422 protein-coding genes, 2 tRNA genes, 1 rRNA gene and 1 pseudogene (2 of these 426 cut by a window edge) are annotated in these 451,616 nt (G+C 67.0%); 224 read left to right on the top strand and 202 right to left on the bottom strand.

Going from position 1 to position 451,616, the window contains the following annotated elements:
• Window positions 1–298: the 5' portion of an arsenate reductase ArsC gene (locus DFW101_RS13135; RefSeq protein WP_009182010.1), read on the bottom strand. Its footprint begins 188 nt before the window's first position; 298 of the gene's 486 nt are visible here — the first part of the coding sequence; it begins with the start codon at window positions 296–298; its stop codon lies beyond the left edge, outside the window.
• 557 nt (window positions 299–855) lie between these two features.
• On the opposite strand from DFW101_RS13135, the gene DFW101_RS13130 reads away from it, so the two are divergent.
• From DFW101_RS13130 to DFW101_RS13010, 25 genes are all read left to right on the top strand, one after another.
• Entirely contained in the window at window positions 856–2,037 is a 1,182-nt protein-coding gene (locus DFW101_RS13130) for an iron-containing alcohol dehydrogenase (protein WP_009182009.1), read from the top strand.
• Window positions 2,038–2,462: 425 nt separating this feature from the next.
• Complete coding sequence (locus DFW101_RS13125) at window positions 2,463–3,023, top strand: 4Fe-4S dicluster domain-containing protein (RefSeq protein ID WP_009106691.1); 561 nt, start codon at window positions 2,463–2,465, stop codon at window positions 3,021–3,023.
• A complete protein-coding gene (locus DFW101_RS13120) occupies window positions 3,020–3,901 on the top strand; it encodes a CoB--CoM heterodisulfide reductase iron-sulfur subunit B family protein (RefSeq protein WP_009182008.1) in 882 nt (293 codons plus the stop codon). Before DFW101_RS13125 ends, DFW101_RS13120 begins: the two co-directional genes overlap by 4 nt.
• Before the next feature lie 20 nt (window positions 3,902–3,921).
• Window positions 3,922–5,880 (top strand): CoB--CoM heterodisulfide reductase iron-sulfur subunit A family protein, encoded by a 1,959-nt coding sequence (locus DFW101_RS13115; RefSeq protein WP_009182007.1) that lies wholly within the window; start codon window positions 3,922–3,924, stop codon window positions 5,878–5,880.
• On the top strand, window positions 5,868–6,356 hold the full coding sequence (locus tag DFW101_RS13110; RefSeq protein WP_009182006.1) for a hydrogenase iron-sulfur subunit: 489 nt from the start codon (window positions 5,868–5,870) through the stop codon (window positions 6,354–6,356). Before DFW101_RS13115 ends, DFW101_RS13110 begins: the two co-directional genes overlap by 13 nt.
• Window positions 6,343–7,314 (top strand): 4Fe-4S dicluster domain-containing protein, encoded by a 972-nt coding sequence (locus DFW101_RS13105; protein WP_009182005.1) that lies wholly within the window; start codon window positions 6,343–6,345, stop codon window positions 7,312–7,314. Before DFW101_RS13110 ends, DFW101_RS13105 begins: the two co-directional genes overlap by 14 nt.
• Window positions 7,314–8,363 (top strand): 4Fe-4S dicluster domain-containing protein, encoded by a 1,050-nt coding sequence (locus DFW101_RS13100; protein ID WP_009182004.1) that lies wholly within the window; start codon window positions 7,314–7,316, stop codon window positions 8,361–8,363. The genes DFW101_RS13105 and DFW101_RS13100 overlap by 1 nt, the downstream gene beginning before the upstream one ends.
• An 11-nt stretch (window positions 8,364–8,374) precedes the next feature.
• The gene (locus tag DFW101_RS13095; RefSeq protein WP_009182003.1) at window positions 8,375–9,211 is read left to right on the top strand and encodes an FAD/NAD(P)-binding protein; all 837 of its coding nucleotides are present in this window, start codon (window positions 8,375–8,377) and stop codon (window positions 9,209–9,211) included.
• Window positions 9,212–9,347: 136 nt separating this feature from the next.
• Complete coding sequence (locus DFW101_RS13090; protein ID WP_009182002.1) at window positions 9,348–9,839, top strand: ferritin-like domain-containing protein; 492 nt, start codon at window positions 9,348–9,350, stop codon at window positions 9,837–9,839.
• 109 nt (window positions 9,840–9,948) lie between these two features.
• Window positions 9,949–10,797, top strand: a complete 849-nt coding sequence (locus DFW101_RS13085) for a hypothetical protein (protein ID WP_009182001.1) — start codon at window positions 9,949–9,951, stop codon at window positions 10,795–10,797.
• Window positions 10,798–10,821: 24 nt separating this feature from the next.
• A complete protein-coding gene (locus DFW101_RS13080) occupies window positions 10,822–12,255 on the top strand; it encodes a two-component system sensor histidine kinase NtrB (RefSeq protein ID WP_009182000.1) in 1,434 nt (477 codons plus the stop codon).
• Window positions 12,248–13,579, top strand: coding sequence for a sigma-54-dependent transcriptional regulator (locus tag DFW101_RS13075; protein ID WP_009106671.1), 1,332 nt, complete (start codon window positions 12,248–12,250; stop codon window positions 13,577–13,579). The genes DFW101_RS13080 and DFW101_RS13075 overlap by 8 nt, the downstream gene beginning before the upstream one ends.
• Window positions 13,580–14,455: 876 nt before the next feature.
• Entirely contained in the window at window positions 14,456–15,478 is a 1,023-nt protein-coding gene (locus DFW101_RS13070; protein ID WP_009181999.1) for a molybdopterin-binding protein, read from the top strand.
• A 134-nt stretch (window positions 15,479–15,612) separates the two neighbouring features.
• The gene (locus DFW101_RS13065; RefSeq protein WP_009181998.1) at window positions 15,613–18,342 is read left to right on the top strand and encodes a molybdopterin-dependent aldehyde oxidoreductase; all 2,730 of its coding nucleotides are present in this window, start codon (window positions 15,613–15,615) and stop codon (window positions 18,340–18,342) included.
• Window positions 18,343–18,427: 85 nt separating this feature from the next.
• Window positions 18,428–20,728: a pyridine nucleotide-disulfide oxidoreductase/dicluster-binding protein gene (locus DFW101_RS13060; protein WP_009181997.1), complete on the top strand. Its 2,301-nt coding sequence runs from the start codon at window positions 18,428–18,430 to the stop codon at window positions 20,726–20,728.
• Between the two features lie 202 nt (window positions 20,729–20,930).
• Window positions 20,931–21,146, top strand: a complete 216-nt coding sequence (locus DFW101_RS13055; protein WP_009106664.1) for a DVU_1557 family redox protein — start codon at window positions 20,931–20,933, stop codon at window positions 21,144–21,146.
• The gene (gene trsM, locus DFW101_RS13050) at window positions 21,146–21,850 is read left to right on the top strand and encodes a DVU_1556 family methyltransferase (protein WP_009181996.1); all 705 of its coding nucleotides are present in this window, start codon (window positions 21,146–21,148) and stop codon (window positions 21,848–21,850) included. Before DFW101_RS13055 ends, trsM begins: the two co-directional genes overlap by 1 nt.
• On the top strand, window positions 21,847–22,290 hold the full coding sequence (locus tag DFW101_RS13045; RefSeq protein ID WP_009181995.1) for a DVU_1555 family C-GCAxxG-C-C protein: 444 nt from the start codon (window positions 21,847–21,849) through the stop codon (window positions 22,288–22,290). The genes trsM and DFW101_RS13045 overlap by 4 nt, the downstream gene beginning before the upstream one ends.
• A gap of 2 nt (window positions 22,291–22,292) precedes the next feature.
• A complete protein-coding gene (gene trsS / locus DFW101_RS13040; protein WP_009181994.1) occupies window positions 22,293–23,654 on the top strand; it encodes a radical SAM (seleno)protein TrsS in 1,362 nt (453 codons plus the stop codon).
• Window positions 23,645–24,706 (top strand): DVU_1553 family AMP-dependent CoA ligase, encoded by a 1,062-nt coding sequence (locus DFW101_RS13035; RefSeq protein WP_009181993.1) that lies wholly within the window; start codon window positions 23,645–23,647, stop codon window positions 24,704–24,706. Before trsS ends, DFW101_RS13035 begins: the two co-directional genes overlap by 10 nt.
• Window positions 24,703–25,746 (top strand): XdhC family aldehyde oxidoreductase maturation factor, encoded by a 1,044-nt coding sequence (locus DFW101_RS13030; protein ID WP_009181992.1) that lies wholly within the window; start codon window positions 24,703–24,705, stop codon window positions 25,744–25,746. Before DFW101_RS13035 ends, DFW101_RS13030 begins: the two co-directional genes overlap by 4 nt.
• Complete coding sequence (locus DFW101_RS13025) at window positions 25,743–26,948, top strand: DVU_1551 family NTP transferase (RefSeq protein ID WP_009181991.1); 1,206 nt, start codon at window positions 25,743–25,745, stop codon at window positions 26,946–26,948. Before DFW101_RS13030 ends, DFW101_RS13025 begins: the two co-directional genes overlap by 4 nt.
• Window positions 26,949–27,060: 112 nt before the next feature.
• Window positions 27,061–27,678 carry a histidine phosphatase family protein gene (locus DFW101_RS13020; RefSeq protein ID WP_009181990.1) on the top strand — a complete coding sequence of 206 codons (618 nt, stop codon included), beginning with the start codon at window positions 27,061–27,063 and terminating at the stop codon, window positions 27,676–27,678.
• 98 nt (window positions 27,679–27,776) lie between these two features.
• The gene (locus tag DFW101_RS13015; protein ID WP_232286019.1) at window positions 27,777–29,003 is read left to right on the top strand and encodes an efflux RND transporter periplasmic adaptor subunit; all 1,227 of its coding nucleotides are present in this window, start codon (window positions 27,777–27,779) and stop codon (window positions 29,001–29,003) included.
• Window positions 29,000–32,251: an efflux RND transporter permease subunit gene (locus DFW101_RS13010; protein ID WP_009181988.1), complete on the top strand. Its 3,252-nt coding sequence runs from the start codon at window positions 29,000–29,002 to the stop codon at window positions 32,249–32,251. The genes DFW101_RS13015 and DFW101_RS13010 overlap by 4 nt, the downstream gene beginning before the upstream one ends.
• A gap of 25 nt (window positions 32,252–32,276) precedes the next feature.
• On the opposite strand, the gene DFW101_RS13005 is transcribed toward DFW101_RS13010, so the two are convergent.
• The 5 genes from DFW101_RS13005 to DFW101_RS12985 all read right to left on the bottom strand — a co-directional run bounded on the left by DFW101_RS13005 (window position 32,277) and on the right by DFW101_RS12985 (window position 39,950).
• Window positions 32,277–34,310 (bottom strand): chemotaxis protein CheA, encoded by a 2,034-nt coding sequence (locus DFW101_RS13005; RefSeq protein ID WP_009181987.1) that lies wholly within the window; start codon window positions 34,308–34,310, stop codon window positions 32,277–32,279.
• 82 nt (window positions 34,311–34,392) lie between these two features.
• Window positions 34,393–36,408 carry a methyl-accepting chemotaxis protein gene (locus DFW101_RS13000; RefSeq protein WP_009181986.1) on the bottom strand — a complete coding sequence of 672 codons (2,016 nt, stop codon included), beginning with the start codon at window positions 36,406–36,408 and terminating at the stop codon, window positions 34,393–34,395.
• A 214-nt stretch (window positions 36,409–36,622) separates the two neighbouring features.
• The gene (locus tag DFW101_RS12995) at window positions 36,623–37,150 is read right to left on the bottom strand and encodes a chemotaxis protein CheW (protein ID WP_009181985.1); all 528 of its coding nucleotides are present in this window, start codon (window positions 37,148–37,150) and stop codon (window positions 36,623–36,625) included.
• A gap of 126 nt (window positions 37,151–37,276) precedes the next feature.
• Entirely contained in the window at window positions 37,277–39,184 is a 1,908-nt protein-coding gene (locus DFW101_RS12990; protein ID WP_009181984.1) for a methyl-accepting chemotaxis protein, read from the bottom strand.
• 169 nt (window positions 39,185–39,353) lie between these two features.
• Window positions 39,354–39,950 (bottom strand): TetR/AcrR family transcriptional regulator, encoded by a 597-nt coding sequence (locus DFW101_RS12985; protein ID WP_009181983.1) that lies wholly within the window; start codon window positions 39,948–39,950, stop codon window positions 39,354–39,356.
• 397 nt (window positions 39,951–40,347) lie between these two features.
• On the opposite strand from DFW101_RS12985, the gene DFW101_RS12980 reads away from it, so the two are divergent.
• From DFW101_RS12980 to cgtA, 14 genes are all read left to right on the top strand, one after another.
• The gene (locus tag DFW101_RS12980; protein ID WP_009181982.1) at window positions 40,348–41,490 is read left to right on the top strand and encodes an iron-containing alcohol dehydrogenase; all 1,143 of its coding nucleotides are present in this window, start codon (window positions 40,348–40,350) and stop codon (window positions 41,488–41,490) included.
• Window positions 41,487–42,701, top strand: coding sequence for a two-component system sensor histidine kinase NtrB (locus tag DFW101_RS12975; protein ID WP_009181981.1), 1,215 nt, complete (start codon window positions 41,487–41,489; stop codon window positions 42,699–42,701). Before DFW101_RS12980 ends, DFW101_RS12975 begins: the two co-directional genes overlap by 4 nt.
• The gene (locus DFW101_RS12970; protein ID WP_009181980.1) at window positions 42,698–44,026 is read left to right on the top strand and encodes a sigma-54-dependent transcriptional regulator; all 1,329 of its coding nucleotides are present in this window, start codon (window positions 42,698–42,700) and stop codon (window positions 44,024–44,026) included. The genes DFW101_RS12975 and DFW101_RS12970 overlap by 4 nt, the downstream gene beginning before the upstream one ends.
• A gap of 376 nt (window positions 44,027–44,402) precedes the next feature.
• Window positions 44,403–44,873, top strand: coding sequence for a cytochrome c family protein (locus DFW101_RS12965; RefSeq protein ID WP_009181979.1), 471 nt, complete (start codon window positions 44,403–44,405; stop codon window positions 44,871–44,873).
• A gap of 110 nt (window positions 44,874–44,983) precedes the next feature.
• Complete coding sequence (locus DFW101_RS12960; RefSeq protein ID WP_009181978.1) at window positions 44,984–46,762, top strand: methyl-accepting chemotaxis protein; 1,779 nt, start codon at window positions 44,984–44,986, stop codon at window positions 46,760–46,762.
• 678 nt (window positions 46,763–47,440) lie between these two features.
• Window positions 47,441–47,956 (top strand): NADP-reducing hydrogenase subunit HndA, encoded by a 516-nt coding sequence (gene hndA, locus DFW101_RS12955; RefSeq protein WP_009106639.1) that lies wholly within the window; start codon window positions 47,441–47,443, stop codon window positions 47,954–47,956.
• A 72-nt stretch (window positions 47,957–48,028) separates the two neighbouring features.
• The gene (locus DFW101_RS12950) at window positions 48,029–48,409 is read left to right on the top strand and encodes a (2Fe-2S) ferredoxin domain-containing protein (RefSeq protein ID WP_009181977.1); all 381 of its coding nucleotides are present in this window, start codon (window positions 48,029–48,031) and stop codon (window positions 48,407–48,409) included.
• Window positions 48,410–48,432: 23 nt separating this feature from the next.
• Window positions 48,433–49,908, top strand: coding sequence for an NADH-ubiquinone oxidoreductase-F iron-sulfur binding region domain-containing protein (locus tag DFW101_RS12945; RefSeq protein WP_009181976.1), 1,476 nt, complete (start codon window positions 48,433–48,435; stop codon window positions 49,906–49,908).
• An 18-nt stretch (window positions 49,909–49,926) separates the two neighbouring features.
• Window positions 49,927–51,684 carry an NADH-dependent [FeFe] hydrogenase, group A6 gene (locus DFW101_RS12940; protein ID WP_009181975.1) on the top strand — a complete coding sequence of 586 codons (1,758 nt, stop codon included), beginning with the start codon at window positions 49,927–49,929 and terminating at the stop codon, window positions 51,682–51,684.
• Between the two features lie 450 nt (window positions 51,685–52,134).
• Window positions 52,135–53,634 (top strand): aspartate ammonia-lyase, encoded by a 1,500-nt coding sequence (locus DFW101_RS12935; protein ID WP_009181974.1) that lies wholly within the window; start codon window positions 52,135–52,137, stop codon window positions 53,632–53,634.
• Complete coding sequence (locus DFW101_RS12930; protein WP_009181973.1) at window positions 53,631–54,233, top strand: hypothetical protein; 603 nt, start codon at window positions 53,631–53,633, stop codon at window positions 54,231–54,233. The genes DFW101_RS12935 and DFW101_RS12930 overlap by 4 nt, the downstream gene beginning before the upstream one ends.
• A gap of 16 nt (window positions 54,234–54,249) precedes the next feature.
• Window positions 54,250–55,245: a [FeFe] hydrogenase H-cluster radical SAM maturase HydE gene (gene hydE / locus DFW101_RS12925; RefSeq protein WP_009181972.1), complete on the top strand. Its 996-nt coding sequence runs from the start codon at window positions 54,250–54,252 to the stop codon at window positions 55,243–55,245.
• Entirely contained in the window at window positions 55,238–56,455 is a 1,218-nt protein-coding gene (gene hydF, locus DFW101_RS12920; RefSeq protein WP_009181971.1) for a [FeFe] hydrogenase H-cluster maturation GTPase HydF, read from the top strand. The genes hydE and hydF overlap by 8 nt, the downstream gene beginning before the upstream one ends.
• A gap of 656 nt (window positions 56,456–57,111) precedes the next feature.
• The gene (gene cgtA, locus DFW101_RS12915) at window positions 57,112–58,377 is read left to right on the top strand and encodes an Obg family GTPase CgtA (protein ID WP_009181970.1); all 1,266 of its coding nucleotides are present in this window, start codon (window positions 57,112–57,114) and stop codon (window positions 58,375–58,377) included.
• Window positions 58,378–58,488: 111 nt separating this feature from the next.
• Here cgtA and DFW101_RS19100 read toward each other — a convergent pair whose 3' ends face one another.
• The 4 genes from DFW101_RS19100 to DFW101_RS12895 all read right to left on the bottom strand — a co-directional run bounded on the left by DFW101_RS19100 (window position 58,489) and on the right by DFW101_RS12895 (window position 64,189).
• Window positions 58,489–58,644, bottom strand: a complete 156-nt coding sequence (locus DFW101_RS19100) for a DUF1328 domain-containing protein (protein ID WP_009106625.1) — start codon at window positions 58,642–58,644, stop codon at window positions 58,489–58,491.
• Window positions 58,645–58,954: 310 nt separating this feature from the next.
• Window positions 58,955–60,148, bottom strand: coding sequence for a class I SAM-dependent rRNA methyltransferase (locus tag DFW101_RS12905; RefSeq protein ID WP_009181969.1), 1,194 nt, complete (start codon window positions 60,146–60,148; stop codon window positions 58,955–58,957).
• A 256-nt stretch (window positions 60,149–60,404) separates the two neighbouring features.
• The gene (locus tag DFW101_RS12900; protein ID WP_009181968.1) at window positions 60,405–61,808 is read right to left on the bottom strand and encodes a sigma-54-dependent transcriptional regulator; all 1,404 of its coding nucleotides are present in this window, start codon (window positions 61,806–61,808) and stop codon (window positions 60,405–60,407) included.
• Window positions 61,809–62,116: 308 nt separating this feature from the next.
• On the bottom strand, window positions 62,117–64,189 hold the full coding sequence (locus tag DFW101_RS12895; RefSeq protein ID WP_009181967.1) for an elongation factor G: 2,073 nt from the start codon (window positions 64,187–64,189) through the stop codon (window positions 62,117–62,119).
• A 351-nt stretch (window positions 64,190–64,540) separates the two neighbouring features.
• Between DFW101_RS12895 and DFW101_RS12890 the strand changes: the two genes are divergently transcribed.
• The 4 genes from DFW101_RS12890 (at window position 64,541) to DFW101_RS12875 (ending at window position 67,800) form a co-directional block, all read left to right on the top strand.
• Window positions 64,541–65,641 carry a hypothetical protein gene (locus tag DFW101_RS12890; RefSeq protein WP_009181966.1) on the top strand — a complete coding sequence of 367 codons (1,101 nt, stop codon included), beginning with the start codon at window positions 64,541–64,543 and terminating at the stop codon, window positions 65,639–65,641.
• On the top strand, window positions 65,638–66,729 hold the full coding sequence (locus DFW101_RS12885) for an SPL family radical SAM protein (protein WP_009181965.1): 1,092 nt from the start codon (window positions 65,638–65,640) through the stop codon (window positions 66,727–66,729). Before DFW101_RS12890 ends, DFW101_RS12885 begins: the two co-directional genes overlap by 4 nt.
• Before the next feature lie 5 nt (window positions 66,730–66,734).
• Entirely contained in the window at window positions 66,735–67,220 is a 486-nt protein-coding gene (locus DFW101_RS12880; RefSeq protein ID WP_009181964.1) for a hypothetical protein, read from the top strand.
• Between the two features lie 106 nt (window positions 67,221–67,326).
• Window positions 67,327–67,800, top strand: coding sequence for a DUF3859 domain-containing protein (locus tag DFW101_RS12875; protein WP_009181963.1), 474 nt, complete (start codon window positions 67,327–67,329; stop codon window positions 67,798–67,800).
• Window positions 67,801–67,988: 188 nt separating this feature from the next.
• Here DFW101_RS12875 and DFW101_RS12870 read toward each other — a convergent pair whose 3' ends face one another.
• From DFW101_RS12870 to DFW101_RS12860, 3 genes are all read right to left on the bottom strand, one after another.
• A complete protein-coding gene (locus tag DFW101_RS12870) occupies window positions 67,989–68,249 on the bottom strand; it encodes a helix-turn-helix domain-containing protein (RefSeq protein ID WP_009181962.1) in 261 nt (86 codons plus the stop codon).
• 133 nt (window positions 68,250–68,382) lie between these two features.
• On the bottom strand, window positions 68,383–69,243 hold the full coding sequence (locus DFW101_RS12865) for a hypothetical protein (RefSeq protein WP_009181961.1): 861 nt from the start codon (window positions 69,241–69,243) through the stop codon (window positions 68,383–68,385).
• Between the two features lie 42 nt (window positions 69,244–69,285).
• The gene (locus DFW101_RS12860) at window positions 69,286–70,185 is read right to left on the bottom strand and encodes a LysR family transcriptional regulator (RefSeq protein ID WP_009181960.1); all 900 of its coding nucleotides are present in this window, start codon (window positions 70,183–70,185) and stop codon (window positions 69,286–69,288) included.
• Between the two features lie 173 nt (window positions 70,186–70,358).
• Here DFW101_RS12860 and DFW101_RS12855 point away from each other — a divergent pair, with 173 nt between their 5' ends.
• Window positions 70,359–70,658, top strand: coding sequence for a hypothetical protein (locus tag DFW101_RS12855; protein WP_009181959.1), 300 nt, complete (start codon window positions 70,359–70,361; stop codon window positions 70,656–70,658).
• Between the two features lie 199 nt (window positions 70,659–70,857).
• On the opposite strand, the gene DFW101_RS12850 is transcribed toward DFW101_RS12855, so the two are convergent.
• A complete protein-coding gene (locus tag DFW101_RS12850) occupies window positions 70,858–72,156 on the bottom strand; it encodes a phenylacetate--CoA ligase family protein (protein WP_009181958.1) in 1,299 nt (432 codons plus the stop codon).
• Window positions 72,157–72,191: 35 nt separating this feature from the next.
• Window positions 72,192–73,058, bottom strand: coding sequence for an EamA family transporter (locus DFW101_RS12845; RefSeq protein WP_009181957.1), 867 nt, complete (start codon window positions 73,056–73,058; stop codon window positions 72,192–72,194).
• A gap of 234 nt (window positions 73,059–73,292) precedes the next feature.
• On the opposite strand from DFW101_RS12845, the gene DFW101_RS12840 reads away from it, so the two are divergent.
• Window positions 73,293–73,850, top strand: coding sequence for a PH domain-containing protein (locus tag DFW101_RS12840; RefSeq protein ID WP_009181956.1), 558 nt, complete (start codon window positions 73,293–73,295; stop codon window positions 73,848–73,850).
• Window positions 73,851–74,859: 1,009 nt separating this feature from the next.
• The gene (locus tag DFW101_RS12835; protein ID WP_009181954.1) at window positions 74,860–75,606 is read left to right on the top strand and encodes a precorrin-8X methylmutase; all 747 of its coding nucleotides are present in this window, start codon (window positions 74,860–74,862) and stop codon (window positions 75,604–75,606) included.
• Here the strand turns inward: DFW101_RS12835 and cls are convergent.
• The gene (gene cls, locus DFW101_RS12830) at window positions 75,578–76,993 is read right to left on the bottom strand and encodes a cardiolipin synthase (protein ID WP_009181953.1); all 1,416 of its coding nucleotides are present in this window, start codon (window positions 76,991–76,993) and stop codon (window positions 75,578–75,580) included. The two genes, DFW101_RS12835 and cls, sit on opposite strands and share 29 nt — an antisense overlap.
• Window positions 76,994–77,136: 143 nt before the next feature.
• Between cls and DFW101_RS12825 the strand changes: the two genes are divergently transcribed.
• Window positions 77,137–77,742: a hypothetical protein gene (locus tag DFW101_RS12825; protein ID WP_009181952.1), complete on the top strand. Its 606-nt coding sequence runs from the start codon at window positions 77,137–77,139 to the stop codon at window positions 77,740–77,742.
• 86 nt (window positions 77,743–77,828) lie between these two features.
• Here DFW101_RS12825 and DFW101_RS12820 read toward each other — a convergent pair whose 3' ends face one another.
• The 6 genes from DFW101_RS12820 to DFW101_RS12795 are packed head-to-tail and all read right to left on the bottom strand — an operon-like array spanning window position 77,829 to window position 81,409.
• Window positions 77,829–79,106, bottom strand: a complete 1,278-nt coding sequence (locus DFW101_RS12820) for a histidine kinase (RefSeq protein WP_009181951.1) — start codon at window positions 79,104–79,106, stop codon at window positions 77,829–77,831.
• Window positions 79,107–79,151: 45 nt separating this feature from the next.
• Window positions 79,152–80,036 carry a HesA/MoeB/ThiF family protein gene (locus DFW101_RS12815; protein ID WP_009181950.1) on the bottom strand — a complete coding sequence of 295 codons (885 nt, stop codon included), beginning with the start codon at window positions 80,034–80,036 and terminating at the stop codon, window positions 79,152–79,154.
• A 38-nt stretch (window positions 80,037–80,074) separates the two neighbouring features.
• On the bottom strand, window positions 80,075–80,311 hold the full coding sequence (locus DFW101_RS12810; RefSeq protein WP_009181949.1) for a MoaD/ThiS family protein: 237 nt from the start codon (window positions 80,309–80,311) through the stop codon (window positions 80,075–80,077).
• Window positions 80,308–80,622 carry a hypothetical protein gene (locus tag DFW101_RS12805; protein WP_009181948.1) on the bottom strand — a complete coding sequence of 105 codons (315 nt, stop codon included), beginning with the start codon at window positions 80,620–80,622 and terminating at the stop codon, window positions 80,308–80,310. Before DFW101_RS12805 ends, DFW101_RS12810 begins: the two co-directional genes overlap by 4 nt.
• A gap of 8 nt (window positions 80,623–80,630) precedes the next feature.
• Window positions 80,631–81,164 (bottom strand): acyl-CoA thioesterase, encoded by a 534-nt coding sequence (locus tag DFW101_RS12800; protein WP_009181947.1) that lies wholly within the window; start codon window positions 81,162–81,164, stop codon window positions 80,631–80,633.
• Complete coding sequence (locus DFW101_RS12795; RefSeq protein ID WP_009181946.1) at window positions 81,161–81,409, bottom strand: hypothetical protein; 249 nt, start codon at window positions 81,407–81,409, stop codon at window positions 81,161–81,163. The genes DFW101_RS12800 and DFW101_RS12795 overlap by 4 nt, the downstream gene beginning before the upstream one ends.
• 248 nt (window positions 81,410–81,657) lie before the next feature.
• On the opposite strand from DFW101_RS12795, the gene DFW101_RS12790 reads away from it, so the two are divergent.
• On the top strand, window positions 81,658–82,839 hold the full coding sequence (locus DFW101_RS12790) for an MFS transporter (protein WP_009181945.1): 1,182 nt from the start codon (window positions 81,658–81,660) through the stop codon (window positions 82,837–82,839).
• Between the two features lie 99 nt (window positions 82,840–82,938).
• Here the strand turns inward: DFW101_RS12790 and DFW101_RS12785 are convergent, their stop codons facing one another.
• Complete coding sequence (locus DFW101_RS12785) at window positions 82,939–83,814, bottom strand: NmrA family NAD(P)-binding protein (RefSeq protein WP_009181944.1); 876 nt, start codon at window positions 83,812–83,814, stop codon at window positions 82,939–82,941.
• 203 nt (window positions 83,815–84,017) lie between these two features.
• Between DFW101_RS12785 and DFW101_RS12780 the strand changes: the two genes are divergently transcribed.
• Window positions 84,018–84,260 (top strand): hypothetical protein, encoded by a 243-nt coding sequence (locus tag DFW101_RS12780; RefSeq protein WP_009181943.1) that lies wholly within the window; start codon window positions 84,018–84,020, stop codon window positions 84,258–84,260.
• Between the two features lie 11 nt (window positions 84,261–84,271).
• Here the strand turns inward: DFW101_RS12780 and DFW101_RS12775 are convergent, their stop codons facing one another.
• From DFW101_RS12775 to flgB, 7 genes are read right to left on the bottom strand one after another with little or no spacing between them, the layout of a single operon-like run.
• Window positions 84,272–85,597: a FliI/YscN family ATPase gene (locus tag DFW101_RS12775; RefSeq protein ID WP_009181942.1), complete on the bottom strand. Its 1,326-nt coding sequence runs from the start codon at window positions 85,595–85,597 to the stop codon at window positions 84,272–84,274.
• Window positions 85,584–86,330, bottom strand: coding sequence for a FliH/SctL family protein (locus DFW101_RS12770; protein ID WP_009181941.1), 747 nt, complete (start codon window positions 86,328–86,330; stop codon window positions 85,584–85,586). Before DFW101_RS12770 ends, DFW101_RS12775 begins: the two co-directional genes overlap by 14 nt.
• Window positions 86,317–87,315, bottom strand: a complete 999-nt coding sequence (gene fliG, locus DFW101_RS12765; RefSeq protein ID WP_009181940.1) for a flagellar motor switch protein FliG — start codon at window positions 87,313–87,315, stop codon at window positions 86,317–86,319. Before fliG ends, DFW101_RS12770 begins: the two co-directional genes overlap by 14 nt.
• Window positions 87,316–87,321: 6 nt before the next feature.
• Window positions 87,322–88,962, bottom strand: a complete 1,641-nt coding sequence (gene fliF / locus DFW101_RS12760) for a flagellar basal-body MS-ring/collar protein FliF (RefSeq protein WP_009181939.1) — start codon at window positions 88,960–88,962, stop codon at window positions 87,322–87,324.
• Window positions 88,963–89,005: 43 nt separating this feature from the next.
• A complete protein-coding gene (fliE, locus tag DFW101_RS12755; RefSeq protein WP_009181938.1) occupies window positions 89,006–89,332 on the bottom strand; it encodes a flagellar hook-basal body complex protein FliE in 327 nt (108 codons plus the stop codon).
• Window positions 89,333–89,344: 12 nt separating this feature from the next.
• Window positions 89,345–89,785, bottom strand: coding sequence for a flagellar basal body rod protein FlgC (gene flgC, locus DFW101_RS12750; RefSeq protein WP_009106570.1), 441 nt, complete (start codon window positions 89,783–89,785; stop codon window positions 89,345–89,347).
• Window position 89,786: 1 nt separating this feature from the next.
• The gene (gene flgB, locus DFW101_RS12745) at window positions 89,787–90,197 is read right to left on the bottom strand and encodes a flagellar basal body rod protein FlgB (RefSeq protein ID WP_009181937.1); all 411 of its coding nucleotides are present in this window, start codon (window positions 90,195–90,197) and stop codon (window positions 89,787–89,789) included.
• 373 nt (window positions 90,198–90,570) lie between these two features.
• Between flgB and DFW101_RS12740 the strand changes: the two genes are divergently transcribed.
• Together DFW101_RS12740 and DFW101_RS12735 are read left to right on the top strand one after the other, a co-directional pair.
• Window positions 90,571–91,143, top strand: coding sequence for a tetratricopeptide repeat protein (locus DFW101_RS12740; protein WP_009181936.1), 573 nt, complete (start codon window positions 90,571–90,573; stop codon window positions 91,141–91,143).
• A gap of 136 nt (window positions 91,144–91,279) precedes the next feature.
• The gene (locus DFW101_RS12735; protein ID WP_009181935.1) at window positions 91,280–91,873 is read left to right on the top strand and encodes an IMP cyclohydrolase; all 594 of its coding nucleotides are present in this window, start codon (window positions 91,280–91,282) and stop codon (window positions 91,871–91,873) included.
• Window positions 91,874–92,027: 154 nt separating this feature from the next.
• Here the strand turns inward: DFW101_RS12735 and DFW101_RS12730 are convergent, their stop codons facing one another.
• Window positions 92,028–93,032, bottom strand: coding sequence for a glycosyltransferase family protein (locus tag DFW101_RS12730; RefSeq protein WP_009181934.1), 1,005 nt, complete (start codon window positions 93,030–93,032; stop codon window positions 92,028–92,030).
• 157 nt (window positions 93,033–93,189) lie between these two features.
• Here DFW101_RS12730 and ilvD point away from each other — a divergent pair, with 157 nt between their 5' ends.
• The 8 genes from ilvD to DFW101_RS12685 all read left to right on the top strand — a co-directional run bounded on the left by ilvD (window position 93,190) and on the right by DFW101_RS12685 (window position 103,172).
• Window positions 93,190–94,866 carry a dihydroxy-acid dehydratase gene (ilvD, locus tag DFW101_RS12725; RefSeq protein WP_009181933.1) on the top strand — a complete coding sequence of 559 codons (1,677 nt, stop codon included), beginning with the start codon at window positions 93,190–93,192 and terminating at the stop codon, window positions 94,864–94,866.
• A 391-nt stretch (window positions 94,867–95,257) separates the two neighbouring features.
• The gene (locus DFW101_RS12715) at window positions 95,258–96,004 is read left to right on the top strand and encodes a class I SAM-dependent methyltransferase (protein ID WP_009181932.1); all 747 of its coding nucleotides are present in this window, start codon (window positions 95,258–95,260) and stop codon (window positions 96,002–96,004) included.
• Between the two features lie 77 nt (window positions 96,005–96,081).
• Window positions 96,082–97,347, top strand: a complete 1,266-nt coding sequence (gene hisS / locus DFW101_RS12710; protein WP_009181931.1) for a histidine--tRNA ligase — start codon at window positions 96,082–96,084, stop codon at window positions 97,345–97,347.
• Between the two features lie 181 nt (window positions 97,348–97,528).
• Complete coding sequence (gene aspS, locus DFW101_RS12705) at window positions 97,529–99,334, top strand: aspartate--tRNA ligase (protein ID WP_009181930.1); 1,806 nt, start codon at window positions 97,529–97,531, stop codon at window positions 99,332–99,334.
• 4 nt (window positions 99,335–99,338) lie between these two features.
• Window positions 99,339–99,866, top strand: a complete 528-nt coding sequence (def, locus tag DFW101_RS12700) for a peptide deformylase (protein ID WP_009181929.1) — start codon at window positions 99,339–99,341, stop codon at window positions 99,864–99,866.
• Window positions 99,867–99,874: 8 nt separating this feature from the next.
• The gene (gene fmt / locus DFW101_RS12695; protein WP_009181928.1) at window positions 99,875–100,852 is read left to right on the top strand and encodes a methionyl-tRNA formyltransferase; all 978 of its coding nucleotides are present in this window, start codon (window positions 99,875–99,877) and stop codon (window positions 100,850–100,852) included.
• Window positions 100,853–100,974: 122 nt separating this feature from the next.
• A complete protein-coding gene (locus DFW101_RS12690) occupies window positions 100,975–101,820 on the top strand; it encodes a DUF116 domain-containing protein (RefSeq protein WP_009181927.1) in 846 nt (281 codons plus the stop codon).
• On the top strand, window positions 101,817–103,172 hold the full coding sequence (locus DFW101_RS12685) for an RsmB/NOP family class I SAM-dependent RNA methyltransferase (protein ID WP_009181926.1): 1,356 nt from the start codon (window positions 101,817–101,819) through the stop codon (window positions 103,170–103,172). Before DFW101_RS12690 ends, DFW101_RS12685 begins: the two co-directional genes overlap by 4 nt.
• Window positions 103,173–103,355: 183 nt before the next feature.
• Here DFW101_RS12685 and DFW101_RS12680 read toward each other — a convergent pair whose 3' ends face one another.
• Window positions 103,356–103,673 carry a DMT family transporter gene (locus DFW101_RS12680; protein ID WP_009181925.1) on the bottom strand — a complete coding sequence of 106 codons (318 nt, stop codon included), beginning with the start codon at window positions 103,671–103,673 and terminating at the stop codon, window positions 103,356–103,358.
• A 200-nt stretch (window positions 103,674–103,873) separates the two neighbouring features.
• Entirely contained in the window at window positions 103,874–104,695 is an 822-nt protein-coding gene (locus tag DFW101_RS12675; protein ID WP_009181924.1) for a hypothetical protein, read from the bottom strand.
• A 233-nt stretch (window positions 104,696–104,928) separates the two neighbouring features.
• On the opposite strand from DFW101_RS12675, the gene DFW101_RS12670 reads away from it, so the two are divergent.
• Window positions 104,929–105,966 (top strand): aldo/keto reductase, encoded by a 1,038-nt coding sequence (locus DFW101_RS12670; protein ID WP_009181923.1) that lies wholly within the window; start codon window positions 104,929–104,931, stop codon window positions 105,964–105,966.
• Window positions 105,967–106,043: 77 nt separating this feature from the next.
• On the top strand, window positions 106,044–107,114 hold the full coding sequence (locus DFW101_RS12665; protein ID WP_009181922.1) for an aldo/keto reductase: 1,071 nt from the start codon (window positions 106,044–106,046) through the stop codon (window positions 107,112–107,114).
• 103 nt (window positions 107,115–107,217) lie between these two features.
• Here the strand turns inward: DFW101_RS12665 and DFW101_RS12660 are convergent, their stop codons facing one another.
• The 4 genes from DFW101_RS12660 to DFW101_RS12645 form a co-directional block, all read right to left on the bottom strand.
• The gene (locus DFW101_RS12660; protein WP_009181921.1) at window positions 107,218–107,613 is read right to left on the bottom strand and encodes a four-helix bundle copper-binding protein; all 396 of its coding nucleotides are present in this window, start codon (window positions 107,611–107,613) and stop codon (window positions 107,218–107,220) included.
• Between the two features lie 153 nt (window positions 107,614–107,766).
• Window positions 107,767–108,927 carry an acetyltransferase domain-containing protein gene (locus DFW101_RS12655; protein ID WP_009181920.1) on the bottom strand — a complete coding sequence of 387 codons (1,161 nt, stop codon included), beginning with the start codon at window positions 108,925–108,927 and terminating at the stop codon, window positions 107,767–107,769.
• A 192-nt stretch (window positions 108,928–109,119) separates the two neighbouring features.
• Window positions 109,120–110,331, bottom strand: a complete 1,212-nt coding sequence (locus DFW101_RS12650) for a hypothetical protein (protein ID WP_009181919.1) — start codon at window positions 110,329–110,331, stop codon at window positions 109,120–109,122.
• Between the two features lie 163 nt (window positions 110,332–110,494).
• Window positions 110,495–111,118 (bottom strand): hypothetical protein, encoded by a 624-nt coding sequence (locus DFW101_RS12645; protein WP_232286011.1) that lies wholly within the window; start codon window positions 111,116–111,118, stop codon window positions 110,495–110,497.
• A gap of 161 nt (window positions 111,119–111,279) precedes the next feature.
• On the opposite strand from DFW101_RS12645, the gene DFW101_RS12640 reads away from it, so the two are divergent.
• The gene (locus tag DFW101_RS12640) at window positions 111,280–112,857 is read left to right on the top strand and encodes a glycosyltransferase family protein (protein ID WP_009181917.1); all 1,578 of its coding nucleotides are present in this window, start codon (window positions 111,280–111,282) and stop codon (window positions 112,855–112,857) included.
• Between the two features lie 211 nt (window positions 112,858–113,068).
• On the opposite strand, the gene DFW101_RS12635 is transcribed toward DFW101_RS12640, so the two are convergent.
• Window positions 113,069–114,673, bottom strand: a complete 1,605-nt coding sequence (locus DFW101_RS12635; protein ID WP_009181916.1) for an acetolactate synthase large subunit — start codon at window positions 114,671–114,673, stop codon at window positions 113,069–113,071.
• Between the two features lie 145 nt (window positions 114,674–114,818).
• Complete coding sequence (locus DFW101_RS12630; RefSeq protein ID WP_009181915.1) at window positions 114,819–115,730, bottom strand: EamA family transporter; 912 nt, start codon at window positions 115,728–115,730, stop codon at window positions 114,819–114,821.
• A gap of 181 nt (window positions 115,731–115,911) precedes the next feature.
• Here DFW101_RS12630 and DFW101_RS19520 point away from each other — a divergent pair, with 181 nt between their 5' ends.
• Window positions 115,912–116,316, top strand: a complete 405-nt coding sequence (locus DFW101_RS19520; RefSeq protein ID WP_157137641.1) for a hypothetical protein — start codon at window positions 115,912–115,914, stop codon at window positions 116,314–116,316.
• A 967-nt stretch (window positions 116,317–117,283) separates the two neighbouring features.
• On the opposite strand, the gene DFW101_RS20290 is transcribed toward DFW101_RS19520, so the two are convergent.
• Together DFW101_RS20290 and DFW101_RS12625 are read right to left on the bottom strand one after the other, a co-directional pair.
• On the bottom strand, window positions 117,284–117,808 hold the full coding sequence (locus DFW101_RS20290) for an MgtC/SapB family protein (RefSeq protein ID WP_083838484.1): 525 nt from the start codon (window positions 117,806–117,808) through the stop codon (window positions 117,284–117,286).
• Between the two features lie 644 nt (window positions 117,809–118,452).
• A tRNA-Ala gene (locus tag DFW101_RS12625) sits at window positions 118,453–118,528 on the bottom strand.
• Window positions 118,529–118,683: 155 nt separating this feature from the next.
• Between DFW101_RS12625 and DFW101_RS12620 the strand changes: the two genes are divergently transcribed.
• The 14 genes from DFW101_RS12620 to hisG all read left to right on the top strand — a co-directional run bounded on the left by DFW101_RS12620 (window position 118,684) and on the right by hisG (window position 132,015).
• Window positions 118,684–119,682, top strand: a complete 999-nt coding sequence (locus DFW101_RS12620; protein ID WP_009181913.1) for an ABC transporter permease — start codon at window positions 118,684–118,686, stop codon at window positions 119,680–119,682.
• Window positions 119,675–120,520, top strand: coding sequence for an ABC transporter permease (locus DFW101_RS12615; protein ID WP_009181912.1), 846 nt, complete (start codon window positions 119,675–119,677; stop codon window positions 120,518–120,520). The genes DFW101_RS12620 and DFW101_RS12615 overlap by 8 nt, the downstream gene beginning before the upstream one ends.
• A 10-nt stretch (window positions 120,521–120,530) precedes the next feature.
• Window positions 120,531–122,150: a DNA repair protein RecN gene (locus DFW101_RS12610; RefSeq protein WP_009181911.1), complete on the top strand. Its 1,620-nt coding sequence runs from the start codon at window positions 120,531–120,533 to the stop codon at window positions 122,148–122,150.
• A gap of 19 nt (window positions 122,151–122,169) precedes the next feature.
• Window positions 122,170–122,928 carry a cell division ATP-binding protein FtsE gene (locus tag DFW101_RS12605; protein ID WP_009181910.1) on the top strand — a complete coding sequence of 253 codons (759 nt, stop codon included), beginning with the start codon at window positions 122,170–122,172 and terminating at the stop codon, window positions 122,926–122,928.
• A complete protein-coding gene (locus DFW101_RS12600; protein ID WP_009181909.1) occupies window positions 122,925–123,812 on the top strand; it encodes a cell division protein FtsX in 888 nt (295 codons plus the stop codon). Before DFW101_RS12605 ends, DFW101_RS12600 begins: the two co-directional genes overlap by 4 nt.
• The gene (locus tag DFW101_RS12595) at window positions 123,812–124,657 is read left to right on the top strand and encodes a sirohydrochlorin cobaltochelatase (protein WP_009181908.1); all 846 of its coding nucleotides are present in this window, start codon (window positions 123,812–123,814) and stop codon (window positions 124,655–124,657) included. The genes DFW101_RS12600 and DFW101_RS12595 overlap by 1 nt, the downstream gene beginning before the upstream one ends.
• Before the next feature lie 190 nt (window positions 124,658–124,847).
• Window positions 124,848–125,780 (top strand): aspartate carbamoyltransferase catalytic subunit, encoded by a 933-nt coding sequence (locus DFW101_RS12590; RefSeq protein ID WP_009181907.1) that lies wholly within the window; start codon window positions 124,848–124,850, stop codon window positions 125,778–125,780.
• Window positions 125,777–127,090 (top strand): dihydroorotase, encoded by a 1,314-nt coding sequence (locus DFW101_RS12585; RefSeq protein WP_009181906.1) that lies wholly within the window; start codon window positions 125,777–125,779, stop codon window positions 127,088–127,090. The genes DFW101_RS12590 and DFW101_RS12585 overlap by 4 nt, the downstream gene beginning before the upstream one ends.
• A gap of 39 nt (window positions 127,091–127,129) precedes the next feature.
• Window positions 127,130–128,452, top strand: a complete 1,323-nt coding sequence (locus DFW101_RS12580; RefSeq protein ID WP_009181905.1) for an HD domain-containing protein — start codon at window positions 127,130–127,132, stop codon at window positions 128,450–128,452.
• A gap of 409 nt (window positions 128,453–128,861) precedes the next feature.
• On the top strand, window positions 128,862–129,914 hold the full coding sequence (rlmN, locus tag DFW101_RS12570; RefSeq protein WP_009181904.1) for a dual-specificity RNA methyltransferase RlmN: 1,053 nt from the start codon (window positions 128,862–128,864) through the stop codon (window positions 129,912–129,914).
• 102 nt (window positions 129,915–130,016) lie between these two features.
• Entirely contained in the window at window positions 130,017–130,280 is a 264-nt protein-coding gene (locus DFW101_RS12565; protein ID WP_009181903.1) for an AbrB/MazE/SpoVT family DNA-binding domain-containing protein, read from the top strand.
• Complete coding sequence (locus DFW101_RS12560; protein WP_009181902.1) at window positions 130,277–130,690, top strand: PIN domain-containing protein; 414 nt, start codon at window positions 130,277–130,279, stop codon at window positions 130,688–130,690. The genes DFW101_RS12565 and DFW101_RS12560 overlap by 4 nt, the downstream gene beginning before the upstream one ends.
• 68 nt (window positions 130,691–130,758) lie before the next feature.
• Window positions 130,759–131,133 (top strand): phosphoribosyl-AMP cyclohydrolase, encoded by a 375-nt coding sequence (gene hisI / locus DFW101_RS12555; RefSeq protein WP_009181901.1) that lies wholly within the window; start codon window positions 130,759–130,761, stop codon window positions 131,131–131,133.
• Window positions 131,134–132,015 carry an ATP phosphoribosyltransferase gene (gene hisG / locus DFW101_RS12550; RefSeq protein WP_009181900.1) on the top strand — a complete coding sequence of 294 codons (882 nt, stop codon included), beginning with the start codon at window positions 131,134–131,136 and terminating at the stop codon, window positions 132,013–132,015.
• Between the two features lie 61 nt (window positions 132,016–132,076).
• On the opposite strand, the gene abc-f is transcribed toward hisG, so the two are convergent.
• The 4 genes from abc-f to DFW101_RS12530 form a co-directional block, all read right to left on the bottom strand.
• Window positions 132,077–133,582, bottom strand: a complete 1,506-nt coding sequence (abc-f, locus tag DFW101_RS12545) for a ribosomal protection-like ABC-F family protein (RefSeq protein ID WP_009181899.1) — start codon at window positions 133,580–133,582, stop codon at window positions 132,077–132,079.
• Window positions 133,583–133,980: 398 nt separating this feature from the next.
• Entirely contained in the window at window positions 133,981–134,235 is a 255-nt protein-coding gene (locus DFW101_RS12540) for a Txe/YoeB family addiction module toxin (RefSeq protein WP_009181898.1), read from the bottom strand.
• A gap of 1 nt (window position 134,236) precedes the next feature.
• A complete protein-coding gene (locus DFW101_RS12535; RefSeq protein ID WP_009181897.1) occupies window positions 134,237–134,494 on the bottom strand; it encodes a type II toxin-antitoxin system Phd/YefM family antitoxin in 258 nt (85 codons plus the stop codon).
• A 129-nt stretch (window positions 134,495–134,623) separates the two neighbouring features.
• On the bottom strand, window positions 134,624–135,160 hold the full coding sequence (locus DFW101_RS12530) for a hypothetical protein (protein WP_009181896.1): 537 nt from the start codon (window positions 135,158–135,160) through the stop codon (window positions 134,624–134,626).
• Between the two features lie 268 nt (window positions 135,161–135,428).
• Here DFW101_RS12530 and DFW101_RS12525 point away from each other — a divergent pair, with 268 nt between their 5' ends.
• The 5 genes from DFW101_RS12525 (at window position 135,429) to DFW101_RS12505 (ending at window position 139,578) form a co-directional block, all read left to right on the top strand.
• Window positions 135,429–135,743 carry a hypothetical protein gene (locus tag DFW101_RS12525; RefSeq protein ID WP_009181895.1) on the top strand — a complete coding sequence of 105 codons (315 nt, stop codon included), beginning with the start codon at window positions 135,429–135,431 and terminating at the stop codon, window positions 135,741–135,743.
• Between the two features lie 18 nt (window positions 135,744–135,761).
• Entirely contained in the window at window positions 135,762–136,022 is a 261-nt protein-coding gene (locus tag DFW101_RS12520; protein WP_009181894.1) for a hypothetical protein, read from the top strand.
• Between the two features lie 326 nt (window positions 136,023–136,348).
• Window positions 136,349–137,446: an AMIN domain-containing protein gene (locus tag DFW101_RS12515; RefSeq protein WP_009181893.1), complete on the top strand. Its 1,098-nt coding sequence runs from the start codon at window positions 136,349–136,351 to the stop codon at window positions 137,444–137,446.
• Between the two features lie 30 nt (window positions 137,447–137,476).
• Window positions 137,477–138,562, top strand: coding sequence for an SGNH/GDSL hydrolase family protein (locus DFW101_RS12510; protein WP_009181892.1), 1,086 nt, complete (start codon window positions 137,477–137,479; stop codon window positions 138,560–138,562).
• Complete coding sequence (locus tag DFW101_RS12505; RefSeq protein WP_009181891.1) at window positions 138,559–139,578, top strand: EipA family protein; 1,020 nt, start codon at window positions 138,559–138,561, stop codon at window positions 139,576–139,578. The genes DFW101_RS12510 and DFW101_RS12505 overlap by 4 nt, the downstream gene beginning before the upstream one ends.
• A gap of 241 nt (window positions 139,579–139,819) precedes the next feature.
• On the opposite strand, the gene DFW101_RS12500 is transcribed toward DFW101_RS12505, so the two are convergent.
• From DFW101_RS12500 to DFW101_RS12490, 3 genes are all read right to left on the bottom strand, one after another.
• Entirely contained in the window at window positions 139,820–140,191 is a 372-nt protein-coding gene (locus DFW101_RS12500) for a hypothetical protein (RefSeq protein WP_009181890.1), read from the bottom strand.
• A gap of 143 nt (window positions 140,192–140,334) precedes the next feature.
• Window positions 140,335–141,378 carry an iron-containing alcohol dehydrogenase family protein gene (locus tag DFW101_RS12495; protein ID WP_009181889.1) on the bottom strand — a complete coding sequence of 348 codons (1,044 nt, stop codon included), beginning with the start codon at window positions 141,376–141,378 and terminating at the stop codon, window positions 140,335–140,337.
• Window positions 141,375–142,034 (bottom strand): haloacid dehalogenase-like hydrolase, encoded by a 660-nt coding sequence (locus DFW101_RS12490; RefSeq protein WP_009181888.1) that lies wholly within the window; start codon window positions 142,032–142,034, stop codon window positions 141,375–141,377. Before DFW101_RS12490 ends, DFW101_RS12495 begins: the two co-directional genes overlap by 4 nt.
• A 203-nt stretch (window positions 142,035–142,237) precedes the next feature.
• Here DFW101_RS12490 and DFW101_RS12485 point away from each other — a divergent pair, with 203 nt between their 5' ends.
• Window positions 142,238–144,043, top strand: a complete 1,806-nt coding sequence (locus tag DFW101_RS12485; protein WP_009181887.1) for a SulP family inorganic anion transporter — start codon at window positions 142,238–142,240, stop codon at window positions 144,041–144,043.
• Between the two features lie 128 nt (window positions 144,044–144,171).
• Here DFW101_RS12485 and DFW101_RS12480 read toward each other — a convergent pair whose 3' ends face one another.
• The 6 genes from DFW101_RS12480 to DFW101_RS12455 all read right to left on the bottom strand — a co-directional run bounded on the left by DFW101_RS12480 (window position 144,172) and on the right by DFW101_RS12455 (window position 150,887).
• Window positions 144,172–144,918, bottom strand: a complete 747-nt coding sequence (locus DFW101_RS12480) for an ion channel (protein ID WP_009181886.1) — start codon at window positions 144,916–144,918, stop codon at window positions 144,172–144,174.
• A gap of 25 nt (window positions 144,919–144,943) precedes the next feature.
• Window positions 144,944–145,393 carry a Fur family transcriptional regulator gene (locus DFW101_RS12475; protein WP_009181885.1) on the bottom strand — a complete coding sequence of 150 codons (450 nt, stop codon included), beginning with the start codon at window positions 145,391–145,393 and terminating at the stop codon, window positions 144,944–144,946.
• 98 nt (window positions 145,394–145,491) lie between these two features.
• On the bottom strand, window positions 145,492–147,672 hold the full coding sequence (locus tag DFW101_RS12470) for a chemotaxis protein CheA (RefSeq protein WP_009181884.1): 2,181 nt from the start codon (window positions 147,670–147,672) through the stop codon (window positions 145,492–145,494).
• Window positions 147,673–147,703: 31 nt separating this feature from the next.
• Complete coding sequence (locus tag DFW101_RS12465; RefSeq protein WP_009181883.1) at window positions 147,704–148,933, bottom strand: Hpt domain-containing protein; 1,230 nt, start codon at window positions 148,931–148,933, stop codon at window positions 147,704–147,706.
• Window positions 148,934–148,953: 20 nt separating this feature from the next.
• Complete coding sequence (locus DFW101_RS12460; protein WP_009181882.1) at window positions 148,954–149,730, bottom strand: ATP-binding protein; 777 nt, start codon at window positions 149,728–149,730, stop codon at window positions 148,954–148,956.
• Between the two features lie 5 nt (window positions 149,731–149,735).
• Window positions 149,736–150,887 carry a PP2C family protein-serine/threonine phosphatase gene (locus DFW101_RS12455; protein WP_009181881.1) on the bottom strand — a complete coding sequence of 384 codons (1,152 nt, stop codon included), beginning with the start codon at window positions 150,885–150,887 and terminating at the stop codon, window positions 149,736–149,738.
• Between the two features lie 214 nt (window positions 150,888–151,101).
• Between DFW101_RS12455 and DFW101_RS12450 the strand changes: the two genes are divergently transcribed.
• The gene (locus DFW101_RS12450) at window positions 151,102–151,554 is read left to right on the top strand and encodes a hypothetical protein (protein WP_009106091.1); all 453 of its coding nucleotides are present in this window, start codon (window positions 151,102–151,104) and stop codon (window positions 151,552–151,554) included.
• 74 nt (window positions 151,555–151,628) lie between these two features.
• Window positions 151,629–153,368 (top strand): GTPase HflX, encoded by a 1,740-nt coding sequence (gene hflX / locus DFW101_RS12445; protein ID WP_009181880.1) that lies wholly within the window; start codon window positions 151,629–151,631, stop codon window positions 153,366–153,368.
• Between the two features lie 147 nt (window positions 153,369–153,515).
• Here the strand turns inward: hflX and DFW101_RS12440 are convergent, their stop codons facing one another.
• Window positions 153,516–154,340, bottom strand: a complete 825-nt coding sequence (locus DFW101_RS12440; RefSeq protein ID WP_009181879.1) for an alpha/beta hydrolase — start codon at window positions 154,338–154,340, stop codon at window positions 153,516–153,518.
• 97 nt (window positions 154,341–154,437) lie between these two features.
• Here DFW101_RS12440 and DFW101_RS12435 point away from each other — a divergent pair, with 97 nt between their 5' ends.
• Complete coding sequence (locus tag DFW101_RS12435) at window positions 154,438–155,160, top strand: AzlC family ABC transporter permease (protein WP_009181878.1); 723 nt, start codon at window positions 154,438–154,440, stop codon at window positions 155,158–155,160.
• Window positions 155,133–155,465, top strand: coding sequence for an AzlD domain-containing protein (locus DFW101_RS12430; RefSeq protein ID WP_009181877.1), 333 nt, complete (start codon window positions 155,133–155,135; stop codon window positions 155,463–155,465). The genes DFW101_RS12435 and DFW101_RS12430 overlap by 28 nt, the downstream gene beginning before the upstream one ends.
• Before the next feature lie 8 nt (window positions 155,466–155,473).
• On the opposite strand, the gene DFW101_RS12425 is transcribed toward DFW101_RS12430, so the two are convergent.
• Together DFW101_RS12425 and DFW101_RS12420 are read right to left on the bottom strand one after the other, a co-directional pair.
• Complete coding sequence (locus DFW101_RS12425) at window positions 155,474–158,365, bottom strand: ATP-binding protein (RefSeq protein ID WP_009181876.1); 2,892 nt, start codon at window positions 158,363–158,365, stop codon at window positions 155,474–155,476.
• A 160-nt stretch (window positions 158,366–158,525) separates the two neighbouring features.
• Window positions 158,526–159,002, bottom strand: a complete 477-nt coding sequence (locus tag DFW101_RS12420; RefSeq protein WP_009181875.1) for a C40 family peptidase — start codon at window positions 159,000–159,002, stop codon at window positions 158,526–158,528.
• A 194-nt stretch (window positions 159,003–159,196) separates the two neighbouring features.
• On the opposite strand from DFW101_RS12420, the gene DFW101_RS12415 reads away from it, so the two are divergent.
• The 7 genes from DFW101_RS12415 to DFW101_RS12385 all read left to right on the top strand — a co-directional run bounded on the left by DFW101_RS12415 (window position 159,197) and on the right by DFW101_RS12385 (window position 165,332).
• Entirely contained in the window at window positions 159,197–159,964 is a 768-nt protein-coding gene (locus tag DFW101_RS12415) for an ABC transporter ATP-binding protein (protein ID WP_009181874.1), read from the top strand.
• A gap of 180 nt (window positions 159,965–160,144) precedes the next feature.
• Window positions 160,145–161,275, top strand: a complete 1,131-nt coding sequence (locus DFW101_RS12410) for a branched-chain amino acid ABC transporter substrate-binding protein (RefSeq protein ID WP_009181873.1) — start codon at window positions 160,145–160,147, stop codon at window positions 161,273–161,275.
• A 53-nt stretch (window positions 161,276–161,328) separates the two neighbouring features.
• A complete protein-coding gene (locus DFW101_RS12405) occupies window positions 161,329–162,246 on the top strand; it encodes a branched-chain amino acid ABC transporter permease (RefSeq protein WP_009181872.1) in 918 nt (305 codons plus the stop codon).
• Window positions 162,230–163,453, top strand: coding sequence for a high-affinity branched-chain amino acid ABC transporter permease LivM (livM, locus tag DFW101_RS12400; RefSeq protein WP_009181871.1), 1,224 nt, complete (start codon window positions 162,230–162,232; stop codon window positions 163,451–163,453). The genes DFW101_RS12405 and livM overlap by 17 nt, the downstream gene beginning before the upstream one ends.
• A 2-nt stretch (window positions 163,454–163,455) precedes the next feature.
• Window positions 163,456–164,172 carry an ABC transporter ATP-binding protein gene (locus DFW101_RS12395; RefSeq protein ID WP_009181870.1) on the top strand — a complete coding sequence of 239 codons (717 nt, stop codon included), beginning with the start codon at window positions 163,456–163,458 and terminating at the stop codon, window positions 164,170–164,172.
• Window positions 164,162–164,479 carry a hypothetical protein gene (locus DFW101_RS12390; protein ID WP_009181869.1) on the top strand — a complete coding sequence of 106 codons (318 nt, stop codon included), beginning with the start codon at window positions 164,162–164,164 and terminating at the stop codon, window positions 164,477–164,479. Before DFW101_RS12395 ends, DFW101_RS12390 begins: the two co-directional genes overlap by 11 nt.
• Window positions 164,480–164,669: 190 nt before the next feature.
• A complete protein-coding gene (locus DFW101_RS12385) occupies window positions 164,670–165,332 on the top strand; it encodes a hypothetical protein (protein ID WP_009181868.1) in 663 nt (220 codons plus the stop codon).
• Window positions 165,333–165,461: 129 nt separating this feature from the next.
• Here the strand turns inward: DFW101_RS12385 and DFW101_RS12380 are convergent, their stop codons facing one another.
• Both DFW101_RS12380 and DFW101_RS12375 read right to left on the bottom strand, forming a co-directional pair.
• Window positions 165,462–165,809 (bottom strand): flagellar protein FlaG, encoded by a 348-nt coding sequence (locus DFW101_RS12380; RefSeq protein WP_009181867.1) that lies wholly within the window; start codon window positions 165,807–165,809, stop codon window positions 165,462–165,464.
• Between the two features lie 111 nt (window positions 165,810–165,920).
• On the bottom strand, window positions 165,921–166,823 hold the full coding sequence (locus DFW101_RS12375) for a DMT family transporter (protein WP_009181866.1): 903 nt from the start codon (window positions 166,821–166,823) through the stop codon (window positions 165,921–165,923).
• A 177-nt stretch (window positions 166,824–167,000) separates the two neighbouring features.
• Between DFW101_RS12375 and DFW101_RS12370 the strand changes: the two genes are divergently transcribed.
• The 5 genes from DFW101_RS12370 (at window position 167,001) to DFW101_RS12350 (ending at window position 172,562) form a co-directional block, all read left to right on the top strand.
• The gene (locus tag DFW101_RS12370; protein WP_009181865.1) at window positions 167,001–167,444 is read left to right on the top strand and encodes a hypothetical protein; all 444 of its coding nucleotides are present in this window, start codon (window positions 167,001–167,003) and stop codon (window positions 167,442–167,444) included.
• Window positions 167,445–167,560: 116 nt separating this feature from the next.
• Window positions 167,561–168,835, top strand: a complete 1,275-nt coding sequence (locus DFW101_RS12365) for a class II fructose-bisphosphate aldolase (RefSeq protein ID WP_009181864.1) — start codon at window positions 167,561–167,563, stop codon at window positions 168,833–168,835.
• A gap of 147 nt (window positions 168,836–168,982) precedes the next feature.
• Window positions 168,983–169,444, top strand: coding sequence for a YbhB/YbcL family Raf kinase inhibitor-like protein (locus DFW101_RS12360; protein ID WP_009181863.1), 462 nt, complete (start codon window positions 168,983–168,985; stop codon window positions 169,442–169,444).
• Window positions 169,445–169,569: 125 nt separating this feature from the next.
• The gene (locus DFW101_RS12355) at window positions 169,570–171,252 is read left to right on the top strand and encodes a hydantoinase/oxoprolinase family protein (RefSeq protein ID WP_009181862.1); all 1,683 of its coding nucleotides are present in this window, start codon (window positions 169,570–169,572) and stop codon (window positions 171,250–171,252) included.
• Window positions 171,246–172,562: a histone deacetylase family protein gene (locus DFW101_RS12350; RefSeq protein WP_009181861.1), complete on the top strand. Its 1,317-nt coding sequence runs from the start codon at window positions 171,246–171,248 to the stop codon at window positions 172,560–172,562. The genes DFW101_RS12355 and DFW101_RS12350 overlap by 7 nt, the downstream gene beginning before the upstream one ends.
• Before the next feature lie 223 nt (window positions 172,563–172,785).
• Here DFW101_RS12350 and DFW101_RS12345 read toward each other — a convergent pair whose 3' ends face one another.
• From DFW101_RS12345 to holA, 5 genes are all read right to left on the bottom strand, one after another.
• On the bottom strand, window positions 172,786–175,017 hold the full coding sequence (locus DFW101_RS12345; RefSeq protein ID WP_009181860.1) for a vitamin B12-dependent ribonucleotide reductase: 2,232 nt from the start codon (window positions 175,015–175,017) through the stop codon (window positions 172,786–172,788).
• Window positions 175,018–175,260: 243 nt separating this feature from the next.
• Entirely contained in the window at window positions 175,261–177,777 is a 2,517-nt protein-coding gene (gene lon, locus DFW101_RS12340) for an endopeptidase La (protein ID WP_009181859.1), read from the bottom strand.
• 153 nt (window positions 177,778–177,930) lie between these two features.
• Window positions 177,931–178,206, bottom strand: coding sequence for an acylphosphatase (locus DFW101_RS12335; protein WP_009181858.1), 276 nt, complete (start codon window positions 178,204–178,206; stop codon window positions 177,931–177,933).
• 16 nt (window positions 178,207–178,222) lie between these two features.
• Window positions 178,223–178,909 carry a RadC family protein gene (radC, locus tag DFW101_RS12330; protein WP_009181857.1) on the bottom strand — a complete coding sequence of 229 codons (687 nt, stop codon included), beginning with the start codon at window positions 178,907–178,909 and terminating at the stop codon, window positions 178,223–178,225.
• A gap of 93 nt (window positions 178,910–179,002) precedes the next feature.
• Complete coding sequence (gene holA / locus DFW101_RS12325) at window positions 179,003–179,989, bottom strand: DNA polymerase III subunit delta (protein WP_009181856.1); 987 nt, start codon at window positions 179,987–179,989, stop codon at window positions 179,003–179,005.
• Window positions 179,990–180,195: 206 nt separating this feature from the next.
• On the opposite strand from holA, the gene DFW101_RS12320 reads away from it, so the two are divergent.
• From DFW101_RS12320 to DFW101_RS12305, 4 genes are all read left to right on the top strand, one after another.
• Window positions 180,196–181,317 (top strand): glycosyltransferase, encoded by a 1,122-nt coding sequence (locus tag DFW101_RS12320; protein ID WP_009181855.1) that lies wholly within the window; start codon window positions 180,196–180,198, stop codon window positions 181,315–181,317.
• A gap of 229 nt (window positions 181,318–181,546) precedes the next feature.
• Window positions 181,547–182,335, top strand: a complete 789-nt coding sequence (locus DFW101_RS19090; RefSeq protein ID WP_232286010.1) for a radical SAM protein — start codon at window positions 181,547–181,549, stop codon at window positions 182,333–182,335.
• Window positions 182,217–184,232, top strand: a complete 2,016-nt coding sequence (locus DFW101_RS12310; protein WP_232286237.1) for a ribonucleoside triphosphate reductase — start codon at window positions 182,217–182,219, stop codon at window positions 184,230–184,232. Before DFW101_RS19090 ends, DFW101_RS12310 begins: the two co-directional genes overlap by 119 nt.
• A 245-nt stretch (window positions 184,233–184,477) precedes the next feature.
• Complete coding sequence (locus tag DFW101_RS12305) at window positions 184,478–186,604, top strand: methyl-accepting chemotaxis protein (protein ID WP_009181852.1); 2,127 nt, start codon at window positions 184,478–184,480, stop codon at window positions 186,602–186,604.
• 118 nt (window positions 186,605–186,722) lie between these two features.
• On the opposite strand, the gene DFW101_RS12300 is transcribed toward DFW101_RS12305, so the two are convergent.
• Window positions 186,723–187,559: an XRE family transcriptional regulator gene (locus DFW101_RS12300; protein WP_009181851.1), complete on the bottom strand. Its 837-nt coding sequence runs from the start codon at window positions 187,557–187,559 to the stop codon at window positions 186,723–186,725.
• Between the two features lie 142 nt (window positions 187,560–187,701).
• On the opposite strand from DFW101_RS12300, the gene DFW101_RS12295 reads away from it, so the two are divergent.
• On the top strand, window positions 187,702–187,956 hold the full coding sequence (locus tag DFW101_RS12295) for a Mor transcription activator family protein (RefSeq protein WP_009181850.1): 255 nt from the start codon (window positions 187,702–187,704) through the stop codon (window positions 187,954–187,956).
• Window positions 187,957–188,067: 111 nt separating this feature from the next.
• On the opposite strand, the gene DFW101_RS12290 is transcribed toward DFW101_RS12295, so the two are convergent.
• Complete coding sequence (locus DFW101_RS12290) at window positions 188,068–190,083, bottom strand: PAS domain-containing hybrid sensor histidine kinase/response regulator (RefSeq protein WP_009181849.1); 2,016 nt, start codon at window positions 190,081–190,083, stop codon at window positions 188,068–188,070.
• Window positions 190,084–190,246: 163 nt separating this feature from the next.
• The gene (locus DFW101_RS12285; RefSeq protein WP_009181848.1) at window positions 190,247–190,594 is read right to left on the bottom strand and encodes a hypothetical protein; all 348 of its coding nucleotides are present in this window, start codon (window positions 190,592–190,594) and stop codon (window positions 190,247–190,249) included.
• A 170-nt stretch (window positions 190,595–190,764) separates the two neighbouring features.
• Here DFW101_RS12285 and DFW101_RS12280 point away from each other — a divergent pair, with 170 nt between their 5' ends.
• The 5 genes from DFW101_RS12280 to DFW101_RS12265 all read left to right on the top strand — a co-directional run bounded on the left by DFW101_RS12280 (window position 190,765) and on the right by DFW101_RS12265 (window position 192,623).
• Window positions 190,765–191,010 carry a hypothetical protein gene (locus DFW101_RS12280; RefSeq protein WP_009181847.1) on the top strand — a complete coding sequence of 82 codons (246 nt, stop codon included), beginning with the start codon at window positions 190,765–190,767 and terminating at the stop codon, window positions 191,008–191,010.
• A 1-nt stretch (window position 191,011) separates the two neighbouring features.
• Complete coding sequence (locus DFW101_RS12275) at window positions 191,012–191,287, top strand: hypothetical protein (protein WP_009181846.1); 276 nt, start codon at window positions 191,012–191,014, stop codon at window positions 191,285–191,287.
• Window positions 191,277–191,546: a hypothetical protein gene (locus tag DFW101_RS12270; protein ID WP_009181845.1), complete on the top strand. Its 270-nt coding sequence runs from the start codon at window positions 191,277–191,279 to the stop codon at window positions 191,544–191,546. The genes DFW101_RS12275 and DFW101_RS12270 overlap by 11 nt, the downstream gene beginning before the upstream one ends.
• A 55-nt stretch (window positions 191,547–191,601) precedes the next feature.
• Window positions 191,602–191,724, top strand: a complete 123-nt coding sequence (locus tag DFW101_RS20180) for a hypothetical protein (protein WP_009181844.1) — start codon at window positions 191,602–191,604, stop codon at window positions 191,722–191,724.
• Window positions 191,725–191,876: 152 nt separating this feature from the next.
• Entirely contained in the window at window positions 191,877–192,623 is a 747-nt protein-coding gene (locus tag DFW101_RS12265; RefSeq protein WP_009181843.1) for a terminase small subunit, read from the top strand.
• Here the strand turns inward: DFW101_RS12265 and DFW101_RS12260 are convergent.
• The gene (locus tag DFW101_RS12260) at window positions 192,527–192,892 is read right to left on the bottom strand and encodes a hypothetical protein (RefSeq protein ID WP_157137640.1); all 366 of its coding nucleotides are present in this window, start codon (window positions 192,890–192,892) and stop codon (window positions 192,527–192,529) included. The genes DFW101_RS12265 and DFW101_RS12260 overlap by 97 nt on opposite strands.
• A 123-nt stretch (window positions 192,893–193,015) precedes the next feature.
• Here DFW101_RS12260 and DFW101_RS12255 point away from each other — a divergent pair, with 123 nt between their 5' ends.
• The 5 genes from DFW101_RS12255 (at window position 193,016) to DFW101_RS12235 (ending at window position 196,659) form a co-directional block, all read left to right on the top strand.
• The gene (locus tag DFW101_RS12255) at window positions 193,016–194,485 is read left to right on the top strand and encodes a terminase large subunit domain-containing protein (RefSeq protein WP_232286007.1); all 1,470 of its coding nucleotides are present in this window, start codon (window positions 193,016–193,018) and stop codon (window positions 194,483–194,485) included.
• Entirely contained in the window at window positions 194,482–194,754 is a 273-nt protein-coding gene (locus DFW101_RS12250; protein ID WP_009181841.1) for a hypothetical protein, read from the top strand. The genes DFW101_RS12255 and DFW101_RS12250 overlap by 4 nt, the downstream gene beginning before the upstream one ends.
• 291 nt (window positions 194,755–195,045) lie before the next feature.
• The gene (locus DFW101_RS12245; protein WP_009181840.1) at window positions 195,046–195,528 is read left to right on the top strand and encodes a periplasmic heavy metal sensor; all 483 of its coding nucleotides are present in this window, start codon (window positions 195,046–195,048) and stop codon (window positions 195,526–195,528) included.
• Between the two features lie 60 nt (window positions 195,529–195,588).
• On the top strand, window positions 195,589–195,834 hold the full coding sequence (locus DFW101_RS12240) for an SHOCT domain-containing protein (protein ID WP_009181839.1): 246 nt from the start codon (window positions 195,589–195,591) through the stop codon (window positions 195,832–195,834).
• Window positions 195,835–196,038: 204 nt separating this feature from the next.
• Window positions 196,039–196,659: a tetratricopeptide repeat protein gene (locus tag DFW101_RS12235; RefSeq protein WP_009181838.1), complete on the top strand. Its 621-nt coding sequence runs from the start codon at window positions 196,039–196,041 to the stop codon at window positions 196,657–196,659.
• A 401-nt stretch (window positions 196,660–197,060) separates the two neighbouring features.
• Here the strand turns inward: DFW101_RS12235 and DFW101_RS12230 are convergent, their stop codons facing one another.
• On the bottom strand, window positions 197,061–197,930 hold the full coding sequence (locus tag DFW101_RS12230) for a universal stress protein (RefSeq protein ID WP_009181837.1): 870 nt from the start codon (window positions 197,928–197,930) through the stop codon (window positions 197,061–197,063).
• 149 nt (window positions 197,931–198,079) lie between these two features.
• Here DFW101_RS12230 and DFW101_RS19085 point away from each other — a divergent pair, with 149 nt between their 5' ends.
• Window positions 198,080–198,247 (top strand): FeoB-associated Cys-rich membrane protein, encoded by a 168-nt coding sequence (locus DFW101_RS19085; RefSeq protein WP_009181836.1) that lies wholly within the window; start codon window positions 198,080–198,082, stop codon window positions 198,245–198,247.
• 191 nt (window positions 198,248–198,438) lie between these two features.
• Here the strand turns inward: DFW101_RS19085 and trxC are convergent, their stop codons facing one another.
• From trxC to DFW101_RS12215, 3 genes are all read right to left on the bottom strand, one after another.
• On the bottom strand, window positions 198,439–198,873 hold the full coding sequence (trxC, locus tag DFW101_RS12225) for a thioredoxin TrxC (protein WP_009181835.1): 435 nt from the start codon (window positions 198,871–198,873) through the stop codon (window positions 198,439–198,441).
• A 154-nt stretch (window positions 198,874–199,027) separates the two neighbouring features.
• Entirely contained in the window at window positions 199,028–199,501 is a 474-nt protein-coding gene (ahbA, locus tag DFW101_RS12220) for a siroheme decarboxylase subunit alpha (RefSeq protein WP_009181834.1), read from the bottom strand.
• A 2-nt stretch (window positions 199,502–199,503) separates the two neighbouring features.
• Window positions 199,504–200,805 carry a GGDEF domain-containing protein gene (locus DFW101_RS12215; protein ID WP_009181833.1) on the bottom strand — a complete coding sequence of 434 codons (1,302 nt, stop codon included), beginning with the start codon at window positions 200,803–200,805 and terminating at the stop codon, window positions 199,504–199,506.
• 885 nt (window positions 200,806–201,690) lie between these two features.
• Here DFW101_RS12215 and DFW101_RS12210 point away from each other — a divergent pair.
• On the top strand, window positions 201,691–202,095 hold the full coding sequence (locus DFW101_RS12210; RefSeq protein WP_009181832.1) for a carbohydrate kinase family protein: 405 nt from the start codon (window positions 201,691–201,693) through the stop codon (window positions 202,093–202,095).
• Between the two features lie 100 nt (window positions 202,096–202,195).
• Here the strand turns inward: DFW101_RS12210 and DFW101_RS12205 are convergent, their stop codons facing one another.
• From DFW101_RS12205 to DFW101_RS12185, 5 genes are all read right to left on the bottom strand, one after another.
• Window positions 202,196–204,316, bottom strand: coding sequence for a sensor histidine kinase (locus DFW101_RS12205; protein ID WP_009181831.1), 2,121 nt, complete (start codon window positions 204,314–204,316; stop codon window positions 202,196–202,198).
• 301 nt (window positions 204,317–204,617) lie between these two features.
• On the bottom strand, window positions 204,618–204,890 hold the full coding sequence (locus DFW101_RS12200; protein WP_009181830.1) for a TMEM165/GDT1 family protein: 273 nt from the start codon (window positions 204,888–204,890) through the stop codon (window positions 204,618–204,620).
• A gap of 129 nt (window positions 204,891–205,019) precedes the next feature.
• Window positions 205,020–206,966 (bottom strand): molybdopterin biosynthesis protein, encoded by a 1,947-nt coding sequence (locus DFW101_RS12195; RefSeq protein ID WP_009181829.1) that lies wholly within the window; start codon window positions 206,964–206,966, stop codon window positions 205,020–205,022.
• Between the two features lie 180 nt (window positions 206,967–207,146).
• Entirely contained in the window at window positions 207,147–208,037 is an 891-nt protein-coding gene (locus DFW101_RS12190; RefSeq protein ID WP_009181828.1) for a carbon-nitrogen hydrolase, read from the bottom strand.
• An 88-nt stretch (window positions 208,038–208,125) separates the two neighbouring features.
• On the bottom strand, window positions 208,126–208,758 hold the full coding sequence (locus DFW101_RS12185; RefSeq protein ID WP_009181827.1) for a LysE family translocator: 633 nt from the start codon (window positions 208,756–208,758) through the stop codon (window positions 208,126–208,128).
• Window positions 208,759–208,846: 88 nt separating this feature from the next.
• Between DFW101_RS12185 and DFW101_RS12180 the strand changes: the two genes are divergently transcribed.
• Complete coding sequence (locus tag DFW101_RS12180) at window positions 208,847–209,836, top strand: glucokinase (protein WP_009181826.1); 990 nt, start codon at window positions 208,847–208,849, stop codon at window positions 209,834–209,836.
• Between the two features lie 13 nt (window positions 209,837–209,849).
• Window positions 209,850–211,085, top strand: coding sequence for a molybdopterin molybdotransferase MoeA (locus tag DFW101_RS12175; RefSeq protein WP_009181825.1), 1,236 nt, complete (start codon window positions 209,850–209,852; stop codon window positions 211,083–211,085).
• Between the two features lie 149 nt (window positions 211,086–211,234).
• Here the strand turns inward: DFW101_RS12175 and DFW101_RS12170 are convergent, their stop codons facing one another.
• From DFW101_RS12170 to DFW101_RS12140, 7 genes are all read right to left on the bottom strand, one after another.
• Window positions 211,235–211,666 (bottom strand): DnaJ family domain-containing protein, encoded by a 432-nt coding sequence (locus tag DFW101_RS12170; protein ID WP_009181824.1) that lies wholly within the window; start codon window positions 211,664–211,666, stop codon window positions 211,235–211,237.
• A gap of 8 nt (window positions 211,667–211,674) precedes the next feature.
• A complete protein-coding gene (locus tag DFW101_RS12165; RefSeq protein WP_009181823.1) occupies window positions 211,675–212,310 on the bottom strand; it encodes an ABC-type transport auxiliary lipoprotein family protein in 636 nt (211 codons plus the stop codon).
• A complete protein-coding gene (locus tag DFW101_RS12160) occupies window positions 212,307–213,221 on the bottom strand; it encodes an MlaD family protein (RefSeq protein WP_009181822.1) in 915 nt (304 codons plus the stop codon). The genes DFW101_RS12165 and DFW101_RS12160 overlap by 4 nt, the downstream gene beginning before the upstream one ends.
• Complete coding sequence (locus DFW101_RS12155) at window positions 213,218–214,177, bottom strand: ABC transporter ATP-binding protein (protein WP_009181821.1); 960 nt, start codon at window positions 214,175–214,177, stop codon at window positions 213,218–213,220. Before DFW101_RS12155 ends, DFW101_RS12160 begins: the two co-directional genes overlap by 4 nt.
• A 14-nt stretch (window positions 214,178–214,191) precedes the next feature.
• On the bottom strand, window positions 214,192–214,962 hold the full coding sequence (locus tag DFW101_RS12150) for an ABC transporter permease (protein ID WP_009181820.1): 771 nt from the start codon (window positions 214,960–214,962) through the stop codon (window positions 214,192–214,194).
• 19 nt (window positions 214,963–214,981) lie between these two features.
• A complete protein-coding gene (locus tag DFW101_RS12145; RefSeq protein WP_009181819.1) occupies window positions 214,982–215,317 on the bottom strand; it encodes an STAS domain-containing protein in 336 nt (111 codons plus the stop codon).
• 179 nt (window positions 215,318–215,496) lie between these two features.
• A complete protein-coding gene (locus tag DFW101_RS12140; RefSeq protein WP_009181818.1) occupies window positions 215,497–216,441 on the bottom strand; it encodes a ParB/RepB/Spo0J family partition protein in 945 nt (314 codons plus the stop codon).
• Between the two features lie 160 nt (window positions 216,442–216,601).
• Between DFW101_RS12140 and DFW101_RS12135 the strand changes: the two genes are divergently transcribed.
• On the top strand, window positions 216,602–217,033 hold the full coding sequence (locus DFW101_RS12135) for a hypothetical protein (protein WP_009181817.1): 432 nt from the start codon (window positions 216,602–216,604) through the stop codon (window positions 217,031–217,033).
• Window positions 217,034–217,100: 67 nt separating this feature from the next.
• Here the strand turns inward: DFW101_RS12135 and DFW101_RS12130 are convergent, their stop codons facing one another.
• The 13 genes from DFW101_RS12130 to DFW101_RS12070 form a co-directional block, all read right to left on the bottom strand.
• A complete protein-coding gene (locus DFW101_RS12130) occupies window positions 217,101–217,877 on the bottom strand; it encodes a ParA family protein (protein WP_009181816.1) in 777 nt (258 codons plus the stop codon).
• Between the two features lie 88 nt (window positions 217,878–217,965).
• The gene (locus DFW101_RS12125; protein WP_009181815.1) at window positions 217,966–218,256 is read right to left on the bottom strand and encodes a GAK system XXXCH domain-containing protein; all 291 of its coding nucleotides are present in this window, start codon (window positions 218,254–218,256) and stop codon (window positions 217,966–217,968) included.
• 78 nt (window positions 218,257–218,334) lie between these two features.
• Complete coding sequence (locus tag DFW101_RS12120) at window positions 218,335–219,342, bottom strand: NAD-dependent epimerase (protein WP_009181814.1); 1,008 nt, start codon at window positions 219,340–219,342, stop codon at window positions 218,335–218,337.
• 69 nt (window positions 219,343–219,411) lie between these two features.
• Window positions 219,412–220,269 (bottom strand): slipin family protein, encoded by an 858-nt coding sequence (locus DFW101_RS12115; protein ID WP_009181813.1) that lies wholly within the window; start codon window positions 220,267–220,269, stop codon window positions 219,412–219,414.
• A 24-nt stretch (window positions 220,270–220,293) separates the two neighbouring features.
• Window positions 220,294–221,661, bottom strand: a complete 1,368-nt coding sequence (locus tag DFW101_RS12110) for an NfeD family protein (protein ID WP_009181812.1) — start codon at window positions 221,659–221,661, stop codon at window positions 220,294–220,296.
• Window positions 221,624–222,322 (bottom strand): hypothetical protein, encoded by a 699-nt coding sequence (locus DFW101_RS12105; protein WP_009181811.1) that lies wholly within the window; start codon window positions 222,320–222,322, stop codon window positions 221,624–221,626. Before DFW101_RS12105 ends, DFW101_RS12110 begins: the two co-directional genes overlap by 38 nt.
• Window positions 222,298–223,521 carry a bifunctional phosphopantothenoylcysteine decarboxylase/phosphopantothenate--cysteine ligase CoaBC gene (coaBC, locus tag DFW101_RS12100; protein WP_009181810.1) on the bottom strand — a complete coding sequence of 408 codons (1,224 nt, stop codon included), beginning with the start codon at window positions 223,519–223,521 and terminating at the stop codon, window positions 222,298–222,300. Before coaBC ends, DFW101_RS12105 begins: the two co-directional genes overlap by 25 nt.
• Before the next feature lie 140 nt (window positions 223,522–223,661).
• The gene (locus DFW101_RS12095; RefSeq protein WP_009181809.1) at window positions 223,662–224,543 is read right to left on the bottom strand and encodes a hypothetical protein; all 882 of its coding nucleotides are present in this window, start codon (window positions 224,541–224,543) and stop codon (window positions 223,662–223,664) included.
• Window positions 224,544–224,593: 50 nt separating this feature from the next.
• Window positions 224,594–225,397 carry a tetratricopeptide repeat protein gene (locus DFW101_RS12090; protein WP_232286004.1) on the bottom strand — a complete coding sequence of 268 codons (804 nt, stop codon included), beginning with the start codon at window positions 225,395–225,397 and terminating at the stop codon, window positions 224,594–224,596.
• A complete protein-coding gene (gene gyrA / locus DFW101_RS12085) occupies window positions 225,379–227,817 on the bottom strand; it encodes a DNA gyrase subunit A (protein WP_232286001.1) in 2,439 nt (812 codons plus the stop codon). The genes DFW101_RS12090 and gyrA overlap by 19 nt, the downstream gene beginning before the upstream one ends.
• A gap of 248 nt (window positions 227,818–228,065) precedes the next feature.
• On the bottom strand, window positions 228,066–230,486 hold the full coding sequence (gene gyrB, locus DFW101_RS12080) for a DNA topoisomerase (ATP-hydrolyzing) subunit B (RefSeq protein WP_009181806.1): 2,421 nt from the start codon (window positions 230,484–230,486) through the stop codon (window positions 228,066–228,068).
• Window positions 230,483–231,661 carry a DNA polymerase III subunit beta gene (gene dnaN, locus DFW101_RS12075; RefSeq protein WP_009181805.1) on the bottom strand — a complete coding sequence of 393 codons (1,179 nt, stop codon included), beginning with the start codon at window positions 231,659–231,661 and terminating at the stop codon, window positions 230,483–230,485. Before dnaN ends, gyrB begins: the two co-directional genes overlap by 4 nt.
• Before the next feature lie 186 nt (window positions 231,662–231,847).
• Entirely contained in the window at window positions 231,848–233,152 is a 1,305-nt protein-coding gene (locus DFW101_RS12070) for a DnaA/Hda family protein (protein ID WP_232286000.1), read from the bottom strand.
• 235 nt (window positions 233,153–233,387) lie between these two features.
• Between DFW101_RS12070 and DFW101_RS12065 the strand changes: the two genes are divergently transcribed.
• The 8 genes from DFW101_RS12065 (at window position 233,388) to DFW101_RS12030 (ending at window position 241,901) form a co-directional block, all read left to right on the top strand.
• Entirely contained in the window at window positions 233,388–234,554 is a 1,167-nt protein-coding gene (locus tag DFW101_RS12065) for a homocysteine biosynthesis protein (protein WP_009181803.1), read from the top strand.
• An 18-nt stretch (window positions 234,555–234,572) separates the two neighbouring features.
• Window positions 234,573–235,112, top strand: coding sequence for a P-loop nucleotide/nucleoside kinase family protein (locus DFW101_RS12060; protein ID WP_009181802.1), 540 nt, complete (start codon window positions 234,573–234,575; stop codon window positions 235,110–235,112).
• 468 nt (window positions 235,113–235,580) lie between these two features.
• Window positions 235,581–235,925, top strand: coding sequence for an FmdB family zinc ribbon protein (locus DFW101_RS12055; RefSeq protein ID WP_009181801.1), 345 nt, complete (start codon window positions 235,581–235,583; stop codon window positions 235,923–235,925).
• Window positions 235,922–237,235, top strand: coding sequence for an adenylosuccinate lyase (purB, locus tag DFW101_RS12050; RefSeq protein ID WP_009181800.1), 1,314 nt, complete (start codon window positions 235,922–235,924; stop codon window positions 237,233–237,235). The genes DFW101_RS12055 and purB overlap by 4 nt, the downstream gene beginning before the upstream one ends.
• Window positions 237,236–237,354: 119 nt before the next feature.
• Window positions 237,355–237,951, top strand: a complete 597-nt coding sequence (gene pyrE, locus DFW101_RS12045; RefSeq protein ID WP_043643331.1) for an orotate phosphoribosyltransferase — start codon at window positions 237,355–237,357, stop codon at window positions 237,949–237,951.
• A gap of 11 nt (window positions 237,952–237,962) precedes the next feature.
• On the top strand, window positions 237,963–240,317 hold the full coding sequence (locus DFW101_RS18665; RefSeq protein WP_009181798.1) for a L,D-transpeptidase family protein: 2,355 nt from the start codon (window positions 237,963–237,965) through the stop codon (window positions 240,315–240,317).
• A complete protein-coding gene (locus DFW101_RS12035; RefSeq protein WP_009181797.1) occupies window positions 240,318–241,070 on the top strand; it encodes a hypothetical protein in 753 nt (250 codons plus the stop codon). It begins immediately after the preceding gene.
• A gap of 9 nt (window positions 241,071–241,079) precedes the next feature.
• Window positions 241,080–241,901 carry a sugar phosphate isomerase/epimerase family protein gene (locus tag DFW101_RS12030; protein WP_009181796.1) on the top strand — a complete coding sequence of 274 codons (822 nt, stop codon included), beginning with the start codon at window positions 241,080–241,082 and terminating at the stop codon, window positions 241,899–241,901.
• Between the two features lie 239 nt (window positions 241,902–242,140).
• On the opposite strand, the gene fliQ is transcribed toward DFW101_RS12030, so the two are convergent.
• The 7 genes from fliQ to era form a co-directional block, all read right to left on the bottom strand.
• Window positions 242,141–242,410, bottom strand: a complete 270-nt coding sequence (gene fliQ, locus DFW101_RS12025; protein ID WP_009181795.1) for a flagellar biosynthesis protein FliQ — start codon at window positions 242,408–242,410, stop codon at window positions 242,141–242,143.
• A gap of 18 nt (window positions 242,411–242,428) precedes the next feature.
• Entirely contained in the window at window positions 242,429–243,163 is a 735-nt protein-coding gene (fliP, locus tag DFW101_RS12020; RefSeq protein ID WP_043643327.1) for a flagellar type III secretion system pore protein FliP, read from the bottom strand.
• A gap of 118 nt (window positions 243,164–243,281) precedes the next feature.
• Window positions 243,282–243,665, bottom strand: a complete 384-nt coding sequence (fliO, locus tag DFW101_RS12015) for a flagellar biosynthetic protein FliO (RefSeq protein ID WP_009181793.1) — start codon at window positions 243,663–243,665, stop codon at window positions 243,282–243,284.
• On the bottom strand, window positions 243,658–244,230 hold the full coding sequence (gene fliN, locus DFW101_RS12010; protein WP_009181792.1) for a flagellar motor switch protein FliN: 573 nt from the start codon (window positions 244,228–244,230) through the stop codon (window positions 243,658–243,660). The genes fliO and fliN overlap by 8 nt, the downstream gene beginning before the upstream one ends.
• Window positions 244,231–244,256: 26 nt before the next feature.
• Entirely contained in the window at window positions 244,257–244,853 is a 597-nt protein-coding gene (locus DFW101_RS12005) for a flagellar basal body-associated FliL family protein (RefSeq protein ID WP_009181791.1), read from the bottom strand.
• Between the two features lie 28 nt (window positions 244,854–244,881).
• Window positions 244,882–245,568 carry a YggS family pyridoxal phosphate-dependent enzyme gene (locus DFW101_RS12000; protein WP_009181790.1) on the bottom strand — a complete coding sequence of 229 codons (687 nt, stop codon included), beginning with the start codon at window positions 245,566–245,568 and terminating at the stop codon, window positions 244,882–244,884.
• 84 nt (window positions 245,569–245,652) lie between these two features.
• A complete protein-coding gene (era, locus tag DFW101_RS11995; RefSeq protein WP_009181789.1) occupies window positions 245,653–246,570 on the bottom strand; it encodes a GTPase Era in 918 nt (305 codons plus the stop codon).
• A gap of 145 nt (window positions 246,571–246,715) precedes the next feature.
• Here era and topA point away from each other — a divergent pair, with 145 nt between their 5' ends.
• Together topA and DFW101_RS11985 are read left to right on the top strand one after the other, a co-directional pair.
• Window positions 246,716–248,977 carry a type I DNA topoisomerase gene (topA, locus tag DFW101_RS11990; protein WP_009181788.1) on the top strand — a complete coding sequence of 754 codons (2,262 nt, stop codon included), beginning with the start codon at window positions 246,716–246,718 and terminating at the stop codon, window positions 248,975–248,977.
• 135 nt (window positions 248,978–249,112) lie between these two features.
• Complete coding sequence (locus tag DFW101_RS11985) at window positions 249,113–250,066, top strand: DMT family transporter (RefSeq protein ID WP_009181787.1); 954 nt, start codon at window positions 249,113–249,115, stop codon at window positions 250,064–250,066.
• A 165-nt stretch (window positions 250,067–250,231) separates the two neighbouring features.
• Here the strand turns inward: DFW101_RS11985 and DFW101_RS11980 are convergent, their stop codons facing one another.
• From DFW101_RS11980 to DFW101_RS11945, 8 genes are all read right to left on the bottom strand, one after another.
• Window positions 250,232–252,562: an FAD-dependent oxidoreductase gene (locus tag DFW101_RS11980; RefSeq protein WP_009181786.1), complete on the bottom strand. Its 2,331-nt coding sequence runs from the start codon at window positions 252,560–252,562 to the stop codon at window positions 250,232–250,234.
• A 44-nt stretch (window positions 252,563–252,606) separates the two neighbouring features.
• Window positions 252,607–254,241: a glutamate synthase-related protein gene (locus tag DFW101_RS11975; RefSeq protein ID WP_009181785.1), complete on the bottom strand. Its 1,635-nt coding sequence runs from the start codon at window positions 254,239–254,241 to the stop codon at window positions 252,607–252,609.
• Window positions 254,205–255,335, bottom strand: a complete 1,131-nt coding sequence (locus DFW101_RS11970; protein WP_009181784.1) for a class II glutamine amidotransferase domain-containing protein — start codon at window positions 255,333–255,335, stop codon at window positions 254,205–254,207. Before DFW101_RS11970 ends, DFW101_RS11975 begins: the two co-directional genes overlap by 37 nt.
• A 450-nt stretch (window positions 255,336–255,785) precedes the next feature.
• Complete coding sequence (locus DFW101_RS11965) at window positions 255,786–256,730, bottom strand: ABC transporter substrate-binding protein (protein WP_009181783.1); 945 nt, start codon at window positions 256,728–256,730, stop codon at window positions 255,786–255,788.
• Window positions 256,731–256,770: 40 nt separating this feature from the next.
• On the bottom strand, window positions 256,771–257,562 hold the full coding sequence (locus DFW101_RS11960; protein ID WP_009181782.1) for an ABC transporter permease: 792 nt from the start codon (window positions 257,560–257,562) through the stop codon (window positions 256,771–256,773).
• Window positions 257,562–258,200 carry an ABC transporter permease gene (locus DFW101_RS11955; protein ID WP_232285997.1) on the bottom strand — a complete coding sequence of 213 codons (639 nt, stop codon included), beginning with the start codon at window positions 258,198–258,200 and terminating at the stop codon, window positions 257,562–257,564. The genes DFW101_RS11960 and DFW101_RS11955 overlap by 1 nt, the downstream gene beginning before the upstream one ends.
• Window positions 258,201–258,653: 453 nt before the next feature.
• Window positions 258,654–259,412, bottom strand: coding sequence for an ABC transporter ATP-binding protein (locus DFW101_RS11950; protein WP_009181780.1), 759 nt, complete (start codon window positions 259,410–259,412; stop codon window positions 258,654–258,656).
• Between the two features lie 273 nt (window positions 259,413–259,685).
• Entirely contained in the window at window positions 259,686–262,703 is a 3,018-nt protein-coding gene (locus tag DFW101_RS11945; RefSeq protein WP_009181779.1) for a DEAD/DEAH box helicase, read from the bottom strand.
• A 192-nt stretch (window positions 262,704–262,895) separates the two neighbouring features.
• Between DFW101_RS11945 and DFW101_RS11940 the strand changes: the two genes are divergently transcribed.
• Window positions 262,896–264,488 carry a sensor domain-containing diguanylate cyclase gene (locus DFW101_RS11940; protein WP_009181778.1) on the top strand — a complete coding sequence of 531 codons (1,593 nt, stop codon included), beginning with the start codon at window positions 262,896–262,898 and terminating at the stop codon, window positions 264,486–264,488.
• 187 nt (window positions 264,489–264,675) lie between these two features.
• Here DFW101_RS11940 and DFW101_RS11935 read toward each other — a convergent pair whose 3' ends face one another.
• The 3 genes from DFW101_RS11935 to DFW101_RS11925 all read right to left on the bottom strand — a co-directional run bounded on the left by DFW101_RS11935 (window position 264,676) and on the right by DFW101_RS11925 (window position 268,782).
• Window positions 264,676–266,049: a sigma-54-dependent transcriptional regulator gene (locus DFW101_RS11935; RefSeq protein ID WP_009181777.1), complete on the bottom strand. Its 1,374-nt coding sequence runs from the start codon at window positions 266,047–266,049 to the stop codon at window positions 264,676–264,678.
• 76 nt (window positions 266,050–266,125) lie between these two features.
• The gene (locus DFW101_RS11930; protein ID WP_009181776.1) at window positions 266,126–267,574 is read right to left on the bottom strand and encodes a sensor histidine kinase; all 1,449 of its coding nucleotides are present in this window, start codon (window positions 267,572–267,574) and stop codon (window positions 266,126–266,128) included.
• 32 nt (window positions 267,575–267,606) lie between these two features.
• Window positions 267,607–268,782: a pyridoxal phosphate-dependent aminotransferase gene (locus tag DFW101_RS11925; RefSeq protein WP_009181775.1), complete on the bottom strand. Its 1,176-nt coding sequence runs from the start codon at window positions 268,780–268,782 to the stop codon at window positions 267,607–267,609.
• A gap of 89 nt (window positions 268,783–268,871) precedes the next feature.
• Between DFW101_RS11925 and sfsA the strand changes: the two genes are divergently transcribed.
• Window positions 268,872–269,615 (top strand): DNA/RNA nuclease SfsA, encoded by a 744-nt coding sequence (sfsA, locus tag DFW101_RS11920; RefSeq protein ID WP_009181774.1) that lies wholly within the window; start codon window positions 268,872–268,874, stop codon window positions 269,613–269,615.
• On the opposite strand, the gene DFW101_RS11915 is transcribed toward sfsA, so the two are convergent.
• On the bottom strand, window positions 269,543–270,760 hold the full coding sequence (locus DFW101_RS11915; protein WP_009181773.1) for an acyltransferase family protein: 1,218 nt from the start codon (window positions 270,758–270,760) through the stop codon (window positions 269,543–269,545). The genes sfsA and DFW101_RS11915 overlap by 73 nt on opposite strands.
• Window positions 270,761–270,907: 147 nt before the next feature.
• On the opposite strand from DFW101_RS11915, the gene DFW101_RS11910 reads away from it, so the two are divergent.
• The 6 genes from DFW101_RS11910 (at window position 270,908) to DFW101_RS11885 (ending at window position 279,261) form a co-directional block, all read left to right on the top strand.
• Window positions 270,908–273,328, top strand: coding sequence for a Lon protease family protein (locus DFW101_RS11910; RefSeq protein WP_009181772.1), 2,421 nt, complete (start codon window positions 270,908–270,910; stop codon window positions 273,326–273,328).
• A 4-nt stretch (window positions 273,329–273,332) separates the two neighbouring features.
• A complete protein-coding gene (locus DFW101_RS11905) occupies window positions 273,333–274,103 on the top strand; it encodes a hypothetical protein (protein WP_009181771.1) in 771 nt (256 codons plus the stop codon).
• 235 nt (window positions 274,104–274,338) lie between these two features.
• Entirely contained in the window at window positions 274,339–275,544 is a 1,206-nt protein-coding gene (locus DFW101_RS11900) for a potassium channel family protein (protein ID WP_009181770.1), read from the top strand.
• Window positions 275,541–276,068 carry a cyclic nucleotide-binding domain-containing protein gene (locus DFW101_RS11895; protein ID WP_009181769.1) on the top strand — a complete coding sequence of 176 codons (528 nt, stop codon included), beginning with the start codon at window positions 275,541–275,543 and terminating at the stop codon, window positions 276,066–276,068. The genes DFW101_RS11900 and DFW101_RS11895 overlap by 4 nt, the downstream gene beginning before the upstream one ends.
• Window positions 276,069–276,319: 251 nt before the next feature.
• Window positions 276,320–278,458, top strand: a complete 2,139-nt coding sequence (locus tag DFW101_RS11890; protein WP_009181768.1) for a putative bifunctional diguanylate cyclase/phosphodiesterase — start codon at window positions 276,320–276,322, stop codon at window positions 278,456–278,458.
• 56 nt (window positions 278,459–278,514) lie between these two features.
• Window positions 278,515–279,261, top strand: coding sequence for a septal ring lytic transglycosylase RlpA family protein (locus DFW101_RS11885; RefSeq protein WP_009181767.1), 747 nt, complete (start codon window positions 278,515–278,517; stop codon window positions 279,259–279,261).
• A gap of 13 nt (window positions 279,262–279,274) precedes the next feature.
• Here DFW101_RS11885 and DFW101_RS11880 read toward each other — a convergent pair whose 3' ends face one another.
• Together DFW101_RS11880 and DFW101_RS11875 are read right to left on the bottom strand one after the other, a co-directional pair.
• Window positions 279,275–279,577: an integration host factor subunit alpha gene (locus DFW101_RS11880; RefSeq protein ID WP_005997200.1), complete on the bottom strand. Its 303-nt coding sequence runs from the start codon at window positions 279,575–279,577 to the stop codon at window positions 279,275–279,277.
• A gap of 108 nt (window positions 279,578–279,685) precedes the next feature.
• Window positions 279,686–280,114: an HIT family protein gene (locus DFW101_RS11875; RefSeq protein WP_009181766.1), complete on the bottom strand. Its 429-nt coding sequence runs from the start codon at window positions 280,112–280,114 to the stop codon at window positions 279,686–279,688.
• Between the two features lie 146 nt (window positions 280,115–280,260).
• On the opposite strand from DFW101_RS11875, the gene DFW101_RS11870 reads away from it, so the two are divergent.
• The 4 genes from DFW101_RS11870 (at window position 280,261) to DFW101_RS11855 (ending at window position 284,659) form a co-directional block, all read left to right on the top strand.
• Window positions 280,261–281,355, top strand: coding sequence for a radical SAM protein (locus DFW101_RS11870; RefSeq protein WP_009181765.1), 1,095 nt, complete (start codon window positions 280,261–280,263; stop codon window positions 281,353–281,355).
• An 83-nt stretch (window positions 281,356–281,438) separates the two neighbouring features.
• A complete protein-coding gene (locus DFW101_RS11865; protein ID WP_009181764.1) occupies window positions 281,439–281,948 on the top strand; it encodes a hypothetical protein in 510 nt (169 codons plus the stop codon).
• A 78-nt stretch (window positions 281,949–282,026) separates the two neighbouring features.
• Window positions 282,027–283,199, top strand: coding sequence for an amidohydrolase family protein (locus DFW101_RS11860; protein WP_009181763.1), 1,173 nt, complete (start codon window positions 282,027–282,029; stop codon window positions 283,197–283,199).
• 215 nt (window positions 283,200–283,414) lie between these two features.
• The gene (locus DFW101_RS11855) at window positions 283,415–284,659 is read left to right on the top strand and encodes an EAL and HDOD domain-containing protein (RefSeq protein WP_009181762.1); all 1,245 of its coding nucleotides are present in this window, start codon (window positions 283,415–283,417) and stop codon (window positions 284,657–284,659) included.
• A 22-nt stretch (window positions 284,660–284,681) separates the two neighbouring features.
• Here the strand turns inward: DFW101_RS11855 and DFW101_RS11850 are convergent, their stop codons facing one another.
• The gene (locus DFW101_RS11850) at window positions 284,682–285,134 is read right to left on the bottom strand and encodes an RrF2 family transcriptional regulator (RefSeq protein WP_009181761.1); all 453 of its coding nucleotides are present in this window, start codon (window positions 285,132–285,134) and stop codon (window positions 284,682–284,684) included.
• Window positions 285,135–285,290: 156 nt separating this feature from the next.
• Window positions 285,291–286,058: a CBS domain-containing protein gene (locus DFW101_RS11845; protein WP_009181760.1), complete on the bottom strand. Its 768-nt coding sequence runs from the start codon at window positions 286,056–286,058 to the stop codon at window positions 285,291–285,293.
• 157 nt (window positions 286,059–286,215) lie between these two features.
• On the opposite strand from DFW101_RS11845, the gene DFW101_RS11840 reads away from it, so the two are divergent.
• Genes DFW101_RS11840 through DFW101_RS11825 form a run of 4 tightly spaced genes read left to right on the top strand, consistent with a single transcriptional unit; the run spans window position 286,216 to window position 288,486 of the window.
• Window positions 286,216–287,217: an HDOD domain-containing protein gene (locus DFW101_RS11840; RefSeq protein ID WP_009181759.1), complete on the top strand. Its 1,002-nt coding sequence runs from the start codon at window positions 286,216–286,218 to the stop codon at window positions 287,215–287,217.
• 56 nt (window positions 287,218–287,273) lie between these two features.
• A complete protein-coding gene (locus tag DFW101_RS11835) occupies window positions 287,274–287,480 on the top strand; it encodes a hypothetical protein (RefSeq protein ID WP_232285991.1) in 207 nt (68 codons plus the stop codon).
• Between the two features lie 20 nt (window positions 287,481–287,500).
• Window positions 287,501–288,082, top strand: coding sequence for a hypothetical protein (locus DFW101_RS11830; RefSeq protein WP_009181757.1), 582 nt, complete (start codon window positions 287,501–287,503; stop codon window positions 288,080–288,082).
• On the top strand, window positions 288,079–288,486 hold the full coding sequence (locus DFW101_RS11825) for a hypothetical protein (RefSeq protein ID WP_009181756.1): 408 nt from the start codon (window positions 288,079–288,081) through the stop codon (window positions 288,484–288,486). The genes DFW101_RS11830 and DFW101_RS11825 overlap by 4 nt, the downstream gene beginning before the upstream one ends.
• Window positions 288,487–288,641: 155 nt before the next feature.
• On the opposite strand, the gene DFW101_RS11820 is transcribed toward DFW101_RS11825, so the two are convergent.
• Window positions 288,642–289,904 carry a hypothetical protein gene (locus DFW101_RS11820; protein WP_009181755.1) on the bottom strand — a complete coding sequence of 421 codons (1,263 nt, stop codon included), beginning with the start codon at window positions 289,902–289,904 and terminating at the stop codon, window positions 288,642–288,644.
• A 303-nt stretch (window positions 289,905–290,207) separates the two neighbouring features.
• On the opposite strand from DFW101_RS11820, the gene DFW101_RS11815 reads away from it, so the two are divergent.
• Window positions 290,208–292,877 (top strand): valine--tRNA ligase, encoded by a 2,670-nt coding sequence (locus tag DFW101_RS11815; RefSeq protein WP_009181754.1) that lies wholly within the window; start codon window positions 290,208–290,210, stop codon window positions 292,875–292,877.
• Window positions 292,878–293,018: 141 nt separating this feature from the next.
• Here the strand turns inward: DFW101_RS11815 and vapC are convergent, their stop codons facing one another.
• The 5 genes from vapC to DFW101_RS11790 all read right to left on the bottom strand — a co-directional run bounded on the left by vapC (window position 293,019) and on the right by DFW101_RS11790 (window position 297,293).
• Window positions 293,019–293,420: a type II toxin-antitoxin system tRNA(fMet)-specific endonuclease VapC gene (vapC, locus tag DFW101_RS11810; protein WP_009181753.1), complete on the bottom strand. Its 402-nt coding sequence runs from the start codon at window positions 293,418–293,420 to the stop codon at window positions 293,019–293,021.
• Window positions 293,417–293,650 (bottom strand): type II toxin-antitoxin system antitoxin VapB, encoded by a 234-nt coding sequence (gene vapB, locus DFW101_RS11805; protein WP_009181752.1) that lies wholly within the window; start codon window positions 293,648–293,650, stop codon window positions 293,417–293,419. The genes vapC and vapB overlap by 4 nt, the downstream gene beginning before the upstream one ends.
• Window positions 293,651–293,697: 47 nt before the next feature.
• Complete coding sequence (locus DFW101_RS11800) at window positions 293,698–296,142, bottom strand: GGDEF/EAL domain-containing response regulator (RefSeq protein WP_009181751.1); 2,445 nt, start codon at window positions 296,140–296,142, stop codon at window positions 293,698–293,700.
• A 143-nt stretch (window positions 296,143–296,285) separates the two neighbouring features.
• A complete protein-coding gene (locus DFW101_RS11795) occupies window positions 296,286–296,786 on the bottom strand; it encodes a hypothetical protein (protein WP_009181750.1) in 501 nt (166 codons plus the stop codon).
• A 117-nt stretch (window positions 296,787–296,903) separates the two neighbouring features.
• A complete protein-coding gene (locus tag DFW101_RS11790) occupies window positions 296,904–297,293 on the bottom strand; it encodes a CBS domain-containing protein (protein ID WP_009181749.1) in 390 nt (129 codons plus the stop codon).
• Between the two features lie 155 nt (window positions 297,294–297,448).
• Between DFW101_RS11790 and DFW101_RS11785 the strand changes: the two genes are divergently transcribed.
• Entirely contained in the window at window positions 297,449–299,593 is a 2,145-nt protein-coding gene (locus DFW101_RS11785; protein WP_009181748.1) for a SpoIIE family protein phosphatase, read from the top strand.
• Between the two features lie 122 nt (window positions 299,594–299,715).
• Here the strand turns inward: DFW101_RS11785 and DFW101_RS11780 are convergent, their stop codons facing one another.
• Entirely contained in the window at window positions 299,716–300,141 is a 426-nt protein-coding gene (locus tag DFW101_RS11780) for a 3D domain-containing protein (RefSeq protein WP_009181747.1), read from the bottom strand.
• 561 nt (window positions 300,142–300,702) lie between these two features.
• Between DFW101_RS11780 and DFW101_RS11775 the strand changes: the two genes are divergently transcribed.
• A complete protein-coding gene (locus DFW101_RS11775) occupies window positions 300,703–301,122 on the top strand; it encodes a VOC family protein (protein ID WP_009181746.1) in 420 nt (139 codons plus the stop codon).
• A 23-nt stretch (window positions 301,123–301,145) separates the two neighbouring features.
• The gene (hemL, locus tag DFW101_RS11770; protein WP_009181745.1) at window positions 301,146–302,411 is read left to right on the top strand and encodes a glutamate-1-semialdehyde 2,1-aminomutase; all 1,266 of its coding nucleotides are present in this window, start codon (window positions 301,146–301,148) and stop codon (window positions 302,409–302,411) included.
• 185 nt (window positions 302,412–302,596) lie between these two features.
• Here the strand turns inward: hemL and glgP are convergent, their stop codons facing one another.
• Window positions 302,597–305,173, bottom strand: coding sequence for an alpha-glucan family phosphorylase (glgP, locus tag DFW101_RS11765; protein ID WP_009181744.1), 2,577 nt, complete (start codon window positions 305,171–305,173; stop codon window positions 302,597–302,599).
• A gap of 230 nt (window positions 305,174–305,403) precedes the next feature.
• On the opposite strand from glgP, the gene dut reads away from it, so the two are divergent.
• Complete coding sequence (gene dut / locus DFW101_RS11760) at window positions 305,404–305,868, top strand: dUTP diphosphatase (protein ID WP_009181743.1); 465 nt, start codon at window positions 305,404–305,406, stop codon at window positions 305,866–305,868.
• Between the two features lie 225 nt (window positions 305,869–306,093).
• On the top strand, window positions 306,094–307,293 hold the full coding sequence (locus DFW101_RS11755; RefSeq protein WP_009181742.1) for an aspartate aminotransferase family protein: 1,200 nt from the start codon (window positions 306,094–306,096) through the stop codon (window positions 307,291–307,293).
• A gap of 233 nt (window positions 307,294–307,526) precedes the next feature.
• On the opposite strand, the gene DFW101_RS11750 is transcribed toward DFW101_RS11755, so the two are convergent.
• Window positions 307,527–308,261 (bottom strand): MBL fold metallo-hydrolase, encoded by a 735-nt coding sequence (locus DFW101_RS11750; protein WP_009181741.1) that lies wholly within the window; start codon window positions 308,259–308,261, stop codon window positions 307,527–307,529.
• A gap of 82 nt (window positions 308,262–308,343) precedes the next feature.
• Window positions 308,344–310,815, bottom strand: coding sequence for a sigma 54-interacting transcriptional regulator (locus DFW101_RS11745; protein WP_009181740.1), 2,472 nt, complete (start codon window positions 310,813–310,815; stop codon window positions 308,344–308,346).
• Window positions 310,816–311,036: 221 nt separating this feature from the next.
• On the opposite strand from DFW101_RS11745, the gene DFW101_RS11740 reads away from it, so the two are divergent.
• The 6 genes from DFW101_RS11740 (at window position 311,037) to DFW101_RS11715 (ending at window position 314,654) form a co-directional block, all read left to right on the top strand.
• Window positions 311,037–311,453 (top strand): universal stress protein, encoded by a 417-nt coding sequence (locus tag DFW101_RS11740; RefSeq protein ID WP_009181739.1) that lies wholly within the window; start codon window positions 311,037–311,039, stop codon window positions 311,451–311,453.
• Between the two features lie 17 nt (window positions 311,454–311,470).
• Window positions 311,471–311,767 (top strand): DVU0150 family protein, encoded by a 297-nt coding sequence (locus tag DFW101_RS11735; RefSeq protein ID WP_009181738.1) that lies wholly within the window; start codon window positions 311,471–311,473, stop codon window positions 311,765–311,767.
• A gap of 30 nt (window positions 311,768–311,797) precedes the next feature.
• Entirely contained in the window at window positions 311,798–312,859 is a 1,062-nt protein-coding gene (locus DFW101_RS11730) for a sulfite exporter TauE/SafE family protein (protein ID WP_009181737.1), read from the top strand.
• Between the two features lie 28 nt (window positions 312,860–312,887).
• Complete coding sequence (locus DFW101_RS11725) at window positions 312,888–313,493, top strand: DUF4881 domain-containing protein (protein ID WP_009181736.1); 606 nt, start codon at window positions 312,888–312,890, stop codon at window positions 313,491–313,493.
• A gap of 73 nt (window positions 313,494–313,566) precedes the next feature.
• Window positions 313,567–313,830: a hypothetical protein gene (locus tag DFW101_RS11720; RefSeq protein WP_009181735.1), complete on the top strand. Its 264-nt coding sequence runs from the start codon at window positions 313,567–313,569 to the stop codon at window positions 313,828–313,830.
• Window positions 313,827–314,654: a hypothetical protein gene (locus tag DFW101_RS11715; RefSeq protein ID WP_009181734.1), complete on the top strand. Its 828-nt coding sequence runs from the start codon at window positions 313,827–313,829 to the stop codon at window positions 314,652–314,654. Before DFW101_RS11720 ends, DFW101_RS11715 begins: the two co-directional genes overlap by 4 nt.
• A gap of 86 nt (window positions 314,655–314,740) precedes the next feature.
• On the opposite strand, the gene DFW101_RS11710 is transcribed toward DFW101_RS11715, so the two are convergent.
• The 9 genes from DFW101_RS11710 to DFW101_RS11670 form a co-directional block, all read right to left on the bottom strand.
• A complete protein-coding gene (locus DFW101_RS11710) occupies window positions 314,741–315,448 on the bottom strand; it encodes a superoxide dismutase (RefSeq protein WP_009181733.1) in 708 nt (235 codons plus the stop codon).
• 134 nt (window positions 315,449–315,582) lie between these two features.
• The gene (locus DFW101_RS11705; RefSeq protein ID WP_009181732.1) at window positions 315,583–316,191 is read right to left on the bottom strand and encodes a hypothetical protein; all 609 of its coding nucleotides are present in this window, start codon (window positions 316,189–316,191) and stop codon (window positions 315,583–315,585) included.
• Window positions 316,192–316,200: 9 nt separating this feature from the next.
• Complete coding sequence (locus DFW101_RS11700) at window positions 316,201–316,506, bottom strand: hypothetical protein (protein ID WP_009181731.1); 306 nt, start codon at window positions 316,504–316,506, stop codon at window positions 316,201–316,203.
• A gap of 10 nt (window positions 316,507–316,516) precedes the next feature.
• Window positions 316,517–317,107, bottom strand: a complete 591-nt coding sequence (locus tag DFW101_RS11695) for an RNA polymerase sigma factor (protein WP_009181730.1) — start codon at window positions 317,105–317,107, stop codon at window positions 316,517–316,519.
• A gap of 13 nt (window positions 317,108–317,120) precedes the next feature.
• Window positions 317,121–317,615: a Spy/CpxP family protein refolding chaperone gene (locus tag DFW101_RS11690; RefSeq protein WP_009181729.1), complete on the bottom strand. Its 495-nt coding sequence runs from the start codon at window positions 317,613–317,615 to the stop codon at window positions 317,121–317,123.
• A 134-nt stretch (window positions 317,616–317,749) separates the two neighbouring features.
• Window positions 317,750–318,802: a class I fructose-bisphosphate aldolase gene (locus DFW101_RS11685; protein WP_009181728.1), complete on the bottom strand. Its 1,053-nt coding sequence runs from the start codon at window positions 318,800–318,802 to the stop codon at window positions 317,750–317,752.
• Between the two features lie 196 nt (window positions 318,803–318,998).
• Window positions 318,999–319,952: a bile acid:sodium symporter family protein gene (locus DFW101_RS11680; RefSeq protein WP_009181727.1), complete on the bottom strand. Its 954-nt coding sequence runs from the start codon at window positions 319,950–319,952 to the stop codon at window positions 318,999–319,001.
• A gap of 268 nt (window positions 319,953–320,220) precedes the next feature.
• The gene (locus DFW101_RS11675) at window positions 320,221–321,867 is read right to left on the bottom strand and encodes an ATP-binding protein (protein ID WP_009181726.1); all 1,647 of its coding nucleotides are present in this window, start codon (window positions 321,865–321,867) and stop codon (window positions 320,221–320,223) included.
• 69 nt (window positions 321,868–321,936) lie between these two features.
• Complete coding sequence (locus DFW101_RS11670; RefSeq protein WP_009181725.1) at window positions 321,937–323,148, bottom strand: zinc-dependent alcohol dehydrogenase; 1,212 nt, start codon at window positions 323,146–323,148, stop codon at window positions 321,937–321,939.
• 154 nt (window positions 323,149–323,302) lie between these two features.
• On the opposite strand from DFW101_RS11670, the gene DFW101_RS11665 reads away from it, so the two are divergent.
• From DFW101_RS11665 to DFW101_RS11650, 4 genes are all read left to right on the top strand, one after another.
• Window positions 323,303–323,965, top strand: coding sequence for a CBS and ACT domain-containing protein (locus tag DFW101_RS11665; protein WP_009181724.1), 663 nt, complete (start codon window positions 323,303–323,305; stop codon window positions 323,963–323,965).
• Window positions 323,966–324,150: 185 nt separating this feature from the next.
• Window positions 324,151–324,384: a hypothetical protein gene (locus tag DFW101_RS11660; protein ID WP_009181723.1), complete on the top strand. Its 234-nt coding sequence runs from the start codon at window positions 324,151–324,153 to the stop codon at window positions 324,382–324,384.
• 234 nt (window positions 324,385–324,618) lie between these two features.
• The gene (locus tag DFW101_RS11655) at window positions 324,619–324,981 is read left to right on the top strand and encodes an STAS domain-containing protein (protein WP_009181722.1); all 363 of its coding nucleotides are present in this window, start codon (window positions 324,619–324,621) and stop codon (window positions 324,979–324,981) included.
• A 115-nt stretch (window positions 324,982–325,096) separates the two neighbouring features.
• Window positions 325,097–325,363 (top strand): hypothetical protein, encoded by a 267-nt coding sequence (locus DFW101_RS11650; RefSeq protein ID WP_009181721.1) that lies wholly within the window; start codon window positions 325,097–325,099, stop codon window positions 325,361–325,363.
• 340 nt (window positions 325,364–325,703) lie between these two features.
• Here the strand turns inward: DFW101_RS11650 and DFW101_RS11645 are convergent, their stop codons facing one another.
• Window positions 325,704–326,891: a DUF342 domain-containing protein gene (locus DFW101_RS11645; RefSeq protein WP_009181720.1), complete on the bottom strand. Its 1,188-nt coding sequence runs from the start codon at window positions 326,889–326,891 to the stop codon at window positions 325,704–325,706.
• A 174-nt stretch (window positions 326,892–327,065) separates the two neighbouring features.
• Between DFW101_RS11645 and DFW101_RS11640 the strand changes: the two genes are divergently transcribed.
• The 4 genes from DFW101_RS11640 to DFW101_RS11625 all read left to right on the top strand — a co-directional run bounded on the left by DFW101_RS11640 (window position 327,066) and on the right by DFW101_RS11625 (window position 333,396).
• Window positions 327,066–329,114 carry an acyl-CoA dehydrogenase family protein gene (locus DFW101_RS11640; protein WP_009181719.1) on the top strand — a complete coding sequence of 683 codons (2,049 nt, stop codon included), beginning with the start codon at window positions 327,066–327,068 and terminating at the stop codon, window positions 329,112–329,114.
• A 273-nt stretch (window positions 329,115–329,387) separates the two neighbouring features.
• Complete coding sequence (locus DFW101_RS11635) at window positions 329,388–331,238, top strand: 4Fe-4S ferredoxin (RefSeq protein WP_009181718.1); 1,851 nt, start codon at window positions 329,388–329,390, stop codon at window positions 331,236–331,238.
• A 315-nt stretch (window positions 331,239–331,553) separates the two neighbouring features.
• Window positions 331,554–332,354, top strand: coding sequence for an electron transfer flavoprotein subunit beta/FixA family protein (locus DFW101_RS11630; protein ID WP_009181717.1), 801 nt, complete (start codon window positions 331,554–331,556; stop codon window positions 332,352–332,354).
• A gap of 16 nt (window positions 332,355–332,370) precedes the next feature.
• Window positions 332,371–333,396 (top strand): electron transfer flavoprotein subunit alpha/FixB family protein, encoded by a 1,026-nt coding sequence (locus DFW101_RS11625; RefSeq protein ID WP_009181716.1) that lies wholly within the window; start codon window positions 332,371–332,373, stop codon window positions 333,394–333,396.
• Between the two features lie 234 nt (window positions 333,397–333,630).
• On the opposite strand, the gene DFW101_RS11620 is transcribed toward DFW101_RS11625, so the two are convergent.
• Both DFW101_RS11620 and DFW101_RS11615 read right to left on the bottom strand, forming a co-directional pair.
• On the bottom strand, window positions 333,631–336,084 hold the full coding sequence (locus DFW101_RS11620; RefSeq protein ID WP_009181715.1) for a glycogen/starch/alpha-glucan phosphorylase: 2,454 nt from the start codon (window positions 336,082–336,084) through the stop codon (window positions 333,631–333,633).
• Window positions 336,085–336,286: 202 nt separating this feature from the next.
• Entirely contained in the window at window positions 336,287–336,649 is a 363-nt protein-coding gene (locus DFW101_RS11615; RefSeq protein WP_009181714.1) for an iron-sulfur cluster assembly scaffold protein, read from the bottom strand.
• Between the two features lie 329 nt (window positions 336,650–336,978).
• Here DFW101_RS11615 and DFW101_RS11610 point away from each other — a divergent pair, with 329 nt between their 5' ends.
• Window positions 336,979–338,445, top strand: coding sequence for a sigma-54 interaction domain-containing protein (locus tag DFW101_RS11610; protein ID WP_050805037.1), 1,467 nt, complete (start codon window positions 336,979–336,981; stop codon window positions 338,443–338,445).
• 179 nt (window positions 338,446–338,624) lie between these two features.
• Here DFW101_RS11610 and DFW101_RS11605 read toward each other — a convergent pair whose 3' ends face one another.
• From DFW101_RS11605 to DFW101_RS11595, 3 genes are all read right to left on the bottom strand, one after another.
• Complete coding sequence (locus tag DFW101_RS11605; protein WP_009181712.1) at window positions 338,625–341,012, bottom strand: methyltransferase domain-containing protein; 2,388 nt, start codon at window positions 341,010–341,012, stop codon at window positions 338,625–338,627.
• A gap of 234 nt (window positions 341,013–341,246) precedes the next feature.
• A complete protein-coding gene (locus tag DFW101_RS11600; protein ID WP_043642876.1) occupies window positions 341,247–341,567 on the bottom strand; it encodes a hypothetical protein in 321 nt (106 codons plus the stop codon).
• A gap of 1,116 nt (window positions 341,568–342,683) precedes the next feature.
• On the bottom strand, window positions 342,684–343,529 hold the full coding sequence (locus tag DFW101_RS11595; protein WP_009181709.1) for a DUF169 domain-containing protein: 846 nt from the start codon (window positions 343,527–343,529) through the stop codon (window positions 342,684–342,686).
• 298 nt (window positions 343,530–343,827) lie between these two features.
• On the opposite strand from DFW101_RS11595, the gene DFW101_RS11590 reads away from it, so the two are divergent.
• Complete coding sequence (locus tag DFW101_RS11590; protein ID WP_009181708.1) at window positions 343,828–344,715, top strand: LysR family transcriptional regulator; 888 nt, start codon at window positions 343,828–343,830, stop codon at window positions 344,713–344,715.
• Window positions 344,716–344,773: 58 nt separating this feature from the next.
• On the opposite strand, the gene DFW101_RS11585 is transcribed toward DFW101_RS11590, so the two are convergent.
• Both DFW101_RS11585 and DFW101_RS11580 read right to left on the bottom strand, forming a co-directional pair.
• Entirely contained in the window at window positions 344,774–345,196 is a 423-nt protein-coding gene (locus DFW101_RS11585; RefSeq protein ID WP_009181707.1) for a type II toxin-antitoxin system MqsA family antitoxin, read from the bottom strand.
• A gap of 1 nt (window position 345,197) precedes the next feature.
• Window positions 345,198–345,500, bottom strand: coding sequence for a type II toxin-antitoxin system MqsR family toxin (locus DFW101_RS11580; protein ID WP_009181706.1), 303 nt, complete (start codon window positions 345,498–345,500; stop codon window positions 345,198–345,200).
• Window positions 345,501–346,088: 588 nt separating this feature from the next.
• Here DFW101_RS11580 and DFW101_RS11575 point away from each other — a divergent pair.
• The 8 genes and pseudogenes from DFW101_RS11575 (at window position 346,089) to DFW101_RS19060 (ending at window position 351,575) form a co-directional block, all read left to right on the top strand.
• Window positions 346,089–346,376, top strand: coding sequence for a helix-turn-helix transcriptional regulator (locus DFW101_RS11575; protein ID WP_009181705.1), 288 nt, complete (start codon window positions 346,089–346,091; stop codon window positions 346,374–346,376).
• Window positions 346,373–347,764, top strand: coding sequence for a DUF3987 domain-containing protein (locus tag DFW101_RS11570; protein WP_009181704.1), 1,392 nt, complete (start codon window positions 346,373–346,375; stop codon window positions 347,762–347,764). The genes DFW101_RS11575 and DFW101_RS11570 overlap by 4 nt, the downstream gene beginning before the upstream one ends.
• Before the next feature lie 190 nt (window positions 347,765–347,954).
• Window positions 347,955–348,338 (top strand): plasmid mobilization protein, encoded by a 384-nt coding sequence (locus DFW101_RS11565; protein ID WP_043642873.1) that lies wholly within the window; start codon window positions 347,955–347,957, stop codon window positions 348,336–348,338.
• Window positions 348,329–348,676 (top strand): annotated as a pseudogene (locus DFW101_RS20285) (relaxase/mobilization nuclease domain-containing protein); the annotation flags it as partial. The gene DFW101_RS11565 and the pseudogene DFW101_RS20285, both read left to right, overlap by 10 nt.
• A 391-nt stretch (window positions 348,677–349,067) precedes the next feature.
• Complete coding sequence (locus DFW101_RS19990; RefSeq protein WP_009181703.1) at window positions 349,068–349,598, top strand: hypothetical protein; 531 nt, start codon at window positions 349,068–349,070, stop codon at window positions 349,596–349,598.
• A gap of 3 nt (window positions 349,599–349,601) precedes the next feature.
• A complete protein-coding gene (locus tag DFW101_RS19820) occupies window positions 349,602–349,880 on the top strand; it encodes a hypothetical protein (protein ID WP_198285092.1) in 279 nt (92 codons plus the stop codon).
• A 272-nt stretch (window positions 349,881–350,152) separates the two neighbouring features.
• A complete protein-coding gene (locus DFW101_RS19065; RefSeq protein WP_009181702.1) occupies window positions 350,153–350,827 on the top strand; it encodes a DNA adenine methylase in 675 nt (224 codons plus the stop codon).
• Between the two features lie 4 nt (window positions 350,828–350,831).
• Window positions 350,832–351,575: an 8-oxoguanine DNA glycosylase gene (locus tag DFW101_RS19060; RefSeq protein WP_009181701.1), complete on the top strand. Its 744-nt coding sequence runs from the start codon at window positions 350,832–350,834 to the stop codon at window positions 351,573–351,575.
• Here the strand turns inward: DFW101_RS19060 and DFW101_RS19055 are convergent.
• The 6 genes from DFW101_RS19055 to DFW101_RS11540 form a co-directional block, all read right to left on the bottom strand.
• On the bottom strand, window positions 351,563–352,261 hold the full coding sequence (locus DFW101_RS19055; protein ID WP_009181700.1) for a nitroreductase family protein: 699 nt from the start codon (window positions 352,259–352,261) through the stop codon (window positions 351,563–351,565). The two genes, DFW101_RS19060 and DFW101_RS19055, sit on opposite strands and share 13 nt — an antisense overlap.
• Window positions 352,242–352,847: a 7-cyano-7-deazaguanine synthase gene (locus DFW101_RS19050; protein WP_009181699.1), complete on the bottom strand. Its 606-nt coding sequence runs from the start codon at window positions 352,845–352,847 to the stop codon at window positions 352,242–352,244. Before DFW101_RS19050 ends, DFW101_RS19055 begins: the two co-directional genes overlap by 20 nt.
• Window positions 352,841–354,004 carry a PfkB family carbohydrate kinase gene (locus tag DFW101_RS19045; RefSeq protein WP_198285073.1) on the bottom strand — a complete coding sequence of 388 codons (1,164 nt, stop codon included), beginning with the start codon at window positions 354,002–354,004 and terminating at the stop codon, window positions 352,841–352,843. The genes DFW101_RS19050 and DFW101_RS19045 overlap by 7 nt, the downstream gene beginning before the upstream one ends.
• Window positions 354,005–354,624: 620 nt before the next feature.
• Window positions 354,625–355,263: a hypothetical protein gene (locus tag DFW101_RS19515; protein WP_009181696.1), complete on the bottom strand. Its 639-nt coding sequence runs from the start codon at window positions 355,261–355,263 to the stop codon at window positions 354,625–354,627.
• 254 nt (window positions 355,264–355,517) lie between these two features.
• A complete protein-coding gene (locus DFW101_RS11545) occupies window positions 355,518–356,537 on the bottom strand; it encodes a tyrosine-type recombinase/integrase (protein ID WP_009181695.1) in 1,020 nt (339 codons plus the stop codon).
• Window positions 356,538–356,648: 111 nt separating this feature from the next.
• Window positions 356,649–356,725 (bottom strand) — tRNA-Arg (locus DFW101_RS11540).
• A 60-nt stretch (window positions 356,726–356,785) separates the two neighbouring features.
• On the opposite strand from DFW101_RS11540, the gene DFW101_RS11535 reads away from it, so the two are divergent.
• The gene (locus tag DFW101_RS11535; RefSeq protein WP_009181694.1) at window positions 356,786–357,154 is read left to right on the top strand and encodes an Hpt domain-containing protein; all 369 of its coding nucleotides are present in this window, start codon (window positions 356,786–356,788) and stop codon (window positions 357,152–357,154) included.
• Between the two features lie 66 nt (window positions 357,155–357,220).
• Window positions 357,221–357,631, top strand: coding sequence for a response regulator (locus tag DFW101_RS11530; protein ID WP_009181693.1), 411 nt, complete (start codon window positions 357,221–357,223; stop codon window positions 357,629–357,631).
• Window positions 357,632–357,837: 206 nt separating this feature from the next.
• Here the strand turns inward: DFW101_RS11530 and DFW101_RS11525 are convergent, their stop codons facing one another.
• The 3 genes from DFW101_RS11525 to DFW101_RS11515 form a co-directional block, all read right to left on the bottom strand.
• A complete protein-coding gene (locus tag DFW101_RS11525; RefSeq protein WP_009181692.1) occupies window positions 357,838–359,100 on the bottom strand; it encodes an EAL and HDOD domain-containing protein in 1,263 nt (420 codons plus the stop codon).
• Window positions 359,101–359,281: 181 nt separating this feature from the next.
• Window positions 359,282–360,697 carry a sensor histidine kinase gene (locus DFW101_RS11520; protein ID WP_009181691.1) on the bottom strand — a complete coding sequence of 472 codons (1,416 nt, stop codon included), beginning with the start codon at window positions 360,695–360,697 and terminating at the stop codon, window positions 359,282–359,284.
• Complete coding sequence (locus tag DFW101_RS11515) at window positions 360,681–361,352, bottom strand: response regulator (RefSeq protein ID WP_043570994.1); 672 nt, start codon at window positions 361,350–361,352, stop codon at window positions 360,681–360,683. Before DFW101_RS11515 ends, DFW101_RS11520 begins: the two co-directional genes overlap by 17 nt.
• Window positions 361,353–361,719: 367 nt before the next feature.
• On the opposite strand from DFW101_RS11515, the gene DFW101_RS19815 reads away from it, so the two are divergent.
• The 5 genes from DFW101_RS19815 (at window position 361,720) to DFW101_RS11495 (ending at window position 365,226) form a co-directional block, all read left to right on the top strand.
• Window positions 361,720–361,887: a hypothetical protein gene (locus tag DFW101_RS19815; RefSeq protein WP_009181689.1), complete on the top strand. Its 168-nt coding sequence runs from the start codon at window positions 361,720–361,722 to the stop codon at window positions 361,885–361,887.
• A 221-nt stretch (window positions 361,888–362,108) separates the two neighbouring features.
• Window positions 362,109–362,837 (top strand): amino acid ABC transporter ATP-binding protein, encoded by a 729-nt coding sequence (locus tag DFW101_RS11510; RefSeq protein WP_009181688.1) that lies wholly within the window; start codon window positions 362,109–362,111, stop codon window positions 362,835–362,837.
• 51 nt (window positions 362,838–362,888) lie between these two features.
• Window positions 362,889–363,707 (top strand): ABC transporter substrate-binding protein, encoded by an 819-nt coding sequence (locus DFW101_RS11505; RefSeq protein WP_009181687.1) that lies wholly within the window; start codon window positions 362,889–362,891, stop codon window positions 363,705–363,707.
• 108 nt (window positions 363,708–363,815) lie between these two features.
• Window positions 363,816–364,517: an amino acid ABC transporter permease gene (locus tag DFW101_RS11500; RefSeq protein ID WP_009181686.1), complete on the top strand. Its 702-nt coding sequence runs from the start codon at window positions 363,816–363,818 to the stop codon at window positions 364,515–364,517.
• A 13-nt stretch (window positions 364,518–364,530) separates the two neighbouring features.
• Complete coding sequence (locus DFW101_RS11495; protein ID WP_009181685.1) at window positions 364,531–365,226, top strand: amino acid ABC transporter permease; 696 nt, start codon at window positions 364,531–364,533, stop codon at window positions 365,224–365,226.
• A 338-nt stretch (window positions 365,227–365,564) separates the two neighbouring features.
• Here the strand turns inward: DFW101_RS11495 and DFW101_RS11490 are convergent, their stop codons facing one another.
• The 6 genes from DFW101_RS11490 to DFW101_RS11465 all read right to left on the bottom strand — a co-directional run bounded on the left by DFW101_RS11490 (window position 365,565) and on the right by DFW101_RS11465 (window position 371,158).
• Complete coding sequence (locus DFW101_RS11490) at window positions 365,565–366,338, bottom strand: bestrophin-like domain (protein WP_009181684.1); 774 nt, start codon at window positions 366,336–366,338, stop codon at window positions 365,565–365,567.
• Between the two features lie 125 nt (window positions 366,339–366,463).
• Window positions 366,464–368,047 (bottom strand): DHA2 family efflux MFS transporter permease subunit, encoded by a 1,584-nt coding sequence (locus tag DFW101_RS11485; protein WP_009181683.1) that lies wholly within the window; start codon window positions 368,045–368,047, stop codon window positions 366,464–366,466.
• Between the two features lie 19 nt (window positions 368,048–368,066).
• Window positions 368,067–369,197 carry an HlyD family secretion protein gene (locus DFW101_RS11480; protein WP_009181682.1) on the bottom strand — a complete coding sequence of 377 codons (1,131 nt, stop codon included), beginning with the start codon at window positions 369,195–369,197 and terminating at the stop codon, window positions 368,067–368,069.
• 209 nt (window positions 369,198–369,406) lie between these two features.
• Window positions 369,407–369,652 carry a Nif11-like leader peptide family natural product precursor gene (locus DFW101_RS11475; RefSeq protein WP_009181681.1) on the bottom strand — a complete coding sequence of 82 codons (246 nt, stop codon included), beginning with the start codon at window positions 369,650–369,652 and terminating at the stop codon, window positions 369,407–369,409.
• Between the two features lie 105 nt (window positions 369,653–369,757).
• Window positions 369,758–370,810: an N-acetyl-gamma-glutamyl-phosphate reductase gene (argC, locus tag DFW101_RS11470; RefSeq protein WP_009181680.1), complete on the bottom strand. Its 1,053-nt coding sequence runs from the start codon at window positions 370,808–370,810 to the stop codon at window positions 369,758–369,760.
• Window positions 370,811–370,825: 15 nt separating this feature from the next.
• Complete coding sequence (locus DFW101_RS11465; RefSeq protein WP_009181679.1) at window positions 370,826–371,158, bottom strand: DUF1844 domain-containing protein; 333 nt, start codon at window positions 371,156–371,158, stop codon at window positions 370,826–370,828.
• 185 nt (window positions 371,159–371,343) lie between these two features.
• Between DFW101_RS11465 and pyk the strand changes: the two genes are divergently transcribed.
• From pyk to DFW101_RS19510, 3 genes are all read left to right on the top strand, one after another.
• Window positions 371,344–372,771 (top strand): pyruvate kinase, encoded by a 1,428-nt coding sequence (gene pyk / locus DFW101_RS11460; protein WP_009181678.1) that lies wholly within the window; start codon window positions 371,344–371,346, stop codon window positions 372,769–372,771.
• Window positions 372,772–372,850: 79 nt separating this feature from the next.
• Window positions 372,851–373,576, top strand: a complete 726-nt coding sequence (locus DFW101_RS11455; RefSeq protein WP_009181677.1) for a hypothetical protein — start codon at window positions 372,851–372,853, stop codon at window positions 373,574–373,576.
• Between the two features lie 99 nt (window positions 373,577–373,675).
• Window positions 373,676–374,413 (top strand): hypothetical protein, encoded by a 738-nt coding sequence (locus DFW101_RS19510; RefSeq protein WP_009181676.1) that lies wholly within the window; start codon window positions 373,676–373,678, stop codon window positions 374,411–374,413.
• Between the two features lie 2 nt (window positions 374,414–374,415).
• Here the strand turns inward: DFW101_RS19510 and DFW101_RS11450 are convergent, their stop codons facing one another.
• Complete coding sequence (locus DFW101_RS11450) at window positions 374,416–375,834, bottom strand: MFS transporter (RefSeq protein ID WP_009181675.1); 1,419 nt, start codon at window positions 375,832–375,834, stop codon at window positions 374,416–374,418.
• Window positions 375,835–376,017: 183 nt separating this feature from the next.
• Here DFW101_RS11450 and phoU point away from each other — a divergent pair, with 183 nt between their 5' ends.
• A complete protein-coding gene (gene phoU / locus DFW101_RS11445; RefSeq protein WP_043642865.1) occupies window positions 376,018–376,674 on the top strand; it encodes a phosphate signaling complex protein PhoU in 657 nt (218 codons plus the stop codon).
• Between the two features lie 40 nt (window positions 376,675–376,714).
• On the top strand, window positions 376,715–377,134 hold the full coding sequence (locus DFW101_RS11440) for a response regulator (protein WP_009181673.1): 420 nt from the start codon (window positions 376,715–376,717) through the stop codon (window positions 377,132–377,134).
• Here the strand turns inward: DFW101_RS11440 and DFW101_RS11435 are convergent.
• The 20 genes from DFW101_RS11435 to DFW101_RS11340 all read right to left on the bottom strand — a co-directional run bounded on the left by DFW101_RS11435 (window position 377,115) and on the right by DFW101_RS11340 (window position 394,854).
• The gene (locus tag DFW101_RS11435) at window positions 377,115–378,215 is read right to left on the bottom strand and encodes a hybrid sensor histidine kinase/response regulator (RefSeq protein ID WP_009181672.1); all 1,101 of its coding nucleotides are present in this window, start codon (window positions 378,213–378,215) and stop codon (window positions 377,115–377,117) included. The two genes, DFW101_RS11440 and DFW101_RS11435, sit on opposite strands and share 20 nt — an antisense overlap.
• 56 nt (window positions 378,216–378,271) lie before the next feature.
• Window positions 378,272–378,934: a LysE family translocator gene (locus tag DFW101_RS11430; protein ID WP_009181671.1), complete on the bottom strand. Its 663-nt coding sequence runs from the start codon at window positions 378,932–378,934 to the stop codon at window positions 378,272–378,274.
• Between the two features lie 104 nt (window positions 378,935–379,038).
• Entirely contained in the window at window positions 379,039–379,809 is a 771-nt protein-coding gene (trpA, locus tag DFW101_RS11425; protein WP_009181670.1) for a tryptophan synthase subunit alpha, read from the bottom strand.
• A complete protein-coding gene (gene trpB, locus DFW101_RS11420; protein WP_009181669.1) occupies window positions 379,806–380,993 on the bottom strand; it encodes a tryptophan synthase subunit beta in 1,188 nt (395 codons plus the stop codon). The genes trpA and trpB overlap by 4 nt, the downstream gene beginning before the upstream one ends.
• 107 nt (window positions 380,994–381,100) lie before the next feature.
• Entirely contained in the window at window positions 381,101–381,790 is a 690-nt protein-coding gene (locus DFW101_RS11415) for a phosphoribosylanthranilate isomerase (RefSeq protein WP_009181668.1), read from the bottom strand.
• Complete coding sequence (locus DFW101_RS11410; protein ID WP_009181667.1) at window positions 381,787–382,560, bottom strand: indole-3-glycerol-phosphate synthase; 774 nt, start codon at window positions 382,558–382,560, stop codon at window positions 381,787–381,789. Before DFW101_RS11410 ends, DFW101_RS11415 begins: the two co-directional genes overlap by 4 nt.
• Window positions 382,553–383,563, bottom strand: a complete 1,011-nt coding sequence (trpD, locus tag DFW101_RS11405; protein WP_009181666.1) for an anthranilate phosphoribosyltransferase — start codon at window positions 383,561–383,563, stop codon at window positions 382,553–382,555. The genes DFW101_RS11410 and trpD overlap by 8 nt, the downstream gene beginning before the upstream one ends.
• Before the next feature lie 30 nt (window positions 383,564–383,593).
• Window positions 383,594–383,977, bottom strand: coding sequence for a HEPN domain-containing protein (locus DFW101_RS11400; protein WP_009181665.1), 384 nt, complete (start codon window positions 383,975–383,977; stop codon window positions 383,594–383,596).
• Window positions 383,978–384,034: 57 nt separating this feature from the next.
• Window positions 384,035–384,607, bottom strand: coding sequence for an anthranilate synthase component II (locus DFW101_RS11395; RefSeq protein ID WP_009181664.1), 573 nt, complete (start codon window positions 384,605–384,607; stop codon window positions 384,035–384,037).
• Entirely contained in the window at window positions 384,591–386,009 is a 1,419-nt protein-coding gene (locus DFW101_RS11390; RefSeq protein WP_009181663.1) for an anthranilate synthase component I family protein, read from the bottom strand. The genes DFW101_RS11395 and DFW101_RS11390 overlap by 17 nt, the downstream gene beginning before the upstream one ends.
• Window positions 386,006–386,908, bottom strand: coding sequence for a prephenate dehydrogenase/arogenate dehydrogenase family protein (locus DFW101_RS11385; protein WP_009181662.1), 903 nt, complete (start codon window positions 386,906–386,908; stop codon window positions 386,006–386,008). The genes DFW101_RS11390 and DFW101_RS11385 overlap by 4 nt, the downstream gene beginning before the upstream one ends.
• A gap of 103 nt (window positions 386,909–387,011) precedes the next feature.
• Window positions 387,012–388,334, bottom strand: a complete 1,323-nt coding sequence (aroA, locus tag DFW101_RS11380; RefSeq protein ID WP_009181661.1) for a 3-phosphoshikimate 1-carboxyvinyltransferase — start codon at window positions 388,332–388,334, stop codon at window positions 387,012–387,014.
• A 67-nt stretch (window positions 388,335–388,401) separates the two neighbouring features.
• A complete protein-coding gene (gene pheA / locus DFW101_RS11375) occupies window positions 388,402–389,592 on the bottom strand; it encodes a prephenate dehydratase (protein ID WP_009181660.1) in 1,191 nt (396 codons plus the stop codon).
• A 1-nt stretch (window position 389,593) separates the two neighbouring features.
• Window positions 389,594–390,568 (bottom strand): 3-dehydroquinate synthase II family protein, encoded by a 975-nt coding sequence (locus DFW101_RS11370; RefSeq protein WP_009181659.1) that lies wholly within the window; start codon window positions 390,566–390,568, stop codon window positions 389,594–389,596.
• 5 nt (window positions 390,569–390,573) lie between these two features.
• Window positions 390,574–391,371, bottom strand: a complete 798-nt coding sequence (locus DFW101_RS11365) for a 2-amino-3,7-dideoxy-D-threo-hept-6-ulosonate synthase (RefSeq protein ID WP_009105910.1) — start codon at window positions 391,369–391,371, stop codon at window positions 390,574–390,576.
• A gap of 299 nt (window positions 391,372–391,670) precedes the next feature.
• Window positions 391,671–392,246, bottom strand: coding sequence for a rubrerythrin (gene rbr, locus DFW101_RS11360; protein ID WP_009181658.1), 576 nt, complete (start codon window positions 392,244–392,246; stop codon window positions 391,671–391,673).
• 22 nt (window positions 392,247–392,268) lie between these two features.
• On the bottom strand, window positions 392,269–392,586 hold the full coding sequence (locus tag DFW101_RS11355; protein WP_009181657.1) for a carboxymuconolactone decarboxylase family protein: 318 nt from the start codon (window positions 392,584–392,586) through the stop codon (window positions 392,269–392,271).
• Window positions 392,587–392,628: 42 nt separating this feature from the next.
• Window positions 392,629–393,252 carry a redoxin domain-containing protein gene (locus DFW101_RS11350; RefSeq protein WP_009181656.1) on the bottom strand — a complete coding sequence of 208 codons (624 nt, stop codon included), beginning with the start codon at window positions 393,250–393,252 and terminating at the stop codon, window positions 392,629–392,631.
• Window positions 393,253–393,268: 16 nt separating this feature from the next.
• Window positions 393,269–393,856 carry a peroxiredoxin family protein gene (locus tag DFW101_RS11345; protein ID WP_009181655.1) on the bottom strand — a complete coding sequence of 196 codons (588 nt, stop codon included), beginning with the start codon at window positions 393,854–393,856 and terminating at the stop codon, window positions 393,269–393,271.
• 140 nt (window positions 393,857–393,996) lie between these two features.
• Window positions 393,997–394,854: an ABC transporter substrate-binding protein gene (locus DFW101_RS11340; protein WP_009181654.1), complete on the bottom strand. Its 858-nt coding sequence runs from the start codon at window positions 394,852–394,854 to the stop codon at window positions 393,997–393,999.
• A gap of 196 nt (window positions 394,855–395,050) precedes the next feature.
• On the opposite strand from DFW101_RS11340, the gene DFW101_RS11335 reads away from it, so the two are divergent.
• From DFW101_RS11335 to DFW101_RS11325, 3 genes are all read left to right on the top strand, one after another.
• On the top strand, window positions 395,051–398,356 hold the full coding sequence (locus DFW101_RS11335; RefSeq protein ID WP_009181653.1) for an ATP-binding protein: 3,306 nt from the start codon (window positions 395,051–395,053) through the stop codon (window positions 398,354–398,356).
• A 76-nt stretch (window positions 398,357–398,432) separates the two neighbouring features.
• Window positions 398,433–398,786, top strand: coding sequence for a response regulator (locus DFW101_RS11330; RefSeq protein WP_009181652.1), 354 nt, complete (start codon window positions 398,433–398,435; stop codon window positions 398,784–398,786).
• A gap of 126 nt (window positions 398,787–398,912) precedes the next feature.
• Window positions 398,913–399,500, top strand: coding sequence for a chemotaxis protein CheC (locus DFW101_RS11325; RefSeq protein WP_009181651.1), 588 nt, complete (start codon window positions 398,913–398,915; stop codon window positions 399,498–399,500).
• 148 nt (window positions 399,501–399,648) lie between these two features.
• Here the strand turns inward: DFW101_RS11325 and DFW101_RS11320 are convergent, their stop codons facing one another.
• From DFW101_RS11320 to DFW101_RS11305, 4 genes are all read right to left on the bottom strand, one after another.
• Window positions 399,649–400,944: an Nramp family divalent metal transporter gene (locus tag DFW101_RS11320; protein ID WP_009181650.1), complete on the bottom strand. Its 1,296-nt coding sequence runs from the start codon at window positions 400,942–400,944 to the stop codon at window positions 399,649–399,651.
• Window positions 400,945–400,973: 29 nt separating this feature from the next.
• On the bottom strand, window positions 400,974–402,233 hold the full coding sequence (locus DFW101_RS11315) for a magnesium transporter MgtE N-terminal domain-containing protein (RefSeq protein WP_009181649.1): 1,260 nt from the start codon (window positions 402,231–402,233) through the stop codon (window positions 400,974–400,976).
• 646 nt (window positions 402,234–402,879) lie between these two features.
• Window positions 402,880–403,620: a FlxA-like family protein gene (locus DFW101_RS11310; RefSeq protein ID WP_009181647.1), complete on the bottom strand. Its 741-nt coding sequence runs from the start codon at window positions 403,618–403,620 to the stop codon at window positions 402,880–402,882.
• A gap of 544 nt (window positions 403,621–404,164) precedes the next feature.
• On the bottom strand, window positions 404,165–406,648 hold the full coding sequence (locus DFW101_RS11305) for a sensor domain-containing protein (protein WP_009181646.1): 2,484 nt from the start codon (window positions 406,646–406,648) through the stop codon (window positions 404,165–404,167).
• A 328-nt stretch (window positions 406,649–406,976) separates the two neighbouring features.
• On the opposite strand from DFW101_RS11305, the gene DFW101_RS11300 reads away from it, so the two are divergent.
• From DFW101_RS11300 to DFW101_RS11240, 13 genes are all read left to right on the top strand, one after another.
• Complete coding sequence (locus DFW101_RS11300; RefSeq protein WP_009181645.1) at window positions 406,977–407,378, top strand: hypothetical protein; 402 nt, start codon at window positions 406,977–406,979, stop codon at window positions 407,376–407,378.
• A 166-nt stretch (window positions 407,379–407,544) separates the two neighbouring features.
• Window positions 407,545–409,251 (top strand): glutamine--tRNA ligase/YqeY domain fusion protein, encoded by a 1,707-nt coding sequence (locus DFW101_RS11295; protein WP_009181644.1) that lies wholly within the window; start codon window positions 407,545–407,547, stop codon window positions 409,249–409,251.
• 708 nt (window positions 409,252–409,959) lie between these two features.
• Complete coding sequence (locus DFW101_RS11290; RefSeq protein WP_009181643.1) at window positions 409,960–410,712, top strand: phosphoribosyltransferase; 753 nt, start codon at window positions 409,960–409,962, stop codon at window positions 410,710–410,712.
• The gene (locus DFW101_RS11285) at window positions 410,709–411,038 is read left to right on the top strand and encodes a hypothetical protein (RefSeq protein WP_009181642.1); all 330 of its coding nucleotides are present in this window, start codon (window positions 410,709–410,711) and stop codon (window positions 411,036–411,038) included. Before DFW101_RS11290 ends, DFW101_RS11285 begins: the two co-directional genes overlap by 4 nt.
• Before the next feature lie 214 nt (window positions 411,039–411,252).
• Window positions 411,253–411,501 (top strand): Nif11-like leader peptide family natural product precursor, encoded by a 249-nt coding sequence (locus tag DFW101_RS11280; RefSeq protein WP_009181641.1) that lies wholly within the window; start codon window positions 411,253–411,255, stop codon window positions 411,499–411,501.
• A 318-nt stretch (window positions 411,502–411,819) separates the two neighbouring features.
• The gene (locus tag DFW101_RS11275; RefSeq protein WP_009181640.1) at window positions 411,820–412,116 is read left to right on the top strand and encodes an ElaB/YgaM/YqjD family protein; all 297 of its coding nucleotides are present in this window, start codon (window positions 411,820–411,822) and stop codon (window positions 412,114–412,116) included.
• A 1-nt stretch (window position 412,117) separates the two neighbouring features.
• Entirely contained in the window at window positions 412,118–412,495 is a 378-nt protein-coding gene (locus DFW101_RS11270) for a phage holin family protein (protein WP_009181639.1), read from the top strand.
• Complete coding sequence (locus DFW101_RS11265; RefSeq protein ID WP_009181638.1) at window positions 412,486–412,677, top strand: hypothetical protein; 192 nt, start codon at window positions 412,486–412,488, stop codon at window positions 412,675–412,677. Before DFW101_RS11270 ends, DFW101_RS11265 begins: the two co-directional genes overlap by 10 nt.
• 41 nt (window positions 412,678–412,718) lie before the next feature.
• On the top strand, window positions 412,719–414,821 hold the full coding sequence (locus tag DFW101_RS11260) for a histidine kinase dimerization/phosphoacceptor domain -containing protein (protein WP_009181637.1): 2,103 nt from the start codon (window positions 412,719–412,721) through the stop codon (window positions 414,819–414,821).
• 98 nt (window positions 414,822–414,919) lie between these two features.
• Window positions 414,920–415,210, top strand: coding sequence for a hypothetical protein (locus DFW101_RS11255; protein WP_009181636.1), 291 nt, complete (start codon window positions 414,920–414,922; stop codon window positions 415,208–415,210).
• Window positions 415,207–415,764, top strand: a complete 558-nt coding sequence (locus DFW101_RS11250; RefSeq protein WP_009181635.1) for an HDIG domain-containing metalloprotein — start codon at window positions 415,207–415,209, stop codon at window positions 415,762–415,764. Before DFW101_RS11255 ends, DFW101_RS11250 begins: the two co-directional genes overlap by 4 nt.
• An 8-nt stretch (window positions 415,765–415,772) precedes the next feature.
• A complete protein-coding gene (locus DFW101_RS11245; protein ID WP_009181634.1) occupies window positions 415,773–416,705 on the top strand; it encodes a DMT family transporter in 933 nt (310 codons plus the stop codon).
• A gap of 17 nt (window positions 416,706–416,722) precedes the next feature.
• Window positions 416,723–417,769: an agmatine deiminase family protein gene (locus tag DFW101_RS11240; protein WP_009181633.1), complete on the top strand. Its 1,047-nt coding sequence runs from the start codon at window positions 416,723–416,725 to the stop codon at window positions 417,767–417,769.
• A 9-nt stretch (window positions 417,770–417,778) separates the two neighbouring features.
• Here DFW101_RS11240 and DFW101_RS11235 read toward each other — a convergent pair whose 3' ends face one another.
• Window positions 417,779–418,051 carry a circadian clock KaiB family protein gene (locus DFW101_RS11235; RefSeq protein ID WP_009181632.1) on the bottom strand — a complete coding sequence of 91 codons (273 nt, stop codon included), beginning with the start codon at window positions 418,049–418,051 and terminating at the stop codon, window positions 417,779–417,781.
• A gap of 53 nt (window positions 418,052–418,104) precedes the next feature.
• The gene (gene cysQ / locus DFW101_RS11230; protein WP_009181631.1) at window positions 418,105–418,911 is read right to left on the bottom strand and encodes a 3'(2'),5'-bisphosphate nucleotidase CysQ; all 807 of its coding nucleotides are present in this window, start codon (window positions 418,909–418,911) and stop codon (window positions 418,105–418,107) included.
• Window positions 418,912–419,048: 137 nt separating this feature from the next.
• Between cysQ and DFW101_RS11225 the strand changes: the two genes are divergently transcribed.
• Complete coding sequence (locus tag DFW101_RS11225) at window positions 419,049–419,438, top strand: response regulator (protein WP_009105853.1); 390 nt, start codon at window positions 419,049–419,051, stop codon at window positions 419,436–419,438.
• Window positions 419,439–419,444: 6 nt separating this feature from the next.
• Window positions 419,445–420,104, top strand: a complete 660-nt coding sequence (locus tag DFW101_RS11220) for a response regulator (protein WP_009181630.1) — start codon at window positions 419,445–419,447, stop codon at window positions 420,102–420,104.
• 187 nt (window positions 420,105–420,291) lie between these two features.
• Here the strand turns inward: DFW101_RS11220 and DFW101_RS11215 are convergent, their stop codons facing one another.
• The 3 genes from DFW101_RS11215 to DFW101_RS11205 all read right to left on the bottom strand — a co-directional run bounded on the left by DFW101_RS11215 (window position 420,292) and on the right by DFW101_RS11205 (window position 422,791).
• A complete protein-coding gene (locus tag DFW101_RS11215) occupies window positions 420,292–421,077 on the bottom strand; it encodes an ABC transporter permease (protein WP_009181629.1) in 786 nt (261 codons plus the stop codon).
• On the bottom strand, window positions 421,074–421,997 hold the full coding sequence (locus tag DFW101_RS11210; RefSeq protein ID WP_009181628.1) for an ABC transporter ATP-binding protein: 924 nt from the start codon (window positions 421,995–421,997) through the stop codon (window positions 421,074–421,076). Before DFW101_RS11210 ends, DFW101_RS11215 begins: the two co-directional genes overlap by 4 nt.
• 236 nt (window positions 421,998–422,233) lie before the next feature.
• A complete protein-coding gene (locus DFW101_RS11205; protein ID WP_009181627.1) occupies window positions 422,234–422,791 on the bottom strand; it encodes a type I restriction enzyme HsdR N-terminal domain-containing protein in 558 nt (185 codons plus the stop codon).
• A 177-nt stretch (window positions 422,792–422,968) separates the two neighbouring features.
• On the opposite strand from DFW101_RS11205, the gene DFW101_RS11200 reads away from it, so the two are divergent.
• Complete coding sequence (locus tag DFW101_RS11200) at window positions 422,969–424,429, top strand: dynamin family protein (RefSeq protein WP_009181626.1); 1,461 nt, start codon at window positions 422,969–422,971, stop codon at window positions 424,427–424,429.
• A gap of 136 nt (window positions 424,430–424,565) precedes the next feature.
• Entirely contained in the window at window positions 424,566–425,711 is a 1,146-nt protein-coding gene (locus DFW101_RS11195; protein WP_009181625.1) for a pyridoxal phosphate-dependent aminotransferase, read from the top strand.
• A gap of 279 nt (window positions 425,712–425,990) precedes the next feature.
• Here the strand turns inward: DFW101_RS11195 and groL are convergent, their stop codons facing one another.
• Window positions 425,991–427,640, bottom strand: a complete 1,650-nt coding sequence (groL, locus tag DFW101_RS11190) for a chaperonin GroEL (RefSeq protein ID WP_009181624.1) — start codon at window positions 427,638–427,640, stop codon at window positions 425,991–425,993.
• Window positions 427,641–427,686: 46 nt separating this feature from the next.
• The gene (gene groES / locus DFW101_RS11185) at window positions 427,687–427,977 is read right to left on the bottom strand and encodes a co-chaperone GroES (RefSeq protein ID WP_009181623.1); all 291 of its coding nucleotides are present in this window, start codon (window positions 427,975–427,977) and stop codon (window positions 427,687–427,689) included.
• A gap of 452 nt (window positions 427,978–428,429) precedes the next feature.
• Here groES and DFW101_RS11180 point away from each other — a divergent pair, with 452 nt between their 5' ends.
• The 6 genes from DFW101_RS11180 to DFW101_RS11155 are packed head-to-tail and all read left to right on the top strand — an operon-like array spanning window position 428,430 to window position 433,725.
• The gene (locus DFW101_RS11180; RefSeq protein ID WP_009181622.1) at window positions 428,430–430,349 is read left to right on the top strand and encodes an NADH-quinone oxidoreductase subunit 5 family protein; all 1,920 of its coding nucleotides are present in this window, start codon (window positions 428,430–428,432) and stop codon (window positions 430,347–430,349) included.
• On the top strand, window positions 430,349–431,197 hold the full coding sequence (locus DFW101_RS11175) for a respiratory chain complex I subunit 1 family protein (protein WP_043643316.1): 849 nt from the start codon (window positions 430,349–430,351) through the stop codon (window positions 431,195–431,197). The genes DFW101_RS11180 and DFW101_RS11175 overlap by 1 nt, the downstream gene beginning before the upstream one ends.
• Window positions 431,198–431,225: 28 nt before the next feature.
• A complete protein-coding gene (locus tag DFW101_RS11170) occupies window positions 431,226–431,669 on the top strand; it encodes an NADH-quinone oxidoreductase subunit B family protein (RefSeq protein WP_009181620.1) in 444 nt (147 codons plus the stop codon).
• A gap of 59 nt (window positions 431,670–431,728) precedes the next feature.
• Window positions 431,729–432,094, top strand: coding sequence for an NADH-quinone oxidoreductase subunit C (locus DFW101_RS11165; protein ID WP_009181619.1), 366 nt, complete (start codon window positions 431,729–431,731; stop codon window positions 432,092–432,094).
• 12 nt (window positions 432,095–432,106) lie between these two features.
• Complete coding sequence (locus DFW101_RS11160) at window positions 432,107–433,336, top strand: hydrogenase large subunit (RefSeq protein ID WP_009181618.1); 1,230 nt, start codon at window positions 432,107–432,109, stop codon at window positions 433,334–433,336.
• Window positions 433,337–433,353: 17 nt separating this feature from the next.
• Window positions 433,354–433,725: a 4Fe-4S binding protein gene (locus DFW101_RS11155; protein WP_009181617.1), complete on the top strand. Its 372-nt coding sequence runs from the start codon at window positions 433,354–433,356 to the stop codon at window positions 433,723–433,725.
• A 263-nt stretch (window positions 433,726–433,988) separates the two neighbouring features.
• Here the strand turns inward: DFW101_RS11155 and DFW101_RS11150 are convergent, their stop codons facing one another.
• The 3 genes from DFW101_RS11150 to DFW101_RS11140 all read right to left on the bottom strand — a co-directional run bounded on the left by DFW101_RS11150 (window position 433,989) and on the right by DFW101_RS11140 (window position 436,981).
• Window positions 433,989–434,879 carry a DNA polymerase III subunit delta' gene (locus tag DFW101_RS11150; protein WP_009181616.1) on the bottom strand — a complete coding sequence of 297 codons (891 nt, stop codon included), beginning with the start codon at window positions 434,877–434,879 and terminating at the stop codon, window positions 433,989–433,991.
• Window positions 434,880–435,279: 400 nt separating this feature from the next.
• Window positions 435,280–436,596, bottom strand: coding sequence for an adenylosuccinate synthase (locus DFW101_RS11145; protein ID WP_009181615.1), 1,317 nt, complete (start codon window positions 436,594–436,596; stop codon window positions 435,280–435,282).
• A 4-nt stretch (window positions 436,597–436,600) separates the two neighbouring features.
• Window positions 436,601–436,981, bottom strand: a complete 381-nt coding sequence (locus DFW101_RS11140; protein WP_009181614.1) for a hypothetical protein — start codon at window positions 436,979–436,981, stop codon at window positions 436,601–436,603.
• 147 nt (window positions 436,982–437,128) lie between these two features.
• On the opposite strand from DFW101_RS11140, the gene DFW101_RS11135 reads away from it, so the two are divergent.
• The 5 genes from DFW101_RS11135 (at window position 437,129) to DFW101_RS11115 (ending at window position 443,215) form a co-directional block, all read left to right on the top strand.
• Window positions 437,129–438,406 carry a phosphoribosylaminoimidazolecarboxamide formyltransferase gene (locus DFW101_RS11135; RefSeq protein WP_009181613.1) on the top strand — a complete coding sequence of 426 codons (1,278 nt, stop codon included), beginning with the start codon at window positions 437,129–437,131 and terminating at the stop codon, window positions 438,404–438,406.
• Between the two features lie 249 nt (window positions 438,407–438,655).
• The gene (locus DFW101_RS11130; protein ID WP_009181612.1) at window positions 438,656–440,776 is read left to right on the top strand and encodes a ribonuclease catalytic domain-containing protein; all 2,121 of its coding nucleotides are present in this window, start codon (window positions 438,656–438,658) and stop codon (window positions 440,774–440,776) included.
• Between the two features lie 138 nt (window positions 440,777–440,914).
• Window positions 440,915–441,517, top strand: coding sequence for a glycerol-3-phosphate 1-O-acyltransferase PlsY (gene plsY / locus DFW101_RS11125; RefSeq protein ID WP_009181611.1), 603 nt, complete (start codon window positions 440,915–440,917; stop codon window positions 441,515–441,517).
• A 4-nt stretch (window positions 441,518–441,521) separates the two neighbouring features.
• On the top strand, window positions 441,522–442,562 hold the full coding sequence (locus tag DFW101_RS11120) for an SGNH/GDSL hydrolase family protein (RefSeq protein ID WP_009181610.1): 1,041 nt from the start codon (window positions 441,522–441,524) through the stop codon (window positions 442,560–442,562).
• Between the two features lie 89 nt (window positions 442,563–442,651).
• The gene (locus DFW101_RS11115) at window positions 442,652–443,215 is read left to right on the top strand and encodes a cysteine hydrolase family protein (RefSeq protein ID WP_009181609.1); all 564 of its coding nucleotides are present in this window, start codon (window positions 442,652–442,654) and stop codon (window positions 443,213–443,215) included.
• Window positions 443,216–443,229: 14 nt separating this feature from the next.
• On the opposite strand, the gene DFW101_RS11110 is transcribed toward DFW101_RS11115, so the two are convergent.
• The 3 genes from DFW101_RS11110 to DFW101_RS11100 are packed head-to-tail and all read right to left on the bottom strand — an operon-like array spanning window position 443,230 to window position 446,947.
• Entirely contained in the window at window positions 443,230–445,017 is a 1,788-nt protein-coding gene (locus DFW101_RS11110; protein WP_009181608.1) for a PAS domain S-box protein, read from the bottom strand.
• 53 nt (window positions 445,018–445,070) lie between these two features.
• Window positions 445,071–445,640: a tetratricopeptide repeat protein gene (locus tag DFW101_RS11105; RefSeq protein ID WP_009181607.1), complete on the bottom strand. Its 570-nt coding sequence runs from the start codon at window positions 445,638–445,640 to the stop codon at window positions 445,071–445,073.
• On the bottom strand, window positions 445,637–446,947 hold the full coding sequence (locus DFW101_RS11100; RefSeq protein WP_009181606.1) for an HDOD domain-containing protein: 1,311 nt from the start codon (window positions 446,945–446,947) through the stop codon (window positions 445,637–445,639). Before DFW101_RS11100 ends, DFW101_RS11105 begins: the two co-directional genes overlap by 4 nt.
• A gap of 508 nt (window positions 446,948–447,455) precedes the next feature.
• On the opposite strand from DFW101_RS11100, the gene DFW101_RS11095 reads away from it, so the two are divergent.
• Together DFW101_RS11095 and DFW101_RS11090 are read left to right on the top strand one after the other, a co-directional pair.
• On the top strand, window positions 447,456–447,659 hold the full coding sequence (locus DFW101_RS11095) for a hypothetical protein (RefSeq protein WP_009105810.1): 204 nt from the start codon (window positions 447,456–447,458) through the stop codon (window positions 447,657–447,659).
• Window positions 447,656–448,039 (top strand): hypothetical protein, encoded by a 384-nt coding sequence (locus DFW101_RS11090; RefSeq protein WP_009181605.1) that lies wholly within the window; start codon window positions 447,656–447,658, stop codon window positions 448,037–448,039. Before DFW101_RS11095 ends, DFW101_RS11090 begins: the two co-directional genes overlap by 4 nt.
• A 42-nt stretch (window positions 448,040–448,081) precedes the next feature.
• Here DFW101_RS11090 and DFW101_RS11085 read toward each other — a convergent pair whose 3' ends face one another.
• Together DFW101_RS11085 and DFW101_RS11080 are read right to left on the bottom strand one after the other, a co-directional pair.
• Entirely contained in the window at window positions 448,082–448,300 is a 219-nt protein-coding gene (locus DFW101_RS11085; protein ID WP_009181604.1) for a hypothetical protein, read from the bottom strand.
• A 77-nt stretch (window positions 448,301–448,377) separates the two neighbouring features.
• Window positions 448,378–448,569, bottom strand: a complete 192-nt coding sequence (locus DFW101_RS11080; RefSeq protein ID WP_009181603.1) for a hypothetical protein — start codon at window positions 448,567–448,569, stop codon at window positions 448,378–448,380.
• A gap of 380 nt (window positions 448,570–448,949) precedes the next feature.
• On the opposite strand from DFW101_RS11080, the gene DFW101_RS11075 reads away from it, so the two are divergent.
• The 4 genes from DFW101_RS11075 to DFW101_RS11060 form a co-directional block, all read left to right on the top strand.
• Complete coding sequence (locus DFW101_RS11075) at window positions 448,950–450,077, top strand: glycosyltransferase family 4 protein (RefSeq protein ID WP_009181602.1); 1,128 nt, start codon at window positions 448,950–448,952, stop codon at window positions 450,075–450,077.
• 73 nt (window positions 450,078–450,150) lie between these two features.
• Window positions 450,151–450,423 carry a hypothetical protein gene (locus DFW101_RS11070; RefSeq protein WP_009181601.1) on the top strand — a complete coding sequence of 91 codons (273 nt, stop codon included), beginning with the start codon at window positions 450,151–450,153 and terminating at the stop codon, window positions 450,421–450,423.
• Window positions 450,420–450,746: a hypothetical protein gene (locus DFW101_RS11065; RefSeq protein WP_009181600.1), complete on the top strand. Its 327-nt coding sequence runs from the start codon at window positions 450,420–450,422 to the stop codon at window positions 450,744–450,746. The genes DFW101_RS11070 and DFW101_RS11065 overlap by 4 nt, the downstream gene beginning before the upstream one ends.
• A gap of 586 nt (window positions 450,747–451,332) precedes the next feature.
• A 16S ribosomal RNA gene (locus DFW101_RS11060) occupies window positions 451,333–451,616 on the top strand (it continues 1,265 nt past the right edge of the window).

The raw sequence follows: 451,616 nt of genomic DNA, 5'->3' as shown, positions 1-451,616 counted from the left end.
GCAGCCGGTGGGTCACGCCCGGAAAGACCGGGCACTGCCCCTCGAGCGATTCCTCGCATACCGTGACCACATATTCAAAGAGCCTGCCGTCCCGGAAGAGGTCGAACACCCGGCGGGTCGCCTTTCCGGACAGATCGATCCCCTCCTCGGCCATGACCGCGACCACCAGCGGGTTGACGGACGTGGGATCGAGCCCCGCGCTCTCCACTTCCGCCGCCTCCCCGCAGAATTTGCGCAGATAGGCCTCGGCCATCTGGCTCCTGGCGCTGTTGTGCACGCAAATGAAAAGCACCCGCATGGCACCCTCCCGGTTTAGATTGGACAGATACTTCGTAAGGGCGGTCCGTGTCGATCCGGTTACGCCTTGCGTGGCGGGAAAAAGCGGGCGCGGTCCCGGCCTCCTCGGCCCCAGCCACCCGGCCGAGTCGTTTTGTCCCAGGCGCCCCGGGTGGGACACTTTTTCTCAACCATGTTTCATATAAAGACTTTATTTTGATCCACCCCGGCCGGAACGGGACAACTCTCCCCACCGGGGAAGGCTGTAACCTTTTTACCCAATCACGGCCAAGGCATGGGACAACTTGTCCAGATGGCCCCAACCCCCGGAATAAGCCGGCTTTTTCCGATTTCCAGGCCAGGGGCCCCGGCCGGCGCCGGTGGGCACGGGGCACCCACGGCGGCCAGACTGCCCCGCCTCTGCCCGGCCCTCAAAGGGCAAGACTCTGAAATGATTGGAAGTAAAAAGTGGCCCGGGAATTGCTCTATGGGGAATTGCGTTTACCCAAAAGCCGCAAGGAAATCAGGTTTGGGGTCCGTTCGCAAAACCATAACCTTAACCCAAGTGAGGTTGGCACCATGGCAGTTCGCGAGCAAGTCTACGGTTTCTTCATTCCCAGCGTGACCCTCATCGGCATCGGCGCCGCCAAGCAGATCCCCGAGAAGATCAAAGCCCTGGGCGGCAGCAAACCGCTGATCGTCACCGACAAGGGCGTGGTCAAGGTCGGCATCGCCAAGCAGATCACCGATCTGCTCGACGCCGCCGGCATGAAGTACCACATCTATGACGAAACCATCCCCAACCCCACCGACGAGAACGTCCACAAGGGCGTGGATGTCTACAAGAAAGAGGGCTGCGACAGCCTTATCACCCTCGGCGGCGGTTCTTCGCACGACTGCGGCAAGGGCATCGGCCTTTGCGTGGCCAACGGCGGCAAGATCCACGACTACGAAGGCGTGGACAAGTCCACCAAGCCCTTCATGCCCTACCTGGCCGTCAACACCACGGCCGGCACCGCCTCTGAAATGACCCGTTTCTGCATCATCACCGACCTGTCCCGCCACGTGAAGATGGCCATTGTCGACTGGCGCGTGACCCCGCATATCGCCATTGACGACCCGGTCCTCATGGTCGGCATGCCCCCGGCGCTGACCGCCGCCACCGGCATGGACGCCCTGACCCACGCCGTCGAGGCCTTCGTGTCCACCATCGCCAACCCGATGACCGACGCCTGCGCCATCGAAGCCATCAAGCTGATCTTCAAGTACCTGCGCAAGGCCGTGGCCAACGGGCAGGACATGGAAGCCCGCGAAGGCATGTGCTTCGCCGAGTACCTGGCCGGCATGGCCTTCAACAACGCCAGCCTGGGCCACGTCCACGCCATGGCCCACCAGCTGGGCGGCTTCTACGACCTGCCGCACGGCGAATGCAACGCCATTCTCCTGCCCCACGTCGAGAAGTTCAACCTGATCGCCAAGGTTGAGAAGTTCGCCGCCATGGCCGAGATCATGGGCGAGAACATCGCCGGCATGGCTCCCCGCGACGCCGCCGAACTGGCGCTCAAGGCCATTCGCCAGCTGTCCGCCGACGTCGGCATCCCGTCCGGCCTGGTCGAGCTTGGCAAGCGCTACGGCAAGGACGTCAAGGCCACCGACATCCCGACCATGACCGGCAACGCCCAGAAGGACGCTTGCGGTTTCACCAACCCGCGCTGCCCGACCGACAAGGACGTGGCCGCCATCTACACGGCCGCCCTGTAACAACAACGGCTGTTGCGTCAAAGGGGGCCTCCGGGCCCCCTTTGAACATCCAGGGGCAGCCTCCGCCCCGGGTCGTCTGGCCGACGCGCGGCGCCCCACGTCCGGCCGCGGTCGGGCTATGGCCGGCGCGACCGGTGCGACGGCAGGTGCGGCACGACGGACGGGCAGCGCGTCCGGTGGGTCTTGATTTTCGCGACTTTGTTCCTATTTGATACATGCCCTGAGAAGAGAAACACACTTTCTAAGCAACTAGTTGAAATAAGTATAGAAATTCCTCCAGGCGCGACGCCCGGTCCGGGGTGGCAAACGAGGGACCGCCATGCTATCCACCCCGGACCGCGGTCGTCGTGTCGCCGGCCTCCCTGGTGTCAGGCGACCTGCTTGCCTTAACGTTGGTTTCTTTCACGTCAACCGGATAGGATTGTATGAATAGCATCAATCTCACCTGCGATTACGACGGAGATTTCGTTCACAGGGTGGAGGAAGAGTCCGGCCAGAATGTCAGCCTGTGCTACCAGTGCGGCAACTGCACGGCCGGATGCCCGTACACCTTCGTCTACGACATCCCGGTCAGTCAGATCATGCGCCTGCTCCAGGCCGGACAGAAAAAGACCGTGCTGTCCTGCAAATCCATCTGGCTGTGCGCCACCTGCGAGTCCTGCACGACCAGGTGCCCCAACAACATCGACGTGGCCCGCGTCATGGACGTCCTGCGCCACATGGCCCGCCGCGAAGGCTTGGCCGCCGTGCCCCAGGTCAAGACCTTCTGGGACTCCTTCCTGGATTCGGTCCGGGCCCACGGCCGCGTCTTCGAACTCGGCCTCATGGTCAACTACATCACCCGGACCGGCCGTTTCTGGACCGACATGGACCTTGGGCCGAAAATGCTGCCCAAGGGCAAACTGTCCTTCACGCCCCATGACATCCAGGGCAAGGAGCACGTGGCCCGGATCTTCGAGCGCTTCGAGAGGGAGTCGAACTCATGAGTGAAGCCATTGCCTACTACCCGGGCTGCTCGGGCCTCGGGACTTCCAGGGAATACGACGCCTCGACCCGGGCCGTCTGCGCCGCGGTCGGCCTGTCCCTGGTCGACATTCCGGACTGGAGCTGCTGCGGCTCGAGCCCGGCCCACACCAAGGACCACGTCCTGTCCGCGGCCCTGTCCGCCAGGAATCTCCAGCTCGTGGCCGACATGGGCCTGCGCTCCGCCATCACCCCCTGTCCGAGCTGCCTGACCAACCTGCGCACGGCCAACCATCGCATGGAGACCCCGGCCACGGCCGAAAAGGTCAACAAGCTCCTGGACGTCCCCTACGGCGGCCAGGTCAATACCCAGTCCGTGCTCCAGGCCCTGGTCGAGACCGTGGGCCTCGACGCCCTGAAGGCCGCCGTGCGCACGCCCTTAAAGGGCCTCAAGGTCGCCTGCTACTACGGCTGCATCATGAACAGGCCCCCCGAGCTCATGGCCTTTGACGACTGCGAAAACCCCATGGCCATGGACAACATCCTGTCCGCCATGGGGGCCGAGGTCGTGCCTTTTCCGCTCAAGGTCGAATGCTGCGGCGCCTCCTACGGCATTCCCCGCCCCGACGTCGTGGCCACGCTTTCCGGGAAGCTCCTGGAAACGGCCAAGCTCGCCGGCGCGGACATGATCGCGGTCGCCTGCCCGCTTTGCCAGATGAACCTCGACCTGCGCCAAGGCCAGGTCAACCGGGCCCAGGGGACCAGCTACAAGATCCCCGTGCCCTACTTCACCCAGCTCATGGGCGTGGCCCTGAACGTGTCGGACGAGGAACTCGGGTTCGGCCAGCTGTGCGTCGATCCGAGGCCCGTCCTTTCCAAGGCCCTGGCGGGCGCGGACTAACAGGCGAGGGAGCATAGCCAATGCGAATAGGCGTTTTCGTCTGCCACTGCGGCAGCAACATTGAAGGCACGGTGGACACCGCTACCGTGGCCAAGGCCGCCCTGGACTTTCCCGAGGTCGTCTATGCCACGGACACCATGTACGCCTGCTCGGAACCCGGCCAGGAAGGCATCATCCAGGCCATCAAGGAAAAAAACCTGACCGGCGTGGTCGTGGCCTCCTGCACCCCGCGCATGCACGAGCCCACCTTCCGGCGGGCCGTGGAACGGGCCGGGCTCAACCGCTACATGTTCGAGATGGCCAACATCCGGGAGCACGTCTCCTGGATCGGCAAGGACCGCGAGGCCAACACCAACAAGGCCCTGGACCTGGTCCGGATCGCCGCCGAAAAGCTGCGGCGCGACGCCCCGCTCGTGCCGAGCAAGTTCTCGGTCAACAAGCGGGTCATGATCATCGGCGGCGGCGTGGCCGGCATCCAGGCGGCGCTGGACTGCGCCGACGGCGGCCTCGAGGTCGTCCTGGTCGAGCGCGAATCCACCATCGGCGGCAAGATGGCCAAGCTCGACAAGACCTTCCCCACGGTCGACTGTTCGAGCTGCATCCTCGGCCCCAAGATGGTCGACGTGGCCCAGCACCCCAACATCACGCTCCACGCCTACTCCGAGGTGGACTCCATCGGCGGCTACGTGGGCAACTTCCAGGTCCAGGTCAAGAAAAAGGCCACCTATGTGGACTGGGAGCTGTGCACCGGCTGCGGCGCCTGCACCGAGAAGTGTCCGAGCAAGAAAAACCCGGACGCCTTCAACGAGAAGATCGGGCCCACCACCTCGATCAACATCCCCTTTCCCCAGGCCATTCCGAAAAAGGCGGTCATCGACCCGACCACCTGCCGCCAGTTCGTCAAGGGCAAGTGCGGCGTGTGCGCCAAGGTCTGCCCCACCGGGGCCATCCGCTACGACATGACCGACGAGCTGGTCACCGAGGACGTGGGCGCCATTGTCGCGGCCACGGGCTACGACCTCTTCGACATCAGCAAGGTCACGGAGTACGGCGGCGGCCGCTACCCCGACGTCATCACCGGCCTCCAGTACGAGCGCCTGCTTTCGGCCTCCGGCCCGACCGGCGGCCACATCAAGCGCCCGTCCGACGGCAAGGAGCCGAAAAACATCGTCTTCATTCAGTGCGTCGGCTCGCGCGACAAGTCGCTGGACAGGCCCTACTGCTCGGGATTCTGCTGCATGTACACGGCCAAGCAGACGATCCTGACCAAGGACCACATCCCGGATTCCCAGTCCTACGTCTTTTACATGGACATCCGTTCCCCCGGCAAAATGTACGACGAGTTCACCCGCCGGGCCATGGAAGAGTACGGGGCCCGCTACATCCGGGGCCGCGTGGCCATGGTCTATCCCAAGGGCGACAAGCTGATCGTGCGCGGGGCCGACACGCTCGCCGGCTGCCAGGTGGAGATCGAGGCCGACCTGGTGGTTCTGGCCGCCGGGGCCGAAGCGGCCAAGGGCGCGCCCCAACTGGCCGAGAAGCTGCGCATCTCCTACGACAAGTACGGCTTCTTCATGGAGAGCCACCCCAAGCTCAAGCCCGTGGAGACCAACACGGCCGGCGTGTATCTGGCCGGCTCGTGCCAGGGCCCCAAAGACATCCCGCAGTCCGTCGGCCAGGGCAGCGCGGCCGCGGCCAAGGTGCTGGCCCTTTTCTCCAAGGACATGCTGGAAAGCGACCCGCAGATCTCCAAGGTCGACATCAAGCGGTGCGTGGGCTGCGGCAAGTGCATCATCACCTGCCCGTTCAAGGCCATCAAGGAAGTCGAATTCCGGGGCCAGAAAAAGGCCGAGGTCATCGAGACCGTCTGCCAGGGCTGCGGCCTTTGCACTTCGACCTGCCCCCAGGGCGCCATCCAGCTCTCGCACTTCACGGACAACCAAATCCTCGCGGAGGTCAACGCCTTATGCCAGTCCTGACCGGCAAGGAACTGCGTATCGTCGGATTCCTGTGCAACTGGTGCTCCTACGGCGGCGCGGACACGGCGGGCGTCGGGCGGTTCAACCAGCCAACGGACCTGCGGATCATCCGCGTGCCCTGCTCGGGACGCATCGATCCGCTTTTCATCGCCAAGACACTCATCAACGGGGCCGACGGCGTGCTGGTTTCCGGCTGCCACCCCCGCGACTGCCACTACGCCGAGGGCAACTTCTACGCCCGGCGCCGGCTGGAGGTCCTCAAGCGCTTTCTGCCCATCCTCGGCATCGACCCGGCCCGGTTCGACTACACCTGGGTTTCGGCTTCGGAAGGCCAGCGGTGGCAGAAGGTGGTGACGGTATTCACCGAACAGATTCACGCCCTGGGTCCCGCGCCGCGCTTTGACGCCGTGTCGCAGGAACAGCTCGCCAAGGTCGCCGGGGCCATCAGCCAAGGAGGCAACCGTGTCGCGGCTTGAGGAACTCAAAACCCGCATCAAGGAGGCCCTGCCCGGCCTTGAGTGCGTCATCGGCTGGCAAAAGGGCTACGACCCGCTCCACAACACCCCGCTGTTCATGCGCAGCGACGCGGACGTGGACAAGCTCGAGTGGGGCCCCCTCAATGTCCACAACCCGGCCGTGTACCTGCCCCTTTTCCGGGGCAAGAAGGTCGGCGTGGTGGTCAAGGGCTGCGACTCCCGCTCGGTGGTGGAGCTGCTCCAGGAAAACCTCATCGACCGCGACAGCGTGGTCATCTTCGGCATGCCGTGCACGGGCGTCATCGACCTGACCAAGGTCAAGGGCAAGCTCGCTGCGGCCGACGCCCCGGCCGGACAGGCGGCCAGCGTCGCCACGGACGGCAAGACCGTGTCGGTCACGGCCGGCGGCCAGACCGTGGCCATGCCCTTTCTGGACGTCCGGGCCGACAAGTGCGGCCGCTGCCAGTTCCCGAACGCGGTCCTGGCCGACACCTACGTCGGCGACCCCATCGCCCCGACCACGCCGGCCACGCCCGTGGACGCCGATCTGGCCGCCCTCGACGCCATGACCGTGCCCGAGCGCATGGCTTTCTGGCGCTACCACATGGACCGCTGCATCCGCTGCTACGCCTGCCGCAACGCCTGCCCCATGTGCGTGTGCCGCGACCACTGCATCGCCCAGAGCCGCGAGCCCCACTGGCTGACCCAGGAAGATACGGTGACGGAAAAGCTCATGTTCCAGGTGGTGCACGCCATGCACCTGGCCGGCCGCTGCACCGAGTGCGGCGAATGCCAGCGGGCCTGCCCCATGGACATCCCGGTGCTGGCCCTCAAAAAGCACTTAAACCGCGCCATCCACGACCTCTTTGACTACCAGGCCGGCGTTGACCCCCAGGCCATTCCGCCGCTTTTGCAGTTCAAGGTCGAGGAAGCCAACATCAAAGAGCGAGGCTGGTAATGGCCGCTGTCAAATACATCGCAAGCGAAAAGCTGCCGCAGTGGCTGGCGTCCCTGGCGGCCGACCGCCGGGTGCTCGTTCCGGTCCAGGAAGGCCCGGGCGTGGTTTTCCGGCCCTATGACGCGGCCAAGGCCCCGGTCTTCGGTTCCGACGCCACGGCCCCGCCCAAGGGCGCGGTCTTCCCGGCCTGCCAGGAGCTGTTCCGCTACGAGCAGGGCAAGGACGCCGAGGATCCGGGCAAGCCGACCCTGGCCCTTATCCCCAACCTCGCGGCCGAGCCGACCGTGGTCTTCGGGGCCAAGCCCTGCGGGGCCCGCGGCTTTCTCATCTTCGACCGGGTCTACCAGGGCGAGAAGTTCCCGGACCCCTATTACACGGCCGCCCGCGAGGCCACGGTCTTCGTGACCATGGCCTGTGACAAGGCCGAGAACACCTGCTTTTGCCACGCGGTCGGTTCCGGCCCGGCCGATCCGGCCGGCTCGGACCTGCTCCTGACGCCGGTGGCCGGCGGCTACCTGGTCGAGGCCGTCAGCGACAAGGGCCAACCGTTCCTGGAGAACCCGGCGCTCACCGACGGCGCGGCCAAGGTCGGGGAGGCCGAGGGCGTCAAAGCCAGGGCCCTCGAATCCCTGGGCGCCGCCCCGGACTTCGAAGGCTCCCCGGCCGCGCTTTTGGCCGCCTTCGACGACATGGACTTCTGGCGCGACCAGTCGGACAAGTGCATCAGTTGCGGGGCCTGCACCTATCTGTGCCCGACCTGCTACTGCTTCACCATCACCGACGAGCCGGCCGGTATGAAGGGACGGCGGATGCGGTCCTGGGACGCCTGCATGCACTTCCAGTTCACCCTGGAGGCCTCGGGCCACAATCCCCGGCCGACCAAGGCCCATCGCCTGAAAAACCGCGTGGGCCACAAGTTCAGCTACTATCCGACCCTGCACGACGGGCTCATCGCCTGCTGCGGCTGCGGCCGTTGCGTGAAAAGCTGTCCGGTCTCCGTGGACATCCGCGAGATCGTGCAAAACGCCGTGGCCAGGGCCAAGGGCTAGAGGTGCAGCAAATGACCGATCCGAAAAATCCGTATCTGCCGGAAGTGGCCACCATCCTGGAGACCGTCCAGGAGACCCACAACATCAAGACCTTCCGGGTCCGTTTCGACGACGAAGCCAAGATGAAGGCCTTCACGTTCGAGCCGGGCCAGGTGGGCCAGCTCTCGGCCCCGGGCATCGGCGAATCGACCTTTGTCATCAACTCGCCCCCGACCCGCATGGACTATCTGCAGTTCTCGGTCATGCGGGCCGGCGAAGTGACCGGCATGCTCCACGGCCTGGCCGCCGGCGACAAGGTCGGCGTGCGCGCCCCCCTCGGCAAGCCCTTTCCGTACGAAGCCATGAAGGGCAAGGACATCGTCTTTGTCGGCGGCGGCATCGGCATGGCCCCCTTGCGCACGCTCTTTCTCTTCATGCTCGACAACCGGGCCGACTACGGCGACATCACGCTCCTCTACGGGGCCCGGTCGCCGGCCGACATGGCCTTTTCCTCGGAGCTGCCCGAGTGGACGTCGCGCAAGGACGTCAACACGGTGCTCACCATCGACCGCGAGGCCGAGGGCTGGGAGCACCGGGTGGGCCTCATTCCGAACGTCCTTCTGGAACTGGCGCCCAAGCCGGAAAACGCCGTGGCCATCACCTGCGGCCCGCCGATCATGATCAAGTTCACCCTGGAGGCCCTCAAAAAGCTCAACTTCCAGGACGAGCAGATCTACACCACGCTGGAAAAGCGCATGAAGTGCGGCATCGGCATCTGCGGCCGCTGCAACATCGGTTCGAGCTACGTCTGCGTGGACGGCCCGGTCTACTCGTACGCCCAGCTGAAGGCCCTGCCCAACGAGCTATAGGCGCACGGCATGAGGCGAACGCGATAACCACACGGGGGACACACTGTCGTCCCCCATCCGGGGGGTCCGGGGGGGATGATCCCCCCCGGCCGCCGGAGGCATCTTCACCTCCGCGAGTACAAAGAGGGAAACCATCATGGCTAACTTTTTCAACGCCAGCGACATCGTCGGCACGGCCATCGAGATCGAGCGCCGGGGCCGCAATGTCTACACCCAGGCTGCGGCCGGGGCGACCAATCCGGACGTCAAACGGTTCCTCGAATTCTTCGCCGGCGAGGAGGCCCGCCACCAGGCCCTGTTCGAGGCCATGGCCGGCCGCGTGGGCAAGGCCGCCATCCCGGCCGGGAGCGACGAGGAGGAATACATGGACTACGTCCAGGCCCTCCTCGACTCCCATGCCCTGTTCTGCGGCGGGGCCCCGGAAAAGGACTTGGCCGACGCCGCCGACGCCATCGCGGCCATCGAGCTGGCCAGCCGGTTCGAGAAGGACACCATCCTCTACTTCCGGGAGATGATGGACCTCCTGCCCGCCGCCGAGGCGGGCATCGTCAAGCAGTGCCTGGACGAGGAACGCGGCCACCTGCGCCAGTTGCGCGGCATGCTGGCCAAGCTTCGCAACAACGGCTGACACCGACCATCCGGCGGGCCGCCCCTGTTGCGGCGGCCCGCCCTTGAACGGACCGGCCCTTCCCCCATGGGCAGGGATCGGAAAACGGCACGAGGCAGGGGGAACGACCATGTACCACGACGAGTTCGGATTTGACGCCCTGACGCTCGACAGCCCCTTCAGCCACGACGGACAGGCCCGGCCGGCCGGGGCCCTGGAACAGGATTTCGCCAACCGTCTGCTCGGCCTGCTTTTGGCCTCGGATCTTTTCGCCGCCAGAAACCCGGGGCCGCGCCTGTGGCTCGAGGGGGTGGAGCTCGCCACCTGCTGGGAGGGGGCGGCCATCCGCTTTTGCGGCGAACGGCTCGACCAGGACGACCTGGACGCCTTTCTCGGCTGCGCGCTCCTGGCCTTTCGCGACGGGGGCAGGACCGGCGCGGCCCGGTTCCACCTGCGCGACCTCATGCGGCTGATCCGTCCGCGCGGCCGCCGGTTCGCCACCCGCCGCCTGGAGCGGTCCCTGTGGCGGCTGGCCAGCGCCCGCCTGGAGATCGAGGACGAGGCCGGGGACATCCACATCCAGGCCAGGCTCCTAAACACGCTTTTGTGCGACCGGGCGGCCGGCATCTGCGCCGTGGACGTCAGCCCCCGCATCATGGAAGGCCTACGCGGCGCCCCGGGCGTGGAGCGGCTGCTGGCCATCCGCACGCCGTTGGCCTCCAGCGCCTTCCACCGCTGGCTGGCGGCCCTGCTCGCCCACGGCCCGGCCTGCCTGCGCCTGGAGCTGCCGGCCCTGCGCCGCCTGTCCGGCCTGACCCGCCAGCCCATGCCGGCCTTTCGCATCCGGGCCATTGCCGCGCTCCAGGATTTCCTGGATCTCGGGGCCATTGCCGCCATCGAGCCGGCCGGACCGGACCGGCTGGTCATCGAGCGGCCGGTCGCCCGCGGCGAAGAGCCCGCCTGCCTTCTTCTGTCTTGACGGCCGGTTCCCATGGACGGCATCATGTCCAGCCAGACGACGGACAAAGACCGCGCACCGGAGGGAACCCCCAAAAGGGTCAAAAACGCCGGACCGGGCGGACTTGTGCCCGGCCCCTTGCGCACCATGCCCTTTCGCCGCTTGACGCTGGATGTCGCCCGCGAAGGCCGCGAGGCCTTTACCACGCCGTCGCGCCTGCGTTCGTGCCCCGCGTCGCCGTCTGAGTCCGAGAACCCAGGTGACGCCATGCTCCATCCGCCCACTCTCGAGGACCTGATCGGCATCGAGCACAGCAAGCTCGGGTTCTACCAGGAACTCCGGCAGAAGGTGCAGGAACTGCAAGAGGCCCACCAGGAGTCCGAACTGCGGCGCCAGGAGATCGCGGCCATCCTCGACGGCATCACCGACATCATGATGGTCCTGACCAAGGACCTGCGCATCATCTCCGTCAACCGGGTCTTCCACGAGCTTTTCAACGTGCCCCGGCCCGAGGGCCAGCACTGCTACCGGCTTTTTCGCAGCGGGGACAAGCCCTGCCCGGAGTGCCCGGCCCACCGGTCCTTCAAGTCCAACGCCGTCTGCCGCTGCATGGGCACGTTCAAGATCGCAGGCCAGGTCCGCCAGTTCGAGATGGTGGCCTCGCCCATCCACAACCCGGACAGCCCGGAGTCGCGCATCCTCATCTTCAAGCGCGACGTGACCATGGAGCAGGAGTACCAGGCCAAGTATTACCAGGCCGAAAAGATGGCCACCATCGGCATGCTGGCCGCTGGCGTGGCCCACGAGATCAACAATCCGCTGACCGCGGTCTACGGCCTGGCCGAGGGCATCCGCCGCCGCCTGCCGGCCATCCGGGCGGCCGTGGACGAGCCCCTTTTCGCGGACGTGGCCGAATACACCGAGACCATCCTCATGGAATGCCGGCGGTGCCGCGACATCGTGCGCTCCATGCTCTCCTTTTCCCGGCCCCACACCCTGGCCTTCTCGCCCGTGTGCTTAAACGAAGTGGTGACCGACACCTTGAACATCCTGCGCGGCCATCTGGACGAACGCGGCCAGCAGGGCCTGCGCCTGACCGTGAACCTTTTCGACTCCCTGCCGACCGTGCCCGGCGACGAGGCCCAGCTCAAGCAGGTCCTTTTGAACATCCTGGCCAACGCCATGGACGCCATACCCGGCGAAGGCGAGATCACGGTCACCACCCACCCGGAAAACGACAACACCGTCAACCTGTCCGTGGAGGACACCGGCTGCGGCATTCCGCCGGAAAACATGGACAAGCTCTTCAATCCCTTTTTTACCACCAAGCCTGTCGGCAAGGGCATCGGCATCGGGCTGGCCGCCTGCTACAGCATCGTGCGCGAGCACCATGGCGTGATCGAGGTGGCGAGCGAAGTCGGCCTCGGCACGCACTTCACCGTGAAACTTCCCTTGGACGGCGGCCAGTTCCGTGAATAATCCCTATTGCGTCCTCGTCGTCGACGACGAACCTTCCATCGGCAAGCTCATGCTCAAGGAGTTTACGACTCCGGCCCGCACCATCCACGTGGCCGGCTCGGCCAAGGAGGCCCGGGAGCTTTTGGCCAAAAACGAATACGAGGTGGCGGTCCTCGACATCCGGCTCCCCGACGCCAACGGCATCGACCTGATGGTGGAGTTCCGGCAGCGCCAGGAGGACCTGGAAACCATCCTCGTCACCGGGCACGGGGCCATCGACACGGCGGTCGAGGCCATGAAGCTCGGGGCCTTCGACTACGTGACCAAGCCCTTCAACTTGGCCGAGCTGGAGCTTCTCATCGAACGGGCCTACCAGCGGACCTTTCTGCGCCGGGAAAACAGGCGCCTGCGCCACTTCCAGGGCCAGACTCCGCCGGTCAAGCTGGTCGGCAACTCCCCGGCCATCAAGCAGGTCCGCTACCTCATCGAGAAGGTGGCCCCGACCGAGGTGCCGGTCCTTATCACCGGCGAGTCCGGGGCCGGCAAGGAGGTGGCCGCCCACCTCATCCAGTCGCTCTCGAAACGGGCGGACAAGCCGTTTTTCATCAAGAACTGCGCGACGCTGCAAAAGGAGCTGGCCCGCAGCGAACTGTTCGGCCACCTGCGCGGCTCGTTCACCGGCGCGGTGGAAAACTCCGAGGGCTTCATGTCCTTTGCCAACAAGGGCACGCTTTTTCTGGACGAGATCGGGGAACTGCCCATCGAGGTCCAGGCGGCCTTGCTCCGGGTCCTGGAAAACAAGACCTACCGCCGGGTGGGCGAGAAGGAGGAACGCCGGGCCGACATCCGGCTGGTCTTCGCCACCAACCGCGAACTGACCCGGGAAGTGGCCGAGGGCCGTTTCCACGAGGCGCTTTTCCACCGCATCAACGTCTTCAACATCGAGATGCCGTCCCTTCGCGAACGGCGCGAGGACATCCCGCTCCTGGTGGAATTTTTCCTCTCGCGCCTGACGGCCGGCCAGGCCCCGTACCGGATTTCCGACCGGGCCATGAAGTGCCTGACCGGCTACGACTGGCCGGGCAACGTGCGCGAGCTGCGAAACGTCATGGAGCGCTCGATCATCCTGTCGGAAAACAACCTCATCACCGAACACGCCCTGCCGCGCGAGTTCCTGGAGCCGGCCAGGGCCGAGGAAGACATCCTGACCCTCGAAGCCAAGGAGAAGGAGCACATCGCCAAGGTGCTCAACTTCTACGACAACAACCGGTCCCTGGCCGCCGAGGCCCTGGGCATCTGCCGCAAGACGCTCTACCGCAAGATCCGCCAGTACAACCTGTTCTAGGGTTGCGACCCTTAAAAAATACGCCCGTATTTTTTAAGAAAAAGTTTTCATCGCAGATCGTTCGCCAGGGAAAGGCATCTCCTTTCCCAGGGCCGCGCCCCTCGCCTTGCCCGGGTCCTCACGGCGGCCCGGGCTGTTCCCGCCCTTTCCCTCGCCGCTTGGCGCGGCCTGACCGGACGCGCCGCCACACCGGCCTTCGGCATTCCGTGACACTGCTGCCGGAGGCCGGGCATTCCATCTACATGTTTATTTTAGCATAGACAATACCCATAAAATCAAGCGGTTATTATTAGCATAGCTGATAAAAAAAGCCGGTTTTCCCATGCTCCTGTCGCTTTTTGACCCATTCCCCAGGCTCTGGTGGATCAAAATTACTTTTGCCTTTCTTCCCTTGCAATAACAGTATGTTAACCCTGAAACCGACCCGATGGCCCGGGCGGGGTCACTGTCAGCGGGTCACACTGGCGAGAACGGTCGCGTGACAGTAGTCCCCTGCCCCCCCCATTTCGCGGTTTCAGGCCCTGTTTCCCTTGGCCTGCTTCTTGCTCATCCACTGGAACGTAGGCCGATCCCTACGACCGAATCCAGCAATATTCTCAAATCTCCGTCCAGAGCCCACTGATGGGCCCTGATGCGGACAAGACGGACGGCACGAGAGGCTTATGTTTAACCTAACACATAAGAGACCAATCCCCTGCCAGGAGCCCACCGCTCCGGCCGTGCCAGACGCCACCACGCCATTTTCGGCCCTGCTGCGACAGTCACGCAACGCAAAAAAGCGTGACCCCCGGTCCGGCGGCCGCTTTGCTTTGCCCGCACAGACCCGGACCACGGCCGCCACGGCCGCTGGCCGCGACCTCCAACAAGGAAGCCTCCATGCGCAGCATTCCCGTTGAACTGGCCCAGGGAATGGTCCTTTGCCACGACATCACCCGCATCGTGCCGGGCGAGTGCAAGGGGCCGGCCTTCCGCAAGGGCCACGTCATCCTGCCCGAGGACATCCCGACCCTGCTGCGTCTGGGCAAGGAACACATCTACGTCTGGGATCTGGCCGAAGGGCTCGTCCACGAGGACGACGCGGCCGGACGGATCGCGGCGGCCATCGCCGGGGAGGGCGTCACCCTGACCCAGCCCTGCGAGGGCCGCATCAACCTGCTGGCCGACCGGCGGGGGCTTTTGAAGATCAACGTCGAGGCCCTCGATCGCCTCAATGCCATCGAGGAAGTGACCATCGCCACGGTCCACACCGACGCGGTCGTCTCCCCGGGCCAGATGCTGGCCGGCACCCGGGTGGTGCCGCTGGTGGTCGGCAAGGACCGGCTGGAGCGGGTCGAGGCCGTGGTGGCCGAGACCGGCCCCATCGTTTCGGTCCAGGTCTTCCGGCCCCTTCGGGTCGGCGTGGTCACCACCGGCGGCGAGGTCTACCACGGCCGGATCAAGGACAAGTTCGGCCCGGTCCTGCGGCGCAAGTTCGACGACCTCGGCTGCACCGTGGTGCGCCAGGTCATCGTGCCCGACGACCGGGACATGACCGTGCGGGCCATCCGCCAGCTTATGGGCGAGGGCGCGGAAATGATCGCGGTCACCGGCGGCATGTCGGTCGATCCCGACGACCTGTCCCCCTCCTCCATCCGGGCGGCCGGCGGCGAGGTCGTCACCTACGGCTCGCCCACCTTCCCCGGGGCCATGTTCATGCTGGCCTACATCGGGGAGGTGCCGGTGGTCGGGCTCCCCGGCTGCGTCATGTACCACAAGGCCAGCATTTTCGACCTGACCGTACCGCGTCTGGTGGCCGGCGAACGGCTCACCCGGACCGACATCGTACGGCTCGGGCACGGCGGCCTGTGCGCCATGTGCCCGGAATGCCGCTACCCGTTGTGCGGGTTCGGCAAGAACTGAGGACGGAAGACGGCGCAAGCCGGACGTTTCGGGAATACCCGCATGGACGCGGCATCCGGCCGCAGCCCGAGCATCAGGGCCGTGTCGTGCGTCGGCGGAATCGATAAACTCTAACCCGAAAATGGAGCAAACACATGCAGGAAAAAATCCTCATCGTTAACGGCTTCGAGCGCAAGCTCATCGTCGACCCGGATGCGTTCCTGTCCGACGTGCTGCGCGAGCAACTGCACCTGGTCGGCACCAAGGTCGGCTGCGGCCAGGGCCAGTGCGGCGCCTGCTCGGTCATCATCGACGGCAAGGTCACCCGCGCCTGCATCACCAAGATCCGCCGCGTGGCCGACTACGCCTGCATCACCACCATCGAAGGTCTTGGCAACCAGGCCAACCTGCACCCGCTCCAGACCGCCTGGGTCGTCCACGGCGCGGCCCAGTGCGGCTTTTGCACCCCGGGCTTCATCATGTCCGCCAAGGGCCTTCTGGACGAGAATCCCAAGCCCACCCGCGAGCAGGTCCGCGACTGGTTCCAGAAGCACAAAAACGTGTGCCGTTGCACCGGCTACATCCCGCTGGTCGACGCGGTCATGGACGCGGCCAAGGTCCTGCGCGGCGAAATGACCCTCGACATCAACCACAACATGCCGGCCGACGGGAACATCTTCGGTTCGCGCGCCCCGCGCCCCTCGGGCGTGGCCAAGGTCATGGGCCAATGGGCCTTTGGCGACGACCAGAAGCTCCAGCTGCCGCCCAACACCCTGCACCTGGCCATTGTCGAGGCCCGGGTGTCCCACGCCAACGTCAAGGGCGTGGACGCCACCGAAGCCCTCAAGATGCCGGGCGTGCACAGCGTCATCACGGCCAAGGACGTGAAGGGCAAAAACCGCATCACCGGGCTTATCACCTTCCCCACCAACAAGGGTGACGGCTGGGATCGCCCCATCCTTTGCGACGACAAGGTGTTCCAGTACGGCGACGCCATCGCGCTCGTCGCGGCCGACTCCGAGAAGAACGCCCGCGCCGCCGCCGAAAAGGTGAAGGTCGACCTGGAAGTCCTGCCGGCCTACATGAGCGCCCCGGCGGCCATGGCCGAAGACGCCATCGAGATCCACCCCGGCACGCCCAACACCTACTACGAGCAGAACCACGCCAAGGGCGCCGACGTGGCCCCCTTCTTCAATGACGCCAAGTACGAAGTCATGGGCGGCGACTACTACACCCAGCGCCAGCCGCACCTGCCCATCGAGCCGGACGTCGGCTTTGCCTACTTGAACGAGGAAGGCAAGGTCGTCATCCACTCCAAGTCCATCGGCCTGTACCTGCACCTGTACATGATCGCCCCGGGCCTCGGCGTCGAGCCGGAGAACCTGATCCTGATCCAGCTCCCCACCGGCGGCACCTTCGGCTACAAGTTCAGCCCGACCATGGAAGCCCTGGTCGGCGTCGCGGCCATGGCCACCGGCCGCCCCTGCCACCTGCACTACAACTACGCCCAGCAGCAGTACTACACCGGCAAGCGCTCCCCGTTCTGGACCAAGGGCAAGATCGCCGTCGACAAGGCCACCAAGAAGATCGTGGCTTCCGAGATGGAGTGGATCGTGGACCACGGCCCCTATTCCGAGTTCGGCGACCTCCTGACGCTTCGCGGCTCCCAGTACTGGATGGCCGGCTACGGCATCCCGAACATGCGCGCCAAGGGCTACTGCGTGGCCACCAACCACGGCTGGGGTTCGGCCTTCCGCGGCTACGGTTCGCCGGAGATCATGTTCCCCTCCGAGTGCCTGATGGACGAGATGGCCGAAAAGCTCGGCATGGATCCCCTGGAATTCCGGTATGCGAACGTGTACCGCCCGGGCGACACCACCCCGACCGACCAGGTGCCCGATTCCTGGACCCTGCCCGAGATGATCGACATCCTGCGGCCCAAGTACAAGGAAGCCCTGGCCAACGCCAAAAAGAACTCCACCGCCACCCATAAAAAGGGCGTGGGCGTGGCCATCGGCATCTACGGCTCCGGCCTTGACGGCCCCGACTCCGCCGGCGCCGACGCCGAGCTCAACGCCGACGGCAGCGTCACCATCTACAACACCTGGCAGGACCACGGCCAGGGTTCCGACGCCGGCACCCTGGGCTTTGCCCACGAGACCCTGAAGCCGCTCGGCCTGTGCGCTTCCAAGATCAAGCTGGTCTTAAATGACACGGGCAAGTGCCCGAACTCCGGCCCGGCCGGCGGCTCCCGCTCCAACGTCATGGTCGGCCAGGCCATCATCAACGGCTGCAAGCAGCTCGTCGATGCCATGCGCAAGTCCGACGGCACCTTCCGGACCTACGACGAGATGGTCGCCGAAGGCCTCAAGACCCGCTACAACGGCACCTGGACCGCCCCGGCCAAGGACTGCGACGCCAACGGCCTCGGGTCCCCGTTCTGCTGCTACATGTACGGCCTGTTCCTGGCCGAGGTCACCGTCGAGCTGGCCACCGGCAAGACCCAGGTCGACAAGATGACCCTGGTCGAGGACATCGGCACGATCAACAACCGCCAGACCGTCGACGGCCAGAACTGGGGCGGCTTGGCCCAGGGCGTGGGCCTGGCCCTGTCCGAGGACTTCGAGGACATCAAGAAGCACTCCTCGTTGGCCGGCGCCGGCGTGCCCTACATCAAGGACATCCCGGACGCCATGGAGCTCCACTACGTGGAATCCCCGCGCGAGCACGGCCCCTACGGCAACTCGGGCGTCGGTGAAGTGCCCTTGTGCGGCCCGCACCCGGCCATCATCAACGCCATCTACAACGCCTGCGGCGTGCGCATCCGCCATCTGCCGGCCTACCCCGAGAAGGTGCTTGCCGGCCTCAAAGCCCTTGGCAAATAGCCCCCATCGGTCTTAGACCAGCGCAAACGGACGGCGGGGCGAACGCATGACGTGTTCGCCCCGTCGTTTCCTCCGGAAGGTTCCCATGAATCAACAGGACCTGCGGACCATCGAGCACCGCTGCATCCAGGAAGAACAGCCCAAATGCCAGGCCGCCTGCCCCATCCACGTGGATGTGCGGGCATTCATGGCCAGGATGGCCACCGGCGACCTGCCTGGCGCGCGCAAGGTCCTCGACCGCACCATGCCCCTGCCGGCCGTGCTCGGCCGCATCTGCGACCACCCCTGCGAAGCGGCCTGCGTCCGCCAGGACCTCGGCGGCTCCCTCGCCATGGGGCACCTGGAACGGGCCTGCGTCATGGCCACCCCCTCCGGCGGCAAACCGCTTTGCATGCCGGCCAAAGGCAAATCCGTGGCCGCCCTCGGCGGCGACCTGTCCTCCCTGTCCCTGGCCTGGGACCTGGCCAAGAAGGGCTACGCCGTCACGTTGTTCGTCTCCCGCGACCGGGCCGGCGGCATCCTGACCGAACTGCCCGAAGCCCTGCTCCCCCCGGCCGTCCTGGCCGAAACCCTGGCCGTGCTCGCCCAGATGGGCGTTACCGTCAAAACCGGCCAGCCCCTGGACGCCGCCCTTTTCGAGGCGGTCCAGAAAGATTTCAACGCCGTCTACGTGGAATGCGCCCGGGACAACGTCCTGTCGCCCTCCCGCGCCGACGTCGATCCCCTGACCCTGGCCTGCGGCCCGGCAGGCGTTTTTTGCGGCGGATGGCCGGCCGACGACGCCAGCCGGTCGATGATCGGCCTCGTCGCCGACGGCCGTCGCGCCGCCGTGTCCATCGACCGCTTCCTCTCCGGCGCAACGCTCACCGCCAGCCGCGAGAAGGAAGGCGTGACCGACACCCGGATCTCCACGAACCTGACCGACGTGCCGCCCGCCTCGCGCATCGACCCCCAAGACCCGATCGCCGGCTACACGCCGGACGCGGCCCGGCTCGAAGCCGGCCGCTGCCTCCAGTGCGACTGCCTGGAGTGCGTCAAGGTCTGCGAATACCTGAAGCACTACAAGGGCTATCCGAAGGTCTACGCCCGCCAGATCTACAACAACCTGTCCATCGTCCTTGGCAACCACAACGCCAACCAGATGATCGACTCGTGCACCCTGTGCGGCCTTTGCACCGAGGTCTGCCCCGAAGACTTCTCCATGGCCGAGCTGTGCCTGGATTCGCGCCGCGACATGGTGAATCGGGGCAAGATGCCGCCAGCGGCCCACGAGTTCGCCCTGGAGGACATGGCCTTTTCCAACGGCCCGGATTTCGCCCTCCTTCGGGCCGAACCCGGCCGGGAAACCTGCGACCACCTCTTTTTCCCGGGCTGCCAGCTCGGCGGCGAACCCGACGGCCGCATCCCCGAGGCTTACGCCTTTTTGCGCGAACGCCTTTCCGGCGGCGTCGGCCTCGGCCTTGGCTGCTGCGGGGCCCCGGCCCTGTGGGCCGGGCGGCAGGCTCTTTTCGAAGAAACCGTGGCCGCCTTCCAGGCGGACTGGGAAAAGCTCGGCCGGCCCCGGCTGGTCACGGCCTGCGCCTCCTGCCTGTCCGTCTTCCGGCAGGCCGCGCCGGACATCCCGGCCGTGTCCCTGTGGCAGGTCCTAAACGAGGAGACCGGGCTGCCCGAAGCCCCCGGCTTCACCCCGCCGGCCGCCGTCGCGGTCCACGATTCCTGCACCTCGCGCCACGACGCCGCCACCCAGGCCGCCATCCGCGAGATCCTGGCCAAGCGCGGCGTGGCTTTCGCCGAACTGCCCCTGTCCGGCCGCCTGACCGAATGCTGCGGCTTCGGGGGACTGCTCGGCAACGCCAACCCGGAACTGGCCGCCGCCTTCACCAAGCGCCGCGTGTCCGAAAGCGGCCAGGACTATCTGGCCACCTGCGCCATGTGCCGCGACCGGTTCTCCCACGCCGGCAAGCGGGCCTACCACCTGCTCGACCTCCTCTTCCCGGGCCGGGACGCGGCCGATCCGGCCACCCGGCCGGACCCCGGCTTTTCCATGCGCCACGAGACCCGGGCCAGGCTTCGCCGGGAGCTTTTGCGCACGGTCTGGAACGAGGCCGTGGACGAGAAGGCCCCGGTGGGACCGGATTTCACGGTCACGCCCGAGGTCCGGGCCGTCATGGAGGCCCGCCACATCCTGGACGACGACGTCAAGCGGGTCCTGGCCCACGCCGAATCCACGGGCCGGAAATTCCTCAATCGCGAGAACGGCCGTTTCCTGGCCAGCTTCACCCCCCACCGGGTCACCTACTGGGTCGAATACGCCCTGGAAGGCGGCACGGCCCGGGTGTTTGCCGCCTACAGCCACCGCATGACCGTGGCCGGCGTGGGGAAGTAGGAAGAAAAAGAAAAGATGCCTCCGGCGGCCGGGGCGCTGCCCCGGACCCCGCCGGGAGGGGATGATCCCCTCCCGGACCCTCCCCAGCGGGGGGAGGCGGCACATATTTACGCGGGGCGGAAGGCCCCGGAAGACGGCAAGAGTAACCGTTAAGGGGGTCCGGGGGGAATTATTCCCCCCGGCCGCCGGAGGCATCCCACCCATGAACGATTCGCTTGTCTACCTCCCCACCTCGGGTGACTGGGTCTGCGCGGCCTGCGACGCACCGCTGGCCCCCACGCCCGTGGCCGTCAATTACCTGGACGGCGGCTTCACCATCACGGTCCTGGCCTGCCCCAAGTGCGGCATGTCCTTGCTCCCCGAGTACGTGGCCACGGGCAAAATGCTCGAAGTGGAGCAGCTTCTGGAGGACAAGTAGTGCCGCAAGGCGTTTCGCCCTACGAGCGCGAGGATTTCCGCCGGGTGGCCGGCGAGACGCTGCGCCCGGGCGGACTGGCCTTGACCGAACGGGGCTTGGCGGCTTGCGGCTTCGCGCCCGGGGCCCGGGTGCTGGACCTCGGCTGCGGCCCCGGAACGACCCTGGCCCGGCTGGCCGGGGCGGGGCTTGCCGCCGTGGGCCTGGACCCGTCGGTCCGGTTCGCGGGGGAGGCCCGGGTCCACGGCCCGGTGGTCCGGGGGGCGGGCCAGGCCCTGCCCCTGGCCGACGCCTGCCTGGACGGGGTCTTTTGCGAGTGCGTGCTGTCGGCCTCGGGCGACGCGGCCGGCTGTCTGGCCGAGATCGCCCGGGTGCTTAAAGCCGGCGGCCGGGCGGTCCTGGCCGACCTCTACGTGCGCCAGGGCGCCGCGCCGCAGCCGGGGGCCTTTGCGGCCGGGGGCTGCGCGGCCGGGGCCGTGGCCCGGCCCGTTTTCGAGGCCCGGCTGGCCGAGGCCGGGCTGACCCCCCTTTTTTTCGAGGACCACACCCGGCTTCTGACCGAACTGGCGTGCAAGCTGACCTTTGCCCTGGGCTCGGCCAAAAGCGTCATCGAGATGATCACCGGCCGCGAAACGGAATGCGCGGGCGCGGGTCCGCGCCCGCGCTACGGCTACTGCCTGTGCGTCGCGGCCAAGGAGGCTTCATGAACCCCACCCTGCTCGAAATCATGCCCCTTGCCGCCAAAAACTACTGTTGCAGCCAGATCCTGGTCCTCCTGGCCCTGCGGGCCCAGGGCATCGAGAACTGGGAGCTGGTGCGCGCCGCCTCGGGCGTCTGCCACGGCATGGGCGCCTGCGGCCTGACCTGCGGCATCCTGACCGGCGGCTGCCTGGTTCTCGGGCTCCACGTCGGCCGGGGCCGGGAAGAGGAACTGCAAAACGAACGGGCCGATCTCCTGGTCACCGAATACGTGGAGTGGTTCACGGAGCGGGTCACGGCCGTCTACGGCGACATCAGCTGCCAGGCCATTCTCGGCGAAGGCAGGCCCGACATGTCCCGGTGCGGGGGCTTGCTCGCCGAGGCCTGGGACAAGATCCTGACCATCCTGGCCGGAGCCGGCATCGATCCGTCCGAGCCCCGGGACTAGCCATGAACGCCCAAAAGCCCATCCCCACGGCCAGCCTGTGCCCGATCTGCCTGCGCCGGGTGGCCGCCCGGCGCGAGACCGACGGCCTGGACGGCTACATCGTCAAGGACTGCCCGGAGCACGGAGAATTTCGCACCCGGTTCTGGCACGGCCCGCCCGGCATTGCCGGCTGGAACCGGCCCAAGGTGCCGGGGGCCCCGCCGCCGGTCCTGACCGAATCGCGCCTGGGCTGCCCCCACGACTGCGGCCTGTGTCCGGAGCACGGCCAGCGGACCTGCACCGCCCTTTTCGAGGTGACCGGCCGCTGCAACCTGGCCTGTCCGGTCTGCTTCGCCCGCTCCGGCGAGGCTCCGGCGCCCGATCCGACGGTGGGCGCCCTGGCCGACCGGTTCGCCCGGATTTTCGCGGCCACGGGCCCGGTCAATGTCCAGCTCTCCGGCGGCGAGCCCACCGTGCGGGCCGACCTGCCGGCCGTGGTGGCCGCCTGCCGGGCGGCCGGCTTCGCCTTTGTCCAGGTCAACACCAACGGTCTGGCCCTGGCCCGCGACCCGGGTCTGGCTCGCCGGCTGGCCGACGCCGGCCTGGTTTCGGTCTTTCTGCAGTTCGACGGCACGACCGACGACGTGTTTGCAACGCTTCGCGGGGCACCGCTGCTGGCCGAAAAGCTCGCCGCCATCGACCGGTGCGTGGCAGCCGGCCTCGGCGTGGTCCTGGTGCCGACCATCGTGCCCGGGGTAAACGACGGCCAGCTCGGGGACATCGTCCGGCTGGCCCGGTCCAGGGCCCCGGGCGTGCGCGGCGTCCATTTCCAGCCGGCCAGCTCCTTTGGCCGCTATCCCTGGGAGTCCGGGGCCGGCGAACGCGTCACCCTGCCGGACCTCATGCGCGGCCTCGAAGCCCAGACGGGCGGCATGATCCGGGCCGAGGACTTCCATCCGCCGGGCTGCGAGCATTCGCTGTGCTCCTTTTCCCAGCCCTACCTGCTCGACGGCGAGGCCGGCCTCGTCCCGGCCGCGGGCCAGGCCGCGTCCTGCTGCTCCCCGGCACCGGCCCCCATCGCGGCGGACGAAGGGGCCCGGCGGGCCAAGGGTTTCGTGGCCCGGCAGTGGGCCGCGCCGACCTTTCCCCCGAAAGAAGGCGGCCCCATGGACGACTTCGACCGGTTCCTGGCCGACGCCGCCACCTCCCGGCGGTTCACCCTCTCGGCCATGGCCTTCCAGGACGCCTGGACGCTCGACCTCGAACGCACGCGCGGCTGCTGCATCCACGTGGCCACGGCCGACAACCGGCTGGTGCCCTTTTGCCTCTACAACCTGACGGCAACGGACGGCACGACCCTCCACCGGGGCCGGCCATGCGCCTGAGCCCCGTGGACGGGTTCGTCGCGGCGGGCCTTGGCGCGCCGGAGACGCCGCCCACGCCCGAAGGGCTCGCCGCCTGGCATGTCGCGGCCCTTGGCCGGGCCGTGGCCCATGCCGCCACGGCCCCCTTTTACCGCGACCGGCTGGCCGGCCTTTCGCCGGACTTTCCCCGGACGCTTGCCGATTTCGCCACCCTGCCTTTCACCGAACAGGCCGACCTGACCGAGGCCCATGCCCGGTTTCTCACCGTGTCCCAGGACGACGTGGCCCGCATGGTGACGCTCACGACCTCCGGCACCACCGGTCCGCCCAAGCGCGTGGCCTTTACCGGCGCCGACATCGAGGCCATCCGCCGCTTTTTCCACGTCGGCATCGCGACCTTGGTCGAACCCGGGGACACGGTCCTTATCCTCATGCCGGGAAGCCGGCCGGACAGCATCGGCGATCTCCTGTGCCAGACGCTTCCCCGCCTCGGGGCCCGGGGCATCCTCGGCGACCCGACCGGCGATCCGGTCCGGCTGGCCGCGGATTTGCGCCTCCACCGGCCGGACGTCCTGGTGGCCGCGCCGTCCCAGATCCGGCGGGCCGTGGACGATGCCGGCGTCTGCGCCGCCGCCGGGGCCACGCTTCGCACCATCCTCCTCTCGGCCGAGGCCCTGCCCGGGGGCTGGAAGGACCTGCTCGCCGCCCGCTTCGGAGCGGCCGTCTTCGACCACTACGGGGCCACGGAGATGGGCTACGGCGGCGGGGTGGAGTGCGAGGCCTTTTGCGGCTATCATCTGCGTGAAACCGAACTCTATTTCGAGGTGGTGGACATGGCCACCGGGGCTCCGCTGCCGGACGGCCACGTGGGCGAGGTGGTCTTCACCACGCTCGCCCCGCGGGCCATGCCCTTTGTCCGCTACCGGACCGGCGACGCCGCCCGCATGCTTTCCGGCCCCTGCCCGTGCGGAAGCCGCCTTCGCCGCCTGGGGCCGATCCTCGGGCGCATCGAACGGACCGCGGACGGCCCCCGCCTCACCCATCCGGCCAAAGGAGCGGCCGCCCGACCATGATCGAACTCATCCGCACCATCCGCGACACCCTGGCCGCCGGCCGATCCGTGGTCGCGGCCACCATCGTCACCAACGAAGGCTCGACCCCCCGCACCGCCGGCTCCAAAATGCTCGTCTTCGAGGGCGACAAGATCGCCGGCACCGTGGGCGGCGGACTGGCCGAAGGGCTGGCCATGGCCGAGGCCGCCGTGGTCCTGGCGAACGGCGGCTCCCGGCTCATGGACTTCGACATGACCGGACAGGCATCCAAGGGCGCGGACCTCATCTGCGGCGGCCGGATGCGGGTCTTTCTCGAACGCCTGGACCCCGAGCCGGCGACCGCGGCCCTGTTCGCCCGCTTGGCCGACCTGCTGGCCCAGGGCAGCCGGGGGCTGCTCATCACCGGCCTGGACGAAAACGGCGGCGGCGCGCCCGCCGGCCGATGCCTGCTTTTGCCGGACGGCACCCTGGTCGGCCCCTCCCCGGGCCCGGAGATCCTGGCCGCGGCCAAACGCCAGGGCCGGGGCATTCTGGCCCCCATCGTCCTCGCCTGCGCCGGGGCCCGCTATTTCCTGGAGCCGGCCCTGTCCCCGACCCCGCTCATCCTCTGCGGCGGCGGCCACGTCAGCCGCCCCACCGGCCAGATCGCGGCCATGGTCGGGTTTCGGATCACCGTCCTCGACGACCGGCCGGAATTCGCCAACCTCGACCGGTTCCCGTTCGCCGTGGACACGGCTGTCATCGACCCGGCCGTCGGCTGGCTGGCCGGCCGGGAGATCACGGACGCCGCCTGCATCGTCATCGTCACGCGCGGCCACGCCCACGACCACGACGCCCTGGCCGAGGCCCTGCGCACGCCGGCCGGGTACATCGGCATGATCGGGTCCATCCCCAAGCGCGACGCCATCTACGACAAGCTGCTGGCCGCCGGCTTCACCACCGCCGATCTGGCCCGGGTCAAAAGCCCCATCGGTCTCGAGATCGCGGCCGAAACGCCCGAGGAGATCGCGGTCAGCATCGTGGCCGAGCTGATCGAGCACCGGGCCGCCGGCCGGCCATGACGCCGTCGTCCCCAGGCGCCCCTCTCCGGGCCTGCGCCGTCATTCTGGCCGGCGGCCTGTCCTCGCGCATGGGCGCCGGGTTCAAGCCGCTTCTGGCCCTGGACGGCCGGACGGCCCTGGGCCTTCTCGTCGACACCTTCCGCCGGGCCGGCCTGGACGACATCGTGGTGGTCACGGGCCACCGGGCCCTGGAGGTGGCGGCCGAGGCTGTGCGCCTCGCCGTCCGGGCGGTCTACAACCCGGACTACGAGACCGGCATGTTTTCCTCGGTCAGGGCGGGGCTGGCCGCCGTGCCGGCCGGCTGCGCCCAGGTCTGCGTGACGCCGGTCGATGTGCCGCTGTTCCGGCCGGCCACCGTCGCCCGCCTCCTGGCCCGGCTGGCCGAGGCCGGCGCCCCGCCTCTGGTCTATCCGGTCTTTTCCGGCCAGCGCGGCCATCCGCCGTGCCTCGCCGCCTCGCTCCTGCCGGCCGTCCTGGCCCACCGGGGCAACGGCGGCCTGCGCCAGGCGCTGGCCCCCTTCGCCTTCGAGGAAATCCCGGTGCCGGACGCCAACATCCTGGCCGACATGGACACCCCCGAGGACTACGCCGTCCTTCGCACCCTGGCCCCCAGGCGGTCCATCCCCACCCCGGCCGAGGCCGAGGCGCTCCTGGCCATCGAACGCGTCCCGCCCCAGGGACTGGCCCATGCCCGGGGCGTGGCCGCCGTGGCCGAGGCCCTCGGCCGGGCCCTGAACGCCGCCGGGGCGGCACTCGACATCGCGCTGATAAAAGCCGCCGCCCTCCTCCACGACGTGGCCAAGGGCCGGCCCCACCACGAAGCCGCCGGCGGCGAACTGCTTTCCGGCCTCGGCTTCGACGCGGCCGCCGCCATCGTGGCCGCCCACCGCGACTGCGAACTGGCCGACGACGCGCCCTTGACCGAACGCGAGATCGTCTACCTGGCCGACAAGTTCGTCTTCGGCCGGTGGCTCGTGCCCGTGGCTTCCCGGTTCCAACAAAAGCTCGACCTGTTCGCGGCCGACCCCGACGCCACGGCCGCCATCGCCCGGCGCCGGCAAAACGCGCTGCGCGTCCTGGCCCGGGTCGAGGCCGCCCTCGGCGCCCCGGCCGAGGCCGTCATCGCCGCCGCCGGCTTCCGCCCCGGCCCGCCTCCGCCCGAAGCCTATCAGCGGGCCAGGGAGGGGGAGAGGGGAAGATAAGATAAGATGCCTCCGGCGGCCGGGGGGATAATCCCCCCGGACCCCTTGAAGGGAGGAGGGGGGGAGGATAGGTTGGAGGCATCATCAAGGACGCGTTTTCGGGAGGCGCGAAGTGGGCACCATTTACCTTCTGCGCCACGGGGCCATCGAGCAGCGCACACCGCGCCGGTTCGTGGGCCAGGCCGACCATCCCCTGACCGAGGAGGGCCGGGCCCAGGCCCAGCTGTGGCGGGAGGGGCTGGCCGACGTGGCCTTCACCCTGGCCGTGGTCTCCGACCTGACCCGCTGCCTGGAGACCGCGGCCCTCGTCCTCGAGGGCCGCAAGATCGCGCTCATGCCGGAACCCCGGCTGCGCGAGATCAAGCTCGGGGCCTGGGAGGGCCTGACCCGGGAGGAGGTGGACGCGCAGTTTCCCGGAGCCTACCAGCGCCGGGGCTGCGACATGGCCGGCTTCCGCCCGGACGGCGGCGAAAGCTTCGCCGACGTCCAGGCACGGGCCGTGGCCGCCCTCGGCGAACTGGCCGGCATGCCGGGCAACATCCTGGTCGTGGCCCACGGCGGGGTCAACCGGGCCATCCTCTGCCACGCCCTGGGCATGGATCTCACCCACCTCTTCCGCCTGGGCCAGGACTACTGCCACCTGAACATCCTGACCCCGGACACCGACTGTTGGCGTGTGGACGCCGTCAACTGCGCCCCGGTGCCGCCCTGGCGTTTTCCGGGGCCGTAAGGCGGCCATTTCCTATCGCCACTCTGTGAAATGAGGGCGCTCCCCTGCAGTTCTGCTTCGAACAACAGAAAGCGGCCCGTTGACAACGGCCGCATTGCATGGAACTTCCTGGAACCATGCGCCCACACCTCTCCCTCTTCCTCGCCGTTGCGGCCTGCTGGCTGCTCCCGGCCTGTTCCCGGGACAAGCCCGAAACGGCCGCGTCCGCCGGCTCCGTCCGTGAGGTCGCGGCCCCGGTCCTGGCGGCCGCGCGCCGGCCGGTGGTGGAATGCCGGTCCTTTCCGGCCGCCGTGGAGTCCGAACAGAGCGTGACCCTGGCCAGCAAGGTCTCGGGCACGGTGGAGGCGGCCCTGGCCCGGGAGGGCGATCTGGTCAAGGCCGGCCAGCTGCTCCTGCGCCTGGACGACCGGGACCTGACCAGCCAGGAAGCCGGCCTTCGGGCCTCGCGGGAGCAGGTTTCACGTGAAAAACAAGCCCTGCTCGCCAAGGCCGGCCTGGCCCGGACCACCCTTTCCCGCATGGAAAAGCTCCTGGCCCAGCGGGCGGTCAGCCAGGAGGACGCCGACAAGGCCAGGGCCGAGTACGACGCCCTGACCCGGCAGGCCGAGGCGGCCGCCGCCCAGGAAGGGGCCGCGGCCGCCAAGCTCGGGGAACTGGCCGCCCTTCGCACCTACACCCGCATCACCGCCCCCTTTGACGGCATCCTGGCCCGCCGCTACGTGGACCAGGGCGCCTTCGTCACGGCCGGCTCACCGCTGGTCCTCATCGACACGGCCGCCGGCGGCTACGAGCTGACGGCCCAGGTGGACGAGTCCCTGCTGTCCGGCCTCGCCCTGGGCCAGAAGATCCTGGCCGTGGTCCCGTCCCTGGCCAAGGCCCCTTTTGCCGTGGCCGTCTCGGCCGTGGTCGGCCGGGTGGACCCGGGCAGCCGGACCTTCAAGCTCAAATGCGCCCTGCCGGACGCCGTGCCCGGCGCCGAAGGCCCGCCCCGGGCCGGCATGTTCGGCCGGGTGTTCGTGCCGGCCCGCACCGCCGAGAAGCTGCTCGTGCCCGAGGCCTGCCTGTCCCGGCGCGGCGACCTGCCGACCGTGGCCGTGGCCGGGGGCGACGGCGTGCTCCACTTCCGGGTGGTCAAGACCGGCGGCAGCTATCTGGCCGCCGAGTTCGACGGCCAGACCTACCTGACCGACTCCGAAGCCTTTGACGCGGCCGGCCACGACCGCTTCGCGGACATCCTAAGCGGCCTGGCCGACGGCGAGCGCCTGGCCTGCGCCCCCGGGGCCGTCCTTCGCGAGGGCGACCGGCTGGCCGGAGCGCCCAAGTGACCGGGCCTGAGCCCCACGGCCGCCACGGCGACTGGCTGACCCGGCTGACCGCCCTTTTCGTCGACGCCAAGCTGGCCCCGCTTTTGATCCTGGCCGCCGTCCTGACCGGCGTCCTGGCCATCCTGGCCACGCCGAGCGAGGAAGAGCCGCAGATCGTGGTGCCCATGATCGACATCCACGTGACCATGCCCGGGGCCACGCCCAAGGAGGTGGAAAACCGGGTCATCGGCCCCATGGAGAAGATCCTGTGGGAGATTGCGGGCGTGGAATACGTCTATTCCACGGCCATGGCCGGCGAGGCCCTGACCGTGGTCCGCTTCCGGGTCGGGGAGAACACCGAAAAAAGCGTGCTGGCCACCTACACCAAGCTCTACCAGCACCTGGACTGGATTCCGCCCGGCTGCTCCCGGCCGATTTTAAAGCCCCACTCCATCGACGACGTGCCCGTGCTGGTGGCCGCCTTCTGGGGCGGGGCCTACGATTCCAGGCAGCTTCGGACCATGGTCGGCGCCGTCAACGACGAGGTCCGCCGCATCCCGGGCGTGGCCGAGACCACGATCACGGGCGGACGCAGGCGGGCGGTCATGGTGGAACCGGACCCGGACCGGCTGCGGGCCCAGGGCCTCGACGCCGTGGACCTCCTCGACGCCCTTGGCGCCCAGAACGCCGGCCGGACCATCGGCGACGCCTTCCAGTCCGGCCAGGCCGTGTCCATCCGGCTCGACAACTTTTTCCGCACCGAAAAGGAGCTGGCCCGGGCCGTGGTGGCCGTCAAAAACGGCCGGCCGATCTCCCTTGCCGACGTGGCCTCGGTCAAAGACGGCTTTGACGAGCCCGGGGACTACGTCTTCTACCTGCCCGGCCGGGGTCTGGCCGGGGAGAACAAGGACGCCGGACCGGGCGAGGCCTTCCCGGCCGTGACGCTTTCGGTGGCCAAGCGGACCGGCGAGAACGCCACCCGGGTCGCCGCCGAGGCCCTGCGCCGCATCGAGGCCCTTCGCGGCTACCTCCTGCCGGCCGACGTCCAGGTCACCGTCACCCGGGACTACGGCCAGACGGCCAAGCACAAGGTGGACGAGCTGCTCAAGCACCTCGCGTTGGCCGCGGTCACGGTCGGCGGGGTGGTGGCCCTCTTTCTCGGCCTGCGGGCCAGCCTGGTGGTCATGGTGGCCGTGCCGGTGACGCTCGCCATCACCCTGGCCACTTACTGGCTCATGGGCTACACGCTCAACCGCGTCACCCTTTTCGCGCTCATCTTCTGCATCGGCATCCTGGTCGACGACCCCATCGTGGACGTGGAAAACATCGTGCGCCACCTCTCCCTGCCCGGGGCCCGGGGCCGGCCCCTTTCCAAGGTCATCGTGGAGGCCGTGGGCGAAGTCCGGGCCCCCCTGGTCCTGGCCACCTTCACGGTCATCGCCGCCATCGCGCCCATGGCCTACGTGGGCGGGCTCATGGGCCCCTACATGCGGCCCATGCCGGTCGGCGCGTCGGTAGCCATGCTCCTGTCCATGGCCGTGGCCTTTCTCATTACCCCCTGGACGGCCAAACGGACCTTGAAGGCCCCGCCCGAGGGCACCCGGCCCCACGGCGAGATCCCGGACGACGCCGGCACCCGGGCCTACCGCTGGCTCATGGACCGGCTCCTCAAGCGCCCGGTCTGGCGGTGGAGCTTCCTGGCCGCGGTCCTGGCCCTTTTCCTCGGGGCCTGCGCCCTTTTTCCGGCCAAGGCCGTGCTGGTCAAGATGCTGCCCTTTGACAACAAGAGCGAGGTGTCGGTGGTGGTCGACATGCCGCGCGGCACCACCCTCGAGGAGACGACCGCCGCCAGCCGGGAGCTGGCCCGGACGATCCTGGCCCGGCCGGACGTCACCGGCGCGGTCGTCTACGCCGGCACGGCCGCGCCCACGGATTTCAACGGCCTCATCCGCCACTACTACCTGCGAAGCGGCCAGCACGAGGCCGCCATCACGGTGAACCTCCGGGAGAAGGGCGAGCGCGACCGGCAAAGCCACGCCATCGCCAAGGAGATCCGCCAGGCACTCGCCCCCATCGCCGCCCGGTACCGGGCCAAACTCAAGACCGTGGAGGCCCCGCCCGGCCCGCCCGTGCTCCAGACGCTGGTGGCCGAGATCTACGGGCCCACCGACGCCGGCCGGCAGGCTGTCGCCCGGCAGGTCCGCGACATCCTGCGGGAGACGCCCGAGGTGGTGGATGTGGACTGGTACGTGGACGATCCCCGGCCCGAGCGGGTGATCCGGGTCGAGCGCGACAAGGCGCTGACCGCAGGCGTGGACCCGGACCGGGCCCTGCGCGACGTGACGGCAAGCGTGGCCGGCACCGTGGCCGGGTTACTTCACGACGCGGCCGCCCGGGAGGACGCGCCCATCGTGGTCCGCCTGCCCCTGCGCCACCGGGCCGACGCCCGGGACCTCGGGGCTCTCACCGTCCGGGGCGAGAACGGCCGCATGGTGTCCCTGGACCAGATCGCGAGCATCGGCGAGCACGAGGAGCCGACGGCCCTGTACCACAAGAACCTCCTGCCCGTGGTCTACGTGACCGGCGACGTGGCCGGCCGGGAGGAGAGCCCCATCTATGCCATGAACCGGGTGAACGCGGCCATCGACGCCCTGGGCGCATCCGGCCGGGGCGCCTGGCAGACAGTCTCCAGGGCCGGCCTGCCGGTCCTGTGGACGGCCATGCCCGACCAGACGGCGGACTACAGCCTCAAGTGGGACGGGGAGTGGCAGATCACCTACGAGGTCTTCCGGGACATGGGCCTGGCCTTTGCCGTGGTCATGGTCCTCATCTACATCCTGACCGTCGGCTGGTTCGGCTCCTACACCACGCCCTTGGCCATCATGGCCCCGATCCCGCTGTCCTTGATCGGCATCATCCCGGCCCACGCCCTGGCCGGGGCCTTTTTCACGGCCACGTCCATGATCGGGTTCATCGCCGGGGCGGGCATCGTGGTGCGCAACTCGATTATCCTGGTGGATTTCATCGAGATGCGCCGGGGGGAGGGGGTGGGTCTGGCCGACGCGGTGGAGGAGGCCGGGGCCGTGCGCTTCCGGCCCATGCTCCTGACGGCGGTCAGCGTGGTGGCCGGGGCCTTTGTGATCCTTTTCGACCCCATCTTCCAGGGGCTGGCCATTTCGCTCATGGCCGGCGAAGTGGCGGCCACGGTCTTCTCAAGGATGGTGGTGCCGGTCCTCTACTACCTGGACGCCCGCCGCCGGGCCGCCTGAGGCCGTCCGGCGGCGACCCGGCCTGTCACAGCGCGCAATGGGCCTCGCCCAGGGTGCCGGCGTACCGGGCCAGCCGGGCCACATCCAGGATGAGCGAGATGGTGCCGTCGCCGTTGACCGTGGTGCCGGAAACGCACTCCACCCGCCGGTAGACGTCGCTGAGCTTCTTGATGACCGCCTGCCGCTGGCCCACCACCACGTCCACGGCCAGCCCCACTTCCGCGTCCCCGGCCGCGACCATGATCACCCGCTCGTAGCGCGGCGACGGCCCGGCCACGCCGAAAATCCGGCGAAGGCTCAGGCACGGGGTCATCTTGTCGCGCCAGGTGACCACGCCGACGGCCGGCGGATCGGCATCGAGAAACCGCTCCAGGCAGGCCCGGGCCGCGACCAGGGGAATGATGTAGTCCTCGTTTCCCACCCGCACCTGCAGGCCGTCGATGATGGCCAGGGTCAGGGGCAGGCGCACGGTCAGGGTGGTGCCGAGGCCCGACCGGCTCTCCAGGCTGACGCGGCCGCCGAGCTCCTCGATGTTGCGCTTGACCACGTCCATGCCGACCCCCCGGCCGGACACGCTGCTGACCTCCTTGGCCGTGGAAAACCCCGGGCAGAAAAGACAGTTGAGGATGGTCCGTTCGTCCGCTTCCTCGCCCGGGGCGAGCAGGCCCTTTTCCAGGGCCTTTTGCCGGACCCGTTCCAGGTCGACCCCGCCCCCGTCGTCGGTGATGACGATGCGGACCTCGCCGCCGACGTGGTCGGCCTGGAGCCGGACCGTACCCTGGGCCGGCTTGCCGGCGGCCAGGCGCTTTTCGGGCGATTCGAGGCCGTGGTCCAGGGAGTTGCGCAGGATGTGGACGAGAGGGTCCTTCAACTGGTCCATGACGTGTTTGTCGAGTTCGGTGTCCCCGCCCTCGCCGACAAAGGCCGCCTCCTTGCCGAGTTCCCCGGCCAGGTCGCGCACCAGCCGGCGCAGCGTGCCGTAGAGCCCGCCGATCGGCACCATGCGAAGGCCGAGGGTCTCGTCGCGAAGCCGGGCCGCCACCCGTTCCAGCTCCTCGGCAATGGCCCGGCCGGCCGGATCGACCCCGGCCGCCGCGCGCTCGGACAACCGGGACTGGATGATGGCCAGCTCCCCGACCAGATCGACCAGCCGGTCGAGCCGGCTGGCCTCCACCCGGATGCTGGCCGCGCCGTCGCCCGCGTCTTTCGGCTTGGGCCTGGGTTTGGCCCGCCGCGACACCCGGGCCGCCAGCCGGCGATCCAGGTCCGTGGCCAGGGCATGGGCGTCCTCAAAGGCCGATGCGGCCAAAAGCGCCTGGACCTCGTCCAGGTCCGTGGCCCGCAATGCGGTTTTGGCCAGACGACTGACCAGCACGTCGTGCTCGTCCTCCACGAACACGAACACGTCGCGCAGGGCGTCCTCGCCCGCGCCGCCGACCAGCAGCACGTCCCACCACACGGTCACGGCCTCGGGATCGAGGGCCTCGAGGGGTGGCGTCGCCTCGGCGTGGACCACGGCCCGGGCCTGCCCCAGGGCCCCGACTTCCGCCAGGAGCCCCAGGGGGTCCTGGCCGGACAGGTAGGTGTCGGCCTTGGGCCGGTAGCGCAGCCACCAGGTGGCCGCGTGCGGGACCGGCCGGGGCCCGTCGGCCGCAACCTTGGGCGCCGGCCCGGCCGGGTCGCCGTCGGCCTCGAGGCCGGCCAGGGACCGCAGGCGGCCGGACAGCCCGTCGGAGGCCTCGGCCGAGGCCTCGTCCTCGCCCCGGGACAACAGGCCCAGGATGTGGTCGCGGCACAGAAGCGTCAGGTCGAGCAGGTCCTTGTCCGCCGTCAGCTTGCCGGACCGGACCTGGTCCCAGACCGTTTCCACCTGGTGGGTGAACCGGGCCACCTCGTCGAAACCGAACATGGCCCCCGAGCCCTTGATGGTGTGCATGGCCCGAAAGAGCTTGTCCACCTTGTCGCTGTCCTGCGGATCGGCCTCCAGTTCGAGCACGGTGTGCTCCACCGTTTCCAGCAGTTCCAGCGCCTCTTCCCGGAAGGCTTGCACGTGGTCCACGATCGCAACGCTCCTTGGCGGCCCGGGCCGCCCGGCATACCCGCCGACTGGTCATGGCCGCAAACAGGCCCGCGTCGTCGCCTCAGAACCGCTCGAAATGGACGTCCTCGGCTTCGCCCGGCAGGCCGAGATCGACCAGGGGGGGCTGTGTCCTCGCGCCGGGCAGCGCCTTGGCGCCACGGACCGGGGCCCGTTTGGGCGCGGCCGGCGCGGCGATCTGGCGCGGCGACCGGTTGCCCACCTGGAAAAAGGCCATGGTGGCCTGGAGCTGCTCGGCCTGGGACGAGAGCTCCTCGGCCGTGGAGGCCAGCTCTTCGGAGGAGGAGGCATTTTGCTGCACCACCTGGTCGAGCTGTTGCAGGGCCTTGTTGACCTGGGAGGCGCCGGCGCTCTGCTCGTGGGAGGAGGCCGCGATCTCCTGGATGAGTTCGGAGGTCTTCAAGATATCGGGCACGAGCTTTTCGAGTAGCTTGCCCGCGCCCTCGGCCACGTCCAGGCTGGAGGCGGACAGGGTGTTTATTTCGGCGGCCGCGGCCTGGCTCCGCTCGGCCAGCTTGCGGACCTCCGAGGCCACCACCGCGAACCCCCGGCCCTGCTCTCCGGCCCGGGCCGCCTCGATGGCGGCGTTCAAGGCCAGGAGATCCGTCTGGCGGGCGATCTCCTCGATAATGGATATTTTGGCGGCAATCTGGCGCATGGCGGCCACGGTCTTGGTCATGGCGTCGCCGGACTCCCGGGCGTCCTCGGCGGCCTTGCGGGCCAGGGATTCGGTCTGGCGGGCGTTGTCCGCGTTCTGGTTGATGGCCGCGCTCATCTCCTCCATGGACGAGGAGCTCTCCTCCACGGCCGAGGCCTGCTCGGAGGCGCCCTGGGACAGGGATTCGGACGAGGCGGACAGCTGTTCGGCCCCGGCGGCCATGTTTCCGGCCCCGGACTGGACCTCCTGGACCACGGCCGTCAGCCGGCCGACCATTTCCCGAAGCGACCGCATGAGGCCGTCGCGCTCGGACCGCTCCGTGACATCCAGGCGCAGCTCGCCGTCGGCCAGCCGGCCGGCCAGGGCGGCCACGTTCTTGTCGGCCTCGAGCAGGGCGCCAAGGGCCTTCATGAGGGCGTCGTTTTCGGAGCGCAGGCGGATGTCGACGTCCAGGTCGCCGGTGGCCATCTTGCCGGCCGCCTCGACCACGCTTTTGTCCGCGGCCAAGAGGCCGGCCAGGGATTTGAGGAGCACGTCGGCCTCGCACCGGGGCGTGATCCGCACCTCCAGGTCGCCAAGGGCCATGCGGGCCACATTCTGCGCCACCCCGCTTTCCGCCTCGGCCACGGCCCGGAGCGCCTCGCAGACCTGCCCCACCTCGTCGGCCCGGCGGACGTCGAGCGCCTGCCCGGTGTCCCCGGCGGCCAGCGACTTGGCGAAGTCCATGCAGCGGCCAAGGGGCCGGCTGATGGCCCGGGAAATGAACACCCCGAGCACGAGGCCGAGCAGGACGCTGCCGATGACCAGGCCGCTCAGGTAGAGCCGGTCCGTCTCGTAGATCCGGCTGGTCTCGGCGGCGAAATTCTTGGCGTTTTCCGCCTTGCGCTGGGACAGGACGTCCAGGGCCTCGTCCACGGCCCGCAGCTTTTCCCGGCCCGTCCCCATCATGAGGGACACGGATTCCCGCTTGGCCTCCAGGTCCTCCTTGGCGGCGGCGGCCACGATCTGGTCGAAGACCGGTTGCAGTTCGGCCCAGGCCTTGTCGAGGACCTGAAGCAACTGCTTGCCCTTTTCGGTGTAAAACGCCGGTTGGGCCAGGGCCACGCTGTCCTGGAAGCCTTTCTTGTAGAAGCGTATCCGGTCGAGGAACTCCTTGCGCTCTTCCGGGGTCGCGGCCAGGATGTAGTTTTTGACGTTGCGGTCTATATAGACCAGGTTGATGTTGGCTTCCTTGATGGCGCTGAGGCCGAGCGTCTCCCGGGTGTACATGGCGCCGGCCAGGTCGTTCATGATGCCGAGATTGTGGATGCCCATGGAGCCGACCAGGGCGGTCAGCACCGCCATGAGGACAAAGGCCAGGATCAGCTTCGTTCCCACCCGCATGTCATAAAACCACTGCATACGCCCTCCTCGGCGATTGATATCCTCATGGCCCGGAAAAGAAGCCGGCCCCCACCACACTCGCACCCGTATCCGCCCGGCCATGGCCGGAGTCCTCCCCCGGCCGGGACGCCCCAGACACTTCCCTTGCATCGGATGGCCGCAACCAAAGCGACACCATGCAATATTTCCTATCGCCGAACAAATACAAAATTCCCGCCGGGCCGGGTCCGGCTCAGGCCAGGGCCCCGGCTTCCGCGTCCGCCCCCGGCCCCCCCTCCGCCAGCAGGCCGCTCAAGTCGTGGATCTCGTCCGTGGAAAAGACCCGGTCCATGTCCAGATGCAGGATGAACCGGCCGCCGTGGTTGGTGATGCCCTTGAGGCATCCGGCGTCCACGGACGCGCCGAGTTTGGGCGGCGGGGCCATGGTGTCGGCACTCAGGTCCAGCACCTCCTTGACGGAATCGGCCAGGGCCCCCATGAGGGCGGTTTGGCCGTCATGGGAGACTTCCATGATGACGATGCGGGTATGGATGGTGTGGGCGACCTCGCCGAGCCCGAGCTTGAGGCCGAGGTCCACCACGGGCACGGCGTTGCCCCGGACGTTGACCACGCCGCGCATGGAGGCCGGAGTTTGGGGAATGCGCGTGATCTCGCTGTAATCGAGGATCTCCCGGACCGCGAAAATGTCCAGGGCGAACAGTTCGCCGCCAAGGGTCAGGGTCAGATAGCGCTGGGATTGCGTGTTGCCTGCGTCGGCCATGATGGGTTCTCCTTGCTCGCCCCGGTCGTGTCGTTCCCCGATATCCGTGTCCGCGGCTCCCGGGGAGAGGCTCTTTTCCGTCTTCGTGCGCTCCAGGAAGCGACGGCCGCCCTGGGGGAGGCCGCCTCAGAACCGTTCGAACTGCTTGTCATCGGCTCCGAGGTCGTTGCCGAGGTCCAAAGGCACGCCACGGCCGGCAGCCGGCAGGGCCTTGCCCGGGGCCCGGGCGGCCACGGCCTTGGCGGCCCGGGCCGGCGGGACCGGACGCTGGACGGCGGCCCGGCCGCCGTTTAACCGGAAAAAGCCGATGGTGGCCTGGAGCTGCTCGGCCTGGGAGGAAAGCTCCTCGGCCGTGGAGGCCAGCTCTTCGGAAGCCGAGGCGTTTTGCTGCACCACCTGGTCGAGCTGCTGCAGGGCCCGGTTGACCTGGGAGGCGCCGGCGCTCTGTTCCGTGGACGAGGCCGCGATCTCCTGGACCAGATCGGAGGTCTTTAAGATGTCCGGCACCAGCTTTTCGAGCAGCTTGCCGGCCCCTTCGGCCACGGCCAGGCTGGAGGCGGACAGGGTGTTGATCTCGGCGGCCGCGGCCTGGCTGCGTTCGGCCAGCTTGCGGACCTCCGAGGCCACCACCGCGAAGCCCCGGCCCTGCTCCCCGGCCCGGGCCGCCTCGATGGCGGCATTGAGGGCCAAGAGATCCGTCTGCCGGGCGATTTCCTCGATGATCGAGATCTTGGCCGCGATGTCGCGCATGGCGGCCACGGTCCGGGTCATGGCGCCGCCCGATTCCTTGGCGTCCTCGGCGGCCTTGCGGGCCAGTCCCTCGGTCTGGCGGGCGTTGTCCGCGTTCTGGTTGATGGCCGCGCTCATCTCCTCCATGGACGAGGAACTCTCCTCCACGGCCGAGGCCTGCTCGGAGGCGCCCTGGGACAGGGATTCGGAGGAGGCGCTCATCTCCTGGGCCCCGGAGGCCACATTCTCGGCCCCGGACTGGACCTCCTGGACCACCGACACCAGCCGGCCGACCATTTCCTTGAGCGCGAGCATCAGGCCGTCCTGTTCGGACCGCTCCCGGACTTCCACCCGCAGGTCGCCCTCGGCCAGCTTGACGGCCAGGGCGGCCACGGTCCGGTCCGCGGCCAGCAGCCCGCCCAGGGACGAGAGAAGAACGTCGGCCTGGGACCGGGGGGTGATCGTCACTTCCAGGTCGCCCTGGGCCATGCGCGAGACGGTTTCGGCCACGTCGGCCTCGGCCTTGGCCACGGACCGCAGGGCGTCGCACAGGACACCCACCTCGTCCTTCTGGTGGATGTCCAGGGACTGGCCCGTGTCGCCCTTGGCCAGGGCGTTGGCAAAGGCCACGCTCCGGTTCAGGGGACGGCTGATGATCCGGGCGATGAAAATGCCAAGGCCCAACCCCAAAAGCACGCTGCCCGCGATGATGCCGAGCAGGAGCAGGCGGCTGCTGTCGTAGATCTGGGTGGTCAGGTCCGCATAGCTTTTGGCGTTGGCTTCCTTGACCCTGGTCAGTTCGGTCAGGGCATCGTCGATGACGTTGATCTTCTCACGCCCCTGGCCCATGGACAGATCCACGGAGTCCCGCTTGGCCGCAAGGTCTTCGTTCTTGGCGATTTCGACGATCCTGTTGAGGAGGGGCTGGTATTCGTCCCAGGCCCGGCCAAGCTTGGCCAGGAGCTCCTTTCCCTTGTCGGTGTAAAAAAGCGGCCGGGCCAGGTCGAGCTGTCTCTGGTATTCCAGCCGATATTTGGCGATCCCTTCCTGGTACTTGCTGCGATCGGCTTCCGATGAGGCCAGAAGCAGATTTTTCGTGGCCCGGTCGAGGTAGACGAGATTGATATTGGCTTCCTTGACATACGATACGCCGAGGAGCTCCTTGGCGTACATATCGTCGGCCATGCCGCTTATAACGCCCATCTTGTCGATGCCGAGGTACCCCACCACCGCCGTGATGGCCGCCATGAGAATAAAGGCCATAATGAGCTTCGACCCGACCCGCATGTCGTAAAACCACTGCATGGAAAGCCTCCTTGCCTTGCAACACCCGTTGCGGACCCATGTTTCGGCAGCGGCCGCTTCGCCCGCCGCCGGCCACCGCCCGTCCCTGACACGGCCGTTCCTGGGCCGCACCGACAAGAACCGTCACACCATAAACCTCTATTTGCCATAGAAAAACCGTCAAGCGCCCTCATCCTTCCGGGCACCCGCCCCGGCCGGCCAAAAGCCGGCCGGCCATGAAGGCCACCACCTCGGCCGTGGGATCGGCCAGGGACGGGTCCCGGACCAGGGTCTGGGCGCAACCGAGCCACAGGCCCCGGATGACGCGCGTGGTCTCCGCCACCGGCACCTCGTGGAAGACTCCCGAGCTGAATCCTCGTTCAAGTTCCAGGCCGATCAGTTCGGCGCACCGCCGCTCCAGCATGGCCAGGTCGGCCATGGGATGGCGGTCGAGGTCGAAGCGCAGAAAGGGGTCGTCCCGGAAGAGGACGCCAAAGGCGTCGCGGTTGTCGCGGACATGGCGGAAAAAGGCCCGGGCCATGGCTTGCAAGGCCGTCCAGGGCTCGGCCGCGGCCGCGGCTTCCCTGCCCAGGGCCCGCAAGAGTCCGGACAGGGCCTGGCGGGCGATGATGAAGAGAAGATTTTTCTTGGACTTGAAATGATAGATGATCGTGCCCGCCGCCACCCCGGCCTGGGCCGCGATGTCGTGGACGGAAGTGGCGTCGAAGCCGTTGGCCGCAAAGAGTCTGCTCGCGGCCGCGACAATGGCGTTGATCTTGGCTTCCACGGGGCCACCTCTTCTTGAATGGCTGTTCAGTCGGTATCTATCCCGGACGCCTTCGGCTGGCAACTCTTTTGCGCGTCCTTTATCGTTGCAACGATACCGATTGCCCCTTCGCGCCTGCGGGTGCGCCTTTTTCCCTCCTCGTTTCGGGGGGCGCGAATGGCCCGCCCCGGCCTGCCCGACGCCCGGCCCGCTTGACCTTTTGGATGGCGGCGTTATACTTTCCAACCGACGAGAATCGTGCCTGATCTCCCGCAAGGTTGCCCCTGCCGGCCGGCGGCGGCCCGGTACACGGGGAGCGGCTCCAGCGGACGGAGACCGGCCGGCCCCCGGGCCCCTGCGCTGGCGTGTTGCCGCCGGGAGCGCCGGGATCCTGTCCGCCCCACCCCCAAGGAGCGCCATGCGGATCAGCAAATTCGCCATTCCGGAGATCATCTTCGGCCGGGGAAGCATCGTCCACCTGGCTTCCTGCGCCAAGCGCCTCGGCGGCCGGCGTGTGCTCCTGGTCAGCGACCAGGGCCTGGTCGGGGCCGGCTGGGTCGATCGGATCATGGAGATCCTGCGCGACAACGGCCTGGAGTGGGTCTACTACGACGCCGTCAATTCCAATCCCCGCGACTATCAGGTTCACGACGGCGCGGAAATCTACGTGCGCGAGCGGGCCGACGTCATCATCGCGGTCGGCGGCGGCAGCCCCATGGACGCGGCCAAGGGCATCGCCACCATCGTCGGCAACGGCGGACGGATCAGCGACTACGAAGGGGCCAACCGGATCATGCGGCCCCTGCCCCCCATGATCTTTCTGCCGACAACCGCCGGCTCGGGCTCGGACATCTCCCAGTTCTGCATCATCACCGACGTGGCCCGGCAGGTGAAGATGTCGATCATCAGCCGGTCGCTCGTGCCCAATATTTCCATCATCGACCCGCTGGTCTTACTCACCAAGAGCGAAGAGCTGATTATCGCCTCGGCCATCGACGCCTTTGCCCACGCCGTGGAATCCTACCTGTCGCTCTTGTCTTCGCCCTTCACCGAGCTCCAGGCCTTGAAAGCCATCCGGTTGATCGCCCAGAACCTGCGCCCGGCCCTAAACGACCGGTCCATCGAGGCGCTCGAAAACCTGAGCATCGCGGCCACGGCCGCCGGCATGTCCTTTTCCAACGCCGGGCTTGGCATCGGCCACTCCCTGGCCCATTCCCTCGGCGGCATGTTCGACGTGCTCCACGGCCTCGTCCATCCGATCCTCCTGCCGCCGGTCATGCGGTTCAACCTCCCGGCGGGCGTGGACAAGCTGGCCGCCATCGGCCGGATCGTGTGCGGCCCGCGCATGTGCTCCTCGGAATACATCGCCCTGGCCGGCATCGACTGGCTGGAGCGGTTTTTCGGGGACTTCAACGTGCCGGTCCGGCTGCGGGACATCCTGCCGGACAGCAGCTGTCTGGAAACCATCGCCAAGACGGCGGTCAACGACGCCTGCACCCTGACCAATCCCCGGCCGGCCAGCTGGGAATCGCTCCTTGGCGTCTGCCAGGAGGCCTGGTGACGCCCTGGCGCGCCCCGTCCCTCGAGGACCTCATCGGCATCGAGCACAGCAAGCTCGGATTTTTCCAGGAGCTGCGCCAGACCATCGAGGCCTTAAAAGACGCCAACGCCCAGTCCTCCCAGCGCCGCCGCGAAATCGCGGCCATCCTCGACGGCATAACGGACATCATGATGGTCCTCGCGCCCGACCTGCGCATCCTGTCGGTCAACCACGTCTTCCGCCAGACCTTCCCGCAGCCGGCCCCGGAAGGGCAGTTCTGCTACAAGATCTTCCGCAACCAGGACACCCCCTGCCCCGAGTGCCCGGCCAGCAAGTCCTTTGCCACGGGCGACATCTGCCGGGAGACGGCCATTTTCAAGATCGGCGGAAAAAACATCCAATACGAGATGGTGGCCTCCCCCATCCGCCACCCGGACGATCCCGAGAGCCACATCCTGGTCTTCAAGCGCGACGTGACCCGGGAGAAGGAATACCAGGCCAAGTTCTACCAGGCCGAGAAGATGGCCACCATCGGCATGCTGGCCACGGGCGTGGCCCATGAGGTCAACAACCCGCTGACCGCCATCTTCGGCTTTGCCGAGGGCCTGCGCCGCCGCCTGCCGGCCCTGCGCGAAAAGGTGGACCCGGGCGTCATGGAAGACGTGGAGGACTACGTCAGCACCATCCTCCTCGAATGCCGCCGCTGCCAGGACATCGTGACTACGCTGCTCACCTTTTCCCGGCACAAGACCGTGAGCTTTTCCCCGGTGAGCCTGAACGCCGTGGTCGAGGATACGCTGAAACTCCTGCGCAGCCACCTCAAACAGCGCAACCAGGCCAAGATCACCGTGCGCGTGGACCTGTGCGAAAGCCTGCCCAAGGTCCTCGGCGACGAACACCAGATCAAGCAGGTGATGCTGAACCTCCTCGTCAACGCCATGGACGCCATCGCCGGGCCCGGCCGCATCGTCATCACCACCTTCCAGTCCGTCCCGGAGTCGGTCTGCCTGTCCGTGGAAGACTCGGGCTACGGCATCCGGGCCGAACACATGGACAAGCTCTTCGAACCCTTTTTCACCACCAAACGGGCGGGCAAGGGCATCGGCATCGGCCTCTCCACATGCATGTCCATCGTCCAGAAACACCACGGGGACATCACGGTCAAAAGCCAGCCCGGCCAGGGCGCGGTCTTCACCGTGAAGTTCCCGGTCAATCCGGATAAAACATCGTGACCAGCCCCTATTCCGTTTTGGTGGTTGACGACGAGCCCTCCATCGGCAAGTTGCTCAAAAAGGAGCTGTCCTCCCCGGCCCGCACGGTCACGGCCGCGGAAACCGCCCACCAGGCCCGCGAGATGACCCGGCGCAACACCTACGAAGTGGTGGTCCTCGACCTGCGCCTGCCCGACGCCGACGGCCTCGACCTCCTGGTCGAAATCCGCCAGCACATGCCCGACGTCGAGGTCATCATCATCACCGGTCACGGCAACATCGACAGCGCGGTCGAGGCCATGAAGCTCGGGGCCTACGACTACATCACCAAGCCGTTCAACCTCGAGGAGCTGGAGCTCATCGTCGAGCGGGCCTACCAGCGGGCCTGCCTGCGGTTCGAGAACCGCCAGCTCAAACACGCCCAGAGCCGGAACCAGCCCCAGCAGATCGTCGGCAACTCGGCGGCGGTCAAGCAGATCCGGTTTCTCATCGAAAAAGTCGCCCCCACCGACGTGCCGGTCCTCATTACCGGCGAATCCGGGTCCGGCAAGGAGGTGGCGGCCACGGCCATCCAGGCCCTGTCCCGCCGGGCCGACAAGCCGTATGTCATAAAGAACTGCGCCACCCTGCAAAAGGAGCTGGCCCGTAGCGAACTCTTCGGCTACGTCAAGGGCGCCTTCACCGGGGCCACCGAGAACCGCGAAGGGCTCATGACCTTTGCCAACAAGGGCACGCTTTTTCTCGACGAGATCGGCGAGCTGCCCATGGAGGTCCAGGCCTCGCTCCTGCGCACCCTCGAGAACAAGACCTACCGCCGGGTCGGGGACAAGGACGAGCGGACCACCGACCTGCGCCTGCTTTTCGCCACCAACCGCAACCTGGCCAAGGAGGCCGAGGCCGGCCGGTTCCACGAGGCCCTTTTCCACCGCATCAACGTCTTCAACATCGAGCTGCCTCCCCTGCGCGAACGCAAGGAGGACATCCCGCTGCTGGTCGATTATTTCCTGGACCGGGTTCAGGCCGGCGGCACCTACCGCATTTCCGACCGGGCCATGTCGTGCCTCATCAACTACCAGTGGCCCGGCAACATCCGGGAGCTTCGAAACGTCATCGAACGCGGGGTCATCCTGTCCGAGGCCGGGGTCATCACGGAAAACGCCCTGCCCCGCGAGCTTTCGCTCCAGGCCGAGGGCGACCACGACTTCCTGTCGCTTGAGGCCGTGGAACGCGAGCACATCGGCAAGGTCCTGGCCTGCTTCGGCAACAACCGGACCCTGGCCGCCACCGCCCTTGGCATCTCCCGCAAGACGCTCTACCGCAAGATCCGCGAGTACAATATCATCTGACCCACCATGGCGGCGGGTTTGAGGCAAAAGGTCACACCCCGCCCCCCGCCCTTCCCGGCCCGCGGCCCGGCTCCCCGGCCGTTGTCCCCGGCCCCCTCGCCGCCTCCGGACCCATCGCAAGAATATATTCAGTATTTACGGCCCTCTAAAGCCGGCCGCCGCGCCGCGTCCCCGCCCCCTGCCCGCCCCTGGCCCGCCTGCCGCCAAACGCGGCCGAAACCGGGCTTCCGGTATGCATCTTGCTCTTGGTTATCACGAAAACAACCGCCCCGCGTGACCCCGGCCCCGGCCAGGAACGCGCGGGTTTCCACCGCAAGCGAGGCGCGGGCCGCCTCTTTGCCGGCCGCCCCGCTTCGCCGCCCCAAGGAGCACGGACATGGCATGGCGATCCGTTTTCCGCGTTCTGGCCGCGACCCTGGCCGTTTGTTGCTTCCGGTTTGCCGGCGAGGGCCGGTGCGACGAGGCCCGCTATGTCGGCAACGCCGCCTGCGCCGGGTGCCACGCCGCCGAGTACGACGCCTACAGCAAGCATTCCAAAAAGGCCCATTCGTCCCGGAGTGTCAGGCTCATGGCCAAAAGCCTGACCCCGGAGGAGCTGGCCGGCTGCTTTGCCTGCCATGCCACGGGCTACGGCCGGCCCGGCGGCTTCACGAGCCTTTCGGCCACGCCGGAGCTGGCCGACGCCGGCTGCGAGGTCTGCCACGGCCCGGGCTCGGTCCACGCCGCCACCGGCGATCCGGCAGCCATCAAGGGCAAGCTTTCCGTGGCCGACTGCCAGGGGTGCCACAACGCCACCCGGGTCCGCGCCTTCGGCTTCAAGCCGCTCCTGCGGGCCGGGGCCCACTGACGCGGACGTCCAGGCCCGGCGGCGTTTCCGGCCGCCGCCGCCGGGGCCGAGACGACCAGGGCCGGCCATCCCAACCGCCACCAGGACCCGATCCGCCCGGGAGACGCACCATGTCCAAACGCACCCATTCCCTCGGCGCCAAGGCGCTCCTCCTCGTCAGCCTCGTCGTCACCGCCACCCTGGCCGGGCTTTTCGCGGCCAACGCCCTGTGGCAGCACGACATGGCCGTGGGCCGCACCCGGGAGGCGGCCATGCGCGCGGCCACCCTCACCTCCCTGGTGGTCAACGAACCCATGGTCCTTGGCGACAACGAGGGGACCACGGCCCAGTTCGCCAAGATCGCCGCCGCCGGCGACAAGTCCCGGGTCTTTCTGACCGACTTCCGAGGGTCGGTGACCTACGGCACGGACCCGGCCGCCCTGGGCCGGCGGCTGACCGACACCGTGGCCGACCCGGGCCTGGCCGCGCTCCTGGACCAGGCCCTCGGCCAGGGCCAGGACGCCGACAGCCTGGAAGACGTGGCCGGCCGGCCGACCTTCCTCACCATCCGGGCGGTCAAGAACGCGCCCGAGTGCCACCACTGCCACGGCGCCAGCCGGGCCGTCCTCGGGGCCCTGGTGACCGCCGAGGACGTGTCTCCGGAGATGGCGGCCCTGCGGAACACGCAGGTCAAGGCGGGCCTGCTCTCCCTGGCCGGACTGGCGGCACTCGTGGCCGCGCTGTGGTTTTTCATGAAGCGGTCCATCATCGACCGGCTGGCCTTTCTGTCATCGCACAGCGAACGCATCGCCACGGGCGACATGGACGCCTGCCTGGAGATCCACAAGCGGGTGGACCGGAGGATGACAGGCGGCCGCATGGACGAAATCACCACCCTGGCCAACGCCCTGTGCACCCTGGTCGACAACCTCAAGCGGAAGATCCTCGAGGCCGACCAGAAGACCCGCGAGGCGGCCAGCGAGGCCGAGCGGGCCGGAACCTGCCTGGCCGAGGCCGAGTCGGCCCGGGAGGGGGCCATCGCCGCCCGGCGCGAGGGAGCGGTGGCCGCCGCCCACACCCTGGAAGGCGTGCTGGCCAACCTGGGCCAGACCGGGGAGGCGCTCTACGAAAAGGTCCGTCTCGCCCTCGGCGGGGCCAGGACCCAGAAGGACGCGGCCCAGGAGACCACGCTGGCCATCGGCGAAATGAACACCGTGGTCATGGAGGTGGCCAAAAACGCGGCCGCGGCCGCGGACACGGCCACGGACGCCCGGCAAAAGGCCGCAGACGGGTCCAGGACCGTGCTCGAACTCGTGACCCTGATCAGCCGGATCCGGGACAAGGCCGGGGCCCTGCGCGAGGACATCACGGCCCTTGGCCAGGAGGCCCAAGGCATTGGCGCCATCATCAACGTCATCTCCGACATCGCGGACCAGACCAACCTGCTGGCCTTAAACGCCGCCATCGAGGCGGCCCGGGCCGGGGACGCCGGCCGGGGCTTCGCCGTGGTGGCCGACGAGGTCCGAAAGCTGGCCGAAAAGACCATGACCGCGACCAAGGAGGTGGAGCAGGCCGTCACCGCCATCCAATGCGGCACCCGGGAGCACGTGGTCAGCGTCCAGGAAACGGCCACGGCCATCGAGGCGGCCGACACCCTGGCCCGCCGGTCCGGGGAGGCCCTCTCCGGCATCGTCGGCCTGGTCACGGCCTCGGCCGACCAGGTCCAGGCCATTGCCACGGCGGCCGACGAGCAGTCGGCCGTGACCGAGGAGATCGCCCGCACCGTGGAATCGATCCACCGCATCTCCCTCGACACGGCCGCGGCCATGGAGGAATCGGACACGGCCGTGGCCCGGCTGACCGGCCAGGCCGCCGACCTGCGCCAGCTCATCGACGACATGCTGGCCTAAGCCCCGGCCGTCCCGGCCCTGCCGGGATGGCCGGAGTCCCTTCCTTTCCCGCCACGCCTGCCCCCTTCCCGTTCCAAGCGCCGCCGCCGGCCTTCGCGCCGGCCCGCCCAGGCCGCGTTCGCCCGAAAAGGGGGATGCATTTCCAAGACGTTTATGCTACGATGGACCTGAAAACCCAATACCGTGCAGACGGCTGCAAACAGAAGCCTGGGCCGCCCGGGAGGGGGAGCATTTTGACCCATTTTTTCCCGCCGGCTAGCGCACTTTGTCTTTTCTCTTTCAAGACACCTGATTTTAAAGGCTTTTTAAAATCACTCGCCAAGTCTCCGCCGCCTCTCCCGCCCACCGATGTCCCGTCCGGCCTCCGCAGCCGGACCGCCATTCCAGCCGAAAAATACAACGCACTGAAATTATTCCGTTTTTATAGTTGGCCCGGAATTTGCTGCCTGGGGGGCAGATTAGGGAACACACGGCTTTGTCCAGCCGAAGCCGAGGCTGGGCAAACCGATGGAAGTAAGCCCCCCTAGATTGTGAAAATAATCACAAAGTCAGGGGGGCAGGAAATGACGGCGAGGCCGCGCGACCACGTCCACCGCACCGGGAGAGGCTTTCTTGGCGGCAGGCGCGGACATCGCTTTCCAGGAACTTCAAAAATGCCACAAGGAGAGGTGCTTCCGTATGCAAAACTCAACTTGTCAAGCGGTCGGAGAATGCCGGGTGCCGGACCAGGCCGTGCTGCCCCAGCCGCTGTACCGGGAAGTCGTCCAGTTCATCGAGGCCCTGCCCCAGAAGCAAGGCCATCTGGTCACCGTGCTCCACAAAGCCCAGAGCGTCTTCGGCTACCTGCCCATCGAAGTGCAGCAGTTCGTGGCCGACTACATGGAAGTGCCGCTGGCCCAGGTCTACGGCGTGGTCAGCTTCTACACCTTTTTCACCATGGTCCCCAAGGGCAAGCACCCCATTTCCGTGTGCATGGGCACCGCCTGCTTCGTCAAGGGCGCGGACAAGGTCGTGCGGGCCTTCAAGGAACAGCTCAAGATCGACATCGGCGACGTCACCCCTGACGGCAAGTTCTCCATCGACACCCTGCGTTGCGTCGGCGGCTGCGCCCTGGCTCCCATCGTCATGGTCGGGGAGAAGGTCTATGGCAACGTCACCGCCGGCCAGGTGAAAAAGATCCTGGCCGACTACTAGGCAGGCCCCCTCTGCCCCGGCCGGACGGGCCGGGGAGGCCGCAACGACAGCCAGACAGCCAAGGAGCGCTTCATGAGCACCATAAAGACCCTCGACGAATTAAAGGTCAAGCGTCAGGAGATCCTGGACCGCAAGGCCGCCAAGAACGGCAAGACCATCATCAACGTGTCGCTGGCCACCTGTTCCATCGCCGCCGGCGGCAGGACCGCCCTGGAGGCCATGCAGGACGAGGTGGCCCAAAACGGCCTGACCGGGGTGGAATTCATGCAGTCGGGCTGCATGACCTACTGCTACGCCGAACCGACCGTGGAGATCACGCTGCCGGGCAAGGCCCCGGTGGTGTTTGGCGGGGTCGATGAAACCAAGGCCCGGGAACTGATCACCGAGTACGTCATGCGCGGCGAACCGGTGGAGGGAATCATCCCCGTCAACTACGAACGGGTAGTCCTGTAAAAAACCTACCGGGAGACGACGATATGGCAGCGACGACCACCCAGAAAAAGCAGCTTCGGATCGCCACCCGCAACTGCGGCTTCATCGATCCCGAAAATATCGACGATTACATCGCCCTGCGCGGCTACGAGGGCCTGGCCAAGGTCCTGACCATGAGCCCGGCCGACGTGGTGGACCTGATCAAACGCTCCGGGCTTCGCGGCCGGGGCGGCGGCGGCTTCCCCACCGGCGTCAAGTGGGGCATCGCCCTGGCCAACGCCGCGGACCAGAAATACATGGTCTGCAACGCCGACGAAGGCGACCCCGGCGCATTCATGGACCGCGCCGTCCTCGAGGGCGACCCCCACTCCGTGGTCGAGGCCATGGCCATCGGCGGCTATGCCATCGGCGCCACCGTGGGCACGGTCTACATCCGGGCCGAGTATCCGCTGGCAATAAAGCGCCTGAAAAAGGCCATCGACGACGCCCGGGACTACGGGCTCCTTGGCACCAACATCTTCGGCTCGGGCTTTGATTTCGACATCGAAATCAAGTACGGGGCCGGCGCCTTCGTCTGCGGCGAGGAAACGGCCCTTATCCGGTCCATGGAAGGCCAGCGCGGCGAGCCCGTCAGCAAGCCGCCCTTCCCGGCCCAGTCCGGCTATTGGGAAAAGCCGACCATCGTCAACAACGTCGAGACCTTCGCCAACGTGCCCGCCATCATCCTGAACGGCGCCGACTGGTTCGCCGGCATCGGCACCGCCACCACCAAGGGCACCAAGGTCTTCGCCCTGGCCGGCAAGATCCAGAACGTGGGCCTGATCGAAGTGCCCATGGGCATCACCCTGCGCGAGGTCATCTTCGACATCGGCGGCGGCTGCCCGGACGGCAAGGCCTTCAAGGCCGTGCAGACCGGCGGCCCCTCGGGCGGGGCCCTGTCCTACAAGGACCTCGACGTGGCCATCGACTACGAGTCGCTGATCGCGCGCAAGTCCATGATGGGTTCCGGCGGCATGGTCGTCATGGACGAGGACGATTGCATGGTGTCCATCGCCAAGTTCTTCCTCGACTTCACCATGGACGAGACCTGCGGCAAGTGCACGCCCTGCCGCGTCGGTTCCAAGCGCCTCTACGAGATCCTGGACAAGATCACCAAGGGCAAGGGCACCCAGGCCGATCTCGACAGGCTCAAGTCCCTGTCCGAGGTCATCAAGGACACGGCGCTTTGCGGCCTTGGCCAGACCATGCCGAACCCCATTCTCTCGACCATGGACACCTTCGGCCACGAGTACGCGGCCCACGTCCAGGACAAGAAGTGTCCGGCCCACGTCTGCACGGCCATGCTGACCTACACCATCGATCCCGCCAAGTGCACCGGTTGCACCCTGTGCACCAAGGTCTGCCCGGTGGAGTGCATCTCCGGCACGAAGAAGCAGCCGCATACCATCGACGCCACCAAGTGCATCAAGTGCGGCGCCTGCTACGACAAGTGCAAATTCGACTCCATCATCAAGATATAAGGATCAAGGAGGTCCGCAATGTCCATGATGACAATAACCATAGACGGCAAGACGACGTCCGTGCCGGCCGACAGCACCATTCTGGACGCCGCCAGAAAGCTGGATATCGATATCCCGACCTTGTGCTACCTCAATCTTGAGGATCTGCGCATCAACAACAAGGGCGCCTCCTGCCGCATCTGCGTCGTCGAGGTCCAGGGCCGGCGCAACCTGGCCCCGGCCTGCGCCACCCCCGTGTCCGAGGGCATGGTGGTCAAGACCAACACGCTGCGCGTCCTCAATGCCCGCCGCACGGTGCTCGAACTCCTGCTGTCCGACCACCCCAAGGACTGCCTCGTGTGCGCCAAGTCCGGCGAGTGCGAGCTCCAGACCCTGGCCGAACGCTTCGGCGTGCGCGAGTCTCCCTACGACGGCGGCGAGATGTCCCACTACCGCAAAGACATCTCCCCCTCGATCATCCGCGACATGGATAAGTGCATCATGTGCCGCCGCTGCGAGACCATGTGCAACGTCGTCCAGACCTGCGGCGTGCTCTCCGGCGTCAACCGCGGCTTCACCGCCGTGGTCGCCCCGGCCTTCGAGATGAACCTGGCCGACACCGTGTGCACCAACTGCGGCCAGTGCGTGGCCGTGTGCCCGGTCGGCGCCCTGGTCGAGCACGACCACACCCGGGAAGTCCTCGACGCCCTGGCCAACCCGGACAAGGTGGTCATCGTCCAGACCGCTCCGGCCGTGCGCGCCGCCCTCGGCGAGGACCTCGGCATCGCGCCGGGCACCTCGGTCACGGGCAAGATGGCCGCCGCCCTTCGCCGCCTCGGCTTCGACCACATCTTCGACACCGACTTCGCCGCCGACCTGACCATCATGGAAGAGGGTTCGGAATTCCTGGACCGCCTGACCCGCCACTTAAACGGCGACCAGACGGCCAAGCTCCCGATCCTCACCTCCTGCTGCCCGGGCTGGGTCAAGTTCTTCGAACACCAGTTCCCGGACATGCTCGACGTGCCCTCCACCGCCAAGTCGCCCCAGCAGATGTTCGGCGCCATTGCCAAGACCTACTACGCCGACCTCCTCGGCATCCCGCGGGACAAGCTGGTCGTGGTCTCGGTCATGCCCTGCCTGGCCAAGAAGTATGAGCGGGCCCGGCCGGAATTCGCCGTGGACGGCAACCCGGACGTGGACGTCGTCATCTCCACCCGCGAACTGGCCCGGCTGATCAAGCTCATGAACATCGACTTCGCCGGTCTGCCCGACGAGGACTTCGACGCCCCGCTCGGCGCGTCCACGGGTGCCGCCCCGATCTTCGGCGTCACCGGCGGCGTCATCGAGGCCGCCCTTCGCACCGCCTACGAACTGGCCACCGGCGAGACCCTGGAAAAGGTCGAGTTCGAAAGCGTGCGCGGCATGGAAGGCGTCAAGCGGGCCGTGGTCAAGGTCGGCCCCCACGAGCTGGTCATCGGCGTGGCCCACGGCCTCGGCAATGCCAGAAAGCTGCTGGAGCGCGTGCGCGAAGGCGAGACCTTCCACGCCATCGAGGTCATGGCCTGCCCGGGCGGCTGCATCGGCGGCGGCGGACAGCCGTACCACCACGGCGACGTGGAACTCTTAAAGCTGCGCACCCAGGTCCTCTACGACGAGGACGCGGGCAAGCCGCTGCGCAAGTCGCACCAGAACCCCTACATTATCGAACTCTACGAGAAGTTCCTCGGCAAGCCGCTGTCCGAGAAGTCGCACCACCTGCTCCACACCCACTACTTCAAGCGCCAGCGGTTATAAGAATTGGGAGGGGCTTTGCCCCTCCCAGACCCACCCCACCGGGGGGGATCATCCCCCCCGGACCCCCCGAAAGGGGGACGGGGTACGCTCTTTGAACTGTTTCTCCTCGTGTCCCCCGATGCGTCCAAACGCTGGTGGGGCCGGAATCGATGCGGCGTCCGTCCCCCCTCTCGGACCTACGCCGCACCCGTCCCGGCCCCACCATCGGGGGGGTCCGGGGGGAATCATTCCCCCCGGCGGGTCCAGGGCGGCGCCCTGGCGGGGTCCGGGGCAGCGCCTCCGGCGGGGTCCGGGGCAGCGCCCCGGCGGGGTCTGGGGCAGCGCCCCAGCCGCCGGAGGCAATGATCTTTCTGACGATTCGTGTTACCGATGCCGCCGCAGCGTTCGCGGGGAGCCGGATGGTCCGGTGACTCGTGCGCGCATCGGGTCGCCATTCGGGGAGCAGGCTTCATGCGACAGGAAAGCGATGCCCTGGGAGCGAAGCCGCTCCCCGAGGGCGCCCTATACGGCATCCACACGCTTCGGGCGGTCGAGAATTTTCCCGTCTCCGGCCAGCGTCTTTTTCCGGAATTCCTCCGCGCCTTCGCCCTGGTCAAGGCGGCCTGCGCCCTGGCCAACCAGGAGACCGGCCACCTCGACGCCCTGCGGGCCGAGGCCATCGTGGCCGCCTGCCGGGAAGTGGCCGACGGCCGGCACGACGCCCAGTTTCCGGTCGATCCCTTCCAGGGCGGGGCCGGCACCTCCACCAACATGAACGTCAACGAGGTGGTGGCCAACCGGGCCTTGGAGCTTCTGGGCCGGGCCCCCGGGGACTACGCCTTTCTTTCGCCGCTTGGCCACGTGAACCTCCACCAATCGACCAACGACACCTTTCCCACGGCCCTTCGCGTGGCCGCGCTGTGGCTCTTGAAAGACCTCGAAGCCGAAACGGCCCGGCTCCAGGAGGCCTTCCAGACCAAGGAGGCGGCCTTTGCCCACGTGGTCAAGGTCGGCCGCACCGAGCTCATGGACGCCGTGCCCCTGACGCTCGGCATGGAATTCGGGGCCTTTGCCGAAGCCCTCTCACGTGACCGGTGGCGCATCTTCAAATGCCGCGAGCGGATCAAGCAGGTGCCCCTTGGCGGCACGGCCATCGGCACGGGCCTGGGTGCGCCGCGCGATTTCATTTTCCGGGCCGCCGAACACCTGCGCACCCTGACCGGCCTGCCGGTGTCCCGGGCCGAAAATCTGATCGACGCCACGGCCAACGCCGACCCGTTCGTCGAGGTTTCGGGCATCCTCTCGGCCTTTGCCGCCAATCTGCTCAAAATCTCCTCGGACCTGCGGCTTCTGGCCAGCGGCCCGGCCACCGGCATCGGCGAGATCACCCTGCCCGCCTTGCAGGCCGGGTCGTCCATCATGCCCGGCAAGGTCAACCCGGTCATCCCGGAATGCGTGGGCCAGGTGGCCCTTCGCGTCATGGCCAACCATCAGGCCCTGACCCTGGCCGCGGGCCTCGGCCAGCTCCAGATCAACCAGTTCATGCCGCTTCTCGCCCACAGCCTCCTGGAGTCGCTGCGCCTCCTCGTCCAGGCGGCGCGCCTTTTCACGGACAAGTGCCTGGCCGGCATCACGGCGGGCGAAGCCCGCTGCCGGGAGCTGGTGGAAAAAAGCCACGCCCTGGCCACGGTGCTCGTGCCGGCCCTCGGCTACGCGGCCGTCTCCCGGCTCCTGGCCGAAGCCGACGCCGCCGGCCGGCCCCTGGCCGAACACCTCGCCGCCAAGGGGATGCTCGCGCCCGAAGACGCCGCCGCGCTCCTCGCGCCCAAGAGGATGCGCAAGCTCGGATATGAGACGCAAGACTATGCCTGCCTGCGGCAAGCGGAGGGAGAAAAGGGGGATGCCTCCGGCGGCCGGGGGGGATCATCCCCCCCGGACCCCCTGGAAGGGGGAGAAAGGGGGTGGGAATGAATAGGGAACAGGAAAATACCGGGGTGCGGGTCCTGGCGGGGCTGGCCGGGGTTGGCCTGCCCGGGCTGGTGGCCGGGGCGGACCGGCTCTTTTTCCACGCCGCCCTCTATTCCAATTTCGCCCGCGACCGGGCCATGATCGACGCCCTGGACGTGGCCATGGCCCGGCCGGAGTTCGAGCGGTGCGACATCGTCTCCCTCGATCCCCGGACCGGGGCGGACTGGTGGGACGAGTTTCGGGGGGTCCTGCGCCAGGACATGCCGGCCGCGACCCTGCAGCGGGAGTTCGCGGCCTCGGCCGCCTTCCTGGACACCCTGGCCTCGCGCCACCCCCAGAAGGTCCGGCTCTACCTGACCGCCGCCCTGCCCCTGGCCCCGATCCTCCTCGTCGGGGACACCGTGCTGGCCGGCCACTACCTCCACGGCCCGGTCCCGGCCCCCCTCGGCCTGTGGCTCGCCGTCACGGCCGACGTGGCCGACCTGCTGGACCGGGCCGAAACCGGGGCCGGCCCGGACGGCCTGCCCCCCGCCGCCGTCGGCGCCTACCGGCTGGTCTGCGAATGCGTGGCCGCCCGGACCGCCGCCCGCCGGCTGGCCTGACCAACCCGGAGTCCCCATGCGCCCATCCGAAATCACGCAGCTGCTCGCCGGGGCCGACGACCCGGGCCTTTTTTCCGCCGCCGACGCCCTGACCCGGCAGAACTTCGGCAACGAGGTGTTCCTTCGCGGGGTCATCGAATTCTCCAACCACTGCGAGAAAAACTGCCGCTACTGCGGCCTGCGCCGCGGCAACAGGCGGCTTTCCCGCTACCGCCTGGACGTGCCCGACATCCTGGCCTGCGTGGGCCTGGCCCGGGACCTGCAGCTCGGCACGGTGGTGGTCCAGTCGGGCGACGACTTCGCCTACACCCGGGAGGACATCGGCCGGATCGTGACCGGGGCCCGGGAGATCGCCGACGTGGCCGTGACCCTGTCGCTCGGCGACCGGCCCGAGGCCGATTTCGCCTACTGGCATGCCCTCGGGGCCAACCGGTATCTGCTCAAGGTCGAGACCTTCGACGAGGCCCTCTATGCCCGCTGCCGGCCGGGCCTGCTCCTTTCCGACCGGCTCTCGCGCATCGAGGCCCTCAAGAAGGCCGGCTACGAGGTCGGCTCGGGCCTCATCACCGACCTGCCGGGCATGACGCCGGAAATCCTGGCCAAGGATCTCATCCGCCTGTCCGATCTGGACCTGGACATGCTGGCCGTCGGGCCCTTTGTGCCGAACCCGGACACGCCCTACGGCGACGAGGCCTCCGGATCGATCCTGACGGCCTTTCGGGCCATGGCCATCCTGCGGCTGTTAAACCCCCTGGCCAACATCCCCTCCACCTCGGCCCTGAACGCCCTGCGCGACGGGGCTAGGGAGCAGGGCCTGACCGTCGGGGCCAACGTGGTCATGCCGTCGTTGACCCCGGAAACGGTCAGCGGCGATTACGCCATCTATCCCGGGAAAAACGCCTTTCGGGCCGACGCGGCCGCACGCGTCGCGGCCGTGCGCCGGGCCATCGAACGGGTCGGCCTCGTGCCGTCCACGGCCCGCGGCAACTCCAAAAGGAAACACCATGGCTGAAGCCTCCGAAACCAAGGCCCCGCGCGGGGTCCGGCTCGTCATCACCCTGGTCGGCCGCACCAACGCCGGCAAGTCGTCGCTTCTTAACGCCATGACCGGCCAGGATGTGGCCATCGTCTCGGATGTGGCCGGCACCACCACCGATCCCGTGGCCAAGGCCTACGAACTGTTGCCGCTCGGGCCGGTCACCTTCTACGACACGGCCGGCCTGGACGATACGGGCGAGCTGGGGGCCCTGCGCATGGCGGCCACGAAAAAGGTCCTGTGGCGCACGGACATCGCCGTGGTGGTGGCCGAGGCCGGCCCGGGCCTGACCGAAGCCGAGCGGGCCGTCATCGCGGACATCCGCCGGCTGGACGTCCCGTTTCTGGTCGTCTTCAACAAGACCGACCTGGCTTCGCCCCCGGCCTCGGACCTGGCCTGGTGCCGGGACCAAGGCATCCGCACGGCCGAGGCCAGCGCGGCCACGGGCCAGGGGGCCGTCGCGGTCAAGGAGGCGATAATGACCCTTGCCCCGGCCGAGGCCCTGCGCGAGCCGGTCCTGGCCGGCGACCTTTTTGGCGAGGGCGACACGGTGGTCTGCGTGGTGCCCATCGACCTGGCCGCGCCCAAGGGCCGGCTGATCCTGCCGCAGGTCCAGGTCCTGCGCGAGATCCTCGACGGCGACGCCGTGGCCGTGACGGTCAAGGAGCGCGAACTGGAGGCGGCGCTAGGAAACCTCCGCCGGCCGCCGGCCCTGGTGGTCACGGACTCGCAGGTCATCCTCAAGGTCTCGGGCGACGTGCCGGACGACGTGCCGCTCACCACCTTTTCCACGCTGTTCGCCCGCTACAAGGGCGACCTGCCGACGCTGGCCGCCGGGGCCCAAGCCATCGACAAACTCCGGGACGGCGACACGGTGCTCATGGCCGAGGCCTGCTCCCACCACGTCCAGGCCGACGACATCGGCCGGGTCAAGATCCCCCGCTGGATCGGCCAATACACGGGCCGGGACCTGCATTTCGAGATGCACGCCGGCCACGACTTCCCCGATGACCTGGAACGGTTCGCCCTGGTCATCCACTGCGGCTCCTGCATGCTCGGCCGCATGGAGATGCTCCGTCGCATCAAGGAGTGCGTGCGGCGCGGGGTGCCGGTCACCAACTACGGGGTGGCCATTTCCAAGGTCCAGGGTGTACTCGACCGGGTGCTGCGGCCGGTCCTGCGGTAAACCGGGATTGCGGACCGGCCGCGTTGTTTTGGGCTTGGCAATCGGTCGCGCTTCCCGTACATCCCCCCGTTCGGGCGGGGAGCGGCCGAGCTGTCGTCTTTTTCCGTAATTATTTCCTTTTTTACCGTAATACCGGAACACGATTCCTGCCCGCCCCGACTTTGCTGGCCTAGCTGTTTTCTATATATTTAGAATAATTAATCAAATAATTCTGGAGAAACCCCGTTTGCGTGGCACGGATCTTGGAATAAGGCCAGGCAGAGCAGACAATACCTCCCTATTGTTCTGACCTCTCCTTCATCTCCTGCGCGGGGGCTCCCACAGAGCCCCCCTTTTCTTTGGGAGACACGCCGGCGTTCCGGCGTCCGACCGGATTGCGCCCGGCCGCGGGCAAGCCAACCCGCACCTCGCCACGGCCCGGAAAATCGGGTACCATGTCCCGAAAGCGGCCCGCGCCCGACGCGCGCGTCCGCACGCCCGGCACGGACGAAAGACGGGCTTCCCTGTCCGCGCCGCTCCCGGCCGGACAGGCCGCCCGGCTGCCCGGGCCGGCCCATCCCATGCGTTTTCACCAGGGCCCAAACGCCCTGCGCCCGGGGACTCCCGTTCGCCGCACCGGCGGAAGGACGGCAGGCCCCGGCCATACCGGAGGTTCCATGCGTTTTGTCGACGAAGCCTGGATTGTGGTCCGCTCGGGCAAGGGCGGACGCGGCGCGGTGTCGTTTCGCCGCGAGAAATTCATTCCCAGGGGCGGCCCGGACGGCGGCGACGGCGGCAAGGGCGGGGACGTCGTCTTCCGGGCCGACCCGGACCTGCTCACCCTTTACGACCTGCGCCTGCGCCGCATCTACGAGGCCAAAGGCGGCGACGGCGGCAAGGGCCGGCAAAAGCACGGCAAGGCCGCCGAAGACCTGATCATCGACGTGCCGGTCGGCACCGAGCTCTACGAACTGCCGGCCCTTGGCACGGAAACCTACGGCCGGCCCGAGGCCGCAGAACTGGCCGAGGCCGAACACCTGTCCGGGGCCCGGGAATCGGACGCGGTCGAGGAGTGGGAAGCGGCCGAGGCCTATGCCGAGGCCGAGGAGCTCGGGGAGGCCGAAAACCTGGACGACGCCGAGACTCCCGACGGCCTGCCCGCCCCGTCCGAGCCCGAGGGTTTCGGCGAGGCCGTCGAGGAGGCGGGCGACCCGGAGCTTTTGGTCGACCTGACCGAGCCGGGCCAGACCTATGTCGCCTGCAAGGGCGGCCGAGGTGGCAAGGGCAACCTGCACTTCGCCTCTTCCACCATGCGCACCCCGCGGTTCGCCCAGCCCGGCGAGTCCGGCGAGGAACGGCGCATCCGGCTGGTGCTCAAGGTCCTGGCCGACGTCGGCATCATCGGCCTCCCCAATGCCGGCAAGTCCACCTTCATCGCGGCCGTGTCCCGGGCCAGGCCCAAGATCGCGGCCTATCCCTTCACCACGCTCACCCCGAACCTCGGCGTCATCGAGGACGACTACGGCACGCGGCTGGTTCTGGCCGACATCCCGGGGCTTATCGAGGGCGCCCACCTGGGCCACGGCCTCGGGCACCGGTTCCTGCGCCACGTCGAGCGGACCCGGGTGCTCCTGCACGTGGTTTCGGCCGAGGACGCCTCGCCCGAAGGGGTGTTCGAGGCCTTTGGCGTGGTGGACGAGGAGCTGCGCCGCTTCGACCCGGCCCTGGCCGAGCGGCCCCAAATCCGGGTGGTCAACAAGATCGACCTCCTCACCCCGGAGGATTTGGCCGAGCGCCAGGCGGCCGTGGCCGCCACCGGCCAGACGGTCCTTTTCATGTCCGCCAAGACCGGCCAGGGCGTGGACGCGGTGCTCGAAGCCCTGTGGCAGGCGGCCGCCCCGGCCAGGCCCGGCCAGTCGGCCCCCGCCCCCGTGGCGGAATAGGGAGATCGGAGCCGGGCCCGGGCGGGCCCGGCTGCCAGGGAAAGACGGCCACGGGGCCGCGCGCCGGCCTGACTGCCGGTCGCGCGGCCCCGTGGCCGTCTTGTATGCGTCCTAGAAACCCCGGAACAACAGGGATGCGACGAAAAGGATCAGGAACAGGAAGAACAGGATTTTGGCGATGCCGGTTGCCGTGCGGGCAACGCCGGTAAAGCCCAGAACGCCCGCGATCAGGGCGATGACCAGGAACGTGATGGTCCAGGACAGCATAGGCGACCTCCGGTGGTAAAGAGGAACACAAGGGGGAAACCGGTTTTCCCTATGTTTCCTTAATAGATGGGCACACGGCCCGTGGCAAGGTGTTTCTCGCTTTTTTCCATGTCCCCCTCCCTTTCTTCGGCGGGCCGGAAAACGAAAACCCCGGCCGGCCGGGAATACCGGCGGCCGGGGTCTTGTCATGGCGGGCGTCAGGCGCTGTCTCGTGTTGCGACCCTACAAATGCGCCGGTATTTTCAAGGACAATCAGTCATTACTCAATATTACTCATAGAAAAGCCTGTGCCTTTTCCATGGACGCGGCCCTAGGGACGCAGCAGCCGCAGGATGAACGATTTGAGATAATCGGTTTCGGCCATGGCCGGATGGGCCGGATGGTCCGGGCCTTGATGGCCCTGTTCCAGGATCTGGCCGCGCCGGCCGGCGGCCATGGCCGCGCGCAGGGCCACCCGCCGCAGCTCCCAGGCGTCCACGTGCTGGGAGCACGAGCAGGTCATGAGCAGGCCGTCGTCGGCCAGGACGTCCATGGCCAGGCGGTTTAAGCGCTCGTAGGCCCGCAGTCCCGCCTCCAGGTCCTTTTTGCGCTTGACCAGGGCCGGCGGATCGAGGCTCACCACGTCAAAGGTCCGGCCGGAGGCGGCGCACTCTTCCAGAAAGGCGGCCGCGTCGGCCTTGACGGTCGCGACCTTTCCCCCGACCCCGTTTCGGGTGGCGTTGTCCCGGGCCATGGCGCAGGCCGTCTCGGAGGAATCCAGGCAGGTGACTGCCGATGCCCCGGCCAGGGCGGCCCGCACGGAAAAGGCCCCGGCGTAGGCGAAGAGATCGAGCACGGTCCGGCCCGGCGTCAGGCGGCAAAGCCGGGTCCTGTTTTCCCGCATGTCGTAGAACCAGCCCGTCTTCTGGCCGGAAAGGGCCGGCACTTCGAAGACCGCCCCGTCCTCGTTTATGGTCAGGGTGTCCGGCGCCGTGCCGTAAACGGTCTCCACATCCCGGGGCAGGCCTTCCAGATCGCGGATGGTGGCATCGTTGCGGAAGATAATGGTCTTGGGCGCCAGTTCGGCCACGATGGCGGCCACGATCTCCTCCCGCCGCCGGTCCATGCCGGCCGTGGTCAGCTGGGCCACCACCACGTCGCCGTAGCGGTCGAGGACCAGGCCCGGCACGTGGTCGCCTTCGGAAAAAAGCAGCCGGTAGTGGGGCGTGGCGTAGAGGCGTTCCCGAAGGGCCAGGGCGTCGCGCAGGCGGCTTCGGAAGAAGTCCGTGTCGATCACCGTCTGCGGATCGCGGTCCATGATCCGGGCGCAGATGAGCGAGCCCGGGTTGACCGTGGCCACGCCGATCGGCCGGCCGCGCGAGGCCGTGACCACGGCGGACTGGCCGGGCGCGAACCCGGTCAGCGGGGTTTTCTTGATATCCACCTCGTTGCTGAACACCCACAGGTGTCCGGCGAGAAGGCGTCGTTCCTCGTTGTTTCGAAGCGTCAGCGTCGGTTGGTCCATGCGGCCACGGTACGGGACCCCGGCCCCGCTGGCAAGCTGGGGCCCCGCCCCAGCCCCCGCCGGGGCGCTGCCCCGGACCCCGCCGGGACGCTGTCCCGGACCCTGCCAGGGCGCTGCCCTGGACCTGCCGGGGGGAATGATTCCCCCCGGTCCCCCCCGTCACGCGTGCCCGGGAAGGACCGCCCGACGACGACCGGCCAGGGGGTCCGGGGGGGATGATCCCCCCCGGCGGGGTCCGGGGCAGAGCCCTGATCCTCTACGGCCGCGTCGGCATGTTGTACTTGCGAAAGAGGTCGTAGAGGCGCGACGGCGACAGGCCGCTTAGGCGGGCGGCCCGGGAGACGTTGCCGGCCGAGGCGCGCAGGAGTTCGCGCAGATATCCCCGCTCGGCCTCGTCCAGTGCCTGCCGGCGAAATTCCTTCCAGGGCGGCACGCCCCCGGCCTCGGTCCCCTCGGCCGGGGCCGGCCCGGACGGCTCGCACCCGGCGCTGGCCTTGAGCACCTGGATGCGGATCTCGTCGGGCAGGTGCTTGGGATAGAGCACCGGCTCGGTGCGGTGCTGCAGGAGCACCCGCTCCATGGTGCTGCACAGCTCCCGGACGTTGCCCGGCCAGGTGTAGGCGGCAAGGGCCTGAAAGAATTCCTCGGAAAAGCCCTTGGTCGGCAGCCGGTACCGCTCGCACAGCCGGTTCATGTAGTGGATGGCCAGGGGCTTGATATCCTCGGCCCGAAGCCGCAGGGCGGGCAGGGTGATGACGATGGTGCGCAGCCTGTAGAGCAGGTCCTCGCGAAAGACGCCGCTTGCCGCCATGGCGGACAGGTCGCGGTTGGTGGCCGAGACCAGCCGGAAATCGCTTTGCAGTTCGTTTTTGGACCCGACCGGCCGGAACCGACCGTCTTGCAGCACGCGCAAAAAGGTCTTCTGGATGCCGGGGGAGAGCTCGCCGATCTCGTCCAGAAAAAGCGTTCCCCCATCGGCCAGCTTGAAAAGCCCGTCCCGGTCGCGGTCCGCCCCGGTGAAGGCCCCCTTCACGTGGCCGAAAAGGACGCTCTCGACCAGGGTCTCGGGCAGGGCCGCGCAGTCCACCACCACGAAGTTGTTGTTGGCCCGGGGCGAATTGACGTGGATGGCCCGGGCGAAAAGCTCCTTGCCCGTGCCCGTCTCGCCGGCGATGAGGACCGAGGCGTCGGAATCGGCCGCCTGGGCCACCAGGTCCAGGCAGGCCTCCATGGCCGGCCCCACGCCGACGATGGCCTCGCGCTTGAGCACGGCCCGGGGACGCCGGGCCGCCTTTTGGGCCCGGTACTCCAGGGCCCGGGTCAGCGGCAGGGTGACGCGGTGGGGGGTCAAGGGCTTCTGGATGTAGTCCCAGGCCCCGGACTTGATGGCCAGGGCCGCGCCCTCGGGGTCCTCCTGGCCGGTGACGATGATCACTTCCGGCGAACCCGGCGCGGCCCGGATCTCGGGCATCATGTCCAGGCCATAGCCGTCCGGCAGCCGCAAATCGAGCAGCACCACGTCGGTCCGGCCATGCACCAGCGCCAGCCGCCCCTCCTCCAGGGACCCGGCCCAGTCGAGGGTATGGCCAAGCCGGCGCATCAGCCCGCCAAAAGTCTCGCGCAGGATGGCGTCGTCGTCGATAAGGAGAATATGGGCCATGTGTGGTGATGCTCTACGAGGAACCGGGGGAGGGAACCCTTTTTTGCAAAAAAGGGTTCCCTCCCCCCGGACCCCCTCCTTCCCAAAAAACGCTTCAAGGTTTGCGCCGCGTCGGCCGCCCCGGGCAGGCCCTGGTCGTCATCCGGGCCACGGCCTGTTTCGGGGCCGGCCGTGCGTCATCGCGCCCGCCGGCCCCTATCGGGGGGGTCCGGGGGGGCTGGAAAATCCCCCCCGGCGGGTCCAGGGCAGAGCCCTGGCAGGGTCCGGGGCAGAGCCCCGGCAGGGCGTGGGGCGGCGCCCCACTTCTTTTACTCGTCCTTCTTTTTGCTCTCGGCGATGACTTTTTCGGCCACCGGCGGCGGGCACTCCTCGTAGTGGTCAAAGGCCATGGTGAAGGCCCCCTGGCCGCCGGTCATGGAACTGAGTGTCTTGGCGTATTCCTGCATCTCGGCCATGGGCACGTGGGCCTGGATCTCGGTGATGCCGCCGGTGGAATCCGAACCGAGCACCTTGCCCCGGCGGCTGGACAGGTCGCCGATGATGTCGCCCATGTACTCGTCCGGGCAGCTGACGGACACCAGCACGATGGGTTCCAGAAGCGAGATCTTGAGCTTTTCGCAGGCCGCCTTGAAGGCGATGGACCCCGCGATCTTGAAGGCCATTTCCGAGGAATCGACGGTGTGGAAGGTGCCGTCGTAGAGCGTCACCTTGAAGTCGACCATGGGATAGCCGGCCACGTAGCCCCGATGGGCCGACTCCACCACGCCCTTGTCCACGGCCGGGATGTACTGGCGCGGGATGGCCCCGCCGACGATGGCGTCCACGAACGCGTAGCCCGCCCCGCGCGGCTGGCCTTCCATGCGGATCCAGCAGTCGCCGAACTGGCCCCGGCCGCCGGTCTGCTTCTTGTGGCGCCCCTGGACCTCGACCTTGCCCTTGACCGATTCGCGGTAGGGAATCTTGGGGGCTTTGAGCACCGGGCTGACCTTGAAACGGCGGCGGGCCTTTTCCACGGCCGTCTCCAGGTGGGTCTGGCCCATGCCGGAAAGCAGGATGTCGCCGGTCTCCTCGTCGCGGGTGATGGAAAGCGTGATGTCCTCGTCCAAAAGCTTGGACATGGCCGCGAAGACCTTGTCCTCGTCGCCCTTCTCGGCCGGAGCCAGGGCGTAGGAGATCATGGGCGGCGGCAGGACCGGGGCTGGCACGATGACGGGCTTTTTGGGATCGGACAGGGTGTGGCCGGTGGCCGTGTCCTTGAGTTTGGCCAGGGCCACGAGCGACCCCGGGCCGGCCGGCTCCTTGGAGATGACGGTCTCCTTGCCGAGCGGCAGGAGGAGCTGGCCGGAACGCTCCAGGGTGTCGGTGGCCGGGTTTTGCAGGTCGAGGTTCGGCGTCAGGGTGCCGCTCAGGACCCGGACCATGGACAGCTGGCCGGCAAAGGGATCGAACAGCGTCTTGAAGACAAAGGCGACCACGGGGCCCGTTTCCGCGGCCGGCATGGTCGCGCCCCCGTCGAGGGCGATGGTCTTCTGGCCCTCGGCCCCTTCGAGGGGTCCGGGCAGGAAATTCTGGATGGCGGCCAGCAGCCGGGTGCCGCCCATGCCCTTTAAGGCCGCGCCGCAGCAGACCGGGCAGAGCTGGCCGGACAGGGTGGCCTTGTGGACCGTGGCCAGGAGTTCCTCGGTGGAGATTTCCTCGCCTTCGAGGTAGCGCTCCATGAGCTGCTCGTCGGCCACGGCGATTTCCTCGACCATGGTCTCGCGCAGGGTCTCGACCTCGTCGGCCATGTCGTCGGGCACCGGACCCTCGGCCACCCCGCCCTTGTCGTCGAAGAGATAGGCCTTGCCCTCGAGGACGTTGACCACGCCCTTGAAGTCTTCCCGGGCCCCGATGGGCAGGTTCTGGATGTAGGTCTTGACCCCGAGCTTTTCGCGGATGCCGGCAAGGGCCAGGTCGAAATCGGCCCGGTCGCGGTCCATCTTGTTGATGAAGAAAATGGTCGGCAGGCCGAGCTTGGCCACCTCGCCCCAGAGCTTCTTGGTCAGGGGCTTGACGCCGTCCACGGCATCGACCACGAACACGACGCCGTCCACGGCCCGCAGCAGATAGGGCAGGTCGCCGTTGAAGCTGCCGTCGCCCGGGATGTCGAGGAGAAAATGCCGGTTCTTGTTGTGCAGGTAGGTGGCCAGACCGGGCTGGGTGCTGCCCCGGCGCTTGACTTCCTCGGGCTCGTAGTCGAGCGCGGTGGTCCCGTCCTCGATCCTGCCCAGGCGCGCCACGGCTCCGGTCGTGAAAAGGAGCATCTCGGCCACCGAGGTTTTGCCGCATCCGCCGTGGCCGACCAGGGCGTAGGTGCGTTGGCTGGCAAGATTTTCCGACATTCCCTTCTCCCTTGTTGTCGCGTTCTGTAAAATCCCTGCATTGCCGTGTGTATCAAACCCTGAGACACAGTCTGGCCAGGGGGAAAGACCGCGTCTTTCCCCCCGGGGCTTGAGGCATTGTCACAGTCCGGGAAACGCCGGAAGGCGTTTCGCCTGGAGCGTATCGAGAGCCGCTGGCGCGGCCTGGCGACGAGCGTAACGAAGAGAAAGAGCGCCCGGGGAAATCCGAGGCCCGAGAAGCCTTGGCTTTTCCTTGAGTTTGGGCATAGTGGGGCAGGCGTCACCTCCTTGTCAAGGCGACAACCCCCTGAAATCCTGTACTCTACGGAAAAACCGTAATAATACCGACACGTGCAGACACTCTTTTTACACCCCCGCGACGTGGACACCACGCCGGCCCATCTTTTCTGGTCCGCCCCGCCCGACGAGGCGCTTCTCACTTCCCTCACCCGGTTCGGCCAGGCCAGCCCGGCGCTGGTCGCCCTGGCCGAGGGCCGCCCGGTGCTGGTGGCCGGTTCCCGCCGCACCCTGGCCCTGCGGGAGATGCGGGGCCGGACACTGGCGGCCGTGGCCGTGGATCTCGCGGCCGTGGCCGCGCCCGAGGCGGACGTGGCCGCACCCCAGGCGGCCGTGGCCGCGCTCCCAAAAGCAGCCGTGGCCGCGCTTCCACAAGAGGCCGTGGCCTCGCTTCCAAAAGCAGCCGCGCCCGAGGCGGACGTGGCCCTGCCCCTGCCCGTCCGCCTGGGCCTGGCCTACCTGGCCTCGAACCTCGGCCGGCCGGTGACCGACGCCATGGCCGTGGCGGCCGGCCGCTATTTCACGGCCCTTGGGCCGGTGGAGGATTTCCTGGCCCTGGCCGGGCCGCAGCTTTTCGCCCCGGCCGACCGGCGGGCTCTGCTGGTTGCGCGCTGGCTCGGGCTGCCGGCCGCCCTGGACGGGCTGCTCGCCTCGGGCCACGTGCCCCTTGGCGCGGCGCCCCTCTTGGCCGGCTGCGATCCCGACACCCTGGCCGGGCTCACACCGCTTCTCGGCGCGGTCCGGTGGTCCCGGGCCAACCTGGACAATGCGCTCACCTGGCTGGCCGAGGCGGCCAGGATCGCCGGGGAGCGGCCGGCGGCGCTCCTCGCCCGGTCCGGGGCCCTGGACCTGCCCGGCCGGGGTCTGTCGCCAAACGACTTGGCCGCCGGCATCCTGGCCAGCCTGCGCCGCATCCGCTACCCGGCCACCACCACCCTGGAGGCCCGGTTTACCGCCCTCTCCCGCAGGCTCCTGGCCGGCAGCCGGGTGAAGATCCGGCCGAGCCAGGGCTTCGAGTCCGACGCCGTGACCGTGGAGGTCCTGGTCAAAAGCCCGGCCGAACTGTCCCGGGCCGCGGCGGACCTGGCGGCCATGGCCGCCGCGCCGGACCTGCCGAAACTCCTGGCCGTGGCCCGGGACGAGGACCCGGCATGAGCCCGGCCCCCTGGGACATCGGCCTTTTGGCCGTGGACGCGGCCGTGGCCGCGACCCCCATGGCGGCCCGGGCCCGGGCTGCCCTGCCCGGGGTCCGGCAGGTGGTCCTCTCGCCCGGCGATCCCCTGCCCGTTTCGGCGGACGGCGGCCGCACGCTCCACGTCAAAGCCCACAAGGGCCGGTTTTTGCGCCCCTGCCCGGCCACGCGCAACTACCGCTGCTGCGGCTACCAGATCATCCACATCGGCGAGAACTGCCCCATGGACTGCTCCTACTGCATCCTGCGGGCCTATTTCCGCGACCGGACGCTGACCGCCTTTGCCAACACCGGGGCCATGTTCGCGGAGCTGGACCGGACCTTCGGCCGGGACCGGACCCGGCCCTTCCGGGTCGGGACCGGCCAGTTCGCCGATTCCCTGGCCCTCGAACCCATAACCGGCCACACCCGGGAGCTCCTGGGATTTCTCTCCGATTACGACAACGTCATCCTGGAACTCAAATCCAAGACCGCGGACCTGACCTGGATGGAGGCCGATCCGCACCCGGAGCGGGTGCTGCCGGCCTGGTCGGTCAACGCCCCGGAAATCATCGCGGCCGAGGAGCGGGACACCGCCCCCCTCGAAGCCCGGCTGGCCGCGGCCCGGACCTGCGCCCGGGCCGGGTTCCGGGTCTGCCTGCACTTCGACCCGATCTGCTTTTTCCCGGGCTGGGAAGCCGGGTACGCGGCCACGGTGGACCTGATTTTCGACTATTTGCAGCCGGCCGACATCGCCTACATGAGCCTGGGGTCCTTCCGCTGCCTGCCCGAGCTGCCGCGCCGGCTGGCCGAGGAGGGGCGGGCCCTGCCGGCCTACATGATCGGGGAATTCGCCCTCGGCCCGGACGGCAAAAAAAGGCTGTTGCGGCCGCTGCGGGTCCGCCAGTTCCGGTTTCTGGCGGCCCGGCTGGCCGGTTACGGCTTTTCGAGGGGCCTCTATTTCTGTATGGAATCCGACGAGGTCTGGCGCGAGGTTTTCGGCCGCACGCCACGGATGCTTGGGGGCCTGGCCGCCCATCTGCTCGACGTGGCCCGCAACCGGGGAGGCTGACGGACATGCTTGTGGACTATGCGGAAATCCTGTCCCGGCTGGAGCAGGCCCTGGCCCGCCATTTCGCCGCGTCCCCGTCGATTTTGAACGTGCCCGGCGTGTCGGCGGCCCTCAAGCTCGACCCGTTTTACTATCTGGCCCTGCGGCCGGCCTTCGGGGAACTGCTCGGCAAGTGGGCCGGGGTGACCCCGTCCCGGGCCGAGGAGGCGCTTTCGCGCACCGGCAACCTGGTCCTCGGGCCAGGGCACGTCCGCTATCCGCAGCCGCTGGCCGTCTACGAGGAAGGAACCCGGCAGGTTCTCAAACTGGCGGCGGATTTCGTGCCGGCCGAGTGGATCGACCGGGCGGTGGCCATGTACGGCGGCCAGTCCGGGCCCCTGCCCGTGGCCGGGCTGCGGCTCGTTTCCGGCCAGAAGGCGGCGCTTGACGCCTTTTTCGCGGGCAAGACCCCGCTGGCCGGACTGGCCTTTGGCGATCCGGCCGGGACATAGGGCCCGGCCTGGCTTTCCCTGGCGCCGGCCTTGACACTGGCGGCGCCAGGGGTCATGTGGGCAATCATAAAGAACAAGCGGCCTGCCGGGCCGCGGAGGAACGCGCGTGAAACGCCTGCTTGCAGTTTTGCCGATCTTGTGCCTGCTTTTGGCTTCCTGCTCTTCGACCATGAGCTTCTTCGGACTTGGCGGCAAAGAGGAGAAATCCCAGGAACCGACCATCGTCCTGGTGGATTACGGCACCTATGACGCCAACGGAGCGCTCACCCTCTCGACCACGTCCATTCCCCGGAAGCTCGGCACCACCTTCGGGCTGCGCTTCCGCACGCTCAAGCCCGAGGGCGGCACGTCCAAGGTCAAGATCGTGACGGCCTCGCCGGGACTGATCGACCCGAGCAAGAACGCGGTGGTCTTCAGCACGGAGACCGTGGCCGACGTGGCCACGGGCAAGGAATACAACTGCACGTTCACGTTCGAGAAGGAATGGGAGATGGCCAGCGGCGACTGGACCCTGACCGCCACGGCCGAGGACGGCTCCTCGGTCAAGAAGACCTTCCAGGTCTTCAACCCGCAGCAGTAGCCGCCTCCCGACCCCGGTCCGAGAGGCGCCGTCCGCTTCCCGGCCGCGCCCCTCGGGGCGCGGGCCCGGACCGACGGCCCGGGCCCTTTGCCGCCTGCCGCGGCGGGCCGGGAACCACCCGGCCCGCCGGGCGTTGCCACCGGGCGTCCGCACGGTTTCCCCGGGAACGCCCGGTCCGCCCTGGGCCGCTATTTCCCGATCCGCAGCAATTCCCAGTCGATATCGAGGGCCGCCGCGACCTTCTTAAGCATGGCCGCCCGGGGCCGGGCCGACCGGGCCTCCATCTGGGCCACGGCCGCCGGCTTGGCCGAAAGCCGCCGGGCCAGCTCCTCCTGGGACACGCCCAGGTGCTCCCGCCAGGCCCGAATCGGCGACAGCCCGTCGCGCATGAGCCAGGCCACCTCGCTTGGGGTTCCGTTGCCTTCGCCCGCCACCTTGTCGTCTTCCACGCCCGTCTCCTCCCTTGCGGCCGCTCGCGGCCCGGTCCCGACACTACCGGCTCGCCGGCCGGGCGTCATCGCAAAAAAGCCGCCGTCCCCGACGCGCGGGAACGGCGGCCGAAAGCCTGGCAAGAAACCGGGCTCACTCGTCCGGATGGTACCACGAGGCCGCCACGAACGGCACGAAGGTCCGGCCCTCCTGGCGGTAGAGGTTCATGGCCTCGCCCTCGGTGCCGGACCACCGGACGGCCAGCTCCAGGCCGGCCCCGGTCCGGAAGGCAAACAGCGGCCGGTAGCCTTCCACCGGAAACTCGCCGCCGTCGTCCACCCGCCAGGTGCCGCCCGGATCGGCGTTGCCCGGATAATCCAGGAAAATCGCGCCGTCCGCGTCGGCGTAGGCCAGGGTGACCAGCTCCTCGCGGCCCCGGGGCACGAACCGGGCCAGGGTCAGGACCCCGCCCCCCTCCACCTTGCCCACGTCTCTGCACCAGGCGACGGGCCGGCCGGCCCGCTCGGCCAGCGTATCCCGGAGCCGGCCCGGGCACTCGCGGTCCTCAAGCGGGGTCACGGCCAGAACCCGCCGTCCGGCCAGAAACTCCTCGGTGGCGACCAGCACGTCCCCGCCAGGGCCCACGGGCTCGCTGGCCGCGAAGACCGCTCCGGCCGTGTCCCGAAAGGACGCCGGGGACAAACGGTCGGCCTCGCCGCCCCGCTGGACCCCGGCATAGGCCAGGTCCACCACCCGGCCGGGCACGGCCACGGCCTTGCGAAACCCCTTCATGCCCCGGGCCAGCCCCGTCTCCACCGGCACGATCACCTGCCGGCCGGCATTGTCGCCGTAGCCGAACGCCCCGCCGGACAGCACCTGGTTGGCGACCGGGTCGTCTTCCACATGATTCGATTGGGCCAGGGCCATGACCGCCAGGGTCAGGACCAGGGCCGCCATGCCGCACACAGCCCGCCACGGAAAATATTCCTGGCCGGGCGCCGCCGCCTCGCTCATCGGGTGTCTCTCCTGCGCAGAAAAACAGTCAACGGTTCGCCGTCACCGACGCCGGGCAGGCAGGCCCCAGACTTCGGTCACAGCCGACACAATCGCCGCGATCACCCGGTCATCGGCCCTCTCCCGCCGATGGACCAGGGACAGCCCCAGCCGCAATCCTTCCCGCCGCCACAGGCAGACCTCGCCGGCGGCCTCGGCCTCCAGCGCGTCGTCCTTGCGCAGGAGTGTGAGCCCGATGCCGGCCGCGACCAGCGTGCGCAGCGTGGCGTCGTTGTCCCCGACCATGACCTTGTTAAGCGCCAAGTCCCGGCAGGAAAACGACGATTCAAGCAAATATTGGAACGGGCACCGCTCCGAGAACCAGACCCACGGGAGCCTGGCCAGCTCCTCCCAGTCCGCCCGGCAGACCCGGTCGGCCCAGGACGTCGGCCCGACCACCGCCATGTCCACGTCTTCCAGGGCCATGGCCTCGATCTCGTGGCCCGGCTCGAGGATGTTGTCGTAGACAAACCCCAGGTCGAGCCTGCCCAGGCGCACGTTGTCGAGGATGCGCGGGGAACTGGAGTTGACGAGATGGATCTCCACCCCCGGATGGCGACGGGTGAGCGCCGCCAGCAACTCCGGCACCCGCATCCGGGCCGCCTCGTTGTTGAGCCCGATCCGGGCCACGCCCGTCACGTCCTGGCGCAAGGCCCCGGCCCGGGTCCGCACGGCCTCCAGGCTCGACAGGGCGAGCCTGGCCTCGGCGAGCAAGGCCCGGCCCTCGCCGGTCAGGCGCATGCCCTTGGGCGTGCGCAAAAAAAGCGGCACCCCGAGCTCTTCCTCGAGGCCCCGGACGTGGGCGCTGACAGCCGGCAGGCTGGCGCCGAGGCGTTCGGCCGCCCGGGTCAGGTGCTCTTCCTCGGCCACGGCCACAAACGTCCGCAGATGGTAAAATTCCACCGCTCCCCCTCCCGGCGAAAGACGCCTTCAGGGATTTGGAAGGCCCGCTTCCGACATTGCGATTGGATCGCGTGCCGGCCGGCCTGCTACATTGCGCCCGTAGTCCGTTCGCCTATGGCACACGGCCGGCCCGCCGTAAAGACCGGGCCGGCGCCAACCGCCGGAGAAAAATCATGCCTCTTGTCAAGAAGATCCTTGCCGCCACCGTCCTGGCCCTCCTCACCGTGCTGGGCCTGTCCCTGACCTCCCGTCCCCAGGCCGGGCCGGCCGCCACCGGCCCCCGTCCGGCCCCGGCCCCGGCCCGGGCCGACCTGGCCGAGGCCGTCTTCGCCATGGTCCTGGAAAACGCCCGTACCGCCGGCATGACGCTCCCCGAGCCCATGGGCCTGTGCCAGGCCTGCGTGGCCGCCCACCTGGGGCTGCCCGGCGAAAGCGTGCGGGAGCGGTGCGACAGGGCCTGCGGCCTGCGCTAGCGGGGCGTTCGCTAAAAAAGATGTTACTATTTTTTAGATAAATAATTATTTAAGCATGTTGTCCTCGAAATCCATATGCAGGAATTTCGAGAACGCGACACGAGCGGGAGAGGGGACGGGGGAGGAAAGAGAAGATGCCTCCGGCGGCCAAAGGGGGGGTCACCCCCCTTTGGAAACCCGGGGCGGGGAACGGGGAGGGTTAATCCTCGATGCCGTTTCGGTCGTCGATGACGCGCCGGGTCTTGCCGCAGCTGCGCGGCAGGCTGCCCGGGGCCAGGATCTCGACCCAGCCGCGCACGAACAGGTGCTTTCGCAGCTCGATGGAGATGGCTTCCGACAGGTTCTGGTCCAGGTCCGCTCCGGCGGCGGGCCGCCGCTCGACCTTGACCACCATCTGGTCCCGGCCGTCGTGGCGCAAAAGCCGGATCTGGAATTCGCTGTCCACGTCCTTGAAGCCATCGAGCACGGCCGCGATCTGCCCGGGATAGATGTTGACGCCCCGAAAGACGAACATGTCGTCGGAGCGGCCAAGAATCCGGTCGTGGCGCGGCAGGGACAGGCCGCACGGGCAGGGGTCGGGCAGAAGCCGGGTCAGGTCCCGGGTCCGATAGCGGATCAAGGGCGCGGCCTCCTTGCAAAGGCTCGTCACCACCATCTCGCCCACCTCGCCCGGGGCCACCGGCGCGAGCGTCACGGGATCGAGGACTTCCAGGATAAAAAGGTCGGCCCAGTAGTGGATGCCGTCGTGGGCCGCGCACTCGAGGCCCGAGCCCGGACCGTAGAGCTCGGTCATGCCCGTGATGTCGTAGCTCTCCTCGATGCCGAGCCACTGCTCGAAGCGCCGGCGCATCTTGTCGGTGTGGGTCTCGGCCCCGAAAATGACTTTCTTGAGCTTGATGCGCTTTCGCAGGTCCCGCTTGTGGACCTCCTCGGCCAAAAGCAGCGCCATGGAGGCCGTGGAGCACAGGCAGGTGGCGCCGAGGTCTTCCAGAAGCTGGAGGTGGATCTCCATGTTGCCCGGTCCGACCGGCACGGCCATGGCCCCGAACCGCTCGCAGCCGAGCTGGAACCCGGCCCCGGCCGTCCACAGGCCGTAGCCCACCGTGATCTGGACCCGGTCGCGGGGGGTCAGGCCGGCCAGCTCGTAGCAGCGGGCGAACATGTCCTTCCAGGTATCGATGTCCCGCTGGGTGTAGGCCAGGATCTTGCGCTTGCCCGTGGTGCCGGACGAGGCGTGGATCCGGACCACGTCTTCCTCGGGCACGGACAGCAGCGGCAGGGGATAGCCCTGGCGCAGGTCCTCGACCGTGGTCACGGGCAGGCGGGCCAGGTCATTGAGCGTCAGCTCCTGGCCCGGCTCGTAGCCCGAAGCGGCAAGCCGCTCCCGGTAGACGGGGTTGCCGGCAAAGGCGTGGCGGCAGGTCCAGTTGAGGCCCTCGGCCTGCCTGGCGGCCAGGGCCTCGGGGGAAAGTTCGGGCAGGAAACGGTAACGGCTCATGACGGGCTCCGGGATAGCAAGATCGGTTGGGCCTCTTATCCGAAAACCGCGATAAAGAAAACGCCCGCCACCATCAAAAGCGCGCCGGGCAGGCGATGGGCCAGATCGGGCTCCCGGAAGACGGCCGCGCCAAGGAGCACCGCGAACACGATGCTGAGCCTTTTGACCGCGATGACGTAGGCGACCTGGGTCTGGGGCAGGGCCAGCATCTGGCAGAAGATGCCGACGGCCTCCAGGCAGCCGGCGACCAGAAGCGGCCACGGCAGGCCGGCCAGTTGGCGCACCACCCGCCCCGGGCGCGCCAGGACCGTCGGCAAAAGGGCGAGGGTCGTGGCGGTGTAAACGGACGCGCCCCACAGGGCCGGGGAGGAGGCGGTCAGGCCAAGCTTGTCCAGGTTGGCCCCAAGGCTCCAGATGACGGCCACCAGGAGCATCAGCCGGGAGCCCGGGTTGGTCACGAGGGCCCGGACCGGGCCGAGCAGGCCGTGGCGCCGCTCCCGGAGATTGAGGACGTAGGCCCCGGCCACGACCAGGGAGACGCCGGCGAGGCCGGCCGGTTCCGGAAACTCGCCCACGGTCAGGGGCGAGGTGGCGAGCAGAAAAAGCGGGGTGAAGGCCAGCATGGGCAGGGTCAGGGACAGGTCGCCGCGCTTGAGGGCCTGGCCGTAGAGCCAGTAGGTGAGGCCGCCCAGGGCCCCGGCCACGGTCAGAAGCGGCCAGAACGAGGCCCCGAGGGGCGGGGCGGGGCTTGCGCCCGCGCCGATCCACAGGACGGCCGAGGCGGACGCGGTATAGACCAGCATGGCCAGGCCGGCGTCGGTCGTGCCCAGGGATTTCTTGAGAAAGGTGTCCTTGACCGCCTGGGTCAGGGCCGTGGTGCAGGCCAGGAAAAACCAGCTCATGGGCCGCCGTCGGGGATGCGTGTCGGCCCGGGGGCCGCGCGCGGACCTTACAGACCGGAGAGGGGGACGGCAACCGCCCTTTCCACCCGCCCGGTCCCCCCCCTCTGCGGCCGGGACGGGACGGGATGGAAATATCGGGTCGGAGCGTTGCCCCCCGCCGCATTGTATGCAACCACATCCTGGACGGCCCGCCGGGAATGCGGGCAGGCGGGCGCACCGCCAGGGGAGGTGACCATGGAGTGGGGCCAAGTCTTCGCCATGGCGGCCAGTTCCATCCGGACGGGGTGGCTGACGGCCCTGTTCGGCGGCATGCTGGTGTTGTGGGTGGGATTTTTCCTTTTTCTTTCCTTCACCATCCAGCGGGCGGCCCAGGCCGAGATCGCGCTTCGAAACGGGACGCTGGTGGTCAAGGGCGGGCTCTACGGCCGGGAGATTCCCCTGGCCGACGTGGACGCGGACGCGGCCGTGCGCCTGGACCTCGGCCAGGCCGGGCCCAAAAGCCTCAAGTGGCGCACCAACGGCCTCGGGCTCCCGGGGCTGGCCGCCGGCTGGTACAGGCTGTCCGACGGCGAGAAGGCGCTGGTCTTCGTGACGGACAAGGGGCGGGCCGTGTACGTGCCCACCCGGCAGGGCTTCGCGGTGGTGGTCAGTCCCGACGATCCGGCCCGGTTCCTGGACGCCCTGCGCCGGGAGGGAAAAAACCTTTCCCCGGCCGGGCCGCCCCGGCCCCAGGGGCCGAAGCCCCAGGCTCCGGCGGACGGGACGCCGCCGCCCCGGACCCCGGTCACCTAGGGTCGCGCCCATGAAAAGCATATACTCTTTTCATAAATAACCATTTAAGATGATTATTTTTTATTAAAAAAAACCCGGCGTATTTTTCAAGGATCGCAACACCCGAGACCCGCCGGGCCGGATCGTGCCGGCGGGCCTTTAAGCCACGGCAGGCGGGGCGGCCGCGCCTCGGCCGCCCCGCCACCGGGCCTTTCCCTGGGCGCTCCCCCAAAAAACAAACGGCCGGATCCCGAGGGATCCGGCCGTCGTCGTGGGGTTGAGGGTTCTGGAGGTGATGGGATGCTATCGGGCTTGCCGCGGATGGCCCGCGGCCTGCTTGCGGTTCGATCGGGCAGCCGTTGCCGCGTCCAGACGCCACTGGTCCGCGGCAACGGCTCCTGCCCCGCTCCCGGCCGTTGCCGGATGCGTTGCAGCCATTTCTAGTAGAATTGAGAATAAGAATCAAGATCAAAATGCAGTTTTTTTCGATGTCCCCGGCTTGTCCGCCACGGACCCGCATCGGGCCAAGGAGGCCGCGCCGGGGCGGGACGGGACGGGACGGGACGGGACGGGACGGGACGGGCCGGGGCCGGCGGCGGGCAGTCCGCCACCTGGACCAGGGCTAAGGCCACGGGTTCCCCGTCGGCGGGGGGAAACGCCGTGGCCTTGGCCGCGCCCGGGTCCCTTTTCGCAAAAGGCCGCCCCGGGGCCGGATGGACGGGGTGCCTGCCGCCGCCGACCCGGGAGCTGCCGCCGCGAAAATTCTTTCCTGCCCCAGGCGACCCCCGGAGGCTCCGGCCCATTGCGCCGGGCCGCCTGCGGAACCGCTGGCGATACCATACCACCATACGCCAAAAAGAGAAGGTGCCAGGCCGGCGCGGGGCACGTTTTTTACAACATCATTCAGAACTTCTTGTCCATATATTTGTACTGAATTTATTTTCGTAGCACGATCAGCCAATCCCGCCCTCTCCGGCCACGCCTTGGCCGGGCCGGCAAAGACGGATACCGTGGCGCAACGAGGTACCCCATGCACGATCCCCACGCCATCCTGCCCATCACCGCGCCCGAGGCCATCGAAGCCAGATCCCTGGCCATCATCGACGCCGAGGTCCCCGAGCCCCGCCCCTTTGACGGGCCGCGCTGGGACATCGTGCGCCGGCTCATCCACACCACGGCCGATTTCGAACTGCTGGACCTGGTCCGGTTCTCGCCCGGGGCGGTCGAGGCCGGCCTGGCCGCCCTGGCCGCCGGGGCCACCATCGTCACGGACACGGAAATGGCCCGATGCGCCATGCCGCCGCGCCGGCTCACCCCCCTTGGCTGCACGGTCCGGTGTCTTTTGAACGACCCCGACGTGGCGGCCACGGCCACCGCCTCGGGCGGCACCCGGGCGGCGGCCGCCGTGGACGCGGCCCTGGCCACCCTGGCCGGGCCCCTGGTCTTTGCCATCGGCAACGCCCCGACGGCGCTTTTGCGGCTGTTAAAGCGCCTAAACGAGGGCGCACCCGCGCCGGCGCTGGTCATCGGCATGCCGGTCGGGTTCGTCAACGCGGCCGAGTCCAAGGCGCTCCTTATGACCCATGGCGACGTGCCCTGGATCACCGTGTCCGGCCGCAAGGGCGGCTCGGCCCTGGCCGGGGCCACGGTCAACGCCCTGGCGATCTTGCTGCTGGAAAGGCAGGAGAGGAAGATGCCTCCGGCGGCCGGGGGAATCATTCCCCCCGGACCCCCTGAAAGGGGGCGGCCTAGAGAATGGGCGAGAGCAGGCGGCTGAGCATCACGGCCGTCTTGAAGACGAACGTCCGGTCCTCGTAGTCGTCGGCCGAGACCGGCTGGCAGCAGGCGAAGTCGGCCAGGAGCATGGCCTCGACCTGCCGGATGAACTCCGGGTCGGCCACGGCCATGGTGATCTCGAAATTCAGGCGAAACGACCGGTTGTCGCAGTTGGCCGTGCCGACCGAGGCCATGACGTCGTCGACCAGGATGACCTTCTGGTGCAAAAAACCGTTGACGTAGCGGTAGAATTTGACGCCCAGGGTTTCGAGGTCCGGCAGGTACGAGAACGAGGCCAGGTAGACCAGCTTGTGGTCCGGGTGCAGCGGCAGCATGATGCGGACGTCCACGCCGCGAAGGGCGGCCAGTTGCAGGGCCGAGGTGATCTCCTGGTCCGGCACGAAATAGGGGCTGACGATCCACAGCCGGTGGCGGGCGGCGGTGATGGCCTGGAGGAAAAAGAGGTCGCAGGACTCGATGTCGTCGGCGGGCCCGGTCGGCAGGACCAGGACCGGCATGTTGCCGGCCTTGGCGTGGCGCATTTCCCAGTCGAGGGCCAGCGTCTCCCGGGTGGCCCAGTACCAGTCCTCGGCAAAGGTCAGCTGCACGAGCGACACGGCCGGCCCCAGGCAGCGGATATGGGTGTCGCGCCAGTGCCCGAGGCGCTGGCTTTTGCCCATGTACTCGTCCCCGACGTTGTGCCCGCCCACGAAGGCCGACCGGCCGTCCACCACCACGATCTTGCGGTGGTTGCGGAAATTGAGCTGCAGGCGGTTTCGCCAGCCAAGGGTGGTGTTGAAGGCCGAGACGCGGACCCCGGCCTGGCGCAGGCTGTCCAGGTAGGCCGCCTCCAGCGTGTGGCAGCCGATCTCGTCGTAGAGGAGATGGACCGCCACACCGGCCCGGGCCTTGGCCACCAGCCGGTCGCGCAGGGCCCGGCCGATGGTGTCGTCGCGGATGATGAAAAACTGGACCAGGACGTAGGATTGGGCCGCGTCGATGTCGGCGAAGATGGCCTCGAAGGTGGCCTGCCCGTCGATCAAGAGCGTGACCGCGTTGCCCGAGGTGAAAGGCAGCTCGGCCAGCCGTTCGAGGACCGGGAAAAGCCCGGGCAGGTCCGGGGCGCGCGGATCGGGAAAGGCGCGGAAGTGGTCGAGTTCCGGAGCCAGGGCATCCACCACCCGGTCGCCCTCGCGCCGGGAGGCCACGTAGCCGAGAAACCGGTTGCGGCCGAGGATCCAGTAGAGCGGCACGGCCACATAGGGAAAGGTGATCATGCCCATGACCCAGGCCATGGCCCCCTGGGGCGAACGGGCCGTAAACAGGGCCCGGGCCGCCGAGGCCACGCCCACGGCGTGGCAGATGCCGAGCACGATCAACAGGAACATGCGTCTCTCCCGCGTTTGGCGGCAGGGCCGCGCCGCCGGGGGGCGGCCCCATCGCTTGACCTGCCATGGGACTGCTTTATACCGAGGCTGACAAACCGGCAAGAAACGTTCTGGAATCGTTCGCCAAACCCCCTGGAGCCCCCATGCCCGAAAACGCCCTCGACCTGGCCCTTAACGCCCCGGTGGCGGCCACGGACGGCCCCCTTGGCCGCGTGGCCCATGTGATCATCAATCCCGAGTCCGGCACGGCCACGCACCTGGTGGTCCGGGAGGACGCCCTGCCGAACACCCTGCGCCTCGTTCCGAAAAAATACTGCGGCCAGGCCGGCCCGGGCGCGGTGACCCTGACTATCTCGCGCAAGCGGGCCGGGGAACTCAAGGAATACATCCAGGCCGACTACTACCCGCCCTCGTTTTTCCTCGGCCTGGCCAAGGCGGAGGAAACCAGGCTGCCGATCGCCCCGTCGGGCTGGACCTTCGAGCATCCGGCCACGCCCGAGGGCTCTGTCGCCCTGGCCGGGCACGAGCCGGTCCTCGCCACCGACGGCAGGGCCGGCCGGGTGGACGGGGTGCTGGCCGATCCGCACACCGGCCGGGTCACCCACCTGCTCCTGCGCCAGGGGCATCTGTGGGGCGCGCGCGAGGTGCAGGTCCCGGCCGGGCTGGTCAGCCGCTACGAGGATGGGCAGGTGGTCCTGTCCGTGGACAAGGCGGCCCTAGGCGCCCTGCCGGACGTGCACGCGGGATAGCCGGCGGCGCTGCCGCAACCGTCGTCCGGCGGCCGGCCGGGCCGCTCGGACGGGCCGGGCCGGCCGGCGGGCTTCGTCGGCCGCCCTCAGGAGGCCGCGCCGTCCTCTTCCCCGGGTTCGAGGTCGAGGACTTCCTCGCCGCCGATGTAGGGCATGAGGATGGGATTTTCCACGGCTTTGAGCAGGTTGGCGATGGCCTGTCTGAGGCGGTTGACGTTTTCCACGATCAGATTCACATACTGCATCTTTTTTTCGACTTCCATCCGCTCGACGGTCAGGCCGAACAGGTGGCGCAGGGCGGCCGGGGCCAGCGGCGGCCAGGGACCGGGCACGAGCTGCATGGCTTCGTTTATGAGCCCCGTTGCGATCTCGTCCTCGTTGTCGAGAAAGTCCTCGCAGTCTTCCAGGATCAGTTCCGCGCCGTTCTTGATGATGGCCAGCACGTTGTTGCCGACATGGGCCATGCCGCCGGCCGCCTTGGCCAGGGCGTCGCGGCCGAGTTCCAGCCGCCGGCCCACGGTCAGGGACACGATCCGGGCGCAGTCGGCCAGGAAATCGGCCTCGTAGCGGTCGAAGAACTTGGGCTTTTTCGAATAGAGCATGATGAGCCCGAAGGCGTTGCCGTCGGGTTCGCGCAGGAAAAAGGACAGCCGGCAGCGGAAGCCTTCGAGGTAGGGCACGCAGTCGATGGATTCGCCGCCGCGCTCCGGGCCTTGCAGGTTGTTGGAGACCACGAAGAGGGCCTCGGGGTCGGCCACGGACCGCATGACCGGATGGTAGGGCAGGGTCTCTTCCATGAACCGCACGAAAATGGGGGTGGCCCGGCCGGTGTGGGTGTTGGCCGCGATGTTGACCCACTGGCCCTCGTCGTCGCGCAGGCGGCAGACGTAGAGGTCGGCCTTGAGCTCCTTGAGCATGATCTCGGCGCTCTGCTCCAGGATCTCGTCGGCGGCCTGGAAGTCCTGGCCGGCGTTTATCAGCTCGTAGAGGATCTCGAGCATGAGCTTGGCCTTGTCGTGGGCCTTTTTAAGGAGGCCGAACCGGTATTCGAGCTGGACGAAGCCCGGGTTGGCCCGGCGCAGGTCCTCGATCTTGTGGGCCTTGACGATGTCGAGCTCCCGGCGCACCGAGGTGAGCGCCGTCAGCATGGACTCCCAGTCCGTGACCGGGGTCTCCGGCGCGGCCAGGCTGGGCAGGACGGGCAGAACGTCGAGCGAGGTCTTGATCGACAGCATGAGGTCGGCAATGGCCACGCGGACCGCCGGCGGGGCCGAACCGATGATGTTTTGCAGGCGCTCCCCGAGCGCGAACCCCGTCAGCAGCAGCGGGGTGGCCAGGAGACAGCAGTCCGATTTGAGAGTCATGTGGCGTCCTTGGGCGGCCGGAAAAAAGCCGCGCCTTGACGCCTTTTAGCGCGTCCGCCCCGCCGTGTCACCAGGGGCGGCCAGGACGATGGTGTCAAAGCGCATGGTCTCGAAGTCGGCCACCAGGGCCTTGCCGGCCAGGGCCGGGGCGCGGCCGGCCAGCAGGCGCACCACCTCGGCCGCCTGGAGCGCGGCCACGGCCATGACCGCCGCCGACGGGCAGCCGAGCGTGTCCTCGGCCGACCGGCCCCTGGCCGACCCGGCGAAAAGGTCCAGGGGCGAGGCGGCCCCGGGCAGGACCGTGGCCACGATGCCGGTGTAGCCGGCCACGGCCCCGGTCACCAGCGGGATGCCGCGGCTGCGGGCGGCCGCCGCCAGGGCCGGCCGGTCGGCCAGGCCTCCCAGGGCGTCCACGGCCACGTCCGCGCCGTCAAGGAGGGCCAGCATGCCGGGGCCGTCCAGGAAGCCGGCGTGGGCCGTGAAATCGACCGACGGATTGACGGCCGCCGCCCGGGCGGCGGCCACCACGGCCTTTGGCGCGCCCAGGGCCGATACGTCGGCGAGGAGCTGGCGGTTCAAGTTGGTCTCCTCGAACACGTCGCCGTCGGCCGCCGCAATGGCGCCGACCCCGGCCCGGACCAGGTTTTCGAGCAGCCCGCCGCCAAGGCCGCCAAGGCCCACCAGCCCCGCCTTGGAAGCGAGCAGCCGGGCCTGCTCGGCCAGGGAAAAGGCGTGGAGGTTGCGGGCGTAGCGCAGGGGGCAGACCCCGGCGCCAAGGGCCGCCATCTCCACCTGGCGGGCCGGCAGCCCAAGGGTGGCGGCCAGTCCGCACACGGCCTCGGCGGTCAGAAAAAGGCCCGGCTTCCCGTCCGGAAAGGTCCCCTGGCAGGCGGCGGCCGTGACGGCCTCGCCCAGACGATCCTGGTTCATGCCCCGATCCTCCCCTTTGGTCGCGGCCGGTCCGCCCCCTACCCGCCGGTGATGGGGGGCACGAAGGAGACGGTGTCGCCCGGCCCAAGGCGGGTATTTTGGTCCGCCGGCCGGCCGTCGACCAGCACCGTGCCGATGGCCGCCCAGTCGAGCCCGAGCAGCGCGGCCGCATCCCCGGCCGTGGCCCCGGCCGGCAGGACAAGCCTCCCGTCCGGCGGGGCGTGGCGGGCCAGGGTGGCCAGGGCCCGCACGGTCACGGCAACGGATTGGCTCACGCCTGGCCTTCGGGCGCCTCGCCATCGGGCGCCTCGATCCAGCCGGCCAGGGCGTCGATGATCTTTTTGGCCTGGTCCCGGCTGGAGATGGCGAACTTGGACTGGACCCGGTAGGTGTCCCCGGATTTCTTGTAGCGCCGGATGGCGTAACGGTCCGGTCCGTAGGCCTCCTTCTTGGGGTCCCACTGGACGAACCGGAAGAGGATGGTGGTCCAGGCGCCGCGCGTCAGGATCACCTTGTCGAGCTCCTTGGTCAGCATCACGCCGTCTTCTTCGTAGTTGACGGTCAAATCGTCGATGGTCTCGGCCACAATGCACCTCAATCGTTTTTTTCGGATTGGCCTTGGCGCTGGGAATCGCGCTCGCGGCGGCGTTCGTGAAGCCTGGCCTCGCGTCTGGCCGCGGCCTCGCGGTTGCGGCGGCGGTCGTCCTCGTTTTCGAGGACCAGCGGCGGCACGGCATGGGGCCGGCGGTCGGCGTCCAGGGCCACATAGGTCAGGTAGGCGGATCCGGCGTGCCGGGTTTCGCCGGTGATGGGATTTTCGCACTCCACGCGCACGCCCACTTCCATGGAGGTGGCCCCGACCAGATTGATGCTGGCCAGAAAGGTCACCACCTCGCCGATGTAGGCGGGTTTCAGGAAATCCATGCGGTCGATGGAGGCCGTGACCACGGCCGAGCGGGCGTGGCGGATGGCCACGATGCCGCCGGCCGTGTCGATGTATTTGAGGATGACGCCGCCGTGGACGTTGCCGGCCGGATTGGCGTCCGACGGGAGCATCCGCTGGGGCATGACCACGCGGCTGGCCGAAACGGGCTTGGGGTCAAGGGACCGGGGTTCGGAGGGCGTCATTTGATGTTGTACCCCTTTTCCTTCATGCATTCGTCCACAATGGCCTCCTGCCGGTCCGAGGCATCGCCGGCCGATTTGACCAGGGCCGTGGAGACATAGGCCCGGGATTCGCAGTCCTGGTAGTCGGCGTCGACCGCGGCCTGCGGCACGTTGTCGGATTGGGGGCCGGGGCTGAACATGGTGGTGCAGCCACAGGTCAGGGCGGCCAGGGCAAGGCCGCTCGCGGCGACGAGACGTCGGAGCATGGGGAAGCCTCCTTGGGGCGACGGGATGGCGGGCGGCCCGGATGGCCGCAGGAAATCCTTAGCGTTCCTTTGGGCCCGGGGTCAATGCGGGGGTGCTATTCCCGGGCAAAAGACGGGTGCGGTCGGCGGCTCCAGGCGGCGCCGGATGATCGTTGTCATTCTTCCTACCTTGACGCCGGCCTCGACGGCGCGGTACCCCGCCCCTTCGCCGCCAGGCCAACCCCAGCCGTCCACCGCAGTGCCGCCGTATGTCCAACCCCGCCAGTCCGCGCCTTTTTTCCTTTGAATTCACGACGCTTTGCCTGTTGATCTTCCTGTCCTACTGCAACATCTCGGTCTTCTACAGCCTCTACGTCTACCTCGACGCCCTGGGCATCCCCCCGTCCTGGCGCGGGCTTCTTATTGGCGCCTCGTCCCTGGCCACCATGGCCGCCTATCTGGTGGCCAGCCCCTTTCTGACCACGACAAACGCGCCCCGGGTCGCGGCCTGCGGCGTGGCCGTGCTCCTTGGCTGCGGCGCGGCCTACCTGGCCGCCGTCTCGCCCCTGGCCCTTCTGGCCGTGCGGCTGGCCAACGGCCTCGGCGTGGCCCTGGTCTCGGCCGCGGCCATGACGCTTCTCGTGGCCGTCATTCCCCCGGCCCGAAGCGGCCAGGCCTTTGGCATGTATTCCGTGGCCATGCTGCTCCCCTATTCCATCGTGCCGCCGGTTTTCGACTGGGTTTCGCCCCTGCGCCTGACCTATCCCCAGGGCTATGCCGCCATGGCCCTGACCCTGGCCCCGGCCCTGGCCGTGGTCTTCGTCCTCGGCCGCCGGGTGCGTCGGCAGGCCCCGGCCGGCAAGGCGGCCCGGCCGAGGCTCGGCGACATGGCCCGCAATGCCGCCAAGCGGCCGGTGTCCCAGCTTTTGGCCGTCAACGCCATGTACTACCTGAGCTTTGCCGCCCTGTTCTTCCTGGCCAAAAGCCTCTTCCAGGCCCGGGGCCTGGCCCACGTGGGCGTTTTTTTCTCCATCCAGACGGCCTGCATGCTGCTCTTGCGGATCTTCGCCAACCGGATCTTCGACGTGGTGCCGAAAATCCGGCTGATCCGCTTCTGCTACGCCGTCACGGGCGGCACGTTCCTGCTGCTCTTTTTCTTCCCGGGCCAGGCCATGGCCTACGCGGCGGCCGTGCTGCTCGGGCTTGGCATGGGCGTGGGGTCCCCGTCCTTAAACGCCCTCATGTTCGAGCTGTCCGAGCCGCCCTACCGGAGCGTAAACGCCAACCTGATGATGCTCTCGCTCCAGGGCGGGAGTTTCTGCGGTCCGATCCTCGGCGGCGCGGCCGTGGCGGTCTGGGGCTATGGCGGGTTTCTGCTGGTCGGAGCCGGGGCCTGTCTGGCCGGCCTGGCCATGGGCATCGGGCTTTTGCCCCGCCGCGCCCCGGACTGAGCCGGGCGCGGCGGGACGGCGGGACAAGAGGCGGCGGCGCGAACCGGCCCCGGTGGCCCGAAGGTCCGGCCCGGGGCGGGCGTCATGGCGGCTTGCCTGTCATGTGGCGCCCTGGTCTGCGACCAGTTTGGCGACCACGGCCTTAAGCGCCGTCTCACCCCGGTGGTGTTCGGTCCAGCCGCCCTCGAAATCGATCCAACCCGAATTGATGCCGTCGAGCATTTCCAGGCGCGGCTGCGGATGGGTCGCGCCCTGGGCCCGGAAGCGCTCCTCCCAGGTCTCCCGGGCGGCCGCCACGGCCCGCACCGGCCGGCCCAGGACCTCGCCGAGGACCCGGGCCAGGTCGTTTGGCGCATACCGGCGCGGCCCCTCGATTTCGATGACCCGGGTTTCCTTCAGGTCGGCGATGAGGGTCAGGGCCGCCACCCGGCCGATGTCGGCCGTGGCCACCATGGGGATCGCCCGCTCGATCGGCGAAAGAAAGCTCGTGATCTCGCCTGTTTCCCGGGCCGGCCCGATGTCCCAGGCCGCGTTTTCCATGAACCAGGCCGCCCGGATGAAGGCCGTCGGCAGTTCCCCGGCGCACAGGGCCTCTTCGAGCATGTGGAACTGGGTGATGAGCCCAAGGCCCGTGCCGCGGTGGGCCCCGATGGAGGAGAGGGCCACGACCTTGCCCGGCCGGGCCGTTTCCAGGGCCTCGACCAGGCCGACCAGGCAGGCCCGGGCCTCGGGAAAGCCCGGGGCCGGCGAGAACTGGCACGGGAGCATGGCAAAGACCCCGGCCGCGCCGTCAAAGGCCCTGGCCAGGGCCACGGCGTCCTCGTACGCGGCCACGGCCACGTCCGCGCCCTGGCGGGCCAGTTCCCGGGCCCGGGCCGCGTCGCGGACCACCACCCGGACCTCCCGGCCCAGGGCGAGAAGCGTTTCGGCCGTGGCTCCCCCGACCTGTCCCGTAGCCCCCATAACAACATCCATGGCGTGACCTCCTGGTGACATGCTGTCCGGCCGGCCGGCCGGCTGCCGGCGGGAATGGGCCATCCCCCGGATCGGCGCGCCGTCGCGGGCCGGGGACCGGAGTCTGATCGTACTCCTTTTTCAGGGGGCAAATGTCAAGGCGGGCCGGCCCGGGTTTACCGGCGCGGGTTTGCGGCGTAAAACCGGCCAAAAGGGAGGGATTTATGCACGGATGGTACGAATACGGCGGCTACGGCGGCGGGATCGGCGCGTTTCTGGTCACGCTCCTCATCCTGCTGGCCCTTTTCCTGGTCTGCCGGGAAATCGTGTGCTGGTACTGGAAGATCAACAAGGCCGTGGAGTTGCTCGAACGGCAAAACGTCCTGCTGGAGCGGATCGAGGCCCGGCTGTCCGCGCCTGCGGCTCCGGCGGCGGCCCCGCCCCTGGTCATGCCCCCCGCGCGTTAGCCGCTTCGCCCCTATTTGGCCCCGACCAGGGCCTTGACCGCGGCAAAGCTCTCCTCAAGGCTCTGGCTCTCGGCCACCTCCTGGCGCAGGTAGCCGTTTATCGGGCCGATCATGTCGATGGCCCGGTCGATCTCCGGGTTGGCCCCCCGGGCGTAGGCCCCGATGTTGACCATGTCCTCGACGCGCCGGTAGGTGGCCAGGAGCCGGATCAGGTCCCGGCCGGCGGCCAGCGCGTCCTTGGGCGTCACATCCGAACGCAGACGGCTGATGGATTTGAGCACGTCGATGGCCGGGAAGTGCCCCTGGTCGGCCAGGTCGCGGGTCAGGACGATGTGCCCGTCGAGGATGGAGCGCACGGCGTCGGCAATGGGCTCGTTGAAGTCGTCGCCGTCGACCAGGACCGTGTAGATGCCGGTGATGCTGCCGTTATTGTTGCGGCCGGCCCGCTCCAGGAGCTTTGGCAGCTGGGCGAAGACCGACGGGGTGTAGCCGCGCGTGGTCGGCGGCTCGCCGGCGGCCAGGCCGACTTCCCGGCCGGCCATGGCGAAGCGGGTGACGGAATCCATCATGAGGATGACGTCGTTGCCGGCGTCGCGGAAAAATTCGGCCATGGCCGTGGCCGCGTAGGCAGCCCGCATGCGAATGAGCGGACTCTGGTCGGAAGTGGCGACCACCACCACCGACCGGGCCATGCCCTCGGGCCCGAGGTCTTTTTCGATAAACTCCCGCAGCTCGCGGCCGCGCTCGCCGACCAGGCCGATGACGTTGACGTCGGCCTTGGTGTTGCGGGCGATCATGCCCATGAGCGTCGATTTCCCGACGCCGGACCCGGCCATGATGCCGACCCGCTGGCCCTTGCCGAGGGTCAAGAGGCCGTTTATGGCCCGCACACCCACGTCCATGGGCTCGCTTATGCGCGGGCGGTCCATGGGCATGGGGGCGTCGGCGAAAACGGGATTGAACCGGGCCGGAAAGATCGGCTCCCCGCCGTCGATGGGCGTGCCGAAGGCGTCGATCACCCGGCCGAGGTAGCGCCGGCCGACCGGAAAAAGGGGCGGCGTGCTGGTATTGCGGATGAGCGTCCCGGGCGCGATGCCGCGCAGGTCGCCGTAGGGCATGAACAGGCAGGCCCCGTCGCGAAATCCCACCACCTCGGCCGGCACCTCCCGGACGCTGTTCCCGTCGTCGGACAGCAGATGGCAGACCGACCCGACCGGAGACCGGATGCCCCGGCCCTCGGCAATGAGCCCGACCACCTTGGACACCTTGCCGAAGGTCCGGGCCGGCCGCATCTGCGCCAGGAGGGCCGTGGCCCCGGCCACGTCAAGGAGCGGCATCGGGGTCTCCGGGAGCGCCCAAATGGGCGAAAATCGTCTCCACTTCGGCAAACCGGCTGGCAATGGTGTTGTCCACCAGCCCGTCGCAGCACTCGAGGGCCAGGCTGCCGGGAATGAGCTCCGGGTTGCTGCGCACCAGCACCCGCTCGAGGCCCGGCCGCTCCTGGCCGGCCCGGGCGAGGAGTTCCCGAAGGAGCGGCTCGTCGTCGGGATGGACCGTCACGGTCAGGTCGGCCTTGGCGTCCATGAGCTCCAGGGACTCGTTCAAAAGATTGCCGAGGATCTCCTCGCGCCGGGCGTCGATGGCGGCCATGGTGGTCCGCTCCACGGCCAGGCGCAGCAGGTTGACAAAATCCTGACGGTGGGCTTCCCACAGCTTCCGGCGTTCCCCGGCCAGGGACTCGACCATGGTGCCGAGCGAGGCGGCCATCTGGGCCAGGTCGGCCTGGACCTGCTCCCCGGCCGCGGCCACGCCGGCGGCGTAGCCGTCCTGTTCGGCCTTGGCTTTGATCCGCTCGCCCTCGGCCATGGCCTCGGCGATGATGGCCGAGGCCTTGGCCTTGGCCTTGGCCCGGACCCGCTCCCAGAACTGGGCCTCGACCTCCTCGAAATGCAGGGGCGAACGCCGCGATTCGAGCTCCGAGACCGTGGTCTCGGCCTCCCCGGCCGTGCCCGGCCCGAGGATCACCCGGCCGGTCAGGACGCCGTCGGCATGGCCGTCAGATAAAGACATCCCCGCCTCCGCGGCCGATGGCGATCTTGCCCTCGGCTTCCAGACGCCGCACGGTCTTGACCACGTTCTGCTGGGCCCCTTCCACTTCGGCCAGCCGTATCGGGCCCATGATCTCCAGGTCTTCCTGGATCATGCTGGCGGCGCGTTCGGAGAGGTTCTTGAAAAACTTGTCGCGAAGCTCCTCGGAGGCGCCTTTGAGGGCCTGGGTCAGTTCCTCGTTGGAGACTTCCTTCAAGAGCTCGCGGATGGCCCGGTCGTCGAGAGCCTTGATGTCCTCGAACACGAACATGAGGTTTCTGATGTCCTCGGCCGTCTGGGCGGACTCTTCCTCGATCTCGGACAGGACCTCCTCTTCCGTGGCCCGATCCACGGCATTGAGGATCTCGGCCACGGCCGTGATGCCGCCGACCTTCTTGCCTTCCTTGCCGCCCATGGCGATCAGCTGGTTTTGCAGCACCTTGTCCACTTCGAGCAGCATGTCCTCGGCCACGGCCTCGAGCCTGGACAGGCGCATGAGGACCTCGGCCCGGACGCCTGACGGCAGGTTCTGGAGCAGTTCCGCCGCCTGGTCGGAGTGGAGGTGGCCGAGGATCAAGGCCAGGGTCTGGGGGTGCTCGTTTCGCAGGATCTGGGCCAGGATGCGCGGCGAGACGTTGCCGAGCTCCTGGAAGGGCGTGGGCCCGGTGTCCAGTTCGAGGGTGTCCATGATGTACTTGGCCGTGTCCGAATCGAGCGTCTTCGAGAGCATCCGCCGGACCTGCTCCGGGCCGCCCGTGACCATGTCCTTGCCCACCTGCAGGGTGTCGTTGAACTCCCGGACGACCTCCTCGACCTGGTCCTTGGGCACGGTCTCCATGTCCATCATGGCCTTGGAGATCCGGGCGATTTCCCGCCGGTCCAGGCGCTTGAACACTTCGCCCGTGAACTTCTCGCCAAGGGCCAGGCACAGCACGGCGGTCTTCTGGGGTCCGGTCATGGCGGGCATGTCGGGTTAGGCCTCCTGCTTGAGCCAGGATTTGAGGAGCGTCATCGACTGCTCCATGTTTTCCTCGAAAAGCTGCAGCGCCAGGTTCTTGGACAGTTCGAACTGCTTGGCGCCGTCGAGCATGGTCACCTCGTCGCCCTCCTCGGCTTCGGCCAGGGCCAGCCGGGCCTCGCCCTCGGGCAGCCGCTCCAGGGTCTCGATCTCTTCTTCCGTGACCCGGGGCCGGATCAGGGCCAGGACCACCGGCCGCACCACCAGGATGAGGAAGAGGAAGAGCAGCAGGCCGTTTAAAAAGGGCTTGCCCAGCCGCTGGGCGTACTCCAGCATGGTCTGCATCAGGCTCGGCTCGCCCGAACCGTCGGGCACGCCGAACTCGAAGCTCGACACCTGGATCTCGTCGCCCCGGGCCGGGTCGAGGCCGGCCGCCCGGGCCACCACCTGCTTGATGCGCTCCAGCTCCTCGGCCTTGCGCGGCACGAAGGTGAAGGTGTTTTTCCCTTCCACCTTTTCGTAGGTGCCGTCCACGATAACCGCTATGGACTGGCGCTTCAAGTCGCCGACCGGGGTGACGACGTTTTGCTCTTCCTTGTTGATCTCGTAGTTGGTGGTGCTGTTCTGGCGGCTGGACTTCTGGGTGGACTCGGTGCCGGAGTAGCCGTCGCCCCGGAAATTGGAGTTGGGCACGGCCGCGCCGCCGCCGCGCGGGGTGGTGGTCGCGCCCCCGGCGTCCACGGCCGCCGAGCCGGAGGTCGACTCTTCGGACTTCTGCTCGCTGCGCACGACCGTGACGTTGGGGTCGTAGAGCTCCTTGCGGACGGTGCGCTGGCTGAAATCCAGGTCCACGTTGGCCTTGGCCAGGGCCCGGCCCGGACCGACGATGGGGGTCAGGAGCTGCTCGATGCGGTTTTCGAGGTTGGCCTCGAAGGTGTTCTTGAATTCGAACTGGGTGGTGGACAGGCCGTCGAGGCCGCCGTCGGCCCGGGGCTGGTACAGGGACTGGCCGGTGGTGTCCGTGATGGTGATGTGCTCGGGAGTCAGGCCTTCGACGGACATGGCCACCAGATTGACGATGCCCTGGAGCTGCTTGGCGTCAAGTTTTTGGCCGCGCTTGAGGGTCAGGACCACCGAGGCCGAGGCCTTCTTCTGCTCCTCGATGAAAAGGCTTTTCTGGGGCAGCACCAGGTGGACCCGCGCCTTTTCCACCTGGGGAAATTCGGTAATGGTCCTGGACAGTTCTCCCTGCAAGGCCCGGCTGTAGTTGATGCGCTGGACGAAATCGGTCTGCCCGACCTTGAGCTGGTCGAAAAGCTCGAATCCCACGCCCTGGCCGTGCATGACGCCCTCGCCGGCCACTTTGAGGCGCTGTTCGTAGACCGCCTCGGCCGGGACCAGGACCGTGGTCCCGTTTTCCCGCAACTCGTAGGGGGTCTTGGAGGCTTTGAGGAGCTCCACCACCCGGGACGCGTCCTCGGGAGCCATGTTGGTGTAAAGAACCCGCATTTCCGCCTGGTTGAGAAGATAGACCATGACCAGGAAGGCTATGGCCATGGAGCCGGCCAGGCCGCCCAGAAGAATGCGTTGCGCCGCGCTGCGATTGGACCAGTACTGGATGAGCTTTTCGAAGGTCTGTGAAAGAAAGGGGGGCATGGCGATTCTCCCGGCGGATGGAGTTTGGCTTTACTGACGGCTTCTAGAACTGCATCTTCACGAGTTCGCGGTAGGCTTCGAGGACTTTGCCGCGCACGGCCGTGGTCATCTGCATGGCCACGCCGGCCTTTTGCAGATTGATCATCAGCTCATGCACGTTCTGTGTCTCGCCCGAGGCAAACGACTGCACCATGTCGCTTTTGGTGTTTTGCAGGTCGTTGACGTTCTTGAGCGAGTCCGTCAGCATATTGCCGAAGCCTTCGGCCGGGGCGGCGGGCTTGGCCAGCGACCGGGAGACCTTGCTGTCGATGGCCCCGGTGCGGGCCATGGCGTTCTGGTAGGCGGACAGGGCGATGGGGGGAATGGCCATGGAAAACCTCCGTTACCGCCCGATATCCAGGGCTTTGGTGAACATGTTCTTGACCGTGCCGATGGACGAACTCGAGGCTTCGTAGCTGCGCATGGCCGTGATCATGTTGGCCATTTCCTCGACCACGTTGATGTCGGGGTAGGCCACGTAGCCGTCGGCGTTGGCGTCGGGGTGGCCGGGTTCGTACTGCATGCGAAACGGCCGGTTGTCGTTGACCAGGCCCGTCACCTTGACCCCGGCCAGGTCGCGGTCCTGGGCGGACTGCATGGCCTTGGAAAAGGGCGCGTCCACGGGGGTGGATTCGAGCATCACGGACTTGCGCACGTAGGGGCCGGCGCCATTGACCGTGCGCGTGGTCTTGATGTTGGCCAGGTTCATGGAAATGGTGTTCATGAGCGTCCGCTGGGCGGACATGCCCGATGAGCCGATATCGAGTGCGGTAAAGAGGTCCATGCTACTTGCCTCCGTCCGTGATGACCCGTTGCAGGCCTTCGAAGTCCTTCTTGGTGATATCGGTCAGGGCGTTGTACATGAGCGTATTTTTCGCCATGATCGACATTTCCTTTTCCATGTCCACGCTGTCGAGGCCGGCCACCACCTGCGGCTTCCAGCCCATCTCCATGGTTCCGCTGAAGCCGCCCGCCCGGAAGGTCGAGGGCAGGTGGCCGGAACCGGTGCGCGTCATCTTTCGGTCGCCGTCGGTATTGAGCGCGGACTGGAGTTCCTTTTCGAACTCCAGCCGGTGGGCCTTGTAGGAGGGCACATCCTGGTTGGCCAGGTTGGACATGACGACATTCTGACGCTCCAGGCGCAGGTCCATGACCTTGCCAAGCAGCCCCAGATTATCCGAAAATATTGTTTTCATGCCGCTTTTCCTCGTTTTGCCCGATTTCCGGCCGGGCCGGGCCGACCGTGTTCGCGTTTTCACTGGGCAAAAACCGTTCCACTCGCCCCGATGCCCACGGTCGGCCGGGAATATTTTTCCCCGAACGACCGTTTCACTTTCTAATAAATCCATGCGTAAAACGCGTAAGCGGCCGGCAGACAAGCGGGAAGGCGGCCCGACCGGCCGGCCCGGGACCGGTGGCACGAGGCTTGCTTGAGTCCCGGTGCCCGGCAGGACGCGCCGCCGGCGCCGGCCCCGGGCCGACAGGACGCGAAACCACACGGCGCGACGCAACGCGCCACACCGGCGACGCCCGCATGCAACCCGGGGCGTCGGGAACGGAGGGGATGTCATGAGTGGGCAGCTGGATTATGAAATCAACAAGGAACTCGGCGAATGCTATCTGTTCATGGGCGACCTGGACAAGGCCGAGGAGTACTACGGCAAGGCCATGAGCAACAACGGCGTCCATGCCGACCCCTACCTGGGGCTGGCCACCATCGCCGTGCAGCGCGGCGAGCTGGAGCAGGCCATGACCCTGTACCGCAAGGCGTCCACCATCGAGGCCGATGACCGGTCCCTGTCCGGCATGGCGCTCATTGAAATGGAGCGCGGCGACGCGGCCGAGGCCTTCACCCATTTCAAGGGCGCGCTGGCCAAGAACCCCGAGAACCTGGTGGCCCTGTTCGGCCTGGTCCGCCTGGCCCACGCCGAGGAGCGGATCGGAGAGGTCCTCGACTACCTGCGGGACTACCTGTCCGTGGACCCGGCCAAGCACGAGGTCCGCTTCACCCTGGCCGGCTGCCTGGTCAGCCTCGGCCGCCACGCCGAGGCCGGCTGCGAACTGGACGCCATCCTGGTCCAGGATCCGGCAAACGACGCCGCCCGGGAACTGGCCGAGGAACTCAAGCGTATCGCCGCCTAGCCGGCCGTCCCGATTTTCCCCCCTCCGCGACGTCCGGCCGCGACCGCAAACGGTCCGGCCGGACGCCCGGCCAGGAAGCGTCCTTGCCTTCAACGGGCGACTGTGGCACCCGCTTTGAAAAAAGCGAGGTTATGCCATGGATTTCCTGCCCATCAAACGGGCGCTTCTAAGCGTCACGGACAAGTCCGGCCTGCCCGAGCTGGCCCGGTTCCTTGTCGCCGCCGGCGTCGAACTCGTCTCCACCGGCGGCACCCGAAAGCTCCTGGAGGCCTCCGGCCTGCCCGTGACCTCCGTCAGCGACGTGACGGGTTTCCCCGAGATCCTCGGCGGCCGCGTCAAAACCCTGCACCCCTTCGTCCACGGCGGCATCCTGGCCGACAAGGACAACCCCGAACATCTCTCCACCCTGGCCACCCACAACATCGCGCCCTTCGACATGGTGGTGGTCAACCTCTACGCCTTCGGCAAGGCGCTGGAGAAAAAACTGCCCCTGCCCGAAATGGTCGAGCAGATCGACATCGGCGGCCCGACCTTGCTGCGGGCCTCGGCCAAGAACTTCTCGAGCATCCTGGTGGTGCCGGATCCGGCCTTCTACCCCGAGATCATGGACGCCCTGGCCCAGAACGACATGCGGGCCCCGCTGCCCCTGCGCCAGAAAACCGCCGCCGCCACCTTCCGCCAGACCAGCACCTACGACGACGCCATCGCCACCTATCTGGCCAACGCGTAAAACGTAAAGATGCCTCCGGCGGCCGGGAGGGGGTCACCCCCTCCCGGACCCACCCGAATGGACCGCCGGCGTGCACCGTGCCGCCCCTCCCGCCCGGGGTTTCCAAAGGGGGGTCCCCCCCCTTTGGCCCCCGGAGGCATCTTCTCTCCTCTCCCTATCTGGCCATGCCGAGAAAAAAACGCCGCTCCCCCTCGGCCAGGGGCAGGCGCTCGTCCGTGGCCAGCATGGCGTAGGCCTTGGCCACTGCGGCCCGCACGGCCGGCAACCGGGCCAGCCGCTCCCCGGGCGCGCCGGCGGCCGCCCGGGCCACGGCCGTGTCGAGGACGAGCCGGGCCCTGGCCGTGACGGTGTGGCCGGAGAGGACCGCGCGCCGGCCGGCGGCCGCCAGTGTGGGCAGGCCGGGGTCGGCCAGGGCGGCCAGGGCGGTTGCCGCCGCCTGGGCCGGGTCGCCGCGCCGGTAGGTCAGGATGTCCCGGCCGGGGGTGAAAAGCTCGGCCAGGCCGTTGCCGGTGGCCTCGGTCAGGACGGCCGCGCCGCAGGCCATGGCCTCGAACAGCCGGAAGTTGAGCTCCCCGGCCGCGGACTGGTTCAGCACGATGCGGCTGCGGCCGAAGACGGGCTGGTAGCGGCCGGTGGTGGCGTAAAGCGGGGCCAGCTTGCGAAAGGCCGCCAGAAACGGCCGCCGGCCGGCGTTGACCGCTCCGTCCAGGGTGCCGACGAAGGAGACCGGGATGTCGCGGGCCACGCCCGGGTCGCGGTCGCGGCCGGGATCGCAGAAAAGCGGCATCCACACGGCCGGCCGGCCGGTCGGCGTCTCCGCGAAAAGCGGCAGGTAGTCCTTCTGGGCCACGAAAAAGGCGTCAAAGGCCGCACTGTACGGCACGTGCCAGGGGTGCATGTACTGGTCGATGGAAAAGCCGATGGTCACGGCGGGCAGCGTCTCCAGGCCGAAGATCCAGGGCGTCTGGCAGCCGTCGCACCAGAAGGCCAGATCCGGGCGGAAGCCCTTGGCCGCCAGGAGATCGAGCAGCCGTTTGCAGGAAAGCGGCTCATCGAGCCGCACGTCGCAGTCCGGCGTGGTGCCGATGGACAGGACGTCGTGGCCGCGCTTGCGGAAGGTGGCGACAAAGGCCGTGTTGTGCAGGTTGACGATGCGCATGGCCGCTCCGATGGCCCCTGCTACCCTGCCCGCCGGGCCGGATCAAGGCCGGGGCCGGCCACGACGCCCGGCCCCGGCCTTGCCAGCCGGGCCCCGAATGTGGAAAACTCCCCCCGCGGCCAGCCGGCCCCCCACATCTGCCCCAAGGATATCCGCCATGCGCAGCTCGATTTTCAAGAAAGGTCTGGAAAAAGCCCCCCACCGCTCCCTGCTCTACGCCCTGGGCCTCACCAAGGAAGAGATGGAGCGGCCGCTGGTCGGCATCGTCAACTCGGCCAACGAGGTCGTGCCCGGCCACATCCACCTCAATACCATCGCCGAGGCGGCCAAGGCCGGCGTGCGCCTGGCCGGCGGCACGCCCATGGCCTTTCCGTCCATCGGCGTCTGCGACGGCCTGGCCATGAACCATGCGGGCATGCATTTTTCCTTGGTAAGCCGCGAAATCATTGCTGACTCCATTGAAATCATGGCCATGGCCCATCCCTTCGACGCCCTGGTCATGATCCCCAACTGCGATAAGGTCGTGCCCGGGATGCTGATGGCCATGCTGCGCCTCAACATCCCGTCGATCATCGTAAGCGGCGGCCCGATGCTGGCCGGCACCACCTCCGAAGGGTCCTGCGACCTGATCGACGTGTTCGAGGCGGTCGGCAAGTTCAAGCGCGGCACCATCGACGCCGAAGGCCTGGAAGAGCTCGAGCAGAACGCCTGCCCGGGCTGCGGCTCGTGCTCGGGCATGTTCACGGCCAATTCCATGAACTGCCTGTCCGAATCGGTGGGCCTTGGCCTGCCCGGCAACGGCACCATCCCGGCCGTCACCGCCAAGCGCGTCCGGCTGGCCAAGACCGCCGGCATGCGGGTCATGGACCTCTTGGCCAAAAACATCCGGCCCCGGGACATCGTGACGGAAAAAAGCATCGAGAACGCCGTGACCATGGACATGGCCCTTGGCTGCTCGACCAACACGGTGCTCCACCTGCCGGCCGTTTTCGCCGAGGCCGGCCTGCCGCTGACCCTCGACATCTTCGACCGCATCTCGCGCAACACCCCGAATCTGTGCAAGCTCTCCCCGGCCGGCCACCACTACCTCGACGACCTCGAACGGGCCGGCGGCATCCCGGCCGTCATGAGCGCCCTGGCCGAACGCGGCCTCATCCACCTGGACGTCCTGACCGCCACCGGCAAGACGGTCGGCGAGAACCTCTCCGACCTCAAGGCCCGGGTCAAAAACTTCGACGTCATCCGGGCCAGGGAGCCTTATGCGGGCGAAGGCGGCATCGCCATCCTGCGCGGCTCGCTGGCCCCAGACGGGGCCGTGGTCAAGCAGTCGGCCGTCAAGCCGGCCATGATGCGCCACACCGGCCCGGCCCGGGTCTTTGACGACGAAGAGTCGGCCAACGCCGCCATTCTCGGCGGCACGGTCCAGGCCGGCGACGTGGTGGTCATCCGCTACGAAGGCCCGCGCGGCGGGCCCGGCATGCGCGAGATGCTCTCCCCCACCTCCAACATCATGGGCATGGGCCTTGGCGAATCCGTGGCCCTTATCACCGACGGCCGGTTCAGCGGCGGCACCCGCGGCGCGGCCATCGGCCACGTCTCGCCCGAAGCCGCTTCCGACGGACCCATTGCCCTGGTCCGGGAAGGCGACACCATCGAAATCGACATCCCGGCCCGAAAGCTCAACCTGCTCGTGGACGCGGCCGAGCTCGACACGCGCCGGGCCAGCCTCGTGCACCCCCAAAAGGAGATCACCTCCCCGCTCCTGCGCCGCTACGCCGCCCAGGTCACCTCGGCCGCCCAGGGCGCCGTATACAAGGACCCCCAAGGCCTGTAAGGGGAAGGGAGAATCGGGAGAGAAGATGCCTCCGGCGGCCGGGGGGGATCATCCCCCCCGGACCCCCTGGAAGGGGGGGCGGGAGTGTGGGAAGCGGGTGGCGGATTGGTCGTGGACGGGGGTGCGACGTGTGGCCGGAATCGGCCGGGCGACGCACGCCGCAAAGCCGGCGGGCACGCCCGGCCGATTCCGGCCACACAGGCCCGTCGCCCCGAAGACGGGGCGAAGTGGGTGGATTTTTGCTTTGAAAGCCTCGGAGAGGTCGACTTGATCGTCCGCTCGGAGACGACAGGACGAGTGCGCCCCCTTGAAGAGTTTTTGGGGAGGGAGGGGGTCCGGGGGAGGGACCCTTTGCAAAAGGGGTTCCCTCCCCCGGTTCTCTCGAAATATTATGTGGGACAAGGAAACGGCCAGGCGGTACGACGCCTGGTTCCAGACGCCGCCGGGCGAGTTCGCCCTGAAGCGGGAAATCCGGCTGCTCGAGCGCATGACGGCCGGCTGGCCGCGCCGTGGCCAGCGGCTGCTTGAAGTCGGCTGCGGCACGGGCATTTTCCTGGACGTGCTGCACAGCGCCGGCTTCGAGGTGACCGGGCTCGACGCCTCGCCGGCCATGCTGGAGGCGGCGCGGGCGCGGATGGCCGGCCGGGCCGACCTGCACCTGGGCGACGCCTCGCACCTGCCCTTTGACGACAACGAGTTTGATTTCTGCGTGCTTTTTACGGTCCTGGAATTCTGCCGCGACCCGGGGCTGGTCCTGCGCGAGGCTGGCCGGGTGGCCAGGAAGGCCGTTTTGATCGGCTTTCTGAACCGTTTTTCCTGCTACGGCCTGTCCATGCGGCTTTTTCCGGGCCGGGGCAAAGGCCCCTTGCGCACGGCCCGGTGGTTCACGCCCTGGGGGATGGGCCGGCTGGCCCGGGAGAGCCTGGGGCGGCCGCCGATCCGGATGCGTTCGGTCCTCCCGGGTCCCAAGGCGACGTGGCGCGAGTCCCCGCCGTGGCGGCACCTGAACGCTCCGATCCTGTCCCTGCCGCTAGGCGCCTTTTGCGCCTGTTCGGTCAGCCTGACCGGCGAGGCGGTGATGACGCCCCTGCCCGCGTTCAAGGCCAAGGCCTGTCTGGGGTGCGGCAGCGCCTTTTGACAAGCTTTCCCGTCTCGTCTAGACTTTTTCCTCTTTTTTAACGACGCGTCACGCGCGCCCACCCGGGATTTGCCTTCATGGACAAGATTCAAAAAATCAAAGGCTTTGCCGACCTTTTTCCGCCCGACTCCACGGTCTTCGCCTTTATCGAGCAGACCGCCCGCGACGTGTTTTCCCGCTACGGCTACCGGGAATTGCGTGTGCCCGTCCTTGAGCGCACAGAACTCTTCTCCCGTTCCATCGGCGAGGAGACGGACGTGGTGCAAAAGGAAATGTACACCTTCCCGGACCGCAAGGGCCGTTCCCTGACGCTGCGGCCCGAGGCCACGGCCGGGGTCATGCGGGCCTTGATCGAGGACAAACGGGCCGGCGAGGGCCTGGCCAAGTTTTTCGCCTACGGCCCCATGTTCCGCTACGAACGGCCCCAAAAGGGCCGGATGCGCCAGTTCCACCAGATCGACGTGGAGGCCGTCGGCTCCCCGGAGCCGCTTCTCGACGCCGAGGTCCTGCTCATGCTCGACCAGTATCTGCGGGCCCTGGGCCTCTCCGAACTGACCGTGGAGCTCAATTCCCTGGGTTGTCGGGAATGCCGGCCGGTCTTTCTGGACGTCCTGCGCGAGTTTTTAAAGGGCATGCACAAGGAAAAGCTCTGCGACGACTGCATGCGCCGGAAACTCACCAATCCGCTGCGGGTCCTGGATTGCAAGGTGCCCCAGTGCAAGGAGTTCACGGCCGACGCGCCGCGGATCACCGACCACCTCTGCCCGGACTGCGCCGAACATTTCGCGGCCGTGCGCCGCATCCTCGACGCCGCCGGCCTCGACTACACGCTCAATCCCCGGCTGGTGCGCGGGCTCGATTATTACGTGCGCACCACCTTCGAGATCGTCTCCGGCAACATCGGCTCCCAGTCGTCGGTTGCCGGCGGCGGCCGCTACGACGGGCTGGTTGCGTCCCTTGGCGGGGCGGACGTGCCGGGCGTCGGCTTTGCCTGCGGCATGGAGCGCCTGGCCCTGCTGATTGGCGGTGTGACCGAGGCGGCTCCGGATTTCGTCCTGGTCGTGCTCGATCCGGCCGGCCTGGACCGTGGCCTGCTCCTGGCCCAGGACCTGCGCCGGGCCGGATTTGCCGGCGAGGCCCCGTTCGCCGCCAAGAGTGTCAAAAGCCAGATGCGGGCCGCGGACAAGTCCGGGGCCAGCTTCTGTCTGGTCCTCGGCGCCGACGAGCTGGCCCAAGGCACGGTGGTGGTGAAAAACATGCGGGCCGGCGGCCAGGAAACCGTCGGGCAGGACCTGCTCCCCGCCTTCCTGCGCGCCCGCCTGGAAGAGGCCCAGGGAGAGTAAGGCGAAGATGTGGGGGCGCCGCCCCCACGCCCCCGCCGGGGGGGATGATCCCCCCCGGACCCCCTCGATGGGGACGGATTGTCGCAGCCGACTGCAACCGATAAAAGTTTTTGAAAAGGGGTGTGGGGAAAAACTTTTTTCAAAAAGTTTTTCCCCACATTCTTGAAAAAAGGATTCCTTCATGAGCGATGTGCTTGTCCTTGACCGGCTGGACGACTGGCGGCGCACGAGCGACTGCGGCGCGCTGCGGGCGGCCGATGTCGGCTGCGAAGTGTGCCTCATGGGCTGGGCCCAGTTCCGGCGCGACCACGGCGGCCTGATTTTCATCGACCTGCGCGACCGGGGGGGGCTCACGCAAGTGGTCTTCTGCCCCGAGGGCAGCGAGGCCGCCCTGGAGCGGGCCCATGTCCTTCGCACCGAATACGTCCTGGCCGTCAAGGGCACGGTCCGGGCCCGGCCGGAAGGCATGGCCAATCCCAACATGCCGACCGGCGCGGTCGAGGTGGTGGTCACGGAGTTCAAGCTCCTAAATACCGCCGCCACCCCCCCCTTCCCCATCGAGGACCGCATCGACGCCTCGGAGATGCTCAGGCTCAAGTACCGCTACCTGGACCTGCGCCGCCCGAAGCTCGCGGCCAACTTCCTCCTGCGCCACAAGGCCGTCCAGAGCATCCGCCGCTACCTCGACACCCTGGGGTTCCTGGAAGTGGAGACGCCCGTCCTCACCAAGTCCACCCCCGAGGGCGCGCGCGACTTTCTGGTGCCGAGCCGCATGACCAATGGCGCCTTCTACGCCCTGCCCCAGTCGCCCCAGCTCTTCAAGCAGCTCCTCATGATGTCCGGGTTCGACCGCTACTACCAGGTGGTCAAGTGTTTCCGCGACGAGGACCTGCGCGCCGACCGCCAGCCCGAGTTCACCCAGGTGGACATCGAGATGAGCTTCGTCGACGAGGAGCAGGTCATGAACATGGCCGAGACCATGGTCCGCACCATGTTCAAGGAGGCGGCCGACATCGCCCTGCCCGATGTCTTCCCGCGCATGACCTTTGCCGAGGCCATCCGCGACTACGGCCTGGACAAGCCGGACATCCGCTTTGGCTTGAAACTCGTGGACGTGTCGCCCATCGTCCGGGAGAGCCAGTTCCAGGTCTTTGCCAAGGCCGAGCTGGTCAAGGGCATCCGGGTGGCCGGCGGCGCGGCCCTCTCCCGCAAGGAGATCGATGACCTGACGGAATTCGTGAAAATCTACGGGGCCAAGGGCCTGGCCTGGATCAAGATCAAGGAAGACGAGTGGCAGTCGCCCTTTGCCAAATTCTTAAGCGACGCCGAGCGCCAGGGCCTGATCGAAGCCCTGGACATCGAGGTCGGGGACATCGTGTTCTTCCAGGCCGGGGCCCCGGACATGGTCAACACGGCCCTGGGGTATCTGCGCATCCAGCTCGGCGAGCGGTTCGGGCTCATTCCCGAGGGCACCTTCGCCCCGGTCTGGGTCACGGACTTCCCGCTCCTGGAATACGACCCCGAGGCCAAGCGCTACGCCGCCCGCCACCACCCCTTCACCGCGCCCCAGCCCGGCAACCTCGAACGCCTGGCCGACGCCCCGGCCGAGGCCCTGTCCCGGGCCTACGACCTGGTCTTAAACGGCAGCGAGATCGGCGGCGGCTCCATCCGCATCCACGACCGCGAGACCCAAAAGGCCATGTTCGCGGTCCTCGGCATCGAGGCCGGGGAGGCCGAGGACAAGTTCGGCTTCCTCCTGCGCGCCCTGGAGTACGGGGCCCCGCCCCACGGCGGCATTGCCTTTGGCCTGGACCGCCTTATCATGATCCTCTCCGGCGCCAAATCCATCCGCGACGTCATCGCCTTCCCCAAGACCCAGAAGGCCATGTGCATGCTGACCGAAGCGCCGGGCGAGGTAGCAACCGCCCAGTTGCGCGAGCTTGGCATCAAGCTGCGGACCCGGGACAAGGACAAGGAAACGCCGTAAGACCATGTCGCTTGAGATACTCAAATACCCCCACCCGACGCTGGCCCAAAAAGCCGCGCCGGTGACGGAAATCACGCCCGAGATCCGGGAGCTGGCCGCGGCCATGGCCGAAACCATGTACGCCAACCAGGGCATCGGCCTGGCCGCGCCCCAGGTCGGCCGCTCCATCCGGCTGGTGGTCATCGACCTCTCGGGGCCCGACAAGCGCGAAGGCCTCATGACCCTGGTCAATCCGGTCATCACCGACCCGGCCGGGGAGGAAGAGGACGAGGAAGGCTGCCTGTCGGTGCGCGATTACCGCACCAACGTCGTGCGGGCCGCGACCGTCACGGTCAAGGCCACGGATCTGGACGGCAACCCCTTTTGCCTGGAAGCCGACGGCCTGCTCGCCGTCTGCCTCCAGCACGAGATCGACCACCTCGACGGCGTGCTTTTCATTGACCACATAAGCCGCCTCAAACGCGCCATGTACGACAAACGGGTGAAACGATGGGCCAGACAGGAAGCGGAGAAGGACCGGGAAAACTCGTAGCGGTCTTCATGGGCACCCCGGAGTTCGCCGCCACGGTCCTCCGGCATGTCCTTGAAAGCGACGACGTCACCGTCGCGGCCGTCTACACCCAGCCGGACCGGCCGTGCGGCCGGGGCAAGAAGTGCCGGCTCGGCCCGGTCAAGGAGCTGGCTCTCGAAAAGGGCCTGCCCGTGCACCAGCCGGAAACCTTCAAGGACCCGGCCGAGGTGGCGACGCTCGCCGCCTACAAGCCGGACGTCCTGATCGTGGCCGCCTACGGCATGATCCTGCCCCAGGCCGTCCTCGACGTGCCGACGGCCATGCCCATAAACGTCCACGCCTCGCTTCTGCCGGCCTGGCGCGGCGCGGCCCCCATCGAGCGGGCCGTCGCGGCCGGGGACACCATGACCGGGGTGACCATCATGCGCATGGTGGCGGCCCTCGACGCCGGGCCCATGATCATGCAGCGGGTCCTGGCCATCGGCGTCAACGACACGGCCGGCATGCTCCGGGCCGAACTGGCCGACCTCGGCGGCCGGGTGCTCGTCCACTGCCTCAAAAGGCTGCGGACAGGCGGCGTGCCTATGGTCGAACAGGACCCGGCCCGGGTGACATACGCCAAAAAGATCGAGAAGTCGGAAGCCTTTATCGACTGGTCCCGGCCGGCGGCCGAGGTCCACAACCTGATCCGGGCCATGACGCCGCATCCGGGCGCGTTTTTCTTCTGGCAGCAGGCCCCGGACAAGCCGGCCCTGCGCATCATCGCCCATCCGGGCAAGGTCGGCTGTCCCCTGCCGCCCGGCGCCTGCCCCGGCGACATCCTCGGCATCATGGACTGCCATCTGGCCATTGCCTGCGCCGACGCCGTGTACCTCATCCCCACGGTGGTGCCGGCCGGCAAGCGGCCCATGGACGCCAAGGCCTTTTCCTGCGGCTATCTCGGCAAGTGCGGCGACGACGCCACCATGGCCGTGTGCGGCCTGCCCGAAGCGGACGATCCGGCCTGACGGCCGCAAGTGCCCCCCGGGTGCGGCGGACGGCCGGGGAGGGTGGGGATTTTTTGGTGGGACAACCGCGCGAACGAGCCGAAAGGGCCGCCACGGTGTCCCGGACGATGACCGGAGTATTGGTGGAACGAAACGAACCCTCGAGAAAGCGGCTTTTTATCGGCCTGTTGTGCGGCACGGGCCTGTGCGTCTGCGCGGTTTTGGCCCTGGTCTGGATCATCCCGTACATCGGCCTGGCCAACATCCATCCGCTGGCTCCCTGGGTGCTCGGCGCGGTCTTTGCCGTGGCCATCCTGGTGGTCCTGTGGGCCACCGTGGGCCTGGCCGCCAGCGTGGCCCTCGGCCGGGCCATGTTCGGCTCGGACCGGCTGCGCGGGGTCATGGCCAAGGTCTTCCTGCCGCTCATGACCATTTTCGCCCGCCTGTTCGGCATTTCGAAAAGTCGGGTGCGGGCCTCGTTCATCAAGGTCAACAACGAGATGGTGGCCGCCCGGACCGGCTGCTACACGCCGGCCCAGGTCCTGGTGCTCCTGCCCCACTGCCTCCAGTCCAGCCAGTGCCTGCGCCGCCTGACCTACGACATCAACAACTGCAAACGGTGCGGCCAGTGCCCGGTCGACGGACTCCTCGCCCTGTCCGAAGCCTACGGCGTCCATATCGCCATCGCCACCGGCGGCACCATCGCCAGGCGCATCGTGGTCCAGAAGCGGCCGCGGCTGATCGTGGCCGTGGCCTGCGAGCGCGATCTTTCGAGCGGCATCCAGGACACCTACCCCATCCCGGTCTACGGGGTCCTAAACGACCGGCCAAACGGCCCCTGCCTGGACACGCAGGTCGCCCTGCCCCACCTGGAAAGCGCCCTGCGCCTCTTTCTGGTCCAGGGCGAGGCCCGCCAGCCGGTGTTCGGCAAAATGAAACTGCTCGCTCCCTACGCCGCCTCGTCCTCGGCCCTGGGCGGTCGCCGATGAGCCAGCCCGTCACCGCCGGCCCGCCGCCGGCCCGCAAACTGGCCCTGGCCGTCCTCGGCCGGGTGTTTCCCGCCAAGGGCGCGGCCCGTGGCCCGGGTCCCGGCGGCGGCCAGGACGTCCAGGCCGCCCTGGACACGGCGCTGGCCGGCACAAAGGGCCTCGATCCCCGGGACCGGGGCCTGGCCACGGAGCTGGTCTACGGCTACCTGCGCCTTTGCGGCCGCATCGACTGGATGCTGTCGCGGTTTCTCAAAAAGCCCGAGGCCGTGCCCCTGCCCGTGCGCCGGGTCCTGGGCCTCGCCGTCTACGAGATCCTCTACTGTTCCCGGGTGCCGGCCTACGCCTCGGTGGACTGGGCCGTCTCGGCCGTGCGCCGGCTGTCCGGCAAGGGGCTTGGCGGCATGGCCAACGCGGTCCTGCGCCGGGTGGCCGCCGATCCGAAGGCCCTGGACGATCCCGAATTCTACTGCCCGGACCGCTGCGACGAGGCGACCTATCTCTCCCGCTATTATTCCTGCCCGGAGTGGATCGTCGGCCTGTGGCTGCGGGATTTCGGCCCCACCGACACCCGGCTCTATCTGGCCGCCCAGGTCGAGGCCGCGCCCCTGGGCCTTCGGGTCAACCGGTCCCGGCCGGACGCCCGGGCCCTGTTCGACGCCCTGGCCGCCCTGCCCGGGGTCCGGCTGGCCGATTTTCCGACCCTGGCCGTGCCGGCCGGCACGGATCTGGCCGCCGCCGGAGTGGACATGGGAGCCGCCCTGGCCGAGGGCCGGCTGTCCCGCCAGTCGGCCGGGGCCCAGCAGATTTTGAGCCGGCTCGGCCTGGCCGATTGGCCCGAGCCCGTCTTTGACGCCTGCGCCGGCCGGGGCGGCAAGGCGCTTTTCCTGGCCGAGGCCGGGAAGCGGGTCTTTGCCGGGGACATGCACGCCACCAAGCTGGCGGGCCTGCGCAAGGAAACCCTGCGCCTCGGCCTGCCGCCCGTGGCCGCCTTCCGGGCCTCGGCCACGCGCATGCCGCTTCTCTCCCCGCCCGGCACCATTCTCCTGGACGCCCCCTGTTCGGGTCTCGGCGTCCTGTCCCGCCGGCCCGACGCCAAATGGCGTCGCGAGCCCGAGGACCTTGCGGGCCTCGTCCGCCTCCAAGGGGCCATGCTCGAAGCCGCCTACGCCGCCCTTCCCCCGGGCGGCCGCCTCGTCTACGTGACCTGCACCGTCAACCCGGCCGAAAACGAGCAGGCCATCGACCGGCTCGGCAACCGCCACCGCAACCTGCTCCTCGAAACCGAGGCCCCCGTGGCCCCGGACACGGCCCTTGGCGAGGTCTTCTACGGCGCGGTCCTGCGCAAGCCGTAAGCGGTGGGAGGGGCGTCGCCCCTCCCACACCCACCCCACCGAGGGGAATGATCCCCCCGGCCCCCCTCGGCGGGGGGCCGGTGTCCCGCGCACCCTATGGAAAGTTTTTGGGAAGGGGTCCGGGGGAACCTTTTTTTCAAAAAAGGTTCCCCCGGCCGCCGGAGGCATCGAAAACGCCTCCGGTCAGGGCGCGAGCTTGAGGGTCACCACCCCGGCCACGATGAGGGCCACGCCCGCGAAACGTGGCAGGCTGGCCGGATCGCCGAAAAAAGCCACCCCCAGGCCAAAGGTTCCGGCCGCGCCGATGCCCGTCCACACGGCATAGGCCGTGCCCATGGGAATCTGCCGCTGGGCCAGGTACAGGAGCCAGCCGCTGGCGGCCATGCCGACGCCGGCCAGGACCAGGCCGAACGTGGCCCGCCCCGGCCCCTGGGCCAGTTTGAGGCCCACCGGCCAACTGATTTCGCACACCGCCGCCAGCAGCAGATACATCCATGCCATGGGCTTTTCCTCCTTGGAAAGGCAGGGGAGAAGCCTCCGGCGGCCAAAGGGCTGCCGCCCCTTGGAATCCCTGTCCACGTCCGTGGCGCCGCGCCGTTGCCCCCGAAGTCCTTCCCCGGGCAATCCCCTTATCTGCAAGAGCCTTTACGGCAAAGGGTTTCCAAAGGGCAACGCCCTTTGGCCGCCGGAGGCAGCCCCCCCTACCCTACCGCCAGGGCGTCCATGTCGTCGCCTGTGCCGGCGAAGTGCAGGAAATAGGCTGCCTCGTAGGCGGCGGCCAGGCACCGGGCCTTGAGCCCGTGGTAGAGGTCCGGCCGGTCGCGGAATCCGGCCCGGAAGGCCGGATCGGCCAGAAACGGGTAGTGGTTGAAAAGCGCCGTGGCCCACAGGGCGTTGAAACGCGGGTCGAGCCAGGTGACCGGGCTTCGGGTCAGCAGATGGTGGCTGAGCGGCCGCATCTCGAAGAGCATGTCCCGGGAATCCGGCCGCCTGGTTTCCGCGTAGGCCGCTTCGAGGACCGGCCCGTGGACTTCCGGGGTGAGGACCAGCACCCCGGTCTGGGCCACCCGGTCCGGTCCGGTGTCAAAGCCGTAGTGGTGGTAGAACCCCTCGGGCGTGGCGTCGTCCGGCCCGGCCAGGCCGTGGCCGGCCAGATAGGCCCGGATCTTTCCCGCCGCCGCGGCGTAGGCCTCGGGGCTTGGGCTGGCGAAGGCGTCCACCGCGCCGAAGGTGTCCGGCGGCACGCCCTCGAAGACGTTCGGCGCGTCCGGGCGGATGACGATGTCGGCGTCGAGCCAGGCCACCTGGTCGCAGCCGGCCGCCTTGGGGTGGCGCATGAGCAGACACTTCTGCCAGGCCGGCGACCGGGACCGGCCGAGCGGGCCGTCGTCCAGGAGCCGGTCGAGGACCACGAGCGAAAGGCCGTGGGCCCGGGCATAGGCCTGGAAGGTCGGCGCGGCCTGGGCCGCGAACCGTTGTCGGTACCGGTCGCCAAGGACCAGGGTGAAAAGGGCGCGTTTCATGGGGATGGCTGCCGCGTCTCCCCGGCGGGGCCACGGACGGGGTCACGGTAGCCGAGGTCCGGCCCGGGCGGCAAGCCGTCCAAGCGGCGGCAAACGGGCCGGCGTTGCCTTTTTTTCTCCCGCCGTGTTAGGGTGGACGGGAAAATCCCCCTTTCCGGGCCGGCATCCGCCAGCCTCCGGCGAGGGAAGCGGAACACGGAGGTTCCCCCATGCCTCTTAACAGGAGAGAATTCATGGCACTATCCGTTACAGGCGCCGCCACCTGCCTGGCCGCCGGCCAAGGCCTGGCCGCGACTTCGACCGCCCCTCCCCAAGCGGACCGGACAGGCCAGCCGTCCGAAACGCCCGCCACCACCCGCAAGGGCGATATGCTCTACCGCACCCTCGGCCGCACCGGCGAGACGATCTCGCTTGTCGGCATCGGCGGTTCCCACCTGGGCAAGCCCGAGGAGGACGAGGCCATCGCCATCGTGCGCCGGGCCGTGGACGCGGGCGTCACCTTCATGGACAACAGCTGGGACTACAACCAGGGCGACAGCGAACTGCGCATGGGCAAGGCCCTCAAAGACGGCTACCGCGACAAGGTCTTTCTCATGACCAAGGTCGACGGCCGCGACAAGAAGACCGCCGCCCGCCAGATCGAGGAATCGCTCATGCGCCTGCGCACCGGGCGGGTCGACCTCATGCAGTTCCACGAGGTCATCCGCATGGAGGACGCGGACCGGTTTTTTGCCAAGGACGGGGCCCTGCACGCCTTTCTGGAAGCCAGGCAGGCCGGCAAAATCCGGTTTATCGGGTTTACGGGCCACAAGGACCCGGTGGTCCACCTGCGCATGCTGGAGCTTGCCCGGGAGCACGAATTCACGTTCGACACCGTGCAGATGCCGCTCAACGTCATGGACGCCCATTTCCGGAGTTTCCAGAACCAGGTCCTGCCGGCGGCCCTCGGCCAGGGCATCGGCGTGCTCGGCATGAAGCCGCTTGGCGGGTCGTTTATCGTCAAAAGCAACGCCGTTTCGGCCAAGGAATGCCTGCACTACGCCATGAGCCTGCCGACCAGCTGCGTCATCACCGGCATCGACAGCCTGCCCCTCCTCGACCAGGCCCTGGAGGCGGTCAGGACCTTCGAGCCGCTGACCGCGGACCAGACCCGGGACCTGCTCGCCCGCACCAGGGAGCTGGCCCGGTCCGGACAGTACGAACCCTTCAAGACCACCAGCCATTTCGACAGCACGGCCCAGAATCCGGAATGGCTGGGACCACCGGAATAGCGGCCGGGCGGACACGCCGCCGCTTCCCCGGGCCGGCCCGGCCCGGGGAGTGCCGACCGGGACGCAAGGAGGTTTGCATGGGCATCGACAGACGCACGTTCTTGGGATTGTCCGTGGCCGGGCTGGCCACCTGCCTGGCCGCCGGAGAGGGCCTTGGCGCGGCCGCCGCTCCCCCGGCCGCCGCTCCGGCGGAGCCGCCCGCGCCGCAGGCCCAAGCCCCCCTGCCCGGTGCCACCCGCAAGGGCGACATGCCCTACCGGCCGCTCGGCCGCACCGGCGAGACCGTTTCCCTGGTCGGCATGGGCGGCTACCACCTGGGCCGGCCCTCGGAAAAGGAGGCCATCGCCCTGGTGCGCCGGGCCGTGGACGCGGGCCTGACGTTTATGGACAACTGTTGGGATTACAACGGCGGGGCCAGCGAAATCCGCATGGGCAAGGCCCTTGGCGACGGCTACCGCGACAAGGTCTTCCTCATGACCAAGATCGACGGCCGCGACAAGCGGACTGCGGCCCGCCAGATCGAGGAGTCGCTGCGCCGGCTCCGGACCGACCGCATCGACTTGCTCCAGTTCCACGAGATCATCCGCATGGACGACCCGGACCGGGTCTTTGCCCGGGGCGGAGCTATGGAGGCCATGGCCGAGGCCAGGCAGGCGGGCAAGGTCCGGTTTGTCGGCTTTACCGGCCACAAGGACCCGGCCATCCACCTGCGCATGCTGGACCTGGCCGGCCAGCAGGGGGTCCGGTTCGACGCCGTGCAGATGCCGCTCAATGTCATGGACGCCCATTTCCGCAGTTTCGAGCGGCAGGTGGTGCCGCGTCTGGTGGCCGAGCAGACGGGCGTGCTCGGCATGAAGTCCATGGGCGATTCCTTCATCCTGCAAAGCAAGGTGGTTTCGCCCGTGGAGTGCCTGCACTACGCCATGAGCCTGCCGACCAGTTGCGTCATCACCGGCATCGACAGCGAGGCCATGCTCAAGCAGGCCCTGGACGCGGCCCGGACCTACGCGCCCCTGACCCCGGGCCAGCGGCGGGACCTCCTGGCCCGGACCAAGCCCCTGGCCGCCTCCGGCCGCTTCGAGCTTTTCAAGACCTCCAGCCGCTTCGACGGCACGGCCAGGAACCCCGACTGGCTGGGACCGGCCTGAGGGCCGGCCGGCGGCCGGACCTCTCCCCGCCCCGCTCGCAGGAAGGCGGCCGCCGGCCCGATGCCGGCGGCCGCCTTCCCATGACCGGAGACTGCTGGAAAGATCAGGCCCCGAGCAGGGTTTCGCAGGTCGTGGCGCAGTCCTGGCAGGCCGCGGCGCAGATCCGGCAATGCTCCATCATGGGCGCGTGCCGCTCGCATTCGTCGGCACAGGCCCGGCAGGCCGTCAGGCAGGCCTGGAGCAGGGCCTTGGCCGCCTGGTCGTCCGCCTCGGGCAGCCGCGACAGGACCGTGCCCGTGGCCGCGCAGATGTCGGCACACACGAGGTTTTTCCGGATGCAGGCCACGAGATGGGGCAGGTGCTCTTGTTCGTTCAGGCAGGCGTCGGCGCAATGGGTGCAGGCCTGGGCGCATTCGAAGCAGCTGTCCACGCAGGGGGCCAGGGATTCGGCCAGGGGATGCCGACGGGGGTGGCTTTGCAGCATGTCTTTCGTTTTCATGGATGTCTCCTTCGCAGGCTGGAGGTGGATGCAACTCCCCGGATAGGGATGTCTCCCGCCGCAGGCCCCGAAAGGGGCCACCCTGTCCCCTACCCTGTTTCCGGGTCTCGGGCGAGAGAAATCCATGCTCCGGGAACAGGGGAAAAAACCGGACTAGAGCATCCGCCAGAGCGACGTGGACGGCAGGCCGGCCTTGAGGCGGCCGTAGAGGACGCACAGGGGATAGAGCACGGCCAGGCCGAGCAGCCAGAAGGGATACATCTCGGCGATGGTCGTCGGCAGGGGCAGGGCCAGGCCGACCAGGGCGTAGACGTAGAGGTGGACGAGGTAGAAAAAAAGCGGCGTGCGGCCGAAAACGGCCAGCCCCCACCCGCCGCCTCCGGCCCCCCCGGCTTCGGCCCTTCCCCCGGTTCCGGTGGCGGCCAGGAGCAGCCCGCCGAGGACCACCGCGTCCGCCCCGAGGGTCAACAGCAGGAAATCGACGCTCGGCGGATACTTGGTGACGGCAAGGAGCGCCATGAAGCCCGTGCCGGCCGGCCGGTGGAAATCGCCCATGCCGGCCAGGCGGGCCAGGAGGAACGCGGCCAGGGCCAGGATCCCGGCCACCAGCAGCAGCCGGCCGGCCCCCCCGGCGTCCCGGCGCAGCCGCCGCCCCAGGCACAGGCCAAGCCCGGCCACGCCGAGCCAGGGAACGAGCGGGTAAAACACATACCCCGGCCCGGCCTTGCCCGGCACGAGCAGCACCCCGGCCCAGAGCGAGCCGGCTCCCGGCAGGCCCGCCGGCAGCGGGACCAGGAACTGGGTGGCGGCGATGGCGGCCAGGGAAAGGCCCAGCACCAGGACCGACGACATGCCGACCAGCGGCGACCAGACGAGCATGGTCGCGCCAAGGCCGTAGAGGACCCCGAAATACGGCGTCAGACGCCAGGTGCCGCTGTCGAACAGGGACCAGGCCGGGTTTTCCGCCAGGAACTGGAGGCAGACCAAAAGGACGCCCCGAAGGGCCAGGTGCAGGACGATCTGGGGCAGGGTCCAGCCGGCGCGTTTGCGCGAGCCGGCGAAAAGGGCCATGCCGACGCCCATGAGCAGGAAAAAACCCGGCGCGCACAGGTGGCTGGCCAGCCGGGTCACGAACGGCAGGACCGCGTCGTAGCGCGGCAGGGGCCGGGACCAGAGTTCGGTCGGATGCACCCCGGCCACGAAATAGCTGGCATGGTCCAGGGCCATGAGCACCATGATCAGTCCACGGAAGGTGTCGAGGGCCGTCATCCGGGCCGATGCGGGCCGGGCTGCGGTGACCGGTTTCACGTCCATGGCGGCCCAAATACCATCCCCGGGCGGTGGGGACAATGCAAAGGGCCGGATTTCTCCGGCCCTCGATTCGACGAGGCCTGGGCCCCGCTCGTGTCGCGTCCTTACAAACACGTCAGTGCGTTATACGCTACGAACCAGTTCCACACGAACGTTGCATTGAAATGCGCGTCTTCGTTCCTCAAGGACGCGACCCTAGCGGGCGCCCAGGCTGTCGAACCAGTCCTTCTGGTCGAGGACGCCGAACAGGAACGTGCCGCGATGGTCGGCGTTGTCCCCGGCGTAGACCGCCTCGGCCGGGGCCCCGGCGACCGCCCGCTGGTAGTCCACGGGCAGGGTGGCGACATAGGGGGGCATGACCTCGTCGATCTTGCCGTAATAGTAGCGGCTCGGCGTCTTGTACCGCCACCGGTAGGCCTGGTTGTCCTGGAGCCGCCGGTAGAACCGGCTGGCGGCCATGGAGCTTTGGCCGGCGAATTCCGGCCGCAGGAGCCCGCCCACCGTCGGGGGCAGGGTTTTGGAGGCCTCCTCCCAGCCGATCCTGTTCTCGTACAGGTCGTTGGCCGTCGGCCAGTAGGCCTCCTTGATGGCCGCCCGGGAGAGGCCCGGCAGCTCGTAGTACCGCTCGTAGGCGAAGAGGAACAGGAGCGGCGTGCCCGGGAGCCAGGCGGCGTCCAGGGACGTGGGGTTGTTGAGCCAGCGGGTCAGCAGGAGATAGAGGTCGCAGGGGGTGCTGGCCGTGGCCGCGGCCGTGACCGGGATGTCCAGGGCTTCGAGCTTGTGGCGAAACTGCATGGTGGCCCAGGCGCCTTGGGACCAGCCGCTGAGAAAAAGGCCTTGCTGGGTGAGGCCGAGGTCCGCGCAGACCAGGCGGGAGGCGAAATACATGTCCAGGCAGGCCTGGGCCGTGGCGTCTTTCACCATGTAGCTGTCCGGCTCCGGGGAGTCGCCCTTGCCGAGGTAGTCCGCGCCGATGACGACATAGCCCTGGCCGGCGAACCGGGCGATCAGAAGCCGCGTTTCCATGGATTCCTCGGGACGCGAGGGCACGGCCGTCTTCGTGAACACGGTGCCGTGCTGGTAGGAGACCACGGGCAGGGTCTTTTGCGCCACCTGGGGCACGGCGACGAGGCCCGAGGCCGTGGTCGGCTTGTTGCCAAGCTCCGGGATCACGGTCTCGTAGACCACCTTGTAGAGGCTGACGCCGTTTTTCGCCGGCGGATAGCGGATCGCAAAGGGGCTGAAGGCCGCCACTTCCTCGGTCAGGATCTTGTTGAGCCGCTCGACCGTGTAGTCGCCGAGGTGCTCGTAGCGGACCGAGGCGGGCAGCGGGGCCGGCGGGCCGGCCTGGGCCAGAGAGGAAAGGCACAGGAGGAGCGGCAGGCAGAGCGGGAGGATGCGTTTCATGAAAAGGGTCCTTCTTCGGGCGATCGACCAAGAGGCCGCCGCATGCCGTGTTGGTACAGGCCCCGAAAAACAGGTGTCGGCGGCGGGTAGGTTCAGGGTTCCGTTCCGGCCGGGGGCGGGAAAAAACGGGCCGGCCTTCCCGGCCGGCCCCCTGCCTTCGACGTTATTTCTGGCGCTTGGCAATCCCGATGGCCACGACGGTGTCCGTGGGCTTCACGTGCCGGTAGACGATCTCCAGGGTGTCGTTGTCCACGATCCGGGCGTCCCAGATCCCGTCCAGGTCCGCGGCGTAAAGGCTTTTGCCGTCGGCGGAGACCATGCCGATAAACTTTTCGGCGCCGCGCGCCGAGGTGTAGGTGCCGGACACAAAACGCCCGTCCTGGCCGGTCACGTCGATGCGGCCCTTGAGGACCTTTTGTTTCGGTTCCCAATGGGTGATGTTGCCTTGCTTTTTCCCATGCAGCAGCAGGCCGCCCCTGGACTCGGTGTCCCATTTGCCAAGCAGGGAGGGAATGCCGTCCTGGGCCACGGCGACGGAGGTTGCCGAAACGAGGACGAACAGGGCGAGAAGCGCGATTGCGGTCTTCATGTTCCATCGCTCCCTTTGCGAGCCGTCGGTTTCCAACGGGTTCGAGGTTCCTTCACCGGGCGGCGGCCCGGAAACGGTTGCAGAACCTTGCGGCAGGCGGCCAGCCCCTCCCCGGATGGCGCGGCTGTCCGCAACGCCGGCACCATGCCGCCGGCCGACGATGGGCCGGCCCAAGCGGTTGCGGTGCGACAGCCCCATGCGTCATGCGATGCAGTTTTCCTGCAAAAGATGCAAGGGCCCTCGCGCCGGCCACTGCGGTTGCGCCGCCCAGGGGCCTATGGTTAGATGGGCAACGGCAAGGGCGATCCTGGTTTGGCGGCCGAGGCCCTGGCAACGCGTAACGGAATTCAGGTCTGCCCATGCGCATACTCCACGCCGGCTGGTTTCTGCGGGAAGGTTTCCAGGAAATCGGCTGCGAAGTCGTACCGCTGCAACTGGATGCGGCCAAGACACTCGACGAGCTGGTCGAGCAAACGGGCGTCCGGCCCGATCTGGTTTTCATAGAACTTTTCGGCAAGACAACTCTTCCAAAAGCATTTTTCAACTGCCGGTACAAGCTGGCGGCCTATTGCATCGACAGCCCGCTCAACGAATATTGGCATATCCCGCTGACGAAACTTTTCAATTTCGTTTACGTGGACCAGCTCTCCTCCGTATCGAAATTCCGCAGGAATGGCATCCGCGCGAAGTGGCTCCCGCTGTGTGCCTCAAGGATGGACTTTCGGCCGGCGGCCGAGAAGAAGCATCTTATCACATTTGTCGGAAGCCTGACCGCCTACCGGACCAAACGGGCCAATCTGATAAACCACATACGGAGCAGCTTTCCGGTCAACATCGTGCAGGACATCTCCAAAGCGGCCATGCTCGATGTCTTTGCCGCGTCGCGAATCGTCCTCAACGAGAACTTTTTCTCCGGCCTCAATCTGCGATTTTTCCAGGCCCTGGCCTCGGGATCCTTGCTGCTCACCGAACGCCGTGGCTACGGGGTCAATTTTCACTTTCAGGAGGGGAAGCACTACGCCGGCTATTCGCCAAGTGACCTCCTCGCCACCATCCAGGCCATAGCGGACGCGCCCGACAGCTTTGCCCCGATCGCGTTGTGCGGCCAGGAAGCCTGTAAAAAGCAGCACACCAGCGCAAGTCGGGCACAAACCGTCCTGGACGACCTGGCCTCCGGTCCGCAACACCCCGCGCTCTCGTTGCCTGCAAGAAAGCTGCACGAGGCCCAAGGCAAATACTGCCACGCCGTTCGCTTTGGCGGGAATTTCGACGAGTCCGTCGCGCTGCTCAAGGACTGCGCAAACGCTTCCGGTGAAAGCATGTCCCACGCCTTGTGCGTTCTGGGCAGCATCCATCTCCGTACGAATCGCAACGAATCCGGGGTCGCTTTCCTGGAAAAAAGCGCCACCGTGGCCTGTGTCCACGGATTGAGCGCCACGCTCAAACTCCTGCTCTTCTTCGCCGGGGACCGTCGATTCTTGACCTGCCTGGCAGCGCTGGTATCGCTCATGGCAGGCTTGCGCATGAATTCGAAAAAGTATTTCAAATACATAAGCCTGCTGAAAAACGGTCAAGAAGCATATTACAACAGCTGCATGCTGGGCTATGAAATACTGTTCGATCTTAAAATCAATTACGATCTGGGCTTCCAGAAACCGGACCAAGAGCGTTATCCGGATTACGCCATGGAATATGCCCTCCTCGCCTTTGCGGCAAAGAAAACCTCGCAATCGCTAGACGCCATCATACGATGCGCCCAAAAAGGCGGCTTCGCGCCGGAAGCGCTTGGCTACATCAAGGAAGCGATCCTGGCCGGGGCCGCATCGGACGAACAGATCGCCCTTTCGGCTTCGCTTGCCCTCCAATATTATGACTTCGATTACGCGGAAACGACCCTCAAAGCCCTGAAGGCCACCTTTTCGCCCGCCGTTTCCTGAGTCGCCGTTGCCCGGAAGAGGCGGGGATCGGCGTGGCGCGGGTGTGGCAGGCTGGCCGGCGGCGGCCGTCTGGCCGGCCCGGACGGGAAGGGCGAACCATGTGCCGGGCGGGAAAACGCCCAAGCGAGAGGCCCCGTCCGGGGGGACGACGGCCCTCCGGGCCGCTCCCCCGGCCTGGACGGTGCCGCCCTCTCCCCGAGCGGATGCGGCGCTACACCACGGCCTCGATGAGACGCGGGCCGGACTGGCCCAAGGCCGCGGCGAACGCCTGGGCGAACGCCTGGGTCGTCTCCGCCCTGACGGCCGGCACGCCCATTCCCTCGGCCAGCCGGGTCCAGTCGAGGGAGGGATTATGCAGGTCGAGCAGGGACCGGGCCCGCTCCCCGCCGGACGCCGCCTGGACCAGGCGCAGTTCCTGATTGAGGACCGCATAGGACCGGTTGGCGTAGATCACCGTGACCACGTCGAGCCGCTCCCTGGCCTGGGTCCAAAGGGCTTGCAAGGTGTACATGGCGCTGCCGTCGCCCTCCAGGCAGACGACCTTGCGGTCCGGGGCGGCAAGGGCCGCGCCGGTGCTGAGAGGCAGGATGCCGCCGATGGAGCCGCCCGTGAGGGGGAGGTAGTCGTGGGGCGCGGCCGTGGCCAGGAGCGCGGTGTACGGGAGCGTGGAGGTGATCCCTTCGTCGGTGACGATGGCGTTTTCCGGCAGCAGGGCGGCCACGGTGCGCATGACGCTTTCCGCGGTGAGCGGGCCGGGCGGCGGCAGGACGGGCGGTTCGAAAGGCGCGACGGCACCCGTCGCGGGCGCGCCGACCGCCTCGGCCAGGGCGGCCAGGGCTTCGTTGCCGTCCTCGTGGGGGTGGGACAGGGTCAGGATTTCGCAGTGCGGCGGCGTCAGCCAGCTTTCCTGGCCGGGGTAGGCGAAAAAGGACACCGGAGGTGCGGCGCCGACCAGCAGCAGTTGCCCGAAGTCGTCCAGCCGGCGCAAAATGTCCTTGCCGCGATAGGCCAGCCGTTCGACGACCGGGGAGCCGGCTCCGCCACGCAGGCGCGGGGTGAAGGTGTCGCAGAAAAGCGTGGCCCCGGTTTTGGCGGCAATGCGGCCGGCCGTCCGAAGCCCGTCCCCATGGAGCACGGCGCCGCGCATGAGGATGGCGGTCTTCCTGCCGCTTCGCAGGGCCTCGGCCGCGGCGTCGACGGCCCCTTCGGAAACTTTCGACGCGGGGCAGACCTCGAGCCGGGGCGCCGGACGTTCCGCCGGCAGCCAGGCCGTGTCGGCGGGCAGGATCAAGGTCGCCACCCGCCCGGGCGCCTGCCGGGCGGCCTGCACCGCCCGGGCCGCATCGGCCGCCACCGTGCGGGGGCTTCTCGACCGGCAGACCCAATGGGAAATGGCTTCGGCAAAACCCGTGACGTTGGCGTTGAGCGGCGCGTCGTAGCGTTCGTGGGAGGTGGCGTGGTCGCCGACGATGTTCACCACGGGCGACTGGGCCCGACGGGCGTTGTGCAGGTTGGCCATGGAGTTGGCGAAGCCCGGGCCGAGGTGGAGCAGGGTGCAGGCCGGCTTGCCCGCCATGCGGGCGTAGCCGTCGGCCGCGCCGGTCACCACGCCCTCGAACAGACAGAGCACCGGCCGCATGCCGGGGATGCGGTCCAGGGCGCTGACGAAATGCATTTCCGAGGTGCCCGGATTGGCAAAGCACACGTCCACCCCGCTTGCGACCAGGGTGGCGACCAGGGATTCGGCCCCGTTGCAGGGGCCGGAAAACGAGGCAGGGGCAGCGCCCGCACGTGGTTGAGACGTTTTCTCGCTCATCGCATCCTTCCCGTTGTGTTGCGCGTTCATTTTTCAAACAGGCAGCCGCCGCGTCCAGCCCAACCCGTCTTCCCGTCGGCTCCGGCCGCCGTGCCGCAATCGCCTGCCGGCCGCAGCGCGACGCCCGGCCGCCCGGCCCACCGGATCACGGTCCGCTTCGCGCCGGAGGCCCACCCCCTGCCCTTCCGGATGCAATTCGCGCGGATCGTATCGGCAAAACAACCACCACGAGGCCGGCCAGTATGAGCGCCATGCCGACCAGACGCTGGGGGCCGAACGTCTCGCCCATCACGAGGTGGGCGCAGAGGGCTCCGAAGACCGGTATCAGCAGGGAAAAGGGCGCCACCGTGCCGGCCGGATACATTTTGAGGAGTTTTCCCCAGCCGCCGTAACCGACGAGCGTGGCGCACACGGTCAGGTACAGGACCGCTCCGACGCCCGTCGCATTGAGATGCGTCATGGCGTGCACGATACGCTCCGGCCCCTCAAAGAGGTAGGACATTCCGAGGAGCGGCAACGGCGGAATGAGGCTCAGCCAGACGATAAGCGGCAGCATGTCCGCCTTGCCCGCACCGCGCATCAGGACGTTCCCGAGGGCCCAGAAGACGGAGGCGGCTATCACGAGGGAAAAGCCCATGAGATTGACGCCGCCGCTTCCGGCAGTGAGCCCGATAAGCCCGAGCCCGGCCAGGGCGATGCCGGTGCCGGCGACCTGACGCCATCGCGGCCTTTCCCCAAGGACGATCGCCGCAATGAGGAACGTGAAAAAGACTTGCGACTGCAACACCACCGACGCCACTCCCGGCGGCATCCCCACGGCCATGCCCAAAAAGAGCAGGCTGAACTGCGCGACAAACCACGCCAGTCCAAGCGCGATCATCCGCGTCCAGGAAATTTCCGGGCGCGCCAGGAAAGGCACCAGGGCAGCGGCCAGCACAAACCGAAGGGCCGCCAGGAGAATCGGCGGGAACGATTGCAGGCCGAGCGTGATGACCACGAAGTTGCCGCCCCAGAGCGCGACAACGACAAGGGCCAGGAGAAGATGTTTGGGTTTCATGTCTTGGAGCGGTTACACGCGGTCCAGGTTGTACATGCGGCGGGTGAGGTCGGAAGAGGTTTGGGTTTCATGTCTCGGAGCGGTTACACGGTGTTCCAGAGAGGCGACCGGCGGGACAGGGACAGCGCGGGCGACGAAACGGGGAAGGCATGGAGCACCCTTCCGGTTGCCGCAAGGCGACATGGCCGGCAAAGTTGCCCTGCCGAAGGGGCAACGTCAAGGCGTGGGCCGCAAGCGGGTACGGTCCACTGTACCCCCTCACGGAAAATCGCTTCCCAGAGGCACCGGGGGAAACTTGCCAGAAGCATTGGGGGTGTTTCTCGTACAAATTGCAGGAAAAATCGAGGTGGGGATGCTGTGGCGGGGTCCACCCCGTAGCCAACGGGTAGTGTTGGCGCGGGTGCTTTTTTCAAAAGAAAGGATGCATTTCAAATGTCCAAATGTCCAAATGCCGGTTTTCACCTGGAATATCAGAAAGTTATATGAAGTCGATGTTTCTCGCCTCGCCAAGCAGCAAAAATCGCACTTAGCCAGCCATATCGATGTAAAAAAGAAAGGCCCAGACTGTAAAAGCCGGGGCCAGTAAAGTTGCGATGTAAAAAATGACTAATAGGTTATTGTGGCGGCCTCGACTAAGAATGTAGAGCTTGTGTTTACCACACGTGGAGTTTGCCAGATTGTATTTTTTACTGGCCTCTAAGTGCCCTACTGCGAGGAAGACTGTCCGACAGTTAATTCACCCAATGGCATTCCCTCCGTTAAGATTGCAAACAACCTTCACAAAGGACACGCCTAAAATATAGAGCTGGGCTGGAACTCTGTCTAGTGCTATTTTGGGAAATCTTTACAAAAGAATCACTGTGAATTCAGCCGGTCGGGAAAAAGCTCAATATATTAGCCGAGAAATTTGTGCGCATTGCCTGCCGATGTCCAACCCCCCGGCGAAATCGGGCGTTCACACTAGGGAGCCCACCCTGGAGCGGGGGAGGCCCAGGGGACAAAGGCCCAAGAAACAAGGGCACGGCCCAGGAAGGGGGTGTAGGGCGCGAATCCAGGAGGTGTCCGGGGTGGTGACCGGGGCCGAGGACGGGGGAGGTCCAGGAACCCAATCAGCCCCGGTAAAAAGCACGGCCCCTGTGACTGTCTCCGGCTGCACCTGCGCCAAACCCTGCGTTAGCACGCGTTCTTCAAGAAAAAGTAGCGTGTCCCAGCCCCCGCCATCCTTCGGACTGCGTTTTGAAAAGTTTACATCCAAAATGTCACCAATGTCACCGACGTAGGGGCCACCCAGGGCCAGCTAACAGGCCAACCCCCAGGAAGAACATTATCTTTCTTTAAGAATCCCCTGGTCAACGTCCTCCCGCCGCGTCCCGGACAGCCCGTGGTCATGCCCAGGAGAAGTTTCAAAAGACCCAGCCCAGGAGCCAAGGCTCAATGGCTACCACCGCTTGAAAATCCACCAAGAGTCCCTTCGCCTTCTCCCTACGTCATACCTGCAGGCTCAGAGTCATCCGCTCCTTCCCTGTCCTCATCGATGCCATCTCGCGGTCCTTTCAAGTATCCGAGCCGGACCTGTCCTGGGTCTGACCTACCTCGTGAGTGCATGCTTTTGTTTTAACTCGAAAAAGTAAGGGAACGGCCGAAAAGATGAAAAGGGCCAGAAAGGTACTCAGGACAGCGGTCAATTCCCGCCCCATTCCTGCAGCTACGCCTATTGCTGCCGTTACCCATATGCCAGCCGCTGTAGTCAATCCCCGAGTCTCAACTTGCTTAGTCCCCACAATTATGGATCCCGCCCCAAGGAACCCCACGCCGGTGATCAATCCTTGTAATACTTTTGCTGAATCTGAAGTAGATAGTCCAGCTTGTTGAGGAACAAGGATAAAGAGTGCTGCCCCTATGGCAACCAGCATATGCGTTCGAACCCCGGCGCTCTTGCCTTGCTGCTCCCGCTCGTACCCCAGCATACCGCCAAGGGACGCGGCAACTAGAAGGCGAAGTATGATGCGTGTAGCTTGCGTTACATCCGGCACATCTGAGAACTCGGACAACAGTGTCTTCCCTATCTCTTGCCACATGCTCACCCCCTTGTTGTCACTTCTCGTTTTCCTACTTGATTACAGCCCGGGCGAAAACGTTGATTGGGCCATAACGCGCTCCTCCTGGAAGAGGGCCGGGCCGGGGAGCCCAATCCCCCAGTCCCAGGGGAAAGCCCCAGGAAGGGGCCTACCACGCGAATCCAGGGGGTGTCCGAACCGGCGGCCGGGTGGGGAGGATGGGGGAGGCCCAAGGGACCAATGGGGACGGGTAAAATCCCAGCCCCTGTGGCTCAATAGGCCTGTTCCTACGCCATTCCTTGCTTCAGGGGCAGCCAAGATTTCCGTCAGCAGGTAACAGGGCCAGATTTTTTCAGGGGATGAACCCCAGAAGTCCAAAATGGGGGGCTCTCTTGAAAATCCCCCAAGCGACCGTGGTTTCATTTCTTGCTCAACTATTCGTAAAACAAAGGAAATATTTATGGCAGGAGCGAAAGAGACGGAGGGGAGGGCGACCTCTTGAAAAAAAATCAAGCGACCGGGGAATAGTTTCTTGGTCTAACAAGTGGGCTGGGAAATGGTTCTGCCCTGGCACATACCCGCCACAACCTAGTATTGGCGCGCGTTGGCGCTTAGGCAAAGAAAAAGGGGTCACCGATTTCTCGGTAACCCCTTGGCATGCTTCGTGGTGGAGCTGGAGGGAATCGAACCCACGACCTCTTGAATGCCATTCAAGCGCTCTCCCAACTGAGCTACAGCCCCGCAGCGAGAGCGGAATCTACCCTTCGCCCGAAAAAAGTCAACCGCTTTTTTCGGCCCGCCCGCATTTTTTTCGCGGCCTTTCCTTCCACACCCGTTTCCCGTACAAACCGGCCTTGGATTGGCGCATGCCACACCCCTCAAGGAGTCCGCCACACGTGCTCGCCCTGGCCGCCCGCCTGCTGCGCAAAACCCTCTGGGTCGCCGCCATCTTTTTCGGCATAACCCTCATCAGCTTCGCCGTGATCCACCTGGCCCCGGGGTCGCCGACCGACATGCAGACCACCCTCAATCCCCTGGCCACGGCCGAGACCCGGGCCCGCCTGGAAAAACTCTACGGCCTCGACCGGCCGCTCTCCGTCCAGTACGCCGACTGGCTCGGCAAGCTCGTGCGCTTCGATTTCGGCCAGTCCCTGTCCGGCGACCACCGGCCGGTCTGGGACAAGATCCGTGAGCGGCTCCCCCTGACCTTTTCCATGAACATCGTGTCGCTCTTCCTGACGCTGGTCATCGCCGTGCCCATCGGCGTGGCCTCGGCCTGCCGCCAGGGCGGGCTGTTCGACCGGGCGGCCACGGTCTTCGTCTTTGTCGGCTTTGCCGTGCCCGGCTTCTGGCTGGCCCTGCTCCTCATGCTGCTCTTTGGCATCTACTACCCGGTGCTGCCGATCTCGGGCCTGACTTCCATGGACTTCGCCACGTTTTCCCCGTGGCAAAAGGCCGTGGACCTGGCCCGGCACCTGGCCTTGCCCATTTTCATCTACACCTTCGGGTCCCTGGCCGGGCTGTCGCGGTTCATGCGCGCGGCCATGCTGGAGGTCCTGCGCCAGGACTACGTGCTGACCGCCCGGGCCAAGGGCCTGCCGGGATACGTGGTCATTTACAAGCATGCCCTCCGAAACGCGCTCCTGCCGGTCATCACCATTCTGGGACTGTCCATCCCCGGCCTGATCGGCGGCTCGGTCATCATCGAGTCCATTTTCGCCCTGCCGGGCCTGGGCCAGCTTTTCTACCAGTCCGTCATGGCCCGGGACTATCCGCTGATCATGGGCAATCTGGTCCTCGGCGCGGTCCTGACCCTCGCCGGCAATCTCCTGGCCGACGTGGGCTACGCCCTGGCCGATCCGCGCATCCGCCTGGGAGGGCGGCCCCGTGGCTAGCCTGTTCGGCCGGGTCCTGCGCCGGCTTTTGCCGCGCCACGGCATGTTCTGGGCCGGGCTGGTGCTGGTCGGCTCCATCTCGGCCGCCTCGCTCCTGGCCCCGCTTTTGGCCCCGGCCGACCCCACAGCCCTTGACGTCAACGCCATCCTGGCCCCGCCAGGGCCCACCCATCTCCTCGGCACGGACGCCCTGGGCCGCGACGTCCTCTCCCGGCTTCTCTACGGCGGCCGGGTGTCCTTGTGGGTCGGGTTCGTGGCCGTCGGGCTCTCGGTCTCCATCGGGCTTGTGCTCGGGCTTTGCGCCGGGTATTTCGGCGGCCTGGTCGACGAGGCCATCATGCGCGGCGTGGACGTGATGCTGTGTTTTCCCTCGTTTTTCCTGATTTTGGCCGTCATCGCCTTTCTGACGCCGTCTTTGACCAACATCATGGTCGTGATCGGCCTGACCTCCTGGATGGGCGTGGCGAGGCTCGTGCGGGCCGAGACGTTGACCCTTCGCGGCCGGGAATTCGTGCTGGCCGCCCGGGTGTCCGGCATGCGTGCGCCGGGCATTTTATTTTACCACATCCTGCCAAACGCCCTGGCTCCGGTCCTGGTGTCGGCCACCCTGGGCGTGGCCGGGGCCATCCTCACCGAGTCGTCGCTGTCCTTCCTCGGGCTTGGGGTGCAGCCGCCCATGCCGAGCTGGGGCAACATCCTCATGGAAGGCAAGGAAGTGCTGGAAGTGGCTCCGTGGCTGTCGATCTTCCCGGGCATGGCCATTTTGCTGACCGTGCTCGGCTACAATCTTATCGGGGAAAGCCTGCGCGACATCCTGGACCCCAGGCTGCGGCAGTAGGAACGGCGCTATGATCGAAGTGCTGCGCATCAAAAATCTGGCCCTCATCGACGACCTGGAACTGGAGTTCGGCCAGGGCCTCAATGTCCTGACCGGCGAGACCGGGGCCGGCAAGAGCTTCATCGTTTCGGCGGTCAACTTCCTGACCGGCGAGAAGATGCACCCGGACCTCGTGCGGGCGGGCTGCGAAAAGGCCGTGGTCGAGGCCCTTTTCGTGCTGGACGGCCAGGACCTGATCCTGCGCCGGGAGCTGGCCGCCGGCACCGGCCGCAGCCGCATCTACATCGGCGACGGGCTGGCTTCCCGCGAGGCTCTGGCCGCGCTTCGCCCGAAGCTTCTCCTCCACGCCTCCCAGCACGGCCAGCAGCGGCTCCTGCAGCCGGCCTTCCAGGCCGCCCTCCTCGACGGCTTCCTGGCCGACGACCAGCCCCTGGCCGAAAAAAACCGGCTTCTGCGCGAACTGGCCGACATCGCCGGCCAGATCCGGGCCCTGGACGCCAAGGCCGCCTCCCTGGAGGAAAAGCGCCAGTTCCTGGAGTTCCAGCACGCCGAGATCAGCAAGGTCGCGCCGCTCCCCGGGGAAGAGGACGAGCTGATCGGCCGCCGGGCGGCCCTGGCCGAGTCGCGAAAGGCTTCCGAGGCCCTGGCCCGGGCCCTGGACACCCTGGAGCAGAGCCCCAAGGTCCTCGACACCCTGGCCGATCTCCACCGGGAGCTGCTCCACGCCGGCGAGCTTTTTCCGGATTTCACCGCCGACGCCGAGGCCGTGGCCGCCTTCCGCCATCACCTCAAAGACGTGGCCGTGCGCCTGCGCAGAAAGCCCACCAAGGCCCCGGGCGACGACGCCGAGGCCATCGAAAAGCGGCTCTTCGAGCTGGCCCAGTTGCGGCGAAAGCTCAGGAAATCCCTGGCCGAGATCGTGGACCTCGGGGCCGAGATCGAGGCCAACCTCAATTTTCTGGACGCCTGCGCCCTGGACCGGATGCGGCTGGCCCGGGAAGAGGCCGAGCGGGCCGAGGCCCTGGCCGCGGCCTTGCTGGCCCTCGGCCGGGTCCGGCGCGAGGCGGCCACCCGGCTGTCCGCGTCCTTGGAGGAGATTCTCCGCAGCCTCGGCTTCTCCAAGGACGTCAAGGTCATTTTTGATTTCGTCCCGGCCGAGGTCTACGCGCCGGTCGCGGCCGAGCTGCCGGCCCTGGCCGAGGACCGGGCCCGGATCCTCTGGCGGCCCAACCCCGGCCAGCCGCCCCAGCCGCTGGACAAGATCGCCTCCGGCGGCGAGCTGTCGCGGTTTCTCCTGGCCCTCATGTCGCTTTCCGCCGAGCCCGGCGGCCCGACCCTCATTTTCGACGAGATCGACGCCGGCATCGGGGGGCTGACCCTCGGCAGCGTCGGCGCCTACGTGAAAAAGCTGTCCGAGACCTCCCAGATTCTCCTCATCACCCACTGGCCCCAGCTGGCGAGCCTCGCCGACCGCCATTTCCAGGTGGTCAAGACCGTGGAGGACGGCCAGACCAGCACCCGCTGCCTGCGTCTGTCCGGCCCGGACATTGCCGGGGAACTGTCCCGCATGGCCGGCGGCGGCGCAACCGGCCAGGAAATGGCCCGCCGGCTCCTGTCGGGCGGGGCCTGAGCCCGGGAGCGCAGCCGCCATGTTGCAGGTCGAGGGTCTTTCCCACGCTTTCGGGGCTCGCACGGTGCTGTGCGACCTGACCTTTTCCCTGGAAAAGGGCGCGTTCGCCTTTTTGACCGGCCCGTCCGGGTCGGGCAAGACCACGCTGTTGCGCCTGCTCCACGGCGGCCTGCCGCTGGCCGCCGGCCGGGCCGTGGTCGCCGGCCACGACCTGTCCGCCCTGCCGCTGCGACGGCTTGCCGAACAACCGCCACGGCGGTCTTCCCCACTGCCGCCACGCCGGCTGGCCGCCCTGCGCCGGGACGTGTCCATGGTCTTTCAGGATTTCAAGATCCTGCCCGACCGCACGGCCCGCGAGAACGTGGCCCTGCCGCTGGTGGTGCGCGGCATGGAGCCGGACAGGCTTGACCGCCGCGTGGCCTCGGCCCTTTTGGCCCTCGGCCTCGACGCCGTGGCCGACCGGCCCTGCTCGGAGCTGGCCGGCGGGGAAAAGCAGCGCGTGGCCATCGCCCGAGCCGTGGTCGCCGGCCCCAGGCTCATGCTGGCCGACGAGCCGACCGGCAACCTCGACGGCGAGCTTGCCCTGCGCATTCTCCATATTTTGCGGCAATTTAGCGACCACGGCACCACCGTGCTCATGGCCACCCACAGCCCGGCCCTGGTGGCGGCCGTGCCGGACGCGGTCATCATCCGCCTGCCGGCCCAGCCGGCCGGCCCCGCCGCCGCGTCCGCGTCTGCCTCCCCGTCCCCGTCTGCCGGCCCCGGAGGCGCGGCGTGAAGCGCGTTTCCAGAGCCGTCCGGCTGGCCCTGTCCGGGGCCCGCGAGGTCCTGCGCCGGCCCTGGCCCCTGGCCGGAGCCGTGGCCGGCGTGGCCGTGGCCGTGCTCCTTTGCGGCCTGGCCGCCCTGGCCGGGCTGGCCCTGGACCGGGCCTTCGACTACAGCCAGGGCCGGGTCCGGTTCCAGGTCTACTGGAAGCCCGGGGCCGACCCGGCCCTGGTCGCCCGGCAGACGGACTGGATGCGGGCCCTGCCCGGGCTGATCGAAACCAGGTCCTTCACCCCGGCCCAGGCCCTGGCCGTCATGGGCCAGGCCCTGGGCAAGGACGCGGACCTGCCCGCCCTTGGCGGGCAAAATCCCCTGCCCCACACCATGCTCCTGACCTTTGGGGCACCCGTGGCCGACGCGGGATTTTTCAAGGACGTCTACGACCGGCTGGCCGCGGTCGAGGGCGTGGCCGAGGTCCGCTACAATCCCCGGGAAGTGGACATGGCCCAGGCCGTAAGCCAGGTCGGGAGCCGGCTGGCCCTGCCCCTGGCCGGGGCCCTGGCCCTTCTCGTCGGGCTGGTGGTCGGCAACACCGTCCGCCTGACGCTTTTGCGCCGCCGCGAGGAGGTGGAGATCCTGCGCCTGGTCGGGGCTTCGGAAGGCTACATCCGGGGGCCGCTGGTGGTGGGGGCGGGACTCGTCGGCCTGGCCGGCGGGGCCGTGGCCATGGGCCTGCTCGCCCTCGTCCGGGTGCTCCTGGCCGGGCTCCTCGACGTGCCGCCGCTTTTTCTTGCCCTGCCCGCCTTGCCGGCCTGGCTGGTGCTGGCCTTTATCCTGGGAACCGGGCTCGTCGCCGCCCTGGCCGGGCTGGCCGCGGCCATGGAGTCCGAATCCTGATGGCCGCTCCCGTGACGCCGGCGGCGACCGCCGGGGCTGCCGGGGCTGCCGGGGCCGTCGTCCTGGCCGCCCACGGCTCGAGCCACCCCGGGGCCATGGCCGGGCTGGCCGCGTTTCGCGACGGCCTGCAGGCCGCCTACCCGGGCCTGCGCCTGGAGCTGGCCCGCACGGTCGGGCGCAAGCATGGGAGCGCCGCCGCTTTTGGCGGCGCGAGGCAGGTCGCGGACGTCCTGGCCGGCCTGGCCGCCTCGGGGGTGGGCCGGGTGGCCGTCCAGTCCCTGCACGTGGTGCCGGGCGAGGAATACCACTGCCTGGTGGCCGGCATCGGCCGGTTCCTGGAAGCGGGCGGCGGGAATCTCCGGGTCTCCATCGGCGCGCCGCTCCTGGCCAGCCTGGCCGACGTGGACGCCGTGGCCGGGGCGGTGCTCGAAAGCCTGCCGGCCGGGCGGGCCCCGGACGAGGGGCTGGTCCTCATGGGCCACGGGGCCCCGCCGCCCGGGGCCGGCTTTTACGAGGCCCTGCGGGAGCGGCTTTCCCGTCTCGACCCCCTGGCCCGGTTCGGGGCCATGCCCCGGGAGCGCGGGGCCCCCTGCCCGGACATCCTTCGCATCCGCGACGAACTGCTGGCGGCCGGGGTCGGCACGGCCTGGCTCCTGCCCTTTTTCACCGTGGCCGGGGCCCACGCCTGCTGCGACCTGGCCGGGGACAAGGAAACCTCCTGGCGCGGCGTGCTCGAAGCCTCGGGCATCCGCTGCCGGCCGTGCCTGTCGGGCCTCATTGAGCGCGAGCCCTTTGCGGCCGTCTGGCGCGGGCACCTGCGAAAGGCCCTGGCCCTGCTCGGCTGACGGCAGCGGGCCGAAGCGGGCCGGGCCCGGCCGCGCGGTCGCCTTTCCCACCGAAACCGTCTACAACCCGTTTGCGGCGCCTGGGCCCGTGCCGGCGCAGGCTCGCATTGACGCGGCCTGGGGCTTGTGAAAATATCGGCCGGCTCACGCGCCTGGGTGCGCTTCGAAACTTTTGCCCCGAGGATTTTTCATGAACTGGTCCCACAAGGATCTGCTCGACGTATCCCAGCTTTCCCGGGAAGACGTGGACGTGGTCATGCGCACCGCCGCCTCCTTCCGCGAGATCAACACCCGTCCCGTCAAGAAGGTGCCGACGCTCAAGGGCAAAAGCGTGGTCCTTTTTTTTGCCGAGCCGAGCACCCGCACCAAGACGTCCTTTGACATCGCGGCCAAGCGGCTCTCGGCCGACACCTTCGGTCTGGCCAAATCCGGCAGTTCGCTCCAAAAGGGCGAGACCCTGAAGGACACCGTGCTGACCTTGCAGGCCATGAACCCGGACGCCATCGTCATCCGCCACCCCTCGTCGGGCGCGGCGGATTTCGTGGGCAAGCGGGTCTCCTGCGCGGTCATTAACGCCGGCGACGGCTGGCACGCCCACCCGACCCAGGCGCTGCTTGATCTTTTCACCCTGCACGGCGTCTGGAACACCTTGGCCGGCAAGACCGTGGTCATCCTCGGCGACGTGGCCCACAGCCGGGTGGCCCGGTCCAACTGCCGGCTTTTGCCCATGCTCGGGGCCCGGGTCCGGCTGTGCGCCCCGCGCACGCTTTTGCCCAAGGACGCGGCCGCCCTGGACGCCGAGGTCTTCCACGACCTGGACGCCGCCCTGGTGGGAGCCGACGCGGTCATGTGCCTGCGCCTGCAGCTCGAACGCCAGGAGGCCGGGCTTTTGCCCGACCTGCGCGAATACGCCCGCCGCTTCTGCCTGACCACCCAGCGCCTCTCCCGGGCCAATCCCGACGTCAAGGTCCTGCACCCCGGGCCCATCAACCGGGGCGTGGAAATCGCCTCGGATCTGGCCGACGCCGGCAATTCGCTCATCCTCGACCAGGTTTCCTCGGGCGTGGCCGTGCGCATGGCCATTTTGTATCTGCACATCACCCGCAAGGACAAAGGGGAATGAGCGTGACACCTGCCGGTCTCGACATCCGAAACGTCCGCGTTCCCGGCCGCACCGGCGCCTGGGACCTGCTCGTCGCCGACGGCAAGGTCCTCGAACTTTTGGCCCACGACCCGGCCGCTTCCCGCGCCGGGGCCACCCGGATCATCGACGGCCGGGGGCTGCTGCTCCTGCCGGCCCTGACCGACGCCCACGCCCACCTGCGCGAGCCGGGCCAGGAGTGGAAGGAGGACATCCGTTCCGGTCTGGCCGCGGCCGCGGCCGGCGGCTTTTCCAACGTCCTGTGCATGGCCAACACCGACCCGGTCAACGACAACGAGGCCGTGACCCGCCTCATGCGGCGCCGGGCCGCCGAGGCCCATCCGCACGGACCGCGCCTGTTCCCCATCGGCGCGTTGACCGTGGGCCTTCGCGGCCGGGAGCTGGCCCCGCTCGGCGAGCTGCGCGACGCCGGGTGCGTGGCCTTTTCCAACGACGGCGAGCCCGTGGCCGACACCGAGATCTTTCGACGGGCCCTGGAATACGCCGCCGACTTGACGACCCCGGTCATCGACCACTGCGAGGACCCGTTCATGGCCAAGGGTTCCGGGGCCAACGAAGGGGCCATGAGCGCGCGCCTTGGCCTTCGGGGCCAGCCCGACGCGGCCGAGGCCATCCAGGTGGCCCGGGACATCCTCCTGGCCGAGTACCTCGACGCGCCGGTGCATCTGGCCCACGTCTCCTGCCGCCGGGCCGTGGAGCTCATTGCCGCGGCCAAAAAGCGCGGGGCCCCGGTCACGGCCGAGACCTGCCCGCACTATCTGCTCATGACCGACGCGGCCCTCCTCGGTTACGACACCATGGCCAAGGTCAACCCGCCGCTGCGCACCGACGACGACCGCCTGGCCCTTACCCAGGCCCTTCGCGAAGGCGTCATCGACATCCTGGCCACGGACCACGCCCCCCACGCCCTCCACGAGAAGGAAACCCCGTTCGAGGACGCCAAAAACGGCATCTCGGGCCTGGACACGGCGCTGGCCTCCCTGTGGGAGCTGGTGCGCCAGGGGCGGCTTTCCCCGGAAGACCTCGTCACGCGCTTCGCCTGGCGGCCGGCCGAGATCTTCCATCTTCCCGTCAACCGATTCGCCCCGGGCGATCCGGCCGATTTCCTGCTCTTCGACCCGGAGGATTCCTGGGTCGTCACCCCGGAGTCCCTGCGCTCCAAAGGCAAGAACACGCCCCTGCTCGGCCAGCCCCTGACCGGGCGCGTCGTCTTGACCGCTGTCGGCGGCGTGGTGGTCCACGACCTGCTCGCCCGGCCGGACCCCGCCTAACCACTCTCGACACCAAACGCCGACCCGGAGGTTTCATCCATGGCGCAGCCCTTCAAGGACGCCACCGCCCTTTGCAAGACCATCATGCGGAACGGTTATGACGCCTACGTCATCAGCGCCGCCCTCCAGGAAAAGGCCCTGGACGCGGCCGCCCCGGAACTCGACCTGGCCACCGACGCCCCCCTGGCCGAACTGCAAAAGCTCTTCCCCGGCACCGAAGCCCTGTCCGAAGGCGGCGCCTTCGCCCTGGCGCGCCACGGGGACACGCTTTTTTATATCCACCCGGCCGACACCGCCGACGCCTCCCACCCCGAGGAAACCGTGGCCCGGCTGACCAGCCGGCTGGTCGCCCGCCTGGAAGCGCGCGGCATCCTGCCGCCGCACCAGGCCTGCCCCTACCTCCCCCACCAGCAGGACGCCCACGACGGCTTCGCCGACCTGGCCGGCGGCGAGGTCCGGCTCGTCGGCATCCCGGACGAGTGCATCCGGCAGAACTACCTGCGGGCCGTCCGGGCCCTGCGCTTTTCGGCCAACTACAACATCCCGGTCGAGGCCAACACCTTCATGGCCATCCTGCGCGCCTCGCGCCGGGTGCTCGACTACGTTTCGGTCAAGGACATCATGGACGAATGGCGCAAGGTCGAGGCCGAAAACATGGCCACCTTCGTCGAACTCCTCTACGACACCATGATCCTGCACTGGTTTTTGCCCGAAGTGGCCACGCTCGCCCGCATCAAGCAAAAAAGCGAGGAAGGCGTCGAATACACGCTGTTCGAACAGACGCTGGCCGTCATGCGCCACTATCCCGAGGAACTGCCCTACGACTGGTACGGAACCCTGGCCTGCCTCTTCCACGACGTTGGCAAGCTCCACACCGCCGAATACGCCGGGGGCGAGCTCCATTTCTTCCAGCACCACCAGGTAGGGGCCAAAGTGGCCAGAAAGATCCTCTCGCGCCTGGGCTTCCCCCCGGACGAGACCGACCTCGTCTGCAACCTCGTGCGCGGCCACATGCGCTTCCACTTCATGCTGACCGACCGGGGCATCCGCCGGTTCAAAGCCCTGGACCAGTACCCGCGCCTGATCGAAATGGCCCGGGCCGACATCAAGGCCGTCAGCGGCACCTACAAGGAATTCAACCACAACATGAAAATGCTCGAGCGGACCGAAACGCCCGAGGAGATGCTCGAACCGCTTTTGAACGGCGCCCGCATCATGCAGCTGCTCGACCTCAAGCCCGGACCGGCCGTGGGCCTCATCCGCGACGCCCTGCTCAAGGGGCAGATCGCCGGCGACGTGGCCAGCGTGGCCGACGCCGAGCAGTTCGTGCGCGCCTACTGGGACAAGCAGGGGCTGCATTAAAGACGAAGCTGCCTCCGGCGTCCGGGAGGGGGTCACCCCCTCCCGGACCCACCCGAACGGGAATTGGGACGGGTGGATGGTAAGGCGTAGCCGGACCCTAATTCTTGAAATTTTTAGGTGGGCGAGGCCTCCATGCCCATGGCTTTTTTATAAAGATCCTGTACGTAAAATTCCATCAAACTCGCCCCGTCCCCGGGGCGACGGGCCTGTGTGGCCGGAATCGGCCCGGCGAGCTGGCCGGCTTTGCGGCCTGCACCGCCGGGCCGATTCCGGCCACACGTCGCGCAACCGCCCAAGACCATACGCCCACCCGCTTCCCTCCACCCCCGCCCAGGGGGTCCGGGGGGGATGATCCCCCCCGGCCGCCGGAGGCATCTTCACCTTCACTCTCACCGTACCCAAACCGACTATGACAAACCTGATCGACCTGACCTTCCACGAACTCGAGACCCTCGTCGTCTCCCTGGGCGAGCCGCCGTACCGGGCGCGCCAGGTCTGGCAGTGGCTGTGGCAGAAGGGCTGCCGCGACATCGCGGCCATGACCGACACCTCCAAGGCCTTGCGGGCCCGGCTGGCCGAGGTGGCGACGATCGCCTGGCCGCAGGTGGCCCGGGTCAGCGAGAGCGCCGACGGCACGGTCAAATTCTTGCTGACCCTTGGCGACGGCGAGTCGGTGGAGTGCGTGCTCATTCCCGAGAAGGACCACTATACGGCCTGCCTGTCGACCCAGGTCGGGTGCGCCATGGGCTGCGCCTTTTGCGCCACGGGCATGATGGGGTTTCGGCGCAACATGACCCCGGGCGAGATGCTGGGGCAGGTGCTGGTGGCCCGGCAGTATCTGCTTGAGAAGGGCGTGGCCCTGGCGCTGCGCAACCTCGTCTTCATGGGCATGGGCGAGCCGCTGCTCAACTATGACAATCTGGTCAAGACGCTGGAGGCCCTGCACCATCCCCAGGGGTTTGACATTTCGGGCCGCCGCATCACGGTGTCCACGGCCGGGGTGGCCCGCCATTTACTGGATTTGGGCAGGACGGGCTTGTGTTCCCTGGCCGTGTCGCTCCACGCCCCGACCCAGGCATTGCGGGAGAAGATCATGCCCGGCGCGGCCAAACTGCCGCTTGGCGAACTGATCGAGATTTTGCGCCAGTATCCCATGAAGCCCCGGGAGCGGCTGACGTTTGAGTACCTGATGCTCGACGGGGTCAACGACTCGCTGGAGGACGCCCGGGAACTGGTGCGCCTGCTTTCAAGGGTCAAGGCCAAGGTGAATCTGATCGTCTTTAACGCCACCCCGGGCCTGCCCTACCAGCCGCCGCCGGCCGAGCGGGTGTTCGCCTTCCAGGAGGCGCTCAAGGCCAAGGGGCTGACGGCGACCGTGCGCAAGAGCAAAGGCGCGGACATCGCCGCCGCCTGCGGCCAGCTTAGGGCCGAGTGCGAAGGGGAAGGGGCGGCCGGCGAATAAAATTCGGCCCCGCATCCGGCCCTTGTCACCCGTTTGCCGTTTGGGTAGGGTAATGCTCCTTTTTCGCGGAACTTGCGCGCGGAGACGTGCCGGGGAGGCCGTATGGAAACGACGCTTGATGAGCAGGGGCGTGTGGTCATTCCTGAAGAAGTCCTGCGGGATCTGGGACTGAGGCCCGGTTCCCGGGTCAGTGTCGAGGAGCAGGGCAGCGCCATCGTCATTCGTTCCATCAGCGCGGACTCGGGTCTTGTCGAGGAAGACGGGGTGCTGCTGTTTGCCGGCGAGACGATCGGCTCCGTGGACGATTTGATTGATCGGGTCCGGGAAGACCGCATCAGGGAAGTCTCGGGACTGTCCCGGCGATGAGGGCGCTTTTCGATACGTCGGTCCTTGTGGCCGCGTTGGTGAAAAGCCACCCGCTGCATGAGCGGGCGTACCCGTGGTACTTGAAAGGCCGGCGCGGCGAGTTGGAAATGATCGTCGCCGCGCATGGGTTGGCGGAAACATATGCCTCGCTGACCACATATCCATCGCGGCCAAGGGTATCTCCGCGCGTGGCCAGCGTTATTGCCGTGGCTGCGATCATTTCGCTTGACGCGCGGGAGTATCTGGCGGCAATGGATGCCGTCGCTCGTATCGGGCGAGGCGGCGGAAGTATCTACGACGCGTTGCATGTCATCGCCGCCCAAAAAAGTGGCGCTGATATCGTGTTGTCATTTAATAGAAAGCATTTCGAGCCGCTCATCGAAACAGGCCAACAATTCATAGATCCATAATAATATCAATAGCAATTGATCGATTCCCAGAAGAAGTGCCCTTTTGAAGGGGTGTCTTAGGAGCAAAGATGAAACGACCCGATTTCGCGAAGTGCGGCGGCCTCGTCCCCGCCATCGCCCAGGAGGCGTGCACCGGAGAGGTGCTCATGCTCGCCTACATGAACGAGGAAGCCTACGACTTGACCCTCCAAACGGGCGAAGTCCATTACTATAGCCGCAGCCGCCAGAAACTCTGGCACAAGGGCGGCACGTCCGGCCATGTCCAGAAGGTCACGTCCGTGCGCCTCGACTGCGACGCGGACACCATCCTGGTCCTGGTCGAGCAGGTCGGCGGCGCGGCCTGCCACGAAGGCTACAAGTCCTGCTTTTTCACCGAAATAACCGAAGGCGGCGAACGCACCTGTTCGCCCAAGGTCTTTGATCCCAAGGAGGTCTACAAATAAATGGCCGGCGAACAGATCCTCAAACTCGGCATTCCCAAAGGCTCCCTCCAGGACGCCACCATCGCGCTGTTCGAGAAATCCGGATGGAAGATCCGGATGCACCACCGCAATTATTTTCCCGAGATAAACGACCCCGAACTGTCCTGCTCCATGTGCCGGGCCCAGGAAATGTCCCGGTACGTCGAATCCGGCACCCTCGACTGCGGCCTGACCGGCAAGGACTGGATCCTCGAAAACGAGTCCGACGTGGTCGTGGTCTCCGACCTGGTCTACTCCAAGGTCAGCAACCGCCCGGCCCGCTGGGTCCTGGCCGTGGCCGCGGATTCGCCCTACAGGCGGCCCGAGGACCTGGCCGGCAAGAAGATCGCCACCGAGCTCGTCAACTTCACCAAGCAGTATTTCTCCGGCGCGGGCGTGCCCGTGGAGGTCGAATTCTCCTGGGGCGCCACCGAGGCCAAGGTGGTCGAAGGACTGGCCGACGCCATCGTGGAAGTGACCGAGACCGGCACCACGATCAAGGCCCACGGCCTGCGCATCATCTCCGAGCTGCTCTTGACCAACACCCAGCTCATCGCCAACAAGAAGTCCTGGGAAGACCCGTTCAAGCGCCGCAAGATCGAGGTCCTGAACATGCTGCTCCAGGGGGCCCTGTGCGCCGAGGGGCTGGTCGGGCTCAAGATGAACGTGCCCGAGGAGAAGATGCCGGACATCATGGCGCTTTTGCCGAGCCTCACCTCGCCGACGGTGGCCAACCTCTACAACAAGAACTGGCTGTCCATCGAGATCGTGGTGGCCGAGAACACGGTGCGCGACCTCATCCCCAAGCTCCACGACCTCGGGGCCGAGGGCATCATCGAATACGGCCTCAATAAGGTCATCTAAGCGCCCGTTTCCATACGCAAAAAAACGGCCGGGGACGCGTTGTCCCCGGCCGTTTTTTGTTTCAGGCCCGTCCGTCGGGGCCTCCCCCGCCCTCCCGCAGGCGGTCCAGATCCAGGCATGCGGAGGCGACCCGCTCGGCGAACGTCCGGTCGTGCTCGATCAGCAGCATGGTGGGGCGGTGTTCCAGGATCAGGTTTTCCAGCTGGATGCGGGATTCCAGGTCGATGTAGTTGAGCGGTTCGTCCCAGACGTACAGATGCGCTTCCTGGCAGAGGCTGGCGGCCAGGAGCGCCTTTTTCTTTTGCCCGGCGCTCCACCCGGCCATATCCGCCTCGAACCGGCTGCGCGCCACTCCCAGCCGGTCGAGGACCGCCCGGCAGTCGCCCTCGTCGATGCCCCGCTCCCGAGCGAAGTCCTGCAATGTCCCCCGGAGAAAGGACGTGTCCTGGGGCACGCTGGAGATCCGCAGGCTCCCCGGGACCCGCAGGTCGCCCGTAAACCGCAGCGGCTGGCCGGCGATGAGCCGGGCCAGGCTGGATTTGCCGCTGCCGTTGCCCCCCCGCAGAAGAAGGCGGTCGCCCAGGAGGATCCTGAAGGAAAGGCCTTCCAGGATCGTCCTCCCGTCATATTCGAGGGCAAGGTTGCTCGCCTCCACAAGCTTTTTGCCGTGAAAGGGCACGGACCGGATGGAAAGGGGGGCGGCCGTCTCCACGTCCCGAAGGAGCCGGGACGCGTCCTCCAGGGCCTTGTGCCGCCGGGCTTCCACGGATTTGGCCCGCTGCATCAGCTTGGCGGCCTTGTGGCCGATAAATCCCCGGTCCACCGGGCCGTTCCCGTACTTGCCGCGCTCGGCGGCTTGCGACCAGTTGGCGCTTTGGTGGGCGCTTTCCGCCAGGCGGGAGACTTCCTTGCGCAGTTTCCGGTGCTGCGCCTGTTCGTATTGGTCCTGGCGCAGGCGATTTTGCTGCCAGGAGGCGAAATTGCCCTGTTGCAGGGCAATGGTCGCCTTGTTGATGGACAGGACATGGTCGATGCACCGGTCGAGCAGGGACCGGTCGTGGGAGACCAGGATGAACCCTTTTTTCCCGCGCAAGTAGTTCCCCACCGCCTGCCGGGCCTGCAAGTCCAGGTGGTTGGTGGGCTCGTCGATGAGCAGGAAGTGGTTTTCGCGTAAAAAGAGGATCGCCAGGAGCAGCTTGGTGGTTTCCCCGCCGCTCAGGGTGGCCAGGGGACGTTCGAGGGCCTCGCCGGAAAGCGCGATCAGCGAGGCCTCCCGTTCCAACTGCCAGGGGGCGCAGTCCGGACAGAGCTTCTCTGCCAGGCGAAAGGCCGTCCATCCGGGGTTTTCCACCGGAAACGGGAAATAGTCGCAGGCCACCGGACGGACGATCTTGCCGGAATAGCGGAGTTCTCCTTTGAGCAGTTTGAGGAAGGTGGTCTTCCCCCGGCCGTTGCGGCCGATAAGTCCCAGTTTCCAGTCGGTGTCGAGCTGCAGGGAAACCTTGTCGAAAAGCGTTTGGCCGCCCTCATGGCCGAAGCTGAGTTCGGAAATATTGATCAATGACATGAAAAGAACCTCTGGAGCGGACGCGCCGCGCTGCAAATGAAAAAGACCGCAAGGAATTCCGTCCCTGCGGTCTTTTGATAACTGCAACGCCGCCACGGACCGTGGCGGAATCGAAGTAAAGACCCGGCAAAGCAGAATTCCCGCAGGCCACCAGAACGACAGGCGGAACAATCGCTGTCGAGAGGGGTGGCAAAACCTTCGTTCGTGAGGGTTTAGCGGGAATTCTTCATCGGGTCCGCTCCTGTTGAGGCCAATACGACTCGAAGTTTCCAAGTAGGGCAGCGCCTGGCCGCTGTCAAGTGGCCCGCAAGGGGCCGCAACGCCGAAACGATGCGGCACAGGGGAAAACGGCCCGAGCGGGACCGTCCGTGATCGTTTTTCCGGGGGAAAGGCCGGCGTCAATAATGGTAGCGGCAGGCCAGCAGGATCAAGTCGCCGTCCAGCACCGTGTAGACGAGCCGGTGCTCCTGGTCGATGCGGCGGGACCAGCAGCCGGCCAGGTCGAATTTCAGGGGTTCGGGCTTGCCGGTGCCGGCAAACGGCTCGCGCAGCATTTCCCGGATAAGGGCGTTGATCTTGCGGACCTTGCCTTTGTCCGTGGCCTGCCAGGAGCGATAGTCCTCCCAGGCTTCAGCCGTCCAGACAAGGCGCACCCTATTCCTCCTCGATCAGGCCATGGACCTCGGCCTCTCCCGCCTTGGCCCGGGCCAGGCTCGCCCGCAGCCGGGCGGCGTTGGCCGGGCTGCGCAGGAGGTAGGCCGTCTCCTCGATGGCGTTGTAGTCCTCAAGGCTCATCATGACCACGGCCCGGCCCTTTTGCCGGGTGATGACGACCGGCGCGTGGTCATTGCAGACCTGCTCCATGGTCGAGGCCAGGTGTTCGCGGGCATGGGTGTAGCTGATGGCATCCATGGTTGGCCTCCAGGGCGCGGACGGCAGGCGGACACAACCTTGCCCGAAAGGGGCAAGACCAGCCGGCCTGCTCCATGGTCGTACGGATTTCTGTACAGATGTCAAGCCGCCACCGACCGCCGCCGGGACTTACCGCTTGGGCAGGTTCGGAAGGATCTCGTTGGCGGCCTGGATAAGGCTTTTGCGCAGGGTCGGGTCGCCGTTTAAAAACTCGGCCACGGCCGTGGCCAGGGGTTCGGGCAGGCCGGTCAGGTCGCGGATGCCGAGGCGGGCGTCCACGGCCTTGTTCGTCTTCCTGTCGATGCGGACCACCGGAGCCAGGTGGAACCGCACCCCCACCGGATCGCCGCCGGACACCAGCCGGCACCGCACTTCCTGCTGGGGCAGGGCCACGTCCCCGCCGGCCCGGACCAGGCCTATGACCTCGGACCGCTTGGCGCTTATGTCCGCCGCGCAGGTCAGGTCGGAGAGCAGGCCGAAGGTGTTCGACTCGAGCCGGCCGCGCGTGGCCTGGTCCAGGCGAAAACCGGTGCGGCAGTCGATGTGTTCGGCTCGCGGGTCGTCAAAGACCTGCCGGCAGGTGTCGCCTTCCAGGGTGACGCCGGCCCGGGCCGTCACCGGCAGCAGGGCAGCGGCCAGCAGGCCGGCCAAAAACATCCGTTTCATGGCGTTCCTCGTTGCGGCGCGGGCGGCTTGAACCCGTCGCGCCTGATGATTCGGGTTGGGCCGCGCGCCGGCAGGCCCGCCCAGCTGTTGCAACCGTCCGGGCTGGCCGGAAACTCCACGGGCGGCATCGACTGATAAGGCCGGCCGGCCGGCCAGGCAAGTTGTCTTTAAAAAGGTTGCAAAAAAATTCATACTTCGGTTATCGTTGTCTATGGTTCCAAAATCCCTGCTTCGGCGGGGACAATCGGTTTTCCGAAGGAGGCTCCCCATGAACAAATGGCATAAGGAAGTGATGCAGAACCTGGACCAGGGCTGGACGACCTATCTGCAAGGTCTCGAACAGTCCCTGGACCAGCTCGACCGCGACATCACCGAAACCGCCGGCATGGCCGACGCCTGCACCGACGAGTGGTGCCAGGCCACGGAGCACGTGCTCGACGACCTGACCAACTACATCTTCTCCATCCACGAGCCGAGAAACAGCAATCCGGAAAACACCAGGAAGATAAAAGAGCTTCGCCGGCGCGTGCACGAGCTGTACGCCAAGTACAAAAGCGCTGCGGAGCGACCCGCCAACGTCTAACCGGAAAAGGGGTACGCCATGATCGACAAGAAAGTCTACGTCAGCATGCTCAAGGACATGTTGGACGGCGTGAAGACCGACGAACAGGCCGAGCACATTCTGGACGCCGTTTTCTCCATCCCCTTCAATGCCCTCAGAAACGGGGACAGCATCGTGCTGCCGAAGATCGGCCATGTGACCGTGGACAAGAACAAGGGCGAGGACTGCATGCAGTTCGTGCCCGAGGAGTCGCTGCTGCAGTGCCTGACCAAGGCCCCGGGCGGCAAGCCCTCGTCCTAGGTCCGGCCCGGTCCCGCCAAGGGTTGTGACGTGGGCCGGCCGCGCCGCAGCCCGGGCGCAACAGACCTTTTCGATACGGGGCCCGCACGGGAAAGGGGCTTCGCCCGTTGCGGCGAAGCCCCTTTTTCCGGCCGCTCGGCCCTGGCCGTTTTCCGACGCGCTCCGGCCTGCCGCCGGAGGAGTGCGCAAAGCCCCCGCCCGGCCCGGAGGCTTCCCCTGGTGCCCGGCCGGCCCCGCCCCGGTTCCCCCTTGAGGGAAACGGCAAGCTCGGGTAGCGTCCGCCCCGAAACCGAGCGCGGGCGTCCTTATCGGACCAGGGGGAAGGCATGGCACTGACTCGCGGCGACAAGACGATCATCCTCGGCGCGGTGGCGCTGGCCGTGACCGTTGTGCTGGGACTGGCGATCTTAAAAAAACCGTTCCTGTTTTCCGGCGGTGCCAAGGGACCGGTCGCCGCGATCCCGCCGGCCCCGACCGCGGCCTCGGTTCCTGCGGTCGAGGAAACCCTTTCGCCTCCGCCCGCGCCGGCGGTCCCGGTCGAGGTCCAGGCCGCAGCCCCGGCGACGGCCCCGCCGGCCGTTCCGACGCCGGCCACCCCGGCCCCGGCCGCGGCGGTCCCGGCCGCGGCGGCCACGGCGCAGAAGCCGGCCGGGACGGGACCGGCACCGTCCGTGGCCGGGGACGAGACCCTGGAAAAGATGTTCGCCGAGATCGCGGGCGACCCGGCCCCGGTCGGCAAGGCGGCCGAGGCCAAGGCCGCCCCGGGCCACGGTCCGGCCGGCGACGCCGGGCACGGTCCGGAACCGGCGCCGGTGGCCGAGCCCAAGGCCGCGCCGGCCGCCGCCCCACAACCGGCTCCGGCCCCGGCGCCGGTCGTGGCCGAGGCCCCGGCCACGGCCGCGCCGGCCGCCACGCCCCTGACCAAGGCCGAACAAAAGGCCCAGGCCCGGGAACAGGCCAAGGAAAAAGCCAGGGAAAAGGCCAAGGCCGCGGCCGAGGCCAAGGCCGCCGCACCGGCGGCTGCCGGGCCAAAACCGGCCGCGCCCGCCGTTTCTCCGGCCAAGGCCCAAGCCGTTTCAGCCAAGGCCGGCGCGGCCGGCGGCAACGTGATCCGCATCGTGGCCGAGGAAAAGCCCGGGGAGTACCTGCTGGTGGTCCACACCAGCAAGCCGGCCGGCCCGGCCACCAAGCTTTTTATGACCGACCCGCCGCGTCTGGTCCTCGATCTGGCCGGGCCCTGGACCTACACCGGCCCGATGTCGACCGTGACGGGCAACGACTTCATCCGCCAGATCCGCGTCGGCAAGCACCCGGACATGTTCCGCGTGGTCCTCGACATGGCCCCGGACGCGACGAGCCGGCTTCGCGGCGCGCCGGCCATCGAGCGCGTGCCCGAGGGCGTGGCCCTGCGGATTCCCAAATAGCGCGCGTGTGCGCCAAAGGATGCGACCCTGGTGAAACGGTTTTTCGGCTGGGCCGTCAAGGCGGCCAAGTGGGGGATTCTCGCCGTCCTGCTCCTGGAAGTGGTTTCGTTCGCCGTCATCACCACCACCAACTGGATCATCTACGGCAACCTGCGCGAGGGCCCCAAGGCCGTCTACGACCCGTACGCGCTCTTTCTCATGGAAAACGGCGTGTGGCCCACGGCCAACAGCGCCACCGTGGACTACCACCCGGAGCTGTCCAAGGTGGTCTGGTTTTTCGGCGGCTCCACCATGCGGGCCAGCACCGCGCCCTACGAGCAGTCGATTCCAAGCCTGCTCGCCAAGGAGCTCAACGCCTCGGGCCAGCCGTACGCGTTTAACTGCTTCAACTTCGGCGTCAATTCCTTCAACTCCCTGCTCGAGGTCAAGTACCTGGAAAAGCAGTTCATCGAATTTCCGATCCGGCCCGATCTGGTGGTCTTCTACGACGGGGCCAACGACGCCAACTACTTCGCGGTCCAGAAGACGCCCTATGCCCACGAAGGCCGGGAACGGGTCCAGGGCGTGATCGAAAGCTACTACAAGACCGGCTACGGCCTCCTCAAACCCCTAAACGCCGCCGTCTTCGCCTCGTTCACCCGGGAGCTCCTGGAAAAGCTGCTCTACACGGCCAAGCCCCTGGACCCGGCTTCGCCGGAGCTGGCCGCCTTCGTGGATCTGGCCGTCAAGCGCTACGACTTCGCGGATCGTCTCTGCGCCGCCTACGGGGCCAAATTTGTGCTCTTTCTGCAGCCGCTCTACTGGGTCGAGACGTGCCCGGTCGCGGACGCGGCCACGGCGGACAGCGAAAAGGCGAACATCCTCGGCCGCAAGACCTTTCCCAACGTGCGCGAGAACTTCCAGACCGTCTACGCCGCCCTGGAGAAGGCCCTGGACGGCAAACCCTACTCCGTCAACCTGCGAAACGCCCTGTGCGGGCGCACGTCCCCGGCCTACAGCGCCGACGGCGTGCACAACACCGACGCCGGGCGCCAGGGCATCGCGGCGGCCATGCTGCCGACCCTGCGCGCCAGGCTCTCCCTCAACCCCGTCCCGACCGATGGAGGTCAACCATGAAACGCCTCGTCGCTTTCGCCCTGGCCGGATGGTGCGTCCTCGCCGCCAACGGGCCGGCCAAGGCCCAGGGCCTCAAGGAGCGGTCCCTGTCGGATACCCCGGCCGCGCCGGCTCCTGCCCCAGCCCCGGCTCCGGGGACCGCCCCGGGTCCTGCCCAGGCCATGCAATACTCGCCGGCCGCGGCGGCCGCGTCCCAGCCGGGAGCCGCCACCGTGTCCCCGGCCCCGGTTCCGGCCCAGCCGGCCTACGAGTCCGCGCCGCCTCCGCCGGCCGGCGGCACGGCCGGAAGCGCCCAGCCCTATGGCGCACAGCCCTCGCCGGCCGCCACCCCGCCGACCTATCAGCAAGGCACCCCTGCGGCCTCTCCGCCAAGCGGTACGCCGCCCTACCAGCCGCCGGCCTACCAGCCAGGCGGCACACCGCCGCCCCCGCAAGGCGCCACCCCGCCTCCGGGCGCCGGCGGCACGCCGATCAACGGCCAGACGGCCGTGACCCCGCCGCCCCCCCCGCCTCCGCCGCCGCCAAGCCGGGAGGCGACCTACAACCGCGATGAGGTCAACCGGGAGGTGATGGGATTTTTCGAGAGCGGATCGCGGGGTCTGGCCCAGATGGTGGCCCGGTCGTTTCACGACCTCGGCCAGCCCACCGGGTTCATCAAGGGCAACGAGGCCGGCGGGGCCCTGATAGTCGGCCTGCGCTACGGCACGGGCACCCTCAACATCAAGGGCCGTCCGCCCGTGGCCGTGTACTGGCAAAGCCCGTCGCTCGGGTTCGACCTCGGCGTCAACGCGGTCAAGGTCTTCACCCTGGTCTACGGCACCACCAACCCCAACGAGATCTTCCAGCGGTTCCCGGCCGTGGACGGCAGCGCCTACGTTATCGGCGGCTTCGGCATGAACTACCAGCGCTCGGGCGACATCACCCTGGCCCCCATCCGCTTCGGCGTCGGCCTGCGCCTCGGGGCCAACATCGGCTACCAGCACTACACCCGCACCCAGGAAATCAACCCGTTTTAAGAGGTGGGGGAGGGAACCCCTTTTTGCAAAAAGGGGTTCCCTCCCCCACACCCCCTCCTTCCCCAAAAACTCCCAAGGGGGCGCATCGTTCGCTCCCCCTGCGGCGCTTCGCCGCCGGCGCACCGTAACCGTCGATGCCCCGCCGCCCGACGTTGCCGCCCCAACTCCCGCCCACCCCGTTCGGGGGGTCCGGGGGGGGTGGAAAATCCCCCCCGGCCGCCGGAGGCATTCCCCCGTTCCCTCAGGCCGTGGCCCGAAACGAAGACACCGGCGCAGCCGGCGGGCGGGCCGCGGCGGTGTAGCCGGCCAGGGCCTGGCGGCGGGTCAGCGCGTTCGGCGTCGGGGCTTCTCGGGATGGGATGGCGGTGTCGGCCAGTTGGCGGGAGGTGGCGGCCGCGTCCAGGGCGTCGGAAAAGGGCGTCTGGGCGGTGGCCCCGGTCAGGTCGAATTCGTAGTCCGTGGCCGAATAGCGGATGGAGAAGGGACCGAGGGACAGGCCCGCGTCGCGGCTGATGACCTTGCCCCCGACCTGGGGCGCGACCGGAGCGAGGCGCACAGCTTCGCGCTGGTAGGCCCCGACGGGCGAGGTGGCGGCGGCGGTGATCGCGGCCATGGGCGGACTCCGGGCGCGGCTTGGCCCCAAGGGGACACGAGCGTGCCTGCCCTCGCGGCCCCGTCATCGGGACCGGCTCCGTCCATGGAGGAAAAGGACCCCTACCCTATCCTCCGGGCCGGTCCGTGGCAAGAGGCCTGCCGTCAATCCACAAAACAGCCGGCCAGACGGGGGTCGTTGCGGATGATCCCCCGGACCTCGGCCAGACAGTCGCGCATGGACAGGACGGTGAAGAAATCCTCCTTGATCGTCGGCGCCAGCCGCACCGCCTCCAGCCAGTCGGCCTCGGAAAAGGGGTCCTGGCGGATGGCCTCGAAAAAGCCGGTCTCCTCGAAAAGCCGGGCCAGGATCTCGGTCTGCTGGCCCTGGAGCCGGCTGACGACATAGGCGGCCAGTCCCACCTGCAGGCCGTGGAGCTTGGGTTTTTTGGCCGTGGCGTCCAGGGCGTGGGAAATGAGGTGCTCGCTGCCGCTGGCCGGGCGCGAGGAACCGCAGATTTCCATGGCAATGCCGTTTAACATGAGCGCCGTGCCAAGGAGCGTCATGCCCTGGGCGTCGAAGCCCGGGCTGCCGAGAAACTGCCGCACCGTGGCGTCGGAGAGAAGGGCGGCCAGGTCGTCCACCGGCTCGCCCCGGTGGTGGAAGGCCAGCTTCCAGTCGAAAACGGCCGTCAGCTTGGAAGCCAGGTCGCCGACGCCGGACAGCCAGAACTTCCGGGGCGCGGTCAGGCAGGCGGCCACGTCGATGACCACGCCCTGGGGCAGGGCCGCGGCCAGGGACCGGCGCTTGCCGCCAAGGGTCAGGCTGGCCTGGGGGCTGCAAAACCCGTCGTTTGAGAGCGACGTCGGCACGGCGTAATAGGGAAGCCGGGCCAGGAAGGCCAGATACTTGGCCATGTCCAGCGCCTTGCCGCCGCCGATGCCGACGATGGCCGCGATCTTTTTGGGCATCCGGCCAAAGGCCGCGGCCGCATCCTCGAACCGATTGTCCGCCACCTCGCTCCAGCCGGCCACCGCCACGCCCTCCCGGGCCAGGCCGTCCCTGACCATGGCGGCCAGGGGGCCGGGCAGGCCCGTGCTGGCCAGGACCAGCACCCGCAGGAGTCCGGGCCGGCGCAGGTAGAGGCCGAGCCGGTCCAGGGCACCCGGCTTGATGCGGACGAGTCCCGGAACGGAAATGAGCTTCATGGCTTGCCTCCTGCGGCCAAGAGGGCCTCGGCCACCTCCGACCAGACGGCGTAGGGCCGGAACTTTTCGCCCCGGGCGGCCAGCGCCTCGGCCAGCTCGTGGCGGGCGAAACGGAGGTCCGCCGGCACCAGGAGCGAGGCCGGCAGGTCCGCCCCGCCGTCCCCGGCAAAGGCGACCACCGTGGCCCGGGACAGGGCGTCCCGGACCACGGCCGCCTTGTCCACGCCCGTATCCTCGCAGGAGAAGGGCGAATCCTTGGGCGCTTCCATGACGAGCGGCCCGCCGGGCCGGTACTGGCCCGGGTTGGCGTGGACCACCAGCGTCACGCCCGCTTCGGCCAGAAGCCGGCCGATGTACCAGCCGCACCCGGCCGAGGCCACCACCACCTCCCAGCCGGCCTGGCGCAGCCGGGCCAGGGACCCGGCCAGGCCGGGGTCGAGTTCCATGGACCGCACCACCGCCACCACGTCGTCCTCCGGGGCGCGGATGTTGCCGAAAATCTCGTGCAGGGCCGCGAAATGGCTCAGGCGGCCGGCCTTGTAGGCCTCCCAGGGATCGAGGGCGTCGGGCCCCATGAGCCGCTCGGCCACAAGCCGAAAGAAGTCGTGGCTGGTCATGGTGCCGTCGAAATCGCTGACCAGGATGGCGTCTGGCATGGGCGGGTCTCCTCCACGGGGAATGGTTTGCGCCTGGGCGCACCCCTGCCCGATCCGTACCACACGTGCGTCACGGTTGTCAGCCCGGCCCGGATTTTCGCCAAAAGGGCCAGGCCACCCCAGGTTCTCCCGGCCGACGCCTTGACCCGCCCGGCGCGGCGGGTATGATCCGGGGGACCATCCACCCCTAGCGGAGCCCGCCCATGGAACACTGCGAACTGCCCCGCCGCCCGGGCCGCCTCGACCGGCTGCGGCAGGCCCTGCCGCGCCTGTTCCCGTTTCTTGGCTGGTGGCCGCAGGTCAACCGGCGAACGTTCAAGGCCGACTTGTGGGCCGGCCTGACCGGGGCGGTGATCGTCCTGCCCCAGGGCGTGGCCTTCGCCGCCATCGCCGGCCTGCCGCCGGAATACGGCCTGTACGCGGCCATGGTGCCGGTGGTGGTGGCCGCGCTTTTCGGCTCCTCGTTCCACCTCATCTCCGGCCCGACCACCACGGCCTCGCTCGTCATCTTCGCCAACGTGAGCCAGCTGGCCGCCCCGGGCACGGCCGAATACCTGCACTTGGTCCTGGCCCTGACCCTCCTGGCCGGGGTCGTCAAACTGGGCCTCGGGCTGGCCCGGCTCGGCGGCATGGTCAATTTCGTGTCCCACTCGGTGGTCACGGGATTTATGGCCGGCGCGGCCATCCTCATCGCCACCAGCCAGCTCGGGCATTTTTTCGGGTTGGCCCTGCCCCGGGGCGGCTCGTTTCTCGAAACCTGGGGCGCGCTGCTCGGACAACTTTCGGCGGCCAATCCCTGGGTGGTGGCCGTGGGCGCGGCCACCCTGGCCTGCGCCGTCGTCATCCGAAGAATCAATCCCCGGGCCCCGGCCCTGCTTTTGGCCATGGTGGCCGGCAGCCTCCTGTCCCTGGCCCTTGACGGCCCGGCCCACGGCATCGCGCTGGTCGGGGCCCTCCCCGCCAGCCTCCCTCCCCTGTCCCTGCCCTGGTTCGACCTCGATACCCTGCGGACGCTGGTGCCCGGAGCCGTGGCCGTGGCCATGCTCGGCCTGGCCGAGGCCGTGTCCATCGCCCGGGCCGTGGCCACCCGTTCGGGCCAGGCCATCGACAACAGCCAGGAGTTCATCGGCCAGGGCCTGGCCAACATCGTCGGCAGCTTCTTTTCGGCCTACGCCACCTCGGGCTCTTTCACCCGCACCGGCGTCAACTACGACGCCGGGGGCAAAACCCCCCTGGCCGCCGTCTTTTCCTCCGGCTTCCTGGCCGCCATCCTGCTGCTTGTCGCGCCCCTGACCGCCTACCTGCCCATCGCCTCCATGGCCGGCGTCATCCTGCTCGTGGCCGCCGGGCTCATAAGCGTTCCGGCCATCCGCCACATCGTGCGCACCGACCGGGGCGAGGCCGGGGTCCTGGCCGCCACCTTCCTGGCCACGCTCTTTGTCGAACTCCAGTTCGCCATCTATGCCGGCGTCATCCTGTCGCTGCTCCTGTATCTGCGCCGCACCAGCCACCCCCACTTCATCACCCTGGCCCCGGACCCGGCCTCGCCCCATAGGGCCCTGGTCAACATCCGCCGCTCGCCCCAGGCCGAATGCCCCCAGCTCAAGATCCTGCGCCTCGACGGCTCGATCTTTTTCGGCGCGGTCAACCACATCGCCGAGGAACTCCACCGCATCGTGGCCCAAAGCCCCGAGCAGTGCCACATCCTCATCCTCGGCTCGGGCATCAACTTCATCGACGCCGGCGGCTGCCACATGCTTTTTCACGAGGCCGGGGCCATGAAGCTCTCCGGGCGCGAGATCTTTTTCTGCTCGCTCAAATCCGAGGTCATGGAGCTCTTGCGGCGCGGCGGCTGTCTGGCCCGCATCGGGGCCGGCAACGTCTTCAAGGACAAGTCCACGGCCATAAGCGGCATCGTGGCGCGGCTTGATCCCGAACGCTGCGCCTGCTGCCACCTGCGTGTCTTCGACGAATGCCGGGCGCGGCCGGGCGGGGAGGATGTGGAATGAGGATGTGGGGCTCTGCCCCTGGACCCGCCGGGGGGGATCATCCCCCCCGGACCCCCCGGACGGGGGTGGGTGATGGAGAGATCGTATTGGGCCGCCGGGGACGTGCCGGGTGCGAAGGAGCCGGGAAATCAGCGGCGGTCGGACGGCGGGCCGGGAGGGACTTCGGGCGGGACGGCGTGGCCGGAGACGCGGCCGGCGAAGTGGCGGCCCATGAGCAGGGCGATGAAGACCACCATGTAGACTTGCCCGACCAGCCCCTCGTAGGCCACCAGGATGCGGGCCATGTCCGAGACCGGGAACACGTCCCCGAAACCGGCCGTGGTCAGGGCGGTGACGCTCAGGTAGTAGAGCGTGGCGTAGGGATGCAGGCGCAGGCCGTCGCCCGGGGCCGCGATGGCCGCCGGATCGGCCAGGACGGTCAGGCCGTAAAGCTGGGTCCACAGGCCGGCCATGAGCAGAAAGACGATGACGCCGGCCATGATGCCGTCAAAGGGCATCCGCCGCTCCTCGAAAAGGCGGCCGAGGAGGATGACGATCAAAAGGGCCAGAAAGGCGGCATGGCCGCCAAGCGCCGGCACCAGGAAGACGTCGCCGGCCACCAGGTTGTCGAGGACCGTGGCGACGAGGGCGGCCAGCCCCAGAAAGAGGGCGGTCCGGCACAGCCCCGAGCGGTCGGCCATGAGCAGGAACCCGCTGAAATAGAGGGCCAGCAGGATAAACGGCGCCAAGAGCACCGTCCGCTCGCCGATCACCCCGACCAGCACCACGTGGGCCGCCAGAATGATGGCCAGGGTGATGGAATACTTGTAGGCGAAGAGCGTTGCCAGGGCCGGGCGCTCGCGCAGGTTGGCCAGGGGGAAAAGCAGCCGCTGCATGGCGCGTGGCCGGCCGGGCCCGGCCTTAGAGGCCCCCGGCCCGCTTCTTCTGGCAGTCCGGGCACAGCCCGTAGAGGTAGAGCTTGTGTCCGGTCAGGGCGAAGCCGTGGCGCCGGGCCACTTCTTCCTGCAGGCGTTCGATGGCCGGGTCCACCACCTCGACGTTGACGCCGCATTCCTCGCAGATGAGATGGTCGTGGTGGGTCTGGCCGTAGAGGATCTCGTAGCGCATGGCCCCGTCGCCGAATTCCACGGCCTTGGCCAGGCCCGAGTCGGCCAGGAGCTTGAGCGTCCTGTAGACGGTCGCCTGGCCGATGGACGACGCATCCCGCTTGACCTTCTGGTAGAGCTCCTCGGACGTCACATGGCCTTCCTCGGCCAGAAACACATCGAGAATCTGGCGCCGCTGGGGCGTCATCTTGAGCTTCTTGCGGGCCACGAAGTCCGAGAAAATGGCGTAAGGATCTTTTGTCATGCAAGCGACCTGTTCGAATAATGGGAGACAGTAGCCATCCACAGGCCACTGGTCAATGCGCGGCCGAAAGAAACGGGCACGCCTGGCCCGGGCCCGGCTCAGGCCGCGGCCCGTTTGACCGAGGCCACCAGGGTCGGTACGTCGAGGATCAGCGACATGGTGCCGTCGCCGTTTATCGTGGCGCCGGAAATGCCGGACACGGACCCGATGTAGTTGCCGAGGCTTTTGATGACCGTCTGCTGCTGGCCCATGACCTGGTCCACGGCGATGCCGGTCCGCTCGCCCTCGAACCGGGTGACCACCACCTGTTCGATGGCCGGGGCCTCGCCGCGAAGCTCGAAGGCCTCGCGCAGCCGGATGTAGGGCACGATCTCGCCGCGCAGATGGATGGTGCGGCCCCGGCCCGAGGCCTCGGTGCGCTCGCGCGGCAGCTCCACGCACTCTTCCACCAGGGACAGCGGGATGATGTACTGGTCGTCCCCGGCCTTGATCTGCAGGCCGTCGATGATGGCCAAGGTCAGGGGCAGCTTGATGGTGATGCGCGAGCCCTTGCCGAGCGTGCTCTGGATGTCGATCTTGCCGCGAAGCGAATCCATGCTCCGCTTGACCACGTCCATGCCCACGCCCCGGCCCGAGACGTTGGTGACCTTCTCGGCCGTGGAAAAGCCGGGCAGAAAGACCAGGTTGAAGATCTCGCTCTCCGTTAGCCGGGCATCCGGCGGGATGAGCCCCTTTTCCTCGGCCTTGGCCCGGATCCGGTCCGGATCCATGCCCCGGCCGTCGTCGGTGATGGACAGGACCACCTCGCCCCCGGCGTGCTCGGCCGACAAGACGATGGTGCCGGTCTCGGGCTTGCCCGCGGCCAGCCGCTCGCCCGGGGGCTCGATGCCGTGGTCGATGCTGTTGCGCAAAAGGTGCACGAGCGGGTCGCCGAGCTGCTCGATGACCGTCTTGTCGAGCTCGGTCTCCCCGCCTTCGGTCACCAGCTCGATGGATTTCTGCATCTCCGAGGACAGGTCGCGCACCAGCCGCCGGAACCGGCTGAACGTGGTGCCGATCGGCAACATGCGGATGCCGAGCGTGTTGTCGCGCAGCTCGTTGGAAAGCCGCTCGATCTCCTCGGCCACGCTGGTCAGGGCCGGATGGCCGAAGCCCGTGGCCAGCTGGGTCAGCCGGGCCTGGGCGATGACCAGCTCCCCGACCAGGTTGACCAGGTCGTCGAGCTTGGCCGCGTCCACGCGCAGGCTCTGCATGGCCTCCTTCCTGGCGGCCGCCTGCGGCTTTTTAGCCGGGTCCGGGGCCGCTTCCCCGGGCTTGTGCCCGGCCACGGGCCCAGGCCCGGACGCCGTTGCCGGAGTTGTTCCTGATGCGGGCCGGGACGCGGCCGGGGCGGGCCGGGCCGCGGCCGCCACCGCGGCCGCAGGCGTGGCCGCCGGCACGGCCGACAGGTCCGGCCAGTCGGCCACGGCACCGGCCGGCGCGGCGGCCAGGGAGGCGGCCGGCAGCGGCTCGGCCAGGGCTTCGTCGCAGGGCGTGATCTCCAGGTCGGCCTGGTTCTCCAGAAAGAAAAACACGTCGCGCAGGGCATTGGCATCCGGGACCGCGCCCGCCTCGGCCGTCAGCACCACCTCGAAGCGGAGCAGGCAGTCCTCGGGCGCAAGCCCGGCCAGATCCGGCACCTGGCCGAGATCGCAGCGGACCTGGGTGTTGCCCATGGCCCGCAGCTCGTCGAGCACGGCCAGGGGATCGGCTTTGGCCAGGTGGCCATGATCGGACGGGGCCACGCAGACCCGCCAGGACCGGGGCGTGGCCCGGTCCGGCCCGTCGTCCGGCTCCGGCCCGGCACAGGCTTCCGGCTCCGCCCCGGCGGCCGGCGCGGCCTCGTCCGCGACGGGCATGTCCGGCGTGCGCAACAGTTCCTTGAGCCGGGCCCGAAGCGCCGGATCGTCCTCGGCCGCCGGATCGGCGCCCTCGGCCAGCATGGCCGCGAAGCGGTCCTTGGCGGCAAAGGACGCGTCCAGAAGCTCCTTGCTGACCCGCCGCCAACCGCCCCGGACATGGTCGAAAAGCGACTCGATGTCGTGGGCCAGCCCCACCACCGGGGAGAGGCCGAACATGTCGCAGGCCCCCTTGAGGGTATGGACCGCGCGGAAGATCCGGTTGACCAGATCCAGGTCGGTCGGCGCTTTTTCCAGCTCCAGCAGGGCCCCGTCGAGTTCGGCCAGGTTTTCGAGCACTTCTTCCTGGAACAGGGCGCGGGTCTCGTCGTTCAATACCACCATGACCTCCGAAGGCGACTTGTGTGCGGCCCTAGGACGCGAGGAGCAGGCCCGCCGGCAGGCCCACCGCGGCCAGGGACTCCGCCGTGATCCCGGCCCGCCGGGCCGTGGCCGAAAGCGCCGCCGGCGGACCGCCGGCGTGGCCGAGGGCCAGCCCCCGGGCGGCGAAGGTCCGGCCGGCCGCGACCACCACCTGGACGAGGGCCAGGTCCACCCCGGCCGGGTCGTTCCATTCGATGGTCACGCCGGCCCCCTGGGCCAGGCCTTCGAGGAGCGCCTCCCGGGCCGAGGCCGCGTCGGCCGGGCCGCCGGCCAGGCGCAGGGTGGCCGTGTTCCCGGCCAGCACCAGCTCCCAGGGCCCGAAGGCCTGCCGCGTCTGCCGGGCCGGAATCCCGGCCCGGGCCGCGGCCTTGGGCGTGGGCGTGGGCGGGGCCGCCGGGGCGGGCGCGGGCGCGGCCTCCTGTGCGTCCCCGCACCCGGCGGCGTTGCCGCACAGGGCGTCGAGGTCCACCGGGTGGATCCGTTTGGCGTCCAGGGCGAAGAGGTAGCCCACGATGTCGGGTTCGACGATGGAGGCGTAGAGCACGTAAAAGGGGATGCGGTTGACCGGCTCGGCGTCGAGGTCGCCGACGGCGGCAAGCTCCATGCGGCAATCGACGATCAGCCCGCTCGACTCCATGGTGGTGATGATGTCGAGGGGGGTCTTGCCCCGGGCCTGGACGTCGTGGATCAGGTCGTACTCCACGAGATAGAGGTTCTTGCCGCCGGACACGGCCTGGCGGACGCCGAGCGCCTCCTCGGTGAAGACCACCTCGCCGCCTGGCAGGGCGATGGGCAGGGTGGCCGTGGCCTCGGCCCGCTGCTCGGTGGTCAGGTGCTGGGTGGCGAGCAGGGACAGGTCGGCCAGCAGTTCGGAGATGTCCTCGGCGTCGCTGGCCTGGGCCGCCTCGACCAGGGCCAGCAGCCGGTCGAAACCGGCCAGAAGCTTGTTGATGATCCGGGTGTCGGGCACGATCTCGCGGCTTCGGACCATGTGCAGCAGGTTTTCGAGCTTGTGGGCCAGGTCGCGGACATTCCCGAGGTTTAGAAATCCCGCCCCGCCCTTGATGGAGTGGGCGGCCCGGAAGACCTTGTTGACCAGCTCCTCGTCGATGTCCGCCCCGGCCCGGTCCATGTCCATGAGCGCGGCTTCGATGTCGGCCAGGTGTTCGCGGGTGTCTTCCACGAACATGGCCATGATTTCGTCGTCCATCTGGTCCATGGGGACTGTCCTTTCCGGGCTCAGGCGTTTTCCACGGCGAAATGCTTGTCCAGGCGCATGGTGCGCAAAAGCGAGGCCAGGTCGGGGTTGACGTGGCGCAGTGTCAGGCGGCCGCCCTTTTTGGACAGGGTGTTGTGGGCCGCGATGAGAAGCCCGATGCCCACGGAATCGATAAGCTCCACCCGCGACAGATCGATGACAAGGGGCCCCGGGTTGCCCTGCATGATCTCTTTGAGCCGGGTGCGCAGTTCGTCGGTCACGGAGGCCACGATGTCTCCGGCCGGGCGGAGGATGGTCTGGCCGTCCTCGATGCGGATGTCGTGCATGGGTATGCTCCCCTTGATGTTCTTCCCCGCTTCGGGGGAGACGGCCGGGCCGCGCAGGCCCGAGACCGCCTTGGTCAGGGTCACCTGGTTGCCCGAGGCGCTAAAGCGCACGTCGTCGGCGTACAGGGTGAGGATGGTCAGCCCCCGGCCGCTGGTGGCTTCGGGCGGGGCCAGGTTGGAGAGGCCCGACCGCCAGTCGAAGCCGTCGCCCTGGTCCGTCACGGTCAGGGTCAGCCGGCCCTCGGCGGTGCGGACCTCGAGGGCCACCAGGCGCATGGGATCGCACCGGCTGCCGTGGAGCACGGCGTTTAAAAGCGCCTCGCGCAGGAGCAGCTTGACGTCAAAGAGGCTGCCCGTGACGTTTTGGCTCTGGATGAAGCGCACGGTTTCGGCCACGGCCCGGTCGAGCAGCGTCAGGCTGGCCGAGAACCGGAAGCCGCGGCCGCCGGGGAAGGACTCGATTTCAAACATGGCCGTCACACCTCGATGCCCATGAGCACCACGTCGTCTTCCGGGCTCTCGCGCGCGCCCAGGATGTTAGCGGCAATGGCGTCCACGGCCCGGGCCAGGGGCAGGTGGACCGTGGCCCGGCAGTCGGCCGCGAGTTCGGCCAGGCCCTGGTCCCGCGTCTTGGCCTCCGGGCCGAAGCGTTCGATCAGGCCGTCGGTATAGAGAAAGATCCGGTCGCCCGGGGCCACCGTCCGTTCGATCAGGCCGAACTGGACGGCCTCGAACACCCCGAGCACGTCGCCGTCGGCGGCCAGGAGCGTCACCTCCCCGTCCGCGCCGACCAGGATCGGGGCGGGGTGGCCGCCGCTGACCACGGTCAGCCGCGTTCTGGCCCGGTTCAGGCACAACAGCGAGGCGGTCAGGTGCTTGCCGTCGCGAAGGAGGGTGGACAGGACGCTGTTGATGTTTTTGAGCGTCTCCACCGGCGTGAAAAGCGGGCCCGTGTTCTGGCGCAACAGCGCCTTGAGCGACGAGGTGACGAACGAGGCCCCCAGGTCGTGGCCCGAGATGTCGGCCACGAAGTAGCCCATGACCGCCTCCGACCAGGGGAACACGTCGTAGAAATCGCCCCCGGCCTCGAGCGCCGGCACGTAGCGGACGGCGAACCGCCCCTCGGGCAGGTCCCCCGGCGCGACCAGGATCGACTGCTGGGCGTCCCGGATCTGGGCCAGCTTGGCGGCCTGCTCGGCGAGCAGGGCCTTGAGCCCCCGGCGCAGGCGGATGTGGATCTTGACCCGGGCCAGGACTTCTTCCCGGGCAAAGGGCTTGGTCACGTAGTCCACGGCGCCGATGCGCAGACCCTTGACCTTGTTTTCCACGTCGTCAAGCCCGGAGATGAAGATGATGGGGATGTCGGTGGTGGCCGGGTCGGCCGTCAGGCGGGTGCAGGTGTCAAAGCCCGATTCGCCGGGCATCATGATGTCGAGGATGACGAGGTCGGGCTGCTCCCTGGCGGCGATTTCCCGGCCCTTTTGCCCGGACGCGGCCCGCAGGGGCACGAAACCCGCCTCCTTGAGCATCCACGCCAGGGTCTCGACGTTGATGGTCTCGTCGTCGATGATGAGGATGCGCGGCGGGCGGGCCTTGTCGGCCTCGCGTCCGGATTTTGGATGTTCCATGCTGCTTTGGCCGAATCGATGGGCGGCCGGACGTCACGCCGCGCCGGGTTTGGGGAAACGCGTTGCAAGAAAGCCTTTCAATCAGTATGACGTTTTCCGGGGCGCTTGACAACGCGGCTGGCGGCGATTTTTCCCGAGGCCGCCGGAGACGGGCGCCACCACGGGCCCGGCCGGGAGCGCCTGGCCGGCCACAAGGCAGGCAAGAAGAGATTTCATGGAAAAATTCCGGGACTTCCTGTCCAGGCGCTATCAGGAGATCGGCGTCCTGGCCATCTGGGTCATAAGCCTTCTGCCCGGGGTCATCGTCTCCTTGCGCAAGGGCGACCCCTGGCACGCGACGCTCGTGGTCATGGCCATCCAGCTTTTGGCCTCGTTCGGCTCCATCACCCTGTTCGGCGTGGTGGCCCAGCTCATCTGCTACAAGTACATCGAATCCGTCGAGGTCCACGACCGGATGATGGACGGCCTTTTCTTCGGCTTCCACGCCGGCATGACCTTGTGGATCTGCTACGGCTTTTACCACATCCTTTTTGGCCGCAAGATCATCGGCAACGTCAACGATCTGGTGGCCATCTTCGGCGTCAGCTGCATCGGCAGCTGCATCCTCGGCATCGCCATCGGCTTTCTGGTCGGCAAGCTGCGCGACCACAACGCCACCATTGTCTGATCCCCCGGCCGGCCGGTCCGCCGTCCCGGCCGGGGACACCCGCGCGCGCCGTCCCGCCCGGACAGGCGCCGCCTTTGTCAACGCCAGCAAGGGGCACCGCCATCGCAGTCAAGGTTGAAGGCAACACGCTTGGACTCAAGCCCAGCCAGCTAAAGGCCCTGGAACGTCTCGGCACCCGCCGCTACCCGTCCGTCGGCGGCTACACCCTGGACCAGGCCAGGGAATTGTGCGCCATCGCTTTCGGCATCGGCCGGCAGGTCGGCCTCTTGATCGACCGCAAGGGCCGGCCGACCATGATCCTGGTCGGCAGCCAGAAGGGCATCCTCATTCCGGAACTCGACCGGGCCAGGCTCGGCTCGGCCCGCCTGCGCGGGGTCAGGCTCCTCCACGTCCACCTCGCCGGCGAGGGGTTAAGCGAGGAAGACCTGACGGACATGCTCTTTTTGCGCCTGGACAGCGTGGCCGCCCTGACCATGGACAATCTCGCCCAGCCCGTCACCCTCCAGGCCGCCCACCTCCTGCCGCCCGGGGCCGGGGACGCGCCCTACGACGTCCTGCCGCCGCGCCCCTACGACCGGGTGGAGGAGGACATGAACGCCCTGGCCACCGCCCTCGAAGACGAGCTGGCCCGGGAGGGCGAAAAGCTGGCCGCCCCGGGGACCTCCCCGTCCGGCCGGGAAAAGGCGGTGCTGGTCAGCGTGTCGAGCGCCCCCCGGACCGCCCAGGAGGCCTCGCTGGACGAGCTGGCCGCCCTGGCCGACACGGCCGGCCTGGACGTGGCCGAGTCGGTGGTCCAGCGGGTGGCCTCGATCAATCCCAAGTTCATCCTCGGCAAGGGCAAGCTGGCGGACATCGAGGTGGCGGCCCTGCGGGCCGGTGCGTCGCTTCTGGTCTTCGACGGCGAGCTGTCCCCGTCGCAGATCCGCAACCTGACCGAGGTGACCCAGTTGCGGGTCATCGACCGGACCCAGCTCATCCTCGACATCTTCGCCCAGCACGCGGCCACGCGCTCCGGCAAGCTGCAGGTGGAGATGGCCCAGCTCAAGTACCTGCAGCCGCGCCTGGTCCGGCAGGACCGGGCCATGTCGCGCCTTATGGGCGGCATCGGCGGCCGGGGACCGGGCGAAACCAAGCTCGAGGTGGACCGGCGGCGCATCCGGGAACGGATCGGCCGCATCAAGGACGAACTCAAGGAACTGCGCAAGCGCCGGGCCGCGGCCCGGGCCGGCCGGGCCCGGGCCGGCCTGCCCGTGGTGTCGCTCGTCGGCTACACCAACGCCGGCAAGTCCACGCTTCTAAACACCCTGACCGGCAGCGCGGTCCTGGCCGAGAACCGGCTTTTCGCCACCCTCGACCCGACCAGCCGGCGGCTGCGCTTCCCGAGCGACCGGGAGATCATCCTGACCGACACGGTCGGGTTCATCCGCGAACTGCCCAAGGAGCTCAAGGAAGCCTTCCGGGCCACCCTGGAAGAGCTCGAGGCCGCCGACCTCCTCGTGGCCGTGGCCGACGCCTCCCACCCCGAGGTGGACGGGCAGGTGGCGGCCGTGGCCGATATTCTCCAGGAGATGGAGCTCGGCGACATCCCGCGGCTCCTTGTCCTCAACAAGTGGGACGCCGTGCCGGAGGATCTCCGCGGTCCGCTCAAAAACGCCTTCCCCGACGCCCTCACCCTGTCGGCCAGGACCCGCGACGGCCTGTCCACCCTGACCGACGCCATCCTCGACCGGGTCCGCCCCGGTTTCGGGGTCCGGGACTTCGGCCCCCGGCCGGTGGTGCCGGACGAAACCGACCTGCCGGCCGGGACACCATAGCCGGCCCGGCCGGCCCGCATCCGGCCCGGCCGGGTCCTTGAAAGGCGCGTGCCGAAAACGAACGCCCGGCCCGGCGTCTCCCGCCCGCAACCGGGCGTCCGAAGCGGCAGCCCTCCGGACACCCGAACATTTCCCCTGCCCTGGCGCCTAGTTGAGGCGCTCCCCGACGAATTCCCGCACCAGCCGCCAGTACTCGGGCGTGTCCACGATGTTGCCGTGGGTCGCGCCGTCGATGGTGCGCACGTCCTTGGGGCCCGGCCAGACGGCTGCCAGCCTGGCCGCGTGGACCGGCGGCACCAGCCGGTCGTCGCCGGCCACGAGCATGAGCGTCGGGGCCGTGATCTTGGCCGCGTCCGGGGCCACGGCAAAGGGGTGCTTCATGAGGAGCCTGACCGGCACGAAGGGATGGGAGGCCTGGCCCACGGCGGCCAGGGAGTCATACGGCGTGACCAGGATGACCCCGGCCACCGGCCGTCGGGCCGCGACGTGGGCGGCGAGCCCCGTGCCGAGGCTGCGGCCCATGACCACGATGGGGGTGTCCGGCCCGATTTTCGCGGCCAGGGCGTCGTAGACGGCCAGGGCGTCGGCCTTGAGCGCCGTCTCGGAAGGCGTGCCCCCGGTGTGGCCGTAGCCCCGGTAGTCCACTCCGGCCACGGTGTAGGGCCGCAGCTCGTTTGGCGACCACAGGAAAAAGCCGGTCTGCTCCTCGGCGTTGCCGCCGTAGTAGAGGACGGCCGGGGCCGGCCTGCCGCCCCGGGTGCGCGGCAGGCAGTAGCCGCGAAGGACCGTGCCGTCCCCGGCCGCCACGTCGAAGGCCTCGAGCCTCGGGTAATAGCGCCGGATCTCCTGCTCCCGGGCCGGGTCGGCCGCGCGTCCCGGAAAGACCATGGCGTCCTGGCCGACATAGAGCAGGCCCAGATAGCCGCAGTAGGCCAGGGCCAGGGCCGTGGCCACGATGACGAGGATTTTCATGGTGCGCGTGCTTTTCCTGTGGCTTTGGCCGGGCGGCGAAAAAACTTGCGCCACAGCCCGGCCGGGTGCAAAAAACCGGGCCCCCGGGGAGGTACCCATGCAAGAGATCCCATGCGCGGCGTCCGGCCGCCAGCCTGTGTGGCCAACGGCCCTGGCCCGGACCTGGCCCATCGCCCTCGGCTACGTCCCCGTCGGTATGGCCTATGGCGTCCTGGCCGGCAAGGCCGGGCTCGGCGCCCTCAATGTCCTGGCCATGTCGCTGCTCGTCTACGCCGGCTCGTCCCAGCTCGTGGCGGTGGGGCTTTTCTCGGCCGGCGCGTCGGGGCTTTCCATCGTGGCCACGACCCTGGCCGTCAACCTGCGCCACCTGCTTTTTTCGGCGGCCATGGCCCCGCTTTTGCGCGGCTGGCGCAAACGGGAACTGGCCGCCTTCGCCTTCGGGCTGACGGATGAGAGCTTCGCCTTGCACGCCGCCCGGTTCGGCCGGGGCGACCGCGACAAGGGCCTGACCCTGGCCATCAACGTGGCGGCCCAGGCGGCCTGGGTGGCCGGCACGGCCCTTGGCGTGGCCCTTGGCGACATCCTTGGCGACGGCCGGGCCTTTGCCCTGGATTTCGCCCTGCCGGGGATGTTTCTGGCCCTGCTCGCCGGCCAGCTGACCGGCCGGTCCCACGTGGCCGCGGCCGTGGCCGGGGCGGCGCTGTCGCTTGGAGCGGCATCGTGCGGATTTTCGGGATTCGGAACGCTCGGGGCCGGGCTTTGCGGCGCGGCCCTGGGCCTGGGGGTGGAACGATGGACGAACGCCAGACAGCCTTCCTGACCATCTGCGCCATGACGGCGGTGACCTACGCCACGCGGTCGGGGCCGCTCCTTTTCCTGGCCGGCCGGACCCTGCCGCCGCCGGTCATCCGCTTTCTGGCCCACGTGCCGGCGGCGGTGCTGGCCGCCCTGGCCGCGCCGGCCCTCTTGCGGCCGCAGGGGGCCTTCGACGCCGGGCCCGGCAACCTGATCCTCTGGGCCGGGCTGGCCGCCTTTGCCCTGGCCGTGCGGACCCGGGGCTTTTTCGGGCCGGTGGCTCTCGGCATGGCGCTGGTGGCCGGGGCCCGTTTCTTCTTTTTCCGGTAGCGGTTCCCCTATTCGCCGACCGGCGGGCGCCAGTCGGCAAAGGCCCGGCCCACCCGCCGCCACAGCCCGACCAGGGCCGCGTGGGCCTGTCGGGCCGCGTCCACATCCTTGCGCCGCAGGGCCTTTTCGAGCGTCCCGGCCAGATCCCGGCTGGAATAGGCGCCAAGGGTGGCCGCCGCGCCCTTGACGGTGTGGGCGGCGATGGCCGCTTCTTCCATGTTTCCCGAGGCCAGGGCCGCGCCCGCCTGGTCCAGGCGGCGCAGGGCTTCGTCAAAACTGACCCGGCTGAGGGCCTGGTACTGGTTCCAGGAGATCCCCATGGCCTCTCGGGCCGCCCCGGGATCGAACAGGGCCGCCCCCCCGTCGCCCGCGGCCCCGGCGGCCGCAGCCGCCCCCCCTTGGGGGCCCTGGTCCGCCAGGAGCGCCGGGAGCGCGGACGCCGGGTCCCGGCCGGCGGATTTCAGGACCCGCTGGAGGGTGCGGAAATTGACCGGTTTGGTGACAAAGCCCGTCATGCCCGCTTCCAGGCACTGCTGGCGCACGTCCTCCACGGCATGGGCCGTGACCGCCACGATGGGCAGCCCCGGATCGAGGGACGGCTCCCCGGGCGGTCCGCCGGCCCGGATGGTCCGGGTGGCGGCGATGCCGTCGATGTCCGGCATCTCGATGTCCATGAGCACCACGTCGAAACGCTCCCGGGACAGGAGGCCGTAAGCCTCGCGGGCCGAGACGGCCACCGTCAGGTCGTGGCCCAGGCGGGCCATGTGCAGGCGGGTCACGGCGGCGTTGAGGGCATTGTCCTCGACCAGCAGGATGCGAAGGCCGGCCCGACCGCCCGAGCCGCCAGGAACGCCGTCCAAGCCCTCCGTCGCCTCTTCTCCCGCCTCGGGCGCGGCGTTTCGGGGCGGCAGCAACCGGACCGTGAAACGGAAGACGCTTCCCTCGCCGGGCCGGCTTTCCACCGTGATCCGGCCGCCCATGCGCTCGACGATCCCCTTGGAGATGGCCAACCCCAGGCCCGTGCCGCCGAACCGCCGGCCGATGGACCCGCCGCCCTGCTGGAAATGGTCGAAAATTTCGGGCAGCCGGTCCGGCTCGATGCCGATGCCCGTGTCGGCCACGCACACCTCGATCCCGATCCGGCCGTCCGGCACCGCCCCCGGGGCCGCCTGGGCCGGGCCGACCGAGAGGGAAACCGATCCGGCCTCCGTGAACTTAACCGCGTTGCCGACCAGATTGAGAAACACTTGGCGCAGCCGGCCCGGATCGCCGCACAGCGTCCCGGGTAGGCCATCGGCCACACGGGCCTCGAAACGAAGGCCCTTGCGCCGCGCCTCGCGGTCGAAGGCCTCGGCCACGCCGGCAACCAGCCGGCGGACATCGAAGTCCAGGCGTTCGAGGACCAGCTTGCCGGCCTCGATCTTGGAGAAATCCAGGATGTCGTTGACCACGCCGAGGAGGTGGGCGGCCGATTCCCGGACCGTGCGCAGGTGGCCGAGCTGCTCCTCGGAGGCCGGCCGGGCGAGCATCTCCTCGGTCAGGCCGATGACGACATTGAGCGGCGTGCGGATCTCGTGGCTCATGACCGCAAGAAAGTCCCCCTTGGCCTTGCTCGCGTCCTCGGCCCTGTTTTTGGCCCGTTCGGTGCTGGCCTCGCGCTCCTTGTCCGCCGTCACGTCGATGTAGGACAGCACCCGGCCGATATAGGCCTCGCCCTGGATGATGGGCCCGCTGCGGCGTTCCAGGAACCGGCCGTCGCCAAGCTCCAGGCAGGACGTGTCGAGGCGCGTGTCGTCCCGCATCAGGTCCCGGAAGGCCTGCTCGGCTGCCTCCGGTTCCCGCAACCGGTCGCGGATGGCCTGGCCCCGGGCGATGTGGTCGAGGGACGGCCAGTCGTCGGGCAGGCCCCACAGTTCGAGGAACCGGCGGTTGACGGCCAACACGTCCCGCTGCGGGCCCACACCCACGCACATCACGGCTTCGGCCGTGGATTCCAGGATGGCCTTGTAGAGGGCCAGGGCCCGTTCCTGGCGGGCCTCGGCCTCCCGGCGGGCCTCGACCTCGGCCGTCAGCCGGCCGTTGGCCCGGGCCAGGGCGGCGGTCCGCTCCTCGACGCGCCCGGCCAGAAGCCGCCGGTTCTCCTCGATCTCGGCCCGGCTGGCGGCCAGGGACTGGCTTGTCTCCTGGAGCCGGGCCGACATGGCGTTGAAGGCCTGGGCCATCCGGCCCAGGGCGTCCGGCGAGGAGACCGGCACCGCGTGGCCGAGCCGGCCGGCCTCCACGGCTTCGAGGCCCTGGCGCAGGACGTCCACGGGCTTGAGCACGAAGCGGTGGAGCAGGATGTTTAAAAGCGTGGCCAAAAAGAGGTAGGCCCCGGCCACGGCCACGGCGAAAACAAGCCAGACGTGCCGGTTGAGCGCGGAAAGATCCCGCATCGCGTAGCGCAGGCGCAAAAACCCGAGGGTCTCCCCCTGCCCCCGGATCGGTTCGACCAGGATGGCCGAGAGCTTGCCTGCCTCGCCCTGGACCGCATAGACGCGGCCGGCCGGGAGGGCCTCTCCGGGGTCCGCCCGAAGCGGCGGCGGCGGGAAGAGCCCGGCCGAGGACACAAGCGTCCCCCGTCCGTCGAAAAGCGACGCCTCGACCACGCCCTCGACCCGGACCAGCCGGCCGAGGATGTCCCGGGCCGCTTCCAGTTCGGCGCTCTGGTGGAGCAGCGGGGCCAGGGCTTCCAGGCGGTGGGCGGCCAGGGCGGCCAGGAGCACCCGGGTCCGGTTTTGGGCCGCCGCCTCCCGGTCGGCCATGTAATAGGTCAGGATGGCCGCGAAGGCCGCGGCCGCCCCCAAAAACGCCACGAAAATGGCCGCATTGATCTTGATCCGCAGGGAGGCGCCGCGCATGGGAATTCCTGGTGACCCGTCCCGGCGGCGGCGCGGGGCCTGGCGCCTGGGGAAGCGGGACTGGGGTTGTCAACGACAGGCTTGTTTGAGTTTCTAGCTTTTTAAAAAGAAACGCGACGGCCTGTCAAAGGCTTTGCCCCGGGCGGGGCCTGGGCCTGGGTCAGGGCAGGACGCGGTTGGCGGCGTAGTAGGTGGTGCGCCAGTACGGGGCGAGGATGCTCTCCTCCCGGACCCGGCCGCCGGGCGAGGGGCTGTGGATGAACCCGCCGTGGCCGTCGAAGATGCCGACGTGCAGGCTGGCGGACCGGGACGAGGGCATGAAAAAGACCAGGTCCCCGGTCTTCAGTTCGCTTTTGGAGACCGGGCGGCCGGTGCGGAGCTGGTCGTCGGTGCGCCGGGGAAGCCGGACGCCGTGGCGGGCGTAGACCCACTGGACGAAGCCCGAACAGTCGAATCCCCGGTCCGGGGACTGGCCGGCCGCCCGGTAGGGCACGCCGATCTGGGACCGGGCCGTGTCCAGCACCGAGCCCGTGCCCGGGGCGATGGAATAGGGTTCGCGTCCGCCGCCGGAAAAGGCGCATCCGCCGAGAAACAACCCGAGGGCCAGCATCAGGGTCAAGCGAAAAAAGGTCTGCATGCTCCCGGACCTCCGCCCCGGACCATGCAACCGACGTGCCGGCTTCCGGCCCCGTCCGGCCGTCCGCCGGCCCCAACGGCCTGCCAGCCGTTCGTATTGACATTTTCGGGCTTTGCCGCGTCCCGGGGAAGGCTTCCGGCCGCTCCAAAATTTCCTTTGTTTTTCTTCTGATTTTTTCGTAGTAACCCGGTTCCATGGCTCACTTGTGTCTTACCGACGTCAGCGTCCACTTCGGCGGGCTGCAGGCCCTGACGGAAGTGTCTTTCGATCTGCGCCCCGGCGAGATCTTAAGCCTCATTGGGCCAAACGGCGCGGGCAAGACCACCATTTTCAACGTCATCACCGGCGTCTACCGGATCTCCGGCGGCCAGGTGACCTACGACGGCCGCACCATTTCCGGCCTTCGCCCCCACCACATCCTGGCCACGGGCATTGCCCGGACCTTCCAGAACATCCGGCTTTTCACGGCCATGACGGCCCTCGAAAACGTCATGGTGGCCCGGCACTGCCGCACCAAAAGCTCGGTTTTGGGCGCGGTGCTGCGCACCCCGGCCCAGAAGCGCGAGGAACGGGCCGTGCGCGAGCGGGCCCTCGCCGCCCTGGCCTTCGCCGGCCTCTCCGACCAGGCCGACGTGGTGGCCAAAAACCTGCCCTACGGCCTGCAGCGCCGCCTGGAGATCGCCCGGGCCCTCGGCTCCGATCCCCAGACCCTCCTGCTCGACGAGCCGGCCGCCGGACTCAACCCGTCGGAGAGCCGCGAGCTCATGGCCACCATCCAGCGCATCGCGGACACGGGCATAAACGTGCTCCTGGTCGAGCACGACATGAGCGTGGTCATGAACGTCAGCCACCGGCTGGTGGTCCTCGACCACGGCGTGTGCATCTGCCAGGGCACGCCGGCCGAAGTCCGGTCCGATCCGGCCGTCATCGAGGCCTACCTCGGTTCCGAGACGGACGACTGATGTGGCGTCCTTAGCAATACGCCAGTATTTTTAAGAGAGAAATTAGTTAGTAGGGTGCCATCTTAGAACGTATACACCTCTTCTGAGAAAGCGACACCGGCAACCAAGCCGCGAAAACGCCCGCAAGGCCGCACACCGCGGCGAGGAGGGCGAGACCAAGGACCACAGGAGGTTTGCGGAATGAAGACCAGAAGCATCATCCTCTCGATCCTGGCCACCTGCCTGCTGACGGCCACGGCGGCCACGGCGGCGACGCTCAAGATCGGCAGCCTGAGTCCGCTGACCGGCTCGTACGCCGCCGACGGCAACGACATCGCCAACGGCACCCGGGCCGCCATCGCGGCCATCCAGAAGGAAGGCGGCATCCCGGGCTACGACAAGATCGAGCTTTTCGCCGAGGACACCGCCTGCGATCCGCGCCAGGCCGTGGCCGCGGCCAACAAGCTGGTCAACGAGAAGGTCGTCGGCGTGGTCGGCGCCTACTGCTCCTCGGCCACCATCCCGGCCTCCGAGGCCCTGGCCGAAGCCGACATCCCCATGCTGACCCCGGCCTCCACCTCCGAAAAGGTGACCGAGCGCGGCCTGCCCTACATGTTCCGTGTCTGCGGCCGTGACGACGACCAGTCCATCGCCGCCATGAAGTTCATGAAGGATGTGCTCAAAGCCAAGACCGTCTTCATCGTGGACGACAAGACCACCTATTCCCAGGGCCTGGCCGACAACGTCGAGAAGCTGGCCGCCAAGGAAGGCATGAAGGTCATCGAGCACGACCACGTCAACCAGGGCGACAAGGACTTCTCGGCCGTTTTGACCAAGATCAAGGAAGCCAAGCCCGACGTTTTCTACATGAGCCTGCAGAACTCCGCCTCCGGCGCGCTTATGCTCATCCAGGCCAAGCGGGCCGGCGTCTCCACCGCCATCATCGGCCAGGACGCGGTCTACCACCCGCAGCTCATGGAGATCGCCAAGGACGCCGCCGAAGGCATGTACCTGACCTTTGGCTACATCGACGACACCACCCCGGCCTACAAGAAGTTCCAGGCCGCCTACGAACAGTTCGGCAAGCCCGGCGCCTACTCGGCCTACGCCTACGACGCCGCCTATTCGCTGCTTGCCGCCATCAAGGCCGCCAAGTCCACGGACCCGGCCAAGATCAAGGCCGAACTCCTCAAGACGAACATGGACGGCGCGTCCAAGAAGATCAAGTTCCAGGCCAACGGCGAGTCCGGCTCCAACTACGTCATCCGCGTGGTCAAGGACGGCAAGTTCGTCAACTACTGGGACCCCCAGACCGGCAAAAAGTACGAGTAACGGCAGACCACCCCGGGGGGAGGGCCGCCCTCCTCCCGGAAAGCGCGGAAGGCATGGAATATCTCATCCAGCAGCTCATCAACGGACTGACGCTTGGCGGCGTCTACGCCCTGGTGGCCCTCGGCTACACCATGGTCTACGGCATCATCTCGCTTATAAACTTCGCCCACGGCGAGATCTTCGCCGCCGGCGGCTACATGGGCGTGATCCTTCTAAGCTACCTGGCCTCCCACGGGCTCATGGAATCCCACCCCTGGTTCGGGCTGGCCTTTGCCCTGGTCCTGGCCATGGGCTACTGCGCCATGCTGGCCATGGCCGTGGAGAAGGTGGCCTACAAGCCCCTTCGCGGCTCCTCGCGCCTGTCGGTCCTGCTCTCCGCCCTTGGCATGTCGATCTTTCTGCAAAACGGCCTGATGCTGACCCAGGGCGTCTACGACAAGGCCTATCCCACGGAATTCACCCAGGGCGGGTTCGAATTCTGGGGCCTTCGCCTGAACTACATGCAGATCGGCATCATCGGCGTCACCGCCCTGCTTCTTTTTCTCCTCAATGCCCTGGTCTACAAGACCCGCATCGGCAAGGCCATGCGGGCCACGGCCCAGGACAAGGTCATGAGCGCCCTGGTCGGCATCAATTCCGACCGGGTCATCAGCACCACCTTCGCCATCGGCGCCATGCTGGCCGCCGCCGCCGGCATCATGGTCGGCCTCTACTACGGCTCGGTGCGCTACGACATGGGCTTCGTCCCGGGCATCAAGGCCTTTGCCGCGGCCGTTCTGGGCGGCATCGGCAACATCACCGGGGCCATGATCGGCGGACTCGTCATCGGCATGGTGGAGATCCTGGCCGCCGCCTACATTCCCCACGGCGGCGAGTACAAGGACGTCTTCGCCTTTGTCATCCTCATCCTGGTGCTCTATTTCATGCCGACCGGCATCATGGGAGAAAACGTCGATGACACGCGGGTCTAGGAAATCCTGGCTGTATTTCGGGCTGGGCCTGGCCTGGTTTTACCTCCTCCTGTGGCCGCTCATGGGCATCCGCGACGGCGGATTCCATTTCGAGGACTCCTTTCTGGTCTGGCTGCGGGTGGCCGTGGCCGCGACCATCTGCTTCGTCCTTTACCGGCTCGGCAAGCGCGGCTCCCTCGATCCGGTGCTGCGGCCCCTGGGCCAGGCCCGCGACGCCGTTTGCGGCACCCTCTCCCGGGCCCCCCGATGGATGCTCCTGGCGCCGCTCCTGGCCCTGGCCCTGGCCTATCCCATGCTGACCAACCGGTACGCCCAGGACGTGGCCATAAACGTCCTGGTCTACATCTGCCTCGGCCTTGGCCTCAATGTCGTGGTCGGTCTCTGCGGCCTGCTCGACCTCGGCTACATCGCCTTTTACGGCGTCGGGGCCTACACCTACGCCCTGCTCTCCATCCACTTCGGCCTGCCCTTCTGGGTTTGCCTGCCGGTCTGCGCCCTGTTCGCGGCCGTGGCCGGCTGCATCATCGGCTACCCGACGCTTCGCATGCGCGGCGACTATCTGGCCATCGTGACGCTCGGGTTCGGCGAGATCGTGCGCATCGTGCTCAACAACTGGATGGCGCTGACCGGCGGCCCAAACGGCCTGCTCGGCATCAAGGCCCCGGGCGTCTACGTGCCCTCCTTCACGGACGGCTCCTTTTCCTTCGAGTACCTGCTCCTTCGAAAGCTCGAATACCTCTACTACGTCATCCTGGCCCTGGCCGTTTTCACCATCGTAGCCGTCTACCGCATCAACTATTCGCGCATCGGCCGGGCCTTCGAGGCCATCCGCGAGGACGAGACCGCGGCCGAGCTGATGGGGGTGGACACCTTCCGGTTCAAGCTCCTGGCCTACGCCCTGGGCGCGGTCTTCGGCGGCCTGGCCGGAGCCTTTTTCTCGGCCCGGATGCGGTTTGTGAGCCCGGAAAGCTTCACCTTCATCGAGTCGGCCATGGTGCTGGCCATGGTCGTTCTCGGCGGCATGGGCTCGATTCCGGGCGTCATCCTCGGGGCCCTGGCCCTGGTCGCCCTGCCGGAAGTCTTCCGGGGATTCGAGCTCTACCGCATGTTGGCCTTTGGCGGGGCCATGGCCTTCATGATGCTCGTGCGCCCGGCCGGCCTGTGGCCGGCGGCGCGTCTTGGCAAACGTTCGGACGATTCGGAGTAGCCGTGGCCGCAATTCTGGAAATGCAGGGCGTCTGCGCCCACTACGGCCGCATCCAGGCCCTTCGCGACGTGTCCCTGACCGTCGGCGAGGGCGAGATCGTCACCATCATCGGGGCCAACGGCGCGGGCAAGTCCACCACGCTCATGACCATCTGCGGCATCGTCAAGGCGACCAGCGGCCACGTCCGCTACCAGGGCCGGCCCATCACCGACGTGCGGGCCGACCTGCTCCCGGCCATGGGCCTTTGCCAGGTTCCGGAAGGCCGGCGCATCTTCCCCCGGCTGACCGTGCGCGAAAACCTCGACATGGGGGCCTTTTTCCGCCGCGACGCCGACGGCATCGAAGCCGACCTCGGCCTCGTCTACCGCCTCTTCCCGGTCCTTTTCGAGCGGCGCCGGCAGCACGGCGGCACGCTGTCCGGCGGCGAACAGCAGATGCTGGCCATCGCCCGGGCCCTCATGAGCCGGCCGAAAATGCTCCTCCTCGACGAGCCGTCGCTTGGCCTCTCGCCCATGATCTCCCAGCACATTTTCCGCATCATCCGAAACGTCAACGAGGAGCGGGGCATGACCATCCTGCTCGTCGAACAAAACGCCAACATCGCGCTCAAACTCGCCGACCGGGCCTACGTCCTCGAAACAGGCGCCGTGGTCATGGAAGACAAGGCCGACCGGCTGCGCGAAAACACGGACATCAAGAAGGCCTACCTTGGACAATAGCGCCGCCTCGCCCGCCCCGACCCTCACCCCCGCCTCCGCCCAAACCCTGGACGCCATCCTCTCGCGCCTGCGTCCCGACACCGTCCCGGCCGTGCGCGCCGCCATTAAGGACGCCATCGGCCGCCAGTTCGGCCCCGAGCCCGACCCCGCCACCCTCGCCCGATTCCTGGACGACATCCGGGTGGCCCAGTCCATGTCCGGCATCGACATCGACTACGCCGAGCACTACACCCACATGCACGACGCCGGCGTCGAATTCATGCGCCTCATCCAGGCCGTCAAAGCGGCCGACAAAGATTACAAGTAGGAAGAGAAAGAGAAGAAAAGATGCCTCCGGCGGCCGGGAGGGGCTAAGCCCCTCCCGGACCCTCCCTAACGGGAGACCGGGGGCTGCCGTCGCCCTCTCGCGCCCTGTTTCCTGCTGTCCCTTCCAGGGGGTCCGGGGGGGATGATCCCCCCCGGCCGCCGGAGGCATCTTAATTCCTTCGGAGACGCACATGACGAAAATCGACGACATCATCGTGCGGTTGGAGGCCTTGGAGAAGGAGCTGTCCGAGGCGTTCGACGAGGCCGGCGCCGATGTCCGCTCCACCATCGGGCGCGAGAAGGTCCGCTTCACCAAGGAAGTGCGGCGCCAGCACCGGCTTCTGGCCAAGAAGTGGGCGTCCTACGTCTACGAGTCCGGGTTTTTGATGCTCCTGACCATTCCGGTCATCTGGGGCGCGCTCCTGCCGGCCCTGCTCATGGACCTGACGGTCAGCATCTACCAGACGGTGTGCTTCCCCATCTACGGCATCCCCAAGGTCCGGCGCGGCGAGTACATCGCCATCGACCGCTACGCCCTGTCCTATTTGAACTGGATCGAAAAGCTCAACTGCGCCTACTGCGGCTACTTCAACGGCCTGCTCGGCTACGTGCGCGAAGTGGCCGGCCGCACCGAGCAGTACTGGTGCCCCATCCGCCACGCCCGCACGCCCAAGGCCACCCACTCCCGCTACCGCTTCTTCCTGGAATACGGCGACGCCCAGGGCTACCACGACCGCATGGAGGCCGTGCGCCACGGCTTCGACGACCTGCGCGCCCGGGGCGAGGGACGAGAAGAGGCCTCCGGCGGCCGGGGCGAGAAAAGGAAAGAGGCCTCCGGCGGCCGGGGGGAATGATCCCCCCCGGACCCCCTCGATGGGGGGGCCAGATCCCCGCGCCCCCTTTGAAAGTTTTTGGGAAGGGGTCCGGGGGAACCCTTTTTTTCAAAAAAGGTTCCCCCGGCCGCCGGAGGCATGCTTTTTTCTTCAGGCGGACTTGTCGATGATGGCCTGGCTGGCGAATTCGCGCAGGATGGCCGATTCCTTGAGCCATTCGTCGTCCGGGAGCTTTCGGAGCACCCGGCCGGTGGCCGCGTCGCGGACTTGCGCCTGGACGATGCCGGTGGCCTCGTCGATGACCAGCCGGATGTGGCGGGAGGGGAAGATGGCCGCGATGTCGACGGTATCGGCGTCGCGCTGGTGCTCGTTGGCGGCCGCTGGCGTGGGCGGCTGGGGCCGGGCCGGGCCCGAGGCCTGGGTCGTTTGGCCGGCCTGGGACGCCTGGGCTGCCTGGACGGCGGCCGGGGCGGGGAAAAGGGTGTCGATCTTGTCCATGGTTCCGTGGGGTTCCGTGGGGTTCCGTGGGGTTCCGTGGGGTTTCGTGGATTTCCCGTCCGACCGGGGCCGTGCTTCTCTTTCTCCTATCGGACCCGGGCCGGGCCTTCTTTAGCCTGCCGCGCCGGTCTGGCCCGCCGTGGGCAACGGCGCGCGCAGCCGCTCCCGGGCCCCGTCCCACACGGTCAGGAGCACCGAGCCGATGATGAGTCCGGCCCCGAGATAGCCGAGCGTGCCGAACCGTTCGCCGAACATGGCGTAGGCGAGGACCGCCGCGATGACCGGCTCGAGCGTGGCCACCACCGCCGCCCGGGTGGCCTCCAGGCGCTTTAAGCCCGCGTAATAGAGCGAATAGGCCCCGTAGGTCGACAGGACGGCCAGGGCCAGGCACGGCACCGCCCCGGCCAGGGTCGGCCGGGTGAAGTGGACAAAGGGCAGCATGGCGAACGCTCCGACCGGCAGGGCATAAAGAAAGAGCGTGGGCGTGCGGTAGCGGCCGAGGTAGTATTTCCCGAAGATGTAGTAGAGGGCGTAGGTCACGCCCGAGAGCAGGCCGAAACCGATGGCCCGGGCACTGAAGGCCGCCTGCCCGGAGAAGCCGGGTCCCAGGCTGACCCCGGCCACGCCGGCGATGGTGGCCATGACGGCCGCCACCTTGTAGCCGCCCATGGACTCCTTCAGAAACAGCCAGGACATGAGGGCCACCCAGGCCGGGGCGGTGTAGAGGAGCACCGAGGCCAGGGCCGCGCCGCCGGCCTCCACGGCCACGACATAGGCCCCGAACAGGCCGGCGATGCCGGCCACGCCGAAGCCGATCACGGCCGGCAGGTCGCGCGGGGCGATGCGGGTCTCGCGGTTTTTGACGGCCTGGCCGGCGAAAAACACCCAGGCCACGGCCGCGCGCCAAAAAGCCACTTCCACCGTGTCCATGCCGGCGGCAAAGGACAGTTTGGAAAGGGGGCCGATCAGCCCCCACAGGGCGGCGGCGCAAAGGACGTAGGCGTATCCGGCCATGCTCGCTCCAGGCCGGAAGGCATATCCCGGCGTGGGTTGCTGCTACCAGAAAGCCGTGCGGGATGAAAGGGAAAAGCCCCGGCCGAAGGGGGCGAATCCGGCCTCTTTGTTGATTGTTTCGGCCAGCCGTACTATGGCTGGAAAGGATGCGCCCCATCGGGCGCAAAAGGAGCGGGCATGCTGTCGCGCAAGCTTTTCTGTGTCAATGACCCCACCCACGCCGACTTCGGCTGGGCCGCGGAGAGCCGTTTTCTGCACCTGCGCAAATACGACGCCTGCGGCAACACCACGTCCCAATGGACCTTTCCCCTGGCCGAGACCGAGACCGGGGCCCTCACCTGCTCGGTCTGCGGCGGCGAGGTCTTCGTGGCCGGTCTGCCGGCGGCCGGCGGCGACGTGGTGTCCTGCGATCTTCTCGGCAAGTGCCAGTCTGAGCCCGGCGACGCCAACCTGGCCCGCCTTGACGCCCTGGCCGCCCGGCTGGCCGAGATTCCCTTCCCGGTGGAGCGGGCCCGCATCGCTTCGAGCGTGGCCGCCCTCCTGCGGGCCGTGGCCGACAACCCGGCCGCCAGGGCCATCCTGGAGCGCCACGGGGTCCAGGATATTTTCCCGGCGCAGTAGCGCCGACGCCCGGTTTCTGGAAGAAAGGACAAGTACCACCGGCGGGCCGCGTCCCGGTCCGCCGCCATCACGCATGCCAAGGGCCGCGCGGCCGGCCACGAAGCAAGGAGGAATGCATGACCACGTCGGATACCGCGTTCGAACAAGCCCTTTCCGTCGGCCGTCCGCCGAACGTCAAAAAGCTTTTCCCGCATTCGAGGGCCCTTCTCGTCAGCGGCAAGGCCGTGGACCGGGCCATGCTTAAAAAGGGCCACGCCATGACCATCGCGGCCAACTCCCGCAGCAACTTCGTGCTGCGCGGGGCCCTGCTCGCGGCCCAGCGGGCCAACGCCGCCGTGATCCTCGAAATCGCCCGCTCGGAATCCAACTACTGCAACGTGACCATGTGGAACATCGCCCGGCAGGCCGACCAGGCCATGAACGAGCTCGGCATCACCGTGCCGGTGGCCATCCACGCCGACCACTACGGCATCAAGAAGCCGGGCGACGTGGCCGAGGCCAAGCTCGAGATCCCGACGCTGTTCGAGGCCGGGATCACCTCCATCGCCATCGACGCCTCCCACCTGCCGGACGAGGAAAACCTGCTGGCCAACATCGAGCTGGCCCCCTTTGTCCCGTCCTGGGCCGGCTACGAGACCGAGGTCGGCGAGATCAAGGGCAAGTCCGGCCTGTCCACCCCCGAGGAGGCCCTGTTCCTCATCCAGGGGCTCAATGCCAACGGCATCCACCCGGACTGGATCGCCCTCAACAACGGCACCACCCACGGCATCGAGGCCTCGGCCACGGGCATCCAGGTGGACCTGACCGCCCGCATCCACGAGGCGCTCGCCCCCTACGGCATCTCCGGGGCCCAGCACGGCACGTCGGGCAACTCCTCGGAGAAGCTCAAGGAAATCGCGGCCAAGACCGCCACCACCAAGGCCAACGTGGCCACGGCCCTGCAGATGATCTCCTGGGGTGTGGCCGTCAACGACTACGGCAACGCCATCATGGACGCGGCCGGCAACTTCATCAAGGAGCCGGGCAAGGGCCTCGACGAGGCCCTGTGGGCCGAAATGGCGGCCTATGCCGGCGGCAAGGCCATCAAGGCCGGGGACTACAAGAAGCTCAACTGCGTTTTCGAAAACAAGCTGCTGGCCCAGCCCCGGGCCGTGCGGGAGCGCATGTCCGAAGCCGTGGCCGAGTTCGTGGCCTGGCTCCTGACCGACGTCTTCAATGCCAGGGACACCGCCCCCCTGGCCATCGAAGCCCTGCTCGCCGCCGGCTCCTATGACCTCGGCCCCAAGGCCGGCGTCATCGAGGCCCCGGCCGCCTGGACCCGGGAGCAGATCCTGGAGCGGGCCAAGAGCCTGTCCAAGGACAAGGGGCCGGAAGGTGATTTCGACGACTAACCGGGCCGGCCGGGGCTTTTTTGCCCCGCCTCGCCTCCCAGCCGGGGGATGCCTTCCCCCGGCTCCCCGCAGGGGAGGAAGCCGGCCACCGCAACAGGGTGCCTTACGCGGCACGGACCGGCCGCATCGCGGTCCGAGGAGGCTCGCATGGCCATGACCCTGACGTCGCCGGCCTTTGCCCACGAAGGCGACATCCCCAAGCGCCACACCTGCGACGGGGCCGACCTGTCGCCGCCGCTCGTTTTTTCCGGCATCCCGGCCGGCACGGCCAGCCTGGCCGTGGTCTGCGACGACCCCGACGCCCCGGCCGGGGTCTGGGACCACTTCGTGCTCTATAACCTCTCTCCCGGCACCCCGGGCCTGCCCGAAGGCCTGCACGGGGCCGAGCGGTATCCGGACGGGAGCCTGGCCGGCCGCAACAGCTGGGGGCGCCTCGGCTACGGCGGCCCCTGCCCGCCGCGCGGCACCCACCGCTACTACTTCACGCTCTACGCCCTGGACGCCCTGCTCAACCTCGCCCCCGGCGCCACCAAGGCCGACCTGCTGCGGGCGGCCAAGGACCACATCCTGGCCGCGGCCACCCTCATGGGGCGCTACCGGCGGGGTTGAACCCGGCGCCTCCCGGCCCAAAAGCGTTCCCGCCCTGGCGGTGCGGTTCGCGGACGGGATCGTCTCGCAGGCTTCCCCGGCTGCCACGTCTCGACGCCGGCCGTACATGATGCTAGGGGTTTTGAATGCTTCTTGGCATCGACGTCGGCGGCACCCATACGGACGCGGTCCTGATCGGCCGGGACGGCGTTGTGGCCTGCGCCAAGCTGCGCACCAACCACGACGACCTGCTCGCCTCCATCCGCGAGGTCCTCTCGAGCATCGTGGCCGTGGCCGGGCCCGGCGGCGTGGCCCGCTTAAACCTGTCCACCACCCTTTCCACCAACGCCATCATCGAGGGCACGGCCGACCCGGTCGGCGTCCTCGTCTCCGGGGGCCCTGGCATCGACCCCGAGGCCTACCGGATCGGGGACCACTATTTCGTCCTGCCCGGGGCCATCGACCACCGGGGCCGGGAAACCGCCCCCCTGGACGCCGACGCGGCCCGGGCCGCCGTGGCCGCCTGCCACGAGGCCGGAGTCCGGGTCCATGCGGCGGTCACCAAATTCTCCACCCGCCACCCGGACCAGGAGATGGCCCTGGCCGCCCTGCTCGCCGGCCGCTCGGACTGCGTGTCGCTCGGCCACGCCTTTTCCGGCCGCCTGGGCTTTGGCCGGCGCATCGCCACGGCCTACTGCAACAGTGCGGTGTGGCGCATCTACAACCGGTTTTGCGATGCCGTGGAACAGTCGGTCACGGAACTCGGCCTCGCGCCCGGCATCATCAACGTGCTCAAGGCCGACGGCGGCACCATGCCGCTTACCGTGTCCCGGTCGCTGCCGGTCCAGTCCATCCTGTCGGGCCCTGCCGCCTCGGTCATGGGTATCATTGCCGTGTGCGACATCGTCGAGGATTCGGTCATCCTCGACATCGGCGGCACCACCACCGACATCGCGGTCTTTGCCGCCGGGGCCCCGCTGATCGAAAACGAGGGCATCGCCATCGCCGGCCGCCCGACCCTGGTCCGGGCCCTGCGCACCCGGTCCATCGGCGTCGGCGGCGACTCGGCCCTGACCGTCAGCCGCGAATCGGTCCGGGTCGGCCCGCGCCGCCTGGGGCCGCCCATGGCCCTTGGCGGCCCGGTCCCGACCCTGGTCGATGCCCTCAATATCCAAAACGTCATCGCCCTTGGCGACCCGCGCGCCTCCTACCAAGGCATCGCCGCCGCCGGCGCGCCCTTCGGCTTCGATCCCGAAGAGGTGGCCGACGCCGCCATTTTAAACGCCGTCAACCAGATCCGCTCGGAAGTGGCGGCCTTTGTCCGGGAAATAAACGACCGGCCGGTCTACACCATCTTCGACCTGCTCGAAGGCAGGACCGTCAAGCCGACCCGGGTCTACGTCATGGGCGGCCCGGCCCTGGCCCTCTCGGCCCTGTTGCAGGACGCCTTTTCCGAAGAGGTGGTGGTGCCCGAGAGCTTTGCCGTGGCCAACGCCATCGGCGCGGCCCTGGCCCGGCCGACCTTCTCGGTGGAGCTTTTCGCGGACACGGCCACCGGCCGGCTGACCATCCCGTCTCTGGGCGTGGCCCGGTCCGTGGCCGGCAACTTCAGCCCGGCCGCGGCCGAAGGCGAAGCCGCCACCCGCCTGCGCGACTACCTCTCCGCCACCGGCGCGGACCCAGGCGAGGCCCCGGTCGAGACCGTGGAGCTCTCCTCGTTTCCCATGGTCGAGGGCCAGGTCCAGGTCGGCCACAACATCCGGGTGGCCTGCCAGGTCCGGCCGGGCATCCTTTCGGCCTACAAAAAGGCGGTGTCCCAGTCATGCTGAAAGCCGGCCGGAGCCTTGGCATCGTCTTTTTCCCGGCCTTTGACTGGGCCATCTCCCCGACCCACCCGGAACGCCAGGAGCGCCTCCTCTACACCCAGGACCAGTTGCGGGAAGAGGGCGTCTTCGACATCGCGGGCATACGCGAACTCAAACCCGACCTGGCCACGGCCGCCGACGTCTCCCGCGTCCACTTCTGCTTCCCCGAAGTCGCCGCCGTCACCACGCCCTCCCACCTCGTTTCGGCCGGCGGGGCCATCCGGGCCGCCCGGGCGGTCCTTGAAAAAGACTCCCAAAAGGCCTTCGCCCTGGTCCGGCCGCCCGGCCACCATGCCATGAAGGTGGTCCACGGGGCGCGCGGCTTTTGCAACATCAACATCGAAGCCGTGATGATCGAATGGCTGCGCGAACGGTTCGGACCCCTTCGCGTCGCCGTCGTGGACACCGACTGCCACCACGGCGACGGCACCCAGGACGTCTACTGGCACGACCCGGACACCCTTTTCATTTCGCTCCACCAGGACGGCCGCACCCTCTATCCCGGCACCGGCTACCCGACCGAACAGGGCGGCCCCCAGGCCCTCGGCGCGACCGTCAACGTGCCGCTCCCCCCCGGCACCTCGGACGAAGGGTTCCTCTTCGCCATGCGCGAGGTCGTCATGCCGCTGATCGAGGACTTCAAGCCCGATCTCATCGTCAATTCCGCCGGCCAGGACAACCACTTCTCCGACCCCATCACGGACATGGCCTTCTCGGCCCAGGGCTATGCCCAACTGACCGAGCTGCTGCAGGCCGACATCGCCGTCCTCGAAGGCGGCTACGCCATCCAGGGCGCCCTGCCCTACGTCAACCTCGGCCTGGTCCTGTCCATGGCCGGCCTCGACTACTCCCACGTGCGCGAACCCGGCTTCGATCCCGAGGCCATCCGCCAGCCGGCCAAGGTCACGGCCTACATCGAGGACGTCTGCCGCGACATCCTGAAGCTGGCCCGCCATCCCAAGGGCCCGGGCAAGGGCGACCTCGTGAATGGCTGGTTCACCCGCCGCAAGACCCTTTACTACGACACCGACGCCATCACCGAGTACCAGACCGAGTCCGTCCGCCTGTGCGACCACTGCCGGGGCGTTATGACCTACGAAACCGAATCCACCCGAAATCCCCTCTGCCTCGGCGTGGAAGCGCCCCTCGGCGCCTGCGAAAAATGCGTCGAGGAAGCCTACCGCATCTACGAAGCCGGGCAGATCAAAGGCGAATTCCGCCATCTGCAGCTCATCGACCGCGTCGGGAAGAACTACGCCAGCTACACGGGGTGAAGTGGAGAAGAGAGAAGAGAAGATGCCTCCGGCGGCCGGGAGGGGGTCACCCCCTCCCGGACCCACCCGACCTGGAAACGACAAAGGGCGGTCCCATGGCAGAACCGCCCTTTGTCGTTTCGTGCCCCCATTCGGGGGGTCCGGGGGGCGTGACGCCCCCCGGCGGAGAGGTCCAGGAGAGGCAGAGCCTCTCCTGGCCGCCGGAGGCATCTTCCTCTTTTTACTACCCGCACTTGGTGTAGCCGCAGGCCTTGCAGGCGTGGCAGCCTTCCTCGAAGACCAGTTCGCCGCCGCAGTCCGGGCACTGGGGATGGCCGAGGTTGCCGGTGTCGTCCTGGATCTTGCGGCCTTGCAGGTAGCGGTTTTCGAGCACCCAGGACACGGCGTCCGGGATGGACAGGAGCAGGCCCTTTTTCTGGAAAACCGGGTTCTCGCCGCCGATGCCCTTGAGCTGGCCGACGATGGAGGACACTTCCACCCCGGCCCGGAGGGCCAGGGACACCAGCCGGCCGATGGCCTCGGCCTTGGCGGTCACGGACCGGCCGGACTTGCCGATGGTGGCAAAGACCTCGAAGGGCTTGCCGTCGATTTCGTTGACGGTCAGGTAGAGATCGCCGAGGCCCGTTTTGACCTTCTGGGTGAAGCCGAGGACGATATCCGGCCGCATGCGGACCTTGCTTTGGGTCTTGGCCGGGGCGGGCGTCGCACCGTCGCCGGTGCACAGGACCTGGCCGGCCTTGCAGCCGTCGCGGTAGACGGTGACGCCCTTGCAGCCCAGTTCGTAGGCCAGCCGATAGATCTCGCGGATGTCGTCCTGGGTGGCGTCGTTTGGCAGGTTGACGGTCTTGGACACGGCGTTGTCGGTGTACTTCTGGAAGGCGGCCTGCATCTTGAGGTGCCAGACCGGTTCGATGTCCATGGCCGTGACAAAGACCTCGCGCAGTGCGTCCGGCAGCATGCCGATGTGGGCAATGGAGCCCTTGCGCGTGACCTCCTCCATGAGGCTGTCGGAGTAGGCGCCGGCTTCCTTCATGGCGTTGACGAAATGGACGTTGGCCTCGACCAGCTTTTCGCCGTCCATGACATGGCGGGAGAAGGCCAGGGCGAAGAGCGGCTCGATGCCCGACGAGCAGCCGGCGATGATGGACAGCGTGCCGGTGGGGGCGATGGTGGTGGTGGTGGCGTTCCTGTAGGGGCCGAGGTTGCGCTTGCCGAAGATGGAGTCCGGGTAGGCCGGGAAGGGGCCGCGTTCGGCGGCCAGGGCCTTGGAGGCGGACTTGGACTCGCCTTGGATGGTATCCATGATCCTTTCGGCCAGTTTCAGGGCCTCGGTGCTGTCGTAGGGGATGTGCAGGAGGTAGAGCAGGTCGGCAAATCCCATGAGCCCCAGGCCGATCTTGCGGTTGGCTTGCACCATGTCCGTGATCTGGTCCAGGGGATAGCGCGAGGCGTCGATGACGTTGTCGAGAAAGCGCACGGCCAGGTGCACGGTCTCGGTGAGCCCCGCCCAATCGATGCCGTCCGGCGCGGCCGGGTCGTGGAACACGGCCAGATTGACGGAACCGAGGTTGCAGGCCTCGTAGGGGAGGAGCGGCTGCTCGCCGCAAGGATTGGTGGACTCGATTTCGCCAAGGGCCGGGGTGGGGTTGTCGCGGTTGATGCGGTCGATGAAGACGATGCCCGGATCGCCGGATTCCCAGGCCTTGCGGACGAGGAGGCTGAAGACGTCGGCCGCGCTTTGCCGGCCGACGACCGCCTTGTCGCGCGGGTCGATCAGGTCGTAGTCCTCGCCTTTTTCCACGGCCTGCATGAACCGTTCGGTGAGCGCCACCGAGATGTTGAAATTTTGCAGCTCGTTTTCGCGTTCCTTGCAGGTGATAAATTCCAGGATGTCCGGGTGATCCACGCGCAGGATGCCCATGTTGGCCCCGCGCCTGGTGCCGCCCTGCTTGACCTGTTCGGTGGCGGTGTTGAAAATCCGCATGAACGAGACCGGTCCCGAGGCCACGCCGCCCGTGGACCCGACCCGGGCCTTTTTCGGCCGCAGGCGCGAGAAGGAGAAGCCGGTGCCGCCGCCGGACTTGTGGATCAGGGCCGCGAACTTCACGGCGTCGAAGATCTCCTCCATGGAATCGCCGACCGGCAGCACGAAGCAGGCGGCCAACTGGCCAAGGGGCGTGCCGGCGTTCATGAGGGTGGGGGAGTTGGGCAGAAACCGCATGCCGACCATCAGGTCGTAGAACCTGCGGGCCAGGTCCTCGGGGGCGAAGGGGGAGTTGCCGTACTTGGCCTCCTCGGCAGCGATGGCCGCGGCCACGCGCCAGAAAAGCCCGCGCACGTCCTCGAGCGGGCTTCCGTCCGGCCCCTTCATGAGATAGCGCTTGGCCAGGACCACCTGGGCGTTGGCGTTGACGGCGGCCTCGGGCAGATCGACGGGCAGGGGAAGGGTGGTCATGGGCGGCGGTTCCTCGCTTGCGGTGTCTGAAAAAGATGCGGCCGCCCGGGGCGGCTGCGAAAATTAGTTTTGGTATACAGGGCTGTTACGGCTCAGACAGACAGGAGGGGAGAGAACCCCTCCTGCCGTCCAGGCTTACAATAGTCCCGCTTGAAAAGCCATTGCCTCTTTGCGGAGAGCCGGGACGAAAAAAAGGCCGGAACCAGCGTCCCGGCCTTTTGCATCTGTCATGGTGGAGCCGTTTTAGGCGTTCCCGGTCTCCCCGGATTCGCCGTTTTCGCCGGGTTCGACGGGCGGAATCTTTTTTTCGACCGCCGCCGCCTTTTCCGGGGTCACGGCGCTGGCCAGCGGCCAGACCTCGTCGATGCGCTCGACCGGGAAGACCTTGACCCGGCCGCGCAGGTCGCGGGGGATGTCGCGCAGGTCCTTCATGTTCTGGGCCGGGATGATGATCCGCTTCATGCCGGCGGCCACGGCGGCCAGCACCTTTTCCTTGATGCCGCCGACCGGCAGGACCCGGCCGCGCAGGGTGATCTCGCCGGTCATGGCCACGTCGCTGCCGACCCGCTGGTTGGTCAGGGCGGAAATGAGCGCCGTGACCAGGGTGACGCCGGCCGACGGACCGTCCTTGGGCGTGGCTCCGGCCGGGACGTGGATGTGGATGTCGTTTTTCTCGAAGATCTCGGGGTTGATGCCGAGTTCCTTGGCCCGGGACTTGGCGTAGGTGAGGGCCGCCTGGGCCGATTCCTTCATGACGTCGCCAAGCTTGCCCGTGAGCTGCAGGCCGCCCTTGCCCGGAAGCGTGGCCACCTCGATGTGGAGAATGGCCCCGCCGACCGGCGTCCAGGCCAGCCCCACGGCCACGCCCGGCGGCAGCTCGGCCTCGCGCTCGTCGTCCATGAAATAGGCCGGTCCGAGAAGCTTTTCCAGGGACGCGGCCGTGACCCGGAACGGCGGCTTCTCGCCCTCGGCCTTCTTGCGGGCCACCTTGCGGGCGACCGACCCGACCTCGCGTTCGAGGTTTCGAAGCCCGGCCTCGCGGGTGTAGTCGCGGATGATCCGGGCCAGGACCTGGTCGGAGAGGACCATGTCGTCTTTGGCCAGGCCGTTTTCCTCGATCTGGCGCGGCAGGATGTAACGCCTCGCGATCTTGATCTTTTCCTGCTCGGTGTAGCCCGGGAGCCGGATCAGTTCCATGCGGTCCAGGAGCGGGGCCGGGATGGTGTCCAGGATGTTGGCCGTGCAGATGAACATGACCTTGGACAGGTCGAAGGGCACGTTCAGGTAGTGGTCGGAGAAGGAGAAGTTCTGCTCCGGATCGAGGACCTCAAGGAGGGCCGAGGACGGGTCGCCCCGGAAGTCCGAGCCGACCTTGTCGATCTCGTCGAGCATGATGACCGGGTTTCTGGTGCCGGCCTGCTTGATGCTCTGGATGACCCGGCCGGGCATGGACCCGATGTACGTCCGCCGGTGGCCGCGGATCTCGGCCTCGTCCCGCATGCCGCCGAGGGACATGCGCACGAACTTGCGGCCCAGGGCCCGGGCGATGGACCGGCCAAGGGAGGTCTTGCCGACGCCGGGCGGGCCGACGAAGCAGAGGATGGGGCCCTTCATGCCGGGATTGAGCTTTCTGACGGACAGGTATTCGAGGATGCGCTCCTTGACCTTTTCCAGGTCGAAGTGGTCCTCGTCCAGGATCCGCTTGGCTTCCTTGATGTCGAGGCGGTCCTTGGACAGCTTTTTCCAGGGCAGGTCCACCAGCCAGTCGAGGTAGGTGCGGATGACGCCGGCCTCGGACGAGTCGGGGTGCATGGACACAAGCCGTTTGAGCTGCTTGTCCGATTCCTTTTTCACTTCCTTGGGCATGCCGGCCTTGTCCAGGGCCTCCTTGAGCTCTTCGAGCTCGTCGGATTCCTCGCCGCCCTCGCCGAGTTCCCGGCGGATGGCCTTCATCTGCTCGCGCAGGAAGAAGTCCTTTTGGGCCTTGTCCATGCCTTCCTTGGCCATGTTCTGGATCTTGGCCTGCATGGTCGCGACTTCCGCTTCCTTGACCAGCTGTTCGTTGACCAGGCGCAGCCGCTCGATGGGGTCCTCGCATTCGAGCAGACGCTGGGCCTCTTCGACCCGCATCCGCAGGTTGGAGGCCACCAGATCGGCCAGGCGGCCGGGCTCGTTGACGCTGTTTAAAACAGCCATGATGTCGGCCGAAGCCATGCCGCGAAGGGACAGGATCTTTTCGCTCTGTTCCCTGGCGGCCCGCATCATGGCCTCCTGTTCCAGGGTCACTTCCTTGGACTCGCGCTCGCCGATGATCTCCACCTTGGCCAGGTGGAAGGGGTCCGACGAGATGAAATGCTCGACCCGGGCCCGGGTCAGGCCCTGGACCAGGACCTTCAGGCGGCCGTCGGGCATTTTCAGCATGCGCATGATCATGCCGACCGTGCCGACCCGGTGCAGGTCGTCCTCGCCCGGCTCGTCCACCTTCTCGTCCTTCTGGGTCAGGATGAGGATGTAGCGGGAGCCGTTTATGGCCGCGTCCACGGCCTGGACGGATTTGTCCCGGCCGACGAAGAGCGGCAGAATCATGTAATTGAAGACCACGATGTCGCGCACGGCCAGGACCGGCAGCTCGAGGGGAATGTCAGGCTGGTTTTTGTCCTCGCTTTCGCTGGCCATGGGGGCCTCGCTGCCGCCGGGCGCGTCATCGGGGGCCGGGGCGGCGTCTTCGGGGGTCTTTTTGGGATCGAACTCGTTGTCCATGCTTGCCATACTCCTCTCTCGCATCCGCTCCCCGGAGGCCGGGGGAGGGGCGGTTGGGTGCGCTACCAGGGAAAGGACGCGCGGCCGGGATCGCCGAGCCGTGCGGCAAAGGCCCGGGACGCGCGAAAAAAAACCGGAGGCCGGGGGCGGGCCCTAGCCCCGGATTTCAAACTCCGTATAGGTCTTGTCGTGGTCGGTCAGGCGGGCATCGACCGACTCCACCCGGGACAGGGGCGAGCCCTGGGGCAGGCGTTCCTTCAGGGCGGCAAGGGCCTCGTCCGGACCCTGGGCCAGGATTTCCACCGCGCCTTCCCGGAGGTTTCTGACCCAGCCCGTGAGGCCGAGGCTTTTGGCCTGGTCGAAGACCCAGGCCCGAAAGTACACGCCCTGGACCTTGCCGTACACCGTCGCATGCAGACTTGGCGTCATGGGGACCTCCTTGCCGTTACAACATGCCTTCGGACTGGAAGCTGAAAAACCGGTCATCCGTGACCACCAGGTGGTCAAGGACCCGCAGGTCGATTTCCCGGGCCGCGGTTCGGATGCGCCGGGTGAAGTCGATGTCCTGGACCGAGGGCCGGGGATCGCCGCTTGGGTGGTTGTGCACGAGGATCATGCCGCTGGCGTTGTGCCGCAGGGCCACGCCGAGGACCTCGCGGGGATAGACCGCAGCCTGGTCGATGGTGCCCTTGCTGACCTGCTCCCAGCCGATGAGCCTGTTTTTGGTGTCGACCAAGGCCATCCAGAACTCCTCGTGCTCCCTGGCCCCGATCCGGGCCCGGGCCATGTCGGCCACGATCTCCGGGGAGTTGCACACCATCCGGTCCCTGGCCGGCTGCTCATGGAACCGGGCCCAGGCCTCGCGCCACAAGGCCAGGAATTCCTCGGCCCCGGGGCCGAACCCCGGCACGTCGCGCAACTCCTCGGTCCGGGCCAGGAGCGTGCCGCGCAGGCTGCCGAACCGGGCCAGAAGCTCCTTGGCCAGGGGCTTGGTGTCGCGGCGCACGATCACATAGCCCAAGAGAAGCTCCAACACTTCATAGTCCGCCAAGGCCCGGGGGTTTTCCAAAAGCCGGTCCTTCAGGCGCCGGCGATGGCCCAGGTAGTGCGGAGGTTCTTTCTTAGTAAGCATAATTGCAGATCCGGGCAAGGCTTTCCCGCGAATTGGAGGGGTTTTTCCAGGAAAAGGCGGGGAAAACGGCGGGAAAACGCCGGGCCGGCCTGGTCATCCCCGGCCCCTTTGCCCCTGGTTCCCCCCGAAAAGGCGGAAAAGTTCGGCTGTCAGATACTCCATGGCCTGATCCGGCCGCCGGGTGCCGGATTTGATGCCGGCCTCGGCCGCGAAGGCGGCCTCAAAGAGGCGCGTGAGGCCCGAAGCGCCGAGCCGCCGGGCCAGGGCCTGCTTTTTTTGCAGCACGTACGGCGGCAAACGCACGTCCCCGGCCTCGCCGGCGGCGATCCGCCACATGATCCGGGCCTCGTAGAGGAGAAGCCCGAGAAAAGGAAAGATCATCTCCTCGCCGGCCAGCTGCTTGCCGCCGATCTCCCGCCAGACCGAGGCCGGATCCCGGCCGCCGGCCAGGGCGTCCAGGAACTCGAACCCGTCCATGCCCTCGTGGTAGCTGACCTCGGCCAGGTCGCCGCGTTCGATGGTGGTCCGTTCGCCAAGGGCCAGCTCGAGCTTGGCCAGCTCGTTGTCGGCCCGGGCCAGGTCCGGGGGCAGGGCGGCGGCCAGCCCCTCGGCCACGCCCGGCTCGAAGGCCAGGCGACGCCGGGCGGCCCAGTCGGCCAGCAGCGGCCCCATGTCCCGGCGGGTGAGCCCCGGCACGGTCAGGAACCATTTGCGCTTCCCGGCCACCTTGAAATAGGGCTGGTCGGCCAGGGCCTTGGGAATCTTCGGCCCTTTGCGGTCAAAGGGGCCTTCCAGGCAGAAAAAAGGCCACACCGAGGCGTTGAACCCCGAAAGGGCGGACGTGAGCTTCGGCCACAACTCCGCCGGGCAGGCCTCGGCCCGGCGGACCACCACGGCCCGCTGCCCGGCGAAAAGGCTGCCCACGGTCAGCGCGCTCCAGAAGGGGGCAGAAAGCTCCTCGTCCCCCCAGAACACTTCCTTGACGAATTGCTGGCCGGACTCGGCCAGGAGCCGGTCCACGCGCTCCCGGGTGATCTCGGGGTCCGGGCAGGCCAGAAAGGTGAAACCAGGTCGCTTCATGGCGCCAGAGTAGCCGAGGCCCGGCCGGGGAGCAACGTCGGCAGGGGCGGCGGGCCGGGGAGGGCGGCGATTTTCCGGAAAGGCCGCCCGGCCGGCCCGGACCGGCCAGGGCGGGGAGGGCGGCCTCTGGCCTGATTGTTGCTTTCCTTCCTGGCGCGGCAATTTCTGCACCGCCGCGAGCCGCACCTCTGGGAGGCGAGACCGCCATGACCAGCCCACCCGTCCCCGACTCCAGGCTTTCCGTGTCGGAATTCCTGCGCTGCCACCTGATCAGCCGCGATCCGCTCATCATCATCTCCTACGGCCTGCCCCTGGGCGCGCCCATCCAGCTTTCCCCCTACCTGGCCGACCGCAAGGCCTATTTCCTCATGGGCAACTGGTGGTCGCTGCTGGACCGCAAGCTCCTGGTCCATGCCAAACACTTCTATACCCTCATGCGCGACCGGTATCCCCGCCACGAGTTCCTCTTCCTGACCAACGCCCGGGAAGAGGACGCCATGCTCGAGCAGATCGGCCTGCCGCACTATTTCTGCCACCACAATGCCTTTCTGGACGAGAACATCTTCCGGCCCCTGCCCGGGGTGGCCAAGACCCTGGACGCCGTCTACACCGCCCGACTCCTTCCCTTCAAACGCCATGCCCTGGCCCGGCGCATTCCGTCCTGGGGGCTGGCCTACTACTTCGAGCCGGGCGAGCGGCAAAAGCAGCAGGCCTACCTCCGCCATCTGCGCAAGACCATGCCCGGCATGGTCTGCTGCAACCATGACCCCGCCACCGACGCCTACGCCCGCCTCGACCCCGAGGCCATGTGCCGGACCTACAACTCGGCCCGGGTGGGCCTTTGCCTATCCCAGGTCGAGGGGGGCAACTACGCCACCACGGAATACATGCTGGCCGGACTGCCGGTCGTGTCCACGATCAGCCAGGGCGGGCGGGACCACTTCCTGGACCCCGACATCAGCCGCATCGTCGAGCCGAACGCCGTGGCCGTGGCCGAGGCGGTGGCCGAGCTTGTCGCCCGCCACATCCCGCCGCGCACGGTCCGGCTGCGGGCCCTGGTCAAGATCCGGGAGCAGCGGCAGGATTTCATCCGCCTGATCGAGGCCATCCTCGACCGGGAGGGCTGCCACGGCGGGTTCGCGGACCGCTTCGAATCCGTGTTCACCAACAAGATGCTGACCTATCCCGGCACGCCGGAAGCGTTCCTGGCCGCCCACGGGCTCCTGCCCGAGGGGGCGGGCCCCCGGGGCACGGGGCCCGTTTCGCCGGCGATCCAGGCGGGCGGTGCGTCACGGTCCGGCGGACATCCTTCTCGACCAGCCCCGTGACCCGGTCCCGGCCCAGACGGCCTGGCCGGGGAGGCGAAAAAAGATCGCCCGGCCCGGCGCGGCCTTGCCGGGATTCCCCGGGGCAGGGAGAGCCGGCCCCTTGCAATCGGGCGGGGCCGGGGTATGACGGCTTCAGGTTTCGGGGGTGTCCGACGGGTTCCCTTGCCGGTCCGCCGGGGCGGGGCTGGGCCTGACGTACTTTTTAACATGCTGGTATTGTAAGAAAAAAATGAGTTGTTCTCCTGCCTGGGAACTCGTTCGCGGCATCGAGCCCCTGTCCCTTTGCGACTGGCCGGGGCGGATTTGCGCCGTGCTTTTTTTCGGCGGCTGCGACTTGCGCTGCCCCCACTGCCACAACGCCGCCCTGGCCTGGCGACCCGAGGGCCAGCCGGCCCTCGCCGCCGCGTCCGTACGCCGGTTCGCGGCCTCCCACGCCAAATGGCTCGACGGCATCGTCCTCACCGGCGGCGAACCCACGCTCGCCCCCGGACTGGCCGATTTCGCGGCCGAACTGGCCGCTTTCGGGCCGCGCGTCCGGATTGATTCCAACGGCATGCGGCCGGACGTCCTGGCCGCAGTCCTGGTCCGCCATCCGGACGCGCATTTCGCCGTGGACGTCAAGGCGCCGTTTGCCAAATACGGACCGGCCACGGGCGGGGCCGTGACCCCGGAGGCGGCGAGAGAGCGCCTTTTGGCGGTCTTCGCCCTGGCCGCGCGCCATCCGGGGCGCTTCGCCTTTCGCACCACCCTCGTTCCCGAACTGGCCGAGGCCGACGTCAGGGAGATCAGGGAGGCCCTGCCGCCGGGTTGCTCGCATACGGTCCAACCCTGCAACACGGTCACGCGCATCGGGGAGGAGAGGCGGCATGCCCAAGCAGATTCGAAAACGCGACGGGTGTCTGGAAACGTGGTCCACCCAGCGCATCGCCCAGGCGATCCTCAAAGCCCTCAAGGCCAGCGGCATCCAGGACCCGCTCCTGGCCACGCGACTGGCCCACAAGGTCGAATGCAAGCTTGAGGACGAAGACGTCCCCGAACAGGAGCGCGTCCAGGACGCGGTGGAGCTCGTGCTCATGGAATCGCGCCTTTTCGGCGTGGCCCGGCGCTACATCGTGTACCGCGAAAAGCGCCGGGAGCTTCGCGAACAAAAGGCCGCCTTCCTCGACATCGCCGACGTCATCGACACCTACATCGCCAAGACCGACTGGCGGGTGGCGGAAAACGCCAACATGAGCCATTCCTTCCAGGGGCTCATGCTCCACCTGTCGGGCACGGTCCAGGCCCGGTACGCCCTCGGCAAGTATCCCCAGGAGGTCCGCGAGGCCCACGACCACGGCTACTTCCACCTCCACGACCTGTCGTTCGGCCTGGCCGGCTACTGCGCCGGCTGGAGCCTGCGCGACTTGCTTCTCGAGGGCTTCAACCTGCCCGGCCGGTCCTGCGCCGGCCCGCCCCGCCACTTCGACACGGCCCTTGGCCAGATGGTCAATTTTCTCGGCACGCTGCAAAACGAGTGGGCCGGGGCCCAGGCCTTTAACAACGTGGACACCTACCTCGCCCCCTTCGTGCGCGAGGACGGGCTCACCTCCCGCGAAGTCCGGCAGGCCATGCAGAAATTCATCTTTAATCTCAACACCACCTCGCGCTGGGGCGGCCAGAGCCCCTTTACCAACCTGACCTTCGACCTGGCCCCGCCCAAGCACCTGGCCAAAGAGGCCGTGATCCTCGGCGGGGAGATGCGGGACGCGACCTACGGCGAGTTCGGCCCCGAGATGGCCATGATCAACAAGGCCTTTCTCGAAGTCATGGCCGCCGGCGACCACCAGGGCCGCATTTTTTCCTTTCCCATTCCGACCTACAACGTCACGCCCGATTTTCCGTGGGATACCGAGATCGGCACGCTCCTTCTGGAACTGACAGCCAAGTACGGGGCCCCCTACTTCCAGAACTTCATCAATTCCGACCTGTCGCCCGAGGACGTCCGTTCCATGTGCTGCCGGCTCCAGATGGACCTGCGCCAGTTGCGCAACAAGGTCGGCGGGCTCTTCGGGGCCGGGGATCTCACCGGCTCGATCGGGGTGGTGACGCTCAATCTGCCGAAGCTGGCCTTCCTGGCCCAGGGCGAGGAGGATTTCCTCGATCTTTTGGCCGAGTACGCGGAACTGGCCAAGGACGCCCTGGAATTCAAGCGCAAGATGATCGGCGACAACCTGGAGCGGGGGCTTTTCCCGTGGACCAAGCGGTACCTGACCAACGGCTTCAGGGGGCATTTTTCGACCATCGGCCTGGTCGGCGGGCATGAGGCCTGCCTGAACCTCCTTGGCAAGGGCATCGAGACCGAGGCGGGCCTGCGGCTCATGACCCGGGCCTTGAACCATTTGCGCGCCGTCACCGCCCGCTTCCAGGAGGAGACCGGCAACCTCTACAACCTGGAGGCCACCCCGGCCGAGGGCACGAGCTACCGGCTGGCCAAGATCGACAAGGCGCTCTACGCCGACATCAAGGCCTCGGGCAACGGCACGCCGTACTACACCAATTCGACCACGCTGCCGGTCGGGCACTCGCGCGACGTGTTCTACGCCCTGGAACACCAGAACAAGCTCCAGCCGCTCTATACCGGCGGCACGGTCTTCCACACCTACCTGGGCGAAGCCGTGGCCGACACCGAGGCGCTCAAGGCCTTTATCGTCAAGGCCCTGACCCTGACCAAAATTCCGTATCTGTCGATCACGCCGACCTTTTCGGTCTGCAAGACCCACGGCTACATCAAGGGCGAACACCACCAGTGCCCGGACTGCGGCGCGCCCTCGGAAGTCTTCACCCGCATCGTCGGCTATTACCGGCCGGTGTCGCTGTGGAACAAGGGGAAACAGGCGGAATACGCTGAACGCCTGACGTACGACGAGCTCTGCTGAGCGTGCAGGGGAGGGCGGCCGATTGCAAGGCGGGTGTTTTGGCCTCTGCCTTTTTTGTTTTGTTATCAACACAACGACGGCCTCTCGGAAACAGCATGCCTCTCGGCGCAGTTGCGCCAATCCGCCGGGACAACGCCTCTCCGTTGTGCCAGCCACCTGTGGACAGCCTCCCCGTTCCATGAGAAAATCAGTATCCGCCGTTGCGTTCCCGCGGCTCCACAGGCAACCCGTCAGGAGGGAACGGTATGCGTCTGTCGCTTCGCGCCAAATTTTTCACCCCCATCCTCGGCATCGTCCTCCTCGGCATGGCCGCCCTGGTGTTCTTCAACGACCGCGCGGCCAAGTCCGCGTTGCGGCACGTCGAAAGCCAGTCCATGTCCCTCTTGTCCCAGGCCCTGGCCAAGGACATCACCGGCACGGTCAAGGCCAACCTCAAATGCCTGGCCAGTTTCGCCAAGACGCCGCTGCTCGTCGGCGCGGCCACGGGGGAGGACACCGCCGCCGCCAACGCGCTCCTCGCCACCCTGTCCAAAGGCATGGCCGGAGCGGATTACGCCAACGTCTTCAATGCCCAGGGCGTCTCGACGGCCTCGTCCAACGCGGGCTCGGTCGGCAAAATCCAGGTCGCCGACCGCGACTATTTCGCCCTCGCGACCAGGGAGAACAAGACCGACATCGTGTCCAAGGCCATCGTCAGCCGCACCACCGGCCGGGCGGCCGTCGTCCTGGCCCAGCCCCTGCGCGACGCCTCGGGCCGGCTCGTCGGCGTCCTCAACGCCGGCATGGACCTCGATTCCCTGACGGCCGACCTGTCGGCCACCAGGATCGGCCAGACCGGCTACGCCTATATTCTGGACGCCGGCGGCATGGTCCTGGCCCACCCGGACAAATCCCTGCTCATGAAAACGGACTTCGCCGCCACGGACACCGGCCGGCGCATCCTGGCCGCCACCGGCTCCACCGTCCTTTCCTATACCGATGCCGCCGGGGACCATCTGGCCTCCGTCACCCGCGATCCCGGCACCGGCTGGCTGTTCGTGGTCGAAGCTCCCCTGGCGGAATTTGACGCCTTTGCCGCAGCCGCCACCTGGCAAAGCCTCGCCATCGCCCTGGGCGTGACCCTGGCCATTTTGGCGGCCGTGGCCCTCCTTTTGCGGGTGGCCGTGCTGACAGGGCTGCGCCGCTGCGTGGACTTCGCCGCCGCCGTGGCCCGGGGCGACCTGGACCACAGCCTGGCCATCCGCACCGGGGACGAGTTGCAGACCCTCGGCGACGCCCTTTCCACCATGAGCCACCATCTCAAGGCCAATCTGGCCGAGGCCCGGGCCAAGGGCGAAGAGGCCGTGGCCCAGGCCGACCGCGTGGCCACGGCCCTGGAGGAGGCCAAACACGCCCAGGCCGCGGCCGATACGGCCAAGACACAGGGCCTGCTGTTGGCCGCGGATCGCCTGCAGGGCATCCTGGACGCTCTGGCCGGGGCGGCCTCCCGGCTGGACAGCGAGATCGGCGAGGTCGGCCGGTCCGTGGAGGAGCAGGAGCGGCGGACCGCTGAAACCGCCACGGCCATGGAGGAGATGAACGCCACCGTGCTCGAGGTGGCCAAAAACGCGGCCACCGCCTCGTCCAAGGCCGACGCGGCCCGTAGCCAGGCCGTGGAGGGCCGGGGAGTGGTGGAGAAGTCGCTTGTGGCCATAAGCCGGGTCGACGCCGTCTCCCGCGAGGCCAAGGCCGGCATGGATGCCCTGGGGGAAAAGGCGCAGGCCATCGGCGCCATCATGAACGTCATTTCCGACATCGCCGACCAGACCAACCTGCTGGCCTTAAATGCCGCCATCGAGGCGGCCCGGGCCGGGGAGGCCGGGCGGGGCTTCGCGGTCGTTGCCGACGAGGTCCGGAAACTGGCCGAAAAAACCATGGTCGCCACCAAGGAAGTGGGGGACTCCATCCGGGCCATCCAGGCCGGTGCCCGCGCCAGCCTGGCCAAGGTCGACGAATCGACCCAGGCCGTCGGCCACGCCACCGAACTGGCCGGCGCTTCCGAGGCGGCCCTGCGGGAGATCGTGGCCCTGGTGGACGAGACCTCCTCCCAGGTCCAGGGCATCGCCACGGCGGCCGAAGAGCAGTCGGCGGCCAGCGAACAGATCACCCGGTCCGAGGAGGACGTCCGCCGGCTTTCGGACGCCATCGCCCGGGGCATGCGGGATTCGTCCGGCGTGGTGGAGGACATGGGCCGGCAGGTCGGGGCCCTGGAAGAAATGGTGGCCGCCTTCCGCCAGGAGGGCGGCCAGCCCACGGCCTCTTCGGGCCGGGCCCTGGGACCGGGTACGGCAGCGGCCCTGCCGGCGGCTCCCGGACGTCGCGGCCGGGACTAAGCCCGGCCGCACAAAAAAGCCCCCGCCGTGACGGGGGCTTTTTTTGAGCCAGCGCACGCCGCCTGGGCCGAATCTTATTCCTTTCAGGAATAAACCGTGCCAGACGCTTTCCAGGAAATCAGTCCAGTTCCCGGGCCGACCAGATGCAGCGGCCGATGATCTCGAAGTCGTCGGCGTCGGAGACGAGGAGCAGGTTGGGGTCGTTGTCCGAGGCGATGGCCAGGCGGCCGTCGCGCTCCACCAGCCGCTTGATGTACATCTGGCCGTTGTAGCGAAGGTAGTAGACCTTGTTTTTCACGAACTGCCGGCGGCCTTCGTCGATAAGGACGACGCTGCCGTCCGGGATGGTCGGCTCCATGCTGTCGCCAAAGGCCCGGATGACGGTCATGTATTCCGGATTGCCCTTGGACCGGATCCAGTCGGTGCGAAAGCTCAGGTAGGTGAGTGCCCGGTCCCCGGTCTCGGTGGAGCCGCCGCCCATGGAGCCCGTGGCTTCACGCAACGGCACCTCGGTGTAGGAGGCCTGGTGCACTTCCCGGGCCCGCAGGTCGCGCAGTAGGGATTTGAGGGCCGCGAAATCCGTGGCCGAGGCCTGGGGCCGGCCGGCCGCGTCGCCGCCGTAGAGGGGATCGCGCACGTGGTAGCGTTTGGCCCCGGCCCCTTCGGACACGTAGGCCTGGCTTTCCAGCCGCTCCCGGCCAAGGGCCACCATGTCCTCGTAGGAAAGCTTGAAAAAGGCCGCGAACCGGCGGCGCAGGGCCGGCTTCGGCGCCTGCTTGCCGGCCAGGATCTTGCTCACGTACCCCTGGCTCACGCCGACAAAGGCGGCCATCTCGGCCTGGTTGGCGTTTTCCATGGCCGCCAGGTCCACCAGCGCCTTCCAGAAGCACTGGTCCTCCTCGGTGCGCAGCGGGCCATTTTCGGCCAGACACGGGGGGGGAACGGAGCGTATCATGGGATCCCTTGTGCCCCACAACAGTAGGGAATGTCCATTCCTTTCTTGGAATATTATTCTTGACAAATATTCCAATAAGGAATACTCGTGGGCCCCAGGCAGACCACCTGGAGAGCACCCTCACCCCGTGGAGACGGTCGCGATGCGCGAATACGAATTGGAGGCCAAACTGGCGGAAAGCCTGGGACAGGAGGCGGCGCGGGCCGCGCTCGAGGCCCTCATTGCCGAGTGGGGCGGTTGCCGGCTGGATATTCCAAACGGCACGACCTCGCGCAAAAAACGCCGGGACAACGAAATCCGGCGCAAACACCGGGCCGGGGTGGACATGTTCGCCCTGCGCGACCAGTTCGGTCTTTCCGACCGCCACCTGCGCCGCATCCTCGCGGCCGTCCATTAGGGCCGCGTCTTTCGGACCGCGACCCTACGATCAGTAAAAATACAAACATTCCAGAGTTTTGTTTTCAAAAATCGCAGGCACGATCTTCGAGGCGCGCCGCGAGGGACCCCGCTATTTGGCCAGGGCCCGCTCCATGGCCTCGACCAGTTCCCAGGGCTCGAAAGGCTTGGTCACGTATTCGTCCATGCCGGCATCCAGGCCCCGCTCCCGGTCCGAATCCATGGCATAGGCCGTAAGCGCCACGACCGGGATGGTGGTGGCAATGCCCGGCACCTGGCCGGAACGGATCATGCGCGTGGCCTCCAGGCCGTTTAGACGGGGCATCTGGATGTCCATGAGGACCAGGTCGAAGGGGGACTGGCCGAGCAGGAGCAGGGCTTCCCGGCCGTCGGCCGCGGTTTCCACCGAATGCCCGAGCTTTTGCAGGGCCCGGACCGTGAAGATGCGGTTGACCGGCTCGTCCTCGGCCAAAAGGATGCGCAGGCCGCCGGGTTGCGCCGACTCGGCCACGGTGGCTGGCCGGACCGGGGCGGCGGTCCGGACGGCCTCGGGCAGGCCGCAGTCGAGGGTCAGAGAGAAGGTGCTGCCCCGGCCGGGCTCGGACTCGAGGACGATGTCCCCGCCGAGCATGTTGGCCAGCCGCCGGGCAATGGTCAGGCCCAGCCCCGCGCCGCTGTACTTCTTGGTCAGGTAGTTCTCGCCGATGCCGAACGGCTCGAAAACCGCGGCCTGGGACTGGCGGTCGATGCCGATGCCCGTGTCCGCCACCGAAAAAAGGAGCCGGATCCGGTCCGGCCGGGCCGCCGCGGCCGGACCGCCGCCCGAGGCGTCGCCAAGGCCGATGCGCACGGCAACCGAGCCCTTCTTGGTGTATTTGAAGGCGTTGCTGACGAGGTTGATGAGGATCTGCTTGGTCCGGTTGGGGTCCCCGATCAGGTGGGCCGGCAGCAGGGGATCGAAATGGTAGGAAAAGGTGAAGGACCGTAAAAGGCTCTGGGTGGCGAAATTGCGCAACAGCGGGGACAGCTCGGCCACCAGGTCGAATTCCCGTTCCACTACCAGAAGCCGGCCGGCCTCCACGCTCGACAGGTCGAGCAGGTCGCCGACGATGTGCATGAGCAGCGAAGCCGAGTGTCGGATGACGCCGAGCGATTCCCTGGTCTCGGCGTCCTCGGCCGTGTCGAGCAGAAGCTCGGTCATGCCCAGGATGCCGTTTAAGGGCGTGCGCAGTTCGTGGCTCATGTTGGCCAGAAACTGGGTCTTGGCCACGCTCGCCGCTTCGGCCGCCTGCTTGGAGGCCCGGAGCTCCTCTTCCAGGCGCTTTTGCTCGGTCACGTCGTCAAAGGTCCAGATGACGCCTTCGTCCCGGTTGCTCGGACACACGGTCCTGGCCGACGACCGCACGATGGCCACGCGGCCGTCCTTGCGGCGCAGGCGGTATTCCCCGACATGCATGCCCGTGCAGATCAGATCCCGGCGCGAGGCTTCGGCAAACGCCTGGTAGGCCGCGGCGGCAGGGAAAAGGACGGCGGCATCCCGGCCGATGAGCTCCTCGGCCGGAAAGCCCAGGACTTCGGCCCCGCGCGCGTTGATTTTCTCGATCCTGTGGCCCCGGGCCAGGACCATGCCGACCAGGGCGTTGTCGAAAATGGTCTCCATTTCGCGCAGGGCCCGGGCCAGGGTCAGACGGGCCCCTGTCTCCTCGGACAGGGCCAGGGAATGGGCTTCCGTGCCGGCCGGGGCCCCGGCCGCGTCGCGGCGGACGACGCCGCGCGTGCGCACGGTCACGGGCGTGCCGTCGGCCCGGCGCAGGACCTCCTCCAGGCAGACGGTGCCCGTGGCGGTTTCCAGGGCCGCGAGAAGGGGCCTGCGGTCTTCGGGTTGCCGGTAGAGCGCTTCGCCGGCCGGCCGGCCGAGCACCGCCTCCGGGCCCTCGTACCCCAGAAAACGCGCTCCTTCCCGGGCCATCCATTCCACGCGGTCGGCGGCGTCGGTCCGATAGGCCAGATCGGCCTGGCCGTGGGCCAGGTTCTGGAAGGAGCAGAACGTGGTCGGCAACGCCTCGAGGGCGGGCCCGACGGCAGGCGCTTGGCTGGCGGGTCCGCTTCGCGGAGGGGATGGGTGCATGGCGCTCCTCGCCCGGCCGCCGCGAAGGCTGATTGCCGGTTCCCCGATGCATACCGTCAGGGGAAAGCGCCCGCAAGAAAACTTTCTCGGGGAAAGGAAGGCGAAGATGCCCCGGCGGGCCATGCCCCCCTTGCGCCAGGCCGCACGGCGCCCCGCGACGGGGTCAGGACCTGTCGCGGCGGCGGCAGAACTGGTCGCACAGGTCTTCGGCCCGGTCCAGAATCTCGGCGCAGCCGTTGACCAGATTGTCCACGTAGAGCGCGTTCTCCGTTTGCCGGCATACGGCCAGACAGCCGGCCAGGTCGTTTGGCGGGGAGGAGAGCTCCCGGCGGTACCGGTTGCAGATGGGATCGGACAGGCAGGCATCCGGCGTCGGCAGGGCCGAACAGAAGCCGTAGAAATCCGAGACCGTCATGACCGGGGCGCGGTCCCCGCCGGGTCCCGCCGACGTGCCGGCACAGCCGGCGACAAGGACAACAAGGCCTGCCAGGAAGACCAGTCGCAACCGCATGGCGTTCTCCAGAAAGAAATCGTTTCCCGGACCTTGCCCAAGCCCCGGCCCCTTGTAAAGGCGTTCCCGGCCCGCCTGTCCGGCCGGGCGGACGGAATAATTGTGACACGGACTGTCTGGTCCGTGTCCGCCTTCCATGGTCCTTTCGGAAGAAAGAAGGAGGGCGCGACATGCCAGCCAATGCGACGCTTCCGGTTTTCTCCGCGGATCTCCGCGGCGCGGTCCTTTCCAGTTACGCCAATGTGGCCGAGGACGGGACCATTTGTTTCGTCTCCGACAAAGTCCACCGGGCCTGCCCGGCCTGCGGCACGGTGTTCGTCGGCTCGGCCTGCCGGGCCGCCTTTGCCGGGCCGCCCGCCTGCCCGTACTGCGGCGAGGGCCGGTCCGTGCCGGTCGCGCCCCGGTGGGTGTCCTGACATGGCCCCCCGGCTCGCCTCCCGCAAGTTGCTCGTGGCCGTCATTTCCATCATCGCCGTGGCCCTGAACCGCAAATGGGGCATGGGGCTCGCCCCGGACGAGATCCAGGCCGTGACCGACATCGCCCTGGCCGCCATCGGCTCCCAGGCCGGCATCGACCTGGCCGAGCGGGCCCTGCCGCTCTTGTCCCGGCCCCGGACCTCCCCAGGCCCTGGCAAGGCCGATGTCCCTGGAGACTCCACCGATGTCCCAAGAGGCAACGCCGATGTCTGCTGACGCCCTTTTCCTGCCGGCCTGGATCTCGTTTCTGGTGGGCCTAGTCCTTTTTTTCACCCGCAAGTGGGTGGCCGACGTGGCCCGGTCCATCGACGGCCTGGAAGCCCGCCTGCGCGCCTTTGAAAAGGAGCAGGCAGACGGCCGGGTGGAGCTGGCCCGGGGCTACCCGACCCGGGCCGAGCTCGCGCGGGTGGTCGAGCGCCTGGAAAACCACGCCACGCGCCTGACCATCCTGGAAGAGCGGGACATGGCCGCTTAAGGCCGTCCTTTCCCCGCACGCGCCGCCCGTTGCGGCCAAACCATCGGAGCCCGCCATGCCGCGTACCCCGCTTCGGACCGTCAGCCTCGACGGCCTGCTGGCCTTAAACCCCCATCTCTCCCTGGCCGACATCCTGGCCTTGTGGCACTGGTCCGGCCCGTCCGCCCGGCTCCATTAGTGCCGCCTCCCGGGGGAAAAGGGCGTCATTTCAATAAAAAACCACTACGCATTCAAAAAGATTTCCCTCGAAATGCGCAGGCCCGGATTTCGGGAACGCGACACGGGCCGCCCGAAGGATCGGCCGGCCCAATACCTGACAAGGGAAGGACCATGGCCGAAAACGCGCCACCCACCCGGCTGACCGACAGGCAGCAGCGGTTCGTGGAGGAATACCTGGTGGACCTGAACCCGGGCGCGGCCGCCGTCCGGGCCGGCTACGGCGTGAAAAGCGCGCCCTCCGTGGGCCGGAAGCTGCGCCGCCAGCCACTGGTCGGCGCGGCCGTCGAGGCGGCCATGGCCCGGCGCGGCGAGCGGCTTCGCATCACCCAGGACCGGGTGGTGGCGGAGCTGGCCCGCATCGCCTTTGCCGACATCCGGGACTTCGTGGCCTGGGACGAGGCGGGGGTGACGCTTCGGGCCTCCCGGGAGCTTGGGCCCGAGCAGACGGCCTGCGTGGCCGAGATCGTGGAGAGCCCCGGCAAGACGGGCAAGGGGCTTCGCATCAAGCTCCACGGCAAGACCCAGGCCCTGGCCGCCCTGTCCCGGCATCTGGGTTCGGCCGGCCCTGGAGGGCGCCCGGGGCCGGTCGGACCTGATGGGAAGGACGCGCCGGCTCACGGCCCCCGTCCCCTCATCGTCGTGACCTGCGTGCCCGAACCCGATCCACCCCCGGACGAGGATTCTTCCGGAGACGGTCCGGTCCCATGTTCTGGCCGGAAGGAACCATGGCAACCGGCGCAAACGGCCGGGTCGGGCCGGCCTTACAAAGGCGCTTTGGTGGCGGGCCCGGCCGGGGCGCCGGGTCGGGGGGACGGGGCGGAGGCGGGGAGCCGGCCGGCGTGGGCCACGCGGCAATAGGCGCGAAGGGCCTTGAACTGCTCCTCCGGGATGGCCCCCGTCCCGCCGGACCGGTCGCGCAAGAGGACCATGGCCATCAGGCAATCCGAACTCCGGTCCGCCGGGCCCGGGTTTTTGGCGGCCAAAAGCCGTGCATAGCCGCGCGCGCCTCCCTGGGCCCGGCCGGCCGCCGAACCGGCCCAGACCGCCCCGATGGCCACGGCCGCCGCCAGGACCAGGGCCGCTGTCACCAGACATTTGGGCAGACACTTGGGCAGACATCGTTGCATGGCCATATCCTCCGGGGCGCAAACCGGTTTTGCCCCGGCCTTGGCCATGCCCAAACCGTGCCACAATAAAAGCAATATAAATCGATAAGTTGCCGTTTTTCATTCCAAAAGGGGAACCGCGTTTTGCACCACTCTGGCGATATATCGGCAAATGGGGCCTGGGGCGGGGAGCGCGTGGTGGTCAACTACCGGCCCCAGCCCCGGCAGGCGGCCCTCCATGCCTGCCCGGCCAACGAGATCCTCTACGGCGGCGCGGCCGGGCCCGGGAAAAGCCACGCCCTGCGCTTCGAGGCCCTGCTCATGTGCCTGCGCGTGCCGGGGCTGCAGGCCTATCTCTTCCGGCGCACCCAGCCGGAACTGGAGCGCAACCACATTCTGCCGGCCCTGGCCCAGTTTCCCCGGTCCGTCGGCCGCTACCGGGCTTCCAAGAAGCGGTTCGAGTTCCGAAACGGCGCCAGCCTGGCCTTTTGCGGCTGTCCGCGCGAGGCCGACGTCTTTGCCTACCAGGGCGTGGAGATCCACCTGCTTGTCATCGACGAGCTGACGCACTTCACCGAATTCCAGTACGACTACCTGCGCGGCCGGCTCCGCTGCGCCCTCGCCGTCCCGCCGGCCCTGCGCCACAAAATCCCGGGCGTGGTCTGTGCCTCCAATCCCGGCGGCGTGGGGCATGGCTTCGTCAAGGCCCGGTTCGTGGACTTTGCCCCGCCCCTGACGCCGCGCCGGGCCCCGGCCGAGGAGGGGGGGATGCTGCGGTGCTTCATTCCGGGAAAACTGGCCGACAACCAAATCCTGCTCTCCCGCGACCCGGGCTATGCCCTGCGCCTCGACGCCCTGCCCGAACCCTACCGTTCGGCCTACCGGGACGGGGACTGGGACATTTTCCTCGGCCAGGCCTTTGCCTTTTCCCGGCGGCTGCACGTGGTCAAACCGCGGCCCGTGCCCGAGCACGGGCCCCTGTTCATGACCTTCGACTGGGGCTACGGGGCCCCCTTTTCCGTGGGCTGGTGGTGGGTGGACGCGGACGGCCGGCTCTTCCGGTTTTCGGAATGGTACGGCGCGGCCGGGGGCCCGGGCCGGACGCCGCAAGGTCTGCGCCTGGCCGATTCGGGCATCGCGGCCGGCATCCTGGAGCGGGAGGCCCGGCTCGGCCTCGCCGGCCGGGCCCTCACCCGGCTGGCCGGGCCCGACTGTTTCGCCAAAAAGCCGGACTACCGGGGCGGCGGCCAGGGGCCGAGCACGGCCGAGGTCTTTGCCGGAGCGGGTCTCTTCCTGGTCCCCGGCGACCCGTCCCGGGTGGCCAAGATCCGGCAGTTCCACGAGCGGCTGCGCCCCCGGGAGGACGGGCCGCCCCTGCTCCAGGTCTTCGACACCTGCGAGCACTTCATCCGCACCATTCCCCAGCTCGTGACCGACCGGCGCAACGTCGAGGACATCGACACCACCGGCGAGGACCACGTCTACGACGAGGCCTGCCACGTCTGCATGGCCCGGCCGCTGGCGGCCGGGCAGGCGAAAACGGCCGCCAAGGCGGCGGCCCGCATCATCGACGCGGTCACCGAAAACGGCGAAATCGAGGAGGAGGCCCCATGAATCCGGACCTGTGCGACCTGCTGCGCGTCCTGGCCTGTCCGGCCGTGGCCCTGGTCTTTCTGCTGGTCGGCTGGCGGCTTGGCCGGGAAAGCGCCGGCCGACCCATGTTCGACTATCCGCTGTCTCCTGCCCCGCCGGAAGATGCGGTCCTGGAAGCCGACCCCTGGGACGAGGCCGCCTTCGGGCGCCCGGCCGGGCCGGTGGCGGTGGATATTTTCGAGACGCTTTCCCCGCCAGCCCAGGCCACTCGGGAGGACCTCACTCCGTAAGACCATGGAAAATATAGGAAAGCCTCGGATCGAGAGCGCGTGCGGCAGGTGTATGAAAAAAAGGCACCTTCCCGGCCGCAGCCGGGTCGTGGTGCGCAGCTTCTATGCAGGGAGAGGAGGGCCGGCAGCGGCCAAATTTGGCAACACCTTGTCATGAAAGAATAAAAGAGGATGGCACGAACTCTGCTCTTAGAAGGCAAACGCCGCGACGAGCGCCGGAACCCCCTCCGGCCGGCGGCGGAAAAAGACCTGTTTCGGCTCCGGCCGAAGAACCTCACGGAGGTAGACGACATGAAAGGCAAGACTCTCGGCATCGCCATCACGGCTCTGGCCACCCTGGCCCTGACCACGTCCCTGGCCATGGCCCGTCCCGGCGGCGGGCAGGGCCCCGGCGCCGGCGGCTGCCCCGGCGCCGGCGGCTGCCCCGGCTACGGCGGCGGCATGGCCCAGCTGACCCCGGAAAAGCAGGCCGAATTCCAGAAGCTCCACGACGTCTACGCCGCCAAGACGGCCCAGTTGCGCGCGGACCTCGGCGTCAAGCGGGCCGAACTGAACGCCCTGGCCGTGGCCCCGAATCCCGATCAAGCCAAGATCAACGCCCTGACCCAGGAAATCGGCACCATGATCGGCAAGCTCATGGCCGAAAAGACCGCCTTCCACATCCAGGTGACCAAGGAAATCGGTCCCGGCGTCATGGGTATGGGCGGCATGGGCGGCATGGGCTACCACCGCGGCGGCGGCGCCGGTCCCTGCGGCGGCGGTGGCTGCCAGTAACCTCCGGTCGGGGCCGGCCTGTCGCCGGCCCCGGTCAAACCGTTGTCACGAGGCCTGACCATGTGGGGTTGCCAGACGCTTCTTCCCTTCCCCGGCGGCGGATTCTTTTTTCCCGGGGCGTTCCTGTGGCTCCTGGTTCTCGTCGCGGTCTTCCTGATCGTGCGGGCCATGCTCCCGGCCGGAAACCACCGCCGGGGAGCCCGGGCCGACCGCGAGGACGCCATGCGCATCCTGCGGACCCGGCTGGCCGAGGGAGCCATCTCGGAAGAAGAATTCGACCGCCTGCGCCGGGCCGTGGAATCCTGATCCGCCTCCTTTTTGCAACCAACGGACCGGGCCTGCCCGCCGTTGTTTCCATACCGAACCGGACCTGATCGTGTATCCCTCCCCTCTCCACGCCCGCGGCGGCTTCGGCCGCCGCGGGTTTTTGCGCGTCCGGTGACTTTTGACCGCGAGATTGCTAGGCTCCCGCCCGGACAACACCCATTCCCGATCCAACAAGGAGATTTCATGAACAATACAAGGAAAGAAACCGGCGCCACCGTCAGCCGCAGCGCAGCCCTGCTCGGAGCCGGACTGGCCCTGCTCGTCGGCCTCTACCTCGGATTCACCCTCCACGGCCTGGTCGGCGGCAAGGCCGGCGCCCCCGAAACCCCGCCCGCCGCCCAGGCTCCGGCCATGCCGGGCGCCCCGGCCGTCAACCCGGCCCTGGCCGACCGCGTCAAGGCCCTCGAAAAACAAACCCAGCTCGAACCGGCCAACGCCGCGGCCTGGACCGAACTCGGCAACCTCTATTTCGACACCGAGCAGCCCGAGAAAGCCATCACCGCCTACGAAAAGGCGCTGACCCTCGATCCCAAGCAGCCAGACGTCCTCACCGACCAGGGCGTCATGTACCGCCAAGTCGGAAAATTCGACAAGGCCCTCGAATGCTTCAATAAGGCCATCGCCATCAACCCGGGCCACATCATCGCCCAGTTCAACAAGAGCGTGGTGCTCGAACACGACAAGCACGACAAGGCCGGGGCCATCGCCACCCTGAAGGAGCTGGCCGCCAAGAACCCCAAAGCCGTCCTGCCCGGCGGCCACACCGTCGATCAGGCCATCCAGGAAATGCAGTCGGGAAGCTAAGGACACGCGGAACGTGGGAGAAACCTCCGGCGGCCGGGGCTCTGCCCCGGACCCCGCTGGGGCGCTGCCCCAGGCCCCGCCAGGGCGCTGCCCTGGACCTGCCGGGGGGGATCACCCCCCCGGACCCCCCGAACGGGGTGGGCGGAAGTTGGGAAGGCTACGGTCGGGCGACGGGGCATCGACGGTTATGGCCGGCTTTGCCGCGACCCGCAGGCCGCAAAGCCGGCCAGCCCGTCGCGGCAAAGCCGGCCATACGGTGCGCCGGCGGCGAAGCGCCGCAGAAAAGAAGGGGCCGAAAAGCCGCTCCACCCCTTGAAGCGTTTTTTGGGAAGGAGGGGGTCCGGGGGAGGGAACCTTTTTTTGCAAAAAAAGGTTCCATCCCCCGGTTCTCTTTTCTTTATTTACTTACACAACCACAAGGCCGCGCCTTCGATGCCGCGCAGGATCTTGAGGCTGGTGGTGGCGAAGATGTGGTTGAGGGTCGAGGGCCTGTGGCTGGTGCGGCCGATGGCCACGGCCGCGTACTTGCGGCTGTCGGCTTCGTGGAGGATGGTCTTGGCCGGGTTGGACGAGGTCATGACCTTGATGCTGATCCGGTCGTCGGCGATGTCGTTGCTCTTGATCTCGGCCATGGCCCGGCCGAAGATCTGTTCCGCGTCGATGCACCGGTCGTCGGCGCAGACGTGGAGCAGGGTGATGTCGTGGCTCGGCTCGTGGCGCAGCATGTAGCCCACGTGGTCGGCCACGCGCAGGCACTCCTCGGACCCGTCCACGCACACGAGCACGTTTTTGCGCTCGCGGTCCGTGTTGCGGCAGATCCAGATGGGGAAGGTCAGCGACTCCCAGAGGATGCGGTGGGACACGCTGTCGGTCACCATCTCCTCGAACCAGGACAGGCCGCGCCGGCCGAGCACCGCCGCGTCGTAGAGCCCTTCCTCGGACTCCTTGACGATTTCCTTGACCGTGCCGAGCTTGCCCTGGGAAAATTTCACCCGCACCTGGTCCTTGGCAAAACCCATGGTGTGGAGCCATTCCCGGGCTTTTTCCATGGCCGGCACGCCGTGGGCCGCCTTGTCCTGCTCAATGTGGACCACGGCTTCGGGAGTGGCTTCCAGGTTGATGGGGTCGAGCCTCCAGTCCGGACGCCGGGGCACCACGTAGAACAGCGTCAGCTTGAGGTCGGCGATCTCGGTGAAGAAATGGTGCACGAAACGCAGGCTCTGGGAGGTTTGGAACTCGTCGCTGACGGCCACGAGCAGATGCTTTTCCATGAGGCGCGTCCTTGGGTGGCGGATCCCGAAGGAAGGGGCCGCCGGGTTCGAGGGGGCTGTTTTTTAAGACGATAAAACATCTTGCGCGATCTTGGAAAGGGCTTATTCTCCATTTCGATGCTGATTTTCATTTTCAAGGAGAGGCGACCATGGACACGCTCATTGTCTTTTTGATCATCGCGGTGGCGGCCGGTTTCCTGATCAGGCGGTTTTTCTTCAAGAAGGGCAACTCCTGTGGCTGCGGTTGCTCCGGCGGAGGCTGCTCCGGGGGGAGCAAGTCCGGCGCGGGCTGCTCCGACGCGGGCAGGCGCCTCTAGCGTCTTGCCCCTTGAAAAGCGGACCCTATTTTTAAAAAAATAATTATTCAGGCTTGTTGCCAGCCAAGTCCGCCGCCCAGGATTTTGGAGGCGCGCCTCCCGCCCCGGAGCGGCCGCCCGCCGCCGCTCCGGGGCGGGAGGGGCCTGACGGCCGCCTCGTCCCCGAAGGCGCGGCGAAAGGGGGCCGGCGTCTACAGGCTTTGGCGCACCCAGGCCACGATTTCGGCCGCGCCCCTGGCCCCGGAGATGCGGGTCTTTTCCCGGCCGCCGCTGAAAAGGACCATGGTCGGCACGCCCTGGATGCGCATCCGGTCGGCGATGTCCTGTTCCTCCTGGGTGTCGCACTTGGCCAGGATCACCCGGGGATGGAGCATGGCCGAGGCCTGGTCAAAGGCCGGGGCCATGGCCCGGCAGGGGCCGCACCAGGGGGCCCAGAAATCGACCAGGATGGGCAGGTCGCTTTTGGCGACAAAGGTGTCGAAGTTGGCCTGGGTCAGGGTGACGGGGTGGGGGTCAAGGATGGGGGCGCGGCATTTGCCGCAGACCGGCCCGCTGTCGAGCCGGCCGGTCAGGACGCGGTTTATGGCCTGGCACTTGGGGCAGACGGCGAAAATGGCATCGGGCATGACAACCTCCGCATCGTTTGGCAGCCGGACCGGGCCTGCCTCGGCCCTGTCCCCATCCCTGCCAGGTTCAGGCCGCGCGGTGGGGACGTTCTGGTCCAATACCCGGAAGATAACCTGTTTCTGACAAAAAAACAGGGCCGTTCCATGAATAGGCCTAGACGCGCGCCGCCGGCTCGGCCGCGTCGCTCATGGCGAAGTCCACGCGGATCTTGAACAGGCGGTCGGCCGGCAGGTTCAAGATGGCCACGCCCGTGGCCGCGGTGATGCCGGCCAGGGCCTCGGCAATGGCCTCGCGCGACGGTCCGATCATGGTGAACCAGACGTTGATCGGGTGGTCGCGCAGGTAGTTGTGGGTCACGCCCGGGTGGGCGTTGACGGCCGCGACAAAGGCGTCGATCTTGTCTGGCGGGGCCGTGGCGGCGCACAGCGTCGATTTGAAGCCGATCTTGCCCGACTGGAAGTTGGCCCCGATGCGCCGGATGATGCCCTTGCCCTTCAAGGCCCGCACCCGGGCCAGGGTTTCGGCCTCGGTCAGCCCGACCTCCCGGCCGATGGCCTCGTAGGGCCGGGGAGCGATGGGGAAACCCGTCTGAATGATGTCCAGAATTCGTTTGTCCGTGGCGTCCATACTCACCGTGCGTCGTGTTGCGGCGAAGCTTCCCGCTCCACCTTGTTTCTTCCACCGTTCTTGGCCCGGTAGAGGGCCTCGTCGGCCCGCCGGAGCATGGCCTCGGGCTCCTGGCCCGGCACATGCCCGGCCACGCCGAAACTGGCCGTCACCCGGCCGACCCCGGCAAATTCCTTGTCCCCCACGGCCAGCCGCAGCCGCTCGGCCAGATCGTACGCTCCCTGCCCGTTGATGCCCGGGGCCACCACCACGAACTCCTCGCCTCCGTACCGGGCCAGCCGGTCGACCTGGCGCAGGCCGGCCCGCAGGCGCGCGGCCAGCTCCACCAGCACGGCATCCCCCACGGCGTGGCCATGGGTGTCGTTTATGGCCTTGAACCGGTCGATGTCCAGCAGGACCACGGACAGGGGCGACCGGTAGCGGGCGGCCCGGGCCGCCTCGTCGCCAAGGACCTCGGTGAGCTTCCTGCGGTTCATGGCCCGGGTCAGGGGATCGAGGTTGGCCAGATCCAAGAGCTCGCGGCGCTCGAGCTCCAGGTCGGTCACGTCGGCCAGGGTCAAAAGGCACCGGTCCCGGCCCGGCAGGCGGGTGGCCGCCACCTGGAACACGTGGGCCGGCTGGTCCGGCCGGCCGGGGTGGTGGAGCCGCAGCCGGTGCTCCCGGTCGAGGCGGTCGTCCGGCAGGCGGCAGGCCCAGGCGGCCAGCCCCTCCCGGGGCGGCGGATCGGCCAGGAAGTGCTCCAGGGAAAGCCCCTTGGCCGTGAACTCCTGCACCGAGGCCAGGCCCATGAAGCGCAGAAAGGCCCGGTTGATGGAAACGACCCGCCCGCCGTGCAGGATGGCCGCCGGCTGCGGGGCCTCGTCCAGGAAGTGGCGGACCAGCTCCCAGGCGTCCTCGGCCGATTGCCTGGAGCCGATCTCCAGCACGGCGTCGTCCAGGGCCTCGGCCAGGGCGGTGGGATCAAAGGGCCGGACCACGGCGCGCACGCCCGGCAGGGACAGGGTGGCGAGGACGGAAAGGACATCCTCGGCCGTGCCGGTCAAAAAAAGCGGCATGCTCCGGCAGGCCTGGCGCAGGGCGGCGGCCAGGGCGGCCCCGCCGCCGGGCAGGCGGGCCGCGACCACGGCCATGTCCGGCGCGCCCTGGGCCACGGCCTTGCGGGCCTCGGCCAGGCTCGCGGCCATGACCACGGCGTCGAACCGGGGGCCAAGCAGGCTTGCGAGCACGTCGCAGGCCACGCCTTCGGCCTCGGCCAGAAGGACGGTGGTGCGCTTGCCATGGCCCGTTCCCCGTTTCTCCTCCATCCCCCAGGCCTCCGGCTGCCTACATAAGACGGATCGCGCCCCTTGTCATCGCCGGGGAAATGGGTAATTGCTGCTAGTGCGTGGAAGTTCCATCCGTGGCCCTGACAAGGAGGCGGCCATGCTACGACGTACCAGATGGCTTGTTGTCTTGCTGCTGGCTTTCCTGGCCCTGCCGGCGCTTCAGGAAGCCGCTTCGGCCCAACCCCGGCCGCATCCAGGCCCCGGTCCCCGGGCCTGGGCGGGACCGCGTCCCGGTCCCGGCCCCTGGCGCGGACCCGGGCCGTGGCCCGTGGTGGTCTATCCGGGACCGGGCTGGGCCGGCTATCGGCCCTATCCGGGCCCCGCGTACCCGGGCTATCCCTATTATCCCTACTCCCCCGGCTACTACCCCTACCCCGGCCCCGGCGTGTACCTGGGCCTCGGGCCCTGGCCCTATCCCGGTCCCTACCGGGGTCCCGGCCCCGTTGTCGGTCCCTACCGCGGCGGCCCCTGGCCGGGCCCCGGACCGGTCGGCAGGCCCTTTGTCGGCCCCGGTCCCGGCTTCCGGCCGGGTCCTGGCGTCGGACCGGGGCCGGTCGTCGGTCCTGGTCCCGGATTCCGCCCGGGTCCTGGCGTCGGGCCCGGCGTCGGGCCGGGCCATCCCGGTCCTGGCCCCGGACCGGGTCCGGGCCCCCGGCGCTGACCGGCCCGACAGGCCGGGCCCCTCGGCCTCGTTGACGCCGGCGGCAAGGGAGGCTAGAGTGGCAAAGGCTTGAAAAACCGCATGGTTTCTTCAGGATACGAACCGAGCGGGGGGGGCGGGCCCCCCCGTTTCGAAGGCCCGGTGCGGGGGCCCAGGCGGCAGCGGCCCTTCCTCCTTTCCGACCCTTTTCAAGGAGCATGTGCATGGCACGCGTTTGCATGGCGGCGTTGTTGGCCCTTCTGCTGGCGGGCTGCGCCGGCAATATCGCCAACAAGGCCGCACTGGGCACCGAGCCCACGGTCTACGCCAAGGTCTTAAAGGAGCCCGATCCGCTGCTCCTCGGCTGCTACCTGCGCTCCCGGCCCTCGGAATTCAACCGGCCCAACAGCTACCAGTACTGCCTGGTGAAAAAGGGCGACCGCTACGCCGTCTACTACAAGTGGCGCGACGGCAAGACCATGGAGCAGCACGAGGGCTGGATGCCTTTCACCATCAACGGCGACCGGATGATCAGCGACACCGAACCGAGCACCTACCTGGTCAAGGACGGCGGCGTCTGGCACAACTACGGCGGCCGGTCCATGCTGAGCCGCATGGTCCGCGAGTAGCGGGCCGGCCGGCTCCCGGCTTCGATACCCGGTCCCCGGCCTTTTCCCCGCCACGGGCGGCTGCGGCCGCCCGTGGCGGGCCCGGCGTCCCGGACGCCGCTCAGGCCGGAAAGACGACCTCGACGCGCAGGCCGCCGTCTCCCGACAAGGCCGCCCGGCCCTGGAGCTGGCGGACCAGTTCCTTTATGAGCGTCATGCCCATGGTCTGGGCCCTGGCGTAATCGAACCCCTCGGGCGTCCCCGGGCCCGTGTCCTCCACCCAGAGGCGCACGACGCCGCCTTCCACCCGGCTCCCCACCCGCAGTTCCCCGGCCCGGCCGGCGACGAAGGCGTGCTTGCAGGCGTTGGTGATCAATTCGCCAAGGAGCAGGCCGCAGGGCACGGCCTTGTCCAGGGAGAGGCGCAAGGGCTCGGTGTCGAGGACCAGGGCCACGTCCGCCAGGGTCTTGCGGAAGATGCCGACGATGCCCCGGGCCAGGGTGGCCACGTATTCCCCCATGTCGATGGTGGCGACCTCCCCGTGGCTGTAGAGTTGCTGGTGGACCAGGGCCATGGAGCGGATCCGGATTTCGAGCTGCCGGAACCGGTCCCGCTCGCCGGAATCGGTGGCGTCCTCGGCCTGCAGGCTGATGAAACTCAGGATGATCTGCAGGTTGTTTTTGACCCGGTGGTGGATTTCCTTGAGCAGGATGTTTTTCTCCTCCAGGTTCCGTTCCAGGGCCTCCCGGGCCTTTTCCCGTTCGGTCACGTCGTCGAGCCGGATGACCACGCCCTCGGCGCCGTTGGCGATCAGCGGGTAAAAGAGCATGTCCATCAGGCGGATGGCCTGGTCCAGGGGCAGCGCCAGCTTCTCCACCACCAGGGCCCGGCGTTCCCGCAGGGACTGTTCCAGGGTCTGGCGGTAGGTGGAAAGGGCGGGCATGGATTCGGCCATGGTCCGGCCCATGGCCGTGTCCCGTTCGAGGCCGAGCAGGCGTTCGGCGTTGCGGTTTATGTGCGTGACCCGGCCCGCGCTGTCGCAGCCGATGATGGCCGAGGGCATGGATTCCAGGATGTTGTTGAGCATGCCGCGCATCTTGCCGAGGGCCACGGCCGCCTCGATCAGCTCCCGGTCGCGGGTTTCGTGGGCCGCGGCCATGGCGTTGAAGATTCGGCCCAGGCGCCTGACCTCCAGGCTGCCGGCGTCATCCGGGACCCTGGCCGACAGGTCGCCGGCGGCCAGCCGTCCGGCCGCGTCGGCCAGGTTGGTGATGCCGCGCCCGATGGCCGCCCGGCCGGCCAGCCGGGCGATGAGCAAGGCCAGGAAGGTGGCCACGAGAACCAAGGCCAGTCCCCGGCGCAGCAGGATGTCGGCGTTGCGGAAGGCCTCCCGGCGGGCGCTCGACACCACGATGGTCATATAGGGCGGGGCCTCCGGGGCCAGCCGCAGCCGGGCGAAACTGAAAAGGCCTTCCTCCCCCGTGAGCCTCGGCGCCATGAATGTCCCCTCGTCCGCGTCGGCCGTCGCGAAACGCTCCCAGTTCGGGGCATGGGCCTTGGCCCCCAGGGGATAGCGGGCGTCCAGGGGATAGGCCAGCATCCGGCGGCCGTTGCGGTCGAGCAGGGTCACGCGGGCGTGGGGCGGCATCTCCAGCTTTTCGAGAAACGCCTCATAGCCCTGGAGATAGTAGGACATGCCGAGGATGCCCTGGAGCGGTCGGCCGGCATTGCCGGTCGGTAGGGCGAAAGCCAGGATGGGCCTGCCTGTGGTCCGGCCCAGGATGAAATCGCCGACACCCAATTTCCCCGTGTCCATGGCTTCGCGGAAGTATTTCCGGTCGGAAAGGTCCTCGCCGACGAAAGGCGGCAGGCCGGCGGCCGTGACCCGGCCGGACGCGTCGGCCATGAAGATGTTGGAAAGCTCGGGGTGGTCCCGCAGCAGGGCGGTGAAAAGCCTGTCGCAGGCGGCCAGGTCGCCGCTTCCGACCGCCTCGGTCCGGGCCAGGGCGGCCAGAAGCCCTTCGGCCTGGCGGGTGACGCCGTGCTGGATGGCGGCCAGGCTCCGGGTCAGGTAGCGCAGCTCCTCCTCCGCCTGCCGCTCGGCCTGGTCGCGGGCCTCGAAGCTCGACAGCGTGATGATGGCCATGGCCGGCAGGGCGGCCAGCAGCACCACGCACAGGAGCAGCGTCTCGATGGAGCGTTCCAGGAACCATTGCCAGGGGGCAAACCGGGGTATTCGCATGCGCATTCCAGACGTGGCTGGGAAAGCAAGCCCAGGTTGCCGGTTCCGGGGAAATCCGTTCAGCCGGGGCGCGCCTCGCGCGTAAAACGGGCGCGCAAAAATCCCTCCTCCGTTTCCACGGCCAGCCGCCAGCCGGAGACCGTGACCAGCTGGTCGTCAAGGACCGGCCGGGCGCTCGGGGCGACGAGGAATTCCAGTTCCCGGGCCCTCGAAAGGCGGAGATACCAACCTATCTCCAGGCCGAGGCCTCAGCACATGGTCCGCAGGTCAAAGGCAAGGCGTCCTTCTTCCACGGGGCCTCCTAGAGCTTGTCGAAATAGATCAGCACGCCCATGACCACGAAGGCCACGGCCGCGACTTTTTTGATGATGTCCGGCGACACGAAGTTGCAGATGAACTCCGCGAAAATGACGCCGAGCAGGCTCGTGGCGACAAGGGCCAGGGACGAGCCGGCAAAGACGATCCAGGGTTTTCGCGAATCCGCGGCCGTCAGCACGCAGGCGAGCTGGGTCTTGTCGCCGAGTTCGGCCACGAAGATGGTGGCAAAGGTCGTAGCCAGCAGTTTCCAGTCCATATTTCCCTCTTATCTCCCCTGCTCGGATAAACACCCGCCCGCCCCGTTCGGGAGGGTCCGGGAGGGGGTGACCCCCTCCCGGTGGGGTCCGGGGCAAAGCCCCGGCCGCCGGAGGCCCATCCTTTTCCGCTACGCCGCCGGCTCCCCGGGCAGGCCCATGCCCGGCGCCATGATCCGGCCGCTCCAGTCGGTCTCGTAGCCGCCGAGGGCCCGGACCTGCTCCTTGAAGGCCTCGCTGCCCACCACCGCGAAAACGGCCGCGATCTTCTGGTCGTCGCGGTAGGCGGCGGGGATGACCAGATCGTAGCGCTCCCGGGCCAGGGGCACGAAATCGAGGCCGAGCGCCTTGGCCGCGGCAAAGACGCCCAGGCCGCAGTCGGCCGCGTCTGTCTTGACGTTGACGGCCACGGCCATGTGCGTGTGCTCTTCCCGGTCGTAGCCGGAGATCCGGTCCGGCGTCAGCCCGCTTTTGGCCAAGTGGTGGTCGAAAAGGATGCGCGTGCCGGCCCCGCGCTGGCGGTTCAGGTACCGGACCCCGTCCCTGGCCAGGTCGGCGATGCCGGTGATCCCCTTGGGATTGCCCGGGGCCACGATCAGGCCCTGGTGGCGGATGGCCAGGTTGACCACGGTCACATCCAGGCCGGGCAGGTACTTGGCCAGGAAGGGGAAGTTGTAGTCCCCGCTTTCCGGGTCGAAGAGATGGGTGCCGGCCAGCATGGACGCGCCGTTTCGCAGGGCAATGAGGCCGCCCATGCTGCCGACGTGGCTGGAGGCCAGCCGCATGGGCGGATCGCCGCGCATGAGCCTGTCGGCCAGGATGTCGAGGGTGTTGTCGTGGCTGCCGACGCAGACCAGGGTGCGGGCCAGCTCCCCGGCGTCGACCAGAAGCTCGGCCGTGACCGTGGCCCCGGATTCCAGGCCCTCGGCCTCGGGCGGCAGCTGGGTGACGGCCTGCGCCTTGGTCATGGTGGAGATGCTGCCGGCCCCCCGGGACAGGGGCAGGGCCACGTACTCGTCGCCGACCTGGCCCACGGCCAGGCGGACAAAATCCACCATGCCGATGCGCGACGGCACGCTCCGGGCCAGCGTCGCGGCCACGGTCTGGCGGGTCTTGGGCTCGGCCCGGGACAGCCAGCAGGCCAGGGGATACAAAAGCCGCTCGAAGCAGACCACCGAGCTGACCGGATAGCCCGGGGCCCCGACCACCAGCTTGCCCCGGGCGACGCCAAGGAGTGACGGTTTGCCCGGCATGGCGGCCACGCCGTGGACCAGCACCTCGCCGACCCGCTCGATGGTGGCCCGGGTGAAATCCTTGCTCCCGGCCGAGGACCCGGCCACGATGACCACGATGTGGGCGTCGCTATTGAGCCCCTCCTCCAGGGCGGCGGCCAGGGCGTCGGGGTCGTCCCGGATCGGCGCCACCCGCTGGCAGGCCATGCCCCATTCGTCGGCCAGGGCGCACAAGAGCATGGAATTGCTCTCCACCACCTGGCCCGGGCCCGGGGCCGGGCGGGAGGTGAAATCCATGACCTCGTCGCCGGTGGGAATGACCCGGATCCGCACCTGTTCGTACACGTCCACGTCGTAGGCGCCGCAGGAGAGCAGGGCCCCCACGTCGTAGGCCGAAATGCGCCGGTGCCGGGGCAGGATCATTTCCGTGGCCACGATATCCTCGCCGATGCGGCGCACGTGGGTGAAGGGCGCGACCGGGGATTCGATGGTGGCCGTGTCGCCGTCCATGACCACGTTTTCGATCATGATCACGGCGTCGAAGGCGGACGGCAGCGGGTGGCCGGTGTTGACGAACACGAACCCGTCCCCGGTCAGGAGCCGGACCGGCGAGCCCTCCCGGGCCAGGAAGGTGTCGGCCGCGCGCACGGCGATGCCGTCCATGGCCGCGCTGTGGTAGGTGGGCGAGGAATAGCGGGCCATGACCGGCTCGGCCGTGATCCGGCCGGCGGCCCGTTCGGCCCCGATCCGCTCGACCGTCAGCAGGGCCTCGCGATCGAGCGCGTCCTTGGCCCGGGTGAGAGCCTCCTCGATGGGAATCGTGCGCAGATAGATATTTCGCTTCATGTAGCCTCCGGCGGCTGGGGGAAGGAACCCCCTTTTTGCAAAAAGGGGGTTCCTTCCCCCAGACCCCCATCTTCCCCCAAAAACGCTCAAAGGGGGCGCCTCATCCGCTCTCCCACATCCCCCGTTCGGGTGGGTCCGGGAGGGGGTGACCCCCTCCCGGCCGCCGGAGGCATCTTTTTCCTACTCCGTCCCGTACAGCCGCCCCAACCCGCCGTAGGCGTCCACGCGGCGGTCGCGCAGAAACGGCCAGTGGCGGCGCTGCGTTTCGAGGACCTGGGGATCGATGACGCCGGTGACGATCTCTTCGGTGTCCAGGCCGGCCTGGGCCAGGACCCGGCCCGAGGGGTCGGCCAGAAACGACGAGCCCCAGAATTCCAAAGTGTCGCCGTAGCCCGCGCCCGAGCCTTCGATCCCGACCCGGTTGATGGCGGCCACGTAGATGCCGTTGGCGATGGCGTGGCCACGCTGGACCGTCATCCAGGCGTCGCGCTGGGTCTCGCCGTAGGCGGCCTTTTCCGACGGATGCCAACCGATGGCCGTAGGATAGCACAGGACCAGGGCGCCTTGCAGGGCCGTGGCCCGGGCCGCTTCGGGGAACCACTGGTCCCAGCAGATGAGCGTGCCGATGGGGCCGAAGGGCGTGTCAAAGGCCTTGAATCCCAGGTCCCCGGGCGCGAAGTAGAACTTCTCCTCAAAGCCCGGGTCGTGGGGGATGTGCATCTTGCGGTAGACGCCGAGGTGCCGGCCGTCCGGGCCGAGCACGGCCAGGGAATTGTGGTAGCAGCCGGGGCCCCGGCGCTCGAAGAGCGGGGCCACGACCACCACGCCCGCCGCCTTGGCCGCCGCGGCCATGGCCTGGGTGGTGGGGCCGGGAATGGGTTCGGCCAGGTCGAAGGCGGCGTGGTCTTCGGTGCGGCAGAAATAGGGCGTGGCGAAGAGTTCGGGCAGGCAGACGACATTGGCCCCGGCCTTGGCGGCGGCGGCCACGCGGTCGGCCGCCTTCTCGACGGACGCGGCCACGGTCTTTTCCGGGGCCATCTGCACAAGCCCTATGGTGAACGGCGCGGCCATGGGGACTCCTTGTGGCAATGGGTCATGGGGATGCGGCGCAAAGCCGTCTTGCATGATACGGACGATCCGGGCAAAGGACAATGCGGGATTATGTTCCGCCAAGCAGCGAAAAGCCGTGGCGGGCGAAGGCCACGGCGTAGTAGAAGAGCGACAATCCGAGCCCGGCCATGAGCAGCCGGTAGGACCGGCTGCCCAGAAACCGCCGGAACCGGCCGGCCACCAGGGCGGCCAGGATCTTGGCCCCGACGATGGCGGCGTAAAAGACGGCCAGGAACACGGCCACCGCCCAGGGCCCCGAGTTCGCGGCATCGAGGAGCATGGGCACGCCCACGGTCGTCCAGAAGAGATAGGGGTGGGGGTTGGCGAAGTTGGCGGCCACGCCCCGCAGGAGCGACCGGGGGGCCCTGGCCGGATCGCCCGCGTCCGGCGGCGGCGCGGACAGGCAATCCCAACCGTAGCGCCCAAGCAGGCAGGCCCCGGCCAGCGACAGGACGCCGAGCACGGCCGGGCTGCCGGACAGGCGCGAGAGCACCAGCCAGGCGGCCAGGATGATGGGCGTGTCGGTGACGAGCGGGGCGAGGGCCACCTTGACCCCTTCGCCCGGACCATGGGCCAGGGTCTGGGACAGGACCAGGGACAAAAGCGGGCCAGGGGCGAAACCGGCGGACAGGCCCATGGCCGCGCCGGCCGCCGCCAAGGCCGGCAGGGTATCTTGGGCCATGCTTGCGTTTCCCGTCGCGCCCCGGCTACACTGCCGTCGGCGCTTTGGCACCCTGCCGCAAACCCCGCCGCACTTCAAGGAGATCCCGATGCCCCGCGACACCGCGCCAGCAGCCAGGCACATCCTCGCCGCCGACATCGGCGGCACCAACAGCCGCTTTGGCCACTTCACCCTGTCTCCGTCGGGCGGCCTGGCCCTTGTCTCCTCGGTCTGGCTGCCAACGACGGAGGCCGATTCCTTTGTGGACCTGCTGGAGGATCTGACGCGGACAGGATTTTCCCTGCCGCCGCGTTCGGCCGAGGCGGCGGTCTTCGCCGTGCCCGGAGCCGTGGTCGGCCGTACGGTCACCTTTGCCAACATCGATTGGAAGCTCGACCTCGACGACGTTTCCGCGGTCTTCGGCCTGGCCCGCACGGCCTGCGTCAACGATTTCCTGGCCCAGGCCCACGGCTGCCGGCTGCTCGGCGGCGATGCCGACGTGGTGCTGCCGGGCGTGATGGACCCGGACCGGGTCCAGGCCGTGATCGGAGCCGGCACCGGCCTTGGCCACGCCGCCCTGGCCCCCCTCGAACCCGGGGCGGGCGGCGGCTACAAGGTCCTGCCTTCGGAAAAGGGCCACGCCTCGGCCAGCTTTTTCGGCGACGAGGAGAACGCCTTTGCCGCCTCCCTCTGCCGCCTGACCGGCGAGCGCTACGTCCGGGGCGACACCGTGCTCTCGGGCTCGGGCCTGGCCCACCTGCACCGGTTTTTGACCGGACAGGACCTGACCCCGGCCGAGGTCGGGGCGTCCCTGACCCGGGAAAGCCGGACCACGGCCCTTTTCGCCCGGTTCTACGGCCGGGCCGCCCGCGACTACGCCCTGACCGTGCTGGCCACCGGCGGCCTGTACGTAAGCGGCGGCGTGGCCGCCAAAAACCCGCTTTTGGTCACCCACCCGGAATTCGCCCGCGAATTCCGGGATTCCCCCACCTATGGCGACCTTCTTACAACCATTCCTGTGCGGCTCGTGCGCGACGAACAGACCGGCCTCTACGGCGCGGCCTGGGTGGCGGCCCACCTGTTGGCCCAAAGCTCCTGAAGGATTTTACACCATGCGCGAAGGTTTTTTCCGGGCCGTGTCCACGGCCGAATTCACGGATTTGCTGCGGACCTTCCCGGTCCTCCCCTCGGAAACCGTGGACCTGGACGAGGCCCTGGGCCGGTTCCTGGCCGGGGATCTGGTCGCCGCCGAAGACCTGCCCGCCGCGGCCCGGGCCGCCATGGACGGCTATGCCGTGCGCGCGGCCGACGTCTTTGGCGCCACCGAATCCAACCCCGCCTACCTCGACCTGGCCATGGACATCCCCATCGGCGTCAGCCCGGAAAAACCGCTCCCGCCCGGCCACTGCGCCCGCATCGTGACCGGGGCCCTGCTGCCGGACGGGGCCGACGCCGTGGTCATGGTGGAATACACCGAGGACCTGGGAGCCGGGGCGATCGAAATCAGGCGGCCGCTGGCTCCGGGGGAAAACATGCTGCTGGCCGGCGAGGACGCGGCCAAGGGCCAGCGCCTGCTCGCGGCCGGCACGAAGCTCAGGCCCCAGGAGATCGGCATCCTGGCCGCCCTCGGCCACGTGCGGGTGGCCGTGGGCCGGCGTCCCCGGGCGGCGGTCCTCTCCACCGGCGACGAGCTGGTGCCGGCCGGGGCCACGCCGAAGCCGGGCCAGATCCGCGACGTCAACACCCACACGCTCTCCGCCATGCTGCGGGCCGCCGGGGCCGCGTCCACGGCCTTCCCCCTGGTCAGGGACGACCTGGCCGGCATCCAGGCCGCCCTGGCCGAGGCCGTCGCGGACCACGACCTGACGCTTCTTTCCGGCGGCAGCTCGGTCGGGGCCCGGGATTTCACCCTGGACGCCCTGCGTAACCTCGGGGCCGACATCCTGGCCCACGGCGTGGCTCTTTCCCCAGGCAAGCCGACCATCCTGGCCCGCCTGCACGGCAAGCCCGTCATCGGCCTGCCCGGCCAGGTCACCTCGGCCCAGATCGTCCTGCTCGTCTTCGGGCTGCCGCTGCTGGCCCATCTGGCCGGCGACACCGAGGCCTTCGACCGGCCCCGGCCGGCCTTCCCGGCGCTTTTGTCCCGCAACGTGGCCTCCAGGCAGGGCCGCGAGGACCACGTGCGCGTGCGCCTCGAACCCCGGCCCGGCCAGATCCCGCTGGCCCACCCCGTGCTCGGCAAGTCCGGGCTCCTCAAAACGCTCCTTCTGGCCGACGGGCTCATCACCATCCCGGCCGACCTCGAAGGCCTGGCCGGCGGCGCCGAAGTGGCCGTCCGGCCGGTGTAGCGGGGGATGCCTCCGGCGGCCGGGGCTTTGCCACGGACCCCACCGGGGGGGATCATCCCCCCGGTCCCCCTGAAAGGGGGGAAGCGTGGCGGATACACGAAATAACTTTGGGTGATTGACGAAACGAAAGTCGAGGGGGTCCGGGGGGATCATTCCCCCCGGCGGGGTTCGGGGCGGCGCCCCGATTCTTCTTCCTTTCCCTCGGGCCGGTGGACCGTCACCCGTTCCACGACCTTTTGGTAGTAGAGCTGGTCCTTTTCCAGGTCCACGGGCCGGCGGCGGCGGGCGTTGGTCTTCATGACGAGGAAATTGAGCTTTTGCATCTGCCGGTAGCGCTCCTGCTCGTCGGTGGCAGCGGCGAGGAGCTCGGTGGCGGTGACGATCTCTTTCTCGTCGAGGAGTTCCTGGGGCACATAGCCGGCGTTCTTGAGGATCTTGTAGGCCATGCGCAGATCGGCCGGGATCATGGAATCGTCCTCGTGGACGATCTTCTGGCCCCGGCCGGGGAGGTTGTCGAACGCTCCCCGGCGCATGGCGTCCTCGATCTTGCGCTCGGCCATCCAGGCGAAGGCCTGCAGCATGGCTTACCTCACTGGCGGGAAACCGCTTTCTGGATTTTGGGCAGCCCGACATCCAGCCAGTCCACCACCTTGGGCACGACCCGGCCCAGGGCATTGGACGCGGCCCGGGCGATGGTGTCGCCGTTGAAATTCTCGAGCGGGGCATAGGCATTGAATTCGCCGGTGGCAATGCGGGTCCCGAGATTCTTGCTCCACAGGTCGAGGTGGACCGAGACCACGAACCGGCCGCCCTCAGTCTCCTCCACGTTAAAGGCCGTGACCTGGCCGGTCAGGACCGCGTCGTGCTCCACGCGCGGCTGGTAATCGACCGGGGTGACGGCCGTGGACTGGCATTCGATGCCCCGGCGCAAGGCCTGGCCCACCACGTCCTGGGGCGCGCCTTCCCAATAGTATTCGAGGCTGGCGGAGAGGACTTGGTCGCGTGCGGTCAAAACCGAGGTCCGATCCAGGTTCTCAAGGGCCGTCAACGGCTTGAATCCGAGCGGCAGCCGGTGCTGCTGGCTGTTGGAACCCGGGCACGGGGTCTCCTCCAGGTCCACCCGCAGATAGCGCTGGGGCGGGGGAGGCTTGCCGAAACATCCCGACAGGCTGGCCGCGAGCAGGGCGACAATCGCCAGGCGGCCCATCAACTGGTATGGCTTCATCTTCCACTTCCCGAGGGCGGCCGGAGCAGTTCCCAGGGCCGCTCGCGCAGGCGGCTCATGAGTTCCTTCAGGTCCCGGCTCGTCCGGTTGAGGTTTTTGAGGATGACTTCCAGGTTTTCCTGGTCGTAATTGAAACCCTGGCGCACGTCTTTGATAAGGGCGCCGACATGCTCGCCTTGGTTGCGATAGGTGACCAGGGTTTTATTGAGTTCCTTCTCGACCGAGCCGACCGCCTTGTCGATGCGCCGTAGCGACTGGTCCAGGGAGTCGGCCGCCTTGCCGCCCTTGGCGGACAGGGTGGCCCAGTTGGTGCGGAAATCGTTGGCCGCCCGGCGCAGGTCTTCCACGAGCTGGGGCGTGCCTTCCAGGGCCCGGCGCAGGGCTTCGGTATTCTCCTCCGTGAAAAGCCTGGCGATGTTGTCCGCGATCTCTTTGATCTTCGGCCGGATGTCGTCCAGGAGGTCGCCGGCCTTGGCCGCCAGTTCCTGCATGTCCATGGTGTTCACGGCCGGGAGCATGGCCCCGGGCTGCAGACGGGCCCCGGGCTGGCCCCGCAGTTCCAGGAGCACGTAGTAGTCGCCAACCAGCCCCTTTTGGCCGATGCGGGCCACCGTGCCTTCAAAGAGCGGAAAGTCCTTGCGCACGTCGATCCGGACGCTGATGAAGTGGGGGTCCTCCGGGTCGAGGTCGATGGATTTCACCCGGCCGATGTCCAGGCCCGCGTACTTGACGGTCCGGCCGGGGCTCAGGTCTTTGACCGAGGTGAACCGGATGTCGTAGGGGTCGTATTTGACCCAGAACCAGTGGCCGCCAAGGACGATCATGAACCCGCCGAGCAGGCACAGCCCGAGGAAAAGCGTCCCGAAAGCCTTCATGTATTCCGCCTTGCTCGCCTTTGCCGTCAGCATCATGCCCCCCCGTTGGTGATCCCGGCCGCGGCCCCGGATGCGGACTGCGGCGCGGTTGCGGATTCGGTCCCGGACGAGGCGGCGGGCGCAGCCGGGCTTGCTGGCGGCGCGGTCGCGGCCGCCGTCCCGGACGTGCCTCCCGGCGCGGCCGGCGGGGGGTGTTCCCCGGTCCTCTCCGCCCAGGGGCCGTCCAGGATGCGGCTCTCCCGGGACGGCTGGCGGCTCAGGAACTGCACGATAAACGGGTCCTCGGACGCGGCCAGGGCGTCGGGCGGCCCCTCGAAGAGCATCCGGCCCTGGTTGACGACCACCACGTGGTCGGCGATGGCGCGCAGGCTCTGGAGATCGTGGCTGACCACCACGATGGTCATGTTGAAGGTGGCCTTGAGTTCGAGGACGAGCTGGTCCATGTCCGCGGCCGTGACGGGATCGAGGCCGGAAGTCGGCTCGTCGCACAGGAGCACGGCCGGGTCCAGGGCCATGGCCCGGGCCAGTCCGGCCCGCTTGCGCATGCCGCCGGACAGCTCGCTCGGAAAATACCCGATGAAATCGGCCAGCCCCACGAGCTTCAGCTTCATGCCGACCACTTCCTCGATGAGCGAATTGCTCAGATCGGTGTGCTCGCGAAGGGGCAGGGCGATGTTTTCCCCGAGGGGCAGGGAGCCGAGGAGGGCCCCGTCCTGGAAAAGCACCCCCATGCGGCGGCGCATCTCCAGGCGATCTTCCGGCCCCATCTCCGCCATGTCCCGGCCGGCCAGGAGGATGCGGCCGGTTTGAATGGGCACGAGGCCGATGATGTTGCGCAACAGCGTGGACTTGCCGCTGCCGGAGCCGCCGAGGATGACGCTGATCCTGCCGCCGGGCAGGACGGTGTCGATGCCCGAGAGAACCACGCGGTCGCCGTAGCCGACGCTGATGTCCTCAAGGGTGATATCCGGCGATTCCAGGCGTCCCGACACGGCAGCTCTCCCTTTTACCGGAAGCTATAATTGAGGGCCGTAAAAAACAAATCCAAAAGGATCATGAGGAAGATGGACTCCACCACGGCCTTGGTGGTGCGCCGGCCCACGTCCGCCGCCCCCTCCTTGGCCAAAAACCCCTGCCAGCAGGAAACGATGGTGATGGCCACGCCAAAGCCGGCGCTTTTGACGAGCCCGGCCAGAAGGTCGCGCATGGTCAGGAAGTGGGCGGTCTGGAGAAAATAGGCCTTGCCGGCCAGGCCGAGGAACAGGGCGGAAAAGACCCCCCCGGCCGTGATGCCGACCGCGTCGCCCCAAAGGGTCAACAGCGGCGCCATGACGCACATGGCGAGAAACTTCGGCCAGACCAGAAACCGTACCGGATCGAGGCCCATGACCTCCAGGGCGTCGATCTCCTCGGAAATCTGCATGGTCGCGATCTCGGCCGTAAAGGCGGCCCCGGCCCGGCCGGCCAGGATGAGGCAGGTCAGAAGCGGCCCCAGTTCGGTGATGATGGAAAAGCCGACCAGATTGGCCACGTAGCTCAAAGCCCCGACCTTTTCGAGCTGGGTGGCCGCCTGCAAGGCCAGGATGATGCCGACGCAGGCCGAGATGATGCTGATGATCGGCAGCGAGTCCGCGCCGATCCAGGCCATGTGGCTCCAGATGCGGGAGCGCTGGTAGGTCTTGACCCGGGTCAGCGGGGACAGGGACGCCCGGGCGCAGGCCAGCAGTCCTGTGACCAGCCAGACCAGGGTTGCGGTGTCGTTGCCGGCCTTTTTCATGCCGCGTGCCGCCGTCGGCCTAGCCGGCGGGCAGGCCGAACAGGTCGCCGAGCTGGGTCAGGTTGAAAAGCTTGCGGACCTGGGGCGAAAGGGACCGGATGGCGACCTTGCGGCCGGATTCGGCCAGATGCTTGCGCAGTTCGATCAAAAGCGCCAGTCCGGAACTGTCGATGTAGGACAGGTCGGCCATGTCCAGGGTGATGGTTTCGGGCGTCTCCCCGACGAGCGCCAAAAGGCGCTCGCGCACCGCCGGGGTGACGGAAAAATCGATCTCCCCGGCCAGGGTGACGGCCCCGGGCGCGTCGCCCGGCGCGAGCGTCCAGTTGTGGGCCTTTTTTTCCGTGTCGTTGTTCAAGCGGTATCCATCCTTCCCGATTGTTGCGGCGCGTCGTGGCCGGGCGGCTCCGTCCCGGGCCACGGCATTTTTCTACAGGCTGTGGTCCGAAGGCGGTGCCGGGAAACCCTTTCCGGTCCCATTCTACACACCCTTGGCTCTTGTGGAAACACTTCCCCGCGATCCCGCCGCGGCCGGCCTTAGGCCCCGTCCCCGGCCGCGCCCCGGTCGAGGAGGGCGGTCAGGCCGAAATGCTCGAGCAGTCCTTCCAACTCCCGCCGGGAACTGTAGTGGAAGGTGATCCGGCCGTGGTCGGCCGAGCCGGTCGTTTTGACCATGACGCCGGCCTGCCGGGTCAGGGGGCCCTCGATCTCGCGCAGGCACGGGTCCTTGGCCGGCCGGGTCCGGGCGGGCCGGGGCCCCGTGGCCTCGGGCCGGGCCGGAGCGGCGTCCGGCAGCCGGCCCGTGGCCTTGGCCTGGCCCGCCGCCTCCTCGGCCTCGCGCACGCTCATACCCGTGGCCACGATCCGCTGCCACAGGGCCTGGCGCAGCTCCTCGTCGGCCAGGGACAGGAGGGCACGGGCGTGGCCGGCCGTCATGGCCTGGCTGGCCAGATCGGCCAGCATGGGTTCGGACAGCTGGAGCAGGCGCAGGGCGTTGGCCACGGCCGGCCGGCTCTTGCCGACCTTCTTGGCCAGGGCGTCCTGGCTCATGCCGAAACGGGTCAAAAGCAGGTTGAGGGCCGCCGCCTCTTCCACGGGGTTCAAGTCCTCGCGCTGGAGATTTTCAATGAGGGCCAGGGCCAGGCTCTGCTCGTCGTCGACTTCCCGGACCAGAACCGGAATTTCCGTGAGCCCGGCCAGCCGGGCCGCCCGCCACCGGCGTTCGCCGGCCACGATCTCGTGGGTGGCGCCGCCCGCGTCGGCCACCGGCCGGACCAGCACGGGCTGCAACAGCCCCTGTCCCTTGATGGAAGCGGCCAGCTCGGCCAGGGCCCCGGGCTCGAAGGTCCGCCGGGGCTGTTCCGGGTTCGGCCGGATGGCGTCAAGGGGCAGGGTCAGGACTTCCTGGCCCGACCGTTCGTCCTGGTACCCGCCGAGCAGGGCTTCCAACCCCCGGCCGAGTCCTTTTTGGGCTTGCGCCATGGATGCGTTCCTTTTACTCGTTTCCAAGCGGTCCGCTTGGGCCGGAGCGATCCTGCCCCGGCTTGACGCGTCCGTTTCGGGAATTACCTTTTTCCGAACCGATTTCCAATGGCTGTCCGCCCTGGCGCGCCGACCAGCCGACACCCCGAAGGAGCCTACCGTGCCGACGATATCATCCCATTTCCTGGAACTTTTCGATGCCAAGGGTGCGCCGCGCGGCGTTCACCTGAGCCCGGAGCTGTGGTCCCAGGTCAAGGACCGCATTCTGCCGACGCTTGAAAACGCCCTTTACAAACTGGATCCCGCCTGCCGGGCCGAACCCGAGGAAAAGCCCGAGCCCATGGCCGAGTGGGAAACGTTGCTCAATTATTGGGACTTCACCTATCCGCCGGACTATGACGTGGCCTGCGAACACTGCGGCCAGTCCACCGGGGACTGGACCAGGGACGAGCCGCGCAAGTTCCGCCTGCGCACCGCCAACCTCGGGGGACTCGTAACCTTCCAGTGCCGGTCGTGCAAGTCCCTGGTGCTCAAAAAGCATTTCAAGAAGCATCTGACCGTGGAGTGCAAGCCGTTCGTCGAGAAGGGCTAGCCTGGACACGACGCGCAAAAAAAGGCCGCCTCCGATCCGGGGGCGGCCTTTTTTTGCGGGCTGCCGCTTAGTCGGTGCCGGCGATCCGCCGCCGGACCACTTCCTGGGCCAGGGACAGATAGGCCTCGGCCCCGCGCGACTTGATGTCGTGGGTCAGGACCGGCTTGCCGTAGCTCGGGGCTTCGGACAGCCGGATGTTGCGCGGGATGAGGGTCTGGAAATAGAGCTTGGGGAAGCACTTCCAGACCTCGCGCTTGACGTGGCGATTGAGCTTGTTGCGGCCGTCGTACATGGTCAGCACCACGCCGAGGAGCTTCAGGCGGTTGTTGAACCGCTTGCGGACCTGGTCGTAGGTCCGCAGGAGCTGGGCGATGCCTTCCAGGGCGTAGTATTCGCACTGGAGCGGCACGAGCAGTTCCGTGGCCGCGCACAGGGCATTTAAGGTCACGAGCCCGAGCGACGGCGGGCAGTCGAGGAGGATGTAGTCGTAGTCGCCAGCCAGGGTGTCGACCAGGGCGCGCAGGAAGTATTCGCGCCGGGGCTTGGCCACCAGTTCGATGTCCGCGGCCACCAGATCGGGCCCGGACGGCAGGACGCTCAGAAAGGGCAGTTCCGTGCAGACCACGGCCTCGGCCGCGCGTTCCGGTTCGTAGAGGACGGTGTAGAGGGTCTCGGCAATCTTATCGGAATAGATGGACAGGCCGCTGCCGGCGTTGGCCTGGGGATCGCAGTCGATCAGCAGGGTTTTTTTTTCCATGACCGCCAGGGAGGCGGCCAGGTTGACGGCGGTCGTGGTTTTGCCCACGCCGCCTTTTTGATTGGCGATCACGATGACTCGGGCCATGCAGCATCTCCTTGGTCGGAAACGTCCCGCATGGACCGGGACGCGCCCAAAAAAACCTCATGTTTCACGTGAAACATGAGGCCGCGGCCTAGTCGCGAAAGGTCCGGTGGCAAAAGGACTGGGCGTCGTCCAGGGATTCGACGAGCATGACCGTTGCTTCCACATCGCTCTTCTTGACGGCGAGGAGCAGCTGTCCGGCCAGATGGGAAAAATCCTCGGCCTCGTCCATCCAGGTCTCATCGGCCAATTGGTGCATTTTGCGGGCCAGGCGGGCGAATCGGTTGACGGTCTCTTCATCAGGCAGATTCGCTTCTTCGACCTGGCTCTGTATCTGCGTAAAAACCGCTTCGAGATCACGTTTCGTGGTCTTGAATTCCATTACCCGGTTCCGTCCTTGAGGCGGTTCGTAAGGTTCCACAAAAGGCCCGCTTAGTGGACCTGCCGCATCCTGTCAATATTAATGGAGGTAGTATTCCCGGTACCACTCGATGAAGCGACCGATGCCCGTCTCGATGGTGGTGGACGGCTGGAAGCCCACGTCCCGGATCAGGTCGTCCACATTGGCCCGCGTGGCCGGCACGTCGCCCGGCTGGAGCGGCAGCATCTCCATGATGGCCTTCTTGCCCAGCGCCTCTTCGATGGCCCCGATGAAGCGCAAAAGCGACACGCTGTTGTTGTTGCCGATATTATAGAGCCGGTAGGGCGCCATGCTGGTGCTCGGATCCGGCGCGGCCGGATTCCAGTCCGGATTGGGCGCGGCCGTGTTGAGCGTCACCCGGACCACGCCCTCGACGATGTCGTCGATATAGGTGAAGTCGCGCTCCATCTTGCCGTGGTTGAAGACCTGGATCGGCTTGTCTTCGAGAATGGCCTTGGTGAACAGGAAGAGCGCCATGTCCGGCCGGCCCCAGGGCCCGTAGACCGTGAAAAACCGCAAGCCCGTGCAGGGCAGGCCAAAGAGGTAGCTGTAGGAGTGGGCCATCAGCTCGTTGGACTTTTTCGAAGCCGCGTAGAGGCTGATGGGATGGTCCACGTTGTCGTGCACGGAAAAAGGCATCTTGGTGTTGAGCCCGTAGACGGAACTCGACGAGGCGAAGACGAAGTGCCCGACCTTGTGCTGGCGGCAATTTTCAAGGATATTGAAATATCCCAGGATATTGGCGTTTATGTAGTCGTCCGGGTGGGTCAGGCTGTGGCGCACCCCGGCCTGGGCGGCCAGGTTCACCACGTGGGTGAAGCCGCCGGCGTCGAAAAGCCGGTCCATGGCCGCGCGGTCGGCCATGTCTTCCTGGACGAAGGTGAACCTGGCCTCGCGGGAAAGCAGGGCCACACGGTCCTTTTTGAGGGCCACCGAATAGTAGGGGCTCAGGTTGTCGCAGCCGGTGACGGCATGGCCCATGGACAGGAAACGGCGACACAGGTGGAAGCCGATAAATCCGGCCGCGCCGGTGACAAGGATATTCATGGTTCCTTTGGGTAGCGGTAAAATGACCCGCGGTTTGCGAAGCGTCGTCGGCCGCGGGCGGCGGTGGTGTCACGCATCGCCGTCCGGCGTCGCCTCTGGTCGATCGGTCAGCTCGACCGTGGTTCGTGGCGCCGGAGCCGGTCTGGCCTCGGCCGGTTCCATGCCCGCCCGGGCTGGCGCGGCGTGGCTCGGACCATGAAAAAAAGAACGGATAAAATCAAGTGGAATGGGCAAAATTGTGGCGGTCTGACTTTCGGCGGCCATCTCGCGCATGGTCTGGAGATAGCGCAGCTGCAGGGCTTCGGGCCGGGCGCTTATGATTTCCGCCGCCTGGGCCAGTTTCGTGGCCGCCTGGAATTCGCCCTCGGCGTTAATGACCTTGGCCCGGCGTTCGCGCTCGGCCTCGGCCTGCTTGGCCATGGCCCGCTGCATCTCCTGGGGCAGGTCGATGTATTTGAGTTCCACGTTGGCCACCTTGATGCCCCACGGCCCGGCATGGAGGTCGAGGATGGTCTGGACGCGTTCGTTGACCATGTCGCGGTGGGCCAGGATCTCGTCGAGCTCCACCCCGCCGCAGACGCTGCGCAGGGTCGTCTGGGAGATCTGGGACGTGGCGTACATGTAGTCCTCGACTTCGAGGATGGCCCGGATGGGATCGACCACCCGGAAATAGACCACGGCGTTGACCTTGATGCTGACGTTGTCCCGGGTGATGACGTCCTGGTTCGGCACATCCATGGCAAAGGTCCGCAAGGACAGCTTGGTCATGCGGTCGATGACCGGGAAAAGCAGGATCAGCCCCGGCCCCTTGGCCCCGATGATCCGGCCGAGCCGAAAGACCACGCCGCGCTCGTATTCGTTTAATACCCGCAACGAAGTGACCAGGATGAAGATGACCACGGCAAGGATCGGGATATAGGCGAACATGGGGCCTCCGGGCCGGCTGGCCGGTCAGGGTTGGGAGGACGGCGGCGGGGCCACGGCCAGGGTCATGCCGCTTGCCGCGACAACGACCACCGTCTGGCCCGAAGCCGGGGAAAAATCCTTGGGCAGGCCGGAGGCGGCCACGGCATTCCACAGCTCGCCCCGGACAAAGACCTTGCCGGCCCCGGCCTGCCAGTGCCGGACCTCGGCCGGCTGGCCGACCAGGGCGTCCAGGCCCGAGCGCGGCCGCAGCCGCTGGGCCCGGGACAGGAGCCACACGCCGCCAAGGAGCAGCAGGGAGACGCCGATGACGGTCGGCAGGATGACGTCCAGGGGCAGGCCGCCATGGCCCTCGGATCGAAAGAGCAGGAGCGAGCCGATGAAAAGGGAGGCCACGCCGGCCACGCTCAAAAGCCCGTAGCTCGTGACGTGGATCTCCAGCACGAAAAGGCCGGCGCCGAACAGGAGGAGCAAGAGGCCGGCGGCGTTGGTCGGCAGGACCGTCAGGGCGTAGAGGGCCAGGAGCAGGGAAAGGCCGCCGACCACACCCGGCAGGATGACGCCCGGACTGATCAGTTCGAAAAAGACGCCGGCCACGCCCAGAAGGAGCAGCATGTAGGCGATCTGGGGATCGAGGAGCCAGGAGAAGAAGCGGTAGGTCGGGCCGGGATCGAAGGTCGTAAACGAGACATCCTTGATGTCGAAGTGGCGGACCACGCCGCCAAGGGACAGGCCGCGCCGGCCGATCTGGGCGAAAAGGTCCTCGCGGCTGACGGCGATGTAGTCCACCACCCGTTCGCGCACGGCCTCGTCGGCCGTCAGGTTCGACGCCTCGGTCACGGCGCTGCGAAACCAGGCGGTGTTGCGGCCGCGAAGGGCGGTGACGCCGCGAAGCAGGCTCTCCAGGTCGTTTTGGGTCTTTTTGGCGGCCGTCTTGTCCAGTTCCTGGCCGCCCGGGCCGATGGGCGAGGCCGAGCCGATGGTGGTCTGGGGGGCCATGGCCGAGACCGTGGCCGCGGCCATAAGAAAGACGCCGGCCGAGGCGGCCCGGGCCCCGGACGGGGCCACCCACAGGACGACCGGGATCCGGGCGTTTAACATCGCGGCCACCATCCGGCGCATGGTGGCGATGCTGCCGCCGGGGGTGTCCAGGCGCACGAGGAGGATGTCGGCGCCCACGGCGCCGGCTTTTTCCAGGGCCTCGTCCAGCATGTCGGCCTGGGCCAGGGAGATGGAGGCCGCAAGCGTCGCTTCGAGAACGGTGACGGGTTTGGCCTGGTTCTGGTCCGGAGCCTGGGCCACGGCCGGCAGGGCCAGGCCCGTGGCCAGGAGAAAGAGCATCAGGGCCGCCAGGGCCTTACGCATCCCGCACCGGGTCGAGAACCGCCAGCACATGGTCCCATGCCTCCGTGTCGCCGCGCAAAAGCGGCCGCGGGTCGGAAAAAAAGGCCAAGGCGATGTCGGGAAGCGCCGCCTCGAACGGCCGGACCAACTCCGCGGCAGCGTCGCCGAAAACGGCCACCATCCGGGGCGACAGACGCTTCAAGCCGGCCACGAAGAGAGCACGGTCCCGGCCGGGATCGTCGCTTGCGGGCAGGGACACGGGCCAGAAGGCCACGGCGTTTCGGCCGGCCAGGCCCAGTTCGTTTATCAGCATCCGCCAGAGGTTCGACCGCCTGGGATCGGGCCGGCCGGTCAGGTCCTGGCCCAGGGCCGAATAGGTGATCACGAGGCGCGGCGCGGCCGGGGCCTTGGCGAAAAGGGCCGGCCAGGGCCCCGGCCAGGCGGACGGATCGTCGGGGATGGAGGCCAGGATCGGGACATCCGGGGCGGGTGGGGCGGCTTTCCCAGGCGGCAGGTCCGGGGCGGCGGCAACCTCGGGAGCCTCGGGCCGACTCCCCTGGGCCACGGCCTCGGCCGCCGCCTCGGCCCCGGGCGCATCCGGCCCGACTGCGGCCGCCGGCCGGGCCGGATCGCAGTAGAGGTAGCGGACCCCGGCCTGCTGCCAGACGCGCAGGCGCTCGGGCACGTTCAGGAGCGAATCGTGAAGTCCCATATCTTCCAGGCCATCTCGGTCTTCGGAATGTTGCCCCAGGACTCCTGCCGGCCGTCGGCCGCGAGGGCCAGGGCCTCGTTGCCCGGGGAGGCGAAACCGGCGTCGGCCCGGCCGATGGGGTTGGCGATCATCAGATCGCAGCGCTTGCGGACAAGCTTCCCCCGGGCGTTTTCCAGGAGGTTGTCGGTTTCGGCGCTAAACCCGACCAGATACTGCCCAGGCGTCTTTTTCGCTCCCATGGCGGCCAGGATATCACGGGTGGCCGTAAAAACCACGGGCGAACCGTCCTTGGCCTCATTTTTTTTGAACTTCCCGCCGCCGGGGTGGGGGATGGGCGAAAAATCGGCCACGGCCGCGGCCATGACCCCGATGTCGCAGCCGCCGGTCCAGGCCTCCAGGCAGGCCTCGTACATCTGGGCGGCCGAGGTGACCGGCACGACGGCAACGTCTTCGGGGTACCACCAGGAGACAGGCCCCGTGACCACCGTCACCGCGGCCCCGCGCAGCCAGGCGGCCAGGGCCAGCGAGGCCCCCATGCGGCCGGTGGAGGGGTTGGACCAAAACCGGGCCGCGTCGAAATATTCCCGGGTGGGCCCAAGGCCGACCAGCACCCGCTTGCCGGCCAGATCCTGGGGCGTCAGGGCCTTCAGGATGGCGGCGAAAATCGCCTCCTCGGGAGCCAGCCGCCCCTGGCCGGACTCGCCGCAGGCCATTTCGCCGCAGTCCGGGGCCACGCCGATGACGCCGCGCGACAGGAGGGTTTGCCAGTTGGCCTTGGTCGCGGCCGCCCGCCACAGGCGGGGGTTCATGGCCGGGGCGACAACGAGAGGGCCCTCGAAGGCCAGGGCCTGGCAGGCGAGCAGATCCCCGGCCAGTCCGTGGGCCAGCCGGGCCATCACGTCGGCCGTGGCCGGAACCACGGCCAGGACGTCGGCGGCCTGGGCCGGAGCCAGGTGGGCGAATTGGGCCGCCTCGGGGGAGAACATGTCGGTGTAGACCGGATCGGCCCCCAGGGCCTCGAAGGAGAGCGGAGTGACGAACCGGCCCGCCGCCTCGGTCAGGGTGACGCCCACCGAGGCGCCCGTGGCCAGGAGCCGGCGCAGGAGCGGCAGGGCCTTGAAGGCGGCCACGGACCCGGTGACGCCGAGGTGCACGCGCCGTCCCATGTAGCCGGAAAAATCAATGTGGGTTGTCTGCATCGGTTGCGTCCGCTTTTTCTCTGGAGATAGGGCTTGCCGGAACTGGCATGGTATACGGCACAACGGTTCGGGCCGTAAAGCCCGGCCACGGGGAGGAGGATGGCGGACGGGATAGTCGGGATTGGAAAAGGGGACGGCGCTTAGCCGGACAGGCCCCGGTCGCGGTAGAGGGTCACGTGCCATTGGTAGATGCGCTGGGCCATGTCGTCGATGACGTTGTCCGCGATCTTGGTCCACTCCACCTTGCCGGACTCCTCCTGGCGCACGCCGTGGGCAATGAATTCCATGCCGAGGGTCACGTCGCCGGACACCGGATCGCGCCGGGCGTTGTTGATCTTGCAGATGATCCAGTACTCGTCGCGCAGCTTGGGGGCGGCTTCGGCAAAGGTGAAAAAGAGGATGAACCGGTCGCCGCGCTCCGGGGCGAGCCCCTGTTCCTTGACCAGGGCCCGGCGGAGCAGGAGGCGCAGGCCGCCGGCCGAGATGTTTTCAAGCTGGGCCAGGCTGGTTTTGAAATGGCTGTGGGAGACCGTGGGCTTGGCCATGTCGAATCCGCCGCTGGCCTCGTATTTCCAGGCCGCGATGTGGGAGAACTGGCCGAGATCCGGCTTCATGCGCAGGCTTTTTCGCCGCTGGGCCCCTTGCAGGGACCGGGGGAAGGCCACGGCCGCCTGGGGCAGCCGGTCCGGCTGCTGCCGCACGCGCAGGATGGTGGTGTCGAAGGTGTAGAAGATCTCCCGGTGCCGGTCCTCGCGCTCCACGACCTTCATGAAGCAGACGATCTTCTGGCCCACGAACCGCTGCGGCAGGCTGGAGAGGCCGCTCAGTTCGAGGACCAGGCCGGCGTCATTGACGGCCATGATGGTGCCGGTCACGCCGGTGATGCCGGTGGCCGCCTGGTCGAACTTGATGTGGACCTTGGCCCGCTGGACCATGGCGAAGTCGAGAATGCCGGCATTGCGCCGGCGCTCCAGTTCTTCCTCCTTGGAGGACTTCTTTTTCCGCAAGAGGTCCAGCACCATGACCGCCGTTTCATCCCCCAAAAACAGGTTCGCCCATGCAGGCGCCAGCTTCACCGCCGGAGATACCCGAGTCTTTGATCGACCACCAGGGGGTTGGGGAAGGTGTCGCGGATGTTTTCGTAGAGGGTCCGGGCCTTGTCCTTCTCGCCCCGGGCCTCGTACCCCTGGCCGAGTCGAAAGCCGGCCTCGGCCCGCACGGCCGGGGAGACGGCCGCATCCCCCCAAACCTCGGCCAGGAGGGTCTCGGCCTGGGGGGCCTTTTCCAGGCGCAGGAGCAGGTCGGCCTGGGCCATGTCCAGCCGTGCCCGGTCGTCGCCGCCCGGAAGGGCCGGGCGGCAGGCCGCATAGGCCTGTTCGGCCCCGGCCGGGTCGCGGGCCAGGAACCGGACCCGGGCCAGCCGGCGGCAGGCCTCGGCCCGGTCGGCCGACGGCAGGCCCGGCAGGGAGAGGAGGGAACCGTAGTGTGCGGCCGCCTTGTCGTATTCCCGCAGCCGCTGGCGCAGGGTACCGGCCCGGTTAAGGAGGGCCGGCGCCGCCTCGGGATCGCGGCCGTATTCGAGGAGGGCGGCCTCCAGGAGGGTCGCGGCCTGCTCCGGGGAATCGAGAAGGTCCTGGCTGATGTCGGCCAGCCGCAGCCAGGCCTCCAGGCGCTCGGCGCCGTGGGGGAAGGCCTGCAGGTAATACTGGTAGGTTTCCTCGGCCCGCCGGTAGTTGCCGGACAAAAAAGCGCTCCTGCCGGCTTCGAGGACGCCGGCCTCGGGATCCGGCGGGGAGGGGTGGCAGGCGGCCTGGCCGAGCAGCAGCACGGCCAGGCCCGCCAACCACAGGAAGGCGGCTAGCCCAGGGTTTCGCACTGGGTGGGATCGTTGGGATCGACCAGATCGAAGCCCGTCACGGTGTCGTCGTTTTCCATGCGCACGAGCATGACGCCCTGGGTCGCCCGGCCGACGGAACTGATGCCCGAGACCGAGAGCCGGATGATCTTGTTGGCCGAGGTCAAAAGGAGCAGGTCGTCTTCCGGCAGGACCATGACCGCGCCAATGACCTGCCCGGTCTTCGGGGTCACGCGCATGTTGATGACGCCAGAGCCCCCCCGGTTGCGCAGGGGATAGTGCTCGATGGAGGTCCGCTTGCCGTAGCCGTTGGCCGAGACGGTCAGGACCTCGTTTCGGCCGTTGCCGGTCATGATGACCCCGGCGGCCACCCGGTCGGCCCCCTTGAGCGCGATGCCCTTGACGCCGGCGGCGCCCCGGCCCGTCGGCCGGATGCCCGAGATGTGGAACCGGTTGGACAGGCCCTGCTGGGTGGCGAGCAGCACTTCGGCGTTGTCGTCGATCTCCTTGACCGTCAGGAGCTCGTCGCCTTCTTTCAGGGACACGGCGATGATGCCCGTGCTGCGGCAGTTCTTGTAAAGCTCGGTGCAGGACCGCTTGACCATGCCGCGCTTGGTGACAAAGAGGAAATAGCGCTCCGAGGAGAACTCGCGGATGGCCAGCGCCGTGGCCACGAACTCCTCCTTGTCCATGGGCAGGAGGTTGGCGATATGGGCGCCCTTGGCCGTACGCTGGCCTTCCGGGATCTGGTGCACCGGCAGCATGAACATGCGGCCGAGATTGGTGAAGAGGAGCAGCTGCTGGTGGTTGGTGGTGGCGCAAAACGACTGGACGAAGTCGTCGGCCGAGGTGGACACGCCGGCCACGCCCTTGCCGCCGCGTTTCTGCTGCTGGTAGTTGTCGATCTTGGTCCGCTTGATGTAGCCGCGCCTCGAAAGCGTGATGACCACGTCCTCGTCCGGAATGAGGTCGAGGATGTTGATGCCTTCCAGGTCTTCGAGGACCTCGGTCTTTCGCGGCGTGGCGTAGCGGTCCTGGATCTCTTTTATCTCGTCGCGGATGACGCCCCGGAGGACCTCATCGTTATTGAGGATGCTGCGCAGGTATTCGATGAGCCTGATGAGCTCGTTGTACTCGTCGATCAGCTTTTGGCGCTCGAGGTTGGTCAGGCGCTGCAGGCGCATGTCGAGGATGGCTTGCGCCTGCCGCTCGGACAGGCCGAAGCGCTCCATCAGGTTCTCTCTGGCCTCGACCGCGTTTTTCGAGGCCCGGATGATGGCCACCACCTCGTCGATGTTATCCAGCGCGATGCGAAGCCCCTCAAGGATGTGGGCCCGCTCCTCGGACTTTCGCAGGTCATAGGCCGTGCGCCGCAGGATCACCTCCCGGCGGTGGGCCAGGAAGTGCTCGAGCATCTGCTGGATGTTGAGCGTGGCCGGCCGGTTGTCGGCCACCACCATCATGTTGATGCCAAAGGAGGTCTCAAGGGGCGTGTACTTGTAGAGGGCGTTGGTGATGATGTCCGCGATCACGCCCTTTTTGAGATCCAGGACGATGCGGATGCCCTTGCGGTCGGATTCGTCGCGCAGGTCCGAGACGCCCTCGATGCGGTGGTCGTTTATGAGCGCCGCGATCTTTTCCACCAGCGAGGACTTGTTGAGGGCATAGGGGATCTCGCGGATGACCAGGGACTGGTAGTCCTTCTTGCGCTCCTCGACCTCGACCCGGCCCCGGATCTTGATGCTGCCGCGGCCGGTGGTGTAGGCGTCGTAGAGGCCCCGTCCGCCGTAGATGGAGGCGCCGGTCGGGAAGTCGGGCCCGTGGATCAGCGTTATGATTTCCTTGATGTCGCAGCCGGGGTTGTCCAGCTGGTGGAGCAGGCCGTCGCACAGCTCGCCGAGGTTGTGCGGCGGGATGTTTGTGGCCATGCCGACGGCGATGCCGGACGAACCGTTTAAAAGCAGGTTCGGCACCTTGGTCGGCAGAACTTCCGGTTCCTGCAGCGAGTTGTCGTAGTTGGGCCGGAAGCCGACCGTCTCCTTCTCGATGTCGGCCAGAAACTCGCCGGCCAGCCGGGACATGCGGACTTCGGTGTACCGCATGGCCGCGGCCGCGTCGCCGTCGATGGAGCCGAAGTTGCCCTGGCCGTCCACGATGGGGTCGCGCATGGAGAAGTTCTGGGCCATGCGGACCAGGGCGTCGTACACGGACTGGTCGCCGTGGGGGTGGTATTTACCGATGACGTCGCCGACCACGCGGGCGGACTTCTTATACGGCCGGTTGTAGCTGTTCGACAGCTCGTGCATGGCGAAAAGGATGCGCCGGTGCACGGGTTTGAGCCCGTCGCGCACGTCCGGAATGGCCCGGCCGATAATAACGCTCAAGGAATATTCCAGGTAGGACTTCTTGAGCTCTTCCTCGATATTGATCTGCTCGCTCACTGTACGCTCCAATGGAGATATGCCTCCGGCGGCCGGGGCTCTGCCCCGGACCCCGCCGGGGGGGATCATCCCCCCCGGACCCCCCGGAGAGGGGGTGCCATGGGTATCCTGCGGCTTGCGGCGTGCATTTGGCGCTTGTTTTCGCCAAGCGCACGGACACGCCGACCCCCTTTAAAAGTCTTTGGAAAGGGGGTTCGGGGGAAGAACCTTTCTCCGAGAAAGGTTTCCCCCCGATTCTCTTCTCTCTTTTATATATCCAGCTCTCTGACCGACAACGCATTGCGCTCGATGAAGTCGCGGCGGCCTTCGACCTTCTCGCCCATGAGCTGGGAGAAGATGTCGTTGGCCTCGCCGGCGTCCTCGATGGAAACCTGGAGGAAGCTGCGCTTCTCCGGGTTCATGGTGGTTTCCCAGAGCTGCTCGGGGTTCATTTCGCCAAGACCTTTGTAGCGCTGGATGTTCACGCCCTTTAAGGCATCGTCCATGAGCGCCTTGTACAGGTCGAAGAAGCCGGCCACCGCCCGGGACTCCTCCTTGCGCTCGATGGAAAGCGGCAGCTCCGGACAGTCGGCCAGGAGCTGGCCGTAGGTCTCGTGGGCCCGGCGGTAGATCTTGGAGCTGAAAAACTCCACTGCGATCCGGTGCCGGGCCTGGTTGGCGCTTATAAAGACGGCGTAGAGCCGCTTCTCGTCGTCGATCTCCTCGGATTCGATCTCGAGCGCGTAGCCCTTTTCCCGCAGATAGGCCGGCAGGCCCTGGGGCAGGGCCTCGGCGGCGAAATCCGACGGCGCGAGCTTGTCGTAGCCGAGAAGGGCCAAAAGGAGATCGTCCGGCAGGCCGTAGGTGGCGGCCTCGTGGATGCGGGCCTCGAGGAAGTGGATGCGCTCCAAAAGCCCGGTCAGGTCCGCGCCGGCAAAACGCTTCTCGCCCGAGGCCACGGTCACGTCCTGGCCGATGCGGCCGAGCAGGAACTGGGAGAGCTCCTCGTCGTCCTTGATGAACCGTTCGAAATCGCCCTTGAAGACCCGGTAGAGCGGCGGCTGGGCGATATAGATGTAGCCGCTCTGGATCAGCCGCTCGTAGCGCCGGTAGAAAAAGGTCAAGAGGAGCGTGCGGATGTGGGCCCCGTCCACGTCGGCGTCGGTCATGATGACGATCTTGTGGTAGCGAAGGCGGGCGTAGTTCTCGTTGTCCTTTTCCTCGCTCTCGTCGTCGCCCATGCTCGGGGTCGGGCCCATGGCCGTAATCAGGTTTCGGATTTCCTTGTTGCCGAGCATCTTGTCGGTGCGGGTCCGCTCGACGTTTAATATCTTGCCGCGAAGGGGCAGGATGGCCTGGAAGCGCGGATCGCGCCCCTGCTTGGCCGAGCCGCCGGCCGAGTCGCCCTCGACGATGTAGAGTTCCGATTCCTCGGGGTTCTTGCTCTGGCAGTCGGCCAGCTTGCCGGGGAGCGAATGGTCGGACAGGGCGCCCTTGCGGCGCACCAGCTCCTTGGCCTTCCTGGCCGCTTCCCGGGCCCGGGCCGCGTCCACGGCCTTTTCCACGATGGCCTTGGCGTCCTTGGGGTTTTCCTCGAAATGGACGTTTATGGCCTCGAAGACGATCTTGGACACGATGCCGACCACTTCGGAGTTGCCGAGCTTGGTCTTGGTCTGGCCCTCGAACTGGGGATTGGGAAGCTTGACCGAGATGACGGCGGTCAGTCCCTCGCGCACGTCGTCTCCGGTCAGTTTCTGCTTGAATTTTTTGGGGATATCCGCTTTTTCGATATAGGTGTTGATCCCCCGGGTCAGCGCGGTCTTGAACCCGGCCAGGTGGGTGCCGCCTTCGCGGGTGCGGATGTTGTTGGCGAAGGTGTAGACTTCTTCCTTGTAATTGGCGTTGTACTGGAGGGCGAAGTCCACCACCACGCCGTCCATCTCGGCCAGGCCCTCGATGATGTCGTGGATGACCGGCTCGCCGGCGTTCAAATCGGCCACGAACCGCTTGATGCCGCCGTCGAACCGGTAGGTGACGCGCTCGCTGGTCCGGTCGTCGCGGAAATCGATCTCCAGGCCGCGATTCAGGTAGGCCAGTTCCTCGAACCGTTTGGCCAGGGTCTCGTGGGAGAACTGGTTGGTCTCGAAGATCTCCTCGTCGGGCTTGAAGCGGATGGTGGTGCCGGTGTTTTCGGCCTCGCCGATCACGGTCACCTGGGTCACGGGCACGCCGCGCTCGTAGCGCTGCTGGTACTTCTTGCCGTTGCGCCGGACCGTCACTTCCAGATATTCCGACAGGGCGTTGACCACCGACACGCCGACGCCGTGCAGGCCGCCGGAGACCTTGTAGGTGTCGTTGTCGAACTTGCCGCCGGCGTGGAGCACGGTCATGACCACTTCCACGGCCGGCCGGTGCTCCTTGGGGTGCATGTCGACCGGGATGCCCCGGCCGTTGTCCGAGACCGTCACCGAGCCATCGAGGTGGACGGCCACGTTTATGCGGTCGCAGTAGCCGGCCATGGCCTCGTCGATGGAGTTGTCCACGACCTCGTAGACGAGGTGGTGCAGGCCCCGGATGTCCGTGGAGCCGATATACATGGCCGGGCGCTTGCGCACGGCCGAGAGGCCCTCGAGGACGGTGATGGAACTGGCGTCGTAGGCCTGGGGGGCTGTCTTCTTCTCTTCACTCATGCGATGTCTTCCTCGCTATAGTACGTCTCTTCCACGATCTTCATGGGCATGATGATGACCAGGCTGTCGGCGTCTTCCTCGCCGGCGATGCCGCACGGCCCCTCGGCCCCGGTCAGGGTCAGGGTGACCTTGGGGGAGTGGAAATGCCCGAGAATGTCGATGATGTCTTTGGTCGGGAAGGCCACCTTATCGAGGCTCCCCGTGAAGGCGCATTCCAGGGTCTCGCTGGCCTCGCCGGCTTCCTGGCCCTGGCTGCGAAGCGACAACTCGCCGGGTCCGTCGAAAAGGAACGAGGCGCAACGGTTGTTGTCGGTATTGAAAATAGCCACCCGTTCCAGGGCGTCAACGAGTTCCAGGCGGTCGATGGTCAGGGTCGAGACGCCGTCGGTGGCCAGCTTGGACACGAAGGTGTTGTAGTCCGGATACTGGTAGTAGCTTAAAGGCAGGCTGAAGGTTTCGACCTTGGCGGACGTCTCGTCCTTTTCCTGGGTGCGGAAGAAAAGCCGTTTCTGGCTGATGGCCAGCTCGATCTCGTCGGCGGTCAGCCAGCGCTTGAGTTCGGCCACGTATTTTTTCTGGATGAGGATCCCTTCCGGCGGCAGCATGGCGTGGATGTCGTCGTTTAAAAAGGCTACCAGGGAGAACTGGTGGCCGTTTAAGCCGCAGACCTCGACCTTGGCCGCCTCGGCCGGCTTCAAGAACATGCAGGCCATGGCCTCCATGGTGTCCTCGTCGGAGATGCAATAGGCCACCCGGTCGATGAGCTCCTGGAGGAAGTCCCCGGACCAGGTGACGGCCGCCCCCTCGGGGAAGGGCGAGAAGTTCTGGAACCAGTTGCGGTCCGAGACCGGCAGCTTGTAGCGCCGGGAGCCCTGCTTGATGAGCAGGTTGCCCGAGGCGGCGTCCAGGGTCAGGCCGATCTCGCCCGGAGGCAGCCTGCGGACCAGTTCGAAAAAGCTCTTGCCCTGCACGCCGCAAAGGCCCGCTTCCGTCACCTTGGCCGTGTACTGGCCGGTGAACTCCAGGCTCGAATCCGTGGACAGGATGCGCAGCACCCCGTCAACGGCCTCCAGCCAGATGGTGCGCAGAAAGGCGGCCCCGGTCTTGGCCGGGATGATGCCCGAGGATTTCTGCAGGCCGTCGATGATATCGTTGCGAAAGACCTTAAGCTGCATGGGCGTCTCCTTGGCGGTCGCGATGCGAACGCCTTCTTGTATCTAGAAAAGGGAAATGAACTTGTTGGAGTAGTAGGGACGGTCCGTTTGTTCCGTTTGTCTCCAAGTTACCGGATTTCTTTCGAAAAGAAAGGGTGGGCCCGGGAGCGGCCAGGCGTCGGCCGGGAACGGCGCAAGGAACAACGGTCACGCCGGGCCTCCCTGGCGGCACTTTTTGGCCAACTGGCGGAACAAAATTTTCGTATCTCTGTCATCATCCTGGATTTGCTGAAACTTTCTGATCGAATAGAGGACCGTGCTGTGGTCCTTGCCGCCGAAGACCTTGCCGAGGGCCGGGTAGGACATGCCAAGGAGCGTACGGCAAAGGGCCATGGCCGCCTGCCGGGCGAAGACCAGCTCCCGGCGCCGGCTCTGGCCGATGATGGCGGCCACGGTCAGGCCGAAGTGCTCGGCGCAGACCGTGAGGATCCGCTCGGGCGAAAGCTCCGGGGACTTGCGGTCGACCGACAGGCGGATGTGGCGGGAGAATTCCGCCTCGGTCAGCTCCTGGCCGGCGTGGCGGCGAAAGGCCTCGATGCGCAGGAGCACGCCTTCGAGCTGGCGAAAGCCCTCGAACCGGCTGGCCAGCGTCAGGACCTGCTCGCGGGAGAGCCCCAGGCGCTTGTCGCGGTTGGCCGCCTCGACGCTGGCGATCCGGACGTCGAGGTCCGGCGGCTTGACGTGGACCATAAGGCCCCATTCCAGGCGCGACTTGAAGGTGGGATCGAAAAAGTCGCACGAGGCGGTCCGCTCGCGGCTCGAAAAAACCATCTGCTTGCCGGCGTCGTGGAAGGCGTTGAACAGGAAGATCAGCTCCTGCTCCAGGTCCGGGGCCCGCTGGATATCGGTCAGTTCGTCGATGAAAAGCCAGTCGTGGGCCGCCACCTCGGACCGGATCTCGTGGCGGCTCTGGGACGTGGCGTAGCGGTTTTGCAGGTCGTCGACGGACCCGAAAAAGACCGAGGCCCCGGCTTGCGACCGGGCCACGGCGTTGGCCATGGCCCGCAAGAGGTGGGTCTTGCCCGAGCCGGACGGGCCGCAGACCAGAAACGGGTTGTAGCGGACCTCGCGGCCCCGGGCCACTTCCCGGGCCAGGGCCAGGGGAAAGCGGTTTTTCTCGTTGGCCAGGAAGGTCTCGAAGGTGAAGCGGTGGCCGAAGGGAAAGTCCGTGACCCGGGGAGCGCCGAGCTGCGGGAGCGGCGTGTGGCCGTTGCCGCGGCAGGGCGTCTGGTAGCGGACCGCGTAGCCGGGCCCGAGAAACTGGCTGGCCTGCTTCTCGAAAAGTTCCTTGACCGAGGTTTCGAACCAGGCGGCGAAATAGGCATGGGGAAAGCGGACGCAAAAAGACTGGTCCGATTCGCTGACCGTGAGGTCCAGCGGATCGAACCAGCGGCGCAGATCCTGTTCCGGACAGGTGCGCGACAGATGCTGGCGGAAATCTTCCTTGAGCACGCCGTCACCGGATGCGTTCGGGGGCGCGGTCTTCATCGGTCCGCTGAAATTTTTTCAAGCATATTATTGGGTTGGGAAAATCGCCTCCGACCCCTCCCAAGGTCGCGAGGAAAGATCAGTGTAGCCTGTTTTCTCTCCGAAGCCAAGGGGCGGCCGGCCATGTTGCCATTGCGCCCGAAATGGGCCAAGAAAAGCCCCTGCCGGGCCCCAAGGCCTGGCCGAAGGGAGAGCCGGGATGACCCATGAGGTGAAAAAAACCGTCGCTGAGATCAACAAACGCATCGAAAAGGGCAAGGCCGTGGTCCTGACGGCCGCCGAGATGGTCGATGCGGTCAGGCGCCTGGGCAAGGTCAAGGCGGCCAGGGAAGTGGACGTGGTGGCCACGGGCACGTTCTCTCCCATGTGTTCGTCGGGCATGCTTTTCAATTTCGGCCAGGAGCCGCCGGTCATGAAGGCCCAGAAGGTCCGGATCGGGGGCATCCCGGCCCACGCCGGCCTGGCCGCCGTCGACGCCTATGTCGGGGCCACCGAACTGCCCAAGGACGATCCCCTCAACAAGATCCATCCGGGCCGGTTCAAGTACGGCGGGGCCCACGTCATCGAGGATCTCCTTCGCGGCAAGTCGGTCAAGCTCTGGTGCGAGGCCTACGGCACGGACTGTTATCCGCGCCGCTCGCTGGAAAAGGACGTGACGCTGGCCGACCTCAAGTACGCCGCGCTTTTAAATCCGCGCAACTGCTACCAGAACTACAATGTGGCCGTGAACCTGACCAGCCGCATCGTCTATACCTACATGGGTCCGCTCAAGCCCAACGCCCGAAACGCCAATTTCGCCACGGCCGGCGAGCTGTCCCCGCTTTTCAACGACCCCTACTTGAAGACCATCGGCCTTGGCACCCGCATCTTTCTGGGCGGCGGCACGGGCTACGTCATCGGGGCCGGCACCCAGCACGATCCGAGGCCCAAGCGCAACGAGCGCGGCATTCCGCTGTCCGCCGCGGGCACCCTCATGGTCAAGGGCGATATGAAGGGCATGGACCCCCGCTACGTCCGGGCCGTGTCCATCCTCGGCTACGGCGTGTCCCTGGCCGTCGGCATCGGCATTCCCATTCCGATTCTAAACGAGGACATGGCCTTTTTCACGGGCGTGTCCGACGCCGACATCCAGATGCCGGTCAAGGACTATGGCCACGACTACCCCAACGGCATCGCCAGGACCTTGGGCTACGTCACCTACGCCGAGTGCCGCTCGGGCGAGGTGGTCATCAACGGGAAGCCGACCCAGGCCGTGCCCATGACCAGCCTGGCCATGTCGCTCGAAGTGGCGACCAAGCTCAAGGAGCGGATCGAGGCGGGCAAGTTCCTTCTGACCGAGCCGGTGGAGCCCATCGAATCGGCCTGAGGCCGTAGAGGTCGGGACGTGGCCACGCTCATCGTTCTTTCCGGACTGCCTGGAACCGGCAAATCGTCGATCGCTCGGGAATTGGCCAGGGCAAGCGGGGCGGTGTGGCTGCGTATCGACTCGATCGAGCAAGCCCTTCGGGATTCCGGCGTTGTGCCCGGGAATATGAACGATGCCGGGTACCGCGCAGCCTACGCCGTGGCACAGGACAATCTCCATCTGGGCCGCGACGTGATCGGCGACTCCGTCAATCCTTGGCTGCTGACGCGAAACGCTTGGAGAGAAACCGGACTGCGAGCGGGCGCCCAAGTCCTTGAGGTGGAAACGCTCTGCTCGGACATCGAAGAACATCGGCGGCGCATCGAAACCCGGACAGGCGAGGTGCCCGGCCTTGTTCTTCCCGACTGGCAAGCGGTGATCGGGCGCGACTACCATCCCTGGGACCGGCGCCATCTGACGATCGACACGGCTGGCCGCAGCGTCGCGGCCTGCGTCGCACTGCTTCTCGGAGCCGTGCGGGAAACGGCTGCGTCGGAGCCGGCCCTTCCGGGACCGTGACTATTCGGTTTTCGGCCTCCTTCTCAAACGGCACCGGGGGAGGCTTTTCCACTGGCCCGGTCCGGGGCGCGGCCCCGGTCTCTCCGGCCTTTCCGGGGGCCGCCGCCGCACATCCCGGCTTTACAAATTTCCCGTCTTCGGCTACGGCATCGGGTTCTTTCATCTGACAGGAGGATATACCATGGCCAAGCACAAGAAGCACGAGCGCCACAAGGAACTGGACCGCCGCCGCAAACGCCGCAAGGAGCGCCTCAAAGAGCGCGTCCGGCAGGCCATTGCCGCCAAAAAGGCCTAGGCAGGCCTTCGGGCGTCGGACCCCGGTTTTTTTCGAAAGTTCGCCACGCGCCGCCCCGGCCCCGCAGGGACCCCGGGCGGCCCGGCGGCATTTCCGTTTTGCCGCGTATTTGCGAGACCGGGCAGGGGGTGGACCTTGCCCGGGCTTTCGCACGACCCTACGGAGGGCCTTCCATGCCCTTGTACGAATACCGCTGTCCCGCCTGCGACCGGGTCTTCGAGGAGCTGCGCCGGGCCGGTGACGACGGTCCGGCCGACTGCCCGTCCTGTTCCCGGCCCTCGCCGCGCATCGTTTCCCTGTCGTCGTTTGCCTTGAAGGGCAGCGGCTTTTACGCCACGGACTACGTCAAGCGCCGGCCGGGCCAGTTCAAGAAAGACGGCAACGGCACCATCAAGGGGACCGAGGTCCCGGTGCCAAAGCTCGCCCGCGATCCGTCCGTGCCCCTGGCCGCAACGGACCCGGACGAACCGGAAGACGCGGGTGACACCCCCGCCGCGACCGCCAAGGAGGGCGCATGATCGACCGTTACACCAGGAAGGCCATGGGCGAACTGTGGTCCCTGGAAAACAAGTTCAGGGCCTGGCTCGAAGTGGAACTGGCCGTGTGCGAGGCCTGGACCGAGCTTGGCCGCATCCCGGCCGAGGACATGGCCGTCATCCGCGAACAGGCCGGCTTCAACGTGGCCCGGATCCTCGAAATCGAGGAAGTGACCCGCCACGACGTCATCGCCTTCCTGACCGCCGTGGAGGAGCAGGTGGGCCCGTCCGCCCGCTACATCCACCTCGGCTGCACCTCCTCCGACATCGTGGACACGGCAAACGGCCTGCTGCTCGGCCGGGCCGGGGACCTGATCCTGGCCGGCATCGACCACCTGCTTACCGTCATCAAGGACCTGGCCATGCGGTTCAAGGGCCAGCTCATGATGGGCCGCACCCACGGCATCCATGCAGAACCCTTGAGCTTCGGCATGAAGATGGCCTCCTTTTACGCCGAGTTCTCCCGCCACCGCGCCCGGGTGGCGAGGGCCCTCTCCGACGTCAAGGTCGGCAAGATCTCGGGCGCGGTTGGCGGCTACGCCCACCTCGACCCCCGGGTCGAATCCATCGCCCTGGCCCGCCTGGGCCTGGCCGTGGACCCCATTTCCACCCAGATCGTGCAGCGCGACCGGCACGCCGCTTTTTTCACCTCCCTGGCCTTGCTCGCCGGCGGGGTGGAGCGGATGGCCACGGAACTGCGCCACCTGCAGCGCACGGAAGTCCTCGAGGCCGAGGAAGGCTTCGCCAAGGGCCAGAAGGGCTCCTCGGCCATGCCGCACAAGAAGAATCCGATTTCGGCCGAGAACATCTGCGGCCTCTCGCGCCTGGTGCGGACCAACGCGCTGGCTTCCATGGAAAACATGCCCCTTTGGCACGAGCGCGACATCTCGCACTCTTCGGTCGAGCGGGTGATCATGCCCGACTCCACCATCCTCGCCGATTACATCGTGGCCCGGCTGGCCGGCATCCTGGCCAACCTGCAGGTCAACCCGGACAACATGGCCCGTAACATGATGGCCTCCTATGGACTTTTCTATTCCCAGCGGGTGCTCCTGGCCCTCATCGACGCGGGCATGGAAAGGCAGAAGGCCTACGAGACGGTCCAGGCCGTGGCCATGGCCTGCTGGGCCGGGAAGAGATCCTTCCCCGACGCGGTCCGCGCCGACCCGGCCATCACGGAAAAGCTGGGCTCCGAGGTCCTTTCCGCCATTTTTGACCCGTCCTACTACCTCGAGCACGAGGACCTGATCTTCTCCCGGGTCTTCGGCCAGGCCGCCGACGGGGCCGCCTGACCGAGGGACGCGGAGGGCCTCCTTTTTTGCGGTCCGGCCGGGGGAGGCCCATCGAAACACTTTTCAAAGCAGCCGGCCTTTTGTATGCCAGAAGGCAAATAGGCTCGATGGGGATTCTCATGTCGTGCGCAAGCGACCGTTTGGACGCCGGGGCGATGCGTGGCCGTTTGGCCAGCCTGCTTCTTGAAAAATCCTACCGTGCCGGCGAGGTGACCCTGACCTCGGGACGCAAGAGCGATTACTATTTCGACTGCAAGCAGACGGCGCTTTATCCGGAAGGGGCCTGGCTGATCGGCAACCTCCTTTTCGACCTGCTGCCGGCCGACATCGTCGGCGTCGGCGGCATGACCCTTGGGGCCGATCCCCTGGTCACGGCCGTCAGCATAGCCTCGTACCTGCGAAACCGTCCCATGCCGGCCTTCATCGTGCGCAAGGCCGCCAAGGGCCACGGCACCAACCAGTTTCTGGAAGGGCTTTCCAATTTCCAGCCCGGGGACCGGGTGGCTCTCCTTGAAGACGTGGTGACCACCGGCGGCACGCTCTTGACCGTCATCGACCGGGTCGAGGCGGCCGGACTCGTGGTCGGGGCCGTGGTCACGGTCCTCGACCGCAAGGAAGGCGGGGCCGAACGGCTGGCCGAGCGCGGGTTTCCGCTTCTCTCGGTCTTCACCCGCGACGCGCTCCTTGCCGCCGCCAACCCGCAACCGGCATCCTGACGCGAGACTGCATGAAACGAACCGGCCGTGTCCTCGCCCTCGCCTGTTTTCTGCTTGTATTGCCCTGCCGATGGGCGGCCGGGGAATGGACGGCGGACATCGTGGACATGGAGGCGTCGCCGTCCCGGTTCGTGGCTGTGGACAAAAAGGCCCAGTCCTTTGCCCTGCTGTCCCGCCAGAGCCCGCTGCGGCTCCTTGCGGCCATCCCCTGCGCCACGGGCCAGGAGCTTGGCGACAAGTTCAAGGAAGGCGACCTCAAGACGCCGGAAGGGGTCTATTTCATCACCCGGCGCAAGACCGCCGGCCTCAATTACGAGCTCTACGGGGACTTGGCCTTTCCGCTCAATTTCCCCAACCCGGCCGACGTGGTGCGCCGCAAGTCGGGCCACGGCATCTGGATCCACGGCCGGGGCCACGCCATCATCCCCTACGAGACCCAGGGCTGCGTGGCCTTAAGCACCCCGGACATCCACCGGGTGGACCCGGAGCTGGCCGAGGGCATGCCGGTGGTCATCGCCGACGAGGTTCGCCTGGGCGGCGAGGACACGGCCAGGCTCCGGGACGAGGCCCGGGACGTGGTGGCCGCCACCGTGGCCTGGGGCAAGGCCTGGCAGGACAAGTCCCCAGCCTTTTTCGATTTCCACGACCCCGAGAAGTTCGCCATCACCGAGGGCCAGCCGTTTGCCTCCTTCAAAAGCCACAAGGAGCGGCTGTTCAAGGCCCTGCCCTGGATCCAGGTGACCCTTTCCGACATCCGGGCCCTGGCCGGGCCGGACTATTGGGTGACCTATTTCGTCCAGGTCTACCGGTCGCCCACACTCATTTCCCAGGGCGTCAAGCGCCTCTACTGGCAGCGGGCGGCGGACGGGCGTTTTCGCATCATCGGCATGGAATACGAGGAGATGCCGGTGACCCTGGCCGACAAGGGCGGGGTCAGGGCCGGCAAGGCCGCCTCGCCCGACGAGAAGGAAGCCGATACCCGGCGGCCGGACAGCCCGAGCGAGGAGGAGGTGCAGGTCCGCCAGCTCGTCAGCGCCCAGCAGGCGGCCATGGAGAAGGTGGCCCAGAAGGCGTTCCACACGCTCCATCTCAAGCCCCAGCCGACGCCCGAGGACCAGGCCATCCTGGAAGTGGCCCAGACCGGCGCGGTCCGGCCCGGGGTGTCGCCCTTTGCCACGGACGCCATGACCCCGGCGCCCCCGCCGCCGGTTCCGGCCGCCCTGGCCGTGGCCCCGCCCGTTCCCGCAGTTCCCGCCGTCGTCGCCGCTGTCGCCGTGGCCCCGGCCGCGCCCGCAGCCCCGGTTGCCCCGATTCCGGCCGTGGCGGTCCAGGCTCCCGCGCCGCCGCCGGCCCCGGCGGCGCAACCCGCCGTTGTCGCGGCCGGGCCGGCGACCGCCGCGCCAGCCGCGTCGGCCAAGGCGGCTCCGGTCGCGCCCGAGCGGGCGGCCGAGATCGCGGCCCTCATGGAAGGGTGGCGGACGGCCTGGGAAAAGGGCCGCCTCGACGACTACATGGCCTATTACGCCGACGGCGCGCGCCAGGGCGACCTGCGCGGCAAGGACGCCATCCGCCGCCAGAAAGCGGGGGTGTGGCGCGGCCGCGAACCCGGCCGCGTCGGCATCGAGGTCGTGTCCATCGTGGCCGACGGCGACGGCTTCGCCGTGGTCTGCGCCGAGGACTACCAGGGCAAGGGCGGCCGGCCGAGCCAGGGGTATAAGATCCTGTCCCTGGTGCCGTCCGGTCGGAAACTGCTCATCGCCAAGGAACGGTGGTCCCGGAACCGGCCCGACGAGGCCCGGCTTGCCGCCGCTTCGGCCCCGTCCGCGCCGGTCGGCGCAGCGGCGACCCCGGCTGTCCCCGCGGCCCAGCCGGAAAGCAAGGCCCTGGCTGCCGCCCCGGCTGCACCCGCGACGACGCCATCCCCGGCTGCCCAGCCGGTCCAGGCTGCGGCGGCTTCTGCCGAGGCTCCGACCGCCACACCCGCTCCGGCCCCGGCCGCCAAGGCTCCGGCCAAGGCCGACCGCACGGCCGAGGTCGCGGCTCTGGTCGAGGCCTGGCGGACCGCCTGGGAAAGCGGGCGGCTTGGCGACTACGCCGGATTTTACGCCGAAAAGGCCGTCCAGGGCACCGAGCGCGGCCGGGAAGCCATCCGCGACCAGAAGGCCGGCCTGTGGAAGGACAAGGCCCCCAAGCGGGTGGCCCTGTCCGACGTCAGGATCAAGCCCCGCAAGGACGGCTTCGTGGTCACCTGCGTCCAGGACTACGAGAGCCGGGACGGCGGGTCGGACCGGGGGGTCAAAACGCTCTATCTCGCGCCGGCCGGCAACGGGTTCGCCATTGTCGAAGAAAAATGGAGCCGGCTGTAAATGGCGGCCGGCGGCAAGGTCGACATCCTCATCCTGCGCGACGCGGCCAGCGTCCGGCGGCTGCGGATTTCGACCGGCCTCATGCGGGCCTTGTGGCTCGGGCCGCTGCTTCTTCTCCTGCTTCTCGGCGCGGCCGTGGCCGTGGCCTACCATTTGCGCCAGGACAACGTGGTTCTGGCCAGACGGGCCCTGGCCATGCAGGGCGAGCTCGAGGCTGCGGGCGAGCGGCTCATGCGCCTTGAAAACGTGGAAAAGGTCCTGCGGACCCGGGATGTGACCGAGCTTGAAACGCTGATCGGCTCGTATAACGCCGCCGATCCGGGCTGGTGGAAGCCGAGCAAGCCCGAGGAACCCCGGGACAAGGGCGAGGCCAAGGAACGCGAAGCCCCGCGCCCGGACCTGGGCAGGCTTCTCGCCCGGGTCGACGCCAACCAGGCCGGCGTCGACAACCTGCGCGTGCGCATCGAGAACAAGCGCCTCCAGCTCAATTTCGATCTCAGCAACGTCACGCCCCAGACCAATCTCGTCGGCCGGGTCGAGGCCGGGCTGGTGGCCAACGACGCCACCTTCGTGCCGCTTAGGGCCGAAAAGGACGAATTCACGTTTCAGATCCAGCGGTTCAAGCAGATCGCGGCCAGCCTGCCCCTGCCGGCCAAATTCGAGGCCCGGGACATCTACGGCCTGAAGCTGTCCGTGCTGGACCCGTCCGGCAAGACCGTCTTCAGCCAGGTCTATCCCCTGCCCAAGGACTAGCCGACGCCCATGCCCCGGTTTTACGTCAATCTGAACCTGCGAGTGGCCGACCGGGACCCGGCCCTGGTCAGCCGCCACCTGGACGGCGGCGTGGCCCCGGAGCTGGGGCTCGATCCGGTCCTCATGGACGCCAAGACGCCGGCCTGGCACGCCGACTTGGCCCGCCGCCTGGACGAGGCCGGCCTGGCCCGCACGCTCCACCTGCCGTTTTTCGACCTGCAACCCGGCAGCGCCGACGCCCGCATCCGGGAAGCGAGCCGCGACAGGCTCAAGGCCGCCATGGACACGGCCCAGGCCTACCGGCCCGATCGGCTGGTCGGCCACGCCGCCTACAACCGCTTTCTCTACATCCGCTCCTTTCCCGACTGGGCCGCCCGGGCGGCCGACACCTGGGCCGCGGTCCTTTCCGTCTGGCCCGGGCATCCGCCGCTGTGCCTGGAAAACACCTTCGAGACCGACCCGGCCACCGTGTCCGGGGCCGTCGCCGCCCTGCGGGAGCGGCTGCCGGCCGGGCAGGCGGCCTCGGTCGGGGCCTGTCTCGACATCGGCCACTGGTACAGCTTCGCCGAAGGCAAGAGCCGGGACAACCTGGCCGCCTGGATCGACGCCCTGGCCCCGTTTCTCCTGCACCTGCACCTGCACGACAACGACGGTTCCTTTGACCAACACCTGGGGCCCGGCCAGGGGGAGATCCCGTTCGAGGCCCTCTTCGCGCTGCTCGCCGCCCGCAACCTGCACCCGACCGTCACCTTCGAGCCCCACTCGCCGGCCGCCTTTGCCGCCGCTTTGGCCTTTACGAAGCGGCATCAAGACTACTTCGGCGAGGAATAATCGGGGCTTTGCCCCGAACCCCGCCGGGACGCTGTCCCGGACCCTGCCAGGGCGCTGCCCTGGACCCGCCGGGGGGAATGATTCCCCCCGGACCCCCCCGGTGGCGTAGCCGACACGCCCCCGCCGGCACCTGTCCGCGTGCGCCTGACGCCACACCGCCCGCCCCGCCCGGGGTTTCCAAAGGGGGGTGACCCCCCTTTGGCCGCCGGAGGCATCTTCCTCCTCCCTCCGCAGCCGCGTCAGCGGATGTAGGTCGGGATGTTCATCAGGAGTTCGCGCGTGAAATTGAGCATCTTGTCCATCATCCAGGGAAAGGCGATCAAAAGCGCGATGAACATGGACAGGATCTTCGGCACGAAGGTGAGCGTCATCTCCTGGATCTGGGTCGCGGCCTGGAGCACCGAGATGATCACTCCGACCACCAGGGAGACGCCGAGCATTGGCAGGGCCAGGAAAAGGGCCGTCTCGATGGCCTGCCGGGACAGGGCCACCACCATATCGGTCGTCATGGGCTTGCCTCTCCTTCCTCAGGTTCCAAATGAGTTGACCAGCGACCCGACCATGAGGGCCCAGCCGTCGACCAGGACAAAGAGCAGGAGCTTGAAGGGCATGGCAATGGTGGCCGGAGGCAGCATCATCATGCCCATGGCAAGGAGGATGCTCGAAATCACCATGTCGAGGATCAGAAACGGAATGTAGATGAGAAAGCCGATGGTAAAGGCGGTCTTGAGCTCGCTGATCATGAAGCCGGCCGCGAGCATCATGGTCGGCACTTCGGCCTTGTCCTTGGGCCGCTCCATCTTGGTCACGGTGTAAAAGACCGACAGGTCCTTTTCGCGGGTGTGCTTGAACAGGAACTCGCGCAAGGGCGCCTCGGCCTTTTTGAGGGCCTCGGTGAAGCCGATGCGCTCCTCCAGATACGGTTGCAGGGCGTCGTCGTTGATCTGCTTGCCGGTCGGATACATGATGACGCAGGTCAGAAAAATGGCCAGGCTGGCCAGGATCTGGGTCGGCGGCACCTGCGGCACGCCCATGGCCTGGCGCAGAAACGAGAAGACGATGATGATGCGCGTGAAAGACGTCACCGTCAGGATGAACGACGGGGCCAGGGACAGGACGGTCAAGGCGAACAGGATTTCGAGGAGTGTCGAGACCCGTTCGGGCTGGTTCTGGCCGGCGGCCAGGTTGAGGGACAGGGTCGGGGCGTCCTGGGCCAGGGCCGGCCCGGCCACGAAAAGGACAAGTCCGGCCAGGACCAGCAGGCAGACGGGAAAGGCGGCCTGCCCGGAAAAGGTCCGGGCGTGCTTTGTCAGCAAAAAAAGAAACTTTTTTAGGATATTGCCTGGGTTGGCTACAGAAAAGGAACGTGCCGGCGCACCATCAGGGAGCCGGGTCGCCGCCGGGACGGCGCGTCTGGTCGGCCAGGGCGGCCGCGAAATCGGATTGCGCATCATGGTCGGCATTGCCCTCGGTGAGAAGCGTGATGGACTGGTCGGTGACGCCCAGCACCAGATCCTTATTCAAGAAACGGACCACGACGACGCTTTTGCGGGGCCCGAGGCTCAGGTGGGCCATGAGGCGCAGCACCCCGCCCCGGCCGCCGGGGCCAAGGCCGAACTTGGGGCCGAAGCGCCGCAGGAGCCAGTAGGCCGCGAAAATGACGGCCAGGATGGCGAGCAGGGCCAGGGCCATGTGCAGGGCCGTTCCGGCCAGACTGAAGTCCGTGGCCGGCAGGGGGGAGGGGACGGCGGCCGGATCAGGCAAGCTGTTTCACCCGTTCGATGGGGCTTATGATGTCGGTCAGGCGCACGCCGAATTTCTCGTTGATGACGACCGCCTCGCCCCGGGCCACCAGCTTGCCGTTGACGTAGATTTCCAGCGGCTCGCCGGCCAGCTTGTTGAGTTCGATGACCGAACCCTGGCCGAGCTGCAGCAGTTCGTTGATAAGGAGCTTGGTCCGTCCGAGCTCGGCCGACACGTCGAGCGGGATGTCCAGGATGAAGTCGAGGTCCCGGCGGACGTTTTCCGGACGCGGGGCCTTGGCCTCCTGCGTCAGATTTTTGAACTGGGCCGAGGCGCTTTGCCGGGACAGGGCGTCCTGGTCCCGTTCGCGCTTGATGGACTGCTCCTCCTCGTCGGCCAGGGCCGCGGCCCATTCGGCCGCCAGGGCGTCGTCGCCCCCGCCCCCACCGCCCTTGCCGCCGCCGGACGGCTGGTCGAACAGGGCGTCGATGTCCGACTGGGAAGCGGGCTTGTCGTCGTCCTGGTCATCCAGGGCGGCGGCCCATTCGGCCGCCAGTTTGTCCTGATCGATGTCGTCGGGAGCCATGGAAATCCCTCGCGCGCGGCGCCGCTTTATTGGATGACGAAATCCGTGAAATAGACCCGGGCCACCTTGGCCTGGCCCAGGGCCTGGTTCAGACGGTCCACGATTTCCTTGCGCAAGAGGATCTTGCCTTCAAGCGTGGCCAGGTCCTGGGAGGTCTTGGACGACAGGAGCATGAGCAGGGAGTCGCGGATCTTGGCCTGGTTGGCTTCGAGCAGTTCCGGGTTGCCGGTCATTTCCACGTCCAGCACGATCTTCAGGTAGCGCCGGGCGTTGGGGTCGGCCAGGTTGACCACGAAGGGGGGCAGGGCCACGTTGTTGGACGGGGCCTTGTCCTTGCCGCCATGCCCGCCCTTGGCCTCGCCGCCCTTGGCTTCGCCGTGGCCGCCCTCGGCCTTTTTCTCCTCGGGCTTGGCCGCGTGGCCGTCCTCGGCCTTTTGAGCCTCGGGCGCGGGCTGGCCTTCGGCCGGAGCCGCGGCATCCGTCGCGGCCGGTTTGGCCGCGAAAAACTTGAGGTAGGCGAAGTAGCCGCCGCCGCCAAGGACGAGCAACAGCACGACCAGGATGATGTATTTGAGAAACCCGGATTTCTTCTTGCCTTCCGGCGCTTCGGGTGCGTTCGCCACTCGTGCCTCCCGGCGTCCGGGGGACGCCTTATCGCTGTCTCGGGCCGAAAAGGTCCGTGCCCACGCGCACGTGGGTCGCCCCTTCGAGGATGGCCGCTTCCAGGTCGCCGCTCATGCCCATGGACAGGACCGGCAAGGCCAGGCCAAGCCGCGCGGCCAGGCCGTCCCGCAGTTCGCGCAGCCGGGCGAAGGCCGGCCGGGCCCCGTCCGGATCGTCGAAGACCGGCGGCAGGACCATGAGCCCCGAGAGGGACAGGGCCGGCATGGCGGCCACGGCCTCGGCCAGTGCCGGCAGGCCTTCGGGCGAAACGCCCGATTTCTGGGCCTCGCCGGCCACGTTGACTTGCAGGCAGACGGCCTGGGGGGCCAGACCCTGCTCGCCGGTCTTTTTCTGCAATAGCCGGGCCAATTCCAGGTTGTCCAGGGTGTGGATCAGGGCGAAGCGGCCGATGGCCAGCTTGCCCTTGTTGCGCTGCAGGTGGCCGATAAAATGCCAGGTCAGGCCGGCCGGCCCGGCCTCCATCTTGGGCAGGGCTTCCTGGATGTAGGATTCCCCGAAAACGGTCTGGCCGCAGGCGGCGAGTTCCGCCACCGCCGCCGCGTCGTGGAACTTCGAGACCGCGACCAGCGTGACCTCGGCCGGGTCGCGGCCGCCCCTGCGGCAGGCTTCCTCGATCCGCTTTTTCACCCCGGCCAGGCGGCCTTCCGCGCTCATGTCCACGTCCCACCTCCGGCCATGGCCAATCGACTCCTTGGTCCGGCCGCGCCCGCCCGTCCGGGGCCGGCGGGCCGGCGAAAACTATTCCCCGAGCCCGAGGTCGCGCAGAAGGGCCGGATCGTCGGCCCAGTTCGGCCGGACCTTGACCCACAGCTCCAAAAAGACCTTGGTCCCGAGCATCTCCTCGATGTCGATGCGGGCCTTTTGCCCGATGTCCTTGATCCGCTCCCCGCCCTTGCCGATGACCATGGGCTTGTGGCTCTCGCGGCCGACCAGGATGGACGCCTGGATTTTGACAAGCCCGGGCTTGGATTCCTCGTCCCAATCCTCGACGGTCACGGCCGTGGAGTAGGGCAGCTCCTCGCCAAGGGCCAGAAAGACCTTCTCGCGCACGATTTCCGAGGCCAGAAACCGAACCGGCGCGGTGGAGACCTCGTCCGGGTCGAACTGGTGCGGGCCCTCGGGCAGGCGGGCGAAAAGCGCGGCCAGGAGTTCCTTGACGCCAAGGCCGGTCAAGGCGCTTACCGGAAAAAGCTCCGCTCCGGGCAGGGCCTCGCCGACCGCGGCCAGGACCGGCAGCATCCGGGCTTTTTCCCGGACCACGTCGGCCTTGTTCAGCGCCACCACCACCGGCACCGGGCTGTCTTTTAAAACCCGGACGATGGGGAGCAGGTCGTTTTTGAGCCCTTCCAGGCGCCGGGCGTACTGGGCCCCGTCGAGGAGCACCAGGACCACGTCGGCCCGGGTCAGGGCGGCGTAGGCCGAGCGCAAAAGGAGCGGGGCGATGCCGCGTTTTTGACGGTGCAGGCCCGGGGTGTCGAGAAAGACGGCCTGGGCCCCTTCCTCGGTCAGGATGCCGCTGATGCTGTTGCGCGTGGTCTGGGGCTTGGGCGAAACAATGGACACCTTCTGTCCGATCACCCGGTTGAGCAACGTGGATTTGCCGGCATTGGTCGGGCCGAGCATGACCACGTGTCCGAAACGCGTTGCGCTCTCCAAAGGTCTCTCCCGCAGGGCCGCCGGACGGGCCGCAGTTTAATTTGTGAAAAAGTCATACGTCCGGACCAAAAGCGAGGAGTAGCCCGGCAAGAAACAAACGGCAACCCTTGCCTTGGCCCCGTGGGGTGGCTATAGCACGCCTGCCATGGGAAAGGACCTTATCATCGTCGAGTCGCCGGCCAAGGTAAAGACCATCAAGAAGTTTCTCGGCAATGCCTATGCCGTCGAAGCCTCGGTTGGTCATGTGCGCGATCTGCCCTCCAAAAAGCTCGGGGTGGATGAAAACGAGGATTTCGCGCCGCAATATCAAATCATTCCAGGCAAGCAGAAGGTGGTCGCCAAGCTCAAGGAAGCCGCGGCCGGGGCTTCCGCCATCTATCTCGCCCCCGACCCGGACCGCGAAGGCGAGGCCATCGCCTGGCACGTGGCCGAGATATTAAAGGATGCGAACGTCCCCATCCACCGCATCATGTTCAACGAGATCACGGCCCGGGCCGTGCGCGAGGCCCTTTCCCACCCGCGCGAGATCAACGAAAAACTTTTTCTCTCCCAGCAGGCCCGGCGCATCCTCGACCGGCTGGTCGGCTACAAGGTGTCGCCGATCCTCTGGCAGAAGGTCAAAAGCGGCATCTCGGCCGGCCGGGTCCAGTCCGTGGCCCTGCGGCTGGTGGTGGACCGCGAGAAGGAGCGGCGGGCCTTCGTGCCGGTCGAGTACTGGGTCTTCAAGGCCCGCCTCGCCGGCGACGTCCCGCCCGAGTTCGAGGCGGAGCTGGCCAAGTACAACGGCAAGAAGGTCGAGATCGGCAGCGCCGAGGCGGCCGCCGAGGCCGAGGCGGCCATCCGGGGCAACCCCTTTGTGGTCGCCTCGGTGGCCGAGAAGGAACGCAAGAAATCCCCGCCCCCGCCCTTTATCACCTCGACCCTGCAGCAGGCCGCCAACCAGCGGCTCGGCTATTCGGCCAAGCGGACCATGGGCGCGGCCCAGAAGCTCTACGAGGGCCTGGAGCTCGGCGACCGGGGCACGGTGGCCCTTATCACCTACATGCGGACCGACTCCACGCGCATCGCCGACGAGGCCCGCGACGCAGCCAAGGAGTTCATCACCGGCACCCTCGGGGAGGACTACTACCCGGAGAAGGCCCGGCACTTCCGGTCCAAGGCCGGGGCCCAGGACGCCCACGAAGCCATCCGGCCCATCGACGTGGCCCTGACCCCCGCCGACGTCAAGACGCTCCTCCCCAAGGACCTCTTTTCGCTCTATAAGCTCATCTGGGAGCGGTTCGTGGCCTCGCAGATGAGCGAGGCCCGGTTCTGGGACACGGCCGCCGACATCGCGGCCGGGCCGGCCATGTTCAAGGCCAAGGGCCAGCGGCTGATTTTCCCCGGGTATCTCAAAGTCTACGGCCAGGAGGCCGGCGACGAGGCCAAGTCCCTGCCGCCGCTGGCCAAGGACCAGGAACTGACCCTTCTGGAACTCAAGAAGGACCAGAAGTTCACCCAGCCGCCGCCGCGCTACTCCGAAGCCTCGCTGGTGCGCGAGCTGGAGGAAAAGGGCATCGGCCGGCCGTCGACCTATGCCGCCATCATCTCGACCCTGATCGACCGGGACTATGCCCGGCTGGACGACAAGCACTTCGTGCCGTCCGAGCTCGGCGAAACCGTCTCGGACCTCCTGGCCGAGCACTTCGTCAAGATCATGGACGTCGGCTTCACGGCCGGCATGGAAGAGGCCCTTGACGCCGTGGCCGAGGGCCGGGGCGACTGGGTGGCGCTCCTTCGCGACTTCACCGACGACTTCAATCCGACCCTGGCCAAGGCCGCCAAGGACATGGCCAAGGTCAAGGCCGGCAAGGAAACGGACGTCACCTGCGAGTTGTGCGGCAAGCCCATGGTCATCCGCTTCGGCAAGGCCGGGGAATTCCTCGGTTGCTCGGGCTACCCGGAGTGCAAGAACACCAAGGAGTTCGACCGGGCCCCGGACGGGGCCGTCGTCCCCCGGGAGCGCAAGCCCGAGGAAGTGGCGGCCGTCGGCACTTGCCCCCAGTGCGGCAAGGATCTGGTGCTCAAAAAATCCCGCACCGGCAGCCGGTTCATCGCCTGCACCGGCTGGCCGGACTGCAAGTACACCAGGCCTTTTTCCACGGGCGTGGCCTGCCCCCGCGAGGGCTGCACCGGCACGCTGGTCGAAAAAAGCTCCAAGCGCGGCAAGGTCTTTTACGCCTGTGATTCCTATCCCCAGTGCGATTTCGCGGTCTGGGACTGGCCCATAAACGAACCCTGCCCGCTGTGCGACTCCAAGATCCTGGTCCGCAAGAAGACCCGCGACGGCGAACTCGTCACCTGCCCCAACCGCGGCTGCAAGTACAAGCGCGCGGTCGGCGGCAAGCAGGACGAGGGCGAGGAGTAGGAAAGATTAAGATGCCTCCGGCGGCCGGGGGGGATCATCCCCCCCGGACCCCCTGAAAGGGAAATCTGAAACCGGACAGTTTCTGCGGCGAGTCCGGTTCCGTGGATTCGCGCGGCAAGGACCGAAACAACCGCCATGCCCCTTTCCTCCCGAACAGCCGGCATCCTGGCCGCCCTGGCCGCGACCATCCTGTGGTCGGGCAACTTCGTGGCCGCCCGGGGCATCGCCCAGGCCATCCCTCCGTTCCAGCTCAATTTCTGGCGCTGGCTCTTGGCCCTGGCCTGCGTCCTGCCCCTGGCCCTGCCCCGGCTTCGGGCCGACTGGCCGGGCATGCGCCGGCACTGGCGGTATCTGGCCGCAATCGGGCTCGTCGGCGTGACCGGGCTCAACACCCTGGTCTACAAGGCCGCCCAGACCACCACCAGCCTCAACATGGCCCTGCTCGTGCCGACCGCGCCCATCATGATCCTCATCCTGTCGCGCCTCTTTCACGAGGAGCCCCTGACCTACCGCCGGGTGGCCGGCGTGGGGGTGGTGCTGCTCGGCGTTCTGACGCTCTTTTCCCGGGGGGACTGGCAGACCCTGGTCGGGGTCCGCTTCGCCGAGGGTGATTGGATCGCCCTGGCCGGGGTGGCCTGTTTCGCGGCCTATTCGTTTTTCTCGCGCTACCGGCCGAAGGACGTTTCCCTCCAGGGGTTCAACGCGGCCGCCTTCGCCTGGGGCCTCCTCTTCTGCCTGCCGGGGGTGCTCTGGGAGGCCGTCTGCCTGCCGTTGCCGGAGGGAAGTCCGGCGGTATTCGGCAGCATCCTCTACGTCGGCATCGGCTGTTCCTTTGCCGCCTACCTGCTGTGGACCAAGGCCATCACCGCCATCGGACCGGTCCAGGCGGGCATGGTCTACTATTCCCTGCCGCTTTTCACGGCCGCCGAGGCGACGCTCCTGCTCGGGGAGCCCATCGCCCTTTTCCACCTCGCCGGCGGGGCCTTTATCGCCTGCGGCATTGCCATCGCCACAGGCAGGGGGAAAGCGGGGAGGATGCCGCCGGCGGCCGGAGGGCGCCACGGGATCGTGGCCCCCAAGACTCCCTGAACCGGAAGACGGGCCTGGACTTTATTTACCAAAAAAGCGGGCCGCCTCATCCGAGACGGCCCGCTTCGTTTTTCCATTCTCCCCTTTCGGGGGTCCGGGGGGGGGGAAAATCCCCCCGCCGGGGTGGTCCAGGAGGGGCGGCGCCCCTCCTGGTCGCCGAAGGCATTACGCCAGGGGCGTATTCTCCACGATGGTCCAGACGCCGCAGGGGCAGGCGTTGCCGCAAAAGCCGCAGCCGATGCATTTTTCCGGGTCCGAGACCATTTCGAATTCCTTGCCTTCGCCCTGCCGGCGCGAGATGGCCCCGGTCGGGCAGATGGTCTCGCACAGCCCGCAGTCGCGGCAGGCGCCGCAGGAGGAGCACTGGCTGGCGCAGGAAGTAAGATCGTTGAATTCCATGATGCGCGGATCGAAGTATTCGAGCTTGGTCCGCTTGTAGTCGATCATCTTGCGCGTGTCTTCCACCGGCCGTTTGCCGGCCAGCATGTCGCCGATGGCCCGGGCCGCGTCGCGGCCCATGCCGATGGCCTGGGTCAAAAGGCCCGGCTTCACGATGTCGCCAATGGCGAAGACCTTGGGGTTGGTGGTCTGGTAGATTTCGCTCACCGTCACGTGGCCGCGCTCGGTGGCGATGGTGTCGCCCAGGAACTCCACGTCCGGCACGTCGCCGACGGACAGGATGACCGTGTCGGCCGGGACGAGTTCGCCCGACTGGAGGACCACGCCGTCCTTGGTGATTTCCTTGGTGAAGCACGGCCATTTGAAGACCGCGCCCACGGCCTCGGCGTCTTTCTTTTCCTTGCCGAAGGCGGCCGGCTTCTGGATGTCGATCAGCGTGATGGACTCGGCCCCGAGGCGGGCCGCCTCGGTGGCCACGTCGCAGCCGACGTTGCCGGCCCCGATGATGACCACGCGCTTTCCGGCGGTGGCCGTGCCCTTTTTGGCGGCCTTGAGGAAGGTCAGGGCCGGCACGGCCAGTTCCTTGCCCGGCACCGGCAGGACGCGGGGCTTGTTCGCCCCGATGGCCAGGACCGTGAAGTCGAAGTCCGTCACGATCTGGGCGAACTCGTCGGTGGAGAGCGCCTGCTTGAGCTGGATGTGCGGCAGGATTTCCTGGGCCCGCTTGACCTCGGCGTCGAGCACCTCGGCCGGAATGCGGGTGGAGGGAATGGCTTGCGTGATCTTGCCGCCGAGCTTCTCCTCCAGGTCGTAGATCACGGCCTCGTGGCCGGCCAGGCGCAGCTGCCAGGCCACCGACATGCCGGCCGGGCCGCCGCCGATGACGGCCACCCGCTTGCCGGAGAGCGGCGGGAGCGTCGGCATCTTGCCGGCCGAGGCGTTGGCCTTGCCGAGCATGGCCGTGTCGAGGGGCTTTAAATTGCCCACACTGCGGGTGCAGCCCTGCATGCAGAGATTCGGGCACAGGTAGCCGCAGACCGTGGCCGGGAAGGGCGTGTAGGCCAGGGCCAGGTCCATGGCTTCGTCCATGAGGCCGTCGCGCACGAGCTGCCACCGCTCCTGGACCGGGATGCCGGTCGGGCAGCTGGCCTGGCAGGGCGAAAGGTATTTGCGGTTTTCCCAGACCGGCACGAAGCGGCGAAGCTCGCCGTTGACGATGAGCGGAATGGGAGAGCGGTCGCTGTCGTCGAGGTCGCCGATCAGGCCGCCCCGGCCGAGTTCTGCGTCCCAGACGTGCTGGCGGAAATCGCTTAAGGACCGGCGCTTCTTGCCGGTCTTTTCAAAGGGGCTGCGGGCGACGATAAGTTGCCAGTCGTCGCGCACGGCCAGGGTGTCGTAGAGTTTCGGGCGGCCGATGGCCTGGAGGTAGCCGCGCAGGTTTTCGGCCAGCCAGGCGAAGGCCTCGTCGTCGATGGGTACGAGCTTGGCGTCGGCCAGGCTGATGCCCCGGTGGGGGCCGCGAAAGAAGATCTGGCCGCCGACCATGCCGACGCAGGGCCGGTAGCCAAGGACGTTCTCCGCATCCTGGGGCTCGAAGCCGCAGACGACGGCCGTGCCGCCGGCCATGAACTCGGCGAAGTAGTCGCCGACCGAGCCGAGCACCCACATCTCCGGGGCCGAGTATTTGGGGTTGCGCTTGGTCATGGTCATGCCGCGCGACCCGATGTTGCCGGCGACAAGGACCTTGCCCTGGGCCATGGCGTTGGCCGCGCCGTTGCCGGCGTTGCCGAGGACCACGATTTCGGCCCCGGCGTTCAGCCAGCCGATATCGTCCGAGGTCGGGGCGTCGATGACGATTCTGGTTCCGGGAAAGCCCATGGAACCGGTGCGCTGGCCAGGCGAGCCGGTGATGCGCACGGTCACGGGCTCCTCCCGGGAGACGAAAAGCCGCCCGCCGATGCCGTGCTGGCCGTAAGCCTCGACGGTCAGTTCCCGGGCGCCCTGGGTCACGGCCCGCTGGATGCGTTCCTCCAGGATGCGGGACTGGACCCGGTGGCCGTTTTCAATGCCGTGTATGGTGACGGATTCTTGTGCCATGTGCGTGTGCCTTGCTGCTGCGGTGGATGACGAAGGCCCGTGCCTTAGACCACGTATTTGATCTTCAGGCGGTTGGCGGCATGGTAGTCGCTGATGCCGAGGGCGTCGGACATGCCGATCGGCAGCGACGTGGACCGGCCAAGCGGGGCGACGATCTTGCGCAGTTCCGTGTCAAAGGACAGGAACACGTCGACCAGCCGTTCGGCCACCTTTTCCGGATCCAGGCGGCGGTAGACGCGCGGATCCTGGGAGGTGATGCCCTTGGGGCACACGCCGATGTTGCAGACGTTGCAGCGGTCGTGTTCCGAACCGAGGCAGCCGGAGGCGGCCTGCATGATGTATTTGCCGGACTGGACGGCGCTGGCGCCGAGCATGATCAGCGCCGCGGCGTTGGCGGCCAGGTTGCCGTTTTTGCCGATGCCGCCGCCGGCGATGAGCGGAATCTCGTTCTGCTTGCCGGCGATGCACAGGCTCTCGTAGCAGTCGCGCAGGTTGGTGGCGATGGGGTGCCCCATGTGGTTCATGGACACGTTGTAGGCCGCGCCCGTGCCGCCGTCCTCGCCGTCGATGGCGAGCCCGGCCGCGTAGGGGTTCCGGACGAGGTTGTTCAAGACGGCCGAGGCGGTGGTGGTGCCCGAGATCTTCGGGTAGACCGGCACGCGGAATCCCCAGGCCATGGACATGGACTGGATCATCTTGGCCACGGATTCCTCGATGGAATACTGGGTCTGGTGGGTCGGGGGGCTCGGCAGGGACACGCCTTGCGGCACGCCCCGGATGGCGGCGATGAGCTTGTTGACCTTGTACCACATGAGCAGGCCCCCGTCACCGGGCTTGGCTCCCTGGCCGTACTTGATCTCGATGGCGCAGGGGTCCTCCTTCATGTCGGGCAGGGCCTTTATGATCTCGTCCCAGCCGAAGTAGCCGGAGGCGATCTGGAGCACCATGTACTTGAGGAAGCGGGAACGGAGCAGGCGCGGCGGACAGCCGCCCTCGCCCGTGGCCATGCGCACCGGCATGCCGAGCTCCTCGTTTAGGTACGTGACGCCCATGACGAGGCCTTCCCACATGTTGGGGGAAAGGGCGCCAAAGGACATGGAGCCGATCATGAGCGGATAGATCTCGCGCACGGCCGGCACCCAGGCGTTGTCCTGGAGCGCGGCCAGGCCCTCTTCGGGCGGCTGGACGCGGCCGAGAAGCGTCCTGAGCTCGAACTCGTGGCGGCCGGCGTCCAGCGCCGGGTCGGTCAGCATGGAAATGCGGATGAACTTGATCTGGTCCAAGAGGCTGCCGGTGTCGTTTCGCCGGCCGCCGCGGGTCCTGGCCTGTCCGCCCCGGTTGGTGTGGAACTTGAGCGTGGTCGCTTCGGGGCGCAGGCGCGGCACGATGGCGTTATTGGGGCACACCATGTTGCACATGCCGCAGCCGATGCACCGGTAGGCCGGGTCGGTGCGCTGGCGGATGCCGTAATAGATGGAAAAATCGCTGGCCGGCTTTTTCTGCAGGGCCGGCGTGGCCGTGATCGTGCGCTTGCGGAAGACGCCGAGCTCGATGGCCGAAACCGGACACACGGACGTGCACCGGCCGCACAGGGTGCAGGTATGGATGTCCCAGTCCACCTGCCAGGGCAGGTCGGCGACGCTTAGTGTGGACGGGGTAATGACTGGAGCTGATTGCATATGGTGACCTCTTGGCATTCGGGGCGCACTATGGCCGTGTCCAGGTGCATGGGTTGAAAATCGGCACGGGCGTCGCGGTCGGGAATGGCCGCGTCGAGGCCGCAGATCTCCGAGGAGAAGGCGAAGAGGCCGTCCTTGCCGCCGACCACGCCGGGGCGCAGCTTCTTGCGGTCCTGGACCATGAACATGGTTCCCTCGGGCAGGCAGCCGATGACGCAGTTGGGCCCGTCGATGATCAGCTTGCGGCAGGTCTGCTTGATGCGGGCCAAAAGCTCCCGGTCGGTGTGGCCTTCCATTTCGGCGTCGGACAAGGGCGTGATGACGTGCTTGTAGTACTCGATGCCAAGGCCCAGGCGGTTGCGCGTAAAGTGCATGATGTGGGCAAAGACTTCGGAATCGGACTGGTAGCCCATGTAGCCGGGAAAGCCCCGCGAGAGCAGGTATTCCTTGATGGGAATAAAGGCCGTGTTCTCGCCGTTGGTCATGGTGCAGACGCCCTGCAGGAAAAACGGGTGGCAGGCGTAGAGATTGATGGCGTAGTTGGTGTTCTGCCGTCCCTGGGCCAGGATGCGGCGGCAGAAAAGCTCGGGCCGGTCGAGGCCGAGGTACTCGCCAACAGTCATCGGGTCGCCGACTTCCTTGACCATGATGGTGTCGGGCCAAAACGAGAAGACCCGGATGTCCTCGGCGGATTCGCCGAGAAGGCGCAGCCCGACGCGGGTCAGCATGCAGGCCAGCTCGCGTTCGGCCTGGGACTTGGCCTTGAGGTCGGCCGGAAAGTCGTAGGCCCGGGCCATGTAGGTGCCGCGCACCGGCGTTCCGGCCGGGGTCTTGGTCTTGGGATCGAGGACCAGGGTGGAACGGGTGGTGAAACCGCGTTCGTCCATGTAGGCGTCCAGGCGCTTCAGTCCTTCGTCCGTGAAAATACCGGAGAGAATCGGCGCGTCCTTCATTTCCCCGAAGGGGCCGCCAAGGTCATGGAGAAACAGACCGACGCCCGAGCCGTCGTGCCCTTCCTTCATGACGTTGAGCGCCTCGATGGCGCGCATGGGGGACACGGGGTCCCGGCTGCTGAGGGCGAATAAGCGGCACATGGTCTACTCCGAATAACGGTATCTATTTAAGGGGGGTTTTTTCATAGTGACAAAATGGGGCAGCGTAAAGCAAAAAATAAAAAACCGGGTATTTGGGCCTGAAAAACCAACAATTTCCGTGTGAAAGATCCGGAAATGCCGGCCGAGACCCCATACGGTTTCGCCGGTTTTGGCAAGGCGGGACTTTGGCAACCGTGCTATCGACGCTGCCTCGCCGATACGGGCGACGATTCATCGGCCGCAAGGAACCATTTTCGCCGTTAGGCCCGTATCTTTCCGTCGCCGCCGCAGCCGGCAAAGCCGGGAAACGGGCGGCCGCAGAAGAGGCGGCAGGGGAAACGGCGCAGTGTTGTACATAAGACACCGCGGCCAATGGTCAATCGGCCGGCGGTCTGCGACGGACGGCCGGGGCCTTGGAACGGCGGCCCCGGCCGCAGTGGGGAAGCGGCGTTATTTCGAAGGAATATCGAGGATTTCAGCGGCCGGAAACGGTGCCGGCACGAGGCCGAAGCGGGCCGAAACGTCGATGACGCCTTGCAGGGCGGCCGGGGCCAGGGTGTCCGGAAAGCGGGGCAGGACGATCCGGCCGGCCAGCTCCGAGGCCAGCTTGGTCCGCTGGCTCAGGATGTCCCGGGCCCGGTCCGGATGGGCCGCGATGTAGGCCGACGCCTTGGCCGCGGCCCGGGCAAAGGCCGAGGCTTCGGCCGGGTGGGCCTTGATCCAGGCCTTTTTGGCGAACCAGCCGCCGATCAGGTACGGATTGCCGAAGGGGGCGTGGGGCGAGGGGTCGAGGACCCGGGCCGCGCCCCGCGTGGTCGCGTCCGTGACGAACGGTTCGAGCATCAGCGCCGCGTCGGCCGATCCCCGACTCATGGCTGCGGCCATGTCCGGAAAGGGGACCTCCACCAGCCGGATGGAATCGGGCGCGATGCCGGCCTTCTCGGCCAGGGCCCGCATGGCCGCCTCGTTGATGTTGCCGAGGGTGTTTATGGCCACGGTCTTGCCGGCCAGGTCCTTGACCGACTGGACGGCGGAGCCGGCCGGAACGAGGAGGGCATGGACGTCGTGCTGGCCGGCCACGCCCTCGGCCCCGGGGGCCAGGAAGGCGAAATCGAAGCCCTTGGCGTGGGCCAGGACGATGGACACGGTGTTGGACCAGCCGATGGCCAGCTCGCCGCCCTCCACGGCCGGGGCGATCACGGCCCCGCCCTTCATGGGCACGGCGGCCACGTCCAGCCCTTCGGCCTTGAAGTAGCCCTCGGCCTCGGCCACGTAGAGTTGCAGGCAGTCGCCGACCGGAATGTAGCCGACCTTGAGCGGCAGGGGGCCGGCGGCCAGGGCCGGGGCGGCCAGGCAGAAAGACAGGAGCAGAGCGACGAGGCCGGGTCGTTTCATGGCGTCCTCCGAAGGGGGAAAGGGGTGACTTCCGTGAGCCTTACGCCTGTGTAGCGCCTTTCCAGCCGTCGTGCCAGCGCAAAAGCCGGCCAAGACACCGCTCCACGGCCGCGTTGACGGCCAGGCCCATGATCCCGAGCATGACGACGCCGGCGTACATCTCCGGGATGGCAAAGGTCCGCTCCATGCGCAGGATGTAGTGGCCGATGCCGCCGGTGGCGCCGATCATCTCGGAGAGCACGGCGACGATGAGGGCCATGGGCACGGCCGTGCGGAATCCGGCGGCCACGCTCGGGCCGGCGGCCGGCAGGATGACCCGGGCCAGCATGTCCCACCGGGTCGCGCCGTAGGCGGCGGCCGTCAGGCGAAAGCCCGGGGCCACGCCCCGGGCCCCGTCCACGGCCCCGACCAGGATGGGGAAAAAGCAGGCGAAGACCACCACGAAAAGCTTCATGCCAAGGCCGATGCCCCAAAAGAGCATGGCCGCCGGGATGATGGCCGGCGGCGGCACCGGGCGCAGGAGTTCCACGGTCGGCGTCAAAAGCCCGGAGAGCCGGCGGGAAACGCCCATGGCCAGGCCGCAGGGGATGGCGAGCAAGGCCGCGAGGCCAAGGCCGAGCAGGGCCCGGCCGAGGGTCTGGCCGGCCTCCAGCGGCAGGAAGCCGGTGGCGGTCAGCTTCCAGAAGGTGGCCGCGATGATCGAGATCGGCGGGAAATAGAGCTTGGAGACCAGTCCCGCCCGCGAGGCCGCCTCCCACAGGCCGGTCAGGGCCAAAAGCACCCACAGGCCGCTCAGGCGGCGCGCCAGGGCTGTCAGTGTCCAGCGGGCCATCAGCGGCACCCCTCGGGCAGCCAGCGCAGCAGGCGGCGTCGGGCGGCCACGAAGGCGGCGTTTAGCAGAAAACCGAGCAGCCCCACGGCCACGATGCCGGCGTACATGGCCTCGGGCCGGCGCGAGAGCGAGGATTCGAGGATAAAGGACCCGAGGCCGTCGGGCGAGGCGGCCATTTCCGTCGTGACCGTGACGGCCACGGCCACGGCCAGGGCCACGCGCAGGCCGGCCATGACCTGGGGAGCGGCGGCCGGGGCCAGCACGTAAACGATGGTCTCGCCCCGGGTCAGGCCGTAGACCCGGGCCGTGGCCCGCAGTTCCGCCCCGGCCGCGCCCGATCCGGCCAGGGCGGCCACATAGGCCGGCCAGGCGCAGGCGAACCCGGCCACGGCCACGCACAACCCGAACCCGAGGCCCAAAAACAAAATCCCGATGGGAATAAGGGCCACCGATGGCATGGGGCGCAGAAATTCCACCGTCAGCCGGCTGGCCCGCCCCAGGCCCGGCCATACGCCGCAGGCAAAGCCAAAGGCCACGCCAAACACCCCGCCGGCCGCGAACCCGCCGAGCACCCGCAACAGCGTGGCCAGCCCCTGCCGGGCCAGCTCCCCGGACACGGCCAGACGCCCAAGCTCCACAAGCACTTCCGAAACCGGCGGCAGCAGGTCCGGGCGTATCAGGCGGAAGCGGGAGGTGAGTTCCCAGGTGGCCAGGAGGAGACAGAGGAGAAGAATGCCTCCGGCGGCCAGGAGGGGCTTTGCCCCTCCTGGACCTCCCCACCGGGGGGGATGATCCCCCCCGGCCCCCCCCGAGGGGGGGCACGGGTGTGGGGTGTCGGGAGTGGTGGTTTCCCGGCAGGACGTCCCGGGGGCAGGGCGGGAGGGGCGTCTGGCGCGCGTCATGGGCGGATATTCCCGATGCAGCCCACGCTCCGAGGCTGCCGGCCGGTCGCAACAGGCCAGGCCAGAAACCCGCTTCCCGTATACCCGTTACCCCCTTCCAGGGGGTCCGGGGGGGATGATCCCCCCCGGCGGGTCCAGGGCAGAGCCCTGGTGGGGAGGGTGTGGGAGGGGCAACGCCCCTCCCACCAACTAACGGCGCAGGAGGGCATGGATTTCCTTCCGGGCGTCGAGGAAGCGGCGTTCTTCGCGGCTGGCGATCTGGTCCCGGGGCCGGGGCAGGTCGATGGTGAGGGCGGCGGCCACCCTGGCCGGGGGCGGGGTGAGCACCACGACCGTGTCGGAGAGGTAGACGGCCTCGTCGATGTCGTGGGTGACGAAGAGGACGGTCTTTTGCTGCTCGGCCGCCACGGTGGCGAGCAGGTCTTCGAGTTCCTCGCGGGTCTGGGCGTCGACCGAGGCGAAAGGCTCGTCGAGGAGCAGGATGTCGGCCCCGTAGGCCAGGCCCCGGGCCAGGGCGGCCCGCTGCTGCATGCCGCCGGAGAGCTGCCAGGGGTAGTGGTCGGCGAAGTCCGACAGGCCGACGGCGGCCAGGGCCCCGGCCGCCGTTGCGGCCTTGGCGGCCGGGGAGCCGGCCTTGCGGCGCAGGACGAACCGGATGTTGTCCCGCACGGTCTGCCAGGGGAAGAGCGAGGCGGCGGCGTTCTGGAAAATGAGGGCCATTTCCGGCGGCGGGCTGACGATAACGCGGCCTTCGAGGGCCACCCGGCCGGTGGTCGGGCGCATGAGGCCGCAGACGCACTGGAGGATGGTGGACTTGCCGCAGCCGGACGGCCCGAGGAGCGACACGAAAGCTCCTCGCGGTACGGCGAAGCTCACGTCGGCCAGGGCGCAGGTCGGGCCGGAACCGTTCTGGACGTAGGATTTGGACAGGTGTTCGATGGTCAGCACGGGACGTTTTCGCTCACGTTCGGTTTCGCGGACTATGCCGGCAGAAAGCCACGGCAACAAGAAAAAAGACAGGAGGAATCGGGGCTCTGCCCCGAACCCCGCCGGGGGGAATGATTCCCCCCGGCCCCCCCCCGACTTGTATTTCGTCAATCATCCAAATCTATTCCGTGTATCCGCTACGCTTGCCCTACCCCCTTCCAGGGGGTCCGGGGGGATGATCCCCTCCGGCCGCCGGAGGCATCTTTTCCACTCTCTCCACTTTCCACTTACCACCTACCACTCCACCGGCAGCCTGACGGTCTGGCCGGCCTTGTTGGAGAAGAGGAGGAACCCGTTGTCGCGGCCGAAGAGGTAGAGGTCGCGGGTGACGGCCACGTCTTTTTTGCAATAGGCGGTGATCTCGTCCAGGCGGCCCTCCTTCCACCAGGCCAGGGCGTCGAGGCCGGTGGCGGATTTCCGGGTGCCAAGGGTGGCCTTGGCCAGGCCGTCCAGGGACAGGCGGTAGCCGAGGCGGGCGTGGACCTTTTCCAGGATGTCCAGGGTGGGCAGGGCCCGGTGGTCGAAGGGCGAGATCCCGGCCAGGACCTTGTAGTCGAAGCGGTTGATGTTGAAGCCGACGATCAGGTCCAGGGCGGTGAGCGCCTGGTAGAGTTCGGGCAGCTCCTCCTGGCGGTAGACCAGGAAGTCGTCGAGGCGCGAGTCGTAGAGCACGGCCACGGAGATGCCCATCTGGTGGGCGTTGCACCAGCCGCCGACTTCGGCGGCCGAGCGGCGGGTTTCGACGTCAAGGACGCCGAACCGGGCCGGGGGCGCGGCTTTGGGGAGCAGGCCGGGCCGGCTGGCCTGGGGGGCGTCGGATCGTTGCTGTTCGTTGTGGTCGGGGCAGTCGGGGCGACAGTCGGCCCCTTCGGGCATCTTTCCGGACATGAGGACCTCCAGGAGAAAGCGGGCCGCCACCTTGTCGATGGGCCGGTTGCCGGAACCGCATTTGGGCGAGTGGACGCACGACGGGCAGCCGGTTTCGCACGGACAGCCGGCCACGGCGGCCAGCGTCCGGGAGAGGGCCTCGTCGGCCTTGGCAAAGGCCATGCGCGACAGGCCGATGCCGCCCGGGGCCCCGTCGTAGATGAAGACGCAGGCCCGGCCGACCTGCGGATGGAGCGGGGTGGAGATGCCGCCGAGATCGTTGCGGTCGGTCAGGACCAGAAGCGGCAGGATGCCGATCATGGCGTGCTCCATGGCGTGGATGGCGCCCATGAAGTGGAAGAGCCGCCGGTCGAGCTCGGCCTGGACCGCTTCGGGAATGACCCACCACCAGCCCTCGGTCTCGAAGACCAGGGGCGGAAAATCGAGCGGCACGATGGACAGGAGCTGGCCGCCCCGGGCGGCCCGGCGCTCGTAGCCGGTGATGGTCTCGGTGACCTTGAGCCGTCCGAGAAAGACCGGCACGCCCTGGACTTTCGATTCGCCGAGGACTTCCAGGATCTCGGTCGTCTTCTGGCCCCGGGCCCGGGTGTAGTAGTCCACCTTGCCCGGCGCGACCCGGACCCGGCGCTCGGGAATGTCCAGGCTTTCGACCAGGTAGGAGACGCCCCGGTGGATGTAGACCGCGCCCGGATGGGTCTCCTTGTAGGCCCGCATCTCGTCGATCTGGCCGATGACGGCGCCGGCCGGGGTCTCGATGGTGAACTGGCCGCCCGAGCCGCGCAGGTTGACGTCGCGGTGGGGACGCTTTCGGGCCGCGAACAGGCGTTTACCGTCCTTGTCGCGCAGGAGCAGGCCCTTTTCCTCCAGCTTTTCGACCTCGCCCCGCACGGCCGGGGAGGCCAGGAACGGCTCGTCTTCGGTCAGCGGCAGCTCGGCGGCGGCGCACTCCAGGTGCTTGGCCAGGATGGCCGGATTGTCGGGATTGATGACGGCCGACTCGGGCGGGCGGTCGAAGAAGTCGGCCGGGTGGCGCATGAAATACTGGTCCAGGGCGTCCTCGCCGGCAATGAGTGCCACGGCCGATTCCCGCTGCGCCCGGCCGACCCGGCCGCCGCGTTGCCAGGCGGCCATGACCGAGCCGGGATAGCCGCACAGGATGCAGAGATCCAGGCCCCCGATGTCGATGCCGAGCTCCAGGGCCGAGGTGGAGACCACGGCCAGGAGTTGGCCGGAAGCCATGGCCGCCTCGATGGACCGCCGCTCCTCGGGCAGAAATCCCGACCGGTAGGCCGAGACCCGGGAGGCGTAGGGCCCGGCCTTTTCGGCGATCCAGAGGCTTATGAGTTCAGTCATTTTGCGGGACTGGGTGTAGACGATGGTCCGCAGGCCGCGCTTGAGGGCCGCGGCCAGGAGCATGACGGCGGTGGTGGCCGCGCTCTGCTCGGGGTTGATGAAAAGGAAGTGGCGCGGCCCGGTTGGGGCCCCGGATTCGGTGACCGTGTCCACGGACAGGCCGGTCAGGCTCTCGGCCAGCTGGCCCGGATTGCCGATGGTGGCCGAGGAGAAGACGAACGACGGGCGCGCGCCGAACCGGGCGCAAACCCGCAGCAGCCGGCGGAAGACGTGGGCCATGTGCGACCCCATGACGCCCCGGTAGGTGTGCATCTCGTCGGCCACCACGTGGGTGAGTCCCGCGAAAAGGGTGCTCCAGGCGTCGTGGTTGGGCAGAAGCGACAGGTGGAGCATTTCCGGATTGGTGATGAGGATGTGCGGCGGGTTGTCGCGGATCTTGCGCCGGAAGTGCGGGCTGGTGTCGCCGTCGAAGATGGCGACGGTTGGCCGGCTCGAGGCCGGGAGGCTTGCCGTCAGCTCCTCGATGGCCTTTTTCTGGTCCTGGGCCAGGGCCTTCAGGGGATAGAGGAAAATGGCCCGGGAGTCGGGATTGCGGATGACCTCCTCCAGCACGGGCAGGAGGTAGGTCAGCGTCTTGCCGCTGGCCGTCGGCGTGGCCACGGCCAGGTGGCGGCCGGCCCGGACCAGGTCCGTGGCCCGGGCCTGGTGGGCATAGAGGCGCGTGATGCCGCGCCGGGCGAGCAGTTCGGCCACGGGCCGGGAAAAGGGCCGGGTCGGATCGGCATGGACGGCGGGGGTGGCCGGAAAGGTCCGGTGGTGGACGACCAGGGGGCCGAGGCGCGCGGAGGCGCGAAGGGCGGCCACGTAGTCGGCCACGTCGCCTTCCGGCACGTCCGGTTTCGGGGGCCCGGAAGGGGCGGCGTCGCCACAGAGGGCCTCCCCGGGCGCGGCGGCCTGGGGCGCGGACAGGGACCTGGGGTCCTTGGGGTCGGTGGAATCTCGGGACGGCATGGGCATCTGGTGGCCGGATCGGCCGAGACGACCATGGGCCAAAAGCGGGTTTTGTGCAAGGCGGGCCGGAGGCGCCGATTGCCGCCGTGCCGCCTTTACGGTAGGAAGCCTGGCAAAAAGCAAATGTCCCTGGGACACGCTGCCCATGCGGCCGGTCTGTGAAAGGTTCGCGCGAATCCACAAGGCAAACGGATGCGTCTGAAACATCTTCTCGGCTTTGATACGTTGCGCGGGCTGATCCGGCTCCACACCCTGCTCCTCGTTTCCCTGCCCCTCATTCTGGCCGCCCTCTTCTTTACGTTTTTCCAGCGCAGCCAGGTCATCGAAGCCGAACGGGAGCAGTTGGCCGCCTCGCTGGCCCAGGACCGCAACATCGTGCGGACCTGGATGACCGAGCGGTTCGCGGACGTGGAGTTCCTGGCCAGCCTCGGAGGGACGTACAAGAACGACCGGTCCGGACTGGCCGGCGCGTTCCGGGACTACGTGAAGGCGCACGGGTCGGTTACGGCCGTGGTGTACGTGACGGCCGACGGCTGGACCGCGATCGACACCAACGCCGACGCGAGCGTGTACCTGGGCGACAGGGACTATTTCAAGGCGGCCAAGGCCGGCCGGCCGGCGCTGGTGACCGGCCTCTTCGGCCGGCTCTCCGGCAAGGCCATCTGCATCTTTTCCGCTCCCGTGACCGACTCCCAAGGAAAATTCGACGGCCTGGTGTTCGTGCCGGTGCAGCTCGACACGCTGGACGCCTGGCTGCGCGAAGCCCGGGCCGACCCGTCGAGCGGGGTGATCCTGTGCGACGGGGAGGGGCGCATCCTGGCTCCCACGACCCGGGCCGACGGCGATGCCGCCATGTCCCGGGTGCCGCCGCACCTGCTCGCGGCCGGGGACACGGGGTTTCTCTTCACCGATCCCGCCGGCCGGGAGATGATCGGCGCGGTGGTGTCCCTGGGGCTCGAAGGGTGGCGGCTGGTCCAGGCCGAGCCCGTGTCCGAGGTCCTGGCCGGGTACCGGCGGCAGTCGTTGTGGGTGGTCTTGGGGACGCTGGCCACCATTGTCCTGGCCACGCCCCTGGTGCTGCGCCTTTGCCGCAACCTGGAGCGCCCCCTGGAGATCCTGACCGGCTATGCCAGGAGCCTTCGCGCCAAGGGGTACGACACCACCTGCCCGCCGGACCTGGGCGGCCCCATGCCCCGGGAGATCGCGGAACTCTTCGAGGCCTTTTGCGCCATGGCCGGCGAAGTGCGCGGCCATATCGAGGAAACCGAGCGCCTGAGCGTGCTCGACGCCCTGACCGGCCTCTACAACCGCCGGTTCCTTTTTTCCGGCGGGGCCAAGCTGCTCGACGCCTCGGCCCGGGCCGGACGGCCGTGCACCTGCCTCATGCTCGACCTGGACCATTTCAAGGCCATCAACGACAGCCACGGCCACCGCACCGGCGACCAGGTCCTGGCCCATGTGGCCGGGCGCATCGCCGGGGCGGTGCGTCGGTCCGATCTGGTGGCCCGGTACGGCGGCGAGGAGTTCGCCGTGCTCCTGACCGGCTCCGACCGGCAGCACGGGGCGGAGCTGGCCGAGCGGATCCGGCAGGCTCTGGCCGATGCGCCCTGCCAGGTGGGCGACGCCTATTTGCCGGTCACGGTCAGCATCGGTGTGGCCGAAACCCGGGAGCGGGTGCAGTTCGGGGAAAGCGCCCTCGACGACCTGCTGGCCCGGGCGGACAAGGCCCTGTATGCGGCCAAGGCCGCCGGCCGCGACCGGGTGGCGGCGGAAGAGGCGGACTGACGGCGGGAAGACGGTGTGAAGATGCCTCCGGCGGCCGGGAGGGGGTCACCCCCTCCCGGACCCTCCCGATCCGGGAAACGACGAAGGGCGGTCGCCATGATGGGACCGCCCTTCGTCGTTTCCCCTTCCAGGGGGTCCGGGGGGATGATCCCCCCCGGCCGCCGGAGGCATCTTCCTTCTTTGCTTCCTAATGCCCCGTCAACTTGTACTTTTTCAGCTTGTACTGGAGCAGGCTTTTCGAGATGCCGAGCATCTCCGCCGCCTTGACCTGGACCAGGTTGGTGCGGGCCAGGGCCCGGCGGATGAGGGCCGCTTCGATCTTTTCCAAGGTATCGTTCAGATTGATCGTCACGGGCAGAAGATCCACGGCGGATTTGTACTGGCTCTCCTCGTCGCGGATCTCGCTTGGCAGGTCCTCGACCCCGACCATGTCGCTGCCGGCCAGGACCACGCACCGCTCCACCACGTTTTGCAGCTGGCGCACGTTGCCAGGCCATTCGTAGGCCGTCAGGTAATCCATGGCCTCGGGGGAGAAGCCCCGGAACTTCTTGTTGTTCTCGCCCGAATAGCGGGTGAGGAAGTGGGCGGCCAGGATCGGGATGTCCTCGCGCCGCTCCCGAAGGGGGGGCGTCTCGATATGGACCACGTTCAGGCGGTAGTAGAGGTCCTCGCGGAAGGTGCCGGCGGCCACGGCTTCCATCAGGTTGCGGTTGGTGGCGGCGAGGATGCGGATATCCACCTCGATGGGGTCCGAACCGCCCACCCGCTCGAACCGGCGCTCCTGGAGAACGCGCAGGAGCTTGACCTGCAGCTCCGGGGACAGCTCGCCGATCTCGTCCAGAAAGATGGTGCCCTCGTGGGCCATCTCGAACCGGCCGCGCTTTCGGGCCACCGCTCCGGTAAAAGACCCCTTCTCGTGGCCGAAGAGCTCGGATTCGAGCACGCCGGAAGCGAGGGCCATGCAGTTGACCGAAATAAAGGCCGCGTTCTTGCGCGGCGAGGCGTAGTGGATGGCCTTGGCCAGGAGTTCCTTGCCGGTGCCGGACTCGCCGGTGATGAGCACCGTCGATTTGGTCGGCGCGGCCTTGGACACCATTTCGAGCACCCGCTGCATGGCCTTGCCCCGGCCGATGATGTGCTCGGTGGAGAACCGGTCCTCCAGGGACTGGCGCAGCATCATGTTTTCGCGCTGGGCCGCGGCGAAGCGGCTGGCTTTTTCCACGGTCAGGAGCAGCTCGTCGTTGGCAAAGGGCTTGGCGATGTAGTCGAAGGCCCCGATGCGCATGGCTTCCACGGCGCCCTCGATGCTGCCAAACGCCGTCATGATGATGACCGGGATGTAGGGGTAGTTGCGCTTGACGTGTTCGAGGACCTGCTGCCCGGTGACCTTGGGCATCTTCATGTCTGTTATGACCACGTCCACTTCGGACTCGTCCAGAAAGGCCAGCCCCGTTTCCGGGTCGTCGAGCGGAGTGACGGCATAGCCGGCGTCGCCGAGCATGGCCTCCAGGATGAGGAGATAGTTCTTTTCGTCGTCAAGGATCAGGATCTGGCTTGCCATACTGTTTTTCCAGGGGAGAAATTGGAGGCGCGTCCCGGCGCGGGGCCGGGGCGCTCGAAGATTCTCTATCCCACCGTCAGGCGGGAGGGAAGGTCATGGTGACGCGCGCGCCCGCGTCCGGGGCGTTTTCCAGGGACAGGGCGGCGTTGTGGCTCTCGACGATGTTGCGCACGATGGCGAGGCCAAGGCCCGTGCCCGCGTCCTTGGTGGTGAAAAAGGGATCGAGGAGCCGGTCCTTGTTTTCCGGGCAGAATCCCGGCCCGGAATCGGTGATGGCCAGGGTGACCGCGGTCGCGTCGGCCGTGGCCGCGACCGCGATGGCCGCCGGCCGGGCCTTTTCCCTGTCCTCGGCCAGGGAGTCCAGGGCGTTTGACAGGACGTTGTAGACAGCCCGGTAGAGGAGGTCCTTGTCGCCGCGCACATTGAGCCCGGCGCTATAATCCTTGGTGACCGCGACGCCAAGCTCTTCGCACTTGGCCTCCAGAAACACCAGGGCCTGGTCCAGGGTGACGGCCAGGTCCACCACTTCCTGCTTGGGGGCCTTGGGCCGGGCGTAGTCCAGAAAGTCGCCCACGGTCTTGGACAGGCGCTTGGATTCGTCGAAAATGGCGGACAGGAGCCGGGCGTTGACCCCGTCGGTCTCCTTGTTGCGCTTGAGCAGGAGTTCGGCCGTGGATCGGATGATGCCGAGCGGATTTCGGATCTCGTGGGCAATGCCGGCCACCATCCGGCCCATGCCGGCCAGCTTTTCCTGCTGCTGGAGCTCCCGTTCGAGCTGCTCGCGCTCCTGGATGCGCTGGGCGTTGATGCGCCCGGCCCGGCTGATGATGATGCGCAGCATGATGAAAAGGAGGATCGAGGAGGCAAGCGAGGTGCCGATGATGATCCGCTGGAAGTCCACGACCTTCTGGTAGTCGGTGGTGATGTCCTGGGTGAATTCCAGGACGCCCATGATGAATCCCTGCGGGTTGCCCGGCACCAGCGACCGCTCGGTGCGCAGCGGATAGATGGTGCGCAGGATCACGGAATCCGGCTTGGGATTGAAGTCCAGGATGCCGCCGAGCATGCCCGTGCGGCTGACGAGCTGGAAGCTCGAGGTGCCCTGTTCCAGGGATTCGAGGATGGCCGTGCCGGCGTAGCCGGTCTGGCCCACGAGCTCCTTGTCCGTGGAAAAGGACACCCGCTTGTCGAAGTCGTAGATGCGGACTTCGCTGACGTGAAAGCTGTGGATGGTCGAGAGGACGGTCTTTTCCAACCGGTCGTACTGGGCCGGCTGGGACAGTTCCACCCGGCCGAAACCGATGACCGTCGGCAGGGTGAAGCGCTGGTAGATCTGGTGGTTGAGGTTTTCGGCCAAAAGCAGGGCGAATTCCTTCTGCTTGGAGAGGACGTCCTGCCGGGCGTAATTCGAGAGAAAGATCGACAGGAAGAGGTTGACCAGCAGGATGAGCGCCAGGGAACTCCAGGACAGGAACTTGACCAGCCCGAGATACTGGTCCCCTTCGGAACGGGCGGATTTCTTCACGCCGGGGTTCCCTGGCCGCGCGGATAAGCCATTTACAGTTTCTTCAGGAAGTCGCCCATCACGGTCAGGGCTTTTTCCAGGGTGGCGTCGTCCGTGGCGTAGGACAGGCGCACGCACCGGTCCTCGCCAAAGGCCACGCCCGGCACCGTGGCCACCCCGGCCTCGGTGAGCAGGGTCTCGGACAGGGCCGTGGAGTTGGGCACGGCCGCGTTGTAGTAGGCGGACAGGCACGGGAAGAGGTAGAAGGCGCCGTCCGGCGTCGGACACACGGCCCGGTCCCAGGTCTTGATGACGGACAGGGCCAGGTCGCGGCGGCGCCGAAACGCCAGGCGCATTTCCTCGACGCAGTCCATGGGCCCGGAAAGGGCGGCGTAGGCCGCCCGCTGGGTGATGGCGCAGATGTTGGATGTGGACTGGCTTTGCAGGGTGGACATGGCCCGGATGATGTCGGGATGGGCCAGGGCGTAGCCCATGCGCCAGCCGGTCATGGCGAAGCTTTTGGACAGGCCGCCGACCACGGCCGCGTTTTCCGGGTACAGGGTGAAGCAGCCGGCCATGGAGGCGGGCTTGGCCGGCTCGTAGACCAGCCGGTCGTAGATTTCGTCGGACACCACGAAGATGTCGCGGGAGACCGCCCATTCCATGATGGCGTCCAGGGCCTCGGACGTGTAATGCGCGCCCGTGGGGTTGGACGGCGAATTGATGACCAGGGCCCGGGTAGCCGGGGTGGCGGCCCGGTCCAGGTCCTCGACCGAGACCAGGAAGCCCTGTTCCGGGGAGCTCGGCACGGGCACGGGCGTGGCCCCGGCCAGCCGGATCATGTCCGGGTAGCTGACCCAATAGGGGGCCGGCACCAGGACCTCGTCCCCGGGATTGAGAACGGCCAGGAACAAATTGAAAAGCGCCTGCTTGCCGCCGTTGGTGGCGATGATCGCCTCCTTGGGGGCGGGCACGCCGTAGGTTTTCTTGAAGTACCCGGCAATGGTTTCGCGCAACAGCGGGGTGCCGGGGACCGGGGTGTAGCGGGTGAAGTTGTCGTCTATGGCCTTTTTGGCCGCGTCCTTGATATGCTGGGGGGTGTTGAAGTCTGGTTCCCCGGCCGAAAGGTCGAGGATGGACTTGCCCTGCCGGCGGAGGTCGGCGGCCTTGGCAGCCATGCCAAGCGTGGCGGACGGGGCGACGAGACGCATACGAAGCGCGGTGCGCATGGCCCGGAATCCTTGCGTTGGGGTTGTGACGGCACGGCCGCAGGCGCGACCGTCTTTCCAAGTAATGCAGATTGCGCAAAAGGTAAATCATGGTCCCCACGCCGGCCAGCCCCGTGCTCCTGCCCTTTGACGGCCCCCTTGTCCCGGCCCGGTTCGTGCGTCGTTACAAGCGGTTTCTCGTCGACGCCGAGGGCCCGGACGGCCTCTTCACGGCCCACGCCAACAACACCGGCTCCATGCTCGGGCTCCTGCGTCCGGGCTGCGAGATCGCCCTGTCCGTGTCGGCCAACCCCAAGCGCCGGCTGGCCCACACCCTGGAGCTGGTGCGCCTGCCCGAAAGCTGCGGCGGATTCTGGGTCGGGGTCAACACCCTGACGCCAAACAGGCTTTTCCGCCGGGCCTTCCTGGCCGGGGCCTTTCCGGAGCTTGCCGGCTACGAGGCCCTCCGGCCGGAGCCGGCCTTTGCCGGCGGCCGGCTCGATTTCGTCCTCACGGGCCCGGCCGGGACCTGCTTTGTGGAGTGCAAAAACGTCACCATGGTCGAGGACGACGCGGCCATGTTCCCGGACGCGGCCACCGAGCGGGGCCAAAAGCATCTGGTCGAACTGACAAGGCTGGCCCGGGAGGGGACCTGCCGGGCGGCCCTCTTCTACTGCGTCCAGCGGCCGGACGGCTGCTGCTTCGCCCCGGCCGCAGTCGTCGATCCGGCCTATGCCGCCCTTTTTCGCGAGGCCGTGGCCGCCGGCGTCCTGGTCCTTGCCTACCGGGGCGGGGCGTCGCCGGGCGGCATCGCGCTCGGCGGCCGCCTGCCCCTGGCGCCGTGGCCGGAGTGATCCCGGCTCCCGAGCGACAGGATGCGCCGGGCCAGCGGCCCTTCCACGTATCGGGAAAGGAGCAGGCCGCACCCCAGGACCGCGGCCATGCCGGCCAGGGCCAGGGCGGCCGCGGTCCACGGCCGGGCCAGGGCGGCCTCGAACTTCAAATGCGGCAGCACGAACGGCTGGACCAGGTAGACCGACAGGCTGGCCGCGCCGATGCGGGCCAGGGCCTTGCCGGCGGCAAAGGCCGGGGGCCGGGCGGCCCAGGCGTGGCACAGGGCGGCCAGGAACGGGGCGTAGAGGATGTTGTCCTCGAGGATGCTCCAGAAAAAGGCGTCCCGGGGCACGGGGACCAGGAGCAGCCCGGCCAGACAGGCGGCGGCGGCCGGAGCCAGCCCCGGCAGGGGTGCCGGGCGCAGGAGGAAAAGCCGGGCCGTGGCCGCGCCGAGCAGGAATTCGAAGAACCGCAGGCCGGGATTGACGTAGGTCAGCCACTGGAACAGCTGGCCGGCCAGTTCCTCCGGCCGGCCGGCGAAGCCCGGGTGGCGTCCGGCGGCAAAGGCGAAAATTTGCGGCCAGTGGCTGGCGATGGCCGCGTCCGCGGCCACGGCCGCAAGGACGCAGCCGCCAGCCAGCCCGGCGACCCCGGCCGGCCTTTGCAGCCGGCCAAGACCCCAGGCGGCCAGGGGAAAGAGGCCATAGAAAAAGACTTCCGTGCTGACCGCCCAGGCCAGGGGAAAGAGGGCCGGAGCTTCGGGCAGGAAAAACCAGCTCTGGGTCAGGGTGAAGGTGGCGGCCACGTTGCCCGGCCAGGCCGTGACCGCCTCGGGCAGGCGGACCAGGAGGACAGCCAGCTCGACCAGGAGCAGCAGCAAATAGACCGGATAGAGCCGGGCCAGCCGGGCCAGGGCGAACCGGGCCAGGGCCCCCCGGCCGGAAAGGCGCGTCCCGTGGGTGTACTGGAGCACGAACCCGGACAGCACGAAAAAGGCGGACAGGCCGCAGTGGGTCAGCCGGGCCAGGGGGGCGTAGAGGTCGGGATCGGCCGGCAGGGGCGTGATCCAGGCCGCGGCATGGCCGGTGAGGACCGCCAGGGCGGCCAGGGCCCGCAGGCCGCCAAGGCCGGACAAAAACGGCGGTTTGCCGTGATCGGAAGACATGGCGGCCTGCTACCACAAGCCCGGGCGGCAGGAAAGGCGGCCGGCGACACTGATGACAAACCGGGCATAAGGCCTTATCTCCCTTGACAGGTGCGGCGCGCCGTTGCGCTCAAACCCCACCCACAAGCCCTTTCCCAGACGGAATCCATGACGAAAATCCTGCGTGCCATCGACCTTCGCGCCACGTGCAATCCCGCTTCCCTGCCTGTCGGCGACAGCCGGGACATTCCCGACGATCCCGCGGCCCTGGGAAAGACCCAGCCCCGGGCCCATGCCGCCCTGTCCCTGGCCCTGTCCATCGGCGGCCGGGAATACAACGTCTATCTGGCCGGCGAACCCTACCTCGGCCGGACCCATTTTGCCCGCACCTTTCTCGATCCGGCCGCGGCCAAGGGCAAGACCCCGCCGGACTGGCTCTATGTCCATAATTTCGACGACCCGGACCGCCCCCGGGCCGTGTCCCTGCCGGCCGGCCAGGGCCGGGGGTTCAAGACCGCGCTTGCCAAGGCCGTGGCCGACCTGCGCGAGGAGATTCCGGCCCGGTTCGAGCGCGAGGCCTACCAGACCGAGAAGCAGACCCTCATGCGCGGCTACAACGCCGACCGCGAGACCGTGCTCGAGGAAATGGAGCAGCGGGCCAAAAACGAGGGCTACAGCCTTTTCGTCGACGACCAGGGCGGATTCACCCTCTATCCGCTGCTGGAGGGCAAGGTCGTGTCGGACGAGGAGTTCGAGCGCCTCGACCCGGACCTCAAAAAGGCGCTCAAGGCCAAGGGCGACCGGTTGCTCGAGGAGATGGGCTCGGTCCTTCGCCGCCTGTCCAAGGAGGAGCGGGGCTACCGGGACCGGGAAAAGGACCTGGAGCGGGCCACGGCCGGCGAGGTGGCCGACGTCCATCTGGCCGAGTTCGCGGCGCTGCGGGCCGAAAACCCGGCCATCGACCAGTTCCTGGCCGCCATGCGGGCCGACATCCTGGACAATATCGACGCCTTCCTGCCCCAGGCCGGCCAGCCCGCCCCGCCGGCCCCGGCCCACGGCGAGCCGGCCTTTCCCGAGGACATCTTCTACCGCTACGAGGCCAACCTGTTCGTGGACAACGGCCAGCTGTCCGGCGCGCCCGTGGTGGTCGAGGACCATCCGACCTATTTCAACCTCATGGGCTGCATCGAGCGCGAGTCCGAGATGGGGGCGCTCTACACCGACTTCACCCTCATCAAGGCCGGCTCCCTTCACCGGGCCAACGGCGGCTTCCTCATCATCCGGGTGGACGACCTGTCGGCCAATCCCGGGGCCTGGGAAGGGCTCCTGCGCGCCCTGCGCTCGGGCCTTGGCCGCATCGAGGACCCGGCCGAGGGCGGGGAGCATGTGCGCACCCGGACCATCGAGCCCGAACCCGTGCCCCTTGACCTCAAGGTGGTGCTGGTCGGCCCGGACGAGGCCTACGAGCTGCTTCTTTACAACGACGAGCGGTTCGGCAAGCTCTTTAAGCTCAAGGCCCACATGCAGGAGACCATGCCGCGCACCCCGGAGAATACCGAGGTCTACCTGCGGCTGGCCGCCAAGGTCATCCGCGACGCGGGTCTCCCGCCCTTTGACCGCTCGGCCCTGGCCGGGCTGGTGGAGTACGCCTCGCTGGTGGCCGAGGACCAGACCCGCCTGTCGCTCAAATTCCCCCTGGCCCGCGAGCTCATGATCGAAGCCGCCGCCCTGGCCCGGGGCGAGGGCGCGGCGTTTGTCAGCGCCTCCCACCTGGCCCTGGCCCGCCGGGCCCGCGACTTCCGGGTCAACCTCTACGAAGAGGAATACCTGGAGGAATACGACCGGGAGATGATCAAGGTGGCGACCACGGGCGAGGCCGTGGGCCGGGCCAACGGCCTTTCGGTCCGCATGTTCGGGGACTACGCCTTTGGCCTGCCCCACCAGATCGCCTGCACGGTCGGCGTCGGCCACGGCGGCATCCTGGACCTCGAACGCGAGGCCGAGCTTGGCGGACCGATCCACACCAAGGGCATGATGATCTTAAAAAGCTATCTCCTCGGCCGGTTCGCCCAGGACAAGGCCCTGGTCATGACCGGGTCGCTGTGCTTCGAGCAGAGCTACGCCGCGGTGGAGGGCGATTCGGCCTCGGGCGCGGAACTGGCGGCCCTGCTCTCCGCCCTGGCCGAGCGGCCGATCAAGCTCTGCTACGCCATGACCGGGGCGGTCTCCCAGTCCGGGGCCATCCTGGCCGTGGGGGGCTTAAACGAAAAGATCCGGGGCTTTTTCGCGGTCTGCCGCCGCCGGGGCCTGACCGGCGAGCAGGGCGTGCTCCTGCCGGCCGACAACGTGGTCAACCTCATGCTCGACGAGGACATCGTGGCCGCCGTGGACCAGGGGCTTTTCCGCATCTTCCCGGTGACCACCATCGAGGAGGCCATGGAGATCCTGACCGGCATCCCGGCCGGCCTGCGCGGGAAGGACGGCAGATTCCCGGCAGGGTCCCTCTACGCCCTGGTGGACGAGCGGCTGGGCCGGCTGGCCAAGTGCGCGCCCCTCGGGTTTCCCGGCCAACAGGCCGGACAGGGGTGAGGCCATGTCGAGCAGCTGGTTTGACGAGAAGCGCAGCGAATTCATGCGCGACCTCCTGCGGGACTACTGCCTGTCCGTGCAGGTCCTCGAGAAGCTCTTCCAGGAGTTCGACCGCACCGGCGCCATGGCCTTCGAGGACTTGAAAGACCTGCTCGGCGAGGAGATGAACAAGGGCCTTTTGTGGCGCCTCAAGGACACGGCCCACCACCTCTTTCGCGACAGCGGCGGGTCGAGCCTGGTCGGCCAGTTCCTGGACTGGTGCATCGGCTACATCTTCCACGAGTCCATGAAGCTCAAGGAGGACGCCTACCAGCAGCAGAACTACGCCCCCTGGTTCCGGTCCATGCAGGAGCGCGAGCTGCCGGAGCCGGACCTCCTGATCAGCCGGGAGCTTTTCCAGCTCCTCATGCAGACCGCCGAGAGCATGCAGCGGGAGATCCGGCGCATCCGCTTCCTTTTCGGCGAATGCCGCAAGCTCTTCCCGCTCTTCCTGGCCGACCAGCGGGAGAACCATTGGCTGGCCCGGTTTCTCTTCAAGCGCAACCCGCTGGTGCGCGAGGTCTTCAGCCAGGGCTACCGGGAGCTCATCCGGGGTGTTTACGGCAACACCCCGGAATTCATGTTCGTCATGGCCTCCCGGAGCCTGCGCGAGGGCGGCTGGATGAAGGAGGCGGCCGAGGCCGCCGAACAGGCCTGCTGCCTGAGCCCCCAGAGCGAGCCGGCCCGCCGCGAAAAAGAGATCGTCGACACCTGGCGCTCACGCCTGCGGGCATAGGGTAAAGACGAAGAAGCCTCCGGCGGCCGGGGCGTTGCCCCGGACTCCACCAGGGCTCTGCCCTGGACCCGCCGGGGGGATCATCCCCCCGGACCCCCGGAAAGGGGGGACGGGGTTTTTTTCGGTCGTTTCACTGGCGGACGGGGCGCAAATCCTCTAGCACGAAAGCCATGCGAGCGCGGCAAACCGGCCGGGCCGGCCTGGCGGCCTCTTTTGGGCACGGCGGGCGCGGCTGATGCCGGCCAAAGTCCTCTGGCGAAGGCTCCTCGCCTCCTCCCTGGTCACCTCCCTGGCCCTGGTCCTGGCCATCCTGGTCGTGGCCACCCTCGGGTTCTACTTCTTCGAACTGCGCGACAATCCCGACCGGACCCTCTTCGACGCCCTGTGGTGGGCCATGGTCACGGTCACCACCGTCGGCTACGGCGACATCGTGCCCACGACCGTGCCCGGACGGCTCATCGGCATGTGCATCATGGCCACGGGCATCGGCATCATGGCCGCCCTGACCGGCAGCCTGGCCTCGGCCCTCATGGAACGCAAAAACCGCAAACGCCAGGGGCTTTTGCCAGTGAAAACCAACGGACACACCCTTGTCCTGGGATTTAACGCCCAGGCCCCGGAACTGATCCGCACCCTGGCCGGCGCGGCCGCCCCGAGCCGCGGCCCGGCCGTGGTCCTGGTGGCCCCCCTGACCCCGGAGGCCTTCGACGCCGTGGCCGTGGACCTGGGCCTTGGCGACCGGCTGGCCTTTTGCCGGGGCAATCCCGCCCAGGAGGCCGTCCTTGGCCGGGCCTCGCCGGCCACGGCCCGGGTGGCCTACATCCTGTCCCAGGAAGGGCTCTCCCCGGAGGAGGCCGACCAGCAGAGCCTGCTTGCCGCCCTGACCGTCCGCAGCCTCGCCCCCAAGGTCCGGCTCTACGCCGAGGCCCTGCTCGAAGCCAACCGCAAGCACCTGAACCGCGCCGGCGTCGACGTGACCCTCATCCGGGGCGAGCTGGCCGGCCGGGCCCTGGGGGCCATGGGCGAGCATCCGGCCCTGTGGCACTTCCTGGAGAGCCTGCTCGGCCGGCCGGGCCGCCGGGGCATGGCCGCCCGGGTCCTCACCCGGGAGGAGAAGGGGCTTTCCTGGTCCGAGCTGGTGGCCCGGGCCATGGCCGGAGGCGGGGGGCTGCCGGTGGCCGTCTTTCGGGTCAAGCGCGACATCGCCATCAAGGACCTCCTCGACGCGGACTCGGCCCTTGACCAGTTCATCCTGGAGCTCTTCGCCGCCTACGGCCAGGAAGGGCGCATCGGCAGCCAGGGGCCCCAGGTGGTGGTCAATCCCGGCGACGGGCTGGACCTGGCCGGCTTCGACGGCCTGATCGTCCTGGCCAGCGGCGCGCCGGACGACCCGGCCGAGGCCCGGCAAGCGGCCGGACCCGAAACCGGAGGCGGGCTATGAGCGACGATTCCTGGACCCGGGCCGAGCTTTTCGCCGGCCTTTCGGCCGAGGAACTGGCGGCCGTGCGCCCCTGGTTCGACACGGTGGCGCTGCCGGCCGGCCGCGACGTCATCGTCGAGGGCGAGCCCGGGGACGACATGTTCATCCTGGTCGCCGGCACGGTGCGCGTCAGCAAGTCCATGGTGCTCAAAGGCCTGGACATGCCGGTCCTCGACGCCGAGCGGGCGGGCAAGACCCTGGCCGAGCTGACCGACGCCCAAAGCCCCTTTTTCGGGGAAATGGCCCTTTTGGACCGCGACATCCGCTCGGCCAGGGTGGCCTGCCTGACCGACTGCCGGTTTTTGCGCATCGACCGGGACCGTTTTTTCGCCTTCCTGGCCAAGCGGCCGGATATCGGCGTCCGGCTGGTCACGGCCCTGGCCCGGCGGCTGGCCCGGGTGGTGCGCAAAAACAACGTGGAACTGGTCAAGCTGACCACGGCCCTGGCCCTGGTCTTAAGCCGCCGGGCCGCGTCACGGGAGTAGGGCGGGGGGGCCGGGTTCCGGGCCAGGCTGTCAGCTTTCTTGACGATCCGTCCGTTCCCTTGGCGATTTCCCCCGGTCCCGGCGGGGTTTTGCCCGGGAAAATCCGCCCGGGCCCTCGATGCCGTTCTGGCACAATTCGTGAAAAAAAGAACGCCGGGGGCCGCCGTCCGGCCCGCGAGGCTTTACAGCCCCCGGCAAAAGGGTCAAACCTGGAAACCGTGTTCCATAGGGCTTGAAATTCGGGAGAAGATGTGATCGCCCGTACTCTGGAAACTCCGTGCGCGGCCCACGCGCTGGCCACAAACGGCCTCGGCGGCCGGGAGCCGCGCATCCTGGTGGTGGAGGACGAGCGCATCGTGGCCCTGGACCTCAAGGCCATCCTGCGCCGCCTCGGCTACTGCCTGGCCGGGGTTGCGGGCTCCGGGGCCGAGGCCTTGGAGCTGTGCGAGAGCCTGCGTCCGGACCTCGTCCTCATGGACATCTTCCTCAAGGGCGACATGGACGGGGTGGACGCCGCCTGCCGGATCCAGGCCGAGTCCGATATCCCGGTCATCTTCCTCACCTCCCACACCGACCAGGTCACGCTCCAGCGGGCCAAGCGGTCCGCGCCCTACGGCTATGTGCTCAAGCCCGTGGACGAGAACTGGCTGCGCACGGCCGTGGAAGTGGCCCTGTTCAAGCACCGCACCGAGCAGGAGCTCAAGAAAAGCGAGCAGCGCTACCGGGAACTGTTCGCCGGCATGCTAAACGCCTTCCTCCTCCTCGAACACATGCCGGCCGAGGACGGGCCCGGGGATTTCCGCATCCTCGACGCCAACCCGGCCTTCGAGAAGATGACCGGACTGGCCTCGTCCGCGGTCATCGGCCGCACCATGCGCGGCATCTTCCCGGGCATCGAGGCCTTCTGGCTCGAAACCCTGGAGGAGGCGGCCAGCTCCGGCCGGTCGGTGCGGTTCGAGAACTTCCTCTCCGACTGCAACCTGTATTTCCTGGCCCAGGCCTACAGCCCCCAGCCCGGCCAGGTGGCCGTGGCCCTGGAGGACGTGACCGAACGCAAGCACGGCGAGGAGCGGCTGCGCTACCGGACCTTCCACGACGCCCTGACCGGGCTCCCCAACCGGGCCCTGTGCCTGGACCGCATCACCCGGGCCATCGAACGGGCCAGGCGGCGGGCCAACTATATCTACGCCCTGCTCTTTCTCGATCTCGACCGGTTCAAGCTCATAAACGACAGCCTCGGCCATCTGGCTGGCGACGCGCTCCTGCGGCGGGTGGCCGACAGGCTGCGCCGCGAGGTCCGCCAGCTCGACACCGTGGCCCGGGTCGGCGGCGACGAGTTCGTGGTGCTTCTGGAGGAGATCGCCTCCCCGGCGGACGCGTTGCGCATCGTCAAGGCCATCCGCGAGCATCTGCGGGTGCCCTTTACCGTCGAGGGCCGGCAATTCTACATCACGGCCAGCATGGGCGTGGTCCTCGGGCCCGCCGACTACGACCGGCCCGAGGAGCTCCTGCAAAACGCGGCCATCGCCATGGGCAGCGCCCGCACCGCCGGCCGCGGCCGGGTCCGGGTCTTCGACTGGTCCATGCGGGAGCGGGCCGAGCGGGTCATGGACCTCGAAACCAACCTGCGCCTGGCCCTCGACCGGGGCGAATTCGTGGTCCACTACCAGCCGATCTTCTGCCTCAAAACCCTGGCCCCGCGCGGGGTCGAGGCGCTGGTCCGCTGGAAACGCAGCGACGGGGAGCTCGTGCCGCCGGGCGAATTCATTCCGGCCGCCGAGCAAAGCGGGCTCATCATTCCCCTTGGTGCCCTGGTCCTGGCCGAGGCCTGCCGGGCCTTTGTCCGCTGGCGGCAAACCGTCCTTGGCCAGAAGCCCTTTTTCATGTCCGTCAACCTCTCCGCCCGCCAGTTCACCCAGCCGGAGCTGGTCAAGCAGGTGGTGACGACCCTTCGCCGCGAGAGCATGCCCGCCGCCGACCTCAAGCTCGAGATCACGGAAAGCATCCTCATGGAGCACCCGGAGTCGGCCATGCTGAAGCTTCGGGGCCTGCGCGAGCTGGGCGTCGGCATCGGCATCGACGACTTCGGCACCGGTTATTCCTCGCTCTCCTATCTGCAGCGCTTCCCCATCGACACGCTCAAGATCGACCGGGGATTCGTCTCGGGCATGGAGGAGCACGGCAACCGGGTCATCGTCCGTTCGGTGGTCAGCCTGGCCCACAACCTGGGCTACGAGGTGGTGGCCGAGGGCATCGAGACCATGGGCCAGCTCGACGACCTGGCGGCGCTTGGCTGCGACCTGGGCCAGGGCTATTACTACGCCCGGCCCCTGGTCGAGGACCGGCTTCTGGAGCTTCTCGGCCGCCACGGGGCCGAGGCCGCCGAGTAGCGCGTCTTTTTCAGGAAAGGGTTGCCCGCGCCGGCGCAAACGGCTACCACGCCGCCATGACGTACCGCCTGCGCCGCGCGTTTCTTCGGGATTGGCTCCGGCCGTTGGCGGCGGTCCTGGCCGTCCTCGCCCTGTGGGGCTGCGCGGCCAAGGCTCCGATCCCGCGGGCCACGGGTCGCGAGCCGGCCACCCTGCGCCCCTATACGATAAAGGGCGTCACCTACACGCCGCTACGCTCGGCCAGGGGCTACCGCGAGGAGGGCATCGCCTCCTGGTACGGCCCGGGCTTCCACGGCCATTCGACCTCGAACGGCGAAATCTACGACCAGTACCAGGCGACCTGCGCCCACAAGCTCTTGCCCATGCACACCATGGTCCGGGTGACCAACCTGGAGAACGGCCGCTCCATGACGCTTCGGGTCAACGACCGGGGACCCTTCGTGGCCGGCCGCATCATCGACCTGTCCCTGGCCGGAGCCAGGGAACTGGGCGTCCACGGCCGGGGCACGGCCCGGGTGCGGGTGGAAGTGGAAGGGGATGTGCCGGGACTGTTGCCGGATGGGGAACTGCCCGGCCCGTTCTATGTGCAGGTGGGGGCGTTCACCCGGCGGGAAAACGCGGACAGGCTCTATTCCCGGCTGGTGGCCGCCGGCTATGCCGGCTCGCGCGTCCACTACAAGGAAATCGACGGCACCCGGTTCTTCCGGGTCCATGCCGGCACCTTCCCGACCGAGGCCGCCGCCGAGGAGGCCAGGATCCGGCTGGGTTCGGTCTTTGCCGGGGCGTTCGTCCTGGCCCAGTGAGGCGGCGGGGCGGCTACAGCACTTCGTCGGGATTGAGCTCGGCCCGGAACTTGCGCGAGAGCCGAAACACCACCACCTTGCGCGGCGGCAGCATGATGGATTCGTTGGTCTGGGGATTGCGGCCCTTGCGCGCCTTCTTGTCGTAGGATTCGAACTTGCCGAACCCGCTGACCAGCAGCGAATGGTCTTTTTTGATCGACTGCTTCATGAGCTCGAGCAGGTGGTCCACCAGGACCTTGACCTCGGCCCGGTTGCGTTCGGTCTTTTCATAGATGTAATCGACGATGTCGGCCTTGGTGAGGGTTTTTCCGTTCATGGCGTTCTCCGGCGCAGTGGCGTTTTGAGGAGTCGTGATGCGGTTGCGGTCGTTGCCTGGGACCACTCGGATCATGGGGATGCCCGGGGAAGCCCGGCCGGGACGCTTCTAGGAAGCGGCCGTGAGGGCCTCGCGCACGGCCCGGGCCACGGCCTCCCTGGCCGCGTCATCAGGATAGGGGCGGCTTGGCCACAGGTGCAGGCCGTCGCCGGCGCGGCGCGGGATCAGGTGCAGGTGGGCGTGGAAGATCACCTGGCCGGCCGATTCGCGGTTGTTCATCTGGACGTTGAGCCCGGTGGCTCCGGTGGCTTCCAGGATGGCCCGGCCAAGGGGGGGCAGCGCCGCGAACAGGCGGCAGCCGACCTCCTCGGGCAGGTCGAACAGGGTGGGGTGGTGCGCCTTGGGAATGACCAGGGTATGGCCCGGGGTCACGGGGTTGATGTCCAGGAAGGCCAACACGGCCTCGGTTTCGTAAACTTTGGCGCAAGGGATCGCGCCCTTGACGATCTTGCAGAAAAGGCAGTCCGCGTGTTCCATGACGTGTGGCCCCTCCCGTGGCGCGCGGTTTGGCGCGCCTGTTGCGTCCGTAGCGGCCGGCCAGGGCGAAGCCTGGGCCGGGCAAACGCATTGCCTTCCTGATAGTCAAGGAAAAGCATTTTTTCAAGAGGCTTAGGAGAAAAATATTGCAGGTGACGCCACAAGGCCGCGGCCAGGCGGCCGGGAACGGGCCCAAAGCCGGCCGGGCAGGCCGATTTTTCCGGCATCCCGAGCCCGGGGGAACGGCCGGCCCGGTCTGGCCGGTTTTCCTGACATTCAAGGGCTGTCCGGGCCGCTGCCTCTTTTGCGCCCAGCCTCTCCAGACCGGCCGGCCGCCCCGGCCCCTGTCCCGGACCCTGGACGCCATGAGCGCCGGTCTCGAAGCGGCCGGCCGGGCCGGGCGCGGCCCCTACGAACTGGCCTTTTACGGCGGCGTTTTCACCGGCCTGCCCGAGCCCTGGCCCGAGCGGTTCCTGGCCGAAGCCATCCGCCTGCGGGAAAGGGGCCTCGTCACCCGGGTGCGGTGCTCGACCCGGCCGGACGCCTGCGACCCGGCCCGGCTGGCCCGGCTGGCCGCCGCCGGCCTCTCGCTCGTCGAACTCGGGGCCCAGACCTTTGACGACGGCGTCCTGGCCGCCTCGGGCCGGGGCCACGACGCCGCCGCCACCCGCCGGGCGGCCCGGGCCGTCCGGGCCGCCGGCCTGTCCCTCGGGCTCCAGCTCTTGCCCGGGCTCCCGGGCCACACGCCGGCGGCCTTCGCCCGGGACGCGGCCGAGACCGCGGCCCTTGGCCCGGAGATCGTGCGCCTCTACCCCTGCCTGGTGGTCGCGGGCACGCCCCTTGCCGCCCTGTACCGGGCCGGCCGGTACGCCCCCTGGGACCTCGGCACGACGCTTGCCGCCCTGGCCGGGGCCCTGCCGGTCCTGTGGCGGGCCGGGGCCCGGGTGGCTCGGATTGGCCTGGCCCCGCAGCCGGATTTCGATGCCGCCATCCTGGCCGGGCCTGTCCATCCGGCCCTGGGCGCCCGGGTCCGGGCCCTGGCCCTTTGCGACCTGGTCGCCGCCGAGGTCCGGGCCCTCGGCGGGCCGGCGGCGGGCCTGGCCGCGCCGGCCCGGTTCGCGGGCCAGTTTTTCGGCCACGGCCGCGAGCTTGTCCCGCGCTACCAGGCCCTCGGGCTCGGGCCCGGGACCGTGCGCTTCGAGGACCGGGAGGATTTCTTCCTGGCGGCGCGGGCCGTTTGACTTCCGTCGTTCTCTCGTGCCAAACCCGGTCAGGGGCCTGATTGCCGGTCCCGGGAAACCTCCAACCCGTTCGGTGAACGACCATGAAACGATGCCTTGTGGCCCTGACCTGCGTCCTTGTGCTCGCCCAGGCGGGCCAAAGCCGGGCGGATACGCCCAACATGCGCCAAAGCATTAATTATTTCATGAACTATTTCAACGAGGCTGTGGTCCAGGCCATCCACATCCGGGAAATCGAGGAACAAGACCAACTCGACCAGAAGCGGCCCTACACCCAGGAGTACGTCTTCTACAGCGATCTCAACGCCCGGATCGAGAAAACCCTCGGCCTGGCGCTCAACCTCTGCGACCTCTACTATATCTACAACAAGACCACCTACTGCTTCACCAAGGACGAGAAGAACTACCTGTTCGACCGTATCGACAACATCCTGGCCACCTTGCAGAAGGTCAAGGAGACGCCGTACAACGTCGACGCCTCCCTGCTCGAGGACAAAAAATCCCCGACAGGGCGGAATATGGCCGAGTTCGGGGACCGCATCGACAAGCTGCGGGCCTTTATCAAGTCGTCCCTGGTGGTCTTCCAGCGGTAGGGCCCCCTCTCGCCGCCGGACTCCGCCCGGGACGCCCGACACGGCCGGCATGGCCGGCGTCCGGGCCAAGAGGTCCCCATGCCCCATCCTGCCCGGCCGCGCGCCGTGACGGCCCGGCTCATGCTGCCCATGATCCCCGGAGCCGGCCGCGTGGACGACGCGGCCGTGCTTTTTGCCGGCCGCCGGATCCTGGCCGCCGGCCCGCGCCGGCAGGTCCTTGGCGATTTCAGCGGCCCGGTCGAGGACCTCGGCGACGCGGTGCTCGTGCCCGGGCTTATAAACGCCCACGTCCACCTGGAACTCTCCGGCCTTGGCGGCCAGTCCCCGCGCGGGGCCGGATTCCCGGCCTGGGCCGCCTGGCTGGCCGGCCGGGACCTGTCCCCGCCGCCGGCGGCGGTCCTGGCGGCGGCCGTGCGGCGGATGGCCGCCACCGGCACGGCCGGGGTCATCGACGTGGGGAGCCGGGCCGGGCCGGCCGTGGTCGCGGCTCTGGCGGCCCAGGGGCTTTCGGGGCTCGTGTGCCACGAATATATCGGCTTTCGACGCCCGCCGGCCGACCTGCCGCCTGTCCTGCCCCCGGCCCTGGAAGCCGCCGTCCGCCAGGCGCCCGGCGTCCGGGCCGCTCCAAGCGGCCACGCCCTCTATTCCACCAGCCCCGACAGCCTGCGCCGGGCCAGGGAGGCCTGCCGGCGCCTTTGCGCCCCCTTTTGCCTGCATGTGGCCGAGACGGCCGGAGAGGTGGCGCTTTTGGCCACGGGCACGGGCGAGCTGGCCGCGCTTTTCCGGGGGCGGCTTGTGCCCAAGGGCTACCGGCCGCCCGGCCGAACGCCCGTGGCCGAGGCCCTGTCCCTCGGGCTTCTGGGGCCGGATGCCCTGGCTGTCCACGCCGTGTGGCTGTCCGGGGCGGACAGGCGCCTCCTGGCCGAGACCGGGACCGCGGTCTGCCTGTGCCCGCGCAGCAACCGCCACATCGGCGTGGGCACGGCCGACGCCCCGGCCCTCTTCGCCGCCGGCGTGCCCTTGTGCCTCGGCACGGACAGCCTGGCCTCCAACGACGACCTGGACCTCTGGAACGAGGTCCGGGCCCTGCTGGCCGACCACCCGGATTTCCCGGGTCAGGCCCTGCTTCCCGCCCTGACCACGACCCCGGCCCGGCTCCTCGGCCGCGACCGGGAACTGGGCCTCCTGGCTCCGGGAGCTGTCGGCGGCTATGCCGTCATCCCCCCGGACCTGGCCGCCCGGCTGGCCTGAACCGTGTCGGCGACAAACCTGTTGTTTTTTTAAGACAAACAGTCTAGGGGGGAGGTCATCCGTACATGGCATCGGCCACGGTCCGGTCGCATCGACGGGCACGGAACCGGCCCTTGCGTCCAAGCGTCCGGAACACGCCGAGAACCTGCCAGGAGTCCGGCACAGGGACGTATCGTTGCCGCCTTCCAGCGCAACCCGCAGCCGGAAACGTGCCCATGACCCTTGCCCCGGAATCCAACTACGCCGTGGCCCGCCACCCCATCTACCGGGTGGACGGAGACGTGTTCGGCTACGAATTGCTCTACCGCACCGTGGGCGGCCCCAACGCCGCCGTCCTGCCGTCCGACGAGGAGGCGACCGTGGCCGTCCTTGGCAACGGCATCCACGCCATCTCCCAGGACATCGCCCCGGACAAGCGCCTTTTCATCAATTTTTCCCGGGAAATCCTGGAGAAGGGCTACCACCGGTTCCTCGATCCCGACCGGTTCGTCATCGAGGTGCTGGAACACGTGGCCTGCGACGCCGGCTTCACGGAACTGGTGCGGTCCATCCGGGGGGCCGGCTTTGTCCTGGCCCTCGACGACTACGTGGGCGATCCCGCCTTTGATCCGATCCTGCCCTTCGTGACCTTCGTCAAGATCGATTTCCTGGCCCTGCGCGGCGACCCCGGCCGGCTCGAGGCCGTCATCGAGGCCTGCCAGGCCTCGGGCAAGACCGTGCTGGCCGAAAAGGTGGAGACCGAGGCGGACATCGTTTTTTGCCGTAAGCGGGGGGTGCCCCTGGCCCAGGGCTTTTTCTACAGCCGGCCGCAGGTGGTCACGGCCAAGATCCTGGAGGCCAACCAGGCGGTCAAGCTGAACCTCCTGGCCGAGGTCACCCGCCCGGACATCGACGTGGGCAAGATCCGCGAAATCATCGGGTCCGACGTGTCGCTCACCTACAAGCTCCTGCGCCACGTCAATTCCGCCCGGTTCTACCGGGGCCAGCCCGTGGCGTCCCTGGACTTCGCCATAAAGGTCCTTGGCCGGACGGCCCTGGCCAGCTGGATTTCCGTCAACCTGCTGGGCTCCCTCGGCTCGTCGCCCAAGGACCGGGAACTGGCCTTCGCCTCGGCCGTCAGGGGGCGGTTTCTGGCCCTGGCCGACCAGTCCCGGACCGGGCACGCCTGCCACCGAGACCAGGCCATCTGCCTGCTCGGGCTCCTGTCGCTCCTCGACGCCATGCTCGGCGTGCCCATGGAAAAGGCCTTGGCCGGCCTCACCATCGACGCGGACATGCGTCTGGCCCTGCTTGGCCGGCCGGGCCCCAAGGGGACCTGCCTGGATCTTTGCCGGGGATTCGAAGGCCTGTCGGACGCGCGGGCCAAGGCCGCCCTGCGGACGGCCGGCCTGCAGCCGGCGGCGGCCACGGCGGCCTATTTCCAAGCCCTGGCCTGGGCCGCGGCGATGTTTCGAAGCTGACCCGGCCGCAGCCGGGGCGGCTTCAAATCTCGTAGTGGAGCGCCGGGGCGTGGACTTCCAGGCGCCGCTCCTCCTCCACCAGGTCCTCCAGGGTCCGGGTGTCGTAGACCTGGACCAGGGCCGCCCGGGCGTCGTCCCACAGGCCCCGGAACACGCAGCGCCCGCGCAGCGGGCAGTCGTGTCCCGGCCGTTCCCGGTGGCAGTCCACCGGGCTTATGGGCCCGTCCATGAAGCGGATGACCTCGCCGACGGTCACGGACGCGGCCGGCCGGGCGAGGTAGAACCCGCCTTCCTTGCCCCGCTGGGAATCCACGAAGCCGCCCTGGCGCAGCTGGTGCAGGATGACTTCCAGGAACCGCTTGGGGATGGCCTGGCTGTCGGCGATGCCGCCGGCCGGCACCGGCCCCTGGCCCTTGCGCCGGGCCAGCTCGAACAGGGCGCGCAAGGCGTATTGGCACTTCTGGGTGACCGCCATGCTTCTGACTCCTTTGGCCATGGCCGCGCCGGGCCAAAGGCCTGTCCGAGCCAGGATACGCCATGTCGCCGGGCCCGGGAAGCCCGGCCTGAACCCTGTCCCCGCAACCCCGAACCGCCCGCGCCAGGGAGCCGCCGCCGGGGCGGAGGGGGACGATCAGTCCAGGCGGCGGGCGTAGGCCAGGATGTCTTGCTGGGTGAGGATGCCGGACAGGGTGCCGTCGGCCTCGATGACCGCCACCCGGCGCACGCCCTTCTGGCGCATGAAGAGGATGACCTTGTAGACCAGGGCGTCCGCGGGCACTGCGACCACCGGCGCGCTCATGTGTCCGGACAGGGGCTCGGCCAGGCGTTCGGGGCGGCCCATGATCCGGGCCGTGGCGTCGCGTTCGCTGAAGATGCCGGCCGGCCTGCCATCGGCCACGACCAGGATGCAGCCCACGTTTCGAAGGCGCATGAGGGCCAGGGCTTCCCGCACCGGCCGATCCGGGGGCAGGGCGGCGGTGTCTGGCCGCATGAGCTGGCGGCAGGTGACGCTCTCCACCATGAAGTCCACGGCCAGGGCGTCCACGAGTTCCTTGTCCGTGACCAGCCCGAGGAGCGAGCCGCCGAAATCCACCACGGCCAGATGGCGCACCCGCCGTTCCAGCATCAGCTTGACGGCCTCGCTGACCGGCAGGTCCCGGGCGATGGCCCCGGTCGGGCGGGAGAGGAACTCCCGGATGGGGGTGTGCGGTTCCAGGTCCACGTCCAGGTGGCGGACCAGATCGCGCTCGGTCAGAAAGCCCACGACCTTGGCCCCGGTGACTGCGGCCAGGCAGCTCACGCCTTCCCGGGCCATGACGGCCGCCGCCTGGGTCACCGACGCATCCGCGGCGACCAGATGGGGCCGTTTGGCCAGTTCGCCGACCTTGCGCTGGAACATGTGGGGTACCCGGTTTATGAGGGTTCGTTGTGCCAAAGTATCCGGAGTACCTTGAATGTCAAGAAATCACTGGGAATGACAAGCGGCCTTTTTGTTGCCCGCTCTGGCGAATTGGGCTAGATTGAACAGGAATGCGTATCAGGGAGCAGGCCGCAGCATGTCAGCCAACCCCGTTTTGACGCCAGGCCCGGACCCGGCGGCGAGGGATCCGGCCGCCACGGCCGGTTCGGATTTCGCCGCCCGGTTCCTGCAATGCGGCCAACCGCGCCGGGCCGTGTCCCCCGGACCGGTCCCGCCGCCGCCTGCCCCCGACGACCTCGGCGCGGCCGCGTCCGTCTCCCTGGCCGAAATCAATCCCCCGCCCCTGCCCCAGGCGTTTCTGGCCCTGCGCCGGGCGGCCGAGAATCCCATGAGCCGCGTGGCCGACGTGGCCACGGTCATCGCCATGGACCCGAGCCTGGCCGCCTATGTCCTGCGCCTGGCCAACAGCGCCCTTTACAGTCCCAAATCCCGGGTGGAAACGGTGTCCCGGGCCGTGGCCACCATCGGACTTGGCGAGATCGAGACCATGGCCGCCGGGGCCATGCTCGGCCGGCTGTTCGAAAAGCCGCCCCGGCCGGATCTTTTGCGTCTGGACGATTTCTGGAGGCACGCCGTGGCCGTCGGCATCCTGTCCCGGGCCCTGGCCGACCGGGTGGGGGAGCGGGGCGGGGAACGGTTTTTCGTGGCCGGGCTGCTCCACGACATGGGCCGGCTGGTGCTGGCCGTGGCCGAGCCCGGCCTGGCCGCCTCGGCCCTGGCCCGGACGGCCGGGGGACGCCTGCCCCTGGACGCGGCCGAGCGCCTGGAGCTGGGGTTCGACCACGCGGCCCTTGGCGGCCGGATCGTGGCCAAGTGGCGGCTGCCGGACACCCTGGCCATGGCCGTGGCCGGGCACCACGAACCCGGGCTTTGCCCGGACAACCTCATGGCCGCGGCCGTGCACGCCGCGGATTTCATGGCCAACGCCCTGGGGGCCAGGCCTTCGCCCGGGACGGGGATGCCCCGCCTGGATGAGCGGGTCCTGCCGGCCTTCAACCTGGCGGCCGCCGATCCGCAGGAGTTCCTCGGCATCCTGGACGAGGGGCTGGCGGCCATGACCGCCCTGGTGGCCCCGTGACCGCCCCGCTCGGCGACGCTTGCCAATCCCCGGGGGCGGGGATATGGAACCGGAAAATGGAGCAATCAACCATGCGCGGGCCGAGCGTGACCCTGGCTCCCCTCACCGGAAGCATCCTCAATGAAATGATCCTGGACTACATGGCCCTTGGCGGCGAGCGCCGCCGGGCGGAAATGGCCCATTTCCTGGAAAGCAGCCGGTCCGTCCAAAGCGAGATCATGGCCACCACCCTGCGGGGCATGATCCTGCGCGCCTCGGCCTGAGCGAACCCCTCCCCACACGTATGAAAATCCGTTGCCTCCCCATAGCGGCCCTGTGCTGCCTGCTGACCTGCGTCCCGGCCCTGGCCTCCAAACACGCCCCGGCCAAGGCTCCGGCCCACAAGGCCCCGGCGGCCGAACCCAAGGGCGGCGACCATGAAACCGTGGAAGCCCCGGGCAAGGTCATCAAAGAGCCCAATGCCTTCCACGGCACCAAATGGGGCACGCCCATGTCCGCCATCCCGGACCTGACCATGGTGGAAAAGGACGGCCAGGCCGCCTACGCCACGGTCCAGGGCGTGGTCTACCGCATCGGCGAGGCCTTTTTGTCGGATGTGGTCTATGGATTCTGCCAGGACAAGTTCGCGGCCGTCATGGTCGAGTACAAGGGCAGAAAGGCCCACGAGACGATCCGCAACTTCCTGGCGGCCAAATACACCAAGCCCGTCGAGGCCGACGGCAATCCCGACGCGCTGGGCTGGCCCATCGGCAACGTCCTGATCCGCATGGAATTTTCCGCGAGCAAGGACACGGGCATCCTCAGCTATTTCTACCAGCCGCTCTTCACGCCCTGCTCGGGGCCTGACGGCAAGGCGCCCCAATGAGCCGGGCCGCCGCCTTCCTGTCCGGCCTGGCCGTGCTGGCCCTTACGGCCCTGGCCGCGGCGGCCGAGGCGCCGCGCAGCCTGCCGTTCAACAAGCAGAACGTGTACAATTATTTCCGGAAAGTCGAAGAGGAGAAACGCAACCTGCCGGAGAAGATTTCGCTCCAGGAGTTGCAGGAGCGCCAAGCCCACAGCTATGCCAACGCGCTCAAGCAGTCGGGTTACGATTTCGAGGCCACGGTCCTAAACGCGCTCCAGTTCGGGGAAAAGGGCAGCAACAAGCTCGACGATCCGCGCTTTCTCTTCCTGGCCGGGGTGTTCCGGTTCCACCCGGACGTCTACCTGCGCATGAAGCTCATTTCCAAGCCGACCTACGACGCGGTGCTCAAGTACTTCGGCAACTGACTGCCGTTCCAAATCTTTTTTTCATCCTCCGCTGTCTTTGCTGCGACGTATTCCCGCGACCCGGCGCCCTTTCAGCCCGCCCCGCAACCCCCATTTCCCTTTCAGGGGGTCCGGGGGGATGATCCCCCCCGGCCGCCGGAGGCATCTTTTATCTTTTATTGTAATAACCGCAGCAGCAGGCCGTCGAGGCGGTCGGCGAGGCGGGCGCACAGGCCCCCGCCGCCCGGGGCCGGGCCGAAGAGTTCCCGGCGTTCGGCGGCCAGGCCCGGCTCGGCGGCCGTGGGCCGGTGCTCGACCAGGGACAGGGTGATTTCCAGGCGCTGGGCCGGGAAGAAGGTGGCCAGGCGGCGGGTGAAGGCGGCCATGTCCGTGGCAAAGGCCGGGCCGTGCCCGCGCCAGTAGGCGAGCGCCGCTTCGGTCGGGGGCAGGGCGGCCACCCCGGCCAGCAGTCCCGCCAGGTTGGACAGGGAAAAGCCGGGCATGCCGGGCCGCCAGCCGAGCAGCCAGGGCGTGCGCTGGAAAAGGAGCCGGGCGGCCTGGCCGGCCTCGATGGCTGCGCCCAGGTCGCGGCGGGCGGCGAGCAGATGGGGGTCCTCGAAGCGGACCGGCTCGGCGGCCGGGTCCCAGGCCGGGACATGGCGGGAAAATCCGTTGCCGGACCCGTCGCCCGAGCCGAGGACGGCCAGCAGGTGGGCCAGCCAGGCGTTGGCCTCGGGGGAATCCGGGGTCTCCAGGTGGGCATGGGACAGGACGTAGCGGCCCTGGCCGAAGGAGCCGGCGATGACGCAGGCTCCGCCGTCGAGGAAGGCCGGCGTGAGCGGCAAGCCGAACCGTTCCCGGCAGGCGGCGAGCTGGGCCTCGGGCATGGCCCCGAGGTGCAGGTCGGCCAGGTGCAGGTCCGGCCCGGCCCCGGCATAGGCCGCGACCACCATGACCTCGGCCTCGGCCGGCGCCGGCGGCGGGGCGAAGCCGCCCGGCCACCAGACCGGCGCGGTCAGGTTCGGGGCCAGGGAGGCCGGAAAGAGCCCGGAATCCGGGTCCACGGCCAGCCGGACATGGCCGCTGACCAGATGGTCGAGCCGGTCGGCGAAGGTCCGGCGGGTCCATGGGGAAAGGGCCAGGCCCTCGTCGTGGGTGAGGGCCAGGCCGGCCCCGCCGCAGATGCCGCAGTAGGCGCCGCCCCGGGCGACATAGCCGCGGATGGCCGCCACCCCGGCCGGGCCCAGGGCCGCGAATTTGCGCCGGGCGAAGCCGCCGGGCACGAGCAGGGCCCGGGGCGGCTGGCGGTCGAGGGCCCCGGCGGCCACCTCGGCGCAGGAGACAGGGGCGAAGGGCGCGCCAAGGGCGGCGAGCCCCCGGCACAACAAGAGTCCCCACAGGTGCGAATGGTCCCACAGGACCAGGAACGGCGCGGCCATGGCCACCCCTACCGCCACTGCCGCGCGACGGCAAGACGGGCGGAGGTAAAAGGAGCGGGTCCACTCCTTTTACCCCTCTCCCGTTCTCCCGTCCGGGGGGTCCGGGGGGGATGATCCCCCCCGGCGGAGAGGTCCAGGAGAGGCGGCGCCTCTCCTGGCCGCCGGAGGCATTTCAATGACATACCGTCCTGGCCGCCGGAGGCATCTTCCTCCTTCGAGCCTGGACAGTGACAACAGCGGCGAACTTTTGTATCCAGGGCCGCTTGGGCGGCGCATTGGCCGCATCATTTCAAGGAGCGCACCATGACCAGCGAGGCCCTTTCCAAGGGGTATGAGCCGGCCGACGTCGAGGCCCGGTGGATCGCGTACTGGCAGGAAGAGAAGACTTTCACCCCGGATCCCGACGGACCCGGGGAACCCTACAGCATCGTCATCCCGCCGCCGAACGTCACCGGCGCCCTGCATATGGGCCATGCCTTGAACGTCACCATCCAGGATATCCTGTGCCGCTACCACCGCCAGCGGGGGAGAAACGTCCTGTGGGTGCCGGGCACGGACCACGCCGGCATCGCCACGCAAAACGTGGTGGAACGGTCCCTGGCCGCCGAGGGCGTCTCCCGCGAGGAACTCGGCCGCGAGGCCTTCGTCGAGCGCGTCTGGAAATGGCGCGAGGAATACGGCGGAAAAATTCTCAACCAGATCAGGTGCCTGGGCGCGTCGGTGGACTGGACCCGGGAACGCTTCACCTTTGACGAGGGCTTGTCCAAGGCCGTGCGCGAAGTCTTCGTGCGCCTCTACGACGAGGGCCTTATTTACCGGGGCGACTACATCATCAACTGGTGCCCGCGCTGCCACACCGCCCTGGCCGATCTCGAAGTGGAATACGCCCCGCACATCGGCAAGCTCTACCACATCCGCTACCCGGTCGAGGGCACGGACCAGTTCGTGACGGTGGCCACCACCCGCCCGGAAACCATGCTCGGCGACACGGCCGTGGCCGTCCACCCGGACGACGAACGCTACAAGGAATTCGTCGGCAAGCACGTCATCCTGCCGCTCGTCGGCCGGCGCATTCCGATTATCGCCGACGCCTACGTGGAGCGGGAATTCGGCACCGGGTGCCTGAAGGTCACCCCGGCCCACGACATGAACGACTTCGAGCTCGGCCGCAAACACGGCCTGGAGGTCATAAGCGTCCAGGACGAGGCCGGCCGCATCAACGAGAACGCGCCCGAGAAGTACCGGGGCCTCGACCGGCTGGCCGCCCGCAAGGCCGTGGTCGAGGAGCTCAAAGACCTGATGCTTTTGGACGACATCCGCGACTACGAGCACAACGTCGGCGAGTGCTACCGCTGCCGCACGGTCATCGAGCCCTATGTGTCCAAGCAGTGGTTCGTCAAAACCGGTCCCCTGGCCAAGGTGGCGCGCCAGGCCGTGGAAGACGGCCGGACCACCATCCTGCCCGACCAGTGGACCAAGACCTATTACGACTGGCTGGACAACATCCGCGACTGGTGCGTCTCGCGCCAGATCTGGTGGGGCCACCGCATCCCGGCCTGGACCTGCGACGCCTGCGGGGAGCTGATCGTCTCCCGCGAGGACCCGACCACCTGCCCGGCCTGCGGCGGCTCCGCCCTCACCCGCGACCCGGATGTGCTGGACACCTGGTTCTCCTCGGCCCTGTGGCCGTTTTCGACCTTGGGCTGGCCGGACGAGACCAAGGAACTGAAGGCCTTCTATCCGACCTCGGTCCTGGTCACGGCCTTTGACATCCTCTTTTTCTGGGTGGCCCGCATGATGATGATGGGCCTGCACTTCCGCCACGAAGTGCCGTTCAAGCAGGTCTACATCCACGCCCTGGTCCGCGACGCCGAGGGCAAGAAGATGAGCAAGTCGCTTGGCAACGTCATCGATCCGCTGATCATGATGGAGCGTTACGGCACCGACGCCCTGCGCTTCACCCTGGCCGCCTTCGCGGCCATGGGCCGGGACATCAAGCTGTCCGAGGACCGGATCGAAGGCTACCGGCATTTCGTCAACAAGCTGTGGAACGCGGCCCGGTTCGCGCTCATGCATGTCTCCGGCGGAGCCCCGGAGATGGAGCTGGCCGAGGCGGCCAAGGCCGGCCTCGGCCACGCCATGATCCTTTCGCGCCTGGAACGGCTGAAACAGACGGTTGGCGCGGCCATCGAGTCGTACCAGTTCAACGAGGCGGCCCAGGAGCTCTACGGCTTTTTCTGGCGCGAGTTCTGCGACTGGTACCTGGAGATGGCCAAGGTGGATCTCGGCGGCGAGGACGAGGCCAAAAAAGGCGCGGCCAAGCGGGTGCTCCTGACGGTCCTGTCCGACGTCCTGACCCTCATGCACCCCTTCATGCCCTTCGTGACCCAGGAGATCTGGAGCAAGCTGCCGGGTGTCGCCGAGCCCAACCTGGCCAAGGTGCCCTACCCCGCCGCCCACCCGGAGCTTGTCTCCGACGCGGCCGAAGCCGACATGGAGCTTCTGAAATCCGTGGTGGTCGGAGTGCGCAACATCCGGGCCGAACTCAACATCAATCCGGGCGTCAAGCTGACCGCCCTGGTCCATACGGAAAACGCGGCCGAGGCGGCCTCGCTTGCGGCCAACGCGGCCATGATCGGCTTCATGGCCAAGCTCGAGACGTTTACGGCCGGCCTGGACGTGGTCGCGCCCAAGGCCTCGGCCTCGGCCGCGGCCGGCACCTGCGCCCTGTACGTGCCCCTGTCCGGGGCGGTCGATTTCGACGTGGAGATCCTGCGCCTGTCCAAGGAAGAGGTCAAAACGGTCAAGGAGCTGACCATTGTCGAGAAAAAGCTCGGCAACGACGACTTCGTGTCCCGGGCCCCGGCCGACGTGGTGGCCAAGGAACGCGAGAAGCAGGATTCCCTGGCCGAACGGCTGGCCAGGCTGCGGGAATTGAAAGACAGGATCAGGAAGCTGATGGCCGACGAGTAGGGAGAAGAAGAGGAATCGGGGCTCCGCCCCGAACCCCGCCGGGGAAATGATTTCCCCCGGTCCCCCTCGACGGGGCGAAAAATATCGGTGCGATAGAGGGCGGTCCCGGAAGGGGCCGCCCTTTTTTAACGAACGCCGTGGCTATTGCACCCAATTCTCACAGGCAAGTCCCGGAACGCGGGGGAACTCGCGCAGATTATTGGTGACAACCACCAAGCCGGCCGCAAGCGCCTGGGCGGCGATCAGCATGTCCATGGAGCCGATGACCTCGCCGCGTCTTTCCAGACCGGCCCGGATCAGGCCATAGGCCGCGGCGGCCGCTGCATCGAAAGGGAGGATATCGAGGGGCAGGAGAAAAGCTTCCAGGGCCTCGGCGTTTTGTTCCCGTGACCTGGACTTGGCGACGCCGTATTCGAGTTCCGCCACGGTTATGGACGAAATGGCCACGTCGCCGGCGGACAGGTTCTCGAACCGTTGCCGCACGGCCGGTGGATTGTGTCGCATGCAGTAGATGCAGATATTGGTATCAAGCAGGTAGGTCATGAAAAGGAAGCTTCCCGTTCCTGCACCGGGGGCTGGTTCCGTTCTTCCATGAAATCCGGGCTGAAGCGCGAAAGCGCCTCAAAGAGGCCGTCAAACGGCCGGAGCTTGGGCAAAAGCACCACAGCCTTGCCCACCCGCTTGATGCACACGGTTTCGCCCTCGAACCGGAATTCCTTGGGGAGTCGCACAGCCTGGCTCCGTCCGTTGATGAAAAGCTTGGCTTCCTGCATGGCGTCCTCCAGTATATATCAAAGATATATATCAAATGGCCGGAATGTCAACCTTCCGTTTCCCCCGTTTTCCCTTCGCGCGTCGTTCCCAGCATCCGCTCCACATCTTCCCCGCAGACCGGCCTGGAGAAGAGAAACCCTTGCCCGGCCTCGCAGTTAAATCCTTCGAGGACGTCGGACTGGGTTTCCAGTTCCACGCCTTCGGCCACCACGTCGAGGCCGAGGCTGTGGGCGAGGGCCACCACGGCGCCGACGATCTTGCGGTTCTCGGAAGCTTCGATGTCGCTGACAAAGGCCCGGTCCACCTTGAGGGTGTCGATGGGGAAGCGCTGCAGGTAGGAGAGCGAGGAATAGCCGGTGCCGAAGTCGTCGACCGACAGGCGCACGCCGAGTTCCTTCAAGCGCTTTAAGCGCAGGATCGACACTTCCGGGTTGTCCATGATGACCGATTCGGTGATTTCGAGCTTGAGCGTGCGCGGGTCGAGGCCGGTCGCGCGCAGGATCCGCTCCACCTCCTCGACCATGGTCGGCTGGGCCAGCTGCTTGGCCGAGAGGTTGACACTCATGGACAGGTGCTCGGCCCCGGGGAAACGCTTTTGCCAGGCGGCCATGGTTTGGCAGGCCTCGCCAAGGACCCAAAGCCCGAGCGGCACGATGAGGCCGGTGTCCTCGGCCACGGGAATGAACTCCATGGGCGAGGCCACGCCCTTGCCCGGACGCCGCCAGCGAACCAGCGCCTCGAACCCGGTCAGCCGCCGGTCGCGCAGAGCCAGGATGGGCTGGTAGTCGAGGAAGAACTCCCCGCGCTTAAGGGCCAGGCGCAGGTCGTTTTCCAGGTCCATGAGCCGGATGGCGTCCTCGAGCATCCTGGTGTTGAAGACCTTGAACCGGTTTCGCCCCTCGCCCTTGGCCCGGTGGAGCGCGATGTTGGCGTTTCGCAGGAGCTCCTCGGGCTTGTCGTACAGGGCCGGGCTTATGACGATGCCCATGGAGCAGGTGACGTGGATGTCGTGGTCGCAAAGGACGAAGATGTCGCTTATGGCCGTGCGTATCCGCTTGACGATCCTGATGATCTCCCGGTTGGATCCGGTCTCTTCCAAAAGGACCACAAACTCGTCGCCGCCGAGCCGGGCCACGGTGTCCAGGCCCCGCACGCAGTCCCGAAGCCGCCGCGACACCCCCTCCAGGAGCCGGTCGCCCATGTGGTGGCCCAGGCTGTCGTTTATGACCTTGAACCGGTCGAGGTCGAGGAAGATGACGGCATACTGGTAGTTCTCGCGCCGTTTGCTCCGCTCGATGGCCTGCCTTATGCGGTCCAGGCACAGGCTGCGGTTGGGGAGGCCGGTCAGGGGATCGTGAAAGGCCATGTGGGCCAACTGGTTTTCGAGATGCTTCCGGTCCGTGATGTCGCTGACCAGCCCCCCGGCCAGGCGCGAGGCCTCGTCGATCCCCATGGGGAAAAGGGAGAGGAGCAGGGTCTTGTCCGTACCGCAGATCGTGGTCGTCATCTCTTTTTTGACCGGCTCGTTCCAGGCGATGACCCGGGAGGCGTCGCGGGCCAGCGACGTGGCCAGTTCCGACGGGAGGGCCGCCTCCAGCGGCAGGCCGGGCTCGGGCACGGAACACAGGCCAAAGACCCGGGTGCAGGCGGCGTTGACCAGCCGGAGCCGGCCGTCGGCGTCGATGACGAAAAAGCCCTCGGCCGAGAGGGACAGGTCGGTTTCGGGGTGGTCGGGCCGGCAGCCGGCAAGGCTGGCCGGGCGGGCTTCGAGCAGGGCGTGGGCCGCGCCGGAAAGGCGCAGCGGGGCCATGGACAGGGCCAGGGGGAATTCCCCGCCGCGCCCCCCGTTGTCCGGCCGCCGGCCCCGGGCCCGGGCGTGGCCGGATGCGCCGCCAAGGCCGGCGGCGAGAAGGGCTTCTCCGGCCGCGGCGTCGCCCGGGGCCAGGAGCCGGCTGAGGGGCAGCCCGGCCAGGCCGTCCGGCGGGGACCCGAAGAGCCGCTCGGCCGCCGGGTTGGCGTCCCGGATGCGCCCGGCGGCGTCCAAAAGGACCAGGGCCGCGGGCGCGGCCGCGAACAGGGCCCGGCCCCGGATCTCGCCCTGGCGCAGGGCGGCCTCGGCCCGCTTGCGGGCGAGCGCGGTTTCGATGGCCACGAGAAGGGCCTGGATGTCCGGGCATCTGGGCAGGAGCGAACAGGCCCCGGCCTGCCTGGCCCGTTCCCGGACGCGGGCATCGCCGTTGACGCCAAGGAGGATGACCGGGATGTCGAGCCCGTCGCGCAGGAGCGCGGCCGCGTCCAGGCCGTCGCAGGCCCCTTCGAGGACCAGATCCATGACGGCCAGGTCCGGGCGGTCCGATTCGGCGGCTTCCAGGGCCTCGCGGCAGGATCCGGCCGGCCCCGTGGTCCGGTAGCCGTGGGCGCCAAGCAGTCCGGCCAGGGCGGCGGCGGACGTTTTGTCCTCGCCAACGATCAGGATGCGGGGAGACGTCATCGGAACCCCCTGCCACGGTGTCGAAATGGCCGGGGAAGCGGCATGGGCCAGGCCCGATGCCCACGCATTCCCAGGAAAATCAAGGATAGCGCAAGGCACTTTCGCCGCGCAACTATAAAGAAGGGGATGGAACCGGGGCGGGGCTAGTTGACCGGCGTCCAGAGCTTGATGGTCGAGCCCTTGTCGCCCTGCTTCTGGGCCACCCGGAATTCGTAGCGGGCCGTGTCCTGGGGGAGCCGGAAGGAGGCGGTGCCCACGTTGCCTTTGACCATGCTCTGGAAGCGCAGGGACTGGCAGTCGTCCTCCAGGGGCTTGTCCGCGGCATCGAAACGGGACATGCAGACCTTGAAGAGGGGTTCGGCGCCGCTGAACATGGTGTCCATGGAGGTGGGCGGCTTCTGGATCAGTTCGGCCGTGACCATCACTTCCTTGTAAGGGATCTTTTGCAGGGTCACCTTGCCGCCGGACTCCACGTACTGTTCCTCGGTCCGGTCCCGTTCCTTGATGTCCGTCACCTTGACGTAGTCGTTGCGCAGGTCCTTGTAGCGGGTGAGGTCGGAGGCGGCGGCCGCCCGGCCGGCCGGCAGGGCCGACAGGCAAAGCGCCATCGCCAGGGTCAGGGGCAGGAGGCGAAACAGCGTCATGGCGTCACTCCTTCGGGGCCCCGAGGGCCTTGTGGCCCCGGTGGCCGTCCGCCCGGCGGCGGCCCGGCCGGCCCGGGCAAACGTCCGGGGCCCTGCGATCCGCCGGCCGGGCCGGGGCTAGTCCCCGCGTTTGGGGGCGATGGGAAAGATGGCCAGCTTGAGAAAATCGGTTTCCGTGATGATGCCCACGAGCCCGCCGGCCTCGACCACGGGCAGGCAGCCGTATTTGTTGTAGATCATGGTTTCGGCCGCGGCCCGCAGCGGCGTGTCCGGGCTGACGGTGGCCACGTCCGACCGCATGATGTCCCGAAGCGGGGTGGTGGGATCCTTTTTGTGTTCCAGGGACAGCAGATCCCGCTGGGTGACCAGCCCGGCCAGCCGTCCGGCCTCGTCCACCACCGGGATATGGCGGATGAAAAGTTCCTGCATGGCGGCCACGGCGTCGGCCAGACTGTCGGTTTCGCGCAGGCACCGCAACTGGCTGGTCATGAGGTCGGCAACGAGCATGGCGTTTCTCCGGAAAAGGGCGACTGCGGCGAGAGCGCCACGTGTCGGCGAATCCTTGCCGAATCGCCGGGCCAAGTCAAGAAGGCCTCCCCGGGCCGCCGGATTTTGCGTTGCGCCGTCCCTGCCTGTCTCGTAGGGTGCAGGTGGAGGAGCGCATGCGGCTTCGTTGGAAATTCTTCCTTATTCTGCTGGGATTCAGCCTGGTGCCCCTGGTCGTGGTCACGTCCTTCACCCGGGGCCACGTCGTCAGGCTCGGCCGGACCATCGCCGGCGAGGGCCGGGCGATGATGACGGACATCGTCAAAAACGAACTGCGCCAGACGGCCGAGGACTACGCGCTGATCCTGCGCCGGTCGAAAAGCGCCATGGATTTCAGCCTGACCGTACTCGCCACCGAGGCCGCCCGGGCCCTGGCCGGGCCCGCGCCCGCCAATACGGCGGTCTATCGGGCTTCCGACGGGGACCGGGACCGGAAAGCGCCGCCGGATATGGAGGTCGCCCAAGACTACACCCGGCGCCGGGCCGACGGCGGGGCCGAGCCCCTGCCGGTCAGCCGCGACAACCCGGTGGTCTACCGGCCGCCCGGGGCCCGGGCGACCGGCAGCGCGGACGCCCGGCTGGCCGCCCTGGGGCCGGCCTTCGCCCTGCTTCGCAGCGAGCTCGGCGACCTGCTCCTTTTCGCCGGCGTCACCCTGGCCGACGGCAGCCACGTCTCCTTCCCCGGCCACGTCGGCTACCCGGCCGACTACGACCCGAGGGACCGGCCCTGGTATCAGGCGGCCCGGGCGGCCTTCGTCCCCCAGGCGCCGGTCGGCGGCGGGGTCGTCTGGAACCATCCGGCCGTGGACGCGGCCACGGGCCAAGTGACGCTCACCTTGTCCAAGGCCTTTGCCGGCCCGGACGGCCGGTTTGCCGGCGTGGCCAGCCTGGACGTGCCGCTGGCCCGGTTTCTCCAGCAGCAGGAAATCGCCTCCCAGTGGTCCGAGGCCATGCGCACCTTTGTGGTGGCCCCGCCCGCGGCCGACCAGGCCGGCCGGCCGGAACTCACGGTCTGGGCCGAGCGCACGCCCGAGGGCCAGGCGCCGGACTGGAAAAGCACCGTCAATTTCGAACGCCTGACCTCCGCCGACGCGGCCGGGCTGGCCGCCCTGATCGCCACCATGCAGCGCGAAAAGGCCGGCGTGGCCGAGCTGCCCTTTGGCGGCCAGGAGGCCTTCTGGGCCTATTCGAGCCTCATGGGCGGGGCCTCGTTTCTGTGCATCGTGCCCAAATCCATGCTGGCCCCCCTGGCCGAGCAGGCCGGGCAGGAGATCCTGTCCGCGACGGGGGGCATCGTGCGCCTGACCGGGCTGGCCGTGGCCGCGGTCCTGGTGGCCGTGACCGTGGCCGCCTTTCTGAGCACCCGGGCCTTTGTCCGTCCGCTGCTGCACATGGTCGAAGCCTGGAAGCGGCTCGGCGGGGGCGATTTCTCCGTGCGCCTGACGATGCGGGTGGGCGACGAACGCCAGACGCTCATCGACGCCTTCAACGAAACCGTGCCGGTCCTGGCCGACCACCTGCGGCTGCAACGGTCCATGGAAGTGGCCCAGGAGGTGCAGCGCAACCTGCTGCCGGCCGCGCCGCCGGAGATTCCGGGCCTGGACGTGGCCGGGGTGGGGCTTTCCTGCGACGAGACCGGGGGCGACTACTTCGACTACCGGGCCGTGGTCCGGGACGGGGAGGTCTGCCTCGACACCGTGGTCGGGGACGTGACCGGCCACGGCCTGCCCTCGGCGCTCCTCATGGCCACGGGCCGGGCCCTGCTGCTGGCCACCGAGGACAGCGAAACCCCGGCCGAGCGCGTCAGCCGGGCCAACCGGCTGCTGGCCCGCGATGTCGGGGATTCGGGCCGGTTCATGACGCTCGTGGCCATGGAGATCCGGCCCCTGGCCGGGCAGGCCCGCTACGTGCGGGCCGGCCACGATCCGGCCCTGCTCTACGATCCCGAAGCCGACGCCTTCACGGCCTGGACCGGGCGCGGCCTGCCGCTCGGCATCCAGCCGGACTACCGCTACGAGGAAAACGTCAGGCCCTTTGCCCGGCCGGGACTGGTCCTGGTCCTTGGCACGGACGGCATCTGGGAGACGCGCAACCCCGGCGGGGAGATGTACGGCAAGGAGCGGTTCCGGGAGAGCATCCGGCGCGCGGCCCGCGAGTCGGCGGCGGCCATCGTGGCCACGGTGCTGCGCGACCTGGCCGCGTTCCGGGCCGGCGGCCGCCAGAAGGACGACGTCACCCTGGTGGTGGTCAAAAAGGTCTAGGCGAATCCTCCCTTCGGCCCGCAACGCCGGCATCGCGACGCGCGTGTCGCGTCCCTGAAGCAAGTCCCTTCCTGTCCATGGGTAACCAGGTAAACCCATTGATTTTTTTAAGGGAAGCAATACTAGCCGTCCGCCCCGTGGCCGTCTTCCAGAAGCGTCACCTCGATATCGGTCATCTTGCCGATCTTCTGGGCCGAGGCCATGTCCGGCACGGCCACGTCGATGGTGCGCCGGTACCGCTGGTGCATCGTGTCCTCGATAATGAAGACCCCAAGCCCCTTGATATGGACCTTGTTGCCGTAGTCCCAGCCCGACCGGAGCAGGTCGCGGGAGACCGCCACGATGCCCGACCGGATGGGCGTGCCGATGGCGGTGCCGGATTTGGTGCCCGGGCCGCCGTTCTCCCTCGGGTCCGGCGTGTAGGCCGTGATCGTGGCGGAGATGCTTTTTTTGGAGGGTATATTTTTTGTGGAAATACTGGTGTTTGCGGAAGATGTGGACGCGGCTGCGAAAAGCAGTACCGCAAACAAGACTGTTATGACTTTCATAATGCACGGACCTCCATGCAGTGATAATGCAATGACCCCGCGCAAATGCGACGGAAATCAAAGCTGTTGGTGCGGGGACCCAGGGAGCGGCGACCATGGATCGGAAGGTGATTGACGCTACGCAGAATACTCTCGGAGATGAATTCGAGCCGCGAGGATGATACGGAGTCATTCTCGGCGTGTGCCCCAGTTTCGCTTCCTAGAGGAGGGAGAGACGGATGTCAAGTCGTAAAAGCCCGCATTCCGGGGGAGGGCTAAAAATAAATAGTATTTAATTCAAGCATGTTGCCTGGAAATCGTGCAAAAAAGCACATGCTTTTCCGACTCCCGGCCGGCTCGGGCCGGTCCGAGGAGGCCCGCGCCCGGTCCGGGTGCGGCCCGCGAAGGGCCGGGGCCACGTGTCCGTCCGGGGGATGGGGGGAGGGCCAGCCCCGCACGGCGGGGGCCGTGCGGGCCGCGCCGGGCCCGTGGCCGAGCCGGACTTGCGCCAGGGGCGGCTCCCGGCTACGATGGGTGTTGCGGCCCGGCAGCCGTCCGTCTGCCTGCCGGGAAGGAGTGCTTATGTCCGTCACGCACGCCACCCCCAAACTCATGGTCGAGGACGTCAATCGCAGCGTGGCCTTTTACGTGGAAGCCCTCGGCTTTACGTTTGTGCGCGGCGTGGTCCAGGGCCTGCGCGACGAGGTCACGGCCTGGCCCGCCGCCGGCCGTCTGGCCTTCGCCCTGGTCGCAAGCGGCCAGGCCCGGCTTATGTTCCAGTCCCGGGCGTCGCTGGCCGCCGAACTACCCCGGCTGGCCGAGGCCCGCATCGGCGGCACCGTCGTCCTTGCCCTGGACTGCGACGACCTCGATGACCTCTATGCCCGCGTCAGCGAAAGAGTGCCGTTCATAAAAGCCCCACACCTCACGTTCTACGGCGCTCGCGAATGCAGTTTCGAGGACATAAACGGCTATGTCCTGACCTTTGCCGCCAGCGCCTGACAGGAAATCCAGGAGACCCAAGCATGACCGCGTCCGCGTCCCTTTTCGAAAAGGCCCAGAAGCTCATTCCCGGCGGCGTCAACAGCCCCGTTCGGGCCTGCCGCAGCGTCGGCTGCGATCCGCTTTTCATCGCCTCGGCCGCCGGTTCCAAGATGACCACGGTCGAAGGCCGGGAGATGATCGACTACGTCATGTCCTGGGGTCCCATGCTGCTCGGCCACGGCCATCCGTCGGTCACGGCCGCCATCCACGCCGCCGTGGACTGGGGCGCCAGCTTCGGCGCCCCGAGCCCGGGCGAAGTGGCCCTGGCCGAGGCCGTGGTCGACGCCGTGCCCGGCATCGAGATGGTCCGCATGGTCAATTCCGGCACCGAGGCCACCATGAGCGCCGTGCGGCTCGCCCGGGGCTACACCGGCAAGTCCATGATCGTGAAGTTCGAGGGCTGCTACCACGGCCATTCCGACGCCTTCCTGGCCGCCGCCGGCTCGGGACTGGCCACCTTCTGCATCCCCGGCACCCCGGGCGTGCCGGCCGACACCGTGCGCCACACGCTCCTTGCCCCCTACAACGACCTCGAAGCCGTCCGGACCCTCTTCGAGACCCGGCCGGACATCGCCTGCGTCATTGTCGAGCCCGTGGCCGGCAACATGGGACTCGTGCCCCCGGCCCCCGGCTTCCTCGAAGGCCTGCGCGAACTGACGGCCCGATACGACGCGTTGCTCATTTTCGACGAGGTCATCACCGGCTTTCGCCTGGCTTACGGCGGGGCCCAGGCCGTCTACGGCATCGATCCCGACCTGACCTGTCTCGGCAAGATCATCGGCGGCGGCCTGCCCGTCGGCGCCTACGGCGGCAAGCGCCGCATCATGGAGCGCATTGCCCCCTGCGGCGACGTCTACCAGGCCGGCACCCTGTCCGGGAATCCGTTGGCCATGGCCGCCGGCCTGGCCACCCTGACCCAGCTCAAGAAAGCCGACTACGCCGGCCTCGAAGCCCGGACCACGGCCCTGTCCGAGGAACTGGCCGCCATCCTGCGGGCCAAGGGCGTGCCCGTGCACCTCGCCCGCGCCGCCTCGCTCTTCACGCTCTTTTTCTGCGACGGCCCGGTCACCAACTTCGACGAGGCCAAAAAAGGCGACGCCGCCCTCTATGCCGCATTTTACAACCAGATGCGCGACGCCGGCGTCCTCCTGGCCCCCTCGGCCTACGAATGCGCCTTCACTTCCTTCGCCCACACCGACGACGACTTCGCCCGGACCCTGGACGCGGCGAAGCGCGTGAAGTTCTAGAGCGTTACGTTAAGATGCCTCCGGCGGCCGGGAGGGGGTCACCCCCTCCCGGACCCACCCGACCTGCAAGACGACAAAGGGCGGTCCCTCGACGGGACCGCCCTTTGTCGTCTTGCCCCTTTCGGGGGGTCCGGGGGGGATGATCCCCCCCGGCCGCCGGAGGCTTCTTCTCTCTTCTCTCTCGCCTATGCCGGCGCGGCGGCCCAGCGGATAAGTCCCAGGCTGTGGGAGTCGAGGAGCAGGGGGTGGTGGGGCAGGATGCGGACGGTGAAGCCGAAGCGGCCGGCCTCGGTGGGGTTGATTTCCCCGACGTAGAGGTTCCAGCCGTCGGCGGTGGTGTCCATGGTCCGCATGATGACGGTGTCGCGCTGGGCGAACTTGCCTTCGTAGTCCAGGTGGCCGGCGTAGATCTGGACTTCCACGTCCTGGGGCCGGATGCCGTTTAGGTGGACTTCGGCGGTCACGCGCACGGGGTCGCCGACGTGGAGCTGTTCGGGGTCGTCGGCCACGATGTTGCGGATATCGAGGCTGCTCCATTTGGTCATCATGTCCATGCGCCAGGAGGCCAGGTCCTTGGCCGCGGCGCAGTCGTCGCGGGTCAGCCGGTTGTAGTTTTCGAGGGCCGGCACGTAGGCGATGCGGGCGTAGTCCTCGACCATGCGGTGGGAGTTGTAGAGCGGCGCGAGCTGGCTGATGGAGTCCTTCATCTTGCGGATCCAGTTGCGCGGCAGGCTGCCGTGGTGGCCCCGGTCGTAGAAGGTCGGGATGATCTCGTTTTCGAGGATGTTGTAAAGCGTCTGGCTTTCCACGAAGTCCTGGTAGCCGCCGTCCTCGTATTCCTCGCCCATGCCCACGGCCCAGCCCACGGTGTTGTCGGGCCGCCAGGCCTCGGCCCACCAGCCGTCCAGCGTGCTGTAGTTGAGCACGCCGTTGCACATGGCCTTCATGCCGCTGGTGCCGCAGGCTTCGAGCGGCCGGCGCGGGGTGTTGAGCCAGACGTCCACGCCCTGGACCAGGAGGCTTGCGATTTCCATGTCGTAGTCTTCGAGAAAGACCATGTTGAACCGGCACTGGGCGCTGTTGCACAGCTGCACCAGTTCCTGGATGATTTTCTTGCCCTCGTTGTCGTGGGGGTGGGCCTTGCCGGCAAAGACGAACTGCACGGGCCGCTGCGGTTCGGACATGATTTTGAGCAGCCGTTCCCGGTCGGACAAAAGCAGGTTGGCCCGCTTGTAGGTGGCGAAACGGCGGGCGAAGCCGATGGTCAGGGCCTGGGGATCGAGGACCTCCTCGGCGGTCTGGAGTTCCATGCGCTTGGCGCCCCGGGCCAGCAGCTGTTCGCGCAGCCGTTCGCGCACGTAGCCGACGAGGCGTTCGCGCAGGCGTTCGTGGGTGCGCCACAGTTCGGCGTCGGAGATGAGGTGGGTCTGGGCGAAGACCCGGCCGGTGTCCGGGTCTTCCCGCCAGTTGGCCCCGAAATAGCGGTCGTAGAGGGCGGCCATGTCCTGGGACACCCAGGTCGGCACGTGGACGCCGTTGGTGATGGCCCCGATGGGCACGTCCTCCACCGGGTACTGGTTCCAGACCCGGTTCCACATCTTGCGCGAGACCACGCCGTGGAGCTTGGAGACGCCGTTATTGAACCGCGAGAGCTTGAGCGCCAGGACCGGCATGCAGAAGTGTTCCGAATCGTTTCGCGGGTCCTCGCGGCCAAGGGCGAGCAGCACCTTGAAGGCCAGGCCCAGGCGCTTGGCGTAGTCCTCGAAATAGAGCTGGATCAGGTCCGGCGGAAACCGGTCGTTGCCGGCCGGCACCGGCGTGTGGGTGGTAAAGATCGAGCTTGAGGCCACGAGCTCCATGGCCGCCTCGAAGGACAGCTTGTGCTTGTCCATGAAGTTGGCGATGCGCTCGAGGCCGGCGAAGGCCGAGTGGCCTTCGTTCATGTGGATGACCTTGGGTTTGAGCCCCAGGGCCTCCAGGGCCCGGATGCCGCCGATGCCGAGCAGGTATTCCTGGCGCACCCGGGTTTCCAGGTCGCCGCCGTAGAGCCGGTTGGTGATCTGGCGGGAGGCGGGCTGGTTCTCGGGCACGTTGGTGTCGAGCAGGTAGAGGGCCACGCGGCCGACCTGGGCCTTCCAGATCTGGGCAAAGACCCGCTCGCCGCGCAGGTCCACGTAGACCATGATCCGCTCGCCGGCTTCGTCCTTGCAAAGCGACAGCGGCATCTGCTCGAAATCGTAGATGGGATAGCGTTCCTGCTGCCAGCCGTCGGCCGTCAGGTATTGGCGGAAAAATCCCTGTTGGTAGGCGATGCCGATGCCGACCAGGGGCACGCACAGGTCGCTGGCCGATTTGAGGTGGTCGCCGGCCAGGATGCCGAGCCCCCCCGAATAGATGGGCAGGCAGGCGCTGATGCCGTACTCCAGGCTGAAGTAGGCCACCACCGGCTGGCCGTCGCGGTCCGGGAACGGGATGGAAGTGGTCTTGCGGGAAAGATAGACTTCCAGCGTGTGGCGCAGGTCGCCCACCCGTTCCACGAAAAATTCGTCCTCGGCCAGGCTCTCCAAGGTTTTCTGGGGCAGCCGGTTGAGGAACCCCACGGGGTTGCCGGAGCACTCGCGCCACAACTTCCGGTCCACCTGGGCGAAAAGCGACGCGATATCGTCGTTCCAGGAGAAAAGCAGATTGTAAGCCAGTTCCCACAGCGGCTTCAATTTGGCCGGCAACTTCGGCACCACACTATAAACCCGTAACGGCTGCATACGTTCCCCTTGTCTTCGGGCAAAGTCCGTTGCGGCGCGCTTCGCCGCCCCGTTTCCGCCTCGCCGGCATCTAGCAATAAGGCCGCTCAAAAAGCAAGGCCGGTCCCAAAACGTCACAGCCTTGGCACGGCCTTGAAAAATACCGTTATTCCAATAAGTTAAATTTCATTTACAAAATCAGCAGAAGAGGTAGGTTTACGCCCCGAATTCATCGTCCGGAGGTTTCGTCCATGCCCGGCCAGACAAGCATCCTTCGCCTCAGGTTCCTGCGGGAATCGAGCCGCCAGAATCCGCCCACCGTGTCCACGCCGGGCTCGGCCGGCCTCGACCTGCGCGCCGACCTCGACACGCCGGATCTGATCATCGCGCCGGGCGAGCGGGCCGCCGTGCCGACCGGCATCGCCATCGAGATCGCCGCTCCGGGCGTGGCCGGATTCGTCTATTCCCGCTCCGGGCTCGGGGCCAAGCACGGCCTGACCGTGGCCCAGGGGGTCGGCGTCATCGACCCGGACTACCGGGGCGAGATCGTGGTCTGGCTGCTGAACACGTCCAAGGAGCCCAAGACCATCACCCGCCACGAGCGTATCGCCCAGCTCGTGCTCGCGCCGGTCGTCACACCCGTCATCACCCCGGTCGACGAGCTCGGCGAGACCGACCGCGGCTGCGGCGGCTTCGGCCATACCGGCAAAGTGTAGGCACAGAGGGAAGAATGCCTCCGGCGGCCGGGAGGGGATGATCCCCTCCCGGACCCTCCCCAATAGGGGGCCGGAAGCCTGCCGCCCCGGACGCCATGCATAGAACCACATCACCCTTTAAGAGTTTTTGGGGAGGGTGGGGATCCGGGGGAGGGGAACCCCTTTTTGCAAAAGGGGTTCCCTCCCCCGGTTCCCTGCCTTCCCTCACCCCAAAGGAGGATCATGATGAGCGAAGCGTTTGACGCGCTGAAAGCGCGGGAGCAGGCGTCGGTCATGAACACCTATGGCCGGTATCCGTTGGCCGTGGCTTCGGCCAAGGGGTGCCGTCTGTACGATCTGGACGGCCGCGAATACATCGACCTTCTGGCCGGCATCGCCGTCTGCAACCTCGGGCACTGCCGCGAGGAGATCGCCGAGACCGTGGCCGCCAAGGCCCGCGAGCTGGTCCATGTGAGCAATCTTTTCTACCAGCGCGAGCAGGTGGAGCTGGCCGAGGCCATGAAGGCCACCTGCCACGCCGGCAAGGTCTTTTTTTGCAACTCCGGGGCCGAGGCCAACGAAGGCGCCATCAAGCTGGCCCGGCGTTACATGCGCACGGTCAAAAATCGCGACGCCTACGAGATCATAACGCTTTCCGGCTCGTTTCACGGCCGGACGCTGGCCACCCTGACCGCCACCGGTCAGGACAAGATCAAGTTCGGCTTCGCGCCCCTGCCCGAGGGGTTCGTGACCGTGCCGGCCGGCGACATCGCGGCCATGGAAGCGGCCATGGGCGACAAGACGGCCGCCGTGCTCCTGGAGTGCATCCAGGGCGAGGGCGGGGTGAAGCCTTTTCCGAAAGAATACCTCCAGGCGGTGGCCAAGCTGTGCCGCGACCGCGACGTGCTCTTCATGGTGGACGAGGTCCAGACCGGCATGTGCCGCACGGGCAAGTTCTGGTCGTTTCAGAACTACGGCCTGGAACCGGACGTCTTCACCTGTTCCAAGGCCCTGGCCAACGGCCTGCCCATGGGCGCGGTGCTGGCCACGGACGCCGTGGCCGAGGGGTTCGTTCCCGGCTCCCACGCCACGACCTTCGGCGGCGGGGCCCTCGTGGCTGCGGCCGCGACCAGGACCATCGCCATCATGAACGACGACCGGCTGGCCGAGCGGGCGGCGCGCATGGGCGACTTCGCCATGGCCCTTTTCGAGGACGTGAAAAGCCAGTTCCCGGACAAGATCGAGGCCGTACGCGGCCTGGGGCTCATGCTCGGCATCGGCCTGACCTTCCCGGGCGGCGACGTCTGGAAGGAGCTCCTCAATCGGGGCTTCGTCCTCAACCTGACCCAGGACAAGGTGCTGCGCCTCCTGCCGCCGCTTGTCATCGAGCAGGAAGACTTGAAGCGCTTCGCCGCCGCCCTGGCCGATGTGCTCGGGAAACTGTAGCGGGGGAGAGGAAGAGGGGAGATGCCTCCGGCGGCCAGGGCTCTGCCCTGGACCCACCGGGGGGGATCATCCCCCCCGGACCCCCTGGATGGGGTTTTTCCAGGTTGCCACTGTTACTGAAAACGGGCCGGGCTTCGGGCAATGAAAAACTCAGCGAAAGGGCCGTCCGCGTCAGGCGCGGGCGGCCCTTTTTTGCGGGAAAGGGGTGGGGAATTCTCTTCTCTGGCGGGACGCTAGCGCAGTTCCCGGATGCGGACCTCGATGGGCTCGCCCTTCAAAAGCTCCACCAGTCTGGACGGATCGGTGTCCCCGTAGTGGTAGGGGTAGAGGATCTTGGGCTTGAACATTTTGGCCGCGTCGGCCGCCATCTCCGGGGTCATGGTGTAGGGCAGGTTCATGGGCACAAAGGCGATGTCGATGTTGCGAAGGAGTTCCATCTCCGGGATGTTCTCCGTGTCCCCGGCCACGTAGACCCGCTTGTCCCCGAATAAAAGGACATAGCCGTTGCCCCGGCCCTTGGGGTGGTAGGGCACGCCCGGCGAGCGCATGTGCTTGAGGTTGTAGGCCGGCACGGCCTCGATGGCGATGTCGGCCACGGTGGTGCGCTGGCCGTTTTCGAGGACCGTGCCCCGGCCAAGCGTGGCCAGGGCGGCTCCGGGCAGGATAATGGGCGTGTCCGGACCGGTGATCTTGCCGAGGGCCTCCGGATCGAGGTGGTCCTGGTGCTCGTGGGTCAAAAGCACCAGATCGGCCGGGGGCATGGAGCCGTAGTCCCCCACTTTGCCGTAGGGATCGACGTAGACGACCTTGCCGTCGTAATCGAAGCGCAGCGATCCGTGACCGATGAAGGTGATGCGGAGATTGCCTTCAGCAGTGAACACCTCGTCCGAGGCCGGAGCGGCGGCCTGGGCCTGCCCGGCCCAACCGAGCATGACGGCGGCGAGGCCCACGATGCATTCCACAAACATAAGCGCCTCCTGGGTTCAGCCTCGCCCATCCTAGCAGCTTTTTCCGCAATGGCACAACCCGGACGCGGTCCGGCCGCACGATTTATTCCGAGTCCCGGGACAGCCGGTAGCGGGTGGACGGGCCGCGCCCGCTTTTCTGGAGGATGCCCCGGTTGACCAGGTCTTGCAGGTCGTGCTGGGCCGTGCGCTGGGGAACGCCGCCGACGCCCGTCTCCTGGTAGTCCTGGCGGGAGAAGGATTCCCGGTCGAGCAGGGCGCGCAGGGCTTTGCGCTGGCGTTGGGACAACGGGGCTTCGAACACGGCCGGCTCCGGAGCCGGTTCCAGGGCCGGCGGCATCTGGCCGGCCTGCCCGTCGAGCCCCTCCTCCTCGAAGCGGATGTCCTCGGCCAGGATCACCTCGCGTTCGGCCAGGGCCACGGCCCGGATGAGGCAGTTCTTGAGCTCCCGCACGTTGCCGGGCCAGCCGTGGGCCATGAGCTTGTCGAGGGCCCCCCTGGACAGGAACAGTTCGCCCTTGCCCATGCGCCGGGAGGCCAGACGCAGGAAATAGCCGGCCAGGATGCCGATGTCCTCCCGCCGCTCCCGCAGCGCCGGCGTGGACACGGCCAGGACCTGCAGGCGGTAGTAGAGGTCTTCCCGGAATTCCCCCGAGGCCACAAGCTCCTTCAGGTTGACGTTGGTGGCGGCAATGACCCGGACGTCGAAGCCCGTCTCCTCGTCGCTGCCAAGGGGGCTTATGCGCCGGACGGACAGGGCGCGCAAAAGCGCCTGCTGCACCCGGGACGAGGCGTTGCCGATCTCGTCCAAAAGCAGCGTGCCGCCGTCGGCGGCCACGAAGGCCCCCTTGCGGTCGCTTTTGGCCTCGGAAAAGGCCCCCTTCACGTGGCCGAACAGGGCATCCATGAGCAGGTTCTCGTCCAGGGCCCCGCAGTTGATGGAAATAAAGGGCATGGCCGCCCGGCGGGACAGGCGGTGAATGGCCTCGGCCGTCAGCTCCTTGCCGGTCCCGGTCTCGCCGACGATGAGCACATCCGCGTCCGTGGCCGCGGTCTTGCGGATGCGCTCGATCAACCGGGCCATGGCCGGACTTTCGCCCACCAGGTCTTCGAGACACTCCCCTTCCAGTCCCTGGCGTGATTTTGGCACGATTGCCGGCACTTTTTCTTTGGCGCGAACCGAGCGGAGGCGTTCGTCCCGGGCCTTTATTTCCATTTCCTTGGATAAAAGCGCGGCAATGAGGCTGTTTATGGCTCGTTTGAGGGTGGAAGATTCGAGGTCGCTGTCCGGTAGGTCGAGCTCGCGCAACCGGCCTTCCTGGCGCATCTCCCGGACTGCCAGGGTCAGGCGGTGCAGCGGCCGGGTGATCACCCGGCCCATGAAGACGATCAGCAGGGCCAGGGACAGGATGGCGCCGAGGGTGGTCATGAAAAGGATGTTGATCTGGCCGAACTCCGCCGCCCGGGGGAGAAGGCTCCGATCGATGTAGATGACGCCGCCCACCACTTCCGGTTCGCTGTCGCGCGCGGTTTTGAACCGGACCGGGGCGTAGCCGATGAAGTCCTCGCTCGTGGCGATCTTCGGCGGGCCGAAGTCCGGTTCGCCCCGCTCCATGCCGGATTGGCCCTGCTGGATGGCCGTGACCATGCGCCAGAAGGTCTCGTGCCGGGGCCCCGGACGGAAGGCGTTGTCGTAGCCTGGTTTGCCGTGGTCGCCGGACAGGCCATTTTTCACCGCTTCCACGGACAGCGGGCGCTGGGGATCCTCCACGTTTTCCGACTGGAGAAGCATCCAGCCACGGTCGTCGACGAAAATACTCTGCCGGTTTTCGGTGGTGCGGTTGAATCCGAGAAGCGGGGAACGGGGGGAGTTGTACAGGGACAGCACGTTGCGAGGCTTTCGGGCATCCAGGGACAGGACCAGATAACCGGCGATGCCTCCGGCCGCATCGGCTACCGGCGTCGTCAGCCGCAACAGCGTCAGCTCGCGGGGGCGCGGTCCGCCGCCGAAGCCGGTGGGCGGGTAATAGACCTCGGCCAGTTCCGACAGGCTGACCTGGCCCGGCACCAGGGACACGGCCTTTCGCGCCACCAGGAGCGGACCGTTGCGGGCCTGCCGGGCCACTTCGAGGGGAACTTCTTCGACGCTGTCGTCGTTCCTGAGGAAGACGTACTGGTTTTCCATGCCGTCCCCGATGTAGGCCGCCTCGGCGTAGAGATGCCCGCGGGCCACGGCCGAGGCCTCCATGAAATCGCGCAACCGGTCCGGCGTCAGGGGCTTATGGGCTAGGGAGACAATGTCCTCGCGGGCGCTGTCGAGCAGGTCCTCCAGGGCGTGGGCCTGGGCCAGGGTCAGGGTGATGGAACTGCGGCTGATGGCCAGGTCGATGTAATAGTTTGAAAAGACGTTCAGAATGAGGCCGGTGGCCGTGAGGATGGCGATGACGGCCGGAATGAGGAACACCAGAAGCTTTTTGCGGATGCTCCACTCGGCCAGCTGTTCGAAGTAGGCCTCGTTGGTGCCGAGGCCAGTGGCCCGGCGGAAAAGGCTGAGCATCGCGGCTTCTCCTTCGGGGACTTTCCTTGCGCGATTGGCGCAATTCCCCCGATCTGGCGCTCTTTATGCGCAAGAAAACCGCGAGGCTGTCAAGCGCTTTTTTTCACTAAAAACAAAAATATCATAATTTCAATTGGATAATCACGCAGGCACAGGCCTTGCTTTAAGAGGCGCGTTGCCGTGCCCGGCATGGCGGCACAACGCTTAAAGGAGGTGAGATAATGCGGATTCTGGTTGCTCTGGATCAATCCCCATTCGCAACGAAGGTACTGGAAAAGGCCCTGCTTTTGGCCAAACACCAGACAGCAGCCCTGACCATCATGACCGTGGCCGAAGATTTCATGGATATCGGCGACTATATGGACACGACGGCCGTGACCGACAAACTTTTCCAAGCCGCCAAGAAAGCCGCCGAGGGCTATGCGGCCAAGGCCAAGGCCGCGGAAGTCGAGGCCAGCGTCGTAGTCGAGCAGGGGGTGTCTCCGGCCAACCTGATCATCAGCCAGGCCGAGTCCGGAAAATTCGATCTGATCGTCATGGGGCATCAGGGGAAATCAGGCCTGTCCCGCTTCCTCATCGGCAGCGTGGCCAGTCGCGTCGTCTCCCACGCGCCCTGTTCGGTGCTTGTGATCCGTTAATGTAAAGGGGAAACATCATGCGCACGAAAATGAAGGCTCTTCTCGCAGGACTGACCACCTTTCTGTTGCTGGCGCCGGCCATGGCTTTTGCCGCCGGCGGCGGCGGGGCTCCCATCGTCATCGTGGCCGACACCCGCAAGCTGACCGGCATCATGGCCTGGTGGGCCAGCCTCTACAACGAGTCCCACCTCTACTTCACCATCCTGACCGTCATCCTCATTCCGCTTATCGGTGTCATCTTCGGCGTGTTGGCGGACATCATCATGCATTTCATCGGCATCGACCTCAAGTCGCGCGAACTGGCCGAACATTAAACCGGACGCCCAAGCATAAAGGAGCACGACATGGACTGGCTTTATATCCTCATGCCCATTGCGGGCGTCAATATCTTCTGGCCCGGCCTTATCATCCTTGGCATCGGCGTCGGTGTCATCGGCGGCTTCTTCGGCATGGGCGGCGCCTGGATGGTCACACCGGGGCTTAACATCCTCGGCTTCCCCATGGCCTTCGCCATCGGCACCGATATCGCCCATATGGCCGGGAAATCGCTCATTTCCACCATGCGCCACGGCAAATTCGGCAACGTGGACTACAAACTCGGCTTCATCATGCTCTTTGGCACCATCGCGGGCTTTGAGGTCGGGGCCCAGATGATCATGTGGCTGGAGCGGATCGGCAAGGTCGACATGGTCGTGCGCTGGATTTATCTGGCGCTTCTGGCCTTTATCACCTGGATGGTCTTCGCCGACGTGGCCAAGCGCCGGGCCAAGGATCGGGCCGCCCTGGCCGCCGGCCTGGAAGTGGACAAGCTGTCCACGGGCCTTGAGTGGCACAAGACCCTGCACAAGATCAAGATTCCGCCCATGATCCACCTCGAAGTGGCCGGCATCTACTGTTCCGCCTGGCTGCCCATCGCCGTCAGCTTCTTCACTGGCTGGATGGCCGGCATCCTCGGCATCGGCGGCGGTCTTATCCGCATGCCCGCCCTGATCTACCTCGTCGGCTGCCCGACCCACGTGGCCGTCGGCACCGACCTGTTCGAAGTCGCCATCTCCGGCCTCTACGGCGCGGCCTCCTACACCTACAAGGGCCGCACCGAACTCGTAGCCGCCATCGTCATGCTGATCGGCGCAGCCATGGGCGCCCAGGTCGGGGCCGTGGCCACCAAGTACATCAAGGGCTACGGCATCCGCATCGCCTTCGGCCTGGCCGTCATCGGCTGCGCCGTCTCCATCCTTTTGAAGCTCATCCCGGTCTACATTCCGTCGGTTTCCTACATCTGCAACGAAATCGCCACGTACCTCATCCTGGGGTTGGTCTCCGCCATGGCCATCTACATCACCGTCAAGATGGTCCAAGGCGCCAAGGAAGAGTTGCGGCGCAAGGCTGCCAAGAACACGGCTTAGGACAACAGCCCACGCAAAGGAGAATACCATGCGTACAATGTTCACAAAGTTGCTGCTGGCCGCCCTGGCCGTCGTCTTCCTGGCCGGCTGCGTGGATTACGGCAAGGTCGATCAGGGCCGCACAGTGGCCATCGACAAGGAAAAAAAGCTCATTACCATGATCCCCAACATGTCGACGGACCCGGCCAAGGGCGACTTCAAGTTGCCGGCCATCACATTCACCTATCCGACCGACCCGCAGGACATGGGCCAGGAGCCCAAGGCCGGCCTGCGTATGAAGCTTGATACCGACAAGGGCGAGATCGTGCTCTACGATCCCAAGAAGCAGAACTTCGAGACCATCCCCATCCAGATCGTGGACAAGCAGCAGGGCATCGATTCCAAGCACCCGCTCGTCTTTGACGCGACCACGGAAAAGGCCAAGAAGTTTCCGGTGGTGGACAAGGACAAGAAGCTTGTCACCATCTACTCCGGTTCCCAGAAGATGCTCGTGTCCTTCATCCCGCCCGAAGAATACCTGGCGCTTCCGGCCTCGGCCTGGGACGCCGGCGACATCGTGCGCATCTACTTCAAGACCGAAGGCACGGCGCTTCGCGTGATGAACGTGACCTCGACCAACATCTTCAAGAAATAACCCCACACCCCGCCAAGCCGTCCCGGTTCCGCGAAATGCGGGCCGGGGCGGCCCTCTGCAAAAGGAGCCCGCCATGTCGCTTATTTTCGACCGCTCCGCCCACCCGGCCTCGGAATTGAACACCCGCCAGCGTCTGACCGTCATCGTCATGGACGTGGCCGTGCTTGCCGAGGTGACCGTTTCCATCTATATGGCCTCACGGGATCCGGACAATTACACAATCGTTTTCATGAAGGCGTTTTTCACCATGCTTCTTCCCACCGTGATCGCCGGCCTCGTGGCCATCCGCCGATTCCGCGAACGTCCGACCGAGACATCGGAGAAGGCGACCGCATGACGGAACAGCGCCTATTGCGCACGCGCAGCCTCCTCGGGTGGCTGGCCACCCTGTGCTGCCTGTGCGCCGGCCTGGCCCTGGCCGACAGCTTTGTCAACAGTATGCATACAGGGCCCAACACCTTCTCCATCCTGGCCGGCGGCACGGAAAATCTTTCCGGTCCCATGCCGCCCGACGCCTCCGACGCCTCGGCCATGCGGGCGACCACCGACCATCCCGGCCTGTCCCTGGAGCTCTCCACCCAGGCCCAGGGATTCTGGTTGGGCAACCGCATGTGGCTGGCCCTGGTCAAGGCCGCTCCGGACGTCTCCCCGGGCACGGCCACAATCACCCTTCGCGGCCCGTCGGGCGATACCGCCGCGCCGGCCCAGATCTTCACCCTCCTGGTGTTCCCGGACCAAGCGGCCCTCAATGCCGCTTCCCACTCGCGCATCAGACGGGCGTTCGGCCTCCCCCCTCTGGCCGTGGCGGCCGGCGGCCTGGTGGCGGCCATGTTGGTCGGCTTCTGTGTTTTCCTGACGTCGCGGCGGGTGGAGGCGATCTGGAAGCGGGAAGGCAAGGCCGTGGTCTACATGACCAAGAAGACTCCGGACGGGCTGCTGATTTCCTTTGGACTCGGCACGGAGCACGGGCTGGCCACGGGCGCGGCCGTGGCCGTGCACGACGAATCCGGGCTGCCCGTGGCCGTGGCCTCGGTGGTCCGGTGTTCGGGCGCGGACGCCGCCGCATTGGTGGTGGGCGACGGGAAGGTCGCGCTTGGCAACATCGTCAGCCGGCCTTCGGCCACCGAAACCGGCAAGGTGCAGGCCGCCGCCGGAAGCTAGCCCCGCCTCCTTTCCGGGGGGTCCGGGGGGGATGATCCCCCCCGGCCGCCGGAGGCATCTTTTCTTCTCTTCTCTTCGCTTTCGCTCTACCCCAAGTTCTTGGCCACGAAATCCCAGTTCACGAGCTTGTCGAGCACGGCCTGGATATATTCCGGGCGCCGGTTCTGGTAGTCCAGATAGTAGGCGTGTTCCCAGACGTCGAGGGTCCACAGGGGTTTGAGGCCTTCCTGCAGGGGATTGCCGGCGTTGCCGGTCTTGACGACCTTGAGCTTGCCGTCCGGACCGGCCACGAGCCAGGCCCAGCCGCTGCCGAACTGGGTGGCGGCGGCTTCGCTCAGGGCTTTTTTGCAGCCGTCGAGGCTTCCGAAGGAGGCGTCGATGGCCTTGGCCAGCTTGCCCGAGGGGGCGGGGCCGCCGGCTTTGAGGCCGTTCCAGTAGAAGACGTGGTTCCAGGCCTGGGCGGTGTTGTTGAAAAGCCCGACCATCTTCGGGTCCTTGCCCGCTTCCAGGAAGACCTTTTCCAGGGGCTGCCCGGCCAGCGGCGTGTCGGCCACCAGCTTGTTGGCGTTGTCGAAATAGGCCTTCTCGTGCTTGCCGTAGTGGAAGCTCACGGTGCGGGCCGAGATGACCGGTTCGAGGGCGTTTTCCGGGTAGGGCAGGGGGGGCATGGCAAAGGTTTCGGCCTGGGCGTTTCCAGGCAGGATCATGCCGCCGGCCAGGAACACGAGTCCGGCGGTGGCGGTCAGGCGAAGCATATCGCGGCGGGAAAAAGCTGTGGCGCGTGGCGCTGGCATGACGCTCCTCCTTGGCACGGTGCGCCCCGGGCGGGGCGGCGTGGTTGGGATTGGGGCGGGCCGGAGGTTTCCGGCCCGCCCGGGGTCAGCGTCAGTATTGCCAGATCGCGGGACAAAAGGGAACGAGGAACCGATTATTGCCGGGTTTCTCCGGGCGTTTTCGCCGCGTCGGGAGCCTCGGCGTCGGGGGCCGGGGAGGCCTGGGGCGGCCGGGACCCGGGGGCCGGCGGCGGCATCCGGCCGTATTCCGGCGGCAGGGGCGGATATCCCTCGAATCCGGGCGGGGGCGGCCCGCCCGCCATGCCGGGCGGGGGCGGCGGAAAGCCGCCGAACCCGGGCGGCGGGGGCGGCGGGCCGAAGCGTTCCAGGGCCCTGCGCCGCTCCTGGAGCCGTTCCATGAGGGCCGTGAACTTCTCCCGCTGCTCGGGGGTCAGGATGGCCTTGGTCTCGGTGATGCTGTTTTCGATGGCCTCGCGGACCTTGGGTTCCTGCTCCCGGCGGATCTCGATCATCCGTTCGGAGGTCTTGCGGATGATGGGCCGCAGCTTTTCCCGCTGGGCCTTGGTCAGGTCCAGGTCGTCGGACAGGCGGCGCACGACCATCTCCGAGAATTGCCGGGGGTCGCCGTGGAGCAGGGCCAGCCGGCCCCGTTCGGCCAGAAACCGGGCCCCGAAAAAGCCCATCACCGTGCCCGAGGCGAAAAGGACCAGTCCGGCCATGATCTTGGTTACCGTGGGGTTCATTGCCGCACCCTACACCCCGAGCATGGAGACCAGGACCTGGCCGTTCGGATCGTAAAAGAGGGCGCGCCCGATCTCCTCTTCGAAGCCCGAGCCGAAGACCAGGGCGAAAAGGACCATGGCCGCGGCCAGAAAGCCCGCGCCAGCGGCCATGCGCCACAGGATGCCGTTGGCGGGCTCGGCCGGGGGCGCGGCCTTGATCGCGGCCAACACCGAGGCCACCATCGCCTGGTCCGGGGCCGGGATGTCCCGTCCGGCGTGGGCCGCTCGCAGCACCGCTTCCAGGCGGTCCATGCGCCGTGTGTTTTCTCCGTCCATGGATTCCTCCTTACGCGCCAAAGACGCCGCCCAAGATTTCCCGAAGTTTCTTTCTGGCCCGAAAGGCCCGCACCTTGACGTTGGGGACGCTTATGCCGAGCATTTCCGCGGCTTCGGCCACGGAGCGCTCCTCGAGGTGGGTGAGCGTCACCACCATCCGGTCCGTGGGCGAGAGCCGGTCCATGGCCCAGGCCAAAAGTTCCCTGGCCTCCCGCCGCGAGGCCGTTTCTTCGGCCGCTTCGCTGGTCTCGAGGGCCGCGGCCTCCTCGGCGAAGGCCCGGCACTCGTCTGAAAGTTCGCTTTCGGGCCGCTCGCGCCGGCGGTACTCGGCCCGCCAGAAGTCGTGGCAGGTCCTGACCGCCACCTTGGCCAGCCAGTGGCCGAAGGGGCTGTCCCCCCGGTAGCCGGGCAGGGACCGGTAGGCCCGGACAAAGGCCTCGTGGGTCAGCTCGGCCACCCGGTCCCGGGGCGCGTGCCCGGACACGATGCCGGACACCCGCCCCTGGTACTTGGTCATGAGCCTCGCATAGGCGTCCACGTCGCCCTCCCGGACCTTGGCAAGGACCAGGGCGTCCTCCATGTCCACCACGGCTTCGGCCATAACGTCCCGGCGTCTAGCTGTCCTGGCCGGCGTGGGTGTCAATCCACGTATCGACCAACTCGCGGCCTGCATCGAAACGCTCCTTGGCTCTGGGGCCCATGCCGGCTTCGGCTTCCTGCCACTGCTTGCGCTGCTCGGAGGTGAGCATGGCCAGGGCCTGCGCTTCCACCTTGCCCCGGAGCACGGCCAGCTCTTCGCCGGCGGCCGCGACCTTGCGGCTGGCCTGGCGCACGAGCTGCTCGTTGCCCGGATCGTTCCGCATGACGTCGCGCATGGAGCCGAAGGCCTCGCGCGTGGCCTCCATGGCCGACTGGAAGGCTTGGCGATTGTTCTTGAGAAGCACGGCCACGTCGTGTTTCTGGGCCTCGGTCAGCTTAAGCGACAGCAGCCTGCCGATCAACGGCCCGCCCGGGCCGCCGGGGCCGCCAGGACCCGGGCCGGCGGCCACGGCATAGGCCGAGCCGATGAGGATCACCAGCGTCAACAAACCATAGAGCAACTTTTTCATTGGGATGACCTCCCGCGTGAACTAAACGGCCTTGGCCGTCCGTTACGCGGTTGGTCGGGGCGGGTGGGCGGCAGGTTACAAGGCCGGGGCGGCCCGGTCCTTCCGGCTCGGCCCGCCCCGGACGAAAGGCCGCCTCAGGCCACGGTCACGTCCTGGCACAGGTAGACGTCCTGGATGGCGTTTAAGAGCTTGACGCCTTCGTCCATGGGCCGCTGGAAGGCCTTGCGGCCGGAGATGAGGCCCATGCCGCCGGCCCGCTTGTTGATGACCGCCGTCTTGACGGCCTCGGGAAAGTCGGCCTGGCCGGAGGCGCCGCCGGAATTGATGAGGCCTATGCGGCCCATGTAGCAGTTGGCCACCTGGTAGCGGGCCAGATCGATGGGGTGGTCGGTGGTCAGTTCCGAATAGACCCGCTTGTCGGTCTTGCCGAAGCCGATGGCCGTGTAGCCGCCGTTGTTGGTTGCCTGCTTCTGCTTGACCACGTCGGCGCCGATGGTGGCGGCCAGATGGTTGGCCTGGCCGGTCAGGTCCGCGGCGGTGTGGTAGTCGACCTTGTCTTTGACGAAGCCGGGATTGCGCAGATAGGCCCACAGGACGCAGGCCATGCCGAGCTCGTGGGCCCGGGCGAAGGCCTCGGAAACCTCCTGGATCTGGCGGCGGGACTCGGGCGCGCCGAAATAGACCGTCGCCCCGACGGCCACGGCGCCCATGTCGAAGGCCTGGTCCACGGAGGCGAACATGGTCTGGTCGTGGATGGCCGGCAGGGAGAGAAGCTCGTTGTGGTTGATTTTCAGCAGGAAGGGGATCTTGTGGGCATATTTGCGGGCCACGGACCCGAGGACACCAAGGGTCGAGGCCACGGCGTTGCAGCCGGCCTCGATGGCCAGCTTCACGATGTTTTCCGGGTCGAAATAGACGGGATTGGGCGCGAAGGACGCGCCGGCCGAATGTTCGATGCCCTGGTCCACGGGCAGGATCGACATGAAGCCGGTGCCGCCGAGCCGGCCGTGGCCGAGCATGTCGGCAAGGGAGCGCACCACCGGCACGGGCCGGTCGGTGTGCACGAAAATCTCGTCGATGTAGCTCGGCCCCGGCAGGTGGAGCTGCTCCTTGGGAATGGTTTTGCAGACATGGGAGAGCAGCGACTCGGCCTCGTTGCCGAGGTATTCGGTAATCCTGTCGATCATGGTGACGGCCTCCTTTGGCGGACTCGATACGGATCATAGTGCGGAGCGGCGGCTATTCACAACAAAAAAACGGCGACCGGACGCATCCTGCCGCAGACAGCGCGGGAAAACGCGGCGCCGCCGCGACGGTTGGGACACGTTTGCGTCCGTTCGCGCCCGGGCGGACGGTAAAACGGGGGCGGCGGGGCAGGGGGAATCAGTCCCCCGGACAGGAGGCCGGAGGGCGTGCCTGTTTTCCCCCGCGTCGCCACCATTTGGCCAGCGTCACGCCGGCCAGATTCTGCTCCAGGCTGAAAAGGGCCGAGGGCAGGGCGACCATCGGCGTGAAATAGGTCTTGGCCAGGGCCACGCCCAGGCCGGAATTCTGCATGCCGACTTCCACGGCAATGGCGATGCAGTCGGCCCGGCTGGCGGCGAACAGGCGGGCCCCGGCGTAGCCCAGGGCGAAGCCGCAGCCGTTGTGGAGCACGACCGCCAGCATGACCAGCCCCGGAAAGGCCAGCACCGTGTCGCGGTTAAGCCCGACCACGCAGGCGATGACCAGGGCGATGACGAGAATGGACACCGACGGGAAAACGGCCAGCAGCGGTTCCAATCGTCGGCGCAGCAGCCGGCGCAGGAGCAGCCCGTCCACCACCGGAAAGGCCACGATCCAGAAAACCGACCCGACCATGGCCCCGAAATCGACGGCCAGCGTCCGGCCGCCGAGGAGCGCGACCAGGGCCGGCGTGGCCAGGGGGGCGAGAAGCGTCGTCGCCAAGGTCAGGGTGACGGACAGAGCCAGGTTGCCGCCGGCCAGGTAGGTGATGACGTTGGAGGCCGTGCCGCCCGGGCAGGCTCCGACCAGGATGACGCCAAGGGCCGTTTCCGGCGGCAGGCCGAGGGCCACGGTCAGGAGCCAGGCCACGCCCGGCATGATGGTGAATTGCAGGAGTACGCCGAGGCCGACCAGCCGCCATTTGGGGAAAAGGGCCGCAAAGTCTTCGAAAGTGAGGGACAGCCCCATGCCGAACATGATGATCCCCAGGGCCGGGGAGATGTAGGGCGCGATCCAGGTGAAAAGCCCGGGCACGGCCAGGGCCAGGCCGGAAAACGCCAAGGCGATGGGCAGAAAGGCCCCTTCGATCAGGCGGGCGATGCGGCTCAGCATTTCCCGGACGTAGCTTTGGCCGCCCGGCCGGTCAAGGAACAGATCGCCATATTTTTGTTGAAATCGCACGGGACTGGGGCTTGGCCCCGTCCCCTCTCCAGGGCTTCTCCCGGAATCAGACCACGAATTGGTTCCTCAACTGTCCGGGCCTTCTTCGCTGGGGGTTCCCCGGGATTAACGCGGCGTCAATTGTTTTTATCGAATAGTTGTAATTATTTTATAATGTTATAGACATTTCCGGTAAATATTTACCCCGAATTAACCGGACTCACCGCTCATCGGCCGCGGGGAAGAACCATCGGGCACCCTTGGTCCTGCCTATCACCCGGACTTGGCCGCGTCGTTTCAATTCCTCCAGATAACCGGAGAGCATCCGTGGGGTGACGTGGGGGAGCACGGGTTGCAAGTCAGACAGGACACACCCCTTCGCTCCGCAGGATCGGAGATGATTGAGCACGAACTGCAAATTGGCCTCCTTGCTCAGGCCGCGCTTGCGCGTGTGGACGCCGGCCTGACCTTTCATTTCATAGTACCGTCTGGCAAAAATCAGCTTGCGCCCAATCCTTTCCAATATTCCCTGCTCGACAAGATGTTTTACCCGTCCTCGAAAATCCCTGGGAACTTCCTTGTCCTGGCTCACGAAATGAAGCACGGCCAAATCCGAGGCGCCAAATGTCCGATAACGCTCCTCTCCAATCTCCTCTAAGAAACGAAGAAGAACCGGATCATGGATGGTCCCATGAAGGCGGACGTACACATGGTGGTCGTCGGTCCGGGAGTAGTCGGGTGGCATCTTGCCGTCCAGGAGGGCCATCCGCCACATACGGTCCACGCCCTGGCCGGAGCGTTCAATCAAGTCCGCCTTTTCCAGGGCCTCAGCGATGCGACGGTTCCGCCAGGCCCTTTTGAAGAGCATGTTTTCGATGGTAACACCCGGCAGCAGGCCGCCTGGGCTTTCAACTTCAATCAATCCGGGAAATTGGCGGATGAAAATGGATTCCCGGTAGCGGTAATCCCGGTGGCAAACGCCGTTGAGCAGGGCTTCCCTGATGACCTCCTCCCGAAAGGAGGGAATGTCCCGCCGGACCAATCCCATCTGGTAAGGATACACTTCATTGCGCAGGTTCACCAACTCCCACAGGCGGTCAATGTACAGGAAGAGCCCTTCCCGGAAGGATTCCCGGACCGTAGGGTCGATACCTCCCTCCGCGTGTCGGTACTCGAAGATGATTTCGGCATCCGCCACATAGCGGCCAAGGCTTTCGGCCGTCCCCAAAAGGATGAGGGCCGCCCTGGTCACGCCGCCGTCCACTAAAAGCTCGGCATCTTCCAGGAGTTGATGGGCGGGCAAATCCAGAAGATGCGGCCTGTTCGCTTGCCGCACCCAGAGATGACGGAACTTCTCGATTGCTTCCGTCGACAAGTCGGCCAGGGTTGCACCCGGACAAATTCCGGCGGAAAAATCGGGAACCGTTTCCTCCAGAATGGCCTGGAGCCGGTCAATGGTCATGGAAACAAGACTGCTGCCCCGGCGCATGAGGTATTGCCCGCCGTACTCCACGGGAGTGCCTAATGGACGGCCAGGAATCGAAAAGAGGAGGGTACGTCCGCCTGTACTTGTGTTTTCGGAAATCTCGACGTTCAGGCGTGTGGCTTGGTATATGGCATTGCGGGTATCGTCGAGGTCGCCGAAGGCCCTGGTCCCAACGACCTGTCGGGGTATGGCGTCCGTTACGCCAAGCACCAACTCTCCCCCACCTTCGTTCGCCAATGCGACACAATACCTAAATAATTCTTTCTTATCGAAGGAGTTCTTGGCTTCCTTGAACTCGACGTTGGTTCCTTCGGAAGTCTGCAATAGTTTTGAAAGCTCCTCCGACATCCAAGGTATTTGCCCTGGCACGAGCCGAGACATAGGGCGCTCCCGTTCTGAATTGGAATTGTTATTGAGGGTGGTTTCCAATTCCTCCGCCCTCTCCCTTGGCTACCGCATGTCGAAGGCGACCTTGACGCTGGCGGTGGCCCGTTTGTCGAAGGCGGCGGCAAAGGCCTTTTGCCAGTCGGCCAGGGGAAAGAGGTGGGTGAGGAGGCCATGGGTAGGGTAGCAGCCCGAGGCGAGGAGATCGAGGGCCAGGGCGTAGGTCCGCACCCGCCGTCCGGGCCGGCGCGGATCGGGGGCCGTGGCGCAGCCGGACGAGCCGGATACGGTCAGCTCCCGGAACCACAGGCTCGAAATGTCGACGTTCGCCAGGCGCGCGCCGGCCCCGACCATGACGTAGGCGCCGCCGGCGCAAAGGGCGAGCAGGCCGTCCTCGAAGGTCCGGGACGAGCCCACGCAGTCGAAGACCAGGTCCACACCGCCCTCGATGTTGCCGCCGCCAAGGCTCGTGGGCACGAACCGCCCGCCCACGGCCGCGGCCAGCTCCCGGCGGTTTCCGGCCGCCACGATGCCGTCGGCCCCGCCGGCCGTGGCCAGGGCGGCCTGTCCCCGGTGCCGGGCCGTGACCAGGATGCGGGCCGGGCTGCCGAGGGCCCGCAGGCAGCGCACCACATGCTGGCCGAGGATGCCGGCCCCGAGGACCAGGACCGTGTCGTCCGGGCTCGGGAAGTGTTCGAGCACGGGCTGCAGGGCCGAGGCCAGGGAGTCGGTCAGGACCGCGTCCTCGTCGGCCAGCCCGTCCGGCACGGCCAGAATGCGCGAGGGGTGGGCGGCCGTCCGCTCGGCCATGGCTCCGCCGGCCCCCCGGGTGAAGCCGAGAAACGAGCCCGGCGGCAGGTCGCCGTCCAGAAACCGCTCGCACCGGTTGTACCGCCCCTCCCGACAGGGCCGGCAGGGGGGCAGGCCCCGGACCTCGCAGGGAAGCCCGGGTTCGACCACCACCCGGGCCCCGGCCGCAAGGCCGAGGTCCGGCGCGTCGCCGGCCAGGGTGGCCACCATCTCGTGGCCGAGGATGAAGGGCAGGCTGGCGTAGGGTTCGAGCAGCGGCGACTCCAGCCCTTTCAAGAGCCCCAGATCCGAGCCGCAGAGGCCGCACAGGCGCGGCACGAGCGGCAGCCAGCCGCGCGGCGACTCAAAGGGCACGTCCTTCAAGCCCAGCGGGGCGAGGGACGGAAAAAAACGCCTGGGCGCCAGGCGCGAGGCCAGGGCGCAAGCCAGGTACCTCGGGATGCTGCGGTGGTAGACAAGCGCCTTCATGGATTCTTCCTCGTTTGCCCCTCGCGGGAATGGCTTGAAATGATGGCCCAATCACGTATAAGGATGCGACCGTTTCCGGCGCATTCCGCCGTGCAACATCAGGGCCTTATACCACAAGCGGCCCGTCCTCAAGGGACCGTCAAGGAGACGCACAATGCTGATAAAGGATTGGATGAGCAAGTCCCCCGTCACGGCCAAGCCGGGCACCTCCATCATGAAGGCCGCCAAGCTCATGAAGGAAAACGGCTTCCACCGCCTGCCCGTGATCGACGACAACGGCCGACTGGCCGGCATCGTGTCCGACCGGGACATCAAGGAAGCCTCGCCGTCCAAGGCCACCACCCTTGACATGCACGAGCTCTACTATCTGCTCTCCGAGATCAAGGTGGCCGACATCATGACCAAAAAGGTCATCTTCATCGGTCCGGACGACACCGTGGAAAAGGCCGCCGTGCTCATGCTGCGCAACAACGTCAGCGGCCTGCCCGTGGTCGACGGCGACAGCAAGGTGGTCGGCGTCATCACCGACAGCGACATCTTCAAGGTCCTGGTCAACATCACCGGCGTCCTCAATGGCGGCCTGCAGTTCGCGCTCAGCCTGCCCAACGAATCCGGCAGCCTCAAAAGCGTGCTCGACGATCTGAAGGCCCACGAAGTGCGCATCATCAGCATCCTGACCTCCTACGACGAGGCCAGGCCGGACCGGCGTACGGTCTACATCCGCGTCCATCCCATCGACGACGCCCAGTGCCAGTCGGTCATCGACCGGCTGAAGGCCAACCACGACCTGCTCTACTGGGCCAAGGACAACTTCTAGAAAACGCCGTCCGCCCGGGCCGCACGGGGAAAGCGCCCGACGGCCCGGGATATTTCCAGGCGCCGGCCGACAGTTCCGTCCGGGCCGCGCCGCGTCCGGCGGCTGTTGACGCCGGCCGATTCATGCCTATCTAGGGGCATGCCGCCGGTCGTTCTCCCGGACCCGGAGGCGCAAAGGAGCAAAGGATGCTTGAAGAACACGTTTGCCCCCACTGCGGGGTCAAAATGGAATCCTGGATAGGCCCACCCGAGTCCGGCTGGGGTGAGATACTCGTTTGCAACAACAACGAATGCGTCTTTTACCGCGGTTCCCAACACGACATCCGCCACAAGGACGAAGACAGCAACCTCGGCTGCCGCTACGCCCTGGACCCGGACAACGGCTACACCGCCTTCAATCTGCTGTCCTGGTACAAGTAATCCGATCAAGGATTCCATCGCGCCAAACGCCGGCCCCAGGCCGGCGTTTTTTTTGCCATCCGGCCGTATTTCCAAACAGTAACGGCCAGTTCCCGAGAATTCTTCCGATTAAAGGCGCTTTTGCCCTTGCCTGCCCCGCCGGCTTTTCGCTATCTAGGCCACGCAGGCTCGCCGGGAGGCCGGGTATTTCCCGACCGTCCAGCCCAGGCCAGCCACCACGGATTATCGCCAGCCATGAGCCGCATAGCCATCACCAACCGACAAGGCGTCCTCTGGGCCCACGTGGCCGCCGTCCTCGGCGGACCGCTGGCCCTGGAACTCGAAGCCGCCATTCTCGAAGCCGCGAACATCGGCCGCTACGCCGTGACCGTCCTCGACCTGGCCCAGGTGCCGGGCATGGACAGCTCGGGCGTCGGGGCCCTGGTGCGGCTCCAGACCGCGCTGGCCACCAAGGGCCGCCGGCTCATCCTCGCCAACCCCGTGCCGGCCGTGGCCAACGAACTGCGGCTGCGCGACCTCTACGGTTTCTTCCAGGTCTCCCGGGACATCCACCCCGACATGGATCCCGAGGAACTGCTCCTGGCCCGCGACGCCTGACAACCGCCCCCCCGTTGACCCCCCGGCCGGAATCGGTCAGAAACTAAAGCAAGATCTCCACTCGTCGCCTGCCACCCCGGCAGGCTCCCTTCCACCGTGGGAAAAGGAGCAGCATATGACCGACCCCAAAGCCATCGCCCAGGCCATCACCACCCTGTACCCCGAAGTCAGCCGGCACGGCGTCGACATCATCGTGGCCGACGACCCGGCCACCGGGGACTGGCTTGTCACCATGCGCCGCGAAGGAAATTCCCTCTCCACCCACCTGGCCAAAAAACACGCCGAGGAGTGCCTCGAAGGCATCCAGTGCGCCACGCTTGGCATCCAGATCGGACGGTTCATCGAAGCCTACTGCCTCGGCAAAGGCGATTGCCCCGTTTAAAAGAGGCCTCCGGCGGCCGGGAGGGGGTCACCCTCCCGGACCCTCCCGAACGGGATGGACGGGCCGGCGGGACGGCGAAGAACGTACAAAGTTATTTTCTTCTAAACTCGCCCCGTCCCCGGGGCGACGGGCCTGTGTGGGCGGAATCGGGTTGGCGTGCTGGCTGGCTTTGCAGCCAGTGTCGCCAACCCGATTCCGCCCACACCGACGCACACCCGCCCAAGACCACACCTCCACCCGCTTCCCCAAATCCCCGCTCAGGGGGTCCGGGGGGGATGATCCCCCCCGGCCGCCGGAGGCATCTTCTCTCTCCTGCCTCCACCTTCCACCCCATTCCGCCTTACTTGTGCAACGCCGGGTGCTCGGTGACGATTTCGCCGTCGTGGTAGCGGAAGACGGCGTCGCGGGTGCCTTCGGGCACGGCGAGGACGGCCTCGCCGATGCCGATTTCGACATTGGCGCCGACGTGGCCGGGCACGATGACGCGGCAGGTGGAGAAGCGCCGCATGGCGGCAGGGCTGGCCCAGAGGCGCAGGAGTTGGGCCTTGTAGGCAGCGAGGCGCTTGTGGAGTTGATCCAATTCCAGGTCGCAGGCTTCGGCCCGTTCGCTGCCTTTGCCGGCCTCGGCCTGGCAGGCTTCGATTTCGACGAGGGTTTCGCGGACCAGGGCTTTGAGGTGCTGGTCCTTGTGGATGCGTTCGGCGTCGTAGCCGAGCAGGATGCGGGTCTGGCTCTGGTCGCCGCCGCCGAGCTGTTCGCCGACGTAGACCGCTTCGCCGCAGTAGGCTTCGCCGCCGACAAGGCGGCCTTTGACGGCCAGTTTTTCGCCCGCGAACAGGCGGCAGTGCATGCTGGAGCCGTCGATGAGGATATTCTGGCCGGCGTGGAGCACGGCGTTTTCCGCAAATTTGGCGCGCAGGCTTTTGCCGGCCCGAAGCGTGGCCCGGCTGCCGCCCTGGATGCCGGCCTGGCAGGTGATGTTGCCCATGGCCTGGACCCGGGCCGCTTCCACGGCGCCCCGGATGGTGGCGTTGCGGCCCATGACCAGGAAGCCGGACCGGACGTTGCCGCCGATGAGCACGTCGCCGATGGCCACGATGTTGCCGGTGTGGAAGTCCACGTCGCGGCCGACGGACAGGGTTTCGCGCACGGTGATGGCGCCGTCCACACAGGAGACGTGGCCGTTGACCGAGGCGAGCAGGCGCAGCGGGCTCGAGGGGTCGACGCGGCAGCCTTCGCCGTGGGCGAAGGCGATGTCGTCGGAAAGCCTGCCGTCGTGTTCCTGGGGGGCTTCCGGCGGCAGTTCTTCCCATTCGGCCAGGACCTGTCCGGCCACCACGTTCTGGGCGTAGCCCAGGTCGTACTGGTCCACGGAGCCGTCGTCGCGGTTTTTGGGACGCAGGCGACGCCGTTCGTAATCCGGGTCGAAGTGGAACTTCAGGAGATACGGCATGGCGATCCGCCGGGTTGCGAGCATGCGTTCGGGATGACTGCCCCAGGTATTGTTTTCGTAACGAACGGACTGCATTTGCACAACCCCCGTGCATCCTGGTTGTTTTTGGAGTCCAGGTCCGGCCGGCCGCGAGGAGGCCAGGACAGGGTGCAGGCCGATTGACGCCCGGACCTGAATATTTTAGTTTTCCATACTTTTTTATGTCACCCTTGCGCCCCTGCGCGTCCAAACCACGAACTAGGCGAAACTATGGAAATTTTACGTACCCTCCCGGGCGACGACGTCCGGCAGATCATGTGGCGCTTCGCCGACCGCTTCGACCTCCAGATGGCCGTCCAGTCCGCCCGCTCCGTGGCCCGTGGCCTTGTCGCCCGGCTCGTGGCCGACGGGGTGCGCCATTCCCATGAATGGACCCCGGAAAAAGACCAGCTTCTTCAAGCCTTTGACGATGCCGGCATCACGTCGGTGTTCCTCGATCCGCACCAGGGCGGCTACATCGAAGGCCCGAAGAACATGGCCCTGGCCCTGGTCGCCTTCGAACTTTCCTGGGTGGACGCCGGCGCGGCCACCTGTTCGCTGGCCAGCAACCTGGCCCTTTCCCCCATCCACGAGCGCGGCACCACCGAGCAGCGCGACCACTACATGAGCCTGTGCGCCCCGGCTCCGGGCAAGGCCCCCTGGCGCGGCGCCTTCGGCCTGACCGAGCCGTTGCCCTATGTCGGCGTGGACACGGGCGTCCTTTGCGGCAAGGTCCGGGTCGATTCCTGGGAGGACGGCCAGGAGCCCATGCTCCATATCGACAAACGCGGCCGTTTCATTACGGGTATGGACTTCGCGAATTTCGCCACCGTGGCCGTGGACACGGCGGACCCGCGGATCAAGACCTCGTGCATGGTCATCCTCGAGGAAACCGACCCCGGCCTCTTCGACCGGGGCGCGCCGACGCTCAAGATGGTCCACCAGCTGTCCTCCACCCGCGATCCGGTCTTCAACATGAAGGTCCCGGCCAGCCGCATCATCGGCGGCTACACGGTGAAAGACGGCTGCATCGTTCCCAATTATTCCCACTCCGAGATCATCGCCGCCGTCTTCCACCGCACCCGGGTGCCGGTGGCGCTCATGACCACGGCCAAGCTGCTGTCCGCCGTGGAGCCGGTCATCCGCTACCAGCGGACCCGTTTCCGGGGCGGCGACGCCTGCGCCGATGGCACGCCGAAGTTCGAACTCGGGCTCCAGCAGAAGCAGGACGCCCCCATCCGCCTGGCCGAACTGTGGGCCGCCGGCGAGGCCGGCGCATCGCTCGGGTTCGCCACGGCCCGGCTCTTCGACCACCTCGACCCGACCGAGAAGGCCAAGGAGCACGCCCTGGCCGCAGCCGGCGTCACCGGCATGCGGGCCCAGCTGACGGCGCTCAAAAAGGTCCAGCCCCAGGCCGTCGAATACGTGAATCTCCTGTTTGCGCCCGAAGAGACGCGCGACGCCGCCCGCTTCGCCGCCCTGGACGCCGATCCGGTGGTCAAATACCAGGCCCTCGAAGCCGAGGCCGGCGTCCTGTGTCCGGCCTGCAAGCTGTGGAACACCGGCTACGGCGCCACGGTCATGCGCGAAGCCGTGGCCATGATGGGCGGCTACGGCATCACCGAGGACTGCCCGGGCTTTCTTTTCCACAAGTGGAACGACAGCCAGCTCGAAGCCACCTACGAAGGCCCCGAGTGCGTGCAGCGCCGCCAGCTCTCCATCACCATGGCCAGCGACATCTTCCTGGCCTACTGCGACAACTACGTGGCCGAGATGGACCGGGTGGCCGCGACCAATCCCGAGACCGGCGCGGCCTCGGTGGCGGCCGGCTTCCGGGTGTGGCGGGCCGCCTTCGACTTCCTGGCCGCGGGCAAGGATGCGGACGGCAAGAAGCTCTACCACAGCACCCGGCAGGCCGTGACCTTCCCCCTGGCCGACGCCCTGTGTCCGCTCCTGGCCAGCCGGCTCTTGATCCTCGACACCCTGGAGCTGGCCGCCAAGGGGCCGGAGAATCCGGTGGTGGCCGAGGGGCTTCCGGGCTACGTCGCCTTCTTCAGCGATCTGGCCAAGATCCAGGCCGCCAAGGCCGCGACCGAAGCCGCCCGGGCCTGCGCCGGGCTGGTCCACGGCTACGCCCCGGCCGGAGCCGACCTGGCCGCCTTCGCCGGCCTGCGCCAGGCCGTGGACGCGTCGCTCGCCGGCCTCGGCGCGGCCCGCGAACGCGCCGGCGCGGCCATAAGCCAGGTGATGATCCCCGAAGCGCTCGATTATCCGATGTAAGAATCGGGGCTCCGCCCCGAACCCTGCCAGGGCTCTGCCCTGGACCCGCCGGGGGGCGCCACGAAGACTGGGCCCCCCGGACCCCCTGGGCGGGGTCGAAGCCGGGATGGTCGATGCGTCATCCCGGCTTCGACCCTGACAAGGGACGTGGAAGGCGACGGTAACCGTTAAAAGTTTTTGGGGAAGGTGGGGGTCCGGGGGAGGGAACCCCTTTTTTCAAAAAGGGGTTCCCTCCCCCGGTTCTCCACTCTCCTCTCGCACACGGAGGCGCATATGGATGAGCGGCAGGTCATGGAAGCGGACATTGTCTGTGTCGGGTTCGGCCCGGCCATGGGCGGGTTTCTGACCACGTTGGCCCGGGGCATCGTCAACGAGGACGGCTCGCCGGTCATGGAGAGCGCGCTGATGCCGGGGCTGCCGCCCCAGGTCATCTGCTACGAGCGGGCCGACGACCTCGGCGTCGGCGTCTCGGGCGTGGTCTCCAAGGCGCGGGGCATCCGGACCAGCTTTCCGCACCTCAAGCCGTCGGACGTGCCCATGTGCGCCCCCATCACCGACGAGAAGGTCGTCTACCTCCTCGATCCGGTCGGAGCCAGCCGCCGGCCGTGGCTCATGAAAGCCAAGGATGCGGTCCTGAAGCTCGTGGGCGAACGCCTGCCCGGCTTTCGCGACATGGCCGTGGAGCTGCCCTGCATCCCGCCGTTTCTGCAAAAGCACGGGGGGCTGACCTTTTCCATCGGCCAGTTCAACCAGTGGGTGGGCAGCGGGATCATGGCCACCGGCGCGGCCCAGATCTGGCCTTCCTCCCCCGTGGCCGGGCCGGTCGTCGAGGACCGCAAGGTCGTCGGCATCCGGCTGGCCGACCAGGGCGTGGACAAGACGGGCAAGCCCGAGATGGCCTTCCTCCCCGGCATGGAAGTCCGGGCCGCGCTGACCGTCGTCGGCGACGGGCCGGTCGGTCCGGTCGGCCGGGCCCTGGACGAGATGCGGGGACTGCCCGAGGGCCACCACCAGCGCGACTATGCCGTGGGCATGAAGATGGTCATCGACCTGCCCGGCCACTGTCCCTGGAAGGAAGGCACGGTCATCCACACCATCGGCTACCCCGAGCCCGAGATCTTCGGTTTCCTCTACGTCCTGCCCGGCCGGGTGGCCTCCATGGGCATCTTCGTGCCGTCCTGGTTCGACAACCCGGTCCGCACGGCCTACCGCTACCTCCAGCACTGGATGCAGCACCCCTACATCTGGAAGAACATCAAGGGCGGGACGCTCCGGTCCTGGGGCGCCAAGACGCTCCAGGAATCGGGCAAGAACGGCGAGCCCTACCTGGTTGGCGACGGCTACGCCCGCATCGGCGAAGGCTCGGGCACGACCAACGTCCTGACCGGCTCGGGCGTGGACGAGGCCTGGATGTCCGGGGTGCTCCTCGGCGAGGCCGTGGTCCAGCTCCTGGAGCAGGGCCTGCCCTTTACCGCAGAGAACCTGGAAGAGACCTACGTCGCCCGCCGCCGGGCCTCCTGGCTCGAGGAAGAGGCCAGGGCGGCCCGGCGGTCCCGCGAGGGCTTCGCCGCCGGCTTCCTGCCGGGCCTCATCGGCATGGGCCTTTCGGGCCTGACCGGCGGCAGGCTCTGCTGGCCGGCCGCCTCCAAGCCCGTCTCCAAGCGCATCCCCACCATCGAGGACTACTACCGCTGCCGCATCTCCTGCGACGAGATCGAGCGGATCCGTAAGGACGCCACGGCCAAGGGCCTGGCCCTGCACGACGCGCTCATGGACCGGGCCGGCTGGCCGGCCATCGAATACGACGGCCAGCTTCTCATTTCCCACCAGGACGCCTTGCTGCTTGGCGGCAAGGTGCAGGCCGGGCCGGGCTACGCCGACCACGTCACCTTCGAAGACCCGGACACCTGCCGGGCCTGCCGGGAGAAGACCTGCATCGAGGCCTGCTCGGGCCAGGCCATCACCACCAACCCGGACGACGGCGTGCCGCTTTTTGACCGGGAAAAATGCGTGCACTGCGGCGCCTGCCTCTGGAACTGCTCCAAGCCCTCAAAGGCCGACCCGGAACGGACCAACGTCCGCTTCGCCGCCGGCGCCGGCGGCCTGCACTCGGCCGAGAATTAGGAATCTGGGGCGCCGCCCCAGACCCCGCCAGGGCTCTGCCCTGGACCCGCCGGGGGGGATAATCCCCCCCGGACCCCCTTGACGGGAGGGACGGGGCGTGTAGAGGCGTTTTGACTATGGGGCGGGCTTCGGGCCCGCCTTCCCGTATCGGGGGCGAAGCCGGGCGGCCGCCCGGTCTCCCCCCCTGATACGGGGAGCGGTTTGCCATGATACCTTGAGGAGTTTTTGGGGAGGGTGGGGGTCCGGGGGAGGGAACCCCTTTTTGCAAAAAGGGGTTCCCTCCCCCGGTTTCCTCGCCTCCCGAAAGGAGTGCCTATGTTTCATATCATTGTATGCGGCGGCATTGTGCCCGATCCGCTCCAGACCCTCGAACCGGTCAAGGGTCCGGCCGGCTGGGGCCTTAAAAACGAGCTGATGCTGCCCTCGATTCTCGATCCCTGGGCGTCCCACGCCCTGTACGAGGCGGCCAACCTGGCCAGGACCGTGCCCGGCAGCAAGGTCTGGCTGGTGTCGCTCGGGCCCAAGGCCAAGCTGCAGCAGGTCATGATGACCGTAGCCCAGAAGGCCCCGTTCGAGCTGGTGGTGGCCGACGGCCCGGCCGGCGGCTTCGCGGATTCCTTCGAGGTGGCGGGAGCGCTCAAGGCGGCCATCGACGGCATCGGCGGCCTGGACACATCCAAGCTGCTGCTTTTCGGCGGCTGGCAGTCGGCCTCGCGCGGCTCCGGCTCCACCCTCCAGATCCTTGGCGAGATGCTCGGCGTCACGGACCAGTTCCAGGGCGTGGACAAGCTGACCGTGGGCCCGGACGGATCGCTCGAAGTCATGGAGCGCATCGAAGGCGGAGCCTACCTCGTCTCGACCTGCGCCGGAGCCCCGGCCGCCATCGGCTGGGCCACGGGCGAACTGCCCGAGCCGCCGAACAATCCGCAGGTGGGCATGGCCAACATGCGCCTCGTCATGCCGGCGCTCCAAAAGGCCAAGCCCGCCGCCCTGGACGCCGCGGCCATCGACTACCTGGCCGTGGCCGTCCCGGCCCAGAAGCGCGAGACCCGCGTGGTCAAGGACGCGCCGGTCGAGGACATCGCCCGGGAAATCATCGACTGGATCAACAGCTAGGGCCAGGAGCACCATCATGGATACCATCGTCTTTCTCGCCCACACCGAAGCCGACGGCAGCCTGGCCAAGGCCTCGCTGGAAGCCCTGACCGCGGCCAAGACCCTGGCCGGCGGGCTTGGGGCCACGCTTTCCATCGGCCTTTTCGGCGCGGACGTGGCCGCCGCGGCCAATGCCGTGGCCGGCTGCGACGCCTCGGCCATCCACGGCGTCTCGGGCGAGGCATTTGGCCAGCCGCGCTACGCCTCGGACGTCGCGGCCATGGAAGCCCTCGTCAAAGCCGCCAATGCCACCATCGTCGTCGCCGCCGACGACTCCCGCATGTCGCGCGCCCTGCCGGGCGTGGCCGCCCGCCTCGGCGGACGCATCGACGCCCACGTCACGGGCCTGGCCGCCAGGGATGGACAGGCGGTCGCCACGCGCGGCTATTACCGCCAGCGCATGCAGGCCGAACTGACCCGCACGGCCCGGCCCTGGTGCCTGACCGTCTCGGCCGGCGTCTTCGCGGCCTGCGACGGCCCGTCCGGACAGGCGGCCGTCACGCCGGTCGACGTGCCCGTCACCGAGGCCCTGACCCGCACCACCGTCAAGACCGTCATCGCCCCGGCCGCCGACGAGCAGACCATCCGTCCCGACGCCCGGCTCCTCTTCGTGGCCGGCGCGGGCTGGACCAAGAAGCAGGCCGACGGCGTGCCCCACGTGGCCGATGCCGCCGACCTCATCCTCGGCTTCGTCGGCAAGGCCGCCGCCTCGCTCGGCAGCAGCAAGTCCCTGGTCGACATGGGCGGCGAGGGCGAGGCCGTGCTGCCCTTCCTGTCCCACCTGCACCAGGTCGGCCAGACCGGCGCCACCCCGCGCCATCCCAAGGGGCTGGCCACCTGCTGCCACGGCGAGGAGCCCCACGTCGTCGGCTGGCGGTTCATCGGCGAACGCCGGGCCGTCAACCTCGATCCCGCCTGCGGCTGGGCCCAGGGCAAGGCCGACGTGCTCTACGTCGCCGACGCCTTCGCGGTGATGAAAAAGATCAACGAATTGTTGGGATAGCGTCGGGCGGAAAAGAAAAGATGCCTCCGGCGGCCGGGGGGGATCATCCCCCCCGGACCCCCTGAAAGGGGAGCCGTTTTGCAAAGCGCTTCCGGCACCGGCACGGTGTCGGGAGCGCTTTGTTCTTCATGCGTGAGAACGTCGTCGAAACTGGGTACTCTGTCCTTTTCCCCCTTCCGGGTGGGTCCGGGAGGGGGTGACCCCCTCCCGGCCGCCGGAGGCATCTTTTCTGTCCTACTCCCCGAGCGGCTCGATATTCCAGATATTCCTGGCGTATTCCAGGACGGCCCGGTCGCTGGAGAAATAGCCCATGTTGGCGGTGTTGAGGATGGAGGCGCGGCTCCAGGCGTCGGGGTCGAGGTAGAGGGCGTTGACCGCGTCCTGGGCGTCGAGGCAGGCGCGGTAGTCGGCGGTGACGCAGTAGTAGTCGCCGTGGTCGAGGAGGCTGTCGAGGATGGGGGTGAAAAGGCCCGGGTCGGCCGGGTGGAAAAAACCCCGCCCGATCATGTCCAGGGCCTCGGCCAGTTCCGGGTCGGCGGCGACGCGGCGGCGGGGGGGCGTGCCGCCGGCGCGGGCGGCTTCGACTTCCGGGGTGGTCAGGCCGAAGATGAAGATGTTCTCGCGCCCGACCTGCTCCATGATTTCGATGTTGGCCCCGTCCAGGGTGCCGATGGTCAGGGCCCCGTTCAGGGCGAACTTCATGTTGCCCGTGCCCGAGGCCTCCATGCCGGCGGTGGAGATCTGCTGGGACAGGTCGGCGGCCGGGATGACTTTCTCGGCCTGGGAAACGCAGTAGTTGGGCAAAAAGACCATGCGCAGCCGGCCCCGGATGGCGTCGTCGGCGTTGACCGTTTCGGCCACGGCGGTCACGAGCCGGATGATCCGTTTGGCCATGAAGTAGCCGGGCGCGGCCTTGCCGCCGATGAGCACGGTGCGCGGCGGCACGGGCAGTGCCGGGTCGCGGCGCAGGCGGTTGTAGAGCGTCACGACGTGCAGGACGTTCAGGAGCTGGCGCTTGTATTCGTGCATGCGCTTGAACTGGACGTCGAAGAGGGTGTCGGGGTTGATGCCGATGCCGGTCTTGCGGAGCACGTAGCGGGCCAGCCGTTTTTTGTTGTCGCGCTTGGCCAGGCGCCAAGCCTGGCGGAAGGCCGGGTCCCCGGCCAGGGGCACGAGGTCCGTAAGCCGGGTCAGGTCCGTGGCCCAGTCCGGGCCGATGTGGTCGGTGATGAGGCGGGAGAGCGTCGGATTGGTCTGGAGGAGCCAGCGGCGGGGGGTGATGCCGTTGGTGACGTTGGTGAACTTGCCGGGATAGAAGGCGTCGAAGTCCTTGAAGACCCGGTCCTTGAGGATGTCGGAGTGGAGCCTGGCCACGCCGTTGACGGCGTGGCTGCCGACGATGGCCAGGTGGGCCATGCGGACCCGGCCGCTTGTCCGGTCAATAATGGCCATGCGCGAGAGCCGGCCCGTCTCGCCGGGGTGGCGGGCGGCCACCTCGGCCAGGAAGCGGCGGTCGATCTCGGCGATGATTTCCAGGTGCCGGGGCAGGACCCGGCCCATGAGGTCCGCGGACCAGGTTTCGAGGGCCTCGGGCAGGACGGTGTGGTTGGTGTAGGCAAAGGTGTGCCGGCAGATGTCCCAGGCCGCGTCCCAGGCGAGGAATTCCTCGTCCACCAGGATGCGCATGAGTTCGGCGATGGCGATGGTCGGGTGGGTGTCGTTTAACTGGATGGCCACCTGGTCGGCGAAGCCGTCGAAGGACGGGCCGGATTTCTTGTGGCGGCGCACGATGTCGCGCAGGGTGGCCGCGACCAGGAAATACTGCTGCTTGAGGCGCAGTTCCTTGCCGGCGATGGGTTCGTCGTTGGGGTAGAGGACCTTGGAGATGTTTTCCGAAAGGATCTTGGCCTGCATGGCCCCGACGAAATCGCCCTGGTTGAAGTCGCGAAGGGAGAATTCCTGGGACGAGGCGGCGGTCCACAGCCGCATGTTGGTGACGTGGGCCCCGCCGTGGGCCGGGATCAGGATGTCGCAGGGCATGGCCATGACGGTGTCGGCCTCGACCCAACGGTAGCGCAGGGCGCCCTTGTTGTCGCGGTAGGGTTCGCTCCTGCCGTAGAAGCGGACGGGGTAGAGGTGCTCCACCCGGTCGATGACCCAGGGGCTGCCGTGGCGGCGCCAGTTGTCGGCCCGTTCCTCCTGCCAGCCGTCCACGATGGTCTGGTGGAACAGGCCGTAGTCGTAGAGGATGCCGTAGCCGTAGCCCGGGATGCGCAGGGTGGCCAGGGAATCCATGTAGCAGGAGGCCAGCCGCCCGAGGCCCCCGTTGCCGAGGCCGGCGTCGCGCTCCTCCTCGGCCAGGTCTTCCAGGGCGTAGCCGAGGTCCGAGGCGGCCTGGCGGCAGCCGTCCTCCATGCCCAGGTTGGTGATGTAGTTCATGAGGAACCGGCCGGGCAAAAATTCCATGGACAGGTAATAGACCCGCTTGGTCATGGAGTCGTAGTACGAGGCCTGGGTGGCCAGCCACAGCCGGATCAGCCGGTCGCGGATGGCGTAGGCCAGGCCGCTGAAGGAGCGGAAGGGGTCCGGCGGATAGAGGTCGTTGCCGAGATTGGAGAGGATGTGGCGGCGGATGTCCTCGCCAAGGGAACCGATATCGTGGAAGTCCGTAACGCTCGCGGTCGGCATGGGCTTCTCCGGGTCCGGGTGTGGTGCGGCAAGGGAAAGGATAGCCATGGTCTACGGAAGGGCGGGGCGGCTGTCAAAGCGGGGGAGGGAACCGGATTTCGGACATGAAAAAGCCAGGGGACGCGAGCGGCGTACGTCCCCTGGCCTGCCCCAGGCCGTCCGTGGGTCCGACGGGCGGCCTGGAGGACGGGAAGCGGTGTGCCTAAGCCGCTTCCCTGATACGGTAGTTGCGAAGGGCGATGCGCAGGGCGGCCACGCACCAGTTGTCGCAACCGAGCTTTTCGATGACCCGGGTCATCCTGGGCTGGAAATCCTCGGTGGACACGGCCTGGGCGTCGTAGACGCTCATGCCGCGAACGGTTTCGATGAGGGCGGCCATGCATTCGCGGCTGTAGCCGCAGCTTTCGACCGATCCACCGGCCTCGACGATGACGTCGTCGTTGATAAGGAGCTGCATCTTGACGGCCCGGCCGCAGGCGGAACATTCGCTCATGCCTTCGACGGTGTAGTGTTCGAGCGGCCGTACGATGGGGCGGACCTTGGCGGTGGTGGTTTCGGCGTTCATGGCGGTCTCCTTATGAAAATCTTTCGTATTTTTTGTGCTGCAGCGGCGTTGCCGTTGCCTCTTCTAAAGCAATGGCCGTGCCAGATATTGTAATTTATTGTAATCATTAAAATTCATAAAAATTGATCTGATCATCACTTCAAGCCGATGGGATGGTGTTGCAAATCGGCAGCGCGATTTTTGATGACGATCCTGTGAAACCCTGCAAAATCAAATTGTTATCGATTTTGCTCCATGTTGCATATTTGCCACATGTTGCGGTATTGCACAGGTGCAACCCGGTGAGATTGGGAAAACAGGGACGAACAGGAAGTCATTCGGGGGCAGTCTTGAGAAAAAAAGTACAAACACCGCCCGATCCCGTGGCCCGGCACCTCGACGCCATCCTCGACAGCATCGAGGACGGCGTGTTCATCGCCAACCGCGACGGCTATGCCCTCAAAGTCAACGCCGCCTACGAACAGCTGACCGGCATGTCCAAGGCGGAGCTGATCGGCAAGAACGTGGAAGAGCTCAAGAAAGCCGGGCTTTTCAACCTCGCGCCCATCACGCCCGAGATCGTGGCCACGGGCCGGCCCGCCTCCTCCATCCAGGTCACCCGGGACAACCGGTCCATGACCATCGACGGCAAGCCCGTGCGCGACCCGGACGGCACGGTCAGCCTGGTCGTGCTCTACGCCCGGGACATCACGCTCATGGCCCGGATGCGCGAGCGCATCTCGCGCCAGCAGGAGCTGATCGAGACCTACCAGCACCAGATGGATTTCTTCATCCGGGAGGGCGGGGGCATCACCAACTTCATTGCCGAGAACTCGGCCATGAAGCGGCTGATGGACCTCCTGCGCCGGGTGGCGGCCACCGACGCCGTGGCCCTGGTTCTGGGCGAGACCGGGGTCGGCAAGGAGCTTTTTGCCCGCATGATCCACGAGGCCAGCCCCAGGCGCGAGAAGCCCTTTGTCAAGGTGGACTGCGCCTCGATCCCGGAGAACCTGATCGAATCGGAACTCTTCGGCTACGCCCCGGGCGCCTTCACCGGGGCCCATCCCAAGGGCCGGGTCGGGTTTTTCGAAATGGCCGAGGGCGGGACCATCTTTCTCGACGAGATCGGCGAGATGCCGCTTCTCCTGCAATCGAAGCTTCTGCGCGTGCTCCAGGACCGGGAGCTGACCCCGGTCGGCTCCAGCCGGGCCAGAAAGACCGATGTCCGGGTCATCGCGGCCACCAACCGCAACCTCGAGGCCGAGGCCCGGGTGGGCACCTTTCGCAGCGACCTCTTTTTCCGCCTCCGGGTGGCGGTCCTCGAAATTCCGCCCCTGCGCGACCGGCCCGACGACATCCTGCCCCTGGCCCGGCTCTTCCTGCAGCGCTTCGGCGCCCGCTACCGCAAGCGGGCCGCCTTTTCCCTGGAAGTGGAGCGCGTCCTTGCCCACTACAACTGGCCGGGCAACGTGCGCGAGCTCGAAAACCTGATCGAGGGGCTCGTCATCACCTGCGACGGCGAGATCGCGGCCGACGACCTGCCCACAGCCATGCGGGTCAAGGAGTGTCCGCTGCCGGCCGCGGCCATGGGCGGGCCGGGCGGGGCCATGGCCACGGGCGGCCCGTCCCCGGCCGCCTCCTGCCCCGACGCCACCCCGGACTGGGACCGGCCCTACAAGGACGTCCTGGCCGCCTTCGAGCACGACTACCTGGAACGGGCCATCGCCCACTTCGGCACGGTCGGCGAAGCCGCCAGGCGGCTCGGCCTGGACCGGACGACCATCTTTCGGAAGATGAAAAAGGCCAGCGGGGAATAGCGGAGGGACAGGGGGAGGAGAGAGAAGGGATGCCTCCGGCGGCCGGGAGGCGATGACACCCCTCCCGGGCCCTCCCCGGCGGGAAAAGGGAAGGGCCGGAACCGGGGAAGCCGTGTGGTCGGCCGTGGCCGGCGTTGCAGGAATGCAACGCGGCTCCCGCGGCGGCCGGCCCGAGGCGCTTATTTTCCGACCGGCGGGGCCAGATTGAATGGGGCCAGCCCTTCGTGGGACGGCAGTTTTCCGAGCAGCTCCGTCACGGCCGCGTCGGCCGGAGCCGGGGCCCCGCAGCAGCACGACGACCCGCCGGCGTCGAAGGCCGGATTGGCGATAAAGCCCTTGTCGTCGAGGACCAGCAGGGCATCGCCACGCAGGTCCTCCTCGTAGAGCTCGATGTCCCGCACGTCCCCGGCCCGAAGCACGTCGCCCGAGGCCGTGACCACGGCCCGAAACGGGCCCCGGTACAGGACCGTGCGCCGGGGCGCGCCGGCGGCCGGCCGGCGGGCTTCCACCGTCACCGAATAGAACTGGTGCCCGCGCACGAACCGGTACGGAAACCGCCGGATGATCCGGATGCCGACAAAGCCCGATTCCTCCAGGATGGCGAACAGGTCCTTTTGGGTCAGCGTGCCGGAGATGCACTCCCCGCGCAGGGTCGGGTCGTTGCAGATGGCGGCCGAGGCCGGGGTGACGGTCGCCACGTCGGAAAAGACGATCCGGCCGCCGGGCTTGAGGATGCGGAAGATCTCGGCGTAGAGGCTGCGCTTTCGGGTCGAAAGGTTCAGCACGCAGTTGGAGGTCACGCAGTCGGCCGTGGCGTCGACAAGCGGCATGGCCTCCAGGTAGCCCTGGAAAAAGACCGTGTTGGCAAAGCCGAGGACCTCGGCCGTGGCCTTGGCCGCCGCCCGGGCCCGGGCGAGCATGGCCGGCAGCATGTCGAGGCCGATGACCCGGCCGCCTTCCCCCACCTGCCTGGCCGCGATCAGGCACTCCACCCCGGCCCCGCAGCCGAGGTCCACCATGGTCTCGCCCGGGACAAGCCCGGCGTCGGCGATGGGCGAGCCGCAGCCGTAGCCGCGCACCCGGTAGCGGACCGGAATATGGGCCACCATCTCGTCCGGGTAGTGGACCGGATTGACGATGTCGCCTTTCTCCGCCGCAGCCGCTTCGGTGTAAAAGGCCTTGATCTGGGACAGGCTCCCTTCCCCGGCGATGGAGAGCAGGCAGTTGGTGTGGGCAAGGGCCACCTCGCCGTGGGCGTGGCAGCTCTCGTGGGTCTCGCCCATTTTAAGCCGCACCGCCGGCCGTCCGGCCGGGACCCGCGGCGACACCTTGGCCGCCTCGCGCACGATGGTCCAGGCCGCCAGCCGTTCGAGGAGCGGCTGGTAGGGATCGTTGTCCGTGAACGTGCCGCTGTGGCGAAAGGAATGGTCGGGATCCCCGCCGCCGAGAAGAAACCGCCAGGGCGAGCCGGCCTCGGCGCAGGTGGCGGCCCGCAGACGCGCCAGCGGCGCGGACTGGCGCCAGGCCGTTTCCAGGCCCGTGGCCAGGGAGGCGGACAGTTCCTCCACGCCGATCAGGGCCGGGCTCGGATAGAGCCGGTCGTCCGGGCCGATGGCCACCGATTCGTAGCCCGCGCTGGTGCCGTCGTGGCGGGTGCCGACCGGGGCGAAGACCTGGGTCCGAAGGGCCTCCAGGTTGTCGATGGCCACGCCGCGCGCCTCGGCCCGAAGGGCGGCCGCGACCACGGCTTCGTACAAATCGTCCAGGTCCGGCTGCTGGTCGTCTGCCGCGCCCCGGCCCACGGCGAAGTGCCACATGAGGTGGAGCCCGGCCGCGCCGGTGGCGGCGGCCACGTCCACGATGCCGGGCAGGTCGCGAAGGTTGTCGCGGGTCGGGCAGAACGACAGGGTGACCGGATAGCCGAGCTGCCGGGCCAGGCCGAGATCGATCAGAAGCCGGCCAAAGGCCCCGGGTCCGCGCAGGGCGTCGTGGCGGGCTTCCAGGCCGTCGCAGCTCACCTGGAAATGGAGCCGGTCCCTGGGCCAGCGGCCAAGGGCCGGACGGGCCGCGTCAAAGCCCGTGCCGTTGGTCAGGACCACGACGTGGGCCGCTGGGTCTTCGAGGGCCGCGTCGAGAAGGGCCTCGAACCCGGGGTGGAGAAACGGCTCGCCCCCGGTCAGGGCGAAGACGCGGCAGCCGAGGTTCCGGGCTTCGGCGATGCGGGCCAGCCCCGTTTCGGTGGCCAGCTCCCGGGCCGCGGCCGGTCCGGAGCAGAAGAGGCAGTGCCGGCAGGCCAGGTTGCACCGGTCCGTGACGTGGAGCCACAATTCCTTGAGCGAGGTGAGCGGCAGCGCCGCCTGCCGCCCGGCGTAAGGGGCCAGGGGGAAATCGGGCAGGCGGTCGCAAAAGAGGGCGGCCTCGATGCCGGCCGCGCCGGCGCGTCCGGCCCCGACCAGGACCGCGTCCCCGGCGGCGTTCGGCACGAACCAGTCCGGCACTTCCGGGCGCAGGTACAGCGGCGTGTCGTCGTGGACCAGCCGAATCCAGCGGGCGGCGTCAAAAACCATGGTGTCCCTCACGGGTTGTCGCGTATTTTCAGGGGAGTTGGCATAGCAAGGCACACTCTTCCGAGCGTTCAGGAATAGCCCATGGCGCGTGTGGTGACAAGGCCGGGCACACGGATCGTCGGCAGCCGTCCGGCCGGGGCTCGCCGGCCGCGTCCGCTTCGGCCGGCGCACACCCGGGCGAGACGTGCGGCCAGCCATTTCCGGACGCAATGCCCTCCGTGCCCGGGCGGCCTGTCACTCCGGCTTGCGGGCCTTCAAGGGCGCATCGAAATGATAGCCGCACACGCCGCCGCAGCGGGCCACGTCGAGGATATCCTTTTGGTCGAGAGGAAAGAGCCGGCAAGCTTTGGGGCGGCATTTTCCATAGATGCGACACAGTTTATCCGCGGTCAGCATCGGACAGGTCAGGGAAAAATGGCAGCATGTTCCACATTGGTGGCAGTCGCCCCGACGCTCCTGCAGTTGCCTGGCCACGTAGCCCTTGCGAAAATGAACGGCGTACAAGCGCCGTATTTTCCCAACGAGAATATGCATCGGATGTTTTGTCGTCGTCATGGCCAAATCCTCTATCGGGCTTGCCGCCCAGGCCGGCCGGTCCGGGCATCCCCGGCGGTTTACCCCACCTCCTTGAATTTCTCCAGGTCGAAACGACCAGGGCCGGCCATGGCGTCCTGGCCCTGGGACGGCAGCCATTCCCGGCACGCCTCGCATGGTCGTGGGCGCCCCCGTGACGCAGGGAGGCAAAGCGGTTTTTCCGATGCAATTGTCGTCGGTCACGAACACGGTGCCCCGGAAGCCCAGGCCCGGATGGCTTCGAGTTCGCCGCGGACCTGATCCGGCGCCTTGTGGCGGCGGCCCCGGTCTTGCCGGGCAAGGCGGCTTTTTGTATCTCTTGCGGCAGACTTGGCATATGGCTGGTGGGATGGCGCCGGAGAGGCCGGCCGGCAGCCGCGGCAGGGAAAATGTCACGTAACAATCGCATTTACTTGGCGCGCCCGGAGCGATTCGAACGCCCGACCGTCGGATTCGAAGTCTCATAATACGTTCAATTTTTACCATGCCTTATCAGAAATAATCAAACAATATCAGATAGATGAGTGTTCATGAATTTTCATGAAAATGCACGCTTTTTCAGACCGAGTGGAGCAAAATTGGAGCAAATTGGAGCAACTTTTTTTGGCGTCTTCGATGCACAACGTGGGATGGCCCCTGTCCCCGGAAAGGCAGTAGCCCGAGTACGGTCCCTCCCGCCGGAACGACCGAGTGAAGATCCTCGCGTGAATCTTCACTCGCAAAAACTCCTCGTGCTGCAGGTAATATGGGGAGTTTTGCGTAACGGCCCAGGTCACAACAAATGATGTCCGGCCCAGATGAGACTCGCGTCCGGACGTCACGCTCTCCTCGGGATTGTATGGTATGCCGCAAATTCCCTGCTATGTACGGCAGGATAAAAAGGCGGCCGAGCATGCCCGGCAGTTCGTACTGGAGCCGGAAGCACTTCAAGCCCGCCATCGACTTCTTCTGCGGCGGTTTTGATTTTTATCCCAAGCATGCCTGAATGCAGCCACCTACGGAAAAACACGGAAGGGGTTGCCCGAAACTAGGTAACCCCTTTTCTTTGCAACTGACTCGCCCAAAGGACAGGGTCAGGCTATCAAACAAGAGCCCGGCCTATTCTTCTTCCCCCCAGGCTTTGGCGCTACGGGCGATTTTCTTGCGAATGTTCTTCCACTCCCCGTCCACATTGAACATGGATTCGGGCAAGGCGGCCAGCATTTTCCTGTAAAGGCCCAAAGGCACCGTGAAAGTCAGTTCGTCGGGCTTCATGCACTTTCTGGCCGAAGGATCGAACCCGCCGAGGACGGCTTTTTCCAGCCCCTGTTGCTGGTAATACAGAGGCCAGGCGAGCATGTTGGTGCAACCCGCACCAAAGGGAGAAACCACGCAGTCCATGTCACCTGTGGTGAATGCCGTTTGAGTGAATAAGCCGGTCAAAACCTCGGGTCGGGCGAAGAAGATGACGAACTCTGGCTCCTGACCGTTTGTGAACTGGGACAACGGCTTAAAGATACAGTACTTCGCCGGAGCCGGGCGCGGATTGACCGTGGCAAGGAAATTTCGCACGCTCTCAGCATTGGGCATATACCTCTCGCCATGAATTGGCGTGCCCTTGATGCCCGTGCCCACATAATGCTCAATGAAAGCAAAGGCTGGCTTCATCATGGAGCAGTAGTACACGCCCCCGATGCAGCCGTATTCTTCCGTTGAAATAAAGGCGGCGCTGTGTCGCTTTCTGGCCAGCCAGACATTGCACATGACGCAGGAGAATGTCTTGAAGATTTCCTGCATGTCCAACTTGCCCTGATCCTCCAATTCGCGCGAAATGGGTACCCCCACCTTCGGCCCGACAGCCTTTTCCGGCAAGGTATCGGCGTAATGCACGCCGAACGGCTCTTCCTTCATGCCGAGATGTTCCAGAAATGTATTGGTGTCATTAAGGACAGACTGCATGGTCATATTCTTTCGCTCCTGTGGTTGGTTGCCGAACAATCTGCGCCGCGCATGCCTCGTCTCTGTAGGGTGATGCCGCTCATCACCGATGCTTCGTCGTGAGAACCACCCTCCGGAAGCCCGGACGCGCCCCAGGTGTTTGTCGGAAGCGGCTGCACCAAACCTCCCGGGCGGGTTCGAGGCCTCATCGACGGCAGGCACACCGCCTTGCGGTTCTTGCATTCCGCAGTATGCTTTTTTAACATTCGCAAAAAATAAATAAATAGCCTAAATGGAAAACTCTAACCCAAAAATGGGCATAATCATGCAAGAGTTTCTGACAGACCTGCCACTTCTGGTCGCGGTCGCGCGGCAGAAAAGCTTTTCGAAGGCTGCTGCAATATCGGGGATGAGCGCTTCAACACTCTCAAGGCGCATCAAATTGTTGGAAAAGCGGATGGGGGTGCTGCTCTTTTACAGGGACACCCGCAATGTGAAGCTGACAGATACCGGATCGGCTTTGATAGAGCGATGCGAATTCATTCTTGGCGAAGCGCAAAAGGCTTATGATTCCGTAGTGACTAACATGAGAAGGCCTTCTGGCCTGGTTCGTGTCTGCATGTTCCGGGATATGTACGAGAACCACATGCGGGGCATGCTGCTCGATTTCGCTGCGCGTTGGCCAGACATCCGGTTGGACCTGACCTTTGCGGAGCACTCGGTGGACCTGCGCATCGATCCCTATGACGTCGCCTTTCTCATCGGGCCTTCCATCGCCCCACCGCTTGTGGTCAGAAAGCTGTTGACCATTGAGCCTTTTTTGTACGCATCCCCCGAACTCTTCAAGCATCACCCCATGCCGGTGGAGCCGAAGGACCTGTACCGACTTCCCTGCATCGTGCTCGAACGCTTCGGGCATCGTTGGCCCATGCACAACAGCAATAGGCAGGTCCTTGTCGATGTCGAGCCCAAATACACCTTCAGTTCCGTGGAGATGTGCCGCGATTTCGCCCTGGCCGGACATGGCATCGCCTTGCTCCGGGATCGGCTGGCCGCACCGGACGAAACGGCCGGACGCCTCGTGCGGGTACTCCCCCAGTGGAGTGGGGGATTAGGGCACGACGTCTATCTGGTGACAGGGCCCGGCCAGCTCCCTCAGAGAGTCCGCCTGTTCGTGGATCACATCCAGGCGAACTACGCCTCACGCCCATAACCGGGTGAGGCTGGCTTTGTCGGGGTGCACGCGAAAAAAGGAAGAACAACAAAAAGCATCAGCAGGAAGGACGCCCCTGATTTTCCCGAAGGATCGTGAGCGCGTCAGGCACGGCGTCCAGCACCTTTAACAGGTTGGTCACGGCCCGGCTGGTCAGGGCATCCCCCTTCTCGTACTTGGTGAACGCCTTCGGGCCGCCGCCGATGAGGTCGCCGGCCGCCGCCTGGGTCAGCCCGAGCTTTTTGCGGATGCGCTTGACCTGCGGGCCGTCCAACAGCCCCTCGCACCTCGCCTTCATGGCGTTTAGTGCCCGGTCGGAGACCTTCATGTCCGCACGGGTATAGAGACCTTCCCCGCATTTCGGGCAATACCATCCGGGCATGGCGACAGTCATCGTCTGTCCCTTGTAGGAAAATTCCACCGGCCTCACGTCACGAACCATTTCGGTTCCGTCTTCGTGGCACAGGGGATTTGTTTCCATGCTATTTCTCCTTGAAAGAGAGCAGGTCAAAGGCCGAAATCCTTCCAGCCATAAACTTCACGTATAAAATCCCGGCGGATGTCGGCACATGATACACGTCCTGCCAGGCCGCGTTGTCCGCGTAGGCGGTCATGGATTTGTAAAAGTGCCTGCGGTTCATGCTCTCAATGACCGCCATCATGCCATCGTAATCGAAGCCGAGGCGTTGGGCTGCCTGGGCGGCGGTTCTCGTCACGGCGACTTCGCCCCTTCTCGCCGCATCTTGGAAAGAGCCCAGGTCATACGTCGGCTTTCGTTTTTCCATAAGTAAAAATTACCATAAAGGTACTTTCTGTCAAGACCATCAGCCTCGGCCAGGGCGGGGCCATTGTCGCCGCAGGCCTCCACGCCCCTCCCAAGCGTCTCCCTAATCCGCCCTGTCAGCAGCGAAGTCCGAAGCTCTCCCGAGCCGTGCCCCGAGCACTCGCCCGGCGGCAACCACCGTAGTCATAAGGCCGCCTTCGAGAGTTGACTGGTCCGAAGAATGCCGGCAGGTCGCCGGCCTCCGGGCAGGCATAAGCAACGTGCAATCGCAGGATTGACGAAGGCACACTCCTATTGGTCTGAAAAAAAATTCAAATTATTTTATCGCATATATCATACTAAAATAGTTGTGTGTTTTACAAAAGCCACCGCAACAAATCAGGTCTGAGCCAACCATAACCGCAGAATTTACATCGCATACGGGCTGGAAATGACAAATCTATGCACTATAGTGACAAATAGTGACAAATAATGACAAATCTTTTTATTAGTACTCGAACTCACTACATTTTTTCGAAAGTTGACATAGAATAACAATTCATGATTATCCTCGCCCATTCATAAACAGCCAATGGGACAAGGATTACTCATGGTGATCAAGCGTTTTTACAACATCGAAGAGCTGTCAATTATCCTCGGAAAGAGCATCGCTTCAATCCACGCTCATCTCTCCCGCAAACAGTTTGACGCCGTCCCCCCGCCTGTGAAGTTAGGCCGTCGACTGGCTTGGCAGGTGGAGTCCGTGAATGAATGGATCGACACCAAGGCCTCCCAGGCAACTCCCTGGAAGCCGACCTCCCCCGCACAGCCCGCGCCGCCTGCCAGACGACGCGGTAGGCCCAAAAAAACGGAACAGCGGGACAGGGGTGAGAAATGAGCGGCAGGCCCTTGGTCTCTTCGCTGCCCTGCACACGCCAAGAGGCCCCACCGGATGATCCCATTGGCCTCAACCTCAAGGAGTGGCCTCGATTCTCGTTTGACGCCTGCCCGGGCATCCTGGGCGAGTTTGTGCGGCTGGCGACGCGTGACAGCGAAGCTGATCCGGCGGCGGTCTGCATCACGGCGTTGGTGCGTTTCGGAGCGGAGGTCTACGGCTATGCGCCCGATAAAGGCCCGCACCTCTATGTGGGCGAGACCGTCCACTCGCCGCGCCTCTTTGCCGTCATCTGCGGCAGCACCAGCAAGGCCCGCAAAGGAACCTCTCGACATCCCGTGGCGAAGCTCTTTGGGCGGGAACACTGCCTGCCCGCTGATCTGAAGATCTGGGGGGTCCCTTTGCCCGCCAGAGAGAGTGGCGGCCCGCTCTCAACAGGAGAAGGGCTGGCCCATCATGTGCGCGACGAAAGCGATGAAGAGCGGGAACGGAGACAGCGTCAGAACCCTGCCGAACCGGTCCGCGAAAAGGGAGACAAAAGGCTCGTCATCATGGACGAGGAGTTTGCCAGCGCCCTTGCCTGCACCAAACGGGAAGGCAACACGCTCTCCATGGGCATCCGTTGCTTCTGGGATTCCGGCGACTATGCCCCCCTGACCAAGAACAACCCCGTCCTGGTGCGCGGCGCACACATCAGCATCATCACCCACATCACCATGCAGGAGCTCGCCGTGTGTTTGGGAGAGGTGCAGGCCGTGAATGGCTTCGGCAACCGTTTCCTCTGGATATGCGCCCGGCGCTCGAAACTTGTCGCCCTGCCTTCACGGATGCCGGACGCAGAGCTTGCGCCCTTGCAGCGTGAGCTTTGGCGGTGCGTGGGACAAGCCCAGCAACGCGGCGTCATGACCATGACGACGAAAGCACTGGAGCTCTGGCGACACGTCTACCCAGAGCTCTCCCAGGAGCACACGGGACTGGCCGGGAGCATTATCAACCGGGCCGAAGCCCAAACCCTCCGTCTGGCTCTCCTCTATGCGCTCTTGGACGCTCAGGGGAAAATCGAGGAGCCCCACCTGCAAGCGGCCCTTGTCATGTGGCGCTATGCCCAGGATTCGGCGCGCTACATCTTCGGAGACCGGGCGACGGACCCGCTGGAGGATAAGATCCTGGAAGCGCTCAAGGCCGGCCCACTCACGGCCACCGAACTAAGCACCGTCCTGAGCAGGCATGTCCCCCGCGACCGCCTCAAACCTCTGCTACAGCAACTCGAAGCGCAACAGCGCATCACCATCACCAAGCTCAAAAACGCAGGCCGTCCCCGGATCATCCTGGCTCTGCGCGAATTAAGCGAAAAAAGCGAAATAAGCGAAGAAAGGAGGAGTCTCGCGTGAACCTTATTTCGCTTATTTCGCTTTTTTCGCCATCGGTATGTAGTTGCGGGAAGCCTGCGCGCATCGGCGGCATGTCGCAGAGCCAGCCTACCCGTTGTGGGCACGCGCTGACGCGGTGCCCCCTGCCGGGGCTGGCGGGTGGGCTGCGCCCCCCTCGACCCCTGCCAAAGGCATCAAGGCAGGTGACGCCATGAAAGAAAAGGCTCCGAGCCGGACAGCCTGGATCAAGCTTCGCGTCACCCCGGCTGAGAAGGAAGCGATCACGGCCAAGGCGCAAGCCCAGGGCCAGACCGTGACGGATTTCATCCGCCAACGCGCCATGGACTACCGCCTTCGCCAAACACCCCTGGAGAAGGAGCACGTTCGCCAGCTTGCCCGAGTGGGTGCGAACTTGAACCAACTAGCCAGGTGGGCCAATACGTACAAAAGCCGTGCAGAGGCCATTCAGGTCTTGGCTACCCTCTTGAGCATCGAGAGGTCCCTCAAGCGAGGCGCAGGCGCGGGAGAAGGCGAGCGGCAAGAACCCTCTTCCTCCATGGAGTCAAAAGCTTTCAGGGAGACACCATGTACATGAAGGTCTTCCCGCACGGCCAGGGGGCCGGGGATGGGCCGACGCGCTATCTTGTGCGTCCGGACTACCCGGACCGGGACAAACATCCGCCGGTAGTGCTGCGCGGCGATCCGGAGCTAACGCGAGAGCTGATCGACTCCCTGGACACCAAATGGAAGTTCACGGCCGGGGTCCTTTCCTGGCATCCGGACGAAGTCGTGACGCCCAAGCAAGAAACGCGCGTCATGGACGACTTCGAGGCCGTGGCCTTTGCCGGCCTGGAGCCGGACCAGCGCAATATTCTCTGGGTGAGGCATCACCATGCCGGGCATCATGAGCTCCATTTCGTCATCCCACGCGTGGAGCTCTCAAGCGGCAAGGCCTTCAATCCCTGCCCGCCCGGGTGGCAAAAACACTTCGACGTGTTCCGGGACCTGCACAATCACCGCGAAGGTTGGGCCAGGCCGGACGATCCGGCCAGAGCCCGACTGCGCACGCCGGAACACGCGGACCTGCATAAAGCCCGTCTAATTCGGTGGGGAACAACACCCGGCAAGGACGAACGCGCGGAGGCCAAGGACGCCGTCCACGCCTTCCTGCTCATGAAGATCGAAGAGGGGCAGGTTACAAACCGCTCCGAGCTTCTTGCGGCGCTACGGGAGGCTGGCCTGGAGATCAACAGGGCGGGCAAGGACTACGTCACCGTCAAAGACCCTGCCAGCGGCGAAAAGCTTCGCCTCAAAGGGGGAATCTATGCCGAACACTGGCAACTCGCTGGCCTCCCTGGCCGAGCGCATGCGGGCCAAGACCGAACAGGACCGGCAGGAGCTCGAAGCCCTGACCCGGCAGCAATTCAACGCTTTGAGCGAGAGCTTACGGCAGTCATCGACCGCCGCGCTGCGTACAACCGAAGCCGCTATCCAGGAAAAGCTTGGGAAGCTGGAAGAGAGCATCGCCTCACGCTGCCAAACCCTGAGCTGGGCCTTTGGAAAAAGATGGCTGCAAGCCCTGCTCCTGAGCATGGCCTTGCTGATGGGAACCGCTTTGGGCGGCTGGGGCGTGGTGACCCTGATCACAAACAGGGTCTTGGCCTTACAGGGGGAGATTCAGAGCCTCAATGCGAGCAAAGCCGAGCTGGAGAACACCGTCGGCCAACTGGAAAAGCGGACCTGGGGGTTGAAACTCCTGGAGAACCAGGATGGCCGGTTCATCATCCTGCCGCCGAAAACTTCGGCCCACACAGGCTGGACGGTGGGCAAACAGCAAGCCGTAAAACTGGAGTAGGTCATGACCGAAATAGAACGTACTCTCACGGATACTCTGAGTGTTTTGGAACGGGAGCTGCGACAAGCACAGGAAGTCCAGGGAACAATCCAGGCCAGCCAGCAGAACGCACTAGCTACGCACTTAAATACTTTGAACCATCTTCAGGAACAGATCAATTCTATACTTATTCAACAACATGGATTCTCACAGCATTTGAAACGATTGACCATTGTATACAAAAAATTGAAACTGCTGCTGAATCGATTGAACGACATTATAGACAGGCGTCAAGATCCATAAGGTGGAACAACCATCTAAAAAACGAGATGGAGGAAACTAGGTAACCATACAGGACGTATACCGGGATAAATGTGAATATCTAGTTTCGTTTTTTCTTCTTCATGGACGCTTAACCGCAAGATCCTAGAGTCACAGATCCGTGTCCTTCATGGCCTCCCTCCCGGGAAGGCCATTGCCTCTCATGTACCCACGGGAAAGTCGAAAGTCCCTCATTTTCAGAGCCAACCAGAAAAAAACTTGACCTCATCGCCAAATTTGACGATGATCAAGGCATGCGATTTGACGGAGGAAAAGGGGTTTGCTTTGCGCAAATCATTAATCTTATCCCTCCCCACACGAGATACATCGAGACTCACCTTGGGGGAGGAGCCGTCATGCGGAATAAAAAGGCATCCACAGAACAAATCGGAATAGATATTAACCCGTCGGTAATTCAAAAGTGGGAAAAAAGTGAAGATAGTTTATGCAAATTAATTAACGACGATGCAATATCTGCGCTGCAAAAACTTAAATTAGACAGTGAGACCGTTATATATGCTGATCCTCCTTACCATCCACTGACAAGACGACGCAGAAAAGTATATAAGCACGATTACAGCCTAAATGATCACATTATGTTGTTAGACTTTGTTCTATCTATTCCGAGTAAAGTCATTATATCAGGATATTATTCTGATCTATATTCTGACAAGTTAAAGTATTGGAATGTTCACAAATTCAAGGCAAAGACACACACTGATGTTAGAGAAGAATATATTTGGTATAATTTTGAAAAGCCAAAAAAATTACATGACTACAAATATGTAGGCAATAATTTTAGAGAGAGGGAAAGAATAAGAAGAAAACGGGAGAGAATCATAAAAAATCTCATGTCAATGCCAATTGTTGAAGTAAATGCTATTTTATCCACACTAAAAGAAAATGTTGACCCTATAATTGAGAACTGAAAAAATGCAAGTATTAACATACCTTGAAGAAGGGCAAGTTCGTTCCTTAACTCTTCCATCTCCTGAAGAGGAAGTAATGCCAGGAATACGCTGGGGAGAATGCGAGAAGGTATTTACTCCTGCTTACTGGGCCTACCAAGCATGCAGAAGAGAAAAATATATAACTACTCATAGACTAGGCAACACATTGCTGGAAGAGATAGTTGCTTGTATTTTAGGAGGCTTCGGCATCCCAGCCGAAGTAGGAATGGCTGCTTTTTATGAAGTTCGACGCCAAAATTGTTTTGATCATTCAGGGTGTTCTATGGAAACTATTTACAACATATTGAGTCTGCCCATAGACATAAAAGGGAAAAAGGTAAAATATCGTTTTGCTAAACAGAAAGCTAAATACATTAACAATGCCATTGTAAAATATCATCAAATAGATTCTAACTTTGATGACCCATTAACGATGCGCTCATGGCTATTGAAGCTAATCGGGATAGGGCCAAAAACAGCTTCATGGATTACACGTAATTGGTTGGGATCGGATGAAGTCGCTATCCTCGACGTACATATATTTAGAGCAGGGCTGATCGCTGGTTTTTTCTCCACCAAAGATAGTGTTGCCTCAGACTATTTTCAGCTTGAAAAGAAATTTCTGAATTTTGCAGAATCGATAAAGACCAAAGCTTCAACCTTAGATGCTATTATGTGGGCAGACATGCGGGTTGCCCATAGGACAGTGTCTACTCATTTTTCGTAAGGGCCTTTCCTCCCTACGATACATCCTCCAACAGGAGATAAGCTTTCGGGAATACACAACAATTCCCTTATTTCATTATCACCAGTAATGCCTAGAGGACAAAAATTAAGTCCAATGGCTTCAGCAACAAAAGCCAAATGCCCTAATGCCACGCCCGCATCTCTCCAAATCAGGCTTTCTGCGTTTTCATACTTTGACGACAATTTTAAATCTTGTGAGACAAACCAAATTATATCACCAAATTGCGGGTCAAGTACAGAAGAAATTTTATGGATAAAATTTAAAATTTGCCGATTATTTATATCAAGTAAACATAAGGCGTGTGCACAGTCATCATACAGAAAACAGTTCCATCTATTATTATGATGCGTTATATACAAAACATCAATAGAATGCCGACCTCCGGCGGAAGGGAACGCCTTGTGTTTAATCGTTATGTCAAATTCCTTTCGCGTACAAATACTTTTAAATGAATACCAAAAAAGCAAAGAGATATCAACACGACTTGTTTTGTAAAAAATACGCTCAGTCGCTCTTGTTGAGCATAGGTCAAATATATTAACAACATCTGTTCGCTTCACATGTTCTAAATATTCGACACTTTTAACATCGTATTTATATTCTGAGAAAAGACCTGCTTGACTTCGTAGACTTGGCGAATTAAGCTTAACAAGATTCCTTTCCATAGCATTCTTCCATTACCAAACGATGTTTATTACATCCCCTGCATCTGCCACAGGCAAAGTCAGACACATGGCACGAATGTGACCACGCCAATAATGTTCTAGGAATCTTTGACATGTTCACTAATTCGGCAGCAGTCATGTCAATAGCAGGTGCCATAACCTCTATATTCCCTTCTTGAAATGATAATGTCCTCGAAATTTTATCTACAAAATCAGAACACCCATCTTTATAGCTCGAGTCACTCTTGACTAGTCCGATATATAGCAAATTGATATTTCTACAAATAGCTTTCATTGCTGCTAATGTAATAAGCAGTTGGTTGCGAAATGGCCACCAATCGGTCGACGGGGCATTGGGTAATGGGGCTGCCATTGCCATGTCGCCAGAACCTAGACTGGAGCAATCTATGGCTATCGTATCATGAGAGATGCCAATTTCCTTTGCCACCTGTCGCGCTGCTCGTATTTCTGCCATAGCTGCTTTTTGCCCATAGTCAATTGTAAAGGCAAAATTAGGCTTTTTCCAGAAAGCCAAAGATGTTGAGTCCATGCCGCCAGAAAGCAAGATGGCACTATTTTTTACCATAACATCCACCGAGTATTATACACAGCCGCAACGAAGTCGTTAAAAACATAACACCCCGAGCCTTCAATCATTTTTAGGTCCTCTTCTTTTTCGTTTTCAACAAATACAATTACTGGCTTATCAAGTGCCTTTGCGAACCCAATTTCAAATATCGTTCCCGGGTCTTGCCCGCTGAGGATTGCAAAGAGAATGTCACATTCGCGAATTGCCTTAATATCCTTAGGAGCAACATCGACACCTGCCCCCTCGCCAATGTCGTGGTATGGCGAAAAGACTTGTAAGCCTAAATCAATGAGAGCATTTCGCGCCTCTTCTATCATCCATAATTGCGAAAGCGTAAAGAACGGACCCGCTAGATAAACTCGTGGCTTTTTCCTGATGTCCTTCTCAGCAATCGGCTTTAGCCCCAATTCTGTAGGCGACCTGATTGTAGCAAGAGGCAGTGCTGGCAACTTGCAAAATTCAGCCACTGCGCCAGATGCGTTTTCAGCGGCTTCGATAGATTTCTTTTTGTTTTTAGCCCACTCGAAAGCAAAAACCGCGCTAAATATATCCCCAGAACCAATTGGTGAAATCGAATTTGTCTGGAAGCATGGAATTAGATTATAATTTCCGCTCTCATAGACTAAAGCCCCACGCGGCCCCATTTTCAAAACAACAACTGAGGCATTGTCCACATGACTAATTTTAGCAACAATTTCTTTTTCATCTTCAAGGCCTGTGAGCAAATTTCCTTCATGTTTATTAAGAATCACCGCCAACTTTCCAGCCTTAGATCCATTGTCGTGAAACATTTTTGGCAGATATGCGTCCTGAGGATCATAGACAGCTATTTGCGAATCAATAATTGCATCTCCCTCCAGCATGCCGTATCGTAAAACTATTTCAGCAGCTATCGAAATTGGAGTATTCTTTTTGATCAACAACGGATGTGGACATATTGTTGGAATGGACAAAGGATGTATATATGAAAATGTTATTTTCTGGTCATTATTTGTGTGAGAAAAGTCAAACTTACAAGAGTGAGCTATTGCAGAAAATTCTTTTTCTACTTGACGAGAAGCATACGAGTACAATTTTAAGCCATGGTCAAGACGAGACAACGCCACAGCAGCCCTGCCACCTGACCCGTATATGTTGCGCATATACGGCGTCATGCAATGCTCATAATATACTCCACCAACTATTATCATTTCTTCACCTTCGGCCTAATCGTTACCTGACATTGACCACCATCTACAGCATCCACTGTAGCAATATATTCGAATCCAGCCTGAATACACTCTATAAACTCAATAAGCTTTGGAGATATTATCGATCCAGCACGCTCTCCATGGAAACTTGCTGCCAGGATTCGTCCTTGGTCTATTAGTTCTATCTGTAATATACCCCCTTGTTTCAACTTCGTGATGACTTCTGGCACTGGAGAGCTAAGGATTGTTCTTTCAAATAAGCTGCTGCAAATATTGCCACCGCCCCCGCTGCCACCCCCTCCGGACGACCCTCCACTACCACCACTAGAGCTATTAGACCCCTCTCCGCCTGGAGCGCCACCTTGACCAGAATTCCAACCATCTCTTGGGAAAGAACTACCGCCAGCACCTGACATAAAAGCCTCCCGCGTAGGTGTATTTCATACAATAATGGCCACTCTTTTTGTTGCCCAGGACTAAACTAATATAACCTTCTTAAAGTAATCCCCCATGCTTCGAAAAGGAGCAAACAGACCAGACTAACTCTGCATCAATAGGGGCACACTATGCTTATTGGTATATTGTTATTTATTTGAATTTTTTAAGTAACATTTTTCTATTGTTTCTAAAGATAACTTCAAGTCTTCCACGCTAACGTAGGACTTATTTTTGCCAAGAAAAATATCAACCCCTCTTTTCCATCCAATCTTTCTAAAAAACTTCAAAAAAAATCCTAGATCACAATTTATCAAAATATGAAACAAATAACTCTCCATCTTATATTGGTAACTTTTTAAACATTTTACATAGATATCATGAGTCATGTCGGCGACATCTGGACTAGATTTTCGAAGACTATTCACACCCCCTTTTGAGGCAAGCGCGATCAACATACACAAATTTCTTACGTCTCTGGCCAATCCTATGTTTATCAACGATATTCTTTCACAGGTTGCAGCAACCTCTTTATGAAAATCTTCCCCCCCAAGAATAAATTCACTTCCATATTCTAATGATAATTCTTCCGAAAAATGCCTATTTTTAACAAACTTTCCCTCTCTGATTTTAACAACAAGTTTGATATCGTCTAAAACTAGAATTAAAAAATATGCTGCCTTAGACACCTCCCCGCGGACCGCCACTCGGCGTTGGACGAAAAAACCTACTTGGGCCAAAAGAAAACCCAAAAGCAGCCCTCCTATCCCAGTGGTAGTGCTATTCATTCAAGACCTTCGGTAAGTTGAAAAAATCAAATTCGGAAACATATAAATCTAACTAGCCATGAATTCTTATCTGTTTACATATAGATCGTCCCGGTGGCAAGGGGGAAGTTGGGCCATCATAAAAACGCCATCGTCACCTTCCTCATTCAACTGCATGTCTCCCTGACAGCGGTTTTAAAGCCAGTGCTTACATCCAGATCGCTATACAAGCAGGCAGAACACAAAAGGGCTTTTCCTCTTGATTTCGAAAGAAATTAAAAGCGCCTGACCTCTCCACGCTTCGCGCCATCCAGTCTCGCGGCGAGGTTGGCCGAGCGTAAGTGCGTGTACCTCGCCAGCATTTGCAATGACTTATGCCCGGTAATGGCCTTGATTTCCATCACATCCAAGTCCGTATGCTCAAAGAAGCGACTGGTGGCTTCATGGCGCAGGTCATGAAAGTGCAAGTTCGCCAGTCCGGCCAATTGGCAAGCCTTGCCCATCTTCGATGACAGCGTGTCGGGATGGAGGTGGCCGGGAAAGACTCGCCCGGAAATATGACGAGGGAGCCCTTGGAGCACTTCGATCGCTTTTCGAGATAAAGGGACTGTCCTGCATGTCCCGTTTTTGGTGTCACGCAGCAGCACCGATTTGTTGCGGAGATCAATGTCTTCCCAGGCGAGCTTGACTATCTCGCCACGGCGCATGGCTGTTTCCAGGGCGAACTTGATAATTGCGCAAAACTCAAAATCATCGCCAATAGCTTCAAAGAGTTTTTCTTCCTCGCCAGATTCCAGCCGTCTCTCGCGTCCCGGCGGCAATTTTGGTTTGGCGGCGAGTTGCACGGGATTGGTCAAACTCTCCATTCCCCAATCGCTCTTGGCAAAATTAAAGAGCCTGGAGAGAAGAGCCAGGTCCAAACGGATCGTATTGGCCGAAATACCCTCTTTCTCCCGGGCGCGTCGGTAATCCGCAATGTCTTTAGACCGAATCGTTGACATGATACGGTGGGCGATGGCACGTGATTGAAGGCAATTAGCTCGGGAAATTTCACGGCGAGGGTCTTTGAGCCTTGGCAAATATTCCTCTTTATAGCGATCCAAACATTCGCTCAAAGTGTAGCTCTCGGCCTCTTTGGTCGAGACAAACTGTCCTTTGGACATCTCGGTCTCGACTCCCTTTGCCCATTGCTCGGCCTCGGCCTTTGTATCGAAGGTCTTGCATGTTGCCGGGTAACCTCGCTTGCGAATCCTGGCTTCCCACTGGAGATTTCCCCGCTTGCGAAATGTTGCCATCGCTCCACCTCTCTGTTGGAGCAAGTGGAGCAAAATTGGAGCAGAAAATCAAGAAGGCGACCTGTCGCTTTCGACAGATCGCCTTCAGGCTTTGTGATTATTGAACTTTTTTGGTGCGCCCGGAGCGATTCGAACGCCCGACCGTCGGATTCGAAGTCCGATGCTCTATCCAGCTGAGCCACGGGCGCGCGGGTGGAACCTAAATGCCGGGGCCTGTCGCGTCAAGGCGCGCGGGCAAAGGAACGGCCATGGAGGCACCGGTGCGGCCCCTTCCCTCTCCCGTGACGGTGGACGGCGACCTGCGGCCCATCTTTGGCCGGTTTCTCGACATCCAGCGCGGCCAGATCGAGGCGCTGGGCAACGCCCTCGTAGCCGGCGACCAGGGAACCGCCGTGCTCTTGGCCCATACGGTCCGGGGCGCGGCCGCCACCTACCAGTTGCCCGAGGCCGCCGCCGTGGCCGCCGCCATCGAGGAACAGGCCCGTGGCCGCAATCTGGCCCCGGCCGCGCCCCTGGTCGACGTCCTGCGGCGCTATTTTCGGGAGGTGGAAGTGGTCTTCCGGGACGAGCGGGAAAGAACCGATGGGCCGGTTGCGGCCCGAACGGAAAACCCGTAGTCCTTTCCAGGACATGGTTCCGCCATGCGACGACAGCCCCTGACCGCCTCACCCGGGAGCAGCAGCATGCGCTTTCTCATCGTGGATGACGATGAAAGCATCATCCTCTTTCTGCGAACCTTTCTCTCGGCCTATGCCGAATGCCTCACGGCCTGCGACGGCATGGAGGCCCTGTCCGCCTTCGAGGCCGCCCTGGAGGAGGACCAGCCGTTTACGGCCGTGTTCATGGACATCCTCATGCCTGGCATGGACGGCAATGAAGTGGTCCAGGCCCTGCGCCGCATCGAAGACGCCTCGGGCCCGGCCGAGCGGTTCAAGCTCATCATGATCTCGGTTCTGGCCGACACCAAAAACGTCAGCGAATCCTTTTTCCAGGGCCGGGCCGACGCCTACCTGCCCAAGCCCCTGCGCCGCGAATCCCTGCTCCTGGAACTGGCCCGGCTCGGGCTCATCGCCCCGCCCCCCCCGCCGCAATAGGCGCGTCCACCCGGGCACGCATAAGGGCCGGGAGGGGGGTTCCCTCCCGGCCCTCATGCGTATGGAAAGCGTCCGGTCCCGGGCCACACGGCCCTGTCCGGCCCGTCTCGCGTCCATGAAAAATACGGCAGTATTTTTTACGATGAAAACCAGTTTTGTCCGTGTGTTGCATTGAAAATGGGCAGCCCGGGCTGCGGGGCGCGACCCTAGGCGGCCGGCGGTCCCTGGGTGACGAAAAAGGCGCTGCTCCAGGCCATGGCCTCGCTGGCGCAGGCCTTGACCACTTCCTGGTCGAAGCCGAGCTTGCGGGTCAGCTCGCCCAGGCGTTGCCAGTCCGCGTCCTCGATGCAGGCCACGAGATCGAGGAGCGGCTGGTATTCGCTCTGGGTCTCCCGGCGCAGGGCCTCCTTGAGCTTTTCCTCCAGGGGCAGGTATTCGGTCACCTGGCCCATGGGCAGGCCGAGGATGGCGTCGAGCAGGGAGAAAAGCCCGAGCAGGAAAAGCGACCCCGGATTGAAGTCCCAGAAGTCGTAGCGGCTGCCCACCTGCTCCAGGAAGCGGGCCCGCTCCAGGGACAGCTCGGCCAGCTCCCGGGGCATGTCCCCGTGCTGGGCCATGTCGGCCAGGAGGACCGCCCGCAGCCAGTTGCGCATCTTGATCGTGCCGAGGACCATGATGGCCTGCCGGATGGATTGGATTTTTTGCGGGAAGCCGAAGGCCGCGCTGTTCAAATAGGACAGGAGCCGGAAGCTGACCGACACGTCGCCGGAAATGGCTTCCGACAGGGCGTCCACGTCCGGGTCCTCGGCCTCGATCAGGCGCAGGAGGCTGAAGCGGCTCATCTGGTGGGAGGTGAGCTTGCGGTCGGCCATGATCTCGGGTTCCTTGAAGAACCGGCCCTGGAACAGGGTGAACCCGGCGGCTTTCAAGGCCTCGAACTGCTCGAGGCCCTGAACCCTGGAGGCGAGGAGTGCCACTTTCCTGCCCTTGGCCCGGTCCAGGAAATCGCGCGGGTCGGCGCCGCTCCCGGCGTCGAAGCACAAAACGTCGGCCAGCTCGGGCAGGCCCGGCAGGTCGGCCATGCCCGGGCCGGATTCGAGGGCCAGGGCGTAGCCGTCGGCCCGCAGCTGGCGGGCGGCGTCCAGGACCGCTTCCGGCCGGCTGACCCGGCCCACGGCCTTGACCACCCCGCACTGGGGCGGCAGGGCGTAGGGGGCCTTGGACAGGAGCCCGGTCTCGTCAAAGGGGGCCACGACCTTCTTGCCCCGTTCCACGGCGTGCTGCACGCCCATGTAGGAGGACGAGGCCAGGGAGCCGACGACCTGCTCCTGGTCGATGAAACAGGCCAGCGCCGCGCAGGCCTCGGAGCCGCCCTGGATCTCGTAGCCCCACAGCTTGCGCTTGACGTCGAAAAGGGCCTGTTTGGTGAAGAAAAAGGGCGTGGCGCCGCTGGTGTCCGTATCGGTCATGGCGTGATCCCCGGCGTGGGAGTTTTTTGGAAAAAACACCGTCCGTATGCTGGCTTTGGGCCATCATGCCCGAGGGATGCGGCCTTGACAACGGTTTTCGATTTTGCGGCCTCCCGCAGGCAGGCAGGCAGGCAGGCAGGCAGGCAGGCAGGCAGGCAGGCAGGCAGGCAGGCAGGCCCGTTCAGGCCGGCAAGGGGGCCCTGGGATCGGCCGCCGGCAGGGTGAAGGTGAAGCGGCTGCCGGCGCCGGGCTCGCTTTGCACGTAGATGGTGCCGCCGTGGGCGTAGAGCACGGCCCGCACCAGGGACAGGCCGAGGCCGAGGCCCCGCTGGGACCGGCTCTTGTCGGCCCGGTAGAGGCGGTCGAAGATGCGCGGGATGTCCTCGGCCACGATGCCCTCGCCGGTGTCGGCCACGCACACCGACACCGTGTTGCCAAGGCGCGTGGCCGCGACCTCCACGTGGCCGCCGGCCGGCGTGTACTTGACCGCGTTGTCGAGCAGGTTGGCCAGCACCTGGCGCAGGCGGTCGGCGTCGGCCACCACCGGCAGCCGGTCGGGGGGGGCCACGGTCAGGGTCACGCCTTTTTCCTCGGCCACGTACTGGTAGAGCTCCACCGCCTCTTCCATGAGGGCGGCCATGTCCGTCGGCCCCAGGTGCAGGCGCATGGCCCCGGTCTCGGCCTCGGAGATGTCCATGAGGATGTCGAGCATGCTGACCATGCGCCGGGTCTCCTCGGCGCAGTCGAGAAGCGCCTCGCGCAGCTCCTCGGGCTCGTTCTTGGTGGCCGCGGCCATCTCCACGGCGGCGAGCGTCCGGGTGGCCGGGGTGCGCAGGTCGTGGGCCACGTTGTCGAGGGCCTCGCGCATGCCGGTGATCAGGCTCTTGATCTTGTCCAGCATGGCGTTGAAAAGCCGGGCCAGCTCGTTGAGCTCGTCGTCGGCCCCTTCGCCCGGGACCCGGGCGTCCATGCGGCCGGTGTCGATGGCCCGGACCGTGTCGATGAGCGCCTGGATGGGTTTGAGCACGCGCCGGGCCAGGATGAAGCCGGCCGTCAGGCCGACCAGGGCCACCGGGGCCATGATGCCGGCGAAAATGACCCGGAACTGGCGCAGGAGCCGCTCCCGGTCGCCGGCGTCCTTGCCCATGTACACGGCCCCGCCGCCGGGCAGGGCCCGGCCGGCCATTTCGATCAGGCTGCCGCCCTGGGCTTCCGGCAGGAAAAACCACTGGGTGGCCGGCCCGGGCGGGCCTGTCGGCAGCCGGTCGGGCAAGGGCGGCTGGTCGGAGGGCGACAGGACGAGCAGCGGCTTTTCGTCCACGCCGTCGATGCGCAGGTAGTATTCGTCGTAGTCGTAGTTCTCGCGCTCGAGCTGAATGAATTCCACCAGCCCGGCCGGCCCTTTCTTCTGGCTGATGGAGGCGTATTCCCGCACTTTTTGGATGAGCGACACCCGGTCGCCCTCGCGCACGGCGTCGGAGAGGAGCGAATAGGCGAGCAGGAAGAGGATGAGCGCGCTCGAGATGAAGATCAGGGAATAGCTGGCCGTCAGCCGGAAGGTGGTGGATCGGAAAAGGACCCTACTCCTTGAGGACATACCCGACCCCGCGCAGGGTATGCAGCATCTTGCGGTCGTAGTCCCGGTCGATCTTGTTGCGCAGCCGGCAGACCAGCACGTCGACCAGGTTGGTCTGGGGATCGAAGTGGTAGTCCCAGACATGCTCCATGATCATAGTCTTGGACAGGACCTTGCCGGGATTGCGCATGAAGTATTCGAGCAGGGCGAATTCCCGGGGCTGAAGCTGCACGGCCGTTTCGCCCCGGTGCACGTCGCGGGTGAGGAGATTCATGGACAGCTCGCCCACCGACAGGCGCGTCGGCTCCGAGGCGCTGGTGGACCGGCGGATAAGGGCCTGGACCCGGGCCAGGAGTTCGGAAAAGGAGAAGGGCTTGGAAATGTAGTCGTCGCTGCCGGTCTCGAGGCCCCGCACCCGGTCCTCCACCGACCGCTTGGCCGAGAGGATGATGATGGGCGTGTTGACCTTGCGCCGCCGCAGTTCCTCGATGACCTTCAGGCCATCCATGCCCGGCAGCATGACGTCGATGACGGCCACGGCATAGGGCTCGGTGGTGGCCAGGTGCAGGCCGTCCAGGCCGTCGGCCGCATGATCCACGGCAAACCCGCTTTGGCGCAGGCCGCCGATGATGAACGAGGCGATTTTCTCGTCGTCTTCGACGAGCAGAATCCGCATGGGCCTTTTGTCCTTTTCCTGGCCATCGGCGGCCGTCAGGCGGCCGGGGCCGGCTCCCGCGCTCTCTTTTGGCATGGTGTACATGCAACGCCTCTTAAAGGCCAGTGGCCGGGACGGCTATGGATTTCCTTTTTTTTTCACTTCTGTAATCGCCCGGCAAGGGGAAAGTAACCTGCCGGAATATTGCCCGTTTCAACTTTCGAGGCTGTAATGCTGGCGTAAGAGGCCGGAAAGGGGGCGCGGCATAGAGCCCATGGCGTCGGCCCGGGAGGACGCTTCCGGGCCGCGCAGGAAGCAACGCCTGCGGGGCGTGCTTCCCGGCTGGGGGGGATTTGCAGAACCTGCCACCTCGTAAGGAGAATAGAGCATGAAAAAAATCGTCATCTTCACCGTCATTTCCTGCCTGCTCGCCACCTCCATGGCTTTCGCCGGCACCAAGAAGAAGGCCAAAAAAGCCACCAAGGGCGACAGCTATTCCACGGTCGAGATCTTGAAGGCCAAGAAGAAGGCCAAGAAGGCCACTCCCGCCAACTAGTTCCGGCCGGGCGCCATCCTGCCGCGGCCGCGCGCCGCGCCACGAAAAGGCCGGGGCTTCCCCGGCCTTTTCGTCGTGGCCGGGCCTGACCTTTGGCTTGCCGCGATTGACAAAAGAGGCTATTTCGCGCACCCTGGCTCATTACGGATCGCCTTGACGTCACGTCGCTGCCGACCGCCGCCGGGCGGCCGGCGCTTTCTACGCCCAAAGGAACAGCGCCCATGGCCATGATCGAGTTTCACAACGTCCAGAAATGGTATGGCGAATTCCATGTCCTCAAGGGCATCACGGATTCCGTCGAGCAAGGCGAGGTGCTGGTCATCTGCGGCCCGTCCGGATCGGGCAAGTCCACGCTCATCCGCTGCGTCAACCGGCTGGAGGAATACCAGCAGGGCCATATCCTTTTCGACGGCCACGACATCCACGGCGACGACATGGACGTCAACCGGCTGCGCTGCGACATCGGCATCGTCTTCCAGCAGTTCAATCTCTATCCCCACCTGTCGGTGCTCAAAAACATCACCCTGGCCCCGACCAAGGTCAAAAAGATGCCGCGCAAGGAGGCCGAGGAACTGGCGCTTGCGCTCCTCGAACGGGTCGGCATCCACGAGCAGGCCAGGAAATTCCCGGCCGAACTGTCCGGCGGCCAGCAGCAGCGCGTGGCCATCGCCCGGGCCCTGGCCATGAAGCCCAAGGTCATGCTTTTTGACGAGCCGACCTCGGCCCTGGACCCGGAGATGATCAACGAGGTCTTAAACGTCATGAAGGACCTGGCCCGCGACGGCATGACCATGCTGTGCGTGACCCACGAGATGGGCTTTGCCCGGGAGGTGGCCGACCGGGTCGTGTTCATGGATTTCGGCGAAATCATCGAAGGCGCGCCGCCGCTGGAGTTCTTCAAGAACCCCCGGCACGACCGGACCAAGCTTTTCCTCAAGGAAATTCTCTAGCGCCCGCGCGGTGCCCGGACCAACCCCAACACGCCCGACAAGGAGGCTCCCATGCGCAAGACAGCCTGGATTTCCGCCCTGGCCGGCCTGCTGATCCTCGGCCTGGCCGCCACGGCCCTGGCCGGCAAGCTCGACGACATCAAGTCCCGCGGGGCGCTGGTGGCCGGCGTGAAGGACTCCCAGCCGCCCTTTGGCTATGTCGACGAGAAGACCAACCAGGTCGTGGGCTTCGAGATCGACCTCATGGAGGCCCTGGCCAAGCGTCTGGGCGTCAAGCTCGAACTCAAGCCCGTCACCTCCTCCACCCGCATTCCCATGCTGGGCCAGGGCGCCATCGACATCGTGGCCGCCACCATGACCCACAAGAAGGAGCGCGAGGATCAGGTCGACTTCTCCATCACCTATTTCATGACCGGCCAGAAGCTGCTCGTCAAAAAGGGCGGCGGCGTCAATTCCGTGGCCGATCTCGGCGGCAAGAAGGTCGGTTCGGTCAAGGGCTCCACGTCCGAGCAGAACGTGAAAAAAGCCCAGCCCGACTGCACGGTCATCTCGTTCGAGACCTACCCCGAGGCCTTCCTGGCCCTCAAGCAGGGCAAGGTCCAGGCCATGACCACCGACGAGTCCATCCTGGTCGGCATCAAAAACAGCGACGACAACCCGGACGCCTGGGACATCGTCGGCGAGTACATCTCGCCCGAACCCTACGGCCTGGGGCTGCCGGAAAACGATTCCGACTTCCGCGACTTCGTCAACCTGGCGCTCATGAACATGTGGGAGACCGGCGAATACCAGAAGATCTACGAGAAGTGGTTCGGCAAGGGCAAGAAGGACTATCTGCCCCTGACCTGGAAGATGGAGCTCTGGCCCTAAGTCGTCGGATATCTTAGATATTGCCATCACGCGGCCGGTGGGTGATCCCCGCCGGCCGCCCGTTTGCCGGGGCCTTGGCTCCGGCGGACGCCATTTCGGGGAAGCATTTTGGCGTACACTTTCGATTTCGGCCAGGTGGTCAGCGGCGAATACGGGCAGTGGCTCGTTTCGGGGCTTGTTACCACGCTCAAGATTTCCAGCCTGTCCATCGTGCTGTCGCTCGGGCTCGGCACGCTGGTGGCCGTCCTTCGCCTGTCCAAGGTCAGGCCGCTTGTCTGGATAAGCGCCGGGTTCACGGAATTTTTCCGCAACACCCCGCTCCTGGTGCAGATTTTCTTCTGGTATTTCGGGTCCTACAGCATCCTGCCCAATTTCGTGAACGAGTGGCTCTACAAGCAGGACTTCGAGTTCGCCTGCGGCGTCATCGCCCTGACCGTGTACACGGCCGCGTTCATTGCCGAGGAGATCCGTTCCGGCATCTTCTCCATCCCCAAAAACCAGTTGGAAGCCTCCCGGGCCTGCGGCCTGTCGTTTGTGCAGGCCATGGGCTACGTCATCTTGCCCCAGGCCTTCCGGGTCATCATTCCGCCGCTCATTTCCCAGTTCCTCAACCTGATCAAGAACTCGTCTCTGGTCATGACCATCGGCGTCATGGACCTGACCTACATGGCCCGGCAGATCGAGGCCCACACCTTCCACGGTTTCGAGGCCTTCACCGTGTCCACGTGCATGTATCTGGCCATCTCGCTGACCGTTTCCCTGGGCGTGAACATCTACAATCGGCGCGTGCTCCACGTGCGGTCGCGGTAGACGGGGGAAGACGGTGCACTGGAACGTTATTGCCAAAAATTTCGATTACTTCCTGATCGGCGGCTTTCCCCAGGGCCCGCTCGGCGGCCTGGCCATGACCGTGCTCCTGGCTGTCGGCGGCATTTTCGGCGCCTTCTGGCTGGGCCTTGGCATCGGGCTTTTCCGCATCTCCAAGCTCCGGCGCCTGCGCTGGCCGGCCATGGTCTACATCGAGATCATCCGGGGCACGCCCCTTTTGATGGTGGTCTTCTGGTTTTATTTCCTGGCGCCGGTCCTTTTGGGCAAGACGTTGCCAGAGGCCCAGAGCGCGCTTATCGCCCTGATCGTCTTTACCAGCGCCTATATCGCGGAGATCGTCCGGGCCGGGGTCGAGGCCCTGCCCAAGGGCCAGATGGAGGCCGCCCGGGGCACGGGGCTCAACCATTTCCAGACCATGACCCACGTCATCCTGCCCCAGGCGCTCTTCAACATGATTCCGTCCTTCGTCAACCAGTTCGTTTCCCTGACCAAGGACACCTCCCTGGCCTTCATTATCGGCGTCAACGAGCTGACCAAGGCCGCGACCCAGGTCAACAGCCGGACCCTGACCGCGCCGACCGAGATCTTCATCACCATCGCCCTGCTCTATTTCGTCATCTGCTACTGCCTGACCGAACTCTCGCGCCGCCTCGAAAAGCACATCAACCGCTATCAGGCCCGCACCCGCTAGCCGGCGGCGAAGACGCGGGCGCGAGCGCCGAGCGGCCCGGGAAACAGGCGTTTCCCGGGCCGCTTGCGTCTGGCCGCTTGCGTCTGGCCGCTTGCGTCTGGCCGCTTGCGTCTGGCCGCTTGCGTCTGGCCGCTTGCGTCTGGCCGCTTGCGTCTGGCCGCGAGCCTGCCTGGCGCGGCCCTCGGGCGCCTGCCGTCCGGCCGGACGTTGCCCGCCGGGGCCGCCGGCAGCGGCCCCGGGCCCCGGGGACCGGGCGGTTGCGGTGGGGGCGCGTGCCGGGGCGGGCAGCCGGGCGGGTGGCACTGCGGCGGCCAGGGCCTGGCCCCGGTCCGCCGGGGTCACGGACGGGGCAGGGCCGCGATGGCCGTGGCCCGCTCCAGGGCCCAGCGGAAGGCGGTGGTGTCGATGTTGACGATGCCGACAAAGGGCGTGTTCAGGTCGATGATGGTGGTGATGACCAAAATGACCATGGCGAACATCGGCAGCTCGAAGGCCAGCTGGGTCTTCCGGCTGCCGACGCGGGTCAGAGAGGTCTTCACCAGCATGACGTAGTAGCCGAAGACGATCAGGAAAAAGATCATGGGGTGGAGGTTTTCCTTGGCCTTCATGCGACGGGTCAGCCGGCACTTGGTGATGTCGCTCAGTTCGCCGAGCACCAGGCTGTGGATCGATTCCTCGTTTTTCGAGGTCAGGCTGATGGCATAGGCCTGGTTCCAGAGGGCGTCGAAGGCGGTGGAGGCCTGGGCCGACATTTCCCCCCGGCCCATGGCCGGCAAGTCGAACTCGACCACGGCCTTGGCGTAGGCGAGCAGCTTTTCCGTGAGCGGTTTCCCCTGCGACAGGCCGTTTATCAGCCGGGTGGCCGAGATGATGTCCTCGGCTTCCTTGCGCGTGTCGTCCTGAACGGTGTTGAAGTTCACCATCAAGGTGACCAGGGCCAGCCCCAGGAAAATGGAATAGAGGGAATTGAACAGGTTGTAGTTGGCGATCGTCTCCGAGAGCTGTTCGATGGGCCCGGGCTGTCGCCGGTGGGCGGCGACCAGATAGAGAAGGGTCGGCAGGCCGAGGATGGCGATGACGCCCGCTTCGCTTAGCAGAAAGAGGTTGCCCATGGCGTCACGCGGCTCCGCTTCGCTGGTGGTTTGTGTCCCGGGGGATCGGGTCCCTGGATCGTCCGGGAAATCCACCGTCGCGTCAATGCCTGGGCCTGGTTGCGGCCTCTGGGCCGGGCCGGTGGTCAGTGCATCATGCCCGGCGTGGCCGCCTTGCCGGCCCGGCGCAGGAGCAGCACGGCAGGCATGCACAAAAGGCACAGGTAGGCCAGGATGCGGAAGCTGTCCATGTAGGCCAGAAGGGTGGCCTGCTGCACCAGCAGGTCGTAGGTCAGGCCAAGGGCCTTCAGTTTGGCCGTGACCGGATCGAAGGACCGGGACAGGGAGGCGGTCAGGGACTGGAGGTAGGCGAGGTAGCGGGGGTTGCCCAGGTGGATGTGGCCGGAAAGGAGGTCCTGGTGGGCTTGCGCCCCCCGGTCCACCACGGCGATCAAGGCCGAGATGCCGATGCTGCCGCCGATGTTGCGCATGAGGTTGAAGATGCCGGCCGCGTTGCCGATCTGCTCGTTTGGCAGGTTGGACATGGCCTGGGTGGTCAGCGGCACGAAGACCATGGCAATGGCCAGGCCCAGGATGAACCCGGGCCAGACGATGGCGGAAATCGAGATGTCGAGATTTATTTCCGCGAACCGGTAGGACGAATAGGCCATGAGCAGAAAGCCGAGGCCGATCAACACCCGCGTGTCCACCTTGCCGATCAGCCGGCCGACGAGGATCATGGCGATCACGGCCCCGACCCCGCGCGGCGACAGGGCCAGGCCGCTGGCAAAGGCGGAATAGCCCATCAGGTTTTGCAGGAAGAGCGGCAACAGCGTGATGGCGCTGTAAAGGACCACCCCGACCACGCCGATCATGCCCGTGCAGGCGGCGAAATCCCGGTCCTTGAGCACCCGCAGATCCACCAGCGGATACTTGGCCCGAAGCTCCCAGAGGACGAAGGCGATCATGGACGTGAGGCTTATGCCGGCGAACCAGCGGATCCAGACGGCGGCGAACCAGTCGTCCTCCTGGCCCTTGTCGAGCAGGATCTGGAGGGTGGCCAGCCACAGGACCATAAAGGCGAAGCCCACGTAGTCGATGGAGCCGCCCCGCTTGGCCTTGGCCTCCTTGAGGTAGGGCGGGTCCTCCAAAAAGGCCTGGCACATCAAAAGCGCCGCGATGCCGATCGGCAGGTTGATGAAAAAAATCCAGCGCCAGGACATGTTGTCCGTGATCCAGCCGCCGAGAAGCGGCCCGACGATGGGCGCCACCACCACGCCCATGCCGAAAATGGCCATGGCCATGCCGCGCTTGTGCGGCGGAAAGCTCTCCATGAGGATGGCCTGGGACATGGGCTGGAGCGCGCCGCCGGCCGCGCCCTGGAGGATGCGGCTGACCACCAGGAGGGCCATGGTCGGGGCCGCGCCGCAGGCGGCCGAGGCCAGGGTGAAGCCGGCCACGCAGGTCATGAGAAACCGCTTGCGGCCGAAGTTGGTGCTGAGCCAGCCGGTCATGGGCAGGACGATGGCGTTCGATACCAGATAGCTGGTCAGGACCCAGGTGGACTCGGACAGGGTGGCCGACAGGTTGCCCGCCATGTAGGGCAGGGCCACGTTGGCCACCGAGGTGTCGAGGACCTCCATGAACGTGGCCAGCATGACCGAGGCCGCGATCAGCCAGGGATTGACGCTCGGCTGCCACGGCTGGCCGGAAGCGGCGGGGGATGCCATAAGCGCCTTGCTCCCGTCCCTAGCGGACCCGCACCGTCGGCACGACCGACATGCCCGGCGCCAGCAGCATGTCCTGGTCGGCGTCCGTACGGTCGAAGACGATTTTGACCGGCACCCGCTGCACGACCTTGACGTAGTTGCCGGTGGCGTTTTCCGGGGGCAGGAGGCTGAACGCCGCTCCCGTGCCCCGCTGGACGCTCTCGACATGGGCCTTGATCTCGCGGTCCGGATAGGTGTCCACGGTCACGGCCACGGGCTGGCCGGGCCGCATGCGGGTCAGCTGGGTTTCCTTGAAATTGGCCACCACCCAGATGTCCGGATTGACGAGGCTCAGGAAATTCTGGCCGGTCTGGATGTAGTCGCCCGGCTCCACGGCCTTGTTGGTCACCCGGCCGGACACCCGGGCGTGGACCTCGGTGTGGGCCAGGTCCAGGGCGGCCTTGTCCACGGCGGCCCGGGCCTCCTCCACCTGCGCCTTGGCGGTTTCGATGCGGGTGCCGGCCAGGGCGACCTGGGTCTGGTCGGCGGCGTATTTCTTTCTGGCCACGTCCAGGGCGGCCCGGGCGGTGCGGGCGGTGGTGTCCGCGTTGTCCCTGGCTTCCTGGGCCACGACGCGCTCGGAGGCGAGCTTGTCGTAGCGGGCTTTTTCCTTGTCGGCGTTCTCGGCCGTGGCCAGTTCGGACGCGACCTGCGCCCGGCTGGTTTCGGCCGCGGCCCGGGCCGCCTCCTGCTCCGATACGGCTTCGTCGCGGTTGCGCCGGGCCGTGGCCAGGGCGGCCCGGGCCTGGTCCAGGCGGACCTGATAGTCGGCCGGGTCGATGCGGAGCACCACGTCGCCTTTTGCCACCTTCTGGTTGTCGTCCACGAGCACTTCCTTGACCCGGCCCGGGACCTGGGCCGAGACGGCGGTGACGTGGCCGGCGATGAAGGCGTCATCCGTGGATTCGAACTGCCGGTCGTAGCGCCAGTAGGCCAGGGCCCCGGCGAGAAGGCAGGCGGCCAGGAGCAGCACCCAGGGGTTTCGCCACAGCGGCCGGTGGCGGCGGGGCGGGAGAGGCGGCGGCGTCTGGCCGGCCGGCCGGCCGGTCTGGAGAACGGCGGGATCGACGGGCCCCTGGGCAGGCGGGGTTTCGGGAGGTGCGGCGGACATAACGGCAAACACTCCGGGCCGTGGGTGCGTCTTTGGGAAGTACGACGAGGACGCGGCCCTTCCCAGTCTTCGGAGGGTCCGAAGAACAACAGTTTACAGGCGAAGTGGATTTTTTTGTCAAGCAGGCACCATCCGGGAACCGGGTCCCGGACGGGTGGGCACGGCGGGGTGGCCCGGACGGATGCCGGGCGGGAAAAGGCGGGGGGCGATCAGGTCCGGCGCAGGAAATTCCACCAGTTGCGGAACTCGAAGAATTGCTCGGCTTCCTCGTGGGTCTGGCATTTGACGTGGAGCACGCCGTCCATCTCGTCGAATTCGGCGTCCGTGAAAAAGAGGCCTTCCTCGCGCAGGACCGCGTCCCGGGCCGCCTGCCCTTCGGCCTTGTAGAGCCGGTCCCGAAGCCCCTTGTCCGTGCCGATGCGCTCGTAGAGCTTGCGAACATTATCGAGTGTCATGCTTCCTCCCCGTCGTGAACCCCACCCCCCTTTTGAAAGTTTTTGGGAAAGGAGGGGTGCGGGGAGGGAAACCCTTTTTTCAAAAAGGGTTTCCCTCCCCGCTTCCTACGGCATCATGGGCGCGAGGGTAAGGCCCGCGTCCACGGGCAGGCCGGACATCAGGTTGGCGCAGGCGACCGCCTGGCCGGACGCGCCCCGGCACAGGTTGTCGATGGCGGAAACGACAATCAGCCGGCCGGTGCGGGGATCGACCACCAGGCCCAGGTCGCAGAACATGGTGCCGCGCACGTGGCGCGTCTCGGGCAGCCGGCCGAGGGGCAGGACCCGGACCCAGGGCTTGTCGGCGTAGTGGCGTTCGTAGAGGGCGTGGATTTCCTCCACCGTGGCCTCGCGGGTGAGCCGGGTGTAGATCGTGGACAGGATGCCCCGGTCGATGGGCAGGAGATGCGGGTTGAAGGACACGGTGATGTCCGCGCCGGCGAGCTTGCCGAGCTCCTGCTCGATCTCCGGGGTGTGGCGGTGCCTGCCCAGGTTATAGGCCCGGAAGCTGTCGTGGACCTCGCAGAACAGGGTCGGCACGGCGGCCTTTCTGCCCGCGCCCGAGGCGCCGGATTTGCTGTCGGCCACGATGCCGTCGGTTTCGACCAGGCCGGCGGCCAGAGCCGGGGCCAGGCCGAGGATGACCGAGGTCGGGTAGCAGCCGGGATTGGCCGTCAGCTTCGTCTTTTTGATTCGTTCGCCGTAAAGCTCGGGCAGGCCGTAGACCGCCTCCGGCAGGAGGGCCGGGTGGCGGTGGGGGAGGCCGTACCAGGCGGCGTAGACCTCGGCGTCGGCCAAGCGGAAGTCGGCGGAAAGATCGACCACCGACAGGCCGGCGGCCAAGAGTTCGGCGGCGTAGTCCATGGCCGCGCCGTGGGGCACGGCCAGAAAGACGAGGCGGCAGGCGGCGGCCAGATCGGCGGCGTCCGGCGCGGTCACGGCCACGTCCCCCACGGGAAAGCCCTGGAGAAAAGGATAGAGGCTGGCCAGCGTCTTGCCGGCCTCGGCCCGGGAGGTGGCCCGCACCAGGCGCAGGCTCGGATGGACGGCCAGGAGCCGGGCCAGCTCCATGCCGGTGTAGCCGGTCACGCCGACCAGGCCGACGGGAATCGTTTCCATGTGGCGCTCCGGACGTTACTGTTTTTTGACGTAGGCCAACCGCAGCTCGCAAAGGAGCGTTTCGAGCACCTCGCGTTCCTCCTGGCCGAGATTGCCCCGGGTCTTGCAGTCGAGCATGGCCAGGATGTCGATGGTGTGCTTGGCCTGGGGCAGGTTGCGGATGTAGGCGCCCGATTCCGGCTCCGGCGCCTCGCCCATGAGCACCATGGCCGATTGGGCCAGCGACAGGATGAAGGTGATAAACGAGGCCGGTGGAAAGCAGGGGTCCTGGCCCGGGCGGGAGTCCTGGCAGGTGCCGGCCTGCCGGCCGCCTTCCCCGGGACTTTTGAAAGCAGCGTCGATTCCCATGGAGCGTTTTCCTCCTTATGCAGGGCCTTTCGGCCTTGTCCTCTGTGAGCGTGCCAATTAGATAGGGATATGTCGCGAAACGGCAACCAGTCGGGACGAAGATTATCCCAAACCCGTCCGGCCCGCATCCGCTTTTTCCCGTCCCCGGACGGGAGGGCCCGCGCCGGACACGCCTGGAGGCAAGCATGCACACCAAGATCGTGGCCACCCTCGGCCCCGCGTCCCTTCAGCCTGAAACCATGCGGGACATGGTGCGCCATGGGGTCCGCATCTTCCGGCTCAATTTCTCCCATGCCGATGCGGCCTATTTCGAGCCCATCGTCAAGACGATCCGGTCCCTCGAAAGCGAGTTCGGCATTCCGCTGACGGCCCTGGCCGACCTATGCGGCCCCAAGACCCGCATCGGCGAGGTGGCCGATTCGCCGCGCACGGTCGGCAAGGGCGAAAGCCTGCTGTTGGGACTGCCGGACGAGCGGCCCGATCCGTCCCGCGACGAGCGGGTTTTCGTGTCGCTCGACATGCCGGAACTCCTGGCCGGCCTTCGGGTCGGCATGCCGGTAAACTTAAGCGACGGGCTGCTCCAGTTCCACGTCACCCGGGAGCTCAAGGCCGACCGGCTCTACGAGATCGAGGCCCAAAACGCCGGGCTCCTGTCGTCGAACAAGGGCATCGCCTTTCCGGGCAAGCACCACGCCCTGCCGGCCCTGACCGCCAAGGACGTCAAGGACCTGCACGAGGGCATCGACGTGGGCGTGGACGCCATCGCCATCTCGTTTGTGCAAAACGCCAATGATGTGGCCATGACCAAGGAGGAGATCAGAAAGCACGGCGTCTGGGTGCCGGTGGTCTCCAAGCTCGAGCGGCAAAACGCGGTGGACAACCTGGACGCAATTTTGAAACTCACGGACGCGGTCATGGTGGCCCGCGGCGACCTCGGCCTCGAATGCCCGCTGCCGGAGCTGCCGATCATCCAGAAAAAGATCATCCGGGCCTGCCGCCATGCCCAGCGGCCGGTGATCGTGGCCACCCAGATGCTTTTGTCCATGGTCAAAAACCCGATCCCGACCCGGGCCGAGACTACCGACGTGGCCAACGCCATCCTGGACGGGGCGGACTGCGTCATGCTTTCGGAAGAGACGGCCGTCGGCGACCATCCGGTGGAGACGGTGAAGGTCATGCAGGAGATTTCCGAGAACGCGCTCGGCTACTACCTGGAGCGCATCCAGGCCCCGTACGCGCCCAAGCGGGAGAAGAACCCGAACAAGTTCGTGGCCTACTCGGCCTGCCTCATTGCCGACAACATGGAAGGCCAGGCGATCGTGTGCCACACGGTCAGCGGCACCAACGCCAGGCTCACCTCCAGCCGCCGGCCGAGCCAGAACATCTACGCCCTGACTCCGGACCCGCGCGTGCTGCGGTTTTTGAACTTCGCCTGGGGGGTCAAGCCGCGGCTGATCGAGACGGCCGGGGGCGACCACATGGCCCGGGTCGAGGAGTTCGTCACCAACTGCCCGGACATGGCCGCCGGCGAACCGGTGGTCATCACGGCCGGCCGCCCGACGCCCGGCAACGACATGCCCGGGACCAACGAGATCAAGATCTATTACAAATAAATACGTGGAGGGGGCCTGGGCAAGGCCCCCTTTCCGTTGGTCTTTATTAAAAAGAATAGAAAAGAGGCGGGGTGCGTCCATGTATCATGGAAAAGTGCTGTACTGTGCCAGCGCCACGGGCCTGTCGCTCAAGGAATGCGAAATCGATCTCGACCACCCGCACATACGCTCCATGCATCTGTGGTCGGCTGACAATGGCCTTGCCGTGGAATTCGACATCGCCCTGGAGTCCACCGAGGCCTACGACCTCTTGCAGGCCGCGATGGACCGGTATTGCGACAGGGTGGCCTGCAAGATCGCCTATGATTTTGCCATCCCTTTCCCAGGCTTCTCGTATGTCGGCGGCGGGGCCGATTGCGGCGAGAACGACGTGATCGTCTTTCCGCCGGAACCCGGCCCGGAGCCGGACCCGCAGCCGCCGGTTTGCCGGGACGGGGACGGGCCGGATTTTTCCGCCTATCTCCTGGCCGGCGATGCCCGGACGTACCAGTACCATCGGCTGTACCGGTCGGCTCTCGGCACCGCCGATCCGGTGTCGCAGCTCCTGTTCCTCTATGCCATCCTGCAGTCCCTGGCCGGCGAGGGGACACGGCAGGACGTGGATGCGGTCATTTTGCAGGTGGAGCCGTCCGTGCCCCGGTACGGCAATGGCAGGGGCGGGGAGGAGACGCTCTACACGTGCCTGCGAAACGAGATCACCCGCCCGAGCCAGGGTGTTTTGGCCGAAACGACCAGCGCCGAAATCAAACGGTGCCTCGGCGCATTTCGTCTGGTCGTCCAAGAGGCCATCGCCCGCTTCGGATGAGATCACTCCTTATGTTCCGCACTGAAAAAATCAATATCAAGTATATTTAACTGGACGGGGATGCTTATAGCCTCGTCCTCTGTGTACGAAGGAGGATTAATGTATTACGGAAAATTACGTTATAGTGCGAATGGAAGTGTTGTGTATTTGAAAGATGAAATATATGAGACAAATGACTCATGCATAACATCTATGCGGCTTTGGTCCGGTGATGAGTGTGTATTTATAGATTTTTGTGTAGCCATTGAATCAATGGATGACTATGTTGAGCTAGAGAAAAAAGTTGAAAAAATTTGTAACAAATTACGAATTAAAATTACGTTTGAATTCGATTTGCCAATCGAAGTATTTAAATATATAGAGGGAAGTGTTGATTTTGGAGACGACGTTGTCGTTATGGTGCCATGTTTGGAGTTGGGGGTGAGCCCACTTCCTCCAGTAATCTTATGCGATGAAGAAGTTGGTGTTTTGAAAGAGACGATGGAAGATGATGGAAGAATTTTTAAGTATCAACAAATGTATGCTGCTGCTTTGGGTAAGAAGGGATTGGGTGAGCGCCATATGTATTTGTATAGTATATTATTAGATCTGACTGGAGACAAACGCCAGTCTTGTGTGGAAAAGCTTATTCTAAAATTAGAACCGCGTGTCGATACATATGTAGTTGAAAAGGAAGGAAAAGCTAAAGGAAGTAGAGAAACTTTGTATACTAAATTGAGGAATGAAATTGGCCATCCTAGGCAAGGTGCTTTTGTTCGGACAACAGGCAAAGAGATAGAACAATGTATTGAACGATTTCAGGCCTTAGTAAAAAAAGCGATCAAAGATTTTGGATGAGGTCATTGTTTGGTAGAAGATGGCTTCTTCATTCCTCTATCTCCGTTTTTCCCCCGCCAAAACGACAGGATCACCCCCAGGCACGAGAAGACGGCAAAGGCGGCCAGGCCCACGCGCATGCTGGTCAGAAAGGCCGGCAGGGTGGCCGGGGTGATGGCCGCGTCGGCCATCAAAAGCGAGAAGATAAGGGTGACGGTGGTCATGGACACGGCCATGCCGAGCGTGCGCATGGACGCGATCATGCCGGAAGCCAGCCCGAACTGCCGCTTTTGCACGCTGCCCATGATGGCCGTGGAATTGGGCGTGATGAAGATCCCGAACCCCGCGCCGATGACCACCAGCTCCGCCCCGAGCAGCCAGACGGACGTGTCCGCGTGGAGCGTGGCCGCGGCCGCGAGCAGGCCGGCCGAGCTGACGCACATGCCGATGGTGGCCAGCCGGGGGGCCGGGTAGCGCTCGGTCAGCCGGCCGGCCAGCGGCGAGGCGATGAGCTGGGCCACCGGCTGGAAGAGCAAGAGGAACCCGGCCAGGCGCGGCGGCAGGCCCTTGGCGTACTGGAGGTAGAGGCTCATCATGAAGGTGATGCCGAAGGTGGCGGCGTAGTTGCCAAGGGCCGCCAGGCAGCTCAGCGTAAAAAAGCGGTTTCGGGTCAGGAGGTTGATGTCCAGGAGCGGGCTTTTGGTCCGGGCCTGCAGGCGCAGGAACACGGCCAGGCCGAGAATCCCGGCCGCGATCATGGCCGGTCCGGCCGGCACCTCCTTGGCATGGGCCGCGCCGAGCATGACCAGGGCCACGCTGGCCGCGTAAAAAAAGCCGCCGCGCCAGTCCATCCGTTCGCCAAAGGCGTTTTTCGGGCCCTCCTTCATGCCGAACAGGCACAGGCCCGTGGCGCCAAGGCCGATGGGCACGGACATGAGAAAGACGAACCGCCAGCCGAAATGGCTGGTGACGAATCCGCCGATGACCGGGCCAAGCGACAGGCCAGCATAGGTGCAGGCCGAGACGAGGCCGATCTTGCGGCCGCGAAGCTCGGGCGGATAGGCGGCGGCCACCAGGGCCAGGGACCCGGACAGGACAATGCAGGCCCCGAGCCCCTGGAAGAACCGTTGGACCATGATCATGTCCACGGACTGGGTGAAGCCGAGCGAACAGGTGAGCGCCGTGAAGACGGCCAGACCCGGCAACAGCACCCGGCGCTGGCCCACGATGTCGCCCCAGCGGCCGAAGGCCAGCATGCCCATGGCCAGGGACACCACGTAGAGCTGCTCGATGAGGCCAAGCTGCATGGCCGTGGCGTTGAGGTCCCGGCCGAGGGAGGGCAGGGCCACGCCCACGGCGGTCAGCATGAACGGGGCCATGAACTGGGCGATGCAGACGGTGGCGAGGACCATGGCCGGGGAACCGGCGTGTACGCGGGACATGGGAACATCCTTTCGGTTGGCAGGGGCAAGCGTCGCCCGGTGTTGTTGTCCGCCGCGACGGCCGCGTCAAGAAGGGCACCGCCAGGAAACCGGCCTCAGGCGGGAAGGCCCCTTGCCAGAAGCCTCGTCGGCGGATACCTTTTCAGGCCATCGTGGTGGCATCGTATGCCCGGGGGGGTGTCTGTGGAACGGATCATCGAAACGGACCTGGAAAAGCTCAAGACCGACATGCTGACGGCCTTCCGCATGGCCCAGGCGGCCGTGGAAAAGGCCCTGCGCACGGTCTTTGACCGGGACCCGGCCCTGGCCCGGGCCGTCATCGCCGGCGACGCGGCCATCGACGGCCTGGAGTGCGCCCTCGACAGCGAGATCCTGCGCCTGCTCGCCCTGCACCAGCCCGTAGCCCGGGACCTGCGCTACGTCCTTGGCTGCATGCGGGCCGTGGGCGACATCGAGCGGATCGGCGACCAGGCGGTCGCCATCGCCGAGCGGGGCCTTTTGCTCGTGGACCGGGAGCCCATCGCCCCGCCGGCCAAGCTCGAGGAGCTGGCCGAGGCGACACGGGATTTTCTGGTCAACACGGCCTTGTGTTTCTCCAAGCTCGACCTGGCGCTGGCCCGCCGCCTGTGCGAGGAATCCGCGGAGATCCTGGACCTGAACGTGGCCATCCTCCAGGAGATGACCGAATACATGCGCGACGAGGCCCGGCCCGTGGAGCGGGCCGTGCAGATCTGCTTCATCGCCCACGGGCTCAAGCGCGTCTGCGACCAGTGCGCCAACATTGCCGAATCGGTCGTCTTCATCCGGGAAGGGGCCTGCAGCCGGCACCGGTGCGACTGATGGGCCGCCTTGGATCTGGCGCCGGGGAGGGAGCCGGAACATGACCGCCGGGCCTGCCATCCTGGTGGTGGACGACCAGTTGCCCATGCGCAAGACCATTGCCTACATCCTGCGGCAACTGGGACTCAAAGACATCCATCTGGCCGAGGACGGGGAAGCGGCCTGGAAGATCCTCAACGCCACGTCCGTGGATCTGGTGCTGCTCGACTGGAACATGCCGCGCCTGTCCGGCCTGTCGCTTTTGGAGCGCATCCGCAAGAGCGAGGACTACGCCCGCCTGCCCGTGGTCATGGTCACGGCCGAGGCCAACGAGGAGCACATCCTGGCCGCGGTCGGGGCCGGGGTCACCAACTACGTGGTGAAGCCCTTCACTCCGGAGACGCTGGCCAGAAAGATCCGCGAGGCCCTGGAGGCCCGGCCCCCCCGTTTGGCGCCCGGGCTCAGGCGGCCGGCAGGCTGACCGTGACCAGGGTGCCGGCCGCGTCGCCGGTCTCCATGACGACATCCCCGCCGTGGGCCCGGGCGATCAGCCGGGCCGAATAGGTGCCAAGCCCGGTTCCCTTGGGCTTGCCGGCGGTGGCGTATTTCTCGAAAAACCGTTCCCGCACAGACAGGGGCACGGCCCCCTGGTTGTGGATGGCGATCCGGGCCGTCTCTCCCTCCCGACACAGGTCGATCCGCACCGGCGTGCCGTCCGGCGCGGCCGTAACGGCGTTGTCGATGAGGTTGGCCAGCATGGAATAGCAAAGAAGTTCCTCGCCCCGGACGGAAAAAGCCGCCCCTGCCTCGGCCGGCGCGCCGTGGACGGCCGTTTCCAGGGCCAGGCCACGGCTTCGGGCCGTGTCGGCGTGGACGCCGAGGATTTTCCGGACGAGCCGCACGAGGTCCACCGCGACCGGGGCCAGGGCGTACTGGCCGCGCTCCATCTTGAAAAGGGCCGTGGACAGGTTGACCATGGACAGGATCATGTAGCCGGCGTCCTCGATGAGCGCGAGCATGTCGCGCTGGTCGTCATCCAGGTTTTCGGCCAGGCCAAGGACCTGCGGCAGGCTGATGATGGTGGTGAGCGGGGATTTCAGGTCGTGGCGCATGATCCGCTCCACGTCCTCCTTGAGCTGCGCGTTTTCCAGGGTCACGCGCAGGAGTTCTTTTTCCGAGGCCGCCATCCGGTACTGCGCAAGGGCCGCGTCCAGGGCCCGGGACAGGACGGGAACGGGGCAGGGCTTGGTCAGGAACCGGAAGATGTGGCCTTCGTTGACCGCGGCCATGGCGGCGGTCAGGTCGCCGTGGCCGGTCAGCATGACGGTCACGGCCGTGGGGCACAGCTCCTTGGCCCGTTGCAGAAAGGCCACCCCGTCCATGCCCGGCATGCGCAGGTCCGAGACGACCACGGCAAAGGGGCCCGTTTCGGTGAGCAGGCGCAGGCCTTCCAGCGGGCCCCGGGCCGTGGCCATGTCGTAGCAGCGGCAAAGGCCCCGGCGCAGGGCGTCGAGCACCGCCTGGTCGTCGTCCACGAAAAGGACCTTGGCGCATTGGGGCATGGCGCATCCTCGGAGTTTTTTCCGCCATACCCCAAAAGCGCGCCAAGAGCCAGGAATCAGCCGACGGCCAGGGCGGCGGCGCACCACCAGAGCGTGACGGCAAAAAGCCGGAAGATCCGTTTCAGGGCGCGCGGCGAGGCGGCCATGGTCCGGGCCAGCCAGGCCCCGCCCAGGGCGTAGGCCATCATGCCGCCAAAGGCCAGGACCGCGATGGGCCCGGCCAGGAGGGCCACGTCCCCGGCCCCGGGCAGGCCCGGGACCGCGAACGGCGGCAGCATGGCGGCCAGAAATCCCCAGGCCTTGGGATTGACCATGGCCACCAGCGCGCCTTGGCCGAAGAGCGCGGCCGGGGATGGCGGACCAGCCGTGGCCGGGGATGAAGAGTCGGCCGTGGCCGGGCCGGCGCCAGCCTCAGGGGCAGGGGCGGGGGCAAGGCCGGCCGGAGCCCGCCACAGCCGCAGGCCGAGCCAGGCCAGGTAGGCCGCGCCGCCAAGGCCCGCGACGCGCAGGAGCGCCGGCTGTCCGGCCAGGAGCGAGAGGCCGCCCAGGGCGGCCAGGACCTGCAGGACCGAGGCGCAGACATTGCCGCAGGCCACCACGGCCACGGGCCGCGGGCCGAAGCGCAGGCCAAGCGTCAGGGCCTGGAGCATGGCCGGGCCGGGGGTGAGCATGCCGACGGCCAGGGCGGCCAGATACAGCGGGTAGGTTTGAAGGAGCATGGCGGATTCCCGCGACAGGGAGGCCGCCCGGCCGGGTCGCAGGCCGGCCGGGGGCCGCAGGCCGGTGCCGCATTTACGGAACCGGCCGCCCGTATCCTTGGCGGTCAGCTCCGCCAGCGCTCCATGAATTCGGCCGCCGTGCCGCCGGCGTCGATGTGGGCAATGAGAGCCGAACCGAAGACCACGCCGTCGATGAGGTCGCCAAAGGCTGTCAGCTGGCCGGGCGATTTGATGCCGAAGCCGAGGGCGACCGGCACGTCGAAGAGGCGGCGCACCACTTTGAGCCGTTCGGTGATCTCGGCCGGAAGCGACTCGCGCATGCCGGTGGTGCCAAGGACCGACACGAAGTAGACGTAGCCGCGCGCGGTTTTGGCGTAGGCGGCGAGCCTCTCCTCGGGGGTGTTGAGGCCGATGAGCGGAATCAGGTCCAGGCCGCGTTTGCCAAGGGCCTCCGCCATGGGCCCGGACTCTTCCAGCGGCAGGTCCGGCACGATGCATCCGGCCACCCCGGCCGCGGCCGCGTCCCGGGCCAGGGCGTCCAGGCCGTACTGGAGGAAAGGGTTGTAGTAGCCCATAAGGACCAGCCCGGCCCGGTAACGGCCCTTGCGGCGCGTTAGTTCGCCAAGGAGCCAGGCCAGGCAGGTGCCGTCCAGCAGGCAGGCCAGCGACGCCTTTTCCACCACCGGGCCGTCGGCCACGGGATCGGAAAAGGGCACGCCGATCTCGATCACGTCGGCGCCGCCGGCGTCCAGGGCCGCCAATTCGTCGAAAAAACGTTCCTTGTCCGGGAAGCCGCCCGGCAGGAAGGGAATGAGCGCCTTGCGCCCGGCCCCAAGGGCCTCCATGATGCGGGTGGTCAAAATTGACTGGCTCATGAGGCCGCCCTCTCTCGCTTTTTTTCGTATTCCTCGATGATGCCGAGGTCCTTGTCGCCCCGGCCGGACAGGCAGACCACCACTTGCGCCCCCTTGGGAATTTCGGGCGCGTGCCGCACCACCCAGGCCACGGCGTGGCAGCTCTCCAGGGCCGGAATGATGCCCTCGCGGCGGCACAGGGCGTCGAAGGCGGCCAGGGCCTCGTCGTCCACCACGGTGTCGTATTTTGCCCGGCCCGTGGCGTGCAGATGGGCGTGCTCGGGCCCGACGCCGGGGTAGTCCAGGCCCGGGGCCACCGAATGCGAGGGCAGGATCTGCCCTTCCTTCGTTTGCAGCAGCATGGTGCGCATGCCGTGGAGCACCCCGGGATGGCCGAGGCTCAAGGGCGCGGAGTGGAAGCAGCCCGGCTCGCCCGTGCCCGCCGCCTCCACGCCGACCAGCTTCACGGCGGCGTCCGGCACGAAGTGGTGGAACATGCCGATGGCGTTGGACCCGCCTCCGACACAGGCCACCACGTAGTCCGGCAGCCGGCCCATCTTCTCCAGGCACTGGGCCCGGGCTTCGAGCGAGATGACGGCCTGGAATTCGCGCACCAAAAGCGGAAACGGGTGCGGTCCGGCGGCCGTGCCGAAGCAGTAGTGGGTGGTCCGCTGCTCCGCGATCCAGTAACGCAGGGCCGCGTTGATGGCGTCCTTGAGCGTTTTGGTGCCGGACTCGATGGGCACGACCTCGGCGCCCAAGAGCTTCATGCGCTTGACGTTGTGCGACTGGCGCACCACGTCCTCGGCCCCCATGTAGACGATACAGTCAAGGCCGAGCATGGCCGCGGCCGTGGCCGTGGCCACACCGTGCTGGCCGGCCCCGGTCTCGGCGAGCAGGACCTTTTTGCCCATGTACTTGGTCAAAAGGCCCTGGCCCATGGTGTTGTTGATCTTGTGGGCCCCGGTGTGGTTCAGGTCCTCGCGTTTGAGCCACAGGTCGAAGCCGAGCTCTTTCGACAGGTTCGGACACCGGTAGAGCGGCGAGGGCCGGCCCACGTAGTCGGCCAGGAGGGCGCGCAGTTCCTGCTGGAACGGCTCGCTCGGCACGATGGTCCGCATGGCCTCTTCCAGCTCCAGAAGCGGCGGCATCAGCAACTCGGGCACGAACTGCCCGCCGAATTCGCCGTAATATGCGTTGGTCATTTTTTTTATGCCTCCGGCGGCCGGGGAAACCTTTTTTGCAAAAAAGGTTTCCCCGGACCCCTTCCAAAAAACTTTTAACGGGCTTCGCGACGTGCGCGACAGTTCTGTCAGTCCCCTTTCAGGGGGTCCGGGGGGGATGATCCCCCCGCCGCCGGAGGCATCTTCGCTCCTCCGGCGCAGCCTTTCACGGTCCAAAGTGACCTCCGGACTTTTTCGAGGTCTTTGAGGCCGGGCGAGGACTCGACGCCGGAATTGAGGTCCAGGCCGTGGGGGCTGGCTACGCGCAGGGCTTCGGCCACGTTGTGGGGCCCGAGGCCGCCGGCCAGGAGCCAGGGCATGGGTGGATCGAGTCCGGCCAGGGGCGCGAAATCAAGCGGCACGCCGTGGCCGCCGCCGGAGGTGCCGGCGTCGAGCAGGGCGTAGCGGATGGTCCCGGCAAAGGCGGCCATGGCGGCGGCCAGGCTGGCCGTGTCCGGGTGTTTGGCCGGCCAGAAGGCCCGGATGACCCGGTCCGGCCCGACGGCCCGGCAGAAGTCCGGGTCCTGGCCGCCGTGGAGCTGGGCCAGGTCGAGATCGGCCTCGTCCATGATGGCGAGCACCTCGCCGAGGGTCTGTTCCACGAAGACGCCGACGCGCCGGGCCGAGGTGCGGGGCAGGGCGGCGGCCTGCCCCGGCGTCAGGCGGCGGGGGCTCTTGGCGGCGAAGATGAACCCGAGCAGGTCGGCCCCAGCTTCGGCGCAGCCGAGGACATCCTCCGGGCGGGTCATGCCGCAGATCTTGACCAGGGGCGGGGTCATGACGGCTCCTTGCCGGTCAGTATCGCCAGGGCCGCGCCCGGGTCCGGGGCGGCCATGATGGAGGTGCCGACCAGGACGGCGTTGTAGCCAAGGGTGGCCATGCCGAGGACATCGGCCCGGGAGGTTATGCCACTGGCCGAGATCCAGATGCGGCCGGGCCGCTTGCGGGCGACCATGCGGCGGGAGACGGCCAGATCGGTCTCAAGCGTGTCGAGGTCGCGGTTGTTGACCTGGATGATGCGGGCCCCGGCCGCCTCGGCCCGGTTAAGGTCGGCCTCGTCGAAGACCTCGACCACGGCTTCGAGGCCGGCGTCGTAGGTCAGGGCCAGCATTTCCGAAAGCTCCGGGTCGGTCAGCATGCGCGCGATGAGAAGCAGGGCCGAGGCCTTGGTGGCGGCGGTCTCGGCCACCTGGAGCGGGTGGAGCAGGAAGTCCTTGCGCAGCATGGGCAGCCCCACGGCGCTGATGGCTTCCAGGGAGTCGAGGGAGCCCTTGAAGTAGGTTTCCTCGGTCAGGACCGAGATGGCGGCGGCCCCGGCGGCGGCGTAGAGGGCCGCCACGTCCTCGGGCGCAAGGCCGAGGTTGATGTCGCCGGCCGACGGCGAGGCCCGCTTGTATTCCGCGATGACGGCGATGGGGCCGTGGGCCAAGAGGGCATCGGAAAAGGACGGCCGCTTGTCCGTCAGGGGCATGGGCAGCTTTTCGGCCGCCTCCAGCTCCTTGAGGCGCTTTATGGCCGGGGCCTTTGCGGCCCGGAATTTCTCAAGCATGGGACACGTCCTTGAAAAACGCGGCCGCAGCACCCCGGGCGATGGCGTCCCGGGCCTTTTCCACGCCCTGGCGGAGCGTCAGGCCGTCTTCGAGCAGGTGCAGGGCGCAGCCGAGGTTCAAGGCCACCATGTCGCGCATGGCCGGGTTGCCCTGGCCGGAGAGGACGTCCTTCAGGACCCGGACCGCCTCGTCGCGGCCGGCGACCACGACCTCGCCCGGCTTGTGGGCCGGGATGCCGAGCGTCTGCGGGTCGATGCGCTCGCATTTGATCCAGCCGTCGCGCAGCCAGCAGACGTCGGCCGGGCCGAAGGGGGTCAGCTCGTCGAAGCCGCCGGCCCCGTGGACCACGGCGCCGTGGGAAAGGCCGGTGAGCGCCAGGACCTCGGCCATGAGCCGGACGTGGCGCGAGGTCGGCACGCCGAGGATCTGGTGGGTCGGCCGGGCCGGGTTCAGAAGCGGTCCCATGAGGTTGAAAAGCGAGCGCACCCCGAGTTCCTTGCGGATGGGCCCGATGCGCTTGAAGGCCGGGTGGTAGTTGGGGGCGAAAAGAAAGACGAAGTTGTGCTTGTCCAGTTCCGCGGCCACGGCGTCGGGCTCGACGATGAGCGGAAAACCGAGCGACTCCACGGCGTCGGCGCTGCCGCAGGAGCTGGAGACGGCCCGGTTGCCGTGCTTGACCACCTTGTGGCCAAGGGCCGCGAGATACAGGGCCACGGCGGTCGAACAGTTAAACGAGCAGGTGTTGTCCCCGCCCGTGCCGCAGGTGTCGATGAGCGGGCCCGTCAGGCCGGAAACGAGGCGGGCCTCCTCCAGGGCGGTGGTGACGCCGGCCGCGATCTCCACGGCCGACTCGCCCTTGGTCTTGAGCCCCATCAGGAACGCGCCCACGCACGAGGCCGGCATCTCGCCGGTGTACATGGCCCGGAAGGCGTAGGTGGCGAGTTCGGACGGCAGGTCCTTGCCGATGGCGAGCAGTTCCAGGCATTCGACATGTTTTTCCACGGTGCGGCTCCTTTGGGCAGGGAGTTGGAATTATTTCGTTACTTCCGACAGCTCTTCGCGGGCCAGGTGCATGAAGGTCCTGGCCCGGTCGATCTGTTCGGCGACGATTTCGGGGGTCAGGCCGGTATCGGTCTCGAAGTCGGCCTTGTTGCGCAGGCCCTCGGCCTCGACGAGCCAGCGGTGGAAGACCGGCGGCAGGACATGGGTGTAGGCGAACCGCTGGCCAAAGGCGTCGACCACGCCTTCGGGATCGTGGACGTCGAGTTTGAGGGTCAGCAAAAAGGCCTCGGCCACGTAATGCATGATGAAATAGGCCCGGCTCATGGCGAAGTCGAAGTGGCCCTCGGAAGCCAGCAGCCGGGCGGCGCGCAGGCTGTCGGCGGCTTTGACGAGCAGGGCGGGGACGGTGTTCAAAACGGGTTCCTTGTTGCGGGTTGGACCGGCCGGTGTCCGTCGGACACCGGCAAGCCCCTACAGGATCTTGTCCGGGAAGTTGCCGATCAGCTTCATGCCGTCCGGGGTGAAGACCGACTCCGGGTGGAATTGGACGCCGACCCAGGGGCGGTCGCGGTAGCGCAGGCCCATGACCTCGTTCTGCTCGGTCCAGGCCGTGATTTCGAGCTTGTCCGGGACCTTGGCGGCCAGCACCAGGAGCGAATGGTAGCGGCAGCACTCGAAGGGGTTGGGCAGGCCGTCGAAAAGCCCGGTCTCGCGGTGGTACACCGGCGAGCACTTGCCGTGCATGATCCGGTCGGCCACGACCACCGGGGCCCCGGCGAAATGCCCGAGGATCTGGTGGCCGAGGCAGACGCCGAAGACCGGCGTCTCCTTGGGCAGGCGCTTTAAAAATTCCAGGCACAGGCCGGCGTTTTCCGGGTTGCTCGGGCCCGGCGAAATGCAGACCTTGTCGAGCTTGCCGGAGGCGGCCAGTTCCAATATCTCGGGATCGTCGTTTTTTTTCACCACCGGGTCGTGGCCGTGCTGCTCGAAGGCCTGGACCACGTTGAAGGTGAACGAATCGAAGTTGTCAATAAGTAAAAACATCGCCTTCCTCCTTGGCCGCCAGCACTTCGGCAATGACCCGGGCCTTGTTCTGGCACTCCTTCCATTCGGTCGCGGGATCGGAATCGTAGACGATGCCGGCCCCGGCCTGCCAGGAGACCATGCCGTCCCGGATCCACAGGCTTCGGATGGTGATGCCCGTGTCCAGGTTGACCGCGCCCTCGTCCAGGCCGATCCAGCCGATACAGCCGGCGTAGGGGCCGCGGGGCAGGTTGTTTTCGAGCTCGCCGATGATCTCCATGGCCCGGACCTTGGGCGCGCCGGACAAGGTGCCGGCCGGGAAGGCGCATTTGAGCACGTCCAGGGCGTCGAGTCCCTTCTTGAGCCTGGCCGTCACGTAGGAGACGATGTGCATGACGTGGGAGAACCGCTCCACGGCCATGAACTTCTCCACCTTGACCGTGCCGCGCTCGGCCATGCGGCCGAGGTCGTTGCGGCCGAGATCCACCAGCATGACGTGCTCGGCCCGCTCCTTGGGGTCGGCCAGGAGTTCCTCGGCCAGACGGTCGTCCTCCTCGGGCGAGGCCCCGCGCGGCCTTGTGCCGGCGATGGGGCAGGTGGTCAGCTCGCCGTCGCGGCAGCGGATGAGGAGCTCGGGGGAGGATCCGACGAGGGTCACGCGCGGCAGGCGCATGAAAAACATGTAGGGCGAGGGATTGACCTGCCGCAGCCTTCTATAGACCACGAAGGGGTCGCCGGAGAAGGGGGCGGAAAACTGGGTGGAGAGGACCGTCTGGATGCACTCGCCGGCCCGGATCATCTCCTTGGCCCGGGTGACGCTCTCCATGTAGCCTGCGGCCTCGGGATTGTTGACGGTCCGGCCGATGACCGGCCGGTCCATGGTGGCGAAGATGTTGGCGTACTCGATGCGGGCTTTCTTGCCCTCGTCGAGCGACAGGTGGAGGCACCGGTGCTTGACGTGGTCGAAAAGCACCACCCGGCCGGGCAGGACCAGACAGAATTCGGCCTCCTCGGGCGGCAGAACCGGGGCCAGCTTGGGCTCGAAGATGCCGGCCAGGCCGTAGCCGAAATAGCCGACCAGGGACCGGGTGATGGGCGGGATGTCCGCAAACCCGGCCGGGGCCAGGACGTGCAGGTCGGCCATGACGGCCCGCATCCCTTCCACGAACCCGAGGCCCGTGTGGGCTTCGAGCGGGGCCAGTCGGGCGTCACGGGCGCTGACGTCGAGCCTGCCGGCCTTGAGGCGCAGCCGCAGCCGGAAATCCCAGGCGATCAGGCTGTAGCGGCCCAGCCGTCCGTCCACTTCGGCGCTTTCGAGAAGTATCCCCGGCCTCTCGCCAACCAGCCCCAGGAAGAGGCTTATCGGCGTCTGCACGTCGGCCGGGAGCCACGTCCCTTCCTGCGTAAGCGTGATCGCACTCATGGATTGTCCTTTTTCTCGGTCTTGGCGGTCCACCACGCCTCGGCGCGGCGCACGAGCAAATCCACATCGCCGCCGGCGGCGAGGTTCAGCAAACTGCGGTAATTGCGCACGGCCTCATGGCTGTACGGATTGGCCTCGAAAAGCGCGGCGAAAAGCGCCGCGTCCTGGGTGATGAGCTTTTCCGCCGCCACCAGCCGGCGGGTAAAAGACGGGGTCAGGTACTTTTGCACGTCGCCGCCCGCGGCCTGGGCCGCGAAATAGGCCACGCTGGTCACGAAATTGAGCCCCTGGACAAAGGCCGCCGCCCGGTCGTGCTCCTCGGCCGTGGAGGCGAAGGGGGTAAACCCGATGCGGGCGCACCAGTCGGCGACCGCCGCCGTGGCAAAGGAGTCCCGACCCGGCCGGCCGTCCATGACCGCCACGCGAAGGGCGTCCCCGGGCCCGGGCTCCGGGCCGAAGAGCGGATGCGTGCCGACTACCGGGCCGGGGTAGTGCTCGACCATGCCGGCGATGGGCAGGGTCTTGACCGAGCCGACATCGGCCAGGACCTGCCTGCCGTCCAGGTGCCCGGCCAAAAGCCCGGCCACCTCGGCCGTGGCGTAGACCGGCACGGAGAGAAGCACCATGTCCGCCCCGGCCACGGCCTTCGCGATCTTCTCCGGCGTCAGCGGCCGGTCCAGCTCCCGGACATCCAGGCCCGCCGCGCGGCTCTTGTTGACGATCAGCTTCCCCATTCCCCCCCGGGCCCCGATGACGGCCAGGGTGTTGACGGTGGCCGGCGATTCCGGGGGAGGAAACCCCTTTTTGAAAAAAGGGGTTTCCTCCCCCGGACCCCCACCTTCCCCAAAAACTTTTATCGGCGTAGGCGGGCTGTTCGTTTTATTGTTCGTATCGTTCATAGGCTACTTATTTATAAAGTTAATTTACAAGAACCCGTCGAGGGGGTCCGGGGGGGATCATCCCCCCCGGCCGCCGGAGGCATCTTCTCTTCCCTCCCCCGCCTTATCCCCTGCGCACCTCGTCCCACTTTTCCCAGAATTCCGGGAAGGACTTGGCGACGCAGGCGGGTTCGTCGAGGGCCACCTCGATGCCGGCCAGTTCGAAGAGGGCGGCGGACATGGCCAGCCGGTGGTCGCAGAAGGCGGAAAATGCGACGCGCTCCCCGCGCGGCAGGGGGCGGGGCTTGATGCGCATGCCGTCGGGGAGGACCGTGACGACGGCCCCGGCCTGGATGCAGTTTTCGGCCACGGACTCGATGCGGTCGGATTCCTTGAGGCGCAGGTGGGCCACGTTGCGGATGACGGTCTCGCCGGCGGCGAAGCAGGCGGCCACGGCGACGGTCGGCACGAGGTCCGGGCAGCGGCCCATGTCCAGGTCCTGGCCCACGAGTTCGCTCGGGAAGACGGTGATGCCCTGGCTCGTCATTTCGATGCGCGCGCCCATGCGGATGAGGATGTCGAGCATGGCCCGGTCGCCCTGGAGCGAATCGGCGCGCAGGCCGGTCACGGTGACGGGGGCCTGGCCGATGGCCCCGGCGGCCAGGAAATAGGAGGCGCTCGACCAGTCGCCTTCCACGGCATAGTCGCGGGGGACGTAGCCGGCCGGGCGCATGGCGAAGCGGACCTTCCCGGGAGTGACATCGGTCAGCTTTTTCCAGTCCGTGGCCGTCCAGGCGTCGCCGGAGAGGGTCTCCACGACAAAGGGCACGCCGAAGTCGGAGAGTGTCGAGAGGGTGATGGCCACGTAGGGCCAGGACACGGTCTTTTGGCCGGAAATCTCGATGGTCAGCGGGGCGGTGGCCATGGGCGCGGCCAGGAGCAGGCCGGAGAGGAACTGGGAGCTGTCTTCGAGGGAGATCGACGTGGTGCCGCCGCGCAGGCCCTTGCCGACCAGGACGACCGGCGGGCAGTTGGACTTGCCGAGGTAGAGGGCTTCGAGGCCAAGGGGCATGAGGGCCCGGATCAGCTCGCCGATGGGCCGGTCGTGCATGCGGCCGTGGCCCCGGATCTCGAAGACGCCGCGTCCGGCGGCGGCCACGGCGGTCAAAAGCCGGCAGGTGGTGCCGGATTCGCCGACATCGAGGACGATCGGGTCCTCGGTCTCGGCATCCCCGCCCTGGGGCCGGCCGGCGGTGCCGGAGACGATGACCGAGCCGTCGCTTTGGGGGTGGAAGGCCGCGCCCATGGCGGCCAGGCATTCCCGGGTCCGGGTCAGGTCCTGGCTGTCGAGGACGCCGGTCAATCGGCTCGTGCCGGCGGCCAGGCTCGCGGCGATGACGGCCCGGTGCGACACGGACTTGGATGGCGGGGCGGTGACGGTCGGCATGCGATTTCCTTTTTTCCCGTTCTGGGGGTCCGGGGGGAATGATTCCCCCCCGGAAATCTTTTCTTCCCTACGCTTCTGTTTTTCCCGTGTCGCCATCGGCCAGATCCACCTGCCTGCCGGCCGGGTAGCAGCCGAGGATGCGCAGGCTGTGGGTCTGCTCCTTGAGCGTGGCCAGGAGCTTTTTGTATTCCTCGCGGGTGATGTCGCACTGGAGGTCGGCGAAAAAGACGTACTGCCATTTCTCGCCCCGGATGGGCCGCGATTCGAGCTTGGTCAGGTTGATGCCCTCGCCGGCCAGGTGCGAGAGGACCTGGTAGAGGGCGCCCGGGCGGTTTGGCACGGTAAAAAGGATGGAGGTCTTGTCCCGGGTCTGCTGCTTGGTATCCTCGGGCCCGATGATGAAAAACCGGGTCCAGTTGTCGGGCAGGTCCTCGATGGGGCTGGCGAGGACATGGAGGCCGTGCATGGCGGCCAGTTTCACGTGGCCGATGGAGGCGGCGCGGGGCTCGGCGGCGAGCCTGGCCGCGGCGGCCGCGGTCGAGTCCGTGGGGATGACCCGGGCCGCCGGCAGGTGGGTTTTGAGCCAGGCCGCGCACTGGGCCAGGGGCTGGGGGTGCGAGTAGACGGTGTCGATGGCGCCGAGGTCCGTGGCCATGGACAGCAGGGCGTGGCTCACCCGGCAGGAGATCTCGGCCTGGATGAAGACGGCGTGGCGCTGGAAGTTGTCGAGACTCTGGCCGACCGTGCCCTGGAGCGAGTTTTCGAGGGGCACCACCCCGAGGTCGGCCTGTTTGGCGGCCACGGCCGCAAAGACATCGCCGATGGTCGGCTGGGGCAGGAAGTCCGGGGAATGGCCGAGGGCGGCCATGGCCGCGAAGTGGGAGAAGGTGCCTTCCGGGCCGAGGTAGGCCACCCGCTCGGGGCGTTGGAGCCGGCGGGAGGACGAGAGGATCTCCCGGTAGATGGAGAGGAGGTGGGCGGCCGGCAGCGGGCCCGGGTTTTGACCGGTCAGCCGGTCGAGGACCTCCTGCTCGCGGAAGGGCTTGAAGATGGCGCTGTCCCGGCCGTCCTTGCGGCGGCCGACCTCCAGGCTGTAGGCCGCCCGGCGGTTTAGGAGTTCCAGGATGGCGTCGTCCGTGGCGTCGATGCCCCGGCGCAGATCGAGCAGGGCCTCTTCCAGGGACCCCGTCCGGGCGTCGTCGCCCGGACCGTCGGCCGGCGCGTCGCCCCCCGTGTTGCCTGTCGCGTTGGCAGTCATCTCAGCCTTCCTTGATGTCTTCGGTGATGCGCATGCCGAAATGGCGGCCGGCCACGTCCGTGCGCACGAGCACGGTGTCGCCGACGGCGAGGGTCACCACGCTGACGGGTTTCCCGGCCGGGGTCACGAGCCGGATGGTCTCGGCGTTTTGCAAAAAGACCTTGCCTTCCTTGCCCTCGACCGTGGCCGTTATGAGCAGCATGGGCCGGATTTCGGTCTTGACCCGGCCGACCACGGCCGTCTTGGTGGCCCCGGTGTGGGAGGCGATGAGGACCTCCGAGCCGGCGGCCAGCTCCTCCAGGTACCGGGTCTTGTCGCCGGGCATCTGGCAGTAGGCGTGGACCGCGCCGGCGTTGATCCGGAAGGGCCGGGCCGCCACGTAGGGGTTGGACTCGGTCTCGGCGTTGACCAGGAAGGTGAAGGCCGAGGAGTTGCCGACGAGCATGCCCTCGCCGGTCTTTAAGATGCTGGTCGTGTCCACGCAGACCCGGTGGCCAAGGCCCGCGTGCTCGATGTTGGTGATGACGGCCGGGACCATGTCGAGGGTGCCCTGGGAGAGTTTCAGTTCATTGACGATGGTCTTGAGGTCGCAGACGGCTTCCGGCGTGATGAGGAGCCTGTCCGCCCCGCGCTCCAGGACCCCGGCGGCGAGTCTCGCCCGGTCGAGGCTCTCGCATTCGAGGCCAAGGCCCTCGGTGCAGGCCAGGATGTTCTCGACCGGAATGATCTCCCAGCCCTTGGCCAAAAAGACCGGCCGGCAGGCCTTGAGCGCCTCGACGGCCGTGCCCTCGTCGTCCTTGCAGCAGATGGGGATCATGTCGAATCCGTCCGGGGTCATGACCTTGGTGCGGCCAAGGGCCTGGATTTTTTCCGCGTCGGCCGCCTCGGCCACGAATCCGTCCACGCCGGATTCGAGGCCGAGGGTCACGATATTCTTGTCGAAGGGAATGACTTTGAGCCAGATTTCCTTGGTCATGTCGGCTAGTCCTTCAGGAGTTCGAGGGCCTGGTCCACTTCCCAATCGAGGTGGACGATGCCGTGCAGGGCCTGGACGATCCGGGCCGGCTGGCGGTGCTGGAAGATGTTGCGGCCGATGGACAGGCCCGAGCCGCCGGCCTGGATGGAGTCGTGGGCCATTTGCAGGAGATCGCGGTCGTTGTCCATCTTGGCCCCGCCGGCGATGACCACCGGCACGCAGCAGGCGTCGGTGACCCTGGAAAAGGACTCGATGTCCCCGGTGTAGGGCACCTTGACCACGTCGGCGCCGAGCTCGGTGCCGACCCGGGCGCAGTGGGCCACCACCTCGGCGTCGTATTCGTTTTTGACCTTGGGGCCCCGGGCGTAGACCATGGCCAGGACCGGCATGCCCCATTCGGCCGCCCGGGACGTGGCCTCGCCGAGGTGGGCCAGCATGTCGCGCTCGGTCTCGTCGCCGAGGTTGATGTGGAGCGACACCGCGTCGGCCCCGAGCTTGATGGCGTCCTCGACCGTGGCCACCAGGGCCTTGGCGTTGGGGTAGGGCGAAAGCGAGGTGGAGGCCGACAGGTGGATGATGAGCCCGACGTCGCGGCCCCGGCCCCGGTGTGAGCAGCGGGGCAGGCCCTTGTGCATGAGCACCGCGTTGGCCCCGCCCTCGGCCACCTGGTTGACGGCGTCGCGCATGTCGATGAGCCCCGCGATGGGGCCGACGGTGACGCCGTGGTCCATGGGGACGATGATGGCGCGGTGGGTGTTGCGGTTGAAAATGCGTTCGAGGCGGACGGCTTTACCCAGCAGCATGGCGATCTCCTTCGGTTTGGCCTTTCCGGTGCGGACGCCGGCGTTATGAAAATAAAAAGGGCCGCCGGCTTGATGCCCGCGGCCCTGGAGTGGCTCGTTGCGGTTGATCTAGTTCGACCGCACCCCTCCCTGACCACGGGCGTGGCTAAACCAGAACCAAAAATAAAACCCGGAGGTCAAGTTGGTGAGGGATTGCATGGAGACTAGGGCTACCTGCCGGCGCGGGCCGGTGTCAAGGGTTTTTTTGATGGCCGCGTCCGGCCGGGACCCGGGCCCTGGCCGGACAGGCGCCGGACGGCCTACCAGTTGGACGGCGCGATCTCGAAATAGGCCTTGGGGTGCTCGCAGGCCGGGCATTTGTCCGGGGCGTGGTCGCTCTCCATGGGATAGCCGCAGTTGCGGCAGCGCCAGGTGACTTTTTCGGGGCGGACAAAGACCTTGCCGGACTCGATGTTGTCGGCCAGGGCGGCGTAGCGGCGCTTGTGGAACCCCTCGGCCTTGGCGATGTGCTCGAAGGTGGCCGCCACCTCGGCATAGCCCTCCTCGCGGGCCTTGGCCGCGAAGGACGGATACATGTCGTCTTCCTCGTAGGCCTCGCCGCCGGCCGCTTCGCGCAGGTTGGCCACGGTGTTGCCGATGACCCCGGCCGGAAAGGCGGCCGTGATCTCCACCTCGCCGCCTTCCAGGTACTTGAACAGCCGCTTGGCGTGCTCCTTTTCCTGGTCGGCCGTTTCGGTGAAGATGGCCGAGACCTGCTCGTAGCCTTCCTTCTTGGCCACGGAGGCGAAATAGGTATAGCGATTTCTGGCCTGCGACTCGCCGCAAAAGGCGGTCAGGATGTTCTTCTCGGTCTGCGATCCCTTCAATGATTTCATGCTTTCTCCCTCGTTGGTGGTGTCATTCCTCAAGGTGTTTCTGGACCCATTTGAGGGCCGCCGCCACGGACGGAAAGCCGATGGTGGTGGTCAGGGCCAAAAGCGACTGGTTGATCTCGGCCGGGCTGGCCCCGGCCTGGCCGGCCCGGCGGGCATGACTGGCCACGGCCGTTTCCGAGCCGAGGGCCGCGGCCGCGCCGAGCTGCACGAGCTGGATGGTTTTTTCGTCCAGGGGACCCGAGCCGCGCACGGCCTGGGCCACACCGTCCAGGGCGCGCATGAACTCCGGGAAGTTGCGAAAGAGCGTCTCGTAATGCCGGGGCCGCAACGTTTCGGTCATGGCATGGCTCCTTGCCCGACACCGCACTGCCCCGGGCCGGCGTTACTGGCCGGAATGCACCTGCTCCATGGCTTTTACGAGCGGGCCGAGGTCCGGCCGGGAATTGATGTCGTGCACGTCAATGAACCGGATCACGCCTTTTTTGTCCACCAGAAAAAGGGCACGCTCCGTGGTGCCGTCGGTGCGCAGGATGCCGAGCTTCTGGGCCAGGCCGCCGTGGGGCCAGAAGTCCGAGGCCACCGGAAACCCGAGGCCCCCCATCTGCCGGGTCCAGGCGCAAAGCGTGGGGATGTTGTCGGCCGAGATGCCGACCAGGGCCGTGTCGTTGGCGTCGAAGACGTCTTTCGCGATGTTGTAGCCCGGCCACTGGCTGGAGCAGACCGGCGTCCAGGCGGCCGGAATGAACGACAGGACCAGGTTTTTTTGGCCGAGATACTCCGAAAGCCGGACTCGCCCGCCGCCGACGGCCGGCAGGTCGAAGTCGGGCATGGCCTCGCCCACGGCCACGCGCAGGGTGCTGTCGGTCGGCGGCAACGGCCCAACCGGGCAGATGCTTTGGGACAGGAGCTCCTCGGCCGGCGTCCCGGCCTGGGCGGCGGCCGGCGAGGCGGCCAGGAGCAGGGCCAGCACCGTCAGCAGGCCAAGCGGCGTCCACAAACGGGCCATGGGGCCTCCTTGCCGGTCAGATGCCGGCGGTGCGGGTGATGAGGGAGAGGAAATCCGCCGGCGAGTCGAACTGGCCGAGGCTGGCGCTGACCACGGCATAGCCGCCGCCCGGGCGCTTTTTGAGGATGTAGAAAAAGGGCGTGCCCACCTCGCCCACCCGCTTGTGCACGGCAAAATCGGCGTCGGCGAAAAGCGGGAAGGGCACCGCGTATTTCTTGCGGAAGATGTCCACTTCCACATCCGAGTTGCCGGCCCCGATGCCGATGATCTTGACCCGGTTGGACAGCCCCCGCTTGTCGATGAGCGAATAGAGCGCGTTCACTTCCGGGGCTTCCACCTGGCAAAACGGGCAGTACATGCTGAAGATCTCGACCACCAACACCTCGGCCGCCACCGTGGAGAGGGGCTGGCCGGCCTGGTCGCCGGCCAGGCCCAGATAGCTCGCGGCCTCGGGAGAGAGGGTGCCCGGAAGCGGCACGTCCGGGAACGCGTCGCCGACGGAGAGGGGATGGGCCCCCGGGGCCACGGACGCCTTGACCGCCAGGGCCGGGACGGCGGCGGCAAGGACCAGCACGGCAGCAACAATCGCCAGAACGCTTCGCATGGAGCCTCCGAAAAGGGACGGGTGTCGGGACGGGCGCGGGCCGTCCCCATTCGCTCTATAAGTCGATTTGTCCGGCAGGCCAAGCCGGCGGCGGCGGCGGCCGGAAAGGGCTCCGGCCGCCGCCCGCGCCGCCGCGCGTCTTAATCCACGTACTTTTTGGCGTAGGCCGCGTCGTTGTACAGGGCTTCGCCGTATTTGTCCTTGCCGAAGGAGTCGAGGAGCGCCTGGCCCTCGGGCGAGGCCACGAAGGCGATAAATCCCGTGGCCACAGCCGAGGCCGGCTTGCCGTCCTTTTGGCCGCACAGGGCGTGGTAGGTGTTGACGAGCTTTTTGTCCCCGGAAAAGAGGACCTTGAGCTTGGGGGTGTTCTTTTTTTCCGCCGCCCAGGTGCTGCTGTCGGTCATGAAATAGCCGCCCTCGTCATTGGCCCGCGTAAGCGTCGCGGTCATGAAGGCCTTGGTCACCACGTACCAGTCGCCGGCCGGGGCAATGCCCGCGTCCTTCCAGGTGTCCAGCTCCTTTTTGTGGGTGCCGGAGTTGTCGCCCCGGGAGAAGAACTTGGCCTTGGCCTCGGCGATCCGGCGGTAGGCGTCGGCGGCCGAGGCCGCCTTGGCGATGCCGGCCGGATCGGCGGCCGGGCCGACGAGGAAGAATTCGTTGGAGCCGATCAGGGTCGGGCAGCCGGCCCAGCCTTCGGCCACGGCCTTTTTCTCGGCCGCCGGGGCGTGGACCATGATCATGTCCACTGCGCCGGCTTTGAGCATGTCCAGGGACTGGCCCGAGCCGGCCTTGATCCAGTCGAGCCGGCAGCCGGCCTTGGCGCAGTAGGCCTCGCCAAGGACCTTTAAAAGCCCGAGTTCGCCGGGGCTGCCCGTGGCCAGGGAAAAGGTCTTGGGGCCGGGGCCGTAGGCCTCTTCCACCGTGGGGCCGGCCGTGGCGTTTGGGACGGAAAAGGCCAAAAGGGCGGTCAGAGCCAGCAGAAAGGGCAATCGCGTCATGGGTCCCTCCTTGAGTTGTGTCACGACACTACGGGAAATCCGTGGCTCCGTCCAGGAAAATTGATTTTTCTTTATTGTATACAGCAATTTATGTCAAAATGAACAGGTTCGCCCCGCCGGGTGAAAGAGGGCTTTACACGTAATACCATGACGTGTTTCTATCCCGGAGCGGACACGATGGTCCGCTCCCCCGCCTATGAAACAGTCCGCGTTCGCCACCGCCCTCGGCCGCAGGTTGCGCCATCTGCGCCGTCTGGCCGGCCTGACCCAGGCCGCCCTGGGCGCGCGTTCGGGCGTGTCCCTCGAACACTTGAACAAGATCGAGCGCGGCGCGGCCGCCCCCTCCCTGGCCGCCATCGAATCCCTGTGCCTGGCCCTTGGCGTGAAACCGGCCATGCTTTTCCTTTTTACCGGCGACAAGGCCCCGGGCCCAAACGGTCCCGACAGTGCGGACGGGCCATCCGGGGAGCCGGCGGCGGTGCCGGTCCGGCTCGGCCTTTTCTCCTGGCGGCCGGACACGGACACGGTGCGGGCCGCCCCGTCCCTGCGCCGGCTGCTCGGCTACGCCGGCAAGCCCCGCCAGCAGTCCCTGGCCGGGTTCACCCAGGCCGTCTTTCCCCAGGCCGCCCGAAAAGTGGCCGAGATCGTGGCCCTTCTGGAAGCCTCGGACGAACGCCGGACCCTGGCCCTGTCTTTTTGCCGCCGCGACGGCGAGGTGCGCCAGGGCACCCTGGCCTTGGAGCCTTTTGGCGGCGAGCCGGACAAGGGACGGCTGGTCCTTGGCGTCCTGACCGACGTGTCGGAACCCTACCGCCTGGAACGGCTGGTGCGCGGCGAGGGGGCCCTCGTGGAACGGCGGGTGCGGGAACGGACCGCCAGGCTGGAGCGGGCCATGGAACGCCTGCGCCGGGAAAACGCGGCACTGGCCGCCGGGCGCGAGGTGCGGGCCGTGGCCGCCCTGGAGGGCCGGAGCCTGGGCCACGAAGGCTTCGTCCAGGACGCCACGGCGCGCGACGGCGCCGAGCAGTACCTGCGCCGCTACGCCCGCATCATCGCCGCCTCCACCGACATGGTGGCCCTGGTCGACGGGGAGGGGCGCTATCTCTTCGTCAACGACACCTACGCCACGGCCTTGGCCCAGCCACGGAGCGCCATCGTCGGGCGGCGCATCGCCGAATTTATCGGCGAGGCCCCTTACCGGCGGGAGGTGGCCCCGCGCCTGGCCGAGTGCCTGGGCGGGCGGCTGGTCCAGTTCGAGCGCTGGGTGGACCTGCCGGGACTGGGCCGCCGGTATCTCGGCATCCGCTACGCGCCCTGGACCGAGGAGGACGGCCGCCAGAGCGTGGTGGCCAGCCTTCGGGACATGACCGAAACCCGGCTGGCCGTGGAGGAGTTGCGCGAGAGCGAAAAGACCACCTCCATCCTCTACCGGATTTCGAGCGCGGTCTCCTCGGAAGAGGACATGGCGAGCCTCTACCGCACCATCCACAGCATCCTCGGCGAAACCATCGACACCCGGGAATTTTTCATCGGCCTGGTGGACAAGGACGGCGACCGGCTCGATTTCGTGCTCTTTGCCAGTGCCACCCAGCCGCCCCTGGAGCCGGTGGTTGGCCTCAAAAGCCGGCTGACCCCGCTCACCAAGGACAATTTCAACGATTTCAAGGAAACGAGCGCCCTGATCGAGGTCATGCGCACGGCCCATCCCCTGCTCGTGACCCGCCGGGGCATGCGTCTGACGGGCCTGGCCTGTCCCGGGCAGACGCCCGAGGTCTGGCTCGGCGTGCCCATCCGGGTCCGCCAGGAGGTCCTTGGCATCATGGCGGTCATGCATTTTTCCGATCCCGGGCGTTACGGCCGCAAGGACGCCGAACTCCTCCTGTCCGTGGCCGAGCAGCTGGCCCTTGGCGTGGAGCGGCGGCGCAACCTCGACGCCCTGCGCGCCGCCAAGGAGGACGCCGACCGGGCCAACCAGGCCAAAAGCCAGTTTCTGGCCGGCATGAGCCACGAGATCCGCACGCCCATGAACGCCATTCTCGGCCTGACCGAGGTGGCCCTGCGCACGGAGCTCACCGAGGAGCAGCGCGACTACCTCGACACCGTGAGCGATTCGGCCAGGCATCTCCTCAACATCTTGAACGATATCCTGGATTTTTCCAAAATCGAGGCTCGGCAGATGGAACTCGAGGCCGTGGATTTCGACCTCCACGAGCTCCTGCGCTCGGCCATAAAGACGCTCGGCCTCGGGGCCCGGGAAAAGGGCCTGCGCCTGGCCCTCGACATCTTTCCGGGCCTGCCCCGCCACGTGTGCGGCGATCCGGGCAAGGTCCGGCAGGTCCTGGTCAACCTCATCGGCAATGCCGTGAAGTTCACGGCCGCAGGCTCCGTGACAGTCCGGGCGGGCCTGGCGGCCGGGGCCGTGGGCGAGCCGGGACGGCTGGTCTTCGAGGTGGCCGACACCGGCATCGGCATTCGGCCGGACATGCTGGAGGTCATTTTCGACAGCTTCCGCCAGGCCGACAACTCCACGGCCCGGCAATACGGCGGCACGGGCCTGGGGCTGGCCATCAGCCGGGAGCTGGCCGGACTCATGGGCGGAGAGATCCGGGCCGCCTCCACGCCCGGCTGCGGCAGCCGCTTCACCTTCACCGTCCCCTACCGGCCGGGCCGGGCCGACGCCGGCACCGGGTCCGGCCCGGCCGGGGCGGCCAAGGCCCCGGCCCGCAACCTTCGGGTCCTGGTGGCCGAGGACAATCCGGTCAACATCAAGCTCATGAGCATCCACCTGCAAAAGCTCGGGCACACGGCCGTCACCGCCACCTCGGGCGAAGGGGCCCTCGCCCGCCTGGCCGAAGAGCCCTTCGACCTGGTGCTCATGGACATCGAGATGCCGTCCATGGACGGCCTGACCGCCGCCCGCCGCATCCGGGCCGGCGGGAGCGCGGAGCGGCCGGTGCGGGACAAGGCCATTCCCATCATCGCGGTGACGGCCCACGTGTCGCCGGAGGTGAGGCAGGCCTGCGCCGAGGCCGGCATGGACGCCTACGTGGGCAAGCCCGTGAACCTGGAGGAGTTGGCCGGAACCATCGACCGGCTGGCCGCCCGCAAGGACGGCGGCCCGGCCCCGGAAAACGGCCTGGCGGCCGCGGCCGGGGCCAAGGCGGACGACGTGCCCCACGGCGTCCTCGACACGGACTGGGCCCTGCGGCGCCTGGGCATCGACCGGGAGATGTTCGGCCCGATCCTGGCCACCGCGCTTGCGGAATTTCACAAACGCCTGGAGGCCGCGGACCGGGCCCAAGCCGCCGGGGACCTGGCCGGCCTGCGGCTCCACGCCCACACGCTGAAGTCCACGGCCGCCACCATGGGCGCGGCCGAGTGCCTGGGGCTGGCCGCCGCCCTGGAGCAGGCGGCCGGGGATGCCGGGGGCGCCGGGGCGGGGGACCTGCTCTCCCGGCTGCGCCAGGCGGGGAAGGCGGCGGCCGACGCCTCGCGCCCTTGACGCCGCCAGCCGCCGGATGCGACACTCAACCCCTTGCCAAGCGCCCAGCCCGAGAAGGCTGGTACAGGATGACGCCATGCCCCTATTGCTTATCGCCGACGACTCCATGTTCCAACGTTTCCAGGCGGCCAAGGCGGCCACGGAGGCCGGCTTCTCGGTCATGGAGGCCAGGGACGGAGAGGAATGCCTGCGCCTGGCCCGGGAAAACCGGCCCCAGGTCCTCTTGCTCGACCTCAACATGCCCGATCCCGGCGGATTGGCGGTCATGGAGATCCTGTCGGCCGAAATGCCGGAACTGGCCATCGTGGTGGTGACGGCCGACATCCAGGAGACCACCCGGGCGCGGTGCCTGGAACTCGGGGCCAAAAGCTTCCTCAACAAGCCCATGGACGCCGCGGCCCTGGGCCGGGTGCTGGCCTCCCTGGCCTGAGGCGGGCCAAGGCATGGAGGGGTCCAAGGTGGCGCAGACGGCAAGAGTCCTTTCAACGCGCGTTCCCGGAGACGTGGACGGCCGCCCTTCCGGATGCGCCAGGAGCGCCCCCGGCGCGGGATTGCCATGACCCTCTCGTCTTTGCAACTCGATATCCTGCAGGAGCTGATCAACATCGGCGTCGGCCGGGCGGCCGGCATGCTGAACCAGATGGTCAACACCCATATCCAGCTCCAGGTACCGGTCCTTCGGGTGCTGACCCAGACCCAGTTGGCCGAAATCTACGCCGAACGGCCCCATTCGGTCTTCTCGGCGGTGCAGCTGAGCTTCACCGGCGAGTTCGCCGGCATAAGCGCCCTTATTTTCCCGCCCGAGTCCGCCTCCAAGCTGGTGGCCGTGGTCCTCGGCAAGGAGGCCCTGCCCGGCGACGACGCCATGCGCTGCGGCACGCTCCAGGAAGTGGGCAACATCGTCTTAAACGGCGTCATGGGGTCCATCGCCAATATCCTCAAGGAGCCGCTGCGCTACTCGCCGCCGGATTTCCTCGAGGCCGACATCACCGGCATCGTGGGCACGGGCGACGGCATGATCCTGGTGGCCCGCACCCAGTTCAGCATGAAGGACCACCTCATCGAAGGCGAGGTCCTGATCATCTTCAGCCTCTCCTCCTTCGATTCCCTGCTGACGGCCATCGACGCCATGGCCGCGCCCTGAGCCCCGGCCACGCCCCTTCCCGCGTCCCGCCCCGCTTCCCCGCGCCCCACCCCGCCTGTGCCCCTGCTCTCCAGGCCCTGGTATTTTCAACAGGCGGGAAGAAGTCCTTTTCTTTTCAAATGACAGTCACCCTTGGAAGGCGGGGGCCTTAGCCCGCCACCAGCCCGACCAGCCGGCCGATGGCCCCGGGCCAGACCGTGTCCAGGGTCATGAGCGCGGTCAGGCCGATCAGCGCCGCCACCGTCACCCAGGCCACGGTGTTGAAGGCCGGGCCGTTGACGTAGGCGCCCATGAGCCGCTTGTCGTTGATCAAAAGCAGCATGAGGATGAGCACAAAGGGCAGGACCACGCCGTTTACGACCTGGGAAAGGTACATGACCGCCAGAAGCGGCATGCCGGGCACGAGGATGGTAAGTGCCCCGAGGATGATGCTTATGGTGAAAAGCCAGAAGAACTGCGGGGCCTTGCGGAAATCCTTGTCGATGCCGAGCTCCCAGCCCATGGCCTCGCAGATGTAGTAGGCCGTGGACAGCGGCAGGACGCCGGCGGCGAAAAGCGAGGCGTTGATGAGCCCGACCGCGAAAAGCCAGGAGGCGTACCGGCCGACCAGCGGTTCCAGGGCCCGGGCCGCGTCCGCGGCGGTCTCCACGGTCAGCCCCTGGACATGGATCGAGGCGGCGCAGGCCACGACGATGAACAAGGCCACGGCCACGGCAAAGACGCAGCCGACAATGACGTCGAGCCGCGTGTAGCCGTACTTCTCGGCCGTGATCCCCTTCTCCACCACGGCCGCCTGCTGGTAGAACTGCATCCACGGGGCGATGGTCGTGCCGACCAGGCCGATCATCATGGCCACGTAGCCGCCGTCGGCCCGGAAGCTCGGCGTGACCGCGGCCAGGGCCACCTCGCCCCAGGGCACGTCCGCGAAAAAGGCGGCCAGGGGATAGGCGAGGTAGACCACGCAGGCGACGAGGAACACCCGCTCCACGATCCGGTAGGAGCCCTTGACGATCAAAAGCCAGACGAGGAGGGCGGCGATGGGCACGGAAATGAACTTGGAGATGCCGAAGATCTCCATGCCGGCGGCGATGCCCGCGAACTCGGAGACCGTGTTGCCGAGGTTGGTCAGAAACAGGGCGATCATGATGTAAAACGTGGTGCGCAGGCCAAAGGACTCGCGGATGAGGTCCGAGAGGCCCTTGCCCGTGACCGCGCCCATGCGGGCGCACATCTCCTGGACCACCACCAGGGAGATGGTCGTCGGGAGGAGCATCCACAGGAGCGAATAGCCGTATTGGGCCCCGGCCAGGGAATAGGTGGTGATGCCGCCGGCGTCGTTGTCCACGTTGGCCGTGATGATGCCCGGTCCGAGGAGGGCCAGGAACAGGAGGATGTTTTTGCGTGAGAGCCTGCGGGCCGGTGGGGCCTTGGTCGCTGCGGTCATGTCGGATGCCTCGCGAAGGAAGATTGGGCTTAGTGCGCGGCGAAACGCTTTCGGGTGACGGATTCGGGCAGGAACAGTTCCAGGACGTCGTCGGCCGGCACGATGCCGGCCATGTGCCCGGCGTTGTTCAGGACCGGCACGGCCAGCAGGTTGTACTTGGCGATGATCTCCATGATTTCCTGGGGCGGGGCGGTGACGGTGACGGCCTTGAGCCCGACGGTCATGATCTCGGCCACGGGGGTCTTTGGCGGAGCCAGCAGGAGCCGCTTGAGGGTGACCACGCCAAGGGGGGTCTCGTCGGCCCGGATCACGTAGATATAATAGATGTTGTCGATCTCCGCGCCGACCAGGCGCAGGTAGTTCAGGGCCTCCTCGGCGGTCATGGCCGGGGGCACGAAGGCGAAGAGGTTGTTCATGAGGCCGCCGGCCGTGTCCTCCTCGTGTTCGAGGAGTTCCTGGACCATCTCGGCGTCCTCCTCGTCCATGAGGTCGAGGAGTTCACGAGCCTTTTCCTCGGGCAGGTCGCCGAGCAGGTCGGCGGCCTCGTGGGGGTCCATCTCTTCGAGGATGTCGGAAGCCTGCTCGCTGTCGAGCTGGCTGATGACCCGGCCGCCGAGTTCGGGATCGAGCTCGCTTATGGCCTCGCCCACGGTTTCGACGTCAAGGGAGCCGAGGACCGTGCCGACTTCCTTGTGGGGGAGCTGGGCCAGGATTTCGGCGATATCGGCCGGGTGGAGGTCGGTTAAGCGTTCGCGGGCCACGGTCAGGGTCAGGCGGTCGGCGTTGTGGTCGAGCTGGGCCACGAAGCGCCAGTCGATCTCCCGGGACGGCAGGGTGACGCCAAAGACCCGGGCCAGCCAGGTCCAGAAGCGCAGCTGGCCGAGCCGCCGGGCCACGCCGCGAAGGCCCACGTCCACGGCGGCCACGAAGAGCCTCGAACCGCGCGTGCGCAGCTTCAGGTCGTTGACCCGGACCACCTTGGCCCCGTCCACGTCCACGATCTGGCGGTCCAGGACGTCGCGGCGAAGCCTTATGTCCGGGCCGTCGTCGGCGACGGCCTCGGCGTCGCCAAAGCGGTCGGGGCTGGCCGAAACCACCACGGGCGTGAAAAGGTTGACCGCGCTCCAGGGCACGAAACGGCGCTCGCCGCCCCGGCGGATGAAAAGGCCGGACACCAGGGGCAGGGAATCGCCCGGCAAAAGGCGCAGGTCCTCCAGGCGGCCGAGTTCGACGCCGGCCGGATCGATGACCGGCCGCCCCAGCACGGAACTGACGTAAAGTTCGCTCATGGCCAAGCCTCCCTGGCACAGGACGCGGCCGCCGGGACCGGCGGGCCGTGGGACCTGTGCGGGCTTGCGTCGGCGGGGAGGACCCCCGGGCGACGCGTCGGATCGGAAACGGAAAGGCGAAAGACGGGCGGCCTGGGCCGCCGGTCAGCCCTGCGCGGAGGGCAGGGGGCTTGGTGAGGGGGGTTCCTTTGCCGCGCCGGAAGTGGCGGCGCAAAGACGCCGGGAGCAGGGGAACAGAAGGGCCACGGCAAGGCTGCCGCAGAGGTTGGCCAAGGGCCGCGAGGCGAATGTTCGGGACCGGATGAAGGGAGTGTTCATCGGGCGCCTCCTTTACCGCCGCCTGACCGGCGGGGCTGGCGGAGGCGGCCCGTTCCCGCGAGGGGAGGGGCGCGCCACGGCGGCCGTGACGGCAGGAGGCGTTATCTCAAGCGAGAGTGCAAAAACGTTTGGTTCGTGCAACAACTACTGTACGGCTCGTCCATTTTTTCCTCAAAAGGGGTTGCGTGTTGCTTGGGCCTTATGCCTGTCCGCCGTCCTTGTCAACCGGTGGCGGCGGCCGGGCCGGCGTCACGGAGGGGCCGGGACAGGTCCCCGGCGCGGCGGTGATGCCGGCCCGACGGACGGGCGGGAGGAAGGCGTTGCGGCATCAGCCCGCGCCGCCGTAGGTGGTGGCCGCGGTGTTGCCGCCGGTGCCGCCGGTCGAGCCGGAGGAGCTCTCGTTTGACAGCGCCTCGGCGTATTGGGCCTGCAGTTCGGCCAGTTCGTTTTCGAGCAGGGTCTTCTGGGACTCCTTCTCGTCCTCGGACAGGCTCTGGCTGTCGAGCTTTTCGATCTGCTGCTGGACCTGCTGGATCTGCTCCTTGATCTCGTCGGCCGTGGTGTCGGAGTCGTCGTCGCTGTCGGCGGATCCGGACCCCGCGGCGCCACCGCCGCCCTTGGCCCCGCCCGAGCCGGACGCCTGGGCCGAGGTCCCGGCCGCCGTACCGGTCGCGGTGGTGGACGAGGCGGCTGCGGAGGCGGAATCCGTAGCCGTTGTCGTGCCGGTGGCGTCCGTGGCGTCGGTGGCGTTGGCCGCATCGGCCGTGCCGGCGGCGTCCGTGCTGGTCGCCGCGGCCGCCGTGCCGGACGCGGTGGTGGCGCCGGAAGCGCCGGCCGCGCCGAGGAGCGCGGCGGCGGCCGTGCCGGCGTTGCTGGCGGTGGCGCCGGCGGACAGGGCGTAGGACAGGGCCTTGCCCTCCTCGGAAATGCTGACCGTGTCCCCCGCTCCGGCGGAACCGCCGGACCCGGCGCCCGCACCGTCGCTTGCGGTTTTGCCGACCGCCGGGGTGGAAAGGCCGGTCACGGACGTCGCGTTGGAATAGAGCGTCAAGCTATCGATGGCAGCCATGGCACCCTCCTTTGTTGTGCCACCTATCGGTCTGTTCCGGCTGGTCTTTAGGTCGATTCCGATAATAATTAAAATAAATTTGCATGATTTTCCTTGTATCTTTTCCGGATTTGATCCGTCGTCACTGTAAACAACCGCAAGAAGAAAGGCGGACAATGCAACAGTGCATTGTCCGCCTTCTCTGGTGCGGGAGGGTGTGTTCGGTCCTGGCCGTCTGTGATGCCGCAAATCCGTTCCAACGGTTCCTGCGGCCGCCGGGCGGGCGGCAAGACGTCAGCAGGCCGTGGCAACGGCTCGGGCCGGCCGGCAAGACGAGCGGCGGGCTTCACTCTCCATGTCGCCGCGAGGCCGGCGGCCGTTACGCGGCCGGGCGAAAAAAAACGGCCCCAGGGGCAGGCCGGCGAAGTTTTTCGCCCAACGGCTTGCCCCCAAATGTACTCGCAAAACCCCCCGTCCTCCCCTTTCGGGGGGTCCGGGGGGGTGATCCCCCCCGGCGGAGAGGTCCAGGAGAGGCAGAGCCTCTCCTGGCCGCCGGAGGCCTCTTTTAGACGGCAGGGTGCTGGCGGATGAGGCGGCCGGCGGCGGTCGCTTCCACGGGGCGGGAGAACATGAAGCCTTGGGCCTTGTCGCAGTCGGCCAGGCGCAGGCGGTCGAGCTGGTCGGGGCATTCGACGCCTTCGGCGATGACGGTGAGGCCGAGGCTTCGGGCCAGGGAGATGATGGACTTGACGATCTCCTGGCTTTCGCCGTCGCAGCCCTGACCGCTGATGAAGGACCGGTCGATTTTGAGGTGGTCGATAGGCAGCTGGCGCAGGTAGGAGAGCGAGGAGTAGCCGGTGCCGAAGTCGTCGATGGCGATCTTGACGCCAAGGGCCTTGAGGCGGTTAAGCTCCCGGGCCGTGTGCTCGGCGTCGTGCATGAGCACGGACTCGGTGATTTCGAGCTTGAGGCAGGCCGGGGGCAGGCCGGTTGCGGCCAGGACCTGGGCCACGTGCTCGACCAGCCCGTCTTTGACGAACTGGCGGCAGGAGACGTTGACGCTGACCGAGAGATCGGCCGCCTCGGGCATTTCGAGCTGCCAGGCCCGCAGCTGCCGGCAGGCCTCGTCGATGACGAAGCGGCCCAGGGGCAGGATGAGGCCGGTCTCCTCGGCCAGGGGGATGAACTGCCCCGGCGGCACCAGCCCCCGGTCGGGGTGGTCCCAGCGGACCAGGGCTTCGAAGCCGACGATGCGGGAGTCCTTGACGTCCACGATGGGCTGGTAGTGGAGCAGCAGCTCCCCGGCCTCCAGGGCCTGGCGCAGGTCGGTCTCGAGGCTGATGGCTTCGAGGATCTCCTGGTGCATCTTGCGGTCGAAGATCATGGAAGCCCGGCCCTGCTCCTTGGCCCGGTACATGGCGATGTCGGCGTCGCGCAGGAGATCGTCGGCCGCGGCGTAGTCGCGGGTGTGGAGCACGATGCCGATGCTGGCCTCGGGGGTGACGGTCTTGCCGCAAAGGACGAAGGGCTTGCCAAGGCCCACGCCGATGCGCTCGACCACGGTCATGACCTCTTTTTTGGTCTTGAACTCTTCGAGGATGACGGCGAACTCGTCCCCGCCCAGGCGGGCGACCGTGTCCATGGACCGGACGCACCCGGACAGGCGCCTGGCCACTTCGACCAGGAGCTGGTCCCCGGCCTGGTGGCCCAGGGTGTCGTTTACGCCCTTGAACTTGTTGAGGTCGATCATGAGGACCGCGTACTGGGAGTCGCCGCGCCGCCGGGCCCGGGTCAGGGCCCGCTCCAGGCGGTCGGCGAAGAGGCTGCGGTTGGGCAGGCCGGTCAAGGCGTCGTGGAAGGCCTGGTGGGTGATCTGCTCCTCGAAGGCCTTTCGCTCCGAAATGTCCTGGTAGATGTAGACGATGCCCTGGGTCTCGCCCGCGATCTCGATGGGAAAGCCGATCATGGACACCGGGATGAGGCGGCCGTCGCAGTGGCGGCGGACGGTCTCGCGGACCACGGGCTTGCCGGCAAGGACCGCGCACCGCATGTTTTCGCATTCGGAGAGCAGGTGCTCGGGCACGATGAAGGCCCGCATGCCGAATCCCTGGATGTCGGCGGTCCGGTAGCCGAACAGGGCCTCGAAGGCCTTGTTGGCGTCCACGATGTTGCGGTGCATGTCGATGAGCGCGATGGCCTGGGGGGAGTTGGCGAAAAGCTGGGTGAAATAGGCCCGCTGGGTGGCGAGGGCCGCCTCGGCCCGCTTGCGGTCGGTGATGTCGACCACCGTGCCCTCGTAATAGGCGGGCAGGCCGTCCGCGCCCCGGACCACCCGGGCGTTTTCGGAAATCCAGATGACGGTGCCGTCTTTCTTGCGGATCTCGGACTCGAAGTCCCGGACCTGGTCGTGGGCGGCCAGTTCCCGGACGAAGTCGTCACGCCGCCTGGGATCGACGTAGAGCTGGTTTCGGATGTCGCGGAAAAATTCCCGCATCTCGGCCACGGATTCGAAGCCGTAGATCCGGGCCAGCGTCCGGTTGACCTCGAGGTAGCGGCCGGCGGGCGTGGTCTGGAAGATGCCCTCCACCGCGTTCTCGAAAATGGACCGGTACTTGCGCTCGGCGTCCCGCAGCCGGTCCTCGGCGAGCAGGCGCGAGGCAATGTCGCGAAAGAGCATGCAGGTGATGGGCCGGTCTCCGAGCATGCCGACCGGGAACTGGGACACGCGGACGTCGGCGGCGTCGCCCTCGCCGGCCGCCCACCGGGTCTCGCGCAAAAAGGCCGCGCCGCGAAGGCTCCAGACCTCTCCGTCCTCGTCCGGCCGGTCGGCCCGGCCGGGCCGGCTGGACACGGGCCGCAGGACCTCCCGGAGGTCCAGGCCCACCACCTCCGGGATTTCCACGCCGAAAAGGGCCTCGAAGGCCGCGTTGGCGGCCAGGACCGTGCCGTCGGCGTCGCGGAGCAGGGCGGCGTTGGGGGAACACAGGAACACGCGCCGGAAGGCGTCGTCAGGAAGCTCGGGGAAGGTGCCCGGAAACTGGAGCGTCATACGGATGCCTCAAGGAAAGATGCCGCAAGCTTTGCAGCATGGGGCCTTGCTTGTCAACCTACTGAAATAACATGGATTTGGGTGCCGTTTCGGGTCTGGTCCATGACATTTTCGCCAATAATGCCGCATCGTTGTCCGGCCCGGTCCGTCCCGGAATTGGCCGGACCGGCTGGAAAAACGCCATTACCGATTGACGGGCGGAATTGGGGGCGTATAGTCAGAATACTGTGGGATCCTCTCCTATGGGGGAACAGGACCACCACTGCCGCGCCCCGGGCGGTGGCGCGCACGCGCGCCGGCCGGCGCACGAAACACGAAGGAGGCTTTTATGAACAAGCGTCTCATTTCTCCCCTGCTTGCCCTCGCGCTCGTCTCGGCCTTGATCTTTGCCTTCGCCGCGGTGGCCCAGGCGCAGACCCCGGTATCGCCCCAGACCATCCAGCAGAATGCCATGATGACGCCCATGGGGACGCAGCCCGAGGCCCTGATGCGTTCGCAGCAGCAGGCCATCCTGGCCGAAACCTGGACCCTGACTCCCCAGCGGTCGGCCCGGGCCGGCTTCACCGACCTGCCGCTTCGCAACTGCGAAGGCTTCTACTGCGGCGTGCTGGCCAAGATGCCCATCGGCACCCAGGTCGACATCCTGGTCAACGACCGCGAAGGCTGGGCCCTGGTCCATGTGCCGAGCCTCAACATGTACGGCTGGGTCAACACCAACAACATCTTCTAAATATCGCCTCGACGTCCGCGCGCGCCTGGAAAGGCCCGGCCCGGTCCGGGTCGTTCCGGGCGCGCCGTCCTTTTCCCGCCCATTTGACCGCCCCTGCCTTTTGGCCTAGTTTTCGCGTTTCTCGCGGCCGTCCGGCCGTCGACCAACCAAGCAACGAGGGCCAGCCATGACCGCACCCGACGCGGACGAAAAAGACAAGTCCGGGCCCGCTGTGGCCCGTGATTTTATCCGCCAGATCATCGACGAGGACATGAAGACCGGCAAATGGGGAGGCCGCGTCCACACCCGTTTTCCCCCGGAACCAAACGGCTACCTCCACCTCGGCCACGCCAAGTCCATCTGCCTCAATTTCGGCCTGGCCCGCGATTTCGCCGGCCAGTGCAACCTGCGCTTCGACGACACCAACCCGGCCAAGGAAGAGGTGGAATACGTCGACGCCATCGAGGACGACGTGCGCTGGCTCGGGTTCGACTGGGACGACCGGCTCTTTTACGCCTCGGACTATTTCGGAAAGCTCTACGGCTTTGCCGAGACGCTGATCGAAAAGGGCCTGGCCTACGTCGACGACCTGTCCCAGGAGGAGATCCGGGCCTATCGGGGCACCCTGACCGAACCCGGCCGGGACAGCCCCTACCGCGACCGGACCCCGGCCGAGAACCTGGATCTCTTCCGGCGGATGCGGGCCGGCGAATTCCCGGACGGGGCCAAGGTGCTGCGGGCCAAGATCGACATGAAAAGCCCCAACGTGGTCCTGCGCGATCCGGTTCTTTACCGGATCAAGCACGTCACCCACCACCGGACCGGGGACACCTGGTGCATCTACCCGATGTACGACTACACCCACTGCGTCTCCGACGCCCTGGAAGGGGTGACCCACTCCATCTGCTCGCTGGAATTCGAGAACAACCGGCCGCTCTACGACTGGGTGCTCAACAACCTGCCCGTGCCCGGCCATCCGCAGCAGATCGAATTCGCCCGCCTGAACCTGTCCTACACGGTTTTGAGCAAGCGCAAGCTCATCCAGCTCGTGACCGAGGGCGTGGTGTCCGGCTGGGACGACCCGCGCCTGCCGACCCTTCGCGGCGTGCGCCGCCGGGGCTACACGCCCGAGGCCATCCGGGACTTCTGCGAACGCATCGGCATATCGAAGGCCGAGAACATGGTGGACATGGCCCTTCTGGAACACTGCCTGCGCGAGGACCTAAACCGCCGGGCCAAGCGGGTCATGGCCGTGCTGCGGCCGCTTAAGGTCGTCATCGAGAACTACCCCGAAGGCCAGACCGAAGCGATCGAGTTTCCCTACCACCCCGAGGATCCGGCCATGGGTTCGCGCCAGGTGCCCTTTGGCCGCGAGCTCTACATCGAGCGCGACGACTTCATGGAGACCCCGGCCAAGAAGTGGTTCCGGCTCGCCCCCGGGGCCGAGGTCCGGCTGCGCTACGCCTACTACGTCACCTGCACGGAGGTGATCAAAGACCCGGCCACGGGCGAGGTGGTGGAGCTGCGCTGCACCCACGATCCGGCCACCAAGGGCGGCTGGTCCGAGGACGGCCGCAAGGTCCGGGGCACGCTCCACTGGGTGTCGGCCGCCCACGCCCTGCCGGCCGAGGTCCGGCTCTACGACCGGCTTTTCACCAGGGAGAACCCGTCCGGGGGCAAGGGCGACTTCAAGGAAAGCCTCAATCCCGATTCCCTGGAAGTGATCGAAAACGCGCTGATCGAACCGGCCCTGGCCTCGCTGCCCGTGGGCGAGAACGTCCAGTTCGAGCGGCTCGGCTACTTCTGCGTGGACAAGGATTCCACGCCGGACAAGCGGGTCTTCAACCGGGCCGTGGCCCTCAAGGACTCGTGGGCCCGGGCGGCCGGCCGGTAAAGGTTTTTGTACATGGCCCCGGGAGGCCGGAATGCGGGGGGAAACCGCTTTTCTAAAGCGGTTTCCCCCCGCGCCCCCCATCCCAAACGTCCGGGGTAGGGACGTTTGCCGACAGGCAGGTCTCCTGCCGCATGTGTTGCGCGCCCGCCGGGCGCGCTTTTTTTGGGGGCGGTCCGGCCGTCGCGGATGGGCCTGATGGGTCGTGTCCGGGCCACGGCGGGGGAGGGGAGCAGTGCGCCTGGCCGGCCGACGGGGGGCCTTGGCCGCGAGGACAGGACCATGCCGGGAATCGGGAAGGGGGAGCCTACAACTGAAAAAGGACTCCCAGGTCGCCATCCCGGGGGTCCTTTTTCTGAATTCGCGTTCTTGGAGGAAGGATGCTTTTCTATAAGCAGGGAGCGTGCCACTTCTTCGTGTTTGAAAAAATAAAAAAATAGAGCAAGTATTTAAAATTGATAAAGGGAAGGTGGCGGCCGGTGCCGGGCGTCGGCCGGCGGCCGGGACGTACAGAATCCTGTACCCGGCCGGCCTTGGCCCGGGAAACGGGTACAAGCTTTTATACTCCCCCCGGCCGCGCCCGCCTGCCCCGGCCGCGTTTCCGGCCCTGATCGGGAGCGAGGGCAGGGGCGCGGTCGAAAAATCCGTCGATTTCTCCTTTTCATGGCAGCCGAATCGGGTATGGTGGGGCAAACTGCCAGGAGACCCGGCATGGCGGCACGCGTCCTCACCCATCCCCCCTTCGACGACAGGGCCGGCGTTTTTCCCGACCGGCCCGAGGCCGGCCTTTTCCTTGGCGAGAGGCTGGCCGCCTCGGGCATCGCCTTCGCGGGAGCCGTGGTCCTGGCCATCCCCAACGGCGGCGTGCCCGTGGGTCTGGCCGTGGCCCGGCGCCTGCGCCTGCCGTGCGATGTCGTGGTGGTCAGGAAGCTGCAGATCCCGGGCAACACCGAAGCCGGCTTCGGGGCCGTGAACCTGGACGGGGAAGTGGTGCTCAACACGGCCCTGGTGGCCGAGCTGGGCCTTGGGCCGCCCGACATCGAGGCCGAGGCGGCCCGGGTGGGCCGGGAGCTCGCGGCCCGGGAAGCGCTCCTTCGCGGCGACCGGCCGCTGCCGCCCCTGGCCGGCCGGACCGTCATCCTGGTTGATGACGGCCTGGCCTCGGGGTACACCATGTTGGCCGCGATTGGCCTGGTGCGGCAGCGGGATGCGGCCGTGACCGTCGTGGCCGCGCCGACCGCCCCCCGGACCGCGCTTTTCCGGCTGGCCGACGTGGCCGACTGGCTGGTGGTGCCGCTGGTCTGCGGGCCGGGCCCCTTTGCCGTGGCCCGGGCCTACCGGCACTGGCGCGACCTCACGGTCGCGGAAACAGCGGCCATGCTTGGGGCCTTTGCCCGGGAAGGGACGCAACCGCCCGGGCCCGGAGCCGGGCCGCCCACAACGAAGGAAGGAGCGAAGCGATGAGGATTTTTTCCCTGTGCATCCTTTTGGGCGCGGCCGTGGCCCTGGCCGGCTGCGGCGCCTCCAGGCCGCTGACGGACTCCGAGTTCCGCGGCTTCTGCTACACGGCCATCGGGCACCGCACCTCCTGCGACACCATCACCATCTGCAACGAGTACGATTCCGACGTCCTGTCCGTGAAGCATGGCTCGGTCGAAGACTGCGCCAAAGGCTGCCAGACCGTCTACAACCGGGTCTACGGGCCGAACCAGTTCAACGGCTGCGGCCCGACCGTGCTCATGGCCTACAACTGGTGCATGAAATACTGCAACACCAACTACGGGCAGTGAGCCGCAGGCGGCCGGCGGGTTTGACGCAGGCAAAAGGCCGGGCCGGTTGTTTGCCGGAGTGGAACGGGGGGCCGGTTGCCGGCGGCCCGTTGCCGTGGTCATTTTTGTTCTAACCAGTCGAAATCGCGGAATTATTTCTTGTTTGTCGAGGGCGGAGGAATTTTGCACGATTTTTGCTTTGGTGTCTGACCGCCATCACAGGGAGGAGGACAGCATGTCTCTGCAAAGTGCCATGGAATTTGTACGGCGCCTGCGCGAGGACCCGGAATTCCGCTGGGCCCTTGGCGAATGCAAAAACAAATGGGAGCGCCGCCGCTTCGTCATCACCCAGGGCTACCGCTTCACCCCGGCCGAGCTGGTCTGCGCCACCAGCCCCGGCGGCAACGCTTCCGAGGACCGGACCGCGGTCATCGAACGGGTTCGCCGGCAGCAGCACGGCCACGGCTCCTACGCCTTCATGTAGCCCGGCCGCCGCGCCTTGCGGCAAGCGGCCCCAGGCCCTGGCCGAAGTTGCGTCTCCGCCTCGTCCGGGCGGCCGCCCCGCCTCGGCCCGGCGCCGCAGACCAGCCGCACCCCGCCTTTTTTGCCACGACGCCGACCCGGCCCGGCCACGCAGCCGGCGGGTCTGCGGCCGTGTCGCGTCCGTTCTCCGGCCGCCCGGCCTTGGTTGGGAGAAAAAAGACGTTCCTGTCGTTTGAAAGATGTCTTATGCGTGGACATCGATTCCGTTTATGGGCTACGCTGGCTCCAAAAGATCGTACGTCTCCATGGAGGTAGCCTCATGTTCAGAAAAAACGCCTATCAGGACGAAGCGGCCGGCGAGCTCAAGGAGCTCATGCGCCATGCCAACGCCCTTTTGGAAGCCACGGCCGGCCAGGCCGACGAGCAGATCAAGAAGGTGCGCGCCAAGCTGGAAGACCGGCTGGCCATGGCCAGGGAAAAATACTCCAACGTCGAAGGCCTCTTTGACGACACCGTGGATTCGGCCGACCGCATGGTCCACGACAAGCCGTACCAGGTCATCGGCGGCACCTTCCTCGTGGGTCTGCTCCTCGGCTGGTTCCTGAGCCGGAAGTAGCATGATGCGCATATCTGGCGCGTTTGACGAAACTGTCGCCTCCGGCGGCCGGGTCCTTGGCCTGGCCGCCGAGTTGCTGGCCGGCCGGCTGGAGCTGCTCGGGCTCGAGGCCCGGGAAGCCAAGATCCGGCTGCTCCAGTTCCTGATCCTGGCCTGCCTCGGCGCGGTTTTTCTGGCCGTCGGCCTGGCCCTGGCCGTGCTGGCGGTCCTTTTGGCCGTGCCGCCGGCCTGGCGGCTGCCGGCCGTGGCCGGCGGGGCCGGGGTCTGCCTGGTGGTGGCCTGGGCCGCTCTTTGGAGCCTGCGCCGTCGGGTGGCCCGGCTGCCCCTGGCCTTTGCCCAGACCATTGGCGAACTGAAAAAGGACGGGGAATGTTTCTAGACGGGCAATTGCGGCGTATCGCCGCCAAGAAGCAGGGGATCGCCCTTCGGGGCGAGCTTGGCCGGCGGCTTTTGCGGCGGGAATTCGGCCAGGCCCGGGCCGCAGTCCTGCGGTCGGTCACGGATCTGCGGTTCGGCTGGAGCCTGGCCGAGCAGGTCCTCGGCTTTTTGCGCAGGCGCTAACCTCCCAACGGCCAGCCCCGGGCGGGCGCTGGAGACGGATCGTGAAGCTTCGCCGGTCGCTTTCCATCCGTGCCGGGCTCTTGCTGCTTGGGTTTCTCGCCGTGCTGCCGGCTCTCGGCCTGCTGGTCCTCGACGGCATGGACCAGCGGCGCCACCTCATGGACGAGGCCACCCACGACGCCCGGCAGGGCGCGGCCGCCATGGCCACCCTCCAGGCCCGCCTCACCGACGGCACCCGCCTGCTCCTTGCCACCCTGGCCGCCATGCCCGAGGTCCGCCGCCTGGACATCCCGGCCTGCGACGCCCTTTTTGCCTCGCTCCTGGCCCAAAATCCCCTCTACAACAACATTCTGGCCATCGACCGCCAGGGCGAGATCCTCGCCGCCGGCCGGCCGACCAGCCGCGTCAATCTGGCCGACCGTCTGCATTTCCGGGCCGCCATGGACTCGGGCGGCTTCTCGGTGGGCGAATACGTCGTCACCCGGTCGGCCCCGACCCCGATTTTCCCGTTTTCCATGGCCTTTCGAAACGACCGGGGCGAGGTGGCCGGCGTGCTCGTGATCGCCATCAAGCTCACCACCTACGACGACGCCTTTGACGAAATGCGCCTGCCCCAGGGCTCCATCCTCGGCATCGTGGACCAGGCGGGCAGGCGGCTCTATTACCGGCCCCGGGCCGACGCCAACCCCCTGGGCCGGCCCATCCGCCAGGAAGTCTGGCAGGTCCTGCGCCAGGGCGGCCGGGAGGGCGAGTTCTTCCTGCCGGGCACGGACGGCCAAAACCGCTTTTTCGCCTACCAGAAGCTTGCCCTGGCGGACGACGCGCCGGCCTACATGGCCTTTGTGGTCGGCCTGCCCGAGAGCGCGGTCCTGGGGCCCGCCCGCCGGGCCCTCCTGGCCAACATGGCCCTCCTGGCCGGAGCCACCGGCCTGGCCCTGGCCGTGCCCTGGTTTTTCGGCGGCAAGGTCCTGGAACGGGGCCTGGACCGCATCGCCGAGACTGCCGGCCGCATCGGCCGGGGCGACCTGGCCGCCCGCACGGACCTGCCCCACGGCGACGTCGGCCTCGGCAAGGTGGCCCGGGCCCTGGATGCCACGGCCCGGCTCCTGGCCGAGCACGAGGCGGCCCGGGAAGAGGCGCTGGCCGCCCTGGGGCAGAGCCGGGAGCGGATGGCCCATTTCGCGGCCAGCATGGCCGACTGCTTCTGGGAGATCGACGCGGCCGGCCGCTACACCTCCGTGAGCGGCAAGGTCCGCGAGGTCCTCGGCTGGGAGCCCGACGCCCTCCTTGGCCGCACCCCCTTCGACTTTCTGGCCCCGGGCGAGGAGGCGGGCCTGCGCCAGGCCTTCGAGGCCGCCAAGGCCCGGCGCGAACCGCTGGGGGAGCTGGCCAACTGGCGCGTGGCCCCGGACGGAAGCCGGCGGTGCCTGCTGACCAAGGGCGTGCCCTTCCTGGACGCGGCCGGCCGGCTCGCGGGCTACCGGGGCGTGGACAAGGACGTCACCGAGCGCATGGAGGCCGAGCGCAGCATCCGGGAATCCCTGGCCGAAAAGGAGATCCTGCTCAAGGAAATCCACCACCGGGTCAAAAACAACCTGCAGATCATCTCCGGCCTCCTCTATCTCCAGGAGGAGCAGATCACCGATCCGGCGGCCCTGGTGAGCTTCCGGGAAAGCCGCACCCGCATCGCCTCCATGGCCCTGGTCCACGAGGAGCTCTACCGCTCGAGCAACCTGGCCCGGGTCCGGCTCGACGACTACATCCGGGACCTCCTGCCCCGGATTTTCGGCCACGAGCCGAAGGCGCCGCATCTGTCCTTCGACTGCCGCCTGGGCCCGGTCAGCGTGCCCATCGAAAAGGCCGTGCCCACGGGCCTCGTGGTCAACGAGCTGTTGACCAACGCCGCCAAGCACGCCTTCCGGGGCCGCGAGGCCGGCACCCTCGGCATCAGCCTGGACGAAAAAGGCGGCACCGTCTCCATCACCGTCCGCGACGACGGCCCGGGCCTGCCGGCGGGCTTTGCCCCGGAAAAATCCGGCACGCTCGGCATGCAGCTCGTGGCCAACCTGGCCCGCCAGCTCGGCGGCGAGGTCGCCGGCCGCAACGAGGGCGGCGCGGCCTTCACCCTGCGTTTCCCCGCCTGATCCGTTCCCTGGCCGGCGGTCCGGCCCGCGCCGCCCTTTGCCCCCGGTCCGCATCGTGGTAAAGGCCACCCATCCCACCTGCACCGCCAGGAGCCGCCATGACCGCCGAATGGACCCGACACGACGACAGCACCCACTATATCAATCTCGGCAAGGCCCTGCTCGTGGCCGTCATCCATGAAAAAATGGGGGCCCCGGGCTGGAAGATCCAGGTCGGCAAGCGTTCGCTCAAAGACAAGATTCCGAACCTCGACGACGCCAAGCGCGTGGCCCTGGCCTATGCCGAACGGGTGGCCAAGGACATCCGGGCCGACCTCGACGCCCTGCACCCGGCCGACGCCAAACCCGCCAAGGAACCGGCCCAGGAACCAGCCAAGGAACCCAAATGATCCGCCGCGACCAAGCCCTGTCCCTCGTCCTGGCCCAGAATCCGGGCCCCGGCCTCGTGGCCCACGGCCGCCAGACCGAGGCCGTCATGCGCGCCCTGGCCGCCCGCCTCGGCCACGACCCGGACCTGTGGGGCCTGACCGGCCTCCTCCACGACCTGGACTATCCGCAAACGGCCGAGGCCCCGGAAAAGCACGGCCTGGCCCTGGCCGGCCTGCTGCCGCCGGACGCCCTGCCGGCCGAGGCTCTTCGCGCCATCGCCGCCCACAACGACGAACACACCGGCGTCGCCCCGGCCACGCCCTTTGACTTCGCCCTGCGGGCCGCCGAATCCGTCACCGGCATCATCAGCGCCGCCGCCCTGGTCCGGCCCGACAAGATGGTCGGCATGGCCCCCAAGAGCATCAAGAAAAAGATGAAGGACAAGGCCTTTGCCGCGAACGTCCGCCGGGCCAACATCCTGGAGTGCGACAAGGCCGGCCTGCCGCTGGACGAGTTCCTGGCCCTGGCCATCGGGGCCATCGCCGGCGTGGCGGCCGAAACCGGGCTGGCCTGAGCCGCGCCATGTTCCGACTGGTCTGGCTCGGGGCGCTGGCGGCCCTTTTTTTCAGCACGACCTTTGTCCTCAACCGGTCCATGAGCCTGTCCGGCGGCCACTGGGTCTGGTCGGCCAGCCTGCGCTACGCCTTCATGCTGCCGATCCTGCTCGCCTGGACCCTGGGCACGGGCGGGCCCCGGGCCGTGGGCCGGGCTTTCGGCCTTTTCGCCGCGCACCCGGTTTTCTGGACCGTGGCCGGCTCGGTCGGCTTCGGCGTCTTTTACGCCGGCGTGACCCTGGCCTCGGTCTTTTCCCCGGGCTGGGTGGTGGCCACCACCTGGCAGGCCACCATCCTGGCCACACCCCTGGTCCTGGCCCTGCTCGGCCGGGCGGTGCCGCGAAAAGGCCTCGCCTTCACGGCCCTTATTTTCTGCGGCATCGTGCTGGTCAATCTGGAGCAGGCCCGAAACGCGCCGGACGTCGGCAGCCTGCTCGGCATCGCGGCCGTCCTGGTCGCGGCCGTGGCCTATCCGCTCGGCAACCAGCTCGTGTGGGAGGCCCGGCACGGCGGGGGAGGGCGCATTCCGCGCATCGACCAGCCGGCCCTGGACGCCGGCCGCACCCCGACCCTGCTTTTGACCATCGGCTCCATCCCCTTCTGGCTGGTCCTCGTGGCCGTCACCCGGCCGCCGGCCCCGTCCCCGGACCAGGTCCTCCAGACCGGGCTGGTCGCCCTTTTTTCCGGCGTCATCGCCACCTCGATCTTTTTGCGCGCCCGCAGCCGGGCCAAAAACGCCTACGAGCTGGCCGCCACCGACGCCACCCAGTCCCTGGAAGTCGTCTTCTCGCTCCTGGGCGAAACCCTGCTCCTGGCCGGCCCCTGGCCCGGCCCCCTGGGCGCGGCCGGCATAGCCCTTGCCGTCACCGGCCTCGTGCTCTACGTCTGCCGGCAGGTGTAGGGAGAGGAGAACATTCCATGAAGCGACAGTTCACATGGCCGGCGGAATTTTCGCCGCACGGGGCGGTCTGGCTGGCCTGGCCGGGTAACGCCTCGGACTGGCCGGGCAAGTTTTCGCCCATCGCCTGGGTTTATGGCGAGATGATCCGGAAATTGACCGGCGCGGGCGAGCGGGTCCGCCTCTTGGTGCGCGACGCCAGGCAGGAGGCCACGGCCCGGCGGGTACTGCGGGACGTCGGCGCCGAGGCCGGGCTGGTGGAATTTTTCACCGCGCCCATGGACCGGGGCTGGACCCGGGACTTCATGCCGTTTTTCGTGCACGAGGCCGGCCGGGTGGTGGCCCTTGATTTCGGCTTCACGGGCTGGGCCAAGTACCCGGACCACCGCCTCGACGACGTGGCCGGGCCGGCCGTCTGCCGGGAGCTGGGCCTTGCTGTGGTGGAGCCGGTCTGGCAGGGGCGGCGGGTGGTGCTGGAGGGCGGCGGCATGGACGGCAACGGCCGGGGCGACGTCCTGACCACTGAGGAGTGCCTCCTCGATGCGGCGGTCCAGGTGCGCAATCCCGGTTTCAGCCGGGCGGACTACGAGGGGGTTTTCCGGGAATATCTCGGGGCGCGAAACGTGGTCTGGCTCGGCAAGGGCATCGCCGGCGACGACACCCACGGCCATGTGGACGACCTGTGCCGGTTTGTCGGGCCAGACACCGTGGTCCTTTGCCGCGAGGACGACCCGGCCGACGCCAACCACCGGGTGCTCGCCGAAAACCGCGAGCGCCTGGCCGGGGCGACGCTCGCCGACGGGAGCAGGCTTTCGGTCATCGACCTGCCCATGCCGCACCCCCTGGTCTTCAAGGGCCAGCGGCTGCCGGCCAGCTACGCCAACTTTTTCATCGGCGACCGGGTGGTCCTCGTCCCGACCTTCAACGATGTCCGCGACCGGCAGGCCCTTGGCATCCTGGCCGAGGCCTTCCCGGGCCGGGAAGTGGTCGGGATCTCGGCCGTGGACCTGGTCTGGGGCCTTGGCGCCATCCACTGCCTGACCCACGAGCAGCCGGCCGCGCCCTAGCCCGGCCGGCTATTCCCGTTTCGGGGCCAACCCCAGGGCGGCCATGGTCTTTGGAATGTCGGACAGGTCCCCGACCGTGATCCGGCCCGGCGATTCGAGGACCAGGGCCGGCGTGGCCAGGATGGGCAGATTTTCGGCCCGCTTCGGCCAGTCGCTGATGTCGAGGACGTTGAGCCGGTAGTCGCCGCCAAGCTCCCGTTCGCACCAGGCCCGCAAGGCCGCGGTCATCCGCCGGGATCCTGGGTCGGTCCCGGAAAGATAGAGTGTCAGACGCGTGGTCATGGCCTCCCCCTTCTCCCTGTGAAGAGTAGTCCGCCCCCGCCACCAACCTCGGCTTATGGTGCTTCCATGAATAGCAGGTTCGACGGGACCACGCCATCGGAAAAGGAACGGGCCAGGAACGGCCCGCTGACGAGTTCGGCCGTGTTGTAGCGCAGAGGCGAGCCGTCAAGGGCGGTCATGGCGCCGCCCGCGCCGACGAGCACGGCATGGCCGGCGGCGATGTCCCATTCCCGGAGGGGGCCGAGCCGGGGGTAGAGGTGGGCGGTCCCGTCGGCCAGGGCGCAGAACTTGAGCGCGCTGCCCCGGTGGACCAGCCGGCAGCCCGGGAACCGGCCCAGGTAGGCGGTGAGGCCGGGGTCGGGGTGGGAGCGGCTGGCCAGGATGACGAGCGGTTGTCCGGGGGCCGGGGCCGCGGCCCGGAGGGGCTCGGCCGGACCGTTGGCCACGCGGCGGGTGGCCGGGAGGCCGGGCCCGCCGCAGTAGAGGGTGTCGGTGGCCGGGACGTGGATGGCGCCGAAGGCCGGACTGCCGTTCTCGACCAGGGCGAGCAGGACGCAGAATTCGTCGCAGTGCCGGATGAATTCCTTGGTCCCGTCCAGGGGATCGACCACGAAGCACCGCTTGTAGCGCCGCCGGACCGCGTAGGGGGCGCTTTCCGTCTCCTCGCAGATGACCGGGATGTCGGGAAAGAGGCGGGCGAGGCCCTCGAGGAGGATTTCGCTCGACCGCCTGTCGGCCGTGGTCACCGGAGTGTGGTCGGATTTCTCTTCCACGGAAAAGCCGTTGCGGTAGAGGTCGAGGACGGCGTGGCCGGCCAGGCGGACCAGGCCTTGCAAGGCGTTCAGGTCGAGCGGGGTCATACGGAAGGCTCCTTCAGGGAGGCGTGGCAGTATTCGGTCCGGCGACAGCAGTATCAACACGGGTCCGGGCGGTTGCTTTTCCCCTGCCGCGCGGCTATGGATGCACGACTGGACCAAGTCCGAGCGGAGGCAAATTCGTGAGCGAGGCAGTGCGGGTGCTCCTGGTCGACGACGAGGAAAGTTACGTGGACACGCTCAAAAAGCGCCTGTCCCGGCGAGGCCTTTCCGTGCTGACGGCCAACAGCGGCGAGGCGGCCCTGGCCATCCTGGCGGACAATCCCATGGACGTGGTGCTCCTGGACGTCAAGATGCCGGGCATGGACGGCATGGAAACGCTCACCCGCATCAAGGAGGCCCATCCCCGGGTCGAGGTCATCATGCTGACCGGGCACGCCAATGTGGACGTGGCCATCCGGGGCATGGAGCAGGGCGCCTTCGACTATCTCATGAAGCCGGCCGAAATGGACGACCTGTATTACAAGATCCAGGACGCCCACAAAAAGATCACCCTCGCGGACAGGGGCTGAGCCGCCATGGAGATCGTGGAAGGACGCCTGGAGGCCACCGCCCGCCGCCGGGTGCTCATCGTCGAGGACGACCCGCTGTCGGCCCGGGTGGCCGCCAAGATCCTGGACCGGCTCGGCTACAGTGTGTGCGCCGAGATCGAGACCGGCGAGGAAGCCGTGTCCGAGGCTGCGGTCCTCCTGCCGGACGTGGTGCTCATGGACATCAACCTGGCCGGAGCCATGGACGGGGTGGCCGCGGCCCGGGTCATCATCGAAGGGCTCGGCGTGCCGGTGATTTTTCTGACCGCGGCGGTTGACCGCGAGATCATGGACCGGGTGGCCGCCACGGGCGCCGCCGGCTACATCCAGAAGCCGGTCAAGCTCCTGGACCTCAAGGCCAATCTGGAAATGGCCATCACCCGGCGCCACCGCGAACGCCCCTGCCCGGTCGATCCGGCGGCCCTGCCGCGCCCGCTCCTGGACGCCGTGGCCCGGGCCCTGGGCCGGGCCTTCGCCGTCGTTTCCCCGGATGGCCGGGTGCTCTTCGCCTACCCGGAATCGGGCCTTGCGGGCGAACTCTTCGCCGACGCCTTCCCGGGCCAGTCCGCCGCCCAGGCCCCGGGCGACACGCCCTGTCTCGACGTTTCGGGCCGGTCCTTCGGCTTTGTCCGGCTCCTGCCGGAATAGCTTTCCCCTGCGGCCTGCAGGCGGCCGCAGCCCCCCCACACCTCTCTTGGCCTTTGCCATTGACGACGGTCACGCCGCCGACGCTGCACCACGTTTATTCAGTCTCCCCTTTGCAGGGGGCCGGGGGGATCATCCCCCCGGCAGGTCCAGGGCGGCGCCCTGGCGGGGTTTGGGGCGGAGCCCCAACTTACCGCACGAGGCGGCGGCGCATGCCGGCGAGCGACAGGGGCAAAAAGGCCAGGAAGAAGCCGGCCAGCACGGCCGCGTTGCCAAGGGAGGCCGGGGTCAGCCGGCCGAGGCAGGCGGCCCGGGTCAGTTCGGCCAAGTGGTAGAGTGGCATGAGCGCGGCGAGCTTTCCCGCCCAGGCCGGCAGGGCGTCCACCGGGAAAAAGGTGCCGGAAAAAAGGAACATCGGGGTGATGACCAGGAAGATCGGGATGTTGAACATGTCGATGGAGGCGGTGACCGAGGTGGTGGCCATGCCCATGGCCCCGAAGGCCAGGCCGCCCAGGAGGGCCACGGGAACGACGGCCAGGGCCTGCCAGCTCGGGGCGTAGCCGAGGCCGGCCACCACGCCGAGCATGAGCACGGCCGCGATGACCGACCGGGTGGCCCCCCAGACGATCTCGGCCACGATGATCTCTTCCAGGGACAAGGGCGTGGCCAGGAGCGCATCGTAGGTCTTCTGGTAGAACATCCGCACAAACGAGTTGTAGGACGTCTCCATGAAAGCCTGCCACATGGCTGTGGCCGCAATGAGGGCCGGGGCGAAAAACTGCGTGAACCCGAGCTTTTCCCCCTGCCAGGTGACGTCGGCCACCAGCCCGGAAAAGCCGAGGCCGAAGGCCAGGAGATAAAAAAGCGGCTCCAGGAGCGGCGGCAGGAAGTTGATGGCCCAGATGCGGCGGTAGACCAGCAGGTTTCGCCGCCAGACGGCCCAGAAAAGGCCCGTGAAACGCGGATCTCCCGTCATTCGCGAAGCTCCCTGCCGGTCAGGCGCAAAAACACGTCCTCCAGGGTGGCGGGCCGGAAATAGCCGCCCTCCGGGCAGAACCGGTCCCGGATGGCGAGGAGCGTGGCCCGGTCCTCGCCGTAGATGAGGAGCCGCCGGCCCGACCGGTCGAAACGCAGGCCCTCGGCCGTGAGGTAGGCCGGCAGGTCCGCCCCGGGCGACTCCACCTCGAGGACATGGCGGCCGACGCTCGCGGCCACCAGTCCGGCCGGGTCGCCGCCGGCCGCCACCTTGCCGTGGTCGATGATGCACAGGCGGTCGCAAAACCGCTCGGCCTCCTCCATGGCGTGGGTGGTCAAAAGAATCGTCAGGCCTTGCCGCTTGAGGTCGAGCAGCCGGTCCCAGAGGGTGTTTCGCGACTGGGGATCGAGGCCGGTGGTCGGCTCGTCGAGGATGAGCAGATCGGGCCTGTTCATGATGGCCCGGGCCAGCATGAGCCGCCGGGCCATGCCGCCGGACAGCTCCTCGTACTGGAACCGCTTTTTGCCCTCCAGGGCGAAAAAGGCCAGCAGCTCCCCGGCCCGGGCCAGGGCTTCCCGGCGGGGGATGCGGAAATAGCCGGCAAAGACGAGAAGGTTTTCAAGGACGCTCAAGTCGGGATCCAGGGTGTTGCCCTGCTGGCACACGCCAAGCCTTGAGCGGATGCGGCGAAAGTGCGTGGCAATGTCCAGGCCGAAGACCCGGACCAAGCCCGAGGTGCGGGGCGAGAACCCGTAGATCATGCGGATGGTGGTGGTCTTGCCGGCGCCGTTGGGGCCAAGGAGGCCAAAGCACTCGCCGCGCCGGACCACGAAGCTGACGTCGTCCACGGCCCGGACCGGGCCGTAGTCCTTGCGCGCGGCCTCGACTTCGATGACCGGGGTTTGGGAATCGCGCTCCATGCCGCCTTATACGCCATCTTTGGGCCGGAGGCCAGAAGCGACTTGCAAAACGGGTCAGGGGGAAAGCCTCCGGCGGCCAAGGGGCTGCCGCCCTTTGGAAACCCGTCCCGATGATCGGGTGGGACGCTTGGACGGAGGGCGGCGGCCCTTAAAAAAATACGCCAGTATTTTTAATAAAAAATAACTATATTAGATGGTTATTCATAAAAAGTATGTACTTTTCCATGGGCGCGACACTAGGTCCGGGCCTTGGGCCGGCAGGCTCCCTGGCAGCAGCCGTTGGCCAGAAACTCGCTGTAGGCAAAAAGGATGCGGCGTTCCAGGCGCAGGGCCTCGTCCGACAGCTGCGGGAGCGGGGCCTGCAAGTCCATGGCCTGCCGCCAGGTGGGAATGGCCCGCAGGCCGCGCCCGAGTTCCCGGCCGGTGGCGGTTTCGAGGAGCACGGCCTCGCGGGTGTCGGTGACCAAGACGAGGGGCACCGGGCCGTCCTGGTAGATCCGGCCGGCGGCCAGGGCCTCGCGGACGTAGGACCCGGGTTCGCCGGAACAGAAGATGGCGAAGAGGAGCGGCCGTCCGGCCGCGTCCAGGGCGAGCAGGTCCACCATGCGGGTGTAGGCCTCGCCGTCGACCGGAAAACAGACCCCGACCTTGGGCCGGAGCCTGTCCTTGGGATAGCCTTTCTCCTCCACCAGGAGCCGGGCCAGGGCCTGCCGGAACTCCTCGTAGGAGGTTTCGGGGACTTCCTCGCCGGTGAGAAAGTCGCGGATGACGGTGCCAAGCGATTCCTCGTGCATGGCCAAGCCTCCTTGGGGGCCGCTGCGGGCCGGGCCTGTCCGGGATAGCGGCAAGGGCCGGGCCGGGGCAAGAATTTTCCCGCCGCCCTTCCGAAGGCGGGCCGCCAGGGCGGTCCCATCTCGACGAATGTCGCGTTCTTCGATAGATAGGGACATTCTTCACGGGCAGGGGGACGCATGGAAGACGGCAGACTGAGCGACAGGCTGGCCAGCCTCAAAGAGCATCTGCAACTGGAAAACCCGCTTCTGGTCGATGCGGTGGGGAGTTTCAAAAAGCTCGACACCGTCTGTCGAGGCCTTGGGCTTTTGGCTTCTGACCAGTCCACCATCTCCCAGATCGCCTGGTGGCCGCTCATTTCCATCCTGGGCCCGTTTTCCGCCGGCAAATCCACGTTCATCAACTACTATCTGGGCACGCCCGTGCAGCAGACCGGCTCCCATGCCGTGGACGACAAGTTCACGGTCATCTGCTACAACGCGGCCGGCGAATCCCGGGTCCTGCCGGGCACGGCGCTCAACGCCGACCTGCGCTTTCCCTTTTACAAGATGAGCGAGGAGCTCGAAAAGGTGGAGCCGGGCGAGGGCGGGCGCATCGATTCCTACATTCGTCTCAAGACCAGTCCGAGCGACAAGCTGCGGGGCCTTATTCTCATCGACTCCCCGGGCTTCGACGCCGACGCCCAGCGGACCTCGACCTTGCGCATCACCAACCACATCATGGACCTCTCGGACCTGGTGCTGGTCCTCTTTGACGCCCGCCGCCCCGAACCCGGGGCCATGCGCGACACGCTGACCCACCTGGTCGCGGCCACCATCAACCGCCGCGATTCGAACAAGTTCATCTACATCCTGAACCAGATGGACATCGCCGCCCGGGAGGACAACCCGGAAGAGGTGGTCGGCGCCTGGCAGCGGGCCCTGGCCCAGCAGGGGCTAACCGCCGGCAAGTTCTACCGCATCTATTCGCCCTCGGCCGCCCTGCCCATCGCCGACGAGGCCCTGCGCCTGCGGTTCGAGGCCAAGCGCGACGCGGACATGGCCGCCATCCACAACCGCATGAACCACGTCCGGGTGGAGCGGGCCTACCGCATCGTCGGGGACCTGGAAAAGCTGGCCCGCGAGGTCGAGGACGTGCGGGTGCCGGAGTTGCGGGGGCTTTTCCTGCGCTGGCGGGCCGGGGTGCTCAAGCGCGACGGCATGCTTTTCGGGCTGGTCGCCCTGGTCCTGGCCGCCCTCTACATCCTGACCGGCCACCCCTTTTCGACCGGCCTGGTGCCGGCCTGGCTGGGCTGGGTTTTCGACGAATCCTGGCGCTGGATCCCGTTTGTGGCCCTGTGCCTCGGCGGCTGCCTCTGGCTCCATCTGCTCGCCCGCAAGTGGTCGGCCGCGGCCGTGGCCCGGCTGGTGGAAAAGAGCTATCCCCACGGCCCGGTCCGCGAGGGGCTCCTGCGGGCCTTTGCCAAGAATACGGTCTTCTGGCGCTCGATCTTTCGCCTGGAGCCGGCCGGCTGGGGCCAGAAGGCCCGGCGGATGCTCGGCTCCGTCATCGCGGACAGCGAGAAATACATCCAGTCCCTAAACGACCGGTACGCCCACCCCTCGGGCATGTGCCAGCCTCCGGCCGACGACGCCGCCTGACCGCACGGCGCAAACAGACGGGGCTTCGGTCCCGGCCCCGGTCCTTGCAGCGAAGCCGGGGCCGGGGCCGGACATCCGCCATTCCCGCGCGGCCCGGGCCGCGCCCATCCTTCGCAAAACCAATCGGACAACCGCCATGAATCCCGCCTGCAAGGACATCACGTCGTTTCTCGTCATGGACATTCTGGAAAAGGCCCACAAGATCGAGGCCGCCGGCCACCGGGTCATCCACCTGGAGATCGGGGAGCCGGACTGCGACATCCCGGACTGCGTGAAAGAGGCCGCCAAGAAGGCCGTGGACGAGGGCCAAACCCACTACACCCACAGCCTTGGCATTCCGGCCCTGCGCGAGGCCATCTGCGAACTGCACGGCCGGGAATACGGCGTGTCGGTCTCGCCGGACCGGGTGCTGGTCACGGGCGGGACCTCGCCGGCCATGCTGCTCGCCTTCGGCGTCCTGGCCCGGCCCGGCCGCCACATCCTCCTCACCGACCCGGCCTATGCCTGCTACCCCAACTTCCTGCGCTTCACCAACCTGACCCCGCACTACGTGCCTGTGGCCGAGGAGGACGGGTTCCAGTTCACGCCGGACCTGATCGGCGAGAACGTCAGCGAACTGACCGCCGGCATTCTCATCAATTCCCCGGCCAACCCGACCGGGACGCTCATTTCCCCCGAGGCCCTGGATGCGGCCTGCGCCATGGGCGTGCCCGTCATTTCCGACGAGATCTACCACGGCCTGACCTACGGCGAACCGGCCCGGTGCGCCCTGGAATTCTCCGACGACGCCATCGTCTTGAACGGCTTCTCCAAGCGCTTCGCCATGACCGGCCTGCGCCTCGGCTACCTGATCGCCCCGCGCGGAATGATGCCGATCCTGCAAAAGCTCCAGCAAAACCTTTTCATCTGCGCCTCGTCCGTGGCCCAGTGGGCCGGTCTGGCCGCGCTTTCGCCCGACGGCCTGGCCGCGGCCGAAGCCATGCGCCGGACCTACGACCAGCGGCGCAAGGTTCTCCTGGCGGGGCTTAGAAAGCTCGGCCTTTCTCCCCGCGTGGAGCCGACGGGCGCCTTTTACGTGTTCGTGCGGGCCGACCACCTGCACCCGGATTCCCTGGCGCTGGCCTACGACATCCTGGAGAAGGCCCATGTCGGCGTCACGCCCGGCATCGACTTCGGCCCGGGCGGGGAAGGGCACCTGCGCTTTTCCTACGCCAATTCCCTGGAGAACATCGAGGAAGGCCTGGAGCGCCTCGGCCGGTATATGAGCGAGCACTGCCGGTAGGAGAGGAACGGAAGGAAGATGCCTCGGGCGGCCAGGAGAGGCTCTGCCTCTCCTGGACCTCTCCGCCGGGGGGGATCATCCCCCCCGGCCCCCCCGAAAGGGGGCGCGAAACGACGAAGGGCGGTCCCAGTATGGGACCGCCCTTCGTCGTTTCCCGGGGCGGGTGGGTCCGGGAGGGGGTGACCCCCTCCCGGCCGCCGGAGGCATCTTTTCCCAAAAAAAAGGCGGCCGGACTTTCGTCCGGCCGCCCTGAAGGCGGTAACGTGAAGCAAAGGGCGTCTAGTACATGCCGCCCATGCCACCCATGCCGCCCATGCCGCCGCCGGGCATGGCGGGCATGTCTTTTTTCGGCTCGGGCTTTTCGGCCACGGCCGCCTCGGTGGTCAGGAGCAGGCCGGCCACGGAAGCGGAATTCTGCAGGGCGATGCGGGTGACCTTTTTGGGGTCGATGACACCGGCCGCGATCAGGTCTTCGTACTGGCCGGTGGCGGCGTTGAAGCCGAAGCCCTCGGCGCCGTCACGGACCTTGGCAACGACAATGGAGCCTTCGAAGCCGGCGTTGCTCGCGATTTGGCGCAGCGGCTCTTCGATGGCGCGGCGCACGATCTCGATGCCGGACTGCTCGTCGTCGTCCAGGGCCTTGATGTCGGTCAGGCTCTTGACGCAACGGACCAGGGCGACGCCGCCGCCGGGGACGATGCCTTCCTCAACGGCCGCGCGGGTGGCGTTCAGCGCATCTTCGACGCGGGCCTTCTTCTCTTTCATCTCGGTCTCGGTGGCCGCGCCGACATTGATGACGGCCACGCCGCCGACGATCTTGGCCAGACGCTCCTGCAGCTTTTCTTTGTCGTAGCTGGAGGTGGTCTCGTCGGCCTGGGCGCGAATCTGCTTCACGCGGGCCTTGATCTTCTCGGCATCGCCGGCGCCGTCGACGATGGTGGTGTTTTCCTTGTCCACGATGACGCGCTTGGCCTTGCCGAGGTCGACCAGGGTGATGTTCTCGAGCTTGATGCCGAGGTCTTCGGACACGGACTGGCCGCCGGTCAGGATGGCGATGTCTTCGAGCATGGCCTTGCGGCGGTCGCCGAAGCCCGGAGCCTTGACGGCGCAGACCTGGAGCGTGCCGCGCAGCTTGTTGACGACCAGCGTGGCCAGGGCCTCGCCCTCGATGTCTTCAGCCACGATCAGAAGCGGCCGGGACATCTTGGCCACCTGCTCGAGGATGGGCAGCAGATCCTTCATGGCCGAGACTTTCTTCTCGTTGATGAGGATGAGCGGCTCGTCGAGCTCGCAAACCATGCGCTCGGGATCGGTGACGAAATAGGGGGAGAGGTAGCCGCGGTCGAACTGCATGCCTTCGACCACGTCCAGGGTGGTCTCCATGCCCTTGGCTTCCTCGACCGTGATGACGCCTTCCTTGCCGACCTTGTTCATGGCCTCGGCGATGATGTTGCCGATGGTGGCGTCGGAGTTGGCGGAAATGGTGCCGACCTGGGCGATTTCTTTCTGGTCGCGGGTGGGCTTGGCCAGGGTCTCGAGCTCGGCCACGACCGACTCGACGGCCTTGTCGATGCCGCGCTTGATGGCCATGGGATTGCGGCCGGCGGCCACAAGCTTCACGCCTTCGCTGTAAATGGCCTGGGCCAGGATGGTGGCGGTGGTGGTGCCGTCGCCGGCGATGTCCGAGGTCTTGGAAGCGACTTCCTTGACCATCTGGGCGCCCATGTTCTCGAACTTGTCTTCAAGCTCGATTTCCTTGGCCACGGTCACGCCGTCCTTGGTGATGATCGGGGAGCCGTAGGACTTCTCGATGACCACGTTGCGGCCCTTGGGTCCCAGGGTGACCTTCACGGCGTTGGCAAGCTTGTCAACGCCACGTTTCAGCTTCTCGCGGGCTCTGGCATCGAACAAGATATCTTTGGCAGCCATGTATGTTTCTCCTTGTCTAATGATTCAGTGGGGAATGGGGAGGGCCTTAGGCTTCGATGATGGCCAGGATGTCATCCTCGCGCATCACGAGGAAATCATCCTCATCGACCTTGATTTCGGTGCCGGCGTACTTGTTGAAAAGGACCAGGTCGCCCTTTTCCACGTGCATCTGCACGTGCTTGCCGTCGTCGCCGATCTTGCCCGGGCCGGCGGCGATGACCTCGCCCTTCATGGGCTTTTCCTTGGCGGAGTCGGGGATGATGATGCCACCCTTCGTGACTTCCTCCTGTTCCAGCCGTTTCACGAGCACGCGATCGCCTAAGGGTTTGAGCTTCATACGGTTGCCTCCATGGATATTTGGGGGGAATGGCCCGCCGCTGGCACTCGCAAGCGAGGAGTGCTAGCGGCGGGCGGAAATGTATCTAACCACATCGCCATGAAAGGCAAGGGGGTCGGCCCAAAAAAAACGTTCTTGGCACCAAAAAGTTTCCTGAAGGTAATAGTTTGAAATCACGATATTTTTTTGAAGAGTGACTGTCGTAGGCCCACGAGAGTCAGGCGGGGCGGGTGCCGGAGGGCGTTTTTTGCCTGAAGAGGGACCCTTGTGAAAGGAATCACGCTATTGCACAGGGTGGCAATTTCTTATAAGACGCCTAAACTTGACGCTCTCCCCCATGGGGCCTAGGGTTTTCCAAAGCATGCGGCCGCATTGCTCGTGGATTGCTCTGTCCCGCGGCGGGGGCAGGGCGTGTGTCCATGGCGGTCCCTAAACTTTTTTCCGAGGTGCCTATGCTCGACACGTTGGTCTTTGCGACGGTGCTGCTGCCATTCCTGGTTGCAGCCGTGTTGCTCGTTTTGCGTGAGCAAAACGTGCGCAAGGTCATCCTGGTGGCCACGGCGGGGGTGCTTGCCCTCGCATCACTGGCCATGCTCCGCGGCGGAGCGTTCATCCTGTCGCCGGCCCCACTGTATGATACGCTCGTCACCCTTGGCGACTTCGTCATACTGTTTGTGGTCCTGGCGGTAGGTTTCAAACGAAAAAACCAGATCATCATCTGGCTGACCGCCGCCCAAATCCTCGGTCTGGTCTGGCTCGACTTCTTCATGGTTCACGACCATGGGGCCACGCCCGCCTTCTTCGCCGACGACCTGAGCCTCATCATGGTGCTCATCATCTCCATCGTGGGTTCGCTGATCGCCGTCTACGGCATCGGCTACATGAAGGAGCACGAGGAGCATCTGCACCTGCCCAAATCCAGGCAGCCCCGGTTCTTCTTCTTCATCGTGCTCTTCCTCGGGGCCATGAACGGCCTGGTTCTGGCCAACAACCTCCTGTGGATGTACTTTTTCTGGGAGTGCACCACCCTGTGCTCGTTCATGCTGATCGGCCATGACGACACCGAGATCGCCCGCAAGAACGCCGAGCGCGCCCTGTGGATGAACGTCCTTGGCGGCACGGCCTTCCTCTTTGGCCTGATCATCCTGCAGAAAACGGCCGGCACCCTGTCCCTCCAGGACATCCTGGCCAAGGGGCCGGAGATGGCCGTGGCCGGCGGGGCCATCCTCATCCCCATGTTCCTCTTGGTCTTCGCCGGCATGACCAAGGCCGCCCAGGCCCCGTTCCAGAGCTGGCTGACCGGGGCCATGGTCGCGCCCACCCCGGTTTCGGCCCTGCTCCACTCCTCGACCATGGTCAAGGCCGGCGTCTACATCATCGTGCGCCTGGCCCCGATCTACGCCGGAACGTACCTGTCCAACTTCATCGCGCTCTTTGGGGCCTTCGTCTTCCTGGCCACGGCCGCCCTGGCCGCCGGCCAGTCCAACGGCAAGAAGATCCTGGCCTATTCCACCATCTCCAACCTGGCCCTCATTATCGCCTGCGCCGGCATCAACACCCCGGCCGCCATCACCGCGGCCATCCTGCTGATCCTGTTCCACGCCATCTCCAAGGCATTGCTCTTCCTGTGCGTGGGCGCCATCGAGCAGAAGATCGGCTCGCGCGACATCGAGGACATGCGCGGCTTGTGGGCCGTCATGCCCCGCACGGCGCTCATTACCGTCATCGGCGTCGTGACCATGATGCTGCCGCCTTTCGGCATGCTCATGGCCAAGTGGATGGCCATCGAATCCGCCAACGGCCAGTTCCTGGTCATGGTCATGCTGGCCCTCGGTTCGGGCCTGACCGTGCTCTTCTGGTGCCGCTGGGCCGGCATCCTCCTGGCCACGCCCTTTGGCAAGATCAAGCCCGAGACCCAGGCCTCGACGGTGCGCTTCCCGCTGGTGGTCCTGGCCGGCCTGGCCGTGGTGGTCAGCTTCCTGTCGCCCTTTGTCTACAACGGCCTGGTGGCCCCGGTCGTGGCCATGTACTACAAGACCACGGCCTACACCGTGAGCCTTGGCAACTTCGAGTCGTCCACCGGCGTCTTCATCATCTACCCGCTCTTTCTCCTGCTCGGCCTTGGCCTCTACTTCGCCATCAAGCAGTCGCGGAAGGTGACGGCCGCCCAGATCGCGGACCCGTACATGTGCGGCGAACAGCAGACCGTGGGCGGCAAGCCCGGCTTCCTCGGACCGCTCGGCATGCACGTGGCCGCGGCGTCCGGCAACTACTACCTTGAGCAGTTCTTCGGCGAAGCCATGTTGTCGAAGTGGATCAACGCCATCGCGCTTGCCGTTCTCGTGATCATGCTCTTCGGAGGCGCCCTGTGATTATCAAAATCCTGCTCGCCATCGTGGCCCTGATCCTGGCTCCGGTCCTCGGAGCCCTCATCACCGGCGTGGATCGCCGGATCACCGCCTGGCTGCAGTCCCGGGTCGGACCGCCGATCCTGCAGCCCCTCTATGACGTCTTAAAGCTCCTCGGCAAGGAGCCCATGGTCACCAACACCTGGCAGGCCATCTGCGCCTACGTCTACGTGGTGGCCGCCGCCCTGTCCGTGGTCCTGCTCTTCATCGGCTCGGACCTGCTGCTGATCTTCTTTGTCCTCACCGTCGGCGCGGTCTTCCTGGTCATGGGCGCCCTGGCCTCGCCGTCGCCCTACAGCCAGATCGGCGGGCAGCGCGAACTCCTGCAGATGCTGGCCTACGAGCCGCTTCTGATCCTCGTCTTCGCGGCCATCGCCATGGTCACCGGCAGCTTCAAGGTGAGCGCGGTCTTCGAGCTGTCCCGGCCGCTCCTCTACGACATCCCGCTCATGTTCATCGTGCTCGGCTACGCGCTGACCATCAAGCTGCGCAAGTCGCCGTTTGACATCTCGGCCTGCCACCACGCCCACCAGGAGCTGGTGCGCGGCGTCTACACCGAATACTCCGGCCCCTTCCTGGCCATGATCGAGATCGCCCACTGGTACGAGGTGATCCTGGTCCTTGGCCTGTGCGCCCTGTTCTGGTCCACGAGCGTCGTTGGCATGGTCGTCCTGGTGGCGCTGACCTACCTGGCCGAGATCATCATCGACAACGTCACGGCACGCCTGACCTGGCACTTCATGCTCAAGTCCGCCGTGGGCATGGGCGTGGCCCTGACCGTCGTCAACATGATCTGGCTCTATGCCCAATAACGACCTTTAAGCCAAAGAGAGCGCACCCATGTTAGGCAACATGATCAATCAAGGACGCATCAAGTCCCCGTGGGTGGTCCACTTCGACTGCGGCAGCTGCAACGGCTGCGACATCGAGGTGCTGGCCTGCCTGACGCCCCTGTACGATATCGAACGCTTCGGCATCATCAACGTCGGCAACCCCAAGCACGCCGACGTGCTCCTCGTCACCGGCACCGTCAACCACCGCAACAAGCATGTGCTCAAAAACATCTACGACCAGATGCCCGGACCCAAGGCCGTCATCGCCATCGGCGCCTGCGGCTGCACCGGCGGCGTCTTCCGCGAGGCCTACAACGTGGTCGGCGGCGTGGACAAGGTCATCCCGGTCGATGTCTACGTGCCCGGCTGCCCGGCCCGGCCCGAAGCCATCATCGACGGCGTGGTGGCGGCCCTGGAAAAGGTCAAGGGCCTGCTCGGCATGACCGCCTAGAGCGGCCCTGCGGAAACGACAAGATCCAAACGGGCGCAAGCCCGTAGCGAGGAACAACCGTGCTGGAAACCATCCCCCTTTCCCTCGACGCCGTTCAGGACGTCGCCAAGGAATGCTTCGACGACGGCTGGCGGCTGGTCACCATGTCCGCCGTGCAGCTCGCCGACAACAACTTCGATCTGCTCTACCATTACGACAAGGACCTGGTCATGCGGCATTACCGCCTGACCATCCCCAAGGATACGGTGGTCCCGAGCATCTCTCCGGTCTACTTCGCCGCCCTGCTCGTGGAAAACGAGATCCGCGACCAGTTCGGCATCTGCTTCTCCGACATCGTGCTCGATTTCGGCGGAGCCCTCTATCTTGAAGAAGAAGTCCGCGCCATGCCGTTCTGCAAGGTCAGCGTGGCTCAAAAACAGTCCTAAAGAGGGAAGCTTATGGCCCGTACCATACTGCCTTTCGGTCCGCAGCATCCGGTTTTGCCGGAACCCCTGCACCTGAAACTTACGATCGAGAACGAGACCGTCATCGAGGCCCTGCCGACCCTCGGCTACGTCCACCGGGGCCTGGAACGGCTGTGCGAAATCCGCGACTTCAACCAGATGATCCAGATCGTCGAGCGCGTCTGCGGCATCTGTTCGTGCCTGCACGCCCTTTGCTACTGCGAGGGCGTCGAGCAGATCATGGGCGTCGAAGTGCCCCGCCGGGCCAAGTACCTGCGCACCATCTGGGGCGAGCTGCACCGCATGCACTCCCACCTGCTGTGGCTCGGGCTTTTCGCCGATGCCTTCGGCTTCGAAAGCCTCTTCATGCAGTTCTGGCGGGTGCGCGAGCGCATCATGGACATCATGGAAGCCACCTGCGGCAACCGCGTGGTGGTTTCGGTCAACGTCATCGGCGGCGTGCGCCGCGACCTCTCCCCCGAACAGTGCCTGTGGATCGAGCAGCAGCTGGCCCTGTCCGAAAAGGAGATCAAGCAGCTCCAGACCACCATCCTCAATGACTACACCGTGAAAAAACGCACCGTCGGCATCGGCGTCCTTTCCAAGGAAAAGGCCTACCAGCTCGGCGCGGTCGGCCCCATGCTGCGCGGCTCGGGCTGGGCCCAGGACGCCCGCCAGACCGGCTACGCCGCCTTTGACGAACTCGGCTTCGAGCCGGTGGTCGAATACGGCGGCGACTCCTACGCCCGCTGTGCCGTCCGCTTCCGCGAGACGCTCCAGTCCATCGACATCGTCCGCCTGGCTATCGCCCGCATGCCGGCCGGCGAAACCTCGGTCAACGTCGAGGGCGCCATGGAAGACGACACGCCGCGTCCCGTCGTTGCCGGCGAACGCCGGGACATCATGCAGGCCTACAACCGCGACAAGCACCACAAGATCACTGCCGCGCCCCCGCCAAACCTCGACCTGCCGACCGGCCTCGTGGCCGCCAAGGTCAAGGGCAAGCCGGATGGCGAGGCCGTGACCCGGGTCGAACAGCCGCGCGGCGAACTTATGTACTACATCAAGGGCAACGGCTCGAAGAATATGGAGCGCGTGCGCATCCGCACCCCCACATTCGCCAATATCCCGCCGCTTCTGGCCATCTTGCCGGGGTGCGAGCTGGCTGACGTGCCGGTCATCGTGCTGTCCATCGACCCCTGCATCAGCTGCACCGAACGGTAAAAAAGGAGCGCGTTTCCATGTTCAACATGACCAAAAACGTCGTCACGAACCTTTTTAGCAAAAGCTCCACGCGGCTCTATCCCTTTGCCGTCCGGGGCCACTTCGAAGGGTTTCGCGGCACGCTCGTCAACAACATCGACGAGTGCATCTTCTGCCGGACCTGCCAGATCAAGTGCCCGTCCCAGTGCATCAGCGTGGACAATAAGGCCGGCACCTGGACCTGCGAAGCCATGTCCTGCGTGTACTGCGGCGTGTGCGTGGACGTGTGCCCCACCAGCTGCTTGTCCATGACCAAGGAGCATCGTCCCGTTGCCACCGAGCAGCAGACGATCTTCCTCCAGGGCGTGCCCAAGAAAAAGAAAAAGGCCGAGGAAGCCCCGGCCGAATAGCCGCCTCCTGTTCCTGACCAGCAATCAGAACGCCCGCCGCCGGATCACCGGTGGCGGGCGTTTTTTTGCGGCAGGAGGGGGGATGCCTCCGGCGGCCGGGGGAACCCTTTTTGGAAAAAGGGTTCCCCCGGACCCCTTCCCAAAAACTTTTGGCCGGCTTCGCCAGGTGCGCGGGAGTTTTTTTCCCCCTTTCAGGGGGTCCGGGGGGGTGTCCCCCCCGGCCGCCGGAGGCATTCTTCCGTCTACCCCGTCACCTATTCACGTTACCCCCGGAACCACAGATAGGCGCGGGTGGCCAGGCGGTCGAGGACCAGGGCCGGGTTGACGGTCACGATGAGTGCTTCCTGGCACTCGGACAACAGCAGGTCGAAGCGGCGGGGGATGTCCGGGTCGCGGCACGGGCCGAGCAGGACGGCCAGATCCGAATCGTTGCGCCCGGCCAGATAGCCGGCCAGTCCCCGGGACAGCTCGGTCAGGGCCCGCTCGGCGCAAAGCTTGGTCGGCCGGCCCTTGGCCGCCGAAAACCAGCCCCGGCCCGTGCGCCAGAACTGGTGCAACGCGTCGAGCAGCGGCCAGGGATCGTCCTCGCCGCCGCTCGGGGCCGGCACGGCCGTGTCCGGCCAGGCCAGGGTCAGCACGAACGACCGCGACACCAGGGTCGGGAAAAGACGCTCCCGTTGCGGCGCGAGCAGCACGAACACGTTGCCCGGGCGCGGTTCCTCCATGGCTTTGAGCAGCGCGTTGGCCGCCTCGTCGGTCAAGCCCTGGGCCTCGGCCAGGATGATCACCCGCCGGCCCGGGCCGCGCGGCGGCTCCCCGACCAGCCGGCGCACCTCGCGCATGGTGTCCACCTTGATCGTTTCCACGCCGCCGTCAAAATACTGGAGGTCCAGAAACACCTTGTCCAGCACCTGCCGGCAGGTCGGGCACCGGCCGCACGGCGACCCGTCCTCCCGGCAATTGAGCCGCGCCGCCAGCCACACCGCCACCGCCGCCCGCTCCGACGCCTGGCCGCCCTCCAGGATCAGCGCCTGCGGCATGGCCCGCGTCAGGCCGTGGAGCCCGGCCAGGACGTGCGTCTGGCGCTCCGGGATGGCGAAGGCTGCGGCGGCGGTGGAGAGGTGGTGATGGGAAAAGGTGGTGGGGGGTGTCATGGTGTTGCTCCGTAGTGGGGGCGGGGAAGGGGAGGGGTGCGGGAGAGGGAAGATGCCTCCGGCGGCCGGGGGGGATCATCCCCCCCGGACCCCCTGGGCGGGGGAGGGGTAAGCGGGTGGCGGGGCGGGCAAGGGCGGGAGTGCGTCGGTGTGGCCGGAATTGGCCGGCCGACACTGGCTGCAAAGCCAGCCAGCACGGCCGGCCAATTCCGGCCACACAGGCCCGTCGCCCCGGGGACGGGGCGAGTTTGAAGGAATTTTACGGACAAAACTCTTAAGAAAGAACTTCACACGGGCCGGCCGCCTACGCCGTCGCTTCCTTCCGTCCACCCCGTTCGGGTGGGTCCGGGAGGGGGTGACCCCCTCCCGGCCGCCGGAGGCATCTTTTCTTTATTTACAACTACCCGCGAATGATGGTCTGCCGCCGATCCGGTCCGACGGACAGGATGGAGCAGGTGGTTTTGAGCGACTGTTCGATGCGCGAGACGTATTCCCGGGCCGCCAGCGGCAGGTCTTCCCAGGCGGTGATGCCGGAGAGGTCTTCTTCCCAGCCGGGCATGGTCTCGTAGATCGGCTCCACGTGTTCGAGGGCCCCTTCTTCCTGGGGCGGATATTCGTAGATCTTGCCCTTGAAGCGGTAGCCGATGCAGATTTTGATTTCGTAGAGGCCGCTGAGGACATCGAGTTTGGTCAGCGCGATGTCGGTGGGGCCGGACAGGCGGGCGGATTCGCGGAGCAAGGCCAGGTCGAGCCAGCCGCAGCGGCGCTTGCGGCCGGTGGTCGCGCCGAACTCGCCGCCTTTTTCCTGGAGGTAGTCGCCGACGGTGCCAAAGAGTTCGGTCGGGAAGGGTCCCGAGCCGACGCGGGTGGTGTAGGCTTTGACCACGGCCACGACCCGGCCGAGGACGTCCGGCGCGCAGCCGCTGCCGGCGGCGGCCTGTCCGGACACGGTGTTGGATGAGGTGACGAAGGGGTAGGTGCCGTGGTCGATGTCGAGATGGGTGCCTTGGGCCCCTTCGAAGAGCACGTCCCCGCCGGCGGCCATGGTCTTCTGGATGACCGAGGACACGTCGCCGAGGTAGGGCAGCAGGCGTTTGGCCACCGGGGCCAGGGCTTCGGCCACGGTGCCCGGGTCCAGGGCCGGCATGTCGTAGAGCTTGGTGAAGAGGATATTTTTTTCGACCAGGGCCTTGGCGATTTTCTTGGCCAGGAGGTCGGGATCGGCGAAGTCGCCGGCCCGGATGCCGATGCGGGCCATCTTGTCCTCGTAGCAGGGGCCGATGCCGCGTCCGGTGGTGCCGATCTTGCCGCCGGCCAAGAGCGTCTCGCGCGCCCCGTCGAGGAGCCGGTGGTAGGGCATGATAACGTGGGTTTTGCGCGAGACGATCAGCCGTTCGGGCGTGACGTGGACGCCCTTGGCGCCGAGCGTGTCCATTTCGCGGCACAGGACCTCGGGATCGAGCACCACGCCGTTGCCGATCAGGCAGGTGGTGCCGTCGTGGAGGATGCCCGACGGCATGAGGTGGACGACGGTTTTCTCGCCGCCGACGACCAGGGTGTGCCCGGCGTTGTTGCCGCCCTGGAAGCGGACCACGGCTTTGGCCGTTTCGGTCAACAGGTCGACGATCTTGCCCTTGCCCTCGTCGCCCCATTGCGCGCCATGAATGACGATGCCCCGGCCTGCGCCGGGCGTCTGCTGGTTGCGGTATTCGGCCATAACCTTAGGACTCCCCTCTCTCCTTGGGTCGAAACGCCAGGACTTTGCCCCGGCGCGGCTTGCCGGCGGCGGGTGCCGGCGCCGGCGTGCCGGCTTCGCCCGGACGATCCGCCGCGTCCGTGGCGGCGGCCGGCGCGGGCGCGGCAACGGCCGGCGCGGTCGCCGCCGGCTGGCCCGGCAGGCGGCCTTCGGCCCAATGGTGATTGAACAACTGGTTTTTAAAACGCATGCCCTGGATCATGGCCAGGACCAGGACCGACTCTTCCCAGCGCTGGGACGGCTCGAACCGGGTGACCGAGTCGGCGTATTTGTCCCAGAGCGCCATGAGCGAGGCTTCGTCAAAGGCCCGAAGCTGCCTGGCCAATTTCAGCAACACCTGTTCCACGAGCGCTCCCTTCCCCGAAATACGGCCGCGCAGGGCGCGGACAGGCCTTCCTAGCAGAATTGCCCGGGCCTTCCAAATGCAAATTGCCGAGCCTCGCCGGCTGTGCTAGGCATCCCCACGCACGACAACGCAAGGAGCGGCGCAGCCATGAGCGACCTGAAAAAAATGTACACCACCATGGTGGAGGATCCCTTCCCGGCCGAACTCGCCATCAGGCTCGGAGACGCCGAACTCACCTTCGCCAAGCGGACCTGGACCATCGACGGCGAGGAAAAGGGCCTGCGCTACGGCGAAAACCCGGACCAGCCGGCCGCTCTCTACGCCCCGGTCGACGGTCGCCTCACGCTCGGCGGCGTCACTTTTCGCGGCCCCGGCGACGGGCTCGTCTGTGCCGCGACCGAAGAGCATTTGCTCCAAAGCGGCAAGCATCCGGGAAAGACCAATCTCACCGACGTGGACAACGGCGTCAACATATTACAGTACCTGACCGCCAAACCGGCCGCCGTCATCCTCAAGCACAACAATCCCTGCGGCGCGGCCTGGTCCGACGCCGGCCTGGCCGTGGCCTTCGAGGCCGCCTTCACGGCCGATCGCATCGCCGCCTTTGGCGGGGCCGTGGTGGTCAACCGGACCCTGGACGTGGCCACGGCCGAGCAGATAAACGCCGTGTACGTCGAAGTGGTGGCCGCCCCGGACTATGAGCCAAAGGCCCTGGAGATCCTCAAATCCAAGAAGAATCTCCGCATTTTCCGCCTGCCCGGCCTCTCCCAGCTCGACAAGCTGGTGGGCCAGCCGTTTCTGGACGTCAAGTCCCTGGCCGACGGCGGGCTGGTGCTCCAGTTCTCCTTCCGCAACCGCATCCTCGCTGTCGGCGATTTCCTGCCGGCCCAGGCCACGGACAAGGCCGGCACCACGGTGGTGGCCCGGGCCCCGAGCGCCCAGGAAGCCGAAGACCTCCTTTTCGCCTGGGCCGTCGAGGCCGGCGTCACGTCCAACTCGGTCATCTTCGTCAAGGACGGAGCAACCGTCGCCATCGGCACCGGCGAGCAGGACCGGGTGGGCGTGGTCGAGTTGACCATCCACAAGGCCAAGACCAAGTATGCCGACGGCCTGGCCTTCGCCGCCCACAAGCTGTCGCTCTACGAACTGGCCCAAAAGGCCAAGGGCGATCCCGAAATCCGTAAATCCCTGGCCGACATCACGGCCCGCACCGACGCCACCAACGGCGGCCTCGCCGGCACGGTTCTGGTCTCGGACGGCTTTTTCCCCTTCCGCGACGGCGTGGACCTGTGCATCGCGGCCGGGGTCACGGCCATCGCCCAGCCCGGCGGCTCCATCCGCGACACCGAGGTCATCGCCGCCTGCAACGAAGCCACGCCCCAGGTTGCCATGGTCTTCACGGGACAACGGTCGTTTCGACATTAAGTAAAGAGAAGATGCCTCCGGCGGCCGGGGGGAATGATCCCCCCGGACCCCCTCGACGGGAAAAAGTTGGTTATTCCTGTCGTCAAAGTATCAGTCGCGCAGTGTGCCACCCTCCTCGTGGCCATTATCATAGACAAACCCCTTTAAGAGTTTTTGGGGAGGGTGGGGGTCCGGGGGAGGGAACCCCTTTTTGCAAAAAGGGGTTCCCTCCCCCGGTTCTCCTCTCACTCCCTCCCATAAGGATATTTCATGTCGTTGGAGCGGTATGCCGGGCCGGGGTGTCTGGTGGAGTTCATGCAGGGCAACCAGCCGCAGGTGGCCTGGGTGCTGGAGGAGTCTTCGGGTCGGCTGCGGCTCTACACTTTGACCCGGCGCGAGGAGAAGATGGCCCTCTCCCGCGTGCTGCCCTGGATGGGGCCGCGCTACGACGGGGCCAGGGACCGAAGCGAGATCCTGGAGATTCTCTCCGGCCATCAGGCGAAACGCGAGGCCGCGGCCAAGGCCATCGAGCCGTTGGAGTTGTGGGAGCTGGCCCAGGGTGAGGTCCGCGAGGAGTCGGCCGAGTGGTTCGCCGGGCTCGTCGGCGAGACGCCCGACGTCGACGCCGTGGCCGCCATGGGCCGGGCCCTGCTCGGGTGCAAGACCCACTTCAAGTTCCACCCGCCGAAGTTCGAGGTCTATTCCGCCGAGACGGTGGAGCGGCGCCTGGCCGAGGCGGCCCTGGCCGAGGAGCGGGAAAAGGTGGTGGTGGCCGGGCAGGCCTTTTTCAAGGAGCTGTGGACCGGCTGGGCCTCCGGGGACCGCAAGAAGGCGGCCGGGCTGGCCGCCAAACTCGATCCCGCCGCCGCCGACCGGCTGGCCGAACTCCTTCGCCGGTTGATGGCCGACGCCGACGACCCCGAGGCCGCCACGCTCTGGGCCATGTTGCGAAAGGGCCTGCCCGAGCATCCCTTCCAGGCCTACATCCTGGCCACCCAGTGGGGCATCGTCCCGCCGCATTACAATTATCTGCTCGACACGGCCGACTACGCCCCGGGCGACGACTGGTGGCAACCCTACGCCGACGAGATCGAGGCCAGGAAGGCCGGGCTGGCCGCCCTCTGCCGCGAACCCGAGCCCATTCCCTTTGTCAGCATCGACTCGGCCACCACCCGCGACATCGACGACGCCTTTTTCGCCGAGCGCCGCGACGACGGCGGCGTGCGGCTGGTCCTGGCCCTGGCCGATCCGGCCCTGGACTGGGACTTCGGCGGGCCGCTCGATACGGCCGTGGCCCACCGGGCCTCGAGCCTCTATCTGCCCGAAGGGGTCAGCCACATGCTGCCCGAGGCCCTTGGCACCGGGCTTTACAGCCTGTGCGCCGGCGAGGTCCGGCCGTCCCTGGTCATGGAGTGGGACTTTGCCCCGGACGGCGCGGTGGTCGGCTTCGCCATGCGAAAGACCTTTGTCCGCCTGGCCGAGAACACCACCTACGCCGCCGTCGAGGCCGCCCTGGCCGGGGAAGGCGTGCCCGGGCACCTGGCCCTTGGCTACGAACTGGCCGTGCGGCTGCGCCAACAGCGGCTGGAGCGGGGCGCGGTCATCATCGAGCGGCCCGAGCCCGACATCATCCTCTCCGGCTACCCGGACAACACGGCCGTGGATATGGGAGTTTGCCCGGCCTATCCCAAGTCCCAGCTCATGGTCAGCGAGTTCATGATCCTCGGCAACACCGCCGCGGCCGAGTATGCCGTGTCCCACGGGGCGGCCATGCTCTTTCGGACCCAGGACGCCACCCTGCCGCCCGAGGTCCGGGGCATCCACGACAATCCGCCGTCCATCCAGCGGGTGGTGCGCGAGCTGCCGCCGACCCTGACCGAGCCCGATCCCCGGCCCCACGCCACCCTGGCCGCGCCGGCCTACGCCCCGGTCACCTCGCCCCTTCGCCGCTACGCCGACCTCATGAACCTGGCCCAGCTCGAAAGCCTGCTCCGCACCGGCGCTCCCCGCTGGACCCGGGGCGAACTGGAGGCCCGCCTGCCGGCCCTCACCTCCCGCATCGAGGCCGTGGGCCGGGTGCAGCGCTTTCGGCCGCGCTACTGGAAGCTCCTCTTTTTGCAGCGCACCTGCCGCGAGCGGACCTTCGAGGGCATCGTGGTGGACCTTGGCGGCGGCGGGTTCGTGTCCCTGGCCCTGCCGGACATGCAGATCTACGTCCGGGCCACCCGCGACACGCTCGGCGACACGATTTACATCGGCCAGCGGTATGCGCTACGTCTGGGCCGGATCGACCCGCTGACCAACGAACTGCGCGTCTTTGGCGCGGAGGAGATCCCGGCCAGGCTGCCCGAAGGCACCGAGGCCCTCTTCATGGAAGGCGGCGCCGCATAAGGGAAAAGGAAGATGCCTCCGGCGGCCGGGGCGCCGCCCCGGACCCTGCCAGGGCGCCGCCCTGGACCCGCCGGGGGGGATCATTCCCCCCGGACCCCCGGAAGGGGGGCAGGGGAAGCAAACGGAGCGAATGAGCGTATGGCGTATATTTTCTTTATCGGACTGACGTATCTGGTGGGCGCGTTTCCCTTCGGCCTGGCCGTGGCCCTGGCCGGTTGCGGCATCGACCCGAGGCTGGCCGGCAGCCGCAATACCGGCGCGACCAACGTGACCCGGCTTTGCGGCTCGCGGTACGGGATCTTGACCCTGGCCCTCGATCTGGCCAAGGGGCTTTTGCCCGTCCTGGCGGCCCGGGCCATGTCCGGCTCCTGGCTCTTTTTGTCCCTGGTGATCGTCGCCGCCGTGGCCGGCCACATGTATTCCGTCTTCCTCTACGGCAAGGGGGGGAAGGGCGTGGCCACCTCCATCGGCGTCTTTCTGGGCGCGGCCCCGCTTACGGCCTTGCTCGCGGTCGCGGCCTGCGTGGCGGTCATCAAGGCTACGGGCTACGTCTCGGCCGGATCGCTGGTCCTGGCCCTGGCCCTGCCGGTGTTGGTCCTTTTTCTCGGTCCGGTGGCCCTGGTTCCGGCCGCCGTGGTCGTGGCCGGGCTGATCGTCTGGAAGCACCGGGATAATATCGCCCGCCTGCGGGCCGGCGAGGAGAAGTCCTGGCGCAAGGGCTGCGGCCCGGCCGGTTCGTAAGCCCATGGGCCACCTGCTCCTTGTCGTGCTGGCCCTGGCCCTGGCCAACGGGCTGGCCATGTGGGGCCTCTCCCGGCTGCGCGGCCGGGCCCGGACCGGCGGCATGGCCGCCCTGGTCGCGGTCGATGCCGTCCTGGCCGTCCTCCTTGTCCTCGAACTCGGCATGGCCCTTTTTTTCGCCCAGTCCGACGGGTTCAACATCACCATGTCGAGCCGCAACTGGTTCGACCGCCACTGGCATCCGGTCAACAGCCTCGGCTACCGGGACGTGGAGCCGCGCCCGAAGGCCGGGTCGGAGAAGCTCGTGCTGGTGGTCGGGGATTCCTTTGCCGCCGGCCACGGCATCGACCGGCCCGAGGACCGCTTCGGCGACGTCCTCGGCCGGGAGCTCGGCCCGGGCTGGCGGGTGGCCCACGCCTCGAAGATAGGCTGGGACACCGTGGACGAGGACCAGGCCCTGCGCGCCTATCCCGTGACGCCGAACGTGGTGGTGCTGGCCTATTTCGTCAACGACATCTACCGCGCCGCCGAAAAAAGCCATTTCCCGCTGCCTTTTACCGTCCGGTTTCCCCAGAGCGCGGCCGCGAAATACCTGGTCGACCACTTCGCCCTGGCCAATTTCGCCTATTGGCGGCTGGCCCGTGTCGGCAACGTGGAGGACGCCTCGCGCGGGTTCTGGGACCGCCTGCGCGCGGCCTACGCCGACCCGGTCGTCTGGGCGGCCCACGCGGCCGAGCTCGATGCCATCGTGGATTGGTGCCGGGACCGGCATATCCGGCTGATCGCGCTTCTCATTCCGAGCCTGGCCGACGTGGCCGGGAGCGCTCCCATGACCGCCCGGGTGGCCGCTTATTGCAAGGGCCGGGGGGTGGAGGCCGTGGACCTGACCCCGGTGCTCGCCGGCCGGAAATCTGCGGATCTGGTCGTCAACAGCGTGGACACCCACGCCAATGTAGGGCTTAATGCGGAAATGGCCGGACTGTTGCGTCGGGCCATTCTCGCTCCGGCGGCCCTTCCCGCCGGCCCGTCCGCCCCTGCGGACTGAGGCCGTCCGGGCCGCCGCCGGAGACAGCCGGCCGCCCCATTCCTCCCTTTCCCTGACACGGGCGGGCCGGCCTTCGCAGGAGAAGGCGTATGGCCGACAAGGCGCTCATCATCGTGGACATGTTAAATGACTTCCTAATCCCCGGCGGCAGGCTCTATTTCGCCGGCGGCAGCCGGGTCGTCGAACCCGTGGCCCGGCTGCGGGCCGCCTGCCGGGCGGCGGGCGTGCCGGTCCTTTACGACAACGACGCCCACCCCGAGGATTCGGCGGAATTTCGCACCTGGCCGCCCCACTGCGTGGCCGGCACGGCCGGGGCCCGCATCGTGGACGCCCTGGCCGCCGGGCCCGGGGACATCGTCTTTCACAAGGACGCCCTGTCCCTTTTTTCCGAACCCCTGGCTGCGGATCTGCTCCGTTGCCTCGGGGCCCACACCCTGTACGTCGTCGGCGTGGCCACGGAGTACTGCGTCCAGGAGGCGGTCCTCGGGGCCCTGGCCCACGGGTTCGCCGTGGTGGTGGTCGTGGACGCCGTCGCCGCCGCGGAGCTGGAGGACGGGGACGGCGAACGGGCCATGGAGGCCATGCGCCTGGCCGGGGCGGCCTTTGCCTCGACCGGGCAGGTGCTGGCCGAACTGGCCGAACTGGCCGGCTGAGCCGGCGGCCGGGGTCAGCCCGGGATTTCCTGGATGTGGAGCATGACCGCGTCCGGCACGGCAAAGACGAAGGTCATGTCGTAAAGGACGGGCCCGGCCGCGCCCGGCGGCCGCAGTTCCAGGCGGCGCTTTTCCGGCAGCCGCGACTCCAGGGCGCTCCACAGGGCCAGGTAGATCTCCGGCGCGTCGTCGAAAAGGGTGCCGGCCGGAGCGCCCTGGCACGGGCACAGGCGTCCCCGGAACAGGGCCTCGGCCGCCTTGTTGGCGTCGGAAAACACCAGTTCGCGGCCCACCAGCCGAAACGTCAGGGTCGGCAGGGGAAAGTTGCGCAACTGGGTCCGCAGCCGTTCCTCGCTGGCCGCCAGTTCGGATTCCACCCGCCGCCGGGCCGTGCTCTCCTCCACGAATCCTTCCACCACCGGTTCGCCGGCCGCGTCGGCGGCCAGCCGCACGTGCAGGTTGCCGAGAAAGATCGTGCCGTCCCGGCGCTGGTAGGCGTTTTCGAAATGGAGCAGCCCCGGCTCCTCGTGGATGAGCCGGTGCGCGATTTCCCGCTGCCGCTGCCCATCCTGGTAGAGCCGGCCGGCCCTGTCCCCGACCGCCGCGAGCATGGCCTCGGGCGAGGCGTGGCCGAAAAGCCGGGCCATGGCCGGGTTGACCGTCAGCAGGCGCCCCGAAAGGGTGGACCGGAAAAAGCCGAGCGGCATGTCGTCGCACAGCCGGCGATAGCGGACTTCCAGCTCGGCCAGGGCCTGCCCGGCCGTCCGTTGCGCCGTGATGTCGCGGCCGTAAAGGTTGACCTCGCCGGAAAAGGGCAGGGGCGCGACGGTCAGCGACAGCCAGGGCCCGTTCCCGTCCCCGTCAAGGTCGATCTCGGCTTCCAGGCGTTCCCCGGCGGCCCTGGCCCGGGCCAGCAGGTCGCCGAGGCGCGGGGGCACGGGCTGGCCCACGTTCAGGCCGAGGCGGTCGAGGAGCGGGCGGCTGGCCTGGTTGGCATAGGCCAGGAGGTCCTCGCCGGTGACCCGCAGGACCGGATGGGGGTTGTCTTCCGGAAACCGGGCCATGGACCGGAGGTTGGAGAGGGCTTGCCGCTCGGTGGTCACGTCCTGGACCGTGCCGTGAAGCCGCACCGTCCGGCCCGAAGCGTCGACCTCGGCCCGGGCCACGGCCTTGGCGTGCCGCCACAGGCCGTCCGCCCGCCGGAAACGGTACGAGTAGCGCAGGGGGCCTTCGCCGGCCAGGAGCTTTTCCCGCACGGCCATGACCGCCGGCCGGTCGTCGGGGTGCAGGAGATTCAGGAACTGGTCCAGGTCCGGCGGGGGAGTGGCCGGCGGCAGGCCGTAGATGCGGCAGAACTCCTCGGACCAGAAGTTCTCCCCGGTGACGAGATCGCGGCTGAAGCTGCCCACCCGGGCCAGGCGCTGGGTTTCGCGAAACGAGGTCAGAAGCGTGGGCACATCGAGGCTGGCGGTCACGTCCCGGTCGGCCCAGCCGGTCCAGCCGGCCAGCCCGCGCACCAGGGCGGCGAAGGCCTGGGGCCGGGCCAGCAGGATGTCGCGCACGTCCGAGGGGATCTTGCCGGCCAGGGCGAGCAGCACGTCCGGATTTTCGCCAAGCTCGGCCGCCAGGGCCCGGATGCGTTCCTCGGACAGGTGGGGCGCGGCCCCGCGCTCCAGCCGGCTTAAGGTCGAGACCGGAATGCCCAGGCGCGCGGCCAGGGCGCGCAGGGAATAGCGCGCGTCGCGGGCGCGAAGCGCCAGTCGTTTCTGGCGGATATGGTCGCCGAACGGATGGCTGGCCATGATCCGATAACCCTAGCCCGCGTGGCGGGCGGATGCAATATCGGGCCGGGGCCTCAGGCCGAATACCGTTCCGGCAGGAGGGCCGTGGCCCGGGCCAGGCTGTCGAGTCCCTGGCGCAGGGCGGGCAGGTCCGCCTCGCCGTCGCCGGCAAGTTCCCGGGCCGCCTCCGCGGCGGCGGCCGCCAGCTCCGGGCGCTCGGCGTCGGCGTAGGCGGAAAGGGTCGTGGCCGCCCGCGCCCGCTTGCCAAGGGCCAGGCAGGCGAGGCCAAGGCCGAGGCGGGCCAGCCTGTCGCTCCCGCCCGTCAGGCGCAGGACATGCTCGAACTCCACCCGGGCCTGGATGTGCTGGCCAAGCTCGTAGAGGGCGTGGCCGAGCCGGACCCGGGCCACGGCATTGGACAGGTCGCCCCGGACGATGGCCCGGTAGGCCGCGACCGCGGCGGCGTAGTCGCCGGCGGCGTAGGCCGCGTCGGCCGCGGCATAGGGCGAGGCCGGCGGCTCGGCCCCGGACTGGGCGGACGGGGCGGACGCGGCGGCCTGGGGCCGGTCGGGCAGGATCTCCCGGCCGAGCAGGGCCTGGACCAGATGGCGGCGGGAAACGGTGGGACGGGTATCGCGGGTCATGTCCTTTTCCTCGGGTCGGGGTGGGGCCGGGCCTGGGGCGGCGTTTGGGCCGGAAAAAAAACGGCTTCGGTGTCCCGGATGCGGTCCTCGCCGGCGACGGCGATGCCGGGGAGGACCGCGGCGGACAGGCCGAGCGACCGCCAGGCCGGCTCGGACAAGGCGGGGACCGTGGCCCCGGCAAAAGCCGGCCAGGCCCAGGCCGTGGCCAGGATGTCGGCCACGTGGACAAGGGCCGTCTCCCGGGCCTCGGGCCGGCCGTCCGGCTGGTGGTGGCCGGCGGCCATGGCCGTCAGCGTTTCCGGAAAATGCCAGCCCGTCAGGAGGGCCCGGCTGACGGCGGCGTGGTCGAAGCCGAGGACCGCGTCTTCCGCCGCCGCGATGGACAGGCCCTCGATGCGCGACAGGAGGAGGGCCCGGCCGGCGGCGGCCGGCAGACGGCGCAGGATCACGAGCTGGCCGATGTCGTGGAGAAGCCCGCCCACAAAGACCCGGTCCGGGGCGGTGCCGGGACAGACGGCGGCCAGGAGTGCTGCGTAGGTGCCGCAGGCCGCGCCGTGGCTCCAGAAGGCCCGCATGTCGCACAGCTCGGGATCGATGTCGCCAAAGGCGTGGACCGCGGCCAGGCCCATGACCAGGGTGGCCAGTTCCGCCCGCCCGACCAGGGCCACGGCCCGGCTGATGGTGTCGACCGGGGCGCGGGAGCCGTAGGCCGGGCTGTTGACCAGTTTCAAAAGCCGGGCGGCCAGGCCCGGATCGCGGCCGATGATGGTGGAAAGCTCGCCGGCCGAGGTCTTGTCGGAATTGAGGGCGTCGAGCAGGCGCACGTGGACCTCGGGCAGGCTGGCCAGCTCCACTTCGCCGGACACCAGGCTTTGCGGGTCCACGCCCCGGGCGCTGAAAAGCGACGCTTCCGGCGGCGGGGCCAGATGCGGCGGGGCGGCCGGGACGGCGTCCAGGTCCAGGCCGCAGGCCAGGGCCCGGGCGGCGGCGCGCCGGACGGCCAGATCGAAGACCGTCCGGCCGAAGGGGGCGTCAAGGTCCAGGGCGGCGAAGCGTGGGGCCAGAAGGGCGCGGCAGCGGGCCTCGGTTGCCGCCGTCCCGTCGTCCGGGCCGCCCGGCCCGGCCTCGCCGGGTGGGGCCTCGTCCGAAACCACGGACAGGCTTCGGACACCGTAGGCCCGCATGGCCCGCAGATGGGCCTCGTCGACGGCCGTGCCCCGGGCCAGGACCAGGACCCCGTCCGCGCCGCGCACGTCTTCGCCGGCCACCATGCCATGGGCCGCGTCCTCGATGTTGACCTGCTTCACCGTGCCGTTGCCTCCCCTGGGCCCGCCGTGGGCGCACTCCCGGCCCCGAACGCGGGTTTCCCCGGCCCATGGCGTTAAGATTGTAATAAAGCTAACCGAAAAGAAAGAGTGGTGGCCGGGCCAAATCCCGAATCGACCGTTCCTGGCCGCACCAGAGGGTATAATGGCATGAATTTACAAGTTAAAAAAAATAGGGGCAGGGCGAACAAGTTGGCCTCGCTTTTGCTTTACCCCTCTCGAAAGCGCGGTGGGCGAAAGCCGAATGAGCACCGCCAAAATCACCTGGCCGTGGCGGCCACCCCCTAGCCTCCTCCCCCAACACGCCACCACGGCCTTTTTAGGAAGCCGCTTGGGCCACTCCCTGGGCCTGGGCGGCTTCCGCTTTTCCCGGGACGGCAGTTTTCCCCGCCAAGGTCTTGAAGCCCGGACCATTCCTGATTATAGGCCGTAACACCGGCGGCGGCTCTGGCCGCCTTGGCCCCTTCAGGCAGGCCGGACGGAGATATTTTTGGAGCAGTCTTTGGAAAACAAGGAATCCGGCCCCCAGGCTTTCCTCGACTTCATCAACCAGCGGCTGGCCAAACGGCAGCGCGAACTGGATGAGGCCGTGAAATTCTCGAGCCACTTCGCGCAGGTCGAGTCCATCATCCTGGAACTCAAGGCCATTCGGGCCAAATACATAAGCCACATGCGACGCGAGGGACTGTTATGAACCGATTCGCGCGTCCCTTTCCGGCCTTGCTGGCCGGGCTCTGCCTCCTGGCCCTCCTGGCCGGCCGGCCGGCCGCAGCCGCGCCTCCCGGGGACATCGCCGGCGAGTGGGCCGCCTCGGTCCTGGGCCAGGAAGTCACGGCCAGCTTCACCCGCCAGGGCGACATGATCTACGGCGTGATCGTCATCCCGGACATCGGCGGCGGCAGCAACACCTACCACGTGGCCGGGGTGGTCCTTGGCGACCAGTTCGCGGCCCAGCACGCCAGCGGCCACCTGCTCAAGGGGACGATGGTCGGCCCCAACGAGGCCCAGGCCGTCTTTTCCCCGAAATCCGGCCCGCCGCTCAACCTCGTCCTCAAACGCCGCCACGCCCCCTGACCGGTCAGGTCCCGGCCCTGTCGGCGCCTTCCCGGCCGGGAATCACGCGCCGGTCGTCTTTTTCTGTCCCGGCGGCACCACCGGCACGTTCTCGTCCTTGGCCCGCTCGGTCCAGGCCCTTTTCACCGCCTCCACGTCCTCGGCGGCCAGGGTGGCCTCGATGGCGTCGAAGGTCCGGTTGCGGAAAAAGACCAGATCCTGGTAGCTCGGGGCGTTGACGATCATTTCCAGATAATAGGCCACGTTCTTGTCCTGCTCCATGGCAGCGGACCTCCCGGATACACCAAGCGTCGGTGAGGCGAGGTGTAGCCGAGGCGGCGGCGGCCGGCAACTCCGGGTCAGCCTTCCGGACTGTTGAAGGCCCCGCAGTGGGTGCAGACAAAGCCGGGATACTCGGGGACGCCGTTTTCGACCCGGACCTCCACTTCATTGGCCTGGGCGCAGGCCGTGCAGTAGGCCAGGGCGATGCGGCAGGTCGGGTCGTAGTCGTAGGCCACCCCGGCCAGCACAACGGTTTCCGTGAATTCCATGGCTCATGCCCTCCCTGTGGCGGATGCGCCCTGCCACCACTGTAACACGAAATCCCGGCCGGGCAAGAGGCCGGTCCCGGCTTTCCCGGTCCCCATTGCCAGCGGCGGCCCGCCACGCTATCCCTGCCGGGGCGCTGCCCCGGACCCCGCCAGGGCTCTGCCCTGGACCCGCCGGGGGGGGATGATCCCCCCCCGGCCCCCCCCCGACGGGGGTGTTGCGGCGGGTTGCCGTGTCGTTGCTCACCGTGCCATCGAACGAAGGGGTGCCAGTACGGCCGCGCCCCTTTTGGAGAGTTTTTGGGGAGGGTGGGGGTCCGGGGGAGGGAACCCCTTTTTGCAAAAAGGGGTTCCCTCCCCCGGTTCTCCGCAGACCATCATCTATGAGAAAGCTGCGCGTCATCGTCAACGCCGTGCCCCTGGCCACGGTCAATACCGGCATCGGCCGATACCTGCGCTGCCTGTACGCCGCCTTGGAGCGGGGCTACGGCGACCGGCTGGAAGTGGGGTATTTCGACGGCCGGCGGGTGCTGCCGACGCCGCCCGAGCCGCCGGCCGACCTGGCGGCCCGGTCCAGGTGGACCGATCTTTTGTGGAGGCTGCCGCCCCTGGCCGCCCTGGGCGTGCGCCTGGCCCGGCACTGCCAGCGGGAGGCCGCCTTCTGGCGGGCGGCCCGGGGCTACGACGTCTACCACGAGGCCGCCTTTTTCCCTTTTGCCGTGCCGCGCGGGGTGCGCACCGTCTTCACGGTCCACGACCTGTCGCTCCTGACCATGCCGGAACACCACCCGGCCGAGCGGGTCCGCTATTTCCGGATGTTCTTCTTTCGCCGGCTGGCCCGGGTGGCCCGGTTCATGGCCGTCTCCCGGTTTACCAAAGACGAGATGGTCCGGGTGCTCGGCCTCGATCCGGACCGCATCCGCGTCACCTGGAACGCCCACGAGCCGGACGTGTTCCATCCCGTGGACGCGCCCCTGCCCCCGGCCGTGCCGGAGCGGTTCTTCCTTTTCGTCGGCACCAACGACCCGCGCAAGAACCTGCACGTCATCCCCAGGGCCCTGGCCGCCTCCGGCCTCGACGTGCCGCTGGTCACGGCCGGCTGGTCCGGCTGGTCCCGGGAGCGGAGGGAGGGCGCGCCGCCCATCGAGCTGGGCTACACGGAAGACCGGACCCTGGCGGCCCTTTATTCCAAGGCCCTGGCCCTGGTCTATCCGAGCAGGTACGAGGGGTTCGGCCTGCCGGTGCTCGAAGCCATGGCCTGCGGCTGCCCGGTGGTGACCGCGAAGCTCTCGAGCCTGCCCGAGGTGGCGGGCGAGGCCGGGCTCTATCTGGACGATCCGTCCGACCCGGTCGGCATGGCCGGGATGCTGGCCCGGCTGGCCGGGGACGGGGCCCTTCGCCGGGAGATGTCCCGCCTGGGGCTGGCCCGGGCCGGGCTTTTCTCCTGGGACGAGACCGCCCGGCGCACGTTCGGAGAGTTCGAGAGAAGCCTCGCCGGCCCGGCCGGCTGATTTCCCGGCGTCCCGGGACAGGGGCCACGGCCCCGGGCGGTCCGGGACGCCGCACCACACTTTGGAGGAAGCGATGAAAGATACCCTGGGCCTCTATTACTATCCCAACCCGCTGGAAAAGCGGGTGCGCATGTACGTCCGCAAACGCTTCGGCCAGGTGGAGTTCCGGCTGTGGAACCGGGAGCACCCCGAGATCTGGGAGCGCCACGACTGGATTCCCTACGAGGCCATCGAAGAGGCGGCCGCCGAGTACAAGAAGCGCCAGACCGGGACCGATCCGTTGGAGATGTACGACGTGCAGGTGGCCGGGCGGATACTGGCCGACGAGGGCGGGGCGGACGCATGAAGCCGGACCTGCGCGTCTACGGCGAGGCCCGGGGCCTGTCCTTCGAAGCCTGGGCGGGCCTCGCCCCGGACTGCCCGCTCGAAGGGGCGGACTACCGGGACGGCACCCTGGCCCTGGAGCACGAGGGCCGGTGGGTGGACGCCAACGCCTTCCTGGAGTCCCTGGCCCTGGCCCTGTCCCCGGGGGGAGAGGGCCAGGCCGACGTCATCGACAACGACGCCTGGACCATCAGCCGCTATACCCTTGGGCCGGGGAAATGCGAGTCGCAAACCTTCGCCATTGATGATGTTTTGGAAAATACCAAGGGCGAGGGCAATTTATAGGTTGACGGCCCCGGCCGCCGCACGTAGAAGCGCACTCCCGCTGCGGCATGCCGCGACGGGGATTGCGGGCCGGCCTGGCCGCCCGGAAGAAAGTTGAAAAAAAGTGTTGACGGGCCGGGCGGGGACGCGTAGAAACGCTCCTCCGCGTCGGGAAGCCGACAGCGCGGGTCGAGGGGCAACGGTCCTTCGGCGGATTTCTGAAAAAAAGTAGTTGACGGGCCGGGAGCGGTCGGGTAGACAGCCCGACTCTGCTTCGGGAAGCCGGGCACGGGGCGAAGCGCGCAAGCGATTCGAGCCAAGTTGAAAATACGTGTTGACGGGCCGGACGGGGAAGCGTAGAAACGCTCCTCCGCGACGGGAAGCCGACACGGGCCGGGGCGCAACGGCGCTTCGGAGTCGAGTGAAAAAAGATGTTGACAGCGGGCCGCGGGGCGGGTAACTTCCCCAGGCTCACGACGGGCGCCCAACGGGGCGGCCGGGTCGCTCGAAGCGACCGGGGTCTTTGACAATTAAATAGCGAGTCGGGTGATTTCTGTAAGCATTGTGGGTTGCGGCAACGCAACACACGTTTCAGCTATAAGGATTTAAACTGGAGAGTTTGATCCTGGCTCAGATTGAACGCTGGCGGCGTGCTTAACACATGCAAGTCGTGCGAGAAAGGGGGCTTCGGTCCCTGAGTAGAGCGGCGCACGGGTGAGTAACGCGTGGATCATCTGCCCAACTGTTCGGGATAACGGCGGGAAACTGCCGCTAATACCGGATACGAATCAATTTCGGTTGATTGAAAGGCGGCCTCTGCTTGCAAGCTGTCGCTGTTGGATGAGTCCGCGTCCCATTAGCTTGTTGGTGGGGTAATGGCCTACCAAGGCT

It is taken from the genome of Solidesulfovibrio carbinoliphilus subsp. oakridgensis (assembly GCF_000177215.2).
Taxonomy (GTDB): Bacteria; Desulfobacterota; Desulfovibrionia; order Desulfovibrionales; family Desulfovibrionaceae; genus Solidesulfovibrio; species Solidesulfovibrio carbinoliphilus.
Note: the sequence above shows the minus strand (reverse complement) of the source record. Positions and strands in the feature narration are given on the sequence as shown.

Bases quoted from the DNA above. Each gene is read 5' to 3' on its own strand.
- DFW101_RS12140 (WP_009181818.1), bottom strand. From the start codon at position 216,441: ATGGCGCAAGCCCAAAAAGGACTCGGCCGGGGGTTGGAAGCCCTGCTC.
- gyrB (WP_009181806.1), bottom strand. From the start codon at position 230,486: ATGAGTGAAGAGAAGAAGACAGCCCCCCAGGCCTACGACGCCAGTTCC.
- DFW101_RS11320 (WP_009181650.1), bottom strand. From the start codon at position 400,944: ATGACCGCAGCGACCAAGGCCCCACCGGCCCGCAGGCTCTCACGCAAA.
- DFW101_RS11780 (WP_009181747.1), bottom strand. From the start codon at position 300,141: ATGAAAGTCATAACAGTCTTGTTTGCGGTACTGCTTTTCGCAGCCGCG.
- radC (WP_009181857.1), bottom strand. From the start codon at position 178,909: ATGCTTACTAAGAAAGAACCTCCGCACTACCTGGGCCATCGCCGGCGC.
- DFW101_RS11595 (WP_009181709.1), bottom strand. From the start codon at position 343,529: ATGACCATGCAGTCTGTCCTTAATGACACCAATACATTTCTGGAACAT.
- DFW101_RS11925 (WP_009181775.1), bottom strand. From the start codon at position 268,782: ATGCGCACCGCGCTTCGTATGCGTCTCGTCGCCCCGTCCGCCACGCTT.
- DFW101_RS12565 (WP_009181903.1), top strand. From the start codon at position 130,017: ATGGAAACGACGCTTGATGAGCAGGGGCGTGTGGTCATTCCTGAAGAA.
- DFW101_RS12770 (WP_009181941.1), bottom strand. From the start codon at position 86,330: ATGTCTTTATCTGACGGCCATGCCGACGGCGTCCTGACCGGCCGGGTG.
- DFW101_RS13060 (WP_009181997.1), top strand. From the start codon at position 18,428: ATGAATCAACAGGACCTGCGGACCATCGAGCACCGCTGCATCCAGGAA.
- DFW101_RS12280 (WP_009181847.1), top strand. From the start codon at position 190,765: ATGCCAGCCAATGCGACGCTTCCGGTTTTCTCCGCGGATCTCCGCGGC.
- DFW101_RS11215 (WP_009181629.1), bottom strand. From the start codon at position 421,077: ATGACGGGAGATCCGCGTTTCACGGGCCTTTTCTGGGCCGTCTGGCGG.
- DFW101_RS12635 (WP_009181916.1), bottom strand. From the start codon at position 114,673: ATGAGCGAGAAAACGTCTCAACCACGTGCGGGCGCTGCCCCTGCCTCG.
- DFW101_RS11885 (WP_009181767.1), top strand. From the start codon at position 278,515: ATGACGTACCGCCTGCGCCGCGCGTTTCTTCGGGATTGGCTCCGGCCG.
- cgtA (WP_009181970.1), top strand. From the start codon at position 57,112: ATGCGTTTTGTCGACGAAGCCTGGATTGTGGTCCGCTCGGGCAAGGGC.
- DFW101_RS19085 (WP_009181836.1), top strand. From the start codon at position 198,080: ATGGACACGCTCATTGTCTTTTTGATCATCGCGGTGGCGGCCGGTTTC.
- fliQ (WP_009181795.1), bottom strand. From the start codon at position 242,410: ATGACGACCGATATGGTGGTGGCCCTGTCCCGGCAGGCCATCGAGACG.
- DFW101_RS12345 (WP_009181860.1), bottom strand. From the start codon at position 175,017: ATGACCACCCTTCCCCTGCCCGTCGATCTGCCCGAGGCCGCCGTCAAC.
- DFW101_RS11710 (WP_009181733.1), bottom strand. From the start codon at position 315,448: ATGCCAGCGCCACGCGCCACAGCTTTTTCCCGCCGCGATATGCTTCGC.
- DFW101_RS11690 (WP_009181729.1), bottom strand. From the start codon at position 317,615: ATGAAAAAGTTGCTCTATGGTTTGTTGACGCTGGTGATCCTCATCGGC.
- DFW101_RS11565 (WP_043642873.1), top strand. From the start codon at position 347,955: ATGAAAGAAAAGGCTCCGAGCCGGACAGCCTGGATCAAGCTTCGCGTC.
- DFW101_RS12535 (WP_009181897.1), bottom strand. From the start codon at position 134,494: ATGGATGCCATCAGCTACACCCATGCCCGCGAACACCTGGCCTCGACC.
- DFW101_RS12350 (WP_009181861.1), top strand. From the start codon at position 171,246: ATGCTGAAAGCCGGCCGGAGCCTTGGCATCGTCTTTTTCCCGGCCTTT.
- DFW101_RS11305 (WP_009181646.1), bottom strand. From the start codon at position 406,648: ATGACGCTCCAGTTTCCGGGCACCTTCCCCGAGCTTCCTGACGACGCC.
- DFW101_RS12235 (WP_009181838.1), top strand. From the start codon at position 196,039: ATGAACAATACAAGGAAAGAAACCGGCGCCACCGTCAGCCGCAGCGCA.
- abc-f (WP_009181899.1), bottom strand. From the start codon at position 133,582: ATGTCATTGATCAATATTTCCGAACTCAGCTTCGGCCATGAGGGCGGC.
- DFW101_RS12630 (WP_009181915.1), bottom strand. From the start codon at position 115,730: ATGAAACCCAAACATCTTCTCCTGGCCCTTGTCGTTGTCGCGCTCTGG.
- DFW101_RS13130 (WP_009182009.1), top strand. From the start codon at position 856: ATGGCAGTTCGCGAGCAAGTCTACGGTTTCTTCATTCCCAGCGTGACC.
- DFW101_RS12150 (WP_009181820.1), bottom strand. From the start codon at position 214,962: ATGAAAAAGGCCGGCAACGACACCGCAACCCTGGTCTGGCTGGTCACA.
- DFW101_RS11775 (WP_009181746.1), top strand. From the start codon at position 300,703: ATGTCCGTCACGCACGCCACCCCCAAACTCATGGTCGAGGACGTCAAT.
- trxC (WP_009181835.1), bottom strand. From the start codon at position 198,873: ATGCCCGATGCCATTTTCGCCGTCTGCCCCAAGTGCCAGGCCATAAAC.
- DFW101_RS11200 (WP_009181626.1), top strand. From the start codon at position 422,969: ATGGAAGACGGCAGACTGAGCGACAGGCTGGCCAGCCTCAAAGAGCAT.
- plsY (WP_009181611.1), top strand. From the start codon at position 440,915: ATGGCGTATATTTTCTTTATCGGACTGACGTATCTGGTGGGCGCGTTT.
- DFW101_RS12410 (WP_009181873.1), top strand. From the start codon at position 160,145: ATGAAGACCAGAAGCATCATCCTCTCGATCCTGGCCACCTGCCTGCTG.
- DFW101_RS12260 (WP_157137640.1), bottom strand. From the start codon at position 192,892: ATGCAACGATGTCTGCCCAAGTGTCTGCCCAAATGTCTGGTGACAGCG.
- DFW101_RS12195 (WP_009181829.1), bottom strand. From the start codon at position 206,966: ATGAAGCGAAATATCTATCTGCGCACGATTCCCATCGAGGAGGCTCTC.
- DFW101_RS12465 (WP_009181883.1), bottom strand. From the start codon at position 148,933: ATGGACCAGATGGACGACGAAATCATGGCCATGTTCGTGGAAGACACC.
- coaBC (WP_009181810.1), bottom strand. From the start codon at position 223,521: ATGCAGACAACCCACATTGATTTTTCCGGCTACATGGGACGGCGCGTG.
- DFW101_RS11525 (WP_009181692.1), bottom strand. From the start codon at position 359,100: ATGACCGATACGGACACCAGCGGCGCCACGCCCTTTTTCTTCACCAAA.
- DFW101_RS12650 (WP_009181919.1), bottom strand. From the start codon at position 110,331: ATGAAACGCATCCTCCCGCTCTGCCTGCCGCTCCTCCTGTGCCTTTCC.
- DFW101_RS12110 (WP_009181812.1), bottom strand. From the start codon at position 221,661: ATGTGCTGGCGGTTCTCGACCCGGTGCGGGATGCGTAAGGCCCTGGCG.
- DFW101_RS11545 (WP_009181695.1), bottom strand. From the start codon at position 356,537: ATGGCAACATTTCGCAAGCGGGGAAATCTCCAGTGGGAAGCCAGGATT.
- DFW101_RS11985 (WP_009181787.1), top strand. From the start codon at position 249,113: ATGCCCCTTTCCTCCCGAACAGCCGGCATCCTGGCCGCCCTGGCCGCG.
- DFW101_RS11170 (WP_009181620.1), top strand. From the start codon at position 431,226: ATGTTAGGCAACATGATCAATCAAGGACGCATCAAGTCCCCGTGGGTG.
- DFW101_RS11180 (WP_009181622.1), top strand. From the start codon at position 428,430: ATGCTCGACACGTTGGTCTTTGCGACGGTGCTGCTGCCATTCCTGGTT.
- DFW101_RS12965 (WP_009181979.1), top strand. From the start codon at position 44,403: ATGGCATGGCGATCCGTTTTCCGCGTTCTGGCCGCGACCCTGGCCGTT.
- DFW101_RS13115 (WP_009182007.1), top strand. From the start codon at position 3,922: ATGCGAATAGGCGTTTTCGTCTGCCACTGCGGCAGCAACATTGAAGGC.
- DFW101_RS12935 (WP_009181974.1), top strand. From the start codon at position 52,135: ATGCGACAGGAAAGCGATGCCCTGGGAGCGAAGCCGCTCCCCGAGGGC.
- DFW101_RS12065 (WP_009181803.1), top strand. From the start codon at position 233,388: ATGACCCATGAGGTGAAAAAAACCGTCGCTGAGATCAACAAACGCATC.
- DFW101_RS12665 (WP_009181922.1), top strand. From the start codon at position 106,044: ATGGGCATCGACAGACGCACGTTCTTGGGATTGTCCGTGGCCGGGCTG.
- DFW101_RS12440 (WP_009181879.1), bottom strand. From the start codon at position 154,340: ATGAAAATCCTCGTCATCGTGGCCACGGCCCTGGCCCTGGCCTACTGC.
- DFW101_RS11475 (WP_009181681.1), bottom strand. From the start codon at position 369,652: ATGACACTCGATAATGTTCGCAAGCTCTACGAGCGCATCGGCACGGAC.
- fliN (WP_009181792.1), bottom strand. From the start codon at position 244,230: ATGGCTCCCGACGACATCGATCAGGACAAACTGGCGGCCGAATGGGCC.
- DFW101_RS12930 (WP_009181973.1), top strand. From the start codon at position 53,631: ATGAATAGGGAACAGGAAAATACCGGGGTGCGGGTCCTGGCGGGGCTG.
- DFW101_RS11270 (WP_009181639.1), top strand. From the start codon at position 412,118: ATGATGCGCATATCTGGCGCGTTTGACGAAACTGTCGCCTCCGGCGGC.
- ilvD (WP_009181933.1), top strand. From the start codon at position 93,190: ATGCGCAGCTCGATTTTCAAGAAAGGTCTGGAAAAAGCCCCCCACCGC.
- DFW101_RS11970 (WP_009181784.1), bottom strand. From the start codon at position 255,335: ATGTGCCGCTTATTCGCCCTCAGCAGCCGGGACCCCGTGTCCCCCATG.
- DFW101_RS11350 (WP_009181656.1), bottom strand. From the start codon at position 393,252: ATGGCCCGTTTGTGGACGCCGCTTGGCCTGCTGACGGTGCTGGCCCTG.
- DFW101_RS11825 (WP_009181756.1), top strand. From the start codon at position 288,079: ATGAGCCGGGCCGCCGCCTTCCTGTCCGGCCTGGCCGTGCTGGCCCTT.
- DFW101_RS12980 (WP_009181982.1), top strand. From the start codon at position 40,348: ATGCGGATCAGCAAATTCGCCATTCCGGAGATCATCTTCGGCCGGGGA.
- DFW101_RS13090 (WP_009182002.1), top strand. From the start codon at position 9,348: ATGGCTAACTTTTTCAACGCCAGCGACATCGTCGGCACGGCCATCGAG.
- DFW101_RS11355 (WP_009181657.1), bottom strand. From the start codon at position 392,586: ATGACCGAAACGTTGCGGCCCCGGCATTACGAGACGCTCTTTCGCAAC.
- DFW101_RS12880 (WP_009181964.1), top strand. From the start codon at position 66,735: ATGCTTGTGGACTATGCGGAAATCCTGTCCCGGCTGGAGCAGGCCCTG.
- DFW101_RS11855 (WP_009181762.1), top strand. From the start codon at position 283,415: ATGACCCTTGCCCCGGAATCCAACTACGCCGTGGCCCGCCACCCCATC.
- DFW101_RS12775 (WP_009181942.1), bottom strand. From the start codon at position 85,597: ATGCCGCTCCTTGACGTGGCCGGGGCCACGGCCCTCCTGGCGCAGATG.
- DFW101_RS11880 (WP_005997200.1), bottom strand. From the start codon at position 279,577: ATGAACGGAAAAACCCTCACCAAGGCCGACATCGTCGATTACATCTAT.
- DFW101_RS11115 (WP_009181609.1), top strand. From the start codon at position 442,652: ATGGCCGACAAGGCGCTCATCATCGTGGACATGTTAAATGACTTCCTA.
- DFW101_RS12285 (WP_009181848.1), bottom strand. From the start codon at position 190,594: ATGCGGTTGCGACTGGTCTTCCTGGCAGGCCTTGTTGTCCTTGTCGCC.
- DFW101_RS12885 (WP_009181965.1), top strand. From the start codon at position 65,638: ATGAGCCCGGCCCCCTGGGACATCGGCCTTTTGGCCGTGGACGCGGCC.
- DFW101_RS19990 (WP_009181703.1), top strand. From the start codon at position 349,068: ATGCCGAACACTGGCAACTCGCTGGCCTCCCTGGCCGAGCGCATGCGG.
- DFW101_RS11875 (WP_009181766.1), bottom strand. From the start codon at position 280,114: ATGGAACACGCGGACTGCCTTTTCTGCAAGATCGTCAAGGGCGCGATC.
- holA (WP_009181856.1), bottom strand. From the start codon at position 179,989: ATGAAGCGACCTGGTTTCACCTTTCTGGCCTGCCCGGACCCCGAGATC.
- DFW101_RS12675 (WP_009181924.1), bottom strand. From the start codon at position 104,695: ATGAAACGCGCCCTTTTCACCCTGGTCCTTGGCGACCGGTACCGACAA.
- DFW101_RS12115 (WP_009181813.1), bottom strand. From the start codon at position 220,269: ATGTTCGCCTATATCCCGATCCTTGCCGTGGTCATCTTCATCCTGGTC.
- DFW101_RS11155 (WP_009181617.1), top strand. From the start codon at position 433,354: ATGTTCAACATGACCAAAAACGTCGTCACGAACCTTTTTAGCAAAAGC.
- DFW101_RS11505 (WP_009181687.1), top strand. From the start codon at position 362,889: ATGCGCAAGACAGCCTGGATTTCCGCCCTGGCCGGCCTGCTGATCCTC.
- fmt (WP_009181928.1), top strand. From the start codon at position 99,875: ATGGGCACCCCGGAGTTCGCCGCCACGGTCCTCCGGCATGTCCTTGAA.
- DFW101_RS12845 (WP_009181957.1), bottom strand. From the start codon at position 73,058: ATGAGCTGGTTTTTCCTGGCCTGCACCACGGCCCTGACCCAGGCGGTC.
- DFW101_RS11915 (WP_009181773.1), bottom strand. From the start codon at position 270,760: ATGTCTTCCGATCACGGCAAACCGCCGTTTTTGTCCGGCCTTGGCGGC.
- hndA (WP_009106639.1), top strand. From the start codon at position 47,441: ATGCAAAACTCAACTTGTCAAGCGGTCGGAGAATGCCGGGTGCCGGAC.
- trpA (WP_009181670.1), bottom strand. From the start codon at position 379,809: ATGAGCCAGTCAATTTTGACCACCCGCATCATGGAGGCCCTTGGGGCC.
- DFW101_RS12230 (WP_009181837.1), bottom strand. From the start codon at position 197,930: ATGGAAAAGCATCTGCTCGTGGCCGTCAGCGACGAGTTCCAAACCTCC.
- pyk (WP_009181678.1), top strand. From the start codon at position 371,344: ATGCACACCAAGATCGTGGCCACCCTCGGCCCCGCGTCCCTTCAGCCT.
- DFW101_RS11220 (WP_009181630.1), top strand. From the start codon at position 419,445: ATGGAGATCGTGGAAGGACGCCTGGAGGCCACCGCCCGCCGCCGGGTG.
- DFW101_RS12300 (WP_009181851.1), bottom strand. From the start codon at position 187,559: ATGATACGCTCCGTTCCCCCCCCGTGTCTGGCCGAAAATGGCCCGCTG.
- DFW101_RS11145 (WP_009181615.1), bottom strand. From the start codon at position 436,596: ATGGCCGAATACCGCAACCAGCAGACGCCCGGCGCAGGCCGGGGCATC.
- DFW101_RS12240 (WP_009181839.1), top strand. From the start codon at position 195,589: ATGTGGGGTTGCCAGACGCTTCTTCCCTTCCCCGGCGGCGGATTCTTT.
- DFW101_RS12855 (WP_009181959.1), top strand. From the start codon at position 70,359: ATGCCTCTTGTCAAGAAGATCCTTGCCGCCACCGTCCTGGCCCTCCTC.
- DFW101_RS11730 (WP_009181737.1), top strand. From the start codon at position 311,798: ATGGACTGGCTTTATATCCTCATGCCCATTGCGGGCGTCAATATCTTC.
- DFW101_RS12740 (WP_009181936.1), top strand. From the start codon at position 90,571: ATGAGTGGGCAGCTGGATTATGAAATCAACAAGGAACTCGGCGAATGC.
- DFW101_RS12450 (WP_009106091.1), top strand. From the start codon at position 151,102: ATGGAAAAATTCCGGGACTTCCTGTCCAGGCGCTATCAGGAGATCGGC.
- DFW101_RS12485 (WP_009181887.1), top strand. From the start codon at position 142,238: ATGGAACACTGCGAACTGCCCCGCCGCCCGGGCCGCCTCGACCGGCTG.
- DFW101_RS11685 (WP_009181728.1), bottom strand. From the start codon at position 318,802: ATGATCGACAGGATTACCGAATACCTCGGCAACGAGGCCGAGTCGCTG.
- DFW101_RS11830 (WP_009181757.1), top strand. From the start codon at position 287,501: ATGAAAATCCGTTGCCTCCCCATAGCGGCCCTGTGCTGCCTGCTGACC.
- pheA (WP_009181660.1), bottom strand. From the start codon at position 389,592: ATGACTGCCAACGCGACAGGCAACACGGGGGGCGACGCGCCGGCCGAC.
- DFW101_RS12800 (WP_009181947.1), bottom strand. From the start codon at position 81,164: ATGACGCCCTCCGAACCCCGGTCCCTTGACCCCAAGCCCGTTTCGGCC.
- DFW101_RS12495 (WP_009181889.1), bottom strand. From the start codon at position 141,378: ATGAAGCTCATTTCCGTTCCGGGACTCGTCCGCATCAAGCCGGGTGCC.
- DFW101_RS12795 (WP_009181946.1), bottom strand. From the start codon at position 81,409: ATGCTCCGACGTCTCGTCGCCGCGAGCGGCCTTGCCCTGGCCGCCCTG.
- DFW101_RS13100 (WP_009182004.1), top strand. From the start codon at position 7,314: ATGGCCGCTGTCAAATACATCGCAAGCGAAAAGCTGCCGCAGTGGCTG.
- livM (WP_009181871.1), top strand. From the start codon at position 162,230: ATGACACGCGGGTCTAGGAAATCCTGGCTGTATTTCGGGCTGGGCCTG.
- DFW101_RS11635 (WP_009181718.1), top strand. From the start codon at position 329,388: ATGGATGAGCGGCAGGTCATGGAAGCGGACATTGTCTGTGTCGGGTTC.
- DFW101_RS12320 (WP_009181855.1), top strand. From the start codon at position 180,196: ATGACCAGCCCACCCGTCCCCGACTCCAGGCTTTCCGTGTCGGAATTC.
- DFW101_RS11440 (WP_009181673.1), top strand. From the start codon at position 376,715: ATGACCGCCGGGCCTGCCATCCTGGTGGTGGACGACCAGTTGCCCATG.
- pyrE (WP_043643331.1), top strand. From the start codon at position 237,355: ATGTCGTGCGCAAGCGACCGTTTGGACGCCGGGGCGATGCGTGGCCGT.
- DFW101_RS11315 (WP_009181649.1), bottom strand. From the start codon at position 402,233: ATGAGCGAACTTTACGTCAGTTCCGTGCTGGGGCGGCCGGTCATCGAT.
- DFW101_RS18665 (WP_009181798.1), top strand. From the start codon at position 237,963: ATGAAACGAACCGGCCGTGTCCTCGCCCTCGCCTGTTTTCTGCTTGTA.
- dnaN (WP_009181805.1), bottom strand. From the start codon at position 231,661: ATGCAGCTTAAGGTCTTTCGCAACGATATCATCGACGGCCTGCAGAAA.
- DFW101_RS12900 (WP_009181968.1), bottom strand. From the start codon at position 61,808: ATGGCCCATATTCTCCTTATCGACGACGACGCCATCCTGCGCGAGACT.
- DFW101_RS11815 (WP_009181754.1), top strand. From the start codon at position 290,208: ATGACCAGCGAGGCCCTTTCCAAGGGGTATGAGCCGGCCGACGTCGAG.
- DFW101_RS11600 (WP_043642876.1), bottom strand. From the start codon at position 341,567: ATGACGACGACAAAACATCCGATGCATATTCTCGTTGGGAAAATACGG.
- DFW101_RS11135 (WP_009181613.1), top strand. From the start codon at position 437,129: ATGAGCGACCTGAAAAAAATGTACACCACCATGGTGGAGGATCCCTTC.
- DFW101_RS12420 (WP_009181875.1), bottom strand. From the start codon at position 159,002: ATGCAGACCTTTTTTCGCTTGACCCTGATGCTGGCCCTCGGGTTGTTT.
- DFW101_RS11435 (WP_009181672.1), bottom strand. From the start codon at position 378,215: ATGCCCCAATGCGCCAAGGTCCTTTTCGTGGACGACGACCAGGCGGTG.
- sfsA (WP_009181774.1), top strand. From the start codon at position 268,872: ATGGTCCCCACGCCGGCCAGCCCCGTGCTCCTGCCCTTTGACGGCCCC.
- DFW101_RS11265 (WP_009181638.1), top strand. From the start codon at position 412,486: ATGTTTCTAGACGGGCAATTGCGGCGTATCGCCGCCAAGAAGCAGGGG.
- DFW101_RS12170 (WP_009181824.1), bottom strand. From the start codon at position 211,666: ATGCTGCAGGCCTTCGCCTGGATGGCCGAGCGCAAGATCGAGGACGCC.
- DFW101_RS11070 (WP_009181601.1), top strand. From the start codon at position 450,151: ATGAAAGATACCCTGGGCCTCTATTACTATCCCAACCCGCTGGAAAAG.
- DFW101_RS19515 (WP_009181696.1), bottom strand. From the start codon at position 355,263: ATGAATAGCACTACCACTGGGATAGGAGGGCTGCTTTTGGGTTTTCTT.
- DFW101_RS11715 (WP_009181734.1), top strand. From the start codon at position 313,827: ATGACGGAACAGCGCCTATTGCGCACGCGCAGCCTCCTCGGGTGGCTG.
- DFW101_RS12490 (WP_009181888.1), bottom strand. From the start codon at position 142,034: ATGCCAGACGCCATCCTGGTCAGCGATTTCGACGGCACCATGACCAGC.
- def (WP_009181929.1), top strand. From the start codon at position 99,339: ATGTCGCTTGAGATACTCAAATACCCCCACCCGACGCTGGCCCAAAAA.
- DFW101_RS11640 (WP_009181719.1), top strand. From the start codon at position 327,066: ATGGAAATTTTACGTACCCTCCCGGGCGACGACGTCCGGCAGATCATG.
- DFW101_RS12415 (WP_009181874.1), top strand. From the start codon at position 159,197: ATGGCTCACTTGTGTCTTACCGACGTCAGCGTCCACTTCGGCGGGCTG.
- aroA (WP_009181661.1), bottom strand. From the start codon at position 388,334: ATGCCGACCGTCACCGCCCCGCCATCCAAGTCCGTGTCGCACCGGGCC.
- DFW101_RS11455 (WP_009181677.1), top strand. From the start codon at position 372,851: ATGTATCATGGAAAAGTGCTGTACTGTGCCAGCGCCACGGGCCTGTCG.
- DFW101_RS13080 (WP_009182000.1), top strand. From the start codon at position 10,822: ATGTCCAGCCAGACGACGGACAAAGACCGCGCACCGGAGGGAACCCCC.
- DFW101_RS11590 (WP_009181708.1), top strand. From the start codon at position 343,828: ATGCAAGAGTTTCTGACAGACCTGCCACTTCTGGTCGCGGTCGCGCGG.
- DFW101_RS11290 (WP_009181643.1), top strand. From the start codon at position 409,960: ATGGCGGCACGCGTCCTCACCCATCCCCCCTTCGACGACAGGGCCGGC.
- hisI (WP_009181901.1), top strand. From the start codon at position 130,759: ATGAAACGACCCGATTTCGCGAAGTGCGGCGGCCTCGTCCCCGCCATC.
- DFW101_RS12730 (WP_009181934.1), bottom strand. From the start codon at position 93,032: ATGCGCATCGTCAACCTGCACAACACGGCCTTTGTCGCCACCTTCCGC.
- DFW101_RS12375 (WP_009181866.1), bottom strand. From the start codon at position 166,823: ATGGCCGGATACGCCTACGTCCTTTGCGCCGCCGCCCTGTGGGGGCTG.
- DFW101_RS12950 (WP_009181977.1), top strand. From the start codon at position 48,029: ATGAGCACCATAAAGACCCTCGACGAATTAAAGGTCAAGCGTCAGGAG.
- DFW101_RS11255 (WP_009181636.1), top strand. From the start codon at position 414,920: ATGACCGCCGAATGGACCCGACACGACGACAGCACCCACTATATCAAT.
- DFW101_RS11340 (WP_009181654.1), bottom strand. From the start codon at position 394,854: ATGACGCGATTGCCCTTTCTGCTGGCTCTGACCGCCCTTTTGGCCTTT.
- DFW101_RS11695 (WP_009181730.1), bottom strand. From the start codon at position 317,107: ATGGCCGAAGCCGTGGTGGACATGGAGGACGCCCTGGTCCTTGCCAAG.
- DFW101_RS13120 (WP_009182008.1), top strand. From the start codon at position 3,020: ATGAGTGAAGCCATTGCCTACTACCCGGGCTGCTCGGGCCTCGGGACT.
- DFW101_RS11325 (WP_009181651.1), top strand. From the start codon at position 398,913: ATGACCCTCTCGTCTTTGCAACTCGATATCCTGCAGGAGCTGATCAAC.
- DFW101_RS11755 (WP_009181742.1), top strand. From the start codon at position 306,094: ATGAGCGAAGCGTTTGACGCGCTGAAAGCGCGGGAGCAGGCGTCGGTC.
- DFW101_RS13085 (WP_009182001.1), top strand. From the start codon at position 9,949: ATGTACCACGACGAGTTCGGATTTGACGCCCTGACGCTCGACAGCCCC.
- DFW101_RS12960 (WP_009181978.1), top strand. From the start codon at position 44,984: ATGTCCAAACGCACCCATTCCCTCGGCGCCAAGGCGCTCCTCCTCGTC.
- rlmN (WP_009181904.1), top strand. From the start codon at position 128,862: ATGACAAACCTGATCGACCTGACCTTCCACGAACTCGAGACCCTCGTC.
- DFW101_RS12200 (WP_009181830.1), bottom strand. From the start codon at position 204,890: ATGGACTGGAAACTGCTGGCTACGACCTTTGCCACCATCTTCGTGGCC.
- DFW101_RS12815 (WP_009181950.1), bottom strand. From the start codon at position 80,036: ATGAACCAGGATCGTCTGGGCGAGGCCGTCACGGCCGCCGCCTGCCAG.
- DFW101_RS19065 (WP_009181702.1), top strand. From the start codon at position 350,153: ATGCGATTTGACGGAGGAAAAGGGGTTTGCTTTGCGCAAATCATTAAT.
- DFW101_RS11235 (WP_009181632.1), bottom strand. From the start codon at position 418,051: ATGACCACGCGTCTGACACTCTATCTTTCCGGGACCGACCCAGGATCC.
- DFW101_RS12945 (WP_009181976.1), top strand. From the start codon at position 48,433: ATGGCAGCGACGACCACCCAGAAAAAGCAGCTTCGGATCGCCACCCGC.
- DFW101_RS12660 (WP_009181921.1), bottom strand. From the start codon at position 107,613: ATGAAAACGAAAGACATGCTGCAAAGCCACCCCCGTCGGCATCCCCTG.
- dut (WP_009181743.1), top strand. From the start codon at position 305,404: ATGCCCGGCCAGACAAGCATCCTTCGCCTCAGGTTCCTGCGGGAATCG.
- DFW101_RS11605 (WP_009181712.1), bottom strand. From the start codon at position 341,012: ATGGTTTTTGACGCCGCCCGCTGGATTCGGCTGGTCCACGACGACACG.
- DFW101_RS19055 (WP_009181700.1), bottom strand. From the start codon at position 352,261: ATGGAAAGGAATCTTGTTAAGCTTAATTCGCCAAGTCTACGAAGTCAA.
- DFW101_RS11345 (WP_009181655.1), bottom strand. From the start codon at position 393,856: ATGCGAAGCGTTCTGGCGATTGTTGCTGCCGTGCTGGTCCTTGCCGCC.
- ahbA (WP_009181834.1), bottom strand. From the start codon at position 199,501: ATGGACGCCACGGACAAACGAATTCTGGACATCATTCAGACGGGTTTC.
- hydE (WP_009181972.1), top strand. From the start codon at position 54,250: ATGCGCCCATCCGAAATCACGCAGCTGCTCGCCGGGGCCGACGACCCG.
- DFW101_RS11630 (WP_009181717.1), top strand. From the start codon at position 331,554: ATGTTTCATATCATTGTATGCGGCGGCATTGTGCCCGATCCGCTCCAG.
- DFW101_RS12000 (WP_009181790.1), bottom strand. From the start codon at position 245,568: ATGAGCGCGGAAGGCCGCCTGGCCGGGGTGAAAAAGCGGATCGAGGAA.
- DFW101_RS12335 (WP_009181858.1), bottom strand. From the start codon at position 178,206: ATGACGCCAAGTCTGCATGCGACGGTGTACGGCAAGGTCCAGGGCGTG.
- DFW101_RS12305 (WP_009181852.1), top strand. From the start codon at position 184,478: ATGCGTCTGTCGCTTCGCGCCAAATTTTTCACCCCCATCCTCGGCATC.
- DFW101_RS11300 (WP_009181645.1), top strand. From the start codon at position 406,977: ATGAACAAGCGTCTCATTTCTCCCCTGCTTGCCCTCGCGCTCGTCTCG.
- DFW101_RS11900 (WP_009181770.1), top strand. From the start codon at position 274,339: ATGCCGGCCAAAGTCCTCTGGCGAAGGCTCCTCGCCTCCTCCCTGGTC.
- cysQ (WP_009181631.1), bottom strand. From the start codon at position 418,911: ATGACCCCGCTCGACCTGAACGCCTTGCAAGGCCTGGTCCGCCTGGCC.
- DFW101_RS11515 (WP_043570994.1), bottom strand. From the start codon at position 361,352: ATGCGGATTCTGCTCGTCGAAGACGACGAGAAAATCGCCTCGTTCATC.
- DFW101_RS11905 (WP_009181771.1), top strand. From the start codon at position 273,333: ATGTCGAGCAGCTGGTTTGACGAGAAGCGCAGCGAATTCATGCGCGAC.
- DFW101_RS11570 (WP_009181704.1), top strand. From the start codon at position 346,373: ATGAGCGGCAGGCCCTTGGTCTCTTCGCTGCCCTGCACACGCCAAGAG.
- flgB (WP_009181937.1), bottom strand. From the start codon at position 90,197: ATGAAAACAATATTTTCGGATAATCTGGGGCTGCTTGGCAAGGTCATG.
- DFW101_RS11480 (WP_009181682.1), bottom strand. From the start codon at position 369,197: ATGTCCGCCGCACCTCCCGAAACCCCGCCTGCCCAGGGGCCCGTCGAT.
- DFW101_RS11940 (WP_009181778.1), top strand. From the start codon at position 262,896: ATGCGTCTGAAACATCTTCTCGGCTTTGATACGTTGCGCGGGCTGATC.
- DFW101_RS11150 (WP_009181616.1), bottom strand. From the start codon at position 434,879: ATGACACCCCCCACCACCTTTTCCCATCACCACCTCTCCACCGCCGCC.
- DFW101_RS11935 (WP_009181777.1), bottom strand. From the start codon at position 266,049: ATGGCAAGCCAGATCCTGATCCTTGACGACGAAAAGAACTATCTCCTC.
- DFW101_RS11410 (WP_009181667.1), bottom strand. From the start codon at position 382,560: ATGCTTGAGAAATTCCGGGCCGCAAAGGCCCCGGCCATAAAGCGCCTC.
- DFW101_RS11365 (WP_009105910.1), bottom strand. From the start codon at position 391,371: ATGCTGCTGGGTAAAGCCGTCCGCCTCGAACGCATTTTCAACCGCAAC.
- groES (WP_009181623.1), bottom strand. From the start codon at position 427,977: ATGAAGCTCAAACCCTTAGGCGATCGCGTGCTCGTGAAACGGCTGGAA.
- DFW101_RS12210 (WP_009181832.1), top strand. From the start codon at position 201,691: ATGGCACGCGTTTGCATGGCGGCGTTGTTGGCCCTTCTGCTGGCGGGC.
- DFW101_RS12895 (WP_009181967.1), bottom strand. From the start codon at position 64,189: ATGTCGGAAAATCTTGCCAGCCAACGCACCTACGCCCTGGTCGGCCAC.
- DFW101_RS11820 (WP_009181755.1), bottom strand. From the start codon at position 289,904: ATGGCCGCGCCGTTCCTGGTCCTGTGGGACCATTCGCACCTGTGGGGA.
- DFW101_RS12715 (WP_009181932.1), top strand. From the start codon at position 95,258: ATGTGGGACAAGGAAACGGCCAGGCGGTACGACGCCTGGTTCCAGACG.
- DFW101_RS12655 (WP_009181920.1), bottom strand. From the start codon at position 108,927: ATGGACGTGAAACCGGTCACCGCAGCCCGGCCCGCATCGGCCCGGATG.
- DFW101_RS12360 (WP_009181863.1), top strand. From the start codon at position 168,983: ATGGCCATGACCCTGACGTCGCCGGCCTTTGCCCACGAAGGCGACATC.
- DFW101_RS12295 (WP_009181850.1), top strand. From the start codon at position 187,702: ATGCGCGAATACGAATTGGAGGCCAAACTGGCGGAAAGCCTGGGACAG.
- DFW101_RS12595 (WP_009181908.1), top strand. From the start codon at position 123,812: ATGGCCGCTCCCGTGACGCCGGCGGCGACCGCCGGGGCTGCCGGGGCT.
- DFW101_RS12460 (WP_009181882.1), bottom strand. From the start codon at position 149,730: ATGTTTGAAATCGAGTCCTTCCCCGGCGGCCGCGGCTTCCGGTTCTCG.
- DFW101_RS12160 (WP_009181822.1), bottom strand. From the start codon at position 213,221: ATGATGCTGACGGCAAAGGCGAGCAAGGCGGAATACATGAAGGCTTTC.
- DFW101_RS11080 (WP_009181603.1), bottom strand. From the start codon at position 448,569: ATGGAATTCACGGAAACCGTTGTGCTGGCCGGGGTGGCCTACGACTAC.
- DFW101_RS11065 (WP_009181600.1), top strand. From the start codon at position 450,420: ATGAAGCCGGACCTGCGCGTCTACGGCGAGGCCCGGGGCCTGTCCTTC.
- DFW101_RS11535 (WP_009181694.1), top strand. From the start codon at position 356,786: ATGGAGGCACCGGTGCGGCCCCTTCCCTCTCCCGTGACGGTGGACGGC.
- DFW101_RS13070 (WP_009181999.1), top strand. From the start codon at position 14,456: ATGCGCAGCATTCCCGTTGAACTGGCCCAGGGAATGGTCCTTTGCCAC.
- DFW101_RS12560 (WP_009181902.1), top strand. From the start codon at position 130,277: ATGAGGGCGCTTTTCGATACGTCGGTCCTTGTGGCCGCGTTGGTGAAA.
- DFW101_RS12525 (WP_009181895.1), top strand. From the start codon at position 135,429: ATGAACAAATGGCATAAGGAAGTGATGCAGAACCTGGACCAGGGCTGG.
- DFW101_RS13000 (WP_009181986.1), bottom strand. From the start codon at position 36,408: ATGCAGTGGTTTTATGACATGCGGGTGGGAACGAAGCTGATCCTGGCC.
- trsS (WP_009181994.1), top strand. From the start codon at position 22,293: ATGAACGCCCAAAAGCCCATCCCCACGGCCAGCCTGTGCCCGATCTGC.
- DFW101_RS11800 (WP_009181751.1), bottom strand. From the start codon at position 296,142: ATGACGTCTCCCCGCATCCTGATCGTTGGCGAGGACAAAACGTCCGCC.
- DFW101_RS11090 (WP_009181605.1), top strand. From the start codon at position 447,656: ATGAACCGATTCGCGCGTCCCTTTCCGGCCTTGCTGGCCGGGCTCTGC.
- DFW101_RS12120 (WP_009181814.1), bottom strand. From the start codon at position 219,342: ATGAATATCCTTGTCACCGGCGCGGCCGGATTTATCGGCTTCCACCTG.
- DFW101_RS12990 (WP_009181984.1), bottom strand. From the start codon at position 39,184: ATGCAGTGGTTTTACGACATGCGGGTCGGGTCGAAGCTCATTATGGCC.
- argC (WP_009181680.1), bottom strand. From the start codon at position 370,810: ATGGAAACGATTCCCGTCGGCCTGGTCGGCGTGACCGGCTACACCGGC.
- DFW101_RS11490 (WP_009181684.1), bottom strand. From the start codon at position 366,338: ATGGGCAACCTCTTTCTGCTAAGCGAAGCGGGCGTCATCGCCATCCTC.
- DFW101_RS12505 (WP_009181891.1), top strand. From the start codon at position 138,559: ATGAAACGCCTCGTCGCTTTCGCCCTGGCCGGATGGTGCGTCCTCGCC.
- DFW101_RS12380 (WP_009181867.1), bottom strand. From the start codon at position 165,809: ATGGACAAGATCGACACCCTTTTCCCCGCCCCGGCCGCCGTCCAGGCA.
- DFW101_RS11795 (WP_009181750.1), bottom strand. From the start codon at position 296,786: ATGACGCTGTTTCGCCTCCTGCCCCTGACCCTGGCGATGGCGCTTTGC.
- DFW101_RS12825 (WP_009181952.1), top strand. From the start codon at position 77,137: ATGCCCGAAAACGCCCTCGACCTGGCCCTTAACGCCCCGGTGGCGGCC.
- DFW101_RS13065 (WP_009181998.1), top strand. From the start codon at position 15,613: ATGCAGGAAAAAATCCTCATCGTTAACGGCTTCGAGCGCAAGCTCATC.
- DFW101_RS11465 (WP_009181679.1), bottom strand. From the start codon at position 371,158: ATGGGAATCGACGCTGCTTTCAAAAGTCCCGGGGAAGGCGGCCGGCAG.
- DFW101_RS12250 (WP_009181841.1), top strand. From the start codon at position 194,482: ATGAATCCGGACCTGTGCGACCTGCTGCGCGTCCTGGCCTGTCCGGCC.
- DFW101_RS11790 (WP_009181749.1), bottom strand. From the start codon at position 297,293: ATGCTCGTTGCCGACCTCATGACCAGCCAGTTGCGGTGCCTGCGCGAA.
- DFW101_RS12055 (WP_009181801.1), top strand. From the start codon at position 235,581: ATGCCCTTGTACGAATACCGCTGTCCCGCCTGCGACCGGGTCTTCGAG.
- DFW101_RS11285 (WP_009181642.1), top strand. From the start codon at position 410,709: ATGAGGATTTTTTCCCTGTGCATCCTTTTGGGCGCGGCCGTGGCCCTG.
- DFW101_RS12735 (WP_009181935.1), top strand. From the start codon at position 91,280: ATGGATTTCCTGCCCATCAAACGGGCGCTTCTAAGCGTCACGGACAAG.
- DFW101_RS19100 (WP_009106625.1), bottom strand. From the start codon at position 58,644: ATGCTGTCCTGGACCATCACGTTCCTGGTCATCGCCCTGATCGCGGGC.
- DFW101_RS11250 (WP_009181635.1), top strand. From the start codon at position 415,207: ATGATCCGCCGCGACCAAGCCCTGTCCCTCGTCCTGGCCCAGAATCCG.
- DFW101_RS12835 (WP_009181954.1), top strand. From the start codon at position 74,860: ATGCACGATCCCCACGCCATCCTGCCCATCACCGCGCCCGAGGCCATC.
- DFW101_RS12640 (WP_009181917.1), top strand. From the start codon at position 111,280: ATGCGCATACTCCACGCCGGCTGGTTTCTGCGGGAAGGTTTCCAGGAA.
- DFW101_RS12385 (WP_009181868.1), top strand. From the start codon at position 164,670: ATGACGAAAATCGACGACATCATCGTGCGGTTGGAGGCCTTGGAGAAG.
- DFW101_RS19815 (WP_009181689.1), top strand. From the start codon at position 361,720: ATGAAAAAAATCGTCATCTTCACCGTCATTTCCTGCCTGCTCGCCACC.
- DFW101_RS12275 (WP_009181846.1), top strand. From the start codon at position 191,012: ATGGCCCCCCGGCTCGCCTCCCGCAAGTTGCTCGTGGCCGTCATTTCC.
- DFW101_RS19820 (WP_198285092.1), top strand. From the start codon at position 349,602: ATGACCGAAATAGAACGTACTCTCACGGATACTCTGAGTGTTTTGGAA.
- DFW101_RS13095 (WP_009182003.1), top strand. From the start codon at position 8,375: ATGACCGATCCGAAAAATCCGTATCTGCCGGAAGTGGCCACCATCCTG.
- DFW101_RS11105 (WP_009181607.1), bottom strand. From the start codon at position 445,640: ATGACCCGCGATACCCGTCCCACCGTTTCCCGCCGCCATCTGGTCCAG.
- hydF (WP_009181971.1), top strand. From the start codon at position 55,238: ATGGCTGAAGCCTCCGAAACCAAGGCCCCGCGCGGGGTCCGGCTCGTC.
- flgC (WP_009106570.1), bottom strand. From the start codon at position 89,785: ATGGACCTCTTTACCGCACTCGATATCGGCTCATCGGGCATGTCCGCC.
- DFW101_RS11845 (WP_009181760.1), bottom strand. From the start codon at position 286,058: ATGTTCCAGCGCAAGGTCGGCGAACTGGCCAAACGGCCCCATCTGGTC.
- DFW101_RS12865 (WP_009181961.1), bottom strand. From the start codon at position 69,243: ATGAGCGAGGCGGCGGCGCCCGGCCAGGAATATTTTCCGTGGCGGGCT.
- DFW101_RS12165 (WP_009181823.1), bottom strand. From the start codon at position 212,310: ATGAAGCCATACCAGTTGATGGGCCGCCTGGCGATTGTCGCCCTGCTC.
- DFW101_RS11960 (WP_009181782.1), bottom strand. From the start codon at position 257,562: ATGGCCCGCTGGACACTGACAGCCCTGGCGCGCCGCCTGAGCGGCCTG.
- DFW101_RS11785 (WP_009181748.1), top strand. From the start codon at position 297,449: ATGCGGCTTCGTTGGAAATTCTTCCTTATTCTGCTGGGATTCAGCCTG.
- hemL (WP_009181745.1), top strand. From the start codon at position 301,146: ATGACCGCGTCCGCGTCCCTTTTCGAAAAGGCCCAGAAGCTCATTCCC.
- DFW101_RS11580 (WP_009181706.1), bottom strand. From the start codon at position 345,500: ATGGAAAAACGAAAGCCGACGTATGACCTGGGCTCTTTCCAAGATGCG.
- DFW101_RS12270 (WP_009181845.1), top strand. From the start codon at position 191,277: ATGTCTGCTGACGCCCTTTTCCTGCCGGCCTGGATCTCGTTTCTGGTG.
- DFW101_RS11395 (WP_009181664.1), bottom strand. From the start codon at position 384,607: ATGTTTTTACTTATTGACAACTTCGATTCGTTCACCTTCAACGTGGTC.
- DFW101_RS13125 (WP_009106691.1), top strand. From the start codon at position 2,463: ATGAATAGCATCAATCTCACCTGCGATTACGACGGAGATTTCGTTCAC.
- DFW101_RS12530 (WP_009181896.1), bottom strand. From the start codon at position 135,160: ATGAAACGGATGTTTTTGGCCGGCCTGCTGGCCGCTGCCCTGCTGCCG.
- DFW101_RS12205 (WP_009181831.1), bottom strand. From the start codon at position 204,316: ATGCGAATACCCCGGTTTGCCCCCTGGCAATGGTTCCTGGAACGCTCC.
- DFW101_RS12820 (WP_009181951.1), bottom strand. From the start codon at position 79,106: ATGACTCTCAAATCGGACTGCTGTCTCCTGGCCACCCCGCTGCTGCTG.
- DFW101_RS11680 (WP_009181727.1), bottom strand. From the start codon at position 319,952: ATGCTGAGCCGCATCGCCCGCCTGATCGAAGGGGCCTTTCTGCCCATC.
- DFW101_RS12515 (WP_009181893.1), top strand. From the start codon at position 136,349: ATGGCACTGACTCGCGGCGACAAGACGATCATCCTCGGCGCGGTGGCG.
- fliG (WP_009181940.1), bottom strand. From the start codon at position 87,315: ATGCCCGCCATGACCGGACCCCAGAAGACCGCCGTGCTGTGCCTGGCC.
- DFW101_RS13025 (WP_009181991.1), top strand. From the start codon at position 25,743: ATGACGCCGTCGTCCCCAGGCGCCCCTCTCCGGGCCTGCGCCGTCATT.
- DFW101_RS19510 (WP_009181676.1), top strand. From the start codon at position 373,676: ATGTATTACGGAAAATTACGTTATAGTGCGAATGGAAGTGTTGTGTAT.
- DFW101_RS12580 (WP_009181905.1), top strand. From the start codon at position 127,130: ATGGCGCAGCCCTTCAAGGACGCCACCGCCCTTTGCAAGACCATCATG.
- DFW101_RS12610 (WP_009181911.1), top strand. From the start codon at position 120,531: ATGATCGAAGTGCTGCGCATCAAAAATCTGGCCCTCATCGACGACCTG.
- DFW101_RS19045 (WP_198285073.1), bottom strand. From the start codon at position 354,004: ATGACGCCGTATATGCGCAACATATACGGGTCAGGTGGCAGGGCTGCT.
- DFW101_RS12245 (WP_009181840.1), top strand. From the start codon at position 195,046: ATGAAAGGCAAGACTCTCGGCATCGCCATCACGGCTCTGGCCACCCTG.
- purB (WP_009181800.1), top strand. From the start codon at position 235,922: ATGATCGACCGTTACACCAGGAAGGCCATGGGCGAACTGTGGTCCCTG.
- DFW101_RS12645 (WP_232286011.1), bottom strand. From the start codon at position 111,118: ATGGGGCTGTCGCACCGCAACCGCTTGGGCCGGCCCATCGTCGGCCGG.
- DFW101_RS12590 (WP_009181907.1), top strand. From the start codon at position 124,848: ATGAACTGGTCCCACAAGGATCTGCTCGACGTATCCCAGCTTTCCCGG.
- DFW101_RS12365 (WP_009181864.1), top strand. From the start codon at position 167,561: ATGACCACGTCGGATACCGCGTTCGAACAAGCCCTTTCCGTCGGCCGT.
- fliF (WP_009181939.1), bottom strand. From the start codon at position 88,962: ATGCCCCCCTTTCTTTCACAGACCTTCGAAAAGCTCATCCAGTACTGG.
- cls (WP_009181953.1), bottom strand. From the start codon at position 76,993: ATGTTCCTGTTGATCGTGCTCGGCATCTGCCACGCCGTGGGCGTGGCC.
- DFW101_RS11980 (WP_009181786.1), bottom strand. From the start codon at position 252,562: ATGGCACAAGAATCCGTCACCATACACGGCATTGAAAACGGCCACCGG.
- aspS (WP_009181930.1), top strand. From the start codon at position 97,529: ATGAGCGATGTGCTTGTCCTTGACCGGCTGGACGACTGGCGGCGCACG.
- DFW101_RS19060 (WP_009181701.1), top strand. From the start codon at position 350,832: ATGCAAGTATTAACATACCTTGAAGAAGGGCAAGTTCGTTCCTTAACT.
- DFW101_RS19520 (WP_157137641.1), top strand. From the start codon at position 115,912: ATGGCCGGCAAAGTTGCCCTGCCGAAGGGGCAACGTCAAGGCGTGGGC.
- DFW101_RS11585 (WP_009181707.1), bottom strand. From the start codon at position 345,196: ATGGAAACAAATCCCCTGTGCCACGAAGACGGAACCGAAATGGTTCGT.
- DFW101_RS12850 (WP_009181958.1), bottom strand. From the start codon at position 72,156: ATGAGCCGTTACCGTTTCCTGCCCGAACTTTCCCCCGAGGCCCTGGCC.
- DFW101_RS12500 (WP_009181890.1), bottom strand. From the start codon at position 140,191: ATGGCCGCGATCACCGCCGCCGCCACCTCGCCCGTCGGGGCCTACCAG.
- DFW101_RS11700 (WP_009181731.1), bottom strand. From the start codon at position 316,506: ATGGACGGAGAAAACACACGGCGCATGGACCGCCTGGAAGCGGTGCTG.
- DFW101_RS11510 (WP_009181688.1), top strand. From the start codon at position 362,109: ATGGCCATGATCGAGTTTCACAACGTCCAGAAATGGTATGGCGAATTC.
- DFW101_RS12035 (WP_009181797.1), top strand. From the start codon at position 240,318: ATGGCGGCCGGCGGCAAGGTCGACATCCTCATCCTGCGCGACGCGGCC.
- DFW101_RS13030 (WP_009181992.1), top strand. From the start codon at position 24,703: ATGATCGAACTCATCCGCACCATCCGCGACACCCTGGCCGCCGGCCGA.
- DFW101_RS11665 (WP_009181724.1), top strand. From the start codon at position 323,303: ATGCTGATAAAGGATTGGATGAGCAAGTCCCCCGTCACGGCCAAGCCG.
- DFW101_RS11085 (WP_009181604.1), bottom strand. From the start codon at position 448,300: ATGGAGCAGGACAAGAACGTGGCCTATTATCTGGAAATGATCGTCAAC.
- topA (WP_009181788.1), top strand. From the start codon at position 246,716: ATGGGAAAGGACCTTATCATCGTCGAGTCGCCGGCCAAGGTAAAGACC.
- fliE (WP_009181938.1), bottom strand. From the start codon at position 89,332: ATGGCCATTCCCCCCATCGCCCTGTCCGCCTACCAGAACGCCATGGCC.
- DFW101_RS12215 (WP_009181833.1), bottom strand. From the start codon at position 200,805: ATGGAGGAGAAACGGGGAACGGGCCATGGCAAGCGCACCACCGTCCTT.
- DFW101_RS11240 (WP_009181633.1), top strand. From the start codon at position 416,723: ATGAAGCGACAGTTCACATGGCCGGCGGAATTTTCGCCGCACGGGGCG.
- DFW101_RS13055 (WP_009106664.1), top strand. From the start codon at position 20,931: ATGAACGATTCGCTTGTCTACCTCCCCACCTCGGGTGACTGGGTCTGC.
- DFW101_RS12475 (WP_009181885.1), bottom strand. From the start codon at position 145,393: ATGACAAAAGATCCTTACGCCATTTTCTCGGACTTCGTGGCCCGCAAG.
- DFW101_RS12790 (WP_009181945.1), top strand. From the start codon at position 81,658: ATGTCCAACCCCGCCAGTCCGCGCCTTTTTTCCTTTGAATTCACGACG.
- DFW101_RS13110 (WP_009182006.1), top strand. From the start codon at position 5,868: ATGCCAGTCCTGACCGGCAAGGAACTGCGTATCGTCGGATTCCTGTGC.
- DFW101_RS12180 (WP_009181826.1), top strand. From the start codon at position 208,847: ATGCCCCGCGACACCGCGCCAGCAGCCAGGCACATCCTCGCCGCCGAC.
- DFW101_RS11850 (WP_009181761.1), bottom strand. From the start codon at position 285,134: ATGGCGGTCACCCAGAAGTGCCAATACGCCTTGCGCGCCCTGTTCGAG.
- DFW101_RS11705 (WP_009181732.1), bottom strand. From the start codon at position 316,191: ATGAACCCCACGGTAACCAAGATCATGGCCGGACTGGTCCTTTTCGCC.
- DFW101_RS11120 (WP_009181610.1), top strand. From the start codon at position 441,522: ATGGGCCACCTGCTCCTTGTCGTGCTGGCCCTGGCCCTGGCCAACGGG.
- DFW101_RS11130 (WP_009181612.1), top strand. From the start codon at position 438,656: ATGTCGTTGGAGCGGTATGCCGGGCCGGGGTGTCTGGTGGAGTTCATG.
- DFW101_RS13045 (WP_009181995.1), top strand. From the start codon at position 21,847: ATGAACCCCACCCTGCTCGAAATCATGCCCCTTGCCGCCAAAAACTAC.
- DFW101_RS12190 (WP_009181828.1), bottom strand. From the start codon at position 208,037: ATGGCCGCGCCGTTCACCATAGGGCTTGTGCAGATGGCCCCGGAAAAG.
- DFW101_RS11895 (WP_009181769.1), top strand. From the start codon at position 275,541: ATGAGCGACGATTCCTGGACCCGGGCCGAGCTTTTCGCCGGCCTTTCG.
- DFW101_RS11910 (WP_009181772.1), top strand. From the start codon at position 270,908: ATGACGAAAATCCTGCGTGCCATCGACCTTCGCGCCACGTGCAATCCC.
- DFW101_RS12995 (WP_009181985.1), bottom strand. From the start codon at position 37,150: ATGGCCGACGCAGGCAACACGCAATCCCAGCGCTATCTGACCCTGACC.
- DFW101_RS11645 (WP_009181720.1), bottom strand. From the start codon at position 326,891: ATGCAGTCCGTTCGTTACGAAAACAATACCTGGGGCAGTCATCCCGAA.
- DFW101_RS11205 (WP_009181627.1), bottom strand. From the start codon at position 422,791: ATGCACGAGGAATCGCTTGGCACCGTCATCCGCGACTTTCTCACCGGC.
- DFW101_RS11485 (WP_009181683.1), bottom strand. From the start codon at position 368,047: ATGGCATCCCCCGCCGCTTCCGGCCAGCCGTGGCAGCCGAGCGTCAAT.
- DFW101_RS12585 (WP_009181906.1), top strand. From the start codon at position 125,777: ATGAGCGTGACACCTGCCGGTCTCGACATCCGAAACGTCCGCGTTCCC.
- DFW101_RS11650 (WP_009181721.1), top strand. From the start codon at position 325,097: ATGACCGACCCCAAAGCCATCGCCCAGGCCATCACCACCCTGTACCCC.
- DFW101_RS12430 (WP_009181877.1), top strand. From the start codon at position 155,133: ATGGACGAACGCCAGACAGCCTTCCTGACCATCTGCGCCATGACGGCG.
- DFW101_RS11335 (WP_009181653.1), top strand. From the start codon at position 395,051: ATGAAACAGTCCGCGTTCGCCACCGCCCTCGGCCGCAGGTTGCGCCAT.
- DFW101_RS11615 (WP_009181714.1), bottom strand. From the start codon at position 336,649: ATGAACGCCGAAACCACCACCGCCAAGGTCCGCCCCATCGTACGGCCG.
- DFW101_RS11735 (WP_009181738.1), top strand. From the start codon at position 311,471: ATGCGCACGAAAATGAAGGCTCTTCTCGCAGGACTGACCACCTTTCTG.
- DFW101_RS13015 (WP_232286019.1), top strand. From the start codon at position 27,777: ATGGAACTTCCTGGAACCATGCGCCCACACCTCTCCCTCTTCCTCGCC.
- DFW101_RS19090 (WP_232286010.1), top strand. From the start codon at position 181,547: ATGAGTTGTTCTCCTGCCTGGGAACTCGTTCGCGGCATCGAGCCCCTG.
- DFW101_RS11520 (WP_009181691.1), bottom strand. From the start codon at position 360,697: ATGTCCTCAAGGAGTAGGGTCCTTTTCCGATCCACCACCTTCCGGCTG.
- DFW101_RS12840 (WP_009181956.1), top strand. From the start codon at position 73,293: ATGGAGTGGGGCCAAGTCTTCGCCATGGCGGCCAGTTCCATCCGGACG.
- DFW101_RS12030 (WP_009181796.1), top strand. From the start codon at position 241,080: ATGCCCCGGTTTTACGTCAATCTGAACCTGCGAGTGGCCGACCGGGAC.
- DFW101_RS12680 (WP_009181925.1), bottom strand. From the start codon at position 103,673: ATGGCATGGATGTATCTGCTGCTGGCGGCGGTGTGCGAAATCAGTTGG.
- DFW101_RS12175 (WP_009181825.1), top strand. From the start codon at position 209,850: ATGCGCGAAGGTTTTTTCCGGGCCGTGTCCACGGCCGAATTCACGGAT.
- DFW101_RS11245 (WP_009181634.1), top strand. From the start codon at position 415,773: ATGTTCCGACTGGTCTGGCTCGGGGCGCTGGCGGCCCTTTTTTTCAGC.
- DFW101_RS11450 (WP_009181675.1), bottom strand. From the start codon at position 375,834: ATGTCCCGCGTACACGCCGGTTCCCCGGCCATGGTCCTCGCCACCGTC.
- glgP (WP_009181744.1), bottom strand. From the start codon at position 305,173: ATGCAGCCGTTACGGGTTTATAGTGTGGTGCCGAAGTTGCCGGCCAAA.
- DFW101_RS12095 (WP_009181809.1), bottom strand. From the start codon at position 224,543: ATGGTGCTGGACCTCTTGCGGAAAAAGAAGTCCTCCAAGGAGGAAGAA.
- DFW101_RS12185 (WP_009181827.1), bottom strand. From the start codon at position 208,758: ATGGCCCAAGATACCCTGCCGGCCTTGGCGGCGGCCGGCGCGGCCATG.
- DFW101_RS11430 (WP_009181671.1), bottom strand. From the start codon at position 378,934: ATGCTCCTTCAAACCTACCCGCTGTATCTGGCCGCCCTGGCCGTCGGC.
- DFW101_RS12780 (WP_009181943.1), top strand. From the start codon at position 84,018: ATGCACGGATGGTACGAATACGGCGGCTACGGCGGCGGGATCGGCGCG.
- DFW101_RS11620 (WP_009181715.1), bottom strand. From the start codon at position 336,084: ATGCCGACCGCGAGCGTTACGGACTTCCACGATATCGGTTCCCTTGGC.
- DFW101_RS11840 (WP_009181759.1), top strand. From the start codon at position 286,216: ATGTCAGCCAACCCCGTTTTGACGCCAGGCCCGGACCCGGCGGCGAGG.
- DFW101_RS11390 (WP_009181663.1), bottom strand. From the start codon at position 386,009: ATGAGTGCGATCACGCTTACGCAGGAAGGGACGTGGCTCCCGGCCGAC.
- DFW101_RS11745 (WP_009181740.1), bottom strand. From the start codon at position 310,815: ATGCTCAGCCTTTTCCGCCGGGCCACTGGCCTCGGCACCAACGAGGCC.
- DFW101_RS12290 (WP_009181849.1), bottom strand. From the start codon at position 190,083: ATGCACCCATCCCCTCCGCGAAGCGGACCCGCCAGCCAAGCGCCTGCC.
- DFW101_RS12480 (WP_009181886.1), bottom strand. From the start codon at position 144,918: ATGCAGCGGCTGCTTTTCCCCCTGGCCAACCTGCGCGAGCGCCCGGCC.
- hisG (WP_009181900.1), top strand. From the start codon at position 131,134: ATGGCCGGCGAACAGATCCTCAAACTCGGCATTCCCAAAGGCTCCCTC.
- DFW101_RS11860 (WP_009181763.1), top strand. From the start codon at position 282,027: ATGCCCCATCCTGCCCGGCCGCGCGCCGTGACGGCCCGGCTCATGCTG.
- trpB (WP_009181669.1), bottom strand. From the start codon at position 380,993: ATGACCAACGCATATTACGGCGAATTCGGCGGGCAGTTCGTGCCCGAG.
- DFW101_RS12370 (WP_009181865.1), top strand. From the start codon at position 167,001: ATGCTGTCGCGCAAGCTTTTCTGTGTCAATGACCCCACCCACGCCGAC.
- DFW101_RS11865 (WP_009181764.1), top strand. From the start codon at position 281,439: ATGAAACGATGCCTTGTGGCCCTGACCTGCGTCCTTGTGCTCGCCCAG.
- DFW101_RS12785 (WP_009181944.1), bottom strand. From the start codon at position 83,814: ATGGATGTTGTTATGGGGGCTACGGGACAGGTCGGGGGAGCCACGGCC.
- hisS (WP_009181931.1), top strand. From the start codon at position 96,082: ATGGACAAGATTCAAAAAATCAAAGGCTTTGCCGACCTTTTTCCGCCC.
- DFW101_RS11110 (WP_009181608.1), bottom strand. From the start codon at position 445,017: ATGGCCAGCCATCCGTTCGGCGACCATATCCGCCAGAAACGACTGGCG.
- DFW101_RS11965 (WP_009181783.1), bottom strand. From the start codon at position 256,730: ATGAAACGACCCGGCCTCGTCGCTCTGCTCCTGTCTTTCTGCCTGGCC.
- DFW101_RS11210 (WP_009181628.1), bottom strand. From the start codon at position 421,997: ATGGAGCGCGATTCCCAAACCCCGGTCATCGAAGTCGAGGCCGCGCGC.
- DFW101_RS11660 (WP_009181723.1), top strand. From the start codon at position 324,151: ATGCTTGAAGAACACGTTTGCCCCCACTGCGGGGTCAAAATGGAATCC.
- DFW101_RS11655 (WP_009181722.1), top strand. From the start codon at position 324,619: ATGAGCCGCATAGCCATCACCAACCGACAAGGCGTCCTCTGGGCCCAC.
- groL (WP_009181624.1), bottom strand. From the start codon at position 427,640: ATGGCTGCCAAAGATATCTTGTTCGATGCCAGAGCCCGCGAGAAGCTG.
- DFW101_RS11625 (WP_009181716.1), top strand. From the start codon at position 332,371: ATGGATACCATCGTCTTTCTCGCCCACACCGAAGCCGACGGCAGCCTG.
- DFW101_RS11310 (WP_009181647.1), bottom strand. From the start codon at position 403,620: ATGGCTGCCATCGATAGCTTGACGCTCTATTCCAACGCGACGTCCGTG.
- DFW101_RS20180 (WP_009181844.1), top strand. From the start codon at position 191,602: ATGCCGCGTACCCCGCTTCGGACCGTCAGCCTCGACGGCCTGCTGGCC.
- DFW101_RS11975 (WP_009181785.1), bottom strand. From the start codon at position 254,241: ATGCAATCAGCTCCAGTCATTACCCCGTCCACACTAAGCGTCGCCGAC.
- DFW101_RS11945 (WP_009181779.1), bottom strand. From the start codon at position 262,703: ATGCCGTCCCGAGATTCCACCGACCCCAAGGACCCCAGGTCCCTGTCC.
- DFW101_RS12130 (WP_009181816.1), bottom strand. From the start codon at position 217,877: ATGGCCCGAGTCATCGTGATCGCCAATCAAAAAGGCGGCGTGGGCAAA.
- DFW101_RS19050 (WP_009181699.1), bottom strand. From the start codon at position 352,847: ATGGTAAAAAATAGTGCCATCTTGCTTTCTGGCGGCATGGACTCAACA.
- DFW101_RS11415 (WP_009181668.1), bottom strand. From the start codon at position 381,790: ATGACCCCGCCCCTGGTCAAGATCTGCGGCATGACCCGCCCGGAGGAT.
- DFW101_RS11075 (WP_009181602.1), top strand. From the start codon at position 448,950: ATGAGAAAGCTGCGCGTCATCGTCAACGCCGTGCCCCTGGCCACGGTC.
- DFW101_RS11160 (WP_009181618.1), top strand. From the start codon at position 432,107: ATGGCCCGTACCATACTGCCTTTCGGTCCGCAGCATCCGGTTTTGCCG.
- DFW101_RS11670 (WP_009181725.1), bottom strand. From the start codon at position 323,148: ATGAAGGCGCTTGTCTACCACCGCAGCATCCCGAGGTACCTGGCTTGC.
- DFW101_RS12455 (WP_009181881.1), bottom strand. From the start codon at position 150,887: ATGGAACATCCAAAATCCGGACGCGAGGCCGACAAGGCCCGCCCGCCG.
- DFW101_RS12125 (WP_009181815.1), bottom strand. From the start codon at position 218,256: ATGGAATTCAAGACCACGAAACGTGATCTCGAAGCGGTTTTTACGCAG.
- DFW101_RS12435 (WP_009181878.1), top strand. From the start codon at position 154,438: ATGCAAGAGATCCCATGCGCGGCGTCCGGCCGCCAGCCTGTGTGGCCA.
- DFW101_RS11675 (WP_009181726.1), bottom strand. From the start codon at position 321,867: ATGTCTCGGCTCGTGCCAGGGCAAATACCTTGGATGTCGGAGGAGCTT.
- DFW101_RS12405 (WP_009181872.1), top strand. From the start codon at position 161,329: ATGGAATATCTCATCCAGCAGCTCATCAACGGACTGACGCTTGGCGGC.
- DFW101_RS12940 (WP_009181975.1), top strand. From the start codon at position 49,927: ATGTCCATGATGACAATAACCATAGACGGCAAGACGACGTCCGTGCCG.
- DFW101_RS11280 (WP_009181641.1), top strand. From the start codon at position 411,253: ATGTCTCTGCAAAGTGCCATGGAATTTGTACGGCGCCTGCGCGAGGAC.
- DFW101_RS11740 (WP_009181739.1), top strand. From the start codon at position 311,037: ATGCGGATTCTGGTTGCTCTGGATCAATCCCCATTCGCAACGAAGGTA.
- DFW101_RS12685 (WP_009181926.1), top strand. From the start codon at position 101,817: ATGAGCCAGCCCGTCACCGCCGGCCCGCCGCCGGCCCGCAAACTGGCC.
- vapC (WP_009181753.1), bottom strand. From the start codon at position 293,420: ATGACCTACCTGCTTGATACCAATATCTGCATCTACTGCATGCGACAC.
- DFW101_RS12670 (WP_009181923.1), top strand. From the start codon at position 104,929: ATGGCACTATCCGTTACAGGCGCCGCCACCTGCCTGGCCGCCGGCCAA.
- DFW101_RS12355 (WP_009181862.1), top strand. From the start codon at position 169,570: ATGCTTCTTGGCATCGACGTCGGCGGCACCCATACGGACGCGGTCCTG.
- DFW101_RS11575 (WP_009181705.1), top strand. From the start codon at position 346,089: ATGGTGATCAAGCGTTTTTACAACATCGAAGAGCTGTCAATTATCCTC.
- DFW101_RS12265 (WP_009181843.1), top strand. From the start codon at position 191,877: ATGGCCGAAAACGCGCCACCCACCCGGCTGACCGACAGGCAGCAGCGG.
- DFW101_RS12520 (WP_009181894.1), top strand. From the start codon at position 135,762: ATGATCGACAAGAAAGTCTACGTCAGCATGCTCAAGGACATGTTGGAC.
- DFW101_RS11530 (WP_009181693.1), top strand. From the start codon at position 357,221: ATGCGCTTTCTCATCGTGGATGACGATGAAAGCATCATCCTCTTTCTG.
- DFW101_RS11720 (WP_009181735.1), top strand. From the start codon at position 313,567: ATGTCGCTTATTTTCGACCGCTCCGCCCACCCGGCCTCGGAATTGAAC.
- DFW101_RS11750 (WP_009181741.1), bottom strand. From the start codon at position 308,261: ATGTTTGTGGAATGCATCGTGGGCCTCGCCGCCGTCATGCTCGGTTGG.
- DFW101_RS12425 (WP_009181876.1), bottom strand. From the start codon at position 158,365: ATGCGCGGCGCCTCCCTGCGGATCAAGATCAATGCGGCCATTTTCGTG.
- DFW101_RS12905 (WP_009181969.1), bottom strand. From the start codon at position 60,148: ATGGACCAACCGACGCTGACGCTTCGAAACAACGAGGAACGACGCCTT.
- DFW101_RS12105 (WP_009181811.1), bottom strand. From the start codon at position 222,322: ATGGGACTTCACGATTCGCTCCTGAACGTGCCCGAGCGCCTGCGCGTC.
- DFW101_RS11385 (WP_009181662.1), bottom strand. From the start codon at position 386,908: ATGAACGATACGAACAATAAAACGAACAGCCCGCCTACGCCGATAAAA.
- DFW101_RS20290 (WP_083838484.1), bottom strand. From the start codon at position 117,808: ATGTGGCAAGAGATAGGGAAGACACTGTTGTCCGAGTTCTCAGATGTG.
- rbr (WP_009181658.1), bottom strand. From the start codon at position 392,246: ATGAAATCATTGAAGGGATCGCAGACCGAGAAGAACATCCTGACCGCC.
- DFW101_RS11295 (WP_009181644.1), top strand. From the start codon at position 407,545: ATGACCGCACCCGACGCGGACGAAAAAGACAAGTCCGGGCCCGCTGTG.
- vapB (WP_009181752.1), bottom strand. From the start codon at position 293,650: ATGCAGGAAGCCAAGCTTTTCATCAACGGACGGAGCCAGGCTGTGCGA.
- DFW101_RS11275 (WP_009181640.1), top strand. From the start codon at position 411,820: ATGTTCAGAAAAAACGCCTATCAGGACGAAGCGGCCGGCGAGCTCAAG.
- DFW101_RS11195 (WP_009181625.1), top strand. From the start codon at position 424,566: ATGAATCCCGCCTGCAAGGACATCACGTCGTTTCTCGTCATGGACATT.
- DFW101_RS11835 (WP_232285991.1), top strand. From the start codon at position 287,274: ATGGAGCAATCAACCATGCGCGGGCCGAGCGTGACCCTGGCTCCCCTC.
- DFW101_RS11370 (WP_009181659.1), bottom strand. From the start codon at position 390,568: ATGACCAAGGAAATCTGGCTCAAAGTCATTCCCTTCGACAAGAATATC.
- lon (WP_009181859.1), bottom strand. From the start codon at position 177,777: ATGGACAACGAGTTCGATCCCAAAAAGACCCCCGAAGACGCCGCCCCG.
- DFW101_RS11330 (WP_009181652.1), top strand. From the start codon at position 398,433: ATGCCCCTATTGCTTATCGCCGACGACTCCATGTTCCAACGTTTCCAG.
- DFW101_RS11725 (WP_009181736.1), top strand. From the start codon at position 312,888: ATGCGTACAATGTTCACAAAGTTGCTGCTGGCCGCCCTGGCCGTCGTC.
- DFW101_RS12605 (WP_009181910.1), top strand. From the start codon at position 122,170: ATGTTGCAGGTCGAGGGTCTTTCCCACGCTTTCGGGGCTCGCACGGTG.
- DFW101_RS13035 (WP_009181993.1), top strand. From the start codon at position 23,645: ATGCGCCTGAGCCCCGTGGACGGGTTCGTCGCGGCGGGCCTTGGCGCG.